General features: G+C 64.5%; 343 protein-coding genes and 2 tRNA genes (1 of these 345 only partly in view). 167 read left to right on the forward strand and 178 right to left on the reverse strand.

What is annotated here, in order from left to right; all coding sequences use genetic code 11:
• The 5 genes from FRC98_RS21455 to FRC98_RS21460 form a co-directional block, all read left to right on the forward strand.
• Positions 1 to 226: hypothetical protein (locus FRC98_RS21455; protein WP_230467461.1), on the forward strand; the 226-nt coding region annotated here is incomplete at its 5' end.
• 268 nt (positions 227 to 494) lie between these two features.
• A complete protein-coding gene (locus tag FRC98_RS09395; protein ID WP_146981051.1) occupies positions 495 to 1739 on the forward strand; it encodes a M15 family metallopeptidase in 1245 nt (414 codons plus the stop codon).
• A gap of 211 nt (positions 1740 to 1950) precedes the next feature.
• Positions 1951 to 2976, forward strand: coding sequence for a fasciclin domain-containing protein (locus tag FRC98_RS09400; protein WP_146981052.1), 1026 nt, complete (start codon positions 1951 to 1953; stop codon positions 2974 to 2976).
• A gap of 318 nt (positions 2977 to 3294) precedes the next feature.
• A complete protein-coding gene (locus FRC98_RS09405) occupies positions 3295 to 5055 on the forward strand; it encodes a hypothetical protein (RefSeq protein ID WP_146981053.1) in 1761 nt (586 codons plus the stop codon).
• A 506-nt stretch (positions 5056 to 5561) separates the two neighbouring features.
• Positions 5562 to 6017 (forward strand): TM2 domain-containing protein, encoded by a 456-nt coding sequence (locus FRC98_RS21460; RefSeq protein WP_230467462.1) that lies wholly within the window; start codon positions 5562 to 5564, stop codon positions 6015 to 6017.
• A 266-nt stretch (positions 6018 to 6283) separates the two neighbouring features.
• Here FRC98_RS21460 and FRC98_RS09415 read toward each other — a convergent pair whose 3' ends face one another.
• A complete protein-coding gene (locus FRC98_RS09415; protein WP_146981054.1) occupies positions 6284 to 7807 on the reverse strand; it encodes a DegQ family serine endoprotease in 1524 nt (507 codons plus the stop codon).
• Positions 7808 to 8075: 268 nt separating this feature from the next.
• Here FRC98_RS09415 and phnD point away from each other — a divergent pair, with 268 nt between their 5' ends.
• The 5 genes from phnD (at position 8076) to FRC98_RS09440 (ending at position 12062) form a co-directional block, all read left to right on the forward strand.
• Positions 8076 to 9080, forward strand: a complete 1005-nt coding sequence (phnD, locus tag FRC98_RS09420; RefSeq protein WP_146981055.1) for a phosphate/phosphite/phosphonate ABC transporter substrate-binding protein — start codon at positions 8076 to 8078, stop codon at positions 9078 to 9080.
• Between the two features lie 43 nt (positions 9081 to 9123).
• The gene (gene phnC, locus FRC98_RS09425; RefSeq protein WP_146981056.1) at positions 9124 to 9927 is read left to right on the forward strand and encodes a phosphonate ABC transporter ATP-binding protein; all 804 of its coding nucleotides are present in this window, start codon (positions 9124 to 9126) and stop codon (positions 9925 to 9927) included.
• Entirely contained in the window at positions 9924 to 10751 is an 828-nt protein-coding gene (gene phnE, locus FRC98_RS09430; protein ID WP_146981057.1) for a phosphonate ABC transporter, permease protein PhnE, read from the forward strand. Before phnC ends, phnE (FRC98_RS09430) begins: the two co-directional genes overlap by 4 nt.
• A complete protein-coding gene (gene phnE / locus FRC98_RS09435) occupies positions 10751 to 11566 on the forward strand; it encodes a phosphonate ABC transporter, permease protein PhnE (protein ID WP_146981058.1) in 816 nt (271 codons plus the stop codon). Before phnE (FRC98_RS09430) ends, phnE (FRC98_RS09435) begins: the two co-directional genes overlap by 1 nt.
• Positions 11567 to 11669: 103 nt before the next feature.
• The gene (locus FRC98_RS09440) at positions 11670 to 12062 is read left to right on the forward strand and encodes a hypothetical protein (RefSeq protein WP_146981059.1); all 393 of its coding nucleotides are present in this window, start codon (positions 11670 to 11672) and stop codon (positions 12060 to 12062) included.
• Between the two features lie 564 nt (positions 12063 to 12626).
• Here FRC98_RS09440 and FRC98_RS09445 read toward each other — a convergent pair.
• Positions 12627 to 13508: a hypothetical protein gene (locus FRC98_RS09445; protein ID WP_146981060.1), complete on the reverse strand. Its 882-nt coding sequence runs from the start codon at positions 13506 to 13508 to the stop codon at positions 12627 to 12629.
• A 204-nt stretch (positions 13509 to 13712) separates the two neighbouring features.
• Here FRC98_RS09445 and FRC98_RS09450 point away from each other — a divergent pair, with 204 nt between their 5' ends.
• From FRC98_RS09450 to FRC98_RS09485, 8 genes are all read left to right on the forward strand, one after another.
• Positions 13713 to 14426, forward strand: a complete 714-nt coding sequence (locus tag FRC98_RS09450; protein ID WP_230467463.1) for a MarC family protein — start codon at positions 13713 to 13715, stop codon at positions 14424 to 14426.
• Positions 14427 to 15199: 773 nt separating this feature from the next.
• Positions 15200 to 16570 carry a hypothetical protein gene (locus FRC98_RS09455; protein WP_146981062.1) on the forward strand — a complete coding sequence of 457 codons (1371 nt, stop codon included), beginning with the start codon at positions 15200 to 15202 and terminating at the stop codon, positions 16568 to 16570.
• 220 nt (positions 16571 to 16790) lie between these two features.
• Positions 16791 to 18164 carry a hypothetical protein gene (locus FRC98_RS09460; protein ID WP_146981063.1) on the forward strand — a complete coding sequence of 458 codons (1374 nt, stop codon included), beginning with the start codon at positions 16791 to 16793 and terminating at the stop codon, positions 18162 to 18164.
• 337 nt (positions 18165 to 18501) lie between these two features.
• Positions 18502 to 19038: a DUF4178 domain-containing protein gene (locus FRC98_RS09465; protein WP_230467464.1), complete on the forward strand. Its 537-nt coding sequence runs from the start codon at positions 18502 to 18504 to the stop codon at positions 19036 to 19038.
• Between the two features lie 4 nt (positions 19039 to 19042).
• Positions 19043 to 20164, forward strand: a complete 1122-nt coding sequence (locus FRC98_RS09470; RefSeq protein ID WP_146981065.1) for a hypothetical protein — start codon at positions 19043 to 19045, stop codon at positions 20162 to 20164.
• 49 nt (positions 20165 to 20213) lie between these two features.
• Positions 20214 to 20645: a DUF350 domain-containing protein gene (locus FRC98_RS09475; RefSeq protein ID WP_146981066.1), complete on the forward strand. Its 432-nt coding sequence runs from the start codon at positions 20214 to 20216 to the stop codon at positions 20643 to 20645.
• A gap of 16 nt (positions 20646 to 20661) precedes the next feature.
• The gene (locus tag FRC98_RS09480; protein WP_146981067.1) at positions 20662 to 22239 is read left to right on the forward strand and encodes a polyamine aminopropyltransferase; all 1578 of its coding nucleotides are present in this window, start codon (positions 20662 to 20664) and stop codon (positions 22237 to 22239) included.
• A 26-nt stretch (positions 22240 to 22265) separates the two neighbouring features.
• Positions 22266 to 22508 carry a hypothetical protein gene (locus FRC98_RS09485; RefSeq protein WP_146981068.1) on the forward strand — a complete coding sequence of 81 codons (243 nt, stop codon included), beginning with the start codon at positions 22266 to 22268 and terminating at the stop codon, positions 22506 to 22508.
• A gap of 345 nt (positions 22509 to 22853) precedes the next feature.
• Here FRC98_RS09485 and FRC98_RS09490 read toward each other — a convergent pair whose 3' ends face one another.
• Positions 22854 to 24227: a hypothetical protein gene (locus FRC98_RS09490; protein ID WP_146981069.1), complete on the reverse strand. Its 1374-nt coding sequence runs from the start codon at positions 24225 to 24227 to the stop codon at positions 22854 to 22856.
• A 437-nt stretch (positions 24228 to 24664) separates the two neighbouring features.
• On the opposite strand from FRC98_RS09490, the gene FRC98_RS09495 reads away from it, so the two are divergent.
• The 5 genes from FRC98_RS09495 (at position 24665) to FRC98_RS09515 (ending at position 31655) form a co-directional block, all read left to right on the forward strand.
• The gene (locus FRC98_RS09495) at positions 24665 to 26863 is read left to right on the forward strand and encodes a hypothetical protein (protein WP_146981071.1); all 2199 of its coding nucleotides are present in this window, start codon (positions 24665 to 24667) and stop codon (positions 26861 to 26863) included.
• 74 nt (positions 26864 to 26937) lie between these two features.
• On the forward strand, positions 26938 to 28788 hold the full coding sequence (locus FRC98_RS09500) for an Ig-like domain-containing protein (RefSeq protein ID WP_146981072.1): 1851 nt from the start codon (positions 26938 to 26940) through the stop codon (positions 28786 to 28788).
• Between the two features lie 130 nt (positions 28789 to 28918).
• The gene (locus FRC98_RS09505; RefSeq protein WP_146981074.1) at positions 28919 to 29800 is read left to right on the forward strand and encodes a hypothetical protein; all 882 of its coding nucleotides are present in this window, start codon (positions 28919 to 28921) and stop codon (positions 29798 to 29800) included.
• 40 nt (positions 29801 to 29840) lie between these two features.
• On the forward strand, positions 29841 to 30641 hold the full coding sequence (locus tag FRC98_RS09510) for a hypothetical protein (protein WP_146981076.1): 801 nt from the start codon (positions 29841 to 29843) through the stop codon (positions 30639 to 30641).
• A 225-nt stretch (positions 30642 to 30866) separates the two neighbouring features.
• Positions 30867 to 31655 carry a hypothetical protein gene (locus FRC98_RS09515; RefSeq protein ID WP_146981078.1) on the forward strand — a complete coding sequence of 263 codons (789 nt, stop codon included), beginning with the start codon at positions 30867 to 30869 and terminating at the stop codon, positions 31653 to 31655.
• Between the two features lie 53 nt (positions 31656 to 31708).
• Here the strand turns inward: FRC98_RS09515 and FRC98_RS09520 are convergent, their stop codons facing one another.
• From FRC98_RS09520 to FRC98_RS09530, 3 genes are all read right to left on the reverse strand, one after another.
• The gene (locus FRC98_RS09520; RefSeq protein ID WP_146981080.1) at positions 31709 to 32245 is read right to left on the reverse strand and encodes a hypothetical protein; all 537 of its coding nucleotides are present in this window, start codon (positions 32243 to 32245) and stop codon (positions 31709 to 31711) included.
• The gene (locus tag FRC98_RS09525) at positions 32242 to 32544 is read right to left on the reverse strand and encodes a hypothetical protein (RefSeq protein ID WP_146981082.1); all 303 of its coding nucleotides are present in this window, start codon (positions 32542 to 32544) and stop codon (positions 32242 to 32244) included. Before FRC98_RS09525 ends, FRC98_RS09520 begins: the two co-directional genes overlap by 4 nt.
• A gap of 125 nt (positions 32545 to 32669) precedes the next feature.
• The gene (locus tag FRC98_RS09530) at positions 32670 to 33143 is read right to left on the reverse strand and encodes a hypothetical protein (RefSeq protein WP_146981084.1); all 474 of its coding nucleotides are present in this window, start codon (positions 33141 to 33143) and stop codon (positions 32670 to 32672) included.
• A 552-nt stretch (positions 33144 to 33695) separates the two neighbouring features.
• Here FRC98_RS09530 and FRC98_RS09535 point away from each other — a divergent pair.
• The 5 genes from FRC98_RS09535 (at position 33696) to FRC98_RS09555 (ending at position 41411) form a co-directional block, all read left to right on the forward strand.
• The gene (locus FRC98_RS09535; RefSeq protein ID WP_146981086.1) at positions 33696 to 34538 is read left to right on the forward strand and encodes a hypothetical protein; all 843 of its coding nucleotides are present in this window, start codon (positions 33696 to 33698) and stop codon (positions 34536 to 34538) included.
• Positions 34539 to 35362: 824 nt separating this feature from the next.
• Positions 35363 to 36901: a hypothetical protein gene (locus FRC98_RS09540; protein WP_146981088.1), complete on the forward strand. Its 1539-nt coding sequence runs from the start codon at positions 35363 to 35365 to the stop codon at positions 36899 to 36901.
• Positions 36902 to 37211: 310 nt separating this feature from the next.
• Positions 37212 to 37547 (forward strand): nucleotidyltransferase family protein, encoded by a 336-nt coding sequence (locus FRC98_RS09545; protein WP_146981089.1) that lies wholly within the window; start codon positions 37212 to 37214, stop codon positions 37545 to 37547.
• 288 nt (positions 37548 to 37835) lie between these two features.
• Entirely contained in the window at positions 37836 to 38840 is a 1005-nt protein-coding gene (locus FRC98_RS09550; RefSeq protein WP_146981091.1) for an AAA family ATPase, read from the forward strand.
• A 24-nt stretch (positions 38841 to 38864) separates the two neighbouring features.
• On the forward strand, positions 38865 to 41411 hold the full coding sequence (locus FRC98_RS09555; RefSeq protein ID WP_146981093.1) for a S8 family peptidase: 2547 nt from the start codon (positions 38865 to 38867) through the stop codon (positions 41409 to 41411).
• Between the two features lie 171 nt (positions 41412 to 41582).
• On the opposite strand, the gene FRC98_RS09560 is transcribed toward FRC98_RS09555, so the two are convergent.
• The 12 genes from FRC98_RS09560 to brxE all read right to left on the reverse strand — a co-directional run bounded on the left by FRC98_RS09560 (position 41583) and on the right by brxE (position 63544).
• Positions 41583 to 43697, reverse strand: coding sequence for a DEAD/DEAH box helicase (locus tag FRC98_RS09560; protein WP_146981095.1), 2115 nt, complete (start codon positions 43695 to 43697; stop codon positions 41583 to 41585).
• Between the two features lie 135 nt (positions 43698 to 43832).
• A complete protein-coding gene (gene brxD / locus FRC98_RS09565; protein ID WP_146981096.1) occupies positions 43833 to 45149 on the reverse strand; it encodes a BREX system ATP-binding protein BrxD in 1317 nt (438 codons plus the stop codon).
• Between the two features lie 4 nt (positions 45150 to 45153).
• Complete coding sequence (gene pglZ / locus FRC98_RS09570; protein ID WP_146981098.1) at positions 45154 to 48060, reverse strand: BREX-6 system phosphatase PglZ; 2907 nt, start codon at positions 48058 to 48060, stop codon at positions 45154 to 45156.
• 123 nt (positions 48061 to 48183) lie between these two features.
• On the reverse strand, positions 48184 to 49605 hold the full coding sequence (locus tag FRC98_RS09575; RefSeq protein ID WP_146981100.1) for a GmrSD restriction endonuclease domain-containing protein: 1422 nt from the start codon (positions 49603 to 49605) through the stop codon (positions 48184 to 48186).
• Positions 49606 to 49628: 23 nt separating this feature from the next.
• On the reverse strand, positions 49629 to 50609 hold the full coding sequence (locus tag FRC98_RS09580) for a toll/interleukin-1 receptor domain-containing protein (protein WP_146981102.1): 981 nt from the start codon (positions 50607 to 50609) through the stop codon (positions 49629 to 49631).
• Between the two features lie 309 nt (positions 50610 to 50918).
• Positions 50919 to 52817 carry a hypothetical protein gene (locus tag FRC98_RS09585; protein WP_146981104.1) on the reverse strand — a complete coding sequence of 633 codons (1899 nt, stop codon included), beginning with the start codon at positions 52815 to 52817 and terminating at the stop codon, positions 50919 to 50921.
• Positions 52818 to 52832: 15 nt separating this feature from the next.
• Positions 52833 to 56786 (reverse strand): BREX-6 system adenine-specific DNA-methyltransferase PglX, encoded by a 3954-nt coding sequence (pglX, locus tag FRC98_RS09590; protein WP_146981106.1) that lies wholly within the window; start codon positions 56784 to 56786, stop codon positions 52833 to 52835.
• A gap of 244 nt (positions 56787 to 57030) precedes the next feature.
• Positions 57031 to 57426 carry a four helix bundle protein gene (locus tag FRC98_RS09595; RefSeq protein ID WP_146981107.1) on the reverse strand — a complete coding sequence of 132 codons (396 nt, stop codon included), beginning with the start codon at positions 57424 to 57426 and terminating at the stop codon, positions 57031 to 57033.
• Positions 57427 to 57835: 409 nt separating this feature from the next.
• On the reverse strand, positions 57836 to 61486 hold the full coding sequence (gene brxC / locus FRC98_RS09600) for a BREX system P-loop protein BrxC (RefSeq protein WP_146981109.1): 3651 nt from the start codon (positions 61484 to 61486) through the stop codon (positions 57836 to 57838).
• 2 nt (positions 61487 to 61488) lie between these two features.
• Positions 61489 to 62160: a BREX protein BrxB domain-containing protein gene (locus tag FRC98_RS09605; protein ID WP_146981111.1), complete on the reverse strand. Its 672-nt coding sequence runs from the start codon at positions 62158 to 62160 to the stop codon at positions 61489 to 61491.
• On the reverse strand, positions 62157 to 62966 hold the full coding sequence (locus FRC98_RS09610; protein ID WP_146981113.1) for a BrxA family protein: 810 nt from the start codon (positions 62964 to 62966) through the stop codon (positions 62157 to 62159). The genes FRC98_RS09605 and FRC98_RS09610 overlap by 4 nt, the downstream gene beginning before the upstream one ends.
• The gene (gene brxE / locus FRC98_RS09615) at positions 62966 to 63544 is read right to left on the reverse strand and encodes a BREX-6 system BrxE protein (RefSeq protein ID WP_146981115.1); all 579 of its coding nucleotides are present in this window, start codon (positions 63542 to 63544) and stop codon (positions 62966 to 62968) included. The genes FRC98_RS09610 and brxE overlap by 1 nt, the downstream gene beginning before the upstream one ends.
• Positions 63545 to 64713: 1169 nt before the next feature.
• Here brxE and FRC98_RS09620 point away from each other — a divergent pair.
• The 3 genes from FRC98_RS09620 (at position 64714) to FRC98_RS09625 (ending at position 68329) form a co-directional block, all read left to right on the forward strand.
• The gene (locus FRC98_RS09620) at positions 64714 to 65781 is read left to right on the forward strand and encodes a hypothetical protein (protein ID WP_146981117.1); all 1068 of its coding nucleotides are present in this window, start codon (positions 64714 to 64716) and stop codon (positions 65779 to 65781) included.
• Between the two features lie 325 nt (positions 65782 to 66106).
• Entirely contained in the window at positions 66107 to 66283 is a 177-nt protein-coding gene (locus tag FRC98_RS21465; RefSeq protein ID WP_230467465.1) for a hypothetical protein, read from the forward strand.
• A gap of 681 nt (positions 66284 to 66964) precedes the next feature.
• Positions 66965 to 68329, forward strand: a complete 1365-nt coding sequence (locus tag FRC98_RS09625; protein WP_146981119.1) for a hypothetical protein — start codon at positions 66965 to 66967, stop codon at positions 68327 to 68329.
• A gap of 691 nt (positions 68330 to 69020) precedes the next feature.
• On the opposite strand, the gene FRC98_RS09630 is transcribed toward FRC98_RS09625, so the two are convergent.
• The 4 genes from FRC98_RS09630 to FRC98_RS09645 form a co-directional block, all read right to left on the reverse strand.
• Complete coding sequence (locus tag FRC98_RS09630; protein WP_146981121.1) at positions 69021 to 69992, reverse strand: alpha/beta hydrolase family protein; 972 nt, start codon at positions 69990 to 69992, stop codon at positions 69021 to 69023.
• Between the two features lie 261 nt (positions 69993 to 70253).
• A complete protein-coding gene (locus FRC98_RS09635; RefSeq protein ID WP_230467466.1) occupies positions 70254 to 71903 on the reverse strand; it encodes a fatty acid CoA ligase family protein in 1650 nt (549 codons plus the stop codon).
• Positions 71887 to 72741: an alpha/beta fold hydrolase gene (locus FRC98_RS09640; protein ID WP_146981124.1), complete on the reverse strand. Its 855-nt coding sequence runs from the start codon at positions 72739 to 72741 to the stop codon at positions 71887 to 71889. Before FRC98_RS09640 ends, FRC98_RS09635 begins: the two co-directional genes overlap by 17 nt.
• A 305-nt stretch (positions 72742 to 73046) precedes the next feature.
• A complete protein-coding gene (locus tag FRC98_RS09645; RefSeq protein ID WP_146981126.1) occupies positions 73047 to 73655 on the reverse strand; it encodes a hypothetical protein in 609 nt (202 codons plus the stop codon).
• Between the two features lie 211 nt (positions 73656 to 73866).
• Between FRC98_RS09645 and FRC98_RS09650 the strand changes: the two genes are divergently transcribed.
• From FRC98_RS09650 to FRC98_RS09680, 7 genes are all read left to right on the forward strand, one after another.
• A complete protein-coding gene (locus FRC98_RS09650) occupies positions 73867 to 74094 on the forward strand; it encodes a copper ion binding protein (protein WP_146981128.1) in 228 nt (75 codons plus the stop codon).
• 70 nt (positions 74095 to 74164) lie between these two features.
• Positions 74165 to 74710: a sigma-70 family RNA polymerase sigma factor gene (locus FRC98_RS09655; RefSeq protein WP_146981129.1), complete on the forward strand. Its 546-nt coding sequence runs from the start codon at positions 74165 to 74167 to the stop codon at positions 74708 to 74710.
• Between the two features lie 169 nt (positions 74711 to 74879).
• Positions 74880 to 77168 carry a heavy metal translocating P-type ATPase gene (locus FRC98_RS09660; RefSeq protein ID WP_230467467.1) on the forward strand — a complete coding sequence of 763 codons (2289 nt, stop codon included), beginning with the start codon at positions 74880 to 74882 and terminating at the stop codon, positions 77166 to 77168.
• Positions 77169 to 77399: 231 nt separating this feature from the next.
• A complete protein-coding gene (locus FRC98_RS09665; RefSeq protein WP_146981133.1) occupies positions 77400 to 79301 on the forward strand; it encodes a copper resistance system multicopper oxidase in 1902 nt (633 codons plus the stop codon).
• Positions 79288 to 80253 carry a copper resistance protein B gene (locus FRC98_RS09670; protein ID WP_146981134.1) on the forward strand — a complete coding sequence of 322 codons (966 nt, stop codon included), beginning with the start codon at positions 79288 to 79290 and terminating at the stop codon, positions 80251 to 80253. The genes FRC98_RS09665 and FRC98_RS09670 overlap by 14 nt, the downstream gene beginning before the upstream one ends.
• Positions 80254 to 80347: 94 nt before the next feature.
• On the forward strand, positions 80348 to 80980 hold the full coding sequence (locus tag FRC98_RS09675) for a hypothetical protein (protein ID WP_146981136.1): 633 nt from the start codon (positions 80348 to 80350) through the stop codon (positions 80978 to 80980).
• Positions 80981 to 81040: 60 nt separating this feature from the next.
• Complete coding sequence (locus FRC98_RS09680; RefSeq protein ID WP_146981138.1) at positions 81041 to 81220, forward strand: hypothetical protein; 180 nt, start codon at positions 81041 to 81043, stop codon at positions 81218 to 81220.
• Between the two features lie 94 nt (positions 81221 to 81314).
• Here the strand turns inward: FRC98_RS09680 and FRC98_RS09685 are convergent, their stop codons facing one another.
• Positions 81315 to 81731 (reverse strand): DUF302 domain-containing protein, encoded by a 417-nt coding sequence (locus tag FRC98_RS09685; protein ID WP_146981139.1) that lies wholly within the window; start codon positions 81729 to 81731, stop codon positions 81315 to 81317.
• A 360-nt stretch (positions 81732 to 82091) separates the two neighbouring features.
• Between FRC98_RS09685 and FRC98_RS09690 the strand changes: the two genes are divergently transcribed.
• Positions 82092 to 84095, forward strand: a complete 2004-nt coding sequence (locus tag FRC98_RS09690) for a heavy metal translocating P-type ATPase (RefSeq protein WP_230467468.1) — start codon at positions 82092 to 82094, stop codon at positions 84093 to 84095.
• A gap of 641 nt (positions 84096 to 84736) precedes the next feature.
• On the opposite strand, the gene FRC98_RS09695 is transcribed toward FRC98_RS09690, so the two are convergent.
• Positions 84737 to 86203: an FAD-dependent monooxygenase gene (locus FRC98_RS09695; RefSeq protein WP_146981141.1), complete on the reverse strand. Its 1467-nt coding sequence runs from the start codon at positions 86201 to 86203 to the stop codon at positions 84737 to 84739.
• A 419-nt stretch (positions 86204 to 86622) separates the two neighbouring features.
• Here FRC98_RS09695 and FRC98_RS09700 point away from each other — a divergent pair, with 419 nt between their 5' ends.
• From FRC98_RS09700 to FRC98_RS09740, 9 genes are all read left to right on the forward strand, one after another.
• Positions 86623 to 88908 (forward strand): amidohydrolase family protein, encoded by a 2286-nt coding sequence (locus FRC98_RS09700; RefSeq protein ID WP_146981143.1) that lies wholly within the window; start codon positions 86623 to 86625, stop codon positions 88906 to 88908.
• Positions 88909 to 89022: 114 nt separating this feature from the next.
• Entirely contained in the window at positions 89023 to 90309 is a 1287-nt protein-coding gene (locus FRC98_RS09705; RefSeq protein WP_146981145.1) for an RCC1 domain-containing protein, read from the forward strand.
• A gap of 277 nt (positions 90310 to 90586) precedes the next feature.
• Positions 90587 to 92377, forward strand: coding sequence for an InlB B-repeat-containing protein (locus tag FRC98_RS09710; RefSeq protein WP_146981147.1), 1791 nt, complete (start codon positions 90587 to 90589; stop codon positions 92375 to 92377).
• A gap of 180 nt (positions 92378 to 92557) precedes the next feature.
• Positions 92558 to 93931 carry an RCC1 domain-containing protein gene (locus tag FRC98_RS09715; RefSeq protein WP_146981149.1) on the forward strand — a complete coding sequence of 458 codons (1374 nt, stop codon included), beginning with the start codon at positions 92558 to 92560 and terminating at the stop codon, positions 93929 to 93931.
• Positions 93932 to 94013: 82 nt separating this feature from the next.
• Positions 94014 to 95414, forward strand: a complete 1401-nt coding sequence (locus FRC98_RS09720; protein ID WP_146981151.1) for an RCC1 domain-containing protein — start codon at positions 94014 to 94016, stop codon at positions 95412 to 95414.
• A gap of 106 nt (positions 95415 to 95520) precedes the next feature.
• Entirely contained in the window at positions 95521 to 96864 is a 1344-nt protein-coding gene (locus tag FRC98_RS09725) for an RCC1 domain-containing protein (RefSeq protein ID WP_230467469.1), read from the forward strand.
• 192 nt (positions 96865 to 97056) lie between these two features.
• On the forward strand, positions 97057 to 97353 hold the full coding sequence (locus FRC98_RS09730) for a hypothetical protein (protein WP_146981155.1): 297 nt from the start codon (positions 97057 to 97059) through the stop codon (positions 97351 to 97353).
• A gap of 77 nt (positions 97354 to 97430) precedes the next feature.
• Positions 97431 to 98600 carry a hypothetical protein gene (locus FRC98_RS09735; RefSeq protein ID WP_146981157.1) on the forward strand — a complete coding sequence of 390 codons (1170 nt, stop codon included), beginning with the start codon at positions 97431 to 97433 and terminating at the stop codon, positions 98598 to 98600.
• A gap of 356 nt (positions 98601 to 98956) precedes the next feature.
• Entirely contained in the window at positions 98957 to 100555 is a 1599-nt protein-coding gene (locus FRC98_RS09740; protein WP_146981159.1) for a hypothetical protein, read from the forward strand.
• Between the two features lie 113 nt (positions 100556 to 100668).
• Here FRC98_RS09740 and FRC98_RS09745 read toward each other — a convergent pair whose 3' ends face one another.
• The 5 genes from FRC98_RS09745 to FRC98_RS09765 all read right to left on the reverse strand — a co-directional run bounded on the left by FRC98_RS09745 (position 100669) and on the right by FRC98_RS09765 (position 107707).
• The gene (locus FRC98_RS09745; RefSeq protein WP_146981161.1) at positions 100669 to 101553 is read right to left on the reverse strand and encodes an undecaprenyl-diphosphate phosphatase; all 885 of its coding nucleotides are present in this window, start codon (positions 101551 to 101553) and stop codon (positions 100669 to 100671) included.
• A gap of 66 nt (positions 101554 to 101619) precedes the next feature.
• Positions 101620 to 102201 (reverse strand): hypothetical protein, encoded by a 582-nt coding sequence (locus FRC98_RS09750; protein ID WP_146981163.1) that lies wholly within the window; start codon positions 102199 to 102201, stop codon positions 101620 to 101622.
• A gap of 79 nt (positions 102202 to 102280) precedes the next feature.
• Entirely contained in the window at positions 102281 to 102910 is a 630-nt protein-coding gene (locus tag FRC98_RS09755) for a hypothetical protein (protein WP_146981164.1), read from the reverse strand.
• A gap of 152 nt (positions 102911 to 103062) precedes the next feature.
• A complete protein-coding gene (gene pruA / locus FRC98_RS09760) occupies positions 103063 to 106038 on the reverse strand; it encodes an L-glutamate gamma-semialdehyde dehydrogenase (protein WP_146981166.1) in 2976 nt (991 codons plus the stop codon).
• 247 nt (positions 106039 to 106285) lie between these two features.
• Positions 106286 to 107707 carry an MBL fold metallo-hydrolase gene (locus FRC98_RS09765; RefSeq protein WP_146981168.1) on the reverse strand — a complete coding sequence of 474 codons (1422 nt, stop codon included), beginning with the start codon at positions 107705 to 107707 and terminating at the stop codon, positions 106286 to 106288.
• A 150-nt stretch (positions 107708 to 107857) separates the two neighbouring features.
• Here FRC98_RS09765 and FRC98_RS09770 point away from each other — a divergent pair, with 150 nt between their 5' ends.
• The 5 genes from FRC98_RS09770 (at position 107858) to FRC98_RS09790 (ending at position 110858) form a co-directional block, all read left to right on the forward strand.
• Complete coding sequence (locus tag FRC98_RS09770) at positions 107858 to 108493, forward strand: tetratricopeptide repeat protein (RefSeq protein ID WP_146981169.1); 636 nt, start codon at positions 107858 to 107860, stop codon at positions 108491 to 108493.
• A 191-nt stretch (positions 108494 to 108684) separates the two neighbouring features.
• Positions 108685 to 108867 carry a hypothetical protein gene (locus tag FRC98_RS09775; protein ID WP_146981171.1) on the forward strand — a complete coding sequence of 61 codons (183 nt, stop codon included), beginning with the start codon at positions 108685 to 108687 and terminating at the stop codon, positions 108865 to 108867.
• A 78-nt stretch (positions 108868 to 108945) separates the two neighbouring features.
• Positions 108946 to 109305 carry a DUF1844 domain-containing protein gene (locus FRC98_RS09780; RefSeq protein WP_146981173.1) on the forward strand — a complete coding sequence of 120 codons (360 nt, stop codon included), beginning with the start codon at positions 108946 to 108948 and terminating at the stop codon, positions 109303 to 109305.
• Positions 109302 to 110417, forward strand: a complete 1116-nt coding sequence (locus FRC98_RS09785) for a S1C family serine protease (protein ID WP_146981175.1) — start codon at positions 109302 to 109304, stop codon at positions 110415 to 110417. Before FRC98_RS09780 ends, FRC98_RS09785 begins: the two co-directional genes overlap by 4 nt.
• Positions 110418 to 110561: 144 nt before the next feature.
• Positions 110562 to 110858 carry a hypothetical protein gene (locus FRC98_RS09790; protein ID WP_146981177.1) on the forward strand — a complete coding sequence of 99 codons (297 nt, stop codon included), beginning with the start codon at positions 110562 to 110564 and terminating at the stop codon, positions 110856 to 110858.
• Positions 110859 to 110881: 23 nt separating this feature from the next.
• Here the strand turns inward: FRC98_RS09790 and FRC98_RS09795 are convergent, their stop codons facing one another.
• Positions 110882 to 111901 (reverse strand): L-threonylcarbamoyladenylate synthase, encoded by a 1020-nt coding sequence (locus FRC98_RS09795; RefSeq protein WP_230467470.1) that lies wholly within the window; start codon positions 111899 to 111901, stop codon positions 110882 to 110884.
• Complete coding sequence (locus FRC98_RS09800; protein ID WP_146981179.1) at positions 111898 to 112902, reverse strand: HAD family hydrolase; 1005 nt, start codon at positions 112900 to 112902, stop codon at positions 111898 to 111900. Before FRC98_RS09800 ends, FRC98_RS09795 begins: the two co-directional genes overlap by 4 nt.
• Before the next feature lie 663 nt (positions 112903 to 113565).
• Here FRC98_RS09800 and FRC98_RS09805 point away from each other — a divergent pair.
• The 3 genes from FRC98_RS09805 (at position 113566) to lipB (ending at position 116635) form a co-directional block, all read left to right on the forward strand.
• Entirely contained in the window at positions 113566 to 113868 is a 303-nt protein-coding gene (locus FRC98_RS09805; protein ID WP_146975692.1) for a type B 50S ribosomal protein L31, read from the forward strand.
• A 566-nt stretch (positions 113869 to 114434) separates the two neighbouring features.
• Positions 114435 to 115928: an HTH domain-containing protein gene (locus FRC98_RS09810; RefSeq protein ID WP_146981181.1), complete on the forward strand. Its 1494-nt coding sequence runs from the start codon at positions 114435 to 114437 to the stop codon at positions 115926 to 115928.
• A complete protein-coding gene (lipB, locus tag FRC98_RS09815) occupies positions 115925 to 116635 on the forward strand; it encodes a lipoyl(octanoyl) transferase LipB (protein WP_146981182.1) in 711 nt (236 codons plus the stop codon). Before FRC98_RS09810 ends, lipB begins: the two co-directional genes overlap by 4 nt.
• A 113-nt stretch (positions 116636 to 116748) precedes the next feature.
• Here lipB and murA read toward each other — a convergent pair whose 3' ends face one another.
• The 3 genes from murA to FRC98_RS09830 all read right to left on the reverse strand — a co-directional run bounded on the left by murA (position 116749) and on the right by FRC98_RS09830 (position 120523).
• Complete coding sequence (murA, locus tag FRC98_RS09820) at positions 116749 to 118041, reverse strand: UDP-N-acetylglucosamine 1-carboxyvinyltransferase (RefSeq protein WP_146981548.1); 1293 nt, start codon at positions 118039 to 118041, stop codon at positions 116749 to 116751.
• A gap of 358 nt (positions 118042 to 118399) precedes the next feature.
• A complete protein-coding gene (locus FRC98_RS09825; RefSeq protein ID WP_146981184.1) occupies positions 118400 to 119737 on the reverse strand; it encodes an HD domain-containing protein in 1338 nt (445 codons plus the stop codon).
• Positions 119738 to 119839: 102 nt separating this feature from the next.
• Positions 119840 to 120523 (reverse strand): hypothetical protein, encoded by a 684-nt coding sequence (locus tag FRC98_RS09830; RefSeq protein ID WP_146981186.1) that lies wholly within the window; start codon positions 120521 to 120523, stop codon positions 119840 to 119842.
• 223 nt (positions 120524 to 120746) lie between these two features.
• On the opposite strand from FRC98_RS09830, the gene FRC98_RS09835 reads away from it, so the two are divergent.
• Positions 120747 to 121919, forward strand: a complete 1173-nt coding sequence (locus FRC98_RS09835; RefSeq protein WP_146981188.1) for an RCC1 domain-containing protein — start codon at positions 120747 to 120749, stop codon at positions 121917 to 121919.
• Positions 121920 to 122078: 159 nt separating this feature from the next.
• Here the strand turns inward: FRC98_RS09835 and FRC98_RS09840 are convergent, their stop codons facing one another.
• From FRC98_RS09840 to istA, 3 genes are all read right to left on the reverse strand, one after another.
• Positions 122079 to 122849, reverse strand: a complete 771-nt coding sequence (locus tag FRC98_RS09840) for a glucose 1-dehydrogenase (protein WP_146981190.1) — start codon at positions 122847 to 122849, stop codon at positions 122079 to 122081.
• Between the two features lie 675 nt (positions 122850 to 123524).
• Complete coding sequence (gene istB, locus FRC98_RS09845) at positions 123525 to 124316, reverse strand: IS21-like element helper ATPase IstB (RefSeq protein WP_146981192.1); 792 nt, start codon at positions 124314 to 124316, stop codon at positions 123525 to 123527.
• Positions 124313 to 125635, reverse strand: a complete 1323-nt coding sequence (istA, locus tag FRC98_RS09850; RefSeq protein WP_146981194.1) for an IS21 family transposase — start codon at positions 125633 to 125635, stop codon at positions 124313 to 124315. Before istA ends, istB begins: the two co-directional genes overlap by 4 nt.
• 484 nt (positions 125636 to 126119) lie before the next feature.
• Here istA and FRC98_RS09855 point away from each other — a divergent pair, with 484 nt between their 5' ends.
• The 3 genes from FRC98_RS09855 to FRC98_RS09865 all read left to right on the forward strand — a co-directional run bounded on the left by FRC98_RS09855 (position 126120) and on the right by FRC98_RS09865 (position 131067).
• The gene (locus FRC98_RS09855) at positions 126120 to 127577 is read left to right on the forward strand and encodes an FAD binding domain-containing protein (RefSeq protein WP_230467472.1); all 1458 of its coding nucleotides are present in this window, start codon (positions 126120 to 126122) and stop codon (positions 127575 to 127577) included.
• A gap of 85 nt (positions 127578 to 127662) precedes the next feature.
• Positions 127663 to 129987 (forward strand): molybdopterin cofactor-binding domain-containing protein, encoded by a 2325-nt coding sequence (locus tag FRC98_RS09860; protein WP_146981198.1) that lies wholly within the window; start codon positions 127663 to 127665, stop codon positions 129985 to 129987.
• A gap of 54 nt (positions 129988 to 130041) precedes the next feature.
• Entirely contained in the window at positions 130042 to 131067 is a 1026-nt protein-coding gene (locus FRC98_RS09865; RefSeq protein WP_146981200.1) for an XdhC family protein, read from the forward strand.
• A gap of 63 nt (positions 131068 to 131130) precedes the next feature.
• On the opposite strand, the gene FRC98_RS09870 is transcribed toward FRC98_RS09865, so the two are convergent.
• The 3 genes from FRC98_RS09870 to FRC98_RS09880 form a co-directional block, all read right to left on the reverse strand.
• The gene (locus FRC98_RS09870) at positions 131131 to 132045 is read right to left on the reverse strand and encodes a hypothetical protein (RefSeq protein WP_146981202.1); all 915 of its coding nucleotides are present in this window, start codon (positions 132043 to 132045) and stop codon (positions 131131 to 131133) included.
• 220 nt (positions 132046 to 132265) lie between these two features.
• Positions 132266 to 133753 carry a hypothetical protein gene (locus FRC98_RS09875; RefSeq protein ID WP_146981204.1) on the reverse strand — a complete coding sequence of 496 codons (1488 nt, stop codon included), beginning with the start codon at positions 133751 to 133753 and terminating at the stop codon, positions 132266 to 132268.
• Positions 133754 to 133810: 57 nt separating this feature from the next.
• Positions 133811 to 134767, reverse strand: a complete 957-nt coding sequence (locus FRC98_RS09880; RefSeq protein ID WP_230467473.1) for a MerR family transcriptional regulator — start codon at positions 134765 to 134767, stop codon at positions 133811 to 133813.
• A gap of 347 nt (positions 134768 to 135114) precedes the next feature.
• On the opposite strand from FRC98_RS09880, the gene FRC98_RS09885 reads away from it, so the two are divergent.
• Entirely contained in the window at positions 135115 to 136098 is a 984-nt protein-coding gene (locus FRC98_RS09885; RefSeq protein WP_146981208.1) for a glutathione S-transferase family protein, read from the forward strand.
• Between the two features lie 17 nt (positions 136099 to 136115).
• Here the strand turns inward: FRC98_RS09885 and FRC98_RS09890 are convergent, their stop codons facing one another.
• From FRC98_RS09890 to FRC98_RS09905, 4 genes are read right to left on the reverse strand one after another with little or no spacing between them, the layout of a single operon-like run.
• Positions 136116 to 137156, reverse strand: a complete 1041-nt coding sequence (locus tag FRC98_RS09890; protein WP_146981210.1) for a hypothetical protein — start codon at positions 137154 to 137156, stop codon at positions 136116 to 136118.
• A gap of 35 nt (positions 137157 to 137191) precedes the next feature.
• Positions 137192 to 138145 carry a TadE/TadG family type IV pilus assembly protein gene (locus FRC98_RS09895; protein WP_146981212.1) on the reverse strand — a complete coding sequence of 318 codons (954 nt, stop codon included), beginning with the start codon at positions 138143 to 138145 and terminating at the stop codon, positions 137192 to 137194.
• The gene (locus FRC98_RS09900) at positions 138142 to 140007 is read right to left on the reverse strand and encodes a pilus assembly protein TadG-related protein (protein ID WP_146981213.1); all 1866 of its coding nucleotides are present in this window, start codon (positions 140005 to 140007) and stop codon (positions 138142 to 138144) included. The genes FRC98_RS09895 and FRC98_RS09900 overlap by 4 nt, the downstream gene beginning before the upstream one ends.
• Complete coding sequence (locus tag FRC98_RS09905; RefSeq protein WP_146981215.1) at positions 140004 to 140966, reverse strand: hypothetical protein; 963 nt, start codon at positions 140964 to 140966, stop codon at positions 140004 to 140006. Before FRC98_RS09905 ends, FRC98_RS09900 begins: the two co-directional genes overlap by 4 nt.
• 387 nt (positions 140967 to 141353) lie before the next feature.
• Between FRC98_RS09905 and FRC98_RS09910 the strand changes: the two genes are divergently transcribed.
• A complete protein-coding gene (locus FRC98_RS09910) occupies positions 141354 to 142922 on the forward strand; it encodes a YifB family Mg chelatase-like AAA ATPase (RefSeq protein ID WP_230467474.1) in 1569 nt (522 codons plus the stop codon).
• On the opposite strand, the gene FRC98_RS09915 is transcribed toward FRC98_RS09910, so the two are convergent.
• Positions 142907 to 145756, reverse strand: a complete 2850-nt coding sequence (locus FRC98_RS09915) for a bifunctional serine/threonine-protein kinase/formylglycine-generating enzyme family protein (protein WP_146981217.1) — start codon at positions 145754 to 145756, stop codon at positions 142907 to 142909. The genes FRC98_RS09910 and FRC98_RS09915 overlap by 16 nt on opposite strands.
• A 258-nt stretch (positions 145757 to 146014) precedes the next feature.
• Between FRC98_RS09915 and FRC98_RS09920 the strand changes: the two genes are divergently transcribed.
• Both FRC98_RS09920 and FRC98_RS09925 read left to right on the forward strand, forming a co-directional pair.
• A complete protein-coding gene (locus tag FRC98_RS09920; protein ID WP_230467475.1) occupies positions 146015 to 146389 on the forward strand; it encodes a cupredoxin domain-containing protein in 375 nt (124 codons plus the stop codon).
• Positions 146390 to 146527: 138 nt separating this feature from the next.
• Positions 146528 to 147262, forward strand: coding sequence for a DUF2270 domain-containing protein (locus FRC98_RS09925; protein WP_146981221.1), 735 nt, complete (start codon positions 146528 to 146530; stop codon positions 147260 to 147262).
• A gap of 90 nt (positions 147263 to 147352) precedes the next feature.
• Here FRC98_RS09925 and FRC98_RS09930 read toward each other — a convergent pair whose 3' ends face one another.
• The 6 genes from FRC98_RS09930 to FRC98_RS09955 all read right to left on the reverse strand — a co-directional run bounded on the left by FRC98_RS09930 (position 147353) and on the right by FRC98_RS09955 (position 153357).
• Complete coding sequence (locus FRC98_RS09930) at positions 147353 to 148129, reverse strand: phenylalanine 4-monooxygenase (RefSeq protein ID WP_146981223.1); 777 nt, start codon at positions 148127 to 148129, stop codon at positions 147353 to 147355.
• Positions 148130 to 148217: 88 nt separating this feature from the next.
• Positions 148218 to 149969, reverse strand: a complete 1752-nt coding sequence (locus FRC98_RS09935) for a TldD/PmbA family protein (protein ID WP_230467476.1) — start codon at positions 149967 to 149969, stop codon at positions 148218 to 148220.
• A gap of 118 nt (positions 149970 to 150087) precedes the next feature.
• On the reverse strand, positions 150088 to 150567 hold the full coding sequence (locus FRC98_RS09940) for a hypothetical protein (RefSeq protein WP_146981225.1): 480 nt from the start codon (positions 150565 to 150567) through the stop codon (positions 150088 to 150090).
• Entirely contained in the window at positions 150554 to 150973 is a 420-nt protein-coding gene (locus tag FRC98_RS09945) for a hypothetical protein (RefSeq protein ID WP_146981227.1), read from the reverse strand. Before FRC98_RS09945 ends, FRC98_RS09940 begins: the two co-directional genes overlap by 14 nt.
• Before the next feature lie 110 nt (positions 150974 to 151083).
• Positions 151084 to 152472, reverse strand: a complete 1389-nt coding sequence (locus tag FRC98_RS09950; protein ID WP_230467477.1) for a response regulator — start codon at positions 152470 to 152472, stop codon at positions 151084 to 151086.
• Between the two features lie 210 nt (positions 152473 to 152682).
• Complete coding sequence (locus tag FRC98_RS09955) at positions 152683 to 153357, reverse strand: hypothetical protein (protein WP_146981231.1); 675 nt, start codon at positions 153355 to 153357, stop codon at positions 152683 to 152685.
• A 133-nt stretch (positions 153358 to 153490) separates the two neighbouring features.
• Between FRC98_RS09955 and FRC98_RS09960 the strand changes: the two genes are divergently transcribed.
• Positions 153491 to 154252, forward strand: coding sequence for a phosphocholine cytidylyltransferase family protein (locus tag FRC98_RS09960; protein WP_146981232.1), 762 nt, complete (start codon positions 153491 to 153493; stop codon positions 154250 to 154252).
• 117 nt (positions 154253 to 154369) lie between these two features.
• Here the strand turns inward: FRC98_RS09960 and FRC98_RS09965 are convergent, their stop codons facing one another.
• The 3 genes from FRC98_RS09965 to pdxH form a co-directional block, all read right to left on the reverse strand.
• Complete coding sequence (locus tag FRC98_RS09965) at positions 154370 to 155632, reverse strand: thiolase C-terminal domain-containing protein (protein WP_146981234.1); 1263 nt, start codon at positions 155630 to 155632, stop codon at positions 154370 to 154372.
• Between the two features lie 269 nt (positions 155633 to 155901).
• On the reverse strand, positions 155902 to 156975 hold the full coding sequence (locus FRC98_RS09970) for a hypothetical protein (RefSeq protein WP_146981235.1): 1074 nt from the start codon (positions 156973 to 156975) through the stop codon (positions 155902 to 155904).
• Between the two features lie 173 nt (positions 156976 to 157148).
• Positions 157149 to 157754, reverse strand: a complete 606-nt coding sequence (pdxH, locus tag FRC98_RS09975; protein WP_146981237.1) for a pyridoxamine 5'-phosphate oxidase — start codon at positions 157752 to 157754, stop codon at positions 157149 to 157151.
• 311 nt (positions 157755 to 158065) lie between these two features.
• Here pdxH and FRC98_RS09980 point away from each other — a divergent pair, with 311 nt between their 5' ends.
• The 3 genes from FRC98_RS09980 (at position 158066) to FRC98_RS09990 (ending at position 161925) form a co-directional block, all read left to right on the forward strand.
• A complete protein-coding gene (locus tag FRC98_RS09980; protein ID WP_146981239.1) occupies positions 158066 to 158374 on the forward strand; it encodes an ATP-dependent Clp protease adaptor ClpS in 309 nt (102 codons plus the stop codon).
• A gap of 120 nt (positions 158375 to 158494) precedes the next feature.
• Positions 158495 to 160807, forward strand: coding sequence for an ATP-dependent Clp protease ATP-binding subunit ClpA (gene clpA, locus FRC98_RS09985; RefSeq protein ID WP_146981241.1), 2313 nt, complete (start codon positions 158495 to 158497; stop codon positions 160805 to 160807).
• A gap of 140 nt (positions 160808 to 160947) precedes the next feature.
• Positions 160948 to 161925 carry a mevalonate kinase family protein gene (locus FRC98_RS09990; protein WP_146981243.1) on the forward strand — a complete coding sequence of 326 codons (978 nt, stop codon included), beginning with the start codon at positions 160948 to 160950 and terminating at the stop codon, positions 161923 to 161925.
• Positions 161926 to 162094: 169 nt separating this feature from the next.
• Here the strand turns inward: FRC98_RS09990 and FRC98_RS09995 are convergent, their stop codons facing one another.
• The 3 genes from FRC98_RS09995 to FRC98_RS10005 form a co-directional block, all read right to left on the reverse strand.
• A complete protein-coding gene (locus FRC98_RS09995) occupies positions 162095 to 162853 on the reverse strand; it encodes a succinate dehydrogenase/fumarate reductase iron-sulfur subunit (protein WP_230467478.1) in 759 nt (252 codons plus the stop codon).
• 102 nt (positions 162854 to 162955) lie between these two features.
• Positions 162956 to 164878 carry a fumarate reductase/succinate dehydrogenase flavoprotein subunit gene (locus FRC98_RS10000; protein ID WP_146981245.1) on the reverse strand — a complete coding sequence of 641 codons (1923 nt, stop codon included), beginning with the start codon at positions 164876 to 164878 and terminating at the stop codon, positions 162956 to 162958.
• A 1-nt stretch (position 164879) separates the two neighbouring features.
• On the reverse strand, positions 164880 to 165575 hold the full coding sequence (locus FRC98_RS10005; RefSeq protein WP_146981247.1) for a succinate dehydrogenase cytochrome b subunit: 696 nt from the start codon (positions 165573 to 165575) through the stop codon (positions 164880 to 164882).
• A 247-nt stretch (positions 165576 to 165822) separates the two neighbouring features.
• Here FRC98_RS10005 and FRC98_RS10010 point away from each other — a divergent pair, with 247 nt between their 5' ends.
• Positions 165823 to 167307 carry a hypothetical protein gene (locus FRC98_RS10010; protein ID WP_146981249.1) on the forward strand — a complete coding sequence of 495 codons (1485 nt, stop codon included), beginning with the start codon at positions 165823 to 165825 and terminating at the stop codon, positions 167305 to 167307.
• 21 nt (positions 167308 to 167328) lie between these two features.
• On the opposite strand, the gene FRC98_RS10015 is transcribed toward FRC98_RS10010, so the two are convergent.
• Both FRC98_RS10015 and FRC98_RS10020 read right to left on the reverse strand, forming a co-directional pair.
• Positions 167329 to 169950 carry a bifunctional aspartate kinase/diaminopimelate decarboxylase gene (locus FRC98_RS10015; protein WP_146981251.1) on the reverse strand — a complete coding sequence of 874 codons (2622 nt, stop codon included), beginning with the start codon at positions 169948 to 169950 and terminating at the stop codon, positions 167329 to 167331.
• 323 nt (positions 169951 to 170273) lie between these two features.
• Positions 170274 to 171725 (reverse strand): SUMF1/EgtB/PvdO family nonheme iron enzyme, encoded by a 1452-nt coding sequence (locus FRC98_RS10020; RefSeq protein WP_230467479.1) that lies wholly within the window; start codon positions 171723 to 171725, stop codon positions 170274 to 170276.
• Between the two features lie 415 nt (positions 171726 to 172140).
• Between FRC98_RS10020 and FRC98_RS10025 the strand changes: the two genes are divergently transcribed.
• Positions 172141 to 173196, forward strand: a complete 1056-nt coding sequence (locus FRC98_RS10025) for a Leu/Phe/Val dehydrogenase (protein WP_146981255.1) — start codon at positions 172141 to 172143, stop codon at positions 173194 to 173196.
• Positions 173197 to 173567: 371 nt separating this feature from the next.
• The gene (locus FRC98_RS10030; RefSeq protein ID WP_146981257.1) at positions 173568 to 176876 is read left to right on the forward strand and encodes a dickkopf-related protein; all 3309 of its coding nucleotides are present in this window, start codon (positions 173568 to 173570) and stop codon (positions 176874 to 176876) included.
• A gap of 286 nt (positions 176877 to 177162) precedes the next feature.
• Here the strand turns inward: FRC98_RS10030 and FRC98_RS10035 are convergent, their stop codons facing one another.
• The 6 genes from FRC98_RS10035 to FRC98_RS10060 all read right to left on the reverse strand — a co-directional run bounded on the left by FRC98_RS10035 (position 177163) and on the right by FRC98_RS10060 (position 183354).
• On the reverse strand, positions 177163 to 178533 hold the full coding sequence (locus tag FRC98_RS10035; protein WP_146981259.1) for a PhoH family protein: 1371 nt from the start codon (positions 178531 to 178533) through the stop codon (positions 177163 to 177165).
• Positions 178534 to 178644: 111 nt separating this feature from the next.
• On the reverse strand, positions 178645 to 180813 hold the full coding sequence (locus FRC98_RS10040) for a sensor domain-containing diguanylate cyclase (protein ID WP_146981261.1): 2169 nt from the start codon (positions 180811 to 180813) through the stop codon (positions 178645 to 178647).
• A 49-nt stretch (positions 180814 to 180862) separates the two neighbouring features.
• Positions 180863 to 181369: a septum formation initiator family protein gene (locus tag FRC98_RS10045; RefSeq protein ID WP_146981263.1), complete on the reverse strand. Its 507-nt coding sequence runs from the start codon at positions 181367 to 181369 to the stop codon at positions 180863 to 180865.
• Between the two features lie 242 nt (positions 181370 to 181611).
• Positions 181612 to 182049, reverse strand: coding sequence for an ExbD/TolR family protein (locus FRC98_RS10050; protein ID WP_230467480.1), 438 nt, complete (start codon positions 182047 to 182049; stop codon positions 181612 to 181614).
• A 133-nt stretch (positions 182050 to 182182) separates the two neighbouring features.
• Positions 182183 to 182914, reverse strand: a complete 732-nt coding sequence (locus FRC98_RS10055) for a MotA/TolQ/ExbB proton channel family protein (RefSeq protein WP_146981267.1) — start codon at positions 182912 to 182914, stop codon at positions 182183 to 182185.
• Positions 182911 to 183354, reverse strand: a complete 444-nt coding sequence (locus FRC98_RS10060; protein ID WP_146981269.1) for a hypothetical protein — start codon at positions 183352 to 183354, stop codon at positions 182911 to 182913. The genes FRC98_RS10055 and FRC98_RS10060 overlap by 4 nt, the downstream gene beginning before the upstream one ends.
• Before the next feature lie 363 nt (positions 183355 to 183717).
• Here FRC98_RS10060 and FRC98_RS10065 point away from each other — a divergent pair, with 363 nt between their 5' ends.
• Entirely contained in the window at positions 183718 to 184458 is a 741-nt protein-coding gene (locus tag FRC98_RS10065) for a cold-shock protein (RefSeq protein WP_146981271.1), read from the forward strand.
• Between the two features lie 16 nt (positions 184459 to 184474).
• Here FRC98_RS10065 and FRC98_RS10070 read toward each other — a convergent pair whose 3' ends face one another.
• A complete protein-coding gene (locus FRC98_RS10070) occupies positions 184475 to 185506 on the reverse strand; it encodes a retropepsin-like aspartic protease family protein (RefSeq protein ID WP_146981273.1) in 1032 nt (343 codons plus the stop codon).
• Positions 185507 to 185535: 29 nt separating this feature from the next.
• On the opposite strand from FRC98_RS10070, the gene FRC98_RS10075 reads away from it, so the two are divergent.
• Together FRC98_RS10075 and FRC98_RS10080 are read left to right on the forward strand one after the other, a co-directional pair.
• A complete protein-coding gene (locus FRC98_RS10075) occupies positions 185536 to 186795 on the forward strand; it encodes a D-alanyl-D-alanine carboxypeptidase family protein (RefSeq protein WP_146981274.1) in 1260 nt (419 codons plus the stop codon).
• Between the two features lie 65 nt (positions 186796 to 186860).
• Complete coding sequence (locus FRC98_RS10080; RefSeq protein WP_146981276.1) at positions 186861 to 187676, forward strand: DUF547 domain-containing protein; 816 nt, start codon at positions 186861 to 186863, stop codon at positions 187674 to 187676.
• Between the two features lie 99 nt (positions 187677 to 187775).
• On the opposite strand, the gene FRC98_RS10085 is transcribed toward FRC98_RS10080, so the two are convergent.
• Entirely contained in the window at positions 187776 to 188912 is a 1137-nt protein-coding gene (locus tag FRC98_RS10085; RefSeq protein ID WP_146981278.1) for a hypothetical protein, read from the reverse strand.
• A 405-nt stretch (positions 188913 to 189317) separates the two neighbouring features.
• Here FRC98_RS10085 and FRC98_RS10090 point away from each other — a divergent pair, with 405 nt between their 5' ends.
• A complete protein-coding gene (locus FRC98_RS10090; protein WP_146981279.1) occupies positions 189318 to 189740 on the forward strand; it encodes a hypothetical protein in 423 nt (140 codons plus the stop codon).
• 49 nt (positions 189741 to 189789) lie between these two features.
• Here FRC98_RS10090 and FRC98_RS10095 read toward each other — a convergent pair whose 3' ends face one another.
• The 3 genes from FRC98_RS10095 to FRC98_RS10105 form a co-directional block, all read right to left on the reverse strand.
• The gene (locus tag FRC98_RS10095) at positions 189790 to 193536 is read right to left on the reverse strand and encodes a protein kinase domain-containing protein (RefSeq protein ID WP_146981281.1); all 3747 of its coding nucleotides are present in this window, start codon (positions 193534 to 193536) and stop codon (positions 189790 to 189792) included.
• A gap of 159 nt (positions 193537 to 193695) precedes the next feature.
• Positions 193696 to 195750: an IgGFc-binding protein gene (locus FRC98_RS10100; protein ID WP_146981283.1), complete on the reverse strand. Its 2055-nt coding sequence runs from the start codon at positions 195748 to 195750 to the stop codon at positions 193696 to 193698.
• A gap of 109 nt (positions 195751 to 195859) precedes the next feature.
• Positions 195860 to 196564: a hypothetical protein gene (locus tag FRC98_RS10105; protein WP_146981284.1), complete on the reverse strand. Its 705-nt coding sequence runs from the start codon at positions 196562 to 196564 to the stop codon at positions 195860 to 195862.
• 308 nt (positions 196565 to 196872) lie between these two features.
• On the opposite strand from FRC98_RS10105, the gene FRC98_RS10110 reads away from it, so the two are divergent.
• Genes FRC98_RS10110 through FRC98_RS10120 form a run of 3 tightly spaced genes read left to right on the forward strand, consistent with a single transcriptional unit; the run spans position 196873 to position 199450 of the window.
• Entirely contained in the window at positions 196873 to 197982 is a 1110-nt protein-coding gene (locus tag FRC98_RS10110; RefSeq protein ID WP_146981286.1) for a hypothetical protein, read from the forward strand.
• A gap of 48 nt (positions 197983 to 198030) precedes the next feature.
• Positions 198031 to 198312 carry a hypothetical protein gene (locus tag FRC98_RS10115; protein ID WP_146981288.1) on the forward strand — a complete coding sequence of 94 codons (282 nt, stop codon included), beginning with the start codon at positions 198031 to 198033 and terminating at the stop codon, positions 198310 to 198312.
• Positions 198302 to 199450: a hypothetical protein gene (locus FRC98_RS10120; protein ID WP_146981290.1), complete on the forward strand. Its 1149-nt coding sequence runs from the start codon at positions 198302 to 198304 to the stop codon at positions 199448 to 199450. Before FRC98_RS10115 ends, FRC98_RS10120 begins: the two co-directional genes overlap by 11 nt.
• Before the next feature lie 97 nt (positions 199451 to 199547).
• Here the strand turns inward: FRC98_RS10120 and FRC98_RS10125 are convergent, their stop codons facing one another.
• The 4 genes from FRC98_RS10125 to epmA all read right to left on the reverse strand — a co-directional run bounded on the left by FRC98_RS10125 (position 199548) and on the right by epmA (position 206319).
• Positions 199548 to 201287, reverse strand: coding sequence for a carboxypeptidase regulatory-like domain-containing protein (locus tag FRC98_RS10125; RefSeq protein WP_146981292.1), 1740 nt, complete (start codon positions 201285 to 201287; stop codon positions 199548 to 199550).
• Between the two features lie 136 nt (positions 201288 to 201423).
• Entirely contained in the window at positions 201424 to 203163 is a 1740-nt protein-coding gene (locus tag FRC98_RS10130; RefSeq protein ID WP_146981294.1) for a DUF6178 family protein, read from the reverse strand.
• Between the two features lie 30 nt (positions 203164 to 203193).
• A complete protein-coding gene (locus FRC98_RS10135) occupies positions 203194 to 204837 on the reverse strand; it encodes a lysine--tRNA ligase (protein ID WP_146981296.1) in 1644 nt (547 codons plus the stop codon).
• Between the two features lie 270 nt (positions 204838 to 205107).
• The gene (gene epmA, locus FRC98_RS10140; RefSeq protein ID WP_230467481.1) at positions 205108 to 206319 is read right to left on the reverse strand and encodes an EF-P lysine aminoacylase EpmA; all 1212 of its coding nucleotides are present in this window, start codon (positions 206317 to 206319) and stop codon (positions 205108 to 205110) included.
• 291 nt (positions 206320 to 206610) lie between these two features.
• Here epmA and FRC98_RS10145 point away from each other — a divergent pair, with 291 nt between their 5' ends.
• On the forward strand, positions 206611 to 208404 hold the full coding sequence (locus FRC98_RS10145) for an AMP-dependent synthetase/ligase (RefSeq protein ID WP_146981300.1): 1794 nt from the start codon (positions 206611 to 206613) through the stop codon (positions 208402 to 208404).
• A gap of 426 nt (positions 208405 to 208830) precedes the next feature.
• On the opposite strand, the gene FRC98_RS10150 is transcribed toward FRC98_RS10145, so the two are convergent.
• The 6 genes from FRC98_RS10150 to pilM all read right to left on the reverse strand — a co-directional run bounded on the left by FRC98_RS10150 (position 208831) and on the right by pilM (position 216364).
• The gene (locus tag FRC98_RS10150; protein ID WP_146981302.1) at positions 208831 to 209553 is read right to left on the reverse strand and encodes a hypothetical protein; all 723 of its coding nucleotides are present in this window, start codon (positions 209551 to 209553) and stop codon (positions 208831 to 208833) included.
• Positions 209554 to 209666: 113 nt separating this feature from the next.
• Entirely contained in the window at positions 209667 to 213059 is a 3393-nt protein-coding gene (gene pilQ, locus FRC98_RS10155) for a type IV pilus secretin family protein (protein ID WP_230467482.1), read from the reverse strand.
• Between the two features lie 101 nt (positions 213060 to 213160).
• Positions 213161 to 213955 carry a pilus assembly protein PilP gene (locus FRC98_RS10160; RefSeq protein WP_230467516.1) on the reverse strand — a complete coding sequence of 265 codons (795 nt, stop codon included), beginning with the start codon at positions 213953 to 213955 and terminating at the stop codon, positions 213161 to 213163.
• Positions 213956 to 214018: 63 nt separating this feature from the next.
• A complete protein-coding gene (locus FRC98_RS10165; protein ID WP_230467483.1) occupies positions 214019 to 214591 on the reverse strand; it encodes a type IV pilus inner membrane component PilO in 573 nt (190 codons plus the stop codon).
• 40 nt (positions 214592 to 214631) lie between these two features.
• Positions 214632 to 215300: a PilN domain-containing protein gene (locus FRC98_RS10170; RefSeq protein ID WP_146981306.1), complete on the reverse strand. Its 669-nt coding sequence runs from the start codon at positions 215298 to 215300 to the stop codon at positions 214632 to 214634.
• Positions 215297 to 216364, reverse strand: coding sequence for a type IV pilus assembly protein PilM (pilM, locus tag FRC98_RS10175; protein WP_230467484.1), 1068 nt, complete (start codon positions 216362 to 216364; stop codon positions 215297 to 215299). Before pilM ends, FRC98_RS10170 begins: the two co-directional genes overlap by 4 nt.
• Positions 216365 to 216858: 494 nt before the next feature.
• Here pilM and FRC98_RS10180 point away from each other — a divergent pair, with 494 nt between their 5' ends.
• From FRC98_RS10180 to FRC98_RS10190, 3 genes are all read left to right on the forward strand, one after another.
• Positions 216859 to 217224 carry a TraR/DksA family transcriptional regulator gene (locus FRC98_RS10180; protein WP_115607201.1) on the forward strand — a complete coding sequence of 122 codons (366 nt, stop codon included), beginning with the start codon at positions 216859 to 216861 and terminating at the stop codon, positions 217222 to 217224.
• Positions 217225 to 217346: 122 nt separating this feature from the next.
• Complete coding sequence (locus FRC98_RS10185) at positions 217347 to 217592, forward strand: hypothetical protein (protein WP_146981307.1); 246 nt, start codon at positions 217347 to 217349, stop codon at positions 217590 to 217592.
• 109 nt (positions 217593 to 217701) lie between these two features.
• Entirely contained in the window at positions 217702 to 218079 is a 378-nt protein-coding gene (locus tag FRC98_RS10190) for a hypothetical protein (RefSeq protein ID WP_146981308.1), read from the forward strand.
• Positions 218080 to 218092: 13 nt separating this feature from the next.
• Here the strand turns inward: FRC98_RS10190 and proB are convergent, their stop codons facing one another.
• The 3 genes from proB to FRC98_RS10205 form a co-directional block, all read right to left on the reverse strand.
• Positions 218093 to 219229 carry a glutamate 5-kinase gene (proB, locus tag FRC98_RS10195; RefSeq protein ID WP_230467485.1) on the reverse strand — a complete coding sequence of 379 codons (1137 nt, stop codon included), beginning with the start codon at positions 219227 to 219229 and terminating at the stop codon, positions 218093 to 218095.
• 4 nt (positions 219230 to 219233) lie between these two features.
• A complete protein-coding gene (locus FRC98_RS10200) occupies positions 219234 to 220169 on the reverse strand; it encodes a hypothetical protein (protein WP_146981310.1) in 936 nt (311 codons plus the stop codon).
• Positions 220170 to 220314: 145 nt separating this feature from the next.
• Positions 220315 to 223269 (reverse strand): vitamin B12-dependent ribonucleotide reductase, encoded by a 2955-nt coding sequence (locus FRC98_RS10205; protein ID WP_230467486.1) that lies wholly within the window; start codon positions 223267 to 223269, stop codon positions 220315 to 220317.
• 553 nt (positions 223270 to 223822) lie between these two features.
• On the opposite strand from FRC98_RS10205, the gene FRC98_RS10210 reads away from it, so the two are divergent.
• Entirely contained in the window at positions 223823 to 225067 is a 1245-nt protein-coding gene (locus FRC98_RS10210; protein WP_146981312.1) for an NAD(P)/FAD-dependent oxidoreductase, read from the forward strand.
• An 86-nt stretch (positions 225068 to 225153) separates the two neighbouring features.
• Here the strand turns inward: FRC98_RS10210 and FRC98_RS10215 are convergent, their stop codons facing one another.
• From FRC98_RS10215 to FRC98_RS10230, 4 genes are all read right to left on the reverse strand, one after another.
• A complete protein-coding gene (locus tag FRC98_RS10215) occupies positions 225154 to 226458 on the reverse strand; it encodes a hypothetical protein (protein ID WP_146981313.1) in 1305 nt (434 codons plus the stop codon).
• 235 nt (positions 226459 to 226693) lie between these two features.
• Positions 226694 to 227494 carry a hypothetical protein gene (locus FRC98_RS10220; protein ID WP_146981314.1) on the reverse strand — a complete coding sequence of 267 codons (801 nt, stop codon included), beginning with the start codon at positions 227492 to 227494 and terminating at the stop codon, positions 226694 to 226696.
• Positions 227495 to 227823: 329 nt separating this feature from the next.
• Positions 227824 to 231723, reverse strand: a complete 3900-nt coding sequence (locus tag FRC98_RS10225) for an Ig-like domain-containing protein (RefSeq protein ID WP_146981315.1) — start codon at positions 231721 to 231723, stop codon at positions 227824 to 227826.
• A 90-nt stretch (positions 231724 to 231813) separates the two neighbouring features.
• A complete protein-coding gene (locus FRC98_RS10230) occupies positions 231814 to 233556 on the reverse strand; it encodes an OmpA family protein (protein WP_230467487.1) in 1743 nt (580 codons plus the stop codon).
• A gap of 467 nt (positions 233557 to 234023) precedes the next feature.
• On the opposite strand from FRC98_RS10230, the gene FRC98_RS10235 reads away from it, so the two are divergent.
• Together FRC98_RS10235 and FRC98_RS10240 are read left to right on the forward strand one after the other, a co-directional pair.
• A complete protein-coding gene (locus FRC98_RS10235) occupies positions 234024 to 235304 on the forward strand; it encodes an NAD(P)/FAD-dependent oxidoreductase (protein ID WP_146981317.1) in 1281 nt (426 codons plus the stop codon).
• On the forward strand, positions 235301 to 236413 hold the full coding sequence (locus FRC98_RS10240) for a 4Fe-4S binding protein (RefSeq protein WP_146981318.1): 1113 nt from the start codon (positions 235301 to 235303) through the stop codon (positions 236411 to 236413). The genes FRC98_RS10235 and FRC98_RS10240 overlap by 4 nt, the downstream gene beginning before the upstream one ends.
• Before the next feature lie 464 nt (positions 236414 to 236877).
• Here FRC98_RS10240 and FRC98_RS10245 read toward each other — a convergent pair whose 3' ends face one another.
• The gene (locus tag FRC98_RS10245) at positions 236878 to 237597 is read right to left on the reverse strand and encodes a YceI family protein (RefSeq protein WP_146981319.1); all 720 of its coding nucleotides are present in this window, start codon (positions 237595 to 237597) and stop codon (positions 236878 to 236880) included.
• Between the two features lie 127 nt (positions 237598 to 237724).
• Positions 237725 to 238123: an acyl-CoA thioesterase gene (locus tag FRC98_RS10250; RefSeq protein WP_230467488.1), complete on the reverse strand. Its 399-nt coding sequence runs from the start codon at positions 238121 to 238123 to the stop codon at positions 237725 to 237727.
• 213 nt (positions 238124 to 238336) lie between these two features.
• Between FRC98_RS10250 and FRC98_RS10255 the strand changes: the two genes are divergently transcribed.
• A complete protein-coding gene (locus FRC98_RS10255; protein WP_146981321.1) occupies positions 238337 to 238546 on the forward strand; it encodes a DNA gyrase inhibitor YacG in 210 nt (69 codons plus the stop codon).
• Positions 238547 to 238594: 48 nt separating this feature from the next.
• Here the strand turns inward: FRC98_RS10255 and FRC98_RS21470 are convergent, their stop codons facing one another.
• Positions 238595 to 239500: a hypothetical protein gene (locus FRC98_RS21470; protein WP_230467489.1), complete on the reverse strand. Its 906-nt coding sequence runs from the start codon at positions 239498 to 239500 to the stop codon at positions 238595 to 238597.
• 434 nt (positions 239501 to 239934) lie between these two features.
• A complete protein-coding gene (gene htpG, locus FRC98_RS10265) occupies positions 239935 to 241887 on the reverse strand; it encodes a molecular chaperone HtpG (RefSeq protein ID WP_146981322.1) in 1953 nt (650 codons plus the stop codon).
• Between the two features lie 273 nt (positions 241888 to 242160).
• Here htpG and FRC98_RS10270 point away from each other — a divergent pair, with 273 nt between their 5' ends.
• On the forward strand, positions 242161 to 242697 hold the full coding sequence (locus FRC98_RS10270; protein WP_146981323.1) for a hypothetical protein: 537 nt from the start codon (positions 242161 to 242163) through the stop codon (positions 242695 to 242697).
• Positions 242698 to 242872: 175 nt separating this feature from the next.
• Here the strand turns inward: FRC98_RS10270 and FRC98_RS10275 are convergent, their stop codons facing one another.
• Both FRC98_RS10275 and FRC98_RS21475 read right to left on the reverse strand, forming a co-directional pair.
• Positions 242873 to 243619, reverse strand: coding sequence for an enoyl-CoA hydratase/isomerase family protein (locus FRC98_RS10275; RefSeq protein ID WP_146981324.1), 747 nt, complete (start codon positions 243617 to 243619; stop codon positions 242873 to 242875).
• Positions 243620 to 243621: 2 nt separating this feature from the next.
• Complete coding sequence (locus tag FRC98_RS21475; protein ID WP_230467490.1) at positions 243622 to 243795, reverse strand: hypothetical protein; 174 nt, start codon at positions 243793 to 243795, stop codon at positions 243622 to 243624.
• Between the two features lie 93 nt (positions 243796 to 243888).
• Here FRC98_RS21475 and FRC98_RS10280 point away from each other — a divergent pair, with 93 nt between their 5' ends.
• From FRC98_RS10280 to FRC98_RS10310, 7 genes are all read left to right on the forward strand, one after another.
• Positions 243889 to 246411, forward strand: a complete 2523-nt coding sequence (locus FRC98_RS10280) for a bifunctional serine/threonine-protein kinase/formylglycine-generating enzyme family protein (RefSeq protein ID WP_146981325.1) — start codon at positions 243889 to 243891, stop codon at positions 246409 to 246411.
• 54 nt (positions 246412 to 246465) lie between these two features.
• Positions 246466 to 247233 (forward strand): alpha/beta hydrolase, encoded by a 768-nt coding sequence (locus FRC98_RS10285; protein ID WP_230467491.1) that lies wholly within the window; start codon positions 246466 to 246468, stop codon positions 247231 to 247233.
• A 93-nt stretch (positions 247234 to 247326) separates the two neighbouring features.
• Positions 247327 to 247400, forward strand: a tRNA-Pro gene (locus tag FRC98_RS10290).
• 138 nt (positions 247401 to 247538) lie between these two features.
• Positions 247539 to 248126: a TetR/AcrR family transcriptional regulator gene (locus FRC98_RS10295; protein WP_146981327.1), complete on the forward strand. Its 588-nt coding sequence runs from the start codon at positions 247539 to 247541 to the stop codon at positions 248124 to 248126.
• Positions 248127 to 248282: 156 nt separating this feature from the next.
• Positions 248283 to 248885: a TetR/AcrR family transcriptional regulator gene (locus tag FRC98_RS10300; RefSeq protein WP_146981328.1), complete on the forward strand. Its 603-nt coding sequence runs from the start codon at positions 248283 to 248285 to the stop codon at positions 248883 to 248885.
• Between the two features lie 136 nt (positions 248886 to 249021).
• Positions 249022 to 250059, forward strand: a complete 1038-nt coding sequence (locus FRC98_RS10305; protein ID WP_230467492.1) for an efflux RND transporter periplasmic adaptor subunit — start codon at positions 249022 to 249024, stop codon at positions 250057 to 250059.
• Positions 250056 to 254531, forward strand: a complete 4476-nt coding sequence (locus tag FRC98_RS10310; RefSeq protein WP_146981330.1) for an efflux RND transporter permease subunit — start codon at positions 250056 to 250058, stop codon at positions 254529 to 254531. Before FRC98_RS10305 ends, FRC98_RS10310 begins: the two co-directional genes overlap by 4 nt.
• 187 nt (positions 254532 to 254718) lie before the next feature.
• Here the strand turns inward: FRC98_RS10310 and FRC98_RS10315 are convergent, their stop codons facing one another.
• Complete coding sequence (locus FRC98_RS10315) at positions 254719 to 255306, reverse strand: cytochrome c (protein ID WP_146981331.1); 588 nt, start codon at positions 255304 to 255306, stop codon at positions 254719 to 254721.
• A gap of 281 nt (positions 255307 to 255587) precedes the next feature.
• Here FRC98_RS10315 and FRC98_RS10320 point away from each other — a divergent pair, with 281 nt between their 5' ends.
• A complete protein-coding gene (locus tag FRC98_RS10320) occupies positions 255588 to 256235 on the forward strand; it encodes an SDR family oxidoreductase (RefSeq protein WP_146981332.1) in 648 nt (215 codons plus the stop codon).
• Positions 256236 to 256316: 81 nt separating this feature from the next.
• Here the strand turns inward: FRC98_RS10320 and FRC98_RS10325 are convergent, their stop codons facing one another.
• From FRC98_RS10325 to FRC98_RS10335, 3 genes are all read right to left on the reverse strand, one after another.
• The gene (locus FRC98_RS10325; RefSeq protein WP_146981333.1) at positions 256317 to 257459 is read right to left on the reverse strand and encodes a DUF8744 domain-containing protein; all 1143 of its coding nucleotides are present in this window, start codon (positions 257457 to 257459) and stop codon (positions 256317 to 256319) included.
• Between the two features lie 6 nt (positions 257460 to 257465).
• Positions 257466 to 257795 (reverse strand): metal-sulfur cluster assembly factor, encoded by a 330-nt coding sequence (locus FRC98_RS10330; protein WP_347342163.1) that lies wholly within the window; start codon positions 257793 to 257795, stop codon positions 257466 to 257468.
• 171 nt (positions 257796 to 257966) lie between these two features.
• Entirely contained in the window at positions 257967 to 258647 is a 681-nt protein-coding gene (locus FRC98_RS10335) for a helix-turn-helix transcriptional regulator (protein WP_230467494.1), read from the reverse strand.
• Positions 258648 to 258896: 249 nt separating this feature from the next.
• On the opposite strand from FRC98_RS10335, the gene FRC98_RS10340 reads away from it, so the two are divergent.
• Both FRC98_RS10340 and ric read left to right on the forward strand, forming a co-directional pair.
• On the forward strand, positions 258897 to 259127 hold the full coding sequence (locus tag FRC98_RS10340; protein WP_146981336.1) for a DUF2249 domain-containing protein: 231 nt from the start codon (positions 258897 to 258899) through the stop codon (positions 259125 to 259127).
• Between the two features lie 93 nt (positions 259128 to 259220).
• Positions 259221 to 259886 carry an iron-sulfur cluster repair di-iron protein gene (gene ric / locus FRC98_RS10345; RefSeq protein WP_146981337.1) on the forward strand — a complete coding sequence of 222 codons (666 nt, stop codon included), beginning with the start codon at positions 259221 to 259223 and terminating at the stop codon, positions 259884 to 259886.
• A gap of 253 nt (positions 259887 to 260139) precedes the next feature.
• Here the strand turns inward: ric and FRC98_RS10350 are convergent, their stop codons facing one another.
• Complete coding sequence (locus FRC98_RS10350; protein ID WP_146981338.1) at positions 260140 to 260718, reverse strand: hypothetical protein; 579 nt, start codon at positions 260716 to 260718, stop codon at positions 260140 to 260142.
• A 438-nt stretch (positions 260719 to 261156) separates the two neighbouring features.
• Between FRC98_RS10350 and FRC98_RS10355 the strand changes: the two genes are divergently transcribed.
• Positions 261157 to 263226: an oxygen-binding di-iron domain-containing protein gene (locus FRC98_RS10355; protein ID WP_146981339.1), complete on the forward strand. Its 2070-nt coding sequence runs from the start codon at positions 261157 to 261159 to the stop codon at positions 263224 to 263226.
• 92 nt (positions 263227 to 263318) lie between these two features.
• On the opposite strand, the gene FRC98_RS10360 is transcribed toward FRC98_RS10355, so the two are convergent.
• The 4 genes from FRC98_RS10360 to FRC98_RS10375 all read right to left on the reverse strand — a co-directional run bounded on the left by FRC98_RS10360 (position 263319) and on the right by FRC98_RS10375 (position 267925).
• Positions 263319 to 264518, reverse strand: coding sequence for an FAD-dependent monooxygenase (locus FRC98_RS10360; RefSeq protein WP_146981340.1), 1200 nt, complete (start codon positions 264516 to 264518; stop codon positions 263319 to 263321).
• A 103-nt stretch (positions 264519 to 264621) separates the two neighbouring features.
• Positions 264622 to 265452 carry a hypothetical protein gene (locus FRC98_RS10365; protein WP_146981341.1) on the reverse strand — a complete coding sequence of 277 codons (831 nt, stop codon included), beginning with the start codon at positions 265450 to 265452 and terminating at the stop codon, positions 264622 to 264624.
• A 400-nt stretch (positions 265453 to 265852) separates the two neighbouring features.
• A complete protein-coding gene (locus FRC98_RS10370; RefSeq protein WP_146981342.1) occupies positions 265853 to 266431 on the reverse strand; it encodes a hypothetical protein in 579 nt (192 codons plus the stop codon).
• A gap of 150 nt (positions 266432 to 266581) precedes the next feature.
• Positions 266582 to 267925: a cytochrome P450 gene (locus tag FRC98_RS10375; RefSeq protein ID WP_230467495.1), complete on the reverse strand. Its 1344-nt coding sequence runs from the start codon at positions 267923 to 267925 to the stop codon at positions 266582 to 266584.
• Positions 267926 to 268443: 518 nt separating this feature from the next.
• On the opposite strand from FRC98_RS10375, the gene FRC98_RS21480 reads away from it, so the two are divergent.
• From FRC98_RS21480 to FRC98_RS10390, 4 genes are all read left to right on the forward strand, one after another.
• Complete coding sequence (locus FRC98_RS21480; protein ID WP_230467496.1) at positions 268444 to 268704, forward strand: acyl carrier protein; 261 nt, start codon at positions 268444 to 268446, stop codon at positions 268702 to 268704.
• On the forward strand, positions 268701 to 270584 hold the full coding sequence (locus FRC98_RS10380; protein WP_230467497.1) for an enoyl-CoA hydratase/isomerase family protein: 1884 nt from the start codon (positions 268701 to 268703) through the stop codon (positions 270582 to 270584). The genes FRC98_RS21480 and FRC98_RS10380 overlap by 4 nt, the downstream gene beginning before the upstream one ends.
• 30 nt (positions 270585 to 270614) lie before the next feature.
• On the forward strand, positions 270615 to 272498 hold the full coding sequence (locus tag FRC98_RS10385) for an AMP-binding protein (RefSeq protein WP_146981345.1): 1884 nt from the start codon (positions 270615 to 270617) through the stop codon (positions 272496 to 272498).
• A 130-nt stretch (positions 272499 to 272628) separates the two neighbouring features.
• Positions 272629 to 275268: a response regulator gene (locus tag FRC98_RS10390; protein WP_146981346.1), complete on the forward strand. Its 2640-nt coding sequence runs from the start codon at positions 272629 to 272631 to the stop codon at positions 275266 to 275268.
• A 139-nt stretch (positions 275269 to 275407) separates the two neighbouring features.
• On the opposite strand, the gene FRC98_RS10395 is transcribed toward FRC98_RS10390, so the two are convergent.
• Positions 275408 to 276166, reverse strand: coding sequence for a DUF6992 family protein (locus FRC98_RS10395; protein ID WP_146981347.1), 759 nt, complete (start codon positions 276164 to 276166; stop codon positions 275408 to 275410).
• Positions 276167 to 276283: 117 nt separating this feature from the next.
• Between FRC98_RS10395 and FRC98_RS10400 the strand changes: the two genes are divergently transcribed.
• Entirely contained in the window at positions 276284 to 276760 is a 477-nt protein-coding gene (locus FRC98_RS10400; RefSeq protein WP_146981348.1) for a hypothetical protein, read from the forward strand.
• Between the two features lie 23 nt (positions 276761 to 276783).
• Here the strand turns inward: FRC98_RS10400 and FRC98_RS10405 are convergent, their stop codons facing one another.
• The 3 genes from FRC98_RS10405 to FRC98_RS10415 form a co-directional block, all read right to left on the reverse strand.
• A complete protein-coding gene (locus tag FRC98_RS10405; protein WP_230467498.1) occupies positions 276784 to 278556 on the reverse strand; it encodes a sensor histidine kinase in 1773 nt (590 codons plus the stop codon).
• A gap of 341 nt (positions 278557 to 278897) precedes the next feature.
• Complete coding sequence (locus FRC98_RS10410) at positions 278898 to 279233, reverse strand: hypothetical protein (protein ID WP_230467499.1); 336 nt, start codon at positions 279231 to 279233, stop codon at positions 278898 to 278900.
• 120 nt (positions 279234 to 279353) lie between these two features.
• Positions 279354 to 279956 carry a lipocalin family protein gene (locus FRC98_RS10415; protein ID WP_146981351.1) on the reverse strand — a complete coding sequence of 201 codons (603 nt, stop codon included), beginning with the start codon at positions 279954 to 279956 and terminating at the stop codon, positions 279354 to 279356.
• A 240-nt stretch (positions 279957 to 280196) separates the two neighbouring features.
• Here FRC98_RS10415 and FRC98_RS22235 point away from each other — a divergent pair, with 240 nt between their 5' ends.
• From FRC98_RS22235 to FRC98_RS10445, 7 genes are all read left to right on the forward strand, one after another.
• Entirely contained in the window at positions 280197 to 280451 is a 255-nt protein-coding gene (locus FRC98_RS22235; RefSeq protein WP_230467518.1) for a Rossmann-fold NAD(P)-binding domain-containing protein, read from the forward strand.
• Entirely contained in the window at positions 280409 to 280639 is a 231-nt protein-coding gene (locus tag FRC98_RS22240) for a Rossmann-fold NAD(P)-binding domain-containing protein (protein WP_230467517.1), read from the forward strand. Before FRC98_RS22235 ends, FRC98_RS22240 begins: the two co-directional genes overlap by 43 nt.
• A gap of 380 nt (positions 280640 to 281019) precedes the next feature.
• On the forward strand, positions 281020 to 282480 hold the full coding sequence (locus tag FRC98_RS10425) for a SulP family inorganic anion transporter (RefSeq protein WP_146981352.1): 1461 nt from the start codon (positions 281020 to 281022) through the stop codon (positions 282478 to 282480).
• A 290-nt stretch (positions 282481 to 282770) separates the two neighbouring features.
• Complete coding sequence (locus FRC98_RS10430) at positions 282771 to 283625, forward strand: type 1 glutamine amidotransferase domain-containing protein (RefSeq protein ID WP_146981353.1); 855 nt, start codon at positions 282771 to 282773, stop codon at positions 283623 to 283625.
• A gap of 190 nt (positions 283626 to 283815) precedes the next feature.
• Positions 283816 to 284670, forward strand: a complete 855-nt coding sequence (locus FRC98_RS10435; protein WP_146981354.1) for a hypothetical protein — start codon at positions 283816 to 283818, stop codon at positions 284668 to 284670.
• A gap of 27 nt (positions 284671 to 284697) precedes the next feature.
• Positions 284698 to 285534 (forward strand): hypothetical protein, encoded by an 837-nt coding sequence (locus FRC98_RS10440; RefSeq protein WP_146981355.1) that lies wholly within the window; start codon positions 284698 to 284700, stop codon positions 285532 to 285534.
• 110 nt (positions 285535 to 285644) lie between these two features.
• Entirely contained in the window at positions 285645 to 286313 is a 669-nt protein-coding gene (locus tag FRC98_RS10445; RefSeq protein WP_146981356.1) for a spermidine synthase, read from the forward strand.
• Positions 286314 to 286588: 275 nt separating this feature from the next.
• Here FRC98_RS10445 and FRC98_RS10450 read toward each other — a convergent pair whose 3' ends face one another.
• Positions 286589 to 287251, reverse strand: a complete 663-nt coding sequence (locus FRC98_RS10450; RefSeq protein WP_230467500.1) for an IMPACT family protein — start codon at positions 287249 to 287251, stop codon at positions 286589 to 286591.
• A gap of 290 nt (positions 287252 to 287541) precedes the next feature.
• Here FRC98_RS10450 and FRC98_RS10455 point away from each other — a divergent pair, with 290 nt between their 5' ends.
• Together FRC98_RS10455 and FRC98_RS10465 are read left to right on the forward strand one after the other, a co-directional pair.
• Positions 287542 to 288513 (forward strand): transposase, encoded by a 972-nt coding sequence (locus FRC98_RS10455; RefSeq protein ID WP_146981358.1) that lies wholly within the window; start codon positions 287542 to 287544, stop codon positions 288511 to 288513.
• A gap of 689 nt (positions 288514 to 289202) precedes the next feature.
• Positions 289203 to 291008, forward strand: a complete 1806-nt coding sequence (locus FRC98_RS10465; protein ID WP_146981359.1) for an SLC13 family permease — start codon at positions 289203 to 289205, stop codon at positions 291006 to 291008.
• A 537-nt stretch (positions 291009 to 291545) separates the two neighbouring features.
• On the opposite strand, the gene FRC98_RS10475 is transcribed toward FRC98_RS10465, so the two are convergent.
• The 4 genes from FRC98_RS10475 to FRC98_RS10490 form a co-directional block, all read right to left on the reverse strand.
• Positions 291546 to 291980: a YidH family protein gene (locus FRC98_RS10475; RefSeq protein ID WP_146981360.1), complete on the reverse strand. Its 435-nt coding sequence runs from the start codon at positions 291978 to 291980 to the stop codon at positions 291546 to 291548.
• 99 nt (positions 291981 to 292079) lie between these two features.
• Entirely contained in the window at positions 292080 to 293345 is a 1266-nt protein-coding gene (locus FRC98_RS10480) for a PAS domain-containing sensor histidine kinase (protein ID WP_146981361.1), read from the reverse strand.
• Between the two features lie 78 nt (positions 293346 to 293423).
• A complete protein-coding gene (locus FRC98_RS10485) occupies positions 293424 to 293864 on the reverse strand; it encodes a DUF4878 domain-containing protein (RefSeq protein WP_146981362.1) in 441 nt (146 codons plus the stop codon).
• A gap of 359 nt (positions 293865 to 294223) precedes the next feature.
• Positions 294224 to 295861 carry an ABC-F family ATP-binding cassette domain-containing protein gene (locus tag FRC98_RS10490; RefSeq protein ID WP_146981363.1) on the reverse strand — a complete coding sequence of 546 codons (1638 nt, stop codon included), beginning with the start codon at positions 295859 to 295861 and terminating at the stop codon, positions 294224 to 294226.
• Positions 295862 to 296122: 261 nt separating this feature from the next.
• On the opposite strand from FRC98_RS10490, the gene FRC98_RS10495 reads away from it, so the two are divergent.
• Positions 296123 to 297022, forward strand: a complete 900-nt coding sequence (locus FRC98_RS10495) for a hypothetical protein (RefSeq protein ID WP_146981364.1) — start codon at positions 296123 to 296125, stop codon at positions 297020 to 297022.
• A gap of 85 nt (positions 297023 to 297107) precedes the next feature.
• On the opposite strand, the gene FRC98_RS10500 is transcribed toward FRC98_RS10495, so the two are convergent.
• Positions 297108 to 298148, reverse strand: coding sequence for a hypothetical protein (locus tag FRC98_RS10500; protein WP_146981365.1), 1041 nt, complete (start codon positions 298146 to 298148; stop codon positions 297108 to 297110).
• Between the two features lie 194 nt (positions 298149 to 298342).
• Between FRC98_RS10500 and FRC98_RS10505 the strand changes: the two genes are divergently transcribed.
• A complete protein-coding gene (locus FRC98_RS10505; protein ID WP_146981366.1) occupies positions 298343 to 299848 on the forward strand; it encodes a DVUA0089 family protein in 1506 nt (501 codons plus the stop codon).
• Positions 299849 to 299851: 3 nt separating this feature from the next.
• Here the strand turns inward: FRC98_RS10505 and FRC98_RS10510 are convergent, their stop codons facing one another.
• On the reverse strand, positions 299852 to 300385 hold the full coding sequence (locus FRC98_RS10510) for a 2-thiouracil desulfurase family protein (RefSeq protein ID WP_146981367.1): 534 nt from the start codon (positions 300383 to 300385) through the stop codon (positions 299852 to 299854).
• Positions 300386 to 300673: 288 nt separating this feature from the next.
• A complete protein-coding gene (locus FRC98_RS10515) occupies positions 300674 to 301471 on the reverse strand; it encodes a methylase (protein ID WP_146981368.1) in 798 nt (265 codons plus the stop codon).
• 361 nt (positions 301472 to 301832) lie between these two features.
• On the opposite strand from FRC98_RS10515, the gene FRC98_RS10520 reads away from it, so the two are divergent.
• The 4 genes from FRC98_RS10520 to FRC98_RS10535 all read left to right on the forward strand — a co-directional run bounded on the left by FRC98_RS10520 (position 301833) and on the right by FRC98_RS10535 (position 307750).
• Positions 301833 to 302966, forward strand: a complete 1134-nt coding sequence (locus FRC98_RS10520) for a glycosyltransferase family 2 protein (protein ID WP_146981369.1) — start codon at positions 301833 to 301835, stop codon at positions 302964 to 302966.
• A 169-nt stretch (positions 302967 to 303135) separates the two neighbouring features.
• On the forward strand, positions 303136 to 304662 hold the full coding sequence (locus FRC98_RS10525; RefSeq protein WP_146981370.1) for an ATP-binding protein: 1527 nt from the start codon (positions 303136 to 303138) through the stop codon (positions 304660 to 304662).
• Positions 304663 to 304715: 53 nt separating this feature from the next.
• Positions 304716 to 307334 carry an endonuclease MutS2 gene (locus tag FRC98_RS10530; protein ID WP_146981371.1) on the forward strand — a complete coding sequence of 873 codons (2619 nt, stop codon included), beginning with the start codon at positions 304716 to 304718 and terminating at the stop codon, positions 307332 to 307334.
• Positions 307335 to 307336: 2 nt separating this feature from the next.
• Positions 307337 to 307750, forward strand: coding sequence for a hypothetical protein (locus FRC98_RS10535; protein WP_146981372.1), 414 nt, complete (start codon positions 307337 to 307339; stop codon positions 307748 to 307750).
• Positions 307751 to 308117: 367 nt separating this feature from the next.
• Here the strand turns inward: FRC98_RS10535 and FRC98_RS10540 are convergent, their stop codons facing one another.
• Both FRC98_RS10540 and FRC98_RS10545 read right to left on the reverse strand, forming a co-directional pair.
• A complete protein-coding gene (locus FRC98_RS10540) occupies positions 308118 to 309695 on the reverse strand; it encodes a peptidase MA family metallohydrolase (protein ID WP_146981373.1) in 1578 nt (525 codons plus the stop codon).
• A gap of 11 nt (positions 309696 to 309706) precedes the next feature.
• Positions 309707 to 313021, reverse strand: a complete 3315-nt coding sequence (locus tag FRC98_RS10545; protein WP_146981374.1) for a DUF4175 family protein — start codon at positions 313019 to 313021, stop codon at positions 309707 to 309709.
• A gap of 306 nt (positions 313022 to 313327) precedes the next feature.
• Here FRC98_RS10545 and FRC98_RS10550 point away from each other — a divergent pair, with 306 nt between their 5' ends.
• Together FRC98_RS10550 and FRC98_RS10555 are read left to right on the forward strand one after the other, a co-directional pair.
• A complete protein-coding gene (locus FRC98_RS10550; RefSeq protein WP_146981375.1) occupies positions 313328 to 314833 on the forward strand; it encodes an RCC1 domain-containing protein in 1506 nt (501 codons plus the stop codon).
• A 203-nt stretch (positions 314834 to 315036) separates the two neighbouring features.
• Positions 315037 to 316545, forward strand: a complete 1509-nt coding sequence (locus FRC98_RS10555) for an aldehyde dehydrogenase family protein (protein WP_146981376.1) — start codon at positions 315037 to 315039, stop codon at positions 316543 to 316545.
• Positions 316546 to 316922: 377 nt separating this feature from the next.
• Here the strand turns inward: FRC98_RS10555 and FRC98_RS10560 are convergent, their stop codons facing one another.
• The 3 genes from FRC98_RS10560 to rpoN form a co-directional block, all read right to left on the reverse strand.
• Complete coding sequence (locus tag FRC98_RS10560) at positions 316923 to 318815, reverse strand: S9 family peptidase (protein ID WP_146981377.1); 1893 nt, start codon at positions 318813 to 318815, stop codon at positions 316923 to 316925.
• Positions 318816 to 319015: 200 nt separating this feature from the next.
• Positions 319016 to 319654, reverse strand: coding sequence for a ribosome hibernation-promoting factor, HPF/YfiA family (gene hpf / locus FRC98_RS10565; RefSeq protein ID WP_146981378.1), 639 nt, complete (start codon positions 319652 to 319654; stop codon positions 319016 to 319018).
• A 194-nt stretch (positions 319655 to 319848) separates the two neighbouring features.
• Positions 319849 to 321294: an RNA polymerase factor sigma-54 gene (gene rpoN, locus FRC98_RS10570; protein ID WP_146981379.1), complete on the reverse strand. Its 1446-nt coding sequence runs from the start codon at positions 321292 to 321294 to the stop codon at positions 319849 to 319851.
• A gap of 378 nt (positions 321295 to 321672) precedes the next feature.
• Between rpoN and FRC98_RS10575 the strand changes: the two genes are divergently transcribed.
• Entirely contained in the window at positions 321673 to 323874 is a 2202-nt protein-coding gene (locus FRC98_RS10575) for a DUF7282 domain-containing protein (RefSeq protein WP_146981380.1), read from the forward strand.
• A gap of 156 nt (positions 323875 to 324030) precedes the next feature.
• Complete coding sequence (locus FRC98_RS10580; protein ID WP_146981381.1) at positions 324031 to 324534, forward strand: hypothetical protein; 504 nt, start codon at positions 324031 to 324033, stop codon at positions 324532 to 324534.
• 83 nt (positions 324535 to 324617) lie between these two features.
• Here FRC98_RS10580 and FRC98_RS10585 read toward each other — a convergent pair whose 3' ends face one another.
• Positions 324618 to 325604: a YihY/virulence factor BrkB family protein gene (locus tag FRC98_RS10585; RefSeq protein ID WP_230467501.1), complete on the reverse strand. Its 987-nt coding sequence runs from the start codon at positions 325602 to 325604 to the stop codon at positions 324618 to 324620.
• 518 nt (positions 325605 to 326122) lie between these two features.
• Here FRC98_RS10585 and FRC98_RS10590 point away from each other — a divergent pair.
• The 6 genes from FRC98_RS10590 (at position 326123) to FRC98_RS10615 (ending at position 332736) form a co-directional block, all read left to right on the forward strand.
• Positions 326123 to 326635 carry a hypothetical protein gene (locus FRC98_RS10590; protein ID WP_146981383.1) on the forward strand — a complete coding sequence of 171 codons (513 nt, stop codon included), beginning with the start codon at positions 326123 to 326125 and terminating at the stop codon, positions 326633 to 326635.
• A gap of 187 nt (positions 326636 to 326822) precedes the next feature.
• The gene (locus FRC98_RS10595) at positions 326823 to 327824 is read left to right on the forward strand and encodes a polyprenyl synthetase family protein (RefSeq protein ID WP_146981384.1); all 1002 of its coding nucleotides are present in this window, start codon (positions 326823 to 326825) and stop codon (positions 327822 to 327824) included.
• Complete coding sequence (locus FRC98_RS10600; RefSeq protein ID WP_146981385.1) at positions 327821 to 328360, forward strand: GbsR/MarR family transcriptional regulator; 540 nt, start codon at positions 327821 to 327823, stop codon at positions 328358 to 328360. Before FRC98_RS10595 ends, FRC98_RS10600 begins: the two co-directional genes overlap by 4 nt.
• A gap of 281 nt (positions 328361 to 328641) precedes the next feature.
• Positions 328642 to 329658, forward strand: a complete 1017-nt coding sequence (locus FRC98_RS10605; RefSeq protein WP_146981386.1) for an AAA family ATPase — start codon at positions 328642 to 328644, stop codon at positions 329656 to 329658.
• Between the two features lie 43 nt (positions 329659 to 329701).
• Positions 329702 to 330595, forward strand: a complete 894-nt coding sequence (locus FRC98_RS10610) for a DUF58 domain-containing protein (protein WP_146981387.1) — start codon at positions 329702 to 329704, stop codon at positions 330593 to 330595.
• The gene (locus FRC98_RS10615; RefSeq protein ID WP_146981388.1) at positions 330568 to 332736 is read left to right on the forward strand and encodes a BatA domain-containing protein; all 2169 of its coding nucleotides are present in this window, start codon (positions 330568 to 330570) and stop codon (positions 332734 to 332736) included. The genes FRC98_RS10610 and FRC98_RS10615 overlap by 28 nt, the downstream gene beginning before the upstream one ends.
• A 15-nt stretch (positions 332737 to 332751) precedes the next feature.
• Here the strand turns inward: FRC98_RS10615 and FRC98_RS10620 are convergent, their stop codons facing one another.
• Positions 332752 to 334245: a hypothetical protein gene (locus tag FRC98_RS10620; RefSeq protein ID WP_146981389.1), complete on the reverse strand. Its 1494-nt coding sequence runs from the start codon at positions 334243 to 334245 to the stop codon at positions 332752 to 332754.
• 303 nt (positions 334246 to 334548) lie between these two features.
• On the opposite strand from FRC98_RS10620, the gene FRC98_RS10625 reads away from it, so the two are divergent.
• The gene (locus FRC98_RS10625) at positions 334549 to 336240 is read left to right on the forward strand and encodes a DUF4397 domain-containing protein (protein ID WP_146981390.1); all 1692 of its coding nucleotides are present in this window, start codon (positions 334549 to 334551) and stop codon (positions 336238 to 336240) included.
• 127 nt (positions 336241 to 336367) lie between these two features.
• On the opposite strand, the gene FRC98_RS10630 is transcribed toward FRC98_RS10625, so the two are convergent.
• Positions 336368 to 338887, reverse strand: a complete 2520-nt coding sequence (locus FRC98_RS10630) for a biosynthetic peptidoglycan transglycosylase (protein WP_146981391.1) — start codon at positions 338885 to 338887, stop codon at positions 336368 to 336370.
• Between the two features lie 348 nt (positions 338888 to 339235).
• On the opposite strand from FRC98_RS10630, the gene FRC98_RS10635 reads away from it, so the two are divergent.
• Entirely contained in the window at positions 339236 to 339550 is a 315-nt protein-coding gene (locus FRC98_RS10635) for a hypothetical protein (RefSeq protein ID WP_146981392.1), read from the forward strand.
• A gap of 23 nt (positions 339551 to 339573) precedes the next feature.
• Here the strand turns inward: FRC98_RS10635 and FRC98_RS10640 are convergent, their stop codons facing one another.
• From FRC98_RS10640 to clpB, 8 genes are all read right to left on the reverse strand, one after another.
• Entirely contained in the window at positions 339574 to 343122 is a 3549-nt protein-coding gene (locus tag FRC98_RS10640; RefSeq protein ID WP_230467502.1) for a serine/threonine-protein kinase, read from the reverse strand.
• Positions 343123 to 343245: 123 nt separating this feature from the next.
• On the reverse strand, positions 343246 to 343914 hold the full coding sequence (locus FRC98_RS10645; RefSeq protein ID WP_146981394.1) for a hypothetical protein: 669 nt from the start codon (positions 343912 to 343914) through the stop codon (positions 343246 to 343248).
• Positions 343915 to 343997: 83 nt separating this feature from the next.
• Positions 343998 to 344213 carry a hypothetical protein gene (locus FRC98_RS10650; RefSeq protein WP_146981395.1) on the reverse strand — a complete coding sequence of 72 codons (216 nt, stop codon included), beginning with the start codon at positions 344211 to 344213 and terminating at the stop codon, positions 343998 to 344000.
• Between the two features lie 136 nt (positions 344214 to 344349).
• A complete protein-coding gene (gene yoaA, locus FRC98_RS10655) occupies positions 344350 to 346353 on the reverse strand; it encodes a DNA repair helicase YoaA (protein ID WP_146981396.1) in 2004 nt (667 codons plus the stop codon).
• On the reverse strand, positions 346350 to 347021 hold the full coding sequence (locus FRC98_RS10660; RefSeq protein ID WP_146981397.1) for a hypothetical protein: 672 nt from the start codon (positions 347019 to 347021) through the stop codon (positions 346350 to 346352). The genes yoaA and FRC98_RS10660 overlap by 4 nt, the downstream gene beginning before the upstream one ends.
• Positions 347014 to 347769: a 3'-5' exonuclease gene (locus FRC98_RS10665; protein WP_146981398.1), complete on the reverse strand. Its 756-nt coding sequence runs from the start codon at positions 347767 to 347769 to the stop codon at positions 347014 to 347016. The genes FRC98_RS10660 and FRC98_RS10665 overlap by 8 nt, the downstream gene beginning before the upstream one ends.
• A gap of 67 nt (positions 347770 to 347836) precedes the next feature.
• Complete coding sequence (locus tag FRC98_RS10670; RefSeq protein ID WP_146981399.1) at positions 347837 to 349282, reverse strand: formimidoylglutamate deiminase; 1446 nt, start codon at positions 349280 to 349282, stop codon at positions 347837 to 347839.
• 253 nt (positions 349283 to 349535) lie between these two features.
• Complete coding sequence (gene clpB / locus FRC98_RS10675; protein WP_146981400.1) at positions 349536 to 352142, reverse strand: ATP-dependent chaperone ClpB; 2607 nt, start codon at positions 352140 to 352142, stop codon at positions 349536 to 349538.
• Positions 352143 to 352471: 329 nt separating this feature from the next.
• Here clpB and FRC98_RS10680 point away from each other — a divergent pair, with 329 nt between their 5' ends.
• Positions 352472 to 352951 (forward strand): DUF4442 domain-containing protein, encoded by a 480-nt coding sequence (locus FRC98_RS10680; protein ID WP_146981401.1) that lies wholly within the window; start codon positions 352472 to 352474, stop codon positions 352949 to 352951.
• Positions 352952 to 353134: 183 nt separating this feature from the next.
• On the opposite strand, the gene FRC98_RS10685 is transcribed toward FRC98_RS10680, so the two are convergent.
• A complete protein-coding gene (locus FRC98_RS10685) occupies positions 353135 to 354529 on the reverse strand; it encodes an MATE family efflux transporter (RefSeq protein WP_146981402.1) in 1395 nt (464 codons plus the stop codon).
• Between the two features lie 318 nt (positions 354530 to 354847).
• On the reverse strand, positions 354848 to 356434 hold the full coding sequence (locus tag FRC98_RS10690) for an FMN-binding glutamate synthase family protein (RefSeq protein WP_146981403.1): 1587 nt from the start codon (positions 356432 to 356434) through the stop codon (positions 354848 to 354850).
• A 200-nt stretch (positions 356435 to 356634) separates the two neighbouring features.
• Here FRC98_RS10690 and FRC98_RS10695 point away from each other — a divergent pair, with 200 nt between their 5' ends.
• From FRC98_RS10695 to FRC98_RS10730, 8 genes are all read left to right on the forward strand, one after another.
• Positions 356635 to 358092, forward strand: a complete 1458-nt coding sequence (locus tag FRC98_RS10695) for a hypothetical protein (protein ID WP_146981404.1) — start codon at positions 356635 to 356637, stop codon at positions 358090 to 358092.
• A complete protein-coding gene (locus FRC98_RS10700; RefSeq protein WP_230467503.1) occupies positions 358089 to 359666 on the forward strand; it encodes a CheR family methyltransferase in 1578 nt (525 codons plus the stop codon). Before FRC98_RS10695 ends, FRC98_RS10700 begins: the two co-directional genes overlap by 4 nt.
• Positions 359656 to 360261: a chemotaxis protein CheW gene (locus FRC98_RS10705; RefSeq protein WP_146981406.1), complete on the forward strand. Its 606-nt coding sequence runs from the start codon at positions 359656 to 359658 to the stop codon at positions 360259 to 360261. Before FRC98_RS10700 ends, FRC98_RS10705 begins: the two co-directional genes overlap by 11 nt.
• Entirely contained in the window at positions 360254 to 361951 is a 1698-nt protein-coding gene (locus FRC98_RS10710) for a methyl-accepting chemotaxis protein (RefSeq protein ID WP_230467504.1), read from the forward strand. Before FRC98_RS10705 ends, FRC98_RS10710 begins: the two co-directional genes overlap by 8 nt.
• Positions 361948 to 364083, forward strand: coding sequence for a hybrid sensor histidine kinase/response regulator (locus FRC98_RS10715; RefSeq protein ID WP_146981408.1), 2136 nt, complete (start codon positions 361948 to 361950; stop codon positions 364081 to 364083). The genes FRC98_RS10710 and FRC98_RS10715 overlap by 4 nt, the downstream gene beginning before the upstream one ends.
• Positions 364080 to 365141 carry a chemotaxis protein CheB gene (locus FRC98_RS10720; RefSeq protein ID WP_146981409.1) on the forward strand — a complete coding sequence of 354 codons (1062 nt, stop codon included), beginning with the start codon at positions 364080 to 364082 and terminating at the stop codon, positions 365139 to 365141. The genes FRC98_RS10715 and FRC98_RS10720 overlap by 4 nt, the downstream gene beginning before the upstream one ends.
• Before the next feature lie 80 nt (positions 365142 to 365221).
• On the forward strand, positions 365222 to 367033 hold the full coding sequence (locus tag FRC98_RS10725) for a response regulator (RefSeq protein WP_230467505.1): 1812 nt from the start codon (positions 365222 to 365224) through the stop codon (positions 367031 to 367033).
• Positions 367034 to 367180: 147 nt separating this feature from the next.
• On the forward strand, positions 367181 to 368023 hold the full coding sequence (locus FRC98_RS10730) for a hypothetical protein (protein ID WP_146981411.1): 843 nt from the start codon (positions 367181 to 367183) through the stop codon (positions 368021 to 368023).
• Between the two features lie 23 nt (positions 368024 to 368046).
• On the opposite strand, the gene FRC98_RS10735 is transcribed toward FRC98_RS10730, so the two are convergent.
• From FRC98_RS10735 to FRC98_RS10745, 3 genes are all read right to left on the reverse strand, one after another.
• Complete coding sequence (locus FRC98_RS10735; RefSeq protein WP_146981412.1) at positions 368047 to 368943, reverse strand: MaoC family dehydratase; 897 nt, start codon at positions 368941 to 368943, stop codon at positions 368047 to 368049.
• Positions 368943 to 370787 (reverse strand): hypothetical protein, encoded by a 1845-nt coding sequence (locus FRC98_RS10740; RefSeq protein WP_146981413.1) that lies wholly within the window; start codon positions 370785 to 370787, stop codon positions 368943 to 368945. Before FRC98_RS10740 ends, FRC98_RS10735 begins: the two co-directional genes overlap by 1 nt.
• A 159-nt stretch (positions 370788 to 370946) precedes the next feature.
• Positions 370947 to 371843, reverse strand: coding sequence for a TIGR01777 family oxidoreductase (locus FRC98_RS10745; protein WP_146981414.1), 897 nt, complete (start codon positions 371841 to 371843; stop codon positions 370947 to 370949).
• 223 nt (positions 371844 to 372066) lie between these two features.
• Between FRC98_RS10745 and FRC98_RS10750 the strand changes: the two genes are divergently transcribed.
• A complete protein-coding gene (locus tag FRC98_RS10750; RefSeq protein WP_146981415.1) occupies positions 372067 to 373818 on the forward strand; it encodes a GGDEF domain-containing protein in 1752 nt (583 codons plus the stop codon).
• 23 nt (positions 373819 to 373841) lie between these two features.
• On the opposite strand, the gene FRC98_RS10755 is transcribed toward FRC98_RS10750, so the two are convergent.
• Positions 373842 to 374513 (reverse strand): hypothetical protein, encoded by a 672-nt coding sequence (locus tag FRC98_RS10755; protein WP_146981416.1) that lies wholly within the window; start codon positions 374511 to 374513, stop codon positions 373842 to 373844.
• A 390-nt stretch (positions 374514 to 374903) separates the two neighbouring features.
• On the reverse strand, positions 374904 to 375392 hold the full coding sequence (locus tag FRC98_RS10760) for a peroxiredoxin (RefSeq protein WP_146981417.1): 489 nt from the start codon (positions 375390 to 375392) through the stop codon (positions 374904 to 374906).
• A gap of 65 nt (positions 375393 to 375457) precedes the next feature.
• Between FRC98_RS10760 and FRC98_RS10765 the strand changes: the two genes are divergently transcribed.
• Positions 375458 to 376084: a cysteine hydrolase family protein gene (locus FRC98_RS10765; protein WP_146981552.1), complete on the forward strand. Its 627-nt coding sequence runs from the start codon at positions 375458 to 375460 to the stop codon at positions 376082 to 376084.
• 30 nt (positions 376085 to 376114) lie between these two features.
• Here FRC98_RS10765 and FRC98_RS10770 read toward each other — a convergent pair whose 3' ends face one another.
• A complete protein-coding gene (locus FRC98_RS10770) occupies positions 376115 to 376567 on the reverse strand; it encodes a hypothetical protein (protein WP_146981418.1) in 453 nt (150 codons plus the stop codon).
• Positions 376568 to 376734: 167 nt separating this feature from the next.
• Between FRC98_RS10770 and FRC98_RS10775 the strand changes: the two genes are divergently transcribed.
• Positions 376735 to 377100, forward strand: a complete 366-nt coding sequence (locus FRC98_RS10775) for an SPW repeat protein (RefSeq protein ID WP_146981419.1) — start codon at positions 376735 to 376737, stop codon at positions 377098 to 377100.
• A gap of 164 nt (positions 377101 to 377264) precedes the next feature.
• Here the strand turns inward: FRC98_RS10775 and map are convergent, their stop codons facing one another.
• Positions 377265 to 378029, reverse strand: a complete 765-nt coding sequence (gene map / locus FRC98_RS10780; RefSeq protein WP_146981420.1) for a type I methionyl aminopeptidase — start codon at positions 378027 to 378029, stop codon at positions 377265 to 377267.
• Positions 378030 to 378313: 284 nt separating this feature from the next.
• On the opposite strand from map, the gene FRC98_RS10785 reads away from it, so the two are divergent.
• Both FRC98_RS10785 and FRC98_RS21495 read left to right on the forward strand, forming a co-directional pair.
• A complete protein-coding gene (locus FRC98_RS10785; protein WP_146981421.1) occupies positions 378314 to 378709 on the forward strand; it encodes a hypothetical protein in 396 nt (131 codons plus the stop codon).
• Between the two features lie 125 nt (positions 378710 to 378834).
• Entirely contained in the window at positions 378835 to 379194 is a 360-nt protein-coding gene (locus FRC98_RS21495; RefSeq protein WP_230467506.1) for a hypothetical protein, read from the forward strand.
• A gap of 24 nt (positions 379195 to 379218) precedes the next feature.
• Here the strand turns inward: FRC98_RS21495 and FRC98_RS10790 are convergent, their stop codons facing one another.
• Positions 379219 to 381582: a glutamine--tRNA ligase/YqeY domain fusion protein gene (locus tag FRC98_RS10790; protein WP_146981422.1), complete on the reverse strand. Its 2364-nt coding sequence runs from the start codon at positions 381580 to 381582 to the stop codon at positions 379219 to 379221.
• A gap of 238 nt (positions 381583 to 381820) precedes the next feature.
• Here FRC98_RS10790 and FRC98_RS10795 point away from each other — a divergent pair, with 238 nt between their 5' ends.
• Positions 381821 to 382339 carry a hypothetical protein gene (locus tag FRC98_RS10795; protein WP_146981423.1) on the forward strand — a complete coding sequence of 173 codons (519 nt, stop codon included), beginning with the start codon at positions 381821 to 381823 and terminating at the stop codon, positions 382337 to 382339.
• Positions 382340 to 382384: 45 nt separating this feature from the next.
• Positions 382385 to 383416 (forward strand): DUF362 domain-containing protein, encoded by a 1032-nt coding sequence (locus FRC98_RS10800; RefSeq protein WP_146981553.1) that lies wholly within the window; start codon positions 382385 to 382387, stop codon positions 383414 to 383416.
• Here FRC98_RS10800 and FRC98_RS10805 read toward each other — a convergent pair.
• Positions 383393 to 383644 (reverse strand): hypothetical protein, encoded by a 252-nt coding sequence (locus FRC98_RS10805; protein WP_146981424.1) that lies wholly within the window; start codon positions 383642 to 383644, stop codon positions 383393 to 383395. The genes FRC98_RS10800 and FRC98_RS10805 overlap by 24 nt on opposite strands.
• 66 nt (positions 383645 to 383710) lie before the next feature.
• Here FRC98_RS10805 and FRC98_RS10810 point away from each other — a divergent pair, with 66 nt between their 5' ends.
• Positions 383711 to 385123 carry a hypothetical protein gene (locus FRC98_RS10810; protein WP_146981425.1) on the forward strand — a complete coding sequence of 471 codons (1413 nt, stop codon included), beginning with the start codon at positions 383711 to 383713 and terminating at the stop codon, positions 385121 to 385123.
• Between the two features lie 30 nt (positions 385124 to 385153).
• On the opposite strand, the gene FRC98_RS10815 is transcribed toward FRC98_RS10810, so the two are convergent.
• The 4 genes from FRC98_RS10815 to FRC98_RS10830 form a co-directional block, all read right to left on the reverse strand.
• Positions 385154 to 385657, reverse strand: a complete 504-nt coding sequence (locus FRC98_RS10815; protein ID WP_146981426.1) for a DUF2505 family protein — start codon at positions 385655 to 385657, stop codon at positions 385154 to 385156.
• Positions 385658 to 385739: 82 nt separating this feature from the next.
• Entirely contained in the window at positions 385740 to 388418 is a 2679-nt protein-coding gene (locus tag FRC98_RS10820; protein WP_146981427.1) for an FG-GAP repeat domain-containing protein, read from the reverse strand.
• A 123-nt stretch (positions 388419 to 388541) separates the two neighbouring features.
• Positions 388542 to 391922, reverse strand: coding sequence for a CHASE domain-containing hybrid sensor histidine kinase/response regulator family protein (locus tag FRC98_RS10825; protein ID WP_146981428.1), 3381 nt, complete (start codon positions 391920 to 391922; stop codon positions 388542 to 388544).
• Positions 391923 to 391927: 5 nt separating this feature from the next.
• Positions 391928 to 393574, reverse strand: coding sequence for a Glu/Leu/Phe/Val dehydrogenase dimerization domain-containing protein (locus FRC98_RS10830; RefSeq protein WP_146981429.1), 1647 nt, complete (start codon positions 393572 to 393574; stop codon positions 391928 to 391930).
• 262 nt (positions 393575 to 393836) lie between these two features.
• Between FRC98_RS10830 and FRC98_RS10835 the strand changes: the two genes are divergently transcribed.
• A complete protein-coding gene (locus FRC98_RS10835) occupies positions 393837 to 394838 on the forward strand; it encodes a helix-turn-helix domain-containing protein (RefSeq protein ID WP_230467507.1) in 1002 nt (333 codons plus the stop codon).
• A 60-nt stretch (positions 394839 to 394898) separates the two neighbouring features.
• Here the strand turns inward: FRC98_RS10835 and FRC98_RS10840 are convergent, their stop codons facing one another.
• The 3 genes from FRC98_RS10840 to FRC98_RS10850 form a co-directional block, all read right to left on the reverse strand.
• Complete coding sequence (locus tag FRC98_RS10840) at positions 394899 to 396035, reverse strand: alpha/beta hydrolase family protein (protein ID WP_146981430.1); 1137 nt, start codon at positions 396033 to 396035, stop codon at positions 394899 to 394901.
• A gap of 158 nt (positions 396036 to 396193) precedes the next feature.
• Positions 396194 to 397093: a helix-turn-helix transcriptional regulator gene (locus tag FRC98_RS10845; RefSeq protein WP_146981431.1), complete on the reverse strand. Its 900-nt coding sequence runs from the start codon at positions 397091 to 397093 to the stop codon at positions 396194 to 396196.
• Between the two features lie 280 nt (positions 397094 to 397373).
• A tRNA-Val gene (locus FRC98_RS10850) sits at positions 397374 to 397445 on the reverse strand.
• Between the two features lie 83 nt (positions 397446 to 397528).
• On the opposite strand from FRC98_RS10850, the gene FRC98_RS10855 reads away from it, so the two are divergent.
• Together FRC98_RS10855 and FRC98_RS10860 are read left to right on the forward strand one after the other, a co-directional pair.
• The gene (locus tag FRC98_RS10855) at positions 397529 to 398446 is read left to right on the forward strand and encodes an NAD-dependent epimerase/dehydratase family protein (RefSeq protein ID WP_146981432.1); all 918 of its coding nucleotides are present in this window, start codon (positions 397529 to 397531) and stop codon (positions 398444 to 398446) included.
• A 219-nt stretch (positions 398447 to 398665) separates the two neighbouring features.
• Positions 398666 to 399829: a reverse transcriptase family protein gene (locus FRC98_RS10860; RefSeq protein WP_146981433.1), complete on the forward strand. Its 1164-nt coding sequence runs from the start codon at positions 398666 to 398668 to the stop codon at positions 399827 to 399829.
• Here FRC98_RS10860 and FRC98_RS10865 read toward each other — a convergent pair.
• The 6 genes from FRC98_RS10865 to FRC98_RS10890 all read right to left on the reverse strand — a co-directional run bounded on the left by FRC98_RS10865 (position 399759) and on the right by FRC98_RS10890 (position 405738).
• Positions 399759 to 401687 (reverse strand): hypothetical protein, encoded by a 1929-nt coding sequence (locus FRC98_RS10865; RefSeq protein WP_146981434.1) that lies wholly within the window; start codon positions 401685 to 401687, stop codon positions 399759 to 399761. The genes FRC98_RS10860 and FRC98_RS10865 overlap by 71 nt on opposite strands.
• 109 nt (positions 401688 to 401796) lie before the next feature.
• The gene (locus FRC98_RS10870; RefSeq protein ID WP_146973352.1) at positions 401797 to 402330 is read right to left on the reverse strand and encodes a hypothetical protein; all 534 of its coding nucleotides are present in this window, start codon (positions 402328 to 402330) and stop codon (positions 401797 to 401799) included.
• 185 nt (positions 402331 to 402515) lie between these two features.
• Positions 402516 to 402809 (reverse strand): 4Fe-4S dicluster domain-containing protein, encoded by a 294-nt coding sequence (locus FRC98_RS10875; RefSeq protein ID WP_146981435.1) that lies wholly within the window; start codon positions 402807 to 402809, stop codon positions 402516 to 402518.
• A 199-nt stretch (positions 402810 to 403008) separates the two neighbouring features.
• Positions 403009 to 404514, reverse strand: coding sequence for an MYXO-CTERM sorting domain-containing protein (locus FRC98_RS10880; protein ID WP_146981436.1), 1506 nt, complete (start codon positions 404512 to 404514; stop codon positions 403009 to 403011).
• Positions 404515 to 404551: 37 nt separating this feature from the next.
• Positions 404552 to 405280, reverse strand: coding sequence for a uracil-DNA glycosylase family protein (locus FRC98_RS10885; protein WP_146981437.1), 729 nt, complete (start codon positions 405278 to 405280; stop codon positions 404552 to 404554).
• Positions 405277 to 405738 (reverse strand): EVE domain-containing protein, encoded by a 462-nt coding sequence (locus FRC98_RS10890; protein WP_146981438.1) that lies wholly within the window; start codon positions 405736 to 405738, stop codon positions 405277 to 405279. The genes FRC98_RS10885 and FRC98_RS10890 overlap by 4 nt, the downstream gene beginning before the upstream one ends.
• 292 nt (positions 405739 to 406030) lie before the next feature.
• Here FRC98_RS10890 and FRC98_RS10895 point away from each other — a divergent pair, with 292 nt between their 5' ends.
• Together FRC98_RS10895 and FRC98_RS10900 are read left to right on the forward strand one after the other, a co-directional pair.
• Complete coding sequence (locus FRC98_RS10895) at positions 406031 to 406627, forward strand: response regulator (protein WP_146981439.1); 597 nt, start codon at positions 406031 to 406033, stop codon at positions 406625 to 406627.
• A gap of 25 nt (positions 406628 to 406652) precedes the next feature.
• Positions 406653 to 407129 (forward strand): GNAT family N-acetyltransferase, encoded by a 477-nt coding sequence (locus FRC98_RS10900; RefSeq protein WP_146981440.1) that lies wholly within the window; start codon positions 406653 to 406655, stop codon positions 407127 to 407129.
• A gap of 49 nt (positions 407130 to 407178) precedes the next feature.
• Here FRC98_RS10900 and FRC98_RS10905 read toward each other — a convergent pair whose 3' ends face one another.
• Positions 407179 to 409263 carry a hybrid sensor histidine kinase/response regulator gene (locus FRC98_RS10905; RefSeq protein WP_146981441.1) on the reverse strand — a complete coding sequence of 695 codons (2085 nt, stop codon included), beginning with the start codon at positions 409261 to 409263 and terminating at the stop codon, positions 407179 to 407181.
• Between the two features lie 327 nt (positions 409264 to 409590).
• Here FRC98_RS10905 and FRC98_RS10910 point away from each other — a divergent pair, with 327 nt between their 5' ends.
• A complete protein-coding gene (locus FRC98_RS10910) occupies positions 409591 to 410067 on the forward strand; it encodes an SRPBCC family protein (protein WP_146981442.1) in 477 nt (158 codons plus the stop codon).
• A gap of 56 nt (positions 410068 to 410123) precedes the next feature.
• Positions 410124 to 410798, forward strand: coding sequence for a DNA mismatch repair endonuclease MutH (gene mutH, locus FRC98_RS10915; protein ID WP_146981443.1), 675 nt, complete (start codon positions 410124 to 410126; stop codon positions 410796 to 410798).
• A gap of 18 nt (positions 410799 to 410816) precedes the next feature.
• Here mutH and FRC98_RS10920 read toward each other — a convergent pair whose 3' ends face one another.
• Positions 410817 to 413168, reverse strand: a complete 2352-nt coding sequence (locus tag FRC98_RS10920) for a PAS domain S-box protein (RefSeq protein ID WP_146981444.1) — start codon at positions 413166 to 413168, stop codon at positions 410817 to 410819.
• A gap of 136 nt (positions 413169 to 413304) precedes the next feature.
• Positions 413305 to 414138: a symmetrical bis(5'-nucleosyl)-tetraphosphatase gene (locus FRC98_RS10925; RefSeq protein ID WP_146981445.1), complete on the reverse strand. Its 834-nt coding sequence runs from the start codon at positions 414136 to 414138 to the stop codon at positions 413305 to 413307.
• A gap of 202 nt (positions 414139 to 414340) precedes the next feature.
• Here FRC98_RS10925 and FRC98_RS10930 point away from each other — a divergent pair, with 202 nt between their 5' ends.
• From FRC98_RS10930 to FRC98_RS10945, 4 genes are all read left to right on the forward strand, one after another.
• Positions 414341 to 415705, forward strand: coding sequence for a cystathionine beta-synthase (locus FRC98_RS10930; protein ID WP_146981446.1), 1365 nt, complete (start codon positions 414341 to 414343; stop codon positions 415703 to 415705).
• Between the two features lie 41 nt (positions 415706 to 415746).
• Entirely contained in the window at positions 415747 to 416679 is a 933-nt protein-coding gene (locus tag FRC98_RS10935) for a preprotein translocase subunit SecD family protein (protein WP_146981447.1), read from the forward strand.
• Positions 416679 to 417350, forward strand: a complete 672-nt coding sequence (locus tag FRC98_RS10940) for a hypothetical protein (protein WP_146981448.1) — start codon at positions 416679 to 416681, stop codon at positions 417348 to 417350. The genes FRC98_RS10935 and FRC98_RS10940 overlap by 1 nt, the downstream gene beginning before the upstream one ends.
• Positions 417351 to 417560: 210 nt before the next feature.
• Positions 417561 to 419291, forward strand: coding sequence for a sensor histidine kinase (locus FRC98_RS10945; protein WP_146981449.1), 1731 nt, complete (start codon positions 417561 to 417563; stop codon positions 419289 to 419291).
• A gap of 40 nt (positions 419292 to 419331) precedes the next feature.
• On the opposite strand, the gene FRC98_RS10950 is transcribed toward FRC98_RS10945, so the two are convergent.
• The 3 genes from FRC98_RS10950 to FRC98_RS10960 all read right to left on the reverse strand — a co-directional run bounded on the left by FRC98_RS10950 (position 419332) and on the right by FRC98_RS10960 (position 424418).
• A complete protein-coding gene (locus FRC98_RS10950; RefSeq protein WP_146981450.1) occupies positions 419332 to 420240 on the reverse strand; it encodes a hypothetical protein in 909 nt (302 codons plus the stop codon).
• A 238-nt stretch (positions 420241 to 420478) separates the two neighbouring features.
• Positions 420479 to 421837 carry a serpin family protein gene (locus tag FRC98_RS10955; RefSeq protein WP_146981451.1) on the reverse strand — a complete coding sequence of 453 codons (1359 nt, stop codon included), beginning with the start codon at positions 421835 to 421837 and terminating at the stop codon, positions 420479 to 420481.
• Between the two features lie 196 nt (positions 421838 to 422033).
• Entirely contained in the window at positions 422034 to 424418 is a 2385-nt protein-coding gene (locus tag FRC98_RS10960; RefSeq protein WP_146981452.1) for a hypothetical protein, read from the reverse strand.
• 631 nt (positions 424419 to 425049) lie between these two features.
• Here FRC98_RS10960 and dbpA point away from each other — a divergent pair.
• Positions 425050 to 426462 (forward strand): ATP-dependent RNA helicase DbpA, encoded by a 1413-nt coding sequence (gene dbpA / locus FRC98_RS10965; protein WP_146981453.1) that lies wholly within the window; start codon positions 425050 to 425052, stop codon positions 426460 to 426462.
• 3 nt (positions 426463 to 426465) lie between these two features.
• On the opposite strand, the gene FRC98_RS10970 is transcribed toward dbpA, so the two are convergent.
• From FRC98_RS10970 to FRC98_RS11005, 8 genes are all read right to left on the reverse strand, one after another.
• On the reverse strand, positions 426466 to 426675 hold the full coding sequence (locus FRC98_RS10970) for a TIGR02450 family Trp-rich protein (protein WP_146981454.1): 210 nt from the start codon (positions 426673 to 426675) through the stop codon (positions 426466 to 426468).
• Positions 426676 to 427073: 398 nt separating this feature from the next.
• Entirely contained in the window at positions 427074 to 427634 is a 561-nt protein-coding gene (locus FRC98_RS10975; protein WP_146981455.1) for a 3-hydroxyacyl-ACP dehydratase FabZ family protein, read from the reverse strand.
• Between the two features lie 27 nt (positions 427635 to 427661).
• The gene (locus FRC98_RS10980) at positions 427662 to 428936 is read right to left on the reverse strand and encodes an aminotransferase class I/II-fold pyridoxal phosphate-dependent enzyme (RefSeq protein ID WP_146981456.1); all 1275 of its coding nucleotides are present in this window, start codon (positions 428934 to 428936) and stop codon (positions 427662 to 427664) included.
• 102 nt (positions 428937 to 429038) lie between these two features.
• Positions 429039 to 429281 (reverse strand): phosphopantetheine-binding protein, encoded by a 243-nt coding sequence (locus tag FRC98_RS10985; RefSeq protein ID WP_115607996.1) that lies wholly within the window; start codon positions 429279 to 429281, stop codon positions 429039 to 429041.
• A gap of 78 nt (positions 429282 to 429359) precedes the next feature.
• Positions 429360 to 430169: an SDR family oxidoreductase gene (locus tag FRC98_RS10990; RefSeq protein ID WP_146981457.1), complete on the reverse strand. Its 810-nt coding sequence runs from the start codon at positions 430167 to 430169 to the stop codon at positions 429360 to 429362.
• Positions 430170 to 430271: 102 nt separating this feature from the next.
• Complete coding sequence (fabG, locus tag FRC98_RS10995) at positions 430272 to 431024, reverse strand: 3-oxoacyl-ACP reductase FabG (RefSeq protein WP_146981458.1); 753 nt, start codon at positions 431022 to 431024, stop codon at positions 430272 to 430274.
• 3 nt (positions 431025 to 431027) lie between these two features.
• Positions 431028 to 434549: a beta-ketoacyl synthase N-terminal-like domain-containing protein gene (locus tag FRC98_RS11000; protein ID WP_146981459.1), complete on the reverse strand. Its 3522-nt coding sequence runs from the start codon at positions 434547 to 434549 to the stop codon at positions 431028 to 431030.
• Positions 434550 to 434752: 203 nt separating this feature from the next.
• On the reverse strand, positions 434753 to 435475 hold the full coding sequence (locus FRC98_RS11005; RefSeq protein WP_146981460.1) for a TrmH family RNA methyltransferase: 723 nt from the start codon (positions 435473 to 435475) through the stop codon (positions 434753 to 434755).
• A 387-nt stretch (positions 435476 to 435862) separates the two neighbouring features.
• Here FRC98_RS11005 and rplU point away from each other — a divergent pair, with 387 nt between their 5' ends.
• From rplU to FRC98_RS11035, 6 genes are all read left to right on the forward strand, one after another.
• Complete coding sequence (gene rplU, locus FRC98_RS11010) at positions 435863 to 436183, forward strand: 50S ribosomal protein L21 (protein ID WP_146981461.1); 321 nt, start codon at positions 435863 to 435865, stop codon at positions 436181 to 436183.
• Between the two features lie 59 nt (positions 436184 to 436242).
• Positions 436243 to 436515: a 50S ribosomal protein L27 gene (gene rpmA, locus FRC98_RS11015; RefSeq protein WP_115607987.1), complete on the forward strand. Its 273-nt coding sequence runs from the start codon at positions 436243 to 436245 to the stop codon at positions 436513 to 436515.
• A 111-nt stretch (positions 436516 to 436626) separates the two neighbouring features.
• A complete protein-coding gene (gene obgE, locus FRC98_RS11020; RefSeq protein WP_146981462.1) occupies positions 436627 to 437676 on the forward strand; it encodes a GTPase ObgE in 1050 nt (349 codons plus the stop codon).
• Positions 437673 to 437876: a hypothetical protein gene (locus FRC98_RS11025; RefSeq protein ID WP_146981463.1), complete on the forward strand. Its 204-nt coding sequence runs from the start codon at positions 437673 to 437675 to the stop codon at positions 437874 to 437876. The genes obgE and FRC98_RS11025 overlap by 4 nt, the downstream gene beginning before the upstream one ends.
• Before the next feature lie 186 nt (positions 437877 to 438062).
• The gene (locus FRC98_RS11030) at positions 438063 to 438596 is read left to right on the forward strand and encodes a c-type cytochrome domain-containing protein (protein ID WP_146981464.1); all 534 of its coding nucleotides are present in this window, start codon (positions 438063 to 438065) and stop codon (positions 438594 to 438596) included.
• Positions 438593 to 439366, forward strand: coding sequence for a hypothetical protein (locus FRC98_RS11035; protein ID WP_146981465.1), 774 nt, complete (start codon positions 438593 to 438595; stop codon positions 439364 to 439366). Before FRC98_RS11030 ends, FRC98_RS11035 begins: the two co-directional genes overlap by 4 nt.
• A 14-nt stretch (positions 439367 to 439380) precedes the next feature.
• Here FRC98_RS11035 and FRC98_RS11040 read toward each other — a convergent pair whose 3' ends face one another.
• From FRC98_RS11040 to FRC98_RS11060, 5 genes are all read right to left on the reverse strand, one after another.
• Positions 439381 to 441702 (reverse strand): sialidase family protein, encoded by a 2322-nt coding sequence (locus FRC98_RS11040; RefSeq protein ID WP_146981466.1) that lies wholly within the window; start codon positions 441700 to 441702, stop codon positions 439381 to 439383.
• Positions 441699 to 443261 carry an OmpA family protein gene (locus FRC98_RS11045; RefSeq protein ID WP_146981467.1) on the reverse strand — a complete coding sequence of 521 codons (1563 nt, stop codon included), beginning with the start codon at positions 443259 to 443261 and terminating at the stop codon, positions 441699 to 441701. Before FRC98_RS11045 ends, FRC98_RS11040 begins: the two co-directional genes overlap by 4 nt.
• Positions 443262 to 443327: 66 nt before the next feature.
• The gene (locus FRC98_RS11050) at positions 443328 to 447695 is read right to left on the reverse strand and encodes a tetratricopeptide repeat protein (RefSeq protein ID WP_146981468.1); all 4368 of its coding nucleotides are present in this window, start codon (positions 447693 to 447695) and stop codon (positions 443328 to 443330) included.
• Positions 447696 to 447712: 17 nt separating this feature from the next.
• Entirely contained in the window at positions 447713 to 448153 is a 441-nt protein-coding gene (locus FRC98_RS11055) for a hypothetical protein (RefSeq protein WP_146981469.1), read from the reverse strand.
• 238 nt (positions 448154 to 448391) lie between these two features.
• A complete protein-coding gene (locus tag FRC98_RS11060; protein WP_146973413.1) occupies positions 448392 to 448832 on the reverse strand; it encodes a single-stranded DNA-binding protein in 441 nt (146 codons plus the stop codon).
• Between the two features lie 312 nt (positions 448833 to 449144).
• On the opposite strand from FRC98_RS11060, the gene FRC98_RS11065 reads away from it, so the two are divergent.
• Together FRC98_RS11065 and FRC98_RS11070 are read left to right on the forward strand one after the other, a co-directional pair.
• Positions 449145 to 452072: a tetratricopeptide repeat protein gene (locus FRC98_RS11065; protein ID WP_146981470.1), complete on the forward strand. Its 2928-nt coding sequence runs from the start codon at positions 449145 to 449147 to the stop codon at positions 452070 to 452072.
• Positions 452069 to 452725, forward strand: a complete 657-nt coding sequence (locus FRC98_RS11070; RefSeq protein ID WP_146981471.1) for a hypothetical protein — start codon at positions 452069 to 452071, stop codon at positions 452723 to 452725. The genes FRC98_RS11065 and FRC98_RS11070 overlap by 4 nt, the downstream gene beginning before the upstream one ends.
• A gap of 41 nt (positions 452726 to 452766) precedes the next feature.
• Here FRC98_RS11070 and FRC98_RS11075 read toward each other — a convergent pair whose 3' ends face one another.
• From FRC98_RS11075 to FRC98_RS11095, 5 genes are all read right to left on the reverse strand, one after another.
• Positions 452767 to 453711, reverse strand: coding sequence for an alpha/beta fold hydrolase (locus FRC98_RS11075; protein WP_146981472.1), 945 nt, complete (start codon positions 453709 to 453711; stop codon positions 452767 to 452769).
• Positions 453712 to 453845: 134 nt separating this feature from the next.
• Positions 453846 to 455432, reverse strand: a complete 1587-nt coding sequence (locus tag FRC98_RS11080; RefSeq protein WP_347342160.1) for a hydroxymethylglutaryl-CoA reductase, degradative — start codon at positions 455430 to 455432, stop codon at positions 453846 to 453848.
• Positions 455383 to 455709, reverse strand: coding sequence for a Rieske (2Fe-2S) protein (locus tag FRC98_RS11085; RefSeq protein WP_146981474.1), 327 nt, complete (start codon positions 455707 to 455709; stop codon positions 455383 to 455385). The genes FRC98_RS11080 and FRC98_RS11085 overlap by 50 nt, the downstream gene beginning before the upstream one ends.
• A gap of 148 nt (positions 455710 to 455857) precedes the next feature.
• Positions 455858 to 457555 (reverse strand): SpoIID/LytB domain-containing protein, encoded by a 1698-nt coding sequence (locus FRC98_RS11090; protein ID WP_146981475.1) that lies wholly within the window; start codon positions 457553 to 457555, stop codon positions 455858 to 455860.
• Between the two features lie 170 nt (positions 457556 to 457725).
• Positions 457726 to 461373 carry the 3' portion of an MYXO-CTERM sorting domain-containing protein gene (locus FRC98_RS11095; protein ID WP_146981476.1) on the reverse strand. It continues 477 nt past the right edge of the window, so only the last 3648 of its 4125 coding nucleotides appear in the window; its start codon lies beyond the right edge, outside the window — the gene reads right to left on this strand; its stop codon occupies positions 457726 to 457728.

The raw sequence follows: 461373 nt of genomic DNA on the forward strand, positions 1-461373 counted from the left end.
CGCCTGCGTCGGCGACCAGCCAGCTCTAAGTGACGATCAGGCGCTTAAACTAAGGACTTCAGGTGACCCTCGGTCACGTGACCATGTCTTGAGCATTTCTCATTTTCGTGAACAAAACGATCTCGCCCTCGTCCACCTGGCGTCACAATGTATGACGTTCTTCACGTCCACCGCGACAGAGCCAAATAACAATCGCTGGGTCGCGCGCGACACTCAGCAATTGTGACCGAGAGGCTTGAAACCAACGTCGAACAAATCGCGCCAGAGGTGGCGATAACCCGCGTAAACAGAAGACAGCAGACGACCCTCGGTCATGCAAAAAGACGACCCTCGGTCATGTAAGAGGACGACCCTCGGTCATGTAAGAGGACGACCCTCGGTCACGCAAATGGCCCCTCAGCCGTGACCCTCGGTCACCGCTTTGCGACCCTCGATCGCCTCTGCTAACACCACCTATGCTACACTCCCCGCGCCCCCAACCTCGGAGCCGGCCCATGTTCTCCCACATCACATCGCAGCGGCGCGCCAACCTCGCACGCCTCCCCAGGATTGCGGCACGCGTTGTCACACTGACCACCTCCGCCCTCCTCACCTTCGCCGGATGTGCCAGCGCCCAGCCCGCCCCCTCGACCCTGGGTGCCGAGCAATCCACCGAGGCTTCGAGCGGCGCCTCCAGACCACGCTCCGGCCCCGGCGTCTGCGCGCCCGCCCCGCTCAGCGACCTTGGAGGCTGCACGCTGATCACCGGCGACCTGGTCATTGAGAACATCCGGGAGTCGGCACTTCCCGACCTCGGCAGCATTGAGCGCGTCGAGGGCAGCCTGATCGTGCGCCAGAGCTTTTTGCTCAACCACCTCGAAGGGCTGCGCAACCTCGAGGCGGTCGGTGGCGACGTGATGCTCGTGGGACTCCCGGGCCTCGCCACACTCGAAGGGCTTAGCAAACTCCGGGTCGTCGGCGGTGAGCTGCACCTGGTGGAGGTCGGCGTCGACGCCTGCCTCATCGCCGAGTTCATTCGCGGCCAACGCCAGCGCGGCTACCAGGGCCCGGCGCACGTCATCGGCGTCGACCCCTCACCCTACTGTCAGGTCGACTTTTCCTCTCCCGAGCTCGCCGGCCCGCCGACTTCCGCCACATCTCCCGACGCCGGAGCAATTCCCGCCCCCAACCCCACGCTGCCGCCTATCACCCTTCCCGACATCGACGAGATTCGCGGCGGAAACCACCTGGAGACCATTCACCCCGAAATCGCGCTGCGCGCCCGCCTCCTGTATGCGCTGCTCGAGCACGAGGGCATCGAGGTGGTGTTCATCTCCGGCCACCGCCGCTGGAGCCCACCCGGGGGCCGGCGCCTGGCGAGCTGGCATCACGTCGGCATGGCATTTGATCTCAACCTTACCCACCGCGCCACCATGAGCGAGGCCAACCGCCACTACGAGGCCGACCGCAAACAATGGGAGCGCATCGGCGAGCTCGCGGAAGGGCTGGGCATCATCTGGGGGGCACGCTACGACGACATCTTTCACTTCGAGTGGCACCCCGGCCATCACGCCCGCATGCGACAGCACGAATTCGACGCATTCCGCGAGCTCGCCGGCCGTGACCTGGGCAACTACCGCCAGAGCTGGTCGCTCTACGAAAACGATCTTCAAAACGTCGATGAAACCCCTCCCTGCCTGGGTGGCTGCTATATCCCGCCAGATAAGGGGTTAGGCGAGCTCCTTGACTCGCTGCGTTAGACCTGTTCAACGCGAGTTTCATAACCTGTTCAAAAGAATCACACTCCTGACTTGCCACCTTCCAACTCGCTCCTAAGGTTCCCTGCGAGCTCTCGGGTACGGTGCCACCGGCGGGTTTGCCAACGAAACAGGGCAAGCCTGTTCAAAAGGTGGTCAACTCCGAAAGCGACGATCGCAACACTGAACTTAACGCAGTTTAAGGAGATGGATCATGAACAAGACTCTGAAACTTCTGGTACTTTTTTTGATCGGTGCATTCGTGGTGGCGTGCGGTGGTGACGATGACGACCCCGACACCATCGATGACACCGGTGTTGAGGAAGATGCCGGTGACGCAGGCGACGGTGGCGACGAGACAGACGGCGGCGAGGATGTTGACGGCGGCGACGAAACCGATGGCGGCGATGACGTTGACGGCGGCGACGAAGAGCCCCTCAACATCGTCGAGACCGCTCAGGCCAACGAAGACTTCTCGCTTCTCGTCGAAGCGGTGGTCCGCGCGGGTCTGGATGACGACCTGGCTGCCGAAGGCCCCTTCACCGTCTTCGCGCCGACCAACGCGGCGTTTGAGGCGGCTGATCTCGACTCCGCCGCCATCGCAGAGATGGAGCCCGCCGAGCTCGCCGCTGTGCTCGCCTATCACGTCGTTGAAGGCGAGGTGCTCGCTGCTGATGTCACCCCGGGCGCCGTTACGACCCTTAGCCTCGACCCCGAGGTCCCTGGTGCGCCGGCCATCATCGAAGACATCGACGGACTGACCTTCGCCACCGCGCCGATCAGTACCACCGACGTCATCGCTACCAACGGCGTGATCCACGTCATCGACGAAGTGGTCTTCCCGCCGGCCTTCAACGCCGCTGAGACCGCCGCCGATTCGGGCAACTTCACCGGCCTTATGGCCGCGGTCGCCGCTGCTGAACTCGGCGAAACCGTCGCGACCGGTGGTCCCTTCACCGTGTTTGCCCCGGCTGACCCGGCCTTCGCAGACATTAATCTGGAAGAATACAATGCCGAGGAACTCGCCGGCATCCTCACCTTCCACGTCGTACCGGGCTACGTCAGCTCCTTCGACCTGGCCAGCGGCAACGTCGCCACGGTCAATGGTGCCGAAGCGGCAGTCGTGGTCGACGGCGCCACCGTCACCTATGAAGGTGCTACGGTCACCGAAGCCAACATCCTGTCGAGCAACGCCATCATTCACGTCATCGACAGCGTGGTGGTGCCGCCCGTCGAGTAAGTTTACGGCGCAGTAGCACATCGGCGGGGCGCCAGCCCCACCGGCGTGAATGTCCGAAGGGCGTGCCAATCTGGCACGCCCTTTTATGTGCCTATGAGCACCCGTGCGCTTGCTTCAAGAGCCGCGTCCCCACTCCACGGGCCATATTCGTGCATGACGCGACTTGTCATTCACCCGAGATTTCGCTATGGCTTCGCCCACTTGCGCATGATTTTGGCCACCTTTTGAATGTGGCATGTGACTTGCTCTACACTTTGGATCTCTCCGATCGAGCTCCCTCTGGCTGCCGACGCGTCAGACTAACGTATGGATAACCTCATGATTCGCACCTCTTCCTGGATGCCCTCTCTCGCGGCGCTGGCGCTTCTTCTGAGCGCAGCAGCCTGCGGTGAGAGCAGCGTGCATTATAATACGGGCGACGGCGTCACCCGCGTCGACACCAACCCCGACCGGGACCCGCCGACCAACGACGACGCCCGCGGATACACGCTCAGCGCCGTCAGCCAGACCGACCAGGCCACCTTCATCGGCGAGTCACTGGAACTTCAGGTGCGCCTGTCCGATGACCAGGGAGAAGTCACGCCGGATGAAGCGATCACCTTCGAGATCATCGCCGAAACCGGCTCCACGCAAACTCGCCTCCAGTCCGGCTCCTCATTCACCAATGCGCAGGGTATTGCTACCAACCGCCTGCTCGTCGGCGACGCGCTGGGCACCATCCGCGTGCGCGCCACCCACAGCTGGGCCGATGACCCGGTCGACTTTAGCGTCGAGGTGGGAACGGTTCCGGTAGGCGCGTTGCGCATTGGCGCCTCCTACGACCGCAGCGACGTCGCCCCCCTGAGCTTCGTGCAGCTGCGCCTGTGGGACGCCGTCCAACAGCCCTGCTCCTCCATCCCCACCTTCACCCCGCCGGCCGCCGCGCACCTGCTCGAAGCCGACCTGGCCGACCTCACCAACACTGCCCTCTTTGAAGGCCTCGACCCGAGCGACCGCTACACCGTCGTGGCCTACGGCCGCGGCGCCTTCGACCAGATCATGGCCTTTGGCTGCGCCGACGACGTCAGCGCCGAGCCCGAAGTTACCACCGACGTGATGGTCGACCTCACGCTGCTCGACCTGATGCCCACTGGCGTCTACGACGTCGAGAGTTATTGGGATTTCCGCGAGGCGATCTCCAGCACCGGGGCGATTGGTTCGACGATCGTCACTGCAGTCGAAGCCATCTCCAATCCGGGGCGCGCCATTGCCGACCTGGTGATCGACTGGGCGGAAGAATGGGTCTGCGAAAATCGCAGCCTGGAAGAATGCCTCATCGCGATGGCATTCGGCGGAGAAGCTCGCGACACCATCGAAGACTTCGTCAACGATCAGCTCAGCCGCATGGACTTCTTCGTCGACCTGATGGCCATCGGTCAGGATCTCAACGACACGATCAGCCAGATGAAGGTCGAGAGCGTTCTGACCATCAGCAACAAGCAGGTCGGTGAGGGCGAGCTTCGCGGGGTGGACGCCTGGCAGGCCATGAACTTCTACTGGCGTCGCAACTGCACCGACACCAGCCCCGCAGACTGCGGTGAGATTCGCTTCGGCCTGGGCTCTGGCAGCAGCATCGGTGCATTACAATCGGAGTGGGATGGTCGTCTGACCAACTATAATCGCCTGGAAATCGACTCTCATGAGATGACGGTGCCCTACGGCCTGGTCATTCTGCAGATCCTCAACGACACCCTGATTCCGGCGATGACCGGCGGCAACGCCAACAGCATCTCCGGAGCGCTCAACTACTGGATCTGTGATAACATCGGCTCGGTGAATGTGGGTGGCATCAACTTGCCGGTGGGAAGCTTCTGTAGCTCTCTCGTCGCCCCGCTGATCAGCACCTACGCCAATCAATTTCTCGCCGACCTGGAGTTCTCCATCAACCTCTTCGTCGAAGGCGAAGGCCTGATGTTTGATACCGACTCCGACGGCGTAACCGACCTTGTCAACGAAGGGCTCTTCCTGGGCGAAGTGCGCCGCGACGATGGTCCGCCCACCGAGATGGAAGCCACCTTCGAGGGCGTCCGGCAGCCTTAAGCTCCGATAGCCCCCGGTCGAGGACAGTCCCCATCCTTTCGAAAAGCTCGCTGCCCCTCGGGGTAGCGGGCTTTTTTCGTAACCCACGCGCACCGTTTCATCCGCCGACGGCGTAACACTACCCTCCCCTTACGAGCACGCTCCCCTTGCCATCTTCTCATCGATCTAAATAGCTTCGCGCCGCGGGGTGTTACTCAAACGCGAAGCCGCCAGGTCAACTGACACGACCGTAGGTCACCCGACACGACCGACAATCACCCAACACGACCGTAGGTCACCCAACACGACCGTAGGTCAACTGACATGACCGACAGTCACCCAACACGACCGTAGGTCAACTGGCATGACCGACAGTCACCCGACATGACCGACAGTCACCCAACACGACCGTAGTCAACTGACATTACCGTAGGTCAACTGACACGACCGACAGTCACCAAACCCGATATCACCCGCATACGCGCTTATCTTCTCGACACATCCCCGCCACACCCGTGGAGTACCCGATGACCCGAAACCTCCCCGTTCACTCGCCCGGCCGCCGCCCGGAGCAATTCAGCGATCGCAGCCGCATGGTGGCGTTTACTCTGGCCGTCTTCCTGGGCGTGTTCGGTGTGCACCGCTTCTACACCGGCAAAGTCTTTACCGGCCTGCTGATGTTCCTCACCGGCGGAGGCTTCGGGCTGTGGTGGGCGGTCGATGTCATGACCATCCTCATGGGCTATTATCGCGACGACCGGGGCCTGCGCCTGGCCCCGCCCAACCGTCAGCCCGAGCGCCTGCCCCACCACCCCGAGCCCATGCGTCGCGCGGTCCCCACACGCGCGCCCACCGACGAAGAGATCGCCGAGCGCGAGCTCGACCAGCTGCTCGACGACCCGCTGGCCGACAAATTCGCCGAGTTGGAAGCGGAGATGGGCCAGGACGCCACCCTCGATAAGCGCGCGCATCACCGGCACTGATTTTCTACCTGTAAAATCCGCCCGTTATACCTGACCCTCGATCACGCAAAACGACCCTCAAAAACGACCCTCGGTCACTCGAGTCCTGACCCTCGGTCACGCAAAACGACCCTCCCAAACGACCCTCGGTCACTCGACCACGTCGGTCACTCGATCACGAAAACGACCCTCGGTCACGACGACAAAAAAGCCCACCGCGAGCATCGCGGTGGGCTTCTGGCATCTCGACATACAACCCATCGATTTCGTAGAGCCGTCCTCGACCTTTAGTTCGCAGGCAACGTCATAAAGATCGTGGCGCCCTGACGGTAAAGCAGCACCAGCACCTGCCCGCGCGAGGCCTGCCAGAGCTGTGAGACGTCGGCCGGGCTGGAGACCGGGCGGCGGTTAACCTCCAGGATCACATCGCCCGGGCGAAGGCGCAGGCGCGAGGCCTCACTTCCCGGCTCCACCTCGGTTACGGCCACGCCCTGGCGCACAGCAGGCGGCACGCGCAGCTGCGCGCGCAGCTGATCGTTGAGCGCCTGCAGGCTCAACCCTTCGACCGGTGAGGGCGCAAAGCCCGGCGCGCCGCCCGGGCCGCTGGCAACACCGGCCGCGTCTTCAAGCGAGCCCAGCTCCAGGCGCCCTTTCATCGCCTGGCCTTCGCGCAGATACGCGATCTCCACCTCGGTACCGGGCTGGGCCATGCCCACCCGATTCTTCAGCTCTCCAGGGGAGGTCACACTGCGCCCGGCGATGCTCGTGATCAGGTCGCCGCGCTGCAAGCCGGCGCGCGCCGCCGGGCTCTCGGGCTGCACATCGGAGACGACCACCCCGCGGGCGCTCTCCGGGATCTCCAGCGCGCTGGCAAGCTGCGGAGTCAGCTCCTGAATCATCACGCCCAGCCAGCCGCGGCTGACCTTCCCGGTCTCCACGAGGCTCTCCATGATGCCGCGCGCCATCTTCGAGGGGATCGCAAAGCCCACCCCCTGATAGCCGCCACTCTTCGAGAGGATCGCGGTGTTGATGCCCACAAGCTCCCCGCGCAGGTTCACCAGCGCCCCGCCGGAGTTGCCCGGGTTGATGGCCGCGTCGGTCTGAATGAAGTCCTCATAGTCGACAATACCCATATTGCCGCGGCCCTTCGCCGACACAATCCCTAAGGTCACCGTGCTGGAGAGCCCGAAGGGGTTGCCGATGGCCACCACCGACTCGGCCAGCCGAAGCGCGTCGGAGTCGCCAAATTCAATGGCTTTAAGATCGTCAGGAGCCTCCTTAAAACGCAGCACCGCGATATCGCTCTGCGGGTCGGTGCCCACGACCTCGGCCTCAAACTCGCGACCGTCGTTGAGGGTGAGGCGGATGGTGTCGGCCCCCTCAATGACGTGGTTGTTGGTGAGCACGATGCCTTCAGCGTCAACAATCACGCCACTTCCCAGGCCTTCCTGCACCCGCTCCTGAGGTTGCTGCGGCATACCCCGCGGCCCGAAGAAAGGATGCCCGCCGAAGGGAGAGCCTCCAAATGGCGAGACCATCTGACGCACGCTGCGTTCGGTGTTGATGCCCACCACCGAAGGCATGACCTTCTCGACCACATCGGGCAGCTCCAGGCGCATGGCCATCTCAGCGCTGCTCACCTGCAGGTCTTGCCCGGCCGCGCCGGCCGCCTCGTCAGGGTGAGGCTCCATCTTTACGCTGGCCTCTTCTGCAGCCGGCGAGCTGACCTCGGGATCCGGACTCGTCTCCGGCTGAAAACAGGCCACGCCGGTGGCCGCCAACATCGCGATCATCCATGGTGCTCGTCGCATGGGTTTTCCTCCTGTCTCCACTGAGCGTTAAACATCATCTCGGCCAGGCGCCGCCCGGGCGTCGGCCATAGCGGGAGTTCAACGCCAGAAAATTTTAAAATCATTCCATCCTCGCGACACCGCGACTGCAGCCCCCCTCCGAACGCCTCCCACTCAAGGCGTCCCGTCAGAGCGCAGACCGAAAGGTGCACGAAGCCGGTTTGGCGAGCGGGCCCGGCTGCGTTATAACAACGCGCAGACCACCACCGCTTCTCCCACGACGTAGCCCATGACGCACCGCAATCGCCGCCCGCTTCGCCGCACCCTGGCCCTGGCCACGCTCTTCGGGGCGCTCCTCGCCACTGCCGGCTGCGAGCGCGTCGGCGACTGGGTCGATGGCGAGTGCGTCGAGGGCCAGCTCGACCGCCCCCGCTTCTGCGACCGCGACGGGGATCTCGTGGCCGACCGCGACCCCGAGGGGCTGCGCTGGCTCAACCCGGACACGCTGATCTTCGCCTACACCCCGGTCGAAGATCCGGCACAGTACCGCCAGGTCTGGGACGGCTTTCTGGAGCATCTGGAGCGCGAGACCGGCAAAGAGGTGCAGTTCTTCCCGGTGGGCTCCAACGCCGCACAGATCGAGGCGATGCGCGCCGGACGCCTGCACATTGCTGGCTTTAACACCGGGAGCCTGCCCCTGGCCGTGAACTGCGCGGGCTTTAAGCCGCTGGCGATGATGGCCGCCGAAGACGGCTCCTTTGGCTACGAGATGGAGCTCATCACGCATGTCGACAGCGGCATCACCACCGTCGAAGAGCTCAAAGGCCGCACCCTGGCCTTTACCTCACCGACCTCCAACTCCGGCTTTAAGGCACCCTCGGCCTTGCTCGGCTCGGAGTTTGATCTTCAGGCCGGTCGCGACTTCGAGGCCGCCTACTCCGGGCGCCACGACAACTCGCTGCTGGGCGTCCACAACCGCGACTACGACGCCGCCGCCGTCGCCAACGTGGTCACCGACCGCCTTTTTGATCAGGGGAAGGTCCCCCGCGATGAGATCCGCGTGCTCTACCGCTCCAAAACTTTCCCGACCACCGGCTTTGGCGTCGCCTACAATCTTCGCCCGGAGCTGGAGCAGGCCATCCGCGACGCCTTCTTCAGCTTCCCCTGGGAGGGCTCGGTGCTCGACCGGGAGTTCCCCGACGAAGACGGCTTTATCCCCATCTCCTACAAAGATCACTGGGAGGTGATTCGCCAGATCGACCAGGTGTTCAAGCCCGGCTACTCCTGCCAGTGAATTTCAATCAGTCCCCTCCCTCCCTCTCTTCGAGGATGTTGCGATGCTCACCCTGAAAGGCCTGCACAAACGCTACCCGGACGGCTTTGTGGCCCTGCCCTCGGTCGATCTGGAGGTGCCCACCGGGCAGCTCGTGGCGCTGATCGGCCCCTCGGGCGCCGGCAAATCCACGCTTATCCGCTGCATCAACCGTCTGGTCGAGCCCACCTCGGGCTCGGTGAAGCTCGGTGAACAGGAGCTGACCACCCTCTCGCGCGGCGAACTTCGACGAGCGCGGCGACGCATCGCGATGATCTTCCAGGACTATGCGCTGGTCGACCGCCTTACGGTGATGGAGAACGTTTTGAGTGGCCGGCTGGGTTACGTGAGCTTCTGGCAGAGCTGGATGCGCCGCTTTCCCCAGGCCGACGTCGACCGCGCGTTTGAGCTCCTGGAGACGGTGGGCCTCAAAGGGCTTCACGACCGCCGCGCCGACGCCCTCTCCGGCGGCCAGCGCCAGCGGGTGGGCATCGCCCGCGCCCTGATGCAGCAGCCCGAGCTTTTGCTCGTCGACGAGCCCACCGCGAGCCTCGATCCGCGCACCGCTCGCCAGGTCATGCAGCTTCTGGGCGATCTCTGCAAAGCGCATAACCTCACCGCCATCATCAACATCCACGACGTGCCGCTGGCCCGCGCCTACACCGACCGCATCGTCGGGCTGCAGGCCGGCAACGTCGTCTTCGACGGCAAGCCGCAAGAGCTCACCGACGCGGTGCTCCCGGAGATCTACGGCGGCGAAGACTGGAACAAAGACGCCGAAGGCGACGACGCGACCGTACCGGCCGAAGATGACGGGGTCGCCGCGTGAGCACTGCCCCTCCCACAACGCCGCCGACGGCCGGCGCGCCCCAACGCTGGCGCCGCCCCCCGCACATCGCCAACCCGCGCACCCGCTGGGCCCTCTACATATGTGCGAGCGTCTACCTTCTGTGGGCACTCTCCTCGGTGGAGGTCGATGTCGCGCGCCTTTTTGAGGGCATGAGCCGCGCGCGCACCTTCTTTGCGGCCGCGCTCACCCCCGACTTTGTGACGCGCTGGAGCGACATCCGCGCCGGCATCCTGGAGAGCCTCACGATGACGGTGGTGGCCACCGTCGCCGGCATCGCGCTTTCGGTGCCCCTGGGCCTGGGCGCGGCACGCAACCTGGCCATTCGCCCTGTCTACCTGGTCTGCCGCGCCATACTTGCCGGCACGCGCGCCTTTCACGAGATCATTCTGGCGATCATGCTCGTGGCGATGTTCGGCTTCGGTCCCTTTGCCGGGGTGGTCACGCTGGTCGTCTCCACCATCGGATTTCTCGGAAAGCTCATCGCCGAAGACATCGAGGCGATTCAGTGGAACGCCGTCGAAGCCGTGGAATCGGCCGGGGCCTCGTGGCTGCAGCGCGTCGTGTACGCGGTGCTCCCACAGATCATGCCGCGCTTTATCGGCCTCTCGCTCTACCGCCTCGACATCAACTTCCGCGAATCTGCGGTCATCGGGATTGTGGGTGCGGGCGGCATCGGCGCGACGCTGACCACGGCCTTTGACCGCTACGAGTTTGAGGCCGTCTCGGCCATACTGATCCTGATCATCACCACCGTCTTTATCGCCGAGTACATCGCCGGCGCCATCCGTCGAAAGGTTCTGTGATGCCCGTTGAGCAGCAAGGCGATACCCGCATCTGGCGCCGCCGCGACCGCAAGGCCGCCTGGCAACATTTTGGCATCACCCTGGCGGTGGCAGCCCTGGTGGTCTTCTGCACAAAGATCATCAGCGACCAGACCACCTGGGAGTTTGTAGGCTCGGCGCCGATGCAGGGCGCAGATCTCGCGATGCGCATGTGGCCGCCGCAGCTGAGCTACATGGCCGAGCTCTGGGGCCCGGTCGTCGATACCATCCACATCGCCACCCTGGGCACCATCCTGGGCGTGATGATCGCCTCGCCACTGGCCTTTCTGGCGGCGAATAACACCACGCCCTCGCGCGTCTTTGTGCGGCCGGTGGCCCTGGCGCTGCTCGTGACCTCCCGCTCGGTCAACTCGATCATCTGGGCGCTGATGCTGGTCGTGATCTTCGGCCCGGGCATGCTCAGCGGCATCATCGCCATCGCGCTGCGCTCGGTGGGTTTTTGCGGAAAACTTCTCTACGAGGCCATCGAGGAGATCGATGCCCACACCGTGGAGGCTGTCTCGTCGACCGGCGCAAGCCGCCTGCAGGTGCTCACTTTTGGCGTGATTCCGCAGATCGCCCCGGCCTTTGCGGGCATCTCCGTCTACCGCTGGGACATCAACATCCGCGAGGCCACCGTGCTCGGGCTGGTGGGCGCCGGCGGCATCGGCATGGCGCTGCAGGGCGCCATCGACACTCTGGCATGGAGCCGGGTCAGCGTCATTTTCCTGGTGATTCTGGCGACCGTCGTGCTCTCGGAGTGGGTCTCGGCCAAGGCGCGCGCAGCGGTCATTTAAATCAGGTGACTCCGTTGATTTTTGAGCGCTTTTGAACAGCTCAGACAACGCCCCCGGCCTTTTCCCACACCTTTTCCACAGCCAGGCGGGTCTTGTGTCTTTTATGCGATTTACACTGATAGCCGTTTTGCTCCTGCTTGGCTGCGAGCCCGAATCCCCCCCTTCCCCCTCCTCCGCCCGACCCGCGGCGCCTTCCGGCTCCGAGCTTGCCAGGCCCCCCGAGGCTAAAGCCGACACGCCCCCCGCACCCGCCGCAGCCGCGCTTCGCGCCACCCCCGACGCCAATTTGAAGGTCGGCGACACCGTCGAAGTCTGCTGGCAGGCCCCCGACCGCACCGGCTGCACCCTCTCCATCCTGCACGCCAGCGGCGAAGGCGACTTCGGCGAAGTTCCCGCCAGCGGCTGCCGCGAGCTCATCGTTGAGCACACCACCCTCATCGAACTTTTCTGCCAGGGCGACACCCACGCCCTCCTGCAACTCGACGCTGCAGAGTGACAATTCGCCGCGTCGTTGCTGCCCCTCAGATGACCCTCGGTCACCGGAGCTTCGCTGACCCTCGGTCACCCCGTACCCGCATAATCACTGAACTTTCGACGACCCTCGGTCACCGGAGCTTCGCTGACCCTCGGTCACCCCGTACCCGCATAATCACTGAACTTTCGACGACCCTCGGTCACCGGAGCTTCGCTGACCCTCGGTCACCCCGTACCCGCATAATCACTGAACTTTCGACGACCCTCGGTCACCGGAGCTTCGCTGACCCTCGGTCACCCCACACCCGCATAGTCACTGAACTTTCGACGACCCTCGGTCACCGGAGCTTCGCTGACCCTCGGTCACCCCACACCCGCATCAGCACTGAGCTTTCGTTGACCCTCGGTCACCTCAGACCCGGAAAACGCACTCCCCCAAACGCCCACTCAAACATCCCCACACCGCACGCCCCCCAGGCCCCTCAACCACCTGACCACCCAACCACCTGACCACACGCACTCCCCACACCGCACGCCCCCAGGCCCCTCAACCACCCAACCACACGCACTCCCCCCACCCCAAACCTCACTCCTCCAACTCCACCCAACGCAACTCAAACTCCAACTCCACATCGATATTCGGCGAGCATTCGCTCCCGCAGATGCCACTCTGGCAAAAGAGCGTAAATGCCGCGTCCCCGGCGATCGTCTGTCCGGCGTGGTCATACTCGCTAATCGTCGCCGTGGTCGCCGCATTGTACGAGCAGTTGGCCCCACCGACGTTCTCCACCAGCCCGATCTCCAAAAACTGATCCAGAGGCATGGCCGCACCCGGCTCGGGCAGGTCCATCCCGAAGGTCATCACGTTAAGCGAGCTTGAGAAAAAGAGGCGCCCCTGGGTGTACTCGGCGGTCACCGCGGGAGCATCGCCACTGACCGTCTCGGGCGCATTGCCATAGAGCGACATCGTGATCGTACCGCCCGAAACCTCCGGCTCCTCGACGGGCTCCTCCAAGCTCAAACAATCCGCCGCGCAGCCCTCCTGCCCGTCGCAGACCTCGCCAAACTCCACCTGACCATTGCCGCAGGCGGCCGCACCGCTCAAACACGCCGGTCCGCTCTCATCTTCGGTCTGCTGGCAGGTGTAACCCGGCGCGCAGCTCTCCACGCAGAGGCGGCTGCAGTACGAGCCCCCGAGCTCCTGGTGGTAGACGCACACGCCGCCCTCGCACTCCTCGGCTTCCACCACGCAGCTCGACAGGTTGCAGACAAAGTTGCAGGGCTGCCCCAGGTCACCGGGCTCCTCCGCCGGATCTTCGACCATCCCTCCATCGCCCACGTCGCCGCCATCCCCACCCACGTCGCCCGCATCATTGGAGTCGCGACGGTTCGTATCATCCCCGGAGCAGGCCGCCCCCAGGCTCACCATCGCCATCGCCGCCATCACGCCCATCATCTGCTTCTTCATCACAAGCCTCGCCATCGTCGCACCCATCCACGGATCATCCGTCCATTCGCACTCCCTCAAGTGGGCGATACCTTAGCCAGCGCCATCCCCACGGCGCAACCGCCCGACCTCAGGAAAATGCTTGGCACCTCCGGTTTACGCCCGACCTTTCGAGGAGGTGGTTCGCCCCATGATCCTCACCGACGTCCCGGGCACGAGGTCGTTTTGGAGAACACGCTGCAGGCCATCATCACGCTGATCTCCCTGGTCAACCCGGTGGTCTGCCTGGCGATGTTCGCCAACATCGAGGAGGGCCAACCCCGCGGCATTCAACGAAAGGACGCCTCCCAGGTCGCCCTGTCCACGGTGGTGATTCTGGCCGGCGCAGCACTCCTGGGCACACGCATCCTGGATATCTTTGGCGTCTCCATCGACGCCTTCTCGGTCACAGGCGGAGCGGTGCTTATCGGCATCGGCGCCGCGATGCTCGGCGGGCGCCAGACCCCGACCAACCCCGACCCCGCACAACCCAACGAAAATGACTCCTTACCCGAGCCCGCCGACCCCGACTCGGAACTCGCCATCCACCAGGCTTCGCTCACCCCGCTGATCCTCTTCTCGGCCGGCCCGGGCCCCATCACTGGCGTCATCACCATCGCCGCCCAGGGCACCGAGCGCCTGCCCCTGAGCGCGCTCATCGCCGTCGGCGTCACCTGCGCACTGCTCTGGGTGGTGCTCTTCGCCGCCGCTCGCAAAGCCCCGAAGGAACGCGATCAAAAGACGAGCGCGTCACCCTCCCCCGAAGCATCCACTGAGGAACCGGCCCCTAAGAGCTTCTACCGCGACATCGCCACGCGTTTTATGGGCCTGATCGTCATCGCGATGGGCGTGCAGATCGCCCTGACCGGCGTCAAAGGTTTTTTCGGCATCGGCGCATAATCTCGGCACTTCCGGCAACCCTCGGTCACCCTGGTGACGACGCTCTCAACCGCATAATCTCGGCACTTCAGGCGACCCTCGGTCACCCTGATGACGACGCTCTCAACCGCATAATCTCGGCACTTCCGGCAACCCTCGGTCACCCTGGTGACGACGCTCTCAACCGCATAATCTCGGCACTTCAGGCGACCCTCGGTCACCCTGGTGACGACGCTCTCAACCGCATAATCTCGGCACTTCAGGCGACCCTCGGTCACCCTGGTGACGACGCTCTCAACCGCATAATCTCGGCACTTCAGGCGACCCTCGGTCACCCTGGTGACGACGCTCTCAACCGCATAATCTCGGCACCTCAAACGACCCTCGGTCACCCGCATTGACACACGGCTTCGAACGACCCTCGGTCACCTCAAACGACCCTCGGTCACCCGCATTAACACACGGCTTCGAACGACCCTCGGTCACCTCAAACGACCCTCGGTCACCCGCATTGACACACGGCTTCGAACGACCCTCGGTCACCCCACCGGAACGACCCTCGGTCACTCCGACCGACCCTCGGTCACTCCGACCGCACCTCCATCACCCCCGCAACCACACACCTTCGACCGACCCTCGGTCACTCCGACCGACCCTCGGTCAGAGCTTTGTTGCATCTCTCCACACGCCCTGCCTGTTCAAACCCGCGCCCCACGTCCTAGTCTCCCCCCACCTTCGAGCCAGACTGACCCAAGGAGCTTCAATCGATGCTCCTCATCCGTGAGGAGAACACCATGCACCCGAACCCTACCCGAAGTCACCATCGCCTCGCGTTGCGCCTCAGCGCCCTGCTCACCGCCTGTGCGCTCACTGCGTGCAGCAGTGACGAGGGCCCCGCGCAAACCCCGTCGACCGATACCGGAGAACACCAGGACGCCGACGCGACGTCGCCGGACACAGACGCACCCGACACCGAGACACCCGACGTTGAAGACGTTGAGAACATTGAGGATAGCGGTGACGCGCAACAACCTGACCCCGAAGATCCGCGCGTGACCATCGGCGATTTCAGCTTTGTCGGCGCCTTCCGGGTTCCTTCGAGCCAGTTTGGCGACTCGTCGATGAACTTCTCGCAGGGGCCGATTGCGCTGCACCCGGAGCGCAACTCGGTCTTTCTGGTCGGGCATAACTACGACCAGGCCATCGCTGAGTTTACCATTCCAGAGCTGGTCAACAGCTCCGTGCTCACCGAGCTCAACACCGCCGAGAGGCCGATCCAGAGATTCGCCAGCGTGCTCGACCGTCTGGACAACCCCCAGAGGCTCGATCGACTCGGCGGCATGGCCTTTTTTGAGGATGGCGAAGGGTATGATCTTCTGGTTCACGCCTGGCAGTACTACGACGCTCCCGCCGACAAGACGCACACCACGCTGATGCTGCGCGATCCCGACGACCTGGAAGGCTCCGCTATCGACGGCTTCTATGAGCTGGAGGGCCGCGCACACACCAACGGCTGGGTCACGCCCATCCCCGAGGAGCTGCAGCAGGAGCTGGGCGCCACGCATCTGACCGGCTCCTCAGGTGGCTACCCCATTCACAGCCGCGCGAGCATCGGCCCCACCTTCTTTACCTTCGATCCGGCGGCGTTCGCCGCGCCACCTTCCGAGGAGGTGCCGACCGAGGCCTTGATGGACTTCAGCCTGGCCAACCCGCTCCACCACGACCTGAGCAACGAGCAGGGGGACAACGACATCTGGACGCACCTCTCACGCGCGACCTTCGGGTTCATCCCGCCCGGCTCGCGCACCTACCTTGTGATCGGGCACTCCGGCGGCCACGAGAGCGGCGTCTGCTACAAATGCACCCCGGAAGGCCGCACCGCACCCTGTGGTGGCAACTGTGCGCGCGACGCCACCGACTACGCGACATTCTTCTGGGCCTTCGACCTCGATGACCTCCTCGAGGTCAAAGCCGGTGAGAAGCTCCCGCATGAGGTGCGCCCCTTCGCCTATGGGCCTTTTGAGATCCCCTTTAGCACCAACTCCATCGGCGGGGGCGCCTTCGACGCCGAGCGCGGCCTGCTCTACCTCACCGCCCAGCGGGCCGACCGCGAACGCGAATACTCAAACCCGCCGGTGATCATGGTCTACGCATACAATCGCTAAACGCCCTTCGCCGCGCAGCCAAAAGCGCACGATGGTCCGCATGAAGAAAGGACTTCCGGCGACCCAGGGTCACCTCTTCCGCTGACCCTGGGTCAAGTCCGCAGGGTCAAGTCCGCGCGACCTGGCCCCCCCTTTTCAAACCTCCGCGCATCTCCTAACCTCCAAGCCAGACCGACCCGGGGAGCCGCCGCAAACGCTCCCCTGCTGTGGGGAGACCTCCATGCGCCTTGCCCGTACCCGACTTCACCATCGCCTCGCGCTCCTCCTCAGCGCCCTGCTCACCGCCAGTGCGCTCACCGCCTGCAGCGGTGACGACGATCCCGCACAGAACTCGCCAGCGGACACCGGAGAGCACCACGACGCCGACGCCACCTCGCCGGACACCGAAGCACCGGACACCGAGACCCCGGATGCCGAAGACGACGCTGAGGACAGCAGCGACGACGCGCAACAACCTGACCCGGACGATGCACGCGTCACACCCGACGCTTTCAACTTCGTGGGCGCCTTCCGGGTGCCGGCTGGCGAGTTCGGCAACTCCTCGATGAACTACTCCGAGGGACCGATAGCGCTGCACCCCGAGCGTCCCTCGGTCTTTCTCGTCGGGCACTCGCACCACCAGGCCATCGCCGAGTTCACGATCCCCGAGCTCGTCGACAGCGCCGTGGTCGCCGAACTCAACGTGGCCCAGGCGCCATTGCAGGGCTTTGCCAGCGTGCTTAACCGGGCGGAGAACCCCCAGTCGATCGACCGCATCGGCGGCCTGGCCTTCATCGAAGATGGCGAAGGCCAAGGCTACGATCTCCTCATTCACGCCTGGGAGTATTACGACGCCCCGGCCGACAACACCCACACCACGCTGATGCTGCGCGACCCCGATGATCTGGAGGGCTCGGCGGTCGACGGATATTATGAATTGCAAGGCCGCGCTCACGCCAACGGCTGGGTCAGTCCCATCCCCGAGGAGCTGCAGGCGGAGTTGGGCGCCACCCACCTGACCGGCTCTTCCGGCGGCATCCCTATTCACGGCCGCGCGAGCATCGGTCCCTCCTTCTTTACCTTCGACCCGGCGCCTCTGACCGCGCCCCCCTCGGAGGTGGTGCCCACCGAGGCGCTCCTGGACTTCAGCCTGGAGCACCCTCTTCACGAAGACATGAACAACACCGACGGCACCAACGACATCTGGACGCACCTCTCGCGGGCCACCTTCGGGTTCATCCCCCCGGGCTCTCGCACCTACCTGGTCATTGGCGAATCAGGCGGCCACGAGACCGGCGTCTGCTACAAATGCACCCCGGAGGGTGGAACCGCCAACTGCGGCGGCTACTGCGCCAACAACGTCACCGACTACAGCCCCTTCTTCTGGGCCTTCGACATCGACGATCTCATCGCCGTCAAAGATGGCGACAAGCTTCCGCATGAGGTGCGCCCCTTCGCCCACGGCCCCTTTGAGATCCCCTTCAACACCACCTCCATCGGCGGCGGCGCCTTCGATGCCGAGCGTGGCCTGCTCTACCTCACCGCCCAGCGGGCCGACCGTGAGGGCACCTACTCCAACCCGCCGGTGATCATGGTTTACGACTACAATCGCTGACGGTCCTTCGCCACATCCCGGGGAGCGTGCGCGCGGTTGCCGCCACAACGAACGTCGACCGACCCTCGGTCACTCCGACCGCACCTCCCTCACCCGCACAAACACACGACTTCGACCGACCCTCGGTCACTCCGACCGCACCCCCTCACCCCCACAATCACACGACTTCGACCGACCCTCGGTCACTCCGGCCGCACCTCCCTCACCCGCACAAACACACGACTTCGACCGACCCTCGGTCACCCCGACCGCACCTCCTCAGTCATTTGCACCGACTCCTCCCTCGTGGTACCCGATGGCCTCACTTGATTGTGCACCATCTTTGCCCGGAGCTGTGATGCTAGCCTGGTTCAAACGCTTCTTCGCTGCCCTCTTCGGCAAGCGGCCCGAGCCGCGGCAGCTGCCCCCGGGGCGCGACGTTAACCTGAGCAGCCTGCGCATCGGCGATGTGGTCGTGCACCTCGACCAGACCTACATCGTCAACCAGCGCATCGTGAACCACGCCAACGGCTTCTTCTGGCACGACTACAAGCTCTACGGCGGTGATGACGCCCACATCTGGCTCTCGGTCGAAGATGACGACGAGCTGGAAGTTGCCCTCTACCGTCCGGCCGATCTTACGCTCAACGAGGAGCCCCCCGAAGAGATCGAGTACCTCGGCCAGCTCTTTCGCCTCACCGAGAAAGGCACCAGCGACGCCAAGATCAGCCGCGAGAGCGGCAGCGAGACGCGCACCACCGCCTACTCCTGGGACTACGAGGGTGAGGGCGGCAAGCGTCTCAGCGTGCAACGCTGGGGCGAGAGTGAATATGAAGTGATGGTTGGCGAGCCGGTCAACGCCGCCTCGCTCGATTTGATGGCCCAGCCGGACTGAGACCATGACGATCCGAGACCGCCCACTTATCCCCGCCTTCTTTGCGCTCTTCTGCCTGGTCGGTGCCATCTACGGCATGATGGGCGAGCGCAAGACGCTGATCTACAACGAGACGGCCAACTTCGCCGAGCTCAACACCCCGCAGAAGCTCATCGGCCTGGAGCTCGACCCCGAGCGCATGTACACGCTCAACATCCTCTACGCGATGCCCATGCCGGTGAACGGCGCGATGGACGTGGGCGCGGCGGTGCTCAACAGCGATGGCGAAGAACTTCTGGAGCTCGAAGACTCCTACTGGCGCGAGACCGGCGTCTGGCGCGAAGGTGGCGAGTCGGGCACCTGGGACGAGCAGAACGCCCGCACGCAGTTTAACTTCCGCGTGCCCGACGCCGGCACCTACAGCCCGCAGATCACGCTATTCAGCGCCCGCGCGGTGCCGGCGGCCGCCTTCAAGGTTCAGATCCTGCGCAGCAAACCGCGCATTGTGGGTTCCTGGCCCTTCTGGCTGGGGCTGCTCATCTTCATCGGCGTGGCGGGGTATGTGGCCAACGGTCGCACCAAAGTCACCCGCAAACACCTTGAGAAGATGGGCTCCGGCTCCAAACTCAAGCTCCGCGGAGAGCTGCTCACCGTGGTCGACGTGCGCGAGCACCGCGAGCCTGGCGAGGAGACCGGCTACGAGCTCCGGCTGCAAAATCACCGGGGCGAAGAGCACTTCATCGCCATCGAGACCTACGAAGAAGAGTACACCGACAGCGAGGGCGACGACTGCTATCGCAACCACCGCTACATGCTGCACTGGCTCGAACTCAGCCCCGACGAGCTCGCCAGCGTCAGCCAGCAGGCCCACAACCAGCGCTGGGTGCGCGTGCGCAACACCACGCTCTCGCTCGACCGCAACAACAGCGGCAGCGGCAGCCTGACCACCCGCTTTGAGGGTGAGACCTATCAAAGCAACTACAAAGCCTGGGTTTACTTGCCCTCCCCCTTCCCGCGTATCCACGCCGGCGGCGCCCTCATCCTCGAACACCTCCTCTATGAGGACCGTGGCGAGCATGAGTGGAGCCTGATGGAGATTTTGACCTGGAAGGATATCGAGATCATCGAGTTAAAGCCCCGCGCCTGATCGCGCCTGGAGGCTGCCCCCATAACCACACGCTGCACGAGGAACCCCCATGGACATGGCACAGTTGGGTCAACTGATCACACAGATTCTCGGATGGAGCCTGGGCGGCATGGCCGCTCTGGTGCTGGCGCGTTACGCCTACAAGGTCATCGCGCCTTTCGACGTCAACGCCGAGCTCGTCGGCGACCGCAACACCGCCGTCGGTGCGAGCAAGGGCATGTTCCAGATCGCCGCGGCGATCATCCTGCACGGGCTCGTCGGCGGCGAACGCATGGCCAGCACCCTGTGGGCCGACATCGCCCTTGTGGCGGGCCTCTTTTTGCTGGGCCTCTTGATGCTCTGGGTCGGCCGCATTGTGCTCGTCACCGCGACCTCCTTCGACTTCAACAAGCAGATCCACGAGGAAGACAACCTCGCTGTTGGTCTCATCGAAGGCAGCTACTTCATCGCCTTTGCCGTGATCATTCACGGCGTCATCTGAGCTCGCCGCGCAGCCTATGAGTCCCCCCAACCTCGACGCCACCGAGGCGGCCGCCCAGCCCCTGGGCTCTCGCCAGCGCCTGCTCCTGGCGATTGTTGCCCTGAGCGTGGGTGCCGTCTCGATATGCGGCATCATCTACCAGCTCATCGTCGGCACGGTGAGCACCTACCTGCTGGGCAACAGCACCTTCCAGTTCTCCATGACCATCGGCCTCTTTATGTCGGCCTACGGTCTGGGCGCCTTCCTCTCCACCCGCGTCAAACGTCGCCTGGTCGACGTCTTCGTGCTCACCGAGATCCTGGTGGGCCTTGTGGGGGGACTCTCGGCCTTTACGCTCTTCTACCTCTACGCCATCGGCGGCTTTTTCGAGATCGGGCGCGTCGTGCTCATCCTGACACTGGGCACGCTGGTGGGCCTGGAGATGCCGCTCCTGATCCGCATCAGCGAGGAGCTGCGCCAGGACCTGCGCTTGAGCGTGGGCCAGATGATGGGTGTCGATTACCTGGGCGCGCTGGTGGGAGGCGTGGCCTTCCCCCTTTTGCTGCTCCCGGTCTTCGGCATCATGGGCTCCTCGCTGCTCATCGGGCTCTTCAACGTGCTGGTGGCCCTGGTGATGCTTCAGGTCTTTCGGCCCATGCTCACCCGCGCGCGCCAGATGCTGGTTTTAGGGGTGTTGGCCCTGGCCTTGCTCGGCGGCGCCCTGATCGTTAACCGCCCCATGGAACGCCTGGTCGAGCGCGAACTCTATGAAGATCCCATCGTCTTTATGGAGCAGACCCCCTACCAGAAGATCGTCATGTCCAGGCGCGACGACGACATCCGCCTCTTCCTCGATGGTTCCCTGCAGTTCTCCGCCCGCGATGAGTACCGCTACCACGAGGCGCTTGTGCACCCGGCGGCCGGCCGCCTCGACACCATCGAACGCGTGCTCGTCCTCGGTGGCGGCGACGGTCTGGCGCTGCGCGAGCTCGGCCACTACGAGAGCATTGAGCACATCACCATGGTCGACCTCGATCCGGCGATGACGCGCCTGGGCCGCGAGCATCCGATGCTGCGCGAGCTCAACGAGCGGGCTTTTGAAACACTCCCGGTGGAGGTGCTCAACGTCGACGCCTTCAACTTCGTGCGCGAGTTTGAAGCGCGCGGGGAGACGCCTTACGACCTCATCATCATCGATCTTCCCGACCCTCATCACGAGTCGCTGGCCAAGCTCTACTCGGTGACCTTCTACGTGAGCCTGCAGGCGCTCCTTGCCCCCGAGGGGCTGATGGTCGCCCAGCTCGGAAGCCCCTTCTTCGCCAACCGCACCTACTGGGGCGCCATCGCCACCCTCCAACGCGCCGGCTGGCAGACTCGCCCCTTCCACGCCAACGTCCCGAGTTTTGGCGAGTGGGGATTCGCGCTGGCCTCCCCGGGCTTTATCCCCCCACAACCTCAGCACCAGTTTGAAGGCCGCTTCTACGACAGCACGCACGACGACGAGCTCTTTTACTTCCCCCCCGATCTGCAGCGCCGCCAGGAGGTGGAGCCCAACACCTTGATGCGACCGGTGCTCATCGACTACTTTCGTGATGACTGGCGCAGCTGGAACTGACCTGCCCCCACTTTTCAGGGTTTATTATGAACGGACACGCCATCGGCCTCGGCATCCTCTGCGGCCTGCTCTTTCTCTTCATCGCCGCCATCGCTGTCGCCGCCAACCCCGACGACAGCCCCCCCACCGACAACTCGCGCGAATACACGCGCCGCCATCGCGACATGCACGTCGTCTACTACGGCCGCCACAGCTACGGCCGCTCCGGGCGCCTGGGCAGCGTCGGCAACCGCAGCTTCCGCGGCGGCGGATTGCACGGCGGCAAATAGACACCGCCGACCGTGACTCACGGTCACATATTTCACTTTAATATCAACACCTTACGCCACACACACATGCAACACATGTAGCCACACTCCCCACGTTCAGCATCATCCCAAAAACGACCCACGGTCACCTCCAGGCTGACCGTGGGTCGTTTTTTTTCGCGCAAAATCAACACCTTACCTCTTATCTCCTTTCCACAACCCGCGCCCCCAACGCCCTCACGAATCGACCAACACCGCAAACCCCCGAGCCCCACAACCACCCAACCACACAACCACACAACCACAACCCGCGCCCCCCCCAACGCCCTCACGAATCGACCAACACCGCAAACCCCGGCGCCCCCCTCACCGCTCCCACACCCCGGCAAGCCTGGCCACGTTGTCATTGTCGATCCAGTGCAGGTAAATCGGCCCCTCCCCCGCCAGCAACGCCCCCGGGTTGAGCACCACCTCAATGCGCGCATCCTCCCAGCTCACGATGCGCTGCAGCTCCACCCGGGCGCTCTCCAGATAGTCCGCACCATCGGTCAGCACCACGCGGCGCCAGCTATCATCGACGTAGACCTCACCAAACATATAGTCAGGCTGATTGTAGCCCGCCGGCTCCGGCCCCACCTGGTGGTAGAAGCCCCGCGTGCTATCCCAGTAGGTGTTGGGCGTGTAGCGCCCAAGCTCCTCGCCATCCGGCCCCAGATTCATCGCCGGCAACCAGAGCTGTCGGCCGGTATCCGCAAACCAGTACTGCCACTGGTTAAAGATCATCCCGGGCTCGGTATCGCCAGAAGGATCGATGAACATCTCCTCCAGATGCCACTGCGTCACATCCCCCTCGGGCCGAGACGACCACACCGGCACCCGATAGCCATTCTCCATCGGAGGCGGAAACACGAGCGTGCCCCCCTCGCTGTACTGCCACTGATTCTTCGAGATATTGCCCGCCGCCGAGCCTCCCCACCCCTCCTGCTGGTTGTCGCGCTGAGAGCCTCGCATCGTTTTTAAGGAGTTGTCGTTCTGCCCCTCGGGGTAGCGCACCCGCGAGGCGTAATAGTAGCGCGCATCACGAAAAGGCGCCGGCTCGCTGGTCTTTCCGCCGGTGGTCGCAACTCCCATAAAGTACGCGCCGCTCTTGCGATCTTCGGGGCCGCCACCGGCCGGCCCCAGGTAATGCGCTGGACCTCCCGGGTAACGCAAACGCTCCCCCTCCCGCTGATACACCGGCCTGGCCCGGGGCGACTCTTTGCCGTAAAGCGGCGAACCTTCCACCTCCTCGCCATGCGCAAGTCCGGCGTTAAACCCCTCCGCTTCGCCGCGCACATAGACCTCATCGCCAAAATCCCACAGCAGCGCCGGGCCGCCCCCGGCCTTCTCCCCGAACCCCACCGACGCGCTCCCCACCGCGATCACCACGCGGGCCCCCACCTCCTGCGCCCCACGCACCTCATAGCCCCCCTGCCCCTCCCAGAGCGGCGCATCGCTGCCGCCATCGGCCACGTCTGCATCACTCCCGGTATCATCTGCATCCGCGTCCTCTCCCCCATCACCGGCCTCGTCGGAGTCCTCGCCACCGTCCAACGCTGCATCCGCACCATCGCCACCAGCATCACTCCGAACCCCGGCGTCGGGCCCCGCCGCCGGCCCCTCCGGCTCCCCGCTGCACCCCACCATCGCAGCCAACGCCACCATCACCCACGCCATCTTCACCGTTTTCCAGCGCATCATCACTCCCCTCAAAGCAGCCTCATCCACCGGCGCCCCTCCCCACACAAGAGCAGAGGACGCCCCACCTTTAAAACGCGATTCCCCCTCCCTACCACGCCCCCCAACGCACGTCAGGCAACGCCGCGTTTCAAGATGCAACGCCACAACCCGCACCTCCCCCCCACAACCACCCAACCTCAACCCGCACGCCCCCCAACGCCCTCACAAATCGACCACCATCGCGACCCCGGGCGCCCCACAACCACCCAACCACCCAACCACCCAACCTCAACCCGCACGCCCCCCAACGCCCTCACGAACCTCCCCACCACGCAAACCCCCGCGCCCCCCCCGTTGAACCCCACCTCCCACCGCGCTACCATCATCGCGCTCTACAAAACTGCAAAAGCTGCAAACCTCCCACCCCCCGGGGCCTCCCCCTCTCTCGGAGCCACGCCATGAACGCGTCCCTTCGCTCTGCACTGCGCCTTGCGCCCCCTCGTCTCGCAGCTCTCATCGCGCTCCTCGCCAGCTTCAGCATCGCCTGCTCCGACGACCCCGAGCCCTCGCCGGACCCCGACACAGCCCTCCCCGACGCCGGAGACACCTCCGACGCCCCGGACGTCGAGCCTCCCGAGACCTGCGGAAACGGCCAGCTCGACGATGGCGAGCTCTGCGACGGCGCGCTACTCAATGACGCCACCTGCCAGAGCCTGGGCTTTGAGGGCGGCACGCTCACCTGCGCCTCAAGCTGCTTGAGCTACGACGAGAGCGGCTGCGACTCTGGCGAGCCCCCCACCTGCGAGCGCGGCTGCCCCCAGGGCTACACCTGCAACGCTCAGGGCGAATGCGCCGGTGGCGACCCCACCGATCTGACCCTGGACCTCATCACCCACACCGTCTCCGGGGAGGTCCGCCTCGATGGTGAGGTTCCCGAGTTCCCGCACGACGAGGACGACGACTGCGTCACACTTGAGTTCGTCGACGAGGCGCACAACGTCACCATTTCCATCTACGCAACGTGCAACAACCGCGGCGAGCCTTTTACGTTTGAGGGACAGGTCTACCCGGGTACCTACACCGTGACGGTGCGCGCCGGTTTTGATGCGATTCCTTACTCCTACCGCGTCAGCGACGCCCTCAGCATCGATGCCGACACCGAGGATCTGCTCTTCGACGTCATCTCCCACCCCATCGCCGGCGAACTTCGCCATAACGGACAGGTCCCCCACGATTCGCCAGGCGGCGGCCCGAACTGCGGAGCGATGATCTTTGTCGATCAGCAGCTCCATCAGCGCTACACCCTCCCCTTCACGTGCAACCCTGAGGGGCAGCCTTTTACCTTTGAGGGCCGCCTCCCCGAAGGGCGCTTCGATGTCTACGTCACGAGCTACCAGTCCGAGACCCTGCCGCTCTCGGTTGAGGGCCTTGTCGAGCGTGATCTTCAGGTCAACGCCCCCCGTACCGATCTTCTCTTCGATATTGCCACCCACCTCGTGCGCGGAGAGCTGCTACGAAACGGGGAGCCCCCCACCTTCGACGACACAGTCTTCACACGCTGCGTGAACGTCCATTTTGTCGAACCCACCCTGGGATACGAGTTCACCCAGGAGTTTCGCTGCGACGCCTTCAACGAGGGCTTCGACATCGAGATGCTCCTCTACCCGGGCACCTACGATGTCTACGTCTCGGGCGTCGGTGACGTTATGCCGCAGCTTCGCGGACGCATCATCGAAGGACTTGAGGTCAACGCCGACATCAACGACCTCACAGTCGATGCCACCGTACACACCATCGCCGGGCGCGTGCTCAAAAATGGCGCCGCCCCCACCATCGCCCCCGGCGGCGCGGCATTCTGCGCCATGCTCAGCATCACCGACCTTGAGGGCGGCGCCTCCCACGGCATCGATCTGCCCTGCACCGATGATGCCCCCTTCATCTTTGAGCGCCTGATGTTCGAGAGCACCTACGCGCTCGCCATCACCACCCACGCCGACTTCGTCACCGATGTTCCCGACGCCCCCTTCCTCGCCCACGAAGCCCTGGTGGTGGACCGGGACCTCACCGACCTTGAGCTCGACGTGCAGACGGTCTCGGTCTCCGGCGAAATTCTCGAAAATGGCGACATCCCCGAGATCCCCGGCAACGCCGCCCCCGAATGCCTCTACGCCCACTTCGTCAAACCTCAGCAGGACTACGAGCTGCAATTCTCCCTTGCCGCAACCTGCGACCCCGAGGGCGGCCCGGCGATCTTCGAAGGTGAAGTCTTCCCGGGAACTTACAAAGTCTATGTCTCCGGAAGCTACGGCGTCTTACCTCCCTCGGGCTATCTGGTGCTCGACGAGCTCACCATCGACACCGACGTGAGCGATCTTGAGCTCGACGTCCCCACCCGCCCCCTCGCCGGCCAGATCTTGCATAATGGCGAGCAACCCTCCTATGAGCCGGGCACCTTCCCTCAGTGCGCGTCGGTGAGTTTTATCTCCCTCAACGACCACGGCTCGGTGCACATCGGCGGTACATGTCCGACCGACGGCGGCGCGGTGCGCTTTGATGGCGAAGTCTTCCCGGGCACCTACCGCGTGGAACTTATTGGGCGCTGGTCAGACCTTCCTTTCTACCCGCTGCGGGTGGTCGATGTGTTGCGCGTGGACTGAGTTTTTTTTGCCACACACCTCATGGCTACCGCGCTGACCGGGGCCTCATCAAAATCACTGTTGGAGCACGCTGAATGATGTCCACTTCTCCCTGGCACGCCTTTCTTCTTCCCCTCTTCCTCGCTCCTCTCCTCGGCTGCTCCGCAGCCGACGACCCCACCCCCGAAGCGAGCGACTCAGCCCGGGCGACCCAGGCGCTCGACATCCCCCTGGACGCCTACGCCACCCTCATCGCCGAGGATGGCGCCGCCTCACACCAGTATGGCGAAGCCATCGCCGCCGACGGCGACACGCTGCTCGTCGGGGCAATGGGCGACAACGAAAACGGCGTCCGCTCCGGCGCCGCCTACATCTTCCAGCGCAACCCCGACGACCCGACGGGCTGGGTTCAGGTCAAAAAGCTCGCGCCCGGCGATCCCGGCACCAACTTCCGATTTGGCTACGCTGTCGCCCTCCACGGAGACGTCGCGCTCGTAGGAGCCCCTTATAACTCCACGCGCGACAACGGCGCCGGTGCCGCCTACATCTTTCATCGCGACGAAGGCGGACCCGACAACTGGGGACAGGTCAAACGACTTCTCCCCGCCGACATCGGCGACTCCGATCAATTCGGATCTTCGGTTGCCCTGGATGGCGAGCTCGCGGCAGTGAGCGCCTCCCGCCAGGATCACACTACGGACACGCTTGACTCCGGTGCGGTCTATCTTTTTGCTCGCGACGAAGGCGGACCCGATGTCTGGGGCGAGTTCAAAAAAATCACCCCTGAGGTCCCCGCTTCAGGCGGCAGGTTCGGGTTCGCCCTCGCGCTGAGCGGCGATGACCTCCTGGTCGGTGCACCGAAAGAAGACATCACCCGCGCTGACTCAGGCGCTGCCTACATCTTCAACCGCAACACCGGCGGACCCGACGCCTGGGGACAACTTCAAAAGCTCGTCCCGGCCAACGAGGCTATCTCCATCGAGTTCGGCGCCTCGCTCGCCATGGACAACGGCCTGGCGATCTTCGGCCTCCCCTATGATGACGTAAACGACACACGAATCGGTTCGGTCTACGTCTTCGGCCGCGATGAAGGCGGCCCCGACACCTGGGGCCAGGTCACACGCCTGGTGCGCGAAGACGGTATACGAAACGACTATTTTGGCATGTCCGTCGCCATCAAAGACCGGCGACTGGTTGTGGGCGCCTCGCAGGTTACTGTCGACGACCGCGCCTACGCCGGCGCCGCCTACGTCTATGAACGCGCCGAAGGCAGCCCCCTCAGCGCCTGGGGACGCGGGGAGCGCATCACCCTGAACGAGGTCGAGCTCAGCGACAAATTCGGAAGCGCAGTCGCCCTCACAGAACGCGACGTCTTCGTCAGCGCCCCCCTGGACGACTTTGGAACGGTGACCGTCTTCGGCCAGCCCAACACCGCGCCGGTGGCGGAGGACGGCACCGCCCAGACCGCTGAAAATCAGCCGCTCACCCTCACCCTTCAAGCCACAGACAGCGACGGCGATCCGCTGACCTTCAGCATCATCACCGAACCTCTCAACGGCAGCGTCACCCTCGCCGGCGACCAGGCCACCTACACTCCCAACACCGGCTTTCGCGGCAACGACACCTTCACCTTCGAGGTCAGCGACGGAGGCTTAAGCGACACCGCCACGGTCACCATTGAGGTCACCCCTCCCGACAACACCACCCCCGACGCCGGCGAGGTCGACGCCGGCGAAGGCGACGCCGGAGATGAAGACGCTGGCGAGGTCGATGCCGGTGATAACGACCCCGGTGATGGTGACGCAGGCGATGCGAACGACGGCCCCAACACCCCCACCGCCGAAGCCTCCGGCTGCGGCTGCACCAGCACCTCCGGGGCCCCCGCAAACGCCCTGCTCCTGCTGACCATCCTCGGCCTGATGGGTCTTCAACGACGCCGACGCTGAGCCCTTTCTAATGTTTTAAGCGGCCGTGAATTGAACCCCTCCCCCTAACTCGGTACCCTGATGCACTCATCAAACCCACGCGGGGGGTACACGGCCCCTCCCTCCTGCCCTTCGTACTGAGCCCGTCGCCATGCCTCCCTCCACACGCTTCGCCGCAGCCCTGGCCCTCACCACCCTACTCGCCGCGGGCTGCGTCCCCGAAGATGGCCCCGACACCCTGGTCGATAACGCAGGCTGGGAGTTCCAGGAGCCCGGTAACCCCAACGACCCTGGTGATCCCGGCGACCCGGGCGACCCCAACGATCCCGGCGACCCCAACGATCCCGGCGACCCCGGCGATCCTGGCGACCCCAACGATCCCGGCGACCCCACTGACCCCAACGATCCGAGCGACCCCACTGACCCCAACGATCCCGACGATCCCGACGGCCGCTACCTCCAGCCCCTCCCCGAAGGTTTTGAAGTACCCCTGCTCGACGAGGAGTTCGTCGTGCGCCTGGAGTGGGAGCACCTGACCCAGGAACGCCCCCTGACAAGCCGTTCGGTGGACCTGGAGCTCATCTATTGCGTCAGCCCCCCGGGCGTCGCCATCGACCGCCATCACACCGAGGCGTGCTCAACCTGGACCATTCCGCAAAACACCTGGCGCATCGATGGAGAGTCTTACACCGTGCGCACCGGCGGCGACGCCACCCGCGACGGCGTCGCCGAGCAGGTCGGACACCCCATCCTGCACGCCGGACGCACCCATGTCGGCGTCCTCTACCACAGCGGCGGTTATGACACGTGGGCGACAGTGCGCATGTACCACCGAGGGGAGATGATCTCGGAAGAGCATCTGCTTCTCTCCGAACCCGGCCAGATGTTCTACGTCGGTCCCCTGGAATGGGGCGGCGAGGACACGCTCCCGGAGCGCCTGCCAGCCTTCACCTGCTACCCATCACCCGACCAGCGCTGCGACGGGTCCTACTACCTCGACGAAATCCCCCTCTACCTTGACGACCCCGAATAACCCTTAGTTATCAACCACCTGCGCAAACACTGAGACGCCCATGCGCCCCAATCTCCCGCTTGCCCTACTCCTCGCCATCTTCATCCTGGCCCCGGCCTGCACCCCCGAAGACGCTGAAAATACAGCCGACGACTGCCCCGACGCCTCCTGCGACTGGCAGCTCGACGATGACGCCGGCCAGGACACCGACCTTCTGCCCGACGCCGACCCTGACACCTCCGACGCCGACGCCCCCCACGATCTGCCTGACTGGCGCCCCCAGGATCCCCCACCTCGCCCCGAACGCGACGTTTTGATTGAGGTGCTCTGGGAGCGCCTGGATCCCGTGGATGAAGACGCGAGCCCGTACATCAACTCCCTTACCGACCTCGATCTCTTCTACTGCCACGCCCTCGACGGTTCGCTCTTCGACGACCTGAACGGCTGCACGAGCTACCGCAACACGCGTGCCGGGTTTAATCCCACCCCGGATGGTGAGCGCATGGAGACCGAGATGCTGCTCGATAGTCAATTTATCGACTACCCGGAATGGGTCGTGCACGATCACCCCATCGCCGGGCGCACCCACCTGGTGGTCCACGGCTATAGCGTCCGATTCGCCGTCCGAGCCCACGCCCGCGTCTACCTCGATGGCGAGCTGGCCCGGGAGAACACGATGGACTTCGATCCTTCAGTCAACAAGGCGATATGGTACGCCGGCACGATCGACTGGCACGAAGACCCCGCTCAGACCACCATCACCGACGGCCCCTCCTGCGCCGAGCGCGATGGCGATGATTCCTGCCATGACGTGAACGACGCGCTCTACACCTACGACGTCACCTTCGCCGAGGCACCCTGACGCGGCGTTCCCGGACCCTCTGCATCCTTGAAAAAAATTGAAAAAACCGGCCCCCTCCTCTTCGGCGGGAGGCCGGTTTTTTTATGCATGGCATCGTGCAACATCCCGACTGCCCCCTTTGACCCCATCCCCCTCTCGCGGTAGCCTCTCTCCACGCTCAAACCAACCACCGCGGAGGGAACGCGCCAGCCACCGGTCCCTTTCGCTACCACCGCCGAGACGACCATGCCCCGACCTGGCCTCCCCCTGCCCGCACACCACCGCCGCGCTCGCCAGCTCTCCCCCCTGCTACTCGCCGCACTCGCGACACTGGCCACATCCTGCGGCCCCATCGAAGCCGATGTCCCGCCAGAAGGCGACCCCGGCGCCCTCTGGGAGTTCTACGAAAACCCCATTCCCCCAGAGCCCGCCGAAGATCCCTACCTTCCGCCTGTGCCCGACGACGCGGCCGACCCGCTCCTGGACGAGCCTTTTGTGATGCGCCTCTCCTGGGAGCCGCTGATCGACGGCCCCATCCTGCGCGAAGACGCCGTCGACCTCGATCTCATCGCCTGCATGAGCCCGCTGGCCACCTCCTTTGACGCCCCCGACAGCCTGGGCTGCACCTCCTGGCGCTCCCCCGAGAACCCCTGGCCCATCCACGGCGACCTCTTCTACGCCCGCGCCGGCACCAACGCCACTCGCCATGGCCTCGTCGAGCAGGTTGGCCATCCCGTCCTCCCTGGCCAGCGCACCCACGTGGCCGTGCGCTACAACTCCGGCGCCCACACCGTGCTGGCCAGGGTCGATGTCTACCTCCATGGCGAGCGCGTCTGGCACTACAACAACGCCCTGCTCTCCCCCGGCCAGACCTGGTACGTCGCTCTCTTCGACTGGCTCCCCCACACCGACACCCCGAACCGCTTCCACCCCACCTCCTGCCTGGCCGACGACACCAACGCGTGCGCCCGCGGCGGACTTTATATGGACGAGGTCCCCTTTGATTTGAGCGAGCATGAGGTGGAGGTGGAGTGAGGGGGGGCGGGCGCGGGAGCTACGTCCTCACCGTCACGCGCTCGACCATCTCGTCAACGAACCTTGATCCGCTTCCAGGTCAACAACGACATCAGAAAGAAACGAGCCGCTTGATGGCTGTTCGTAGAAGGCCAGAGATCTTTGATCACCGAACGGGCGCGTTCGTGGGCGTTGGTCGCATCACGTCTCAGAAACGTGCGAAACAGGTTGTAATCCGCATCGTGACGCTCTTGCTGCAACCAGACGAAATGTCTCGCTACCAGCTGTAACTCCCGCGGTAGATCCAGATGAGCCATCACATCCTTTACCCCCGCGGGCAAGCTACCAACCCCGCCTCGAAAGCTTTTACACGCACTGGCCATCTCACCGTGTTCGAATGAGCGTGCCAGCAATTGCCGCAGCGGTTTCGACTCGGGTTGACCACCGATCAGACTGCGTGTGGCCTGTTCAATCAGAAAGTGAAACACAGCGTAATAGGAAGTTGACACCGACCGCCTCAAACTCGCCTGTTTAGGCCGGCGAGGCTCCATCGTCGCCAGATGATGCGCCTGGTTTAAGAGTTGCGAATGCAACAAGACCGCGCGGCTCATGCGCTCGCCCCATGCTCGGCGCCATACTCCGACGTCGTGCGATACAGAATCACCGGGACCAGCTCAGGATGGCTCTTCCGAAGCGCGTCGGTGATGGCATCCTCCAGGGGCTCGACCGCTGGCCAAACCAATTGTGCTTCGTCGGTCCCATCCGGAACAACGACCCAGACGCGAACCGTGTCGTCCTCCAGACGGTCATGCCAATCGAAGTGGATATCGACGATGGTGGGCTCCCCCGACCACTCCAGATCTTCCGGCTTCAGCGTGGGTTCTTGAGCGCTGAGATTATCGCGTTGCATGATCCTTCTCCGTGCTGGTGACGTTCCGTGGTCGCGTACGTATCAGGCAAAACAAGGTTAGGCGCGTGATCATTCATCCCCGGCCCGAATGCCTGGTGTGGCTGCATTGGTTGTAAACCGCTACCTCACTCCAGGTCACGCCCGCGCCATACGACCTCCCCATACACCCCCCAGAATCGACTCACATCGTCCGCCGAACGCTCCAGCCGCTCCGCTCGCCCCCGGCTTACCACACTTGTGAGAAAAAGGGCCCTCCCCCCCGCGGCGAAGCCTCTAAGTCGCGTTACAAGCTCACGCAGGCGTTTTTGGGCCCTGGCCGGAACGCCTTCCATCGTACTCAATCGCTGAGCCACGTAACCCAACCGACGCCGCGCCTCGACATCCTCGCACTCCAGCATCTCCAGCGCGTCGAGCTGCGCCATCATCACCAATGCCATCACGCTGGCTTCGACCGCACGGGCACCGGGGTTTTCCATCACTCGCACCACGACACGCGCGAGCTCGTCGAGCGTGACTGGCTCCTCAGGCCTCTCGACCGGATAGGGATATCCCGCCAGCGAAAAGGCTTGAAGCTCCCGTTCTGTAAGTTGATGTGCCATCGCATACCTCGCAGCAAATCCTACCGAGCCTGCATCCTGACTTCTAAAATAGGCGTCGAACACCGCTACTTCAATCATCCCGCACCACCGGCGCCACTCAACCACCCAACCACAAAACGCGAACCACCCAACGCCCTCACGAATCGACCCACCCCGCAAACCCCGGCGCCCCACACCCCCCCAACCCCACAACCACCTGACCACACCCCGCGAACCACCCGACGCACGAACGAATCGCCCCCCCCCGCAAACCCCGGCGCCCCACAACCACCCAACCACCCAACCACCTGACCACAAAGCGCGAACCACCGAACGTCCACGCCAGCCCGCCAACACCGCGCCCCCCACGTTGACCTCCCCCCCATCCCCGACTACTCTCCCCTCCATTCACCACACCCGAGATCCATCCTTCATCCTCGTGATGTACGTCGTAGGAGATCTCGCCCTGAAGTGTTCCGCCGCGCATGGGGCGCGGTGGTCCTTTACGTCACGGCGTTGTCGGTGGGCCTATCGCGCCCGTTCGCAATGCCCACTTTAGAAGCGAGGAAAGCTATGAGCATCAAAGGGATCGTCTCCAATCACCTCAACTTCATTCACATGCCCACGGGCCGCTACGTCTTCGCCCTCAAAGCCCTGGGCGAAGAGGCCGAACGCCGCGGCCTCGACACCCTCAAAGCGGCCGCCGACGAGGCCATCGGCGTCGGGGAGCGCGCGCTGCGTCTGGAGTTCGCCTACGAGCAGGCCCGCACGCAGTCTTCAAATGCGCGCGGCGAGGCAGTGCAATTGGACAACCAACTCGATGGTCAAATCGGGGCGATCAAAGCGCTCACCGACGCCCGCGCCTTCGGAGACGAACATGACCCGGTCGTGCAGGCAGCCCGGAAGATTCTGACGGTGATCTTCCCCCGCGGCGCCGCCCCCATCATCCACCAGAGCTTCGAGGTACAGCTCGGCACCATGGACGTCATGCTGGAGCATTTAGAGGGCGATCTGGCTGGCGAGGTTCAGCTCGTGGGCCTGGAGCGCGAGGTCACGCGCATGCGCGAGCTCGTCGAGCGCTTCCGCGCCGAGCTTAAGCGCGCCCCCGATGCCGCCATCTCCTTCTCCGAGGTGCGCGCGGCCCGCGAGGAGCTTCACGAATACGCCAGCCTGGTCATGATCCAGGCCCTCGCCAGCTACCCCTCCCTTGATGAGCAGGCCACCCGCCAGCGCGAGTCCCTCGTCGCCGCCCTCATCGACCAGCAGGAGCGCGTGCGCGACGACCACCGCCGGCGCCGCAATCCCGCCGATATCAACCCGGAGACCGGCGAGGAACGCTTCGAGGGCGACGCCCCTCCTGCTGATGTGCTTCCACCGGTGGTGAGCGACGACGTCGTTGAGCCCTCCCACGTGTAACACCCCATAGAACGCCAGACTGACACTCAGAAGCCCCGGCCACTCGCCGGGGCTTTGTTTTGCCGACAAATGACGCACGCATATACCCCAAACGGGGCGTCGAGGGGGTCCCGAGCCTTTCGCGAACGGCGGCGGTGGGCGTCGACGGGGTCACCAGCCTTTCGCGAACGACATGGCGAGTCGATCGACGGGGTCCCGAGCCTTTCGCGAACGGCCGGGCGAGTCGATCGACGGGGTCCCGAGCCTTTCGCGAACGGCGGCGGTGGGCGTCGACGGGGTCGCGCGCCTTTCGCGCTCCACCGGGCGTGCGCACGAATCGACCAGCGTGGCGAAGCGGGGCGTTCCGCAACCACCCGCGCCCTAAACGCGGCACACACGAATCGACCAACGTGGCGAAGCGGGGCGCCCCACAACCACCCGCGCCCTAAACGCGGCACACACGAATCGACCAACGTGGCGAAGCGGGGCGTCCCACAACCACCTAACCCCACAACCACCCAACCACAAAACGCGAACCACCCAACACGCGAACGAATCGACCAGCGTCGCGAAGCGGGGCGCCCCACAACCACCCAACCACCCAACCACCTGACCACAAAACGCGCCCCTCCCAACACGCGAACGAATCGACCCACCCCGCAAACCCGAGCGCCCCACAACCACCCAACCACAAACTTCCGACAATGCGTGCCCATAGCAATTTCGGTAGAATACGCCACCACGAACACAGACGCCGCGCTAGCGCATCGAGGGTAGTTTGGTGTTCAGCCGCCCGAGCACGATACCCCGCACGACATTCGACCGACCTTCCCCCGGAGTCCCCGATGAAGTTTCCAGTGATCGCCCTTCTTACCCTGGGGTTCGCTGTCGCAAGCTGCAGTGACGACAACCCGCGACGCTCGGATTTTTTGCGCGATGCCGGTGACGTCGCGCTTCAGGAGGACACTCCCAACGATGAAGCCCCCCGCTGTATTGAGCACAGCGATTGCTCGTCGGTGCTTCCCTACTGTGATGTGCAGAGCGGCGACTGTGTGGCCTGCCTGCCGGGGTTGGAGACACAGCACCGTTGGCACCACCTCTGGCCAGGCTCCGAGGAATCCCACCCTGAGATTGCGTTGCTCGCTCCCCATCCCGACGGCGGCATGGTGATCACCGGAGATTTCCGCCCCGGCGATCTGACGAGCTCGACCACGCCTCTGTGGGGCGAGGAGTTGGAGCATAGTATGGCCCGGCTCAGCGCAGGGGGAGAGGTACTCTGGATACGCGGTCTGCCCGTCGGCCTGCGCAACATCGCCATCGACGACTCAAGCCAGATCTACGTGATCGGCCGCTCCGATTCGCAGACTGATCTGGGAGCGGGCATCCCCGAAGACGCCGTCGACGAGAGCGGTTTCTTGCTCAGCTTCAGCGGCGATGGCGAGTACCTGTGGGAGCGCCGGTTCACCACACCGAATCTCCAGGCCCTGGACGCCCACCATGGCGAAGTGCTACTCGCCGGCACCTTCGCCGCAGATGTTGATCTGGGAGCCGGTCCGATCGAGCCTCAGCACGAGGGTGCCACCGGCTTCTACGCGCTCTTTGCTAACGATGGCGCGTACATCGATCACCGCGTGCCCGGCCCTTCCTACACATTTAGCGTATCGCAGGCCGCGCTGCTCGATGACAACACGATCGCGCTGAGCGGGACCTTCCGTGCCGAGCTCGACCTGGGTGCTGGCGAGGTCAGTTCGGGGACCAACTCCGACGCCTTTTTGGTGGTGTATTCTCGCGATGGAGAGCACCGCGCTCAGACCATCCTCACCTCTCCGGGCACCGTATCTCCAACCGACGTCGCCGTACGTCCCGACGGTGGTCTCGTGGTGCTCTACAACACAAGCGGCCGGGTCGATGTGGGAGGCGTTTTCAGCTTCTCCCCTCTTTACATGTACGCCAACTCCGGGGGCACCATCGAACCCTTCGCCGTCAGCTATCACGCCGATGGTACGCCCCACTGGCTTCGCGGACTCCGGGCCGCCCGCCACGGCGGGGACGTCGCCGTCGACACTCTCGGCAACACCTACCTTTTGGGCAGCTATCAGCTCTACTACCGCCAGGACAGCGCCGAGATTGACCTGGGGCACGGCGCGCGTGAGCTCGTTGGCGAGTCCGACGGATTTCTGGCGGCCTACGATCCCAACGGCGAACCGCTGTGGGAGCTCTTCTACAGCCAGCAAGGCAGCGAGATTTTCGCCAGCGCGCTGGCCATCACCGCAGATGAACAGCTCGTGGCCGCCATGCAGGTGACCGGCGAGGTGGAAACGGGCGCGGGCCCGGTCTCGTCAGCCTCCCGGTCGACGCTCCTCACGGGACTGTGCATGCCCTAGACGCGCGCAATAGCGCACCTTCGTCCCGCCAGACCTCGCCAGCGTCGACCAGCGTCGCGAAGCGGGGCGCCCATAACCACAAAACGCGAACCACCGAACGCCCTCACGAATCGACCAGCATCGCGAAGCGGGGCGCCCCACAACCACCTAACCCCACAACCACCCAACCACAAACCGCGCCCCTCCCAACACGCGAACGAATCGACCAACGTGGCGAACCCGCACCTCCCACGCCCCTCCTTTGCTTTCCCCCCCTCCCATCTATATTTCCTACAGGCAGCAATGCCCCGCCCGCGCCGAAGGAGTCGCCATGAAACCCGCCCAGACCCGACACGACGTACTCGACCGACTCGCCACAAACTGGAGCGCGATCCACGCGCGCGGCGTCGACCGTCTCGGGCTTTTTGGCTCCTTTGCCCGCGATGACGCCCACGCGCACAGCGACGTCGATCTCCTCGTCTACTTTCGCCCCGACGAGAAGACCTACGCGAATCTTTTCGAGCTCTCGGAACGGCTCAAAGCGCTCCTCGGCAGGAAGGTGGAGCTCGTCACTCCGGAGAGCGTGTCGGGGGAGTTGCTGGCGCGAATTCTGGAGGAGGTTACAGATATCGCCGGCCCCCCGGGCACCACCTCAGCCACATGTTGAACGGGATCGGTGAAACGAGCGCACCCCGCGAACCACCGGACGTGCTCACGAATCGACCAGCATCGCAAAGCGGGGCGCCCCACAACCACCTGACCACCCAACCACAACCCGCACCCCGCCCGACGACCGCACGAATCGACCCACATTGCGAACCCGGGCGCCCCCCAGACCATGTACGGACTATCCAAGCCACCGCCTGTCCCTGTATAGACGGGGACGTCGAAAGATTGCGTACCAACGACTTGTTGTTATTTTTAGAGACCTTCTTCCCCGCCCTTCGGTGCTTGTATGGCGACAGCAGAGCAAATCAAGGCACTTATTAAGTGCTACGCCGAGCACGACGACACGCGATTTTATCGCGTTGCGCTGCAACTGGCGGCCGAGCAGGCACGGAAAGGGCATAAAAATGTCGCGCGAGAGCTTCGCCAGCTTGTCGATGAAGCGAAAGCGCAAAACGCTGTCGTGCAACCGACGCGCGGCCCCGTGCCTATTACGCAACCCCGTGGGGAGCTCGAAGGCGTACTTACAGCCTCGTTTCCCAAAGCGCGCTTCACCGACATGGTGTTAACGCCCGAGGTTGAGCGCAGCTTGAAGCGTCTGCTCAAAGAGCACAGCAATGGCGAGAGGCTTCGCCACCACGGCCTCTCCCCTCGTCGCAAGATCCTGCTCGCAGGCCCTCCCGGAACGGGCAAAACGATGACAGCCCGTGCGCTGGCCGGAGAGTTGAACCTGCCGCTTTTCACCGTGCGCTTCGATGGGCTCATCACGCGATATATGGGCGAGACGGCGGCGAAGCTTCGGCTTGTCTTTGATGCGATGCAGAAACAGCGCGGAGTCTACCTCTTCGATGAGTTTGACGCCATCGGCGCGCAACGCGCGGCTCAGAACGACGTGGGAGAAATCCGCCGCGTGTTAAACAGCTTCCTGCAATTCCTCGAAGATGATGCGTCGACCAGCTTGATCGTCGCGGCGACCAATCACGTAGAGATGCTCGACCAGGCGCTCTTTCGACGCTTCGACGACACCATCTGCTACGAGAACCCCGACGCCCAACTCGCCGCCGAGATGATGAAGAACTTCCTCGCCCCCTTTGACCTCGACGAGATTGACTGGGACGAACTCGGAAATCTCGCGGAGGGCATGAATTTTGCCGAGATCGCGCGCGCCTGCGAGGACGCCGCCAAGGATATGGTGATGGACGATCGCGCTCAGCTTTCGACCTCCGATATCCGCATGGCGCTTCAGGAAAGACAGCGAAAGCCGACGTATTCGCCGAGAAGCAACCGCACCTAAATTTGAGCGGGGGAGCAGTACATCATGGCCGACGACAGTAAGAACCGGCGCAAGCATTTCGTATTGAAAAACACCTCTGAGGCCTTTGCCTATACTTACCCAGGTGGCGGTGGAAAACGTGGTCGTCATACGTGGACCCGAGGAAGAGAACACGGGCGAGTGCTGCTTCAGCAACTCGAAGCGCTTCAAGATGACGTCCAGGAGATTCAAGAAGCCCGTCAGGCCCTTCATTTAGGCCCGCGTTCCGGCGATGTGCTCGAGTTCCTTCTTGAAATGACGCCGGCAACAAAGCTCGACAGCCTTGAAGACAAAGTCGCAGGCATTGAGCTCCTGAGTTTCAAAGTCACGAACGACGAAGTCTCCGAGGGTGTCGCGAGTGTCTTTGTTCCCGATGGGAAGTTGAGCAAGTTTGAAAAGAAAATCGAGGATTTTCTAAATCCCGATAAAGCCACCAAAAATGGACATCCGCGCAACGAGCCCCTCGTCAAGAGCATTCTTCGGATTCGCCGAGCCAGACTTGAGTCGTTGTGGAACGACCCTCTTGAAGACTCCCCTCCGGAAGGCGACGAGCCCATATGGTGGGAGCTATGGGTTCGGGCAAATCCTGACGAAAATCTATTTTTGAGAGAAGCCACAGCGGTCGGACTGCAGCTCAAAAGTCGACCCTTGAGATTCCCCGGCCGAGTCGTCTTCCTCGCCGTCGCATCTCCTTCGGACATGATGAGCAACGTAAAGCTGCTCGACACGGTCGCCGAGCTTCGCCGCGCGCGCCCGGTGGTGCAGGAGTTTGCCGAGCTTGGGGCCGCCGACCAGCGAGAATTTATCGACGAGCTTGCCAGCCGACTTTCCGCTCCAGAGGAGGACGCTCCGGCGGTGTGCGTACTGGATACAGGCGTCTACAGCGCGCACCCACTCTTGAAGCTGGCCCTGCATCCCGAATATGATGTCGACGCTTACGATCAAGCCTGGGGAACCGACGATCATCATGGTCATGGGACCGAAATGGCTGGCTTCGCGCTTTTCGGTTCTGTGCTCGAAGAGTGTCTGTTGAGCTCCGAGGAGTTCCAGCTTCTTACGCGGCTGGAGTCAGTGAAAATACTGCCGTCCCAGGGACAAAACGAGCCTGGAATGTATGGGGAGATCACCGCGACCGCCGCGACCCTGGCCGAGATTAACAATCCGGAACGACGACGCGTGTTTGCCCTCGCGACCACGGTTGAGCCATGTCGCGACGGGCAACCGAGTTCATGGTCTGGAGCACTTGATCAGCTCGCGTCCGGCGCCATGGAAGAGGATCGACCGACGCGTTTGATCTGCGTTTCCGCGGGCAACGCGGACTACAAGGTTCCCGGTTATGAATATCCGACGGCCCACTTGACCGACTCCGTTCAGAGCCCGGCTCAGGCCTGGAACGTGCTGACCGTAGGTGGCTACACCAACAAAGTGACCATTCAACCGCAGGACGAATACCCCGATTGGCGCGCCATTGCTCCCATTGGAGGTCTTAGCCCCTTTTCGACCACCTCCTACGGGTGGGACAACGATTGGCCTTATAAGCCCGATATTGTCGTCGAGAGCGGCAATCTGGCGATCAATCCCGACACCGGCACCGCCGACTTCGTTGATAGCCTGATGCTTCTTACGACCTCGTCTCCTCAAAGAGATCGAAGGCGACTTCTGGAAGCCTCCGGCATGACCAGCGGGGCGGCAAACATCGTGGCGGGAATGGCGGCCGTCGTCCTTTCCGAATACCCGAACGCCCGCGCCGAAACCGTGCGGGCCCTTCTCGTCCATTCAGCACGTTGGACCAAACAGATGCAGCAGGATGTCGCACATCTGCCTAAGACTAAGAGAACAAAGAAATTCTCACATCTGCTGCGCTGCTACGGTTACGGCGTCCCGAACCTGGACCGGGCGCTGTTCAGCGGGCGAGATGCCGCAACGCTTGTGATTGAAGACGCGCTGCAACCCTTCCTCAGAAAGAAGAAGTCCTCCATTACAACGTATGAGATGAATGTTCATGCGCTCCCCTGGCCCGATGACTACTTGCTAGCCCTTGGAGAGACGCCCGTCCGTCTTCGCGTCACTCTTTCGTATTTCGTAGAACCGAACCCCGCACATCGCGGCTTGGAGTTTGCCAGCCGCTATCAATACGCCTCCCACTTGCTTCGCTTTGACGTAAAAACCACGTTCGAAAGCGATGAGAATTTTCGAAAACGTATCAGTAAGGCGATGCGAGAAAAGGGCGAAAAGAGCCCTTCAACGTCCGACGCGAGCGCGTGGATGATCGGCACGACAACGCGTCACCGGGGCTCAATTCATTCAGATGTTTGGCAGGGCACCGCTGCACAACTAGCCGGCCGCGGCAGCGTGGTCGTCTATCCGGCGACAGGGTGGTGGAAGACCTACGAGTCCCAAGAGAAGTACCACCGCGATGCGCATTACTCGCTTATCATCTCGTTAGAGACTGACGAAACGAACGTCACCATCGAGGGCCAGGAGATCGCGATCGACCTCTCCGAAGCGGTCGAGACGAAGGTCGCCATCACCCCGGACATCTCGATCGAATGACCAGCGTCGAAGAGTAATCAGCCCCCTGCGAACTACCAGCCGCCCACACGAATCGACCCACATCGCGAACCCCGGCGCCCCACAACCACCTAACCCCACAACCACCTAACCACAAAACGCGAACCACCGGACGCCCGAACTGAACCGCCCGACATCGCGAACCTCCCCGCCTCACCGCCCTCCCCCACACCACCCCCTCGCCGCCCCCACATCCAGCAAAAACTCCGACACCATCTCCCGCTGCGCCCCCTCCGGCAGCGCCGGCTGAAACTTGCTCAGCCGGTAATCCGGCAACGCCGCCAAAATCGCCTCCCAGGGCAGCTCCTCCTCCCAGAACGCGGCGTGGCTCAGGCGCTCTTGAGCGACCTCAAACGTGCCGTCCAGTAAACCGTCGCCCTCAATGCGCAAGCGGCGGTTGTCCACGGCGATCTTCCAGCCGTAGAGAGCCTGCAGCACATATTTGAGCGTCGTATTGATGCGACCGCCGGCGAAGGTCCACCAGATCAGCTCTCCGGCGCCGCGTTCCACGGGCTGGTCGCCGAGCTCAAAGAGGGGCGCGAAGTACTCCCGCTCCACATCCAACGCAAGCTGCGCGCTGGTGTGCAAGTAGCTGATCCGCGCGTCGGAGCGAAGGATCTCGCGCATCGCCTCGGTGAGCTCGCGGCTTAAGAACTGCGGCATAAAGCCCCCCCAGCTCGGGCGTTTGCCGTGGGGGGCGGGCATCACCTCGATGCGGCGGCGATTGAAGTCGACCTGGGTGACTGACCAGGGGCGACCGCCCAGCAAAAATGAGCTCTGGTCCTCCAGGAGCTGGTCGACGAACTGCTGCTCCAAGGAGCCCAGCTCTTTGCCCGAGGGCGTCACCACGGCAAAGAGCTGCGGGCTGCTAAACACCGCATAAAGCTCCATGAAGTTGCGACGCCCGAACACCTTTTCGGCCCGGTCGCCAAAGGTGAAGGCCGGGCCCACGCGGTACAAAAATCCCGTGGTTTCCATATGCGCGATCAGCTCGTCAAAACGCGCGCGGGTCACGCCCGAGAAGTCCGGGACGCGGGAGATGGCCGCCCAGGCGTCGTCGGGCTCAAACATGCCCTCGGCGATGGTGAGGGCTAAGAGCTGATGCACGAGCACCGGCCAGCACCGCGTCTGCGAGGGCACCGACTCCACCCAGCCGGTCTTCGCCAGCTCAATCAGCCCGGCGGCCTGCGTCACCGCCTCGGGCGACTCGCAAAAGAAGGTCATGTTGGCGTTTTGCCCCGCGCGCCTTCCGGTGCGCCCCATCCGCTGCATAAAGGAGCTGACGGTGTCGGTGGCATTCGACTGAAACACTTTGTCGAGATCCCCCACATCAATGCCCAACTCCAGGGTGGAGGTGCACACGATGCACACGTCCCGACCGCGGCTGAAGCGGGCTTCAGCGTCCTCGCGCTCTTCGCGCGACACCGAGCTATGGTGCACAAAGACCGTCGTTCCGACCTGCCGCATCCGCGTCGCCATCGCCTCGGCCGTCGCACGACTCTGGCAAAAGAAGAGGCTCTTCTGCCCCGCCGCCAACTCGGAGGCATCCTCCGCCAACTCCCCCATCGACTCCCGACACGTCACCAAAAGCTCGCGCCGCGCCGGCGCCTTGGGCGGGTCCACCACCTCCTGCCCCAGCTGCGATGAGCCCGAAAGCCACTCTAAGATCGCCTCCGGATTCCCCACCGTCGCACTCAACCCCACCCGCTGCACATCATGGCGCGAGAGCGCCGCCAGGCGCTCGATCACACTCATCAGATGCGCCCCCCGGTCGGTGCCCGCAAAGGCATGCACCTCATCCACCACCACCATCCGCAAGTCTTTAAAGAGGCGCGGCGTCGGCACCTTTTTGGAGATAAACATCACCTCCAACGACTCCGGTGTCGTCATCAGCAGCTCGTCCGGCGTTTTTACAAAGGCCTGCTTCGCCGCCGGCGACTGGTCGCCGTGCCACACAAAACGCCGCAACCCCACCATCTCCGTATACTGCCCCAGCCGCTCCGACTGGTTGTTCAGCAACGCCTTGATCGGCGCCACATACAACACCCCCACCCCCTCCGGCGGCGCATCCAACATCATTGAAAGCGCCGGAAACATCGACGCCTCGGTCTTCCCCCCGGCCGTCGGCGCCAACACCACCGCATTTTTTCCGTCCAGGATGACGCGGCCGGCCTGCTCTTGCACTTCGCGCAGGGAGGTCCAGCCAACTCGGTGGACGATGGCGTCCTGCAAACGCGGGTTAAACTCACTAAAAATACTCCGACCCACATCTACCTCACCGAATCAACGCACTAAAACACAACCCGCCCCCCTAAAAGCCGCCCACACAAATCGACCCACCCCGCAACCCCCAACGCCCCGCAACCACACAACCACATAACCACACAACCACACGCCCTCCCCTCACCACACATCCTCCGCTGCAATCAACTCGTCCCCCCCATCTTCAATACGCCCTTTCCCCTCCCGCGCCTCAATCTCCTCCTCACTCAATCCCTCCATCTCCAACCCCGCCACCTCCGCCGGATTGTAATCCTCAAACTCATCGACCCGATCCAGGTGGTCCACAAAGGCGCGCAGAAACTGGCGCGGAACCACGCCCACGTCGCCCGCAAAGCCTTCGGTGACCTTGTCGACGAGGTGGTCGATGAAGGTGTCGGTGATGCGTTGGTCGACCTGCACGCCGCTGCCGCGTTGGTAGAGCTCGCGCAGGCGCAGGGCGACTTCGCGGAGGCGAGCGTGGTCGAAGGGTTTGAGTTCGAGCTGGGGCTGGCGGGCGCTGGCGAAGCCGGCGTCTTCGCGGAACTGGATACGGTCGTAGAGCGCTTCGAGACCCGCGACGCCGCGGCGGGTGTCGAAGAACTCAGGCGTACCGGTGAAGATCCAGATCAGGCCCGGGTAGGACTGCGCCGCGTCAACGATCTGGCGGATGCCGTTGAGGGATTTGCCGCGCACGTCTTTGCGCATGCGCAAAATCGTCTCGGCCTCGTCGACGACGATGACCAGGCCCTTGTAGCCGGCCTCTTTGGTCAGGGCGAGCACGCCGCGCAGGTAGTCCAGCGCCGCCTTATCGCCGACCTCGCCCTTGACCTTCGCCCGAGATTTGGCGCTGTGGGCGACGTTGGTGCTGCCGGAGAGCCAGGAGAGGAGCGAGCCGGCCTCGGCAAATTCGCCATCCTGCTTGGCCTCGAAGAAGGCTTGCACCACGCGCACAAAGTCGTCGGGGGCCTGACCCTGGGTCAGCCTTGCGATTTCTTCGGTGATGTAGGCTTTGACGCGCTCGTCGAAGTCCTCGGCGTCTTCGTCGGCGCCCAGGCTGATGAGTTTCTCTTCGAGGTGGCCGATCCAGCGGTCGAGGATGTCGCCCAGAGCGGCCCGGGGGCAGGTGGGCGTGGAGAGCTCCGCGAGGATTTTTTGGTAGATCTCGCTGAACTTGTAGAAATGAAACTCGTTGTCGCTCACGACCACAAAACTCGTAGCGAAGCCGCGGCGCTGGGCCTCCTGGATGGCGAGCCGGCTCATAAAGGTCTTGCCGCACCCATACCCGCCGCGCAGAAACTTCACCAGGCCCTCGCCGCGCTCCGCCAGGTCGAGCAAGCGCTGGATCTCGTTGCGTTGGCGGTCGATGCCTACCGCAAAGGCGTCGAGGCCGCGAAGGGGCACCGTGCCGCCCCGAAGCTGTTGAAAAATATGCTGAATATCGGCGTTGCTTAAGCTCATCGTTTTACCTGCGCTCGAATCGTTTGCCGGCGGGAGTCTGCTCCACCATCACCTTGAAACCGGCCACCTTGCAATACGCATCCAGCTCGCGCACGAACTTTCGCAGCGCGCGTGGCGAGCCGATGAGGCGCGTGGCGTCGGCCTCGGAGATGGCGTCGAACCTGGCGAGGTGGGCGAAGATTTTGCGGGGGCCTTCGGGCAGCGCTTCCAGGCCGGTGATCGTCGCCTCATCGTCGATGGGCGTCGATTCGCTGGCGAGCCCGGGCTCGGTGGGCTGCATGTCGACGCCCACGCCGGGCACCACAAACCAGCCTTTGGCCTCCTGCGCTTTGAACTGCCCGCCCAGCCCCGGCGCGTGCAGGGTGATGCGCGCGCGCTGGTCGGGCCGGCGCTTGACGCCGCTGGCAAGGCGCAGGTTGAAATACACCCGCACCTCCTGCCCCACAGGCACCACGACCGCGCCGGACTCCAGGCGCCCGGGCTCTTCGACGCTATGCAGCTCCAGCACGGCGTCGGCCGCACCGCTCACCTCCAGCGCCAGCGCCACCTCGGCCGGTCCGCCAAAGTCGAGCGTGCCCTGCTCGGGGCGCACGTGCACGCTGATGCCGGGGACGTTATCCGCGCGGCTTTCATCCTTTGTGGCTTCAATATGGTAAGTCGCCGTGCTCCCGCCCGGGTCGCGCGCATGCGTCACGCGCAGCACCGGCACCATTCGCTCCTGCAGCGAGTTTCCGCCGTGCACAAAGTCGGGGGTGCTGCCGCCGCGATCAAAAATCGAGGCGTCGCGGGGCATCAGCAAAAAGCCCTCCACGTCGTTGTACTGCAAGGACTTCAGGGGCACCGACACGATGTCGTCGCTCGTCTCTTTATGGTCGTAGAGACGCCAGCGGGCTCCGTTGGGGTCGGTGGTTTTGCCGTGGGGGATGCGGCGCGTGGTGCCGTCGAGAAGCAGGAAGCCGTGGTCGGCGGTGACCACAAAACGCTTGACCTTGGCCTGTCGCAAAAGCTGCATCGCCCCGCGAATCTGCCCCAGCGTCTGCTCGAAGGTCATCTGCCCAAACCCCTGCTCGCCGGCCTCATCAATGCCCTGGCTATGCACGACCACGAGCGCCGCGCCCGCCACCGCGCGCGTGAGGTTGGTGTGGGTGAGCACCTCATCGAGCGTAAAGAGGGGGCAGGTGCGCCCCCCCACCACGTGCTGCATCATCTTGCGCCGCGTCTCCGGGGTGCGCACGGGCGTGTGGGCGGTCTTAAAGCCCTGAAATCTCCCCTGTTTGGAGATCACCGGCGAAAGGCGGCCGCCGCTCTGCTGCACCGGCGCCAGCGCGTTCATGCCCACCGCGGTGATGGTGGGAAGCTCGGCGAGTCGGTGGTCCAGACGCACTTTGGTGCTGGTGAGGGGGGTGAGGTGTTCCATCAGGTCGACGGCCATCTCGTAGCGCAGCGCATCGACCAGAAAGAGCGCCACCACCTCGCTATCGGGCTGGCGCGTGAGCGGCGCCACGTCCTGCTCAAAAAACCAACGCTGCTGCCGCGACTCGGTGGGCAAAAAGCCATAGGTCTCGCAGATGCCGTTAAAGCGCCGCGCGCCCTGCCCCACCCAGGCCTGGTAAAGCTCGCGCACCCCGTCGAGCGCCCCGCGCACCCGCGCAAACTCCGGGATGGAGGGATGCAACTTCGCGCTGCGCTCCTGTTCCATCCGCCGATGCGCCCGATCCACCTCCCAGACCTTATCGGCATAACGCGCGCTGGCCTCGTCCACGCTCATCGCGCCCGCCAGCGGGTCGTCGTGGCGCTTGAGCAACACCCCGAGCTCCCCGGCCGCCTGCACCAACTCCCAGGACGCGCGCCGGGCGGGTTCCTGCTCAATCCAAAACGAGCCGCCCTCGAGCCGCTGCCGCGCCCAGGTCAGCGCATCCTCCCAACGGGTTTCGCCCAGCGCCGCCAGGGCCCCCTCCAGGATGATGCGCTCCTCAAAACGAAAGGTGTCGATGCGCCCCAGATCTTCGGGTTTGGCGTGATGCGCCTCCTCGCCAATCAACCCCTCAAATTCATTGGCGATGCGCGCGTAATAGCTCTGCTCGTTCTTACGCAGGAAGGACGCAAACTCCCGACACTCCTCCACCAACGAACCCTGCAACTCGGTCGCGGGCCGCAACATCCCCATGATCAGCGGACGCTTCAGATCCCGCACGTACTCCACCGCCAGCGCCCAGCTCGTCATCCAATCCGCCAGCAACGCATAGCGCTCCGCCGCACTCCCCTCCCCATCGCCGCGGTACATCACGCTTAAGCCCGTCTCATTCATCCACCCCACTTCAATGCCCTGCCGCGCGCGCAGATGCTCCTCGACCTCCGCAGGCTCCGGCAACGCCGCGTCACCACTCCGAAGCCGCTTCCAAAGCTCGGATAGTGCGAATTGCCCGAGGTCCGCCCCGCCCCCGCTGGTTTCGCTCTTCAGCCAGGCGTCGGCCTTCTCCAGCGTGAACTCCCCCTGCGCCACAAACGCTTCAATCGCTTCGGGCGTCACCTTGCCGGCGGCCGCCTCGCGCACAAGCGTCGTGAGGTTCTTCTGGTAGCACTTCCCCGCCTCATAATGCTCAAACACCGGCGTCGTCTTGATGGTGTCGGTGTTGAACCCCGGCATGTGGATCAGCAACGCCCGGTTCTCCGCCCCCTCCAGGTGGCCGTCCAACGCGAGCATCAGCTCCAGGAAGCTGCCGCGGTACGCCATGACCGGAAAGGGGAACTCTCCTTCAGCCCAGGCGCCGGCGAGTTCGTCGACGAAGGAGGTGAAATGGGCGTGTGGGTCGAGCCAGACGAGGAGGCCGGAGCGGCGGAGCTCGTGGGTGAGTTCGTGGGACAGAGTGGCCGATGTTTGCCCCCAATTATCTTGCCCTATCTCGACCATCCTCACGCCTTCCAAGTAAAATCTTCGTTTAGTTTCATACCGACCTCCCAACTCGCCAAATAAACGACTTTTTACCAGGTACAAATAATGCCGGCATTGACCCGATTTACACCGACCCAAACCTTAGGCCTCTCCAGCTTCGGTCGTCGCCACACGATTACTCTTCCGACGGTTATGTACCCGACACAACACTTGTCCGTTCCAAGTAGCTGTCTGCCCGCCCTTTGAATGAGGAATGATGTGGTCGGCCTCGTATTCCGACCATGAAACCTCAGCCTCGCGAGAAGGTTTACCTTCATTCAAGCATTGCTGACATTGGCCATTCTGACGGCGATAAATCTGAATGCGCTCCGCTTCGTTGAAAATCCGTCGTTCATCTTTTGTTTTCAACTCGTGGCCTCGTGATGCCACAAACTCAAAAAAGAGTTGGCGCATAACACGATCACGAACCTTAATCTCGGAGATTGACTGTTGCCGGTGTTCTGAAAAAACCAATATATCCGTGTCCTGTTCACGCCGACTATTCTTCCAACGATCATGGAACTCAAAGACAAAGTCCCGAAAGGTCTCTTTTTCAGCCTGGTTAAACACGTAATAAGCGGTTAAGTGACGTAATAAAAGAAAGAAAGACACGATCAAATATTCAGTCTTAAGTTCTTTAAGACCGTCGCCATCAGCAACCATTGGGTCATCCTTGAAGATATCGTAAAAGGTTCGAAGAGTTTTCAAAACATCTCCTGCGACCTTCTCTTTCTCCATCGACTCCCAATCACCAATACCGTTCTCCCGATTGTAAGATTCTATATACTCGAGCACATCGCTATGCTTAAGGTCCTTATCTCCATCACCGTCTACTAAAATTAAGAAGCGCGTTAGTAGCGAAAGGTGCTGCATTCGCTCGTTGCTTCGATCAATAATCCGGAAAAAGGGATGCTTATCCGGATTTTCATCCAATGGTCTATATTGTTCAAAATCAAACCGCTGGTCGTCCGCGTATTTCACAACAAAATTTCGGGCAATACTCGACAAGCGCGAATGTGCAACTTCCATATAATTTAAACTTTCACCTTGCTGGAGCCTCCAGAAAATCTCCGTCGCTATGTTCTGGTGGTTCGGGTCTCCTGGATCATTAATATCTGAAACCAAATCCGAACTGAAAGTCAGACGATCGACGAACCGGCGAATGTCCGATGGCAATTCTTCGTATGTCGCACCACCAAGTCGGGAGTCAACTTCTGAAAGGCCTTTCGGTAAGGGCAGTTCATTTGAAAGAAAGTTTTGAACGGTGGTAATCCGTTGTTGACCGTCAATCACCTCATTGATCACTCGATCCGAGCTAAGTCGGACCTCTCGAACAACGATACGGGGAATGTAATACCGACGAAACAAGCTATCGAGAAGACTCTGTTGCTTCTTTCGTGACCATACTGCTTTGCGTTGATAGGGCGGGCGAACCACCCACTCTTCCGCATAGTCGTAGAAATCACGAATCGAAACGTCCCGTGAAACAATTCGATATTCAACTTTTGGATTAAACGCCGACATAAAACCACCTTATCAATATGAACTCAAAATACGTTTTCATTAAGGAATCTTCTCGTAGCGATCGTCGCACGCACCCTTCCGAACACAAAAGGCGATGTGCCCATCCAACGATCAACTTCCACCAAACTATTCAATGAAAGATATTCGACTGCGTGATTAATTCGAAGTGGTGGCAAGTCGGTTTTGGCTCGAATAGTCTCACCATTTATAAACTTTTCATTTTCGACAAGCGCTGCGACTACCCGCAAATCTTTTTCAAGGTCGTAATCGAACGCTTTTGTACTTTTCAAATAGTGCCACAGTAATACCTTTGGGCGAATATGCCCAAACCTATATGGATAAATCCCAAAGGCTTTCGTTGTATCGACCAAATCGTTACTATCTAAGTCATAATAACCTTCATTGATTTCATCAGGGCTAAAACCTAACACATCTTCAAAAACCTTTACTGAAACGTACTGATAATCAGAATTCAGGCGTTCCGTTTTATCAATCAAAAGCATTCCCATCTGAACCCCAAAATCGGTCATTCCGGACACAGAAACCGGTGCCATTTGCGGCCCAGGCCCAAGCGAAGGTTTATCGACGCTTCTACCCCAGGCTACGTCTACAATTCGCCCCACAACCTCGTCGATGTCGTCATCTGAAAATAAACTCAGCCGAAACAGAGTTATTAATGATGGGGGAATCTCAATATCTCTATCGATTACCACTGGAATGACTCTCACTTTTTCTTGAATTCTTCTAACCGCAGCATGATCGAGCTCTTCCTTGACCCAATTGGATTGAACACTCGCTTTAGATAAAAATATAACAATCAAATCAGATTTAGAAATACCATCAGTAAAAATCTTATCAACTAAAGAATCCCCAGGGCTTAGCTCCCACTTATCAAGCCATGCATTAACACCCCTTTCGCGAAGTAAACCTGCTACTTTATGAACCAGCTCAGCATTTTGATGAGAATGACTCATAAATGCTTTTGGATAAGATTCGATGTCCATTTTCGACGCCCTCTATATTAGCCCATGCAAAACACACTTAACACCCTGACACATTGACCACCACTAAGTTGATAGCAAACCTTTGGATTACAGTCTAGCCCCAGAGCATATCAACATGTCCGCATGCAAATCGATGCCAATGCCATATTTAAATCCAACTCGAAAACCCGCCACCCGATAACTAAACCAAATCCCAACTATCATAAATCATAAGGGTTTGCGGTCGAGCCCACAAACACATTCTAACAAATTCAAAAGCCCTTTATGCAAAAAAACATTTCTATAATAAGCGCCGAATTTATACCAACTTTACTTTCTTAATCGACTAACTAAAACTAATTCCGACTCTGAGTGTGTTACACAACCTTTCACAAAATCTAAAACTTCGCTGTCCCTTCCACCGAACCCATCCGCTCTCTCAATAACCATACCTAATAACCATACCGCCAGCGGCACCCATGCCGCCTGTGGTTGAAACAACGCTAGTAATGCTGCGCCACCACCAAGTACATCGACAGTATGGAGTGCTGAGCGTCTCTTCTCGAACGTCCTAACACGTTGATTAAATTCGTCGATTTCCGTCTTCAATAGATTTTCATTCCCCCCCTGTAGAGCCAACCTCATAACCAACTCCCGAACTCGAATAAGATCTCGTCCTGAAAACACCTCCACAACTTCACTCAACGGCGCATCGTTATCAAATGAAAGTATCCCCTCCAAAACTCTTTCATATTCGGCCACTTTCAAATCAACTTTACTATCAACCTCATAAATTGGTATCCCAGAATAAACACTTGCGCACACTTCACAAAAAGGACCTAGTGAAAACCCTGCAGACAAATGACCGGGAAAAAGGGTTGCATTTAGTGCTGCCCCCCAGGTAACCGAATAACCGGCGCTTACCGTTTCTATCATCAAACGATCTGTCGTTAATGCTCTCATAAACGCATCGACAAATCCGCCTACCCCCGAAAGCGAAACCGCCATTGCCCCCATACTTTGAAGTGACTTTTCGTAATTAGACCAACTTTGACCAAGATACTTAACAAGCGAGTTTCGTACCTTTTCAATCTCCGGAGAGAAATTAAGATTCAAGATTTCTTGGAGTATTATTGCCCGCGCGCCTGTCGAAAGAGGTGGAAATAGTAGCGGATTTCTTTTTCTGGCATCAATTACCGACATGGATGCCAAACGGCGTGACAAAAGAAGCCTATTCGGTGCGCGCTCTGCAACCGCTGAAAGGAATTTTGATGCATAACGATCAGGCGAATGTGGGATGACAAGCCGAATGCGTCCTTGTGATACTAAGTCCAGCATTTCTGATTCATTTACATTAAATGCATCGAATACCTTATTTTCATATTCTTTAAGTGGCCATACAATTGCCACTTCTTCAAATAGTGCTAAATAGGTTCGTAAGTTGCTTGGTGTATACACTGAGGCATCTACAAGACATCTTGAATCACTTAAATTCAGGCCGTCAGGAATAACTTGTTCAATACGTATGCCTCCCAACACATTGCTTAAATTATCACGCCAAAAATCTTCATCCTCTTCCCATAAGAACCGGAAATCTCGCCCTATTGATTTATCCATATAACTGCTCGGAATCAACGTGAGATCCCCCTGTTTACTAGTTTGACGAAAAGAACTTTCGCTACGTTCTAATCCGCTATCAATATGAACTTCTAGTTTTAAACCACTGCCAATTTGATCCCATAATTTTTTTAACCTTTTTAATTGCTCATCATCTAAAGAAAATTTAATTTTTAAGACGGCGTTTGTTTTTTGTATTGAAAGTTTATATACAGGAAAATCCCTCGGCAGCATTAGCGCAAAATCAGATTCGAAGCTGCGTACGGACCGAAGCTCACCCTCTAAATTAGCTCTTTCAGCTGCGGAGCGCGCGGCAATTTCATTCGTCTTCTTCGGCTTTGTTTGCACTAAGCTAATAGGAGTTCCTATGATTCGACATTCATCCTTAAACCATTCTTGAATCGACTGCTCTCCATCTGCAGTCATATCTTGCGATAAGTTCGGGCAAACTATATGGAAGACACCTTTGTCCTCCCAAAGCCCTTCTGTTAAGATATGAGGTTGGAAAAGCAATAGGTTTTCATAGGACGTTCGAGCCCAATTTCGACATATCTGAATTTGCTGTTCTATCGGGTCAAGATAGCCGATAACAATTGGGTATTCAGTGCTCACAACTCACCTCTTTATTTATAGTAAGCTCAACTTGTCGACGGACATTTCTTCCTCCCTATTTACAACATTCCGCTCCCTCCGAACATACTCCTCCTCCCGAATCCTCTCAACCTCCTCCCGACACTCCCTCATAAACCTCTCCCTCACCTCCCCAGCCCCATCCTCCTCAATCTCAAACTCCGGCCCAATCTCATCCTGCAACCGGAGCTCCCACTCGTACGCCCGGGCTGGGTGGTACTTCCAGAACACGCCGTGGGCGACGGCCAGGGAGGGGTCTTCCTGGCACTTCGCGTCGACGCGGGTGGGGAAGTAGCGGGCGGCGAGTTTGGACCAGTCGAAGTGTTTGCCGCGGTAGCCCTTTTCGGTGGCGAGGAGCTTCCACCACTTTTTGGGGTAGTTCCACTGGGGGTCGAGCAGGGGCCAGAGGGCGGAGGCGTTGATCATGGTGCCGTCGTCGAGCACGGGGTCGTAGGGGGCGTCGACCTCACGTTCAGGGCATTTGGAGTCGGTGGGTGGGGGGCCGAACTCGGCGCATTGGCGGACCAGGTCGATGAATTCGCCGAGCTCGTCGAGCAGTTTGAGGGTGTCGTCCAGGCGGCGGTCGGCCTGGGAGCGGTCGCGGCCGTCGGCGGTGTCGAGGGTGGTGCGGAGGTTGTCGCGTAGGGTTTCCAGCGCGCGTTGCTCGGGCAACAGGTGCTGGGCGAGCAGCGCGCGTAGGGTGTTGGCGCCCCAGCGGTGGATGCTGATGTGGGCCACAAAATTCTTAGAGCTCGACGAGAGGGGGAAGTAGATCGGCGCGTTATCGTACATCTGCCGATGCACATCTTTGAAAAACTTCTCGCGCAACCAACTGCTCAGGTCGTCTTTGCTGCGGCCCACTTTATCGCCGTGGGTCTGCCACATCTCGTGGAGCAGCGTGCAGGCCGGTTCGCTGAGGCTGTCGGGGATGTCGGTGTTGCTGACGTAAAGAATGCCCGACTCCAACGCCTCGTCGGGCGCTTCATCCAGCCAGCCCTGTTCGCCAGCGGCATCAAAGCGGCCCAGGGCGACGCCGATGGCCCAGGAGATCCAGTTTTCGGCCGGCGCTTCGTCATAGACGGGTTCCCACGCCGGCAGGGGCTCGCCGGCAGGTCGGTCCACCGAGCGTTGGGCCCAGTCCTGCGCGTACTCCCAGCAGGAGGGGCCGGGCTTTTTAAATTCGACGGAGGTTTCGCGGGCGGCTTCATGTTCGGTGAAGGCTTCGTCGAGGCGGGCGAAGATGTCGTCGGCAGATTCGATGGGGAAGAGAGGGAGGCGATTTACATCACCGATCTGGAAATGAACTGTCGGATTGAGCGACGTCATAACCTGATGCGCCAGTGCGCTGTTTAATAGACAAGTGACCATTTCTAAGTTTTCGGGAAAAATGCTGGCTCCCTCACTATCAAAAACACTATAGAACCGGTGTTTTCGCGCACGAAAAGAACTGCCCACTCGCGGAAAAGCCACGCCTCCGTTAAAAAAGAAGTCTTCATTACGTAGAGCCGACAAAGCATACGTCTTAAACTCAAGACCTGCACGTTTCCAATTCAACAAATGATCAAGTGGTTCAAACCACGCCTTTCCTGCGGCACCTTTTATATAAGGAACCCAGTCTTCTTTAATTAAGCCCCTTCTTCTTTGCGAACTAACAGGTGTTGCTTGCGCGGTGATTCGTGAATTTTGCTCCCAAGGTCGTCGTAAAAAACGTGAGTTGTCCGCAGTGGATGATCCCTGCCGCCCGGGAGCGTGTTCGGCAAACTTTGGCGTTTTTATATATTCATTAAGAAAATTGTCTGTCCACCAATATACCAACGGCTGCCCCTCAATACCTTCGAGCGCCTTGGCAAAAAACTCGTAACGTCCTACCTGGGCGAGTAGTGCGGCGCTCTTGATAGAACTGCGATTAGACGATGATATATCTTCGTCTGTGAGCTTGACCGCAACACTTCGCGCATTGGTTGGTAGATTTGCTCGAATGACCGTCATCGTCGCTTGAACGACATGACCACCGATTTCAGCAAATCCGCCGACGCCAAGATCCCCAATATTATAAAGGTCTGTCTCCGTGAGTAGCGTTTTGCGTAAATCTTCATAGGTTTTGATGAACATCCACCCCCGCATAGTAACCATCGCCGAGAAGCCGCACCTTTTCGCAAGCTGAAGCCCCCGCTCCAAAAAACACGCATAAAGATCCGCTTTCCCCCGCGGATAGGTTCTCTCAATATACGCCCTATTCCGCACGTTTGACGTCCCCAAATAAGGCGGATTCGCCACCACCACATCGTACCGCCCTTCCCTATTCATCCGCACAAACCGAATCCCATTTGCCAACTGCTCGCCGCGAAGTCGCAATCCGAGATCTTCCGAACGGGAGTGCATCGCCAGAAAATTCTCGAGGAGGTCGACGAGGGTCTGGCGAGCGTCGCTGGTCTCTTCCAGGCTCGGTCCCCCGCCCTGCCAGAGGTCGCCCTGGGGTTGGGATTCCAATTTGCGCAGCGCGGCGTCGATCTCCTCATCCACCTTCAGGAGGGTGCCTAAGTGATGGGCCTCTTTGAGCGAATGCACGATCGTGTCGACCAACGCGCCGGGGATGCCCGTCTCGGCTTCCACGGCGCGGCGCAGCTCCACCAGGGCGGGGTCGTCGTCGGGGAGGTTGCCGAGTGTGAGGTCCGGCGCCACCAGGTTCAGCCGCTCCGGGCGGTAGGTGGGCGCGGCGAGTCGGCCTTTGAGGTAGAGCGCGGCAGCGGCGATTTGGACGGCCCGGGGGTCGATGTCGATGCCGTGCAGGTTATCCTCAAGAATCCACGCGGTGATCTGCGCATCGCTCCACGACTCGCCACGGTGACGGGCCTCCTCCTGGTAGAGCGCAAAGAGCAGGTCAAAGGCGATGACGAGGAAGTGCCCCGACCCACACGCCGGGTCCAGAAGTTTCAGCTCCCGCAGGCTTAGCAATGCGTCCGGCGCCTTGATGCTCTTCGATGGCGCCCCACTCGCCACGCCCTCGCGATCTTCGGCGGGAGGCACATAATACTTCCACCGATCCTCCATCCCCGCCTCAATCGGCATCAGCGCATCGAGCTCCACCTCCCCACGCTCTCGCCGCCCCCGCCACTCCACGCGCCGCGGCTCCAACGCATCGAGCACACCCTGCGCCTTCACCTCCGGCTCCCACCCGTTGCGCTCGCAGACCTCAAACCAGATGGGCCCCAGGCTGTTCTGCAGGAGCCACTCCACCATGTAGCGCTCCGTGAAGAGCTGCGTCTTCGACGCCACCTCATGAGGCTCCACCTTCCCCCGCGCGTTCAGCTTCGCATCCAGCGCCTCCCGGTCCGGATCATTAAAGTACTGATACACCCACCCCAGGGTCGTATCGTCCGACCAGCAGGGCTCCAACGCCGGCGCATTCAACGCCTCTACCGCCGCGCGCAAGGTCTGCGGCGGCAGGGGGATGAACTCCGTAAGCCCCACACTCCCATAAAGCCCCGGCAAGTCGTGGGCGAGCTCGTCGAACACGAGGTTGAGGAGGGTGGCGTAGCCGTCGGTCTCATCGGCGAGTAGCGCCGGGGCGAACTCGCGCCACTCGCGGTAGGCGGGGGATTGCCACCCACCTTTGAGAACCGCCGGGCGTACGAGTTCGGCCTCCTCCATCAAGCGTAAGAGGACCAGGCGGTTGATGAGGGTGTAGGCGGCCTGGCGGACGCTCTCGGCGATGAAGTCCTGGCGAGTACGGCGCTGTTTTGCCGGCTTCGACTCCTCGCCGCGGATCTTCTCGGCCAGGTACGCCTCGATAAATACACGCTCGGCGAGCCGTCCTTCGCTCAGCGCCGCATCCTGGGGGCGACGGGTGAGGCGGTAGCGGCCTTCCAGCGCATTCGCGAAGTCCGTGGTGAGACGGGTGCGCAGAGTGCGGATGGTTTTGGAGAGGGTGGATTTGGCGGTGGGGTTCATGGGTTTGGAGGGGTGCGGGGTTGGGGAGCGTTTGGGGAGATGGTGGGGTGCGTTTTGTGGTTAAGTGGTTATGTGGTTGTGTGGTTGTGGGGCGTTGGGGTTGCTGGGGCTGCTTTAATTTGTGAGTGCGTTGGGGGGTGTGCGGGTTGTGGTTAGGTGGTTATGTGGTTGTGTGGTTGTGGGGCGTTTGGGTTGCTGGATTTTCTTTAATTTGTGAGTGCGTTGGGGGGGTCGCTTTTGGGGGTTAGGGGCGTCCGTCGGTTTTTTGTTGGATAGAGCGGATGAGGCCTGTGAGGGTGCGGCTCAGGGGATCGAAGGTCTTTCGGAGCAGTTCGATGTCGCGTGGGGAGAGCATATCGAGTTCGCTGGCGATTTCGAGTTGGGTATCGACTTCTTCCAAAGAACCCCGCGCGTTGTAGAGGAAGCGTAGGAAGTCATTGCTGGTCCTGCGGGCCGCGCCCTCGGCAATATTGCTGGGGATGGAGACGGCCGCACGTCGTAGCTGCGATGTGAGTCCATACCGTTCTTCCTTCGGAAAATGGCGGGTCACTTTGTAGACCGCGAGCGCGAAGTCACGTCCATAACGCCAGGCATTTAAGTGGTGGTGGGGCCTCTGCCGATCTTCGCGAAACCATTGCATCCTCAAGCCCTCCGCCATCAAAACGCGAACCACCCATCGCACTCACGAATTAAACATCATCCAAAAACCACACAACCACAAAACGCGAACCACCGAACGCACTCACAAATCCAAAGCATCCCGTGAACCCGAACGTCCCACAACCACTTAACCACACAACCACACAACCACAAAACGCGAACCACCGGACGCACTCACAAATCTAAAGCATCCCGTGCACCCGAGGGTCTCACAACCACTTAACCACACAACCACCTAACCACAAAACGCGAACCACCGAACGCACTCACAAATCTAAAGCCTTCCGTGAACCCGAGCGTCCCACAACCACACAACCACACAACCACCTAACCACAAAACGCGAACCCCAACGCTCCGCGACCGCCGCTCCCAGCGCGAACCTCCGAGCCTAATACAGCCTCACAACCACTCCCCGCCCCAACTGCTCTTTGATCTGCTCCCGAAGCTCCTCCAACACCCCCTCCAGCTCCTCCTCCGTCTGAATCGTCCGATTCGACAACCCATGCCGCACCTTCACAACCGGAACTTCCTTCTCACTCACGATCAATTTATCCAGCCGATCATGCGCCTCATCCAATGCGCGCGGGATGTTCACGTCGATCTCCCGAGTGAGCTCACCGAGCCCAGGGGCGACCGCCTTCGCGTCGGTGGCGGTTGTGGCTTCGCGAATGATCCGCAGCACGCGGTTCGAACCGTCACCATCGAGTTGGTCGAACCCATCCCTGAGCTTGATACGCTCCACGGCTTCGCGAGTCGCCACCGTCGCGCGGTCGATCAACGCCTGGCGGGCCTCCCGGTACGCTTCCCGAATCCGTGTCGCGTCGGCTTCGACGCTGATCAGGTCCTGCCAGGGACGCGCGCTCTTAAGCTGGTCCTGAACGCGCCCAATGGCCGCCCCGACCTCCTCCGAAAGCTCGCCCGTCTGCTTGAGCTGCGCGGCCTCGTACATCATTAGCGCCTCTAGACGCCGCAACGCCCCGATCTTCTCCTCGGTGAGCTCCGATGCGTATACGCCCAGTTGATGAACACCATCGCGCAACGCATCGAGCTGCTGCTTGAGCGTGAGCACCGTTTCTTCGACGCGGCGTGAACTCAGGCAGAGGTCCAGGGCGCTTTCGAGGGCGAGTAGCGTGTCGGGGAGTGGTGGCGCGCCGGGGAGGCGTTGGAGTTGGGATTTGAGGTCTTTGAGGCGCGTGCGTTTTTCGGGGAAGTGGGCGTAGACGGCGTCGGCGAGTGCTTCGTCTTCGCGGTCGACGGTGGCGGAGAGGTGGTCTTCGAAGAAGCGGCACATTTGGATGCGGTCGCGTCCGGAGATGTCGCCTTCGGTGGCGGGGAAGATGTTGGCGCGTTTGAGGTCGCGTTCTTTGCGGAAGAGGTCCTGGGTGCCCGGGTCGCGGTAGCTGGTGACGCGTTTTCCGGACTCGAGTTGAATGACGATTTTCTTGGCGCGCACGAGTCCGGCGAGGCAGGCCTGGATGATGGAGGCGTGGTAGCCGTAGGGTTCGCTGGTGAATTGGTTGAAGAGGGTGGTGCCGTTGAGGCCGTGGGCGGAGGTGATGGCGCCGAGGATTTGCGTGGGGATCTGGCCCGTGCAGGTCGCGACCATCACGCCGGCGTCTTTGCTCAGAATGCCCAGCTCGCCCTCCATGAATTTGGCGGAGGCGCCGCCGAGGCTTTCGCTGAGAAGTTGGTCGAGTTCCTTCTCGGTGACGGTCAGGGACACGTAGTTGGGAAAGACCTCCGGCAGCAGCACCTCGCCAGCGCGGTGGAGGGCGGTGTTGAAGGCGGCGCCGAAATTGCGGGGTTCGATCTCGCGGCCGCGGAAGTACATCTTGCCGGCGACCCAGGCGCTGTTGATTTGATTGACGAGCTCGCGGTGGAGGCTGTCGCGGCGCGTCTCTTCGTCGCGCAGCAAGCCGAGGGTGGCGGCGCCGAGGTTGGCGCGGCGCGCGTCGTAGGTGCGGATCATCTTCTCGGAGCGGAACCAGGCGCGGGCCGCGTCGATGACCTCCTGGGTGTGGCCGACCACCCAGATGACGCGGTTTTTGGTGGTGCTCTCTTCGCTGCGCTGAATCCAGGCCGTGGAGCTCTGCGTGTCTTTGCCCACGAACTGGAAGTCGAAGGTGATCGAGGCCTGGTGATGGTTTCGTTTGATCACCGCATCGTGGTTGCTGCGCATGTCGTTGAAAAACGCGCTGAAGTAGAAGTCGCTGCCGTGATGGCGGGGGCGCGGGGTGGCGTCGATGAGGGCGGCGAGCTCGCGGCTGACGACCTCGCTGGCCTGGTCGTGGGAGACGGCGATGCGCTCGCGCTCCTGCGCCCAGTCTTTGCCGGCGCTGGACTGGAGTTTGTAGCCGCGGGTGTCGGAGTAGGAGATGAAATTCTTATCGCGCAGGCGATTGAGCGCCTCGGTGATGGCGGGGCGTTGGTCGCCGCGGTCGAGGCGGTCGTAGAGCACGCTGGCGATGAGGTCGACGGTGGTGGGTCGGTTCTCGGCCACAAGCTGGAGGAGCGCCACGGCTTTGGCGGCGCGGATGGCGAGCTCGTCTTCGGTGTCGGCGCACCATTTGAGGAGCGCGGCCATGGTGTTCTGCGTGTCGTTGTCGAGGGCGCTCGATTGCACATCGAAGATGTCATCAAAGGTCACCAGCCGCCCCACCTCACGCGTGGCCAACTGCTTCTCCCGAAACAACTCGCCGAGCAACTGAATCAGGCCGCGGATGGCGTGGGTGTCGCCCTGCACGCGGGTTGAGCGCAGGTGCATGGCCGAGGTGATGTCCATCAGCAGGTCGATATGCCCCGGGAGCATGGGGTAGACCTCGACAAAATCATCGGTGGTGATGTCGGCGCATTCGTAGGCGTAGAGGCGCAGGTTGTCGCGGTAGCGCGCAAAAAGGTCCTGCAAGGTGGCCTCGGCGGCCTCGGTCTTAAAGAGCAGGCGTTTGTGCACGACGTCGCGGATGTTCGTCGCATCGAGGTGCACGCGCAGGTGTGGTGGGAAGCGGCCCTTGAGCTTGCCGAGCACGGTGGACTCGCTGGCCTCTTCGAGCTTCTCCTGACCGGTGACGAGCAACCAGGCTCTGCCGCGCAGGCGCTGGCCCAAAGACGACGCAAAGCTCTGCAAGCGGAGCATGCGCTGCTCATCCTGATGGATGTACTGGCTGACCTCATCGATCACGAAGAAGAGGGTCTTGCCCGGCGCCCGAAAACGCATCACATCGGCGATGGCGTCGGCGGCTTCGTTTGGGGCGAGGTTCTGGGCGTTGCGGCCAGCGAAGAGGTCGGCCCAGGTCATGGGTTCGGTGTAGCGCGAGGGCAGCAGCGCGTGCATGACTTCGGAGAAGAGGTCGTCGGCCATCGCGTCGTCGCGAAGCTCCTCCCAGGGTTGGCCGTGCACGTCTTCGCAGGCGGCGAGGAAGTCGGGCCATTGGCCGTCGCGCTCGAGGCGAAGTTCGTATTCGGCGACGCTGGCGAGGTGCGAGTAGCCCAGGCGTTCTTGAAGTTGGCGGATGGCCGCGGCGTGAATCTGCTCGTGGTCGCGCGCCACCCCGCCGATGTCGAAGACCACGGCGATGGGGTCGATTTTGTCGCTTAAAACCTCCCAGGCGTCGCGGAATTCGTGGGCCAATGGCGAGGTGTCGGCCGCCAGCAGGGCCTGGGCCAGCGTGCGGCCGTCGGGGAGGGTTTTGCCGTCGAGCGCGAGTCCGAGGAGCTTGGCGAAGCTGGACTTACCCGACCCGTAAAAGCCCGAAATCCAGGCCGTGGGCAGCTCGGGCCCCTGGGCTTTGTCGAGCTCGCGGGCGATGCCGCCGAGCAGGCGCACGTACTGTTCATGAATGCCGCTGGGCACGCGAGTGTGGTGGGGATGATCTTCGGGATAGCCCCCGGTGATGATGTATTCGCGCACCTCTTCGAGGAGCTTTTCGGAGCTCTGCTCATGAAAGTAGATCACCGGCGGGATGTCGCGGGTGACGTCTTTGCGGAAAAGGTCGCCGATGGCGTTCTGCGAGGTGCGAGCGTCGGAATCGAGAGTCGTCATGGTCAAATCTTAAGTGAGTCGGGCGTGTAAATTTGGGGGCGATAGTCACCAAAAGCGGGCAGGACTTTCATAAACGAGAGCCCGCGCTCGCCATCGCGAGAGCCGGGATAGAAGAGCACGACGGGCAGGTTATGCGTGCGCCCATCGATGTGTTTGAGCAGCGCGGAGGTGCGCATGAAGGGGTAGAGCGCGCCGGTGCGGGCGATGAAGACCACGATGCGGTCGGCGCGCTCGGCGTTTTCTTCGATCAGCGTGTCGATTTCGCCCGCCACGTCGGCGGCAATGCCGTCGGGCCCCTCCACCAGCAGCGTGATCTTTTCGTTCAGGTAGCTTGCCGCGCGCTCGACGCCGCCGGGGCGCGCAGCGAGTCGTTTCTCGCGGGCGATGATGCGCTCGATGTTCTTTTCGCCGAGGTCGCGGCGCAGGCGCTCCAGGAGCACGCGGTGCAGGGAGATGGTGTGCACCACCCAACCCTCGCGGGTGAGGCGACCGCTGAGCGCGGAGAGCCCTTTGCGAAGGTCGAACTCTTCGGCCGGATCGTAGACGGCGATGGCAAAACGGTAGTTGCGCATCGTGGAGATGCGCGGCCCGTTCTCATCGATCAGGTCCTGCTCCAACGCCTTCAACGTCCAGGTCAGGTCGCGGGCGCGGGGGTTGATGTCGGGGCGGCTCATGAGGCCTCCGAGAGTTCATGGGAGCGCAGAATCCACGCGCTTAAGTCCGGGGTGAGGGTGTTGAACTCGACGAGATGTCCCATGCGCCGCAGCGTGATGTTGGGGAGGGTGCGCAGGCGGTCTTCGAGGAAGGTGCCGCTGAGCCCCACGGAGCGCAGGTAGGGGTTGTCGAGCAGCGAGCCCTCGATGTGCAGCTCGCGCAGGAGGTGCACCATGTACGAGAGCGCGCGGTCGGAGACGCGGGGGTATTGCAGCGGCCGCGGGTCGCGGGTGCTGGCGACGAGCCCGGCGTTGTACGCGGCGGTCAGAAGTTTGCTCGCAAAAGCCACGCGGGTCGTACGCCCCCAGCGCTCTTCGTTGCCCCGCGAGACCCAGCGGAGCACCTGCTCACGCGAGACGGTGGGATCGAGGGCCTGGCGCCGCTCTTCGAGAAAGTCGCCGGTGAACGCGCGGTAAAGAGGGTCCGCGAGCTGGAGGTGCCAGTGGCAGATGACGGCGCGGGTGGCGGGCGCCATGGCTTCCCAGTTCGCGAGCGCGTGCAACGCCGGCGGGTAGGCGTCGTAGCGGGCCTGCATCTCGCGCATGATCACTTTGACGCGGCTCTCGCTCACCGCGCCAAACCAGCGCTCTTCGAGTGCCGGCTGCCAGGCGCGTTGCGGATCGGCGGCGTCGACGCGCTGCCAGTAGGCGCGCGACTCTTCCACGCCGAGCTGAAAGCGCAGGATGCGGGTGTGAATCTCGCGGGTTTCGGCGAGTTTCTTGGCGTCTTCGTCGGGCGCGTCGCTATTGTCGGGAGCCGTAGACATCAGAGCTCGTAGTGGGGCTGGGGGAAGGTGTCGTCGAAGGCGCCGGAGGTGGTGAGGGCCGCGGCGAGGTTACGGATCTGGTCAAGCGGTGAGTCCGGGACCTCGCCGGTGAGGCGGCGGCCGCCGGGGGTGGTGCGTGAGTTGGGAGGCTCGGGGAGCTTGAGCGCTTCAGCGAGTTTTGCGGCGTCGAAAGGCGCGTCGGGCACGGCGATCTCGAGCAGTGGCAGCGCCTGGGCGGGCGTTTCGCCGCTGAGCTTGAGCGCGCGAAGACGCTGCTCGATCTGGCGATCGACCTCGAAGCTCAGGTGAAAGAGCGTGCGCTGGCGCGCCGCGTTGGCGCTCTGGGTGCGCATCGCCTCGGAGTGGCGGCGGCCAGCCTCGCGCGCGGCTTCGAGCCCCGCCCAGCGGTGGGTGACGGGGAGGAGGCGTTTGAGGAGGTCACCACCGCCCATGTCATCGACGAGGTCGGTTTGCCACCAGGCGAGCCTGGGGGGTTCGCAGGCGCCCTCCCCGGCCCAGCCGACGAGAAGCTGGATGGCGAGGATGGCGTCGAGTGTGTGTTCGGGAAGTTCGAGCATCGAGGCTACTCCTGACTTCAACCCCTGGTTGCGTATGAGCGGCCCGTGGGGGGCCGGTTCGTGTGGGGGGTATTGTGGCGGAAGTGGGGGGGCGTTGGGAAGGGGGATTTGTAACGGGTCGTGGCTTGGGGGGTGGGGTGGGGTTGGGAGGTGGGTGTGGGGGTCGGTGGTGTGCGGGTTGTGGTTAGGTGGTTGTGGGGTTGGGTGGTTGTGGGGCGCTGGGGTTGGCGAGGTGGGTCGATCTGTGAGGGCGTTGGGGGGTGTGCGAGTTTCGGGGCCCTGGGGGCGTTCGGGCTATGGGGTGAGTTTAGGCGGGGAGTTGGGTGGGGGAAAGGCGGTGAATGATCGTGTGGGGTGGAAAAAGGAGGGTTTTGGGTGGGAAGGCGTGTGGGGAGCGATCGCATACCCCGAACGGGGCGTTTAGGGGGTCGAAAAAGGCACAGGGTGCCTCTCGCTTAGGGGTCGAGGGGTTCGCAAAACGGAGGCGGTGAGGAGGGCGTGTGGGTCGAGGGGTTCGCCAAACGCCGGCGGTGAGGAGGGCGTGTGGGTCGAGGGGTTCGCCAAACGCCGGCGGTGAGGAGGGCGTGTGGGTCGACGATCAAAAAAATAACAACCCTAGCAAGCCATTTTTCTTTTTAATTTTTCTCCTCTGAACGCCCCCCGCGTCCAATTCTATCCTCGTATTACGACAATTAACCCCTTTGCTTTTAGCACCAACAAACACTATCACTAACATATCAAACACTAAAAGCATACTAGGAGATGACCCCCTAACTGCCCTTCTGCGGCGATCATTTGGTATTTTTTTGTCACCCTGGTCTTGCCAGGGCCGCAACAAGGCGTTACAATTGCCGACAATTACACCCCCCCTGAGGGGCGCGCGCCTGGCCGCCGGTGGCACCGGACAGATCGCGACGAATTCGCTCATGCCATATGGGTTGGACGTTATCCAACCTCGTACGCCTCCGATAAATTTGCGTTTAACGCACTCCACGAGCCAAAGAAATTATGTTAAATAGCCCCCTTCAGCGCAGCGTAGAATACTGACACACCACCGCGAGTTGATTGTCGTTGATGGCGTTTTTGTCTACCACGCCCCGGCTCATGCCTTAAACTCATTACATCAACACTTCAGCCAAACCATTCAACTTTCTATTGACGTGACGAACATGAGCGACGACTTCTGGAACAAACGCGCATCTATCCTTCAATATCACGGCGAGTTGCACCGCAAGAAACGTCAGGGTCAATCTATCAAAAGATCAACCGCCCGGACGAATGATGAGCTGTATCGTGAAGCGGTGGAACACACCGGCCACCTATCATTTAGCTCACTACTGCGCCAATATAATATAGAAACAAAGTTTGCGAACTTAACCTCGAATGACATTTTGGCAGCGACAGGCATCGGAGTCCTCGGCGCACTTACTGCCGTGTGGACAAGCGCGCTGGGCAGAAAAGTCGAGCCAAAACTTTGGGCGAACTATGACAGAAACCATCCATCCGACTACTTTACAGGAAAAGATCATCGATATCCGTTCGGCCATGATGTCTTAAATATCAACCAGAAATTACCACCCGGTTTCATCTGGCGGGGCCGAGATGTTGGCGGAAAATCTTTAATCCAGATGGTCAACCATGCGTACCCAGTCTCAAGTGGCAACCCGGCAGCTCAAGCACTATCATCTACCACCCACCTTCTCGTTCATTGGCTTCGCGACTTCATTACCCCTGCGGGACTCCCCTTACCTGGAAGCTCCCGTTTTACCAAATGGACTAAAAACGTACTAAACACGTGTGGATACTCTTCCAACAACGCTTTAATGGATACCCTTGGAAGGGAATTCGGAACACTTCACGCATCAGACTTCACTTCCATTGGCCTAATCAAAATTCTTAACAAAGGTTACATCACACAACAAGCGTCCATCTACTCGCCAGATCGCTTTCAAATATTTGACCGCCAAATCAAAGTAATCTCATATGGATCATGCATCATTGCCCAGATGGCGATCCTCATGCCGATCATTATTAAAGACCCGCAAGTTCGGCGTAAAGTGGACGGTGCCAAACTCAACCTTATTATGTTAGGCCTGTTTGGAAAATCGGTAGTTGACCTGATGATGCTGTCCGAAAAAGAGCATCAACAAATTTTAAGGAACTACGAAAAGTCAATTAACACCCTTTTAAATTCAGAACGGAGCTTTGAAGAGTGGATAAAAAGTCTCGACAGTTAAGCCTCAAAAAACATCAACATACGCATGGAGAATATCACTTTGAATCTTGCGAAACTTACTGCGATCACGCGTCGATCCTAATTGCGGAACAGAAAACAATAGGCTCCAATACATGGTCTCCTGAAGAGTTAAGCCAATTAAAAACCATTTCCAAGATGGAGACGCTTCGCAGCAATCTTGGCACACAAGCAATCGATCTTGAAACTTATCGAGCGAAGTTGAACAAGGAGGTCGAACAGTTCTTTGAATCTTTCAACTCACACCCTTTAACACATACCGACATACACGACGAATTCTACCAGCACTTGAACAAGGAGATCGCAAAATGAGCAACAACAATGACAAATTAGTCAAAGGGATCCTCGCCCTGGGAGCTGCGATTGGGGGCGCTGCCGCCGGTATATTTGGAGGAAAAGAGCTTTCAAAACGAAAGGAAAAAAAACGTCGAGAAAGGTTGGAGGAAGAAGAACGAGCTCGTGATCGAAAACTCCGCAACTCATAAAAGGGATACGCAATGCCTTTCATTATCGCACTCATCGTGGTCTTTCTTGTCATTTTCTTCGTCGTGGGCTCAATCACTTTCACAACAGAAGAAGCCCCCAAGAAACAGAAACACAAGGCGTTCCGCGAAGCACAGAAACGGACATTTTCCGACGACAAATAACTTAACACTCATAACCAACTTACGATCTGACATTGTTGCTACCCTGTGAACGCTTTCCACTTTACACTATTATTCAGATTATTAAACCGCCGCTATGACAATGGCGCTTAGCCACGCCAAGTGCGTCAAAATCGGAACGGATGATGAGCAGAACAATAGTTTAATAGAGTGAGATGGGTGAAGGATTTTTGAAAGATATCAAACGTTGAACGTCAAAACGTCGTACCGCGCTGGTGCAACAAATTATTTCGGGGCGAGACCTCAAAATATGACGCTGCGCACCATCACGACCTCAATCTTTGCGAAACCAAGCAGTGGTGCGAGACCGTCGTTGATGCGGGTGAGAACGGGCTGAAGAGCCGGCAGGAGTTTGGTGGAGCGCCTGTGGTCCTCGCCATAATCTTCAGCCGAACACCTCCCCCGCCCGGGTGACCGATCACCAGGCAACTGCCATCCTCGCCGCCCACCCCCCCCTCATTCCCACGACTCCCTACCCGTCCCCCAACCCACGACCCCACCATGCCCACCAAACTCGCCACGCTCCTCCCCGCTTTGTGCGCCCTCACCCTGGCAGCCGGCTTGCTCGCCTGCTCCACCTCCGAGTCGAATTCACGCGCCGGCGCTCCGGGTGTGGGCGAGTTGGCGCACGTGGACACGGCGGCCATCACCCCCTTTCGTTTAGCGCGCATCGCGCTGGGAAAAGGCTTCGAGGTGCGCGTCGATGAGAGTGGGCTGTGGGCGAGCACGCCCTATGGGGGTGAGGAGTGCGGCGGGGCCCGGGTGGAGGTGACCTATGTGGTCACGCATCTGGACCGCGACGAGGTGAAGACGTCGGGAGATGCGTGCCAGTTCCGACGTTATGTGAAGACGCTGGAGCTCCCATCGGAGGTTCCGACCCGGGCGCGCCTGGTGTGCGACACCTGGGTGCCCTCCGAGAGCGATGCCGGCGAGACGGCCTGCGATGCGATCGTCGGCTCGTTCGTCCTGGCCGATGCTCCCGCCCCTGGGGAACTCGCCGGGTTGGAGGCGCCGGAGGTGCGCGAGCGCGTTGTGCCAGCGCTTTTTAATGCGCCTGGCGAGCATGAGGTCTTTGTGCCGGGTGCAGACGCCTGGATGCCTTACATCTATGTGGGGTCGGTCGATCTTGGCCTGCCTGGCGAGGTTTTCGTGGTGGGGAGTGACCGCATTGCCTCCGGCGTGTTTCTCAGCTTTTTGTTCGAGAACGAGGAGGGGATGTTTGTGGAAAATGAACTCGATTATGTCGACGGCCGCCTGTGGGCCGGACCGCTTTCCGACGGGTCGGGACAACCCGCGGACCTCTTTGCGCAGGTTCGCGATGAGAGCGCGGAAGGGCCGGTTCAGCGATGTGTGCGTTATGCGTTCAGCGAGGGTTTTTACCAGCCGAGTTCCGAGAGCTGCCCCGATGTCGATGCGCGTGGTCGTTTGATCTATATGGACGGCCCGAGCGCCGCCGAGCAACCCGCCCCCGCCAAAGAAGCCACGGACGCGCCCCCCGAAGACCCCAACCGCTATACCCGGCTGCACTTCGAGATGACCATCGAGGTGGATGGGGACGTGAAGTCGCGTCCGCAAAGCATCTCCATGCCGGGCATGCCGGTCACGGTGAGTCAGAATGGTGGTGGCGAGCGCCCGGTGCAGTTTCTCTTGGAGATGACACCGACCTTTGTCGGCGAAAACATCGCGCTCGCCGGGACGATCGAAGGCAAAGTCGGCGAGGAGGTGGCGTATGCGCAGGCGATCGATGCGCAGGTCGCGCTGGGGGAGCCGATGGCGATTGCGTTCGAGCTGGATGGGATGGCGTATGTGATTGAGATGGTAGTGCAGAAGTCGGAGTATCAGCGGGAGAACTCCGTGCGGCAGTAGCGCCCTGCTTCCCGCTCCCCCCTCGCCGCGTTACTCGCGCTTAAGGTCCCGACTGACGCTCCAGACATACCCCAAACGGGGCGTCGAGGGGGTCGCCGCCCTTTCGTGATAGGCTCGGCCAGGGGTCGAGGGGGTCGCGAGCCTTTCGCGATAGGCACGAGCTGGGCGTCGAGGGGGTCGCCGCCCTTTCGTGATAGGCAAGGGGTAGGCGTCGAGGGGGTCGCCGCCCTTTCGTGATAGGCAAGGGGTAGGCGTCGAGGGGGTCGCGAGCCTTTCGCGGTCGATTCGGCCGGGCGGCGGAGAGAAATTGTAGGTGGTATCGGGGCTCGGGCTCGATCTGGTACTCGTACTGGTAGCTCGTGCTCGTACTGGTAGCTCGTGCTCGTACTGGTACTCGTGCTCGTACTGGTACTCGTGCTCGTACTGGTACTCGTAGCTCGCACTGGTACTCGTGAATCTCCGACGCCCTCACGAATCGACCCACACCGCGAACCCGGGCGCCCCACAACCACACAACCTCATAACCACCTAACCACAACCCGCGCCCCTCCCAACGCCCTCACAAATCGACCCACGTCGCGAACCCCGGCGTCCCACAACCACCCAACCACCCAACCACCTAACCACAACCCGCACGCTCCCCAACCCACACGCTCCCCCCATCATCGCGCCCCCCCCAACACCCCAAACCTCAAGGCACTCGCACCACACACGACTCCGGCAGCCCCCCTCGCCCCGCCGTCCATGGCGAGGGTCCGGTGCCGATATGCGAGGCGAAGAAGTCGAGTACGAGCTCCGCGCTGACCTCCGGATGAAGCGTGTGGCCCTGGTCGTGTTCGCACTCGACGACCACCCGGTCGTGTTCGACGAGCCACTGGGCGGCGGTGCGCCCGGCGTCGCTTAAGTTCACTGTCACCGGGGTGCCGGGGACGTTGTCGCTGCTTCCGCCGTGGGTCAGCAGAACGGCGCCCTTGCGGGCGTCGATGGGGTCGAGGGCGGGCCAGTCCCAGTCGACGAGGCCGGGGAGGACGGTGACGCGCTGGGCGGCGGCGAGGTTTTCGGGTTCGTTGATCCACAGCCCGGAGGCCGTGTAGATGGCGCGCACGTGGTCGCTTCGGGTGGCGTGCAGCAGGTTGACGATGGTGGCGCCCGCACTGAATCCCGCCGCGAAGATGCGGTCGGTGCCCACGTTGCGGTGGGTGCGCAGGCAGCCCACGACGATATCAAAAAGCTCAAGATCGTGGTTGGGGTCGTGGGTGCGGATATCCCAGTCGAGGCCGTTGAAGGGCTGCAGGTTCAGGTCTTCGAGGAGCACGCGCACGAAGGGAAAATCGGGGTCGGCGTCGGGGTGGACTCCCAGAGTGTCGAGGAGCGCGGCGTCATTCTGGGCGTCGACCTCCGGGCTCCGGGAGCCGGAGAAGCCGTGGAACCAGAACACCGCCGAGAGGGGCTCATCGTGGCTTGTCGCTGGCGAGGCGATCCAGAAGCGCCGCTCGGTGCCGTTGACGTCGATGGTGTTGAGCCCCTCGTTGACCTCGTCGCATTGCACGTCGGGCCAGGGCAGGTCCGGGGGCTCGCCAGGGCCACGGGTCTGGGCATCATCGCCGCAACCGGCCCACGCAACGAGCAGCACACACAAAAGAACGATTCGCAGATTCCACATAAAGTCTTCTCCGCCGACATCGTGAAGTTTACGCCCTGAGTAACGATTATCTCAGGGCGAGAGGACGAGCCGGGCTGCCCTTGAATCGCGGACGGCCCGAGGGGGGAACTCGCTCGTAGCGTCGAGCTTAGTGGCGAGTCCGGTGGGGGAGCAAGGACGCCTCCCCCCCGTTTGAGTGAACTTTTACTTTCTTAACATCGCCCCGGAGATGCGGGCGTTGTCCGGGCTGATGGGCTGTGGGTCTGCGGCGTTTGAAGGCGCTTAACGAAGGCGCCTGGCCGCCCACCTCGCGAGCTCGGGACGGTCGATCTTGGAGTTATGACGAGGGTCCACCGGGAGGCGGTCGATGAAGAGGACGTCGCGAATCTCGCGAGAGACCTCGTGGTCGCTGGCGAGCTGCAGCAGCGTCTTGCGCAGCTCGCTGTGATCGGCGCCGGGGTGGGCTTCGACGCAGAGCACGGGCCGATCGTGGGTGAGGCCGGGCACGCCCACCAATCCGCATCGTTTGACGCGGGGCTCGGCGTTGAAGATCGGCTCACATAGCAGGGGAAAGAGCGGCCCCTGCTCCCCGCGCACCCGATGGCCTATGCGACCCACCACCCAGAGGCGCCTCTGCTCATCGAGGTAACCCGCATCGCCGAGGCGATGCCATGGGCCGATCTTGTTCTTTTGCGTGCTCTCGGGGTCATCCATGTAGCCCGCGCTGATATGGGGGCTTTTCACCAGCACCTCGCCAATCTCGCCAGGGGGCACATCCTGGGCCTCCTCGGCGATGCCGTCGGCGATCGCGACCACCCGAAGCTCCACGCCTTCAAAGGGACGCCCCACGCAGATGCCGTGGCCGCACTCGGTCTTCTCCCAGGTCTCGGCCAGCGTCTCCCGGGCGCTATGCGCGGTGGAGGGCAGCGCCTCGGTGGCGCCGTAGTTGGCAAACACCTCTCCGTTGGGCATCGCGCGGGTCAGCGCGCCCATAACCGGCCCGGTGATCGGCGCGCCACCGCCGATGACCACCTCCAGCGAGGGCATCGTCAGGGCGTTGGCCTCGGCGTGACGCGCCATATTTGCCAGAATGATCGGGGAGGCGAAGAGCGAGCGCACCTGGCAGTCGTTGATCACCTCCACCAGGGGCGCCGGATCGGTCTTCGCGGGCGGCTCGCGCACAAAGTGAATCGGCGGCACCACGACCGTGCCTTTGGCGCTCAACCCGATCATAAAAAAGGCCGGGAAGACGGCCATATCCACCGGCAGGCCCTCGCGCCCGGCAAACCCCCAGCTCTGGTGGGCGATGCGCAACACTCCACAGAAATTTCGGTGGGTGTAGAGCGCGGGCTTGGCCGGCCCGGTGCTGCCGGTGGTGTAGAGCACGGTCATCGGATCGTCTGGTCCCACACTGGCGAGCTGCGGACGCTCCGGGCGCGCGCGCCGCAGCGAGGCCACGGTGCGCGCGCCCGGAAAGCCCGGGCCCGGCCCCACCACGATGCTCTTTTTCAGAAAGCGCGGGCCCCAGCCAAAGATCAGGCGCGCCACATGGGCAAGCCCCACCCCCACAAAAGCCGTAGGTTGTAGCCTACGCAGGCGCTCGCCAACGTTCCTCAATCCCACCGCCGGGTCGATCATGATCACGGTGGCCCCGACCCGCGTCAGCGCCACGTACACCACGCAGGCCTCGTAGCTCGGCGGCGCCATAAAGACGGTGCGCGTCTTTTCGGCGATTCCCAGCTCGCGCAGCCCCACGGCCACCGACTCCGCATCCTCGGAGAGGGTTTTGTAGGTGAAGCGCGCATACGTTCGCCGGCCCTGCCCGTCGCGACCGCTCGGCTCAATGATCGCCACGCGCTCGGGTTCTTCGTGGGCCACCTCGCCAACGAGGCTCGCCAGATCAAAAACATCGTTTTCAAAGAGCATCGTCATGACCTGCATCGGTGGGTTCAGATGACATAAATGATCTAAGGATCGCCGCGACGCGCTCCGGATCTTCGAGCATCGGGAGGTGTCCGCACCCCTCCAACCACTCCTCGCGCTGAGGGCGCAACCCCTCTACCAGAGCGCGCCCTCTCCGGGCCGGCAGCACCCGATTCTCCAGCCCCCAGACGGTGCAGATGGGTGGAAAATCAGCCGGCGGCTCAAAGACGTCGAGCACGTTGTAGTTGGGAATGTCGGCCAACACCTCCAGGAGCGCCCGCGACTGCGAGGCGCTGGCGTAACACGACGCCAGCTCCTTTTGGCGGTGCACCTTCCTGGCAAGCCCGCGCCGTCCAAGCTGCGAGCGCACGCCCAGCGCCCCAAAGCGCGAACCCAGAGGAATCTTGGACATCACCTCCACCACCCCCGGCGCCCGCTCGGGAAGCCCGTAGAGCAGCGAGTAGATGCCCGTCTCAAAGGTCGCCGCCGTCAGCGTGTTGATCAGCACCATCGCCCGCACGCTCTCGGGATGCGCCATCGCGTAAGCCAGGCTCGTGGCGCTCCCCATGCAGTTTCCCACCAGGCGGACCGGCGCCAGATCGTGCGCCTCGATAAAAGCCTTGAGAATCGCCACATGACGACTCAGCTCATAGCCCTTGCCCGGCTTCGACGAGGCCCCAAACCCCAGCAGATCGAGGGCAAACACCTCAAACCCCTCCAGCCTCTCGATGACCTCGTTCCAGATCACATGCGAGGTGCCGCCATTATGCAGCATCACCATCGGCGCCCCGGACCCGGTGCGCCGGAAGCGGATCGACAGCTCTTCGAAGGGAAAGGTCTCCAACATCGGTGGCTCCTCGCGTGGCGCGTTGAACGGGCGCTCCAACCACCGCCACGTCGCGCTCGCTGGCGAGCCCAGGGCGATGGCAGGAGCATGCTCTATACCTCTGCCCGCGCTAAGGGACAAAGACGCCCCACACGCCCCACCGGCGCCCCCACCCAACACGCACCCCACCGATCGCCCTCACGAATCGACCCACTCCGTGAACCCCGGCGCCCCACAACCACACAACCCCATAACCACCTAACCACAACCCGCACGCCACCGGACGCCCTCACGAATCGACCCACTCCGTGAACCCCGGCCTCACCTCATTTTTCGACCTCACCCCCTACATACGTCTCCCCATCCCACACAAACCTGACAGGCGTCGTCTCCCACAGCCCCTCGGCGTCGCGCTGGGCGGTGGAGACATGAAGGTCACTCCAGCCCCGATTGGAACCCGGCCCCACGGTGATGCCGCCTGGCAGGAAGTAGGTTAGCTCGGCGATCACCTCGTAGCCGCCCCCCTCGCAGGTTCGGAGCACGTCGGTCGGGCAGACGGCAAAGTCGCGGCAGGTGGAGCGTTTAGGGACGAGCACCTCGAGGCGACCGTCGCCGTTGAGGTCAGCGGCCAGGGCGATGGTGAGGTTGGAGTCCCGGAGGTCGAGGGAGCCGTAGGTGGCTTCGTCGGGGATAAAACACGGGGGCTCGGGCTGGTTCTCGCTTTCTTGTTCGCGCGAGTCTGCGCTCGCGGGGCTGGCGGCGCTCTCAGCCGAAGTCTCGGGCTCGCCGACCGGCTCGATCTGGTCTTCGGCGGCCTGTTCTTGGGCGGCCTGGCCCTCCACCACGGGCGCGTTCTCGGCCTCTGGCGAGGCGTCGCAAGCGGTGATGGTGTGCGAGGTGGTGATGAGAGCAAAGAGCGAGCGACGAAGAATCACAACATGCCTTTTCGTGGCGAAACAATGGCCGGCGGACAAAAAAGTCTGGCGAGACTGTAACCTCGCCAGACGACGCGCGTCTATGTAGGTAGATGCCCCGGTGGCCGCGCGCTGACTTCTGCGGAAATTCGCGCGAAGACGCCCATCGAGGTCATCGTTCAAACCGGGCGATTCGTCGCTTTTGACCTAATTCACGCATCGGAGGTTCATCATGAGTACCCTTCAAAAAACCCTGCACGTCAAAGGCATGAGCTGCGGAAACTGCGCCAAGCACGTCGAGAAGGCCGTCGGCGCGCTCGACGGCATCGCGTCGGTCGCGGTGACCCTGGACAAAGAGCAGGTCACGGTCGCCTACGAGGAGAGCACCACGAATCTGGGCGAAATCTCCAAGGCCATCGAGGACGCGGACTACGAGGTGGTTGGCGAAGTCGAGGGCTAGAAAGACCTGCGCCCCCTGAAACGTTGAACCTTTTGATAGCCCACCGCCCTCTCCCGAACGAGGCCCATGTATGACGACACCCACTTCAAACGCCGCGCTCGAATCGACGCTTCTGGAGCATCGCGAGCAGCTTCTGGGCTTTGTGCGCTCGCGGGTCTCCGATGCACAGATGGCCGAGGATATCCTGCACGACAGCCTTATGAAGGCGATGGGTTCTTTCGATCAGCTCGACGATGAAGACAAGGTGGTCGCCTGGTTCTACCAGATCCTGCGCAACGCGATCATCGACCGGCAGCGTCGTAAAAAGACGCAGGAGAAGTACGTCGGGCAGTACGCCCGGGAGGCCGAGATTCGGGAGACGCCCGAAGAACGCGCCAACGTCTGCCAGTGTTTTCGAAAGCTGATCCCGACGCTCAAAGATGAGTATCAGGAGATGATCGAGACGATGGAGCTTGGCGAGGCCGAGACCGAAGAGCTGGCAGCCCAACTGGGCATCACGCCCAACAACCTCAATGTGCGGCGTCACCGGGCGCGTAAGCAGCTCAAGGGCCGCATCGAGGAGACCTGCGGGGCGTGTGCAGCGCGTGGGTGTCTGGACTGCACCTGCGGCCACTAAGCTCGCGTCGCACACCACCGTTTGCTCATTAAAAACCCGCAGCCACCTCGGTGGCTGCGGGTTTTTTGTCTCTGGGCTGTAAGCGCACGCGGCGGGGCCCGTCTGCAGGGGTGAAGCGCCTGAAGGCGCGCACCATCATGTCATCCCCATGCAGAACGAGGAGGTTGCGATGAGCACCCTGACTGAAACATTGAGAATTGAAGGCATGACCTGCGCGTCCTGCGTGAGCCACGTCGAGAAAGCAATTGCCGGGTTGCCGGGCGTGACCCGCGCGTCGGTGAACCTGGCGACGGAGCGGGCCACGGTGGCGTTTGTGCCGCGCACCATCGACCTTGAGGCCATTGCCGCCGCCGTGCGCGAAGCGGGCTATGAAGCCACGCCCCTGGCCGACGACAGCTCGCGCAGCGAGGTCGAGGAGGCTGCGCGCGAGAGCGAGCTTCAAACCCTGCGCAAAAGGTTGGGGATCGCCGCCCTTCTGACCGCGCCGCTGCTGCTCCTGGAGATGGTCCCGATGATGATTCCCGGAGCGCACCACTGGCTGATGGGCATCATTGAGCGGCAGACGCTCTGGTATCTGTTTTTCGCGCTGGCGACGGCCGTGCAGTTCGGCCCCGGGTGGCGTTTCTACCGCACGGGCTGGGCGGCTCTGCGGCGCCTTAGCCCGGATATGAACACGCTTGTGATGCTCGGAACCAGCGCGGCCTACGGCTATTCGGTGGTGGCGACCTTTATGCCGGGCCTGCTGCCCGCAGAATCCTTGCATGTCTATTACGAGGCCTCCGCCGTGATCATCACGCTCATACTCGCTGGCAAATACATGGAGGCGCTGGCGAAGGGGCGCACCAGCGCGGCGATTCGCAAGTTGGTGGGCCTGCAACCCAAGAGCGCACGTGTCGTCCGCGACGGCAAAGAGCTGGAGGTGCCGCTGGCTGAGGTTGGGGTGGGCGATGTGATTCGCGTGCGCCCCGGGGAACGCGTACCGGTGGATGGTGAGGTCGTGGAGGGTGCGTCTTACGTCGATGAGTCCATGATCACGGGCGAGCCCGTACCCGTGGAAAAGATGTTGGGAAGCGAGGTCGTCGGCGGCACGATCAACGCCCACGGCACCTTTTTGTTCAGAGTCACGCGCGTCGCCGGCGATACGGTGCTCGCGCAGATCATCCGCACCGTCGAGCAGGCCCAGGCCACCAAACCGCAGATTCAGGCACTGGCCGATAAAGTCGTGGCGGTCTTTGTGCCCATTGTGCTCGTGCTCGCTGCGCTGACCTTCGGCGCCTGGCTGTGGCTTGGTCCGGCGCCGGCGTTAACGTCGGCGCTCGTGGCGGCCGTCTCGGTGCTCATCATCGCCTGCCCCTGCGCGATGGGCCTGGCGACGCCCACCTCCATCATGGTGGGCACCGGCAAAGCCGCCGAGCTCGGCGTGCTCTTCCGCAAGGGCGACGCCCTGCAGACCCTCCAGGAAGCCGACATCGTCGCCCTCGATAAGACCGGCACCCTCACCGAGGGTCGCCCCACCCTCACCGATTATTTCGTGCAGGGTGGCTTTGACAAAACCGAGGTGTTGCAGCTGGCCGCCGCCGTCGAGCAGGGCTCGGAGCACCCCATCGCCCGGGCGGTGGTGGAGGCGGCCGCCGCGCAGGGCCTTCCCGTGTTGCTGGCGAGCGACTTTGAGGCGGTTGCGGGTTTTGGCGTCCGCGCAAAGGTTGGCGAACGCCAGGTGGCTATCGGTGCGGACCGATACGTCAGGCGCCTGGGGCTCGACCCGTCGATCTTCGCCGCAGAGGCCGAACGCCTGGCCTCCGACGGCAAGACGCCCTTCTACATCATGATCGACGACGCGCTCGCCGGGGTTCTGGCCGTATCGGACCCGATCAAAACTTCAGCGCCCGAGGCGATTCGCGCGCTGAAAAAACTCGGCCTGCGCGTGGCCATGATCACCGGCGACACCCAGCGCACCGCCGAGGCCATCGCCCACCAACTCGGCATCGACGAGGTGCTGGCCGAGGTGTTGCCCGAGGGCAAATCCGACGCCGTGCGCCGCCTGCAGGCCACCGGCCTCAAGGTCGCCTTTGTGGGCGACGGCATCAACGACGCCCCGGCGCTGGCCCAGGCCGACGTGGGGCTGGCCATTGGCACCGGCACCGACATCGCCATCGAGGCCGCCGACGTGGTCTTGATGAGCGGCAACTTAAGCGGCATCCCCAACGCCATCGCCCTCTCGCAGGCCACGCTGCGCAACATCAAACAGAATTTGTTCTGGGCCTTTGCCTACAACGCCGCGCTCATTCCGGTCGCCGCCGGCCTACTTTACCCCTTCTTCGGCGTGCTTTTGTCGCCGATGTTTGCGGCCGGGGCGATGGCGATGAGCAGTACCTTTGTGTTGATGAACGGGTTGAGGTTGCGGGGGTTTGCGCCCTCAAACACTCGCCCCTCGGCGGCCCCGCTCCCGGCGATGTAAAGCGTGATCTTCGTGCTTCGAACCACTCTGAACATTTGACTTCCACACGCTCGTTCCAAGTGTTGGTGCGCACCAAACGCAGCCACACACGACGTATCCCAGATTGGAGGACGACCGAGCGCGAAAATACAGCGAGACGCATCGCAGGGGGTCGCGCTGCGCCTCTCCCCGCGCTCCCAACGCTCACCCGAAGACGTAGGTCGCCACAAAACACATGAGGAGACCCACCCCATGAAGGACGACGACGCACCACACAACCCCGGCTCAGGCCTGACTCGCCGCCGCTTTCTGCTCACCGGCGCCACCGCGCTGGCCGGCCTCACGCTCTCGCCAAAACTCCTGGCGAGCGAAGGGGACCTTGAGCCCGCCGGCGACTTCGGTGAGCTCGACGCCACCGCGCCCGGCGGCATCGACCTGTACATCGAGCGAAAAACCCTGCGCATCGACGGACTTCCGGGGCGAGCGATTACGATCAATGGGTCGGTGCCCGGCCCGACGATCCGTATGACGGAGGGCGAAGAAGCCGTGATCCGCGTGCATAACCGCATGCGGGAGGCGACCTCGATTCACTGGCACGGCATCCTCCTGCCCTTTGATATGGACGGTGTGCCGGGCATCAGCTTTGCGGGCATCGCGCCGGGCGAAACGTTTACCTACCGCTTTCGTCTGCGCCAGAACGGCACCTACTGGTACCACAGCCACAGCGGGCTTCAGGAACAGATGGGGCATTACGGGCAGCTCATCGTCGAGCCGCGGGACGAAGATCCCGTCGACTACGACGTGGAGCACACCCTGGTGCTCTCGGACTGGACCTTTGAAGACCCGACCACCGTCTACAAAAAACTCAAGAGCTTTGAGGGGTATTATAACTTCCAGCGGCCCACGCTCGCGAACCTTCGGCAGCAGGCCGACGCGACGGATCAAGGGCTGGGTGAGGCCATTGGCAGCCGGCTTCAGTGGAACCGGATGCGCATGGATTCTACGGATATCGCGGATGTCACCGGCGCGACGTACAGCTATCTGCTGAACGGGCGCACGGCTCGCGAAAACCCCACCTTCATCGCCGGGCCTGGCGAGCGGGTGCGCCTGCGTCTGACCAACGCCTCGGCCATGACTTATTTCGACGTGCGCATCCCCGGCCTGGCCATGACCGTGGTGCAGGCCGACGGGCAGAACGTGGAGCCGGTGGAGGTCGACGAACTGCGCATCGCGGTGGCGGAGACCTACGACGTCATCGTGACTCTGCCCGACGCCCGCGCCTACACCATCTTTGCTGAGACTATGGACCGAAGCGGCTACGCGCGCGGCACCCTCGCTCCGCAACAGGGCATGTCCGCCCCGATTCCCGAACGCCGCACTCGCCCCCTCCTCACCATGGCGGACATGGGCATGATGCATGGCGATATGGAGAGCATGGAGGGAATGGAAGGCATGGACCACGGGGGAGATCACAGCGCCCACGGCGGAGATGAAGCCAGCGACTCGAAGGACAAGATTCGCTATCCGCCACACGACGAACACAACGTCTCGTCAGTGGCGCATCGCCACGCGCTCCCCGTCACCGACCTGCCGATGAGCGTGCCGCATGGTCCCGACGACCACGGGGCGGGCAGCATTACCATGGCCGAGAACGCCTACCGCCAGCTCGACGATCCCGGTGTGGGCCTGGGCGACGACGGGCGCCGCGTGCTCACGTACAGCCAGCTCCGCATCCTGGAGACGCCCCCCGACCGCCGGCCCCCGACCCGGGAGATCAACCTGCATCTCACCGGCAATATGCATAACTACATCTGGGGATTTAACGGCAAAAAGTGGTCTGAATCCGAGATGTTACGCTTTAAATACGGGGAGCGACTGCGCATCAACTTCATCAACGACACGATGATGAATCACCCCATGCACCTGCACGGCATGTGGATGGATCTTTACGCTGGCCATGACTACGGAAAGAACCCGCGCAAACACACCGTCAACGTGCAGCCGGCGGAGCTTTTAACCGTCGACATCAGCGTCGATGCGCCCGGGCAGTGGGCCTTTCATTGCCATCTTCTCTACCACATGAAAGCCGGCATGTTCCGCACCGTCGCCGTGGTGCGCGACCTCAAAGGGGAGCCCATCTATGCCGACCGTTAAACACTACGCCCGGGCGCTGGGACTTGCCCTCTCTCTGCTGCTCCTCACCGACTCGCCGGCCTGGAGCCAGGAAGGCCACGAGCACCACGAGATGGAGGAGGAGCGCGACGACGCCCCCGAGCCCGAAGAGTCGCCAGAATCTCCGGCCGAAGAGGCCGAAGAGGATCCCGATGATGTCGAGAGCTACCAGGGCGAAGAACCCGCGCTCCCCGAAGGCATGACCCTCGACGAGGTGCTGGAGAGCGCCGAGCAGCCGCCGCCGGAGGACTTCCCCGACGCGATGCACGACGATGCGATCCGCGCCTTTCTGCTCTTTGACCAGCTCGAATACCGCTACGACCTCGGAGACGCCCCGGACCAGATCGGCACCGAAATCTCGGGCTACGTCGGCGGCGATTACAACCGCCTCTGGCTCAAAGGTGAGGGCGAAACGAGCTGGCAGGGCCCGGTGGGTCTGGAGGGCGAATCGGAGATCGATGTGCTCTACGGCCGGCTGATCTCGCCATTCTGGACCGTCCAGATCGGCGCCCAATACACCAACACGTGGGCCGAGAATGCTTACGAGGACATCTGGTCCGGCGCCCTGGCCCTGCAGGGCCTGGCGCCGGGCATGTTTGAAGTCGACGCCTCGCTCTACCTGACCGAAAACCTCAACCTTCTTGCCGATCTGGAGGCGGAGTACGACCTGCGCATCACCCAACGCCTGGTGCTCCAGCCCCGCGCCGAGCTGAACTTTGCGGCGCAGGACATCCCCGAGCGCGGTATTGGTATTGGGCTGAGCCAGGCCCTCGTGGATCTGCGCCTGCGCTACGAGTTTTTAAGGGAGGTCGCCCCCTACATCGGCCTTCGCTACCAGGGGCTCATCGGCGCCACGGCGGATTTTGCCGAGGCTTCCGGCGAAGGCGCCAGCCGTTTTTTCATTCTGGGCGGTGTGCGCTTTGCGCTCTATTGAGCGGGCATATGGCGTCGTAGTTAGGCATCAAAAAAGCAGTCTTATTCAGCAGTTAAATGACATAACGAAAACTTCATTTCCTACGAGGCATGTCATGAAAAAGCGTTTTCTTTCCGGTGTATGCTCCATTCTTCTTCTCCTGGGCCTGAGCGCGTGCAGCACCTCTGGCACACCCAGCAGCGACGAGACGAGCGCGCCGACCGAGCAGGCCCAGACCGAAGGTCAGGAGTCTGAGAGCCAGGACGCCACGGCCGGACAAAACGACGCGATGGGCCAGAAGATGGGGCAGATGTGCCCGATGCAGGTCGAGGGCACCACCCGCGAGATCGTCCGGCTCGACAACGCCGTGGCCATGGACTTCACCACCACCGGCGATGTCGAAGAGCTGCGCGCACGCGTCGAGAAGATGCCCGAGCATCACGCGAAGATGCATGGCGAAGACGGTCAGATGCCCCGGGGCCACGGCCATCATGGCCAGGGTGGCCAGATGCGCCACGAGCAGATGAGCGAAGAGCACCAGGAGATGCGTCGGCAGATGATGGAGATGATGGCCGACGTCACCCTGGCGACAGAACCCATCGAAAACGGCATGCGCCTGACCTTCACCCCCGCCGACGCCTCTCAGGTCGACGCGCTCTACCAGATGATGCAGAGCCACGCGCAGATGATGGAACAGGAGGGTCAATGCCCGATGATGCCGATGATGGGCGACGCGCAGGAGACATGACGCTCAAGCGCAGGACGGCAGCTGGAGATTCACACCACAAGACGTTTAAGGAGTACCGAAATGATGAATAACTCGAACTGGCATATGTGGACCGGAACCTGGACCGACTGGTTTGCCATCGTCGTGATGGGCCTCGTGATCATCGCCGCCATCGTCATCGTCATCCGAAGCAGGTCGAACGATGCCGAGTCGAACGAGGCGGATGAGCTTCTCGAAGGTCAGGATGCCCGCGGAGCCTGAGCCCCTGGCTCATCGCCAAAAAAAAGCGTGAGCCGGCGAGGCTCACGCTTTTCACGGTTCACTGAGATGCGCACCGAGCTGATCTACACAACTATCAGCCCTTGCCGAGCGCCGCGATCACCCGCTCCATCCGCGCTTTTACGTCCTCGGCAATCGGCTGCACATCGTCGCGATCGATGAGCGAAAACATCTTCACCGGGTCGAGTGCCGAGACGATGGCGTTGCCCTCATCATCCTCGGTCACCACCACATTGCAGGGCAGCAGTAGCCCGATACCTGCCTCGGCCTGCAGCGCCTGGTGGGCCAGCGGCGGGTTGCAAGCCCCCAGAATCACGTAGTTTTTGTGATCGACGTCCAGCTTCTTACGCAACGTGTCTTTGATATCGATGCGCGTCAGCACCCCAAAGCCCTCGTCCTTAAGCGCTTTTTCGGTGCGCTCGATCGCGTCGCCGTAGCTCACGCCCTTAAGGGTTGCGGTGATGCCGTAGTCCGGGTTTCCAAAGCTGCTCATGGTGACCTCCGTAGTCAGTGAGGAAAGGAATCGAATCGGGGCCAACCCTAAGCACCAACACCCGACCCGCACACCCCACGCGGACCCCAAAACCCGAGTGCATCCAGGGCGACGATTGGCAAGGAGATAGGGATGAAGCTGTAGCAACGCTACCGCGAATCCCTATCGACGCAGCCAGCGTCGTCCTGGGGCGCTCGGCTTAGCAACCACCCAACCACAAAACGCGCCCCACCCAACGCACTCACGAATCGACCCACACCGCAAACCCCGACGCCCCACAACCACCCAACCACCCAACCACCCAACCACAAAACGCGCCCCACCCGACGCCCAACCACCTCCCGACATCGCGAGCCCCCCATGCCCCACGACCACGACCACCACGATCACGAAGGCCACGACAAACACGCCGGCCACAGCGTCTCGATGTTCCGCGACAGGTTCTGGCTGAGCCTCTTGCTCACGCTGCCGGTGGTGTTCTGGTCGCAGCATATCCAGCACCTGCTGGGCTATGGGGCGCCGAGCTTTCCCGGGTCTGCGTGGATCGAGCCCGTGCTGGGGACGATCATCTTTTTCTACGGCGGCATGGTTTTCTTAAAAAGCGCCTGGCGAGAGCTGAACGACAAACTCCCGGGCATGATGACCCTGATCTCGCTGGCGATCACGGTCGCCTTCGTCTTCAGCGTGGCGGTGGAGCTCGGGTTTGATGCATCGCCACTCTGGTGGGAGCTCGCCACCCTGGTGACGATCATGCTGCTCGGCCACTGGATCGAGATGCGCTCGATCGCCAGCGCGAAAGGCGCGCTCAAAGAGCTCGCAAAACTCCTGCCGGATAAGGCCACGCGCATCGTCGATGGGGAGCGCGAGGAGGTGCACGTCGACGCGCTCTCGCCAGGCGACCTCGTGCTGATTCGCCCCGGCGAGCGGGTGCCGGTCGACGGTGTGATCGCCGAGGGGAATAGCAACGTGAACGAGGCGATGATCACCGGCGAATCCGAGCCGGTGAGCAAACACGAGGGCGATGAGGTGACCGCCGGCACGATCAATGGCGAAGGCTCGCTGCGCGTGAAGGTCTCGAAGACGGGCGACGACACCACCCTCTCGGGCATCATGCGCCTTGTCTCCGAGGCGCAGGACTCCAAATCCCGCTCCCAGGTGCTCGCTGACCGCGCCGCGCGCTGGCTTACGGCCGTGGCGATCGGCGCGGCGCTAATCACCCTGGCGGTGTGGCTGCTGGTGGGGGCCTCCATCAATTTTACGGTCGTGCGTGTGGTCACCGTGCTCGTCATCGCCTGCCCGCATGCGCTGGGGCTTGCGGTGCCGCTGGTGGTGGCAATCTCCACATCGGTAGGTGCCTCCTCCGGGCTGCTGGTGCGCGACCGCCGGGGCCTTGAGGAAGCCCGCAACCTCGACGCGGTGATTTTTGATAAGACCGGCACACTCACCCTCGGGGAGTTTCGGGTGGTCTCCATGCACTGCGATGACGCGATCTCCGACGACGAGGCGTTGCGCATCGCCGCCAGCGTGGAGGCGGAGTCGGAGCACCCCATCGCGCGGGGAATTGTGGCGAGCGCGCGGGAGCGGGAGCTCGAGTTCCCCGAGGCTAAAGACTTTCGGAACATCACCGGCAAAGGCGTGGTCGCCAGCGTCGATGGCCAGACCTACCGCATGGGCGGCCCGGCGATGGTCGAGGGCCTGGAGATGCCCGACGCCCTGCGCAGGGCTGCCGCAGAGGCCGGGGAGAAGGCGCAGACGGCCATCTATCTGATCGAGGGTGAGCGGGCGGTCGCGGTGTTTGCCGTCGCCGACGCGATCCGCGACGCGAGCCTTGAGGCCGTCAAAGCGCTGCACGCGCGCGGCATCGAGGTGGCCATGCTCACCGGGGACTCCCGGCCGGTGGCCGACGCGGTGGCCCGCGAGCTGGGCATCGACCGGGTCTTTGCCGAGGTGCTGCCCGAGGATAAGGCCGACAAGGTCAAAGCGCTGCAACGCCAGGGCAAGACGGTCGCGATGGTGGGCGACGGCGTCAACGACGCCCCGGCCCTGGCCACCGCCGACGTGGGCATCGCCATTGGCGCCGGCACCGACGTGGCGGTGGAGGCGGGGCATATCGTGCTGGTGCGCTCCGACCCGCGGGACATTCCACGGATTGTGGCCTTGTCGAAGGCGACGCGGCGCAAGATGGTGCAGAACCTGTGGTGGGCGGCGGGCTATAATATCGTGGCGCTGCCCCTGGCAGCCGGCGCGGCCTACGCGTGGGGGATTTTGCTGTCGCCGGCGGTGGGGGCGGTGCTGATGTCAGCGAGCACGATCATTGTGGCGGCGAACGCGCAGTTGTTGCGGCGAGTGGATCTGGGGGGGTGAGGCGGAACGCTCTCGCATGGGAGGGTAATTTTTTGCCGACAGGGCGGAGCCTTCCGCGATCCGAGGCAAATTTCTAGCTCGAGAGACGGAAGGTTCCGGCATCTGAGGTAAATTTTTAGCTCGAGAGACGGCAGGTTCCGGCATCTGAGGGTAATTTTTTGCCCGACAGGCGGAAGAGTCCGGCTTGTGGCGCAAATTTTTCACCCATTCGGCGGAAAGCTCCGCCATGCAGCGCAAATTTTTCACCTGCTCGGCGGAAGGTTCCGGCACGTGGCGCAAATTTTTCGCACGACCGGCAGAAGACTCCGGCATCCGAGGCAAATTTTTGCCTCCAGAGGCGGAGTCATCCGGCATTCGAGGCAAATTTTTGCCTCCAGAGGCGGAGTCGTCCGGCCTCTCAGGGAAACGTTTCACTCCGGGAGCGGCTCGATCTCGAAACGCGTGAACCGCCAGGGGTGCGCTCGAATCGACCAGCATCGCAAACCCCGGCGCTCCACAACCACACAACCACACAACCACCTAACCACAACCCGCGCCCCCCCCAACTCCCGCACCAATCGACCCACCCCGCAAACCCCGGCGCCCCACAACCACCCAACCACACAACCACCTAACCACAACCCGCACGCCCCTCAACGCCCTCACTCCCTACCCCCCACCCCAAACCACCGCGTCAACGCATCCCCCAGCTCCGCATCCTCCAGCGATCCGACCCAGGCCACATACCCATCAGGTCGAATCAGCACCGCCTCGGGCGCCTCGACCTCGCCGATGACAGGAAGCTCCCATACGCCATCGTAGCTGCCGTCGACCTGTCGAACGCGGTGGGCGTCGGTGGCGAGGTCGAGAGCGCCGGGCCTGCCCAGGTTCAGGAGCAGAGGCCGGCCGTCGTGCATCCACGATGAGACGCGGCGAGTCCCCCGGGCGGTGGCGATGTCGAGGTCGGGCATGCGCCTTCCCAGCAGGGGATGGCCCTCCCCGAGGTCATAGTGAATATCCAGGCCGGACATCATCGCGGCGATGCGCCGGCGCGCCTCATCCACACCCAGCAGCTCAGCCATGATGTCGCGCAGCGCCTGATGGCGCTCTCCGGGGCGGTTGAGCGAGACCTGCGCGCGGGTGTTGTGCAGCACCCGCGCGGCAACCGGATGCCGCTCCGCGTGATAAGTGTCGAGGAGGCTCTCGGGCGATATCCCCTGGACGACCTGCGCCAGCTTCCAGCCCAGGTTGATGGCGTCCTGCACGCCGGTGTTCAGGCCCTGCCCTCCCTGGGGCGGGTGCACGTGGGCGGCGTCGCCGGCCAGCAGCACGCGCGACGCGCGGTAGCTCGCGGCCTGACGGGTCATATCGGTAAAGCGCGAGATCCAGCGGGCGCTCTGCAGCCCGAAATCACCTCCGTAGATCGCGACGAGCGCCGTGCGGAGGTCTTCCAGCGAAGGCTCTCCCGTGGCCTCTGTTCCCGGCTCGGTCAGCACGACGCGATAGGGCTCCCCCTCCTCGCGGCGGCCGATGGCATGCGTTCCGCTGGCGTCGCGGCGAAATCCCAGCTCGGGCACCTCCCTGAACTCCGCCTCGGCGATCATCCAGCTCGTGGAGGCGTCGAAGCCGGGGAACGCGATGCCGGCGACTTTGCGGATCAGGCTGCGCCCGCCATCACATCCGACGAGGTAGCCGCCCTGGAGCGTGCGCGCGTCCGAGAGCTCCACCTCAACGCCCGCCTCATCCTGGCGAAATCCCACCACCTCCACACCGCGCAGGATCGAGACGCCCAGCTCCCCGACCCACGCGGCCAGGATGGCCTCGATCTGGTTCTGCCAGATCGCCAGCCCGTGGTTAAAGCGCGTGGGAAAGTCGCTGATATCGAGCGGAATCAACGCAAAACCTTGCACCTGCATCACCTGCCCCGCGGCGAGAAAGCGCTCGGCGATGCCGCGCTGCTCCAACAACTCCAGGGTGCGTGAGTGCAACCCACCAGCGCGCATCCCCTCAAGCTCCTGCGTTTTGCGGCGCTCAACGACGAGCACATCGACGCCGGCCAGCGCCAGCTCCCCGGCCAACATCAGGCCGGTGGGGCCCCCACCTGCGATGATGACTTCGTGGTGTGTCATGGTCCCTCCGTATGGGCGTTCGGGTAATGAAGGTGCCGACTATGATGGGATTTTGGGAGAGAATCGAGTGCGGAGGTGGGAAAAATGGGGGTTGGGCGGGTGTGGGTGTTGGTGCGGGTGCTCGATCTCGAACGCGAGCTCGAACTCGATCTCGATCTCGACCGGGTACTCGCGCTCGGGCTCGAAACACGTGAACCACCAGGGGTGCACTCGAATCGACCAGCATCGCGAACCCCGGCGCCCCACAACCACCCAACCACCCAACCACCTAACCACAACCCGCACGCCCCCCAACCCGAGCGCATACAACACACCCCCAGCGTCGTCCTGGGACGGTCGGCACATGGACATTCCCGTTACAGATCACTACGCTCCGCGCACACACAACTTTCGCCCCCCCGAAACACCGAGCCCTCCTGATGCGCCCCCACATCTCCGCCCCACTCGCCGCGCTCCTCTCGCTGACCCTCGTCGCTGCCTGCAGCGAAGACGCCGACGTCTCGTCAGACGATACGCCCATCGAGCGCGAGGCGGCGCCCGAAAACGAGGGGATTTACAGCTTCGCCAACGCCTGCGTGACCCTCGATGTGGCGGCCGCCGGCACGGGGCGAGCGGCCTTTCTGGTTGCCACAGACGGGGGTGAGGGGTTTGCGCTGGACGGCGTCGAAGACGACGCGCTGCGGCTGACGATGCGGGCCACCGACCTGGGGACCTACCTCTTCTACGATGAGGAGGAGCGCTACCTGGTGGTCGAGGATGGCGCGTTTTTGCGCCGCGAGACGATCAGCTCCGACAGGACCACCCTCGATGACACCTACCTGCCCGGGGTGCAGTGGGCGCTGGAGGTTTCCGAGGAAGACGCGACGCGCTTTCGGCTCAAGCACCTGAAAACCGGGGGCTACCTCACGTCTGAGGGCCTCGACGCCGACGTGGCCAACGCCGCGGTGGTCACGCTCTACCCGGCCGAGGGTTGCGCCGAATACCCGGAGCTGACGCTCGACGCCGAGGGGGAGATCACAAAAACGACCTTTGAGGACGGCTCGGTCTACGGCTTTGCCGACACCCACAGCCACCTTTTTTCCAACTGGGGATTTGGCGGCGGAAGCATCTTTCACGGGGCGCCCTTTCACCCCTTCGGCGTGCCGCACGCGCTGGGGGATTGCACCGAATTTCACGGGGAGATGGGCCGCCAGGATCTTTTTGGCTACGGCTTTGATAAGTCCGACACCGTCAGCGAGCTCGATATGATCGGGGCCTTTGTCAGTGGCGAGACCCCGGAGGACTACCACCGCACCGACGGCTGGCCGACCTTCAGCGAGTGGCCCAGCGCCCACTTCTTGTCCACCCACCAGAATCAGTACTACATGTGGCTCAAACGCGCCTACTACGCCGGGATGCGCCTTGTAGTGAACCACGCCACGAGCAACCAGGTGATCTGCGATCTCGTCGCGGGCAGCGAGGTGCAGCCGGTGCGCTACTCCTGCAACGATATGGTGGCGGTGGACCGCACCATCGAGGAGACCCGCAAGCTCGAGCGCTACATCGACGCGCAGAACGGCGGGCCGGGCAAGGGCTGGTTCCGCGTCGTCGAATCCCCCGAGGAGGCTCGCGCGGTCATCGAAGAGGGCAAACTCGCGGTGGTCTTAGGCATCGAGGTCTCCAACCTCTTCGACTGCTTCCTGGTGCCGCCGGGCGGTGGCGAACGATGCAATGAGCAGCAGGTGCTCGATAACCTGCAGCGTTATTGGGATCTGGGCGTGCGGGCGATCTTCCCGGTCCACAAATTCGACAACGCGTTTTCGGCCGGCGACGGCCACCGCGAGATCATCGAGCTGGCCAACTTTGCGATGACCGGCCACTTCTCAAACTTCACCGACGACTGCCCCGACATCCCCACCGTCTTCGACAAGGGCGACGTGGCCTTTGCCAACCTCAACGATCCACGTGAAGACTATTTTGCCGAGCCCCCGGTCGATATGAGCGGCTTTGCCGACGACCCCATCACCGTGCTCGTGGGCCAGGCCGAGTACCTGATGGGGGGCTCCTTGCACGGCGACTACTGCCAGAACGCCGGGCTCACCGAGCTCGGAGAGTTTTTGATGGTGGAGCTGATGAAGCGCGGCTTCATCGTCGAGATCGACCACCTGCCGCGTCGCGGCTACCAGCGCGCGTTTGAGCTCCTGCAGGAGCATGACTACCCGGCGGCCGGCACCCACGGAAACAACTTCCGCGGCGCGCTCTACGAGCTGGGCGGGACCTCGAAATTCAGCTTTGCTCGCTGCGGCGATGCGGAGAACCCGGGAGGTCGCATCGAGGGGCTCAACCGCCGCCTGGAGCTCATCGAGAGCGCCGGCGGCTACCCGGCCGAGGGGTTTGGCTTTGACCTCAACGGTTTCGCCGGCGCGCCCGGCCCCCGCTTTGGCGACAACTCGGTGTGCGCCACCCCTCAAGAAAACCCCATCACCTACCCCTTCACCTCCTTTGACGGCGCCATCACCTTCACCGAGCCGCGCCTTGGCGAGCGCACCGTCGACTTCAACACCGAGGGCATGGCGCACCTGGGCCTTGTGGCCGAGCTGATTGAAGACGTGCGCCGCGACGGCACCCCGGACGAGGCCATCGAGCCCATCTTCCGCTCGGCGGAGGCCTACCTGCGTTTCTGGGAACGCAGTGAGGCGCGGGGCGCGGCGTTGCGCGGGGAGTGAGCGCAGCAGAGCTCGGGCGAGGATGGGCGCTGGCCTCCTCGCCACGTTGCCCCTTATCCTGAGGGCGTCCCCTCCCCGACCACTTCTCGTTGAACTTCCCCCCTCGGATACGCCATGGCCCCTCGCCACGCTCCCGCATTCAACGCTCCAGCCATTGCGCTGGCGCTCGCCGCGCTTCCCCTTGCGCTGGCGGCCTGCCAGCCCCCCAGCCTGGCCTGCCAGTCCGATGACGACTGTTATCTGGGCGAGTCCTGTGTCCTGGAGACCTGCGTACCTCCCTACTCCGACGCGGACGCAGGCAGCGACGCCGACGACTCGCCAGAGGTCGGTGAGCCCAACCCGGATGCCCCGAAGCCTGTCGCGCTCTCAACCTCGTCGACTTACAGCTGCGCGCTGCTCAGCGACGCCACCGTCTGGTGCTGGGGCGACCCGCGCGCGCTGGGACTGGCTCCCGAACGCGACGCCGAGGCCCCTCTCCCCTGGAAGATCGAGGGGCTTGAAAACGTGGCCGAGGTCCTCGCCAGCTACGAATCGCTCTGTGCGCGACTCCACGACGGCTCGGTTCAATGCCTGGGCAAATCACTGGACCACGGCCTGGGCGATGGCACCCTGGAAGACAGCGCGCTGCCCGTTGACGTCATCGCCGAAGGCGCCACCCGCCTCCCGGCGAAACTCGCCCACGCCTGCGCGGTGGTCGGCGAAGATGAGACGCTGCACTGCTGGGGCGACAACACCCACGGGCAGACCGGCTCCCAGGATGACCCTACGCTGATGCCTGCACGCGTCGAGGGCGTAGGCGGCGTCACGCATATCGCCGCCGGCGACTACCACACCTGCGTGCTGACCCGAGACGGGGAGGTGCGTTGTTTCGGTGATAACGACGCCCTGCAGCTCGGCGTCGACGGTGCCGCCGGCGGCGCGCAACCGCTGGCGCATCCCTACTTTAGCAGCGAGATCACCGTCCTGGAGCTCGTCGCCGGGGCCACCCACACCTGCGTCCTGCTCAGCAATGATGAGCTGCGCTGCTGGGGCGACAACGCCTTCGGCCAGCTCGGACAACCGGAAGACGACATCGCCACGTCGGCTACGCCTCTCCTCCTTGAGCCCCCGGTCGCCCTGAGCAGCCTGGCCTCGGGCAGCGAGCTCACCTGCGGCATCAGCGCCGAGGGTAAGGTCTTCTGCTTTGGCCCCGGCAACGGCGCCGAGCCCCATGAGTTCGCGGAAGTCGAAGGTCTGGAAAACGTCACGCAGGTCGCCCCCGCCCTCGATCACAGCTGCGCGCTGACCGAAGACCACACCGTCTACTGCTGGGGCCGAAACGACTTCGGTCAGCTCGGCGATGGTTCCACCGACAACGCCGAGCTCCCCGGCACGCCGGTGGTCGCCACCTGGGCTGGGTGATCGTGATATCCTCCCACCCTTTAGAAATCTATGCCGTGAATCACGAGCCGCCCCCCCGGGCGGCTCGTCACGTTTACGCTCCGATACGGTCGCTTTTTCGCCCCTTTCTGAGCCCGTGCCCCCTTGCCATCGTTGAAAAAAACCGGCCGCTGCCCCGTGCGGACTCCCCACGTGACAGACTACCTAACGTTCGTTAAAGTGCGTCCCCGCTGACGATTGGAACGGCCGTGCTCTCGCTCAAGGCCGATGGATAACGACAACCTGGGATGGACTTCTGATGCGAATCTTACGCCGTAGCGCACCTTTGCTGCCCCTTCTTCTTCTCACCGCTGCCTGCTCCGGGGAGCCCAACGACAATCCCCCCGCAGACATCACCACCGACACAGGCCACCTCCCCGACGCCGACGACACCTCCGACGCCGGGGACCTCCCCGACGCAGACGACACCCCGGACACAGACAACCTTCCCGACACCGAAGATCCCGATACACCGAACGATCCCGACGCTGGCGAAGCGGCCTTGAACATCACGGTCAGCGGCCAGGGTCGTGTGACCAGCGAGCCGGCGCTCATCGACTGCCCCGCGACCTGTCAGGCGACCCTTGCCCCGTCGACGACCCTTGCGTTGAGCGCTCAACCCGACCCGGGACACACCTTTGAAGGCTGGTCCGGCGACTGCGCGGGAACCCAGCGCGAGGTCACCCTGATCGTGACCGGCTCAATCAGCTGCACTGCGAGCTTCGCCCCCGAAGACGTCACGCCGCCTGCCGGCGCCTGGTTCGGCCACTACGGCCAGTTTGGCACCCATGAGTTCAAAGCCTTCGCTCCGACCGATGACGGCGGCGTGGTTGTTGTGGGACGCTCCGACGTCTACGGCTCCGGCGGCGATGAGGCCATTGCTGCACGCCTGGACGCCCGCGGAGATGTCGTCTGGCAGCAGTCCCTGGGCTCCAGCGGCGACGACGTCTTCCACGACGTGATCGCTACCACCGACGGTGACTTTCTTGCCGTTGGCACCACCGAAGACGACGACGAGATCGGCGCTGCCTGGGCGGTGCGCTTTGCCCCCGACGGCGCGCTACGCTGGGAGCGAGCCTACCAGCTCAAAGACGACACCTCCCCCTCCTACGCCAGTGGTTGGACGGTCGGCTACGCTGTCGATCGCCTGCCCGGCGGTGATTACATCATTGCCGCCCACGCTGGCCTCCTCCAGGACGGCAGTGGCATCTCCACAGGGCTGATCACCATTAATTACGCCGGCGAAGTGGAACGCGTGCGCGCCATCGGCCACCGTTACCTCTCTCCCGCCAATGACATCGCCACCAACAGCGCGGGCGACATGGTCGTGGTCGGCGAGGATTATTACAGCTACGCGCCTATCGCAGTTCGTCTAACAGCAAGCGGCTCGGTGGTCTGGACCCTGGCCGACACCCCCTTCGCCGCCGGCTCTGCCGAGCTGCATGGCGCCGTCCTGGGCAACGACGGCTCTACCTACCTGGCTGGCGTCCTGGAGCCCAGCCGGCACTCCAGCGCAACCGACGCCTGGGTCCTCAAGGTGGGCGCTGACGGCACCATCCTCTGGCAGAGAACCTTTGACGCCTCTACCATGGACGAGGGCTACGCCGTCTCGCTGCTCGACAACGGCGACGTGCTCTTCAGCGGCATCACCGGCTTTGTGGACACCAGCGAGGTCGTCAGCTGGGCGCTTCCGCTCAACCCCAACAACGGCATGCCGCGCTCCGAACATACCTTCCGCATTCCCGATGGCGGCGCCGTACTCTTTAACCGTGTCGAAGCCGTCAGCGGCGGGGGTATCTTCGGCGTCGGCCAGGTCCGAAACCCCTCGGCTCATAACAACTTACGCGGCGGCGTGCTCATGGCCCCCTCGATCAGCGAGCTCGACACCTGCGGCGGAGAACCCGCCATCGGCCTGAACATGGGATCCAGCCAGCATGACGACTCGCTTACCACCGGCTCCACCAACGTCCCGGATCACATCACCCTCAACATCAGCTCCTCCATCGACACGACCATCGACCTTGGCGCCGGCGCCTACTGCGGCGGCTGATCCACCGCCCCGCGCATTCGGCACGTGCCGACAGCTTCGGGCCGCCCCCCCGGGCGGCCCGAAGCGTTTCGACTTCGAGACACCTCCTCCCCACAATTACCTCCTCTCGACGATAGCCATCCGCCCCCACCCTCCCCATAATGGCCTCGACGCTTTCCCCAATCATGTCCGAGGCTTTTTGTGAAACGCATCTGTACCCTCCTGCTTCTCTTCCTCGCCACTCCCGGCTGCGACACCAACGGCCAGGCCTGTGAGTCCAATGTCGACTGTTACGTCGGCGAGCAATGCGTGTTGCAGACCTGCCTGCCTCAGGATGAAGGCGACGCTGGTTCGCCGGCCGAAGACGCCGGCGATGTTGGTGATACCGACGATGTCGGCGACGCTGACGATCCCCGGGACACCTCCGACACCGAGCCTCCCGAAGACACGGGCGACACTGCCGATAGGGATGCCGACGCCGACGATCAGCCCCCCTACCCCGTCGAAGTCTCCGCGGGCCTGGAGCACACCTGCGCCCTGCTCAGCGACGCCACCGTATGGTGCTGGGGCAGCAACAGCGGGCTCGCGCTGGGGCAGCCCCAGGGCACGCTTCGCGCGCTCACCCCCATTAAGATCGACGGACTCGATGGCGCGGTGCAGGTGGTCGCCGGCATCGGCCAGACCTGCGCGCGTTTTGAAGATGGCTCGACCAAATGCCTGGGCGACAGCTTAGGCGGAGGCCTGGGCGACGGTACGCTCCAGGGGAGCCAGCACCCGGTTGATGTGCTCATCGAAGACGTGCACCAGCTGGGCGACGCCTCCCTGCATCACTGCGCCATTGCCGGCCCCGATCGCACACTCTACTGCTGGGGCAACAACGACTCCGGGCAGACCGGCGCCGACGATGACCCCACGCTCACCCCCTGGCCGGTAGCCGACATGAACGGCATCCAGCGTGTGGCCCCGGGTGAGGAGCATACCTGCGCGCTCGACAGCTCGGATGCGGTGTATTGCCTGGGCGCCAACGACTCCAACCAGCGCGGCGTCAACCCCGAGGGCCCAATCACCGAGGCTCCCAACATCGTGGAGGGCTTTGTTCCGGGTAACCCGGTGGTGGAGCTGGTCGCCGGCGGGCGGCACACCTGCGCGCGGGAAGCCGACGCCACGGTGCGCTGCTGGGGCGACAATGGGAGCGGGCAGCTCGGCCTGCCCGCCGACGACCCCATCGCCGCCTCCCTGCCTGTGACCCTCGAAACCAGCGTCACACTCAGCGGCCTTGCCGCCGGCGGTGACACCACCTGCGGCATCTCCAGCGAGGGGCACGTGTACTGCTGGGGCGCCAATGAACTCGGCAACCTCGGCGTGGGCACCACTTCTGCGTACACCGGGCCCCAGCGCGTCCTCGACCTCAACGACGCCACCTCACTCTCGGTCGGCCCCGGCCATAGCTGCGCCCTCACCGAGAGCGATGACATCTTCTGCTGGGGCTCTAACAACTCCGGACAGCTCGGCGTCGACAGCCGCGCCAGCGCCCTGGCACCGAGCCTGCCGGTGGTCGCCACCTGGCGCGAATAACGGGCTTTAACCCTCCTGCCAACTTCTCTAAGGTGCCGGGCCGACCGCTCCCCTGACACTCAGGCTTCCTCCAGGAATCGTCATGAACACCACCGCCGGGCGCTCGCCAGGGCTCCCGCTCGCTACCCTTCTCACCGTGGTTTTAGGCCTGGGCCTGATGGCCTGCGACACCAACGGCCAGGCCTGTGAGTCCAATGTCGACTGTTACGTTGGCGAGCAATGCGTGTTGCAGACCTGCCTGCCTCAGGATGAAGGCGACGCCGACTCGCCGGCCGAAGACGCCGGCGATGTTGGTGATACCGACGATGTCGGCGACGCTGACGCTCCCCGCGACACCTCCGACACCGAGCCTCCCGAAGACACGGGCGACACTGCCGATGGGGATGCCGACGCCGACGATCAGCCCCCCCACCCCGTCGAAATCTCCGTTGGCGAAGATCACTCCTGCGCTCGCCTCAGCGACCACACCGTGTGGTGTTGGGGCTCCAACCTGGGCCTGGCCCTGGGCCGGCCCTCAAGCGTGCAATCCTCCGATGTTCCCCTGAAAGTCGAAGGGCTCAGCGGCGCGTTGCAGGTGGTGGTGGGCTACCGCTACACCTGCGCGCGTTTTGAAGGCGGCAGCGTGCGCTGCGTGGGCGACGACGTCGCCGTGGCCGTCGATGAGGGCACGCGCACCGACAGCGCCGAGCCCGCCACCGTCACTCTTGAAGACGTGCACGCCCTGAGCAACGCCACCTACCACAGCTGCGCCATCGCCGGCGCCGAACGCACCCTGCACTGCTGGGGCCGTAACGATCAGGGCCAGACCGGCGCGAGCGCAGATCCCACGCTCCTCCCCTACGAAGTTGGCGCCCTGAGCGACCTGCAAGTCGCCGCCGCCGGCGAAGCCCACACCTGCGTACTGAGCGACCAGGGCGATGTCCGCTGCATCGGCGGCAACAACGCCGCCCAACGCGGCTACGACGGCGGCGCTTCGACAACTCCTAACACCGTCGCAGGTCTCGACACCGACGCCAGCGTGGTCGAGCTCGTCTCCGGCAGCTACCACAGCTGCGCGCGCCTCGATAACGGCAGGGTGCGCTGCTGGGGCAACAACGCCTTCGGCCAGCTCGGGCGCGAACCCAACTCCCCTTACACCTCCGCCCAACCTCTGGAAGTAGACTTCCCCACCGAGCTCAGCGGGCTGGCCGCCGGCGGCGACAACACCTGCGGCATCACCCCCGAAGGCGACGCCTACTGCTGGGGCTATAACGGCACGGGCGAGCTGGGCGACGGCACCGATGAGGAACGCAACGGCCCGGTAAAAGTCATCAACCTCAACAACGTCACCGCCCTGGCCCTCAGCCCGGTGCACAGCTGCGCGCTCACCGCCGACCACCAGATCTTCTGCTGGGGCGCCAACTTCACCGGCACCCTGGGCACCGGAGACACCTTCAGCACACTCGCCCCCGACGAGCCCGTGGTGGCCACCTGGGAAGACTGATCCGCCCCCGAATTTGCAGCCCCCGACGATGCTCCAAACCTGACACGCATCACTTTATCCTTTGTCCCCACCGCTAAGTTTGATGTTAAGTCTCACTGGAGTCCTCATGTTGTCTGTCCCTCACTATCTCCTCACCCGCTGGTTTTCGCTCCCTGCGCTCGGCGCACTCACACTGCTCCTGGGCGCCTGTGACGCCAACAGCCAGGCATGCGAGTCCTCCGTCGACTGCTACGTCGGCGAGAGCTGCGTGCTGGGCACCTGCGTCCTCGACGAAGAACCCGATCTGGACGCCGGCCCCGACACCCCGGATGAAGATGCCGACGACACAGACACTCCCGACGAAGACGCCGGTGACACTGACCAGAGCGACGCAGACACCGACACTGAGACGGACACGGACACCGACGTCATCGATGAACCGCCCCACCCCATCGCCATCTCCGCGGCGATGAACTTCAGCTGCACGATTTTGAGCGACCGCACTGTCTGGTGCTGGGGCGACAACAGCGCAGGCTTTATCACCGGCGCCGATGACGAGGCCCTCACCCCCCGCAAGATCGACGGCTTCGACGGCGCGGTGGAAATTGCCACCGCCAACGCACGCATCTGCGTGCGCACCGAGGAGGGCGCCGTCCTCTGCCGCGGTGACGGTGCGCTGGGCTCCGGAGCCGCCCTGGTGACGAAGATCGACGAAGGTGCCACACAGTTAAACGCGGGCGGCTACCATATGTGCGCCACCGTGGGAGCCGACGCCGCGCTTTACTGCTGGGGCGACAACGGCTTCGAGCAAATCGGCGGAAACAACGACGACCCCACCATTGTCCCCGCTCCGATTGCCGGGGCCAGCAATATCAACCTCTTCGCCGGCGGTGACTTCCACACCTGCATGGCAACGACCTCCGACGAGGTCCGCTGCCTTGGCCACAACATCGATCTCCAGCTCGGCGTCGAAGGTGGCCAGAGCGGCGAACTCATCACTCACCCCTTCTTCTCCGCCTCAACCAACCCCGTCTTCGAACTCGTCGCCGGCGGCAGCCACAACTGCGTGCTCAGCGAAAGCGCCGAGGTCTGGTGCTGGGGCGACAACTCCTTCGGCCAACTCGCCACCGAGCTGACATCCCTCGAAACATCCGCCCAACCCGTGATGATTGACCTCTCCGACGCACTCAGCGATCTGGCCGCCGGATTCGAGCGCACCTGCGGCATCGGCACCGGCGGAAAGGTCTTCTGCTGGGGTCGCGACGAGTACGACCAGCTCCAACACGTCCACGAGATCCCCGATCTTGAGGGCGTCGACGAGCTGGCCATCGGCCAGCGCCACACCTGCGCGCTCACGCGTGACCACGCCATCTTCTGCTGGGGCAAAAACCATCTGGGCCAGCTCGGCAACGGCTCCCTCACCGACCTCGAAGTCCCGCTGGACCCGGTTGAGGCCCCCTGGGCGCAGTGAGACCAGGCGCACAACACAGCCTCGCCACACCGGGGTTGACTCAGCAGTCAGGTTTTGAATACCAACCTGCCCCCCACGTCTTGTGGCACCTGCGCGCACCTCGTTTTTGTGGTGTCGCAACGCTGAGCCCCCGCGCTGCCCCTGGCTGTGCGAGGCCCCTTATAAAATGACCGAATAGTGTTCGAGGCACCCATGAACCGCACCTTCTCCCTGCTCCTTGTCGCCCTGCTCGGCGCCTCCCTGGCTGCCGGCTGCTCCGACGATCCCGGCACCGACCCCACCCCCGACACCGGCGACCTCACCGATGTGGGCCCGACGCCGCAGACGACACCGACGCCGCAGACGACACCGACGCCGAAGACGACGCGGATGTCGAAGATGACGCCGATGTTAACGAAGAGCCCGAAAATCTGGCGATCCTCCGCTCCTACGGCGGCTCCGCCACAGATAAGTTTCTCGCTGCGGTGGAGGCTCCCGACGACTCGGTGATTCTCGCTGGAAGAACCGTTGCGCTCGGCGCTGGGGCCAGTGAAGCCACGCTGGCCCGTATCGACGCCAACGGTGAGATGCTCTGGCAAAAGGCGCTGGGCTCGGCACGCGTGGACGAACTCACCCACCTCATCCCCACCGATGACGGCGAGTTCCTTGCCGCTGGTGCCACCCAGATCGACGGCGACCTTGCCCCCTGGCTGGTGCGTTTTGACGCCGATGGCAACGTCCTCTGGCAGGCCTCCTACGACCTGGAAAACGCAGATGAAGATAACTTCCAGGACGTGCACGCCGGCGGCCTCACCCTCACCAGCGATGGCAACATCGCTATGACCCTGGCCACCGCTCGCTCCCCACAGGGCGATTCCAGCACCACGTGGTCGGCGCTCGCGCTTCTGGTCGTATCGCCCGACGGGGATGTAGTCCGCGCGCTGCAATATGACATCTCGGCAAATCTCGGCGAGGACATCGTGGGCGACGAAGAGCTGACGCTCATTGCCACGGATATCTACGTGCCCTTATTCGGCGATGGCCCCAACGAAGACCGTCCCAGCGTTATGCACCTCAACGCGCAGGGACAGCCCCTGTGGATCCTCCCCCATATCGGCAGTAATGCCGAGGCCATCCTTAACCAAGCCCACCAGGATGAAGAGGGAAGCATCTACGTCGCCGGGTGGTATTTCGACCAGGAGACCGACGGCATCGACCCCTGGGCCATCAAGTTTGACCCGGCCGGAACCATCATCTGGCAGCGCCGCTTTGCCGCGCCGCACGCCGAGCAGTTCGAAGCCATCGAAATTGCTCCCAACGGCGACCTCTTACTTATCACCAACGCCTTCGAACAACTCGAAGACGACGCCTACACCAACTCTAGCCACATCCTGCGCCTCAACCCAACCTCCGGCCAACTTCTCGACACACAGAGTTTCTCACGTGGCGAGAACAACGATCTGACCTTCTATGGCGGATTGATTCTGGACAACACCCTCACCCTCCTCGGTGAGACCGCTTTAGCCGGCGCAAACTTAGAAGCCAGCCTGCTGCGCGCCGAGGATCTCAACGACTTTAAAACCTGCGTGCGCACCGACGCTGCAGTGTTCACCCCAACCAACACGTCCGTGGAAAACCCCGTCATCTTCGATACACCCGAAGATTTCGTCACCCCCCTCACCGCCACCCGCGTCGCGCTCGATGACTACCAGGAGGTTGCCACCGGAACCGCCTCCGAGGCCATCTGCCCCCTTTAACGGTGCAACACCACGCTAAGCGCTGATCGAAAAAGGCCGCCCCACTCCGGGCGGCCTTTTTCAATGATTCACATCACGCTTAGCTTCGCTGACCTGCGCTTCCTCGACTTCCGAGCTTCGCTCGTCCTTCTCAGCTCCGCTTGGTACTTCGCCCGACCTTCGCAGCTCCGCTTCGCGCTTCGCTCAACCTCCTCAGCCTGACTCCGCAATACCCACACCCTCACGCACATCCGCCCCCTCCGTGAACGCACGAATTGACGCCCCCTCCCCCCTCTTCTAACCTCGCCAGACAACCTCAACCAACTCATATACCTGGCGCGCTCCAACCTCTTGCGCCGTCTCAATTAGGATGTTTCATGTCAGCCCGCCCACCACGCGCCATCCTCTCCCTGCTCGGATCTGCAGCCCTCACCATGCTCGGGCTCGCTATCAGCGGCTGCTCCCCCAATACGCATGCCTGCACCTCCGATCTGGACTGCTACACCGGCGAGGCATGCACCCTGCAGAGCTGCGTCCCGCTGAGCGATGTCGAAGGCGATGCAGGTGGCGAGCCCGACACCAACCTCGAGCCCGACACCAACCTCGAGCCCGACACCAGCCTCGAGCCCGACTCGGGCCCCGACTACGATCCTCAGGCATGGCTTCGCACCTACGCCTCCAGCGGCCAGAACGCCTTTATGCGAGCCGCTGCCGGCCCCGGGGGCGACCTCATCATCGCCGGACACTCCGACACGCTCGCTGTCGGCAACCAGGACATCACCCTCGCGCGTATCGACGCTGCCGGCATCCCGGTCTGGCATAAAGTGCTCAGCTCCCCGGGGGGCGACTTCGTCAACGGCCTCATCGCGACCTCGGAGGGCGACTTCATTGCCACCCTCTCCTCCTGGCGCAACGGGCGCTTCGCCCCGCTCCTCGTGCGTTTTGACGCCGAGGGCAACGTCCTCTGGAAGACCTCCTACGACATTCTCGGCAGCGGCCTTCCCGACTACGGCGATGTGCTCGCCGGAGGCACCGTTGAGCTCGACGACGGAAGCTTTGCCACCGCCCTTCTCGGCTACTTTATCACGACGTCCACGGCCTCTATGGGGCTGATCGTCGTCAATGATGATGGCGAGGTGCAGCGCGCCCACCGCCTGGCCGCAGACGCGCTCTCCGCGCACACGCCAGCCGGCGCCAACGCCCTCACGTTGATCGGCCACCAGCACCTCGCCCCGCTCTCCGGAAGTGGCCCCTCCACGCACCAACCCATCGCCGTCCATCTCAACGCCGAGGGTTTGCCGCAGTGGTCGCTGGGCTACATCGAGGGCAACAGCAAAATCAACGCCGTCCTTCGCACTGACGATGGAGGCGCCATCTTCGCCGGATGGCACGCCTCCAACAACACCACCATGGCGGACCCCTGGGCCCTCAAGATCACCGCCAACGGTGCCATCGTCTGGCAACATACCTACGCCGGACCGGCCGACGAAGCCTTCCACACGATAACCCGTTCCCCCGAGGGCAATGTCGTGCTCGTCGCCGGCCGTATCAACGCCAACGGCAACATCGCCTACCCCGGTCATCCCCACGTCTTCGAGCTCGACCCGATCGCCGGCCAGGTCCTCAACATCGAACGCCTGGACCCGAGCGCATCGGGCGACCTCGTCATTCAAGATGCTCTGCTCCTCCATGATGGCTCGCCAGCCCTGGTCGGCACGGCCCCCAACCCGCAGAACTCCGGCACCCTGATCAACGCCATCATGCGCTCCCCCTCGCTCGACACCCTGGCCGACTGCGCCGCCCCCACCACCCCATCCGTATTCAGTAACAGGGCAGCCGCGACAACGATGGAAGCCACCATCCCCTTTGCCGACCCCCAGGGTGCCATCGGCTCCCTGGATGTCCTCCCCGTCACCATGGACGCTATCACGCTGGTGGACGTGGCGATTCATGGTCTTCCGATCTGCCCCTTATAAACTCTTCATTCCAGACCCAAACGCCGAAAGCCGCCCCACTCCGGGCGGCCTTTTTTGTTCACTTTAATCTCAAAACGCTTCGCTCAACCTTCTTCACGCCGAGCTTCGCTGACCTACCCCATCATCAAAAGCGCTCCCAGCCCGCCGGCCCCCACCACCCAGCAGTACCAGGCAAAATGATGAAACTGCGCCTGCTTCAACAGGTTCACAAGCCAGATGATGGTCGCGTAACCCACCACCCCGGCCACCGCCGCGCTCACCCCGTACACAAGCGCGGTGCGACCGCCATCAACCCCGGAAAAAAGTGCCGGGTCGAACTTCAAAATCAGCGCCCCCAACACCGCCGGAATCGACAGCAAAAATGAAAAATGCGCCGACTCCTCCCGCTGCGCGCCCAGCCATAAGGCCGCCGCAATCGTAAGCCCGCTGCGCGAAAAGCCCGGCAGCGCGGCCAGCCCCTGCGAGAGCCCGATGAGCACCGCCACCATCGGCGTGATGTTCCACAGGGTCCAGGCCCCGCCCCGCTCCCTGCGCGTCTCATCCTTATAAAAACGCATCGAGAAGAGGATGAACCCGGTGATGATCAGCGAGATGCAGATCGTATGCGGCATGTACTCGGCCGGGATCACCTCGGCGCCCTCGGCCGGCTCCAGCACCTTGTCGATGCCCAAGCCCACGATCGCGGTGGGGATCGTCGCCAGCACCAGCAGCACCGCCAGGCGCGCGCCCACATGCTGGCGAAACGCCCCCAGCGATCGCTCGTGCAGCCCGTCGGCCGCCGCGGCAAACACGTCGGTGATCGAGGTCATGATCTGCTGGCGGTAAAACAACATCACCGCCAGCAGCGTGCCCAGGTGCAGGGTCACCGAGAAGAGCAGCTGCGGCTCCTCCACCCCCAGAAAGGTCTCCCCGAGCAGTAAGTGCCCCGAGGAGCTCACGGGCACAAACTCCGTGGCCCCCTGCAATATCGCCAACAAGATCGCTTCGATGAAGCCCATCTCGCTCCTTAAATCTCAGGTTGCTGGCGAGGCGTTAAGGCCAGGTCCCACACGTCCGCTGCGGGCTTACGCGCTCTTGGCCATCGCCGGGCCCTGCTGCTCAGCGGCCTCCGGATACACCTCCGGCGCCACCCCATCCTCGGCCATAATCCAGGTCTTCATCGCCGGCACCATCGCTTCATGCCACTGGGGCGAAAGACGCGTGAAGACAAACGTGCGGTAGAGCGCGTTGATGATGTCTTCGAGCTCTTCCACAAGATACATCCGCTCGTAGAACTTCTCGTCTTCCTCGCGGCTGAGCACCGCCGGGATCTTCACCGACGAGAAGTCCATGCCCTCGGCCTTGAGCGTGAGCAGCCACTCGCGACCATCTTTGATGACCCGAATCTTAGCTCGGCTGACCCGCTTACCCTGCTGCAACGCCACCTTCGCCTCCGGCGAGTAGGCCGGCGCGCCGCCTTTAAAGGTGTTGCGCTCGGTCTCGGCCAGGTAGGCCTCCAGCACCAGCGCGTCGTCAAAGAGCACCTCCAGCTCACCGTGCTCCTCGACCTCCATCAGCCCGTCGTAACACTCGGACTTAAACCACAACCACATCATGAACTCGCTGCCCAGAAAGCGCCGCGTTTCAATCAAGTCGATCAGATCCATCGCTTCAAGCTCCTCACCAACGCCCCATAAGGCGTTGAATTTACACCACTTTTAAGAACACACAACCCACCGCACGCGCTCAGCGCTGGGGCAGCCCCTCAATGAAGTTGGTCGGCTCGACCACCGCCAGCTCCTCGATCTTCTCGGGGCCCGGCTCCAGCTGCACGGCGTTGATGTAGGGGTTGCCGGGCAAAAGTTTCAGCCCAAACGTGTCCTCAAAATACCCCTGAAAGAGCTCACAGACGTTGCCGGACTGGCTCCAGAAACGTACTCGCCCCTTCTGCAGATCCCAGCTCATGTCGATAACTTTCATGCGCGGAAGCTGCTTCTCTTTGAGGCGACGCTTGACCATGATCTTGATGTCTTCGCGCTCAAACTTGCTCAAGCGCTGCTTGTCGTTCTGGATCATGTACTCGCGCTCGGCCTCCTCCACGTGCGCTTTGAGCAGCGCGCTGGGGATGGCGTACTTATCCTGGCGAAAGCCCAGGTTGATGAAGTGGTCGAAGAGCAGCGTGTGCAGATCAAAGCTGATCTGCAGCGGGCGCTCCACCGGCACCCAACCCTCGGAGACTTCTTCTTCGTCTTCGGGCTGAAGCGGCTTAAAGGCGTTTTTGCGAATTTGCTGCAGGTAGAGTTCTTGCCAGTTCTCCGGCACCTCGCCCTGCACATAGAAGAGTTTGTAAGACAGCGTTCCAGATAAGGCACCCAACGTGGACCCTCCGTGGTTTAAGGTGGGTGAACAAAACGGCTCCGCCCCCCGATCTACCACCGGCACACCGGGGCGCAAAAAAATAGGGCGGCCGCCTCTGACCCGAAGTCAGCGACGACCGCCCCACGCCTCAACCTTTCGCCTGTTCAGGCTCAGTCAATCTCCGGCGCAAACCCGCGGCGCATCGTGTTCTCCACCACCACCCGCGGCGTCATAAAGTGCAGCAGGTAGTCCGGCCCGCCGGCCTTGGTGCCCGCCCCCGAGAGCTTAAAGCCGCCAAAGGGGTTTCGGTACACAAGCGCGCCGGTGATGCCGCGGTTGATGTAGAGGTTGCCCACCTCAAACTCCCGCCGCGCCTGCGCGATATGCGAAGGGCTGCGGCTGAACACCCCGCCGGTGAGCGCAAAACGGGTGCTGTTGGCCATCTCAAGCGCCTCATCAAAGCTCTCAGCGCGCATCATGGCGAGCACCGGCCCAAAAATCTCCTCCTGGGCCAGACGATGATCGGGGGTGATGCCCTCAATCACCGTCGGCCCCACATAATAGCCCTGGCCTGAGGGCACCTCGCGTTGCACCAGCACGCGCCCCTCCTGACGACCGATCTCGATGTAGCTCTCGATCTTCGCTTTGGCCTCGGCGTCGACCACCGGCCCGATCTTCGTGCCCGGCAGCGAAGGCGGCCCCAGCATCACGCTCTTAACCGCCTCGACCAGACGCTCCTTAAAGGCGTCGTAGCAGGACTGATGCACAATCACCCGGCTGCACGCCGAGCATTTCTGCCCCTGGAAGCCAAAGGCCGACTGCACCACCGCGCTCACCGCCTCATCGAGGTCGGCGTCGGCGTCGACGATCACGGCGTTTTTGCCGCCCATCTCACAGACCACGTGTTTTACATGCGCCTGACCCGGGGCCATCTTCGCGGCCTGCGCCACGATCTTCAGGCCCACCTCCATGCTGCCGGTGAAGGCCACGGTGTGCACCCGCGCATCTTCCACCAGCGCCTGGCCCACGACCTCCCCGCGGCCCGGCAAAAAGCCAATCACACCCTCCGGAAAACCCGACTCCTGGCAGATGCCCATCAGCTGCGCGGCAATGACCGAGCTCTGCTCGGCGGGCTTCATGATCACGGCGTTGCCGGTGACGGCGGCGGCCATCGTCATGCCCGTGAGGATCGCCAGCGGGAAGTTCCAGGGCGCGATCACCGCGGTGACCCCGCGCGGGATGTACTGCAGCTCGTTGAGCTCGCCAGGCAACCTGCCCAGGCGCTCGGGCGTATCGAGCGCCATCATCTCGCGGGCGTAATAGTCGCAAAAATCAATCGCCTCACACACATCGGCGTCGGCCTCCCGCCAGGTCTTTCCGACCTCCCAGACCATCCATGCCGCAAGCTCATCGCGACGCTCACGCATCCGCCGGGCCACCTCCAGCACGCAGCGCGTGCGCTCCTCGACCGGCGTCTTCGCCCAGCTCTTCTGCGCGCGGCTCGCGGCCACAAGCGCCGCCTCGGTGTCGGTGAGGCTCGCGCTTCCCACCTCCCCGACCACCTCCGAAGAGTTGGCCGGGTTGAGACTCTTCAGCGTCTCAGTGGTGGGCAGCGCGCGGTTGGCCACCACCACATCAAAGCGCCGTCCAAACTGCCCGCGCACCTTCTCGACTGCCTGCGCCATGCGATCGCGGTCGCGGGCGGTGGCAAAATCACGCAGCGGCTCGTTGCGAAAGCCCTTGATGTTCAGGCTCTCAATCTCGGGCTCCGGCCCCGGCGCCGGGCTGCCATCGGGTGAGGAAGGCGCGGCCAGCAGCCGCTCCATGCTCTCCCCCTCCACAAAGCTCATCCGCAGCCAGCTCTCATTGGAGGTGTTCTCCAAAAGCCGCCGCACAAGGTACGCCATCCCCGGGATCATCATGCCGATGGGCACATAGTCGCGCAGCCGGTAACCCATCGAGGTCACCGCCGCCTTCATCGGCTCGGCCATCCCGTAGAGCATCTGAAACTCGATCTGACTCTTATCGAGCCGGCTCGCGTCGGCGTAGGCCATCGCGTAGGCGATCGAGCGCACGTTGTGCGAGGCAATCGCCGCGCGCAGCACCTTGTGGTTGTCCAGCAGCACCTCGGTGCAACGCTCGTAGGACTGGTCCGTCTCCCACTTTTTCTTGAAGACCGGGCAGGGCCAACCCTCCTGCTCGGCGTGAATCGTCTCGTAGTCCCAGTAGGCCCCCTTCACCAGCCGCACCGTCACAGGTGTGCCGCGGCGTTTGGCCCATTTGGCCAGCGCTTTTAAGTCGTCCTCACAGTCGCGAAGGTAAGCCTGCGCCACAATGCCGGCGTACTCAAAGCCCACAAACTCCGGCTCTTCCAGAAGGCTCTTAAAGACGGCGTAGGTCAGATCTTTGTAGCGGTATTGCTCAAGATCCAGGTTGATAAAGACCCCGCGCTCCTTCGCCAGCTTAAAGAGCGGGCGCAGCCGCTCCTTGACCGCGTCGATGCTCCCCAGCGGATCGATGGGATCGAGCTGACTGTAGAGCGACGAGATTTTCACCGAGACATTAACCCGGGGCACCTGCCCGAACTTGGCCTGCTCCAGCGTGGGGTTGGCCGGCCAGGACTGCGCCTGCTGGCTGAGCGTCTCGATGATCTCCACATATCGCTCAAAATAATCGTTGGCCTCAGCCTCACTGACCGTCGACTCCCCGAGCAGGTCGAGCGTAAAGCACAGCCCCTCCTTCCACATCGCCTCCAGGGTGGGGATCGCCTCGGTGGCGCTCTGCCCGGCGATAAAACGCTCGGCCATGCCCACGATCTGCTTCTCGATCTGTCCGGCAGCCATCTTCGCAATCCGGCTATCCGGCTTCACCTTCGAGAGCCCCCACTGAAAACTCGCCGGGAAATCCTGCTCCGGCCGACAGAAGTATTCTTGAAGGTGCTCGGCCACCTGCACGTGGTCGGTGAGTGTGGGAAAGACGTCCACAAAGCGGAACATCTCCACCTTGAAGGCCTCATCCTTCATCGACCAGTCCATCATCTTGCCGCTCCAGTAATCCTTGCGGAAGACCGAGGGCGACTGGCCCTTCATGCGCTTAAAGACTTCGCGACCCAGTTCAAGAACATCCTTCTCGCGTACTCGAGCCATCACAAACTCCGGGCAGGTTGTCGGGGGGGAAACGTGCGCGTCAAAAGGCGCAGAGGAGAGCGCCTCATAAGACGCGTCACACACGCCGGACGAGGAGTTGGGGCTGGAGCTAAGGAGGGAGTTGAGGGGCGCGCCGGCGCGGCCTAAACATCGTCGCAGGCCAGGGGTTTGGCAACCCCATTTACGCGACAAAATGTGACGCAGCGCATCACCGCAACCCCGCGATATTATTGACGCATCGCATCATTTACAGATCCAGCCACTCCCCCGAGGCCGCCACGTGAATCGCTCCCTCAAAGCCCTCTTTCTGCAGGGCGCGCTTGAGCGCAAACCGCGCCCCGTCGCGGGCGTGAATCAGCGCGATCTGCGAGGGCTGAAGCTGGCCTGCGACGGCCAAAAGCTGCCAGCGCAGCGCATGGGTCGGGAGTAAGGCGTGCAGCACCCGGGCGCCGCCCTTTGCCGAGGTGCCACCTGTTGCCGAGGTGCCACCTGTTGCCGACGCGCCGCCTTTTACCGACGTGCCGGAAGCGGCCGAAGATCCAGCGCTCTCCTGACGGGCGCGCGCCAGAAGTTTTCCAGCAGGGCTGGAGCGGTGGGCGCGATTACTCACCAGCAGCGTGGCGGTGGGGTCCTCGCGCAGAAGTGCCAGCAGGGCGCCGGCGGTGGTGTTTTTCTGAAACTGATCGCCCACCGCAAGCGCCACCCCGCCGGCCTCCAGATGGGCGCGAAGTTCGCGCCGCGAGCCGTAACGAAGCCCTTTGAGAAGTTCCAGATTCTGCTGCACACCCACCGCAAGTGGCCCCTCTCCTGCTGCCTCGCGCCGCATCGCCTCAAGCACCGGCCGCATATACGCGTCGACCATCAGCCCCGGTGAGCGCCCCTGGCAGATCTCCCCCAGAATCATGGCGAGCTCCGCCCCCTCCCCCAGCGCCGACGCCCCCGCCAGCACCGCACCGCCGCGCTCCGAGAGCAACGCTTTGATGCGCTGCACCTCCTCGCCATACTCCACCGCATCGAGCTTCGCCTCATTGGCCAGCGTCGCCTCCATCACCAGCAGGTCGAGCTCACCCGCCCCCATCCGCGGCAACTCCGCGCCCCCCACCCACACCTGATCGTGCGCGCAGAAATCCCCGGTGTAGAGCACCCGCGCCACATCTCTCCCGCCCGGCGCACGATCATCCTCACTTCCCTCAAACGCCACCAGCGCCATCGCCGCCCCCGGCATATGCCCGGCCCCCAGCGCCGTGAGCCGCACCCCGGGCATCACCTCCACAGCCACCCGCCAGGGAGCGATCTTCACCTTCAACGCGATCGCCTCGGCCCGCTCCCGCGCCACCCCCTGGCTCATCAGCGCGAAGGGCAGAAGATCGCGCGACTGGCGGGTCATCCACACGTCCATCTTCGGCCAGCGCGCCACAAGTTCATCGAGCGCGCCCACATGATCGGCGTGCACATGGCTGACCCACACCGCCCCGGGCACCTCCCCCTTCGCCTCCAGCAAGGCCACCGCCTCACTGCTCTTGCCCGGACGCCCCACACGCCCGCAGTCCAGCAAGAGCTTGCCCCCCTCCCCACGCCCCACCAGATGCACATTCGGCTCTCGCCCCCCCGCCCCCTTAAGCGAAATGAAGCGCAGCCCCTTCGGCGTTATGCTTGAGTCTTGAACCATCGGCGTCTAGCCTGACATGTTCTGTGGGGCCTGCCTGCGCATCACATCAGCAGCCGATGCAGCCTGCACAGGCACCCTTTTGCGTTTCCCGACCCGGGACCAACTCCGGGTCTGGCCTGCCCAACACGCAGGTCTTCCTCAGGAGTGTGTATGACCTCGGGTGGTCGTCTTAACATCGATCTGAAGCGCGGCGCGATCCCGCTCTCCCTCTTCATCCTGGCCGTGCTCCACTACGGCCTGGGCGCCCCGCTCTGGGTGCTGGCCCTCTTCTCGTTGTGGATTCCCATCGCCTACATCCTGATCCCCTGGTACGCCCGCCGCCGCTGGGAGGAGTTCGACCGCACCTTCACCCAACATTTCCAGCGCGGCAAGCACCGCGAACTCCTGCAGGCCTACCGCAAAGAGTGGTTCCTGCGCCGCTTCGGCCCCCAGGCCGACATGCTCAGCAAGCTCGGGCTGATCTACAGCGCCCTTGAAAAATACCGCGAAGCCGAACACGCCTTAGAACAGGCCCTCGACGCGATGGGCTCCCCCGGCCCGCAGCAACTCTACTTCAACCTGGCCAACGTCAAGTTCGAGCTGGGCAAGTTCGACGACGCCATGCAGATCTACCTCTCGCTGCGCGGAAACTCCCCCTACCAGCGCGCCGCCCGCACCCAGATGGCGCTCATCGATCTTCAAAAAGGCGCCCGCGTCGAGCAGGCCCGCTCCTTTCTGGAGAGCGAGCGCCCCCGCGCCTCCGCCCCGATGCGCGAGCGCATCGACCGCGCCCTGGCCCGCCATTAAGTCCTCATCAACCCGTCAGGCGCACACCCGCCTTGCCAACTGGGCCTTCGGCCCTATAGTGCCCTGTGGCGCCCTGCGCGCATAAACCCGATACCGCCTCGGCCTGCTCGTCCTCTCACCCGGCGACGCGCCGGCCGGCCCCCTTTTTGACCGCTGCTCACCTGAGCCTGGTTGATTTCAGGAGTTGTTTCATGGCCCGTTCCAAAGACCGCAAGTACGACATCCGCACCCTCGACCGCTTCCTGCGCGACGGCAAAGTCTCCGACGAAGAGCATCAGGCCTACCTCGACAGCCTGCCCGACGTCGCCGAGAAGGCCGCCAAAGTCGAAGCCGACTTTGAAGAGAACGTCCTCGAGAAAAAAGATCAGGAATGATCCCCTCTCTCCCGGGAGCCGGCAGCCTCTGCGCCCGGCGGCTCCCGGGCAACCCGCACCACCGCGCCGGAGGCAGTGATGGCCGACCACGATGATCGCAATGGCAAGGGCTCCAACTCCACGTCCGAGCCCCGCGTCACCCCGCTCGGGGGCAACACCGGCGTGCACATCGCCTCGGCTCAGCCCGACGAAGCCCTCGACATCGACTTTGGCGGCTTCATCGTCAGCCTGGGCACAAGCTGCATGGTCAACCTGGGCAAATACCCCAACCCCGAAACCGGCAAGCTGGAGCTCGACCTCGACGCCGCGCGTCAGGTCATCCACATCCTCCAGATGCTCGCCGAAAAGACCCGCGGCAACCTCGAAGATGACGAGTCGCAACTGCTGCGCACGCTTATCTACGACCTGAAGCTGGCCTACGTTGAGGTCAAAGGGTGATCAGCGCGGGGGACCATCGACGCCGGCGCGCACACCTCGCGCTGGTTTCCCTGGCCGCGCTCCTTTTGAGCGCCTGCCAGCCCTCCCCCGACACCCCCTCCTCGCCAGATCCCGGCGAGGCCGCGCCCACGGCAGACGTCGCCGCCTCGCCGGCGGCGATGCCCCCCGACTTCTCCACCCTCGTGGGCAACGCGCGCCCGGCAGTCGTCAACATCTACACCCGCACCACCGCCCCGCGGCCGCGCTCCCCGCTGCTGCCCCCCGGCATGGCGCCGCCGGAGCGCGAGCAGCAGAGCCTGGGCTCGGGCTTTATCTTCGACAGCCAGGGGCTCGTCCTCACCAACGAACACGTCGTGCGCGACGCGACGCAAATCGCGGTGCGCCTGCTCGACGAGCGCGTCTTTGAGGCCGACGTCGTCGGCACCGATCCTCAAACCGACGTCGCCGTGCTGCGACTTCGCAACGCCGACAACCTCCCCACCCTCACACTCGCCGACTCCGACGCGCTGCTCGTCGGCCAGTGGGTCATCGCCATCGGCAACCCCCTCGGCCTGACCAGCACCGTGACCGCCGGCATCACCAGCGCCACCGGCCGCCAGGTCATCCCCCCCGGCGGCCAGCTCCGCTACCAGGACTTCATTCAGACCGACGCGTCGATCAACCCGGGCAACTCCGGCGGCCCGCTGCTCAACGTGCACGGCCAGGTCGTGGGCATCTGCACCGCCGTCGTTGCCCAGGGCCAGGGGCTGGGCTTTGCCATCCCCGTCAACATGGTTAAGACCATCCTGCCCGCGCTCATCGAAGAGGGCCGCGTCTCGCGGGCCTGGCTCGGCGCCTACGTCAGCGAAGTCCCCGACGCGCTGCGCTCCGAGCTCGACCTGGGCCCCGGCGGTGCGCTGATCACCCGCGTCATCGCGGGCAGCCCCGGCCAACTCGCCGGACTGCAACCCGGCGACATCGTCATGCGCATCGCCACAGAAGACGTCACCAACGCCAACCAGCTCTCCTGGGTCGCCTCCAATTTGCGCGTCGGTCAGCCCGTGCCCGTCAACATCCAGCGCGGCAGTGAGGCCCTGGAGCTCACCCTCACGCCCGCCCCCCAACCCGACTAGCACCGCCCCTCCACGCCCGACCTCGCACCGCACCCTTGGAATCAACCAAAACGTTCACACGTTTCTAAAGGGTCGTAATCACCGGGTTTTTTAGCCGCGCGCCACCTGCCATTTCTCAGCGCGGCATGTCTGTGGAGGATGATGATGAGCGCACAAACCTCTCGCTTTCCGCACTACCTGGCGGCCAGTTTCGTGGCCACGCCGCTGATCTTCTTCGCCTCCATGCTCATCATCGGCCCGGCCGTCCCCTTTGGCGTCTACCTCTTCATCGCCTGGTCCACCGCCGCCCTGACCAGCGCGCTGAGCTTCGCCGCCGAACCCGAGAGCCTCAACAGCTTCACCAGCGCCGAGCGCCTGGGCGTGCTCGCCGGCAACGCCATGATCGCCTGCCTGGTCGCCACCCTGGGCTTTATCGGCATGGCGCTCAGCCACGGCATCTAAGTCGCATCACGACGCCCGACGCCTCAACTCACCGCGCGCCCCAGCCGGTCGTGCACCGCCTCCCAGCCCTCCTTCACCGGCGGGGCCTCCACCCAGATCGCCTCCAACCCGAGCCGATCCAGGCGGTGGAGCGCCTCATAGAGTCCCGCCGCATATCCGGCGGCATCGCGCGGCATCACCACCGCCACCGTCCCCTCAACACGCAGCGCGCCGTACACCACACACCCCACTTTGATGTCAGCGCTCTTCGCCCGGCGCTCCGCCACCGCCTCTTCCAGAGCCTCACCCGACATCACCTTCAGCGGCACCCCTGGCGCATAATGCTTTCGCGCAAGCCCCGGAGACATCCGCGGCGCCTCCTCCTCCGGCATATCTTCCAGAAGCTGCACCTCCCCCACCACGTCGCGCAACGCCTCCAGGCTCACCATCCCCGGCCGCAAGAGCACCGGCACCTCCCCCACCAGGCTCACCACCGTCGACTCCACCCCCACGTCGGTCGCGCCGCCGTCGATCACCCAGCCCACACGCTCCCCCAGACTTTTCACCACATGCTCCGCCCGCGTCGGCGAAGTCTGGGTGTAGAGGTTGGCGCTGGGAGCGGCCACCGGCACGCCGGCAACCTCCAGAAGCGCCCGGGCCACCGGATGCGCCGGCACCCTCAACCCCACCGTCCCCAACCCCGCGCTCACCGTCTCGGGCACCACCTCGGCCCGCTCCACCACCAGCGTCAGCGGCCCCGGCCAGAACGCCGCCGCAAGCTTCGCAGCCGCCTGTGGCCACCGGGCCGCAAGCCCCCGCGCCTGCGCCTCATCCACCACATGCACGATCAGCGGGTTATTCGCCGGCCGCCCCTTCGCCGCATAGATCTTCGCGATGGCCGCCGCATCCAGCGCGTTCGCCCCCAGCCCGTAAACCGTCTCCGTCGGAAAGGCCACAAGCTCCCCGGCCCGCAACGCCGCCCCCGCCTCCTGCAAACGCTCCCGCTCGGGCGTCTCCCGCGACACACGCACGACCTTCACCAAACCCTCCGCATCCTCACTCACCGCCCGACCTCATCCTTCGCATCATCGTCCACGCCCAGGCGCCGCCTCAACATCTCCAACGCCACCTCCGGCGCCTCCAGGCTCAGCGCATCGCGCGACTGCATCATAAACCCGCGCGAGGGCCCCTCCCGTCGCAACAACGCATCGCCCTTATCCATCACCAGCGCATGCCGCGCATGGCACAACATCTCAAAGTCCGTATCCGCATCGCCCACCGCCAGAATCGGCTGCCTGCCGATCACCTGCTCAATCGCCTCGACCTTCCCCTCCCTGAACAGCACCGGCGGCGAGGTGCGCGAACTCAGCCGATCCCCCTCAAGTTCGACCCGATTGCCGATCACCCGCTCGGCCGGCACCCCCAGCAGCTCTGCAAACACCCGCACCGTCCAGATGTTCGTCGCCGAGACCACCCACACCTCCACCCCGGCCTCACTCAGCGCCTCCATCAATCGCCGCACCTCCGCGATCACCCGCACCCCGCGCGCGATCCGCACCTCTTCGCCCCGCGCCGTCCGCCGCACCTCATCGCTCAGCGGCCGCCCGAGTTCCGCCTCAATCGCCTCGGCCGTAAAACGCGCCATCTCCCCCGGCGTCAGCCCCACATGCAGCCGCACCGCCCACTCATAACACGCCCGCTTCCCCAACCGCTCCAACCGCCGCCCATACAACGCCCCCATCTCCGCCAGATAGCTTTCAAAGCGCGGATCCTCCCCCCGCACCTCCGCCCCCACCCCCAACAACCCCTGACTCAACCCCCGCAGCTCCGCTCGCCCCTCCTCCGGATGCACCAGCTCCCAGAACGCCTCCAGATCGTAGCGATACCCCATCGCCTCGATCAGATAATGCGAAAATAACTCCCCGATATCCCCCACAATGCACGTGTTATCGAAATCGAAGACCGCAACCTCCCCCGCCCCACCCTCAATCACCTCCCCCAACCGCCTGGCAATCGGCTCCGCAAAACTCCCCAGAAATCCTCGCCCCACACCGCCCTCCTGCATCGCTCCACTCCTCAAAAAGTCCCGTCCAACCCCACCCGGACTCTCCTACACTCTCCGCCCAACGTCCATTCCTTCTTCACCCCCCCAACCTCCACACACCAGAAGATCCCGCGCGCAGCGCCACAAACCAGAGAACCCGATCGCATCCAGGGCGGCCCCAACCCATCTCCCGCATAATAAAAACCCGAGCGCATCCAGGGCGTCTCCCGCCCTCCAAAAGCCACTTCCCGCAGACGATAAGATCCGAGCGCATCCAGGACGTCTCCCGCCCTCCAAAAGCCACTTCCCGCAAACTATAAGATCCGAGCGCATCCAGGGCGGCGCCTGACAAGGAGATAGGGATGAAGCTGTAGCAGCGCTACCGCGAATCCCTATCGACGCCGTCAACATCATCCTAAAACGCTCGGCGACGCTCGGCGCTTGTCATGGGGATAAATCTCCGCTACAAGCTCGGTCCGGTTTACGCGCGCCCGTGCCGCTTCATCTTCATCTGCACCGCCCGGCCCGCGCCTCAGACCCAAATTTTTCACTCGCCCGCGCGCCGACGGCGCCCGCAAGCGAGACCCACAGATCCGCTACTTTGTTCACCCCGGCCGCCCCACATGCCATGACGCGCTCAACGGAAGAGCGCCTCTTGTGCGGCCTGAGCTTAAAGGAGTCACCATGAAGTCCGATATCCATCCCCAGTACAACCCGGTGGTCTTCGTCGATGGCGAGCACGAGATCATCACCCGCTCCACCATGACCTCCAAAGAAACCCGTGAGATCGACGGTGTTGAGCACTACGTGGTTCCCGTTGAAATCAGCGCTTACTCCCACCCCTTCTACACCGGTAAGCAGAAGCTGATGGACACCGAAGGTCGCGTCGACCGCTTCCTCAAGCGCTACAACATGTCGCGCGACGAGGCCAACATGGCCGCCAGCGACGAGACCGGCGACGACGCCGAGTCCACCGACGAGGCCTGAGCTTCTAAGCCCCGGTAAGCCTTCGCTTCTCCGGGGTTTTTTGATCGATGGTGCGCCCGCCGGGAGCCTGATCGCAGCACGAAACGCTGGTCAACCCTCGTCGCCGCGCCCATCTTTCAAGCCTGGTCATCGGGATGCCCCCTCCCCTTATGGCGGGAGCATCCCTGCGGTCGGATTCGTCGGAATAGACCGACCGCCCCAAAACCTTTTGGAGATATCCAGGCGCAACGTGTCTGGCCCGGCTGGGGGTCCCTTTTCTTACTGGCCCCTCAGCCCGCCATCACGCGCCTTACGACATCTCTACTCAGACTTGAGACTCCTCCGCTTGGCCTCACATCCACGCGTCGCACATACCCAACACGGGCCCCCGGCGAAGCTGGCCGTGAAACGATCGGGAGATCTGTCCTGCTTTCGGACACCTCTCGCTCGGTTCACCGCGCTCGCCATCCGCTCCCGAGCACGGCTGTTGCCTTTTAGGCCGCGGCCTGCGTGTGCTCTGAGCGGCTTTGGCCCCGACGCGTCCCCCGACGCCGGGCGGTTGTCTCCACGACACAGGAGCACCACCCATGACTTTTGCAGAAGCCGCTATTGAGGTTCTTTTTCGCGCAGGACGCCCACTTCATTTCAAAAAGATCACCGAAGCCGCCATCAGCGAGAACCTCCTCTCCCACGTCGGTCGCACCCCCGAAGTCACCATGGGCGAGCGACTCAACCAGGAGCTGAAGAAGGAAGACAGCTCGCCGGTGGTCAGCGTGCGCCCGGGCGTCTTCGCTCTGCGCGACGATTACGTCAAAAAACTTGAGAGCGAAGGCCACGAGCGCCTTCCCCTGGGCGCTAAGCCGGCCAACCCGGCTAAAAGCGAAAAAACCGAAAAGCCCAACGGCAAAGCCGAAGAGCCCGCCGCCGAAGCCAAATCCGACGACGACGAGAGCAAGAGCCGCCGCCGCTCCTCCAGCCGCCGCCGTCGCCGCCGCGGCAGCCGCAACCGCTCCAACGAAGGGCGTGAAGAGAGCCGCAACGAGAGCCGCTCCTCCTCGGGCCGTCGTAAGTCTTCGTCGAGCCGCCGCAAATCTTCGTCGAGCCGCCGCAAGTCCTCGTCCAGCCGTCGTAAGTCGACGTCGAGCCGCCGCAAGTCCTCCTCGAGCAAGCGCGAGAAGACCCGCAACGATCGCGGTGGACGCCGTGGCGAGCGCAACGATGGCCGCCGCTCCGAGCGCCGCGACACCCGTCGCCCCGCCCGCACCGGCCGTCCCGCCAACCGCCACCTCAAAGAGGGGCCGGTGCGCATGGACACCATCGCCGAAGCCGCGCTGACCGTGCTCAACGACAACAACCGTCGTCCGATGAAGGTCAAAGACCTGGCCGACGCCATCTTCGAGCGCAAGCTGGTCCGCTTCCACACCCACGATCCCTCCGCCACCGTGCAGGCCGCCATCGCCGGCGACAACCAGATCCGCGAGCAGAAGGGCAACCGCCCCCTCTTCATCCAGTACGACCGCGAGCGCTGGGGCCTGACCGAATGGGGCCTCTCCTCCAGCTCCACCGAGCGCGAGCAGCAGATCCTCACCCTGGCCGAAGAGATCCGTCAGGACGCCGTCAGCCACCTCGGCCAGGCGCTCACCGACATCAAAGCCGAAGCCGTCGAGCACCTCGCGCTCACCCTGATGGAGCGCCTGGGCTACCGCAACATCAAGGTCTCCAAGCGCTCCTCCGAAGGCGATGTCTTCTTCACCTCCGACTGGCGCCAGGGCCTGGCCGACGTGCGCGTCTGCATCCAGGTCGTCGGCGACAGCGCGCTTGAGCTCCCTGCCAGCGCCGTCACCGAACTTCGGGGCACCCTGCACCACTACTCCGCCTCCGAAGGTGTCATCATTCACCTGGGCAAGATCAGCGCCGACGCCGTCAAAGAGAGCCGCGAAGAAAAACTCGCTGCCATCACGCTCATTGACCGCGACACCTTCGTCGAGCTGCTCATCAAGCACGGCATCGGCGTGCGCACCTACCAGACGCCGATCACCATGGTCGACACCTCCTTCATCGAGGCCCTGGCCTCGGCATGAAGCTTATTCGCCCCGGTCTCGTCCCCTACGGTCAGGCGCTGAGCTGGCAGCTTGAGCTGCGCCAGCGCCTCCAGGAAGGCCGAGCCCACGACCCCACCGGCTACCTGCTCTGCCTGGAGCATCCGCCGGTGGTCACGCTCGGCAAGCGAGGCCGGGCCGAAGACATCTTCGGCCTGGACCAACTCCGAGACCGGGGCACCCAATTCTTCAAAATCGATCGGGGCGGAGAAGCCACCTACCACGGCCCCGGCCAGCTGGTGGTCTACCCCATCGTGCGCCTCGATGAGCTGGGCATCGGCGTCGTCGATCTGATCCGCGGCATGGCCGCCTCCCTCTCCCGGGCGCTGGCCGAATACGGCGTCGGCGCCGACTACGACGCCGACCACCCCGGGCTGTGGACCCACACCACCCCGCCCCGCAAGATCGCCAGCGTGGGCATGCGCGTCTCCGGCGGCGTCACCACCCATGGCGCGGCCATCAACCTCATCAACGACCTCATCCCCTTCTCGCTCTTTGTGCCCTGCGGCATGCCCAACGCCCCGGTCACGCGCCTCCTCGACCACCTCGACGCCCCCGCACACTGCACCGTCGACGACTTCACCGATCGCTTCCTCACCCACTTCGCAGCCTTCCTCGACCGCGCGTTTGAGCCCCTCGATCTGGCCCCCCCGCCCCCCGAGCAGGCCGCCCCCCCGATGCCTCTTTGACCCAACGAGGCATCGAGCGACACACCTAGCAACAAAAAACGCCGCCCCGTTCAGGGCGGCGTTTCTCGTTTAAAATCAAGCACTTAATCTGACTCGCGGTCAGAAAATGTGCCTCAGTCAACAGGCAAGCGTTTAATATTCGCTCCCAGAGCATTGAGCTTCTCATCGATCCGCTCATAGCCCCGGTCGATCTGGCGCACGTTGTAGATCGTGCTCGTCCCCCGCGCGCACATCGCCGCGATCAACAGCGCCATGCCCGCGCGCACATCCGGCGACTCGAGCGTGGAGCCGATCAGCTCGCTGCCGCCCACCACCACAACCCGGTGCGGGTCGCAAAACACGATCTTGGCGCCCATCGCAATCAGCGAATCCACAAAGAACATCCGCCCTTCAAACATCTTCTCAAAGAAGAGCACCGTGCCCTTACTCTGGGTGGCCACCGTGATCGCGATCGACATCAGGTCAGTCGGAAACGCCGGCCAGGGCGCGTCGTCCACCTTGGCCATCGCGTTGTTCATATCGTCGCGAATCACAAGCTCCTGGTCGCCCGGCACAAAAAGATCTTCACCGCGCAGCTCGGTTTTGACGCCGAGTTTTTCAAACACCAGGCGAATCATGCGCAGATCGTCGGGCACCACGCCCTCGATCGTCAGCTCGCTGCCCGTCACCGCAGCCAGACCCGCCAGCGACCCCACCTCCAGGTAATCCGGACCGATGGTGTGCTCACAGCCCCACATCCCCTTGGCGCCCTTGATGGTGAGGATGTTCGTGCCGATGCCCTCAATACGCGCGCCCATCGCCACGAGCATGCGGCAAAGCCCCTGCACGTGCGGCTCACAGGCGGCGTTGCGAATCACGGTGGTGCCCTGCGCCAGCGCCGCCGCCATGACCGCGTTCTCGGTCGCCGTCACCGAGGCCTCATCCATAAAGATCTCGGCGCCGCGCAGCTTGTCGGCCTCAAAGGTAAAGCGCCCCTCACTAAAATCGATCGTCGCCCCCAGCGCGCGCAGCGCCAGAAAGTGCGTATCCAGACGACGACGCCCGATGACGTCACCGCCGGGAGGCGGCAGCTCACAGCGCTGGCTGCGCCCGAGCATGCTGCCCGCAAAGAGAATCGAGGCGCGCACCTTGCGGCAGAGCTCCTGATTGAGGTTCGTGCGGTCGACATTCTTGTTGACCACCCGCACCACGTTCTCCTCGATCCACTCGTGTTCGCCACCCAGGTCGGCCATCACCTCCAGCATCACCTCCACGTCGCGGATGCGCGGGACGTTGCGCAGCGTGATCGGCTCGTCGCTCAGCAGCGTCGCCGCCAGACAGGGCAACGCTTCATTTTTGCTGCCTCCCGGGCGAACCTTCCCCGAGAGCTTACGACCACCTTCGATGACGAACTTTTCCATGGATATCTCGACCTTTACAAAACGTCTGCGTGACCTGTGGTGCCTCTCTAAAAGGCGCGCGCAGGTGTACCACGACGCTCGCCAGGGCCACAACCACCCCGGCGAGGATGCAGCGAGCATCGCTTAACACCGCCAGCCCCCAGGACAATCGCAACGTCCCACAAGGTTTTTTTATGGAGAACCCACCCAATCCGTAGGGAGGGGTCTTGTGCCCCTCCGGAACTCCCAAGGCGGGGACCCACAAGGGCTCCCCCTACGGTGGCGGGTGGTGGGGACCCACTTTGCAATTGCCCTGCGCCAGCCCCGGGGGCTCCTGGCGCTTGTCTTATCAACGAGTCATACCGAGCGACCTGAACAAAACATCTCACTCGACCTCATCGACCAGCCGCCGCGCCCCCACCTCCCGCTCCAGCAGCACTCGCCGCACCTTGTCCGGCACGCACAGCCGCACCGTGTTGTAGGTGTCCCGGCCCAGCAGGTGCACAAAGTCGCTGCCCTGCTCAATGGGCACCACGCGCCCGTCCCGCTCCACCACCGGGATATGCGCACTCAGCCGCGGGTGACTCGGATCGTAGGGGCGATAGGGCGTGTCGCGAGCGCGGTCCACAAGCACCGCATAGTCCACCTCCAGCCCCTGCTCCCGGGCCACCTCGGCGGCGCGGTCCAGGATGCGCGCCACCAGCACCGGGTCGCCCGGCGGAAGGTCCACCGTCTTATAAAGCTCCCGGTTCAACAGCCCCTCGCTCAGACTCGCCAGCACCTCATCCTCGCCACGCTGCCACACCTTGAGCATCATCCACACGTCGGTGTCATCGACCTGCAGATACTCCCGGGTACTCAACGCCTCGCCACCGAGCAACCTCAAGAGCGGATGCCGGTCATCGAGCCCTCCCCACCGCTCCCCGGCCGCGTAACGCTCGCCAGCGCGGCGCAGCACCGCCTCCAGCATCTTCTCGGCCGCGCGCACCGTTTTATGCAGATACACCTGCTTGAACATATGAAAACGCGCGATCAGATAATCCTCGACCGCCTCCCGCGCCCGGTAGCTCACCGCCAGCCTGCGCACCGCTTTCCCCTTCGCCCCCTTGCTCTCGTAGACCTTCAGCGTCGCCAGAATCCGCTCAAAATCATAGACGCCGATCTTCACCCCCGTGGCATGACCATCGCGCAGAATATAATCCTGGCGATCCGCATCAAGCTGCGAACTCACGATATCCCGAAACACCTGCCGCCCCGGATCAAAGCCCTCCCGCGGCTCAAAATACCTCGCCACATCCCGGGGTAGTTTCGGATCCACCGCCGCCAGAATCTTATAAACTTCCCCCTCTTCATCGAGAATCGCATCGCGGGTAAACGCCTCGTGATTGACGCCCGTGACCTTCTCAATCGCATGGCTAAATGGCCCATGCCCCACATCATGCAAAAGCGCCGCCGCAAAGACCTCCTGGCGCGTGCGCGTATCCACCTCGATCGGCAAGGCCGCGACCATGCGCCTCGCGATATGCGCCACCCCCATCGAATGCGCGAAGCGGCTATGCTCCGCCCCCTGGTACACCAGCGACGCCAGCCCCAGCTGCCTCACGCGCCGCAACCTCTGCACCGTGGAGGTGCGCATCAGATCAAAGAGCAAGCTCTCGGCCTCATCGCTCAAATCCAGGCTGATGATGTCGTGAATCGGGTCGCGAAATAACTTCGGTCGCATAGGTGCTCCGCATCGGGCCAACACACCCGGCGTCTACCGGCCGGGCCTCTCGGGTCATAGCACCAACAGCGCCTGTCCCACCAACATTCAGCGCGCCCACTCTCAGCGCGCCCCGGCCCACTCTTTGGTGCGCTCCCGACTCGTCTTATCCACGTCGAGCACAAACTTAATAAGCTCCAGCGCGTACTCCCCTGCCGCCACCGTCACCTCCAGCCCCGCCATCCACCCCGGTGCGTGCCCCTCCCAGCGGTCCACCCCGCCGATGCGCCGCACATCTTCGCTATAAGGCACCATCACGTAATCCCCGTGCACCCGAATCGCCACCGACCCGAAACGGTAAAACACAAGCCCCAGCCCCACCGTCCGCGTCGGAATCGGCGCAATTCCCACGCTCCCCGTCGCCCACAACTCCAGGCTCTCTCGCCGCGGCATCACCCCCGGATACCCCGAGGACTTCGTCTTAAAGTTGCGAAAACTCCACAGCGGCACATCCAACCGCAGCGCCCGCAGCTCCACCACCTCATCGATCGAGACCTGATTCTCCCCATCGCTGACCACAAACTCCCGCTGCTGCCCCTCAAAAGGCATCCCCAGCCGCGCGTAACGAAAATCCGCCACCACCCCCAGCTCAACGGCGTTGATGCTTCCCTCGGCCTGCCTGGGCTGCCCCGCCTCCTCAAAACTGCTGCTGATCCGCTGGTGGTACCCACCCACCATGCACCCACTCAACCCCAGGCTCAGCCCCAGAACCAGGGCCATCCTCACCACCTTCGCGCTCGTCTTCATCCTGCCTCGGCCTGCCCTGGGATTTTTCGATTTTTTGCTTAGAGAACCGGTGACCATGGTCGGGGATCTGGAGAAGAGCGCAAGAAAATGCCCCTCTCACCTGACGCTCATGTGCCGCCCACCTTGACACCTCCCGTCACACTCGCTCGAATGATGCAGCAACGATAGCACCCCCGCACCTCCTATGTTTCAGCACATAAAAAATAATAAATGAGCAAAACCGATGAGACATTGCACCATAATCGCCTTTCTGGCGTTAACCATCATCTCCACATCATGCAAACACGAAGCTGCGCTCCCTGAAGAATCTATAAATACACGGTCATCGCAGCCAAACGACGAAGAAAATGAAACCGCCAACTCGAATCACGACGCAATTTATCCAGATGATCCGGGATGCTGCTTCAGCGTCTATTACCTTCGCGCGCTAAGAGAGCACCGCAATCGAATCAACGCGAACAGACCGAGAACCACCTCATGCTCGATGTTCGACGACCAATTAACCTTTCGAAAAATTTACACATCCGGCGGTCAAAACGTTTGTGGCCTGGATGGGGAGGGAAATGCCAAATGTTTTGGCTTTTCAGCCGATGTATTTAACGAATTTGCGTCTAAGGCCTATACGAATCTGAGGGTAGGCTACGACTCCATCTGCACTATCGACCCGGAGGGCAAACTTAGCTGTACCGGCGATACAGACAGCTTCGTTTACCGATGGCTTGCGGATGATGGCTATGATCCATTAACTCCGCCCAATGGCCATTATCAAGCGATTGGAACAGGCATTTCAACGATTCGTTGCGCGATCAACTTTGATGGAGCGGTGGACTGTTGGGGAAAATCTCCTGATCTCGTTCCTGGAGATGAACCGGAAGTTCTATTTCAACACATAAGCGTTAGCAGCGATCAGGCCTGCGGCATATCCATCGATAACGAATTGCATTGCTGGGGATCAGAAATCACTGACGAACCTCTGCCGGAAGGATCGTTCAATACCGTAGATTGTTCGGGGCGTTCATGTTGCGCAATTCGTGACGACAGATCACTTATATGCTGGTCAGGAAGTCAACGTGACCATGACCCGGTTAACTTTGAGCCTGTTTACGATGTACCGACAGGTGGATTTTCTCAGGTCTGCACAGGAGTTTATTTTGCCTGCGGACTCGACAACAACGGTGAGGTGACATGCTGGGGCGATGAATTGTACCACCACGGCCAATCAGCCCTTGTCGTTCCACGACCCGCCACGGGCTTCTCAGACATTGCCTGCGGTCTTACCCATGTCTGTGGCTTGGATGGGGATGGCAGAATTATTTGCTGGGGAGAAGACTTTGAGGATGGTCAGGAGTGTCCGGAGAGCATGGAACTTGAGGATCTTGGCGTGAGGCAAGAATAATCGGTTGGCGCGAGGACCTTGAAACTACTGGCACAGTCACCCAAGCGGCGATGACGACCGGGGCCTCCTCCCAGTTTTCGAAACTTCAAATAGCCCACCGATAAACATCGTCAAACCTGCGATGCCGAGCCGATTCGCCACACATCACAACGAGCGCAACTAATCCTCATAAATCATTTTCCGCGTCATCCCCCCGTCGATCACAAAATCTTGACCGGTGATGAACTCCGCGCGCGGTCCCGTCAAAAACACCACCAGCTCCGCCACATCTTCAGGCTTACCCACTCGCCCCACCGGGTGCTGGGCATGGTCTTCGGGCCGCAGCTGCGGCCTTTCGCGCTCCGACCGCTTCTTCCACTCAGAAACCTCGATCCACCCCGGGCTAACGCTGTTCACGCGAATCTCCGGCCCGAGACTCATCGCCATCGCGTGCGTCAGCGCAACAAGACCACCCTTGGAAGCCGCATAAGCCTCCGAATTGGCCTCGGACTGATACGCCCGGGTCGACGCCATATTGACGATCGAACCCGACGTGCAACGCAGGTGAGGCACGGCATGCTTCGCACAGAGGAAAGCGCCTGTGAGGTTTGTATCCAACCAGCGATTCCAATCCTCCAGACTCAACGACTCGATAGGACCGCTGTGGGGCTGCGCGACGCCGGCGTTGTTCACCAAAACGTCCAGGCGCCCAAAACGCTCGATGGTCTGGTCCATCGCCCCCGCGACGCTCTTTTCATCGGAGACGTCCACCTCCCAGAACGCCATCGTCTCGGGAGAGCCCAGCTCTTCGAGCATCTCCTCCCCGGCCTCGCGGTCCCGGTCGACCACACAGACCCGGACGCCCTCGTCGACCAGGGCTTCACTGATGGCGCGACCAATGCCCTGAGCCCCGCCCGTGACCCAGGCGACACGCTGATGCTTTGTAGTCATGGAACACTCCTTTCTACCTATGAGGATTGGCTGAGTTCGACGGCCTGCTCTCTACGAAGCCTAAGCGCTTTCCCGGGTTGCCCCAACTGCTCGCCAGCGCGCTTCACAATGATGGGTTGTGGGCTTCGCCTCCCCGGTCCGCCGCAACCATTCGATGATCCCCCTTTCGCCATACCCTCCACCCCCCCCGTTGACGCTCCCGAGCCGCCGCCTCTGCGAGAGCGAAAGGGTTGCTCGATAGCTCCCCGCGCCTTCGGAGCGAGAGCGCAAGGGTTGCTCGATAGCTCCCCGCGCCTTCGGAGCGAGAGCGTAAGGGTTGTCGTAAGGGTCCAGCGCGTGACTGGAGTCGCGGCGAGAGGCTTCTCCCAAGGGTCGTGCGCGTGGGTCAGGAGCGGTTCGCAAGGTTGGCCGATAGGTAAGGCGTGGGGGTCGGGTCCCGGCCCGAGGCTTCTACCGAGGGTTGAGCGCGTGGGTCGGAAGAGATTTACAGGGTTCGGTGATGGGTAAGAGGTGGGGGTCGGGTCCCGGCCCGAGGCTTCTACCGAGGGTTGAGCGCGTGGGTCGGAAGAGATTTACAGGGTTGGCCGATGGGTAAGAGGTGGGGGTCGAGTGCCAGTGTCAAACGACACCAAAATCTGACCCGGTTGCGACACCAGGAATTGACCCACCCCCTGTTTAATGTGAGGGGGCAGAGACGTCAGTCTCGCCCCGTGGCTGAAACAGCCCGCTTCGTCGTTTCTCTTTGAGGCGGTAGCTCTCCCCTCGGATGGTGACGATGTGGCTGTGGTGTAAGAGGCGGTCCAGGATTGCGGTGGCGAGCACCGGGTCACCGAAGACATCGCCCCATTCGCTGACGGCACGGTTGCTGGTGATCATCATGCTGCCCCGCTCGTAGCGCTTGGCCACGAGTTGGAAGAAGAGATGGGAGACCTCCCGCTCAAAGGGCAGATATCCCAGCTCATCGATGATCAGGAGCTTGGGCTTGGTGAAGTGGCGCAGACGCTCCTCAAGCCGCCCCTCCTCCTGAGCCTGTTTCAGCGAAGCCAGAAGGTGGGCGGCCTGCACAAAGAGCGTGGAGTAGCCCTGGTGGACGGCCTCCCGGCCAAGCGCAATCACCAGATGGGTCTTGCCCACGCCGGGAGGGCCCAGAAAGAGGACGTTTTCGCCGTTGGCGACAAAACGGCAGACCGAGAGCTCGCGAATCCGCTGGGGGTCAAGCGAGGGCTGCGCGCCAAAGTCGAAGCCCTCGAGCGAGCGGGCCAGGGGAAACTTTGCGATCTTTAAGCCCATCGAGATCCGGCGCTCTTCTTTGGCGGCCGTCTCCTGCTCGCACAGAAAGTAAAGAAACTCCCGCAGGGTCATCTCTTTTGTCGCCCCTTCGTCAATGAGCGAGTCCAAACGATCGCGGACCGCGGTGAGTTTGAGTCGGGTGAGCATCTCGAGCAGACGCTGGTGTTTTATGCTCATCGCTCACCTCCCACCACGGCTTCGTAGTCACTCAAAGGGCGAAGCAGGGCATAACGCCGCTGCTCACGCTCCGGTGCGGGCTCGGCCGGGGTGTTGGCGAGGGCGCGATCGATGAGATCCTGACGCCCTCGGACCACGCCGTCGAGATGGCCGGGCTCGATGATGCGCGCATCTCGGCCCCGGCCCCGCCGATGCGTGGCGAGCGGCTCGTTGTTGAGGTAGAGCCGGACCTCCTCATCGGTGACGATCACCTCCACGGTGCGCCCCAGATGGCGCCAGGGCACGCTGTAATGGTTGGTGTCCACCTCCACCGTCGCATCTGACTTGACTCGCCTGCGAAGCTCGCGCCGGGCGGTGTAACGAGGGTGTTCGCCGGGGGGGCGCAGGGCCTGTTTCTCCTCGCGCTCAAAGCGGTCGATAGGACGCTCCTTGACGGTGTCGTGGATGCGCTTGTCAGCAACTTCCCGCATCCACCACTGAAGGTGGGCCTCCAGCGCAGACCAGGATTCAAAGGAGCGGCCGGCGATGGCGTTTCGTTTAACATACTGCACCATCCGCTCGTCTTTGCCTTTGGTTCGTGCCCGGTAAGGCGCGCAGGCCCTCGGGCGCACTCCCCAGTGACGGCAAAAATCCTCCAGTCCCCGGGTAAACTCCACACGCCCCTGAGCCACGTCGTGGATCTTGACCAGCGGCGAGGCGTTGTCGATCAGAAGCTCCTGGGGGACACCTCCGAAGTGGTGAAACGAGGACTCAATAGCCTCCAACCACTGAGAAAGGCGCTGACAGCCAAACGCCTGCACGAAGGTGCGACGGCTATAGCCCAGCGTCAGCACACAGAGCTGAACGCTCTTTGGCTCGCCACCGACCTCGACTTTGATCGTGCCAAAGTCGACCTGAAGCTGCTTTCCAGGCGGGGTCTCAAAGCGAACCGTGGCTTTTGCCTCCGCCACCAGCTCCTGGCGAAAGGGTGCCACCGCGCGCTGCACCGTGCGCAGGCTGACCGAGATGTCGTGCTTGCTCTCCAGCTCCTGGCGCACCACATCGGCGTTTCCCTTATGGAGCAAAAAGCGCTCCCTGAGCCACCCCTCCAATTCCTGGAGCGTGCGCTTACGCGCGGGCTTCTTGTAAGCCACATAGCCCCCCTCACGAAGGTACCTCTTCACCGTATTACGACTGATCTTGAGCTCGCGGGCAATACGTCGGCTGCCCCATCCGAGCATGTGGAGCCGCACCATCGCGGCGACATCGTCGGGCGTCATCATCTCGTTGCCTCCTTGGAACCGGGCAACGAAAGGGTACTTCTGGTGTAGGTCCTGCATCGATCATCCTCCTGACGAGAGGGGGGTCAGTTCTTGGTGTCGTCAGGGGGTCAGTTTTTCATGTCGTCTAACAGCCAGCCCGGGGGGAGAGAAAGGGCATCCGGAAGAGGCTGAATAGGGCCCATTGATATCTTCCAAGCAACATCAACGCTCCGCGAGCTACGAGCTACCTGGACGAGCACGAGCTACCCGTACGAGCACGAGCTACCAGTACGAGTACGAGCTACCCGTACAAGTACGAGCTACCCGTACGAGTACGAGCTACCCGTACAAGTACGAGCTACCAGGAGGTTGAACCCCCACACGCCCCGCCCCCTACAATCCACAGTTTTCAATTCACTCCAAATCCCCCCCACAAAACGCCTTAAAACCCCGCCCCTCCCCACCACCGCCCTTGACACCCAGCCCCCCAATCGCTCGAATGACGCGTGAACGCGCCCCGCGCCCCACTTCCCAACGATCTCCGCGAGCCATCGAGGCCTCCATGACCACCCACGTTGAATTCTGGCTTAACGACCGACGCGTCATCACCGACGTCCCCGACGGGATGCTGGTGTTGGACTACCTGCGCAAAGACCGCCTGCTGACGGGCACCAAAGAGGGGTGCAAGGAAGGCGACTGCGGGGCCTGCTCCATTCTGATTGGCGAGGTGGTCGAGGGGGTGATGCGCTACCAGCCGGTCACGAGCTGCCTGACACCGGTCGGTGAGATGCATGGGAAGCATGTGGTGTCGATCGAGGGGTTGAACCTTCCGGGCAAGCTGAATCCCGTGCAGCAGGCGATGGTCGATCGCGTGGGTTCGCAGTGCGGGTTCTGCACCCCGGGCTTCATCGTCTCGATGTGCTGGTACATGATGGCCGCGCGCGAGACGCCGACCCTGGAGGGTTTTCAGCGCGCGTTCAGCGGCAACCTCTGCCGGTGCACGGGTTATGCGGCGATCAACCGCGCGAGCCTCGACCTGGTCGAGAACTTCGGGCCGGGCGGCCAGTGGGAGTCGATCTGGCAGGCCGACGATCGCCTGGGCGCGCTGATGGAAGCGGGACTTCTGCCCGGCTATTTTGCCGAGATGCCAAAGCGTCTGGAGGCCATTGGCGATCTGGAGGAGGTGCCCCGCGACGACGCCGACGTCATCGACTTCTTCGTGGCCGGCGGCACGGACCTTTATGTGCAGAAGGGCGAGTTGCTGCCGCGGGCGCAGGTCAAGATTCTGAACCGGCATCCGGAGATGAAGGGGATTCGCAAAGAGGGTGACACGCTGCATATCGGCGCGCTCACCACTTTTGAGGAGTTCGGCGCGTCGGAAGATGTCGTGGCGTTCATTCCGCAGATTCAGGACTATCTGCACCTGATCGCCTCGTTGCCTCTGCGCAACCGGGCGACGATCGCCGGCAATATCATCAACGCGTCGCCCATTGGCGATATGACGGCGATCATGCTCGCGCTGGACACCACGCTCGTCTTCGCCCGCGGTGAGACGACGCGCGAGGTGGAGCTCAAGCGTTTTTATAAAGGTTATAAAACCTTCGATAAGCATCCGGCGGAGGTGATGACCGAGATGGTCCTGAAGGTCCCGGCCGCGGGCACGGGCGTCTATTTTGAAAAAGTCTCCAAGCGCCGCTGCCTGGACATCGCCACGGTCAACAGCGCCGCAAAACTGCGCATCTCCGACGAGGGTGTGGTGGAGGAGGCCAGCCTCACGCTGGGCGGCGTGGCCGCAACCCCGCTCTGGCTGGAGAAGACTGGCGAATTCTTGAACGGTGAAGTGCTCACCGACGCGCTCTGGCGCGAGGCGTTGCGCATCGCCCACACCGAGATGTCACCCATCTCCGATGTGCGCGGGAGCGCCGATTACAAACGCCTGCTCGCCACGCAGCTTCTGACGGCCCACGTGGTCAAGGCCGCGCCCGAGCGCGTGAGCCTCGACGCCATGCTGGCCATCTGACGCGGTTTTTTTGGCCTTTAAGCCCCCCACTTTTGATCCTCTCAGGATCGTTGAAGCATCAAAACGCGCTCCCGGAGCCGACACCATGACCGAAAAACACCTCGACGCTGAGCTTCATACCCGCGGGACCTCCCTCTACGTCGACGACGTGGCGCCGCCGGCTGGCATGCTACACGCCGCCATCTACGGCTCACCGGTTGCCCACGGTCGCGTCAAAGCGCTGCACCTGGATAAGGCCCGACGTGCACCGGGCGTGGTGGCGATTTACACTGGCGAGGACGTGCCCGGCGAAAACCAGATCGGTCCGGTGCTTCTGGATGAGCCGCTGCTCGCCACGGATCTGGTCGAGTACCACGGCCACCCCATGGCGATGGTCGTGGCCGAGACCTCGGAAGACGCGCGCCATGCGCTCACGCTGATCGAGGCGGAGATCGAGCCGCTCAAGGTCATCACCTGCCCGCGCGTGGCGCATGAGGCCGGCCATATCCTGGGCACCCCGCGCACCTTTGCGATGGGAGATACCGCTGCGGCCTTTGCCGACTGCGACATCGTGGTGGAAGGCCGCAGCGACGTGGGCGGCCAGGAGCACCTCTACCTTGAGACGCAGCGCGCCCGCGCCGTGCCCACCGAGGGCGACCGCATCCGCGTGTATTCGTCGACGCAGAGCCCCTACGCCGTGCAGAAAGCCTGCGCGAAGGTCCTGGGGCTTCCCACCCACCGCGTGGAAGTCGACGTGATTCGCCTGGGCGGCGGCTTTGGCGGCAAAGAAGACCAGGCCACCGCCTGGGCGTGTCTTGCCGCGCTGGCCTGCCAGATCACCGGTCGCCCCACCCAGCTTGTGCTGCACCGCCTCGACGATCTGCGCATGACCGGCAAGCGCCATCCCTACAGCGCCGACTACAAGATCGGGCTGAGCAAAGAGGGCAAGATTCTGGCCTTTGAGGTCAAACATTTCCAGAACGCCGGCGCCAAAACCGACCTCTCCCTGGCGGTGCTCGAGCGCACGCTCTTTCACTCCACCAACAGCTACTTCATCCCCAACGTGCGAGCCTACGCCGCAAGTTGCCGCACGAACCTGCCGCCGAACACGGCGTTCCGTGGGTTCGGTGGGCCGCAGGGCATGTTTGTGATCGAGAGCGCGATCGCCCACGCCGCCGAGGTGATGGGCGTCGACCGCTCGGAGCTCCAGAAGAAGAACCTCATTCAAGAAGGTCAGAGCTTCCCCTACGGCCAGCAGGCCGAGCGCGCCCGCGCGCAGCGCACCTGGGACGAGGCTGAAGAGGGTTTTGACGTTGCCGCCTGGCAGAAGGACATCGACGCCTACAACGCCAAACACTCCGCCACCAAAAAGGGACTCGCTGCGATGCCCATCTGCTTTGGCATTTCGTTCACGGCGACCTTCCTCAACCAGGCCTCCGCGCTGATGCACGTCTACACCGACGGCAGCGTCAGCCTCTCCACCGGCGGGGTGGAGATGGGCCAGGGTTTGAGCTCCAAACTTGTGCGCATCGCCGCACAGGCACTGCGAATCAGCCCGCATCGCATCAAGGTGGAGACGACCAACACCACCCGCATCGCCAACATGTCGCCCAGCGCCGCCAGCGCCACCACCGACCTCAACGGCAGCGCCACCATCCTGGCGGCCGAGGAGCTTCGCAGGCGATTCCGCGAGCTGCTGGCCCGCGAGCTTGGTGTGCAAGATCCCGAGAACTTCACGTTTGAGGACGAAAAGGTCTTCTACTGCGACGAGCCCACCGAGTGGACCTGGGAGAAACTCGTCGCCCACGCCTACCTCTCGCGCGTCTCGCTCTCGGCGCACGCCTTCTTCGCCACGCCGAATGTCTGGTTCGATAAGCAAAAAGAGACCGGCCGCCCCTTTGCCTACCACGTCTTCGGCACGGCCTGGACCGAAGTCACCATCGACACGCTGCGCGGCACCTACCACATCGACCGGGTGCGCCTGGTGCACGACCTTGGCCGCACGCTCAACGAGAACGTCGACCTGGGGCAGATCGAAGGCGGCCTGGCCCAGGGCATCGGCTGGATGACCCTCGAAGAACTGGCCTTTGCCGAAGACGGCCGCCTGACCTCCCACGCCCTCTCCACCTACAAGGCTCCCGACGGCGACGCGCTGCCCGACGAGATCGACGTGCGACTTCTCGAAGACGCCGACAACCCGGTGGGTCCCTTCGGCTCGAAGGCCGTCGGTGAGCCGCCGTTGATGTACGGCATCGGCACCTTCTTTGCGCTGCGCGCCGCCCTGCGCGCCGCCGCCCCCGAGGCCGATCTGGCCTTCAACGCCCCGATGACCCCGGAAAAAGTCATGATGCAGCTGCACCACAGCCGCCTGCGCAAGCTCTGGGAGACGCCCCCCACCTCCACCGCCGCTCCCGCGGCAGCCGGGGAGTGAGACTTCGCGACGAGACCCAGACGCCCCTAACCCTCTGAGCGACAAGGACTTTCCGTGCTCAACCCCACTCTGTGGCGATACGTGCTCGCGCGTCTGGAGGCCGGCCAGCCCGTGCATCTGACGCATGTGGGATGGCATAGCCGGCACTCCCCGGGGACGACCGGGGCGAGTCTGGCGGTGGCCGCCGACGGAGCGACGGAGGGCACCATCGGGGGCGGCATCATGGAGGCGGAGCTGATCCAGCGGGCTGTGGCGCTGCTGCAAGGCTGGACGCCGCAGGAGGGGGCGGGGCTGGAGGTGCGGGAGCTGGAGCATCGTCGCAAAGCGACGCGTGGGGAGCGCTCCGGGCTTTTTTGCGCCGGCCAGCAGACCAATCTCTCGTACATTGTGGCGCCGGAGCAGGCCTCGGTGGTGCGCCGGATTCTGGAACTTCTGCAGGCGGATAAGCCCGGGTGGATTGAGGTCGGCTCGCAGGGACTTCGCCTCGATGAGACGACACCGCCCGAGCTTCCGCCGATTCGTTTTGAGCGCCCCACTTCCGACGATGTCTTGCTGCGCGCGCAACTTCTGAATTGGAAACGCATCGCCATCATCGGCGGCGGCCACTGCGGGCTGGCGCTCTCCCGGGTGATGGCGCAGCTCGGCTACGCGGTCACCATCTTCGATACGCGCCACGACGTCTTCACCCTGCAGCAAAACCGCTGGGCAACCCACACCGTGGTCGTCGACGACTACGTCGAGGCCGGCCGGCGCATCCGCCAGCCGGAGTGGACGCACGTGGTGGTCATGAGCGCCGACGTCGACTCCGACATCCGCGGGCTTATCGGCGTTTTGCGCCTCGAAGAAGGGGCCGGCCCCTTCCCCTACGTCGGCGTGATGGGCGCGCCGGCCAAACTCGCCAGGATCCGCAGCGCGCTCAAGGAGGCCGGCGTCGACGAAGACGCCATCGGGAGGCTCTACGCCCCCATCGGCCTGCCGATGACCAGCAACACCCCCGAAGAGATCGCCATCAGCGTAGCCGCCGAGATCTTGCAGGAGCGCGAGCGCCTCTTTCCCTTCACCGCCGCGCCCTCCCCTTAAAATTTAAACGCATGAATCTAAGCTGAGCGCCGGCGCCCTCTTGAGCGCCGGCGCGCACGCGATTCAGCGCGTGAAAAGCGAGCCCGTCTGCGAGGCGATCGCCGCGCAATCCACGCTGCTTTCCACCGAGACCATCTCGAAAAAGCTCGCGTCCGGGTCGGAGTTCGGCTCGGACTGCGGCTGAAGGGTCACCAGGATCTCGTTAGAAGCCCCCAGGACCGATTGTTCATCGCTCCAGGTCACACGGCCCTCGATCCGACCATCGTCGGTCTGGGAGCCCACCAGCGCGTTTGAGGAGCGCTGCACCAGGTAGATATCGCCGCTGATGAAACCTTCCACCGAGACGGTGATCCCGGGGTTGCCGTCGCCGTCCTGGTCGTAGACGCGCGGGTCTTCGGCATCTTCGGGGAGCGGGTCGTTGCGCAGATCATCAAAATTCTGCGCGCCGCGAACCTCGTAAATCGTGGGCAGCACCAGGTTTCCATCCACAAAAGTACCGCCGCGCTCGGTGATGGGCAGCGAGTTGACCAGCGCATCGGGGATGGTCGGCGCCACGCCGGCGGCTTCGCCCTCAATGGTCACGTCGCAGGTCTCGGTGGTCACGGTGAGGTTCTGGCCGTCGCTTGAGATATCCATGCGCAGAATGGAGACGGTGTCGCTCTGCGACTCCCCAACCACCGGCACCTCGGCAACCCCGGAGGTGACCATTTTGGCCGCCCACACCCCGTTGATGTCCACCTCCACCGGCTCGTCGTTGACGTCGGGCTCCAAAGCCACGTCGGGCGCATCGTCCACGTCCGGCGCGGCAGCGTCGGGCTCGTCGCCGGCATCGGCGTCACCCGCGTCGCCAGCGTCGCTCTCCAGGCCGGCGTCTGCGTCGACGTTGTCGTCGCCGCGCGGCGACTCATCTTCGCCACAGGCCATCATCGAGGCGCTCAGCGCCACCACCAGCATCCAACAGCTCAGCTTCGTGTTCATCGTTACAGCTCCTTTTACGGCGTTTCGCGGCAGTATCCGCACGGGCAATTCCGCGTCGTTCTCACTTTGGTTTAGCGTCGGGATCGGGGATTTCTCGATCGTTTTATGATGTCCACACTCGAGAGACCAGCCTCATTGCCTCGATCGATGATCCGGCGAAGGCCGGCCTGCGACGCGCCCGAGCGCCCGATTCGCCGGGCGTTGCAACGGGCACCACACATTAAAAAAACGCCCGGACAAAAACACTGGCGCCGCCGAGCCAGCCCGCGGCCTCAAAACCCGGATATCCCGGATTATTCGTCTGCAAGCCCCGCGATCCTTCAATCGGCTCGCCCGACCCGGAGTCGACCGCATCGGGGAACTCATCGATCACCGGATCTTCGCTCAAGGGGTCTTTGGTGGTCTGTCTGGCAAAAAGCCAGTGGGCCTGAAGCTGGGCGCCGAGCTCCAGGGTGGGGGCGTCGCCCTGGCCCTCAACGCGCCAGGCGTAGCCGCCGCCGACGACCAGGCGATCGTTGTCGACGTAGTTGGAGCGGCCGTCCTGGTCCGGGACGGGGCTCGGCGCCCACTTCAGGTCCAGGCCGAGCTCGGAGCGACCGTGGGTCAGGCCGGCTGCCAGGGTGGGACTCAATGTGTCGCGCCAGGGGAGCGCGGGGCGCTCTCCGTGGCGGTCCAGATAATGGGACCAGCGGGCGTACTGGAGCTGGGTGGCCAGCCGGAGCTCGGTGTGGGCGTTCAGCGTGTGGGTGAGCGAAGCGCCGGCGGTGGCCCGCCAGGGCTCGTAGTCATAGACGAAGCGAAAACGCTGCACCACCGCATCTTCGCCCTCGGGATACGCCGCCGGGAAGTTCCAGAAACGCAGCCGGCTCTCCCCCTCCACCATGCTGAAGCTCTCGCCATGCACGCTGAGCGTCGCGGCGATCGCGCCGCCTATCTGCGCCCGCAGCCCGCCGTAGGGCGCAAGCCGGGCTTTAACGCGCACCTCCGAGTTGATCCGGCTCTCGGATTGGTCGAGGGCGTCGGGCAAAAAGATCGCGTTCTGACTCACCGCGTCCTGCACCATCGTCGCGCCGATGCCCAGGCTCAGCCAGTCGAGCGGGCGGCTGGCCAGCGCCAGCGCAAAGTGGCTCCCCACCAGACGGTCCTTGAAACGCTCAAAATAGAGAGAGTTCGAAAAATACTGCTCGCGCTCATCGCTATAGAAAGGCACCTGCGCGGCAAATCCCTCGGTGGCCAACGTGGCGTAAAACCCCACCGTGAGCCGATCGTTTGCAAGAATGGGCGCGGTGGCCCCCAGCGTCAGGTAGAGGTGTTCGGCGTTGGGGTCGGCGCTGCCGCGCGCCTCGGGGATGTCGTTAGTGGCGAAGGGTCGAGTGCTTAAGGGGCGGCGCTGGCCATTCTCATCGAGCTCGCGTGCCTGGTAGACCTCCTCGCCCACATCGGCACCGGCCGGGCGCGCATTCAGGTCGATGCGCAGCCTTGCCGCCAGCCCGAAGATGCCCAGCTCACCCCGGCGCGGCTGCCCCGCCAGCAGGGCCGGATTAAAGTAGGCAGCCGAGGCCGAGGTCGAAAAGGTCGAGGCGCTATGCGGGTGAAGCGACGACGTCTCCCCAACAAGCTCCCAGAGCGGTGAGGCCACCGCCGGCGTTGCCCCCATCATGGTCAGAAGAAGAACGAAAGACGCCGCATAACCCCTGCGTCTCGACACGCGCACCCACTTCAACATCAACTCCGTGCGCGTCGCGCAAGATCCCGAACATCATCCTCAGCGGCGCTGCCACGTCTGGAAGAACTCGTAATAATCTTCAAAGCCACCCAGCTTCTGCACCCCGCTGACATCATCAGGCGCGCCGCTGCCGCCAACGACAATGTCGAGTTTGGGGTCGGTGAGCTCGCGCAGCGTCTCCAAAAACGCCCGAGAAGCGGCCGGGTTGGCGTACTGCGACATGCTCAGCGCGATGCCGTGCGCGCCGGACTGCTGCGCGGCCGCCGCGATATCTTCCACCGGGGAGTTCGCGCCGATGAAGACGACGCGCTGGTTGGCCACCGCCGCGATCAGCGCCGCCATATGCAGCCCCAGGCAATGCTGCTCACCGCTGAGCGTGGCCAGAATCACCTTATTGCCCCGCGCCATATCGCTGAGCGGGCGCCAGGCCGCCGCCAGAAAGTCCCGCACACATTCGCTGGCAAAATGCTCATGGAGCACGCTCAACCGCCCCGACGCCCAGCCTTCTCCCAGCGCGACCAGAAAAGGTCCAACCCGCTCCTCGACGAAGCCGAGCGCGTTCATGCGGCTCCAGTCCAGGCGCATCTGCCCTTCAAGGCGCTCGCGGTCGAGCTGGCCCACCGCGTCGAGCCAGCGCTCCAGCCAGCCCTCGCTCTCCGCCGAACGCAGAGACTCGCCACCGTTTCGAGAGGCCTTATCGCCGGCCTGTTCCTCGGCCGACTCGCTCTCGTCGGTGCCGCTGTGCTCAAGCAGCTCTTCGAGCTCCTCGCGGCTGCGCCCCTGAAGCTGCGAGGGGCGATAACCTACGGCCAGCACCGCGGTGATCAGGCGAAGATGCTCGATCGTCTCCAGATCGTAGATGCGGTGGCCGGCCTCGTTTCGACGCGAACGCGGGAACCCGTAGCGACGCTCCCAGGTGCGGATGGTCTCCACGGGCACGCCGGTCGCCATGGAGAGCGCGCCGATATTTAATGTGGCTTCTTCCTCTGTGCTCATGGGACGATCAACTCGCATAAGTCTTGATGAACATCTTATGAACCCCTGTCATACCGAAATTGAGCACGTAATCGCAAATGTGAATAGCTTTTGAACACTCTCTTGAAGTGTTCCTCCGACGATACACGCTCGGAGTGTGGTAGCGCACCCTGCTCTCCGGCGCTACGTAAGCTCATCACGCATCCAGCGATGGCCAGCCCCCTGGCAGGATTTCTCGCCGGCGCCTTGTCGCCCCGATGTCGGGTGTTTAAGTCCCTGCCAGTAGCATGACGTAGGCGCGCCGCCCGCAGAGCGGGACTTAAGGCGCGTCAGACTTTTTCCACAGAGTTTTTCACAAGGAGCCCCCGATGGGCATCATGGTTGACGGCGTCTGGCGTAGTGACACCTGGGTTCGCGATAATGAGGGGCATTTTCAGCGCGATCCCACCACCTTCCACCACCAGGTGGTCGACGAGCCCGGCGCGCGATTTACCCCGGAGGCCGGACGCTACCACCTCTACGTCTCGTACGCATGCCCCTGGGCCCACCGCACGCTGATCGCCCGCGCGCTGCTGGGGCTCGAAGAGGTCATCGACGTCTCGGTGGTGCACCCGCATATGCTCGAAGGGGGGTGGAGCTTTGAGACCGACTTTGCGGCCACCACCGGCGACCGCCTCCACGGCAAAGATTTTTTGCGTGAGATCTACCTGCTGGCCGACCCCGACTACTCAGGCCGGGTGACCGTGCCGGTGCTCTGGGACACGAAGGAAAACACGATCGTCAACAACGAGTCCCGCGAGATCATCCGGATGTTCTCGACGGTCTTCGCTCCCCTGGGCACGGCCAACCTCGATCTTGCGCCCGAAGCACTTCGCGGGGTGATCGATGAGCGCATCGACGCGATCTACGAGCCGGTCAACAACGGCGTCTACCTCTGCGGCTTCGCCACCACCCAGGAGGCGTACGAAGAGGCCCTCGGCGAGCTCTTTGATGCGCTGGGTCATTGGGAGAAGTATCTGGGTGAGCACCGTTATCTGGTCGGCGACACCTTCAGCGAGGCCGACCTCTGCATGTTCACCACCCTCCTGCGCTTTGACCCGGTCTACTACGGGCACTTTAAGTGCAACCTCAACCACGTCTATGAGCTGCCCAACCTCTGGAACTACCTGCTGGAGCTCTACCAGATGCCGGGCGTGGCCCAGACCTGCCACATCGACCATATTCAGCAGCACTATTATTACAGCCACGACATGATCAACCCCACCCGGGTCGTGCCTAAAGGCCCGGCGCTCAACCACCTGGCCGCCCACGATCGCGATCGACTGGTCGGGGAGCTTGCAAAGCGGGGCTGATCGTAAAAACACGCGCTTCAGCGCGCGCTCTGCATGCTGACGTAGGTTTGCCCGTCGTAGCTGTCGCGGTAGACGATCAAGGTCAGCGTGTAGCCCTCGCGGCTGTAGGAGCGCACCTGAGAGACCTCGTAGGGCGCGCTGCGCTCGCGCTGCATCGCGGCCAGCCCGCGCATTACCGGCTCGAGCTCCCAGCCGTAGCGGGCCATCTCGCGCTCGTAGAAGCCCAGGGTGGCGTTGATGGAGTTCGGGCTGCGGTAGAGGATGGCGTGAATGCCCGCCTCCTCCTCGGTGCCGCTGATGCGCGAGACGCGCGTGCACCCGGTGCATACGGGCACCTTGTACTCAAAGGGATGCACGCTGCCGGGGGCATGATTGCGGAATTTTGAGAGATCGAGGGCCTGATCGCTCCACACCGCGGTGATCGTCGTATTCAGCGACCCTTCCTCCCGAAAGGCGTCGACGTAGCGCAGCGCGCGCACAGTGTCTTCGGGGGTCTTTGCGCCCCCCTGCATCTCGACGATGGCCTCCTTCCAGTCGGCCGCTCCTTTTTTTGTCTCGGCGCCGACCATCGCCATGTAATTGCGCGTATTCTCCACCGGTATCAGCCCCCCGCTGAAGAGCTCATCGGCGCCGGCCATCGCCTGCATGAAGGTCTCCCCGTCGTGGGTATCCTCCACGGCCACCGGCTCGCGCACGGTGTGATGCTCGATCTTGTTGACGCCTTCGCGCACAAACGCGCGCTGAAAACGCTCCAGCACCTCCCGCGGGCTCTCAGACGTGGTGGCGTGGGAGAAGTAAACGCGGTTGCCGTTGTAGTCGTACTCACGCGGCGCCGACATGCCTTCCTTCTGCAACGCACGCATGAAGTTCTCGTGTTTGTTGCTCTGACTCAAAAACACATCCCAGATGTCGGCCTGGGCCGGCTGCACCTCGGCGCGCGGACCGTCGAGCACCACCACCAGCAGCGCGATCAGCGCGATGGTCGCCCCCGCCCCGCCGACCTTCAAAAGGTCCACCCACCAGGACGACTTCCCCTTCGTCGTATCCGACACTCCCATACTCCCCTCCTCACTGCCGCGTGTGCTCTCTGCGCTCATTGGCCAGCCTCGTAGCGCGTGGCCGTCGACTGCGTCTCCGCCTCATCAAACTGGACATTCATCATGTTGTAGACCCAGCGGTAGTTGTTGGTCGTCTGGGCAGCCACGTAATAAAGCCCCCACTGACCGCGGGGATCATTGAGGTCGAAGACCTCTTCGCCGCTGCCACCGCCCCCCTCACCGCTGCGCGTGGGGTGCGGCGAAAGCATCGCCGAATAACGTGCGTAGAAGGTCGGGGCGAGGCGGCCGCCGTAGAGCGAGACCTGATGGGAGGCCACGCCGTCCTGATCGCCGTAACGAATCGCGGCGAAGGCGCCGGGCACCCCGCCGGTGGCCTGCAGCACCGAGGTGAGCAGCCACTGCAACATGTTGCCGCCCGGGTTTGTCAGGTTCCCGTCGATGAGGTTGTCGTTGGTGGCGATCTGCGCGAGCACCGGCCGGCGCCCCTCACTGGTGCCGCCGAGGATATGGCCGGTCATCTCATGGGGCGGCTTCATATGCTGCTTCAGCCGCCGGGCGGCGTCATGCGAGTGCGCGTCATAATCGATCTGCCCGAGCGTCAGCACCGGGGCCAGCTCGGCATGAAACCACGCCTCCCCCCAGTGCCCCGAGGCCATCGCGGCGATGTCGCCGCCCAGGGCCGCAAAACCCTGCACCGAGTCCAGGTTGGTGGTCTCCGGGAGCTGGGTGCGCGGGCTCATGCGCAGCGCGTTGTTGGCCCCCTCGTTGTAGACCTGCGCCCACATATCGTGGGCGGCCACATGTTTGGTGGCCACGCTCTGCTGGCCCACCAACCCCAGGTTCATCAGCCCGCCGAAGACGAGGATGAAGAAGGGCAAACACATCACCACCTCGGTCAGCGCCGCGCCCTGCTCATCTCGCTGAAGCGCGCCAAGCCTTTGCAAAACAAATAGATTTCTAAGCCGGCGAAGTCGTTGAATTGAGGTCATTTGACCACCCCCTCCATGCGTTCGGGCTCCATCGCGTCAAAGGCCGCGCGGGTGGAGAGCGCCTCAAAGAGCAGCGCCTCCAGGCTCCCTGGCGAGAGCGAGTATCCGTGGGTGATGAGGTTGCTCCCGGTGGCGTCGGCGCCGTGGGCGACGAGCAAGGTGGCGAGCACCTCCCCCTGAATGTCGCGCAGCCCGCGCCAGATCGAGAAGCCCTGATGCGACTGCGCGTAAGCCTCCCACTCGCCATCGAGGGCCACCGGACGCACGCGCGCCGCCCATTTCGACTCCCACAAGGATGGAGCCTCATCGCCCTGCCAGGCGATCTCCCCGCGGCTGATAGCCCAGGTGCCCTCGCTGGCAAAGTTGAGCAGCCCGGGGTTGGAGTCCTCACCCATAAATTGATAGCGGTCGCGGTGGGTGCCGTTTCGCGCCGCGTTGGGCCGGTAGGCGTACATCAACGTCGAGGAGTTCATCAGCCAGTTGTCCGTCTGAAGCTCCCAGGCCGGCCCATCCACATGAAAGCCTCCCGCGCTCTGGTAGCGATCGCGGGTGCCGTCTTTGCACCGCTCGACAAAGGAGTCGGGCATCACCGTAAGACGCTTGAGGATCGAGGGAATGTCGCTGGTGTCGATCAGAAGACCGAGCAGCCCCGCCAGATAGGTCGCCCCGTAGGCGCCGGCCTTGATGGTGGCGCCGCCCTGGGTGCAGTCGACGTTATCGAGCTGCTCGAGCACGCTGGTCGGGATGCAGCCCTCACCGAGCTCGATGGTGTGGCCGTCAACGGTGTAGGAGCCCGGGATCGTCTCGCAGTCGTCGGTCTCATTGCCGTTCTCATCGACCTCACACTCTTCGCGGGGCGGCTCGAAGGTGGAGTTGGGATCGTTGGCCGCTTCTTCTTCGAGCGACTCGCAGGCCGACTCCTGACCGCTGCCGCTGCCGCCGCCCTGTCCGCCTCCACTTCCGCCGACGCCGCTGCCTCCGTCGCCTGCGCCATCGACGCCGCCGGCCGGATCTTCGTTGCCGTTGGAACCGAGCGCGTTCTTGATCAGAAAGTCGACAAACATAAAGCGCCGGTCGGCCTGCTCGATGATGTTGCCCGGCTCAAAGCCTCCCCCGAAGATCGGCGGGGCCTCATTGGCCTTCTCGCAGAGCCCGTCCCAGCTGTGTCCGGCCGGCACCCGCACCGGGAGCTGCTGGCGGAAGGTGATGTCGGCGTCGTTTTTGGGCGCCGGATAACCCACGGTCAGCGGCGCGTTGTTGGTAAAGCCGCGCCAGACCCCCTGGGTCCAGCTCCAGTAAGGGGTCACGTCGGCCATGTACTGCTGGTAGTTGTTGAACGCGCGCTGCTCGGGCCCAAAGAAATTCTGAACGATGGTGTCCAGGCGCAGATAATCGCCCGCCTCCTTCGCTGTCGCACAGCTCGCGCCGACGGCGATCTCGGCCATCTTTGTACAGAGCTGGGCGACGGCCTGAGCCCCGGGTATCGCCGCGATCAGGTAGCAGGCGATCGTCAAGACCCAGGCCACCCCGGTGATCCAGGTCATCCAGCTGTAGACGGTCTCATAGGCCGCAACCATGCCGATGTTGACGCGTTTGCCGACGTTGGCAAAGGCCAGCATGTTCATGGTGCGCGCGTTGATCGCCGCCTGGCTGTAGGCCGAGGCGTCGGCCGAGGCCTGCACGTGGACCTTCTCGTTGGCCACCTCGGTGGCGTCGTAGACCACCAGCCCCATCATCAAAAGAATCATCAAGCCGGCCAGACACAGAAGCGCCAGCGCCCCGCGCTGCTCCTGATGCAGACGCTGCAGCCTCGCTGAGAGCCCCGCCGACTTCACCTCTTCGCTCTTCTCCATCTCATTCATGGACGCCCCACTCGATAAGGCTGCGCGGGCATGGTCGCCCGGTAGCTCAACGTCATGTATTTGGCGCTGCGGGTGCCCACGGTGTGGGTCTCCCCAAAAATTCCGCCCACCAGCGGCATGGCCTGGTGCAATAGAAATGAATAGCTGACACCGACCTCCCCGCCGGTGTTGATGACCTCCTCGATCTCGGTGGCCAGATACGCATGCGTAAACTTCTGGGTGGCGCGCGTGGCGTAGTTGGTCGAGCTGTCCAGCGCGCGATCATAGGAGGTGTTGTTGGCGTCGGCCGAAGGCTCCAGCGGGAGCGCTCCGATGATGGCGTCTTCGATCGAGAAGTAGCGCTCGCGCATGATCTCGCGGGCATCCAGCGCCCGCTCCGAGAGACCTCCATCGCCGCCGACGCCGAAGTATCCGGTGGTCTGATAATTTCCAGGCGCTACCGGGGTGAAGGTCAGCGCGACCGCGATGCGCGCGCGATCTTTGATCTCCGCCTCGCTGATCCCGGGCTCCGGCGCCCACACCCAGGCGGTGCGCGCGGCCTGAAAATACGCCACCTGATTGAGCACGCCGGCGATGTTGTTGATCGCCAGCTGGGCCAGCCCGAAGATCAGGAGCAGCACAATCGGGATCACGATCAGGGTCTCGGTGATCACCGTGCCCCGCGCTGCCCGCAGCGCCCGCTGCGAGGTGCGCGCCACCGGCCGCGCCCCGCTCGATGTGAAGAGCGCCCACACGATCATCAGGAGCGCCCACACACAGGCCGACAGGCCCAGCTGAATCGCCCCTCCCAGCGCGACCGCGCGCGGAACCCCCTCGTGCTGCCAGCTGGCCGCCACCAGGCGCAGCGTCAGCGGCGCGTCGGCCACCACACACGAGACCAGCCCGCACACAAGGAGCACCCCGATCAGGTGGAAGCCCCCCCGGGTCCAACGGGCGCTCCACTGCGCAACGCTGCGCATTCGAGTCTCACCTCTCGTCACACCAACCTCCCATTCGCACACGTCTTCGGCGAACACATCATCGCCACCGAAGATCCCGACTCATTCATCGATGGCACCTCATGTGTGCAAAGCCTGTTCCAGACCATCACGGACGCGCCAACTCGCCAACTTAGCCCGACCGGGCTGTGACAGACTGGCACACCGCGGCCAGTCTCTGCCTCACGCCCCTTCTCGGAGGACGTGTCTCACGGCGCTTCGGGGGGGCCGGGAGGCGAATTGTTGCTCCGGACGCAAGATCGCGGCGCAGCGCGCGATAACAGACGTGCGCTCACGCGCCATCGCTTCGGCCGGCCCTGCCCACCCGGGCAGCGGCGGCCTGAATAACGACGAGACTCTTGCAGGGAGATGACCATGGTCACCCGCGTGCATTCTGCGACTTTGCTGGGCGTCGATGCCTCGCTGGTCGATATCGAGATCGACTTCGCCGTAGGACTTCCCGCCTTCCATCTGGTGGGGCTTCCCGACAACGCCATCCGTGAGAGCCGCCTGCGGGTGCAGGCGGCCATAGAGAACCTCACCCTGGAGTTTCCGGTGGATCGACGAGTGACGGTGAATCTGGCGCCGGCGAACATCCGCAAGGATGGGACGGCGTTTGATCTTCCCATCGCGCTGGCGATTCTGCGGGCTCAGGGGGTGCTTCCCCCCGTGGCACGCGCGCCGAGACTCGGCGACTACCTGGTCGCCGGAGAGCTCGCGCTCGACGGGCGTCTGCGCCCGATCCGCGGCGCGCTCGCCATGGCCATCCTCGCGCGGGATATGGGCCTTAAAGGGGTGATGATCCCCCGCGAGAACGCCGCCGAGGCCGCCGTCGTCGAGAGCGTGGAGGTGCTGGGCTTTGAACATCTCTCGGAAGTTGTGGCGCTGATGCAGGCCCGCAAACTCGTCGAACCCTTTGAGCGCCAGCCGATGCCGGCGGCGAGTCTTCGGCGAGTGGGCGATGTGGACTTTTCGCAGGTCAGCGGGCAGCTCCCGGCCAAACGCGCCCTGGAGGTGGCCGCCGCCGGCGCGCACAACGTGCTGATGATCGGGCCGCCCGGCTCCGGCAAGAGCATGCTGGCGCGGCGCCTGGCCACCATCCTCCCGGAGATGAGTTTTGAGGAAGCGCTGGAGACCACCAAGATCTACAGCGTCACCGGGCGCTTGCCCCCGCACACACCCTGGATTTCGGAGCGCCCCTTTCGCGCCCCGCACCACACCATCAGCGAAGTTGGCCTTGTGGGCGGGGGATCGGGCATCCCGCGCCCCGGAGAGCTGAGCATGGCGCATAACGGGGTGCTCTTTCTCGATGAGCTCCCGGAGTTTCGGCGAAACTCGCTGGAGACCCTGCGCCAGCCCCTGGAGAACCGTCAGGTCACGCTCACGCGCAGCCTTCTCAGCCTGACCTATCCGGCCGATGTGATGCTGGTGGCGGCCATGAACCCCTGTCGCTGCGGGCATTTTGGCAACAGCGCCCGACGATGCTCCTGCTCCATCGATGAGATCAAACGCTACCGCTCACGCTTGAGCGGCCCCCTTCTCGATCGCATCGACATCCACATTGAGGTGCCGGCGGTGCCTTATGAGGAGCTTCGGCGCGCGCAGCCCTCGGAGCCCTCTGTGGCGATTCGCCAGCGGGTGCAGCGCGCCCGCGATCGCCAGCGCGAGCGCCTGCAGAGCTGCGGGCGCCACGCCAACAGCCAGATGGGCCCCGACCAGCTTCGCCGCCACTGTGCCCTGACCGACGACTGTCACGAGATGCTCGCCAGGGTCGTCGACCGGCTGGGCCTGAGCGCGCGAAGTTGCGATCGCATGCTCAAGGTGGCGCGCACGATCGCCGACCTCGACGAGGCCCCCTCGATCACCCAGGCGCATCTGGCCGAGGCGATCCACTACCGCTCGCTGGACCGCCCGCTGGACGCTCAGCTGGCGTCGTAGGCCAGGCGAAAGCCGATGCCCGCCGAGCGGGCATCGGCCAACACGCGCATGCGGCTGGCCAGGCGGCAGGCGCGCTGGTCCATGTTCCAGCCGCCGCCGCGCACCGCGCGATCAAGGCCATCGTCGGGGCCGGCGGCGCACCACTCCTGCACCCCACCGCTCAGATCACGCACGCCGTAAGGGGAGGTATCGTCGACGAAGATCCCCACCGGTTCGGGCTGGCTGAACTCATGGCGAGAGTAGCGCATCTTGCAGAAGGTCGCGTCGAAGTGGTTTCCCCAGGGGAAGAAGCGCGCGTCGACGCCGCGGCCGGCCTTCTCCCACTCCTCCTCGCGAAGCAGCCGGTAGCTGCGGCCGTCGCGCTGGCTGCGCCAGGTGCAGTAGGCCTGGGCGTCGTGCGCGCTGATGCCCACAGCCGGAAGATCGAGTTCATGGCCTACGCCCTCGGCGTAGCGCTCGCGCATCGGCCCCTCAATAAGAATGGGCGATGGTGCCCAGCGGCCGCTCGCTGCATCGAAGATCGCAAGCTCACCATCGTCGGCGCGCGTCTTCGGCGCATGCTTCCGGGCCTGCTCCAGATCGCTCTGACTGAGTTCATCGAGCCACTCCAGATACTCGCGAAAGGTCACCGGAAAACGCGCGCAGAAGAACGAGGCGACCTCCACTCGCCGGGCCACACAGGGGTTGAACGCCTCCGGGTCACCTCCCAGGGTGCAGGGCCCGCCGGCCACGTACACAAAGCCCGGAGAGACCTGATGATCGGCCGGAAGATCCACGCGAAACTCGGCGCGCGCCTCGCCAACCTCCACAAAGAGGGGAGCGCGCACCGGCGCCGATCCGCTGCGCTGCAGCACCATCATGTAGCTTCCGGCCTCCAGCGCCTCGGCGCGCGCTGGTGAGCGTCCCAGCTGGCGAGCGTCGGCGACGACCATCCGCCGGTCGATCTCCTGGTAGGGAAAGAGCGTGATCTCGGCGCCGGTCGGGCGAGTCTTAAGCTCCACTTCACACTGGCGCGCAAAGCGCGCGGCATACGACTCGCCACCGTACTCGCGCACCATCGCCTCGTAATAGACCATGTCGGCGACGTCCTGACGTTGACGCGAGGCCATGTAGCGCTCCCAACACAGCTCGGCCATCCCTTCCCGGGCCTCGGGCTTGTCGGGCACGAGCAGGAGCACCTCCTGAAAGGCGGCGACGGCCTCGCCAAAGATCCTCGCGCTCTCCCGCTGAAGTTGCAGGCGTTGATCCTCGAGCGCCCAGAGCGCCCGCTTGCGTTCGATCGACTCCCAGGGCTCAACCTGGCTGCGAAGTTCGTCGATCTCATGGCCCAGATCCTCAACCCGAGATAACGCCTCACTGTAGTCTTTGAGCAACGCCTGACCGCGGGTCACGCTGGCCTGCACCTGCACCGGCCCGCTGCCGCTTATCGCCCCATCGAGCGCTTCGTAGAACTCGCGCGCCGAGCCAAAGCGCTCCTCGCGCTCCCGGGACATCGCCCGCAGGCAGATCGCCTCGACCGCCTCGCTGATCTTCCAGAGCGCGGCTCCGCGTTGTGACGGCGGCACAAGCTGCCCTTCGACCACCAACCACATCGTCGCGCGCGCATCCTCGCCATCGAAAGGCACATCCAGGGTGAGGATCTCATAGAGCACCGCCCCCAGGCCGTAGACATCGCTGCGCGCGTCGACTTCATCAAGGCGGCCCTGGGCCTGCTCCGGCGACATGTACGAGGGCGTCCCCAGGGTGTGTCCCTTCCCGGGCTCGTCCTCCGGCCCCAGATCGGTGCGCACCCTGTCGCCGCTGACGTGCGCGATCCCCCAGTCCATCACCAGCACCTCCCCATACTCGCCAAGCATGATGTTGGAGGGTTTCAGATCGCGATGCACCACACCGCGCACATGGGCATAGTGGATCGCCTGAGCCACCTGCTTGAGGATGCCCAGAAGACGCGGCAGCGCGTACGCACGCACGTAGTCAGGCTCGCGCTTTCGCAACCCCTCGAGCACCTCGGCCAGCGAGTGGTGATTGACCCGGCGCATCGTGTAATAGACTCGCCCGTCATCGAGCACGCCCACATCATAGATGGGCATGATGTTGGGGTGTTCCAGCTGGCCTGTGATCTGCGCCTCGGCCAGGAAACGCGCCACCGCCCGGGCATCATGACGGGCCGAAGGTCGCGCGATCTTCATCGCCACAACCCGCCCCAGCACCCGGTCGTGCGCCGAGATGACGCTGCCGCCCCCGCCGGCTCCCAGCGCCGCGCCCAGCTCGTAGCGCGCCTGCCCGCTGAGCATCTCCCCGGCGCTCAACGCCGGCTGATAGACGTCGGTACTCTCAAAGACGAAATGCCGACCGGTCTCCTCCCCGCTTCGCCAGCCGGGTCGGGCCCAGGCCGCAGCCACCCCCTCCGGGAGTGTCGGGTTCGCGTCGACCGCCACCTCGGTGCTGGTCTCCAGGCCCAGCCCTTCGGGTGGAGCCTCAGCGCCGGCGGTCTCTTCCTGGCTCAGACCTCCCGCGGGCATCTTCCGGTGCCCCACCTCAATGCGCGAGGTCACCGCGTCTTCGTCCTTCTGAAAACGGGCCGCTCGGCCTCCTTTCTTATCTCTTCCTTCAAAAAACGCGGTCTGAGCCCGCTCAAACCCATCCTCATAGCCCAGACTGCGCAAGACCTCCTCAAGCCCCTCACGCTCCAACCACCCCTGGCTTACCCAGTGGTCGGCCGTCGGCGTCTTGCCCTCGTCGGCCAGACGCCCCAGCTCAAAGAGGCTGCGCGAGACGGTCTCAAAATCGACCAGCCTGCGCTCCAGCGCCACCCGCGCAATGTGTTGATGCACTTTCCAATCCAAACCTTGACCCCTTGACTTTGCCTTCCCCCGGACGACCTTCGCCCCGCGGTGCCTCGCCGGCTGGTTCTATGTTAACATCGCTTAACGTTTCGCCAAACTTTCCGCTGCGTCGCCCACCATTGACTTTCCGCAGGTGAGAAGTATCTTTTCCCCCCTGTAGTCGACGTGCGATGAAGTTCAATTGAACCCCTTCACGCGTCGTCGCGTCCTGTGATCTGAACTGGCTCTATGTTTAGGAGGAATTCCATGTTCATCCGTTTTGCCGCTAAAGCTATGTCCGTCGCCATGCTCGTCAGCCTTATGGCCTTCACCGCTGCCTGTGGCGGCGGCGACACCGTGGCCGACGATTCCGCCGCGCAGTCCTCGAACGCCCCGGAGAGCCGCTCGGTGGTTCTCTACCAGTTCCGCTACAACCCGAGCAGCCTGACCATTCCGGCCGGCACCACGGTGACCTTCAAGAACCGTGATCCGGAGCGCCACAACATCAACATCGCCGCGCTCAACGTCGACCAGAACCTCGACGCCAACCAGGAGTGGTCGTATACCTTTGATACCACCGGCGAATTCGCCGTCTCCAACCGCTTCGACGACCGCATGCAGCTGACGGTCATCGTGGAGTAAGCAGCGGGCTCAGGCACGCGCTTTATAAGCGCCCACCGCCTGCGCGGTGGGCGTTTTTTTCGCAGCACACCCTTCGCCGTCGCCTCGCGCCGGCGTGTTTTCATCGGCAGTATCCGCATCTTCTTTTCGGGGGGAGGCATGGATGACGAGTCGCCGGACCGAAGTGTGATGGTCCACTTCTACCGCGCCAGCGTGATGCACGCCGATGTGTGGCGCCAGCGTCTGGATGCCACCACCAACTGGGCCATCGTCACCAACGCGGCGATGCTCTCCTTTACCCTTTCCCAGCCTGATACCCCCCACTTTATCGTGCTGCTCTTGATCGGGGTGAACTTCCTGCTCTTGATCATGGAGAGCCGACGCTACCAGCTCTATGACCTGTGGCGACGCCGCGTCCGCTGCCTGGACCGCTACTTCATCGCCGCTCATCTGGCCCCCGGACACGGTCCCTCTCCCGACCACGCGCGGCGCGAACTCATATCGCTGGCCGACAACCTGGGGCACTCCTACCCGCAGCTCAGCCTGCTCGACGCGCTGGGCTACCGCCTGCGCCGCAACTACGGCTACATTCAGCTCATCGCGCTGGGCACCTGGTGTCTTAAGCTCTTCATTCACCCCACACCGGTCTCCAGCGCCGAGTACTTCGTGCGCCGCGCCCACATCGGCTACATCAGCGGCCCGATGACCATGACGATGGTCATCTCCCTGACCCTCTTTGTGATCTTCGTGGCGCTGCGTGCCCCCTCCGAACAGATGGTCGCCTGGCAGCAACTCCCCTCCCCGATCGAGCGCTTCTTCCGCCTGCCGATCTTTCATCGACGCATGGCCCTCGACGAAGAAGACAACCTGCACCACCACGACCCCGGGCGCTGAAGGCCCGCATCCGAACACAAAAAAGCCCGGCCGCATCGGCCGGGCTTCCACAACTTCAACGCAGCACCGCGGCTGCAGATCACGCAGACGTCAGTTCGTCAGCTCTTCGGCCCAGCGGCGGCGAAGCTCCTGCACCGAGTCGCGCAGCTGATCAAAGCCTTCCGCGACCCAGAAGATCGGCTGGTAAATATCGATGCGGAAGGGCGTCGAGATGACCTCATCCAGATCAAAGGGGCGAATCTCCGGGCCCCCGTCAAAGACGTTGTCGGCCTCCCCGAACGAGGACATCAGCCCCGAGCCGTAGAGCTTGACCTGACCGGCCTCCTCCACCAGGCCGAACTCCACGGTGTACCACCACAGCCGCGCCATCGCGTCGAACTTATCGCGGTCGTCGAGCTCGGTCACCAGCTGGCCGTACTCCTGCACAAAGTCCGCGAAGACCGGGTCGGTGTGCATCGGCACATGCCCGAAGACGTCATGGAAGATATCCGGCTCCTGGAGGTACTCCAGCCGGTCCATCGGACGAATCTCCAGCGTTGAGGGGAACTGGCGTTTGGCCATCGACCCAAAAAACATCTCGGCGGGGATAAACCCGTTGACCGCCCGCAGCTCCCAGCGCGTGAGCGGACGCAGGTTCGCGTTGAGCTCGTCGAAGAGCGGCACCCGGTCGAGCGGCATCTTCAACTTCTCCACCCCTTCGAGCCACGCCTCACAGGCGGTCTCGGGGAGCTTCGCCATACGACGCTCACAGAGGAGCTTCCAGACCGCGTTCTCCTCCTCGCTGTAGGCGCGTCCCTCATGCGAGATAAATCCCGCGCCTTCCATTTTAAGGCCGGCGAGCTCCTGCTCCTGTGCTGCGCGTTCCATGATGGCTCCTCGTGTTGGCAATGTGTCGACGTCGTTCTCAGTCTTATCGCAAAAAGTCCCGCGCGCGCCTATCCCATCTTCGGTGGACTTACGGCGCCCAGGGCGGCGAGAGGATCGGGCGACGCTCGCGCGCCTGCTGGGTGCGCTGCAGCTCGATCTCGGTGGTCAGAATCGCCGGCGCCACCGTCGACACCGGCACATACCCGCTCTCGGCGCCGCAGTAGCCGTTGAAGATCCCCGTCTCGGTGGAGGCGGCCACGATCTTGTTGATGCTCGAGAGCGGTGTGCCCACAAGCTCCACCCCGCGCACAAGCTCCTGCTCACCCGTCTCGGCGTCGATGCGATAGATCATACGAGGTACACCTTTAAACGCCTGATAGCCGTAGCCAAGCGTATTGGTCGAGCCCCCGGTGATATCCTCAATCAACAGACCGTAGGGTTTGCCCTGGCGACGAACTTCATCAAGGAGGCGCTCGCGCAGCTCCTCAAAACTCATCTGGGCTTCCTCAGTGGCCTCCACCACCAGGTTGGCCATGCGCGCTCGCGGCACATTCACGCCCTGGGCGCGGCCATGCCCGTTGGAGCTGTCCACCCCTTCGATCGGCGTGCGGCTCATCAAAAAGCCACGAAGCACGCCTTCTTCAATAAGGTTGGCACGCTGCGCCGGAACGCCCTCATCATCGTGAGTGTAATAGCCGTTGAGCTGCACATCTCCCATCTCCGCCAAGAGGGGGTCGTCGTAGACCGAGATGAACTCCGGCAAAACCACCTTCCCCACACGCCCCTGGAAGGTGCGGCCCTCCTGCTCATCGCGCTGACGCTCGCCCTCCAGGCGATGGCCGACGGCTTCGTGAAACAGCACCCCGGTGGCTTCCGGAGCGAGGATCGCCGGACCGGTATAAGGGTCGATGACCTCGGCCTCACGCAGCTGACGAAGCTCGTCGATCATCTCGTCGACCGCGGCCTCCACAACCTCCCAGCTCGGCAATGCGTCGAGATCGCGGGCGTAGAAGAGGCGGCTGTTCTCCAGCAACATCCCATCATCAGCACGCGTGTAAGCCTGCGCCTGAATGGTGTAGAGGCGCTGCTCATCAACGACCTCGCTGCCCTCGCTGTTGACCAGGTAGCGCACCACACGCTGCGCGGAGACCTCCATCGACGCGTCCAGCAAAAAGGTATGCGCTTTGAGCTCGCCGGTGATGCGGCGAACCTGCGCGCGCCAGGCGGCCTCATCAAGCTCCAGAGGCATCGAAGGACCGCGGTGGCTGACCGCCTCCTCCCGCGAGAAGCTGGGGACCTCCGCCTCTTCCTGCGCTTCGTAGACAGCGCCGCCGCGCTTGGTCAGGTAGTCGCTCAACGCCTTCTTGTAGGTCTCATCAGTGAGCAACCACAGCGCGCCGCGCAGCGCGTCGCCGTCGTCGAGCGGCACCACCACATCGGCCCGAAAGTTGGCCATCCGGTAACTCTCGGCGTCGATGTTGGCGAAGTTATCAAAGTCGTAAGAGCCAACCCGGCTCTCCACATACGCGTAGCGCTGGCGGCTATGCGAGTCGGTGGTCAGCGCGCCGAACTTGCCGCCGATGGTCACCGACTCATCGTCTTTGAGCTGGTACGAGAGGAAGTAGGGCCCCTCATAATCGTCCAGGCGCAGCCGCTCCATCGAGCGCTCGAGCTCGGCGCTAAGCGTGCTCACGACCTCCTGGCGCTCCGAGCCGTCCGGGCCGGTCAGTACCACCGTGGCAGGCTCACTCGCCGTCGGGGCGGCCGCACAGCCGACCATCGCCACCATCATCCCTGCCAGCAGTCGCCCGCTGACCCTGCCCATCAAACCTGCGCTCATGCATCGCCTTTTGGAAGTTGTTGAAGGCTCTCTTCGGGCCTGTCACGCGCTTGTCTTTCTCTTCGACGCGTGCACGCGCCAGGAGGCGGATATCGACCCACCTCATGGCGCTGCCAGATCAATGCACCTGGCGAATATGTTGCACGGTGGCCGGATCATCGGCCTCAAGCTCGCGGATGTACTCGGCGGTCCAGGGCCCCTTGCCACGGCGATCCTCGCCATAGCCCCACTCCCCGTCGAGACGCACGGTCTGGCCGTCGTCCACCAGCAGGAAGTAGCCCTTGCCGCGCATCGTCGCGCGAGCCTGGTCGCGGTCGCCCGGCTCTTCCCAGTCAAAGAGCAGGCGGTTGCCGTTGAGCTCACCCTCAATGGTGCCGCCGCTGCCGTAGGAGTAGACCCCGGTGACGCGGTCGCCGACCTGCTCCAGGTACATGTGTTCGAACTGCTGGGAGTACCACAGCCCCGAGTAGCTACGGCCCTGGGGCATCGGGTCCGACCCCGGCACTCCGGGTGCACTTGCGCAACCGCTCAACACCCACGCCAGACTCACCGCCACCATCCACACTGCACGCCATCGCATCACATCACCTCGTCGCATCACCGGCCTCCTCCTCGTCGGGGCGCGTCTCAATCTCGCGTCCCAACGCGCGGCGCACCGCCGCAGGGGCCTTCTCCAGTAGGTCCGATAGTATAGCGCAGACCCGCTCGCTTTCCAGGAGCAGCCCCCACTCCTGGGCGCTCAGGTAACTGACGCGCTTGCCCCGTCGCTCCAGAAACTCCAGGCGCACCGTCACCTGCTCCCCCTCGCGCTCCACAGCCTCCAGGCGCACCTGGTCGGGCTCCCCCAGCCGCAGAAGATCGCGCTCCAGGCTGCGTAGATGCCGATACAATCGCAGCGCGCGCTTGACCCGGGGATCCTGATAGGCCTCGAAGTTTCGGTTGCGGCTAAAGGCCACATCGTCGTCGCGCAGCAAACGGCGCACGATCTTAAAGGTCAGATCCATCGGGGGGCGTCCTCCTCGTAAGCTGGCATCGAGCCGAGCGGCCCGCACTGCCTCAACCGACCGCCCCCGCCGGCCCATTCCACCGGCCCGTCGCGCAAACGCCTCGACGCTCAACCCCAGACCCGGATCTCGTTGAGCCCGTTGGACTCCTGAAAACGCCCCAGGCGCGCGATGAGCTCATCGGTGATGATCATGTCGCGCGGCGCCACCGGGATGCCCTGAGCCGTCTCCAGGGGGCGAGCGAGCACCATGCCCGGGCGCAGTTCATTGAAGCCCACCACGACCTCACGGGTGCGCGTGGTGGCCATCTCCCCGGCGACCATCTCGCCAAAACGCTTCACCAGCGTGGGGTCAAACGCACCATTGGCCGCGCCCTCTTTGAGCAGCTTCAGCCCCCGCTCCACCGCCCCGGCCACCTCGGTGCGCTCGTTGCCGCGAAGTCCGGTGCGCACCCGCTCAAAGGTGCTGCAAATGCCCAGGATCTGACATCCCCGCACAAACGCCTCGCCATAAACCTGCCCGGTGGCCGGATCGACCTGGTCGGCGCCAAAGGAAGGATCATCATGGCGGCGCAGGTAATGCAGGATCATCCGCCCGGGCTCGCGCAGCGCCGGAACATGGTGAATCGCCTGCTGGCCGAGCACCGTATGAAACTCCCAGCTGGCCTTGGCCTCCTCGTCGAGCTCCTCCACCGGTTTCTCAAAGACCCGGGGCGGCGCGTTAATAAGCCCGATCCAGTGCAAGAGCGTGGCCCGCTCGATCTCTTTGCACTCGTCGTCGGAAAGCTCCAGAAGTTCACAGAACATCCGCACCCGCTCGGCGGTGCGCTGGCAATGCTCAATGACGTGCACCTCGCCAAGCTCCATGATCGAAACCAGCGCTTTGATGGTGGCGTCAAAGCTCCCCTGCAGTTCGCGGTAGAGGCGCTCGATCTCCTCCTGCCGGCTGACCACCTCGCGGGTGCGCTCCTCAACGCGACGCTCCAGATCTTCGTTGAGATCGCTGAGCTCGGCGTTGAGCACGCTCAACTTGGTGTTCTGCGCGCGGATATGCTCCTCGTAGCGCTCCTTCGAGATCAGCAGCTCGTGGTGCTCGATCGCCAGGCCCACGATCTTCAAAAACTCATCGTGATCCCAGGGCTTGGTGATGAAACGAAAAACCTCCCCCTGGTTGATGGCCTCAATGGCCGTGGCCACATCGTTGTTGCCGGTGAGCATAATGCGCACGGTGTTCGGCGACTTCTTGCGCACATAGTTAAGCAGCGCCGCACCGCTTAAGCCGGGCATCCGCTGATCGCTGATGATCACCGCGATGGTGTGCTCCCGAAAGATCTCCACGGCTTCGGCGCCGCTGGGCGCGGTGAGCACGTGGTAGCCCTGCCCCAGAAAGAGGCGCTGCACCGCTTTGAGGATGTGCGTCTCATCGTCGACGATGAGCACTTTGTAGGGCTCTCTGCGCCCCTCGGCGTCTTGCTGGATGTCGGTGGGCTCCTGTCCCAACCCACCCCCCCGACCATCCCCCTGTGATGATACTGGCGTTCGCTGAATGGTCCGCGTCATATTCTGACTTCTCGCGCTGAACGTCGTTGTGATCCCCTCGGCCGACTCGCCCCACGTCGAGCCCTCAAGACGCGTACTATAACGCGGCGCGATGACTTCCCGCCAGCATCAATCACTCTGCCCGTCACGCCGCAGCCCCCCGCTCTTCCTTCAGCTCGGGCGCACCGCGCGGGCCACACGACGGCAAAGGATGGCCGCCGAGGCGGGAATCACCGTGGTATAGACCGACAGCGCCATCGCCGCAGCGATCCAGCGCGCAGGGCTGGTCAACGTCTCCGAGATGGTGCCCAGGCTGGTCCAGCCCATCACGCTCATCGCGATGGCCGCGCCCACCCCGAAGGTCAGAAGGGGGTAGAGCAACCAGCCGGCGGCCAGCTCACGCGCGCGCAGCGCGCGGTCGGGGGCCTCATCGCGTCGCCCGCGCATCGCCGGCTGCCCCAGCATCACCGCGCTGAAGATGGCCGCGCCGACGCCGTGCGCGCCGACCACCAGCCACCCCGGTCGCCACACCTTGATAAGCTCCGGCATATGGATGAAGGCCCAGAAGCCCGCCACGGCCATCACCAGCCCGGGAAGCACTACGCTCAGTCCCATCAGGGTGCGGGCCACCCGCCGCTTGCTCCAGATCAGTGCCGCCCAGCTTCCCCAGGTCCACGTCAACATCGAGGCGACGATCGCATGACCCAGATCCCTGGCCGGCGCGGGCATCTCAGTGCCGGTGTAGACATGCAACCCCATGACCGCCACGCCGACCATCATCACGGTGGCAGCGAACCACAACCCGACTTCAGCGAGGAGCGACGGCTTGCTCGTTTGATCTTCCATGGTCTGATCCCTGATCATCGCGTGTTCGGTTGATCGTGCGTCTTCATCATAGTAACGCCTGCGACTGGCAAAACAAATCCGCCTGCTGCTTCGATTCCCTGCCCCTCGATTCCCCACGCCTGTTGAGTACGCCATGCCCGAGACCACCCGCGCCGCCGTCATCCTCGCTGCAGGCTTCGGAAGCCGCCTCAACGCCGAGGAGGGCTACAAGCTTCTGGCCGAGGTCGGCGGCCGCCCCATGATCGATCATCACCTCTCCGGGCTCCATCAGCTTGGCGTAACCCACGTGGTCGTCGTCACCGGCTACGCCCACCAGGGGCTGGAAGACGCCCTGCAATCGGTTGAGTTGCCCGAAGGTATGCGCCTGCAATGCGCGTTCAACCCGAACTTCGAAGGGCAGAACGGCTCCTCGGTGCTCACAGGCGCCGCCGCACTCCGAGACGCCTCCATCCAGGGCCCCTTCTGGCTCACGATGAGCGACCACCTCTTTGAGCCCGCCCTCTTCGAAGACCTGAGCCGCTTCGACGCCGAGCGTCCCTCAGGCTGGCAGGGCGCGCTGATGATCGACCGCAAGCTCGAGACGATCTTCGACATGCCCGACGCCACCAAACTGGCCATGGACGCCGGAGCGTTTGCCATCGGCAAAGAGCTTGAGCGCTTTGACGCCGTCGACGCCGGCCTCTTCTGGTGCGATGAGGGCTTTGTCGACGCCCTCATCGAGGCGCGCGAGCGCCGCGGCGACTGCTCCACCTCCGACGCGGTGCGCGCACTGCACGCCGCCTCCACCTTTGGGTTCTGGGACATCGGCCCGCGCCTCTGGCAAGACGTCGACACCCCCGGCGCCCGCGCCCACGCCGAGCGCCTGATCGCCGGCTGGCGCGCGCGCCAGCACTGAGCGCACCCTCGCTCAACGCGCCGCAAAGATCTGCGCCAGAGTTGAAAAAGCCCCGATGTCCTGCGACATCGGGGCTTTTTGCTACGATTTCGATCCTCTGAGGATCAAAACATCGTCTCAGCGCACATCTTTAAGCGCGATGCACACCGTGGTGCGGTCATCGCCGCCCATGTTCGCCGTCAGGCCGATCTCCGGGCGCTCAGCGAGCTGATAGTCGCCGCACTGCCCCTTCATCTGACGGTAGATCTCCAGAAGCTGCTTCACACCGGTGGCGCCCACCGGGTGGCCAAAGGCCAGCAGACCGCCGCCGGTGTTCACCGGAATCTTGCCCGTGAGGCTCGTCTCACCGGCGCGCGCAAGCTCGGCGCCCCTGCCCTTCTCGGCAAAGCCCAGCGCCTCGTACATCAGGAGCTCGGTGACCGCGAAGCAGTCGTGGACCTCGGCGACCTGCACCTGCTCCGGGGTGATCCCGGCGTCGGCGTAGACCTGGTCGGCGGCCATCTTCGTGTTGTCGAGCACGGTGTAGTCTTTGACCTGACCCAGCGGGCTGGTCGCCTGCGAGTACGCCAAAACCTCAATGCAGTCTTCGGGCTTCTTGCCCAGCTTCTTGAGGCCTTCTTCGGTCGCCAGGATCACCGCGGCGCCGCCGTCGCTGACCTGCGAGCAGTCCGAGACTTTGAGGTGGGGCTTGAGATCTTCATTGCCCAGAAACGCCGGGTTGCGGTCGCCGGGCTTCGAGGCGCTCTCCAGATCCCAGCTCACCTTGCACATATGCGCTTTCGGGTTCTTGTTGGCGTTCTCGTAGGCCTTGACCGTGACGTGCGCGATGTCTTCGTCGGTCACCCCAAACGCCTCTTTGTAGTGCTTGGCGCGGCGAGCGAACATCGCCGGGAAGGTGAACTCATCGATGGAGCGCTCCTCCTCCCAGTGCGAGGCGCGCGCGAGGTAGCCGGCGCCTTCGCGGGCGCTGACCGTGGTCTGCACTTCGGCGCCCACCGCCATGACCACATCGCTGCCGGCGTGGAGCGCGTCCATCGCCGAGAGGATCGCAAGGCCCCCGGAGGCGCACGCGCCTTCAAGACGGGTAAAGGGCTTGCCCACGAGTTTTTCGTTGGCGCGCACGGCCATCGCACCCAGGTGACCCTGGGAGTTGAAGAGCTCGCCGGCGAAGTTGCCGACAAAGCCGCGATCGATGGCCTCGGCGTCCACGCCCGTCTTCTCCAGCGCGCCGTTGATCGCCTGAGTCAGGTACTGCTCCAGGGTGGGGTTTTCGCGCTTGCCGAAGTCCGGGTGCTTCTTCCACACGAAGTCCGGATGGCCTTTACCGATAAACGTCGTCAGCTCGCCGCCGACCACAAAGATGCGCTTAAGGGGTTTCATACAATCTCCTGGGCTGAGCGCCGTCGCCGCAGCTGGCGAGGCGCGCAAGGGTAGGGATGGGCGCGAATCTCGGCGCCGGCCAGCAGCCGGGCGCCGTGTTTGAAGATGGCTCTGGGTTACACCACTCGAAGCGGCCTAACAACGGGCAAAGGGCGCGTCGCATTCCGCGCGCGCCCTTTGCTCACAGCCATGGTGCGCTCCGCGAAAAACCAACCGCACAGACCAGCGCGGCGTGGCGGCGCTGAGACAGCACGAAGGTCTCTGGGACCTCACCAGCCGGAGCCGCCCGGGGGGTTGGTGCCCTGCGGGTTAGGCGCCTCCTGCACACCGGTGGCGGCCGTCGCCGGCGCCGGCGCGGGAAGCCCAACCTGGTCGCCGGCCTTAAGCCCGGCTTCTTTGGCCTTGCCGATGAGATTGCGGAAGGACTCGCTGGCGTTCTGCAGCTTCTGGTCCCACTCCGGATCGGGCTGCTTGCCGGCGATCTCGCGGTGGTAGGTCACGATCGTGTACGCCAGCGCGAAGGGCTCATAAAACGCAAGCTCCAGCAGGCGTCCACCCACGGCAGCGAGCACCAACGCGATAATAAAACCGAGCGTGCCCCACTCCGGCCCCAGCAAGCTGGAGATGAGCAGACCGGGCACGATGATCATCGCAAAGAAGATCACCCCGAAGACCTTGCCCAGCACCCACGCCTTCAGCGTCGTAAAGAGGATCGGCTTATAGCTCTGCCCGTAGAGCACGATGCCGTGGCGCGCGCTGTTCCAGACGTTCTCCTCGCGCTGCGCGATCGCGTAGCTCAAGATCGCCTCATCCACATAGGAGAGCGAGCGGTTGATGATCCCCTGCACGACGCGAATCAACTTGCGGAAGTCGCCGGGCAGCGGAATGAAGTTGATGATGCGCACAAAAGTGTTGGTAAACGCTTTAACCGTGCCGTTGATCAACGCGTCGAGCCCGAAGAGCACCGAGACATCTTTAAAGTATTTGGTGACAATGTCGCGCGCATACTGGATCTGGCCGGGACCTTTGGGAACCTCGCGCCCCAGCATCACCTCGGTCATCGCCGCGATATGCGCGCCTTTGACCATGTAGAGCAGGTAGCGCCGCGCCATCCGCCAGGCGAACCCGCCGGCGCCCATCGCAAAAAGGATGCAGATCACGCCCGCGATCGGCACCAACTTCGAGACAAAGAAGGCGATTGCCCCCCAGATCGCAAACCAGATCACCGCCACCAGGAAGAACCCCGCGTACACCGCAGCGTTCAGACCTAAGAGCGGCACCGTCGCGCCCAGAAGCGAGACGGCCTCTTTCATATAACTTCCCTGCGATTGATTCTGACTCATCGTTGCCCTCCGGGCAGCCTGGGTCGTTGAAGTTGAGCGCACTCACCAGTTCGGCGGTAACCCGGCCTTGAAAAGCCGGCGCGCGGTCGGCGGCGTCGTTGTGAAGAACGCGCCAAACCTAACGCCCCCCTGTGTCCGGGTCAACGCCTGGGATCAACGCCATCGGATCCTCTTCAGGGAAAGAGCCGGCGGCACTTAAATGACGCCTCGGGGCTCTCGCGCACAAACTCCCAGCGATCGTGAAGGCGCGCCTCACCGGCCTGCCAGAACTCGATGCGCGTGGGCACCACGCACATCCCCGACCAATGCGGGGGGCGCGGCACCGGCTGGCCCTCATAGCGCGCGCTGACCTCCTGGAGTGCGGCTTCGAGCTCGGCGCGCGAGCCCAGGCTCTGGCTCTGCTGCGAGGCCCACGCCCCCAGCTGGCTCTGGCGGGGGCGGCTGGAAAAATAGGCGTCGGCCGCCGCCTCATCGACCGGCTCGGCGCGCCCCTCCACGCGGACCTGACGCCCGAGCTCCGGCCAGAAAAAGGTCAGCGCGCAGCGCTGCTCAGCGTGAAGCGCGCGCCCCTTGCGGCTCTGCAGGTTGGTGTAAAAGACAAAGCCCTTGCGGTCGGCCCCCTTGAGCAACACAATGCGCACCGAAGGCTGCCCGTCGGCGTCAACGGTCGCCAGGCTCAGCGCGGTGGGCTCGATCATCGAACTTTCCCGGGCCTGCGTATACCAGGCGTCGAACCACTCAAAAGGATCGTCAAAGGGCAGCACAGCGTCTTGCGGCATAATCGATGTCTCCGCTCGGTTAAAAAAGCCGGGTAGGTGCGCCTTTGGGGAAGCTCCGGACTTTCAGTCGTGGCAACGGCGCTTAGCTTTGTAAGTAAGGGCCAGCGACGCCAACGGCAAGACAGGATCGGGGAGGAAACCAGCCATCGAATCTGCCCCGGTGCGTCCGCGCCCGCGCACGCAGATGCGCGCCGCGCTACGCCGGTGTCGTTGACCCGAAGGTGTCCTGATGCGCTTTTTTCGCCGCTGTGGCTTTTTCGCCAGGCTGAAAGCCCCTCAGCGCACACCCTGGCATACATGGGAGTAGGCAATTGAGTCAGCACGATTGGGATAGTGATGTCGTTACCGAGAAGAAAACCCGGCTCAAAAAACCCCGGCTCTTCAAGGTGATCTTTCATAACGACAATTACACCACCATGGAGTTTGTCGTTCAGATCTTAGAGCAGGTCTTTCATAAAAGCCCCGCCGAGAGCGCCCAGATCATGTTGCGCGTGCATAACCACGGCAGCGGCGTCGCCGGCATCTACCCCCGGGAGGTTGCCGAAACCAAGCTGGAGATGACCATCACCATGGCCCGACGCGAAGGCCACCCGCTGATGGTCACCATGGAGCCGGAGTAGCCTTTCGCATCACCCGTGGTAGCTGTGTTTTTGCTCGTCCCTCTAAAGATAAGGCGGAGTGTGCTGCGCCTTGAGACCACCCTCTACCCCTTTGCGGTCCTCTCGCCGGAGCCTTAGGTCATGATTCAAAAAGATCTCGAAATCGCCCTCTTCGCGGCGGTCCGTGAGGCCAAGCAGCGCCGCCACGAGTATCTCACCCTGGAGCACCTGCTCTACGTCTTATGTTACGACGAGACCACTCGCCGCATCCTGCGCCATGTCGGCGCCGATGTGGACCGGCTCACCCGCGACCTCGACGGCTTTCTCGAAGAGAACCTCGACCGCCTCCCCGCCGATATCAGCGCCGAGCCGGTGCAGACGGTGGCCTTTCAGCGCGTGATGCAACGCGCCATCATGCACGTGCGCTCCTCCGGACAGACCGAGGTCAACGGCGGCAACGTCCTCGTCGCCCTCTTCAGTGAGCCGGACAGCCACGCGGTCTTTTTTCTGGAGAACCAGAACGTCAGCCGCCTCGATGTCGTCTCCTACATCAGCCACGGCGTCAGCCGCCTGGACGAAGACGATCGCAGTGGCGACTCCTTCGACGACGAGCCCGACTGGGAAGACTCCTCCCCGCGCATCGACGAGGAAGAAGACACCGACGGGGTGCAAAACCCGCTGGAGAGCTACTGCACCAACCTGGTCGAGCGCGCCAAAAAGGGCCGCATCGATCCGCTCATCGGCCGCGACTCCGAGATCGAGCGCACCGTTCAGGTGCTGTGTCGGCGCCGCAAAAACAACCCGGTCTTCGTCGGCGACCCCGGCGTGGGCAAAACCGCGGTGGCCGAGGGACTGGCCCGCCGCATTGCCCACGGCCAGGTGCCCTCGGTGCTCGAAGACGCCGAGATCTGGTCGCTGGATCTGGGCGGGCTTCTGGCCGGCACCAAGTTCCGCGGCCAGTTCGAGCAGCGCCTCAAGGCGGTGATCAAAGCCCTGCAGAAGCGCAAAAACGCCATCCTCTTTATCGACGAGATCCACACCATCGTCGGCGCCGGCGCCACCAGCGGCTCCACCATGGATGCCTCCAACATCCTCAAGCCCGCGCTGGGCGACGGCTCGCTGCGCTGCATCGGCTCGACCACCCACGAGGAGTTCCGAAAAAGCTTCGATCGCGACCGCGCCCTGGCCCGTCGCTTCCAGAAGATCGACATCGTTGAGCCCACCATCGAGGAGACCCGCGAGATCTTGCGCGGCCTCAAGCGCCACTACGAGGCCTTCCACGACGTGGTCTACACCGATGAGGCCATTGATATGGCTGCCGATCTGGCCGCCAAACACATCACCGAGCGGGCGCTTCCCGACAAGGCCATCGACGTGATCGATGAGGCCGGTGCGCGCCACCGCATCCACCGCGCAGAGCTGGCCTCCAACACCATCGACGCCGATCATATCGAAGATGTCGTCGCCAAGATCGCGCGCATCCCGCAGCTCAAGGTTCAGGGCAGCGAGAAAGATCGCCTGCACCAACTGCGCGCCTCGCTCAAAGAGACCGTCTACGGTCAGGACGACGCCATCGACGCGGTGGTCACCGCCGTCAAGATGAACCGTGCCGGCCTGACCCGCCCCGACAAACCCGTGGGCAACTTCGTCTTCGCCGGCCCCACCGGCGTGGGTAAAACCGAAGTTGCGCGCCAGCTGGCCACCGCCCTGGGCATCGGCTTTATTCGCTTCGACATGAGCGAGTACATGGAACGCCACGCTGTGAGCCGCCTCATCGGCGCGCCTCCCGGCTACGTCGGCTACGACCAGGGCGGCCTGCTCACCGAGGCCATCCGCAAGACGCCCCACGCGGTGCTCCTGCTCGATGAGATCGAAAAAGCGCACCCCGACATCTTCAACGTGCTCTTGCAGGTGATGGATAACGCCAAACTCACCGACAATAATGGGCGAGAGGCCGATTTCAGGAATGTGATCCTGATCATGACCTCCAACGCCGGCGCCCACGAGATGGCCCAGAACGTGGTGGGCTTTAACCAGCGTATGGATCTTTCGCGCGGCAATAAGGCGCTCGAAAAGACCTTCTCACCCGAGTTCCGCAACCGCCTCGACGGGGTCATCGTCTTCAAGCCCCTGCCGCAGAGCGTGATCATGCGCGTGGTCGACAAGTTCGTCGACGAGCTGGAGTTCCAGCTCAGCGACCGCAACGTGCGCGTGACCCTCGACGACGACGCCCGCGCCTGGCTGGCCAGCCGCGGCTACGACGAAAAACTCGGCGCCCGCCCCCTGGCCCGCGTCATCCAGGAGCATATCAAACAGCCCCTGGCCGAAGAGATCCTCTTCGGGGCGCTCCAGGAAGGCGGCGAAGCCCAGGTCGGCGTCAAGGACGACGCGCTGGCCTTCGAGTTCTTCCCCGACAATGTTCAGGAAGAGGCTATGGCCAACGAGAGCGACTGATGCTCTCAGGCGCGCCGACCGCCGGCGCGCCCTGACGTCCTGAACCCGCTGCCCTTTCCCCACGCCGCGCTCCGACCGACCTTTTCAGTCGGATGCTCGGCGCGGGCATTTCAACAGACCTCTTCTTCTGGCGACCTCCCATGCCTGCGCCCGCTGTATCGGCCCCCGCAAAGCTCTTCCTCTTCGGCGAATACGCCGTCCTCGGCGGTGCCCGCGCGCTCGTGCAGGCCACCGGGCGCTGCGTCACCGCCCGCCTCACCCCCGGCCAGAACGCCTACCGCGTTGTCGGCGCCGACCTCTCCGCCGAGCTCGCCCTGCCCCGCGCCGCGCTCAACGCCCTGCAGCGCACCGACGGCGACGCCGCCCTCCACGATCTCACCCTCGACGTAAGCGCCCTCTACGAGCGCGGCCAGAAGCTCGGGCTGGGCTCATCGGCCGCCTCCACCGTGGCCATCATCAAAGCCCTGGCCCCCCACCTCTCGCCAGCGCAGACCTTTGAGGTCGCCCACCGCGCCCACCGCGCGCTCCAGGGCGGCCGCGGCAGCGGCGCCGACGTCGCCTCAAGCGCGTTTGGCGGCACCATCGCCTACCGCCTCACCACCTCCTCGCTCCCCGCTCCGGCCGACCTCCTGCTGCGCGATCTTCCGCCGCGTGATGGCGAGGCATACATCGCCGACGCCGCCATCCTCCCCGCGCTGCAGCTCCCCACCGATCTCAAGCTCAGCGCCGTGTGGACTGGCGAGCCCGCCTCATCGGTCTCTTTTATCAAGGGGCTGACGGCCGCATGGCATAAGGACTTCGAGAAGGTCGCCTCGACCTTGCAAGCGCTCGGCCACCAGGCCGAGCGCGCCCTCGACGCCTGCCTCACCGACGACACCGCAGTCTGGCTCGACGCCCTGGGCGAAGGCGACCGGGGCATGGAGCGCCTGGGTGAGATCTGCGATCTTCCGATCATCACCCCCGCCCATCGCCGGCTGCGCGAGCAAGCCCGCACGCTCGGCGCTCGCGTCAAACCCTCCGGCGCCGGCGGCGGCGACTTTTCGCTCGTGGCCTGGCACCGCTCCCAGCCCGCGCCAACAGCTCTTTTTGAAAACACGATCACGCTGGAACTTCACTGACCCTCGGTCGCCTCAAACTCTGACCCACGGTCACCTCAAACCCGCGCCACCACGCAACTTCGGCTGACCCTGGGTCAGCTTTCGGGCATAAAAAAACCGCCGGCGGATGCCGGCGGTTTTTTCATTCAAACGACCCGAGTGAGGCCTGGCCTCACCCTGCTCGACCCGCTTAGTGGTCGGTGAACATCGCCCGCAGGTACTCGCGCTTCATCGTCGCGATGTTGTCGAGCGAGATCTCTTTGGGGCAGGCCGCTTCGCACTCACCGATGTTCGAGCAGTTGCCAAAACCCTCGGCGTCCATCTGATCGACCATCGCGCGCACGCGACGACCGCGCTCGGGCGCGCCCTGGGGCATCAGCGCGAGCTGGGTGACCTTGGCGCCGGTAAAGAGCGAGGCCGAAGCGTTGGGGCAAGCCGCCACGCAGGCGCCGCAACCGATGCAGGCCGCCGCATCAAAGGCACGGTCGGAGAGGTCTTTGCCGATCTTCACCGCGTTGGCGTCGGGCTTCGGGCCGGTGTTCACCGACACGTAGCCGCCGGCGGCGATGATGCGGTCAAAGGCGCCGCGATCGACCACCAGGTCGCGAATCACCGGGAAGGCCTCGGCGCGCCAGGGCTCAATGACGATCGTCTCGCCATCGCGGAAGCTGCGCATGTGCAGCTGACAGACCGTGGTGCCCCGCTCCAGGCCGTGGGCCTGGCCGTTGACCACGCACCCGCAGGTGCCGCAGATGCCCTCGCGGCAGTCGCTGTCAAACTCAATGGGCATCTCCCCCTTCTTGATGAGGTCTTCGTTGACCACATCGAGCATCTCCAAGAAGGACATATGGGGGTTCACCTCGGCGGTGTAAGACTCAAAGCGCCCCTCGGTCTCGGGGCCAGCCTGTCTCCACACCTTCAGGTGTACGTTCATCGTCTCGTCGTGCATGGTTACTCCTTGCTGCGCATCTTCAGCGCTGATGGGCCTTCTGCCCGGCCGGCTCGCTGGCACAAAGGCCGAGCGAGCTGGCGAGGACTGCCGCCTGACGACTTATTTGTAGCTGCGCGTGCTCAGCTCAACGTTTTCAAACTCGAGGGGCTCTTTGATCAGCTCGGGCTCACCGGCTTCTTTGAACGCCCACGCCGCCACATAGCAGAAGTTCTCGTCGTCACGACGGGCTTCGCCTTCGGGGGTCTGGTGATCTTCGCGGAAGTGCCCGCCGCAGGACTCATCGCGGTGAAGCGCATCGCGAGCCATCAGCTCGGCCAGCTCCAGGAAGTCGGCCAGACGACCGGCGACCTCGAGCATCTTGTTGAACTCATCGCCGCCGCCCGGGATCTTCACGTCGGTCCAGAAGTCGTTCTGCAGCTTCTTGATCTTGGTGATGGCCTCTTTAAGCCCCTCGGGGGTGCGGCTCATGCCGACCTGGTCGTACATGATCTCGCCAAGGTCACGGTAGATCTCGATAACCGTGCGATTACCTTTGGCGCCCACGTCGAGCATTTTCTGCAGGTGAGCGGTGACTTCATCTTCGGTGCGCTTGAAGTCAGCGTGGTCGGTGCTGATCGCCTCGACCTTATTCTGCGCCAGGTAGTTACCCACCGAGAAGGGCACCACGAAGTAGCCGTCGGCCAGGCCCTGCATCAGCGCGCTGGCGCCCAGGCGGTTGGCGCCGTGGTCGGAGAAGTTCGCCTCCCCGGCCACGAAGAGCCCCGGAATGGTGCTCATCAGCTCGTAGTCGACCCACAATCCACCCATGGTGTAGTGCACCGCCGGGTAGATGCGCATCGGCACCTCGTAGGGGTTCTCGCCAGTGATCTTCTCGTACATATGGAAGAGGTTGCCGTACTTATCGGCGATGGTGTCGCGGCCCTGGTTCTTGATGGCATCGCGGAAGTCCAGATAGACCGCGCGCCCGGTGGCGCCCACACCCCGTCCCTCATCGCAGACGTACTTGGCGTTACGCGACGCCACGTCGCGCGGCACCAGGTTGCCGAAGCTCGGGTACTTGCGCTCCAGGTAGTAGTCGCGCTTTTCTTCGGGGATCTCGTGGGCCGGCTTCTTAACGTCGGCCTTGTCTTTGGGAACCCAGACGCGACCGTCGTTACGAAGACTCTCACTCATCAGCGTGAGCTTCGACTGGTAGTCGCCGGACTGCGGGATGCAGGTCGGGTGAATCTGCACGTAGCAGGGGTTCGCAAAGTGCGCGCCGCGCTTGTAGCAACGCCAGGCGGCGGTGCCGTTGGAGTTGAACGCGTTGGTCGACAGGAAGTAGACCCGCCCGTATCCGCCGGTGCAGAGCACCACAGCGTCGGCCTGGTGACGCTCAAGCTCACCGGTCACGAGGTTACGGGTAATGATGCCGCGCGCCTTGCCGTCGACCACAACAAGGTCGAGCATCTCGCGGCGCGGGTACATCGTCACGGTCTTATTGTCGACCTGACGCATCAGCGCCTGGTAGGCGCCCAGCAGGAGCTGCTGGCCGGTCTGACCACGCGCATAAAAAGTACGCGAGACCTGCGCGCCACCGAAGGAGCGGTTGGCCAGCTCTCCGCCGTACTCACGCGCAAAGGGCACGCCCTGAGCCACGGCCTGGTCGATGATCGCCGTGCTGACCTCCGCCAGGCGATGCACGTTGGCCTCGCGGCTGCGGAAGTCACCACCTTTGATCGTGTCGTAAAAGAGGCGCCAGACGCTGTCGCCGTCGTTCGGGTAGTTCTTGGCGGCGTTGATGCCACCCTGCGCCGCAATCGAGTGCGCGCGGCGCGGCGAGTCCGTGATGCAGAACGCGTCGACATGGTAGCCGAGCTCGCCAAGGGAGGCGGCGGCCGAGGCACCGGCCAGGCCGGTCCCGACGACGATGATCTTCTGCTTGCGCTTGTTGTTCGGCGCCACGAGTTTCATGTCGTGCAGCCGCTTGCTCCACTTCTCGGCCAGGGGCCCTTCGGGAACGCGTGAGTCTAACGTCGTCATATCAACCTCCAATAATGTACAGATAGACCGGAATCCCCAGGAACCCCACCGCAAGCACCACCGCGATCGCCAGGCCCAGCGCGTAGATGCCCTTGGACCACTGCGGCTTCATCGCGCCCAGCGACTGGAACGCACTCCAGAAGCCGTGACGCAGGTGGAAGCCCAGAAAAAGCATCGCGATGACGTAGAAAGCCACCCACAGCGGGTTCTGGAAGGACGCGGACACCAGGCTGTAGAGGTCGGTATGCTCTTTGCCATCGATGATCATCGTGGCGTCCATAAAGAGCTTCTGAATCCGGAAGTGCCAGACGTGCACCACCAGGAAGATGCCCAGAATGGAGCCGGTGATGATCATGTTGCGCGAGGCCGGGTTGAGGTTACTCGGCCCGCCCTTGGTCACCACACCGGCGTCGTAGTTGCTGCCACGGGCACGCTTGTTGCGCACCGTCGTGGTCACACCCCAGATGATGTGCAGCGCGATCACGGCCAGAAGCCCCATCTCAATCACATAGAGAAAGGGCCCGAGCAGCTCGAACTTCGAGGCGTAAATGTTAAACGCCTCGCCGCCATCGGGGACGTAGAGGGTCAGGTTGCCAAGCAGGTGCACGATCACAAAGAGCACAAGCGCGATGCCTGAGATCGACATGACGAACTTGCGCCCGATCGACGAATTCAGGGCCTTCTTCAATGGTATCATGGAAACAACTCCGAGGGTTCGGCCGTCCACCTCCGCCGCGCAAACCTTGCGCGCCACCGACCGATGAGGGGGTACGAGCCCGCTGCCAGTGTTGGCGCGTTCCTTAGCATGATTCACGCGCCCTTGAAAGACTTTCACCGGCTCAAGGTGCGCGCCTTGCCAGCCTCTGGCAAGATCGGAGCGTTTGCGGTGCCCCGATCATCTCCGTCACCGGGGCGAACACCCGAGCTACGCGGGTATTTCCACCATGTTTCAAAGTCCCTTGAACATTTTGCTGCGCTGGCACCCGCATAACGCGACCTTCCGGCTGATGGCGCTTCTTTTTAGCTTCGCCGGGCTCTGCCACCTCTGGCTGGCCGACGCCTGGATCCCGGAGTGGATCGCGGGCAACGCGCTTTTTCTGACGGGCATCCTGGCGCTGCCCCTCTCGCCATCGCTGATCCCCTGGGCCTTTTGCGCGCTGGGAAAAGCGCTGCCTCTTTTGTTGGGCCGCGATCATCTCAACCAGTCGTTGCTGCTGATGCTCATCGCGCTCGCGGCGATGCTCCTCTGCGCCATCGGTGGGTGGCGCGCCGCGCGCCGCTCCTCCGCGCTCGATCTTCTCGCGCTCCCTCCTGACGCCCTTACCGAATCACCAGGCCGACACGCCGCCCCCAGACTCACCGACGCCTTCTTTCACTTTAGCCGCGGGCTGACCGTGGCGGTCTACGCGATGAGCGCCTTTCATAAGCTCAACCGCGACTTCGTCGACCCCACGCTCAGCTGCGCGTCTTACGGGGTCGATAAGCTCGCAAACTACCTGAGCTTAAGCCTCACCGACCTCCCCGCCGGCTTGCTGCTTCGCCAGCTGGCACCGGCGTTGGTCATCGGCGCCGAGCTGACCATCGCCCTGCTCTACATCGTCGGGCGGCGCAAAGCGGCGCTGCTCCTGGCGCTGGCCTTCCACATCCCGCTCACGCTGACGATGGCGCCGGCCTTTGCCTTCGTGATGCTCATCGGCCACGCCGCGTTTTTGAGTGATGAGGATCTTCGCCTCTTCGCCGAGCGCGGCCGTCAGTTCGGCGCCTGGATCATCGGCGGCGCGCTCCTGATGATCACGCTCACCACCGTCCTGCACGGCGGTACCGACGACTGGACGATGCTCCCCCGCGAGGCGCTGCTCTGGGCGCTCCTTTTCTGGGCGGCCCTCACCCCTCTCTCCCCCCGCGCGCTCTGGCGCCCGACGCTCCCGGGCCAACCCACCTCCCGGGCGGCCCGCGGCCTGGCCACCCTGGCTGTGGCGCTTTACCTGGTGCACGCGCTCACTCCCTACCTGGGGCTGCGCTTTCAGCACACCGCCGCGATGGTCAGCAACCTGCGCATCGACCGGGGCTGCTGGAACCACCTGGTCATACCCGAGCGCTGGCGCCTTCGCGACGACTATATCCGCGTCGACGAGGTCTACTTCCACAAACCCGGTTTCATCGCCGAGTACGAAGACAAGGTCCTCGACCAGCTCTGGAACACCACCCAGGTGCGCCAGATGCGCCGCAACTGGTGCAAGGACGAAGTGCGCCCCTTCTACTTAAAAGGCACCTGGCGCGCGGAGCCCTTTGAGATCGACGACCTCTGCGCCGACCCGCTCCCCTGGCCCTTCGAGCGCGCGGGGGTGTTTGGCGAGGAGATCTTTGAGGATCACCTGCGCTTCCAGCGCAACCTCCCGCGAACCTGCCCGGCGGCCTGTATTCATTGAGCGATCGAGGGGTTTCGAGTCTCACTGCCCGGGGTTGGAAGGCCTCTTCAGCTCCCCGAGCACGACCTCGCGGGCGGGCTTGCGCAGGTTGTAACGCGAGCTCATCGCCCGCCCGTAGGAGCCGCAGTTGGCCACGAGCAACACATCGCCCTCCGCGCACGTCGGAAGCCAGCGCGCATGCCCCAGCACATCGCCGCTCTCGCAGATCGGCCCCACAATCTCGGCCTCGATCTCGGGCTCCTGCGCGTGGCGCGTGAGGTTGACGATGGCATGGTAGGCCCCGTAGAGCGCGGGGCGAATCAGGGTGTTCATGCCCGTTTCCACGCCCACGTAGTGGTAGGCCCCCTTGGTCTTGAGCTGGGTGACGCGCGCGAGCAGCACGCCGGCCTCCGAGACCAGAAAACGCCCCGGCTCCAGCCACAACTCCAGCTCGGGGTGGGCGGCCTTAAACGCCTCCAGCGACGCGTTGACCGCCTGCAAGTCCAACGCCTGCTGCCCGGCGCGCTCCGGCACTCCGAGCCCGCCGCCGAGGTTGAGCCAGCGCACGTCGGGGAAAAACTCGCGGCATTGCTCTAAAAACACCGCCGTCGACGACCAGGTGCCCGCGCGACGCACGCCGCTTCCCACGTGGGCATGCAAACCCACCACCTTCAGGTTGGCCGCCGCCGCAAGCTCCGCAAGGCGAGTGAGCTCATCTGCGCTCACCCCGAACTTCGACTTCGGGCCGGCGGTGCGGACGTAGCGGTGATGCCCGGCCCCCTGCCCCGGGTCCACGCGCACCAGCACCTCCTGCCCCTCAAAGATCTCCGGCCAGGCCTCCAGCGGGTGCAGATTGTCCAGCGTCACCATCGCGCCGACCTCAAAACCCAGCACATACTCCTCGCGCGGCGCGAAGTTGGGGGTAAAGAGCAGGCGTCCGGGCGCAAGCGTTGGGAAGAGCTTTCGCACATGCTCAACCTCCCCCGGAGAAACGCACTCAAAGCCCACCCCGCGCGCCTCCAGCGTGCGCAGGATCTCGGGGTTGGGGTTGGCCTTAATCGCAAAAAACACACGGTCGACCGCCCCCATCGCCCGGAGCCGGTCGGCCTGCGCAGCGACTTCGTCGAGGTTATAGGCGTAGGCCGCGCCACCTTCGGCGATCTTCAGAAGTTCGTCGCGACGCTTGCGCCACCAGGCATCCTCAAAGGGAAGTTGCGGGAGCACGCGCCCGCTGAGCTCCTCCCAGCTCGCGCCAAACACCTGGTCGGGGCCCTGTTCCCCAAAGAGAAGTTGATGAAGTTTCCCAACAAGGCGCTCGGCCTGAGCCTCATCCACCACAAAGCTCAAGTTGAGGTCGCTGGCCGACTGCGACATCAGATAGATCTGCTGCTCTTCAAAAACCTTAAGCGCCGGGGCGAGCTGGCTTAAGATCGAGCGCACCTGCCGCCCCACCAGGCTGACCACCGCGCAGCCCTCCACGACGCGCGCGCGGCAGAGCCCGTTGAGGTCGGCGTGAAGCCGCTCCAGGGTGGCCGGCTCCAGAGCGTTGGCCATCGGGTCGAGCGTCACGCTGACCTCCGCCTCCGAGGTCGCCACCATGTCGATCGAGAGGCCGTGCGACTTAAAGACCGCAAAGACATCGGCCAGAAACCCGACCTGCTGCCACATCCCCAGGGTCTCCATCGAGATGACGGTGACCCCGGACTTAGCCGACACCGCCTTGACCTGCGGGCCCTGGCCGGTGGCCTGCGCCGCGATCACCGTGCCATCCTGGTCTGGCGAGGGCGTGCAGCGGATATGCAGCGGGATGTGATGCTCGCGCACAGGCGCAAGGCAGCGCGGATGCAACACTTTGGCGCCCATCGTCGCCAGCTCCTGCGCCTCGGCGTAATCGAGCCTGCGCAAAAGCCGGGCGGTGGGCACCTGACGGGGGTTGGCCGAAAACATCCCGGGCACGTCCGTCCAGATCTCCAGGCGCTCGGCGCTCAGGCGCGCCGCCAGATAGGCCGCCGAGGTGTCGCTGCCGCCGCGGCCCAGCAGCACCGTCTCACCGGCATCATTGCCGGCGATAAAGCCCTGGGTGATCACCACCCGCGCCGCATCGGCCGCAAGGCGCGCCTGCAGCACCTCATCGACCCCGGCGTCGCAGGCCGCCGAGATATAACGGCGGCGAAGCGGGGCGTTGGGCTCCTCGGTGGCGCGAAGCATCGTGCGGGCGTCGGCCCAGGCGCTCTCGCGAATCGCACGCGCCACAAAGGCCGCGCCCAACCGCGTCGACATCAGCTCGCCCAACGCCAGAATCTGCGCGTGAATGCGCGGGCTGACTTCCTTGACCAACGAGGCGCCGAGCGCCAGCCGCTCCAGCGTGAGGAGCTCGTCTTCGAGCAGCGAGGTGGCGTCGACCCCCAGCGTGTCAGCCAACTCGGTGTGGCGAGCCTCGATCTGCTCCAGTAGCTCGTGGTGTTTTGCCTGCGGGGCGCGCGCGATCACATCTTCAAGAAGGTTCGTCACCCCGCTGAGCGCGGAGCAGACCACCATCACTCGCCGATCCGGCGCCTCGGCCAGACGCTCCTGGACCACGCTTAAGATCGTCTCCCAGCGCTCCCGACTCGACACACTGGTGCCGCCAAACTTCAAGACCACCCACGAGGTGCTCGTCGTCATCGCTCTCTCGTCACGTTTCCGTGTTTTTCGATTTGATTTCAGGGGCGTTTTGCCGCCCCGGGGTATACGCGCCTGGCCAGCTTCTGTCGAGGCGCGAGGTCTTTTAAAGGCGCGAAATCTCACGACTAAATGCCCACACCCAACGCCACATCGCCGGACACCGCCGCTCGCGCAACATCTGCAAACCTCAGCCCCGAGCCCTGCAACAACGCCCGCAGCCCCCCCTGCAAACCCGCGCTCAGCGCGAGATCTCGCAACCTTTTGGACTTCGGTCAGGAGCCTCGGTCAGTCTCTAAGAGAGCCCGTCGCCCCCTGACGAAGTGTCACCGCGGCTGCGGATCGCGCAGCGACCACACGCAGCGAAAGGAGTGATTGGCGCGGCGCTCTCCGGGCTCGTAGCGCCCGCGGGTCGCGCAGCGAAGCGCAAACTCCGGATGCGCAAACGAGCCCCCGCGCAGCACCTTGCGCGTGCCGCGCCTCGGGCCGCCCGGATCTCGCGGTGGCGCCTCGTTGTAGTAGGTGCCCTCGTACCAGTCGGCGACCCACTCAAAGACGTTGCCGGCCATGTCTTCGACGCCGTAGGGGCTGCGCCCCGCGCTGCGCTCACCGGGGACGCCGGGCGCCGGATTTTCGCCATAAAGCGCAAGCTCCGCGTTGGGAGGCGCATCCCCCCAGGGGTAGGTGCGCCCATCGGTGCCGCGGGCGGCTTTCTCCCACTCCGCCTCGGTGGGAAGGCGCTTTCCGGCCCAGCGCGCGTACTCGTAGGCCTCCCGCCAGGTCACGTGCACCACCGGCAGCTCCCCGGCCCCGCGCGGGGCGTTAAACTGGTACCACTCCTCATCGAGCTTCAGCCCGGTCTCGGAGGCGAAGCGAAAAAACTGCGCCGCGCTCACCGGAGCCCGGTCGATATAAAAGGCCGAGAGTTCCACGCTGCTCATCGGCTGCTCCTCGCGGCGGGCGGCCTCGTCATCCTCGCGGCTCCCGCGCAGAAAGGGTCCGGCCTCCACCGCGCACATCATCTCGTAATCAAGCGAGGCGCGCAGCGCCTCGATTTGCCCCAGAATCTCGCGGGGGTTGATCAGGCTGTGGGCCGCATCCTGAGCCAACATCCTGGCCACCAGCCCGGCGATGCCAGCGCCTGCATCTTCTCCCACGCGCCCCTGGATCTCACGGAGGACCATGCCGGCCACATCGGATTCGGGCCCCCGCTCTTGAACGCCGAGCATCTGGCCGAACACCCGGGCGACCGCGCGGTAATCCTGCGCCGGCTCCGGCGCATCGGGCCCCAGCCAGACCCCGCTGAGCGCGGCGCCCAGACGTCCGTCAACCTGCTCGCGCACAAGCACCCGCGAGGCATCGAGGCGACCGTGGCGATAGCCCGCCCCGTGCATCGCGCGCAGCGCCTCGATCAGATCCTGCATCAGCGCCAGCGCCACCCAAAGAGGCACCCGTTCCCGCGCGGCGAGCAGCTCGTCGAGACGCGCTCCCGACGGCCAGTCCATCACCACCGAGACGCCCTCATCGCCGGGGACCACCCCCACAACGTCCAACAGGCCCGGGTGGATCAGCTCGGCAAAGGAGCGCGCCTGCCCCTCGACCTCCCGCATCGCCTCGCCAGCGCCCTGATGAAGTTGAATCATCACCGGGCTCCCCCGCTCCACGTCGTGACCGGCCTGCCAGCGCACGCCTTCATCCTGGCGAACCAGCCCCAGCACCGCCCAGCGCTCCTGAAGCAGCGTGGAGGTCGGCGTGCCGCGCACCGTAGCCGTGGCCACGACCTCCTCACCAAGCGGCGCCTTGCACCGTCGGCATTGTGCCTGCGTCGCAAGGTTCCTCGCCCCACACTGTGTGCAGATCACCGATGTCGTCATCTTCGCGCGCTCCCGCAGCACGCCCGCGCCTGAAGGCACGCCGGCGTCTTCTCATGGTTGAACGCGACAACTTTCCCCACCGCCCGATCCCCGGTCAAGCATAATCCCCTTTAAGGGTTGCACCCGGGACAGGCAGATTTCCCGGTCGCGCCATCGCCCTCAAACACCGCCTCATCGTGACGCTACGCGTCAACGACAGTCCTTGCCTAACCCCACCCCCCTCACTATAAGTGCCCCCGAAACAGGAGGGCCGAGACTGTGAACTCGGCTCACATAAACCGCACGCTTCTCGCTACGCCAACGCCTGAGGAGATCGCTCGTGGACCTTTTCGAATACGCCAATTCTCTGAACTTCGGCGAAGTTCATTTCAAAACCGACGCCGCCACCGGCCTGCAGGCCATCGTGGCGATTCATAACCTGAAGCAAGGTCCGGCCATCGGGGGATGCCGCTTCATCGAGTACCCCTCCACCGCCGAGGCCACCCGCGACGCCCTGCGCCTGGGCCGCGGCATGACCTATAAAGCGGCCATCAGCAACCTGCCCCACGGCGGCGGCAAGGCCGTGATCATGCGCCCGAAAAACCTGGGCGCCGAGCAGCGTGAGCGCCTCTTCGAAGAGTTCGGGCGTTTTGTCGACTCGCTCGGCGGTCGCTACATCACCTGCGAAGACAGCGGCACCAACGTCAACGATATCAACGTCGCTCACCGCTTCACCGATCACGTGCTGGGCTACGACCCGGACGCCGGCAGCTCCGGCGACCCCTCCCCGGTGACCGCCTACGGCGTGCGTCGCGGCATCGAGGCGGCGGTGAAGTTCAAGCTGGGTCGCGACTCCCTTGAAGGCGTGCACATCGCCGTGCAGGGACTGGGCGCGGTGGGCTTTTGCCTGGCCCGTGAACTTCACGAGCTCGGCGCCACCCTGACCGTGGCCGACATCAACCCGGCCGCCGTCGAGCGCGGTGTCAACGAGCTGGGCGCCACCGCGGTGAGCGTCGACGCCATCCACACCGTCGACTGCGACATCTACGCCCCCTGCGCCCTGGGAGGTGCCATCAACGACACCACCCTGGCCGGCCTGCAGTGCAAGATCGTCGCCGGGGCCGCCAACAACCAGCTCCTGGAGAACCGCCACGGCGAAGAGCTCCATCGCCGCGGCATCCTCTACGCGCCGGACTACGCCATCAACGCCGGCGGGCTCATCAACGTCGCCCAGGAGTACGTGGGCTACGACCGTGAGCGCGCCATGGCCAAGACTTCTGAGATCTACGAGACGATGCTCGCCATCTTCGACCGCGCCGGCTCCGAGGATCTTCCCACCGACGTGATCGCCGACCGCATCGTCGAAGAAAAGATCTTCGGAAAAGCGCTGCGCTGATCATCGCGCAGCGGCACATCTCGCTCGATGCAACGCCTAAAGACGCCCCCGGCCGCGGCCGGCGGGCGTCTTTTGCGTCTGGCCCCCGGCGCCACCGCTCTCGGCCCCCCGCCACCTCGCAACGCCCCGAAACACAAGGCCGGGCGGATGTAGCTTGACAGTCTCCCCCCGATTAACCAATTCTGAGCGCATTGTTCGGAGCCTTTCCCAGCGCCACACGCACCACCAGGCGCTCAGACTTCGATCCTTAGCTCGCGCCTCACCGCGTCGAGCGCCCCGAAACTAACGTAAAGCTCCACACGCTCAGACAATCCCACATCAGGATGGAAGCCATGGCAATTTGGTGGCGATACCGCCTCGCGGTAATCAGCTTGGCATTAGCGTTCTCTTTGACCACCGCCTGCGGCGGCGGCGAAACCGACGTCGACGACCCCGACACCTGCGAGGGTGACAGCTGTGAGGAGCCCGATGTGGGCCCTGACGTCGACGAGTGCGACCCGACGGTCGACGAGTGCGACGAGGAGCCCGACGGCGGCGAGCCCGGCGTCTGCTCCGACGACAATGACTGCTCGGCGGGCCGCTACTGCTACGACGACAGCTGCGTCAGCGACACCTTCATCTGTACGCTGCTCAACTGCGCCGGCCAGCCCGGCGTGTGCGACCCCGCGGCTCGCGAGTGCGTCAACGCTGAGGTCTGCACCTCGGTCAACGACTGCCTCGAAGGCAACCTGTGCGTGGCCAACCAGTGCCAGCCCGAAGCCGACCTCTGCTCGGAATGCTCCGAGAACGAAGAGTGCGTCTACGATCGCACCAACCTCAGCGTGAGCTGCGTTGACCCCACCATCGTGTGTGAGGCCGATGCCCGCTCCTGCGACGGCGACACCCTGGTCGTCTGCAACGCCGACGGCACCCAGGAAGCCCGCATCAACTGCCGCGAGGGCTGCGACGGCACCGAACTTCGCTGCATCCTTCCCGAAGCCGACAGCTGCGCCGACGCCTATGAAGTCGTCGACGGCGACTCCTTCGAGATCGACTGGACCGAGTTCTCCAACTACTACCAGCCCACCGAAGAGTCGGCCTGCGTGCCGATCAACCGCCTCTTCAACACCTCGGGCGCCGACGTCTCCTTTAAGGCGACCGTCCCCCCGGGTGAGCAGCTCACCGTCTCGATGACCTCCGCGGTCGACTACGGCGCGATCTACCTGCTTGAAGAGTGCGTCGACGTTGTCGAGAGCTGCGTGGAGCCCTCCGCTACCGACTTCATCCGTGGCGAAGAAGAGTTCGTGCGCGCGGCCGCTTATACCAACGAGACCGACGCTCCGGTCACCCTGACCATCATCGCCGACACCGGCGTGGGCACGCTGGATAACCCCGCAACGCTGGACTTCTCCATCGGCCTGCCCCTCTGCGAGCCCGGCACCTATGTGTGCGCCGAGGGCCAGCGCGAGGTTTGCAACGCCTTTGGTAACGCCTACCGCCAGCTTCCCTTCTGCCCCTTCGGCTGCGGTGAAGAGGCCGACCAGTGCGCCGAGGCCCCCAACTCCGTCTGCAGCGCGGCTGTGGACCTGGCCGCCGAAGGCATGACCTACTCCAGCACCGTGCGTGACCTGGGTGTCGACGCTCAGGTGCGCTACGGCTCGGGCGGCTCGCTTGACGGCGACCAGTGCAACTTCTCCTCCAGCAGCCGCGACGACGATCTGGTGGGCGGCAGCGGCTACTTCTCCGTGGAGCTTGAAGCCGGCCAGCGCCTCACCGCGACCCTGGCGTCGGAAGCCGACATGGCCATGTGGATCTCCCGCGGCTGCCCCGACATCCAGCCCGAAGATTCCGAAGATGAGACCAACCTCAACTGCCAGCGCGCCGCGAACATCGCCGGCGCCTCCGGCACCGAGACCCTCACCTACGTCGCCGCTGTTTCCGACACCTTCATCCTTGCCGTTCAGGCCGTCGGTGAAGATGACAACGAGGGCGAGTTCGTGCTCGACGTCAACATCGAAGATCCGGTCTGCGACGGTCTGGATAACGGCTCGGTTCTGGGCTGCTTCGACGAAGACACGCTGAGCATCTGCAACGGCGACTTCCCCACCTTCTACAGCTGCGAAGGCGGCTGCACTGACGGCGCCTGCGGCACCCCGCGTGGCGATCGCTGCGTCGACGCCATCAGCCTGGCTGTGGGCGAGTCCTACGAGGGTGATTTCGCCAACATCACCAACAAGCTCAACGCTCCGGGCGGCTGCTTTGAAGGCGCCGTCCCCGGCGGTCGCGACGCGGTCTTCGCCGTGGAGCTTGAGGCCAACGACATCCTGGAAGCCACGCTCGTCTCCGACGTCTACGCCGGCATCTACATCCTGAGCGACTGCCCCGGCCTCGACACCATCAGCGGCGCCTGCGAAGTCGGCGTCCTCGACGGCGAAGCCGAAGATCAGTACGTCGAGTTCTTCGTCGAAGAAGCCGGCACCTACTACGTGGTCGTCGATGCAGGCACCTCCGCTACCGAATCCGGCACCTTCACCCTGAGCCTCAACACTCGCCAGGGCGTCTGCTCGCCGGGCAGCACCTTCTGCGCCGACGGTGCTTTCCAGACCTGCTCGGAGACCGGTGATGAAGTCGTCGACTCGGTCACCTGCCCCTTCGCCTGTACTCCGGATGGAACGCAGTGTGGCGGCCCGGCTCAGCCCAATGGAACGTGTGATACTGCACTTTCCATCACCGCCCCGACCACCATCTCGGATGTCTTCGGCAAAGATGGAGCCCCGCGTTTCTTCTCCGACTTCGTTCTTACCAGCGAAGCGGATTGCTACGGCGGGTCGGACACCAACGGTAACGACGCGGTGTATGAAGTTACCCTGGCGCCGACGCAGGGCCTCAAGGCGACTCTCAACGCGGCTGTGACCTCCGGTGCAGTGCTGTATCTCCTCAGCGCATGCGACGACACCAATGTCGATAACTCCTGCATGCAGGCCGACACCGGTGCGGGCGCTGAAATCGACTACATCTCCGAAGAAGGCGGAACCTACTTCCTGATCGTCGACCGCACCGAAGTTCAGGCGGCCAGCGCCAACGATGCGTTCACCATCGAGATCGACTTCTTCGACACCCCCTGTGACGCCCTGAGCGTGCAGCGCTGCATCAACGGTGGCACCACCATCGAGATCTGCGACGAGCGCGGCAACCAGGAACTCATTGAGTGCGACTACGGCTGCGCTCTCGACGAGTCCGATCCTGAAAACGTTGAGGCTTTCTGCCAGGACCGTGAAGGAGACACCTGTGAGCGTCCCTTCGTCGTTACCGGCGATACCTACAGCTTCTCCGATGCCATCGCCGGTTACAGCAACACCTACACCCCGCTGAATGACTCGAACGGCATCAGCTGCACCGGATGGCGTGGTGCCGGTGGTGAGGTAGTCTTTGAAGTACCGATGGCTCCCGGTGATGTGGTCACCGCCTCAATGACCAGCCAGTACGACGGCGCGCTCTACCTGAGCCGTGGCTGCACCAACCCGGCCATCGCGACGCAGAGCTGCCTGGAAGGCTCCGATGAGGTCTTCGAGGGTAATGGCACCGAGACCATCACCTACACGGCTGCCGAGACGCGCTCCTACTTCATCTTCGCCGATGGCGTGGAGCTCGGCTCGACAGGCACCTTTGATGTGCAAATCGACATCACCCGCGCTCCCTGATCATCTCTTGATGATTTGAGCTAAAAAAACGCGCCCCTTCGGGGGCGCGTTTTTTTATGCCTGCGAGACCTCTTGACCTGACCCACGGTCACGTTTCGACCTGACCCTCGGTCACCACTTCGACCTGCTCCCATGTCCGCCGAAGTTCGCATAGAACCTGCCCCACACGCCCTCTTCACCCCTTTCGCTTCGACGCGATTAGAGCTCCGGCTGACATAAAAAAAGCCGGCCCGAAGGCCGGCTCTTTCATGCCGAAAAACGCGTCGCTGACGCCCGATCAAAATCCTTACAAAAGATTCGCCGCCATCTCCGCCAGATCCGAACGCTCGCCCTTAAAGAGCGTCACGGTGCTGGCGAGCGACTGCCCCTTGAAGCGGTTGACCAGATAGCTCAACCCGTTGGACTCGCTGTCCACGTAGGGGTTGTCGATCTGGTAGGGGTCGCCGGTGAGCACGATCTTGGTGCCCTCGCCAACCCGCGTCAGGATCGTTTTGACCTCGTGGGGCGTGAGGTTCTGCGCCTCGTCGACGATCATGTAGAGGTTGGGCAGCGAGCGGCCGCGGATGTAGGTCAGGGGCTCGATCTCGATGATGCCCATCGAGCGGAGCTCATCGGCCCCGCGTCCGGAGCGGCGGTCGGTGTGGCTGATGCCCATCAGGTATTCGACGTTGTCGAAGATGGGGCGCATCCAGGGGTCGAGCTTCTCCTCAATGGTGCCCGGGAGGTAGCCCAGGTCGCGGCCCATGGGGATGACCGGGCGGCTTACGAGAAGTTTATGGTGGCTGCGCTCCTCGGTGACTTTTTGCAGACCGGCGGCGATCGCCAGCAGCGTCTTGCCCGTGCCGGCCTTGCCGATGAGCGTGACGACTTTGATGTCGTCGTCGAGCAGCGCGTCGAGAGCAAAGGCCTGCTCGCGGTTGCGGGGGCGAATGCCCCAGACGTGGTCGCGTGACTTGCTCAGCGGGCGAATCGTCGCCTCGCCAGTCTCGGCGTCAAGCGTGAGGCGCCCCAGCGTGTTCTGCGGGCCGCCGGCGGCCCGCAGCCAGAGGTACTCGTTGGTGTAGAAGTGCGCGCCGCGGCGGCGAGTGGACTCGGCGCGGTATTGCGCGAGCTCCTCGACGTTGACGCTGAGTTGGCCTTTTTCATGGAGCTCATCAATCCAGCCGTTGGGCACCTCCAGCTCACTGGCCCCGCTGTAGAGCTCCTGCACCGAGACGACGTCTTGCTCTTCGTACTTCTCAGCGGCCAGGCCCAGGATGTTGGCGCGCACCCGCAGGTTCACGTCTTTGGAGACGAAGATGCAGGGCACATCCGGCTGCCGGCGCTGCACCTCCAGCGCCACGCTCAGGATGAGGTTGTCGGTTTTGTTGGTATCGAGAAATTTGACCGACTCATCCTGCAGAAGATCAAAGCTGACCTTGAGCGAACCGCCGCCCTCCAGGGCCACCCCTTCGACCAGATCGCCGCGGTTGCGGTAATCGTCGAGGATGCGGCTGACTTCCCGGGCGTTGCGCCCCAGCTCGCTCATGTCGCGTTTAAAGGTGTCGATCTCTTCGATCACATAGATCGGGATGATGACCGTATTATCCTCAAAGCCAAAGATGGCGCGCGGATCGTGGAGCAGGACGTTGGTATCGAAGACAAAGTTTTTCTTCATGATTCCTCGGCAGGTGAGGGAGGTCCACATCAACACAGCGGTGAATCTAGCCTACTCCGGGTCCCTGGCACGGCAGGATTGAAGCGTCTCATCGACGCATGGCGAGGGCGCTTACGCCGCCGCCGTCTTCGCGACCATCTCGCTGTAGACCGTGACCTGGTTTCGACCGTTCTTCTTAGAATGGTAGAGGGCCTGATCGGCCAGGTCCACCAGCGCGTGCTCGTGATCGGTGTCCACCGGGCCAATGGCGATGCCCATGCTGATGGTGCACTGCAAAAGCCCCTTATCGGTCTCAAAGCTCAGCTTGCTGATCGCCACGCGCAGCCGGTCGGCGACCTGACGTGCGCCCTCAATGTCGGTGTCTTCCAGCACCAGCACAAACTCCTCGCCGCCGTAACGCGCGGGCATATCGACCTCGCGCAGCCCCTCGCGGAAGACGCGTCCGACGTGGCGCAGAACCTCGTCACCGACGGGGTGTCCGTAAGTGTCGTTGACCGATTTAAAATGATCGATGTCGGTGAGCACCACCGCAAAGGTGCGACGCGAGCGCTTATGGCGCGCCATCGCCTCACTGAGACGGGTCTGGAAGGTGCGGCGGTTGGGAAGTCGCGTGAGCGCGTCGATGCTGGCCATCTCCTCCATGCGCTCGTAGAGGCGCGCGTTCTGGAGGGTGACGGCGACCTGGTTGGCGATGACCTCGAGCATCTCGCGGCGCTCTGCGGCGAACTGGTTGGCCTCACGGTGCCCGATGACCAGCGTGCCCACGGCCTGATCCTGGACGATGAGCGGCAGCACGATGAGGCTACGAAGATCGCGCGCAGACTGGCCCGGCCCGAAGATCACCGCCTCCGGATCGCGCAGATGCCCGCCAAAAGGCAGGTAGTGGCGGTTGCTCACCACCATCGACACAAGGCCCTGGTTTGACGCGAAGCTCACCTGGTCCCAACCTCCCTGACTGGTCATGCCATCGCCGCTGACGCGGGCGACATGGTGGCGATCGTCCTGCTCATCGAAGAGGGTGATCGCCGCAAAATCAAAGGCCACAATCTGCGCCACGCTCTCCAGAGCCACCTCGTAGACCTGGTCCGGGGTGAGTACCCCGTTGAGCTTGCGGCTGGCCTCAAAGAAGCGGCTCACCTCAAAGCGCGCCCGTTCAATCGTGGCCACCACGCGCTCATTCTCAACCGCGCGCATCACATAAGATGCGGCGTCTTCCACCACCCGAATCTCCTCGGCCTCAAAGGCGCGCTCAGCCCGCCGGTCGACGCAGAGCACCCCGCGCAGGTGGCCCTTCTCGATGACCGGCACGCCCAGAAACTCGGTGACATCCTGCGGGTGGCGGTAGTAGGCCAGCCCCCGAAAGCCGGGGCGCAACGCCTTGAGCGCCAGCGTCTCGCGCTGGCGCGTCAGACCGCCGAGCACGCCGCCCGCCGGGTCGATGGCGCCGTCGACCAGCGCGTCGCTCTCGCTGACAAGCTCCTTGATGCGCAGGCGCTCATTGCGCACATCAAACCACAGCAGCACCACGGTGTGGGCCTTGAGCGCGGTTTTGACGAGCTCCAGGGTCACAAAGATCGTGTGGTGCACGGCGTCGACCGCACCGCGCACAATCAGCTCCTCGGCCTGGCGGCGGTCGACGGCGTCCTGGCCGCGGCCGGCGTGAATCAGGCGGAACTCACGGGCCTCCTGGAGCATCTGCTCGCGAGCCTCACTGAGTTCAACCTCAACGCGCTTTCGACCGCGCTGGGTGTGGCGACCAACGGCCTTCCAACAGAGTGCAACGGCGGCGATCATCAACGTGGCGCGCACAAGAAGGGGTATGAGGCTGACCTCGCTTAAACCCTCGACCAGGGCCGGTCGGAGCGTGTGGGGGTCGGCGGTGCCCATCAGCGCGCTCGTAAGCTCGACGCTGAGCGCGGCGCCCAGGCTCCAGGCCACCGCGCGGCTGGAGCGCGTCGCGGCGATGGCAGCGAGCGTGAGCACCACAAGCGCAAAGAGCTCCACGCCCAGGCCTGCGGCAAGGCGCGAGATCATCAGCGCGGCGCCGAGCGCGCCCAGACAGATCGCCAGCTCGGCGGCGCCCTCGCGCAGCCCCCGAAACCACAGCATGGCTGCGAGCGCCAGAGAGGCGATGATGCCGAGGGCGTTGAGCGCCCCGAAGAGCGCCACATGGCCCAGCACGCCCAGCGCGTAGCCGGCGAGCAGCAGCGCGCCCACCACCACCCAGCCCTGGCGTCCGGGCTGTTTCGGGCGTCGTCGTGTCGTTGTTCGGGTGCTCATCGTCGGCCTCCTTAGCCTTGAGCGGCGCGCCGGTCCTGGCGCGCGTCACCTACTCTTCGATCCTCGCCGGCGCCATCGGTGAGGCGTCGACCACGTCGATGATCTGCTGGTGGAGCAGGGGCCCGACCTCCTCGGAGATCCACACCACGAGCTCCGAATGGGGCATCTCCTGACGAAGTTCCTGCAACGCCCCGGCAAGCTCGCCAACCTCCACCGGCCTGCCGGCCAGCTCGGCCTGCCCCTCCGCGTCGACGCGCAACCTCACCTGCACACGCTGCGCCTCCTCGGGCGTCTCAAACTGGAAGATCACCTCGTCGGGGCGGGCAAGCCCCACGCGTTCGCGGGCCCGACGCTCGGCCAGGCGCGGATCGTCGCGCAACGCCACGATCTCGCGCTCCAGCTTGCGGTTTTTTTCGGCGAGCCGGGCGTTCTGCTCCTGAAGCTGCTCGAGCTCGGCGCGCAACACCTCCAGGCGCTCCACCGAGGGGTTGGTCAGCACGAAGTACAACAGCCCGCAGACCACCGCCGCAAATGTAAGAATGACTCCCAGGCGCATCGTGCAACCTCTTGCTCTCGGCGCGCGTCCCTGCGCGCTCTCGGCCCCCAGATTAACATCGCGTCGGTGCCCGGCAAGAAAAGGCCCGGGCGGCGAGGAGCATCCGAAAGGAGATCGCAAATACCTCTTTGTTATCAACAGGATAAAGCGCAACGAAGGCGCATTCGACCCCGGCCGGGGGTCAGCGCTCAGGGTGACCGTGGGTCGGCTTTTGAGATGACCGTGGGTCAGCAAATCGCCGCTTATTGCGCGGGCCGCACCGCCATATGCACCTTCTTAAATCCCACCTCGCGGGCGGCGTCGAGCAGGCGGATCACCGCGCCGTGGGCGGCCTCTTCATCGCCAAAAAGCCAGACGGTGGCCGCGGGGCGCTCGCCATGAACTTCTTGCAGAAAAGCAAGGGGCGCCTCCACCGACACGCGCTCCCCATCTTCGCGCTCCTCAAAGACGGCGCCGTCGGCGGCCACGCGCAGCACCACGCGCTCGGCTTCAGCCTCATCGAGCGCCGCGCCGCTGGCCGCCTCGGGAAGATCGACGCCGATGCGCTCCAGTGGCGAGCTCTGCGGGGCGGTGGTCATCACAAAGAAGATCAGCAGCAGGAAGATCACGTCGATAAGCGGCGTCAGCTCCAGGGTCGCCTCCACCCGGCGCCGACCTTTTCGGGCAGCTCGAAAATTCATCGCTCCGGCCCCCCGCTGCTCCCCTCGTCGCCGCGCGCCAACCAGCCCGCGACGCCGGAGCATCGCTCATAGCCGAGCGAACGCAGCCCCATAACCCCTTGAAAACACGAGACAAACGACCTCAATAGCGCCATCACACAGCCTCACTCGGGGCGATCTCGGCGCCTCGGTGAGCGGTGTCGTCGCCCTGTGCGCTGGCCTGCTGCGCACCGGAGGCCGCGGCGCGCGCGGCCGCCGCGGAAGGCGGAGCGAGCACATCGAGGAGACCTGCGGCGGCCTCTTCAAGCTCAGTGGCCCAGCGGTCGACGCGGCCCAGCAGGTAGCGGTAGCCCAGGTAGAGGGGGATGGCCACGGCAAGCCCGGCCGCCGTGGTGATCAGGGCCTCCCAGATGCCCCCGGCCAGCAGCGTCGGGTCGACCATGCCTTTAGGCGCGGCGTCATCGACCACCGCCTGAAAAACGCGGATCATGCCCGTGACCGTTCCCAGAAGCCCGAGCAGGGGCGCCACGGTGGCCAGCGCCCCCACGCCGCCCACAAAACGCTCCAGGTGGGCGAGCTCGCGGCGTCCGCGATCTTCCATGGCCTCGCGGATCTCAGAGCGCTCACAGCCCGCAAAGCGAAGCCCCTCCCCGAGCACCGCGGCCACCGCGCTCGGGCCTTCACAGAGCTCGGATGCGGCCTGCTGCGAGGGGTCGCCGGCGCGGGCGGCTTTTCGCACCCGCTCGGCCAGCCCCGCTGGCGCAACCGCCGCGCGGCGCAGAGCTACCAGGCGCTCAAAAAAGAGCGCCGCCCCCACCAGCGAGACGAGCGCCACCGGGTAGAGCATCGGCCCGGCCGCCTCCAGAACATCACGAAGTCCATTCATACGCTCGCCCCCGGCTCAGCCCGGTCATTGACCTCCAGCGCGGGTGCGGAGCGCTCGTCGTAGAGGGCGACAAAGAAGCTGTACTCCCCCTCGGCGCGAAAATGCTCGGCGATGCGCTTCATCGCCACCCCGTTGGTCACCCCGTAGGTCTCGACCTGCTCGCGCATCCGGTCGCGCCGCTCGTAGATGGCCTTTCGGCCCACGTAGAGCACGATCAGCGCCAGGGTGACGCCGGGGATCCAGAGCATCGCCGAGGTCCACCAGCCAAAGACCGCCGCGAGGATCGGAAGCCCCGCCAGCACGATAAAAAAGGGCATGCCGCCCAGGCCGTAGGTTTTGGCCAGGCGCTGATCGATCGCGCGCACATAGCCGCGATGCTCCTCGGCCTGTCGCAAGAGCTCGGCGGCTGCGGGATCGTCGTGGGCGTGAAGTTGAGTCATAGAAAGCTGTCCTGCTGCGTGGTGCGTGATCGCCCCGGGTCGCGGGCTGAGTGGCGGTCACCATCCCCACCTTCGGGGGCGTTGAACCGCCGGGCCAACCCGCCGCATTCCGATCTTCTTCGCGCGAGCCTCGCTTCAGACGCCCGGGAAATTGGGTGTCATCGCAGGCTTCTTGACAAAGGGGAATGATCTTCGCGGCGACCTTCTTATTAGGTATGTACGTCGTGTGGCCGTCGCCAAAAACGACTGGCGAGCGTCTTCGGGCTGTTTATCTTCTCTAAGAGCGCCTCGCTCAACGCAGTTCGGCGAGGGCGAAAAAGGCGCGACGCGCGAAGGCATTGAACGCTGCTGTGAGGTGATACTATGGCGATCGGAGATGAAGTGACCAGCAAGCTCTCCACCAACCCTACCAATATCGATCTGGCCGATGCGCTGCGCCAGTACTCCGAGCGTGCCGGCGCCAGGGTCGATCATGACGATAACTTCCGGCAGCGCTACCTCCTCGACTTTATGATCACCGGGTTTGAGGACGTCCACGCCCACGTCAACCTGGGGGTGCACGTCACCGGCTCGATCGACAACCTGGAGGAGCAGCAGGACTTTCTGCAGGCCGCGCGCCGCGGGATCGTGCTCAAAGCCCTCTACGTGGAGTTGGCCGACACCTCATTGAGCTCGGGCGGGTTGCTCGTGGCCTTTGGTGCGTGCCTCTCCTTTCTCTTTGATCGACGCTACGCCCAGGTCAAGGCCATCGGCATTCGCATCAACGAGGACTGCTCCTTCCACTTCTTCGATCTCGAAGAAAACGTCGAGCGCCTCCAGCGCATGTCCTTCGATGATGAGCTCGACATCGGTCAGGACCTCGGCGGTCGGGTCATCGCCTACTTCACCGACAAGGGCTTTGGCTTCATTCAGACCGACGATGAGCGCAAGTTCTTCTTCCACATCGCCAACGTTGTCGACGATGATCTTCGCGCCCGACTGCCGGCCTATGTGCCTGGCGAGGTGATCCCGGTCGACTTTCAATACGGTGGCAATGACGGCAAGAAGTATCCCAAGGCCATCAACGTGGCGTTGCCCGACGATGTCGCGGCCAACAGCCACTGAGCAAGACAAACTGGCCTCAACGCCAGAAACCCTCGACCAGCTCAGCCTGCCATCCCCGGCAGGCTGAGACGCTCTGGGCCAGCTCGGTATCGGCCGTCGACTTCGCCGGTACGGTGATGGATCGGGTTCGCACCCGCTCCACGCTGCCATCCTGTAGACGGCAGCGAAACTCCACCACGACCTGCTGCGCCTGAAGATGTGATGCGTTCTGAACCTCCACCGCCAGGCGCGGCAACGAGCGCCGGTCGAGGTGCACCTGGTGGGGTTTGATCTGGTAGGTGAGCCAGGGGCGCATATCGGCGCTCTGATCCCGAAAGTCGGGGTTGGGGGAAAGCTCCACCTCACCGGCGGCCGTATCCAGGTTCATCTGAAAACGCCCCAGCACGTTTAGCCCCAGCAAACCCGCCACGGGCCGATCGCGGTAGGTGCCAAAGCCGCAGGCGTCGCAGAGCGTGTAGCTGACCTGCCGTAGTGTGGTCTGACCAAGTTGCAGCGCGGTCATCAGGCCGAACTGCGCCTGACGCACCCCGCCGGCGGTCTGCATCAGGGTAGTGGGCGCCGTCGCGTCAGGGGTGACGCGCGCCTGCCGGGCAACCTCGGCGGTCAGGGTGGTGAAACTCGCGCCGGTATCGAGCACAAAATAGACGTCGATCCGCCCCACCTTCGCCGGCACAAGAACGGAGGCGCCGTTGCGCTCAAAACTCAGGCGGATGCTGCGCGAGCCGCTGCCGCCCACGCCGGCGGCCCCTCGCTCGATCACCAGTCCGCCGGGGGCCGCCTCGTCGCCTTCGCCGGCGTCGTCGCCGAGGCCGGGCAGCTCAATGACGCCCCGAGGTTGCGCCACGCCTTCGATCACGATGGCTCCCGAGGTCGCATCATCGGAGGCCTCTTCAGCGGCGGGTTGCTCCTGTGGCGCGGTATCCGATGCGCCCTCTTCCTCAGTTGTTTGAGCCTGCGGCGCGCTCTGGGCGAAGGCCCGCTCGGGCGCGCCCCATAGGAACATCGCGCCGATGAAGATGAGCAGCACCCGAGTTCGAAGATTCGACACAATTCGCTCGCTGTGTTAGGCAACGCCGGATGAAAGACGCGCACTTCAGAGAGGGTTGGCGGGGCATAGGGGCGATCGCATTGCTGCTGCTCGGCTGCCTGCTGGTCGGCTCTGCAGCGGCATCGCCGCCGACGCGTGATGATGAGGCGCATCGTAGCAAAACCCGCGAGCAAGCGCACTCGGTGGGGCTGGAAGTCGGCCGTCAGGCGCTGGAGATCGCCACGTGGTCGGGGCTCAGCCTGCGGGCGCGCGCGCTGGTCGAGCGCAGCCGTGACGAGGGCTGGGAGCCGGAGGATCTTCTCGACGCGCTGGAACTTCGCGCGCCCGAGCGCTGCCTGGAGTTGCACCAGCCCACCCACCTGGCCGAGCGCAAGGCGCGCTGGCGCGAGGCGGTGCGACTGCTCTCGATCACACACCCCGCTGCGCTTGAAGCGTGGATCCTTGGCGAGCGACGCCCCCCGCGGGCCGCGCTGGCCGAGGCCAACACGCAACTTCGCTGCATGGTTGAGGCGATGGTGCTCGCGAGCGCCGAGCCCGACCACGGTTTTCGCCTTGTTTTAAGCCTGCGCAGCACCTTCGGGGGGCGTTTTGGCACACAGGCCGAGCTCGCTGAACACCTGCAGCGCTACCCGCGCTTTATGTCGCAGGTGTTGGGCGCGCTGCTGCGCTCAGACTATCGCGATATGGGCTCCCAGAGCTTTATCTGGTACCGGAAGATGCGCTTTACGGGGCGCTCGTTTAACAAGATCTCCGAGCGCGCCGCGGAGCGCTGCGGCCTGACCCCGGGTCATACCTGGAAGCCCGAGAATGAGCGTCATAAGCGCTGCTGGTTCGGGGAGCTCAGCCCCGGGGAGCGCGAGCAGGAGATCCTGCTGGCCAGCGCCGCCCCCGCCCTCTCGCGGCATCACTGGGGCACGGAGTTCGACATCCTGGGGCTCAACCCGCGACTTTTTGAAGAGGGCGCACAGCTCTTTGATGCCTGGCTCTGGCTCGATGGTCAGGCGCTTGATTACGGCTTCTTTCAGCCCTTTGGCCCCACCGCCTCCGCGCACACCTTTGCGCATATGGAGGAGCGCTGGCACTGGTCGTATTACCCGATTGCGCAGGCCATCTGGGAGCATCTTCTGGAGCGCGAGCACCTCTTTGAGCCGGTGCTCCACGACCTCTGGAGTCGGCTGGAGCGCCGCTGGGGCGCGCGCAACTCGCCATACTTCACGCATATGCGAGAGCACTGGCGCGACTACCTCTTTCACATCACAGTCCCCTCCCCACCCGAGGCGTTGCCTTAAGATGCGGGGCGTTTAGATCTGCTGACATCTTTGCTGATGCCGTCCCCGCTGCCCCCGAGGTTGATGTGTCCCTTCGCACCCCCGCCCTGCTCTCCGCCCTGCTCTTGAGCGCGTGCAGCGCCCCGGGCGCCGAGCTCATCGACAGCCCCCTGGTCGACGAGCTTCGCACAGGCCAGCGCTCCGGCACGCAGAGCTTTGATCACAGCGCGCTCGACACGCTCTTAAGCACGCATGTCAACGCGGAGGCCGGCCACGTCGACTACCAGGGGCTCAGCGACGACCGCGCTGAGCTCGACGCCTACCTGAGCGCGCTGGCCGAGATCGACGCCACCGCGTTTGATGAAGATGAGCAGCTGGCGATGCTCATCAACGCTTATAACGCCTGCACGTTGCGCCTGATCGTCGACAACCTGCCCGTCGACTCCATCCGCGACATCGACGATCCCTGGGGCAAGCCCCGCTGCGAGGTGGCCGGGTACACGCTGAGCCTCGATGAGATTGAGCACGGGCTGATTCGACCGCTCTATCAAGATCCGCGCATTCATTTCGCGGTGAACTGCGCCGCACGCAGCTGCCCGCATCTGGCCGAGAGCGCCTACACCGGCGCGCAGATCAACGCCCAGCTCGACGCCCGCACCCGCGCCAGCCTGAGCGACCCGAAGTTCGCGCGCATCGAAGGCGACACGCTCTACCTCACAAAGATCATGGACTGGTACGGCGGCGACTTCATCGACCCGGCCTTTGAGGGAAGCACCACCGAGCTCGTCGATTACGTGGAGCTTTACACGACGGAGGCCATCCGCGCGCGTCTTCAGGATGACGACGCCTCACCGGTCAACATCGTGTTTATGGACTACGACTGGTCGCTCAACTCACCGTGAGACGCGCACCGAAGTCACCACAAAAAAACCACCGCCCCATAAAAGGGCGGCGGTTCTTTGTGTGCTTAGATGGCCCTCAACCCGAGGGCCGTCAGGCGATCAGTAGCTGCCGTTGAAGCCCAGCGCGATCGAGCTCTGGTTGGTGGCCGCCCCGTTGAAGTTCCAGAAGGGGAAGACGAACGAGCGTTGATCGGGGGTGCGCGGACCACCGAAGGTGCGCGCGCTCAGGCTGGCGCCGAGCCAGTCGGTGATCGGGTAGCTCAGCGAGACCGAGCCCGCCGCGCCCTGCCCGGCGCAGCGCAGGCCGCGACACTCGTACTGCGAGCTGAACTCATCGGACTCGTTGACGCGATACGACCACGCGGTGCTCAGCGAGTAGCCGATGCTCAGGCTGAGCTTGTGCGGAAAGCGCATGCTCGCGCTCAGGCCGGTGCTCAGCGAGTAGGGGGTGTTGATGCCGCCCACGGCAAAACGACCCGGCTCGACCGCCTCACTGCCGTCGTAGCGGTAGATGGCGTTGGCTTCACCGATGTCGTCGATGTCCATCACTGGCGAGGTGTAGCGGTGGAAGGTGCGCGAGCCGCCCAGCGAGGCGCCCAGGGTCAGGCGCTTGAAGAAGGTCTTGGAGAGGCTCAGCCCCACCGAGGTCGAGAGCAGCATCGTGGAGACCTGCGAGGTGCGGCCGGTCGGCAGCGCCACCGAAAGCGAGGGACGAAGCGAGATGCCCGTCGACTCAAAGCTCCAGCCCTTCCAGCCCGCGCTCAGGCCCAGGTCACCCAGACGCGTCTCGTACGAGCCGTTGATGCCGTTGTTGGCTGTCAAACCCTGGCTGAAGCCCAGGCTACCCGAGAAGCTGAAGTCCTGAACTTTATAGCTACCGCTGACGCCGAAACGCATGCTGACGCGATCGTAGGCGCGGCTGCCGTCGTCGACCTGGTCGGCCCATGGCGAGTCGTTGGCCACGCTCACAAAGGTGCCCTGCCCCACCGAGAAGCCCAGCGAGGCTCCCAACGACCAGGGTTTATCGTCTTTTTCTTCGCCGAGAAGATCGTCGAGCTCATCGTCGATGTTCTCATCGACCTCTTCTGCGAGCTCTTCGGCCTCATTGATCTCGGTCGGGTCGGTCGTATCGACAGTTCCGGCGGTGGTCGCAGCGGACTGCGCGAACGCCGGGGCGCTGAAGAGGATCAGCGCGGCCGCGGTGGTGCTGGCGAGCGCTCTGGAGTTCGGGGCCATCGTCTATCTCTCAGGTGGGTCGTTATGATTGTATCGGCGCGGGGGCCTTAAGGCTGTGTCATACACCGAAGCGACAACATTTGCACGCCCCCCACAACGCTGCAAGGAGCATTCCAGCGCGCAGAAAGCACACACCCATCAATTTTTTTGACGCCCGGCGGGCCTGCCGTAGCCTGACGGTGTTCCACGGCGAGTCACGGCAAGGGATGTTGTCCCGGGTCAGACAGCCGGGTTGCTCAAGGATGAGCGACTTTGAAAGAAGTTCCCGATCGATGGCGGCAAGGATGCCGGCCCGGGAGCTCATCACCGTGCGAACGCCATCACGAGGAACCGCCGCCATCAGCAGCGCAGCCGCCCCCATGGATGAGGGCCAGACGCCGGGCGGCACCATCCAAGGAGCGGATCATGAGCGCATTGCCTGTCAACCTGGAACGCCGTCGCAAGCGCAGCACGCAGACCATCACCGCGCTGACGCTGCAGCTGGAGCACATCTTTGAGCGCGAGCAGCTGCGCAACTTCACCCTGGGCGACAGCCGCGGGCTGGTGATTGCCCAGGCCGGCGACACCGCCGAGTCGGATATCCTGGCGGCCTACGCCCCGCTGCTCTGCCGCAGCACCGAGAAGGGCCACCGCGAGCGCATCCTCGCGCGCATGCCGCATTTCGTGCCGGGCATTGAGGCCGACGCGATCCATGTGAAGAGCTTTGAGGTTGATGGCGAGCCGCTCTTTCTGACCATCGTCGGCCAGCCCGGGGTCTACCGCCACGTCGGCATGTACCGCGCGGTCACCGGGGTTCGTCGCATCCTGGGGCAGATTCCCGGCGAATAAAGCTCAACCTTTTCAAGCCATTAGCGCCACACCAGAACGCGTCTCGGCCTCACTCGGTCGGGACGCGTTCGTCGATCTGGGCGTTGACGCGGGCCAGATCTCCCTCAAGCTCCAGCTCGCGGTAGATGTCGCGGGCGCGCAACCAGAGCGCGCGCGCCTCATCGGGATGGCCGGCGTCGGCGCGCAGTCGGGCCAGGCGCTCCAGGGGCTGGGCGTAGTCGAGATCGGGGATGGGAAAACGCGCCGAGAGCTCCAGCACCCGGTGCAGGGTCTCGGCGTCGTCATCTTCGCCGCGCAACGCGCGGACCAGCGCCAGGTTGTACTCCACGCCGGCCTGCAGATAGGGGTACTCCTCGTCGGCCACGCGTTCGCGGGCGGCGCATAAGAAGTCTTCGGCCGCCGGGTAGTCATTGAGCGCGATCGAGGTCAACCCCAGGTTGGTGTAGACCAGCGCCACGTCGAGCTCCGCGCCGATACTCTGGTAGGTGGCCAGCGCACGCTCATAGAAGCGACGGGCCGCGTCGTAGCTGTCGCGGAAACGGGCCACGTCGCCCAGGCCGTTGTAGCACTGGCCGGCGCCGCGACGATCGCCCAGGGCCTCGTAGCGGCGAAGGGCGCGCTGGTAGAGCTCTTCGGCCTGGTCGAAGTGTTTCTGGAAGCGGGCGAGCTGCGCCAGGCTGAGCAGGTTGCGGGCCACCTCGGAGGGCTGATCGCTGGCCTGACTCAGGGCCATCGATCGGCCGTAATAATCGCGGGCGGCGTCGCCTTCGCCTTGAATTCTGGCGACTTCTCCGAGGATCCACAGCGACTGAGCCACGCCGGCGTCGTCGCCGCGGCCCTCGGCGCTGTGCAGCGCGTCGGTGGCCAGGTCGACGGCCAGCGCGTAGTCGGCGCGATGCCAGGCGACCCGGGCCAGCCCGCGGGTGGCGTTATCACGCATGCCGGCGAGCTCAGGGAGGGTGGCGACCTCGTCCCGCACGCGGTTGAAGGCCCAACGGGCGGCCTCAAAGTCGCCGCGCTGCCAGGCCACATGGCCCAGCCCCAGCCAGCAGCCGGCCAGCGCGCTGAGCGCCTCGGGCGGCGGTGCGCTGCAGGAGCCCACCAGGCGCACCACGCGCCGGTAGCAGGCTTCGGCCTCGGGAAACTCACCAAAACCTTCAAAAAGATCGCCCAGGCGCATCAAGGTGTCGACGTAGTCGGTGCCGCTCCAGCCCAGATCTTGTGCGCGGGCATCCAGGCGGGCGAAGTTCGGGGGATCGCCGCGCTCGGAGCCGACTTCCAGGAGCTCGTCCATGATGGTGAGCGCGGCCTCAAAAGCCACGGCGGCCTGCCGGAGCATGGCCGCGCGCGAGGCGGTGCGGCCGGCGCGAATGTACCAGGTCAGCGCCCGCTCCAGATCGCGGGCGGCGTGCCAGTGCGCGGCGATCTCGGCGGCGTGCGCGCCGGCGCGCTCCCCGTAAACGGCCTCGCGAGCCTCGGCAGCGAGCCGATGCAGCCGGCGCGCCCGAAACGCCCCGCCGATCTGCTTAAGAAAATAATCTCGCAACAACCCGTGGCTAAACGCGTACCAGTCCTCTCGCCGCCCGTGACTCTCAATGAGGATGCCCTCGCTGAGCAGGTGATCGAGATCTTCGTCGAAGAAGCGCAGGCGCTCGGCGTCGCCCTCCCGCTCGACCATCTCGCGCAGCACCTCGTAGGTGAACCTGGGGCCGGCGATGGCCGCGCGCTGCAGGAGCTCACCAAGCTTGTCGTGGCGGCTGTAGCGGGCCTCAATCTGCTGGAGGCGAACCTCAAAAAGATCGCCCAGGCTGGGCGGCACCGCCTCGCGCACCGCCTCGACATCGGCCGTGGCCCAGCGCTCGCCATCGGGGCGAATCAGCCCCTCGTCGCGCAGGTAGCGCAACAATAAGACGAGGTGCAGCGGGTTACCCCCGGAGCGCTCGTAGATAAGACGCGTGAGCGCCTCATCGACGGGCAGCACCAGGCGAATCAGCTCGTAGCCGCTGTCCTCATTGAGGCGTCCCAGCTGAATGCGCTCGACCGTCTCGCCAACATAGCGGCTCAGCGCAGTGAGGCGACGCTCCAGGGCCGGGTTCTCGCCAAGATCCTCGGAGCGAATGGTGGCCATCACCATCAGCGGGATGGAACGGTGGCGAAGCTCCACGGCCAGAAAGTCGAGGAAGTCGCCCAGCTCGCGGCCCGCCCAATGCACGTCATCGAGGATGATCAGGCGCGGTCGACGGCTGGCCACCCGCTCGAGCACCCGCAGGATGGTGGCAAAAAGGGTGGTGGGCGCCACCGGGGCCTCGCGCACCGCACTCTGACTTCCGGCCGGACGCATGAAGTCGGCCAGGATGCGGGCGTCGATGCCATCGTCGTGGCCCCACTGGGTGAGCCAGGTGTCGACGCGGGTCTGCACCTCGGCGCGCGACTGCCCGCGGGTGCCAAACACGCTGTCGAGCACCTCCTGCAGACCGCGAAGCCCCTCGGTGCCCCCGCGGGTAAACGCGCCGATATGGCCATGAAGTTGGCCCTGCTCCTCAACCTGCTCCTTAAGCCACATCGTCAGGCGCGTCTTACCCACGCCGGCCTCGCCCTCCAGAAGCACGATACGGCCGCGCTGCTCGCTGCGCACCGACCGGGCGATCTCCTGAAGATGCTGGCGTTCGCGGGGGCGCCCCACAAAGGGGATCTGCTGGAGGCCGGCGACCCCGGCGTTGAGCGCCTGAAGATCGGCCTGCCGCCTTGCGGCCAACGAGTCGCGGCCGACCACCGCCTCATCATGTTCGGGAGATTGCGCCACCGGGTTGAGGCGACGACGCCCCACAATGCTCTCCTCGACGGTGGGCTGACGATCGGGCCCGGCGCCGGATTGCACGCGCGGCAGAGGTGCGGGCACGTTATAGATGCGAGCATCACCGGCGAGCTCCGCCTGAAGGGCTTTGAGCTGCACGCGCATCTCGCCGGCCGAGGGCCAGCGCCGCGCCGGCGATTTTGCCAGCGCGCGCGAGACGAAGGCCTCCAGCGCCACCGGCAGGTGCAAGCCCTGGCGGGCGATCATCGGCGGCACCGGCTCATGCACGTGCATCGCCATCACGGCCAGGCCCTTCTCCTCACCGAAGGGCGGGCGTCCGCAGATCAGCTCATAGAGGATCAGACCCACGTTGTAGAGGTCGGTGCGCGGGGTGAGCGAGCGCTCCCCACCGGCCTGCTCCGGGCTCATATAACGCGGCGTGCCCACAACTTCGCCGTGGGCCGTCTCGCGGGGGTCGGCGTCGGTGAGCACCGTAGCGATGCCGAAGTCCACCACCTTCAAGGTCCCCAGGCTATCGGGGATCGACGCGTTGACCACCATCAGGTTGGAGGGCTTTAAGTCGCGGTGAATCACCCCGCGGGCGTGCGCGTGGGCAAGGCCCGCCAGAAGTTGGTCGGCCAGCTCCAAAATCAGCGCCAGTGAGAGTCCCTGGCGGATCAGATCGGTGACGACCAGCCCCTCCAGAAGCTCCATGGCGATGAACATCTTGCCGTCGGGATCGACCCCGTGGTCGTGCACCGCGGCCACATTGGGGTGCATCAGCCGGCTGGCCGCGCGGGCCTCACGCGAGAAGCGTCGGCGAAGGTGCGGCAGAGTCGCAACTTCCGGCTTGAGCAACTTCAGGGCGACCGGGCGGCGCCCCACCAGGTCTTGCGCGCGCCAGATCGTGCCCACACCGCCCTCACTGAGCAGGGCGTCGAGGCGGTAGCGCCCATCGACGATCGGCGGAGCGGTCGAATGTTGCGGATCGTCGGGATACATGGCGGCAATTTTCCTGAAAAGCACCGGGGGGGGTTCTGGCGAGCGCCGTCTATCGCGAAGCGCGCCCCGGGTCAAACCCGATGATGCGCCCCCTGGTCTTCGCGCAAAGATGTGACCTCAACGTCACAGGGAGCAGCCCCTGAGCGTGGCGAGTGCGCCTCACTCCAACACGTTGAGTTTGGTCAGGTTTAAGCCGCCGGTATAGGCGTAGGAGACGTAGTTATCGTAGCCGTAGACCACAAGCCCCATCGGCACGAGCGACTCAAGCGTGTAGGGCCCCGGCTCCAGCGGGATGTGGGCGCGCATGCGCGAGCCGTCGTCGATGAGCTCGGCGTCAAAGTTCATCGGGTCGAGCTCTTCGCCGTTGAGCGTGATCGTAAAGCCCGGCGCCATCGTGACCATCGCGTAGCTCTGGTGGTAGGTCGGCGGCGCCAGAAACGAGTAGTCGGTGCGGTACTGCTCCTCGGGCGGCAGCAAGAAGAAGCTCGGGTCGCCGGCGCGATCGTTCCAGTTGACCTGATCGTAGACGGTGTTCTGGCCGCTCAGGAAGGCGCCGATGGCAATGGGCGCGCTGGCCAGCACCCGGAACATGTGGCGGGTGCCAAACTCACAGCTCTCGCCAGCGTTGAGCACAAACGTGCCCTGGCTCGGATCGTCGGAGAAAGACGCGCAGCTCGGCACGGCCTCGCCACCGGGGGGCAGCGCGGCGGGCGGGTTGATGGCGATGCCGGTCTGAATGACCGTGTTGTTCTCGCTGGCCACAAACTTCCAGTAGGTGCCCTCGCGCGAGCCGGAGGGCGGCTCGGGGTTACGAAGTTTGAGCGGGGAGGCGATGAAGATCGTGCCCCAGGTCTCCAGCGGAAAGAGCTGCGACTCGAGATGATCACACGCGGAGCGGTCGAAAGGCACGTTGGTGCAGCTGTGTCCGCTGAACACCGAGACGGGTTTGGAGGCGGTGATGCGCGCCCCGCTGATATCTTCGACCGGCTGAATGCCGCGGCTCCCCAGGTTGAAGACCTCAAAAGGTTGCAGTCTGAAGGTGATGCGACCGGAGGCATCGGGCCCGTTGATACGCGCGAGATCGAAGGGGGCGAAGATCAGATCGTCGAAGGTCTTATCGGTGTCGCTCGGCGCGCGAAGTTGCACGGTTACGTCAGTATCTTCATCCAGCGCGACCACGCTCAAGGTTGCCGGCCGGGGCACAGGAAGGCGTGAGGTGGAGTTTCCAGCCCACACCGTTTGCCCGAGGTACATGTAGTTTTCGGTGAGCGCGCCGCGGGGAAGCAGCAGGCTGGCGTCGTTGGTGTAGTTATAATTGCAGCAGAAGGGATTGAACTGGTAGGCGACCACCGGCTCGCTGGAGACGACGCGGTAGGCAAAGGGCGTAATCGAGGTGGTGCGCCGCGGGAGGGTGCGGTTGGGCAGGAGCACCGTCATGGTGCTGTTGGGCGGAAGCTCCACCTGATCGATCGCCCCGCTCAGAGGCTGGCCGACGCGCTGGCCGTCAGCGCCGACCACCTCGGAATAAACGGTGACAATCTCCTCTCCGGGAAACATCCGTGAGGGCATCACCTCCCGTGAGCTCACAAACTCGGCGTGCGTGTCTGGCGAGGCCCACACCGAGATGCGCGCGGTGATGTTGGGGTCGGTGTTGGCGAGCACGACGGCAAAGGGAGCGCGCACTTCCTCCGGCTCGGTGATGGTGCCTGTCTCAGACTGATAGAGCTCGGAGTTCTCCAGCTCCACCGCCCAGTACTCGCAGCCGATGTAGCTGTTGGACTGCTCCGCCAGACCGCAACGATCCAGGCACACGCCCTGCTGGCACCGGGTGCCCTCGGCGCAGCTCTCGGCATCTTCAAAGACGTAGTCCTCACCATCCGGGCGGCAGACCTGAGGTTGCGACTCCGAGGTGCAGCGGCGCGTGTTGGGCCGACAGGTCACCTCCACACACGCGCCCTCCCGACACACCGAGGTTCCCGCACATTCGATAAGAAGCGTGCCGTCGCCCGCCTCATTGCAGACCTCACGCGAGGCGCTGTCGGGACCGGGGCAGCCCAGCACCTCACCGGGATTGCACTCCAGGGGCGCATCCGATTGCGCATCGCCCACATCCACAGGCTCTTCGACCTGGTTGACCGGATCTTCGCAGGCCGCAAGGAGAAGGCCGCAGAGCAGCAATGACGCAAGGGAGGCAAAACGAGCTGATAACATCATGGAGGCGATCCGGGAGGGCGAGTCGTTCGAAGGAGGATCCGCAAAGAGAAGATACCCTAGCGCATGTTCGCCCGCAGATCATGCGCGCCCTGAGCGCCCTCTCCCCGGCTCAGCCTTGCGGCGTCCAGGGGGTCACCCCCTCGGGAGCCGCGCCGCAGGGGTGCAGACCGACCTGATGCCAGAGTCGGAACGCGTGGAAGTTCTCGTCGATGGTCAACAAGACGCGGTCGCGCAGGCTCGGCATATTGACCCAGGCGCCCTCGGGCTCAGGGACGTCCTCTCCGCGCAAGATCTTGAGTTGGCGGTCGGCCATCTCTTCTAAGATGCGAAACTCGTTGTCCATAAAGCCGAACCAGTCGTTGAGCTGGCGGCGAAAGACGCGCTCGCGCAACACGGCGCCCTCGACCTGCTCGGAGACCTCGCGGTGGCGCGAGCGAAAAGCCGCAGCCGTTTCGCGCACCTGATCGACGTTGGCCTCATCATCACCGAGGACGTTCTCTTCGATGAAGATCTCGCGCTCCTCATAATCGGCAGCGATCGCAGTAACCTGATCGATGATGCCCCGGCAGACCGGATCGTTGGTCACCGCGAGCACCTCCTGCTCGCCAGCCTCCACCTGGAGGTTGGGGCGAAAGAGGGTGTCGGTGTTGGTCGCCATCCACCAGCCCACAAAGCCCAGCGCGCTGGCGATGATCAGGGTGAGCACGGCGGTGCGCAGCAGGCGGCGATGCTCCTCGGCACGCAGCTCATCGAGCGCGGCGTCCACATCGACGTCTTCCACCGACTCCACCTGCGACTTGTCGTCCTGATCCATAACTTCTCCTGCCGGGTCCACACCGTCTGGGGCGCGAGGGGAACAGCCGGCCCCGGCTGCCTCTTCCTCAGCGCGGGGACCTGCCCGCCGGAATCTTAGACCAGGTCGCCCTGGTTGTCAGTCCGCCTCAGGCGTGCTATCCGAGCGAGCTTTAAGGCCCGGTTTTCAACGGCGCTCCTGCTCTCCCCTGCTTTCTGAATAAGTGCCCCCTGGCTCGGGTTGTACCCCCGAAAGACCTTCGGAGTCGCCGGTGGATGCAGTCCATCACCGGTCCCGGCCACCCAACCTCGTAACCGATAGGAAGCCCCTTGAACACGACGATTTTCCTTCAACGTCACCTTGATGCCACCGACGAGGAGATTCCTCGCCTCATCGAAATGGCGACCGCTGCGCTCTCCAGCAGCACGGATTATCCCGGCGGCTCCGGCAACGAGGAACGCCTCTGGCGCTACCTTCAGTACCCCTACTACCTGGGTCTGTTTGCCCAGCGCGTGGTCGCCGCCGAGGGCATCTCGCCACACGTCAAAGAGAAGCTCAGCCACGCGGTGCTGCAGATCAACATGCACCTGGAGCAGGGCCAGGAGCCCGGCCCGGGGCTCTTTCAGCTGACCTCCTGGCTGGCCCAGGCCGGCCTGCTCAGCCACGACGATTATCTGGGGCTGCGCAAGGGACTTATCTGGCTTCCGCGCCTGACGAACAACTACGTCGAAGACGCCGAGCTGATTATGCCGGCCTGCGACGGGATCTTCCGCGATCCGCAGATCCGCCGCGAGCAGATGATCGAGCTTGTGCTGATGATCCTCACCGCCAAAGAGGCCATCGGCGACCAGGGCCGCGTGATCTTCGACCACCTCATGCAGCTTACCGCGCTCAACAAGAGCCTCAAGCGCGAGGTCTGCCAGATCGTGGTGGAGCACGCCATTCCCTTCCCCCGCGGCGAGTATCAGCACCCGATTGAGACGAGCGCGGCGGAGCAGGATCGCCTCAGCATTCGCTTTTTGCCCGGTGGCGTGCGTCGCCTCTCGGTGGTGTGGCTGGCGCGCCTGGGCAAAGATTCGATGGAGCTGCTCAAGCGCCTGCTCAAGCCCAACACCGTGCGCGGTCACGGCGGCGATCAGGTCGCCAGCGGCGCGCTGGATTTGCTCGACGAGCAGTGGCAGGACATCCCCGAAGAAATCCGCCTGGGGCTTTTGCGCAAAGCGGCCGATCTTCCCGACACCGCCGTGCGCAAGCGCGCTTATATTCTCGGAGAGAAGTACCTGGGGCTGGACTTTCTGCGTCAGGCGCTCGACGACAAGGCCAAGAGCCTGCGCGAATGGGCCGAAGAGCGCCTGGAGCGCCGCGAGCGTGGCGAGCTGGCCACCGAAGAAGATCTGGCCGCCGAGCTGATGGAAGAGCTCGAGGAAGACGACGAATAAGCCCGTCGATCCTCATCTTCATGACGATCTTTGAGCGCCGGGAGCGCGATGCCAACCTGGAAGGTGCGCGCCGACCGGCGCAAAGTGGACCTCGATCACCTGCGTGACGAGCTTGAAGCGCTCGGGCAGACCGTGCGCGGGCTTGAGGTCGAGCTTCGGGCCAGCCCGCACTTCTGGGACGCCCCCGATAAGGGGGCGTTTCGCGACTTCGTGGAGGTGGGCGAGATGGCCCATGACACCTTAGGGGCACTCGAGATCGTGGCCGAAGAGCTCATCGCCACGTTTGGCTGGACGATCGATTTTGCGCGAGAGGTGGACGATGCGAGCTGAACTCGAAGATTACCAGCCCCCCACACCTCACCTTGAAAAAAGCGAGGGTGAGACCTGGGTGGCCTTTATGGGCGACGCGCTCGCTGCGCTCGGCGACGCTGTGGCGCTGAAACACCCCGACCACCCCACCGTTTATGCGGCGGTGGTGGCGCATCCGGGAGGGCGTCGCGCCCGGCTGTGGACGCCGCACTGGCCCCAGTGGTGCGAGCCCGGGTTGAGCGTTGAGGCCAGCGGCCAGAAGGCCGCGCTGGGCGTGGCGCCTGGCGAGGTGGTGGAGCTTGAGGCAGCGCTGATCGTGCCGCAGTCGGAAGGCACCACCCCGCTGTGGCCGGAGCGTGTGGCGATGAGCCAACTCGATGGTCGGCGCGAACGCATCGCTTTGGGCGTGGAGGTGCTCGACCTGGTCGCGCCGCTAGCCCGCGGAGGCATCAACCTGATCATCGATACCCGCGAGAAGATCGACACTCCCCTGGCGCTCTTCGGCGCGATGGGCCGGCGCGTGCGGGCGCAGCTCCTCGACGATCACGGCCCCCTTCACGTGCTCGATATGACGGGACTTCTCGATGATGCGGACACCCGTGTGGTGGCCGGAGCAACTCCCTGGGAGCAGGCCAGCGCGCTGCGCCTTGCCGTGGCGCTCGCGGCGTCGTTGCGCGACATCTCGCCAACCCTCAACCTGCTCACACTTCCCGCATTGCAGCCCTTCACGCATACGCACGCCCCCGAAGCGGTGGCTCGCGGCGTGGGGATGAGCGAGCTTGTGGACATGATCAGCGAACAGCTCGTCTCCACCGAGCAGGCCAACCACACCACCCTGCTCTACCTGCGCGTCTCGCCAGAGCTCGGCGGCCTGAGCGACATCATTGAGACTCTGGACCTGGGTGCGGTCGACGCGCAGATCATCATCGGACCCGACGGCACCTTTGAGCCGGGCCGCTCCAACTCCCGGGTGGAGCTCGACACCGACGACGAGCGTCGCCGCCAGAGCGCCCTCTCCGCGCTCGCCCAGGGCTCGCGCGCCGCAGAACGCGCGGCGATCTTCGGTGAGGGCGAGCTTGAGGATGAAGAGCTCGAGAGCATCCAGCGGGCCGAGGCGCTGCGCGTGAATTTGAGCGACGCGCTCAACGCGGCGGACTGAGCCTCGTCATCCTTGTACGAAAAAAGCCCCGATCCGGCGGATCGGGGCTTTTTTGCAGGCTAAATGCCTGTCTTCTCAGGGGATTTCGCCCTTCACGTTAACGCCGGCGACCTCCCGGCACGCCCAGCAGAAAGAGCACAAGGGTGAGTAAGAGAGGCGCCGGAAGACCGGGCGCCGCCTGGCAGCCCCCGCTTACGCCTGGCGAGGCGCTCAACACGCTCATCTGCGACTCCCCGCCCGCCCGGGGGTTCTCGGGGCGGGCGGTGCCGCCGTCGTCGAGCCCGGCATCGTCGACGCCCACATCGGCCACGCCGACGTCCGGAGCATCACCGCCGGCATCGGCCGGATCGCCAGGTTGCTCGGGATCTTCCGGGTCTTCGGGCTCGGGCTCCCAGTTCGGGTCGAGCTCCAGGTGGATGCTGCCCCAGTTGGTCACGCCGGCCTCCAGGGTCTTGTCCAGGGTGGCGGTGTGATAGCCGGGCGCGCTGGCCTCAATGGTGACCTCGCTCTCTGAGAGGAGCACGCGATCGAAGTTATACGCGCCGTTTGCCCCGGAGGTGGCCTGCTGACCGTCACTCAGCCGTACCGTGGCGCCGGGGATGGCACTGTTGATTTTATCTTCGGGATCTTCATACACGTAACCGGTCAGTCGCACGGCAGCCTCACTGCCGGCGGAAGCGAGCGTTCGGAGCTCGGTGTTGGGCTGATAATGATCGAGCATCCAGGTGTAGGACTTGCCGCTGGCCGCCCACGAGATCGAGCCCCACTGGCAGATGCCCCGCACAAGGCAACGGTCGCTGCCAGCGACGTTGGGATGATCTTCGTGCGCCGCGCAGCTGTTATGGCCGCACCAGCTGCCCGCGCACGCGCTCGTCGGAGCATTATCAGGCACAATCGCCGTCTGGTAGGCCGGGCGAGAGCCGTGCTTTCCGCAGCTCGCCGCGTATTCGTATTTGTCGATGGTCGAGGGTGAGCCGCGCTTGACCATGATCAGCTCGGAGACGGCCTCGGCGGCATTCGTGGTGATCGTGAGGCGCTGATCGTCGTAGCGCTGGTTGCAGGCCGTGTCGTCAATATGAAACCAGGAGTAGTTATGCGGCGGCACCGAGCGCCCAAGGTTGCGGCGGTTGCCCGGGCCGTAGCGCAGCACAAAGTAGAGCCCGTAGCTGCGCGCGGCGATGGCGAAGGCTTTGTAGACCTCGCTGGCGCCCGCGAGGTTGCGGAAGACGCCAATCTCCGGGGGGAGCACGCCTTTGACGTACTCATCAAGGGTCATCTCATCGATGGCCACGATGGGGTTTGAGCTGTCGGTGCAGCCCTGCGAGCCGGTGTGGTCGGCGCGGCGGCCCACGCGAATGATCGGCGGCTGTGAGGCCGGGATCTCATAGAGGGCGCTGGCCAACTCCGGGTCGCTTCCGTAGAGGCGCCACAACTCCAGCGGACCGGCCGGATCGTCGATGCGGCCTGAGGTTGAGGGAAGCCCCACCGGGTAAGGCGCCGCGGGCACGCCGCGGTCGAAAAAGTCTGAGGTGTAGACATAGGCCCGCGCCGGGCGCAGCTGCGGCACGCGCTGGTTGACCAGGCGACTTTGATGAACGTCGTCGAAGACCGGCGCCTCAATCGCCAGCTCGTACTCACCCTCGGGAAGATCAAATTCCCAGCGCCCTTCGGCGTCGGTGGTGGTCGTGAGCTCAAGGCCGAGCACTTCGACCGTGGCGCCTTCGATGGGCGTATCGGTCCAGCCGTCGGCCAGGCGGCCGCTCAGCTCACCGGCAAAGGCCGGGCTGGCGAGTAGCATTACGACAAGGGCGATGAGGGCGACGAAGATCTGGCGCATGAACCTCTCCCTGGAGCGGGGTCGAAGATCGGGGTGGACCGGCTGTACGTCGCTGTTGCACCTACATCATACCACACCCGCCGCAACAGACGCCACTCTGGCACGATGGCATCGCGTCGCCCCCCCTGTCGACCGCTTATTCGGCCGCGACGAGCAGGTGTTCGGTATAAGGCTCGGCGCCGATAAAGTCGCCGACCTGCCCGAACTCATCGACCAGCTGCGCCAGCGTCTCACGCAGCCAGCGCGTGGCCAGACCGCTGGTGGCCGGTGGAAGCTCCACAAGAATCGGACCGATGACCGGCTCAAAATAACCGATCGGATCGTCGCCCCAGGGCGCCTGACGGAGTTTCTGGGGAAGTTCGCGAAGCTCCGCTTCGGTCAGGCCTCGCACCCAGGGCTTGCCGGCGATCAGGTGGGTGGCCAGCGAGCTCGCAAAGAAGACGTCGAAGCTGGCCTGATCGGCCTCGTTGACCAGCTTGTCGTTGTAGAGGAGCGCGGCCAGGTCTTCGACCCGGTGGCGCGTCACCCCGAAGAGCCAGAGCTGCTTAAACGCCAGCATCCCGATGCGCAACGCGGCCTGATCGACCTGCGACTGCGTATGAAAAATGTCGAAGGTGGCGCGATCGGCGGCAAAGGTCGGTCGCACCGCGCTCAGGCCCTCAAAGAGCGCCGCCTCATCGGGGTTGAGCAGCGAATAGGGCAGATCTTCGACGAGGGTGAGCGTGGGGCGCTGCTCAAGCTGCGCAGCTTTGAGCTTGAGGTTATGCGCCAGCGAATACCCCACCTGAAAGAGCTGTCGCAGCGGCACCGTGCGGATCACCCGCTCGGCGCGCGCAAGCTCGGTGCGGGAGACAAACTCCAGGCCCAGGCTTAAGTACCCGCCGGTGCGGCGCACCACCTCCCTGCCCGTCTCGATCTCGCCAGGCTCAATGCCGTCGGCGATCATCGTGCGGTTGTTGAGCGCGGTGAGCTCGGCGGCGATGCGCTCGATCAGCGCCTCATCGTCGAGGGCGTCGACGACCTTGAAGAAGAAGAGGCGCTCATCCAGGTTTTCAACGAGCACCCGCGGCACATCGAAGGTCTCGGGCGTGGCGAGTTGGACTTTGGCCTCCAGGTCGCCCTTCTCCCAGCGCTCCCGAAAGCGCACCGGGTTGAGGTAGGCGTAGACGGCCAGCGCCTCGGTGCGCGCCACATAACCGAACTCCTCCAGGCGGCTTGTGCGCCACTGCAGGGCCATCTCCTCCATCTGCGAGGTCAGCTCCCAGCGCACCGCCTCAAAAAGCGTCCAGGCCATGGCCGGGTCCACTTCATAAAGACGTTTGACCATCGCGCGCATCAGGGCGGCGATATCTTCATCGTCGGTGTAGACGAGCGCGTAGGCGTTGTCCGGGCTCAGCTCCACGCGATCCGGAAGATGATCGGGGATGCCCTCCTCCGGGTCGAGCACCTCCACGGCCTCCACGTGCGCCTTGAAGTAGAGCGCGATGACCTCCGGATCGAGATCGCGGATGACCTGCTTAAAGCGCACATCGTCGGCCTCGGCGACCAGCACCGCCATCCAGGTGGCCATGCGGCGGCCGCTTAAGTGATCGCCCTCCCAGCAGTCCAGGTCGATGATGACCTGAATCTGCTCGGGGCTGGCGTAGGGCACAAGATCGACGCCCTGATCAAAGCCCGCCTCTTTGATCAGCCGAAAAAGGCTGTGGGGGTTGATGCTGGGGATGAAGCCTTCGGCGTCGGGGCGATCGAGGATGGCCTGGATCTGTTCGACGGGGTTGCCCGGCCCCAGCGAGGAGTCCTGGCCGGCGATCAGCGCCCGGGCGATGCCCGGGGCTGAGCGTTGGGGGTTCAACTCGACGATCTTATCATTGCTCATGGTTCGCCCTTCAGGGTGCGGGAAGAAAGATCAGGCGTCGTCGCCGCTCTCAGCGTCTGACCCTTCGGCCTCTTTCTGAGCGATGCGCTCATCGATCAACGCCAGGGTCTCTTTAACCCCGTAGAGGTGGATGAAGGTGCCCAGGCGCGGGCCGCGATCCTGGCCGAGCAGCATGCGGTACATCGTCTTAAACCACTTGCCGAGCGCCACGCCGTGGTCTTTGCCGGCGGAGTAAGTGGCCGACTGCAACTCCTCGGCGTCGCTGCCCTCGTAGCCGGCCAGGAAGTCGCGTAGCTGACGCACACTCGGCATCATCTCGTCCGACGGAAGTTCGTACTCTTTGGTCGGGACGATGAAGTCCTGGTAGTAGCGCGCGGCGCGATCGATCATGTCGTCGATCACCGCATCGTCGGCCTCCGAGTGCGCATCGTAGCGCTGGAGGTACTCGCGGATGATCTCCTTGTCGCCGGTGTTGAGCACGCTCACCAGGTTGAGGATCATCGAGTAGGTCAGGTCGCTCTCAAAGCCGAGCTCCTCGCCAGCATCGATCTTATCGTACTCGATAAAGGTGATCGGGTTGTTGAGACGCTCGTCTTCGTCGGCGCGGCCGAACTCGGCGCGGGCCTGCAGGTGGTCGTCGGTGGAGCGCGGGATCACGTCGAAGTGCAGCTTCTTGGCCTTGACCGGGTTCTGGAAAATAAACCAGCTCAGGCTCTCGAGTGTGCCGTACTGCAGCCACTCGTCGATGGTCAGGCCGCTGCCGACGCTCTTGGAGATCTTCGCCCCGTTCTCATCCAAAAAGAGCTCATAAAACATGCCCGCCGGGGGCTCGCCGCCGAGCACGCGCACGATCTTGGCGGAGAGTTCGGCCGACTCGATGAGATCTTTGCCGTACATCTCGTAGTCGACGCCGAGCACGTACCAGCGCATCGCCCAGTCGACCTTCCAGCCGACTTTGACGTTGCCGTCGGTGACCGGGACGGTGTCCTGATTGCCGCAGGACTCGATGCCGCGGAAGGACTTATCGCAGGCGTACGAGACGGTTCCGGCGTCGGGATTTACCCCGGTGATGCGGGTCGTGTAGACCTTGCCGCACTTGCGGCAGATGGGGAAGAAGGGGCTCCAGTCGGCGCGCTTCTCCTGGCTGAGCGTGGGCGTGATGACGCCGCGCACCTCTTCGTACTTTTCCAGGATGCGGGTCAGCCCGGGGTTAAACGCACCGCTGCGGTACTGCTCGTTGGACGAGACGAAGTCGTACTCGAAGCCGAAAGAGTCGAGAAAACGGCGCAGCTGGGCGTTCATGTAACCCGAGAAGCTCTCTTCCTCACCAAAGGGGTCGGGGATGTCGCAAAGCGGCTTGCCCAGATGCTCGGCGATGAGCTCCTGGTTGGGCATGTTCTGCGGCACTTTACGAAGTCCGTCGAGGTCGTCGCTGAAGGCGACCAGACGCGTGGGGCGGCCGGTGAGATGCTCATAGGCCTTGCGCACCCAGGTGGTGCGAGCGACCTCGGCAAAGGTGCCGATATGCGGCAGGCCGCTGGGACCGAAGCCCGTCTCAAAGAGCGTGGGTTTATCGCCCTTCTCGTCGCCGGATTTGGTCTTCTCGGAGCGCTCCACAATCTTGTGGGCTTCGCGGTAGGGCCAGGCTTTGAGGTGTTCGGGCAACTCACTCATGGTGCGCTCTCGGTGGTACGGGTTAGCCAGAATGTACTGGGGAAAAGGGTAGAAAAGCCGCGCGCCGGGGCGTCGGCGGCGGCACTGTAGTGGGGCAATTTCGACAATGCAACCGGGGCTGCGAGGCTAAGCGACACGCCTTTTGGAGCGTCGCGTTTTGCGCGCTTCGATGCGCGCGCCCCGCCGTCAGCGGGGCGGCACCCTCGGGGATCAGCCCGCGCACCCGCAACATTCCCGCACGCGCCAACGCTCCAGCGCATCGGCGCACGCTCAGGGCCAGTCGACCAGCTCGCCGGCCTCGTTGCGCCAGAGCGAAAAAGGCGCCACATCGCGGATGGCCTCGGTGCCCAGCTGCACCATCAGGAGGCGGTCCACCCCGAGCGCCACGCCCGAGGAGGGGGGCATGCCGAAGCGCAGCGCTTCGAGAAAGGCCTCGGGCAATGGGAGTGCGGGCAGCCCGCGGGCCTCACGCGCCTTCTGATCGTCCTCAAAACGCTCGCGTTGCTCCTCGGCGTCGGTCAGTTCGCCGAAGCCATTGGCCAGCTCCACGCCGTCGACGTAGAGCTCAAAGCGCTCGGCGGTGCGGGGATCGTCGGGGGTGCGCCTGGCGAGCACCGCCAGCGGGGCGGGCCAGTCGGTGATGAAGACGGCTCCCAGGGTCGCGATGAAGGGATCGATATGCTCGACAACCAGCGCGAAAAAAAGATCGTCCCAATGCGATGTCTCAGAAAGATGCGGCGGAAGAAGATCGAGGCGACGCACCGTCTCGCTTAACGCGTCGGCGTTGAGGTTCTCCAGGATGTCGAAGCCGCAGGCCTCACGCACCACCTCTTGCATGGTGACGCGGGGGATGGGTGAGGTCACCGGGCGCGCGCTCCCGGCGTGGAGGGTCTGGCAGACGAGCTGTTCGACGTCGTCGATGATGGCGTCGAGAGGCTCCCAGGCGCGGTACCACTCGAGCAGGCTGAACTCGGGGTTATGGCGCGGGGTAACCTCCCCGTCGCGCCAGACGCGGGCCAGCTGGTAGATGCGCTCGGCGCCCTCGCATAAGAGGCGCTTCATGCTGAACTCTGGCGAGGTGTGCAGATAGCCCGGGCGCGGGTGGTGAGGACCGTCGAGGTGCACGGTGGCGGCGACCGGCGAAAGATGCACGTCGGTGCCCGGGGCGCGCACCCAGGCGGGGGTCTCAACTTCGAGAAAGTCGCGGGATTCAAAGAAGGTGCGGGCCCGGCGATTAAAGTCCGCGCGGGCCTCGATGGCCCGGCCCAGCGGGATAGCGCGATGGTGAGTAAGGCGTGTGGGCTCGGCCGGGGCACGGGCGACGAGGCGCCAGGATGTCACGCTTAAGAGCTCGTTTTCACGCTCACCACAGACCTCGACCAGGGCCTGGTGGTCGACGGCATCCGGCGGCGTTCCGCCAGAAAACGCCAGTTCAAGCGTGGTATGAAGGTTGCGAATCTGCCAGCCGTGCTCAGCTTGCACGAGCCTTCCTCGCGTTCGAACGCTGGCGCGATTGGGGAGGCGGTCGAGTCGTTGGGAGTCGGTCATAAGTCGGGCGCTCTGCTGCGGGTGAAGATGAAACGATCGCCTGTGCGAAGAGTGCTCAGGGCACCTTGCGCACCTCTGCGTTGGCGGCTAGATTGGCGGGCCAAGAGCAGTTTGTCGAATGGTGATGACCGAGGAAGCCGTGGTCCTGATTGGCCACGCACGCTCAGATGTCTACGGCACGATGAGCGTCGAGTGCTAACGCGTATTGCGAAATTGGAGTGATCGATGGCCAAAGAGTTTAAGAACCTCGTCGAGATTTTGGAGCATAGTGTCGCGACGTATAAGTCGTCTCCGCTCTTCGGCACCAAGACCGGCGGAAGCTACAAGTGGACGACCTACGGCGAGTTCGGCGTGCAGGTGGAGCAGTTCCGCGGCGCGCTGGCGGATATGGGCGTTCAGAAGGGTGACACCGTCGCGGTCATCGCGAACAACCGCGTGGAGTGGGCCGTCGGCGCCTATGCCACCTACAGCCTGGGCGGGCGCTACTGCCCGATGTACGAGGCCCAGCTGGTCAAGGATTGGACCTACATCCTGCGCGATAGCGGCGCGAAGGTCGCGCTGGTGGCCAACCAGGTGATCTACGACCAGGTCAAGCCGCTGATCGACGAGCTCGACTCGCTGGAGCGCGTGATCTACTTCGACGGCCCGCGTGACTCCGAAGACAGCTACCAGACGCTTCTCGACCACGGGGCCAAGACCCCGGCGGCGATCGTGCAGCCCGAAGAAGACGACGTCTGCGGCTTTATCTACACCTCCGGGACCACCGGCGACCCCAAAGGCGTGCTGCTCAGCCACAAGAACATCATGAGCAACGTCAACGGCGTGCATAAACTGCTGGAGATCGGCCCCGACGATGTGAGCCTCTCCTTCCTTCCCTGGGCGCACAGCTTCGGCCAGGTCGTGGAGCTGCACTGCCTGCTCTCGATGGGCGCTGCGCTGGGCATCGCCGAGAACGTCAACACGATCATCGAGAACCTCTCAGAAGTTCGCCCCACCCTGCTCTTTGCGGTGCCGCGCATCTTCAACCGCATCTACAACGGTGTGCAGCAGAAGATGGAGGCCGAAGGCGGCATCAAGCAGATGCTCTTCACCCAGGGCATGGCCAACTCCGAGGCCCTGCGCGCCGCGCGCGACCGGGGTGAGTCGGGTGGTCTGACCGGCGTGATGAACAAGTTTTACGACAAGCTGGTCTTCTCGAAGGTGCGCGCGCGCTTCGGCGGCCGGCTCAAATACGCCTTCAGCGGCGGTGCGGCGCTCAGCCCCGAGGTGGCCCGCTTCATCGACAACCTCAACATCACCGTCTACGAGGGTTACGGCCTGACCGAGACCTCGCCAATCGCCACCTGTAACTACCCGAACAACCGCAAGATCGGCAGCGTCGGCAAGCCCATCCCCGGGGTCACCGTGACCATCGCCGATGTGGAGGGTTACCCCTCGGGCACCGGTGAGATCTGCGTGAAGGGGCCCAACGTGATGCAGGGCTACCACAACCTTCCCGAGCAGACTGCCAAGGTGCTCGACGCCGACGGCACCTTCCACACCGGCGACCTGGGCCGCGTCGATGAAGATGGCTACGTCTGGATCCTCGGTCGCGTCAAAGAGCAGTACAAGCTCGAGAACGGCAAGTACGTGGTGCCCGGCCCCATCGAGGAGCAGCTCAAGCTCTCGCCCTACGTCAATCAGGTCATGGTCGAAGGCACCAACAAGGCCTACAACGTGGCTCTGATCGTGGTCGATCTCGACAACCTGAGCAACTGGGCCGACAAGAACGGCGTGCCCCGCGAGGAACTTCTGACCCATCCGAAGGTCAAGGAGCTCTACCAGAAAGAGATCGACCGGGTGAGCGCCTCGCTCAAGGGTTATGAGCGTCCCAAGCGCTTTGCGCTCATCGAAGAAGAGTTCAGCGCGGATAACGACATGCTCACGCCCAAGCTCAGCGTGAAGCGCCGGGTGGTCATGGCGCGCTACGGCGACATGATCAACAACCTCTACAGCGACGATAAGACCGCCGCTGCCTGACGCATCGACGTTGATCCGGCGGCTCGCTGCCGGGTTGACGCCTTTAGACTTCAAGCCCTCGCCGACCTCAGGTCGGCGAGGGCTTTTTTGTGGCCTCACGCCCTACTCACCAGGCGAGGACGTCCCTGCTCCTCCCGCGCGTTGCCTCCCACCACACCACAAACACCCGGCGCGAACGCGAAGGACGACACTGTGCTCAGCCGCTCGCCGCGATCGATGGCCGGTGAAACACACTCAGCAACAGGCGTAACGCTGCGGCGTTGAGCTCACACCGGCCGGGCGTCGCAGGCTGGCGATGCGCCAAAAAAGAACCCCCGGGCGCTGCGCGCCCGGGGGTTCTCTTTGACCGAAACGCTCGTGAAAGCGCCTCAGCTGAACATCTCGATGTGCGCGCTGTGCTCAGCACGCAGCGCCGATGCCCGCGTCTTATTCGGCGACCACACACACTCCGGTGGTCCCTTCATCGCAGCTCGGGCAAACCGTAATCGGGTACTGGTAAACATTGGAAGTTACCTCGTTGCCCGAGAGCGTCTCGCCAACCAGCTGCACCGTAAACACAAAGGTGATCTGGCTTGCACCGGAGGAGCTCACGAACTCTTCGAGCACGTCATACTCCGAGCTTCCCGAGATCAGCGGGACGCTCATGACCACCGAGCCCCCGCCACTCTCCACCAACGCGCTGAAGTCACGACGCGCTTCCGGAAAATCGATGCTTCCTGCGCCGGCGAAGCTGTTGAGGTCGGAGGGAACATTGACCCGAGCGCCGGTCACGGTGATGGCGTTCTGATCGAGGTAGAGCCCCTCAAACCCACCGGAGCCGCCGCCACCGGTGGCGCCGACGTTGCGCGAATCGGGGAGGCGGTTCTGGAACGCCACACCCAGGCTAAACGAGTTGCGGGTGCCGGGCACGTACTCGCTGCCGATCAGGGGCTGACCGAACTCCGCGAGCTCCTGGCCGGCGATGAACCCGCTGGAGGAGAAGACCACCACCGAGTCATAATCCGAAGGAAGAGTGCACGAGAGTTCGCCCTCGGCGGTGGTCGCCAGCACGCCCCCTTTGAGTTGCAGCGAGGCGTCTTGTTCCACGCACCCGCTCAGGGTCATCGCCAGCAGGGCGCTCGCGCTCAGTACCTTGATCGGAGTTTTCATCATCCATCTCCTCATCGGCGACGCGCTTTTCGCGCGCTCAGCCTGTGGCGTGTCTTGAGTGGGGTCTTGCCCCATTGTCGCAGAATCCGTCGCATTCGACCAATCTTCCATCATCACTCCTCCCACCCATCACCGGAGACGCTGCCGGCGGACATGCCGCCGAGCGACTCGGCGCGGTTAACGATGCGCGGGGTGATGAAGATCAAGAGCTCCGAGCGGCGCTCGCTCTCGGACTGGGTCTTGAAGAAGAAGCCCAGAATCGGGATGCGATGCAGGAAGGGCACCGCCGAGACGCTGTGACCGGCGTTGCGGGTGTAGATGCCGCCGATGACGGTGGTGTCGCCGTCGGGGATCAAGAGCTCGGTGGTGGCCTGGCGCTGAATGATCGTGGGGTCGCCACGAGCGCCGGTGTTCTGGAAATCAGGCTCGTTCTTGGTCGCGTCGATCGACAGGCGAATATTGCCGTCGGGGGTCACATGCGGGGTGACGGTCAGCTCAAGCGTCGCGTCGACAAACACCGTCTGCACACCGGCCGCACCGACCACGCTGATCGGGATGCTGGTACCCTGGGAGATGGACGCTTCCTTATTGTCCATCGTCAGGATGCGCGGGGCGCTGACGATCTTGGCGTGACCGGCTTCTTCGAGCGCGGAGAGACGCAGGTTCAAGTTCACCGCGCCGCCCACGCTGCCCATCGTCAGGCCGATGGCACCACCGGCACCGGTACCGACCGGCGCGGGCAGGTTCACCGCGAAGTTGGGGTTGGACGAGGTGCCGGCCACCGGCGTCTGACCGTCGGTCGCGCCACCGGCCAGGCCCAGGACGTTGGGGAAGATAAGCCCGGTGGGGTTACCGGTGCCCTGGGAGAAGCCGATATCACCACCCCACTGCACACCGATCTGGCGGCTGAAGGTGTCGCTGGTCTCCACGATGCGGGCCTCAATGAGGACCTGCGGCACCTGGGAGTCGAGCGTCTCGACCAGCATGCGGATCGAGGTGAGGTTCTCACGCAAGTCTTTGATGATCAGCGTGTTGGTGCGGGCGTCGACCGAGACGCTGCCGCGCGGGCTCAAGAGCCCCTGCACCTGGCTGACGAGCTCGTCGGCCGTGGCGTAGTTGACCGGCAGCAGGAAGACTTCCAGGGGCTGCACGCGCTGGGCGCGGGTGCGGGCTTCGGCACGAGCGGCCTCTTCTTCGGAGAGCACCGAGGCCGGGGCCACGCGGATGACGTTGCCGCGCACCTCAAAGCCAAGCTGCAGGGCCTGCAGGATGTTCAAGAAGACCTGGTCGAGCGGCACGTTGCGAAGACGCATCGTAACCACGCCCTCCACCCCGTCGCCGGCGATGATGTTGACGCCGCCTTCGGTGGCCACCAGACGAAGCACGTTCTGCACATCGGCGTTCCGAAGATCGATGGTGATGCGCTTGCGGCTCATGCCGGGCACCGAGCTGACCTGCGAGGGGTCGGTGACCACGCGCGGGTAACTCGGGGGCGCCGAGGTCACGCTCTGGCCGTCCTGAACACGGCGCGGGGCGGTGTCGGCGGCGAGCTGTTGGGTGGGCTGAGCCTGCTCGGGAGCAAACTCCCAGACGAGTTCATTGCCGCTCTGGCTCAGACGGGCGCTGGCCTCCGAGTTGAGCTCGGCCTCCATACGCACGGTGTTGGTGCGGGCGTCGACAAAGCTGGAGACGAAACGCACCGCGCCACCCTGGGAGTCGGCTGCAAGCGTGCGCTCCAGATGCTCGGGGAGCGCCACATCGTTGAGGATCATGACCGCGCGGCCGTCGCGGCTGCGGGTGGTCTCCACCTGGCCGGGGCGGTCGAGCTGCACGACGATGCGCGAGCGGCCGTCGTCGCCGGTCTCGAGGCGCACCGAGCGCACCGCGTTGGAGTTCTTCGGGTCAACCGGAATGGCGCGGGCGACCTGCTCAAGCTCTTGCTCAGACGCCTGACGGGCTTGCTCAGCACGCGCGAGCTCATCGCGGGTGCTCTCCAGGGCCTGGCGAGCCTGGGCCAGCTCGGCCTCCATGCGCTCGCGCTCCTGACGCATCGCCTCGACACCGTCTTCTTCCTGCGTGCGGCGGGCCTGCAGGCTCTCCAGACGGCCTTCTTCGGCGCGGCGGGCCTGCTCCAGGGCTTCAACGCGCTGCTCTTCGCGGGCAATCGCCTCGTTGAGCGCACGCAGTCGGGCGCGCTCGGCTTCATGAGCGCTGGCAACTTCGCGGGCCTGCGCCTGCTGGGCCTGCTCGACTTCACGGCGCAGACGCTCGATCTCGGCGTCGCGCTGGGTCAGGGCCGTGTTGAGTTCACGAAGTTCACGCTCGGCGGCGGCCGCCTCACGCTGCACGCGCTCGACCTCGGCCTGGGCGCGGGCCTGCAGCTCACGCTGACGCTCGCGCTCGGCTTCAACCTGCGCCATGGCGTCGCGGTCGGCCTGCGAGCTCGACTTGCCGAGTTGCTCAAGCTGCGCCTGCAGCTGCGCCTCGCGGCGACGCGCATCTTCGAGCTGACGACGCTCGGCAGCCAGGCGACGCTCGGCCTCTTCCACGCGCTCGCTCAGCGTGCTGACCTGGCCCTGGGCGCCTTCGCGCTGCTGATTGATGCTGGCCAGGGTCTGCTCGGCCTGACTCAGTCGCGACTCAAGCTCGCGCGCCCGCTGACGGGCACGCTCGCCCTCTTCTTCTTTGGCGCGGGCCAGGCTCAGCGCCTGCTGACGCTCCTGCTCGGCCTGCTCGGCGCGACGCTGAGCGTCGGCGAGGCGGGCGCGGCTCTGGTCGCGCTCGGCTTCCAGGGTGGCGAGCTGCTCGCGCAGCGCCTGGGCTTCGGCCTGCTGGGCATTGGCCTCTTGCTGGGCGCGCTGCAGGGCCTGGGTGCGGCTGGCGACTTCACGCTCCAGACGCTCACGATCATCTCCGCGGGCCTGCTCACGCTGAGCGCGGGCCTGGGCCAGCTCCTGCTGCGCGCGGCTGAGCTGCGCCTGAGTGCGGCTGAGCTCGGCGTTGGCGCGCTCATAGGCCTGACGGCTGCGCTCCAGCTCCTCCTGAGAGGTGTTGGCGGCGACTGCCGCCCCGCTCTGCCCGCGGCGACCGGCGCCGTCGACAAAGACCAGTACGTCGCTGCCCTCGGTGCGCACATCGTAATGCGCGCTCTCTTCAAAGCCGATCACAAGGCGCGCCACCGTCTGGAAGCTGTCCTCAAACTCGATCAGCCCCACTCGCGAGATCACCCCGTTATCGACGCGCTCGCTCGATGCTTCACCGGCGAGGCGGCTGTTGGAGAGATCGACAAAGAGGCGGGGCGGATCATCGAGCTTGAAGACCGAGAAGGTCGCCACCTCGGTGCCTTCAATCCGGATGTAGGTGCCATCGGCGCCCTCTTCCACGCTGAACGCGCGGACCTGATTGAGCGCGCTGGCCTGCTCGGTGGCCGCGGGGGTTTGCGCCATTGCCGGCGCACCCATTCCCAGGGTCGCGCACAGCATCACTACCGGTATCTTCCATCTCATAGCATGACTCCTGCGTCTTGCAGCGTGGGTGATGCCTTCCTGGCAAAAAGCGCGGGCGCTCCAACCGAACACACCCCGTCTTTCATCGACGTTTTTTCTCTTCATTGTTGCCGCCGTGAGGGCGGGGCGAGCCCCGGAAATCGCGTGTCAGATGCGCTCTCGTTGGCCGATTCAGTGGCCGAGGCACCCGGGGCCATGTCGCGATAGGAGCGCTCAATCGCTTCACGACCCTCTTCAGACTCAAGCAGACGCTGCAGCGCCTCGCGCTCCTCCGGTGTCAGTCCGCTCTCGGCCACGCGCAGCTGCTGATCGCGCAGTCGCACCGTGACCACAGCGCCGCTCTCGTCGGCGCCGCCCTCGCGGATCTCCACCTCATTATCTCGAATCACGCGCACCACCCCGCTGTTGCGGCCGATGCGATCGCCTTCTTTGACAAAGTGACCGAGCCCGTTGGGGTCGACGAACATCGCCCGCGGCACGGCCGTCTCACTGATGACCGCGACCAGGTTGAGCGAGCTCAGCGGGAACTCTTCCAGCGGCTCCAGCGGGCGCACCGACTCATCGACCGAGGCCGGCTCCGGCTGCAACACATCCAGATCGGGCTGGAAGGGGTTGCGGCGCACCGGGTAGTCGGGTCGCTGATACTCCTCGGCCGGATCGAAGGCGGCGACCTGAAGCTCAGCCTCGGCCGCGGGGCCCTCTTCGGCCTGCTTCTGGCGTTCGGCGCGCTTTTTGCGCCGCTCCAGAAGCTCCGGCGGTACCCCACTTGCGGTATCGTCCCCGCCGCAGGCGACCATCGAGGGGGCGCTGATCGCTATCAGCGCCGCGATGATCCACAGGCGCCGGCCGGTGGGCCTGGCTGCCGTGCGGCGCGATCTGTTCAAAAGCTCAATCATCCTGCTCACCTTATCTCAGCGTCCCACTCCCATCGGGGTGGGCTCGTCTCGGACGCTCGGCGCTTAGTTGGCTTTCCAGCGGTAGGTCGTGGCTTTGGCGCTCACCTCAAGCTGACCATCAGCGACCAGCCCGCTTGCCTGCCGGCTGACGTTGATGTCCTTGACGTTGACGATACGCGTCATGCGACCCACGAAATAAAAGAAGTTGGCGACCTCATCGAAGGACCCGACCAGCTCCATCTCCACCGGAATCTCGATGAAGTCTTCGCTGGCGACGTCTTCGTTGCGCCGGAAGCGGTTGATCTCCAGGCCGGCGGTCTTGGCCTGGTTGTGGATGCGTTGCAGCAGGCTGGGGATCTCGGCGGAGACCGGCAACTTCTCGCGGGCGATATGAAGCTGACGCTCCAGATCGTTGAGGCGGGCGACCACCTCGGCGCGGCTCTCGCTGATCTCTTTAAGACGGCCCAGCTCACGCTGAAGCTCACTGCGCTGGGTCTCGGCCGCGGCGATCTCGTCCTGCATCGGCCGGTAGATCAGCGTGAGGAAGCCCACAAAGATCCCGATCATCAGGATAAAGACCGCCAGCACCTTCTGGCCCAGCGGGTAGGCGTTAAATCTGTCGATCAAGTCATTCATCGTCATCGCCCTCCAATGGCGAGTTCAACGGGTAGGGCGTTTAGCTACCCTGCTCGGCGTCGGCTTCCGGGGCGGGGGCGTAACCGAGGTAGCTCAGCTCGCCGAAGATGCGGAAGTTGACCAGGCGGACCTGTCCGGCGCTGCTGCTTCGACCTCCGCCGGCCGTCTCCACGTACTCAAGCTGCACGTTGGCGAAGTGGCGCGCGGTGGTCATGCGCTGCAGAAACTCCGCGACGTCATCGGCCGAGCCGGCCATGCCTTCGAGTTCAAAGGCGCCCTCGCCCTCCGAGAAGCTCTCAACCCACAGACGGCGGGTGTCCCACTCCACGTTCCAGTCTTTGCGCAGCTGGGCGACGCGCTCTTCTTCATCGCGCGGCGGGCTGAGCATCGCCTGGATCTCATCGAGCATACGCACCGGGCCGATGCGCTGAGCCTCCAGGTTGTTGAGCACGGCGAGCTGGGCGTTGAGCGCCTCGGCCTCCTGCTCCAGGGTGCGGGCGTCGGCGACCTCGCTCTCCAGCGCGCTAACCTCGCGCTGCAGTCCGGTGACCTCGCTCTCGCGGGTGCTCAACTTCTCGGACTCCACCAGGTAGAAGACGAAGAGAATGGCCAGCTCGGCGATCAGCAGCCCGGCGAAGAGCAAGAGCTGGGTGCGACCGGCAGAACGGCGGCGAGCTTGCTTTATCGGTAAGAGGTTTACGCGAATCATCTCTCGTTAATCCTCCGCAGTGCCAGGCCCACGCTGACCGCCGCAATCGGCGCCCAACGCTGGATCTGGTCCGGGGTAAACTGCCGCTCGTCGTAGGAGACGTTTCTAAAGGGGTTGGCCAGCTCGGTGGGCACCCCGCTGATCCGCCCGATGGTTCGCACCAGCGAGGGGATCGCGGCGGTGCCGCCGCTGACCACGATCTTATCGATCTTGGAGTCGGCAGCGGTGGCCGCGTAGAAGTCCAGCGAGCGCTGAATCTCGTGGGCCATATCTTCGGCCTTATCCTGGATGATGCTCTCGACCTCCTGAGGCAGAACCTCATCGGAGCTCATCCCGGGGCTGCCGCCCATCTTGTAGAGCTCGGCCTCCTGGTAGGTGATGTTGAGCTGGCGCTGGATCTCTTCGGTGATGTCGCTCCCGCCGATCGAAAGATCGCGGGTGAACATCGTGATCCCGTCGGTGACCACGTTCATGGTCACCACCGAGTTTCCGATATCGAGCAGCACCACCGTCTCACCGCGGTGGAAGCCGTAGTTGACCTCGTACATGTTCTGCAGCGCGAACGCGTCGACATCGACGACCAGCGGCTCAAGGCCCCCGTCGTGGCAGACGGCCACGTAGTCGTTGATCATGTCTTTCTTGGCCGCGACCAGCACCACATCCATCTGGCCCTGATCGGTCTTGGGCGCGACGACCTCAAAGCCGATGAAGACATCCTGGATGTTGAAGGCGATATGCTGCTCAGCCTCCCACTGGATGGACTCCTCGAGCTCTTCCTGGGTCATCAGCGGCAGACGGATCTTTTTGACGATGACCGTGTTGCCCGAGACGCTCAGCGCGCACTCTTTATGCCGAATCTTATTGCGTCCCAGAAGCTCCACGATGGCGTCGGCGACGACCGTCGAGTTCATCAGCGCGCCGTCGACAATCGTCTCCGGCGGGAGCTGCGCGTAATCAAAAGCCTGCAAGCTCAGACCGCGTTTTGTGCTTTTAAGGACGCACAGCTTGACCGAGCTCGAACCGATGTCGAGACCGATGCAGTTCCGTCCATTGGCCATCGCCATGTGACTGCTCCTTACTTAAAGCTGTACTCGAAGAAATTCGCTCGCATCGTGCCACGCTCGCAAAAACAGTGTCAACGTCACGCCCCCTACTTTCGCATCAGCGATCCCGCGTCGCGATTCAACGGTGACGTTGCGCTGAGCGGAGTGATGTTCTGAGCCTGAGGGCGTCCTTGCTGTGGCGATTGTACCCCGGCTGCAGAGAGGCGAAAGTTTTTTTCTCGTTTGGGATGACCTCTTTACCCCCGAGTTGTTGGGGGGACCCGGCGCGGGCGATAGCCCCCTTGAACTCTGCGGGGTTTTGAATACACTTCGCAGGCCATTTTGGGCGGCGTCGAATTTGGTGCGCCAGCCCGATGAGAGCCGGCACCACGCTCGAGGGTCGCTGGGAAGGTCGCTTTACGGTGCTTACGTTTGGCGCTATTCCAGAGGCTTATGCCGCCGCAACCATCTCTAATCCTTCGGTCTTCGGGCCGAGACAGCGTGTGGGTTATGCCATGAGTCCTGAACATATCGAGGAATTCCGGCAGCTTCTCAACGACGAAAAGAAGCGCCTCCTTCATAAAGCCGCCAATACCATCAAGCACGAGATCGAGCTCTCCAAAGACGACATGGCCGACGAGGCCGATCTGGCCAGCGCGCTGACCGATCAGAGCTTGAGCCTGCGTCTTCGTGGTCGCGAGCGCTACCTCATCGACAAGATCGACCTGGCCATTGAGCGCATCAACCAGGGCGAATTTGGCGAATGCGTGGTCTGCGGCGACGACATCTCCATCCAGCGCCTGCGCGCTCGCCCCGTCACCACCATGTGCATCGCCTGCAAAGAAGAGCAGGAGCGCCGCGAGAAGCTCTACTCCGAGTAAGGCGCCCCCTCTCTCTTTCGCGCGCCGCTTTTGGCGTGCGCGATCGCTTCCACCTGATTTCGAAAACCGGCCTCCTGACCTGCGGTCCGGAGGCCGGTTTTGTTCCACACTGGATGTCACCGATGGAAAAGCAGCCCCTGTACCTTTACGACGCCAAATCCACCGCCCAGGTTGGTCCGGTGGAGAGCACCGGCCTGGATGTGTACTTCCCCGACCACGTCGCCGGCTGGACCGACGTGCTCGACTGCCGCGAAGAGCCCTACACCGAGCAGTCCATCGCCGAGAACTGCGCCTACGCGTTGCGCGTCCACAAAAAGTTCATCCTGGTTGGCGCCTCGCAGATCGCTCAAGAATCGCCGGCGCTCTGAGGCGTGTGCTCGACTGGCCGCCTTCGCTTTTCCCGCCGCGCCCGGCTCGCTACACTGAGTGGCATCGCTGCATGTCCGCTTCGCCTGCCCTCCTCTGATGGAGCCCCCGATGGAAGTTCAATGGCGCGACCACACCCTCAAAGTTACCGGCGACTGGACTCTGCGCTGGCTCTACCTGGCGCCGCAGTACGAGCTCTGGCTCGATGACCAGAAGCTCGACAGCCGCGGCGGCCCCCGCCTTCGCCCGCTCCTTGAGGCGATCTATGAGGACGAAGAGGGCGATCTCCACCACATTGAGGCCGAGCTGGTCTCGGTGATCGGCTTTCGGCCTTATTGTGAGATCAAGGTCGAGAGTGAGGTCGTGGCGGCCGATAAGGTGCGGGTGGAGAACTTCATCAACCCCTTTTTGATGCTGATCATCATGGCCTCCACGGTTGTGATGCTCTACCTCGGCCCGGATATGATCCGCTCGCTGCTGGGGCTCTAAAGCCCCGCGGCGCTCAGGTGAGCACAAGGTTGTCGCGATGCACAATCGCGTCGACCACCGTGGAGCCGATGGCCTCTTCGATAGCCTCGGAGCGCAGACCGGCGATCGCGCGGATCTGCGCCGCGCTGTACGAGACGAGCCCGCGGGCAAAAACCTCGTTCCCGGGTCCGACAAGCTCCACCAGACTCCCCGCCTCAAAACTTCCCTCCACCTCGGTGACCCCGATAGGCAGCAGGCTTGCGCCGCGTTCGCGTAGCGCGCGCATCGCGCCGGCGTCGCAGACGATCCGTCCTTCGGCGCGGGCGCCGTGGTCGATCCAGCGTTTGCGAGCGCGCACCGCCCCGCCCTGCCCCGGATCAAAGAAGGTCCCCACAGGCTCTTCAGCCCAGAGCGCGGCGAGTACGCCGGGGCGCTTGCCCGGTGCGATGACCGTGGGGGTGTCGGCGCGCGCGGCGATGCGCGCGGCCATGATCTTGGAGACCATCCCCCCACGCCCCACCCCCGAGGCCGGCGGTCCGGCCCACTGATCTACGCGCGGATCATCGAGCGCGATCGCCTCAACGCGTTTTCCAAAGCTGCGCGTCCCGTCGTCGGCCTCCACGACCTCCAAAAGCCCCTCCACATCCGAGAGCAGCACCAGCAGATCGGCGCCCAGCAGCGCGGCGCACATCGCAGCGAGCTGATCGTTGTCGCCGAAGGTGAGCTCCTCGGTGGCGACGGTGTCGTTCTCGTTGATGACCGGCACCGCCCCGAAGGCGTGCAGCGTCTCCAGCGCGCTGCGCGCGTTGAGGTAGCGCCCGCGATCGGCCATATCCTGACGCCCGAGCAGCACCTGGGCGACACGGCGGTCGTAATGGCCAAACTCGGCCTCCCACATCTGCATCAGTCGCGACTGCCCGAGCGCCGCAAAGGCCTGGAGCTCAGCCACCGCGCAGGGGCCGGGGCTCACGCCCAGGGCCTGCCGCCCCAGCGCGACCGCCCCGGAGGTCACCACCGTGACGCGCACCCCGGCGCTCATGAGGCGATCGAGATCATCGACCAGCGCCGCAAAGGTGCGGCGATCGACGCGGCCGCCCTCGCGCATAAAGATCGCGCTGCCGATCTTCACCACCACATGACGCGCCTCGGTGATCCTTGAGCGTTTCGACATCCTCTTACTCCTCATCCTCAACCGCCAGCCCGGGGCCAGCTTCCAACTCGCCAGTGTCGATGCGCTCCTTTAGCCACGCTTCCACGCGGCGAAGCTCGCGCTGACCGTCGAGGACGTCAAGCGAAGTTCGCCGCGCGGGAGCCTCAATGCTCACCTCCTCAGGTCCCGATCGGGCGCATGTTTCAAGGCCCACCTCAAGCTCGCCGCCTTGAGCAAGGGTCAGGCGCGCGTGCAACACCTGGCAGCGCGCCTCCCCCCGGGGCTCCAGCGTGACCGAGGCCGAAAGCATCTCGGCGCGGGCCCGAAGCACCGAGGCCCAGTCCTCTTCGGGGAGTACGATCTTTGGCCCGCACCGATACGCAGCGCCTTGCTGCGGGGTGAGCGTCGACTCGGAGGTGGGTGCCCAGCCCTCGGCCAGGGTGCGCATCAGCGCTTCGAGCTGGCCGTGCGCCTCCTGCCGCGCGCGGGCCAGCGCCGGGCTCTCTGGCGGATGCTCCACCGCGCTCTCGGGGCCTACCCACTCCAGGACCTCCTCGGGGCTCCAGGTCCACCGACGGGTGTGGTTCACCGGCACATCGAGCACATCGGTGGAGGTGGCGTCGATCGTCAGCTCGCCATGGCCGGCGGCGTCTTCGCGATAACTCAGCGTCTCCTCCCAACGTCGCTCCAGGCGCCCTTCACGCGCGCGCAGCGTCAGCGTGGAGGTCAGCGTCACGGGCTCCCCGAGGGTCCAGCCCGGATCGCAGGCGTCGAGCCGGGGCGCGGCAAGCTCTCGGGCAACCCGGCGCGCCTCGACTCCGACCTCCAGCGCGCGCAGCGTGCCGACCTTTCCGGCGCGCCCCGGCTGCGCGGTCAGCGATTCGGGGAGCCCTCCGTGCACACCGCCCCACAGATGCCAGCCCCACGCTCCGAGCGCCGTCAGCACCACCAGCCCTGCCACACACCCCGCCGCCTTTGTTCGAACCGATCGCGCGCTCATCGTGCGCAGCCTAACAACGACGCGCCAACAAAAAAAGCCGCCCCGCGCATGCGCGGGGCGGCTTAAAGACCGGGGCAAAACGCCCCGACCTCTCACACCTCAGACCTTAGCTGCAGCCGCTGGTCGAGCCGCAGTTCTGGCACTTATAGCAGGCGCCGGAGCGGACCATGATGCTGCCGCATTCGGAGCAAGGCGGCGCGTCGGCCTGCAGCGTGTACACGCTGGAGGTCTTCTTGCCGGTGGTCGCGTCGAAGAGCACCTGGCCGTCGCGGGCCGAGGCAAAACCTTCGCCCTTCTCGTCCGTGTCGCTCTCAGCACCTTCGGCGCTGGCGCTTTCTTCCTCGCCATCATCCTCGCCGCCGTTAAAGACGATCTTCGTGCTCTCCTCGCTGACCTGCGGCTCGCCGGGGCGCCAGGCCTCGGTGGCGTTCTTGGTCAGGTAGAGGTCGCGCTCGGCGTCGCCCAGGAACTTATCGGCCAGCCAGCGGAAGATGTAGTCGGTAACCGACTTCGCGAAGCGGATCTTCGGGTTGGCGGTGATGCCGCTGGGCTCAAAGCGGGTGTGGCTGAACTTGTCGACCATCACCTGCAAGGGCACCCCGTACTGCAGACCCAGGGAGATGGAGGTAGCGAAGCTGTCCATCAGACCGCTGACCACCGAGCCCTCTTTGCTCATCACGATGAAGAGCTCACCGGGCTGACCGTCTTCGTACATGCCGACGGTGATGTAGCCTTCGTGACCGGCGATAGAGAACTTGTGGGTGATGGAGGGGCGCTCGTCGGGAAGACGGCGGCGGCTCTCCGTGGACCCCCAGACCGGCTGCGCAGCAGCCATCGGCTCGGGCTGAGCCACCGGCGAGCTCGTCTCGGACGCCTTCGCCGAATCGTCGAGCTTGGTGGAGAGAGGCTGGGTGCGCTTGCAGCCGTCGCGGTAGATGGCGACCGCCTTCAGACCCAGCTTCCAGGACTCCATGTAGCAGTCGGCGATATCTTCGACGGTGGCCTCATGGGGCAGGTTCACCGTCTTGGAGATCGCGCCGGAGAGGAAGGGCTGCGCTGCGGCCATCATGCGCACATGACCCATCGGCTTAATGGAGCGGGTGCCGTTGGCCGGCGTAAACGCGCAGTCGAAGACCGGGAGATGCTCGTCCTTAAGACCGGGCGCGCCCTCAATGGTGTCGTTCTCCATGAGGTAGTCGATGATGGCCTGGCGCTCCTTGGCCTCATAGCCCAGGCGCACCAGCGCTTCGGGCACGGTCTGGTTAACGATCTTGAAGTAACCGCCGCCGACGAGCTTTTTGTACTTGATGAGCGCGATGTCCGGCTCGATGCCGGTGGTATCGCAGTCCATCATAAAGCCGATGGTACCGGTGGGTGCGAGCACGGTGACCTGGCTGTTGCGAAAACCGAACTCTTTGCCGGCCTCAAGCGCCTCATCCCAGCTGGTGCGGGCGGCTTTGAGAAGATCGGTGTCGTTCATCGCCGACCACTCGTGGGCGATGTCTTCGACGGCGGCGCGGTGCTTGCCGATCACGCCGAGCATCGGCTCTTCGTTGATCGGGTAGCCCTCAAAAGGCCCGGTGGTCTGGGCGATTTTGGCCGACTGGGTGTAGGCCTGGCCGCACATCAGCGCGGTGATCGCGCCGGCGTAGGCACGGCCCTCTGGCGAGTCGTAGGGAAGACCGCGGGCCATCAGCAGCGCGCCGATGTTGGCGTAGCCCAGGCCCAGCGGGCGGTAGGCGTGGCTGTTCTTCTCGATGGCCGGGGTGGGGTAGCCGGCGTTGTCGACCAGGATCTCCTGAGCGGTGATCGTCAGGTCGACGGCGGCCTTAAAGCTCTCCACATCAAACTCACCGGCCTCATCGCGGTAGGTCATCAGGTTGAGGCTGGCCAGGTTGCAGGCGGAGTCATTGAGGAACATGTACTCCGAGCAGGGGTTCGAGCCGTAGATGCGGTCGGTGTTCGGGCAGGTGTGCCAGTCGTTGATGGTGGTGTCGTACTGCATGCCCGGGTCGCCGCAGATCCAGGCCGCATCCGCGATCTTCTTCATCAGCTCGCGGGCGGGGAATTCGTCGACCACGCGCCCGTCGACCACCGCGTGGGTCTGCCACATCGCGTCGTCTTCGACGGCCTTCATAAAGGCGTCGCTCACGCGCACCGAGTGGTTGGCGTTCTGGAAGAAGATCGAGTCGTAGGCGCCGCCCGGCACGTTGAAGCCCCCGTCGTAGCCGGCCTCGATCAGGGCCCAGGCCTTCTTCTCTTCGTCGGCCTTGCAGGTGACAAACTCCTGGATGTCGGGGTGGTCGACATCGAGCATCACCATCTTGGCGGCGCGGCGGGTCTTGCCGCCGGACTTGATCACGCCGGCAAACGCGTCGTAGCCCTTCATGAAGCTGACCGGGCCGCTGGCGGTGCCACCGCCACGAAGCTGCTCGCGGCTGGAACGAATCGGAGAGAGGTTGGAGCCGGTGCCGCTTCCCCATTTGAAGAGCATGCCTTCGGTCTTGGCCAACTCCAGGATCGACTCCATCCGGTCGCTCACCGAGTTGATAAAGCACGCCGAGGCCTGCGGGCGCTCTTCGACGCCCACGTTGAACCAGACCGGGCTGTTGAACGCCATCTTCTGGTGGAGCACCAGGTAGGTCAGCTCCGCGCGGAAGATCTCGGCGTCTTCCGGGCTGGCGAAGTAGCCATCTTTGATGCCCCAGTCAGTGATGGTGTTGGCGACGCGATCAATGAGCTGGCGGATGCTCGTCTCGCGCTGATCGGTGCCCAGACGACCACGGAAGTACTTGGAGACGACCACATTGGTCGCCATCTGCGACCAATTCGACGGCACCTCCACATCGCGTTGTTCGAAGACGAGTTTGCCGGTCTCACTGCCGATCGAGGCGGTGCGTTTCTCCCACTCGACCTCATCGTAAGGATGGACACCGTCCCTGGTGAAGAATCGCTTAAATTTCAGACCTTTGCCCGTGGGCTTGAACTCCCGCACCTTTTTGGTGGACTGCTTCTTGGTGGCGGGCGTCTCGCTCAGGCTCGGCTCGATCGACGTGGTCATTACTTCCCTCTCCATGAATGGGTGGGTCTATTTCCCCAACAATCTGAACATAACAACAGCGCCCAGCATGACCAGCAGGCCCGATCGTTTTTGTCGAGGCGTCTTCCCTAAACGCCTCTCAACTACAACCGGCCCACCACGCTGAAGCGGCTGCTGACTCTATCAACCGTGATCCCTCTGTCAAACGACTTATTCGCCGCAATGCCCCAAGATGTTGTATACCCTCCTCGGGCGACCCACTAGATGTGGGGCAAACCACTGTTATTTCAAGACCTTAGGCGAGCACCCCTCAAGTCTTTATTGAGGAGCAAGGGGCATTCGCTAAAGTATTGATTTAGCTGCACTTTTCGACCCGCTCGACGATCGTGTATCGATCAATGAGGCCCAGGCGCGCACCGACGCTGGAGGATCGTCACCTCGCCACCCTTTCGAGCGCTCGCGATCGGGCTTGCGCCCCGATGGCGAACAGGGTTCACTGTCGGCCCTCGCCGCCACACCGCCAGAGAAGGCCGGCGTCGAGCTGTAGACCACGCCACACCGGACTGGAGCGTCCATGCGTAAGATTGTTGTGCTCGGGAGCGGATTTGCCGGCTATCACGCCGCGCGCACCCTGGAAGATGCGCTGCTCAGCCGCAGCCGCGTAAAACTGACTCTGATCAGCGATCAGAGCTCCTTTGTGTTCAGCCCGCTCCTCTACAACGTGGCCAGCGATGAGCTCGATCCGGGGCATATCACCACCCCGCTCGACGAGGCCTTTGACGCGAGCACCGAGGTGCTGGTGGCGCGGGTCACGCGCATCGACCTGGAGCGCCGCGTGCTGGAGACCGACCGCGGAGAAGTGGACTTCGATTACCTGATCCTGGCGCCGGGCACCGCGCGCGACACCCACGCCTTTGAGGGGGCCGAGCGTGCGCTTACACCCGACTCGGTGCGCCGCGCCGTGGAGATCCGCGACCGGCTGGCCGGGCTCTTTGAGTTTGGCGATCAGAGCCCCTGGCATTTTGCGGTGGTGGGTGCGAGCACCGACGGGGTGGAGTGGTGCGCGGAGCTCGCCAGCGCCATTGAGGATGTGCGAGCGCGCAACCCCGAGCTCAACCGGCCCGTGGAGATATCGCTGATTGAGGCGCGCGAGCGCGTGCTGGCCGATCACTCCGAGGAGATGAGCGCCATCGCCACGCGTTACCTTCAGCACCTGGGTGTGAAGCTGCATACCGGGCGCCGGGTTGTAGCGATGAGCGACATCGGACTTACGCTCGATGATGGCAGCGCCATTGAGGCCGCCCACGTCTTTCATCTGGCAGGCCGCCGCGGCCACGACTGGGTGGCTCAGGCAGGCCTGCCCGTCAACGAGCTGGGGCGCCTCAAGGTCGAAGCCACGCTTCAGGTGGAGGGCCACCGGCGCATTTACGCGGTGGGCGATGCGGCCGATATCCCCGGGACCTCGCCGCGCAACGCCCAGGTGGCGATGCAGGCCGGGCGACAGGCCGCACAGAACCTGCTGGCGGACCTGGTGGGCCGCGCGCACCGACCTTTTGTGTACGAAGATCGCGGCGACTTCGTGACCCTGGGTCGCGCCAACGCCGCGCTCGACTTGCTGGGACGCGCCTTTGAGGGGCGAGCTGCGTGGCTGGCGTACCGACTCTACTTTACGGCGCTGATGCCCCAGGCCTTTCAGAAGGCCCTGCTCTTGATGGACTGGATCGCCCTGCGCGCCTCGCGCCCCGACTGGGATCAACGCCCCGCAGCGCTGGAGAGCGACGCGCTCAAACCCGGGGCCTCGGGGCGCTCTGAGGGGTGAGCGTCGCCGCGCTTATCTCGCATCCTTTCGCATAAAAAAAACGCCCCCGAATTCGGGGGCGTTTTTTTTTGAAACACAGGCTTCGCTTACTGGCGCATGCGCTCCAGCTCGAGTTTAAGCTGCTCTTCCGGCGTCAGCTCTTCGCCTTCGTCTTCATCGGCGGCAGCCTCTTCTTCCGCGGGCTCGGGTTCCGGCTCGGGCTCGGGTTCCGGCTCAGGCTTCGGTTGCGCGATCTCGATGGTGCGCGCGGGCTCCGGCGCAGCTTCGGGCTCGGGTTCCAGCTCAGGCTCGGCGACAACTTCGGGCTCGGGCTCAGGTGTCGGCGCAGGACGTTCGACCTTCTTCGCCGGGCGCGGGCGCTGACGCACCTCGGGCTTCGGTTCAGGCGTCGGTTCCGGCCGTGCGGCAGGCTCGGGCGCATGCTCAACCTCGGCGGGCTGCTCGGCGTTGGCCTCCTCCTGAGCATCACCTGCGGGCGCCTCTTCATCGACCAGCGAATCGCCCGGGATTTGATCGGCCGGCGCCTCAACGCCGGGCTCTCCACCTTCATCGCCCTCGGCGGGCGCAGGCGCTTCCTCACTGCCAGGCTCTTCGACGGCTGCGGGCTGCTCTTCAGCGGTCGGCTCCGCAGGTGCTTCAGGGGCAGACTGCGCCGCACCGGAGGCCGACGCCGCAGCGCCGGGACCGGCTGTAAAGTACCAGCCGGCACCGCCCGCAAGACCCAGCACAATGATGAGCACCAGCACGATGCCGATCTTCGATCCGCCCTCTTTCTTCGCGGGCGCAGCCACCGGGGCCGGCGTGGGCACCGGGGCACGGCGCGGCTCGGCCTTCGGCTCAGCGACCTCTGGCGAGGGCGCCGGCGCCGCCGGTTCCGCTGCAGCTTCCTCCTCACCGAAGAGCGCGGCCTCATCGAGGGCAGGCGCCGCGGCAACCTCGGGCTCGTCATCTTCCTGGCCCGGAAGTTCGCCGTCATCGGGAGCGCTGGCGACAGCGGACTCCTCCACTGCATCAACCTCTGGCTCCGCCTCCGGCTCCGGCTCAGCCACAGGTTCGGGCTCGGCGGGCGCCTCAGCAAGTGCGAGGTCGTCGTCGCCTTCCAGCGCGTCGGCCTCCTCCTGCGCCTCGGGCAAAGGCCCCGGCGCCGGCGTCAGCTCCACGGCGGCCTGCGAGGACGCATCGACGTCCCCGAAAAGATCGGCCGAGGCGTCCATCGAGGTCAGAGAGGGCTCCGAGCTCTCGCCCGCCCCCAGCGGCACGCCGGCACCGGCGTCGAGCTCAGCCGCCGCCTCCGATTCATCACCGGCCATACCAAAAAGAGGCGTCCCGTCATGGGGACACACGTCGATGGCTTCTTCGAAATTTCGCCCGCAAGTGGTGCAAAAGCGCATACCTTGTGGCCTCCTGTCGTGACCGTCTTCGCTCCCCGGGGCAGCGTCATCTGGTCGTGTAATACCTTCGCAAGGCCGGGCCACCATAACCCATTGTTCAGGTGGCGACAACTTGGCGCAGGGCCTTCACACTCGCTTCAGAGCGCAAAAGGCCGAGGGGACTACCCTCGGCCTTTTGCCGCGTACTTACGCCTTCGGAGCGGGGAGCGCACTAACGCGCGCGCCCCGGACCGACTTAGTTGGCGTTGTAGTTCACGCTGTAGTCACGCTGGTGCACCGAGCCCTCGATCTTACCGGCGGCGCCGGACGCGGTCAGCTTACCGCTGACGTTGACGGTGTTGCCGTCGCGCTCACCGGTGGCCGAGATGTTGCCATCGGTGGAGACTTCGCCGCTGAAGGGAATGGCGAAGGCGGCGCCTTCACGGTTACCGCGGACCTGACCGCTGACCTTGAAGTCGGGGCGGACCATCATGCGGATGGAGGCACCTTCGAAGCCACCACCACCGAAGTTACCGTTCATCGAGCCAGTCTTGGCGGGCATGGGCTTGGCCGGAGCCTTCTTGGCGGCGGCACCCTCTTCGGCGGGAGCCTCTTCACCGGCGGCTTCTTCGCCTTCGGCGGCACCGGCTTCAGCCAGCGACTCGGCCAGCTCGGCGGTGCACTTCTCCATGCGAGTCTCGATGGCCATCTTCACGCTCTCGCGCTCAGCCATCTGCTCCTGGGCGGCGTTGAAGCTCTCTTCGGTGAAACCGTAGCGCGGGTAGATCTCGTTTTTGATCTCGGTAGCGCGCGCCGGGTCTTCGATCTGCGCGTTGACGCAGGTCACTTCGAAGGCGGCGTTGACGTACATGTCTTCGTTAACTTCGGCGGCCTCTTCTTCAGCAGCCTCTTCCTCCGGAGCAGCTTCCTCTTCGGTGGGCTCTTCGGGGGCGGCTTCTTCGGTGGTGGCGGGCTCTTCAGCCGGCTTATCACAACCCGAGAAGACCAGTCCGGCACTCGCCAGGGCGACGATCAACAATTGAATTCCACGCTTCATGAATTTCTCCTTCATTCGAATTCACATCAGGAAAACCGGTTCATGCCCTGCCATCAGGACTCGCTCCGGAACCGAGCTTGCCGCAACCTTGGTCGCGCCGGGCAAGCATACTCTCTTAGAGGCTCGCCCCTACATCGAACAATACGCGGCCAATGCGGCGCATACTATGCCCGCACTCTTGAGACTGTCAATTCCAACGCAGCAAGAGGCGATCGCCCGCCTGGACGCTCGAAAACGCAGAAGGGCCCGAAGCGAGACACCTCCTGCGGGAGGCGACATCGCTCCGGGCCCGGAGCTTAACGGGACTTCACCGGTTTAGCGTTTCATGCTCAGCGGCGCCGACGGCGCAAGACCATCACGCCGGCTGCAGCGAGCAACCAGAGAGGCACATCGCCCTGGCCCTGGCCGGGGACCGTCGCGCAGGAGCTGCCCAGGGCAAGCCCGCCACCGCCGTACATCTTCAGCGCCTCGGCGACGTTGATGCCGCGCTCCTCGGTGGTGACGTTGCCTGCCTCATCTCGTGCGCTGACCTCGATGGTGTGCTCGCCGGGCTCAACATCCTCCGGCAAGCTCACCGACCACTGGCCATCCTCGCCGACGACCACCGTGTCGATGACCTCGCCGTCGAGTTCGACCTCAATGACCGCGCCCGGCTCGGCGCTGCCGCTGATCGTGCGCTCATCCTCATAGAGGACCTGACCCTCGGTCGGCGAGTCGACGGTGAGCTCGGGGGCGCTGAGGTCAACCTCAATGGCGACCTCCGCTTCGGTGCGGATGCCCGCATCCTCGGCGACGACTTCGATGACATGTTGCCCTTCATCCAGCGCACCGTCCGGGGTGTAGCTCCACTGACCGTTGGCGTCGGCCTCCACCTCGGCCACCTCATCACCATCGATGATGATGGCGATCGTAGCGCCGGGCGCCGCGCTACCCGAGATCTCGGGGCTGGCCTCGTTGGTCAACGCCCCGTCAACCGGCGCGTCAATGATCACGGCGGTGGTGGAGGTGTCGATGGTCACCTCCACCCGGTCCTCACGCACACCCGAGGGCGATTCGACCGATGCGCCGAGGCTAAACTCGCCATCTTCAAGCGCCTCCTCAAGCTGATAGCTCCACTGCCCCAGATCGTCGGCGACGGTCTCACCGACCTCTTCGCCATCGACCAGGATGGTGACAGTCGCGCCCGGCTCGGCGCTGCCGCTGAGCGTGGGGGTGGAGGTGCGCACCCGGTCGCCTTCGGCCGGCGCGTCGATCTGCACGCCGTCGGTGCTGTCGACCGAGAAGTCGACAACCTCTTCACTCATATTGCCGGCCTCGTCGGTGGCGGTCACACGCAGCTCGTAAACACCTTCATCCAGAGGCGCATCGAACTCGAAGCTGTACGCGCCGCTCTCGTCGGCGACCGTCGTGCCCACGATCTCATCGTTGATGATGATCTCGATGACATCGCCCGGCTCCGCCTGCCCCTCAACGCGCTCGGGCGACTCGATGTAGCGCACATCCTGCTCCGGGGAGTCGACGGTGAGCACCGGAGCGACGGTGTCGATCACCACAATGATGGTGTCATCGCTGCGACCGTCGTCGGCCACGATTTCGTACTGCCCATCTTCAAGCGGCTCGTCCAGCGTAACGCTCCAGTCGCCGTTGCTGTCGACGGTCACCGTGGCGACCTCGTCGCCGTCGATCGAGATGGTAACCTCAGCGCCCGGCTCACCCACGCCGCTGAGCGTGGGGGCGTTCTCAGACGTGACACTCTCATCCAGCGGCTCGATGATCGTGAGCTGCGCGGTGCAAAGCTCACCGTCGCCCACAAAGCCCGGCAGGCAGGTGCAGCTGAAGCTGCCATCGGTGTCGGCGCAGCTGGCCTGAGCGTGGCAGGTGTCGGTGTCGAGCGCGCATTCGTCGACGTTGACGCAGCTCTCGCCATCGAACTCGTAGCCTTCCTCGCAGGCACAGCTGTACGAGCCGTCGGCGTCGCTGCACTGACCCGGACCACAGATACCAGGCGTCTCGGTACATTCGTCCACATTGACGCAGCTGGTTCCGTCGAACTCGTAGCCTTCCTCGCAGCTGCAGCTGTACGAGCCATCGGCGTCGCTGCACTGACCCGGACCACAAACGCCAGGCGTCTCGGTGCATTCGTCCACATTGACGCAGCTGGCTCCGTCAAACGCATAGCCTTCCTCGCAGCTGCAGCTGTACGAGCCGTCGGCGTCGCTGCACTGGCCCGGCCCGCAGATGCCGGGCGTCTCGGTGCACTCGTCCACATTGACGCAGCTGGTTCCGTCGAACGCGTAGCCTTCCTCGCAGCTGCAGCTGTACGAGCCATCGGCGTCGCTGCACTGGCCCGGCCCGCAGATGCCGGGCGTCTCGGTGCATTCGTCCACATTGACGCAGCTGGTTCCGTCAAACGCGTAGCCTTCCTCGCAGCTGCAGCTGTACGAGCCGTCGGCGTCGTTGCACTGACCCGGCCCACAGATGCCAGGCGTCTCGACGCATTCGTCGATATCGACGCAGCTGGTTCCGTCGAACGCGTAGCCCGCCTCACAGGCGCAGGCGTAGCTGCCGCCGGTGTTGGAGCAGGTGCCCGGCCCGCAGATCGAGGCGTCTTCGACGCACTCATTGATATCGGCGCAGGCGCCGTCGACAAGCTCATAGCCCGCCGCGCAGGAGCAAACATAGCTGCCGGTGGAGTTCGAGCACGTACCGCCCTCGCCACAGATGCCAGGCGTCTCGACGCATTCGTTCACATCGACGCAGGTCGTGCCGTCGAAGGTGTAGCCGGCGTCGCAGGCGCAGTCATAACTTCCACTGGTATCGCTGCACTGACCTTCACCGCAGATGTCCGGCGTCTCGACGCACTCGTTGATGTTGACGCAGGTGGTGCCGTCAAACTCAAAGCCCGCATCGCAAACACAGTCGTAGGCGCCCACGTTGTCGAGACACTGCCCGGGACCACAAATCACAACGTCTTCGGCGCATTCATCGACGTTGACGCAGGTCGTGCCGTCGAACTCAAAGCCCGCATCGCAGGCGCAACTGTAGAAGCCTTCGGAGTCGCTGCACTGGCCCTCGCCGCAGATCGCCGGGTTCTCGGTGCACTCGTCGATATCGACGCAGGTGGTGCCGTCAAACTCGTAACCCGAGTCACAGGCGCACTCATAGGAGCCGTCGATGTCATTGCACTGACCCGCGCCGCAGATCCCTGGCGTCTGCGCACATTCGTCGATGTCGACGCAACCGCCCGGGACCGCGCTCACCGTGCAGGTGCCGTCGCCCTGGGCGTTGTTCGGATCGTTGTTGCACAGCGGCGTGCCGGTGTAGCCCGCCGGGCAGCTCGGGGTGCCTCCCACAAACTGATCGCCATCGCATTGCTCGGTGGCCGCATCCAGGTAGCCGTCGCCGCAGACGCTGAAGGTGCAAAGCGGCGTGCAACCCGGACCGCCGTCGCACTCCTCGCAGACGTCGACAGAGCCGTCGCCGCAGGTGGGAAGTTGGCCCTCGGCCACCTGAAACTCAAAGATGCCAGGGGTCCCGGTGTTGCTCAGGTTCACCAGGTCGAGCATCGCCGCGGTGCCACTTCCGGGCACAGACACCGCGTTGTCGGTGTCGCCGGCATCAATGCCACCGACCGCCGGGGTGCCGCCCAGACCGCCACTGCCACCGCTGGCATCACCGGTCGTCCACTCCAGGCGGTTGTAGCGAAACTGCACGTCGTAGGTATCCGCTCCCTCGCACTGGCCCACGGTGTTGCGCAGCACGATCTGGAAGCTGTTCAGTTTGTCAGTCCTGCGGTTGTAATAACCGACGTTCTCCCAGGTGATCAGCACACGTTGGTTGGCGGGATCACTGCAGAAGTAGATATCCCCCTGGCTCGAGCGCATATCAACATCGGCGAAATAGGGCGCGATGGTGGGCTGGGTCAGCCCGGGGATTGCGTCCGGTGTGAAGGCCGACTGCCGATTATCAAAGGTGATGTTCCCGTTGATGTTGACCCAGGCGTCGGTGAAAAGCACCCCGAGTACATTCATGCCCGAGGGAAAGACCTCGGAGATGGAGATTGCAATCGATCCATCATCCAGGTCGCCCGTCACAGAGGACAGCAGACTGGCCCCGTACCCACCACCGGGGCACTCCAACATGGGGGCGCTGGCCAGAGCCGGCGCGGCGAATAGCGTACTTGTCAGCGCCGCGGCGCCGAGGCCTGCGGCGAGTTGTCGGAACTTCATAGATGACCTCTAAAAAATGATCTGTCGTCGACGAAGGGATGGCAGCCGGCAGCCGCCACGGGTGTGGCGGCTGCCGGCGTAGAGCGAGACTCAGTCGCGCTGCTCAATGTGGAACTCCACGCGGCGGTTGCGCGCGCGGCCGGTGTCGGTGCTGTTATCGGCGATCGGACGCTCCTGTCCGATGCCCTCGGCGCGAAGTCGCTCCGCGTCGATGCCGCGGCCAATCAGGTACTCGCGGACCGACGTGGCACGGTCCTGAGAGAGGCGCAGGTTGCTGCTGGCGCGACCGACGTTGTCGGTGTGGCCTTCGATGCGCACCATCTCCACCTGGGGGTTGTTCTCCAGCACCTGGGCGACCTGATTGAGCAGCTCATAGGAGCGCTCTTCGATCTGGGCCGAGCCGGTGGCGAAGTAGACGATCTCGCTGATCTCAATGCGCTGCGTCTCTTCATCGATGGTCACGAGCTCGGTCTCCTGCACACAGGCCGGGGTGCCACGGCTGAGGCCACACTCAAAGCCCTCTTCACAGGCCGTCTCACTGGCGACGTAGTCGCAGCTGCCTTCGACACAGACGCCGGCGTAGGTCGTCAGCATGTTGTCTTCGCAGGTGGGCGCGGGGATGGTGGCGCAGTCGCCATCGACCTCACATTCGGCCTGAGCGACGCAGGCGGCCTGACCGGCCTCATCGCTGCCGCAGACGGTGCCCTCACCACAGGTGCTCGTAGAGCTGCGGTAGGCGCAGGCGCCCTCTTCGCAGGCCGCCACGTAGGTGGTGATCTGACCATCTTCGCAGCTGGGCGCGGGAACATCGGCGCAATCTGCCTCCACGCTCGCTGCGCGACATTCAGGCTCGGGCTCGGGTTCGGGCTCCGGCTGGGGTTCGGGCTCCGGCGTCGGCTCGGGTTCGGGGGCCGGGCTGCTCAGCGCGGGCGCCCAGCCCACCCCGGCAAAGGCGCGCCAGTCCGGCGTGCCGTAGCCACTGACAAGGCCCACGCCACCGCCGGCGAGCATCAAGAGGTTGCCGATCTGGTACTTCGCCCCGCCCACGATCTCGGTGGGCGAGTCCTCGGCGACGATGGCGTCGGCCAGCGGCGTGATCTTTCCGTACGCTTCAGCCGTGGCGCGCAGCCCCTCGACAATCGGCACCTCCACACCCAGGTTCCAACCCAGGGTGTCGTCGATTGTCAGGTTCTCGTAAGACGTGCCCGGGCGGTAGAGATAACCCACGTTGGCCGCAATGCGCGGACCGCCCACAATGGCGTCAAACGCCAGACGCGGCCCCACGCGGAAGTCGCCACCTTGCAGGCGCTCTTCATTTCCGGTGGGAATGTACACGTCGGCCAGCGCGGCCAACGCCACGCCGTTATCCTCGGCACTCTCACGAGTGGAGAAGATCTGCACCTTGGGCACCACCCGGATATCCCCCACTCCGAAACCACCCTCGCCCGGAGCCTGCTCCCCGCCGGGAACTCCGCTGCCCCGCTGCCAGACCACAAAGGGAAGATCCAGACCCAGCTCAAAACGATCCAGCAGCGCCAGCGACACCAGAAGATGGGTCGTGGCGTGGTCGGAGACCACGCTGTCGATGCGCTCACCATCGCGGTTACGCAACACCAGCGGATCGTTGCTGTAGTTAAAGATGGCCACCGCCGACCAGTCCAAGTGCTCGCCAACATCCGCCGACGAGGTACTGAACAGGTTGCCCGAGGGGTTGGGCATCGGGTTGAACTGCTGCAACTCAAAGCCCTGCGCCGAGGCGGCCTGCGGCATCAAAAGCAAGAGCGCAAGCGCCGCCCCCCAGAGTCCACGAACTTCATTACGACTACGCACCATGATCCTCTCCATTGAGCAGTACAGCCATTGCAACCCCTCGATCACACACACATCTGGTCGAGACTTGCAAAGAATTGTAACAAAACGAGACGAAACTTCAACATCAGATCTCCCGGATACCACCCGATCGGGCCAGACGCTAGAAATCTCCTGGCAGCACGCCCCTGGTGCCCGCGTTAGCTATCACTTTTGTGTCTCAGGCCGCGGGGGCGAGGCCGTCCGAGTTCGGCGCTTATGTCGCATCCGCGGGGCTCCGCTTCTGCTCACCGTGGCACCCGATTGGCGAAGGCCTACGGAGCGGATCGACCTTACGTATCACCAGCGTGGCCGAGATAAGATCGCCTGGCCACGGGAATAGGGGGAGACGACCACAAGTGTTACGGTGTGTCTGGCGGGATGCAACCCGCCATCTTCCATCACGCTTTTAAGCGCTTCATCCCCCCCTTGTAATTGCACCTGAGAGCCCCATGCATGTTGTCATCGTCGGCAACGGCGTCGCCGGCACCGAAGCCGCGCTGGCCATACGCCGGCGCCTCTCCCCGCAGGATGCCCGCATCACGTTGATCAGCGAGGAGCACCCCTACTTCTTCTCGCGCACCGCGCTGATGTACGCCTACATGGAAAAGATGCAGCGCCGCGATCTCGAGCCTTATGAGCGCGAGATGTACCGCCGCCAGAAGATCGAGCGCATCCAGAACCGGGTCGTCGACCTCGACGCCGACGCCCACACCATCACGCTGCGCTCAGGCGCCACGCTCAGCTACGACCGACTCCTGCTGGCCGTGGGCGCTCGCCCCCGCATGGTGCCTTTTGAAGGGCTCGAAAAGGTTAAAGACGGGCTGGTCCATTTTGTCTCCATGCAGGATCTCGACCACTGCGAGCGGCTGACCTGGTCGACCGAAGAGGCCGTCGTCCTGGGCGGGGGACTCATCGGCGTGGAGCTCGCCGAGAGCTTTGTTCACCACGGGCTGAAGGTGAGTTTTGTAGTGCGCGAGCCCTACTTCTGGCCGGCGGCGCTGGCCGCCGAGGAGGGGGAGATTATTGGCGAGGAGATCCGCCGCCACGGCATCGAGCTTATCGTCGACCAGGAGCTCAAAACCATCGAGAGCGATGAGGCCGGGCGGGTGAGCGGGGTGGGGTTGAGCGATGGTCACCACCTGCCGGCGCAGATGCTCGGCGTGGCGATCGGGGTGGTGCCCAACGTCGACTGGCTGCGCGAGGTGAAGTCCTCGCCAGAGCTGGGGCGAGGCATCCGCGTGGATCGCAGCTTCCGCACCTCGCTTCCCGACGTCTTCGCTGCCGGCGACTGCGCCGAGATCGGCGCCGATGGCGAGGTGCCGCTCCTAGAGACCATCTGGTACTCCGCCAAACTTCAGGGCCAGCGCGCCGCCGGCGCCATCCTGGGCGATGAGGTCAGCTACACCCCGCCGATCTTCTACAACAGCTCAAAGTTCTTCGGCATCGAGTACACCACCGTCGGTGAGTGTGTGGGCGTGCCCTCGGGCACCCGCTCGCTCTATCGACGTCATGAAAGCCGCCCCATCACCCAGCGCATCCTCTTTGACGAGGCGCAGGTGCGGGGCTTTAGCATGCTGGGATCGCGCTGGGACCACACGCTCTTGCAGCAGTGGGTCGCCGAGCGCCGCCCCTTAAGCTACGTGCGCGAGCATCTGCATCGCGCCCAGTTCGACGTGGAGTTCGGCCGCGTCGATCTCTCGAAGTTCCAGGAAGAGGAGCGCACGCTGTGAGACAAAAAGGATCTCTGGGCTGGCTTAAACACGACCTGACCCACCGCGGCCCCACCGCCTGGCTTTTGACGCTGGGGCTCTTCGCCTTCTACTTCATCCTCTACTACGGCGGGCGCACCCTGGCCGGGGTGCCCATCCCGGACCTCTTCACGCCCATTGCACAGGCGCTGCATCTCCCCAGCAAGTGGACCTTCTACGGGTTGCTCTACACCCTGGCGATCGCCATCGGCGGGGCGTACGTCATCTATAAGTACCGGCATAACCGCTACCAGGTTATCCGCACCTCGGTGGTGATCTTTGTGCAGGCCACCCTGGCGTTCTCGGTGCCCTGGATCCTGACGATCTTCGAGCAACCCGAGTACTACTTCAGCTATTTGTGGCCGCTGAAGATGGAGTATTTCTACCCGTCGACGATCCTGTCGATGCCGCTGCCCTTTATCCTCTTTAGCCTGCTGGGCTCGCTTATCATGGTGCCGCTGCTGGGGATCTTTTTTGGCAAGCGCTGGTACTGCTCCTGGGTCTGCGGCTGCGGGGGGCTGGCCAACACCGCCGGAGAGCCCTTTCGGCATCTCTCAAACAAGTCGAGCAAGGCCTGGGCCTTTGAGAAGTGGTCGATTCACATCACGCTCTTTTTAGCGCTTTTGACCACGGCCCTTGTCATCGCCTCCTGGGGGGTTGGCGAGAACTACCCGGTCTTTGCCGAGCAGGCCGCCAGCCTGCGCTCGCTCTACGGTTTTGTGGTCGCAACGCTGCTCTCGGGCATCATCGGCGTGGCGCTCTACCCGGTGGGCGGCACGCGGGTCTGGTGCCGCTATTTTTGCCCGATGGCCGCGATCCTCGGGCTTGTGCAGAAGTTCGGGCGCTACCGCATCCGCGTCAAAGACAACATGTGCATCAGCTGCGGGATGTGCTCGACCTACTGCGAGATGGGCATCGACGTGCGCGCTTACGCCCAGCGCAACCAGGATTTTGTGCGCGCGAGCTGCGTGGGCTGCGGCATCTGCGCGGAGGTCTGCCCCCGCGGAGTGCTGCGCCTGGAAAACCGCTGGCGCCGCGATCCTCAAGAACTCTCGATGGACGCCCTGCTCAACGAGACCTACCGCGGCTAATCTCAACCTGGCACCGCGACCGTGGGTCGGCTTTTAGGCCGACCCACGGTCAGCTGCGTCGCCCCTCTCACCCGCATAAAATAACGACTTCGGCTGACCGTGGGTCAGGCTTCAGGTTGACCCTGGGTCGATTGATGAAAAGGCATCGCGCCGGCCGGAGGTCAGGCTTCAGGCCGACCGGGGGTCAGCCCCAATGCCCTTCTAAACCGCATAAACACTCAACTTCGTCCGACCGTGGGTCGGGTTTCTTCGCGGTTATAAATCGCCTTAAACGCCGCCACGAAAATCACGTCGCCCCCGGCTCACCGGTCGAAGAATCCTGGTCAAAGAATCCTGGTCAAAGAATCCCGGTCAAAAAACCCTGATCAAAAAACCCCCGGCAACCGCTGGTTACCGGGGGTTTCTTGTATCGTCGGCGGGCATCGCTGCCCTTGAGTCGGCGGGCATCGCTGCCCGCTCAGACTTTAGCCTTCGCTGCCTTCAGCGGCGGCCTCTTCGGCGGCCGGCTCAGCGGCAACCGCTTCGGCGGTCAGCGGAAGCTCCATGTTGAGCTTCATGAGCACTTCGTCGCGGATCAGGTCGTCAGCCTGACCCTTGTACTCGATACCAAAGTCAAAACGCTTGATGGTGAACTCGCTGGCGACCTTGAGCGTGTTGTCTTCCACCGAGGCGGTCACCGGGAAGGTGATCTGCTTGGTGTTGCCCAGCATGGTCATGTTGCCGGTGACGGTGTGGGTCGCATCGCCTTCGGCGCCTTCCACGATCTCGGTCGACTCGAAGCTGGCCGTCGGGTGCTTCTCGACCGCGAAGAAGTCGTCGCTCTTGAGGTGCCCGGTCAGGCGATCGTTGTCGGAGTAGATCGAGGTGGTGTCCACGGTGAACGCCACTTTCTCAAGGGTCGCATCGCCGGAGACGTGGCCGACGCCTTCCCACTTCTCAAACCCGCCGGTGTGGTCGCCGGTAACTTTGGCGCCAACCCATTCGATCTTGGAGGTCTCGGTGTTGAAGGCCAGCTCGCGGACTTCCTTCGCTTCGGCAGCTTCTTCGGCCGGTGCGGCTTCTTCGGTGGCCTCAGCGGCAGGCTCGGCGACCTCGGCGGCGGCCTTGCCGTCGATCTCGCTCTCACAGGCCACGGCAAGGGTAAGCGCCGCAATCAGAAGGATCATCCAGGTCTTGGTGTGCATCGTTGGTACTCCTTAAAGGGGTTTGATACGCGGGCGGCCTCCACAACGAGGCCTGACCCTTGTCTGTTGATGACAGTGTTCAGGGGACGCCCACCTCCTGGTGAGCGCGCCGGGCAACCTTACAAACTCAGGGCTGATGTTGTTCCCGCAACCACTGAGGAACTTCCACCGGACGGCCGGTCGCGTCGATCGTCACCATGACGAACTCCGCGGTGGCCAGCACCTGCCCATCGGAGATTCGCCGAAGCGACTGCCCGAATGTGGCGCTGGTGCGACCCAGGCGCTCGATCCACAGTGAGACCTCAATCTCATCGAAGAGAAATGCCGCGGCCATATACTCCACGCTGAGCTTGCGCACGACCATCTGCGCGTCGCTCTTGCGCACATCGCCGCCGAGCTGGCCAAAAGCCTCCCAGCGACAATGCTCAAAATAATTGAGGTAGACAGCGTTGTTGACATGTCCGAAGACGTCGAGCTCGTAACCTCGAACGCGCAGCGTTGTGCTAAAGGGGTTGGAAGCGTTCACGTCGTGACATCCTGAGCCGAAGGTAGCGTTGCGCTTAAAAACATTGAAAAGCGCCACGAAGGTTTAGACTCCCCTGCCGGGGTTTCAAGTTCACACTTCGCAACGCCGTGTCGCGTTTTTGCATCACGCGCTCAACCCCACCCCTTCGATCTGCGTTTTAGCCGCATTCTAAGCCAACAAAAGGCCTGCACCACGACCAGAGAGGTCCCCGCCATGAGTGAAAAAAAGACGCGCCCCCATTGCCCGATCTGCCGCGCGGAGGTCGAGCTCCTCGATCAGAACAAAGACTTTCCCTTCTGCTCCGAGCGCTGCAAAAGCAAAGATCTGGGCAAATGGTTCGGCGGCGCCTACCTGGTACCCGGCCGCGCCGCCTCCCCCGAGGAGATCGTCGAGGAGGTTCGACGCCCCCGCCAGAACGACTGAGGCTGGCGCCCGGCGCCAGCCTCACAGTCTTCATTCTTTCGATAAGTCTCACTGAGGCCGAATCGCCTCGGGGAGCATGCGCCGCAGGCGCACGTTGACCTCGGAGGGCCGGTCCCGCTCAATCTCCACGTTGCGGATCCAGCGGTGGTAATCGTCCAGGGTCACTTCTACAAAGTAGGTGCCCGTGGGAAGCTCGCGGGCCTCCTCCCAGGGGGTGACCACCTCAAACGCCTCCACATCGGCGCGCTTCGGCGCATCGAGCTCGCGCGGCTCCACCCGAACGCGCGCGCCGGGCCTGTCGACCATCACCTTGAGGCTGCCGGTGAAGAGCATCGGCTCGGCCAGAAGCTCCACCCGCTGCTCGGCCGCATCGCCGATGACGATCTCGGTGTGAAGGGGCTCGTGATCGGCGAGCTTCGCCTTCACGTCATAACGGCCCGAACGCATCCAGATCTTGCGTTCTTCACCGCTGAAAAACATCGGAAACCCGTCGATATCGATCTGCCCGCGGGGCACATCCCGGGCAACCAGCGTCACCTCGACCCAGCGCGGCTCCCCCTCCGCCATCTCCGGCTCCTGGCCCTCATAGACCAGCTCCGCCCCGCCATCGATGCAGCTCTGCACCGCCTGACGGGACTCCTCGATGACGTCCTGCGCATCGCCGCGATCGAGGTAGGCCTGGTAGAAGAGCACCGCGCGCTCGCACTGCTTTTTAGCGCGCAGGACCTCCGCGAAGTTAAAATACGCGATGGGGAAGTTCTGGCCGGCCTTGAGGATCGCCGCTTCATAATGGGGCACCGAGCGTGTCCAGGCCCCGGCCATCGCCAGGCGGTTGGCACGCTGCAGCGCCTCAATCGGGTTGGAAGAAGGCGTCTCCTGGGCGCCGGCGTTCAGCGCCACCGTCGAGGCCATCACCGCGATGCTCATCACCCGCGCAATCCTGCTCCACTTCATTGTCTACCCCTGGTGAAATCATCACGTCGTGCGCCCGACCCCACCGAGTATCGGTCGGGCTTCGGGCCACTTTTCAACCTAACAAAGCCCCGGGGGCACCTCCAACGACGCTGGCGTAACGGGTGGTTAAGCGCCCACCCTGCCCTCGGCCTTCAAACGGCCTCGCAGTAAACCCGCCAGCGTCTCAGCCCTCGGCCTGTCTCTACGACGGTGGTCGCGCGTCAAACTTCAATCAAGGCTGGAGCAGGGGCTGGCGCCCTCCCCTGATGTCGCCTCCCTCTGCGCTGTGCGGCCAGCTACAGCGCCGCATCCCCCATAAAAAGGCGCGGCGAGTCGGAGCGCCGGCGGCTTATCGCCACCTTGCTCCCACTCGCCGCGTTTCATATTGCCTCCTAAACCCTTGATTCAAAAGGCTTTTCAGACAGCACTTTCACTTACTTCTCGGCGCGATCTTCGCTCAAGAGTTCCAGCAAAAGATCGTTGATTCGCCGCACAAAGAGCGCCGGCGCCTCAAGCTGACCGCCCTCGGCAAGACGCGCCTGATCGAGCAGGAGCTCCGCAAATTGCCGGCGACGCTCGTCATCCGACTCCGAGACCAGACGCTCCACCAGAGGATGCTTTTCATTGAGCTCGAGAATCGGCGCGCTCGACGGCACCGACTCGCCAGCCTGCTCCAGAATGCGCCGCATACGCTCGCCAATCTCCCACTCCTCGCGCACCAGGCACGAGGGAGAGTCGGTCAGACGTTTGGACAGGCGCACCTCCCGCACCCGCTCCCCCAGCAGCTCGCCGACCTCACCAAGCCAGGGCGCCGGGGCCTCCTGCGACTCGGAGCTCTCGTCGTTCTCGGTCGCATCGGCCTTGTCGTCGCCCTCTTCGCCTGCCTGCGCCTCGTCGGACTTGCCAAGCGACTCCAGATCAAGCGCCCCGCGGTCCACCGAACGCAGCGTCTTGCCCTCGAACTCACTCAGGTGGTTGACCAGCCACTCGTCGACCGCGTCGGTGAGCACGAGCACCTCGACGCCGCGGGCCTTAAAAATCTCGAGGTGCGGGCTGGCCAGCGCCGCCTCATAGCTATCGGCGGTCACGTAGTAGATGGCGTCCTGACCGGGGCGCATCCGCTCGATGTACTGCGCAAGACTCAGCGTCTGCTCAGCCCCCTCGGTGCCGGTGGAGGCAAAGCGCGCGAGCGCCGCTACCTGCTCGCGACGGTCCGCGTCTTCGATCACGCCCTCTTTGAGGATGGGGCCAAAGGCCTTCCAGAAGGTGGCGTACTTCTCGGCGTCGGCGCTGAGCTCTTCGAGCGCTTCGAGCACCTTCTTGACTGCGGTCTGGCGCATCGAGCGCACCACACGGTTATCCTGCAGAAGTTCGCGGGAGACGTTCAGGGGAAGATCGTCGCTGTCGACCACCCCGCGCACAAAACGCAGGTAGCGGGGCAAGAAGACCTCGGCCTCATCCATGATGAAGACGCGTTTGACGTAGAGCTTCACGCCACCTGTGCGCTCCTGACCGCCCATCGCCAGATCGAAGGGGCGAGCGGAGGGCACGAAGAGGAGGAGCGTGAACTTGAGGCGGCCCTCCACCGTGGTGTGCACCCGGGTCAGCGGCTCATCAAAGGCGCGGGCCACGTGGTGGTAGAACTCGGTGTAGTCCTCCTCGCTGATCTCGGAGCCTGGGCGGGTCCACAGCGCCGAGGCCTGGTTAAGCTGGCGTATCTCCTCGTCTTTCTCCCCCTCACCCTCGTCGATCTTCTCGACCAGAAGGATGGGAAAAGAGATGTGGTCGGAGTAGCGGCGGATCACCGTCTCGACGCGCAGCGGTTCCAGAAACTCATCTTCCTCCTCGCGAAGATGCAGCACGATCTCGGTGCCGACCTCCTCCTTCTCGGCCGCCTCCAGGGTGTAATCGCCCTCGCCGGTGGACTCCCAGCGCACGGCCTCGTCGCTGCCGGCGCGGCGCGTGGTCAGCTCCACGCGCTCGGCGACGATGAAGGCCGAATAAAACCCCACGCCGAACTGGCCGATGAGGTTGGCGTCGGCTTTCTGGTCGCCGCTTAAGCGCTCCAGAAACTCGCGGGTGCCGCTGCTGGCGATGGTGCCGATGCTGCGGGTGACTTCCTCGCGGCTCATGCCGATACCGTTATCGGCGATGGTCAGCGTGCGCGCCTCTTTATCAAGCGTGATGGTGATGGCCGGCTCGCCCTGGTCAGCGCGCAGCGCGGCGTCGGCCAGGGCCTCAAAGCGCAGCTTGTCGATGGCGTCGGAGGCGTTGGAGACCAGCTCCCTCAAAAAGACCTCCTTATTGGAGTACATCGCGTGAATCATCAGCCGCAGCACCTGGCTGACCTCGGCCTCAAAGGCCCGCGTCTCTTTTTCTTGAGCCATAGCAACCTCTCCTATCCTGTTGATATTACGTCAATTTCCACACAAAAACGCCCCACTTCCGAGCCTCAATGGGCGGCCGGGGAGGCGGTTGGGGGCGGCATTCTAAAAGATCGATCAGCGCAGACAACCCCTGCGATCCAAAACCAATATTTGGTGGGTCGCCCCTCGCTCCTAACTTTATCAGGAGACGCGCGGCGTTCGCCGGGATCGAGCATCGAGCAGCACGACGAACCGATCGGGCCGCGCAACAGACCCGAGCCACGAGGTATCATCATGCGCTCAACATCGATTCAACGCGCCCTAATGGCGCTTCTGCTGGCCGGCGGCCTTTCGGTGGCCGCCTGTGATATGACCACCGACCAGAACGAGCCGGCCAACGAGCCTTACGGCAGCGGCCCGGCCGAGGAGCAACCCGCCTCCGAGCCGATGCCCGAGGAGCCGATGCCCGCCGAGTCGGGTACGGAAGCCCCCGCTGAGCAGGGCACTGATATGGAGGAGCCCTCCACCGAGGAGACCACCGAGCCTTACGGCGGTGGTCCCACCGGAGAGGAAGAACAGCTCGGCGAGGGCTGGCAGAAAGTCCAGGAAGGCCTCGATCAGGTGCGCGATGAGGCCAACCGTATGGCCGCCGGCGGCACCGAAGAGGTCGCCGATGCCGCCGAGGAGATCCGCGACAAGACCAATGAGTTCGAGAAGGACATCACCGAGTCGATTCGCAAGTTGCGCGAAGCCGCGCCCGAGGCTGCTCCGGCTGATACCCAGCCCGGCACCACCGAGCCCTCCGAGAGCGGCGCTCCTGAGGAGTACTGATCCGAAGCGGTGATGGGCATCCTGCCCGCCTGATGTGAGCCCTCTTAACGCCCCCCCTGGCTCACTTCAAACCCTGAAGAAAAACCTCGCCGGGGCCGCTTAGCGGCCCCGGCGAGGTTTTTTCGTTTAAGTCCCTGTGCCGAAATGCGCAGTGAGGACGCCAGGGTCCGTACCCTTATTTTTTACCTAAAAACCCGGCGACCGCCGCCTGGAAGTCTTCCGAGCCCAGGCGCGCCGCAAAAATCGCGGCCTCGGCGCGCATTGCCTCAATGACCTGCTGCTCATCGCCGCGGCGCAGCAGCGATTTGGTCAGGCGCAGCGCCTGGGGTGACTTCGCCGAGAGCTTCTCGGCCACCTGCTGTGCCCGGGCCGCCACCTCGCCATCGTCGACAAGTTCGTTGACGATGCCGCAGCGAAGCGCCATCTCGCCATCGAAGAAGTCGCCCAGATAAAGGAGCTCCGCGGCCAGGCGATGCCCGGCGATCTGCCCCAGGATCAGGCTGGAGCCGGCCTCCGGCACAAGGCCCAGCTCCACAAAAGGCAGGCGAAAACGCGTGGTGGGCGCGGCATACACAAGGTCGCAGTGCAGGAGCATCGTCGTGCCGATGCCGATGGCGTAGCCCTCCACCGCGGCGATCACCGGTTTGGGGCAGCGGCGAAGCGCCAGCAGAAATCGAAACACCGGGCTGTTTTCATCGACCGGCGGATCGTTCATAAAATCTTTGAGGTCGTTTCCGCTGCTGAAGTGGCCGCCCTCCCCGCGCAGGATCACGCAGCGGATCGCCTCATCATCGCCGGCCAGCTGCAGCTGGCGAGCGGCCTCGGTGTACATCGCCAGCGTCAGGGCATTTTTGCGCTCGGGGCGATCAAAGATAATCTCCAGCACGCCATCCTGGCGCTCCACACGGATCGTCTCACTCATCATCACTCCTGGGTGCCGCACGAGGTCGGTGCGGCGGGTTTCGCGTTGGGTCCGAGCTGCCTGCCAGTGGCAGCGCGCGGGGCAAGGTTGCACACCCGGGCGCTGCGGTCGAGGATCACGGCATCGACGAAGAAGCCGCGCACCGCTGTGAAGACGACGTGCGCGTGTGCCAGCAATGATCTAAACTCCCCATTCACCCGAACACGTTACGGGGCGAGTTTCGACTCCGAGTTTTGCACGTTTTCCAACTTCTGCGGTGGACTATAACGATGTCCCATCACGACGAAAACGCAGCGGAGATGCCGGCGGGGGCCGACACGCTCACGCATGCGCCGGAGCCGACCAACCCGGCGCTTCCGGCGACGGCGCGGCCCTTTGAGCGGCGGGCGACTCCCGGAGCGGTGGCGTACCATAGCACCCCGGAGGTGGGTCAGAAGATCGGGCGCTACATCAACCTGGGGCTGATTGGCCGCGGGGGCAGCGGGGAGGTCTATCGGGTGCGCGACCCCACGCTCAACCGTCGGCTGGTGCTCAAGATCATTCGCCCCGAGCGCGTCGAAGATCCGGGCGCGCTGGCCCGCTTTATCGACGAGGCCCAGCTCACCTCCCAGCTCGACCACCCGGGCATTGTGCCGGTGCATGAGCTCGGCAAGCTCGACGACGGCCGCATCTTCTTCGCGATGCGCGAGGTGCGCGGGCGCACCCTCTCCAAAGTTATCGCCGAGCGTCACGAGGAGTACCGCGCCCTGCCGGCGGCCGAGCGGGACTGGGACCGCGCCTTTCGCTCGCTGATCAGCATCTTTTTGCGCGCCTGTGAACCCATCGCCTACGCCCACTCCCGGGGCATCCTGCACCGCGACTTAAAGCCCTCCAATATCATGGTCGGCGACTACGGTGAGGTGCAGGTTCTGGACTGGGGCCTGGCCAAGATCCGCGGGCGAAGTGGCGAACACGGAGAGCTGGGCGGCACCGACAGCGAGGTCACTACCGATCGCGCTCAGGAGGCCGTCTATGAGACCCACCAGGGCAGCATCGTCGGCACACCGGCCTTTATGTCGCCGGAGCAGGCCCGCGGCGAACACGACCGCCTGGGCCCGGCAGCCGACGTCTACTCCCTGGGCGCGATCCTCTTTAAAGTCCTCGACGGACGCGCCCCCTTTGAGGGGCCCAGCGCCACGGCGATCATCCTCAAAGTGATGGCCGGTCTGGAGCGCTCCCCTGGTGAGGAGTTAGGTGCGCCGGCTGCGCTCATTGAGGTCTGCCTGCGCGCGATGTCGCCGGAGCCCGAGCACCGCCCCCCGGACGCCGACGCGCTCGCAAAGATCATCAGCGACTGGCGCGACGGCGCCAACCGCCGTCAGCAGGCCTTAAGCCTGGTGGCCCAGGCCGATGAACTCATCCCCCGTCACACCGCGCTGCGAGAGCGCGCCGATCGGTTGCGCCGCGAGTCGCGCCAGCGCCTCGATCAGCTCAGCCACACCGCGCCGGTCGATAAAAAACGCGCCGCCTGGGAGCTTGAGGAAGAAGCCCTCTTCCTCGATCGCCAGGCCGGTGCGATGCGCGCCCAGGCGGTGCGCCACCTGGAGTCGGCCCTGGCCCACGTCCCCGATCTGGGCGAAGCCCACGACCGCCTGGCCGGCATCTACCAGCATGATCACGCCCGCGCCGAGCTGGAGCGCGACCTCACCCGCGCCACCTCGCTGGAGATCTTCATCCGCTCCCACAACACCGGCCGATTCGACGACTACCTCTCCGGCAACGGTCAGCTCAACCTGCTCACCGACCCGCCCGGCGCACGTGTGGAGATCTTCCGCTATGTTCAAAAAGATCGGCGTCTTATCCCCGGCCTCAAACGTTTTCTGGGCTTCACCCCGCTCATTGGCACCGAGCTTGCGATGGGCAGCTACCTGGTCGTGCTCAACGCCGCCGGCCGCCAGACGGTGCGCTACCCGGTGGTCATCGAACGCCAGGAGCGCTGGACCGGCATCCCCCCCGGCGCCGACCGCCCTCGCCACATCGAGCTCCCCTTTAGCGATGAGCTCTCCGAAGACGAGATCTACGTTCCGGCAGGATACTTCTGGCAGGGCGGAGACCCGATGGTTAGCAGCAGCCCGCCGCGTGAGGTGACCTGGGTCGACGCCTTTGTGATCCGCCGCCACCCGGTCACCCACCACGAATACCTCACATTTCTCAACGACCTCATCGCCCGGGGGCGCGACGATGAGGCACAGACGCACTGCCCCCGGGGCGCAATCCATCAAAGCGGGGGGCTCATCTACACCCGCGACGAGACGGGTCATTACACCATCGATGACGCCCAACATCCCGACGTGGGCACCTGGCCGGTAGCCAACATCAGCTGGCACAGCGCCCGCGCCTTCGCCGCCTGGGAGAGCGCCCGTACCCTCAAGCCCTGGCGACTTCCCACCGAAGCGGAGTGGGAAAAAGCCGCCCGCGGCGTCGACGGTCGCTTCTTCCCCTGGGGCGACTTTCTCGACCCCACCTGGTGCAATATGGTCCACTCCGGTGCCCAGGCCCCGGTGCCGGTTGAGCACTTCCCCGACGATGAGAGCCCCTACGGACTTCGGGGTGCCGCCGGAAACATCCGCGACTGGTGCGCCGACATCATCGGCTCCGACGAGAGCTCCACCCACCCCCACCGCGGCGGCTTCTGGTTCGCCACCCCGGAGAACTGCCGGCTGACCTCGCGCGAGCTGCGCCCGGGCACCTCCACCTCGGTCGGCGTGGGCTTTCGTCTGGCGCGCGACTACGGACGCTCGAAACGCGGCTGAACGCGTTTAACTTGCCCGGAGCAAGCCGTCGTGTCCCCCCTAATGCAGGCCCCCATGAGCACCTCCATCCTCGAACATCCCCGCATCACCCGCAGCTACTTCTTCCCCCGCGCCGACACCCCCGACGAGATCTTCTTCGTCAACAGCGGTGATGCCCGCCTGGCGTGCGCCTATCACGTGCATGACCCCGAGGCCCACACCCTGGTGCACTTTCACGGCAACGGGGAGGTCGTCGCCGATTATATCCCCTGGATGGCCGATCTGCTGGCGGGCTTCGGCCTCAACAGCTTCTTTGTCGAGTACCGCGGCTACGGCGGCTCCACCGGATGCCCGGGACTTGTGAGCATGCTCGATGATGTTGACGCCGTCGTCGACGCCATCGACCAACCCGTCGAGCGTATCTTTGCTTTTGGCCGCTCCGTGGGCTCGCTCTACGCCCTTGAGCTCGCCCACCGTCACCCCGAGATCGCCGGCCTGGTTCTGGAGAGCGGCATCGCTGATGTCCTCGAGCGCGTGCTGCTGCGCGTGAGCCCCTCCGATCTCAACACCACCTTCGACGACGTTCAGCGCGAGACGCGGCGCTACTTCAACCACGAAGCCAAGCTCGCCGACTTCCGAAAGCCGCTGCTGATCATGCACGCGCTGCGCGATCATCTCGTCGATGTCAGCCACGCCCGCCGCATGCACGCCTGGTCGAGCTCTTACCAGAAACGCCTGGCGATCTTTGAGCAGGGCGACCACAACTCCATCTTCGAGGCCAACCGCACCGAGTACCTGCGCGACCTGCGCCTCTTTCTGACCCTGCACGCCCGCCAGCGATAAATCTCACTGCGATGCGCAGAACGGGTTGACACCCCGCAAACTCACCCTTATATACAGTCCTCACCTGGCGCCAGCCGCCAGTGAACGCCGTGTCGGGGCGTAGCGCAGCCTGGTAGCGCACTTGCTTCGGGAGCAAGGGGTCGGAGGTTCAAATCCTCTCGCCCCGACTTTAAAAAGACCCGCCAAACCTTGAGTTTGGCGGGTCTTTTTGTTTCTTGCCGCTCACACCACCTTGCCAGCCCCCTGCCCCGGACTTACCATTCCGCCCCTGGTTATGAAGCGCCCCTGAGACGTTGAGAGCGGCGATGAAACGACTTCCCACCGAGCAAAGACGCAAGCAAATCGCCGACGCGGCGCTGCGCATCATCGCCGAGCGCGGCCTGCGTCGCTTTACCGTCGCGGCGATCGCCGAGGAGGTGGGCCTGGCCGATGGCACGATCTTCCGTCACTTCGACGATAAAGATGACATCGTGCTCGAAGCGGTCCACCAGCTCGAAGAAGCCCTCATCGCGCAGGAGACCGAGTATGAGGGCGACCCGCTTGAGCGTCTCGGCGCCTTTCTGCACCACCGCATCACGCTGATGCGCGAGCGCCCCGAGTTCTTCAAAGCCCTCTTCTCCGACGACCTCGCCCAGGCCGGCCCTCCCGAGGCCGGTGAGCGTGTGCGCGCGCTCAAACGCCGCTCGATGCAATTTGTGCGCTCCCACCTCCAGCAAGCCATCGATGAGAGGCTCATCGAGCCCGGCCACAGCGCTGATGCGCTGCTCTACCTCGTCCACGGCACCGCGCTGGCGATTGTCTTTTCGGGCAATGACCTCAAAAAAGTCACCGGCGAGTCCCTCAAATCCGGCGCGATCTGGGAGAGCCTCGAGAGGTTGATGCGCCGCTCCTGACGCGCACTTCCCACGCTCGCCACTCCTCAACATTTCTCCTCACTCCGCAGCCTGCTTCCCGCGAAAACACCTCGCCGGGTCCGCGCCCTCTTGCCTTCGCGTTCACTCTGCCTTACCTTTGCAAGTGAACACTCGCTTGCATACAAGGAGCAGGCTATGAGCACACGAACATCCGGCAAGAGATCATCGGCCGAACGCCGACGCCAGATCGCTTCAGCAGCGCTGAAGATCGTGGCGGAGGGCGGGCTGCACCAGCTCACCACCGCCGCACTGGCCGAGCGCGTCGGTCTGGCCGAGGGCACCATCTTTCGGCACTTCCACGACAAAGCCGAGATCCTCGCGGTGGCCACCGAGCTTATCGAAGAGATGTTTGAGCACGCGCTGCCCGATACAAACGACGAAGCGCTCTCGCGCCTTGGCGAGTTCGTGCGCAGGCGCCTGACGCTGGTGGAGCTTTACCCGGGCATCCAGCGCATCATGTTCTCCGACCACCTGGCGACCTCCGGCTCTCCCGAGGCCGTGGAGCAGGTGGCGCGCCTGAAGCAGCGTGCCATCGACTTTATGCTCGACGCCCTTCGAGAGGCCCGCGCGAAGGGGCAGGTTCGCGAAGATATTGAGCTCGACGCCCTTCTGCTCATCGTGCACGGCACCGCCATGGCCGCGGCATTCTCCGTCAACCAGCTCGCCGGCCGCGGCATTCGACTTCAGGCCGACGCGACCTGGGCGGCCATCGAACACCTTATTCGCCGACCATCCTGAGGAGGGACGTGTCATGTTCTCGTCGTTATTTTTTTGGTTTTTTCGCCCTGACAAGCAAGCAAATACTCGCTTGAAGGCTTCGTTTTTGCTCTCCGGCAGCGTTTTTCTTCTCAGCCTCGCGGGGCTCAGCGGATGCATGAGCGACAACGCCGAACCTCAAGCCGCGGGCGAAACGGCCGTGCCTCCCCAGGCGGTGCGCGTGATCACCGTTGAAAAACGCGCGATGCGCCAGACCCTCGACTATGTGGGCACCATACGCGCCACACAGCAGGTCGCGCTGAGCGCGCAGCTCCCCGGCACGCTCACCTCCCTCCATGTCGACCGCGGCGATCGGGTCACCCGGGGCCAACTTCTGGCCCGCATCGATGCAAACGATATCGCGGCGCGCCGCGCTCAGATTGCCGCTGAGATTCAGCGCGCCCGCACCGAGAACGACTACCTCTGCGGACGCTATGCCACCGACCAGAACCTGGCCGAAGCCGGCGTCATTCACAGCGCGCAGCTCGACACCAGCCGCAACGCCTGCGAGAGCAGCGCGCAGGCGGTCGCCGCCACCGAGGCCAAACGCGGAGAGCTTGAGGCGACCCTAAACAAAGGAGTGATTCACTCCCCCATCGATGGCTACGTGCTCGAGCGCAGCGCGGAGCCCGGCGAAGATGTCGGCCCCGGCCGCCCCTTGCTGATGCTCGCCAGCGACGGACTGGAGGTGCTCGTGCCCGTCGTCGAGAGCGATCTTCGCCGGGGCATCAAGCCCGGCACGCCCGCCCTTGTGAGCCTGTCCACCAGCAGCGAGTTCGAGGGGCAGGTCGATACGATCGCCCCTTCTGCTCGCGGCGCGGCCCGAAGCGCCGAGGTGACCGTAGCGCTTCCCGAAAACACCACCGAACTTCGCCCCGGGATGTCCGCCGACGTCAGCTTCGTGCTCGCTGCGCTTCCCGACGCCACCCCCGTGCCCCGCGAGGCGCTTAAAGCCACCGACGAGGGATGGGCGATCTTCATCATTGAAAACGACATCGCCCGACGCGTCGACATCGAACGCGGCATCGCTCAAGGGGGGCTTATCGCCGTCGAACCCCGACTCGCCAGCGGCACAAAGGTCGCCGTGAGCAACCTCGACGCCCTCGATGAGGGCGCGCGCGTCTACCCGGTCGACGCTAAAGGAGGCCAGCGATGAGCCTGACTGAGCTGACCGTCAACAACAAACACACCGTCTGGGCGCTCGCCATTGCCGCAGCAATCTTCGGCATTCTGGCTTACGTGAGCCTGCCGATGCAGCTCTTTCCCGACACCGCCCCGCCCGTCGTGACCACCATCACCGCCTGGCCCGGGGCCTCGGCCGAAGACGTCGCCGAGAACGTAAGCCGCCCCCTCGAAGAGGAGTTTTCAGGGATGGAGGGTGCCTTGCGCGTCAAATCCTCCTCCCAGGACAACCTCTCACTGGTCAGCGTCGAGTTTGCGTACGACCGCGATCTGGACATCGCCGCGGTGGATACCCAAAACGCCGTGGCCCGCATCCGGGAGCGTCTGCCAGCGCAGATCCAGGAGCCGCAGGTCCTCAAGATCGACACCAGCGACAGACCCGTCATCACCCTTGGGCTCGCCGGCGACGACCTGGTGGACGTGCGCCGAAAGGCCGAAGACGTCTTCACCCCCCGCCTGCAACGCATTGAGGGAGTGGCGGCCGTCGACATCTTCGGCGGCGCACAGGACGCGGTCATCGTGGAGCTCGACCCCGCAAAACTCGAGGTCTACCGCATCCCCTTCTTCCGCGTCGTCCAGACCATCGAGTCGCATGACGCGGCGATGCCCGCCGGCAGCCTGCGCACCGAGCGCACCCGCACGAGCTTCCGGGTCGAGGCGCGCGCATCAAGCCTCGAGGAGCTCGCGCAGATCCCCTTTCTCACCCCCGATGGCTCCCGCGTGCGCCTGGGCGACCTTGGCGACGTTCGGCGCGGCGCGCTCGACGACGACGCCCGCTACGCCGTCGATGGCCAACGCGCCGTCGCAGTCCAGGTCTACAAGACCACCGACGCCAACACCGTCGAAGTCGTACAACGGGTCGAAGAGGTGCTCAAAACATGGTCCGCGCTCTACCCGGAGATCGACTTTCGGGTCGGCGAGGAGAACGCGAGCTTTACGGAGCAATCGACGTCGAACTTGTTGTCGAATGTGTGGCAGGCGCTTTTGCTGGCCTCGATCATCATCTTCCTCTTCATCGGCCGCGTGCGTGCCTCCTTTGTGGCGGTCATCTCGATGCCCCTCTCCTACGGGATCACCTTTGCGCTGATGCACGCCGCCGGGGTGGAGTTCAACATGGTCACCCTCTCGGCGATCATCCTGGCGGTGGGCATGGTCGTCGACGCCTCGGTGGTGGTGCTGGAAAACATCGCGCGACGCCGCGACGAAGACGGCCTCTCCGCCCGCGAGGCCGCCATCGAAGGCACCGACGAGGTGCGCCTGGCCGTGCTCGCGGGCGTGGCCTCCACGGTGATCGTGTTGGTCCCCCTGATCTTTCTGACGGGCTTTGTCGGCAAGACCTTCGGGCCGCTGGCGCTCACGCTGCTCTTTGCCTTCGTCAGCTCAGTGACCGTCGCCCTGGTGCTGGTCCCCGTGCTGACGCTCTACACCGGCGGGCGCAGCCGACTCGACGAGATCGGCACAAAAATCGTCTCCCCATTTGGCTGGCTGATGGACCGCCTCCAGCGTGCGTACCTCTTCGCACTTCGCGGCGCCCTGCGCCTGCGCTGGCTCGCCATGCTAATCGCGCTGGCGAGCATGATCGCCGGTGTGCTGCTGATCAAAAACCAGGGCATGGACGTCCTCCCGAAGATGGACGGCGGCAGCTTCTTCGTCTCACTCGAGACCCCATCGGGATCTTCGCTTGGCGAGACCGAGGCCGTGGTCCGGGAGGTCGAAGCGATCCTCGCTGCCGAGTCCGAAGTCGTCAAAGTGCAGTCTCAGATTGGTTTTGAGCAGGGAATGAAGAGCTTCTCGGCCACCGGCGCCCAGGGCCCCACCCAGGGCTTCATCACCGTCGCCCTCAGCCCGCGCACCGAACGCGGCGAAGACATCTGGAGCATCGAGCGCCGGGTACGCGAAAATCTTCAAAAAGTTCCCGGCATTCGCACCGCGACGGTGCGCGAGCTGGGCAACACCGCCAAATCGACCACCGCCGCTCCCGTGGTGGTGCGCATCTCCGGCGATGACCCGCTGGTGCTCGACCGCCTGGGCAGCGAGGTCATCGAGCGCATCGCTGCGGTCCCCGGCGTGGTGCAGCCGGTGCGAAACTGGCGCATCGATCAGAAACGCGTGGAGGTCGACGTCGACACCCTCCGCGCAGGCCAGATCGGGCTGACGCCCCTGGATGTCGCCCGCCAGATGCTGGCCGGCTCCGACGGCGTCAACGCCGGCGACTACAAGGGCGACCGCGGGCAATCTCCGCCCATCCGGGTGCGCTATGATCGCGAGCGGCTGGAGCAACCCGAAGATCTGCTCGACGTCCCGGTCTTCACGCCCCAGAGCTCCGAGCCCACCCCACTTCGTAGCGTGGCAAGCCTGCGGGAGACCTCCGGCCAGGCCCTGGTCACCCGCGAGAATTTTTTGCCCACCCTGGAGATCACCGCCTTCACCGAGGGGCGCGCGCTGAGCTTTATCACCGCCGAGGTCGAGGCCGCGCTCCAGAACTTTGAGGTCCCCCGGGGCTATGAAGTGCTCGCTGCTGGCGAGTCCGACGATCTCGGTGAGGCCCGCAGCAAACTCGGCGGGGCCTTTGCCGTCTCACTGCTCGCGGTCTACCTGCTCCTGGTCGCCCAGCTTCGCTCCTTCATTCACCCCTTAACCATCATGGGCGCGATCCCGCTGAGCCTCTCCGGGGTGGGCATCGCCTTGTGGCTCGCCGACAAGCCCGTCTCCATGCCGGTGATGATCGGCCTGATCTTGCTGGTCGGAACCGTCGTCAACAACGCCATTCTGCTCATCGACTTCATCCGCCAGGCCCGCGAGCGGGGCACCGAGCGCAACATCGCCATCGAGTCGGCCGTTGCCGCGCGCTTCCGGCCGATCATGATGACCTCGATGTCGACCATCGTGGGCATGATCCCCCTGGCCTCGGCCTGGGCGCTGGGTGCCGAGCGCTTCTCGCCATTGGCCGTCGCGGTCATCGGCGGGCTGAGCGCGGCGACCCTGCTGACCCTGATCATCATCCCGGTGATTTACGATCTTTTTGAAGACTTCGGCGACCGCCTGCGCAGCCTCGTCTCGCGCGCGGCAAACGCAACATCTGCGAAGAGCGCCTCCCCCACGCTCGTTGTGCTGCTCGCGACCGCCGGCGCCCTGCTCACACTGGGTGCCCTGCCCGCGGAGGCTTCTGCCGAGGCGCCCCTTCGCCTGGATGTAGCTGAGGCGGTGGAGATGGCGCGCGAGCATAGCTTCACGCTTCAGGCCCGCCGCGATGAGACCGACGCCGCCCGGGCCCGCAGCCACCAGGCCCGCGGACGATTTCTTCCCCGCGTTGATGTTCAGACCCGCGCCGCCAAACTCAGCGACGTGGAGCCCGGCACCCTCATGCTGCCCTCAGCGCAACCCGGCGCGCCCTCCAACGGCGTGCAGTTTGGCGAGGCCATCAACGAGACCTTCACCTTTCGGGCGCAGATCACCCAGCCCATCTTCGCCGGCGGCGCTCTCGTCGATGGCCGCGAAGCAGCCGACCTCGGCATCGAGCTGGCCCGCAGCCGCGAGCGCCAGGACCTGGCCGATCTTCGCCTGCAGGTCGAGCAGCTCTACTTCTCACTCTACCAGGCCCGAGAACTTCTGAAGGTCGCCGAGGCGTCCGTCGCGCTGCTCGAAGATCATCGCGAGCGCATCGAGCGCCTTTACGATGCCGGCCGCGCCACCCGTCTCGACGTCTCACGCGTCGAGGCCCGTCTGGCCGACGCCCGCGTCAGCATCGAGGAGGCGCGCGGCGCAACCCGCACCGCGCGCTTAAGCCTGCAAACCCTCCTGGGCGTCTCTCCCGATACCGACCTCATCCTCACCGAAGCGCCGCTTCCCGAGGAGCCCGAACTTCAAGAGAGCGCAACCCTGGCCCGGGCCGCGCTGCGCCATCGCCCCGAACTTCAGGTCGCGCGCCAGGGAGCCGAGGTCCAGCAGAAGCGCGCCGAAGCTCTCCGGGGAGCGTTGTGGCCGCAGCTCTTTCTGCAGGCGGGCTACACCCTGGCCAGCCCCCACGAGCGCTACTTCCCGCCCCGAAACGAGTTCAATGACTCCTGGGATATCTCGCTGAACCTCTCCTGGACGGCCTGGGACTGGGGAAGCACCTACTACGCGATGAAAGAAGCCGAGCATCTGGCAGCAGCCCGCCGCCGCAACGTCGAGCACCTTGAGGACTTCACCCGCCACGAGGTTGAGCGCCGGCGCACCGAGCTGGAAACCGCCCGTCACAGGGTCCGCGCCACCCAACTCTCCGTCACCGCCGCCCACCAGGCCCTGCAAGACGCACTCGCCCTCTTCCACGCCGGCCGACTCGCCAGCACCGAGGTGCTGGAGCTGGAGGTCGAACTCACCCGGGCGCGCGCGCTCCAGGTGCAGGCTCAGGTCCAGGCTCGCCAGACCGACGCTGAGCTTCGTCGTCTCACCAGCACCCCCTGAGCTCACCCTGCTTCACGCAGCGCCCCTCTCCCCCCGCTCCCCGGACTTCGGGACGCTTTCCAACTTCAAATCTCAAAACACAAAGGCCACACCGACGCGATGGTCGGTGTGGCCTTTCATCTTTGCTTTCTGTGGGGTGTTCGGCGGCGAGCTGCGACTCAGCTCACCCCCTTCACAGCTTTTTGAATCAATAACGAAACGCGGTGTGGCAATTTGTGCACCCCTGCACCAGCTCACCATAGGCGGCGGTCGCTCGCTGCAGGTCGTCGGCCTTTGCCGCCCGCAGAAGTTCCCGAAGATCATCGTGGAAGACCTCATCCATCTCCACAAACGCCTCGATCCGCTCAGGGTTCTTCGGCGGAAGGTACGCCCCGGCCTCAATCGCGGAGTGGGTGAGTTCCTTGGCCGGATGCACCCTGTGAATCAACGCGGGAATGCCCCCGAGCTGGTTGTTGGCGATCAGCGTCAGCGTGGTGTGCATCGCCTCATTGAGCAGCCGCATCTCGTGCTGCACGGCGTTGACCCCTTCGGGAAGATCCTCAAACGAGGCGGGCGTCTCTGCCGCGTGCGGATCTGCTGCATGTTCATCCGCAGCATGTTCATCGGCATGAGTCTCCTCATCCTGATGATGCGCCTCGGGAGCACTCGCGACTTCTGCTGGCTCCTCGTTTGTATCGCAAGCCGATACGCCGATCAGCACCAGAAATGAAGCCAATCCGATCGCACTTTTTCTGAACTTCGTCATGCTCTCTCCTTCAAAACCAACGATCCCCACGCCGACACGCTCACGGAACGTGGACTGAGGATGTTTGAATTACTCACGCCAAAACCTGCACTTCCAAGCAAGTAAACACTAGCTTCCAGACCTGCCCGGGTCAATTCAGCCTGCCGGCCAACTCGCTTCTCCACCGATGTACCGCCCCGCCCCGGTCTGCAGCGCGCAACGCGGCCCGCCACGTTGATATGCGCCTCCTCATGTTTTCCTTTGGTGTCCGCCCACGCGCTCGCAGATTCAGAGTGAGTCGCACCCCTCACACCCACCTTTGGAGAGACCCAATGGACGTCGTCATTGTCGGAGCCCACGGAACCGTCGCCATGCACCTTCACCCCATGCTCAAAGAGCGCGGCCACAGCGTCCGCGGCGTCATTCGAAAGGCCGAGCAGAGAGATGAACTCAACAAGACCGGCGCCGAAGCCATCCTCTTCGATCTCGAAAACGACGCTGACCTCGCCACTGCCATCGGCCAGGCCGACGTGGTGGTCTTTGCCGCCGGCGCGGGCCCGGGAAGCGGCAAAGCGCGCAAATACACCGTCGACCGCGACGGCGCCCGCAAACTCATTGAGGCCGCCAAAACCAACGGCATCAAGCGCTACATCATGCTCAGCGCGATGGGTGTTGATGAAGACAGAGCGTACGACGACGAGGTCTTTGCTGCCTACGTCGACGCCAAGGCCCAGGCCGACGCCGCGCTCCGAGAGAGCGGCCTCGACTACGCCATCATCCGCCCCGGCCGACTCACCGACGATGAGGGAAACGGCCACATCTCCGTCGGCAAGAGCGTTGCTGAGGGCGAGATCCCGCGTGAAGACGTCGCCGCCATCATCGCCTACCTGGTCGAGCATCCCGAGCTCATGAACCTGCAGTTTGAAGTCACCTCCGGCAAACAAAGCATCAGTGAGGCCTTCTCGGCGATTGTGCGTTAGAGCCGACCCTCGATCCTCGCAGGTCCTGACCTCCGGCCAACCTGACCGGGGCTTCCAACAACATAACTTCACCTGCCTCACTCATCGCTTTTGCGACGCGTTTGCCCTGCGCCGGGAACGGCGCACGCTGGAGGCCAGCACCAACATAAACAGGCCGACCGCCGCCGCGCCGCCGATACCTCCGGCGCGGCGAAGGTTCTCAAATCCCCCCAGATCCCCCACCACACGAAGCAGCGTGGCCAGGTGCAATGCGAGCAGCGGCACATAGAAGCGCGCGCCGTGACGCACCTTCAGACCGCTGAGCGCCGGCAAGATCACCTGCGCGTGCGCGAAGACCATCGAGAAGACAAAGCCCATAAAGATGGCGTGCCACAGCGCGTCGTACACCAGCCCGAAACGCACCCCTCCATGAATCACTGCCAGCACACCCGCGAGGGTCAGCCAGAAGTATCCGGCGAGTAGCGCGGAGGCCATAAAGCGCGGGGCGCCGGGCAGGCGAATGGTCGAGCGTGCGATGTCGTGGCGAACCAGCCAGGCCGCGAGCATGATGAAGCCCCCGCCGAGCAGGCGCATGCCGACATCGAACACGACGAGCGAGGCGACGAGGCCAGCCACCGCAACGCCAAAGCCTGCCCAGAACGGCGCATGGGAGCGCTCACCGCCCCGAAAACGCGACAGCTCCAGGCGTTCCCCCACGATCGTCAGCACCAGAAAACTCGCCCAGAAAGGCACGACCTCGGAGACCGGCACCCCTGACATCCACGCCACATTTCCCGCCGCCCAGGCTACCGCTCCCAGCGCCATCGCCAGCGTAAAGGACTCAAAGCGCCGCGAAAGCAGCACGGCGAAGACGCCGACCAGGGCCGCCGCCGCCAGAGAAAACAAGACCGCGGCCAGGCCCGCATCCGAGAGCGCCACCAGCGCCACCCCGCCGCTCACCGCCGCCACCGGCGCGACGTAGCTCCAGGCCGTCCTGACCGCGACGGCACGCTCCATCGAGATCACCGTCCCGAAGAAGGCGCTGACCATCAAGGGCCCATGATGATGGACGAGCACCTCCGGCAGCGCTCGGCCCACGCTCCCCGGCAGCACCACCCCCATCCGCGCCAACCCTCCCAGGATCGCGGCGACCATGAGCATCGCCGCCCCCATCAACGCGACGACGATCACCCCACGAAACGCCCGGGTGACCGGGCCGAGCACGCTCTGAGAAGGCCTGGTCATCGCGCTCTACCTCCCGAGCTGCTGGCGAGCGTACGCGGACATCATCTCCGGCGACCACGCCGGTTCAAAGACCACAGCCACGCGCACCTGCGCGTGAGGATCGACAAACTCCCAGATCGCATCGCGAACATCCTCCTCGATCACCGCCGAGAGCGGGCAGGCCGGCGTGGTCATCGTCAGGACCACATCGATGCCGCCCTCGCGGCACGCCACCGCATAGACCAGCCCCAGATCGACGATGTTGATGCCGACCTCCGGGTCAATGACCGCCCGCAGGGCTTCCAGGCATTCCCGGTTTTCCTCGCTGGGCGTCACCGGGACGCCTCCCGCAAGCAGCGCCGCAGCATCGAACCCGACCTCATCGGCGGAAGCCGGCAAGTCGGAATCTTCGTCGCGTCTCTTCCCGAGCAATGTGAATAGATCCATCGGCAAAACCCTCCAGGCGGTTGACTGCTCCGATATAATCACCTCGCCAGAGAAATGAATCGCAAAACAAAGATTTAAACCTCAAACCTGATTCAAATCCTCGTCATCCTCAGACGAAGCGGCCTGAAACTCGTAGACACACGCCGGATGACCCTCGGGCATATACCCCACGCGCTTTAGGTCCCGCTGCAGGGCCTGCTCCAGAAACTGGGCTTCCAGCCGACAGGGCAGCCGGGTGGCGCGCACCGCCTCGGAGAAGGGGCAGTTGCACTCGCGGATGGTCACCACATCCTCCTCGACGGTGACCTCCGGAACAAAACCCTGCTCGGCCAGAAAAGCCTCGACCACCTCGAGCCGCTCCTCCAGCGTGTTTGCCCCGGCCTCTTCAAGACGCTCGCTGAGTTCCTCTCTGCGCTCCCTCCACATCTGGCGAAAAAAATCGTCAATCAGCGCGGGGTAGCCCTGAAGCACCAGAAAATCGAGCATTTTGCCAAAAAGCGCGGCGTCCTGGCTCGGAAAAAGCTGCTGGCCCGCGGGAGTAAGCCGGTAACGCAGAGTCGGACGCCCCGGGCCATCGGGCACGCTCTGGCGGGTGAGCAGCTCTTTCTTCTGCAGGTGATCAAAATGCTGGCGGACCGTTGTCTCACCGAACCCCAACGCCGCGGCCGTCTCTTCCACCGTGACCGTGCCCTGGCGTTTGATGAACTCGACGATCTGCAGCCGCGAGGAAGAGAGCAGGTTTAAGAGGTCGGGGGTTGTCACGGTCTTCTCCAGTCCTGGGGGGCAGTGTGGGGCGTTCTTCGGCGTGCGTGGGACGTGCTGCGCGGGACACGTCTGTCGAGAACCCATTTGACAGCGCTCGTCGACGCATCTATGAATTAAATCGCATTATGTAGTTTTTATTCTTAACACGGCTTCAGCGTAGCGGGGTGAGGGGGGAAGTCAAGACGACCCCTCCCCCCGAAGGCCCTCCCAACTCACCTGCGCACCCCATCTCGACGAGAGGTATCCATGCCAGACGCACATGAATTGGACGTCACCCGAATCGAACCTCATATCCGCCACGCCACGATCTTTGCGACCTTCGACGCGCTCAATGCCGGCGAGTCCTTCGTCATTGTGAACGACCACGATCCGGCGCCACTTCGTTTTCAGTTTCAAGCCCGACACCCCCGGGCGTTTGAATGGGACTACCTGGAGCTGGGGCCACGCACCTGGAAGGTGCGCCTGACCCGAACATAATCGCCTGCCTCCTCACCAAACGCCTCATCGACCTCGTATCGCTCCTCCTCCTTTTATCCTCGCTCACCCCACCATCAACACCCAGGAGCCCCCGTGATCACAGCCGATCAGACCGTTGGACACATCGCAAAAAACTTCCCCATGAGCACGCGCGTCTTCGGGCGTTACAAGATTGATTTTTGCTGCAAGGGCAGGCTCTCCCTGCAGGAGGTGTGTGGCACCCACGACATCGAAATCGACAAGCTCGTTGCAGATATCGAGGCCGAGATCGAGCTCGCGCCCCCGACGGCGCTCGACGGCTGGGCGGATCGCTCCACGCCGGAGCTCGTGGCACACATTCTGGAAAACTACCATCGCCCGCTCGACGAGGAGCTCCCGCGCCTGGAGTCACTGGCCGATAAAGTCGCCCGTGTTCACGGCGATCGCGACCGGCGCCTGCCCCGCATCGCGCAGACCTTCACGCTGCTCAGGGCGGAGCTGGAGGAACACTTCCGCAAGGAAGAGAACGTACTCTTCCCGGCCATCCTGGCGGATGACGGCCAACCCCTCGCCGGTCCGATCCGCGTGATGCTCCAGGACCACGAAGATGCCGGAGATATGCTCGTCCTGCTGCGCGAGCTCGCCGATGACTTCCAGGTCCCGCCGCACGCCTGCAACTCCTGGCGTGCGCTCCTGGGCGGACTCGAAGATCTGGAGCGCTCGCTGCACGAGCACATCCACCTGGAGAATAACATCCTCTTCCCCCGCGCTGCCGCCTGACACGACGTAATTTGCGCTGCCACCGCTCCCGCGGCCGCGCCATAGACAGCCCGCCAGACCTCTCAGACCTGGCGGGCGTCTTCGCCCCGGGCGTTCTGGAATTCACATCAACGTAGACGTCCCCCCCCCCTCCCGCACGACACCTCTGACCTCCACATCTTCAAATCTCTCCCCCGCCATCCTGCCCCCCCGAGCAGGTGTTCCAGCAGTCCTATAGCCGCGCAAAGCCTGCGCCCGAGCCTCCTCTTCAGGCTCAATCCGCATCCATACGCACGTTAGGATAAGGATTAAACTGCGGCCGACCGATGGCGATAAAGTCGTGTTTCGTCGCGGTGTGGCAGGCGTTGCACTGTGCGATCACCGCATCGTACTCCTTCTCGAAGGTCGCGGTATCGCCGGCCTCGATCGCCTCTTCGATCTTCTCCAACCCGGGGAGCACGCTGCGATCGAAATAGTCGACTACGTCGATCCCCTCCTCCACCGGTTTGGCCTCGCGCAGCTCTTCGATGACCTCCTCGATCTCATGGATCTGGTAGTCGACCATCCCCTTGTTGCCCGCCTCCCCCGCATACCAGACCGCCGAGTAGCGCCGCCCGATCTCAAACATATGCGCCCCCAGATGCACCTCATCGTGGGCGTGATCTTCGTCGTGCTCCTCCTCCGCCTCATCGCCCGGCTCCACCACGGCTTCGGTCGCTTCTGCCTTCTCCTGTGGTTCGGGAGCGCGCTCACAACCCATCAGCCCTCCCACCGCCAGGGCCAGCACCATCAACACCACCGCGCTCCGCCCCTTACGGGCACCCGCCACATCCTTCGCTGCATCACACGCCATACGCCTCTCCTTCACCACAACCTCCTCAAATCATCGCATATCCGACAGCATCGCCAACCCTACAACCCAGGGCCCCCCACGTGGCCCGCACCCGCGCCAGTGTTGAAGATCCACACCGGCGAGGCAAGGCGAGTCGATCGGTTTAAAACCGACAAAATTGCACTCCCCGCCTCCCCTCAACGCAAATTTATTCGCCCGACTCGCCGCGGCGCAAAATATGCGCATTTCGACGCCCGAAATTCCCCTCGTGGCGTCCGATTTTAAGCGAAAACTTCTTCACTTCCCCACGTTGTCGCACATCGACACACCCGTGGCACAGCCTTTGCTTAACGTCGTCGCGACCCGCGAGGGTCCCGGCCTCCCCGGGGGGGTTCGGCCCTCCCCCACCCTCGCAACTCCCCTTCCCCATACTCCCTCCTCAGCAAAAGGCAGTACGTTGTGAAGACCGACACCCTCCCCCCAGGCAGCGCCGTGGGCCAGTACCACGTCATCCGAAAACTCGGCGAAGGCGCCGCCGGCCAGGTCTACCTGGCCCACCACAAGATCCTCGATCGCGAGTTCGCCCTGAAGATCCTCCACCCGGAGTGGGTGGGCAACGACCAGCTCACCCGCCGGTTCTTTCAGGAAGCCCGCCACGCCACACGCCTCAAACACCCCAACATCGTCGGGGTGATCACCGCCGACCAGCACAACGACTTCTATTACCTGGTCATGGAGTTCGTCGACGGGGTCTGCCTCGAAGCGCTCCTCGCTCAACAGGAGCGCCTGCCCGCCGAGCGCGCCATCCCTTACGTCGTCGGGGTGCTGCGCGGTCTGGAGCACGCCCACAAGAAAGGCATGCTCCACCGCGACGTCAAAGCCGACAACATCATCATCGAGAACGCCACCGATCGCGCGCGCCTGCTGGACTTCGGCCTGGTCAAAGACACCGAGGCCACCCAGAAACTCACCGCCCAGCACGCCGTCGTCGGCACCCCCTACTACATGCCCCCCGAGCAGTGGCGCGGCGAAGAAGTCGACGCCCGCGCCGACATCTACTCGGCCGCGGTCACGCTCTACTACGCTCTATCCGGGCGCTTTCCCTTCCCGGGCCGCTCTCCCCTGGCGGTGGCCCACCGCCTGATGAGCGAGTCTCACGATCCCCTCGGTGAGATTCTGCTCTACGCTCAGCCCACGCGCGCCACAGAGCTTGTCACCATCCTCGACCGCGCCCTCTCCCGTGAGCGCGATCTTCGCCCCTCCTCCGCCGCCCAGCTCGCCGACGAGCTGGAACAATGGCTGGAAGAGCAGCGCCCCTCCCCCACGGCAAAAACCTCGTCACGCACCATCGCTTACGCCCCCCCAACCGCCGAGCCCACCATGAGCATCCCCACGCCAAACCTGGTCACCGAGCCCGTTGAGATCGCCCCGAACACCTACTGGGTCGGCAAACGTCCGCCCAACGAGATCTTCTACGCCAACCCCTACCTGCGCCACTTTCCCGGCCAGCAGGGCCAGGAAGATTTCAACCTGATCATCGACCCCGGCTCCACCAAAGACTTCAGCGTGGTCCAGGCCAAGGTGGGGCGAGTGATTGGTACGATTAACAACCTCAGCTCGATCTTCATCAACCATCAGGACCCCGATGTGGGCTCCTCGGTCGGCGTGCTTCTGGGCCGCCACACCCCCAACGCGCATGTGCTCTGCACCGAAGATACCTGGCGGCTGATCCAGTATTACAACGTGCCCCGCGAGCGCTTTGTCGCTCTGGAGCGCTTCCCCCGCGGCATCAAGCTGCCCACCGGCGATGTCGTGCGCCCGGTGCCCAGCCCCTTCTGCCACTTCGTCGGCGCGATGATGCTCTACGATCCGGCCACCCGCGTGCTCTTCACCGGCGATCTCTTCGGCAGCCTCACCGACAAAGATGCCGAGGGCCTCTACGTCGACGAGTCTGACTGGGCCGGCATGCGCGCCTTCCACCAGATCTACATGCCCACCCAGGGCGCGGTGCGCTACGCCCTGAGCAAGATCCGCGAGCTGAGCCCGGCCGTAGAGATCATCGCCCCGCAGCACGGCCGCGTGCTACGCGGCCACTGGGTCAAAGAGTACATCGACCGCCTCTGGAACCTGCCGGTGGGCCTGGATATCCTCGACGATCGCCACAGCAGCCCCGAAGAGCTGCAGGCCTGGACCACCGTGCTCAACCGCCTGGTCGAAGTCGCCCGGCAGGCCATCGGCGACGAGGTCTACGCGCTGCTGGAGTCTGACCCCAACCTCAGCGGCATCCTCTCGGTGAACTCCGGCAGCGTCGAGATCACCTCGCTGGGCAAGACCACCGTCGAGCGCGCCGTGCGCCTGCTCTGCGAGCACGTCACCCCGGATGTGGCCAGCGCCATCAAGTACGAAGCGGTCTACTCCGCCAACGAACTCAGCCTACCCACCCCCATGGTCGAGCTCGATGAAGACGGCCCCGAGATCGCAAGCTCCCGGCTCGATCCCATCGCCGACGCCGGCTTCTCCAAAGTCTGATCGAAACCTCACTTTGCACTCTCATTCCCCGACCGGGAGTCAGCCCCCGGCTGACTCCCGGTCGCCGATCGCCCCCGATTTTCGCAACCTTTTCAGGCTCCCCCCTCCACCCGATAGTCCCAGATCTCGGCCTGCTGCCGATCCAGCATCGCCCTGGGCGTCCACCGCATCGCCAACTCCCGCATCCAGACCGCCACCGGATGTTCCAGCTGCCCGACGGTGCCAAACTGACGGGAGAGACGCTGCAACATCGCGGTGCGCTTGCAACGCCTGGCCTCGTAACGTCGAAACGCCGAAGCCACATTGACCGACGCCAGGCTCCCCTGCTCATCCCGAAGCTCCGCGAAGCAACGCGCGAGCATCGCCGCGTCTTCGATCGCCGAGCAGGCTCCCTGCCCGAGATTCGGGGCCATCGGGTGGGCCGCATCCCCGAGCAGCGTCACATTCTCCTGACCCCACATCTTCAGCGGAGGACGATCGAAGATGTCGTTTCGAAGCACCTGCGCAGCCGGTGTCGACGCAATCATCGCGCGAAAATAGTCGGGGAACGCCTCAAATCGACGCTGCAAATCCTCGATCACATCCTCGCCATCGCGCTCCCCCTGCGGGGTATTGGCGGTCGCCCACCAGTACACCCGCTCCTCATCGATGTACCCCATCCCCGCGCGTCGCCCTCGCCCCTGCAGCTCCAGCAGCATGCCGCGCGCAAAACCTTCGTGCTCAAAGCGCGAGGTCACGCCGCGCCAGCACGTATACCCGTGATACGCAGGCTGAGCCTCACCGGGATGCAGCTGCGCACGGACCGCCGAGCGCAACCCATCACACCCGATCAACGCCCGGCCCCAGCCGCCTGCCCACCCCTCATCACCCACAGCACGCACGCGACCGCGTTCAGCATCATGCTCAAAGCCCTCAACGGCGCGGCCCGTCTCAACCTCAATGAGCGCATGCTGCGTGGCAGCCTCATAGAGCACCCCGTGCAGCGCCGCCCGGTGGATCATCCGAAAAGGGGCATCCGCACGCGCATTCGCCTCCTTTTCGACAAAAAGTTCGCCCCGATCGGCGCCGATCCCCAGATGCGTCATCGGCGCACTCACCCGTTCCAGCGCGTCACCAAGACCGCGCGCGTACAGCACCCGCGAGGCGTTCGGGCCCAGCAGGATGCCCGCGCCCACCTCTCGCACTTCGGCGAAACGCTCCACGACCACGACGGGGATGGACTCATGGGCAAGGCAAAGCGCCGCGCTCAGCCCCCCGATCCCCGCTCCCACCACAATGACTGGCTCATCCATCACCCACCTCCAAGTTGAGACCTCTGCCGCCTTCAGGCCTCAGAGTAGAGAAGGTCCGCCCCCCGTGCAACGTGGCGAATTGCCTCGGGGTCACGGACGGCGCTTACTTCACGCGCAGCTCATCAAAGATGATCTGGCGCTCGCTCCCCTCAAAGTTGCGCGTTACGGAGAGGCGCAGCGGCCCAAGCTCCTGATAGTCATCCCAGAAGACCAGCTGCGGCGGCCGATCCCCCTGCAGATGCATCTCCCAGGCCCGCACCTCACCGCTCTCCGGCTCCACCTGAACCAGGTAGCGATCACCGGGTGTCAATCCCACTCCCTCAAAGCTCAACTCCAGCACCTCCAACGTCTCCCCCTCGCGTTCAAGCTCCCCCTCGTGGCCCAACGAAACGCCCGGATCAAAGACTTTCAGCGGCATCAGCAACCAGTACACATCGTTCACCCAGCGCGTATACGCCCCCTTTCCGGCGATCTCCAACGCCTCTCCTTCTATGGGGTCGCCATCGCGGCTGGCCTCCTCGGCTGTGGCGTCATCCAGGTTCACCGTCACGTCCCACTCCACCCCCTCCTCATCGGTCCAGCGCACGCGGTCGACGCCCTCCCAGACCTTCCAATCATGGGTGGCCGCAAAGGTCTCCTCGTCCTGCTCTTTCACCACAAAACGAAATCCCAGCTCTTCGACCTGAGGCCAGCGCTGGCCGCCGTGCGCCTCAAACACCCGGGCTGCCAGCTCCCCGGCCGGCCCCTCAACCTGCGGCGTCGGCGCCACCGGAAGCTCCTCCTCAGCCCGCGCCTTGCTCCCCTCCTCCCCCTCGTCATCCAACACCGGCGCCTCACCGCCGACGCTGCCCTCCCCCTCTTCGGCAGGGCCATCACAGCCCGCCGCCAGCAGCGCCACCGCCAACACCATCATCCACCCACGAAAACCTTTCATCTCACACCACCCTGGTCTGCAATTCGTCGAACAACCGCTCGCGCTCCATGGCCAACTCGGGCCCCGAAGCGCATCCACGTCGCAATCTTCAACTCGCCGGCTCACCTTTCAAGCCATCTTCTCCGATGCGATCGAACATCCCTCCGCCCATCACTCCGCCCATCACCGAAACGCGACATGTGTTCACCCGGCCACAGCGCTTCGTTCCGATTGCACAAACGCCCCTTTCCACGGCGACTTCCGGGCATCCGGATCGCTTCCTGAATGAAACAAAAAAGGCTGGCAGGCGCTCCTCGCGCCCACCAGCCCTGCTGCACACTTTCATTAACCCGAATCTCGGCTCAGGAGGCGACCGACAACCTCACCGGCCCCGGCGCATCCTCAACCCTTCCTTTGCGACTCAGGGCAAAAACACCCGCCGCATCTTCATCGCCGACCACCAGTTCGTCACACACACCTCGCCAGTGATCTCAGCATCAAAACCACTGCCGTCGGCCAGCGTCGTCCCGTTGATGTAGAAGGTGCCGCTGGCCCCCTCAAAGATGCCCGTGCCGCCCTGCACGCGGTTGAACTCGGTAAAGATCCCGGCGGCGTTATCCAGAATCCCCGCGTCCGTGCTCTGAAGCTCCCCGTAAGGGGTGATCAACGTGAGCACACCGGCGTAGGTCCACGTCGTGGCCGGCTCCACCGGCGGAAATACCACGCTATCCTCACCGATCACCCCGCCGCCAATCCCATCGGCCACATAGCTCGTCGAGCCGACCACCCGACCGCCGCGCTGCAACAGGTCGCCGGCGGTGCACAACCCTACCGCGCTCTCACACCCTTCCGAGAAAAACGTCGCGCTGAGCGAGGCGCTGATCGACCGACAAATCGGCTCGCCGCTCGAAGGTCCATGCGCCCAGGACGTCGCGCTCAACGCCATCGCTGCCACCACCACACTCGAACCCACCACCGTCTTCATACATACACCACGCATCTCGACCTCCTGCTTCCAGGGACAACACCACCATTACGCTCAGACGCAACGCGCCTGTCTCGTCGGGCCTCGCAGACTCGCCAGTGGCGAGCCGCGTAACTTGTCTCGTAAAGGTTTACCTCTTCAGGGTGACAGGTTGGCGTCGCACGATCAAGGACTTTCGCACAGTGCGCTTTCACGCCGTCGTACCACCTGCGTGCCCCCCGAAGGCGCAATCGTCACAAGTCGCCTCACCGGCCGCAGCGCGCGCTCCCCGGCCAACTCCAGATCGACGTTTCGCAGCAGGGTTCCGAGCACGATCTTCATCTCATACATCGCCAGCCTCGCCCCGATGCAGCGCCTCACCCCGCCGCCAAAGGGCAAAAACTGATGGGAGCGGTAGGTGCGATCGAGAAATCGCTCCGGCCAGAAACGCTCCGGCTCCTCAAACACCTCCGCGCGCCGGTGCGCCAGATAGATGGCAGGCATCGCCACCATCCCCGGCTCCAGCGTATAACCCCCGACCTTCACCTCCCGCTGCACCTGACGGGCGATCACCGGAATCACCGGTGTGAGCCTCAATATCTCTTTGACCACCGCCTCCAGATACGCGCTCTGCGCGATCTGTCCCCCGGTGCACGCCTCCCCCAAAGCCAGCATCTCCCGGCGCGCTCGCGCATAAACCTGCGGTGAGCTCAAAAGCCAGTAGATCCCCCAGGCCAGCGCCGTCGCCGTCGACTCATGACCGGTTGCCATCAGCGTGAGCACCTCGTCGTGAATCTCCTCGCGAAGCATCGGCTGGCCCTCCTCATCGCGGGCCTCCAGGAGCACCGCCAGGATGTCGCCACGCGCCTGCTGATCTTCGGTGCGACGCTCGTCGATCTCTTCGTAAATCAGCGCTGAAAGCTCATCGAGCTGCCCCACAAACTGCGCCCACCGCGCGCCGGCGGCCTCCCCGCCGGCGCGCTGACTGAGCAGCGCCAAATTGAAAAGCTCATCGTCGAGCACCGCCGCAAACGCCCGGGAAAGCCGCTGCCGGCGCTCGGTGCGCTCCGGCCCGAACACCATCTCAATGATCAGCCGAAACGCCACCTTCTGCATCGAGGGCCGCACCGCAAAAGGCGCGTCAAAGGCCCACTCCCGGCAGATCTCCTGTGTAACCCGATGAATCAGCTCCCCGTACGCCTGCACCCGCCCTCGCCCAAAACTCGGCATCAGCAGCTTTCGCTCGCGTCGGTGCCGCTCCCCCTCCAGCAAAAGCAGCGAGTTCTCGCCAAGAAAGGGCTTAAGAATCCCGTTGCCCGCCCCCGCCCAGAAGACCTCCGGGTCCCCACCGAGCACCTCCTGAATCGCCTCCGGGCTACTAAAAATCACGCCGACCCCGTAGCCGCGAAAATCCAACGCGAAGGTCTCGCCAAGGGTCGCAGCACACTCCTCCAGAAACCCGTAGGGGCGAGTCATCCACTGCAGCGTCTGCTGTGCGCTGGAGAGTTCGGGACGAGGAGGTAGGGTCATTGCACACACACCACTTCGGGGGATCACAGGCATGATGGCGCGTCGCAAGTTACAACACGCAACACAGCCTTAACCTTAAAACACAAAAGCACCCGTCAGCGCAAAATTTTGCAGCCACGTCGCTTCATGACATGTTATAAATCATCTTCCCCATGACTGTAGAGGCCTTCAATCTTAGCGTCAAATTTCGGCGATACTTTTTTCACCTCGCCACACGCACCTACAGCAACCCACCCACCCGGACAGACAAAAAGACCAATAAAACCAACACCATAGACCCCATGGACACATCGAGCATCGCACACCCACTCCTCAACAACACCTCGGTTCGAGGCCAGTCGCGTTCAAAAACCGACTCGCCCGACCAAAAACAAGATTCAACTTTTACCGATCGTTAAAAATTAAAAAACACGCTTGAACTCGCCTCATCCGATCTTCATACTGAGGGCGATAACATCACTTTCCAGCTTCTCCCACGTCGATGAGCCACCGGGCTCATCCCCCCCACGAGGTGTACCGTGAGAGCGTCCTTCTCTACCGTCGAAAAGGCCATCCGCGCGGCGGCGAGCAACCCCCTGCCCGATACGATCCGCGAGGATCACTCCTTTTTGCTCGATCTGGGCTTCGACTCGCTGACCATCACCGTGCTCACCCTGGAGCTGGAGGGCTACGTCGGCCAGCCCGTACTCTTAAATCGCTGGGTGGAGTCGGCCTCCAACCCCACCGATCTCACCGTCGGCTCGCTCTGCGACTACCTCGACCAGGTGGTGAGCGCATGAGCCCGCCAATCTTCTCAAGTCATCTGGATGCCCGGGGCGTGCTGCAGGTGCAGATGGACACCCCCGGCAGCGAGGTCAACATCTTCAGCGCTCGCGCCGCCGAAGAGCTTATCGAGGTGATGGCCGCGGTCGACCCCGACGTCACCCGCGCCGTCGTCTTCAAGAGCGCCAAGGCCCGAAGTTTCATCAATGGCGCACAGCTGATGCTGGCCAGCGCCGTGCAGTCGCCCGAGAGCATCTTCGAGATGACCGCGCTCTTGCGCCGCGCCTATGCCAGCGTCAAGCGCTGCCCGGTGCCCACCATCGCCCTGGTCACCGGCTCGTGTTACGGCTGCGGGGTGGAGTTCTCGCTCAACTGCGACTTCCGGGTGGCCACCGACAGCCCCGACGCCACCTTCTACATGACCGAGATCGCCGACTACCTGAACACCCCCGCCTTCGGCAGCACGCAACGCCTGCCCCCGATGATGGGCCTTGAGCGCGGGCTGGGATTTCTGCTCTGGGGCCACCGCCTCTGGGGAAAACGCGCGCTGGAGCACCGTCTCATCGACGCGTTGCTCCCCCTCGACGGCATCGAGGAGGCGCTCGACGCGCTCATCGACCAGATCCTGAGCGACCAACGCCGCCCCCACGCCCCTCAGGCAGAGTCGGCCGAGCGCATTGCGCAGGTCACCGAAGCGACGCGCGCGCTTATCGCCCGGCTCCCCGACGCCTACCATCGCATCTACACGCGCTGCCTCGATCTGATGGTACACGCCGCAAAACGCGGCACCCATCCCCCCACTGAAGACGACTTCCGCCGGGAGCTCGCTGCCGCCGGTGAGACCCTGGTGGAGACGCAGGCCCAGTCCGCGCGCTCTTTTCTTTACCTGCGTCAAGTCGCCGAGCGCGTTCATGTGCGCCGCCTCCCCCGGCGCCAACCTCTGGAGCTTACGCTGAAACGAGGCGTCGACGCCCACGCCGACACCTTCTTCGACGAGCTCAGCGCGCGACCGCTGCGCGACATCCGCTACCGGATCAGCGGCGGCGCCGACGCCGCTGAATACCCACTCTCGCTGCACCTCTCCTCGACCACAGACGCCGACGAGTCCGGAGCACCGACGCCCCTTCTGCTCAAGATCCACGGCGGCGCGCCGCCCACCAGCCTCCCCGACGATGGCGTCTTCCACCTGCGCCGCCCGCTCCCCGGGCTCACCCTGGAAGCCTGCGAGCGCGCGCTGCCCGGCACCGGCACGCGTCCCCTGCTGGAGGTCCGCCTTCCCTCAGGCTTTGAGCGCGCCCCGGGTCACCTCTTCGAATGGCTCGACGCCTGCGGCTTCGCCGTGATCTTCTCCCGCGCCCGAGACACCTTCCTCAGCGACCGATTCCTGCTGGCCACCCTCGCGCCGGCACTGGCAAGCCTGCGCGCCGGGCTGAGCGCTGCCGATGTGCACGCCACGCTTCGCCACATCGGCATGGTCCCCTCGCCAGTCCTCAGCGCTCGTCAGAGCTTCGCCCCCGAAGCTCTCAACAGCGCCCTTCGCCCCCACCTCCCCGACACCTGGGAGGGGCCTGCCGACCAGCATCTCCGCGATCTTCTCGGCGATCTTCCCTCAGCGTCGGGCGCGCCCTCACCGCGTCTCAGCGCGGCCATGCACCTCAACCTGCTGGCCACCATCCTCACCGCCCGCGAGTCTGGCGAGCTGGCCCATCCCACCGTGGCCGACGTCATCGCCCGCGAACTTCTGGGCTACCCGGTCGGGCGCACAAGCCTCTGCGAGCACCTGACCCCCGGTCGCGTTAGCGCGATGCTCGAGCAGGTCGACCCGCGCCTGCTTCCAACCGCTCACATCACGCTTGCGCAGGCCTTCGCCGAGCAGACACGCGCCTTCTACGTCTGAGCCATCCACCCCGTCGTACTGAGGTTCGCCATGTCCGCATCCACCGCCCCGACGCCCCTCACCGAGCCTCATTGGGTTCGCCCCGCCTCAGCTCTCGATACCCCCGCAGCGGTGCTCGACGCCATCCCCGACCCCTCGGAGTCGCTCTCGGCGATCTTCTGGCGGCGCGCCAACGCCAGCCCTGAGGCGCCGGCGTTCTATGACGTCACCCTTAGCGCAGATGGCCCCAACGCCGCCCCCGTCAGCTTTGCGCGTTTGCAACGCTCGGTGGAGCAAGCCCGCGCCGCTCTGCTCGCACAGGGCGTGAGCGATGGCGAGCGCGTGATCCTCTCGCTGGACGACGTCGACGTCTTCATGGCCTTTATGCTGGCGTCGATGACCCTGGGCGCCATCGCCGTGCCGCTGCCGCCGCTGACCGAGCTCAAGCTCTCGCGCAGCTTCAACGAGCGCATCCGGGCGGTCTGCGCCGACTGCCAACCCCGCGCCCTGGTCGCCGACCACCGAGACCGCTGGGACGCCCTCGATCTGGCCAGCCTCGGCGCCACCACGCTCCTCGACGGCCCCGCCCTCCTCAACGCCGACGCGCCGGCCGAGCCCATCGCCGCGCAAGACTGGCAGCGACCCCTCTCGCAGGCCGCCTACCTGCAGTACACTTCCGGCTCCACAGGCTCCCCCAAGGGCGTCATCGTCACGCATCAAAACCTGGTGGCAAACCTTCGCGCGAGCACCCTGGCCGGGCACTTCTCCCCGGCCGACCGCTCCTTCTCCTGGCTGCCTCTCTACCACGACATGGGCCTCATCGGCGGCCCGCTGCTCGGGCTCTTTGTCGGCTTTGCCCCCTACCTGATGCGCCCCTCGGGCTTTGTCGCCCGACCGGACAGCTGGCTCAAAGGCATCACCCGCTTTCGCGCCACCTTCATCGTCGCGCCCAACTTCGCCTACGCGGTCGTCGCGCAGAAGTTGCCCGAGCGCCTGCTCGATGGCGTCGATCTCTCGTCGGTGCGCCTGGCGTTTAACGGCGCCGAGCCCATCGACCACCGCACCGTCGACGCCTTCCTCGGCCGCTTTGAGCCCTACGGCTTCAAACGCGAAGCCTTCTTCCCTGTCTACGGCCTGGCCGAAGCCACACTCGCCGTGGCCTTCCCGCGGCCCAGCACCCGCGTGCGCTACGACAGCGTCGACCGCAACCAGGTGGCCGATCAGCGCCGCGCCAGCGAAGAAGACCCGCAAGCCTCTCACGCGCTCACCTCGGTGAGCGTGGGCTTCATTGTGCCCGAACACACCCTGATCCTGCGCGATCTTCAGAGTGGTCAGGCCCTCGGCGAACGCCAGGTGGGCCAGATTCACGTGCGCGGCCCCTCGGTCTCACCGGGCTACTGGGGCAAAGATGTCACCGCCGATCCGGAGCTCGCCACCGGCGATATCGGCTACGTCGCCGATGATCAGCTCTACATCATCGACCGCCTCAAAGATCTCATCATCATCGCCGGCCAGAACTTCGCCCCCTCCGACATCGAGCGTCACGTCGGCCGCATCAATGGACTGCGCCTGGGCCGGGTGGTCGCCTACACGCGCCCCAACGCCCTGGGCACCCAGGCGCTGCAGCTGGTCGCCGAGATATCCCCGGGCAGCTGGCGCCCCTTCGACCAGGTGGAGCGCGAGGTTCGCCACACCCTCCAGCATCACTTCGGGCTGGCCCTGGCCGATCTTCAGTTGGTTCCGCCCGGCTCCATCCCCAAAACCTCCAGCGGCAAAATCAAACGCCAGCACACCCGTCGCCTGGCCGAATCTGGCCAACTTCGCGACGCTCGCGACTGGCCCACCCTCGTGCGCACGCGCGTCAGTCACATAAGAAAACAACTTCTGACCCTCAGCGCCCTTGCCGTCGAGCGCACTCGGCAGCTATTACCTTAACGTCTGCCACACAACTAAGCCATATCCGGTGCCCGGGCAACGCGCCTCCGGGGGGTCAGGTTCACGCCCGCGCACAATCTGCTCTCCCTCTTCGGGAGCTCGATTGTCGTACCCATTCAGGATCTCCCCCATGAGCACCATCTCCGGCACTTCCCGCAGCGGCCTCCTGGACGCGCTGCTCGCCCGCGTCGCTCCCGATTTTGCCGACGCTCCTGTTGAGCAGGCCTTTCGCGCGAAGATCGTCATTGTCTTCTCGCTCTCGCTGGCCATCTGGGCGCCGATCTATTCGGTGATCATGTATGCGCTCAGCAGCACCTGGCTGAGCGCCGCAGGCGTGATGCTCTGCGCCGGCACCGTCTGCGCCTCGATCTTGATGCTGCGCAAAAACGTCAGCTTCAACGTCATCGGCAACTGGCTGGCGTTCAACGTCTACTGGTGCATGATCTTTGTGACGATGGTCGCCGGCTTTGGCTCCCCCCCTCTCCTGTGGCTGGCGGTGGTCCCGATGCTCGCCATCCTCGTGGCCAACATCCGCTCCGGCGTGGTCTGGCTGGTGCTCAGCCTGACGGCCTCGGCGATCTATTACATCCAGATCCTCTCGGGCACCGAGCGCGCTCCCTCCCTTGGCGAGCGCGAGTCGATCATCTTTGAGATGACCGTGCTCGCCGGACTTTACGTGCTCGTGCTCAGCCTCACCCTGGCCTATGAGGCGCTCAAAAACTGGGCGGTCAGCCAGATGCAACGCCGCGAAGCCCACACCCGCGCCATCGTAGAGACAGCCGCCGACGGCATCCTCACCCTGCGCGCCAACGGCCAGATCGAGGAGCTCAACCCGGCCGCCACCCGCATCTTCGGCTACCCCCAGGATGCCATCGTCAGCTCCCCCTTCAGCGCGATCGTTCCGGCCATCACCGGAAGCCCCCGTGCGGAGAGCCCCCTCAAAGATGAGCGCGACGACTCCCGCCAGACCCGCGAGACCCCGGGCGCGCTCTTTGCGGAAAAGAACGCTCCGCGCGGCATCGCCGCCTGGGAGGGCAAGCTGCATGAGTCCGACGCGGTCCGCTCCAGCGGGGAGCGCTTCCCGGTGGAACTCTCGGTCAGCCGCATCGAGAGCGACATCGAGGAGCGTCGCGTGGTGATCCTGCGCGACATCACCGAGCGCCGCCTGGCCGAGGTCGAGCTGCGCGAAGCCCGCGACGCCGCGCTCCAGGCCAGCGAGGCCAAGAGCGCCTTTCTCGCCAACACCAGCCACGAACTTCGCACGCCGCTCAACGCCATCATCGGCTACAGCGAGCTCATCAGCGAAGAGATGGCCATGGATGGCCAGAAGGAGTACCTCGACGATCTTCAGAAGATCGGCAGCGCGGCCAACCACCTGCTCAGCCTGATCAACGGCATCCTCGACCTGGCCAAGATTGAGGCCGGCAAGATGGACATGTACCTCGAGACCATCAACCTGCCCGACCTGCTCAAGAGCGTCGAAGCCACCATCAAGCCGCTCATCGAAAAGAACGGCAACCGCTTCAGCGTCGACGCCGAGCTCGCCCCCACCGCCATCGTCGTGGACCTGACCAAACTGCGGCAGATCCTCTTCAACCTGCTCTCCAACGCCGCCAAATTTACCAACAACAGCGTGGTACGCCTCAACGTCTACAGCGAGACGGTCGACGATCGCGAGTGGTGCGTCTTCGAGGTGCAGGACCGCGGCATCGGCATCTCCCCGGAAAAACTCGAAGCCCTCTTTGACGCCTTCACCCAGGCCGATGAATCCACCACGCGCCGCTTCGGCGGCACCGGCCTCGGACTGACCATCACCCGCCACTTCACCGAGATGATGGGCGGCGCCATCTCGGTCACAAGCCAGGTCGACGAGGGCTCCACCTTCCGGGTGCGACTGCCCAGCAAGGTGGAGCTGGCCGAAAACGATCCGCTCGTCCTCGACGAAGAGATCGACGATCTCAGCGTTGATCTCCCCGATCACGCCCCCTCGGTGCTGGTCATCGACGACGACCCGACCGTACACGCCCTGATGCGTCGCTTCCTCAACCGCGAAGGCTACCGCGTCAGCTCGGCGCTCAGCGGCTCGGAGGGCCTGGAGATGGCCCGCGAGATCCAGCCCCACGTCATCACCCTCGACGTGATGATGCCCGAGATGGACGGCTGGACCGTGCTCACCCGACTGAAAGCCGATCCGGAGATCGCCGAGATCCCGGTGGTGATGCTCACCATCGTCAGCAACAAGAGCATGGGCTACGCGCTGGGCGCCTCCGAATACCTGCTTAAACCGGTGGATCGTAGCCGCCTGACCCGCGTCCTCGACATCTTCGGCCAGGGCCGCAAGAGCAACCAGAGCCTGATGATCGTCGAAGACGACGACGCCACCCGCGACGTGCTCGAACGCACCGTGATTCAGGCCGGCTGGAAGGTCGAGAGCGCCCCCAACGGCCGCGTCGCTATGGAACTTCTGGATGAAGGCGCCATGCCCAGCCTCATCCTCCTCGACCTGATGATGCCCGAGATGGACGGTTTTGAGGTCCTCGACCGTCTTCAGGAAAACCCGCGCTGGAAAGACATCCCGGTCGTTGTGGTCACTGCGATGGATCTCAACCAGCGCGATCGCTCCCGACTCACCCAGCGCGTGCACCACGTGCTGAGCAAAGGTCATTACAGCCGCGATGATCTTCTGGAGCTTGTCCGCGACGCGGTCAACCGCGGCGCGCGCAGCCCTTCCAACGGCGCCTCGCTGGCCTCCAACTCCGAGTCGGCCTGACTCCCGGTCGGCCTGCCCCCCGGTCAGGCCCACGACAACCCCGGGAGGCTCGCCCGCCTCCTCAAACCTGCCAGGGTGAGGAGTTGGGCCCGCTCATTCTAATCTTCTCAAAGACCGTCATTCGCTGCCGCGCTGCCTTCTAAAAGCGCGCGCCATAACCCAGCTGCAGACCCCCATCAGCCGTCGCCCCCACCTGAACTCCATCGAGGAAACGGGCCGAGGCGCGCTGCTGCAGCGCAAAGAGCGTGCTGTCGAAGACGAGCAAAAACGCCCCCTGCAGCACGAGCGAGGGGCCGTAGCCCAACAGACGTTCATCATCACGGCGCAGACCCCGCTCCCACATGAACGCTCCCGAGGCCATGTAGGCCACGTTCAGGCCGATGTTGATCGCCAGAACCCGCTCAAACGAGCGCCCCTCCTCCAGTGTCTGCAACCCATCGAAACTCGCCGCGTCGGCGCGCAGCGCGCCGCGAAGCCCGAACCCGGCGATGGCGGCGTTGACGAGATTCCAGGCGGCGTTCATCTGGTGGAAGTAGCGCTGCGGACCGTCGGATACGAAGTAGCCCGCGGTGCCCACGCCGATGTTCAGCGCGGACCAGGCGAGTAGCACGCTCATGCCACGGGCCTGGCGATTGAGGCGCGCCTGGTTGACCTCACGCAGCTCCACAGGTCCGGGCCAGCGGGTGATCTGCGGCGAAGAGTGCGCTAAAGTCGGAGACGTCTCGGCGAGCCTGGTGGTGCCCGCGTCAGCCGCGCTCGGAGGCCGCGCGGCGGGCTCGGCCGCCAGCGCCGGGCGACTCAGCGCGCCGACGGCCCAGAAGGTTGCGGCGGTGAGGGCGCCGGCCCAGAAAGCACCTTTGAACATCCCCACACCTCCCCATAATTTGACCTGTCGCACCTGCTCTCCTTTCTCGCCGCTACGTCTGCTCGGGCGCCCCATCGCAACGCCCGCTACCCTCGAAGTTCGCTCTCGAAGCAAAGGGAAGGGTAAACGCATTTTCAGGAGTTCAAGACCATGACCCCACATCTTCTAGCGATCGATCTGGGGTTGCGCTGCGGCTTCGCCACCTACAGCGCCGAGGGCCGCCTGGTGCGCTACCGCTCCACGAACTTCGGCAGCAAACGCCGCCTGCGCGACGCGGCCTGGGCGGTGCTTCGCGACGAGGCCCCGCTGGCCTACGTGGTCCTCGAAGGCGACCGGGGGTTGGCCGAAATCTGGCAGAAGGCCGCCGAGCGCCAGGGCGCAAACACCCTTCAGGTCGCTCCAGAACGCTGGCGCAAGGCCCTCCTTTTTGATCGCCAGCAGCGCAGCGGCGCGGACGCCAAAGCCGCCGCCGACACGCTTGCTCGCCAGATCATTACCTGGTCGGGTGCCCCCGCCCCCACCGCGCTTCGGCATGACGCGGCCGAAGCCATCCTCATCGGCCTGTGGGGCGTGCGCGCCGTCGGCTGGCTGGACGCGTTTCCCGACCCCATTGAGACATCACGATAAAGCGAAAACTCCCGTTCAGCCGCTCAGGATGCGGTCGCCTTTGAGGTCTTGCGCGCTACCTCCTGATGTTGCGGCAGCCGAATCGTCGCTCGCGTCCCCTTGCCCGGCGCGCTCTCCAGATGCAGCGTTCCGCCAAACTCCTCCACAATCTCGCGGCTCACAAATAGCCCCAGCCCGGTGCCTCGCCCCGGCTCCTTGGTGGTGTAAAAGGGCTCAAAGACCCGCTCCATAACCTCCTGCGACATCCCGGGTCCGTTATCACAGACCTCAATGCAGGCATGATCCTCGGTAGCGAAGGTCGTGACCCGCACCAGGTTGCGCTGACGCCCCTCCGAACTCATCGCGTGCGCCGCGTTCACCAGCAGGTTGAGCACCACCTGGCTCAAACGCCGCCGACTGGCGACCACCTCGCCACAGTCCTCCAACTCCATATGGAGACGGGCCACCTGCAGCACCTCGGCCCGCGCCCAGCGCAGCGCCCCCTCCACAGAGAGGCGAGGGTCGATCACCTCGCCATGCTCCGCCCCCTGCCGACCGATTTCTTTGAGATCGCGGGTGATCTCAATGGCTCGCTCCACGCCTTTGCGCGCATCGCGCAGCGACGCCCGCACGTCCTCTTCGCTCTCTTCCCCCAGGTCACGAAGGCTTGGCGACTCCTCCAAAAGCTCGCCTAGAAAGTCGAGGTTGGCCTGCACGTAGCTCAGTGGCGAGTTGATCTCGTGGGCCACACCGGCGGCCAGAGTCCCCATGGTGACGAGGCGATCGGTATCGATGGCCCGCGCCATCGACGCCTCGCGCTCACGCACATCGCGCATCGTGACGACCAGAGCCCGACGCCCCAGGAATCGGGCGCGCAGCGCCCGTGCCTCCACCGGCACCGTCGCCCCGCCCTCATCCAGCGCGCGCATTCGCAACCCGACCGCCTCGCCCCGGTGCATCGCCTCGTTCAGAAGCTCAGGCAAATCATATCCCGGCACCTCAAGTTGCTCGACGCACCGTCCAACAAGTTCTCCGCCGTGACGCAGCCCCAACATCCTGGCGAGCGCATCATTGGCAAAGATCACCTCCTGCTCACCCAGCACCATCACCCCGTCCGGGCTGCGCTCGACCATCGTACGAAAGGTCTCCTCAGACTCCTGCAGCGCGTCGTAACTCTCACGCAACCGCTCCCCCTGGGCACGGAGCTCTTCCATAAACGCGCGGCTGGTCAGCGCCGCATCCGTAAACCGGCGCAAACGCGCCGGCAATGAGAGAGATGGAGGGTAGCCCACTCGATAGGTCGCTTCTCGCTGACCGTAGCTGACCTGGATACGCGCCGGCTCCATGCCCATCAGCGTCGGCCCGTACTGCAAAAACTCTTTGCATATACGAAAGAACAAAGGGCTATCGCGCACATCCTCCGGCAACGTCGCCACCGCGCGAAATCCCCTGCGCCCAAGTTCCTCGACTTCAAATCGAAGCAACGGAAACATCATGGGCCCGAAGACATGATTCGCCATCTTGTAAAAAAGCTGCGGGCTGCAAAATAACCCACCTACCTTCACAAAGTTGCTGAACGGGTTTTGCTCCAGGTAGTGGCGACGCATCGCGTTGACCAGCTCCCCGCCAAGCCTCTCTTCCATCCGCTCCAAAAAGAGCGCAAAACTCTCCCAGGGAACCCGCATGTAGGCCGATCGCAGGATCGCCTTCACATCCACGTCGAGCCCCCGGGTCAGGGCCTCCACATCAAGCCCCTCGTCGATGGCCACCTCCACTGCCAGCGCCATCGGCTGGCTCAATATATAGCGCGCGGCCATCTCGTCCTCATCACAGGTCCCCCGTAAGTCATCCCAACTCATCCTCAACAACTATGGCACCGACACCTTGAAGTGTGACAATTCGTTCGCAGCCCCACAACCTTCAACGCTTCGCCGACTTCGACGTTCACCACGCAAAGCGTCCTGCGTTTCAACGCTGAAACGCGCCGCACATCCCCCTGAATATGTCGCTCCAAACCGGCCCCGGGGTCAGCTTTACCGATCACCAAACCCGCGACTCCCCCTCCCTTTGCGAAACGCGGATGACCGAAACGTCCGAAAATCGGCGGGCCCCCCATCATCCGGAAGTCAGCTCAACACTCGCTGATGCCCCCACCTTATCACCGCACGCATTGCCCGCGATCGCAGATCCCGGGAGGCGCACAAACCTCCCCGCAGCCCCCGCAATGAAACGCATCGGACTGCAGATCCACACAGCGCCCGTCGCACCGCGTCTTGCCATCGGCGCACTGCATCTTTCGCATCTCCCGCTCGCGATCCTGATCGGCGGCGCGCTGCTCAGCGAGGTTTTCACCCGGGTCGGGATTGAGATCGTTATGGGAGCCCGGCGCACACCCCGAAAAGCTCATCATCACAAACACAACCCACCCGACGAACACCCCGCCCCGAAGCGGCTCCCCGGCCGCCTTACGCTCTCGTTGAACACCACGGCACATCCCGCACTCCTCTGGGCTTCTCAAGTCTTCCACCATCACCATCACCTGCGCGCCACGTCGCGCGTTGGGGCACACCGACGACACTCATCCATCATCCTGCCCCGACACGCTCACCAAGCGCTACTCACCCGCCATCTTCGGCCCCAGCGTCACCTCACACACTCGCCCCTCATCATCCTGCTGGGGCGTCGCACGAAGCTCATCAACCGGGAACCCCCGCCGCTCCAGATCATCGTAGATCGCCTGAAACTCTGGCGCGTCCAGACAAGGCGTCCGACTCAAAATCCATAACTTCTCACGCTCGGGCCCGGAGACCGCTGCCCAGCGGTAGTCCGCATCCAGCGCAACCACCCAGTAGGAGCTCTTAAAAGGCCAGAAAAACCGCACGTTCAACTTCGCCGGTTGTTGCGGATCAACCACCCAGGCCCGCGCTGTGATATCGCTGACCTCGCCATCAAAACCGCCCTTCAAACACCGGTTGTAGACCCGAATATCGCCATCGTCCCGCAGTCTGTACGTGGCGGTCGTCCCCACGCAGCCACGCTGAGCCCGAAGCGGCACCGACGCCAGCTCGTACCAGGTGCCCAGGTAGCGCTCGATCTCCAGGTCATCGACCACCCTCACCGTCGACTCCCCACCGCCGGTACTGGCGCACCCTGCCAGCCACACCGCCCCGACGGCCAGCGCCGAAAGCGACACCCAGATCTTCGCGCTTCGTCCCATCTTCAACTCCTCGCTGCGTCATTCATAACATTCATAGCTCGCCCCCAGACTCTCCCGGCAAAGACGTCGATCTTGCCCGGGCCGAAGTTCGTTCCGAGCTTTGGCCAGTCAACGCTCGCCAGCTTTCCTGCCCCGCTATCCAGGCCCGCCCCCCATGCCATCGTCATTGTTGCAATCCTTTCCCAATCCGAGCCACGCGTTGATCCAGGGAGCCAGCCGCCGGCCGCGTTCAACGAGCTGATGCAAGTCAACGCGCTCGGCCCGGCCCTGGTGGTCAAACACCTCACCCCGCTGCTGCGTCATTCAGAACGCACCGTCATCGCCAACCTCTCCGCGCGCGTCGGCAGCATCGGTGACAACCGCCTCGGAGGCTGGTACAGCTACCGCGCCTCCAAAGCCGCCCAGACAGCTACCGCGCCTCCAAAGCCGCCCAGAATATGCTCACGCGCACCATGGCCGTTGAGCTTGGGCACCATCGACGCATGGGCGAGTTGATCTGTGTGGCGCTTCACCCGGGAACGGTCGATACGGAACTCTCAAGGCCTTTTCAGGCCCACGTCCCGGCCTCAAAGCTCTTCTCCCCCGAGCGCGCCGCCACACAACTTCTCGAGGTAATCGACGGGTTGCGTTCGGAAGATTCTGGCAACTTCTTCGCCTGGGACGGCTCCCCCATCCCCTGGTGACCAACGACCAGTCTTCGTGCAACGCGAAACTGCAGCTGCGCCGCGCCCGCCTGGCCGGCCCCCTACCTCGCCACCCCCCCCGGTAAAAAAATAGCCCTTCGACAACCGCCCGCCGCCAACTTCACCTTGCACATCTCCCCCTTTTACGTTAACCCGCCGCCTCACGCGCCATCCTAACGAGTCACCGGCGCGTCTAACTCAGGACGCTCCCGTCCCCCTCCTTCCGCTGTGCCCCTCAAATGCCATCGTTAGGTTCTCGCCCGCTTCAACGTGACTCGGGTGAACGCGCCGCTTTGCAAACGCCTGCGGCCCGGGAGATGTGTGCGTCTTGAGCCGTCGAGCATCTGTACCCCCCATCTTCATGTTCCAAGGCAAGCGTTTTGCACCCCGCACTTCAGTCCTTCCGTGACACCTGGTTCTTCAACAGTCGCCGCGACATCCTGGCCGGCATCACCGTCGCCCTGGCGTTGATCCCCGAGGCGATCGCCTTCTCCATTATCGCCGGCGTCGACCCGATGGTCGGTCTCTACGCCTCTTTCTGCATCGCCGTGACGATCGCCTTTACAGGCGGTCGCCCGGGCATGATCTCGGCGGCCACCGGCGCGATGGCGCTCCTGATGGTCACCCTGGTCGCTGACCACGGGCTGGAATACCTGCTCGCGGCAACGATTCTCACCGGCGTCATTCAGATCATCGCCGGCGCCTTAAAGTTGGGGAGGTTCATCACCTTCATCCCCCACTCCGTGATGCTGGGCTTTGTCAACGCCCTGGCCATCCTGATCTTTATGGCGCAGCTGCCCCATTTTGAGGGGGCCGGCTGGCTGATGTACACGATGGTGGCCGCGACCCTGGCGATCATCTACGGCCTGCCACGCATCACAAAAGCCGTTCCCTCGGCGCTGGTCGCCATCGTCATCATCACCGCCGTGGTGATTTTTGGCGGGTGGGAACTTAAGACCGTCGGCGACATGGGCCAGGTCACCCGCGCCCTCCCCCTCTTCGCGCTTCCGCAGGTCGCCTTCTCGCTGGAGACGCTGCTCATCATCCTCCCCTACTCGCTGACCCTGGCGATGGTCGGCATGCTGGAGTCGTTGCTCACCGCCTCGATCGTCGATGATATGACCGACACCCGCAGCGACAAGAACAAAGAGCTGCGCGGTCAGGGTATCGCCAACGCCATCGCCGGCTGTTTCGGCGGCATGGCCGGCTGCGCGATGATCGGACAGTCGGTCATCAACGTCAAAAGCGGCGGCCGCGGTCGCCTCTCGACGCTGGTCGCCGGCGTCTTTTTGATGTTCCTCATCCTGGTGCTCGGCGACATCGTCATGCGCATCCCCATGGCCGCGCTCGTCGGCGTGATGATCATGGTCAGCGTGGGCACCTTCGACTGGAAGTCGCTTATGGACCTGCGCAAGATCCCGGCGGCCGACTCCATCGTCATGGTCTCCACGGTGGCGACCGTCGTCTACACCCACGATCTGGCCAAAGGCGTGGCGCTCGGCGTGATTCTCAGCGCCATCATCTTCGGCTGGCGCATCGCTCGCCTGGCCATCAATGATGAGCTCCTCGACTGCGGCAGCAAACGCTACCGGGTTCAGGGGCAGATGTTCTTTGCGACCTGTACCGACTTCAGCGAAACCTTCGATGTGCAGGCCGACCCGGGCCGCGTCGAGATCGACTTCTCGGGCTCCCATGTCTGGGACCACTCGGCGGTCGCCGCCATCGCGCGGGTCATCACCAAATACAGCGCCCTGGGCAAAGAGGTCGTCATCACTGGCCTCAACACTGAGAGCCAGCGCCTGATCGACCGCGTCGGCCTGGCCGCCCCTTCCGGCCACTGACGCCCCTGACTCCGGGGCCAGGCATCCTGTCCGGCCTCGGAGCTCATTCTCGGTCACCCGAAATCCCTCGAAATCCTGACCTTCGGTCACCCGAAATCCTGACCCTCGGTCACCCGGTCGCAAGTATCCGCGCCGACTTCACGAACTCGGCTCCAGGATTTTAAAAATCATTGGACAAAATCAGAGGGGAAGTTCTGGCCGATGCTGAACCGGTGCACAGCATTACATCTGTTCACCGCCGGCGCGGCGCTTCGCGCTGGCCCTTATCTACCCTCAGCATCCGATTGCCCATGCTTTCTTCGACCCGTTCTGCCTCTCTCTTTGTCGTGCTTGCCACAGGCGCCCTCCTCACCGCCTGCGCCACCGGATCCCCCGAAAATTCCGGGTCCCAGAGCCTGTCTGAAGACACAGCTCCCTCCCCGGCAAATGACGCCCTCCCCGAAGACACACCTTCGAGTGAGGGCAACGTCCTCTTCGTGCTCACCAACCACACCTCGCTTGGCGACACCGACACACAAACGGGCTACTACCTGAGCGAAGTTACCCACCCCTGGTCGGTGCTCACCGAGGCCGGCTACACCGTCGACTTTGCCAGCCCGCAGGGAGGTCCGGTCACGCCCGACCCCAAAAGCCTGGATCTGGACGACCCGATCAACGCGCAGTTCTGGGAGAACGACGCGCTGCGCGAAAAGCTCGATACGACGATCTCCATCGAGCGCGTCGATCCAAAGCGCTACCAGGCGATCTTCTTTGCCGGCGGACACGGCACCATGTGGGACTTCGCCGATAACGCCGACATGCAGCGTGTCACCCGAGACGTCTGGGAGGCCGGAGGAGCCGTCGCCGCGGTCTGCCATGGCCCGGCCGCCCTGTTGAACGTGAAGCTCTCCGATGGCCAATGGCTGGTTGCCAGCCGAGACGTCACCGGCTTCACCGATGCGGAGGAGCGCGCCGTGGAGCTTGATCAGGTCGTCCCCTTCATGCTGGAGAGCCAACTTCGCGAACGCGGCGCGAACTTCGACGGCGCAGACAACTTTCAGGAAAACGTAGTTGTCGATGGGCGCCTGATCACAGGCCAGAATCCGGCCTCCGCCACCGGCGTCGGAGAAGCCATGGTGCGGGCCCTCGACGCGGCAAACGAGTGATCGCGCAATGCCCGGCAACGGCCTTTACAGCCGTGTTACCACCGCGCTGAATTTCGGCCGCACCCCAGACGTCGAACGCCGGTGTAACTGTCCTCTGCCCGCGGAGCCCATCGTGACCTGCTCGTCGTCCCTCCTGACATCGCCCGGCCTGCTGCAAAGCCGTTTTTCTCTCTTAACCTGTGCGCTCCTGTTGAGCCTCTATGCCGCGGGTTGCGACCGCTCCGACTCCGAGCCGGAGCCGGTCGCCGAGAACGCCCAGGAACTCACTTCTCCCTATCAGGCACCCGAAGGCGCGGAAGCCGCTGCGGCCGCGCCGCTTCCCTTTCCCTCCAACGACTGGAGCTGCGATCTGGCCAGCGCCGAGCGCGCCCAGGCCTGGATCGATGCCACGCGCCCTGCGGCAGATGCTCAACCGCCGGGAGGCATCGACCCACTCAATCCGACCCGTCAAACCCCGCGCATCCTCATCGGCATCAGCGACGCTTCGCTCAGCCTCCTGCGCCGCGACTTTAAAGGCGACCTCGACGCCGCAGCCCGGGCCCTTCAAGGCGCGATAGAAAAACAACCCGGCGCCGAGCCTTCCGCAATCGCTTTTCGCATCGACGGCCCTACCTCGGCCGAGCGCATGAACCAGGTCCTGACGGCGTTTCGCAATGAGCTCGGCGAATCGGTGCTCTTTGTGGTGCCCACCGCAGCCCCCGTCGATCGGGCCGCCCCCCCGAGCGATGACGCCATAAAACGGGCAGCTGCCCCCGGCTCCCTCGCCAACCCTCAAACCTGTCCCGCGGTCGATCTGCTCGTGGAGCGCGTCGCCACCCTGCCCCCGGCCGAAAGCTCCGCGGCAGCCCGGAAGGAACTGGTCGACGCATGGATGACATGCGAATGTGAGCCTGATCTCGAAGCGCTGCTCGTCAGAATGATCTGGCCCGCGTCCGGACGCCAGCCCGTCTCCGTGGGGCAAATCTCGACCGACGCTCTGCAGTCCATGACCGCCGACGATGCCCCCGCCTGGACCGAACTCGCCAGCAAGCTACACCAGTCCTAGCGCGCCCCTCCGATCAGGACGACCTTTATGCTCGGCAATCCAAGCGCCCCCGATACTCGCTCATCTTCCCCGCCAGTGGTGCCAGAGCCTGCGACGCCTCCGGCCAACCTGGAACGTGGCGATGCGCTCACCAGCCTGCCCTCCAACTGGTGGCAAGAGTGGAACGCCGGTATCACCCTTCAACAAAGGGCCAGTCGCGTCTTCAACCTCCCCTCGGCGATATTCTTGCTGGCGCGCTGGTGCGCGCTCACGATGCTCCTCGGCGTGGCTCTTTCCTGGTGGCTCTTCTCCCCCCTGACACTGCTCCCCGGGGTGTTAATCATCCTCTACGCAGCCGTCATCGGCGCCGGTCTCGGCGCCACCTGGGGCGCGGTCCGCGTCGTCGACCTCGCCATGGACAACATCTGGCAACTGGTCGTAATGGTCATCGAAGGTCTGGAGTCGGCGATGGCCGAAGTTGATTCCCTGCGTCGGGGAAAGCTCTCAGCCAGTGCGCTCCAGACACTCTCTCACACGCTCTACCAGGGGCTGTTCTATCCGGTGGTACGTCGTGCCTCACAGCAGGCCGCGGGCATCTTCGCCCGACCTCTCACCTGGGCTCTCGACAAAACCATCGCGCGCCTGATCTCCCGCACGCTTCGCCCCACCGAGCCCGAAACGGATTCCCCCAATCGCACATCTGCCGCCACGTCGCCGGAACCCGGCGGCGCTGCACTCGAAACCCTCGGCGCTGCACACGCTCGCCTTCTTCGTCTGCGCAGCAAAACCAGGACCATCGCTCTGACACCGCTGGTCGCACTCGCCACCCTGAACTCTCTGCTGATGACAGCCCCGATCGTTGGGCTCTATCTGCTTTTGAACTAGCGCGTCCCTTCCCCCGGACGCTAAGAGTACGCAAGCGCGGCCGTACGCCCCGGCCTCACTCCCCTCCCCGGCATCGTTCAACGCCCCATGCCTGACTCTGTGAGATTCGTATGAAACCCTGGTTCACCCTGGAACGCACGACGCTTCCTGATGGCGGAGAGCTGCTCCTTCAGCAGCGTGATCAGGAGTACGTGCTTCGTGCTCACGGTGTGGAATTGATGACGTCACGCGCCCACGGCTCCGAGGATGCCCTGGGTAGCCGCGGTGTTGCTCCCATCGCCCATCGCCCCAACGTCCGCGTTCTCATCGGTGGGCTCGGTATGGGGTTTACGCTGAGGGCCGCCCTTGATGCTCTCCGCCCCGACGCCCGGGTCTTTATCAGCGAGCTCGTCCCCGAGGTCGTCGCCTGGAACCGAGGCGTCCTCGCACCGCTTGCCAACAGCCCCCTCGACGATTCACGTGTCACGCTGCTGGAAGGTGACGTGACGACGCATATCGCCCGCACACAGGAGCGCTTCGATGCGATCCTGCTCGATGTCGACAACGGCCCTGAAGCCCTGACAGCCCGAGAAAATGATGGTCTCTACGGCGCTGTCGGCCTCGAGCGAGCCCTCCACGCGCTGACGTCCGGTGGCATCCTCGGCGTGTGGTCAGTCTCCGACGATCAAGCCTTCTCCCGACGTCTAAAAAAGGCGCGTTTTCAGGTCAAACGCCACACCTCCTACGCCGCTGGCGACCGCGGCCGTCGTCATCTCGTCTGGATCGCGACCCGCCCCTGACACTCCTCGTCGCTGCCTTCCAAAGATCGCGTCGCAAACCCGCACCTTCCCCGTCAACGACGCGTCCCGGAGTCAGGCCAAAGACCGGGAGTCAGGCGGAGGACCGGGGGTCAGGTGGAGGACCGGGGGTCAGGTGGAGGACCGGGAGTCAGTCGGGTAACCGGGAGCCGGGCGGGTAACCGAGAGTCAGGCGGATGATCGCTTCCGGCCCCCCGTAAACGAGGCATTTTTAGCGCATACCGACAAACCTCGTACCATCCCCCTCCTTCGCCAACTCAGTCGGGCTCGTTGCCTGCTGCTGGCATATCGAACACATCATCGGAGCCTCGCTGCAACAGGGCCGCGAGGCGGTCTTCTACCATCTCCAGCTCGACGCAACGGATAGCCAGTCTCATTCGCACCTCCGCACCGTATTGCATCGCAATGACGCGCACTCCCTGTTGGCCGTCGAACAGATGCTCAACCTGCGCCTGCACCGAGTAGGGAATCACCAGGTCGGCCTCCACCTCCGGAAAGCGCTCCACCGCCACCGCAGCGTCCAGCGCCATCCTGGCGGCTTCTCGGTACGCACGGGCGAGCCCGCCGACCCCGAGCTTTATCCCTCCAAAATAGCGCACCACGACGACTAACGTATCGCATAACTCGCGCCCCTGCAGAACCTGAAGCATCGGAAACCCGGCACTTCGACTCGGCTCTCCATCATCTGCACCGCGCTCAATCTGCTCGATACCCCGCCCGATCCTCATCGCATAACAGACGTGGCGCGCGTCGTGAAACTGACGGCGCAGCGCATCGACACGCACAAGTGCCTCATCTTCCGCGCTAACCGGACCCGCAAACCCGATAAATCTGCTGCGCTCAACGATCAGCTCCGACTCCCCGGCGCGCTCAAGCGTCCAGTAAGGCTGCGCATCATTCTCGACCTCACCACCTGCCATAATCCACCTCCCTATCCGCTTCTGCTCGGTAACCCCCTCGATCGCTCCCCCCTGACTCCCGGTCATCCGCCTGACTCCCGGTTATCCGCCTGACTCCCGCACGACTCGAACGTAGCACCTGCTCACGTTTCACACTTGAAACATCACTTTGCCAGCGAAGCCCTCATTCAAAACATTCTAAAAACACTCCATACCACCAAAAAAATTGAGACATTTACGCAAGATCCTCCCGGAGACGCCGATAACAGACACACGAGCTGTTTTCGCCCAACCTCTCTCGGAGATCTGCCATGACCGCGCCTCGCCAACACCTCCCCGACCAGCTGGTGTTTATCACTCGACGCACCTCGGAGCGACGCTTTTTCCTGCTTCCAGACGCCGAGGTTGCCGAGCTCACGAGCTACGCACTTGCGCGAGCGGCAAACCGTCACGGCCAGACCATTCACGGGGTGACGGTCATGTCCAACCACATCCATCTGGTCATCACGGACAACACGGGTGAACGCAGCAATATGGCTCGCGACAGCTTCGCGAGCATTGCCCGGGCTCGAAACAAAGCTCTTCAGCGCAAGGGACACTTCTGGGAGGCCGGAACTTACTGCGACTGCGTGCTGCTCGACCAGGACGCCAGCGATCGCAAGCTGATCTACACCCTCCTTAACCCGGTGCGGGCAGGACTCGTCGACCACCTGGAGGAATGGCCCGGATTCATGATCCAGCCGAAAGACTGGGGGACCACCATGCGGATTCCGCGTCCTGCCAGATTTATCGGCGACGACGCCCCCGAGTTCATCGAGTTGAAGCCTGAGCCGCCCCCCGGCTACGAAGAGTGGCCTCTCGCTAAAACGATTAACCACTTCGAAGCCCTCATTGAAGAAGCTCGTCTGGAGATCCTCGCAGAACGCGAAGCCCAGAACACCACCCTTGAATTCGCCACAAAAGATCGTCTGGAGATCGATCCCTACTCGTCACCAAACACGCCAACCCCGGCACGGAGCTTCATCCCGAGATTTGCCACCCTGGATGGGGAGTTGATGAGCCGCGCCGAGGCCGCCCGTCGCGATTTTCTGGAAGCCTACATCTTTCAACGAAACCGTTGGAAAGATGGCGAGCGAGACTGCGTCTTCCCCTGCGGGACGATCGCTCTTCGTCGCAACAGCGGCGTCACGTGCGCGCCTGCTCCTCCAGACAATCCCCTGACCCAGGTCGCTCGGATCGCGCGCATCAAGAGGTACGCCCGAACCTGCCTCCTGAACTCCTGATCGTCAGCGACAGGTTCGGGGCTCGGCCTCGCGCTGTCTCATTCGACATATCCGGTGGTCGACGTCTACAGCGACCGCCCATAAGCGGGAATCGAGCCTTACACCTGGTTCCCTTGCCCCCTCCCCCTGAACGCGCAGGTTTCAGGCCGGAGAGGAAAAGGCCCTCGTGCGCCTATTGCACCGCCCTCCGGCTACAAAATCTCTCCCTTGCTGCTACTTCTTCTCTAAACTCGGCTCCCATCGGGCTGTCTCACGTGCTCACCGCCCCGGTCGCCCCTCCCTGACCCACGGTCACACCTCCCTGCCCCCCGGTCGCCCCTCCCTGACCCCCGGTCGCCCCTCCCTGACCCCCGGTCGCCCCTCCCTGACCCCCGGTCGCCCCTCCCTGACCCCCGGTCGCCTTCCCAACATCTCACCGGATACCACCTTCCAACTATCTCCCCTACCCACCGCCCAGCCCTGAAACACCCCTGAACCATCCATGAAACATCCTTCCCCTCTTCCCCTCCCCTCAATCCCCCCCGTCCATCGCCCTTCGACACCCCCCCCCGCAAACCACTGAAATCACTAACCTTTCCCACCCCACCCCCACCCTGGCACGAACACTGCAAACACTCCCACTGAGCGCAGCGCCCCCCTCGGCCCAACGCGCAATACCAATAGCCATGATTTAGCCAGGAGCCACACCTATGGAAGCTCTCACACCGGACATGATCACAGTCCTCGTGATCCTCGCCAGCGCCATCTACCTCTTCGTCTCCGAGATTGTACGCATCGATGTCGCCGCCATCATCATTATGGTCGCTGTCGGTCTCACGGGCCTCGTCGATGCAGGCCAACTCTTCAACGGCTTCGCCTCCAACGCCGTTATCTCCATTATCGCGGTGATGATCCTGGGCGCTGCCCTCGACCGCGTCGGCATCATGCGACGCGTCGCCGCCTTCCTCCTGCGCATCGGTGGGCGCACCGAAGGCCGCATCATCTCGCTGATCTCCGGGAGCGTGGCCGGCATCAGCGCCTTTATGCAGAACATCGGCGCCGCCGCCCTCTTTCTCCCGGTCAGTGAGCGCCTGGCCGAGCGTACCGGCATCTCCATCTCCCGCATCCTCATGCCCATGGGCTTTGCCGCCATCCTCGGCGGCACCATCACCCTGGTCGCCTCCGGCCCGCTGATCCTCCTCAATGACCTGCTCGCTGCCAGCGCTCAGAACCTCGGCGTTGAGATCGAACCCCTGGGACTCTTCACCCCCACCCCCATCGGTATCGCTCTGACCGTCGCGGGCATCGCCATGTTCGCGCTGGCCGGCAAGTGGCTCCTCCCCTCGGTTCAACCCTCGGGCAGCACAGACGCCCCCGACCTCGCCGCAACCTACGGCATCGACCAGACCATTCACGCCTTCACCGTCCCCGGGCACAGCCCCCTTGCCGGCCAGAATGTCCAGACCATTGAAGCGCAGCGCAAGGGCATCGTCCTTCTCGCCATCGACCGCGAAAACGACCTGACCCGTGCGCCCACCGCCGAGCACTGCATCACCGCCGGCGACATCCTGGCCGTTGTCGGCCCGACCGACCACGTCGAGCACTTCGCCCGCACCGAACAACTCGAACCCACCTCCAACGCCCCCTTCGCCGCCCTGCACGACGATCAGCACGCCGGCCTGGCCGAAGTTCTGGTGCGACCGGGAAGCGACATCGTCGGAAAGCGCGTCATCGAGCTTAAACTTCGCGCCGCCTTCGGCGTTACGCTGCTCGGAGTCCACCGCCGCGGCACCCTCTTAACCGATGACCTGCGCCAGATCGTGCTCGAGGCTGGCGACGTCCTCGTCCTCTTCTCCCCCTGGGAGCGTCTGCAAACCCTCGCCCGCGAAGCCGCCTTCGTCGTCCTGACCGACTACCCCGCCGAGCCCCCCCGGACCAACAAGACCCCCTGGGCGCTCCTCGCCTTCGGTGTGGCCCTCTCTCTGGTCATCTTCTCGTCGATGCAACTCTCCCTGGCCCTGATGGTCGGCGCCGTCATCGCGCTTATCTCCGGCGTCCTCACTGCCGACGAGGCCTACCGCGCTGTCTCCTGGAAGACCGTCTTCCTGCTTGCCGCCCTCATCCCCCTGGGCCAGGCCGTTGAAGATACCGGCACCGCCGCCTGGATCGCCGAGCGCGTCATCGGCCTGACCTCCTCCTTCCCCACCTGGGGCGTTCAGCTCACCATCGCCCTTTTGACCACCGCCTTCACCCTGACGATCTCCAACGTCGGCGCCACCGTCCTGCTCGTACCGCTGGCGGCCAACGTCGCCGTCGGTGTCGGCGCAAGCCCGGCCCAGTTTGGCCTCATCGTCGCGCTTGCCGCCTCCAACGCCTTCCTCCTTCCCACCCACCAGGTCAACGCCCTGCTGATGGGCCCCGGCGGCTACAGCGTGCGTGACTTCCTCAAAGCCGGCACCGCCATGACCATCCTCTTCACCGCCGTACTCATCATCTCGGTCAACATCTTCGCCTGATCCTCATTACCCTCCTCACCCGCGCCGCCCCATCACAGAAATGGGTCGGCGCGGGCACGTAACCCTGACCCACAGTCACACCCTGACCTCCGGTCACATCCTGACCCACGGTCATACCCTGACCCTCGGTCACTCCCTGACCCACGGTCATACCCTGACCCTCGGTCACTCCCTGACCCCCGGTCACATCCTGACCCTCGGTCACACCCTGACCCCCGGTCACATCCTGACCCACAGTCACACCTGACCCCCGGTCACTTCCTGACCCCCGGTCACACCGATCACACCTTGACCCTCGGTCACATCCTGACCCTCGGTCACCCCCTGACCCACAGTCACACCCTGACCCCCGGTCACATCCTGACCCACAGTCACACCTGACCCCCGGTCACTTCCTGACCCCCGGTCACACCGATCACACCTTGACCCTCGGTCGCCTCCCCACCCTCTTCTTTCGCCCCCGAGCCAGACCCACAGTCACACCCTGACCCCCGGTCACACCGAACACACCCCGCCCCCCGGTCAACGCCACCCGCCTCACAGCGGCCCCACCCCCGTCAGCATGTTCACCATCACCAGCCCCGCCAGCACCAGCAACAACACCGCCCCTACCAGCGACGCCGAAAAGGGAAAACGCTCACCCTCGCGATCGCTGAGCCGATACATATCGCGCACATGATCGACCACCGAGAGCAAGAGCACGATCATCCCGACCCCGAAGAGCAACAACCCCGCATTCGCCGGCCCCTGCGCCGACAGCTCCCCCAGCATGTCCGAGTTGCCCTGCTCCAGAAAATCGAAGAATTTGAAGATCGTAAACCCGAACGCGATCATCGAGATCGACGTCCGCACCCCCGCCATCAACGTCCGCCCCGAGGCCTGCACCGTACGCTCATAGGCGTAATCCGTGCGCTTCTCAGCCCCTCCCTCCGGCGGGTTGTCCATCTCCTCGATCTGCTCTTTGCTCTTCATAGCCGTCTCCCGGCAAGTCTCTCGCGCATGCCTGGAAACTAAGCGCAAACGCGCCTCACCAAACGGCGACGCCCCCCCACTCTCTCACCGGCTCCGATCTTAAACCTCGCTGAGCGCCGGCAACCGCTGCGGGATTCGTACCCGAAACTCCGTGCCTTCCCCCGGCTGCGAACGCACCTTGATCCGCCCCCCAAGCAAGCGGCAAAAACGCTCGGTCAGCGTCAGCCCCAGCCCCGTCCCCCCGTAGCGCTCTTCCGTCGCCTCATCGGCCTGCTCAAACGCCTCAAACACCCGCCCCAACGCCTCCCTGCTCATCCCCACGCCCGTATCCCACACCCGCAACTCCACCCACCCCGGCTTCGGCGAACTCGCCAGCACCCCCACCTGCCCGTCCTCGGTAAACTTGCAGGCGTTCCCCAGCAGGTTGAGCAAGATCTGGCGCAACTTCGTCGCATCGGTGTGCATCGAAAACGCCCCCGGCTCACACCGCACCTCGAGTTGATTTCCGTTCGCCAGCGCCAGCGGCTCCGCGGTGCTCTCCACGTCCCCCAGGAGCTCGGCGAGGTCAAACTCTGCGGCGCGCGCCTCCAACTTCCCGGCCTCGATCTTCGAGAGATCCAGCACATCGTTGATCAGCGAGAGCATATGTTGACCCGCCACGCGAATCCGCTCCAGATCCTCGCGGTAGCGCACCGGCCCCTCATCCTGCATCTGCTCGAGCACAAACTCCGAGTACCCGATCACCGCATTGAGCGGCGTGCGCAACTCATGGCTCATATCCGCCAGGAACGCACTCTTTGACGCACTCGCCCTCACCGCCTCATCGCGCGCGCGCTCCAGCGCCTCATTGAGTTCTTGCAACTGCCGGGCACGCTCCACCCGCTCGCTCACATCCCGGCACAACGCCAGAATCACCTTGCGCCCACCCGCCATAAACGCCCCCACCCGCGTCTCCACTGGATAGACTCGCCCATCCTTGCTGCGATGACGCCCCTCCACCGTAAACACCTCATCGACCCGCATCCGATCCCAGATCGCCCCCGGCGCAAGATCCATCTCAAAGTCGGCCACCCCCATCCCCAACAACTCCTCCCGCGTATACCCCAGCATCTCGCAGGCCGCGTGATTCACCTCAATGACGCGCCCCTGCGTATCGTGCAGAAAGAAGGGGTCGACCGCATGGCGAATCATCTTGTCGAATCGCTCATCCAGTACCACCGTCCCCTGATACGCATCCTCCAGACGGCCCGACACACGCTCCAGAAACGCACGCCACGCCTCCTCCCCCGGGGCCTCGCTTTGATTGAGCCCCGCCTGCTCAAGCTCATGAACCAACACCGCGTGGTACGGCTTCGACTCTTTCATACAAACTCCCGGTGCTCTCAACGCCGCAGACAGGGTATCAACGCTACATCACGACCCACACAGGCCAGCTCAACGCTCTCACGGCTGCGCCGCGTCCTCCTCAGGACGATCCAGCACACCGGCCTCTCGCTCCGACCAGTCCGTATCCACACGCCACCCCTGCGCCTCACTCCACAGACGCACCTCCTCAACCTGCCCGCTCGACGCCCCGTCGATGCGAACATCCACCCGCACCACGACCTCCTCCTCCGAGATCGTCTCCACCCCCAGCACCTCAAACGCCACCCTCCCCGACATCTCCTCGACCTGCGACTCGGCCTGCTCCCCCTGCGCCTCCAGCACACGCAGCGGCATCGCCGCCTGATCCTCGGCTCTTACCCGCTCCCAGGCCTCGAGCATCTCCCCATCGCGCATCGCCTCCAGATAGCCCAGCGCCACATCCTCAGGCTCATGCTTCTCGCAACCCACCAGCACCACAGCCATCCCAACCACGATCGCTATCTTCCCAAAAACGCTCATCTCTCCTCCGCGCACATCGAGACCTGACCTCCGCGCCGCAATGTAGGTATGTGTGTGACATCGGTCAACGCACACTCCACCTCTTCAGACGTCTCCCCCTCAACGTCCACCGACCGGGGGTCAGAAAACACGCCGACCGGAGGTCAGAAAACACGCCGACCGAGGGTCAGTAAACACACGACCAAAGGTCAGCGATGACGGCAACGCGAGGTCAGCACAAATCCCCCCATCACCGCATCACCGCTCAACTTCTCACGGCCCGGGGTCAGCCTGCCTCCCCACCGGAAACAAAAAACCGGAGGCCGCACCCCGCGCGACCTCCGGCAATCATCCGCTCCCCCGCCCCACGCCCGACCTTATCAGAGGCCCAGATCCGCACCGTGCAGCTCGCGACGGGCCTCGGCCACCCGCTCGCTCGTCACGTACTCATCGAAGGGCATGTAGAAATCCAGATGACCGTTCGGCCCGATCTCAATGATCCGGTTGGCCACCGTACGCACAAGCTCACGGTCGTGGCTGGCAAACAAGATCACGTTGTTCTCGCTAAACGCCTGCATCCCCTTGTTCAACGCCGTAATGCTCTCCAGATCCAGGTGGTTGGTCGGCTCATCCATAATCAACAGGTTCGCCCCCACCTGCATCATCTTCGAGAGCATGCAACGCACCTTCTCCCCACCGCTGAGCACCTTCACGCTCTTCTTGGTGTCCTCCCCGCTGAAGAGCATCCGCCCCAGAAAGCCCCGCACATCTTCCAGGTGCATATCGACCGTAAACTGACGCAGCCAGTCGATCAGGTTCAGATCCACATCCTTAAAATACGCGTCGTTCTCCTTCGGGAAATACGCGCTGGTGATCGTGCTCCCCCACTCCACATTCCCGCTATCCGGCTCAAGCTCCCCGGCCAGAATCTGAAACAACGTGGTGCGCGGGCGCCCATCCGGACCCACAAACGCGATGCGATCGCCGGACTGCACATTCAGGCTAAACCCGTTGAGCAGCTCCTCCCCCTCGATCGACTTCTTGATGTTTTCGAGCAGAAGCACCTTCTTGCCGCACTCGCGCTCAAACCCGAAGTGAATATGCGGATATTTACGCGTGGAGACCGGCAGATCATCGAGCGTGAGCTGATCGAGCAACTTCTTACGCGAGGTCGCCTGACGGGCCTTCGACGCGTTGGAGCTAAAGCGCTCAATAAACGCCTTGAGATCCTTGGCCTTATCGCTGGCCTTCTTCTGCGCATCGCGGCGCTGCTGCAACGCCAGCTCGGCGGCCTGCAACCAGAAGTCGTAATTACCCGCGTAGATGCGGATGCGCCGAAAATCGATGTCCGCGATATGCGTGCACACGTTGTTCAGGAAGTGGCGGTCGTGGCTGACCACGATCACCAGCGATTCGAGTCGCTGAAGGTAGTCCTCCAGCCAGGCGATCGTGTGCACGTCCAGGTTGTTCGTCGGCTCGTCGAGAAGCAGGATGTCCGGCTTGCCAAAGAGGGCCTGCGCCAGCAGCACACGCACCTTCTGACCCGCCTCCAGATCCCCCATCCGGCGATGATGCTCCTCATCGCCCACGCCCAGCCCGGCCAGCAAAATCGCCGCCTCGGCCTCGGCCTCATAGCCGTTGAGGTCGGCGTAGACCATCTCCAGCTCGGCTGCGCGCGCGCCATCTTCCTCGCTGAAATCCGCGCTGGCGTAGAGCGCCTCGCGCTCCTTATGCACCTCAAAAAGACGCGGGTGGCCGCGCAGCACCACGTCCATCACCACGTCATCGTCGTAGCGGAACTGATCCTGCTCCAGCCTGGCCATGCGCAGGTTCGACGGAATGCTCACCACCCCCGCCGAGGGCTCCAGCTCCCCGTAGAGGACCTTCAAAAACGTCGACTTCCCCGCGCCGTTCGCCCCGATGAGCCCGTAGCAGTTCCCCGGAAGAAACTTCACGTTCACATCTTCAAAGAGCGGCTGCCCGCTGAAGTTCACCATCACGCCAGAGGTTGTGATCATCGCCTTGTTCCTGCTCGCTAACTGTTCACGCCACCACCCGGCGGCCACCATCGTCGTCGATGCCCCTTCCTATTTTCAGGCACCTCGCTCGGCCCCGACTAGCACGGGCGTCGCCCCCGGTCAAACAGGCCCCCCGCCCACAGATTCCCCGCCCGCCTCACACGCCAATCATTATGACTTCGCCGCACCGCGCACACATTTAGCCCAACAGCTCCAAAGAGCGCCCACAAAACAAAACTTCCCCAATCTTTTGAGGCACTTATGCACACCCTCATACTCGCCCTCTACGAAAACAAAGAGCGCGCCAACGACACCATCGACGAACTCAAAGACGCCGGCATCAAAGGCCTTCACATCGACCATATCGCCTCCCCCGGCACCGACCACAGCGGCATCTTCAAAGGCCTCTTTTCGGGGCGAGAGGACAGCCAGAAAGACGCCCGAGAGTCCCTGGAGAAGCTCACCGAACGCGGCATCTCGGAGACCGAAGCCCGCCGCTACGCCAGCGGTGTGCGCCAGGGCTACGACCTGCTCATCGTCGATCTCGACGACGACACCCTGGCCCACTCCGCCCGCCAGATCATGGACAGGCGCGCCTACGCCGGCCACCCCACTTCCCGTCAAAAACTCGGCCAGAAACACACCGGCGGCATCATCGAGAGCGCCACCTCCGAGGGCATCTCCACCTCGTCCTTGCACGATGAGCATCCCTCCCGCACCGACCGCCCCGCCTCCGGCGTGACCAGCGCCCAATCCTCACCGCATATCCCCCACAGCTCCGAGGTGACCTCCGGCACACAGAGCACCACCCACGAGCCCCGACTCGCCGGCAGCTCCACCGTCGCCGGTACCGCCGAGCGCCCCGCAGCCCGCAACGACGTCTCGCGCTTCGACAGCAGCTTCCGCGAGCACTACCAGCGCAACTTCGCCGACAGCCGCTACGCCTACGAAGACTTCGCCCTGGCCTACCGCTACGGCGTGGCCCTGGCCGAAGAGCCCCGCTACGAAAACAACACCTGGGATCAGGTCGAGCCCATGGCCCACCAGAGCTGGGAGACCCGCGAGACCGGCCCCTGGCCCCTCTTCCGCGACGCCATCCGCTTTGGTTGGAACCGCATCCGCGGCGAACATCAATCCGAACCCCTGCCCCCCAGACTCTGATTGCCGCTTAACCCCCGGTCGTCCCCTATCTCGGCGACCGGGGGGCAGGAGACCGGGGGTCAGGCCATTCCGGCACCGGCGACCCTCACTCCGTCGCCCCACCGCTGGCCACCGAGCGCCCCACCCGTCGAAGATCCTCCCAGCACCACCCGTCGTGCTCGACCGCTCCCCGCAACATCTTTCGGCGCCGCTCCAGCTGATGGACCTGCGCCCCAAAGAAGACGTCATCCATCGTCGACATCCCCGACTCCCGCAGCTCCTCAAGGTTGGGAAACTCCGGCATCGGCTGCTCCGGCGTGATCCACCCCTCCCGCAGGGTGCTCAGGTAGCGCTGCACACTGTTGCGCGCCAGGAGCATCGTCAGCCGCCCCGGCCGGCAGCTCTCCTCAACCCCGCACTCGATAAGCGTCAACCCCTCATCAAACATCGCCACCGCCAGGGGCATCGCCTTGTAGGGGGCATCGGTGTGGTAATAGTGGACTACCGGGTACGCCAGCTGCTCCTCGGTGACCTGCGTCAACAACTCCGAGATCGCCGGCAACACCCCGTTGCTCTCCTCCAGACTCTCCCCATCCCAGGCGTTGAGCACCCACTGCTCCGGCGTGGAGCCGATCGCAAAAATCTGTGTCGCCAGCCGCCGGCGAGTGACCACCGCCGAGAGCACCGCGATGACGTAGCTGATCGAGAGCGTGATCATCAGCATCCCGCTTCCCGCACATAACACCGAGCTTATCTGCCAGAACCCTCCCGCTGCCTGATAGTCGCCGTTGCCCAGCGTAAAAAACGCCGACCCCACGTAATAGAATCGCTCCGGCCAGCTCGCCACGCCGTCTTCTCCGAACGCCGGCGCCAGCAACACCGGGCTCGCGCTGAGCAAAAACACCCACGCCAACCAGAACATCACCATCCACATCATCACCGTCGCCAGCAGAATAAAGGGTCCCATCAAGCTCAGGCGCACCCCCGCAAGCTCGCCCAGCGTCGAGCGCCCCATCCACCACAGCCCCGCCCCCAGACGCGTGGTCAGCGGTCCGGCCCCCCCGTCTTGCCACAGCGTCGTCCAGAACAGATCGACCACCGCGCCCACCAGCAACACGAGACCCAACCCCACCCAAAGCCAGCCCAACGGCTCCATCGCGCCCCCTTACTTGTATCTTCCACCCTCGTAAGTTGGGAAAAATTAACCACTTTTCAACGCCCTGCCATCGTCATAACGAATCCCCCCCTTCCCCCCTTTAACCCGCGCGCATCCTCAACTATAGTCCTCCTCCTCGATGGCCATTTGCTTCCGTTAACTGGATTTGTACCCTGGAGTTCGCTGTGTCCCTCTCCCTGTCTTCGCGTCTCGCTAAAAACTCACTGCTCGGCCTCTCGCTGACGCTCTGCACCTCGCTCAGCGCCGCCTGCGCCTCCTCCTCCGGCCCCTTCCTCACCGACGATCTCAGCTCCATCGGTGCCGACGCCAGCGCCTCGGGCACCCTGAGCGCCTCCGGACTCATCAGCCCCAACAACGGCGCCCGCTACACCACCTACGCCGTCGACCTCGACGCCGGCCAGGTCCTGCGCGTCAAGTCCACCGCCAACGGATTTAGCCCCGCGCTCACCGTCTTCGCCCCCGACTACACCCCGCTGGCCACCACCCTCAACCAGCCCGGCGCCGACGCCCAGGCCCGCCTCATCGCCCAGGCCCCCACTGCCGGCACCTACCTCATCGTCCTCTCCAGCCAGAGCCCCGGCGGCAGCGGCAGCTTCTCTTTAGAGACCTCACTGCTCGCCATGGAGGAAGACGTCGAGCTCCCCGGCTCAGCCACCGGCTTTCTCTTCCAGGGCATGAACGCCCACCCCATCAGCGGCGTGCCGGCGGCCTCCTACACGCTGACCCTCGAAGAAGAAGCGCTCCTCAACATCAGCGCACGCTCCACCGAGTTTGACACCTACTTAAGCGTCCTCGACGCCGAGACCTCCCAAATCCTGGCCGAAAACGACGACGCCAGCGACCAGGTCGCCTCCGCCTCCACCAACTCCCGCATCCTCTCGCTCTTCCCGGCCGGCACCTACCAGATCTTGGTCAACTCCTATCAGGGCCAGGGCCAGGGCGCCTTTATCCTCGACGTTGTCACCGAAAACGCCCAGATCTCCGAGAAGTTCATCTTCGGCGAGCCCTACCGGGGCATCTACGGCCTGGCACCGACGGTTCATGGCGCGGCCAGCCGCCCGGGCTTCGCCTTCCCCTTCACCCTCGATGAGGCCGGCGCGGTTAACCTGCAGATGGAGACCTCCTCCTTCGACGCCTACCTCTACCTGCTCGACAGCAACGGGCGCGTGGTGGCTGAAGACGACGACTCCGCCGGCGCACTCAACCCCCGCATCGTCCAGCAGCTCGAAGCCGGCGACTACACCCTGGTCGCAAGCTCCATCGCCAATCGCCCCTCCGGGCCCTACTCGCTGACCACCGAGCACATCACCCTCGATGACCGCACCGCGGTGACCCCCGGCGACTCTTTCTCCAGCTTCATCCTCCCCGCCGACGGCGGCCTGCCCAACCGCCCCGGCGTCGGCAAGGTCTACACCCTTGAGGTCACCGAGACCTCCCAGGTCCAGATCGATCTTCGATCCGACGCCTTCGACACCTACCTGGTGCTCGTCGACGAAAATAACCAGCTTATCGAAGAGAACGACGACAACGGTCAGACCACCGACTCCCGCATCAACCGCCAGCTCACCCCGGGCACCTACAAAGTCGTCGTCACCAGCTTCGGCGGCGAATCTGTCGGGCAGTTTGAGCTGCAGCTCATCAAGAGCGGCCCCAGCGGGCAAAGCGTCTGAGCCTCAGCGCGGCGCGGCGCCGCCGCGCTCCACAAAGCGGCGAGCCGCGTCCAGCTCCTCCTCGCTGAAGACCTGGATGCCGGCCCGCCGCAACAGCGCCGCGCTCACCCCCTGACCGGCCACCAGGCGCCCCTCAAAACTCCCGTCATACACCGCAGCCCCTCCACACGAGGGGCTGCGTGCTTTGAGCACCGCCGCGCACACCCCGTGACGCTGCGCAAGCTCCAGCGCCACCTCTGCCCCCCGGGCAAACGCCGCGCTCACATCTTCACCATCGCGCGTCACAACCCGCGCCTCCCCCCGCCAGAACGCCTCGCCATCCCCACCCACAAGCTCAGCCGGCGGCCGGGGCACACCCAGCCCCCCTGAGACCTCCGGGCAGACCATCACCACGCGCCCCTCCTCCTGCATCTGCCGCAACCAGCGCCGCCCCTGATCTTCCCCCACCCTCGACGCGCGCCCGTCGTAGCGCACCTCTTTGCCGAGCAAACACGCGCTCACCAGAATCCGCCCTTCTGCACCACGCTTTTCGTCCATCCTCAACCGCTCCGCTCGCGAACCCGAACCTCAAAACCTGACCCCCGGTCACTCTCCCAACATCGCAAAACCTGACCCCCGGTCACTCTCACAACATCGCAAAACCTGACCCTCGGTCACTCTCACAACATCGCAAAACCTGACCCTCGGTCACCTTCACAACATCGCAAAACCTGACCCTCGGTCATCCTCACAACATCGCAAAACCTGACCCTCGGTCACTCTCCCTTCTTACTGAAACAATCGCAAATCATTGAAAAACAACATCTTTCACCCTGACCAAAAAAATCACCCACACGCCCCACCCACAACCACAATCCCCTCCCCCCACAACGCCCGACCTTCCTCCAACTCCCCGTACTCCTGGGCCAGCCACCGCAGCGATCTCTCAAACACCTCGCGATTCTCACACACCCCCTCCCCGCGAGCATCCGCCGCAAGCTCCGCCCACCTCTGCAAAAACCCGTACATCTCCACCCCCTCCACCTGCCGACCCGCCTTCAAACTTCGCCGAAGATCCGCCGGCAACCAGTCCCGAAACATCCAGGGACCAAACCCTTTTGAAAAATCCGTCCACAGCACAAGCCCCACCTTCTTCACCTCCCCCCGATCCTTCCGCAACACATGCGCCGAGCCAATCGCCCCCTCCCCATCACACGTCCCCTCCACCAGATAGCCCCCCTCGCCCAACACCTCCCCCCAGGACCTGTGCGCCTCCTCAACTTCATGAGGTCCGTACTGCCGCAGCACGTTCATCGCCCGCACAAGCCCGGCCTCTCGCCACACCACCGGCTTCAAATCAAAGCCGGCCTCCACAAATCGAAGCCCCTCACAGGCCACCTCCTGCGCCTTCTCGACCCGCATCGGCTCAACTTCCACCCCCACCACATCACAGACCATCCCGCTCTGCCGAAGCGCCTCATACAACTCCCGGGTCGTCCAACCCTCCTCCCCAAACCCCACGTCCACCGCAAGCCCCGGCCCCTCGCCAGGCCCTCCACCGAGGAGATGCCCGACCACAAAACGATCCAGCATCCGCAGCCGCCCGGGCTTCGTCCTGCCCCGAATCTCTCGAACCTCAACCACAACCGACCTCGCCTGATACGCATCCCCTGCTTCCCTCAACCCTCTTCTCTCTACCCGATGCGCACCCGCGGCAACACCCCCGGCCGCCCACCCTCCAGGGCAATCGCAAAGTGGGTCCCCACCATCCGCCACCGTAGGGGGACCCCTTGTGGGTCCCCGCCCTGGGAGTTCCGGAGGGGCACAAGCCCCCTCCCTACGGATTGGGTGGGTTCTCCATAAAAAAACCTTGTGGGACTTTGCGATTGCCCCTGCCGCCCACCCTCTTCGCCACTTCGCGCTGGACTTCTCACACACAGAGTCCATCTTGCCGCTGTAGTTTCGACGTGGTTTTCATCTCCTCTGCTCTCCCCGCAGGCCAGCCGTGCTCCTGACCTCCCTGATCCTGGCTCCCATCGCCCTGGCCACCTTAATCGGCATCTTCAACCTGCTGACCTGGCCGCGCCGCCTCCAGGCGTCCGCACCGCCGCCTGCGATCTCCGTGCTCATCCCGGCCCGCAACGAAGAGGCCAACATCGAAGACTGCGTCCGCAGCGTCGCCGCCGCAGCGGCCGCTCACCCCGGGCTGCAGCTCGAAATCATCGTCTACGACGACCACTCCACCGACCGCACCTCCGAGATCCTCCGCACGCTCGCCAGCGAAATCCCCACCCTGCGCCTGCCCGAAGCCCGGCCGCTCCCCGCCGGCTGGGCCGGCAAATGCCACGCCTGCCACCAGCTCGCCAGCCACGCCAACCACCCCAACCTCCTCTTCATCGACGCCGACGTGCGACTTCTCCCCGACGCCTTCACCGGCCTTGCCGCCTGGCAACAACGCTACAACGCCGACGTCGTCAGCGCCGTGCCCGCCCAGGTCACAGGCTCCTTCTTCGAGCACCTCATCTTGCCCCTGCTCCACCTTACGTACTTGAGCTGGCTGCCCCTTTTGCTCATCCCCCACAGCCGCCGCGCCGACTTTTTGGCCATGAACGGCCAGATCCTCATGTGCACCCGCGAGGCCTACGATCGCATCGGCGGTTTTGAGGCCATCCGCGACGCCCTGGTCGACGATATGGCCTTCGGCCGCCGCGCCAAAGAAGCCGGCCTCACCGTCGCCTTTGCCGACGGCACCCACCTGGCGCAATGCCGCATGTACCGCGACGCCCCCTCGGTCTGGGAGGGGTTTACCAAAAACATCTACCCCGGCATGGGCAAAAACCCCGCGCTGCTGCTGCTGGTCATCGCCCTCTACTTCTGCGCCTTCGTGCTCCCCTTTATCCTCCTCCCCCTCACCCCAATCATCCCCTCGCTTGCCCCCCTGACCACACCACTCATCGCTGCCGTCGCGCTCAACCTCGTCTACCGCACCCTGCTCGCGGTGCGCTTCTCCCACCCTCCTTTAAGCGTTTTGCTTCACCCCCTGGGTGTATTGGCGCTGATCGCGATCGCCTTAAACTCATATCGACAGACCCTGCGCGGCCAGCTCACCTGGGCCGGCCGCACCTACCCCAACGCCTGACCCCCAATCGCCGGCGACTAACCTCTCGGTCACCTCGACTTTCTGCAACCATACCGGCTACCATAGCTTTTGAGCGTGCCCCGGACCTGCCCCCGACCGGATTCAGCGTCGCGCCCGCTCCCTGAGCCCCACCGGCCCGCCTCGGACAACGCCTCTTCGCGAGCTCATCATGCCTGCCCGCAAACATCCCGACACGGACATCTCCGAGGCCGCTGGACCGGCCGACGCCTCCACCATCCTCGCCGCGCTCCCCGATCTGATCCTCGAGCTCGACGCCCACGCCCATATCTGCGCCCATCACGCCGGCAGCCCCGAAGATGTGATCGCCAACCCTCCGCAAACCCTGCAGGACCAGCCCCTGCGCGATCTTCTGCCCCGCGCCACCGCCGAGCGCATCCACACCGCGCTCACCGACGCCCTCACCCTCCAGCAGCCCATCACCCTGGAGTGCCTGGTCCCTCACGAGCATAACCTGGCCAGCATCGAGGCCCGCATCACCCCTATCAGCGCCGAGCGCGCCCTGGTCATCCTGCGCGACATCACCGCCACCTTCCGCGAGCGCAACAACCTGCGCCAGAGCGAGCAGCGCTTCCGCGCCCTGGTCGAAAACCTCCCCGGCGTCGTCTACCGCTGCCGCATGGACGACGACTGGAGCGCCATCTTTGTTTCCGAGCGCATCGAAGAGCTCGTCGGACGCCCCGCAAAGGACTTTCTCGAGCATCACACAAGCCTCGACCAGGTCACCCACCCCGAGGACCGCGCCTACGTCAAACGCGAAGTCGCCAGCGCCGTCGCTCGCCATAAAGCCTTCGACCTGCACTACCGCATGATCCACACCGACGGCTCCACCCGCCACATCTGGGAGCGCGGCCGCGCGGTCTACGCCGGCGTCGACCAGATCACCTACCTCGACGGCGCCCTCTTCGACGTCACCGACCTCCACAGGTTGCGCCAGCGCGTGCTCACCACCAGCAAAATGGCCGCCGTCGGAAGCCTCGCGGCCGGTGTCGCACACGAGATCAACAACCCCCTGGCCATCGTGCTCGCCAACCTCGAGTTCGTCACCGAAGAGCTCGTCGCCATCCACCAGGCCTACGCCACCGATCACGTCGTCACCGAAGCCGTCGACGACGTCCAGCAGGCCATCTTCAAAGTTCAGACCGGCATCGACCGCGTACGCTCCATCATCGACGACTTGCGCTCCTTCTCCGACGCCGCCCAGAGCCGCGCCGAACACCTGGACATGGCCCGCCTGACCACCTGGGCGCTTCGCCGCGCCGAGCCCCGCGTCCACCCGCTCGCCCGCATTCACACCCACATCGAAGACGTCCCCCAGGTCTGGGCCAGCGAGATCGGCGTCGTCCAGATCATCTGGAACCTCATCGACAACGCCGCCGACGCCGTCAGCCACCTCAGCCCCGACCAGGCCCGCATCGACGTCACCCTCAAACTCAGCGATCGCCCCGGCTTCGTGCTGCTCGAGATCCGTGACAACGGACGCGGAATGGGCGAAGACATCCTCTCCCGGGCCTTCGAGCCCTTCTTCACCACCCAGGGCATCGGCGATGGCGCCGGCCTGGGACTCTTTGTCTGCCAGGGCCTTGTCGCCGGCATGGACGGCGACATCACCGTCGACTCCACCCCCGGCAAAGGAACCCGCGTGCGCGTCTTTTTGCCCACCGCCCCCGCCCAGTAGACACGACTCACGACCTCTCCCTACCTCGCTCCCAAGCGCTCCTAAGCTTCGATATGACCTCTGAGAACTCCCCCTCCCCTTCGCTGGCCTGCGACGCCATCCTCGATCAACTTCCCCCCGACGCCGCGCGCCTGCTCAAAGTCACGCTGCTCCCGCTGATCGAAGAGCCCGCCGACACCGAGCGCGACATCCCCAAAAAGTCGCTGCGCGATCTGCAATGGCCCGAACTCCTCGAAGAGCTCCACCGCCTGGCCCGCACCCCCGAGGGACAATTCCTCATCGAGGAGCTGCGCCCGTTGCCCGCCGCCCCCCTGATCGAGCGCCGCCTCAACGAGTGCGCCGAACTGATGGCCCTGCTCGAAACCGACGACGCCCCCCCGCTGGGCGGTCTGCGCGAGATCCGCCGCGCCCTGCAGCACGTCACCCGCCAGGGCGCCCTGCGCGCCGAAGATCTCGAAGCCATCTCCCGCAACTGCGATGTGGCCGCCCGCGTCGCCCGCTACTTCTCCAGCCGCACGCAAGAACTTCCGGCGCTGAGCCTCATCGGCGCCCTGGTCGATCCCTTAAGCGATCTTCGCTCCACCCTGGCCTACGCCATTGAGCCCGGCGGACGCCTCTCCGACCAGGCCAGCCCCGACCTGGGACGACTTCGCCGCGCGGTGCAAAACCAGCAAGACCGCATCACCTCCAGCGCCGACCGCCTGCTCAAGTCCCGCGAGCTCGACCACGCCCTGCGCGACGACTACGTCACCGTGCGCGACGACCGCTACGTCATCCCCATCCGCGCCGGCGCCAGGGGCCACGTCCCGGGCATCGTCCACGACTACTCCGCCAGCGGCCAGACCCTCTTCATTGAGCCCACCGAGCTCGTTGAGCTCAACAACCAGCTGCGCTGGGCCCAGATCGAGCTGGCCGACGAAGAAGAGCGCATCCTCAAACGCCTCTCCGGGCTGGTCGCCACGCATGCCACCACCCTCTTCCGTAACGTCGAGATCCTGGCCTACCTCGATGTGGTCCTGGCCTGCGCGCGTCTCGGCCGCAAACTTCGCGCCACCGTCCCCACGCTTACCGACGGCGAACTGGAACTTCGTCAGGCCCGCCACCCCCTGCTCTTCCTCAAACTCGCCAGCGAGCTCCCCGACGGCCGCCCCCACAACGAGACCGTACCCAACGACATCGCCATCACCCCGCCTCGCCGCGTGCTCATTGTCTCCGGCCCCAACACCGGCGGCAAAACCGTCTCGCTCAAAACCACCGGCCTGCTCGCCATGATGGTCCGCCACGGCCTGCCCATCCCCGCCGATGAGGGCAGCGCCATCCCCCTCTTCGAGCAGATCTACACCGACGTGGGCGATGAACAGTCCATTGAGCGTGACCTGAGCACCTTCTCCGGCCACGTCACCAACATCAACCGCTTCCTCGACTGCTGCGGCCCCCGCTCGCTGGTGCTCCTCGATGAGCTCTTCGTCGGCACCGACCCCATGCAGGGCGCCGCCCTGGCCGTCTCGCTCCTCGAAAACCTCGCCAGCCGCGGCACCACCACGGTGGTCACCACCCACCTCGAAGGCCTCAAAACCCTGGCCTACCAGAGCGAGCATTTTGCCAACGCGTCGATGGGCTTTGACCTCGACTCGCTCAGCCCCACCTACCAGATGACCATGGGCATCCCCGGGAGCTCCTTCGCCGTGCGCATCGCCGCACGACTGGGCATGGAGCAGCCCCTCATCGACCGCGCCCTGGCCATCCTGGAGGGACAGGACCACCACAGCGTCGAAGAGGTCTTAGAGAGCCTCGAAGATCAGGTCCGCGAGCTTCATCTCGAAAAAGATCGCCTGCGCCAGACCCGCCAGGAAGCCGAGACCCGCGCCGCCCGCTACAAAAAGAAGTACGCCGAGCTTCTTCAAAAAGATCGCGACCAGCTCTTTGGCGAAACCCGCAAACTTCGCGAAGATCTGCGCCAGGCCCGAGAGCGCATCCGCCAGGAGCTCAAAACGCTCAAAAGCCAGAAGACCGTCGAGGCCGGCGACCGCACCGAACAAGAACTTCAGGCCATGCAAAAGCGCCTCAAAGCGGCCGAAGACACCGTTGAAAAAACCCAGGAAAAAACCCGCCCCCCGCGCTCCGGCCCCGAGGGCCTAAGCCCCGTCAACCCCGACGAGCTCGAAGAGGGCATGACCGTCTACTGCCGCCCCTTCAAACGCGCCGGACAGGTCCTGCAATACACCCAGGGCGACTCCCAGGCTCGCGTGCAGCTGGGCGATCTCAAGGTCAACGTCAACACCGCCGACCTCTTCCACGTCAGCGAGTCCGAGCGCCGCAACCACCGCCGCGGCCGCCCCACCTCCTCAGGCTCCTCCCGACGCACAGCCCACGGCCCGACCGCATCCCCCTCCGGCGACGCGGTGCTCCTGCCCCAGACCTCCGACAACTCCGTCGACCTGCGCGGCATGCGCGCCGATGAGGCCCTCGACAAACTCGACCTCTTCTTAGACAGCGCCTACCTCCAGAACATCGAAGGCGTCTACATCATCCACGGACACGGCACCGGGGCGCTGAAACGCGCGGTGCGTGGTCACCTCCCCCAGTCCCGCTACGTGCGCGAGTTCCGCCGCGGAGAGCGCGAGGAAGGCGGCGACGGCGTCACCATCGCCTTCGTGCACCGGGGGAGTTGACCATGTGGCCCTCCTTTCTCCACCACCTCTCCCTGCACTTCCCCATCGTCCTCTCGATGGCCCTGGCCGCCGCTGCCACCTTCGCCATCCGCAACGATGAGCCCCCCACGCTCATCCCCCCGCTGCGCTGGGGCGGCTGGTTCAACCTCGCCATGACCGCCCTGGCCATCATCTCCGGCCTGATCGCCGGCGGCTTCTCCGGCGGCTCCGACGACCTCTCCCACCACCGCCTGCTCGGCATCACCGCCTTCTCCGTCATCGCGTTAGCCGCCTTCAGCTACGACTACGGCACCCGCCACAACATCGCCGACTGGCGCCGCTTCGGTGGCCTGCTCTGGTGGGTGGCCTCCTTCGCCGTCATCGGCGCCGGCCACTGGGGCGGCCTGGCCGAACACCGCAACGTCGTCCCCTGGTAATTTTTGGCGTTTCACGACGTTTCAAAACTTGAAACACAACTGCCCCCCGGTCCGCTTCCCTGGCGACCGGGGGTCAGCTTTTCAACGACCGGGGGTCACCTTTTTCAACGACCGGGAGTCACCTTTTTCGACGACCGGGAGTCAGCTTTTTCAACGACCGGGAGTCAGCTTTCTCGACGACCGGGAGTCAGCTTTTCAACGACCCGGGGTCAGCCCTCAACCCTCCCTTCACCGCATAAACACTGAACTTCTCGTGACCGGCAGTCAGCATTTCCGCACGACCGGGAGTCAGCTTTTCACGCAACCGGAAGTCCCACAAACCTCCCCCCCGGCACCATCCCCCACCCTACTCCCCCAATAATTGAAATCACTGGAGCAGACGCTCCGCGCCCCGCGCACGCTCGGCCTGCGCACCTTCTCCCAACCCGGAGTACGCCCGCCCCAGGCCCTGATGCACCCCCGGATCAAAGGGGTTGATCCGCGCCGCCTCCTCCAGCGCCTCCCGCGCGCGCTCATACTCCCCCATCGCCAGATAGGCGTTCCCCAGCTCCAGCCACGTCGTCACATAACCCGGGTAGAGCTCCCGCACCTCGGCGAGCGCCTCCACTGCTGACTGCGGCTCGCCAGTGGCGATCAGACTCTGCGCCAGCCGCCCCTGCAGCACCGGGTTGCGCTGGCCGATCAGCCGCGTGGCCTTCTCATACTGCACCACCGCCGCACCGAACCTCTCGCGCACCTGAAACATCTGCCCCAGCTTGATGTGATCCTGCGCTCCCGGCGCCCCCACCTGCTCAAGCTCCTCCCCACTTCGACGCTCATCCTCAAAGACCAGCCGCTCCTCAAAAGGCTCGGCTTCATCCTCGAACTCCACCACCGGCCGCGTATGCAGATACGCCCGCCAATCCTTCTCAAAGCGCGCCCAGCTCGTCCCCAGCACCCGCGCAAACGCCTCCTGCGCACCGTACCCCTCATTGATCGTATCGAGCAGCTGCCCGAACGCCCCCGGCCCCACCCGCTCGCGCAGATACTCCATCGTCGTATACACCTCCGCAAAAGCCACCGCCGCATCTTCCTGACTGGGCAACTTCGCCATCGAGGGGTGCATCGCCTCAAACGAAATCAAATCATCCGCTTTAAGTCGCGTATGCAACAGATGCTCCGAGCTCGCCGACAACTGCGCCTCATCCTCGCCGCGCCAGCGCCGCTCCAGGAACTTCGCCAGCCCCTCGTGCATCCAGATCGGCACCTGATTGTAGGTCTTGCGGTTGATCACATAATGCACGTACTCGTGAATCAACGTGTCCACCCACCCGTACCCCCGCAACACCGCCCGCGGGCTCGTGATCATCAGCCTGTTGTACTGGCACAACGCGATCGTCCCCGAGGTGCGAATCTCCTCATCCGTCAACATCGAGACCTGCGCCAGCGTCGCCGTCCGCGGGTAAACCTCCACCCGAATCGGCGTCGAGGGAAAATACCCCAGCTCCTCGCCAAGCTCCTCATAGGCCGCATCCAGCGCCTCAAACGCATAGGGCAAGAGCACCTCATCGCGCCCCGGCTCGATATACACCTCAAAACGCCCCGAAGGACTGACGTGGCGCGCGTAACTCCCGGTCACCGCGATCGTCTCCGCGATGATCTCGCGCAGCGCCTGCCAGCTCCCCACCTCGCGGGCCGCAAGCGCCTTATCGATGCGCTCAAGCGCACGCTCGTAATCGCCGTCGTAAAACGCGTAGCGCGCCTCCAGATAGTCGATCTCCGCCAGCCCCGGCTCTTTCTCGCTGAGCCGGTCAATCGCCTCGCGCGCCTCATCGAGCTGCCAGGCCGAAAGCATCGCTTCGGCCTGCCGGTAATCCTCCAGCGAGCTCTGCCCCCACACCGGCGCCGCCCACAGCAGAGCCATCGCCACAACCGCCACCCAAACGAACTTCGCGCGCTCTCTCACATGCTCTCCTTTCACTCGACCAGGCTCCGGTAATAGCGCTCGATCTCCGAGTCGTAATCCTCAAGCCGCCCCTCGCGCATCCCCTCCATCATCTCGCGACGCAGCCGCTCCTGAGCCTCCCGGCTCGATTCCCCGGGGATCTCCACCTTCTCGGTCTTCTGCTGGTTGCCCGAGCGCCTCTGCTGACGACGCTCCTTCTGCATCGCCTGCCGCATCTGCTCGCCAAGCTGCCCGAGCTGATCGAGGGCGGAGCGCTCCCGATCCAGCGCCTGCTGCCCCTCCCCCTGGCGCAGCTGCTCTTCGGCCTCTTGCATCGACTCGGTGGCCTGCTCCAGCGAGGGCATCACCTGGTCGCGCACCATCGGAAAACGCTCGCCAGTCTGCTCGACCTTCTCCCGCAACGCCTCGGCCTTCTCGCGGGCCTGCTGCTGGCGCTCGGCAAGCTCCTCATAACGCTCTTGCTGATCGCCCTGCTCCTGCTGACGCTGCTCCGAGGCCTGCTGTTTAAACTCCCGCAGCAGCGCCACAATCTCCTCGGCACGTCCCGCCATGGTGTCACTCGTGGTGCGCGCGCGTCTTACCGCGCTGCGCTCCGCATCGTCGCGAACATAGCGCTCCGAGAGGCTCAGCGTGCTGCGCATCCCCCGCAGCCGCCGCTCCGAGAGCTCGGCCGCCTCCAGGGCCAGCTGCAGATCCTGCTGCTCCAGCGTCTCGCGCAGCCGCTCGATCTGCTCGGCGTTGTACTCCACCTGACCGTAATCACGCACCGGCAGCGCCAGCCCCTCCAGCCGCCCCAGGTCGCGCTCCTGAGCGGCCACCTTACGCAAGAGCTCCTCGACCGCCGGCGCCACCATCTCCTGGATCGCCTCGCGACGCTCCTCGGCCAGCGCGTCCTCAACCTCCCGGGTCTGCTGCTCCAGCGCCCGCTCCATCTCCTGGAGCTCACCGACCTCCTCCATCAACTCGCCCATCTGCCGGTCGAGCTCCGAGATCCCCTGCGGCGCGGCCTGCTCCATCCCCTGCTCCACCTCCGAGTTCAGGCCCTCCATGAGCTCATCCATCCGGTCGAGCTCGGCCAGCGCCCCGTCGATATCCCCCTTCTCCAGAAGCTCCTCGATCGACTGCAGCTGATCGCCCAGCTGCTTCGACTCGCTCTCCATCTGCATCTGCTCGAGCGCCTCCATGTTGACGTGATCCTGCGGAAGCTGCTCCATCTGCATCTGCATGCGCGCCATCAACTCGGCCATACGCTGGCGAAGTCGTTGCACCTCGCGCTTGATCGCCTCCTTGAGCGCTTCATCCTCGGTGTCGCGGTACTGCTCCAGAAGCTCGCGCAGCCGCTCGCGCATCGCCTTGAGATCTTCGGCCGTCGCCTCCACAAGCTCCATCTTCTGGCGGGCCAGAAGCTCATCAAAACGCAGGAGCGCCTTCTCCAGCTCGTCTTCCACCTGCAGGCTGAAGTCCGCCAGCGTCTGCACATGCCCCATCGTCAGGTCGCCGCGCTCCGAGCGCGCCTGCAACCTCTCCCAGAGCCGGCTGCCCTCGGCCTGAAGCCCCTTGAGCTGCTCGGCCAACCCGTCAAAAAGCGCGGCGTTTCGCCCGCTCATCATCGGATCTTCGGCCACCCGTTCGCGCAACCCCTCAAGCTCGCTCAAGATCAACTCACGAGCCTGATGGTGCGCCACCCCCTGCTCATAAATCGCGCTGCGCGCGGCCACATCCAGCCCCGCATCTACCGCCATGCGATAGCCTCCGTCCGCATCGGCCACCCGCTCCCCGGGCGGCGCCTCCAGCACATCGGCCAGATGCAAGAGCAACGCCTCCAGCAAGGCCTGCTGGTCGGCGATGTTGCGCAGATGCTGGTCCTCCGGGCTCTCCACATAGATCACCAACGCCTCACTGCGCCCCTCCCCCGGACCGGTCACCGTGTTGATATCGGTGGCCGAAAAATAGATCGAAACCTGATCTTTGGGCTGCAACCCCAGCTCCGCCAGATCAAAACTCAAGCTATGCTCCACCCCCTGCGGCTTCGAGGCCAGCTCCCCCAGATCCAGCGACTGACGCTCCGCCCCCTCCTCATCATCGCCAAACTGATGCACAAGACTCAGCCCGCTCAACCCGAAATCATCGAGCGCCTCCACCGAGAGCTCCAGCACATCATCGGGCTGCACGATCAGCGGCTCCGGCCCGGGCTGATGCGAGGTCAGGCGCACCTGGGGCGGCGCATCGGCCACCACGCGAATGGTGCGCTCCACGCCGTCTTCCACCGGCACGCCCTCGGCCGTCACCGCCCGAAACGCGTAACTTCCGCTCTCCTTTAAGGTCAGACTCACGCTCCCCTGATGCCCCGGCCCGAGCTCAACCGGGAGCACCTCCTGCTCCTCGCCATCATCGCCCTGCCAGCGGCGCACAAGCTCAACCTTCTCAAAGCCCTCCGGCCACAGCCCCAGCTGAAGATGCACCCGCGTGCCTTCCAGCGTCTCTACAAAGCCCGAGCCCAGGCGAGCCATCTGGCGCGGCATCCCGGTGTACTCAGGGTAGACAAAGATGGCGTCGATCTGCCCCACGATCGGCCGCACCCGCACCCGATCACCCACCACCGACGCCCCCACCCGGTCGCCGCTGAGCACCCCGAGTGTCCACCCCGGCTGCCAGGCCATCACCCCCAGAAACACGAGCGCAAACACCGCCGTCGCCCCCGCCGGCGCGCGCAGATCACGCGGCGGAACCACATGCGCCAGCGACTGCTCCCTGGCCCCGGCCAGCGCCCGCTTCGCCGTGCGCCGCACATGCGCCGAGGCAAGCGCCGCGCTCACCCCCTGACGCTTCAAATCTTCATCGGCCCCCGGCGTCTGCAAACGCTCCCCGAACTCCAACGCCGCCACCAGATCGTTGCGATACTCCCGGGCGTGCGCCTGCACGATCCTGGCGCTGGCAAGCTCCCCTCGCCGCCGCGCCCGAAAAAGACCGTAAGCCACCGCAGCGCTCACCCCCACCGCCCCCAGCCCCACCGCCAGGATCCAGCGCGCGACCAGCGCCCCCTGCGTCTCAAAGATCGCCGCAACCGCCAGCGCGCTGAGCGCCACAGCCAGCGCCGCCGACGCCGCCCACAACGCCCCTTCCACAAGCACCGGTCGACGAAGATCACGCTCCGTGCGCCGGAGCAACGCCTTAAGCGCCGTCAGCGACGAGCCCACATCGGCTCCCGCACCTCCGCCCGAAGAGCCCTCGGCCCTCGCGTCGCTCTGCTCTTCCTGCGGCGCGCGGCTCTCCCCGGCATCATCAGCCTCGGTGGCCGACTGCGGCTGCTTTGTCTCATCGTGCATACGTGACCATCGTTGAAGTCCTCGTCGTCCGACACTCGCCAGGACATCGGCAACATCCCGCAAACTCTAGGGCAGCCCTCAGATCGCGACAACCTAACAAGGATCGGGCACCTCCCCGGACACCGCGACTAACCGATAGCCTCCGGGCCTTTAATCCCGAGCGCCAGCCCGCCGCCAGCCTTCCCGGTGCCTCCGCCCCCCTCAATCCGCAACACCGCAACTCTTGCATCGACGACTCTCGCCCCCTATCACTCAGAACTCTCAACCCGATGTTGCCCCCATGACCTCTTCCCGATCGAGTGGATGATGTTCTTCCCCGCCGCCGTGACTCGCCAGTTCGCCATTCTCATCCTGTTAACGACCCTGGCGCTCACCGCCGCCTGCACCTCCTCCCAATGCGAGTCCAACGCCGACTGTTTTGAGGGCGAAGTCTGCAACATCGGCGCCTGCCAGCCTGAGAGCATCGTCACCGACGACACAGACCTCGACGCCGGCAACCTCCCCGACGCCGAAGAAGACGCCAACGACGCCGACCTCGACGCCACCTCTCCCGACGTCGACGAAGATGCCAACGCTAACACCGATGTCGAAGACGCCGACGCAACCGACACCGAAGACGCCGAAGATCCCCACGCCGACGCCGTCATTGCCGACGCCGACGTCAGCGAAGATCCCGAAGATCCCGACGCCGACGTCAGCGAAGATCCCGAACCGACGATCACCGCCATCGCCGCCGGCACCTTCCACACCTGCGCAATCTACGACGAAGCCCTCTACTGCTGGGGCCGAAACTCGCACGGCCAGCTCGGACAGCCCTCAAACGAAGCGGGCTTCTACCACACCCCCACCCTGGTCGCCGGGCTGGAGTCAGGCGTAAGCGCGGTGGCCGCCGGAAGTGACTTCACCTGCGCCGTCCAGGACGGCGCGCTGCTCTGCTTTGGCAAAGGCGGCCTCGGTCAGCTGGGCCGCGGCGAAGCGGTCGATTCCAACAGCGCCAACCCCACACCCACCCCGGTCGTCGGGCTGGAGTCCGGCGTAAGCGCCGTCGCCGCCGGAAGCATCCACGCCTGCGTCATTCAAAACGGCGCCCTCAAATGCTTTGGCTACAACGGCCTGGGAGCGCTCGGCGACGCCCGGACCGCCGGAGAATCCAACCCCGACGCCATCACCCCCACCCCCATCACCGCCGAGGGTCTCGACGCTGGCGTCACCCTGGTGAGCGCCGGCGGCCACCACACCTGCGCGCTCCACAACGGCGTGGTCAAATGCTTTGGCAACAACAGCCAGGGCCAGCTCGGCCACGACCAGAACCTCGGCCAGGACACCCACAACCCCACCCCGACCGCCATCGCCGGCTTAACCGACGTCACCCTGCTCGAAGGCGGCGAATACACCACCTGCGCCATCGCCAGCGGCGCCGCCCGCTGCTGGGGCCACAACTACTACGGCCAGGCCGGCCACCCCGACAACTTCGACACGCTCGGTGTCCAGGACCACACCCTGCACACCGTCGAAGGCTTCGCCGCCAGCGCCACCGACCTGAGCAGCGGCCGCCAGCACACCTGCGCCGTTAAAGACGCCATCGTCTACTGCTTCGGCGCCAACAACTCCGGGCGCTGTGGCCACGACGGCGATTCGACCTACCAGCCCATCGCTCTGAGCACGCTCACAGACGTCTCGCTCATCGCCAGCGGCAACATCCACAGCTGCGCGCTGGCCGGCGGCCAGCTCTACTGCTGGGGCAACGCCACCTACGGCCAGACCGGCGCCACAACCTCCTCCCATATCCCCAACCTGGTCACCTTTCCCTGACCCTCGGTCGCCTTCAAACCTGACCCTCGGTCGCCTCACTAACCCGACCCTCGGTCGTGCAAAGTCCTTTATATATGCGCTCCTTCCCGACCTCCCCCACACGAGCAACGCCCACCCGCCTCTGGACATCCCGCCTCACGTCGCCACAATAGAGCCGCCTGCCAACCTGTGTCTGCACATCTCCAACCACCTCCCGAGGTCTCATGATCCCCTCCCGCGCAAACTTCATCGCCGGCCAATGGACCACCCCCGCCCGCGCCCAGAACACCCTGCGCCGCGAAAACCCCGCTCTGAAAGACGAGCTGATCTTTGAGACCCCCTGGTCCACCGACGCCGTCAACCTGGCCGTCGACGCCGCCCGAAAAGCCCTCCCCGCCTGGGATAAACTCGGCGTCGAAGGCCGACTCCCCTACATCGAGCGCTTCCGCAAGGCTCTCGACGCCCGCAAAGAGGGGCTCGCCCGCGCCATCACCACCGAGATGGGCAAACCGCTCTGGGAATCCCGCGGCGAAGCCGGCGCGCTGACCGCCAAGATCGACATCATGAGCACCGAGGGCCTCGACCTCACCAGCCCCGTCCACCCCGAGGGCCTCCAGGGCGGCTCCTGGCACCACCGCCCGCTTGGACCTCTGGCAGTGCTCTGCCCCTACAACTTCCCGCTCCACCTCCCCAACGGCCACATCATCCCCGCGCTCCTCACCGGCAACACCCTCATCGTCAAACCCTCCGAGCTCGCCCCCCTCTCCATGCAGCTCTACTTTGAGTGCGCGCAGGAGGCCGACTTCCCCCCCGGCGTCCTCAACCTCGTGCACGGCCCCGGCGAAGTCGGCGCCGCCTTGAGCGCCCACCCCAGAGTCGCCGGCGTGCTCTTCACCGGCTCCTTCGCCACCGCCCAGCGCATCCGCCGCGCCACCTTCGACCAGCCCTGGAAGCTCCTGGCCCTGGAGATGGGCGGCAAAAACACCGCCATCGTCCTCGACGACGCCAACCTCGATCAGGCCGCCCACGAGATCTTGCTCGCAAGCTGCCTGACCACCGGCCAGCGCTGCTCGGCCACAAGCCGCGTCGTCGCCCACACCACCATCATCGACGCCCTCCAGGATCGCCTCGTCGCCCTGCTCGAGCGCGTCACCACCGGCGACCCCACCACCGAAGGCGACACCGCCCCCTTTATGGGCCCGCTGGCCGACCGCCGCGGATTTGAAGACTTCCTCAACGTCCAGCAACAAGACGATCAGGGCACCCTCATCCCCATCCTCGAAGGCGGCGCCCACCCCGAACTTCAAAGGGGCTACTTCGTCCGCCCCGCCCTCTGGCGCGCCTCCCAGCTCAACGCCCAGGGCGAACACCAGACCGAAGAGCTCTTCGGCCCCGACATCGTCCTCTACGAAGCCTCCGACGCCGCAAGCGCCGCCCGCCTCGCCAACGCCACCGACTACGGCCTGGCCATGAGCGTCTTCACCGCCGACCCCGAGCGCTTCGACGCCCTCACCTACGAGCTCGACTGCGGCATCCTCAACCTCAACCGCTCCACCGTCGGCGCCTCCAGCCGCCTCCCCTTCGGCGGCATCAAAAAAAGCGGCAACCACCGCCCCGCCGCCATCCTCGCCCCCCTCTACTGCACCTACCCCCAGGCTCGCCTCCAACAACCCGCCGAGTTCTCCCCCGACACCCCCCACTCCGGCCCCCTCAACCTCCTCAAACCCGCATAAACACACAACCTCTCGTGACCGGGGGTCACCAATTATCAATTAATTTTCCCCGGTTGCGCCCCCCCTGCAAACCACCTGCCCCCCTCACAAATCGACCAACGTGGCAGCCCCCCGCGCCCCACAACCACCCAACCACCCAACCACCCAACCACAACCCGCACACCCCCCAACGCCCTCACAAATCGACCAACGTGGCAAACCCCGGCGCCCCACAACCACCCAACCACCCAACCACAACCCGCACACCCCCCAACCCCCTCACAAACCTCCCCACAACGCGAACCCGAGCGCCCCACAACCACACAACCACCCAACCACCTAACCACAAATCGCGCCCCACCATCCCCACACGCGCCCCCCCCCAACCCCACGCCCCCTCAATACACCACCTTCTCCACCAAAAACTCCAACACCTTCCGATGGAAGTGATCGATGGTCTGCGCCCGTCGCCACCCGTGCCCCTCCTCCTCATACACATGGTAGAGGTGCGGCACACCGCGTCGTCGCAACGACCCGGCGATCGCCTCGGCCTGATCCAACGGAACCACCGAATCTTTAGCCCCGTGGAAGATCGCCAGCGCATCGCTGATGCGCTCGGCCCGATTGATCGGGGAGCGCTCCCGATAAAGATCGGCGGCCTCAGGCAAGGGCCCGATCAGGCTGTCGTTATAATGCGCCTCGAACTTGTGCGTGCCCCGCTGCAGCGCAAATAGATCCGAGATCCCGTAGAGGCAAACACCGGCCTTAAAGGTGCCCGGATGATCCACCAGGGCCTTGAGCACGGTATACCCCCCGGCGCTCCCGCCCATGATCACGGCGCGCTGACCATCGGCCAGCCCCTCCTCATCAAGGAAGCGCACCGCCGCCACCGCATCCTCCACATCGGCCTCGCCCCACTTGCCAAAGAGCGCTTCCATGTACGCGCGCCCGTAGCCGGTGGAGCCGCGGTAGTTCACATCGAGCACGGCAAAGCCGCGCGTGGCAAAGAACTGATTTCGCGCCTCCCACCCCATCACCCGCTGGGCGGTCGGCCCCCCGTGAATCATCACCAGCACCGGCGGCTTGCCGCTGGCGCGATAGGCCGGGTTGGTCGGCGGATAGAAGATCCCGTGCACCTCCACATCGTCGCCATCGTCACCTTGCACCGCCCAGCTCACCGCCCTGGCCGCCGCAAGCTCATCTTCTTCAAGACGCTCGCTCGACGCGAAGCGACGCACCTGCACGGAGCCCGCGGCCACCGTGATCACCCGCGGCGGACGTTTCGACGACGACGCGATCAGCGCCACCGCCCCCCCGGTGGTAACCCGCGGCTGGGCCAACGAAGTATAGCCCTCCAACCCCGGCAAGCGCCTGGCACTCCCATCGACGCCCAGCCGCTCCAGATGATGCTCGCCGCGCACACTCCCCAGCGCGATGACCGCCTCGCTATCCTGGGTCCAATCGTAGAAACGCAGCCCCTGAATCCAGGGCGGCCCGCCAAACTCCACCCCCTCGCGCTCGATCACCCGCGACTCCCCGCTCTGCACATCCTGCAGCACCACCTGCCAGAAGCCGCTCTCATCGCTCAAATACGAAAGCCACCGACCATCGGGCGAATACTGCGGCTGCTGCACCGCCACGCCCTCCTTCTCCACCACCGAGGAGCGCGGCCCCACCCGCACCACCCCGCCGGTCATATCGATGCCTGCCGTCTCAAGGCGCGTCTGCGTCCAGGGCATCTGCGGATGATCCCAGCTCACCCACACCAGCCTGTCGCCCGAAGGCGACCACGCCGGCTGCATGTAGAAGTCGGCCCCCTGAGCCACCTTCACCGGCCACTGCGACCCGTCGGTGGGCACCACCGCGATCACATCCTCATCATTGACCCGGTGCACATAGGCCACCCACTGCCCATCGGGCGAAATCGCCGGGCTGGCCACCTTCCCCCACTCTGGCGAGAGGGGGCGAGGACGGCCTTTGTCGAGATCGGCGGCGTAGAGGCGACCATCGGAGGCCGCAAACACCACGAGATCCTCGCGAACATCAAACTCCCCGCCCCCATAACCCACCCCACCGCTGACGCTGAGCTCATCGTTGAGCGCGCGCGCAGCCTGGTCGGGGCGCTGCACCATCAACACCCCGCGCCCATCGATCCGCTCCGCCCACACCAGCGTGCGCCCTTTGCCGCCCCACGACACATCTAAAAAGCGCAGCTCCCCGGCCAACATCTCCGGCCCCAGCTTGCTCGACCACAACCCAAAGGGCACCTGCTTCTGCGTCGACTCACTCATCTGCGCTCCTCACATCCTCACATCGTCCATCAACCGGCCCCGACTCAACATCAGCGCCGTCGCGGCTCACCCCGCTTCTCTGGCCGCAAAGCTAAAACACCTGCCACAAAAAAAGAACCCCTCCCGACCGCTGCGGCCAGGAGGGGCTCCTTATCGTTCTCACCTCACGGCGCGCATAAGCGCCGCGGGCGTCGGGGCGATCAGGTCTCGATCACGCCCACATTCTTATCGTCGCGCTTGTACACCACGTTGATCGCCTGGGTCTCGGCGTTGGTGAACACGAAGAACTGACGGTCTTCGAGAAGATCAAGCTGCAGCACCGCCTCATCAATGCTCATGGGCTTGGCCTCATAGAGCTTGTTGCGCAGCACCGAGACGCGACCCGACGGGGTGTTGACCGTCTCCACCACCGGGGTCTCCTCGGCGGCCGAGGGCTCCGGATAGAGCTCGTAATCTTCGGCGAACTCGCTGTCGATCTCCGCCGCCGACTCCGCGGCGATCGGCGAGACAACCGCCATCTTGAACATCTTGGCCTGACCGTTGGTCGGCTTGTGGTCACGAAGGCGATCCTTGTGACGACGCAGCTGCTTCTCGATCTTGTCGAGCGCCAGGTCGATCGAGCTGTACATATCCTCGCTGCGCTCCGCCCCCTTCACCGTCAGGTTCTTGATCTGCAGCGTGAAGTCGGCGATGTGCCAGAACTTCTCGACGGTCATCACGACCGAGGCGTCGATCTTGCCCTGAACATACTTGTCGCAGATGCGCTCCAGCTTGGCCGTGGCGTAGTTGCGAAGCGATGCCGACGAATCCATGTTCCGGAAGGATACGTTTGCGTTCATGAAGGACTCCTTCTTCGGGTAGATGATACTGCATTCTAGAATGAGCCGATGACGTCTTGGACCACACGTCCGACAACCTCACCTGCGCTCGAAGGTCCAGCATAGTCCGAAACGCCAGCACCTACCAACCGTATTCGTTACAACTCGCACAGCAGACAAGCCCCCCCGCCGGCAGCCTCGGCCTTTTTTGTGGTTCAGAAGAGCTGCTTGCGTTTGCTGCTCGACAAAATCCCCATCATCTCCCGGTACTTGGCCACGGTGCGCCGGGCGATGTCGATCTCTTCTTCTTTCAAAAGTTCCACGATCCGCGCATCGCTCAGCGGCTTCTTCGGGTCCTCATGCGCGACGATATCGCGGATCTTGGCCTTGACCGCCTCGCTGGCCAGATCATCGCCCCCCAGGTTGGTGATCGAGGAGTTGAAGAAGTATTTGAGCTCAAACACACCCCGCGGCGTATGCACGTACTTCGAGCTCGTCACACGGCTCACCGTCGACTCGTGCATCCCGATATCCTCGGCCACATCGCGCAGCACCAGCGGCTTGAGGTGCTCGACCCCCTTCTCAAAAAAGTCCCGCTGAAACTTGATGATGCTCTCGGTGACCTTCACGATCGTGTTCTGGCGCTGCTCAATGCTGCGGATCAACCAGAGCGCCCCGCGCAGCTTATCCTGGATATAATCCTTAACCTCGTCGCGCTCCCCCTCCTCCTTTTTGCGCGCGAGCTCCTTCTTATAGAAGTTCGAGATGCGCAGCCTGGGCAGCCCATCCTCGTTGAGCACCGGCACCCACTCCCCGTCCAACTTCCGGATATAAATGTCCGGGGTGATGTAGCGCGGCTCATCATCGGAGTACGCGCGCCCCGGCCGCGGCTCAAAAAACGAGAGCGCCTTGGCCGCCTCGATCACCTCGTCGAGCTCCACCCCCTGAGCGCGGGCGATCTTCCCGTAACTCTTACGCTCCAGATCCGGGATATGCTCCTCGATCATCGCGTGCAGCAACCCGAACTCCGGATGATCTCGCCGCGCCTGGATCAACAGGCACTCGCGCAAATCACGCGCGGCCACCCCCACCGGATCGAAGGTCTGAATCAACGCCAGGATCCCCTCGACCCGATCCACCGAGGTGCCCGCATCTTCGGCGATCTCCTCCACGCTCACCGACGCCAGAAACCCCGACTCATCGAGGTTGCCGATCAGGAGCGCGCCCACGTACTCATCCTCCGGCGCAAGCTCCGCCAGGCGCAGCTGCTCCATCAGGTGATCGACCAGCGACTCACTCGTCGAGAGCGTCTGCTCAAGCCCGGGCAAATCCTCCCCGCGCATCCCCTTATAATGGTTGGTCGGACCGTCGGACCCGCCAAACTTCTCGGCGTAGGCCTCCCAATCCACCTCCCCCATATCCCGCTCATCGGCCCGAACCTCCGCCAACTCCTCGCGCCGATCCGACTCCCGCTCGGCGGGCCCCTCCGACTCGTAAGGCTCCGGGATCTCTTCGAGCACCGGGTTTTCCACCATCTCCTGGCGAACCTCGGCAATCAGCTCCATGCGTGAGAGCTGCAAAAGCTTAATCGCCTGCTGCAACTGCGGGGTCATCCGCAGCTGCTGCGACATCTTCACTGATTGGCGCAGCTCCATCGCCATATGCGTCTCTCCCGTCTTCAGTCAGTCATCTCGAAGCGCCCGTTCCCACACCCCATTCTCCGGGTCAGGCTTCATCTCGCGGGGATTCCCGGCGCTCTCTACAGACCTTCAGCGTATAAAATTGGCGTCCTCTTCGCAAGCTTCCGCACTTTTGGTACAGCTCTTGCTTAATAGTACCCACATCGAGTCGGGCGCGTAGCTCAGCCTCGACGTGAAGGCCGCCACATGCCCTCATTTTCCCTTGTACTGAGCGCATTTAACGACGTTTCGCTATCCCTGAGTCTCACGCGCCTCTCGGGCGCTGCTCCGGCACCATGACATCGATGTCAGAGCCTGGAGCAGGCCCACTTCATCGACCCTGTTTGTCTGGAGTTCCCCATGAAGACCTCAATGAAATGGCTGGCCCCCCTTCTCCTGGCGATCCCGCTGAGCGCCTGCGGCGGCGACGAGCCCCCGCCCTTCGACGCGCGTGAGAACCTGCTCACCATCGAAGACCAGACCCCCGAAAACCCCTCGGAGATCATCGTCTCCGAAGTGCTCGCTGAGAGCGCCGGCTACGTGGTGATTCACGACGCCGATGAAGAAGGTGAGCTCGGCGAACCTCTCGGCGCCCTGCCGGTGGAGGCCGGCAGCGCCACCGACCTGACCATCGAGCTTGCCCGCCCGCTTCTCGACCAGGAACTCCTCTACGGCAGCCTCTACCTGAGCGAAGACAACGCCGAGACCTTCGAGCCCGACGACGCGCTCCTCGCCATCGACCGCGGTGAGCCGGTCCGCGTGCAGTTTACGGTGAGCATTGAGGTTGAAGAGATCGCCCCGGCGCTCGTCGTCGAAGATCAGATCGCCGATCCCATCAACGAGGTCGTCATCGCCGAAGTGGCCAGCGACGTCGACGCCTGGATCATCATCCGCGCCGACGACGAGGGCACCCCCGCCGACGTCATCGCCAGCGCCCCGATTGAGGCCGGCACCTACGAAGACGTCCGCGTCGCACTCTCACGAGACGCCTTCGAGGGAGAGACCCTCCACGCCTCGCTGCACATCGACGCGGTCGCCGACGACGACTTCGACCCGGAGGCGGACATTGTTGTCATGGTGGATGAAGAGCCCCTCCAGGCCAGCTTCGTCGTCACCCTTCCCGAGCTTCAGCCGGTGGCCAGCATCAGCGTCGACAACCAGTCGGTGAGCTTTGAGGCCGCCGACAGCATCGTGATCGCCGCGGCCAAACTCCAGGGTTTTGCCGGCTGGATCGCCATCTACGCCGATGAGGGCGGAGAGCCCGGCGAGCTGCTCGCCAGCGAACTTTTCTCCGCCGGTGAGCTTGAGAACATCACCATCGCGCTCGATGAAGCGCTGGCCGCCAACGCCACCCTTCACGCCCGTATCCACCAGGAGAGCCCGGCCGACGGCAACTTCACCTTCGACGGCGAAAATGACGAAGATCCCATCGTCGTCGTCGACGAAGAGCCCGTCATGGCCACCTTTGATGTGACCCTCATCGATCCCTCCGCCCCGCAGCTCACCGCCGAAGATCAGCTCCTGGAGAGCCTGCCCCTCAACGAAGTCACCATCGCCGAACTCGTCTACGACCAGGCGGGCTGGCTTGCGATTTACGACGCCGAAGACACCATCCTCGGCGCCGTCGCCGTGGCCGCCGACCCGGCCGTCAAAGCCAACATCGTCGCCACCCTGGATCGCGACGTCGTCGACAATGAACTCCTGCGTGTGGTGCTGCACGCCGACGCCAACGCCGGCGACGCCTTCGACGCCCAGGCCGACCTCCCCGTGCTCGACGCCACCGAGACCGGCGTCGAGGCCAGCTTCACCGTCGAACTTCTGGAAAACAGCCTGGAAGCCCGCGACCAGGCCCTCAATGAAGTCTCCACCGAAGTGCGCATCGACGCGCTGCACGCCGCAGAAGACGTCATCCTGGAGATCTTTGCCGAGGCCGACGACAGCGTCCTGCTCGCCGAAGCCGCTCTCGGCTACGGCATCCACCAGGACATCGCTCTGACCCTGGGTCGCCCCCTGGTCGATGGCGAGGTCATCGTCGCGCAGCTCTTCGTGCTCGAAGAAGGCGCCCGCGTGCCGGCCGAAGACGACGCCGGAAACCCGGTGCGCGTCACCTTCGAAGTCACCGTCCCCGACGGCACCCCGGCGGTCTTTCTCACCTTCAGCGCCAACAGCACCAACTACCGTGTCTCGGCGGTGCGCCCGGCCGGCTACGTCGACATCGTCAGCGGCGGCTCCGACGCCGACAACCCGACCATCACCCTCTTCAACGGCTGGCGCTACGGCATCAACAACACCGTCTACAGCACTCACCCCCTGGAATTTGGCATCTACGACAACCCGCCCCTGGGTTTCCCCACCTTTAACGCGCTGCTCTCTCAGGACGGGAGCGGCTCCTACGATGACGACAGCCAGGTCAACCGCGTCGCCGACGGCCAGCGTCTCTGGTTTACCCTCAGCCAGGATCTGGTGGACGCCGGTCTCTCCACATACCGTTCTGGCGAGACGCCCGTCTTAATGCGCGGCGACATCACCATCGAAGACGCCCCCGCGCTCACCGAGCGTTGATCGCCTTGTGGCAGCTTCGCGCCCATCTTCTGTGAGACGGGCGCGTCTCCCCGGCCCGCCGCCGACCTCATCATGGTCGGCGGCGGGCTTTTTGTTGTGCGCGACCGCTTCCTTCTCTACCTTTCCCTGGTCCTCACACCTTTGCGGGAGTCCCCCATGCCTGTTCGCGCTCTCTTTATCCTCTGCTCCACCGCGCTCGTCCTGATGCTCTCCGGCTGTCAGGAAAGCGAGCGGCTCCGCGACGTCAACGACTCCACCGGCCCCGGCGGGCTCGTCGGAAATAACTCCGGGGGCGACCGCGACACCGGCTCCGATGCCGGCGACGCAGGCGATGTGAGCGATGCGGGCGACACAGACGCCGACGCGCCGCAATTCTGTCAGCTGACCCCGCGCCCCGGCGCCAACCCCACCGTCGCCCCCTGCTGCTTCACCGACCAGGATTGCCAGAGCTCCAGCGCTCCAGGCGCCGAATACATGCGCTGCTACGCCAGCCTCTGCACCACCAACGGCGAAGGCGTCTGTCGCATCCCCCCGGCCCTCGACGCTGACTGCTGGGACGACTCCGACTGCGACGCCGACCAGGAGTGCATCGACGCCTACGTGGGCACCTGCAACCAGCCCCTCAACGACGAATACACCGGCATCTGCCGCGAGCGCTGAAACGCACGAAGTTCGCATACATAGCCGCTCATCGGGCATATAAGCGCCGCGTCTTCAGACCTCTCCCCCGGCAGATTTACGCCTTAAAGCGGGTCCTGCTCGTCGCGAAGTTTACGATGGGTACGCACCCGCTTTCGCCCCGGCTCGCGTTTGGCCTTCTCTTTCGGAGACTTCGCCCGGGGCGGCTCCAACTTCTGCGCCGTGCTCGGCTTTTCATACCAGGCCACACCGGCCCGGTCGGCCCGATCCAGCTCCGCGATTACCTGCGCCCCCAGCAACAAGATCACCGACGCCACCTCCATCGAGAGCAGCACGATCACCACCGTGGCCAGCGAGCCGTAGATCATGTTCACAAGCGAGATGCTCGTGAAATACCACACCATAATATGGCGCACGATCTCCCAGAGTACCGACGCCGTCAGCCCCCCCACCAATGCTCGCCGAAACGAGATCTCCGGCAGGGGAAGCACCCGGTAAATCGCCGCAAAAAGCAGCGTCAGCCCCACCACTCCCGACAGATAAAGCGCCACGCTGGTGGCCGTATCCATGCTCAGCTGCCACCCCAGCCAGGGCACCTCATAGGCCGCCCGGGGGATCGCGTCGAGCGCGGCGGTAAACGCCGTCAACGCCGTGATCGCCACCCCCATCACGCAGATAAACAGATAGGGCATCAGCACCGAGACCCACACCGAGCGCTTCACCGGCTCCTCGGGCTGATCGAAGATCACGTTGAGCGCATTCTCCAGCACCCGAAACGCGATCGAGCTGAAAAAGAGCAACACCAGCAAGCCCACCACCCCGATGAGCTCCTTCTGCTGCAGAAAGCCCTGGAGCGCGCGCACCAGAGACTCGCTCTGCCCCGGAGCGATCAGGCTCAGCTCCACCTGGATCGTCGAGAGCAGCAACGCCTCATCGACAAAGGTCGAGAAGAAGACCGCGATCAACGCAAAGAGCGGAATCACCGAGAGCAGGGTGTTGTAGGAGACCGCCCCGGCCAGAATCAGCCCGTTCTTCTCCCCGAAAAATCGCAGCAGTACGCGCAGCGCAAAGCGCAGCGTATGTCCGGGCACCCCCGGGAGCCCTCGAATCCAGCTGGTGATCTTCGCGTTCAGAACGTGTCCTTCGCCTGATCTCGTCGTGCTCAGCCAGCCTCACATCGAGCGGGCCTGTCTGCTGCCGGCCGCCGCGTCATGCTGACCCCTGGCATGTTTGCCTTCCCCGCGCCGACGACGCAAGGCGCATTCACCCGGGTCCGGCCCCTCCCCCGCCGCCCCACAGGAGAACTTCGCCCGAAGCCCTCGCGCACCTCGCAGACCAGGCTGCACGTCCAGGCCTGCCCGCTGGCGAAGAGAAACAACCCCGCATCGGCCATGGAATACCACTTCCACATCAACCACTTACATCACCACCCCATCCAAACACCTGCCCCTCACCGCCGCATCTCCCCATGCGCCCGGGGCACAATGTCCCACCAGGAGTTGCCGCGCGCTCGCGCCCTGTGCTACCTTCTTCGTATGACGTAACGCATTCGCTTCTGGCGCCTTTGCCTGATGCCCGCTGCCTCCCTGGCTGCGCGGCCACGAGGTTTATGATGTACGGCTATACGCTCAAGACGCTCGAACGCCACGTGCTCAGCCCGGCGCGCCGCCTTTTCGTCTACGATCAGATGAAAGCCGTCGCCGCCGAGCATCAGCTCACCTCGCTCTGCCACCGCATTGACGAGGCCCACCGCCTCGACACCCTCAATGTCGAGCGCGCCACGCGCTGGCGCCAGTGGAGTCGCATGGAGCGCACCCACCCGGGCATCGTCTTCGCAGCCACCACCGCCGACGAGCTACGCGAGAGCGCCGCCCGCGGCCAGCAAGAGCTGCTCAGCCTGATCTACTTCATCGTGCACAGCGCCGCCTTCGATCATGGCGAGCTGCGCGATCGTCTGCTCGAGCCCCTCCATCAGCATATCCGCCGCCTGGAGCATTACGCCGATCGGGCCACCGATCAGGCCGCCTGCGTCGAGTCCCCCACCTCGCGCTCCGCCGACGAGCTCCCGACCCGCACCCGCGATCACGCCTTCGTCGACAGCCCCCCCTCCTCCATCCACTGAGTCACCCGGCAGGCACCGCAGCCCCCCCGACCCTCAAGCCGCCTCCGGACCGCTATCGCTCCGCAGGCGGCTTTGTCTATTCTGCGCCCGACCCCCCCCCTGCCTTTTCGGTTGCACAAAGTTCAAAGGTTCTTAAACTTCGCACGATTGTTTACGCGGACTTAAACCGCAACGCGAAGTGAACACCATGTCTCAGACCGCCGCAAAGCCCCTCGCCAGCGACTTCCTCTCGCGCTTTGAGCGCCAGCTCCATCTGGCCTTCGAAGATCCTCGCCATGCAGGCAAACAACCCGAGGTGCTGCTGGAGGCCTGCCGCCACGTCTCCTTTGCCGGCGGCAAACGCATGCGCCCGCTGCTCGTCGATCATTTCGGCGCCGCGCTTGATCTTCCCGAAGATGCCCGCATCCGCCTGGCGATCACCGCCGAACTCATCCACACCGCCAGCCTCCTGCACGACGATGTCGTCGACGAGGGCACCACCCGCCGCGGCAAACCCACCGCCAACGCCCGCTGGAACAACTCCGTGGCCGTGCTCGGCGGCGACCTCATGCTCTGCATCGCGCTGGAGCAGCTCGAAGACTACCCCCGCGAGGTCACCTTTGAGGCGGTGACGCTCGTGGCCGAGATGACCCGCGCGGCCATGCGCGAGGTCGACGCTCGCCAGGACTCCACCTGGACTCTCCCGGAGTGGGAGGCCATCGCCCACGGCAAGACCGGCGCGCTTCTGGCCTTCTGCGGCACCGCCTCGGCCCGCGTCGCCGGCCGCACCGAGCTCATCGAGCGCCTCGGCCAGTGCGGACACCACCTGGGTCTGGCCTTCCAGATCACCGACGATCTCATCGACGTGGTCGGCCACCCCATCGACATCGGCAAAGATCGCCTGGCCGATCTGCGCAACAAAAATCCCTCCTTCCCCATCGCCCTTGCCCGCTCCTCCAACGAAGATTTCCGCCGCGCCCTTGACGAACTCTGGCAACGCGATGACTTATCAGAGGACGACGTGCAACGATTCGGCGCCTGGATCGTTGAGCTGGGCTGCGCAGACAAGACCCTGGCCACCGTCGAGGATCACCTCGACCGCGCCATGGACGCCTTAGGTCCCTTTGCCCACGGCCCCGGCGGCGAACATATCGCCGAGTGGGCCGCCCAGCTCCGCGCCCAGGCGCGCTGGAGTCTGGAGAGCCAATGAAGGGCTACAACTACCGCACCACCGATAACGACCCCACCACCACCCTGCCCCTGTGGGAAGCGCTGGTGACCGACGCCGTCGGCGACGTCATCGAGTTCTGGGGCTTTAAGCGCAACCACGGCCGAGTCTGGGCGCTCCTCTACCTGCGCCGCCAGCCCATGAGCTCCTCCGAGATTCAGGAGGCCCTCGACCTCTCCAAAGGCGCCGTCTCCATGATCACCCGCGATCTGGAGGTCTGGAACGTGGTCAGCCGCGTGCGCCACGCCACAAGCTCCGCCTGGCATTTTGTGGCCGAGGTGGAGTTTATGCAGATGATCGGCCAGGTGCTCGAACAACGCGAAGGCCAGCTCATCTCGCGGGTCGCCACCGATCTCAAAGACGCCGGTCGCCTGGCCTCCGAACACGAAGACATGGACCCGGAGACCCTCGAACGCATCGAGCGCATGCGCAGGCTCGCCGGCATGATGCAGCAGGCACTCGAGATCTTCACCCGCACCGCCCAGCTCGACGTGAGCAAAACACGCGATCTTCTCTAAGCATCGCCAAACGCCGCTCACGCACGCCCTCCCCGCTCGCCAGTCGCCAGGTGGGACTTACCCTCCCCTCACGCCACTTCGCCGCGCGTGAGGTGCATCGCCGGTGCTCCCCGGCCAACCCGCGGCTCAAGGCTGGCGCGCCGCCCGGGCGATGCGCTATGACGTCTCGGGAAGGAATGCACGCTGCACGCGCGTTGTAAGCCACTCTAGGCGCTCTGCGCCCCCGGGGCCGGCTGCCCCACGCCCTGTGACCCAACGTTTGCCCTCTGTGACGAGCACTCATGGCCACCGATCTGAACACCGACGCCCTCCACAACCCCCTCGATGACGAGCTCGCCGCCGTCGAAGAGTTAGCCCGGGCCCGCGACGCCATCGTCGCCCAGGTGCGAAAGCGCATCTTCGGTCAGGACGAGCTCATTGAGCACCTGCTCATCGCCATCTTCGCCCGCGGCCACTGCCTGCTTATGGGCGTCCCCGGACTGGCCAAGACCTACCTCATCGCCACCCTCTCCCAGGTGCTCGATCTGAACTTCAACCGCATCCAGTTCACCCCCGACCTGATGCCCGCCGACATCACCGGCACCGACATCCTGGAAGAAGATCCCACCACCGGAAAACGCCACTTCAAGTTCATTGAGGGCCCGGTCTTTACCAACCTCTTGCTCGCGGACGAGATCAACCGTACCCCGCCCAAGACCCAGGCCGCGCTCCTGCAGTCGATGGCCGAGTACCGCGTCTCGGCCGGCGGAACGACCTACGAGCTCGCTCTTCCCTTCCTGGTCTTCGCCACCCAGAACCCCATCGAGCAAGAGGGCACCTACCCCTTGCCCGAGGCCCAGCTCGACCGCTTTATGTTCCATCTTCAGGTCGACTACCCGGACCTGGAAGACGAGCTGGCCATCGTCAAAAACACCACCACCAGCCACCGCCCCGAGATCGAAAAGATCCTGGATGCGGCCACCATCCTTCGCCTGCAGGAGCTGGTGCTCAAAGTGCCCGTCTCCGATGAGGTCGTCGCCCACGCGGTCAACCTCATCCGCAAGACGCGCCCGGCCGACCCGAGCGCACCCGACGTCGTCAAACGCTTTGTGAGCTTCGGCGCCGGCCCCCGCGCCGGACAGGCCATCATCCTGGCCGGCAAAGCCCGCGCCCTCCTCGATGGACGGCTGACCGTCTCCACCGAAGACATCGACTACCTGGCCCCCTCGATCCTGCGCCACCGCCTGCTGACCAACTTCCAGGCCGAGGCCCAGGGACTCGACCCGCAGGCCATCATCGAGCGCCTCATCGCCGGCTAAGCCCCGGACGACGCCTCACTCTCTCTGCCCCGGCAACTTCTCTATGGCCGAAGCGCTGCGCCAGACCTACCTCGACCCGGCTGTCCTCGATCAACTCGGCGACATGCACGTGCGCGCCCGACAGCTCGCCCAGGGCGTCATCGCCGGGTTGCACCGCTCGCCACAGCGCGGCGGCTCGGTGGAGTTTTCCGAATACACCGAATACTCCGCCGGCCAGGAACTGCGCCGCGTCGACTGGAAAGTTTTTGGAAAGAGCGACAAGTACTACGTCAAGCAATACGAAGACGAGACCAACCTCCAGACCTTCCTGCTCCTCGACGGCTCGGGCTCCATGGCCTTTAAGAGCGAACTTGGGCCGCTCACCAAGCTCGATCACGCCCGCTACGTCGCCGCCACTCTGGCTTACCTGCTGATCCGCCAGGGCGACGCCGTCGGCGCGCTGGGATTTGCAGAGACCCCCGGCGCCTTTTTGCCCGCCGCCGCCCGCACCAAACACCTCGACGACATCTTCTACCTGCTCGACAACCTGCCCGCGCAAGGCCCCACCGCCCTCGACGACAGCCTGCGCCAGATCGCCGAGCGCGCCCGCCGCAGAAGCCTCATCCTGATCTTCAGCGACATGCTCGACGCCACCGAACACACCGAAGATCTCTTGCGCGTGCTCAAGAGCCGCAAATTCGACGTGGTGATCTTCCAGGGCCTCGACCCCGCCGAGCTCACGCTGCCCTTTGAGGGCTTAAGCCTCTTTGAGGGCATGGAGGATGACGGCGAACTTCTGGCCGATCCCGACGACCTGCGCGACCGCTACATCGAGGCGATGCGCGCCCATAACGCCCGCATCGCGTCGGTGTGTGCCGGCGCCAACATCTCGTACTTAAGCTACGACACCACACGCCCTGTTGAGCTTGTGTGTCAGGACTTTCTGAGGAGGCGCTGATGAACTTCGTACAGCCCCTCTTTCTGGCCGGCCTGCTGGCCGCGGCGCTGCCGATCCTGATCCACCTCTTCAACCGCCGCAAAGCCGTCACGCGCCCCTTCCCGGCGCTGCGTCTTCTGCAAGAATCCAACGAGCGCACCGCCCGCAGCGTCAAAGTCCGCCAGCGCGTGCTGCTCGCCCTGCGCGTGCTCGCGATCGCCGCGCTGGCGATTGCCCTGGCCAAGCCCTTTGTGCTCAGCCAGTCCGGGCTCACCGCCGAGGAGCGCATGCCCACCGCCGTGGCCCTCGTCGTCGAAGACGGCCTGGCCATGGACCACGGCGACTGGATGGACGAGGCCACCGCACAAGCCAACGACCTCGTCGACGATCTTCGCCCCTGGGATCAGGTGGCACTGCTGCGCTCCAGCGGCCCCACCGAGGCCGAGCGCCTCACCGAAGATCACAGCGAGGTCGCCCGCCAGCTTCGCGAACTTCAGGCGTCGACCTCCCCCGGCGACCTCGGCGACGCGATCACACGCGCCTCCACCCTGCTGGCCGCATCGCAGCTCCCCAACCGGCGGCTGATCGTCGTCGGCGCGCTGACCGAAGGCAGCTTCGAGACCTCCCCCGAAGATCTGGAGATCGCCCACCCCTTAGAAGTCATCTCGGTGCGCGAGGCCCCCGAGCGCCCCACCCCCAACCTGGCCATCACCGACGTCAGCTACCAGCAGCAGGGCAGCTCCCGCGAGAGCGCCTGGACCATCACCGCCACCATCGCCAACCTCGGCGACGACGACGTCGACGCCGTCCAGGCCCAGCTCAAAGTCGGCGAATCGGTGGTGGGCGGCCAGCAGGTCTCGGTGGCCGCCGGGCAGGAGAGCCGCGTGGAGTTTGTACACCGCCTGGCCGACCCCACCCTCACCGCCGCCCAGATTCAGCTCGTCGATGCCGACCCGCTCGAAGGCGACAACATCTGGCACTTCTTTATTCGCCCCCGCGAGCATGTGCGCGCGCTGCTCATCAACGGCAGCCCCAGCAACATCCCCTACGACGACGAGCTCTTCTTTTTGACCCGCGCGCTGCGCCCCGGAGTGGCCTCCGAGACCGCCATCGCACCGACCACCGGCGCCCCCGATCGCCTGGAGCGCAACGACCTCAACACCTTCGATGTGGTCGTGCTCGCCAACGTCAGTCGCCTTTCCGCCGACCAGGCCACGCGCCTCAAAGCCTTCGTGGAGCAGGGCGGCGGCCTGCTCATCGCCATGGGCGATCAGGTCGACCCTGAGGCCTACAACAACCAGCTCGCCGAACTTCTCCCGCGCCCGCTTCGCGGGCTTAAAAGGCTGGCGGAGCGCGACGACCCGGATGCCCCGGTCAAGATCACGCGCCTTGGCCCCACCCGTCGCCAGCACCCGATCTTTCGCGTCTTCAGCCTCCCCGGCGGCTCCACCATGCAGTCGGTGCAGGTCTTCAGTTACATGCTCCTCGACCCGGCCCCGGGCGACCGCCAGACCACCCTGGCGCTCTCCTACCAGGACGACGCCCCCGCCCTGCTCGAGCGCCAGGTCGGCCAGGGGCGCGTGCTCCTCTGGACCACCACCCTGGACCGCGACTGGACCGACTTCCCGGTTCGCACCGCTTACCTCCCGATGATGCGCCGCGCGCTCACCCACCTTGCGCGCCGCGCCGGCTCCGCCGGCGACACGCAACGCGTCGTCGGCACCGACGTCGAGATCGAGGTCGGCGATCTGGTCAACGAACGCGCGATCATCTCCGGGCCCGACGCCAGCCGCCAGGTCGTCGAGCCGGTCGATGGCATCATTGCCCTGAGCGTCGAGACGCCCGGCCCGCACCTCTTTTTCGCCGACGAGGAGTCCGAAGCCGGGCTGATCACCGGCCTGAGCTTCGCCGCCAACCTCGATCGCCGCGCCTCGCGCCTCACCCCCCTGGCCCCCGGCGTAATCGAAGGCTGGCAGACCGACGAAGAGGGCCGCCCCATCGCCGAGAGCGCCCCGGGTCAGCAGCGCCGCGTTAACCTCTGGAGCGGCCTGCTCTTCTTTGTGACGATGGCGCTCTTGCTGGAATCGGTGCTCGGCGCGCGCCGCAGCGTGCTGGTGCAGGTGGGCCGACGCATCCTGCGCGGCCGCCCCACCGACGCGTAACGCCTCCACTCCGACTCAAATCGGCGAAGGCGCCCCTCCGAGCGCCTCGGCGGTCTCAATCGCCTCCAACAAGGCCCCTGCACGCTCCACAAGCTCCACCAGGGCCTCCGACTGCTCGGCGAGCGGCAGACCCGGGCTAAGCGCCTCAAAGGCCTCCTCGACCTCTACAAGCATCCAGGCCAGGCCCGGATAATAGCGCTCCTGGGTCCGCCGAAGCTCCGTCACGCCCCGACTCCAGGCCGCCCAGATAAGCGTGGCCTCCTCCACCGGCGTGATATCGTTGGGGCGCTCCTCGCCGCCGGTAAGTGCATCGTCATCGTCACTGTCCGCGTCGTCATCGCCGTCGCTACCATCCTCGTCGTCATCATCACCGGCGTCCTCGCTGTCATCCTCCCCGGCACCGGAGCGATCGTCATCGTCGTCATCATCATCGTCATCGGCATCCTCGCGCCGGGTCACCACCTGGGCCGGCGCCCCCTGATCGGCCAGGGCCAGGCGGAGCGCCTCAAGTGCCAGAACCAGCGCGGAGGTCGAGGCCCAGGCATACCCCGCCGCATCGACGGCGACCTGCTCCGGCGTTGCCCCCCCGAGCTGCGCCAGGGCGCCGGCCGGCGTCATCCCCGCCACACCTCCCTGCCAGTCTCCGGCCATGTCCTCCTCGGTCGCGCCCTCGCCGGTCACGTCCATACCATCGGCAGCCGCCTCCGCGCCGGGCATCGGCGCGCCCGCCGCATCGTTCATCACCTCACCTTCCACCGGATCCACACCCGCCTCATCCCCGTAAAGAAGCTCGTCGACTTCGGCCTCCAGCTCCTCCTCAAGCTCAGCGGCCAGCGCATCCTCTTCCAGAAGCGCCTCTTCCTCAGTCAACGCCTCTTCCTCGGCCAACGCCTCATCCTCCAGCGCAATACCGCGCTCGCCGGCGAGCTCTTCGAGCGTCTCCAGATCGTCGATCTCCTCCTCGTCGATCAGCTCTTGAAGCGCCTCCCTGCGCGCCTCATCCCCGCGCGTTTCGCCCTCCGACTCCGCTGACCCCGGGTCGTCAGAAGTCCCCGTAGAATCCGCCTCATCGCCATCTTCACCCTCCGCAACGTCTTCACCGTTATCGTTGAGGCGAGCGGGTTCCTGGTTGTCGACCTGGGCTTCGATGTCGGCGTTTTCGACGGCCCGGGTGAGCTGCGCGATGCGCTCCGGATCGGGCCCGGTCGAAAGCACCGCGCTGGGCTCTCCACTATCGGTGGGTTCTTGCTCGCCGGCGGCCGGCTCCATGGTCGACTCCCCGCGCTCGCGCGGAGACTCGCGCGCCGAGTCGGGATCTGTGGCGGCGGGCGCCTCTTCGGCCGCCGGCGGCGCCTCTTCACCCGGCATGGGCTGTGGCCCGGAGCCGTGGGGAAGCTCCTCGCGATCGCCCCAGGTCATCGTCACCCACACCAGCAAAAACGCCAGCACTGCGGCCGCGCCCCAGCGTATCCAGCGCTGGGTCTGAGGCGTTCGTCCTCGACGTACCATCGCGTACCTCCCGGCTCACCAGCGTTGCTCCAGAGGATCGGTTTCCTCTTAAAAGGTACGCACCGACACCTCGCATCGAGCGCTTGCCGGGGGATTGAGGGTGTCTACCATCCCCTCTCTCAAACACCGGAACGCCTCGCGCAAAGCGCCCTTCCCGGCCCTTCGCTCCTCGCGTTTCCGTTCTGTTTTTCGCCATCGATGGGGGCGCGCACGAAGTCTGTGGTGGTCGCGCCGGAGCTTTTTTAAAGCTCCGCCGACAAGCCTCATCTTCTGTCCTGTCACACCTCACGTTCAGGAGCCTCCATGCCGCGTCGCCTCGCCAGCCTCTCGCACACGTCTCACAGCCTGCCGCTGCACCGTCTGCTCACCCCGATCTTCTGCGCCCTCCTCATCTTCGGCGGCGCCTGCACCTGCGATGACGATGATCCCGATGACAACTCCAACCTCGACGCCGGTGATGTGGGCGACGCGGGCGACGTCGGCGACACAGATGACGCCGACGACGTCGACCCCCCGGACGGCGACGATGACGACGCCGACGCTAGCGATGACGCCGATGATGATGCCGACGATGCCGGTGATGTGGGCGACGACGAGGTCCCAATCCCCGCGGGTCAGGCGCGCATCCAGGTGATTCACGCCGCCGCCGACCCCGACGCCGCCTCAGTCGACGTCTACCTCAACGACACACTGCTCCTCGACGATTTTGAGTTTCGCACCACCACCCCCTTCGTCGATGTCGACGCCGGTGACGATCTGCAGGTCGCCATCGCTCCGGCCGACTCCACAAGCGTCGATGACGCGCTGACAACCTTCAGCGACGTCTCCCTCACACCCGACGAACGCACGATCATCGTGGTGGCCGGGGTGCTCGACTCTGAAGCGTTCAGCCCCAACCCCGATGGGGGCGACACGACCTTAAGCCTCTACACCTTCGCCGACGCCCGGGAGCGCTCCAACGACACGAACTTCGACCAGCTCGCCATCTTCCACGCCTCCAGCGATCAGCCCGCGGTGGCCCTGGCGCTCCCAGACGGAACCGAGATCCTCTCGCAGCTCGCCTATGGCGAGTTTGCCGAAAACTACCTCTCCGTCGCGCCGGGCGTGCTGGCCTTCGATCTTCTGCGAGCCTCCGACGGCCAGCGCCTGGGCTCCTTTCAAACCCCGCAGATGACCGGCGGGGAGGCCTTCGTAGTCGTGGCCACGGGCTTTGGCGACAGCGCCCAGAACCCCGACGCCGCCTTCGAACTCACCCTTTTTCCCTCGCGCTACGGTGGCGATCGCAGCGAAGGCGTGGCGCTCGATGAGGCCGCCCGCCTGCAGCTGATCCACAACGCCCCGGACCCCGACGCTGCCTCCGTCGATCTCTACCTCGACAACGAGCTCACCTACCCGGCGGTGGCCTTCCGCGAGGCAACCTCCTTCCGCACCATCGTCGCCGGCGAAGACCTCGAACTTCTGGCCACCGCCGAGGGCGACGCCAACACCGAAGTTCTCACCAGCACGATCAACCTGGGCAACGGACAGAGCGCGGTCGCAGTGATCGGCGGCGTCATCGACCCGGGCGCCTTCACCGCCAACCCCGACGGCGAAGACATCGCGCTGCGCGTCTTCCTCCACTCCGAGGCTCTGGAAGAGGCCCGCAGCCCCGACACCGTCGATCTTCTCTTCTTTCACGGCGTCCCAGACGCCCCCACCGTCGCAGTTGTCACCGACGCCGGCGAATCAGCGCAGATCCTGAGTGAGACCCTGACCTACGGAGACTTCGACGGCTACCTGAGCGTCGCCCCCGAGGACATCGTCGCGCAGATCACACCCGCCGGCGACACCACCACCGCGCTGGCCGGCTTTGAGCTGCCGCTCTCGCTGCTCGAAGGCGAAGCCCTCACCGTGCTCGCCAGCGGCCTGCTCACCACCGTCGATGAAGCCCGCAGCCTGGCCATCCTCGTGGTCAGCGCCGACGGCAACCTCACGGTGGTCACGCCTGTGGAGTAGGTTCGCAACCGTTGACCGCGTGCGCATCGGAACATGCCCGCGTGGTTTTTGCGGGCTCAAGAAACAAGCGCCCCGGGACGCGGAGCGTCCCGGGGCTGTCGTTGTACCCACCTGCCCTTCTGGCCTCTCAATGGGTCAGCGGCATCCACCCGGTCTCGGTGGGGATCTGGCTGACCTCCCAGTCTTCGAAGGACATCTCATTATCCTCAGCCTCACCGGCCTGCGACGCCATCACCTCCGCACAACTTCGGTCGTCCTCGCCAGCGGTCTCATCATCGGCGCATACCGCCAGCTGCACCCCGCCCAGGTTGCTGCGGTTCACCTCGTCGAGCGCGGCGTGATACTCCGGCCAGGTCAGCTGCTCCAGAAAACGCATATTCACAAGCACCCGCCGCATCTTATCCTGACGACTCGAGGGCAGATAACCGGCCTTGATCAACGCCCCGAAACGCGACGGCGCCGGAAGGATCGCCCCGAGCATCGCGCTCTGCGAGACGTTCAGCTCATCGGGGTTGCGCTCAAAATAGAAACGCGACGCCTCATACAGCCCGTGAACCCCGGGGCCCCAGTCCACCACGTTGATGTAGAGCTCCAGGATCTGCTCTTTGCTCAGCTCACTCTCCATGCGCCAGGTCAAAAAGGCCTCCTGGAGCTTACGCGAGATCGTGCGATCCCGGGTCAAAAAGAGGTTCTTTGCCAGCTGCTGCGTGATCGTGCTGCCGCCGCGCTCCAGCGCCCCTTCGCGCAGGTTATGCACCATCGCCATGCGCAACCCCACCCAGTCCAGCCCGGCGTGCTGCAGGAACGTGGCGTCTTCGGCCGAGAGCAGCGCCGAAGGCACATGCGCCGGCAAACGCCCGATACTCACCCACTGCTCCGGATCGATGTCGCGCGCCGGATGCGCATCCGAATCAAAAAATCCGCCGCTGGCTTGCTCCTCCGGCACCTCAACGCCGGCGGCCCGCATCGCGTCCCAGCGCAGCGAATCTTCAACCTCCACATCGCCCGAAAAACTCACATCGAGCACCAGGCTATCCGGAAATGCGCTGTGTCCCGAGGTGCCAAGCTCCACCCCGAAGCGCCCCTGCATCTGCGTATTGGCCAACACCCCGCTCATCGCCTCGGGAAGCTCCGAGAGCACCTGGCTGGCATCCAGATCTTCGCCGGAGAGCGACCACCCGAACGAGAAACCTTTGCCGGCATCAATCACATGCCCCGACCAGCGCACCTCATCGAGCGCGCCCAACTTCAAGCGCCCCTCACCCACACTCAGCGCACGTGCCCCGGCGTCAAAGGTCGCGCCCAGGCCAAGCTCCACCGCCTTAAACTTCAGCGTCTCTTCGGCCAAAAACGGCGCGCTGACATCGAACTCTTCCAGCACAAGCTCCCCGTTGAGGTCGGCGATGCGCTGCGCCAGGTCCACCTCACCATGGAGCGTCCCCTCCAACAACGCCCGCTCCACCCGCGACGAGCCGGGCACCGGCCAGGGCGTGGTGCCATCCCAGGCGAAGTCGTGGAACCAGGCGTTGATGCCCACCATCGCGCTGGGAAGATGCCACTGGGCCTCTACATTGAGGTGGCCGCCTTCATCGTCGAGCACCTCGGCCACAAGGCCGATACCTGGCACGTCAGCCCGGTAGCTCAGCTCCACGTCACGCAGCCCGTAGATCTTCTGCGCGCCCCGAACCCGCGCGCCCTCCGAACGCCAGATCAGGGTCGGACCGCGACGCTCTAACGTCGAAGCATCGGCCTCCAGCGCAACATCGGCCCCCTCAAAAAGTCGCGCACGCATCTCCTTGAGCGTCACGCGCTCGGGCATCTTCCCGGCCTTTACCTGCGCCAGCGCCTCCCCCAGATCCAACGCCACCGCCCCCACCTCCAACTCCCCGGCGGGAGCCTTCAGGAGCGATGCGACGTCGATCGCCTCGGTGCGCACCACCAGCTGCTCGCCATCGACCGCCGCCTCAAAAGGCTGCGCATCAATCTCACCCCGGGCATCCAGAAACGCAAAAGCGCGCGCCCCAACGTCGAGGCGCGCCGCACCCGCACCGAGCTCCACCGGCCACAACCCGCCCTCCAGCTCTACCGGTCCCCCCTCCCAGCTCACCTGCAGCATCGGCGCCAGAAAGCGCTCCGCTCCCCGCGCGTCGCCCGCCGCCGAAGCCTTCGGCTCGGCGTTGCGATCCTGTGACGTCTGTCTGGCAAGCGACGCATCAGCCTCATCTTCACCATCACGCACGCCGGTCGGCGCCCTACCACCCCACACCTCAAACGCCCCCACCCGTACCTCGCCCAACTTCGGCGAACGGGCGCGCAGCGTTTCGGACCAGTCCAGATACAGATCGACCTTATCGACCTGCGCCTCCACCCGACGCTCCCCCTGAGTCCTGGCGACCTGAACTTCATAGGCCCGCACGCCCGTCCAACCGGCCGGCCCCATCGCGCTGATACTCAGTTCCACCCCCTGCTGCTCCGCCAACTTCGCCACCCGAGGCGCAACAACGCGCTTGAGCACCGTCGGGCTGCGCAGCACCTCCGCGCCAAGCATAAGCCCCCCGAAGAGAAGCGCGCACACGAGCAGCCCCACCCCGATCGGACCGCCCCTACGACTTGCCACCCCCTGCCCGTCTTTCAAGCTCTTCGCCACGCTATGTTCGCTCTCTAACTCCCCGTTCATGCCCCGGTTATAGAGCATAGACAGGCGTGGCGTCCAAAAAATTGCCGCCGGGCGCATCTTCTAAGGCCGCGAAACATCTGGGCTTAGAGCTTGAAGTCCCGCGTCGAACCCGCCATACTTACAAAACGTCACGTCCAGACAGGGAGGGATCCCGGCGCTCTCGCCGCCGATCAACTCGCTGTCCGGCGCGACTGGCCGGCCTTGCTGTATGGGGAGCGCTTTGCCAGCGCTCCTCTCGCCACATCACACTGGGATTGGGTTTGAGAGAGCCACTCTCGCTCCGTGCACCTCTCTGCCCGCAGTACCGAGGTAACACGCATGGCCGACAAACGACTTAAAGCCGAAGCAACCTACGCTAAGAAGACCGATGCTGAGGTAAACACGTTTCGCAATGATCTACTTGCCGAGATGAATATAAAGAGTGTTGGCGGCTACGCCATCGTCGCCGAAGGAAACACCTGGATCGAGTTGGAAGGCGATGAGTTCGACGTCGACGACGTCTGCAACTACATCGACAACTACGGCATCTTCGCCACCTTCAACGTCGAAAGCGTCGTAACCATCACCTCGCGCAAGCTCACTGAGGCCTACCTCTATTACAAGAACCTCACGCCGATAACGTCGCTTCCCTGAGTCGAGTCAAAAGCCCCACGCGCTCAGGGGGCTGTGAGAAGGTTTGGCATTGCCTCTCGCAGCTCCTTGAGCCGCGCCCGGCGCCCCCATTCCTCTCCCGCATCTTCAGCCAGTGCGATGGCGCTTTCCACGAGCAGGCGCGCGTCGCCATCCCCATAAAAACGGGTATCCCGAATCAAGCGCAGCGCCTCCTCGGCAAGCTGCTGCACGCGCCCTTTATCACGCTCGTTGAGCGCGTTCACCAGGCAGCCCAACACCGCATAGAGCAAGAGCTGCGGGCGACGCTGCCGTCGAAAACTCACCGCCGCGCGCTCAAAGTACGAACGCGCCTCGTCGATGTTCTTCTCCATAAACAACATCAAGCCCAGATTCATCATCGCTACCATGCCGTTTTGCACGTTGACGCGGCTGCAATAATGAAGCGAGCGCTCCAGCGCGGCGCGAGCCCCCTCCAGATTCCCCTGCGACCTCAAGACCTCGGCGCGAAGGTTAAACGCCTCCGAAAGCCCCATGCTCTGGTCGGACAGCTCGCAGATCGCGATCAGCTCATCGACTTCCGTCAGGCTCGGCATATCCCCCCGACGATAGCTCAAAATTAACGATTCATAACGAGCATTGGCGACCATGACCGTATCCCCGGCAGCGGCGGCCTGGGCCGCGCCTTCCGCCAGCAAGATGGAGACCTCCGCCCACTCCGAGCGGCGCGCCAGCGAGCGCGCCAGCGCCGTTGTGCATGTCATGTACGCACGCGGAAAATCCTCCGAACCATGCTCGCGAAAGTGCGCCAACGCCTGTCGCAAAAGTCTCTCCCCCTTTTCAGGCTGCCCACCCACGACGGAACAGGCTCCTGCCATGGCCCGTGCCTGCGCCACCAACGCCGCGTCGCCTAACTCCAGCGCCAGCACCTCCGCACGCTCCGCCCACTCCAACGCAAGCGCGATGTAGTAGAGCGAGTTGTAGGCCCATGCGCGCGCAACGGCCAGCTCCACGCGCAGGCGAGCGATCGTTTCGTTGCCTTCAGCGGGCATACGTTCCATAGCCTGCCAGGCCTGGTCGAGCAGGTACGCGTTGACGTGCTGCTCTCCCCGAACCCTGCGCAGCTCGCTGGCCTCCATGTAGCGCCGCACCGCCTTTTCGGGCTCCCCCCCTTCCTTGAGCATCGCCGCAGAACGCTCCAGCGCCCCCTCCTCGCCGCGCTCAACGGCAGGCTCCAGAACCTGTGCACAAAGCGCGTGTGCTTTTTGCCAGCCTCCCGAACCTCGCAGATGCGTGAGCAACGCCTCTTTCAAGAGGTTTTGCGCAAACGCCAGCCTGTCGCCCCCGACCTCCACCAGATGGCGCCGCACCAGAAGATGCTCCACCACGTCCATCGACCAGGCGATCTCAGCCAACTCACAGGCGCGCTTCCAGTTCTTCAGCTCAAAACGCGCGCCCAGCACCGCGGCCAGCTGAAGGGCAAAAAGCTGATCCTCGCCATACACATCCACGAGCGCCAACGCCGGCGCCAGCCACAACAGCTCATCATCCCGAAGTTCGCTGGCGAAGACCTCCCGCTCCAGCCGGAACCCGTCGAGCGTCGGCTGCAGAAGCCCCCGCTCAATCCAGCGCGCCACCAGCGTGGTGGCCACCAGCGGGTTGCCCGCGCAGCGCTCGGCCACCTCCCGGGCAAGCCCGGGCTCGAGGAAGAGCAACTCCTCAACAAAACTCTGGGTGTCCGCCGGGCTGAGCGCATCAACGGGCTCCTCGGTAAACGCCCCGCCCTCGCGCAGCTCACCCAACGCCCGGGCGTGCGTCTCACTGAGCGCCATCGCATCGTCGCGCGCGCTCATAATCACGAAGATCGGCACCGGCTCCTGAAGTTGATGCAACAGCAGACTTACCCAGCCAAGCGCCTCCACGCCTCGATGCACATCCTGGAGTCGAATGATGAGCGGCCCCGCCATCGCCAGTCGCATCAGAAAATCAGCCAGCGCGCGCTGGCGCTGTGCCTGACCGCTCATGCGCACGCCCCCCTCTTCGCCCGGCTGAGTGGGCATCAGAAGCTCGGTCATCGCCTGCCAGAGGTAAGGGTCATCACCTCCGCCAGCGCGTACGATCGCCTCCAGACGCCCCATCACTTCGCTGCGCCCCAGACCGTTGAGGCCGAGGTGATGCATCAGCGCATCAATCACCCCGTCGCTGGCATCGCCATCGGCGCGGTAACGCACGTGCAGCGCCTGTACCGAACCCACCTCCTGCGCCCGCTCCACAAGCCAGTCGGCCAGATGATCTTTTCCGACACCGGGCGCTCCGGTGAGCATCACCGCCGCGGGCTCTCGCGTAGTGAGCACCTCACGTAGCGTCGACCAGAGCAGCTCGCGCTCCTCATCGCGGCCGACCATCGCAAATCGCCGCAACCCGAAGAGCCCCAGCCCGGCGCCGGCCACCCGAAGGCTGGAGGCGCGTCGCGGCCGCTCCCAGCTGGCAGGCAGCGGCGTAAAACGCTGCGCCACATCGCCCACCGGACGCTCCGGCTCAAAGTTCAACAGGGGGGTGAGCGCATGAAAAGGCGACATCTGCCCGGAGCCTGGCCCGCGCATCTCGGTGGTCAGTCGATCTTCGGTGGATGCAGCATTGGCCTGCAGCAGCGTCTGCCACTGACGCACACTCACTCCTGACGGCGCCCGCCCCACCGCCCGGCGCAGCTCCCGAGCGGCTAATGCCGCCGACGCCCAGCGCTGCCTGGGATCTTTGGCCAGCAGCCGCGCCAGCCACCCTTCCACCCCCTCGGGAACCTCACTGCGTGGCCGCAACGCCGGCACCGGGTGGTCGAGATGAGCGCGTGCAATCTTCATGACGTTTTCGCCCCCGAAGGGCACCTCGCCACAGATCATCTCAAAGATCACGCACCCCAGCGCGTAAAGATCGGTCGCCGGGCCGTACTCGCGCCAACGCCCCAGCAGCTGCTCCGGCGCCATATACTGCGGCGTGCCGGCCACTTTCTTGTGCTGATTCGCCCCCTCCTGAGGCTGCAGCGCGTACGCCAGCCCGAAGTCGGTCAGCAGCACCCCCGGCCACCCCGCTTCGCCCCGGTCCAAAAGCACGTTCTGGGGCTTGATATCGCGGTGCACCACCCCGCGCGCGTGGCTGTGCGCGAGCGCGTCGAGAACAGCGTAGGCCACAAGCTCGATCACCGCCCAGGGTTGCGCCCCGCTCATCAGCCCGGCGAGCGTGCCCGCCCGCGCGTACTCCATGACCAGGTAGGGGCTGCCCGGGCGAAACGCGCGCGGCGCCAGCGCCTCGTCGCTCTCGCCAATCACCCCGTAATCAAAAAGTCGCACAATCCCCGGATGATCCAGCCCCGCCACGCTGCGCACCTCATGGCCGAAGGCCCGGTGGTAGCGCTGCTCACCGGCCTGCTCCCCGGAGATCACCTTAACGGCAACCTCCATCCCCTGCTCCGGATGGTACCCCCGGTACACCTCACCCATCGCCCCCTGGCCGATCTGCTCAAAGATCTGAAACTTGCCCAGCCGCACCCCCGAAGGGGTGATACTCGGGCTCCCCGGAGATGGCTCCTCGGATGTACTCATGCAGGCGGCGATGTCCGAAACAGGTCGAAAAACGTGAGTGGGTTTGAGGTCGGCCAGCATAACCGCTGATCGACCAGAACCCAAGTCAGAAGTGACACGCCAGGCATCAAAAGCCGCGCATCACTACTCGGCCTGCCCTCGCTTCTCCATGCGCTGCTGCAGCCGAATCATCAGGTATTCCGAGAGGTAACTGGGATCTTCAAGCAGCCGGCAGGCCGCGATCTCCACCCAGAGCGTGGGGCCCTTTGAAGGATCGATGCGCGAAGGAAAGGTCCGCCGGGGCCAGATCACATTATGCGAGCCCAGCTCATAAAACTCGGTCGACGCGTCGAGCAGCTCCTGAAAGGTCAGCCCCGTATCCTGGCCGCGGTACAGGTCGGTCACATCCGCCACCGCCAGGCACGACGCATCGGAGATGTTCAAGAGCGCCGCGGAGTCGTCGATGGTCAAATCGTAGCTCTTCCAGAGGCTCTTATCGCCGTTGAGGATGTCGACTCTGGAGGTTCCACCGATGAGCTCGACCACCTGCGCGTTCTGCGCGTGAACCGGCTCAGGCTCGCGGCCCTCCACCTGCACAAAACGCTCCTCATCGCTCAGGTTGAGCACATAGAGATCGCCGGAGCCGTAGAGGATCGAGCGGTAGCCCAGAAAGCCCACCCCGGCCATCTGCGTGACCGCCCCGATGATGGCCGCGACCAGCACAAGAGCGCCCACCCCGAGCGCGACGCGCTTGCCGGTGGACATCCCCGCATCAACCTCAAACCCCTCAAACGCGTCGGGCTCTGTGCCCATGATCTGCCTCGCAACCTGTGCTCTGCCCCGGCGCGCTCATCGCCCCGGCCAACCTCAAAGGGCAGCATTATCACAGCCTGCGCTCAGCGCGGAAGGCAGCGCTCGGAGCGATCACTGCCCAGATAATGATCGTGGCGCTTCATTCGACCGCTGAGCACCGAGCCGGCGGCCATCAGCACAAACACCGGCTTGGAGAGCAAAAAGAGCAGCACCACCTCTGTGGCCGACATCTGCGAGAGGCGAATGAAGATCTGCAAAAAGCTCGTGGTCAGAAAGAAGTTCTCGATCAGCTCAAGCATAATCAGACCCCGGGGGCTGGGCATCGGCGACGCGGTGACAGGCACCTATTGAACCTGATCACCGGCGGCGAGTCGTCCTGCGCTTCGTTGAAAATCCTCCCAGATTGAGGCGTTGAGCGCAAAAGATGCCCCGGGCCTAACTCTCGGTGCTGAGCGCATCGGGGTGACGCTGATACCACCAGCGCTTGACCGCCGGCGCCGACCACACCACCGGGGCCGGCGGCAGGCTGTTGAGGAAGTAGCGCCCGTAGCTCTTATGCGCCACGCGCGAGTCCAGAATGGCCACCACCCCCACATCGCTCTTCGAGCGAATCAGGCGCCCAAACCCCTGCTTGAGCGTAATGGCCGCCGAAGGCAACGAGATCTGCGCAAAGCTGTTGCCGCCACGCTCATCAACCAGGTTGAGGCGCGCGCGCGTCAACGGGTCAGAGGGATTGGCAAAGGGCAGCTTGTCGATGATCACCATGCTCAGCGCCTCGCCCTCCACGTCGACCCCCTCCCAGAAGGAGCTCGTGGCGAAGAGCACCGCGTTGGGAGTCGCCCGGAACTTCTCCAGAATCTCGCGCTTGCTGGCCTGCCCCTGCAAAAGCACCGGGAAGTCGATCGTATCGACCAGCAGCTCGTAGACCGCGTTCATATTCATGTAGCTCGTAAAGAGCACAAAGGCGCGACCCTCGGTGATCTTGAGCAGGTAGTCGACGATCAGCGCCACGTTATCGCAGAACTTCGGATCGTTGGGGGCCGGAAGCTTGTTGGGCACGTAGAGCACGCACTGATTCTCGTAGTCGAAGACCGGCTCCAGGATCAGCTCTTCAACCTTGACCGGCTTGACCGAGGGGCCCTCCTCGCGCTCAAAGCCGAGCATGCCCATGCGACGCTTAAAGAACTCGAAGTTGCCGCCGGTGGCCAACGTCGCCGAGGTGAAGACCAGCGCGTCGTGGGTGTCGAGGAGCTTGCGGCGCATCAATCCGGCCAGATCGATAGGCGCTGCCTGCAAAAACACCCCGCGGTCGCGCCGCTCCACGATGTAGGCGTAGCGGGCGTTGTCGCAGTTCATGACCTGCTTGAGCTCAAAGCTCAGCTCGCTGGCCCGCTGCGCCAGACGCTGGCCCGACTCCCCCAGCGCGCTCACCGCGCGGATCGCACCGCCCAGATCATCGAGCGAATCGTAGACCTCGGCCAGCGCCTCATCGATGGCGGGGCGCTCCGGGATATCGTCGAGCACGTCGAGCCCGTGGCGCCCCTCGCGCAGCACGCCGAGCAGGCGATCGAAGAGCTGGCCGGCGACCTTGACCATGTATTTGGTCGCCTCCAGCACGTCGGCCGAGGCCTCCACGCTGACCTCGTCGCTCTCCATGGCCCGCTCCACATCGCCGGAGAGCTCCCAGAAACGGAAGTTCGAGACCTGCAGCCCGAAGTACTCGGTGGCCACGTTCTCCAGGTGGTGGGCCTCATCGAAGACCACCGCGTCATAGGAGGGCAAGATCTCGGCAAAGCCCGTCTGGCGCAGCGCAAGATCCGCGAAGAAGAGGTGGTGGTTGACCACGATGACGTCGGCTTCCTGCGCATCCTCGCGCACCCGGTTGACGAAGCACTCATCGTAAAAGGGGCATTTGGTGCCCAGGCAGGCCTCCGAGCCCACCGAGAGCTCCTGCCAGGTGGGGTAGTTATCCGGAAGCCCCTCGATCTCGGCGCGGTCACCGGTGCGCGTTTTGCCCGCCCAGCTGCGGATCACCGGCCACATGCGCACGTCTTCGGCGGAGCGAAACGCCGGCTTGCGCTCCATCTCCTCAAAACGATGTTTGCACAGGTAGTTGCGACGCCCCTTGAGCAACACCGCCTTAAAGGAGCGCGGCAGATGTTCTTGAAGAAAGGGGATGTCTTTAAAAAAGAGCTGCTCCTGCAGCGCCTTGGTGCCGGTGCTCACCACCACGCGGCGCTTCGAGAGCAACGCCGGGATCAGGTACGCCAGCGTTTTGCCCGTGCCGGTGGCCGCCTCCACGATCGCCGCATGACGCCCCTCCAGCGCGTCGGCCACCATCCGGGCCATCTGCACCTGCTGAGGGCGAAACTCATAGCGCTCAAGCTTCTGATCGAGCAGCCCCCCGGGCTCCAGAAATCGCTCCACCGCGCTGCTCATTGAATCACCTCACCCAGAGTTTCGATCAGTCGACGCCAGTCTCCGGCGCTTACGTTGGCCGGCACGTCGACCTCCTGCTCGCTCAAGTCGGCCAGCCCGCCGGCGTAGGCCACCGGCACATCTTCGGCACGAAGACCGCTGGCGCACACCCAGATCGCGTCGCGTTTTTTTCCCGAGCGCGGCCGCATCCCGGCACAGATCTTTTCGCCATGAACCCGAAACACAAGCTCTCGCCCCGGTCGGTCCACGAGCACCCGACGCAGCATCGCGCTCTCGTCGTGCAGCTCGACGCGCCGCCCGTCAAAGACCACCTTACCCGGGCGGCTCACCGGCCGCTTCCGATCGGCCGCACGCGCCCTTAACCTGTTATGAACGCTGCGCTTTTTCAACTCGCGAACCGGCGCCACGATCGCCAGTGCAGCGGCCAGAGCCCCCAGGATGATCGGACCGGCGGAGCCCCCAAAGATCATCGCCAGCACGCCCAGCACCGCCAGCCCCACCTTCACCTGACGGGCACGTTGACGCCCCGCGCGGCTGTCGCGGTAGGAGGGGATGTAGCCCCACAGATAGTCCAGAGCTCGCCAGAACGTGCGACTTCGAGGCACATAGACCTCATCGCGTTCCAGCTGCGCGTCCAACGTCAGGGATGTTGCGCCGGTCTCAGTCATTGGCCTCGGGCACGCTCATGTAGAGGGCGCGAAGCGGGTCGGCCTCGTCGCCGTAGATGTAGGCCGGTCCCAGCCCGATGGTCGCCCCGCCCAGCGCATCACCCAGAGACTCAAAGTCGCCGCCGCTGCGCCCCCGGCCTCGCCAGCCGCTCATCTCGGCGGCCTGCTGCTGCTCCCACTGCGCCTGCAGCATCAGGAGCGCGTCGAGCTGCTCGGGCAGCCGATCGGCAAAGGCGTAGAGCACATGCCCGGTCACCGTGGCGTCGTGGGTGGCGCGGTGGGCCTCTTCGAGCGGAATGCCCAGAAGTTTGCAGATCGCGCCCAGGTTTTTACGCGGGTGGTTTTTGAAAAACTGCCGCGCAAAGATCAGCGGGTCGAGCGTGGGGGACTCCTCCGGCCAGCTCAGACCGCAACGCTCCAGCTCATTGCGAATAAAGCTGCGGTCGAACGCCAGGTTGTAGGCCACGATGCCCACGCCCTGGAGACGCTCATGGACCTCGGAGGCGATCTCCTCAAAGCGGGGCGCGTCTTTGACGTCTTCGTCTTTGATGCCGGTGATGCGCGTGGATTCTTCGGGGATGGGGCAGCCCGGGTTGACGAGCTTGCCGTAGGTCTCCACGACCTCGCCGCCCTCAAAACGAATAATGCCCACCTCGGTGACGCGATCGGTCTGCGGATCGAGGCCGGTGGTCTCCACGTCGATCACCGCCAGGGTGAGATCTTTCCAAAGCTCGGGCCAGTTCGACATCGGGAGGTCTCCACAGGGGAAATTCGGGCATCATTGCGGCGCGCAGCCATCCTGCGCGCGGCACATTCTATCGGGCGAAATCACCGGCAGCGCGCCTCGCCATCAGCTCGCGCGCGCCGGCCAGCAGCGCATCTTCATTCACGTGGCGACGGTCCTCAATAATCAACCGGCCGGCCACCACGCTGTGGCGCACCGCGCTGGCACTCATACTCAAAACGATGTGGTCCAACAAGGTTGCGGCCGAGGCTCCCCAGAGCGTGGGATCCTGAAGATCGAGCGCCACAAAGTCGGCCGGCTGCCCCTCCTCAATGCGACCGCTTAAGCCCTGGCCGAGCGCGCGCGCCCCGCCCACCGTGCCCATCTCCCAGAGCACCGCCGCGCTCTCGGTGCGGCCGTTGGGGTCATAGGCCGGCAGCACGTTTCGGGCCTGCGCGCGCAGGCGCTCGTGGTACTCCACAAGGCGCATCTCCTCCCAGGGGTCGATGACCGTGTGGCTGTCGCTCCCCAGCGCGATGGGCACACCGGCTTTGATGAGCTCGCGCGCCGGCAAAAAGCCGTCGCCCAGGTTACGCTCGGTGGTCGGGCAGGCACAGATCGTGGGCAGAGTCTCAGCGGCGATCGCAAGCTCCCGCTCGCTCATATGGGTGCCATGCACGAGCGTCCAGCTCGGGTTGAGCCCCACCCACGCGTGCAAGGCCTCGACCGGCCCCATGCCATAGGCGCGCTGCGAGGCGGCGATTTCGGCGGGCTGCTCGCAGACGTGGGTGTGAATCACCATCTGGCGCGCCGCACAGAACTCGGAGATCGCCTCCACCCAGCTCCGATCGACCGCCCGAATGCTATGCGGCGCCGAGCCCAGGCTCACCCCCGGCGTCTTACCCCAGCGATCCTCGAGCGCAGCGAGCCGCCCAAGATACGTCTCCACATCCGGCTCAATAAAACGCCGCTGACGCGGCTTAGCCACCTGGCCGATATCCCCGCTGTGGTAGGCCACCCGCAACAACGTGATGCGAATGCCCACCGCCTGGGCGGCCGCAATCACCCGATGCGCAAGTTCGTTGGGATCGTCGTAAGGCGCACCCTCGGGGCGATGATGCACATAATGAAACTCCCCAACATGGGTGATGCCCGCGCGCGCCATCTCCCAGAACGCCAGCCGCGCAGCCGCCTCAACCTCCTCGGCCGAGAGGCTCAACGCCACCCCGTACATCGCCTCGCGCCAGGTCCAGAAGTCGTCGTCGGAGCGCGCCGGATCGCGGCGCTCGGCCAGCCCGCGCATCACCCGCTGGAAGGCGTGGCTATGCGCGTTGACCTGCCCCGGCACAAGCGCCACCTCTCCGAGATCGATGGTGCGGTAGCGCGGCGGGCGCTCGGCCAGCGCCCCCACCGCCACGACCTCCCCGCCGCGCACCCACACCGAGCTTCGCTCCGTCCACCCCTCAGCCCCCCACACTCGCCGCGCGCGGTACTCAAGGAGCTCTTCACTCCCGCTCGTTTTGCTCTCCACCACCATCACACCCTCAATCGTATTGTCGCACTCGCCAGCTGCCCGCAGGCCCGAAGCCCTCTCCCCACCTGCTTAACACGCCCCCCTCGCCACGACGCAAGATCGCAGATGCAAAGCACGCTGAAGTCGAACACAAAAGACGCGGCCGCTTTATACGACCGCGTCTTCTTCGACGTCATGATTTCGAAGCCTGGCCGCAGGCTTCAGAGCCAACCTTCGCGCGCCGCACCTCCAGGCTCGGAGGCGCTACGCATGGGAGTCAATGCACCGAGGCCTGAGCCCCCGGCGCGCCGGCAACCCCAAAGGTCAGCTCGCCATCGTCCACGCCCACAGCGATCGTCTCACCAGGGGCAAAGCGCCCGGCCAGAAGCTCCTTGGCCAGCGCGTTCTGCACATCCTTCTGCACCACCCGCTTGAGCGGACGCGCACCGTAGACCGGATCAAAGCCCCGATCCGCCAGCAGCGTCATCGCCTCCGAGCTCACGTGCAGTCCGAAGCCGCGATCTTCGAGAAGTTTGCGCAGACGCCCGAGCTGAATGTTGACGATGTGGTCCATCTCCTTACGCGTCAGCGACTGGAAGAGGATGATGTCGTCCACCCGGTTGAGAAACTCCGGCTTAAACATCTCGCGCATCTCCTCCATCACCAGCGCTTCAGCGCGATTCGGCTCGTCTTGGCCGTACTCCTGGATGTGGTGGCTGCCCACGTTGGAGGTCATGATGATGACGGTGTTGGTGAAGTCGACCGTGCGACCTTTGCCGTCGGTCAGACGCCCCTCATCGAGGATCTGCAGGAGGATGTTGAAGACGTCCGGGTGGGCCTTTTCGATCTCATCGAAGAGCACCACGGTGTAGGGACGCCGACGCACATGCTCGGTCAGATAACCGCCCTCATCGTAGCCCACATAGCCCGGAGGGGCGCCGATGAGGCGAGCGACAGCGTGGCGTTCCATGAACTCGCTCATGTCCAGGCGCACCATGTTCTGTTCGTCGTCGAAGAGGAAGGCTGCCAGCGAGCGCGCAAGCTCGGTCTTACCCACACCCGTCGGGCCCAGGAAGATGAACGAGCCGATGGGGCGCTGCGGATCTTGAAGTCCGCTGCGCGCGCGTCGCACCGCGTCGCTGACCGCCTCGACGGCCTGATGCTGGCCGACGACCCGCTCGTGCAGGCGATCTTCCATCGTGAGAAGTTTGCGCTGCTCACTCTCGAGCATCTTCTGCACGGGGATGCCCGTCCAGCGGCTTACGATCTGCGCGACATCCTCATCGGTGACCTCTTCGCGCAGGAAACTGCCGCTCTGCTGAAGCTCGGCGAGCTCCTCATGAGTGGCCTCCAGCTCCTTCTCGATGGCGGGAATGGTGCCGAAGCGGATCTCCGCCGCACGCCCCAGATCACCGCCGCGTTCGGCCTGCTCGTACTCCACCCGCAGATCTTCGAGGCGCTGCTTGAAGTCGCGGGCTTTCTGAATGACCTCCTTCTCGCGCATCCAGGTGGCTTTCATGCCGCTGGCCTTCTCGCGCAGCTCGGCGATCTCGCCATCGACCTCTTCGAGACGTTGTTTGCTGGCGGCATCGTCCTCGCGCTTGAGCGCCTGGCGCTCGATCTCCATCGAGGTAATGCGGCGCTCCAGGCGGTCGATCTCTTCGGGCAGGCTCTCCAGCTGCATCTTCACGCCGGCGGCGGCCTCATCGACAAGATCGATGGCCTTATCCGGCAAGAAGCGGTCGGTGACGTAGCGGTGGCTGAGCTGGGCTGCAGCCACCAGCGCCGCGTCCGAGATGCGGATGCCGTGGTGCACCTCGTAGCGCTCCTTGAGCCCGCGCAGAATGGTGACGCTGTCTTCGACCGTGGGCTCATCGACCTGGATGGGCTGGAAACGACGCTCCAGCGCCGCATCCTTCTCGATGTACTTGCGGTACTCCGAGATGGTTGTGGCGCCGATGCAACGCAGCTCCCCGCGCGCCAGCGCCGGCTTGAGCATGTTGGAGGCGTCCATCGACCCCTCCGATGCGCCCGCGCCCACGAGCGTGTGCAGCTCATCGATAAAGAGCACAATCTCACCGGCGGCCTGGTCGATCTCCTGCAACACCGCTTTGAGACGATCTTCGAACTCCCCGCGGAACTTCGCCCCGGCGATAAGCGAGCCCAGATCCAGCGAGACCACGCGCTTGTTTTTAAGGCTCTCAGGCACATCGCCCGAGGTGATGCGCTGGGCGATGCCCTCGGCGATGGCAGTTTTACCGACGCCGGGCTCACCGATGAGCACCGGGTTGTTCTTGGTGCGTCGGCTCAAGACCTGCAGCGCGCGGCGGATCTCCTCGTCGCGGCCGATCACCGGGTCGAGCTTGCCGCTCTCGGCCATCGCGGTGAGGTCGCGGGTGTACTTCTCCAGCGCCTGGTATTTGTTCTCCGGGTTGACGTCGGTAACGCGCTGATTCCCGCGCACCTCCGTCATCGCCGCCAGCACCCGATCGCGCGTCACACCGACGGAGCGTAACACCTGACCGCCGTCATCTTTGGCCTCACTCAACGCGAGCAGAAGATGCTCGGTGGAGACATACTCATCGCGAAGGCCGTCGGCTTCTTTCTGAGCCACGCGCAACACCTCCCCAAAAGCGTTGGACACCGAAGGTGACGTGCCCTCCACCCGGGGCATCCGCCCCAGCGCGTCGCTCACCGCTTTGCGCAGCCGGTCGCTGCTCGCGCCGAGCTTGCTGATGATGGGAGAGACGATGCCCTCATCCTGCTCCAGAAGCGCATCGAGCAGGTGAATGGTGCGAACCTCGGGGTGCTGCGCCTCGGCGGCGCGATCCTGAGCTTCGGAGAGGGCCTCACGCGACTTGATCGTAAACTTCTCTATACGCATCGCTTTTGCTCCATGGGCAGACACATCACCACCGAGGGCGGTGTCAGGTTAGAAAGGCGCAGCCTTAGCGTGTGACCCCGTCGAAGGCCACCCTGACGCCCCCCTCCTGCAGCGAGGTGTCCATGCAAATCATGGTGATTAGGTCGGGAGCGCATCAGAGCCTGTCGCTCAACGCGCTCCCGCTGTCGAAAGTCAAGCTATGCACGCCTGTTCAGGCGTCAAGCAATCGGTACAATCCCCCCCTGCCTGCCGCGCGATCGGCCGACCTGAGGCCCCTGCGCAGCGCTCCCCTCCTCCCTGACGTCGACTCGCCACCGAGAATACCTGCCATGATCCGCCCCCTGCTCAAACGCGCGCGCCGCACCCTGACGGAGCGCCTCGACCTGGTCCTGCGCTTCTACCCGCCCTACCTGGGCGCGGGCATCCGCGTGCGCCACATCTCCGAAGACTACCGCCACATCCGCGTGGACATGCCGCTAAAACTCTCCAATCAGAACTACGTGGGCACCCACTTTGGCGGCTCGCTCTACGCGATGGTCGACCCCTTCTACATGCTGATGCTGCTCAAAAACCTCGGGCCCGAGGTCGTCGTCTGGGACAAGGCCGCCACCATCGAGTTCAAACGTCCGGGGCGCTCCACCGTCCACGCCGACTTTCGCCTCACTCAGGATGACATCGACCGCGTCTGGCAAACGCTCAACGAGCAACGCGTCTACGAGCCGGTCTTTCACATCGACATCCGCGACGAGGCCGGTGAGCTCGTTGCCCGCGTCGAGAAGACCCTCTACATCCGGCGAAAGGAGGCGTAATCCCCCACCCCGGAGTTGCGCCTCACCCGCATAAATACACAACCTCTCCGTGCCCGAAGTCACCCGCAAAAAAACCGACGAGCCGAAGCTCGCCGGTTTTTTCAGGCGTCGTGTTGCGGGTTGCCACCACGACGCGATGGCGTCACCTGCCTGACCTTCGTACACCTGACCGCGTTGAAACGATCAGGCGGCGCGGCGGCGCAGGCGCGCGCGAAACGGCCGGCGCACCTGAGGATTGACCAGCGCGCGCCTCCAGCCCTCGCGCTGAAAACGCAGCGCCAGCACACCGGCCACCACCGCCATCTCGACGACCAGCGCCATCCACGCGCCCACCGCCCCGAGCTCCAACACGTAGGCAAATAGATAGGCAAAGGGCACCAGCAAGAACCAGGAGCCGGCAATCCCGGCGAGCATCGTAAAGCGGGTGTCCCCGGCACCGTTGAGGGTGCCCGCGGTCACGATCACGGTGGCGTCAAAGAGCTGGAAGATCGCCGCCACAATCAACAACTTACCGGCCAACGCGATCGTCGCCGCGTCACTGGTAAAGACGCCCACGATCGACTCGTGGAAGAGCACAAAGCTCACCCCGAAGAGCCCCATCAAAAGCCAGGTGAGCACCAGCGCAGCCTGGTAGGATCGGGCCACCTCCGAGTAGTGCCGGGCGCCCACGTGCTGGCCGGCCATAATCGTGGCGGCCTGGCCGATGCCTTTGCCCGGCAAAAAGCTCACGCTGACGACTTTCAGCGCGATCTGGTGGGCCGCAAGCTCCACGGTGCCCAGGCGAGCGAGCAGCGCGGTGAAGAGCGTAAACCCGCCGATACCCAGCACATAATGCACGCCCATCGGCAGCCCCAGCCGCCCGATCGAGCGCACCACCTCCAGCGGCACCCGGCGCAACAGCCCGGAGTGACGCGCAAAATGCCAGAGCACCGCCACCAGGCCCACGCCCTGAGCGATCACGGTCGCAATCGCCGCGCCCTGCACCCCGATGGCCGGAATCGGCCCCAGCCCGAAGATCAAGATCGGGTCGAGCACGATGTTGATGGCGTTGGCCAGAATGTTGATCTTCATCGGCGTACGCGTATCGCCCACGCCCTGGTAGTAGTTGCACAGGGCCAGCGAGATGTACCAGAGACCGGCGCCCAGCGCGCGAATCCCAAAATACTCGCGCGCCATCGCCTGCACATGCGCCTCCCCGCCCAGCGCCTGGAAGATCCACACGTCGAGCAGGCTCAGCCCCACCACCGCAAGCCCGAAGGGAATCGCCAGCAGCACCCCGGCGCTGGCGCTCTGCAGCGCGCGCTCCTTATTGTCGGAACCGCTGGCCTGCGAGGCCACCACGCTCACCCCCTGGAGCGTGCCCATAAAGAAGCCGTTGATCAGAAAAGTCGCCGTCGTCGCAAGCCCTACCGCCGCCAGCTCCGCGGTGCCCAGCCACCCCACAAAGAGGGTGTCGGCCAGCTCCATCGCGGTAAACGAGAGCATGCTGATCACGATGGGCCAGGAGAGGCTGGCCACCCGTGGAATGCGCTCGGCCAGGCTGCGGCGGCGCTGTTCAACACCTTGTCGTCGAAACATCTCTTACCTCGTTTGCGTCAGGGCAATCCCTGCGAACCTGGCAAGAAATCAAAAGGCCGCAGGAAGGGATTCCTGCGGCGCTGGAAAAATACGTTATTTCTGTAAATTTAACGTTTCGTTACCGCAGGAGGGTCGGCGATCAGGTCGCCGAAGACGTGGCCGCTGCCGCCGGCAGCCGGCTCGCCAGGATGTGGGAAGGTGGGGTTGGACATCGTCTTCCGAACTCTGCAGGTACGCCAGGCACGGTGGGCCTCAGCGAGTGATGGCCCCCCTTCGTGGGGGCACGACCATCGTTTCAATCAGAAGGTGCTGGCGAAGTCAAACGTCGACCTCAACCGGCTCCGCAGCGCTTGACTCCGCGGCCAGCCCTACGAGCGCCGCGGACTCGTCGGCCACACTCACGGGCACCTCCTGCTCCAGCGCGGGGCGTTCAATATGGGCCGCGGGGTAGCCGAAGATCTCGCGGGCGGTGCGCGCACCGAAACACTCGTCGAGGATCTCAAAATGATCCAGGGTCACGGCCGAGGGGTGCGCCACGCCCACCGCCCGCGTCAGCCACATCACCTCTTTTCGCAACGTGACCATGTAGTTGGCCAAACGCGCGGCCTTGTTGGTCGGGTCGAGTCCGCGCATCAGCCAGCGGTTCTGCGTGGCGACGCCCGCCGGGCAGCGCCCGGTGTGGCAGGCCTGCGCCTGGATGCAGCCGATCGAGAGCATCGCCTCTCGGGCCACGCCCACCATGTCGACGCCCATCGCAAAGGCCAGCAGGGAGGCCTCGGGGAAGCCCAGCCGACCGGTGCCCATAAAGACGATATTGTCCTGAATGCCACGGCTGGCGAAGATCTTATAAACCCTTGAAAACGCGAGCTTAAATGGAAGCGCCACGTTATCGGCAAAGACCAGCGGCGCCGCGCCGGTGCCGCCCTCCCCGCCGTCGATGGCGATGAAGTCCACGCCGCGATCGCCGGGCACCATCTTATCGGCCAGCTCCTCCCAGAAGCCCAGGTCGCCTACGGCCGACTTGATGCCCACCGGCAGGCCGGTGGCCTGGGCGATGGATTCCACAAAATCAAGCAGTCCGTCCACATCGGAAAACGCCGAGTGGCTGGCCGGGCTGATGCAGTCCTGCCCCATCGGAATGCCGCGAATCTGCGCGATCTCCGCGGTGATCTTCTCCGAGGGCAGCACCCCGCCGCGGCCGGGTTTTGCGCCCTGGCTGAGCTTGATCTCAATGGCCTTGACCGGGTGCTTCTCCAGACGCGCCAGCAGCTCCTCCATCGAGAAGTTCCCGTCGCGGTCGCGCGCGCCGAAGTAGCCCGTGCCCAGCTGCCAGATCAGCCCGCCGCCGTGCTGGTGGTATGGCGAGATGCCCCCCTCCCCGGTGTTATGCAGCGCACCGGAGATAGCGCAGCCGCGGTTGAGCGCCTCAACCGCCGGCCCACTCAGCGAGCCATAGCTCATCGCCGAGACATAAAAGACCGATCTGGGCCGAAAAGCCTTCGCTCGCCCGCGCGCCCCGCCGAGCACCTTGGCGCAGCCGATGGGGTGAAGCTCATCGTAATCCTCATCGCCCGGCTGCGGCTCGGGGTAGGGAAACACCGAAGGCTTGATCACCAGGTAATTCGGCGAGGTCTCCAGATCGTTGCCGGTACCAAACCCGAAGTAGTTGTTTTGTTTTTTGGCCGAGGCGTAGACCCAGCGACGCTGATCGCGTGAGAAGGGTCGCTCCTCGGCGTTGTTGGTCACGATGTACTGCCGGAGTTCCGGCCCCACCGACTCCAACATGTAGCGGAAGTGCCCGATAATCGGGAAGTTTCGCAGGATGGCGTGCTTGCGCTGGGTCACGTCGTAGACCACCACAAGCAGCAAGAAGAGAAGGACTGCACCGGAGATCGTCCACACCATGGTTAACCTCACAGTCCCAACGCCGGGGCGATGGGAATCGTTATGTTCGAGTTGGAAAGAGGGGGGCGAGGTGTCAATCACGGGCACGCTAACATAGCGGCGGCTCGCTGGCCAAAGAAGGCGGGCTCCTCTACGATGGCCCTGATCCCTAATGGCCCATAGCCGCGCTCTGCGCGGCGATCCCGACCTCGGAACGATGTATGCGTCAGCACCTCCCCCTGATTTTTGCGCTCACCACCGCGACTCTTTGTGCCGGCTGCGATCGCGACAACGTACCTGCGCCGGCGGAGGCTCCCGCAGAAGACCTCGCCCCCCGGGCCTTTGTCGAAGCGCTGCCCGAGATGCTCACCCCGAGTGAGCTGAAAGACGCGCCCGCGCAGCCGCCCCGCTATGATATTGGGGCGCTTGAGCGCTGTCCGCTTCGCTACGAGTTTATCGCCGACACCTCCATCGTCGCGCCGGAAGAGTTTAGCCCGAACGGACGCGCGCTCAATCTGAAGACCTCCCAACAAGGCTCCTTCATAGCGAGCGTTGAGGACGAGCGATGGGCCTTGCGCGCCGGCACCATCGATCGCTTTGAAGACGTCGAAGAGGAGCGGGTGCGCCACCCCGGGATTGCAGCTGACGCGCTTGCGCCGATCCTTTTGGAGGTCCAGGCCCAACAGCTTATTGAGGATGACGGCCCCACCGCGCTGTGGTCGGCGATGGGGGAGTTTCCCGGACTGACGATCTTCTTTCCGGCCCTTCCGGCCGAGGCCACCCCGGGCAGCAAAGCCACCTGGACGCCGCGCCTGCACCAGCGCGGCAGTTCCAGCGAAGTTGAGGCGCGGCGCGGCAAAGCGACCCCTCCGGCCGGCTACACCCACCCCCAACCCCAGGGGACCACCCACCAGGCCGAGGTCAGGCTGGAGCGCTGGCTCAACCTGGGAGAGACCCGCGCCGCACTGCTCACGTCGGAATGGTCCACCGGGCCGTATAAGGAGTACATGCGCTCACGCCAGGGGGCCACGCCGGAGCCTGTGCACGTGACCATTGCCAACACCGATAACTACGCGGCAACCTACGTCGTCAGTGAGGCCGGGCGTGTGCTCTTTGCCCAGGTGCAGTCGACCCGCGAGCAGCATATCACCAACACCGGCACCATGCCGGAGCAGCGTTTTTTGATCACGCTCACCGCCCGCATGAATCTGGTGGAGGGATGCGACGATCCGGTGCTTTCCAGCAGCGTCGAGAGCTCCGATGAGGAGACCGATGAGGCCACGCGTGCGGTCGACCGCTTTATCGCCGCGGTCAAGCACAACGACCTGGCCGCGCTCGACGCTCTGATCAGCCCGGCGCTTCGAGAGCAACCCGGGAGCGACGTGATCCTCGAGACGCTGCGCTCGCACCTGCAAAAACACGGTCCCAACGCGCTCGGGCATCCCGAACTCCCCACCGATCTGATGGCCCTTAACCAGGGCCACCGCGTGGAGCTGGTGGGAGCCTCCACCCACCTGGCCGGTCAGGAGAATAACGTGCTGGTGACCGTCTACTTCACCGAGCGCATCGACGGCGAGGTGCGCATCACGGGGCTGGGTGCAGATACCTCCGCTCGCGCGATGCTCTGGGAGGTGATGGAGATCACCGAGAAGCGCTTCTATTACGAGGACAACCCTTGAGTCCGGCGCCTGGCCTGCCCGCCTCGGCCGACAGCTCCACCGGCAGGCCGGTACCCCTGAGTGAGCTGCGGCCTGTGCTGGAGTGGATTCAGGAGCGCACCGGGCTGGTCTTCCCGCGCGCCCGGCGCACCCACGCGCTGCGCGCATTGCGAAAGCTCGTTCGCCAACACGGGATTGAGCCGACCGAGCTCGCCACACAGGCCCGCCACGATCCGGCGCTGCTCGACGCGCTCTACAACGCGTTGACCGTCTCCGAGAGTTACTTCTTTCGCATCCCCGAGCATTTTGAGGCGATCCGCGCCCGGGTTGTCGCTGAGCTTGAGCCCGGGGCGCGCCTGCGCTGCTGGAGCGCGGGCTGCTCCGAAGGTCAGGAGATCTACTCACTGGCGATGCTCCTCGATGAGCAGGGGCTCCTCGATCGCAGCGAGCTCTGGGCCACCGACCTCTCCCCGCAGGTGCTGGAGGTGGGACGTCGGGGGCGCTATCGCCCCTGGGCGTTGCGGGGGCGAGCCTGCCAGCCGCTGCGCGCACTGCTTACCGATGAGAGCGCGGAGTTTGAGGTCGCCGAGCACCTGCGTCGCGCGGTGCATTTCGCCCAGGATAACCTGGTGAGTGATGCGCCAGCGCCGGGCCCGGGCGCCTGTGGTCATTTCGATCTGATCCTCTGCCGGCATGTGCTCATCTATCTCGATAAGGAGTCGGTCGCACGGGTCACTCGCCGCCTCTACGCGGCGCTGCGCCCGGGAGGCTGGCTTTTATGCGCGCCGGCCGATCCACTGCTCTTTGAGCATGCCCCCTTCGAGGTACTGCCCTCGCCCGGCGGCCTGCTCTACCGCAAGCCTGAGGTTGAGCCGACGACGTACGCCCATCTCACCGCGAAGAACGAAGTGCGCGAGCCGCAGCTCCCGCCCACGGCTGGCCTCCCCGCCGAGTTTGTGAGCTCGCGTTCCGCGTTGGCGTCGATGCCAGGGCGCCCCGCAACGCCCACGCCGCCCCGATTACCAACATCCTCTTTGACGTCTACCTCACGCTCCGAGGTTGCATCGCCCGCTTTTGCCGCCTCGCCCTCGGTGCTTGACGATGCGCGCGCCGCCTTCGAATCCCGGGACTGGACCCGAGCAGTGAGGCTGCTCGAAGCGCCCGGGTTGGAGCCCACGGAGGAGGTCGCGCTTTTTCACCTGCGCGCCCTGGCCAACCTCGATATCGCAAGCGCACTCAGCGCGGCACAACGCTATGAGACGCTGCTCACGCACCACCCTCATTTCCATTACCTGCGCGCTCGGCTGGCCCTTGCCAGCCGCGACGACAACGCGGCGTTAAGCGCCGTCCGACGCGCGCTCTACCTGCAGCCAGACTTCCTGATGGCCCACCACCTGCAGTCGGGCATCTGGATGCACCTGGCCAACCCCGAGCGCGCTCGCATCTCCCTGACCACCCTCCAGCAACGCTGCAGCGCGCGCCCCGACGAGCAACTCGTCGAGTTGGGTGAAGGCCGCACCGTTGCAGCACTTCGCGCAGAAATCGAGGCCGCCCTGCGCTCGCTGAGCTCATCGGGAGGCGACCATGTCGGATGATACCCACCAGCGCTGGGCCGAGCTGCGCCGACGCATGACCCATGCCGAGCATCTGCTCAACCTGGCGAGCGCGCCTCGTCCCTCCGCCGCACAGTCGCGCCCGCCGGCGGTCAGCCCGGTGCGCGCCGAGATCACCCTCTTCTCGCGAGGCGATCAGCGCTACGCGCTCAGCTCCCGGCGCGTGCTTCGCGTCATTCGCCTGGAGCGCCTGCTGCGCATCCCCACGGCTCCCGATTCGCTGCTCGGCGCGACCTTTGACCAGGGCGAACTCCTCCCCGTCTTTGATCTTCACCTCTTCTGGCGGCTTCCACCGGTGGGGGTGCGCGACCTCCCCTGGGCGGTGATCCTTGGCGAGGGCGACCAACGCCTGGCCCTGGCCTGCGAAGACGTCGACGCCGACACCCGCACCCCCGAGCCCGAACCTCACCACCTTGAGGCGCTGCCTCGGGAGCTTGAGCGCACCTTCGTTCTGGGGCGCCTCTATGGCGAGACCCTCTGGCTCGACGCTGACGCCATTCTTGAAGATCCTGCTTTCGACCTTCATGACACCACGGCCACTTCGGCCCGCCTGCTCGACGAGACCCACCATGGATGAGCTTGAGCTCGCTCCCACCCCCTTCCGCTCTCTGACCACGCGCCTGGCATTTCTGACGATGGCGATGATCGCGCTGATGATCGTCGTGGTCATTATGATGTTCTCCCTGGCCTCCGAGCTCGAGGAGAGCCACCAGATGGTGATTGAGGCCCGCTCCACCGAGGCACACCTGGAGACACTCGCAGAGTTCGAGGCGCAATCCGACGAGAGCCTGCAGCATATCCGCAACACGATGTTCCTCCTCTTGTTGGTCGGGGGCGGCATCTGCGTCATCACCGTGGCGTCTCTGGTGAACACCACCCGCCGACTGCGTGGCCTCTCGCTCGCCAGCGCAAAGATCGCCAACGGGGACTTCGAGCATCGAGCCCCCCACGATCCACGGGGCGACGAGATCTCGATCCTCGGCAAAGCCCTCAACGCCATGGTCCAACGTATTCACAAGACTCTCGTCGATCAGAATCAGGCCAACCAGAACGCGTTGACCGAACACGCCCGCGCCAGCGCGATCTTTGAGGCGACCGCCGAAGCCATCGTCACCCTCAATGAGGCCGGTGAGGTCACCGGCGCCAACCTCGCTGCAGCCCGCCTCTTTGGCCGAGAACCGGAACAACTCGAGGGGCGCTACGCCGGCGATCTTCTCAAACTCGACGCCACCCCCATCGCGATGATCACCCGCGCCAGCGCCCACGAACCCATCGAGACGGAAGGCCAGGCCCTGGCTCACTCCGGCGACGCCATCCCCGTCTACGTGCGGGCCTCCTCGGTGCGCCATGAGGGCGAGCGCATCGGCCTGGTGGTCCTTCACGATCGACGCACTGAGGCCCGGGAAGAGGCCGAGCGCAACCGACTTCTGGGCATCATCCGCGAGCTCGCCAGCCAGCTCAGCTCGGCCACCGCCGAGCTGCTCGCCACCAGCTCCCAGCAGCACGCCGGCACCCTGGAGCAGATGGCCTCGGTCTCGCAGACCGTCGCCACCGTCGACGAGGTCACCGCTACCAGCGAGCAATCTGCCGAGCGCGTCCGCGCCGTCGCCGAGGCCGCCCGTCGCTCGGAGGCCATCGGCAAAGAAGGCCAGGACACCGTCGCCGAGACAACACGCCACATGGAGCTGGTGCGCAACAACACTGAAGAGCTCGCACGCCGGGTAGTGGAGTTGGCTGAGAACGCCAGCCAGATCGCCACCATCACCGCCACCGTCAACGAGCTCGCCGAACAGACCAACCTCCTGGCCCTCAACGCGGCGATCGAGGCCGCCCGGGCCGGCGAACACGGCCGCGGCTTCTCGGTGGTCGCCGCCGAAATCAAAGCGCTGGCCCGACAGTCAAAGGGCGCTACCAACGAGATCCAGACCATTCTTGCCACCATTCACACCTCCACCCGCGAGGCCATTGCAGCCACCGAGGCCAGCGACCAGAGCGTGACCACCACCATCGCCTCGGCCCACCGCGCCGGCGAGACCATCGACGTCCTCTCGCGCACCCTCTCGGAGACCGCCCGCGCCGCAAATCAGATCCTCGCCTCCTCCAGTCAGCAGGCCATTGGCATCTCCCAGATCAACGAAGCGATGAGCGCGATCGAAAGCGTCGTTCAACAGCACCTCGCCGCCAGCGGCCAGGCCGAGCGCGCGCTTGGCGAGCTCACCCAGATGGTTGACCGACTCGAAGAGCTGCTCGAGGCGCGCACCCTATGAACTCCGACCAGCTTCGCAACCGCCTGCGCCACATCTTCATCGGCGAGCTGCAGGAGCAGGTGGCCCGCATCCGCGCGGAACTTCTCGACTACGATCAGCTCGACCAGCCAGCGCGCCACGAGTCGTTGCAGATCCTCTTTCGGGCGGTCCACGCCCTGAAAGGAGCTGCTCGCGCAGTCGACGAACGGGCAATCGAGCGAACCTGTCACCGCTTTGAAGACGAGCTCGCCAGGCTCCGTGCCAGCCGCAGTGAGCTTCCGGCCGCGCTCATCGACGACTTCCTCTCTGTCTCCGATGCGCTGGAGCACGCCGCCGAACTTCTTGCCGCCGGCCAGCCGGTCCATGACGACCTCTTTACAGGCGCCGGCGCCGCAGCTCCGCCCGCACCTCCCTCCGCCGAGGCCGACGCGCCCGAACGTGCTGCAACCCCCGACAACGCCTCGCAGCCGCGTCCGGTCTCTGCATTTCATCGTGCGACGGTGCCCTCCGCGATGTCCGAGCGCCCCCCCTCCGCTGTACTCCGAGCGCTGGGTGCGTCTGCCGCCGACGGCCCCCAGCACGTTCGGCTGAGTGCTCCGGAGATCGATCGCCTCGTGGCGCTCGGTGGCGAGCTCTGGAGCACCCACCGCCGTCTTGAGCGCCTGTCCACCGAGCTTGCCGATCGCCCCGAACGCGCCCGAGACATCTCGACGACGCTCTACGAGCAATCCCGCCGCGTCAGCCGGCTGGTCGAAGATCTCAACGAGCGCCTTCAAGCTGCGCGCATGCAACCGCTCAGCCTCACCTACGAGGTGCTCGCCCGGGTGGCTCATGATCTGCGCCGCGCCTTCCCCCAACGCGACTTCGTCTTGCACTGCCGCGGGGGCGATCTGCGCCTGGACCGCGACATCATCGAAGGGCTGAGCACCGCGCTCCTGCAGCTGCTTCGCAACGCGGTGGTCCACGGCATCGAGCCCGTCGAAGAGCGCGTCGCCGCAGGCAAACCCGCCCGCGCCGCCATTCACGTCGAAGCGCATATTCAGGGTGATCATCTTCATATTGCCTTTCGGGATGATGGCCGCGGGATCGACTGGGAAGCCGTCGAAGCTGCAGCCCTCAAACTCCAACTTCCCGAAGTCACCAACGCCGACGAGCGCGTCGCCATGCTCTTTACTCCCGGCCTCTCCACCACGGGAGTCAGCAGCCACAGCGGCCGCGGAGTCGGGCTCGACATTGTCCAGAGCCACTTGAACCACCTGCGAGCGACCATCGCTCTGAGCACCGAGCCCGACGCCGGGACGGCCTTTTTTCTGCAAATGCCCGTGAGCCTGGCCACCACCGAGGCGCTCGTCGTCACCGCGGCCGGCCAGGATCTGGCTCTTCCTACAACCGCCATCGCCTCCCTCGATCGTATTCATTGCGCCGACGTTGAGCTCCACGACGGAAAGCTCTTCACCACCCTCGGCGATCAACGCACGCGCCTGGTTCATCTCAACTCCCTCCTCTCGCTCCCCGATCCCTCTGAGACTCCCACCCACCTCTGCGTTGTTGAGCTGCGCTCAAGCTCCGGCCGACTCGCCCTCATCGTTGAGGACTGGCACAGCGTGCAGACGCTCGTCGTCAAAAGCCTGGGACGACGCCTGCGCGGCCTGAAACTTCTGGGCGGCTACGCCCAACTTCCCCACGGTGAGGTTGCTCTGCTCCTGCAACCCACCGAACTTCTCGCCCGGGTCGCTGGCGCGCCGGCCAGTCTTCAGACTTCTCCCGCACCCACACGCGCGGTGCTCATCGTCGACGACTCGGTGACCACCCGCACCCTCTACCAGCGTCTGCTCGAAGACGCCGGCTGGCGAGTGCTGGTTGCCAGCGACGGCAAACAAGCTTTAGAACTTCTGAACTCCGCCCGCGTTGAGGCCGTCATCAGCGACGTCGAGATGCCTCGCCTCGATGGTTTTGAGCTCACCCGTGCGCTGCGTCATAACCCGACCACGCGACAGCTTCCCATCATCCTGGTCACCGCCCGCGCCTCCGACGAAGATCGCGCCCTGGGACTGGAGGCCGGCGCGGACGCCTACATCGTCAAAAACCTCCTCGACCCGGCGCTTCTGTTGCAGACACTCTCTGACTTCCTCCCGGCGGCGCCTCGATCATGACCCCTCCTTCACCCCCGCCTCTTCGGGTCGCCCTGCTCCTCCCGGACGCCCGACAGCGCCGCGACTTCCTCGACCTTTTAAACGCCGATCCCCACCTGGAAGTGATTCTGGAGATGGGCTCGCCAGTCGATCTTCTCGCACGACTCAAACGGGCCAACCCCAACCTCCTCATCATCGCGGAGACCCCCGACACAGCCCCGCTGACCACGACCGTCGCACACGTCATGAGTCAGGTGCCGATGCCCATCGTCATCGCCGCAAACACGCAGCGCTGCGACGATCCCCCCGGGCCTCAGATCATGGAAGCGTTGAGGGCCGGCGCGTTGACCGTACTCCCCGGTCCTCTTCACGAGCTGGGTGAAGACCAGCGTCGTCAGCTGCTTTTGACCCTCCATGACATGAGCACCGTGAAGGTCGTTCGCAGACGACAGTCGCAGCCTCCTCCTTCGTCGCTTCGCGAAGCGAAGCGACGCCCTCTCCCGGACATCATCGGCATCGCGGCATCCTCGGGTGGACCGGCTGCCCTCCACCAGATCCTCATCGAACTTCCCGAAGACTTCCCCACGCCGATCCTGGTCGTTCAGCACTTCACCGCCGGCTTCCTGACTCCCTTCATCCGCTGGCTCAGCTACGACACGCGCCTGGGCATCAGCGTCGCTCACCACGACGAGCCCCTGGAGCCCTCCCGCGTCTACATCGCCCCGGATCACTATCACGTGGGAGCATCGCAGGGGCGTATTGTCCTCAGCGACGCCCCTCCCATCGGCGGCTTTCGCCCCTCGGCCAACCACCTCTTTACGTCGCTGGCCGAACACTACGGGCCACGCGCATGGGGCATCATCCTCACCGGTATGGGGCGCGACGGCGTCGACGGGCTGATGGCCATGCGACAAAGCGGCGCGCTCACCATCGCTCAGCACGAGCAGGGCTGCGCCGTTTACGGAATGCCGCGCGCGGCTCTTGAATCCGGCGCCGCTGCCCACGCCCTCCCTTTGACTCACCTGCCTCGTCACCTCCTTCAGCGTCAGCTTCCTCATTCTCCTCCTCCCTCCGATTAGGTATTTTGGCGCGCGTATTGTAACCTTTCGTTTAGAGTCCGCTCTCTCGCATCTCACTGCCACGAATGATGGGACCCACGATGGGAAGCACTGCGTCCAAGCACGTCGCCACGCAACCGGCACGCATCCTGGTTGTTGAAGACAGCCCGACCCAGGCGCATTACCTGGCAGCGATGCTCGAAGACGCCGGCCACCAGGTTGAGATCGCCCGCGACGCCGAGAGCGCCTGGGATAGCCTGCAACAGCTCACCTTCGATCTCGTGCTCAGCGACGTGCATATGCCCGGCGAGAGCGGCATTGAGCTGTGCAGCCGCATCAAGTCCGAGTCCCGCTTTGAGCCGGTGAAAGTCGTCTTGCTCACGGCCCTCTCCGACGCACTTAGCCTGATGCGCGGCCTGGGTGCCGGCGCCGACTACTTCATGACCAAGGAGCGCGGCGACGACTTCTTGCTCCACCAGATCGACCGCGTTCTCAAACCCGAGAGCATCGCCGAGCCCCCATCCTCGGCCGCCCAGTGGGAGGGCGAACTTCAGGAAATCGATGAGACCCACCGCCAGCTGGCACGCATCCTCACCACCGCCTTCGAAGATCTCTACCTGATCAGCGATGAGCTGCGTGCCAGCCGCGAGAGCGTCCAGTCCACACTGCGCAGCGTCCTCAACACCGTGCCCGTTGGCGTCATCATCACCCGCGCCGACGGCACCACACGCCTGGCCAACCGCTCCGCCCGCGCGATGCTCGGCATCGAAGAGCTCATCCCCGTCTCCCAGTGGTGCGAACGCCTCAGCTTGCAAACCCCCGACCGACGCCCTCTGCTTCCCGACGATCTTCCCACCCACCTCACCCTCCAGGATCGCGAAGCGCGCCTTGAAGTTGAGCTGCTGATCAGCCGCGAAGACGGCGAACCTCTCCCGGTCCTGGTCAACACCCAGCCGGTCCGAAACAAGCAGGGCCAGCTCGAAGAAGTCATCACCACAGTCACCTCCATCGTGGAGCGCAAACGCATCGATATGATCCGCGAGCAGCTCGTGCAGCTCGACCACCTCGCGGCCATCGGCGAGCTCGCTACGAGCATCGCCCATGAAGTCAACAACCCTTCGGCGTATGTCATCGCCAACCTCTCAGTGGTGCGCCAGCACCACTGCAGTGAGCTGACCGCGTTTACCCGCAAACTCGACGCCCTTATCGCCGAGGAGCCAGACCCGGAGCGCGCCCGCGCGCTTGAGTCGCTGCTCAGCGCCCATAACGTGCGTCACCTCGTGGACGACCTCCAGGACACCATCGACGAAAACTTAAGCGGGATGTCCCGCATCAAGACCATCGTCAGTGACCTGCGCGACTTCGCGCGCCCTCCTTCCTCGCCGCCGATGGTCACTGTGGCTCTGCAAGACATCGCCACCACCGCGATGAAGATGGTCTACAACGCACTGCGCTATAAAACGAACTTCACCCTGCACGCTCCCCCCGAGCTGGCCTTTGTACGGGCCCAGCCCGTTCGCCTGGTCCAGGCGGTCCTCAACCTGCTGCTCCACGCCGCGCGCTCCTTCCCCGACGACCAGCGCGAGCGCAGCGTCGCGCTCCGCGTGCACCAGGACTCCTCGACCGCCTCCATTATCATTGAGGCCAACGGCAATGCCCCGATCGAACAAGACATCCAGGCCATCATCAGCCCCTTTCATCAAGGCCAGCTTCGCAACGAGCAGCGCGGCCTGAGCCTCTCGGTCTGCGCTGACATCATCAAAACCTTCCGGGGCACCCTTCGCCTGCACCCCCTTAATGACGGCTCGGGAATGAGCTTTGAAGCAACCTTTCCCCTACACGACGCGCCGGACACCGAGCCGGTTGAGCTTCGCACTGGCGAGCCCGATCACGAGTTTCCCGAAGAACCTTAAGCTCGCCGAATCCACCGGCGAGCGCATTTCCTGAAAAAAATAACAGGGAAAAAATCTTCAGCTTCGGCGTTGCTTCCAGCGCGGCGGTGGCGAGGATCTCTGCCCGCAACCGATGCATCCATGTCCACACTGCCTCTTGAGCTGCCCATGAGTATCCTCCCCGCCATCGCCCTGCTGATGAGCCTGCCCGCCCTGGCCCCCCCTTCCGGCACGGCCCCTGTGGCGGTGCAACCCACCACGGCGTTGCTCACACCTCCCCCTCACACGCTCATTCAGCCCGCGAGTGATCCCCCAACCTCCGAGTCGGTCCCACCTGATTTAAGCGGGCGTTTTGCCCAGAAGTTGGTCACCACTGCGCGCGCAAAGGTGATGGGCGTCGGTCGCGTCGATACAACCACAACCGCTTACCTCATCGTGGAGGTGGAGCAAGAGGGCACTCGGCTGCGCATGAAGTCGCGCGCGTGCAACGCCACCCTCGACGGCTCGCGTGTGGTTCGCACGACGATCCCCGATGCGTTTATCGAAAGCCTCCCCGAGCGCACCCGCCGCGGCACGCTGCGCCAGGACGGCGACACCTGGCGACTCGATGTGGCCCGAGACTGGGACATCCGCGGCGTTCGCCTTCGGGACCCGGCCAATGAGCCCCTGCCGGAAGACGCCGACGATCCCCGCGTCTTCGACCAGGATGGCGACGGCCACCCCGGCCTCTCCGTGCAGGTCGAGGGCCTCATCGATGGCGAAGTCCGCGTGGTGCAACGCGGGTGGGACGAATACACCTTTAGCGTCGATAGCGCCGACCACCTGCGCGGAAGCGTGCGCTGGAACAGCGAGCAGAGCGTCGTTGACGCTACCAGCCGCTTTCTGCGCGGCGGCCCCGAAGCCCGGCCCTTACCCGACCCGGAGCTCAATTACGTTGAGCTCAAACGCGTCGCCCCTTCGGTCGATTGCCAGGCCTTGAAGTCGCGGCCCGACGCCGTCTTCTCCGACTAACCATGCGCCGCCAGCGACGCCATTTACCCCACGCGCACTCGCCCCTCCAGATGCGTGAGACGACCATCCGGGCTCTGGCAGCGGAGCTCCAACCCGTCCTCCTCGTCATCGAGGGGCCAGGCGGCGATCCACAGCCGCGCCGGCAACTTCACCGGCTTGCGGAATCGCACCACCATCTCCACCGGCGCCCGAGCATCGATCAGCTCCTGCACCTCCCCCCAGGCCCGCGAAAGTGTCCACATCCCGTGCGCGATCGCGCGATCAAACCCGAAGGGCCGCGCCGTCCAGGCGTGCAGATGAATCGGATTGAAGTCGCCGGAGACCGCCGCATAGCGCCTCCCCAGGTCTTCGGGCGCGCGCACCATCACAGATACGCGAGCGTCGCCCTGCTCCCCGACCTCCGGCGCCTCCTTGCGACGCCCACGCTTCGAGCGCGCGCGGCGCACCGGAGAGAGAGCGCTCAGCCGGCTCTCCCACACAAGCTCCTCGCCGACGTGCGCCTCACTGACCAGCGTCACCACATAGCCGAGTTTCTCATCCCAACGCCCCTCTTCCACTCGCGCGCTCAGCCGCAGCACCTCGTTGACCTCAACGGGCCGATGCTGCGTCAGAGTGTTCTCCAGATGCACCAGCCCCAACGCCGGCAATCCGAAGTCGGCATGAGCGATGATCGCCGCATGCAGCGGCGTCGCCAGCACCTGCAGATAAGGCAAAGGTACGATGCCGTGATCGGCAATCCCACACAGCGCGCGATAACGCCCCAGCTCATCGAGGTCCACGCGCACCCGATCCACACGCGCGCTCAGCGCCTTCAACGCTGTCCCGGGAGTCGGCGCGGAACGCCGGCGAGCGGCGGCCTTCACATAAAGCGGCCCCAGCGCCGGCAACGCCTCAAACACCATCGCTTCTGCGCGCTCCATCACTTCACCTCCCAGACCGCTTCACCACGCCAGCTCGCCGGCCAGGCCGCGCCTTTATTGCCAGGAATTCCCCGCCCCTGCGGGTCGACCACGAAGTTGCCCACATCACCAAACGCGCGCTCGGTGTTGATCTTTTCGCCGCGCCGGCGCATCGCCTCCAGCGTCCCCCCGCGTGCCATATGAACGACCTCATGCGGCCCCGGCCGAAGATCGACAAGTTTGCCCTGACGGCGCGGATTCATCAGCTGCTCCTCGTTGCCGATCGGGTCGGCCACCGTCTTGGCTTTAAGCGTCCACACCAGCAGCGAGGTCGGGTCGCGCCCCTCAAAGGTCTTCGCCAGAAGATCGGGCTGGCCATAAAACGCCTTACCGATGTCATTCTGATTAACCGGACCCGCCATCAGGCAGAGGCCGGCGAGCAGGTCGCAACCTTCAGGAAGATCCATCACACCCATCAGCTCGGCGACAAGGCCGCTGCGCGCCGCGCACGCCCCGATGGCGCGCACGCACTGATCCCAGTCCAACCCGGCTCGCGCCACCTCGCGCCGGGAGAGCCCGCCGATGTAGATACGCTGGCCGGCCAGGCCAAAAGCCTTACGCCCCCGCTCGGCGTTTCGGCTAAACGCACGCCCCACCGGAAGGTCGGCCCACGTCGGCAGCGTCGCAATTACCCGGTCGGTGACCTCATCAAGTCCGTGCTGCACCTCGTTGATACGGGCCTGCCCGGCCGGCGTAAGCACGTCGACGCGCTCGAGCATCATCAGGCGTTTGGCCCGCTCCCGGTCGCAGCCCGTCCAGTGCGCAAACGCGTTGTACGCCGCCCGCCCGGCCATCACCGTCAGCTCCTCGGGCACCACCATCCCCTGGTCGTGCTGATACTCATCAGGCGCGCTCTCATCGGCGTTGCTCCCCGGCTGAATTCGCTCGCTCCGAAAGGCCATCAGGTTCGCGCCGATCTTGCGGCAGAGCTCCCGCTCCAACTCGACCTCTTCGCCGGGCAGCGCGCGCCCGACCTGCGCGACCAACGCCACCCGCCAGCCCTGAGCGCGCTCGGCCGCCGTCAATCCGCACATCTCCTCCATCGCCCGCAACATCGGGCGGTTCTCTCGCCGCCGCGGCTCACTGCAAAAAGGCGCCGAGAAGACCTGCGCGCGTCTCCGTCCGCACGACGCAACCACCGCCGCCCGCTCCATCGCATCGGCCAGAATCCCCACATGCAGCTGCTGCAGATACCCCACCGAGGGGATATCGTCCTCATGCCAGAACTTCTTGCGAAACGCGCGGTAGGGCACCGTCAGCAGGCTCTTTACCGGCTTATGTCCGACCAGGGTCAGGAGCAGCGTAAAAGGCGTGCGGTAAGGCCGGCTCAACACCACGTGCGTGCACGAAGCGTTGTCGAGCACGGGTGCATCCAGATGCCCCAGGCTGCGCAGCAGGTGCGCAAGCCTTACCGAGTCTTCGGGCCCAAAACTCACCTGACGATGCCCGCGAAAGTTCGTGGACTGCCGCGCGCTCATCACCCCTAACGCACACTCTTCAAAAAGCTCCCCCTCCTCGATCGCCTCCACCGGCCCAAACCCGCTCGGCCGCTCCAGCGAGAGCAACTTCAGCGCGTCCTGAGCCTCCTCCCGACTCAGCGCCACCCGGCGGCGATACCCCACTGGCGAGGCGCTGTGCAGTTCTTCAGGCAGCGAGTAGCGCGTCTTACGCTCCCCGGGTTTTGCAAAACTCGCCATGCGGCGGCGCGGGGTCTTCGGCGGAGTGATCGCCACCGCTTCCACAGGCTTCTGCTGACAACCATCACCACCGGCATGCCCGGACTGCACTTCAGGCTCTGCGCTCATCGTGCGCCTCCCTTCTGTGGGGGATTCAAGGTGTGTGTAAACACCGCCAGCCCTAGCCCGCCCCCGTGACTTTTTCAAGCCGAGGTGCGCTGCGGCGGTCGCATCACCAGCTCCCACATCCCCCAACACCAGCATCGCGTGCTGATGTTACCTGAGAGCTCACTCGCTCACCGCATCGCGCAGCGCCTCGTCCACCCGGGGATGTTCAAACGCGTACCCACCTTCTTGAAGACGCTTCGGACGCACACGCTGCCCGATGAGCAACATCTCTTCGGCCATCTCTTTGCCCAGCGCGATCTTCAGCGCAAACCCCGGCGTGGGCATCACCGCCGGGCGATGCATCGCTTTACCCAACGCCTTCGCAAACTCGGCGTTGGTCACCGGGTTGGGGCTGACCACGTTGACCGGCCCCTCCAACTCCGACTCCAGCAAAAGCCAACGCAGCGCCCCAACTACATCATCGAGCGCCACCCAGCTCATGTACTGATCACCGCTGCCCATCGGCCCGCCCACGCCCATCTTAAAGGGGAGCATCATCTTATCGAGCGCGCCGCCTTCCGAAGAGGTGATCACGCCGAGTCTGGCGTTAACCACACGCACGCCCGCCCCGCGCGCCGGCTCGCAGGCCTCCTCCCACGCCCGACACACCTCCGCCAGAAACCCCTCCCCCGACGGTGCCGTCTCGTCGACCCACTGACTGCCGGTGTCGCCATAATACCCCACCGCCGAGGCGCAAATCAGCGTCTTTGGCCCCTTCTCCATTCTCGCCAGCGCCCCGGCAATCAGCTCGGTGCCCTTGACCCGACTCTCCAGAATTCGCTTCTTCTGCGCCTCGGTCCACCGGCTCGCCGCCAGACTTTCCCCGGCAAGATGCACCACCGCATCGACCTCCGAGAGCGCCGCCTCATCGAGCTCGCCACGCTCCGCCGACCAAGAGATGCCCTCCCGCTCGCGCGAGCGCACCATCGCCACAACCTCCACCCCCTCGGCCTCAAGCCGCTCGCGCAACGCCCTTCCCACAAGCCCACGTGCCCCGCTGATCGCCACTCGCTTCATCACTACATCCTCGGCAAAGCCATTCTATCGCCGCGACCATCGGGGCGACTTCGGCTGCGAAAAGTAGAGCACCTCGCCTTGTTTTCAAGCCCCGGGTGTTTCCCTTCGCCCGTTAGAGGCATCGACACCGGTGATTCTTCCCTCTACAACGCCCCCATTCGAAGCATCTCCCCCTCGCTCCCGACCCGGACGAGGGCTTCTGCCACCTGCGTCCTGAGCGACGATGGCTTCTTCGACGCCCACACCTGCGCGCCCCCGACTCGCCGGCCTGCCTCTGATGGCCCTGGCGATGTTCGCTTTTCTTGCGCTCATGGTCGCCCCCCGCCAGACCGACGCCCAGCCGGCCCCCTCGATCCGCGTAAGCGCCAACTCAAACGTCTCCCTGGCACGCGGCGTCAAGGTCATCGCCGACGCAGATGCCCACTACACTCCAGCCGATCTTCCCGAACTTCGGCGCATCGCCGGCGATCTTCCCCTGCACACCGGCGGCACCCTCCCCTTCGAGGTGGGCCGCCACGTACTGCTCTTCGACGTCATCAACACCGCCCCAGACCCCAACGTCGTGCTCTCCTTTTTGCTCCCCACCGTGCAGGAGGTCGAGCTCATCGCCACCCCCAAACTTGGCGGCCTGCCTCAACATCTTCGCACCGGGCGCACCCTCCACGCTCTGGACCGCCCGCTGCCGGTCGTCGGCCACAGCCTGCCCCTCTCCCTGCGCCCGGATGAGCCCTACGAGATCGCACTCTTCATCACCGCGCGGGTCCCGCCGCACATTCACCTCGGTGAGATCGAGCTGCAGTCCCGACGCACCTTCAACCAGCACAGCCTGCGCCTGCAGATCACGCTCTTGCTCTCCCTGGGCATCCTGCTGGCACTCACGGTGCACTCCCTCTCCATCTGGGCGCGGGTGCGCGAGCAGGTCTACCTCTACTTCGCCTGCTACACCTTCGCCTCCGCCATGCTCTGGCTGACGCACTACGAGCTTTTGCGCATCTTCGTGATGCCCGACACCGACACCAGCCTGCTCAACCTGACGGCCAACAACGCGATGGTGCTCTTTGTGCTCCTCTTCTCCCGGGAGTTTCTGAGCCTGCGGCTGGTCTCACCGCGCCTGGCCCGCGTCTTCGATGCGGCCACCCTGGCCGTCACGCTCTTGCTCGGCGTCATCCCGATCGCGAGTTACACCCTGGTCTACCACCTGCAGGCCGGCGCCGCCGCGCTGGCGTTGAGCCTGATGGCCCTGGGCGTCTGGCGCTCCTGGCGCGCCGGGGTGAGCGCCGCCCGCATCTTTTTGCTGGCCTTTAGCCTGCTCTTCATCGGCGCCTCACTGACCATCGCCGACGCTATTATCCTCGATCTTCCCACCGCCACGGTGCGCCTGGCCACCCTGGCCAGCACCGCCTTAGGCATGCTCGCGATGGCCTACTCGGTGGCTGAGCGCATGCAACAACTTCAGGGCCGCGTCTCCACCGCCGAAAACGTCGCCCGCACCGACAGCCTCACCCGCCTGCGCAACCGCAGCGCCTTCGAAGAAGACATCGCCGCGATGCTCGACGCCGAGCAAAACCCCGACGTGATGGTCGTCTTCTGCGACCTCGACGGCCTCAAGTCCATCAACGATGAGCGCGGCCACAAACACGGCGACGAGCTCCTCTTCGCCTTCGCCGACGAGCTCCAGCAGGGCTTTCGCGACGTCGACCAGATCTACCGCATCGGCGGCGATGAGTTCGTACTTCTGCTCCCCAACCCCGGCGCCCCTGGCGAGCGAGACTGGCTTGAGAATCGCGTCGAGCACATCCTGGAACGCCTGCGCCGGCGAGGATTTGCACGCGCCGACGTCAGCATCGGCGCCGCCCACCTCGACGAGGTCGAAGGCGACCCGATGGGAGCCCTGGCCCTGGCCGACAGCCGCATGTACCACGCCAAGAACGCCAAAAAGAGCGCCGCGAAAGATCGCGCGCGCTCTCTGGCCTGAGCTCCCCCCAACAAAAGCTGCCCTCACTCCTCGATCGTCACCTCCAGGCGGAAGCTCCCCTCCGAGAGCCACTCCCCATCGACGAAGATGTAGCTGGGCACACCACCCGGCGCCTCAAAACTCAACGTCTCCGGGCTTCCGGGACCATTTAACACCGTGCCGGCCAGACACACCGAGGTCTCGCAGCCGCTACGCACGTAAATCATCGGATCGAAGCTCACCTCGTTGGGCTCCACCCGCACGCGGTAGCTGGTGGGCTCGCTCGGGCTCACCACATAAATGAGCTCCGGCCCGCTGATACGGCCGCTGGGGCAGCCATCGCCATCGGCGTCCTGGTTCTCCGGCGCTCCGACTGTCGTCTGGTCCTCAAGCACCACGCCCTCGCTCACGTCGATCGCCTGCTCACAGCTTGTGCCATCGCCTTCGGGTGTCTCATCGACGTCGGGCGCGTCGGCGTCCGGCTCTTCGGCATCGGGCGCATCCGCATCGGGCGCATCCGCATCGGGCGCATCCGCATCCGGCTCATCTGCCACGTCCGGGGCATTCGCATCCTCAGACGCATCCTCACCGGCGTCGCCGCCCCCATCCTGCAGCTGGCCGACATCCGAGGGATCTTCCGCATCACCGGCACAACCCGCAGCCCCCACGCCGCACACCAGCGCCACACACACCACCTTCCACATCATCGCTTTCATCGCATCTCCCGACGTCTTCACATCATCACTCGCGTTACCTGATCAATCGGCGCGCCGCGTTACGGCTCGCCACCTGCGATCTGCAGTGATAGCATCATTGCATTCGTCATTCACCTCTCCGGGGAGCTCGCCACACCGCCTCTGCCCGGACCGCCGCGCCCCCCCGGCTCGCCTTGGAGCGCGTCGGGCGGTGCTTATGCTCAATCATTGTGCCTATTTTACCCGACCACCACTCGCGCGCCCGCCTCCACGCCGTCTCGTCGCGCCGCTTCACGGAGGAAGCACCCTTATGGCTCTGACCCCGGACTCCTTTCGCAAAAGCCCCCACCTGCAGGCCACACTGATGATCTGCAGCGCGCTGCTCTCCCTGCTCGGACTTATAGCCTGGGCCTACTTCGGCGCCTGAGCCCCCTGCTCCAGCGCCGCGCGCACCGCCTCATAGAGCTCGTCGGCGCCGCGATGAAAAAGGCTGACCTTTTCCACAAAGACGTAGGCCAGCCGCCCATCCTGCCCCACCAGAAAGTTCGCCCGATGCGCCCGGCCCCCCGACATCATCCCGGTGCCGGCGTACGCGTCGATCACCTCCCGCTGCGGATCGGCCAGCAACGCAAAGGGAAATTGATGCTCCTCTGTAAAACGACGGTGCTTATCGATGGTGTCGTCGCTGATCCCCAGTACTGTTACCCCCAGCGACGCAAAACGATCGTAGCTGTCGCGGTAGCTGCATAGCTGTCGGGTGCACACCGGCGAAAAATCACCCGGGTAAAACACCAGCAGCACCGGCCCCCGCGCAAGCTCCCGGCTCAGACGCACCGGACGGCCCGAGGCATCGGGCAACTCAAAATCGGGCGCGCGATCACCGACCTCTAACTTCGCCATCTCATGTCCTGGATGCGATCACCACGTATACGTGCTTACGCTCACGATGTTGCTCTGGAGTTATGATGACGCTCACCGGCCTGCCTGACAAATCTTCCCTGGAGCTGCCCGAGCTCCCCATCACCAGCACCCTGACCCTCGACCCCAAAAGCACCGCCCTGATCGTCGTCGATATGCAAAATGACTTCGTCGATCCCGACGGCTCGCTCTTTGTGCAGGCGGCGCCCTCTACCCTGCCGGCGATTGCCGATCTGGTGGAGCGCACGCGCAAGAGCGGCGCCCGCGTCGTCTTCACCCAGGACACCCACGGCCCAGACGACCGCGAGTTTGAGATCTGGCCGGTGCACTGCGTCGAGGGCACCTGGGGCTGGAAGATCGTCGATCAACTCACCCCGAAACCCGGCGACCTCATCCTACGAAAGGCCCGCTACGACGCCTTCTATGGCACCGAGCTTGAGCACTACCTCTCGCGCATCTGGAAGATCGAGACCCTGATCATCGTGGGCACCGTCGCCAACATCTGCGTCGCCCAGACCGCCGCCTCCGCCGGGCTTCGCTGGTTCGATGTGGTCGTTCCCGCCGATGGCATCAGCGCGCTCACCGCATTTGACCAGGCCTCAACCCTGCGCCAGATCACCTCGCTCTACAACGGCAAGGTCCTCGGGCGCGGGGCCGACCTGAACTTCGGCTGAGCGCATCGTCTCGGCGCGTTTGACCGCGCCTCAGGCGCGCCCCGGGTTATACGAGGGCGGATCGCTGGCCGGAAAGGACTCCCAGACCGCCTCTTCGACCCGATCCTCATCATCGGGGGCGCGCCCCGAGACGCCGACGCGCTCCGGAGGCTCCTCACCCGGGCCGGTGATCGCCTCGGAGCCCTCCAGGTGCACCTCCTCCAGCGACTCGCAGATCGCTTCGAGGCGAGCATGGGTCTGCGCCTGCTCACGCTCCACAGCCTTGAGTGCGCGGCGCAGCGACGCCTCGGCGCTGCGCGCCTCGTGCTGGTCGGCGGCGTGCGCCCTGACCCACAGGGCATCCTCCACCGCCTTCTCCCGCTGGCTTAATGTCGTGTCGATCCGAGCCAGCAGAGCCCGTAGCCTGTGATGCTCACTCTTCCAGGCCCCCACCTCTCGCACCCAGCGCGCCATATCCGATACTTCGCTCTTCGTTGTACTCATAGCTCTCCCGGGTCTACGTCTCACCACTGAACTAACGTGGCCAAACCTGCTCACGACCGGCCCGATCGCAAGTCTCCGCCCCCGCCGACACGGCTTTGCCGAACACCCTCCCCACCGGTGTCTACCTTCTTGCCAGAGCCCCGCTCGCCACCACGCAAGGAGCCCCTATGGCCACCCTCACCCAGTCCCCTCGCCGCGCCGTACTGGTCTACGCCTTCATTCTGAGCGGCGGCATCTGGTTGCTGCTCTCCCCCTACCTGCTGGGTTTCTCCTGGGACCCCAACGCCTGGTGGAACGCCACGCTCATCGGCGCAAGCCTCACGCTCATCGCCCTTTTGCGCTTTGCCAACCCCACCGGCCTTACCGGCCTGCGCTGGACAACGGTCATCGTCGCCCTCTGGCTGATGATCAGCCCCTTTGTGGCCGACTACTACGACATCCGCGCCGCCTTCTGGAGCGCGTTTATCGTCGGCGCCCTCACGCTCATCGTCGCCACCAGTGAGGCCGCAAGCCGTCCCCTTCGCGCCAGATAGACCTTAAATCTCAAACACTTACAACCACACGCGCTTCACACAAAAAAAGGACGCCGGCGAGCGACGTTTGCTCGCGGGCGCCCCCGGGAGGCGCGTCGTTTGGTGAGGTTTTTTAGTCGGGTTGGTCGGGAAGGCGCGTGAAGTCCGACTCATGCCGCGAACCTTCACCCCACCTTTGACGCCCCCGCGCGACGCGTCAGCACGATCGGCTCATCGCGCGTGATCACCATCGTGTGTTCAAACTGCGCCACGAGCCCGCGGTTTTCGGTGAGCAGCGTCCAGCCATCGTCGCTGTCTTCGACCTCTTTGGCCCCCATCGCCAGAAAGGGCTCCAGGGTGAGCACCATGCCCTCCTTAAAGCGGCGTTTCTCGCTGCGATCGTAAAAATGCGGGATGAAGCTGGGCTTCTCATGAAGGCTGCGCCCGATGCCGTGACCGCCCAGGTTGCGGATCACCGTAAACCCGCGCTTGCGCGCCATCGTCTCCACCACACGCCCCACCATCTGAATGGGACGCCCGTGGCGCGCCATGCTCATCGCCTTCTCCAGCGCCTCTTCGGTCGCGCTGAGCAGGGCCTGCTGCTCCTCGGTGATCGTGCCCACCCCAAAGGAGGCGCCCGAGTCCCCAAAAAACCCGTCGAGTTCCGCGGAGACATCGATGTTCACAAGATCCCCATCGGCAATCTCCAGGTCGCCGGGGATGCCGTGGGCGGCGCGGTGGTTGACGCTGATGCAGGTCGCCCCGGGGAAGTTGTAGACGAGCTCCGGCGCCGAACGCGCACCGTGTTTTTCCAGGTAGGCGCGCCCGATCGCGTCGAGCTCCCCGGTGGTCATGCCCGCTTTAAGGTGGTCGGCCATCTCCTGGATGGTCTCGGCGACGATGCTTCCAATGCGTCGCAACTTCGTGAGGTCAGCTTCCGAAATGGCCATGGACGTTCCCTGAAGAAAAGGTTGCAAACCCCGCAGGATGCGGGCCTGCCCTCTTATGTCACAGTCACGCAAAAAAACTCAAAACGATTTCTTGGCCCTGCCCTACCCCGGCAGCGCTCGGCGTTGACCCGCGCAGTGTCGTCGCCTGCGCTGAGCTGTCAACCCGCCGGCCTGCCTGCCCACCCACTTTCGCCCGGGCATTTTGTGCCGCCGCAGCCGCCCCTACCTTTGAGGAGGAGCCCCGCGAGGTTGGGGCATCTCCACGTCGGACAAGGAGCCCAACGATGGAACATCCTCACCCGCAACGCCTGCGCCCGCCTCCCCGCGAGCGCTTTGCCGATGACGTCACCACCTTCGATCTGGTGCGCACCTTCGACGCGCTCGACCTTGAGGAGAGCGCCTCAACCGACGGCCACCGCCAGATCACCCTCTTTAAGCGCGGCCCCTTCACCCTGATGGCGCTCAGCTTTGAGGCCGACGCCACCTGGCCGCGTCACCTCACCGACGGGGTCGTCACCCTGGAGCTTGTCCGCGGCCACGTCGACATCTTCACCACCGAGGGCCGCCACACCCTGCTCGACCAGGGCTTATGCGTCATTCAGCCCCGCGTCGCCCTCTCGGTCCACGCCCCCAAAGCCTCGCATCTGCTCATGGGCGTGTACCTGGAGCCCGAAGACTGATCCCCGAAAAGATCGCGCCGCCACGCAACTTCCACCCATTCGACGCGATAACAGAAGGGAGAGGCGCACCCACCGTGGGGGGCGCCACCCTTCACTTCGGACTTCGATCTTTAAGGGGGATGGTTATGGCCCGCTCGTATACCTGCAGTGTTTCGCTCAAACCCTTCGACCACGCCCGCGCGCTCAGCCGGCTTGAAGCCCTCTTCCACGCCCGCAACGAGCACCCTCACGCGCCATTAAGCGAGCTGCGCGCCGCGCTCTTCGACGCCGGCGCCACCGCCTCACAGCTTGAGCGCACCCTCATCGCGCTGGCCACCCACCCCGACCCCCACGCCGACGCGCTGCTCGATCACCCCGCCCTCACCTTCACCTGTCAGCGCCGCGCCTTCGCGCTGACCATCGCCCGCAAGCTGCGCGCGCGGCGCCGAAGCCTCCTGCAGAAAAGCTCCGACGCCTCGCCGCACACCGGCCGCCGCGCGGCCTGAACCTCCGCGCGGCGTACAAGACGCTTAGCCTTCGCCCAGCTTACGCTCAAGCATCTCGCGCACCTTCACCGCGTCGGCCGCCCCGCCGGTGGCGCGCATCACCTGCCCGATGAAGAAGCCCAGAAGCGTGGTCTTCCCCTCGCGGTAACGCGCCACATTGTCGGGGTTGTTGGCCATGACCTCGTCGATCACCGGCTCCAGCGAGGCGGCGTCGCTGACCTTCTCCAGGCCCCGCTCTGCCACCACCTTCTCCGGATCGCCGGCGCCCTCCAGCACCGCCTGCAGCACCTCGCGGCTCACCGCCGTGGTGATGCGATCGGCGTCGACCATCTTCACCAGCGTCGCCACATCATCAGCCGACACATCCAGCGCGGCCACCGTCTTCTCTTCGGGCACCAGCGGCAGCACCTCATTGACGATCCAGGGCGCCACAGACGCCGGGGTGTCGTAGGCCGAAAGCGCCGCCTCAAAGAAGGTCGCCACGTCCATATCACCGCTGAGCAGATCGGCGTCGTCCTCGCTCAGCCCCATCTCCTGGGCGTAGCGCATCTGGCGGGCAGCCAGCTCCGGGTTGGCCGCGCGGGCCTGGTCGCGCTCATAGGAGGCCGGGCGCTTGTTGGGGCGATCATCGCTCGAGGAGGCCTTCGCACCCGCGTCTTTTGTGGACTTCTCGGCCTTCGGCTTCGGCGTTGCCTGCTTCGGCTCGTCCTTTTTCTGCTGCTTCGACCAGGAGTCCCGAAGCCCCACGACGCGGTTAAACACCAGGGCCTCATTGCTCGAGGAGCTGTCGCGCCAGAAGTAGCCCTGACGCTCAAACTGGTAGCGCACATCATCGGCGTCGTCGGCCACGCTGGGCTCCACAAAGCCCTGCGCCACCACCAGCGACTCCGGATTGAGGTATTCTTGAAAATCGATCTCCGAGTCGCCGTCGGGGCGCTCCACCGTAAAGAGCCGGTCGTAGAGGTTAAACGTGGCGGGCTTCGCCTCGGCCGCGCTCACCCAGTGGATCGTGCCGCGCACCTTGCGCCCGTCGGGCGTCGAGCCCCCACGCGACTCCGGGTCGTAGGTGCAGCGCAGCTCTTTGAGCTCGCCATCCTCCCCGTAAATCGCCTCATCGCAGGTGATGTAATAGCCGTAGCGCAGGCGCACCTCGGCGCCCGGCGCCAGCCGGTACCACTTCTTCGGGGCGTCTTCGAGGTAGTCGTCGCGCTCAATGTAGAGCTCGCGGCTAAAGGGCACCTTACGCGTACCTTCCAGCGGCACATCGTGCGGGAAGTAGTCAGCGTCGAGCCACTCCACCTGATCTTCGGGGTAGTTGGTGATCACGACCTTGACCGGATCGATCACCGCCATGACCCGCGGCGCCTTCATGTTGAGCTCATCGCGGATCGCGTACTCCAGCAGCTGAATGTCGACGGTGCTGTTGGCCTTGGCCACGCCGATAAGCTGACAGAAGGCGCGCAGCGCCTCCGGCGGCACCCCGCGACGGCGCATTCCGGCGATGGTCGGCATGCGCGGATCGTCCCAGCCCTGCACAACCTCGTCGCGCACCAGCTGCAACAACTTACGCTTGCTCATCACCGTGTAGCCCAGGTTGAGCCTGGCAAACTCATACTGATGCGGCTCGCTCTTCACCGGGCAGTTCGCAATCACCCAGTCGTAGAGCTCGCGGTTGTTCTCAAACTCCAGGGTGCAGATCGAGTGGGTCACCCCCTCAAACGCGTCTTCGAGCGCGTGGGCAAAGTCGTACATCGGGTAGATGCACCAGTCGTCGCCGGTGTTGTGGTGGGTGGCATGACGGATGCGGTAGATCAGCGGATCGCGCATGAGCATGTTGGGGTTGCTCATGTCGATCTTCGCCCGCAGCACATGCTCACCATCGCCAAACTCCCCGGCGCGCATCTTCTCGAGAAGCTCCAGGTTCTCCTCCACGCTGCGCTCGCGGTAGGGGCTGGGCTTACCCGGCTCGGTGAGCGTGCCGCGCATCTGGCGGATCTCCTCCTGGCTCTGGCTGTCGACGTAGGCCTTGCCCTCTTTGACCAGATGAAGCGCGCACGCATACATCTTCTCAAAGTAGTTCGACGCAAAATACAGATGTTCGCCCCAGTCATAGCCGAGCCAGCGCACGTCGTTCTGAATCGAGGCGACGTACTCCTCATCCTCGGTGAGCGGGTTGGTGTCATCAAAGCGAAGATGACACTGGCCGCCGTACTTCTGCGCGATGCCGAAGTTGAGCACGATCGACTTGGCGTGGCCGATGTGCAGGTAGCCGTTGGGCTCGGGCGGAAAACGCGTCACCACGTTGACGACGCGCCCGGCCTCAAGGTCGGCGTCGATGATGTCGTGGATGAAGTTCGAAGGCGTCGGGGTGTCGGAGGGGTTTGTCATGATCTCAGAGCTTCAAAAGGAGGGATCCATCAACTCGGGGCCCGCAGGCGAACTCGGGGCACATCGCGCTGTAGCCTATGCCAGAGATCGCGGCGCGCCAACACCCGCAACGCATTGGCCCTCATCGCGGCTCAAAACACCCCGCCGGGCCAGAAATCGCCCCGGTCGATTTGAAAGCCCTCGCCACGGCGATTATCCTGAACGCTGCCACGCCACACTGCCTGCCTGGAGACGATGCATGCTTCGCACCTTCCTGAAAAACGCCTGGAGCCACGCCCCCGCCCGCGCCGTCATCCTCTGCTTTAGCGGACTTCTGGGCGGCCTGGGCTTGAGCATGCTCTGGAACGCCGGCGAGTTTGGCTCGATGAGCTTTGCGCTGAGCACGGCCTTTGCGCTTCTGTGGGGCGACTGGTGTATCCACCGCGACCGACACAACTTCGATCCGGCGGCGGTCTTTGCCAGCTTTATCGCGACAAGTTACGTGGCCCTCTGGGTGTTGCGCACCTTCTTCATCGGACCACAGGCCGGCCCCTTCGCCACCGAGCTGTGGACGGTGCCCAACATGCTGGCCAACGCCGCCTTCGGGATCTTCGCCTTTCTGGGGGCGGGGGCTGTGGGTGGGCTGACCTACCGCGCCGCCCTGGCCACCTGGCAGGAGGCCCCGCTTCGACGCGGCATGAGCGCGGTAGCGATGATCGTGCCGGGGCTCTTCTTTCTGCATCTTTTTGAGAACGTGGCGCGCAACATGAGCTTTTGAGCACGCGCCGCCTCCTCGTACCCACATCCTGACCCCGGGCTTCGTATGGATCGCCGCAACTTCCTGAAGCACCTCGCAAGCCTGAGCGCTCTGCTGGCCAGCGGCGCCTGGGTGGGATGTGCGCCCTCGACCTCAGCGACCACTCGGCGCATGCCGCTACGTGTGGGCGCGAGCGCTGCGAACCCCACACGCAAACGCTCACCAGTGGCGCTCATCTCAGCCATCGATCGCCGCGAGGCCACCGAAAAAGCGCTGGGTATGTTCAGCATCGTGCTCCGGGGAAAGCGCGTCTTCATTCAGCCCACGCTGCACAGCAGGAAGCCCTCCCCCTACTCAACGCATACCCACATCCTGGCCACTCTGGCGCGGCATTGCCGCTCCCACGAGTGCACCGAGCTCGCCGTGGGCACACGTCATCCCGACCAGCCCACCGCCCCGCTCTTCCGCGCCAAACAACTTCCGACGATGGCCCGGGAGCTCGGCTTTGATCTCCTGGCCATCGATGAGCTCCCCTCCCACCAGTGGCGCCACGTGCGCCCCGAGCCCTCGGCCTGGGAGCAGGGCTTTGCGCTCCCCCGGCAGGTCCTCGACGCCGACGTTTATATTCAGCTCACCACGGCTCTGGTCGGCGATGAGCCGCCGCACCTGAAGATGGCGCTACATGGCGCGCGCGGACTGCTGGGAAGACGCGTGCCCGGCACCGAGCATAACCTCTTTGAAGAGCTCGCCAGCAGCGCCGATCCGACCGCGCGCCAGCTGGAGCTGGTCGAGGCGCGTCCTCCCGATCTGATCCTCCTCGACGCCATCGATGTGGACATGGAGCCCCGACGTTACGAGCGCTGCGGGGTCTTCATCGCCGGCGTCGATCCGCTGGCGGTCGACGCGGTGGGGCTCGCGCTGATGCGCCGCTACCAGACTCCCGACGTGCTGGCCGATGGCGAGCTCTTCGATCATCCGCTGCTGCGCGCAGCCGCCTCGCGCGGCTCAATGATCAGCTCCGCGTCCGAGATCGAACTTCTCAGCGATGAGGCCAGCGCGCCGCTTGCCGAAGAGTTAGGTGCGCGCCTGGGGATCTGAATCGTCGCCGGCGAGGCGCGCGTCGCGCTGACGCGCGCGCCGCACCGCGGTGAAGAGCGCAGCGAGCACCACCACCGCCAGAATCTTCGCGCCCCACTCCGCGGCGACCGACTCCAGGCCGCTGGCCACGGTCATCCCCACATAGAGCACGCCGAAGCTCAGCAAAATCGCGCCGGCCTCCAACGCGCGAAAGAGGTTGGGGTTTTGCTTTCTTTGATCGGCGCTCATGGGCACACTCCTGACAACGTCTGAGCCGCTTCGTCTGACCACATCTTTGACCCAGCACGACATCGCATGAGCCGCGCCCGATCACAACCTCGCACACGTCTCGCAGGCCTGCTGCTCGGGATGCTCATCGCCCTGAGCGCCTGCGAGCGCGCCCCGGCCCCGGCGTCTGCTCCTTCCGCGGAGAACCTCCATCTGGAGCGCGATGAGGCTGTGGAACAGGCCATCGACCTGCACACACACGCCCTTCCGGACCTCTTTGGCGCCATCGCGCAGAGCGATCTTCCGGCGCAGGACCCGCGCATCGCCGCACTCCGAAACACCGCCTCAATGAACCTCGACGCCGAGCTTCAAGAGCTCCTCCACAGCGCCGTGGCCCGCTTCGACGAGCCTCACCTCCACGGCGATGATGACGCCTGGCTGCGCGACTTCGCCCATCGCTGGAACGTCCGCCAGGCCGAACTGAACCTCCCCACCCGCCTGGTCCATCAGACCCGCGAGCATCACGGCCACCACAGCTACGCCCCGCAGACCTTCGTCATCGAGGCCCGCCAGCGCATCGACATCAACCAGCGCCCCGTGGAGGTGGAGTGGCGCCGCCGCCTCGACCAGGGCGCGCTGGCCGGCCCGCCCACCTTCTACGCGTCAGAGGTCGGCGTACCGGCTGTCTACACCGATCGCGCGCTGCGCACGGTGCAGGAGCACATCCTGCCGATGCTCAGTGATACCCCGAACAAGCGTCACGCCGCCCGGCGCGAGGCGCTGCGCGCCGAGCTCCGGCTGCACCTCACCGACCAACTCGACCCGCTCCTCGCCAGCCTGCACCACCGCGAGGCCCTCGCCAGGACCGAGCGCGCCGTCAACGCCGCCGGCGCCCGCTGCACCTCCCCCTTTCGCCTGCCGCCGACGCCTCCCCGGGGCTACGCACCCGACACGCTGCAACGCCTTGAAGCGCGTGCCAAAACCCTGTCGGCCGAAGGCTGCGACGCCCTCACTGCCTCCCACCTCGATGCCCTGAAGTCGCATAGCCACGCGCTCCAGCGCTCTCCGGAGCTCGATCGCAGCCTGGCCGAGCTCCTGCGCCTCCTCCTCACCCAGCAGGCCGGCCTTGCCGCCACGCACGCCCTACTCGCCGCATACTACGCGGGCGATATGGCCCCCTGTACTTATGCGTACTGCGCCGGGCTTACCTACGAGGAGCAGGCCGAAGTCGCCGCCTACCTCGGCGCCACAAGCCGTGGCGAGCTCCCCACAACCTTGATGGTGATGCTCTGCCGCGATCATCGCTACGGCAGCGCCGAGGTGGCCTCGGCCTGGCTGCGCCTTCTGCGCGACGCCGAACTTTCGTGCGACGCCCCCTGGCCCGAAGATGCCACGCAACGGCTCGCAGAGCTCGCCAGCGCGCACATCCCCGTCGCGCTCAACGTGGCGCCACACGCCACCCCGACGCTGGCCGACCTGCCGACGCCGCGCGCGCGCTGAGCCGCGCCCCCCCCATTTTGATTAAAATATTCAGGAGTTGGAGAGCCCCCGCTCCTTGACCATCTCGCGGGCGATGCGCGCGGCCTCTTCGTACGAGGACTTGATGTTCTCGGTGAGCTTGCCCTCCATCTTCTTGCCCACCAAAGGGATGCGAATGACGATCTCCCCCTCAATGGTGCGCACGCAGCTGGAGCCCTCCGGGGCCACCTTCGTCACACCCTGAGCATCAATGCGATCGGCCAGCACCGCGGGTTTGACCTTCCAGACCATCTCCCCTTTCTGACGATCGAGGGCGTTGGTCTGCTCAAACTCAAAACTCTCGGTACCCAGGGCCTTCGACATCACCGCGGGCATCTCTTTGAGCGAGACGCAGCGCAGACGCTTGGTCTCCACAGCGCCCTCGGTGGCACTATCGAGCACCTCACGGCGCACGCCGGTGGCCTCTTCGAGGCGGCGATCAAACTCGGGATCATCAAAAATATCCCAGAGCAGCTCGGCGGGGCAGTCGAAACGGTGGGTCATCGTAAACTTCATCACACACTCTCATACACAGATTTGTCTCAACGTCGGCGCGCTCGCGCACGCCGACACCACAGAGGTCAAAACGACAGGCGCCTTATTGCACGATCGTGCACATCACGTCTTCTACAAGCGCGCTGGCGTTATCGGCGTTGCAGTCGCGCACCGGCGCCTCTCCGGTGCCGTCATCATTGGCCACGATGAGGAAGTCGAGGTTGCGGTTGTACTCGACCTCCCGCGCTTCATACTCAAACACCAGCTGCACGGTCCCGCCCGGGGAGATGACGCGGTTGACGGTCTCGACCTGAATCAGGCGAGTGCCCGCGCCGTTGTAGATGGCCACGGGCAGGCCCGAGGGCACCGCGCTGCGGCCCAGGTTTTCGATCGTCACCGAGAAGGTGATCGCCGGCGGGCAGCCCCGCGCGTCGGCCACCGCCCGCGTCACCGCCACGTCGGGGGCGTTCAGCGGGACCTCTCCCTGGCGGTTGGCCCGGAAGGTGTTATGCGTCGTCCAGGGCATCTCGGGCGACGAGACAATCGCGCCATCATCCTCAACGTTATCAATATGATAGGCAAAGTGATTCCACACCGAGCGCGTGCGCACCCAGCGGTCTTCCGGGTCCTGCAGGGCGACCACTCCGGCGGTGCCCGCGTCGCACCAGGCCGGGCGCTCGCCACCTCCTTCGGGGTGGCATTCCGGGTAGCGGTCGGGGCGAGCGTTGATGGGATCGCGGCAGTCACGATTGAACTGATCGTTGTTTCCAGAGACCACGATGTTGGTGCGGCTGTCCCCGTTCACATCCACGATGATCGGGTACTCGCTGGAGGTGCGGTTGGTGTTGGGAAAGCGGAACTGCGGGCTGCCGGTGCTGCCGTCAAAGACCATCAGCAGGCACTCGTCGTTGTAGACGACCTCATTGCGCCCATCGCCCTGGAAGTCGAAGACCGAACTTCCGGTGCGGCTCGACGAAAGGTCCTGGATGTAGACGCTCCACAGGACCCCATCGCCGGTGCCACCGCTTGAGGCAAGCGTGGGGCAGGCTTCCACCTCAAAACAGTCTTCGCCGCGGGTGCAGGGCGCGATCTCGGGGCGCGTGCAGCCGGGCTGGTCCTCATCGACCGAGCCGATGCAGTCGGTGTCAAAGACGGTGTAGCAACCGCTGCCGGCAATGCCGAACTCCCCGGAGCCGTCCCCGTCGAAGTCGGCCACAATCGGGCCTCCGCCGTTGCCGCCGCCCGGAAGCGACGACTGACGCAGCAGCTCACCGGACTCCGCGGCGACCACATACACGCTGCCGTTGCCGGTGATCACAAACTCCGGCAGCCCGGCGCGATCTCCGCCGACCACATCGCCCATCGCCGAGTACATGTCCTGGCCGGTGGGGATCTGCGCGGTGTTGCACCAGACCTCATCCATGGTGCCGGCGTCGAGGTTGGGCCGCCACAGACAACCCGAGCCCAGGATCTCCAGCTGGCCGTCGCCGTCGACGTCAATGACCGTGGGGTAGATGTAGCCATCGCTGCGCCCCACCAGCACCGCGCCGGTGGCCCCGTCGAGCACCCGCAGGCGCGCGATGACCTCGGCTGCGCCGTCGCCATCGACGTCGTAGAGCAAGGGTGAGCCCTGGGCGATGCCCGCTTCCGACTGGCGCCAGAGGTAGCAGCCGTTCTCATCGGCCGAAGGATCGGGGCAGCTCTGCAGATCATCGACCATCGAGACGCGACCGCTCTCGGTGACCGCGATCTCATTGCGGCCGTCGCCGTCGACATCTCCCAGCGCGATCTGCGCGCCGAACTCCAGGCCGTGGGTGCTGTTGGTGTAGATCGTCTCGCCGGTCTCCCCGTCGAGCACCACCAGCACCGCCGAGGTAGTGGCGTTCGGTCGGTAGGCGGTGAAGACGGTGTTGGGAAGCCCGTCACCGGTCACATCGGCGACCATCGGCGTCATCATGACGTTGGCGTGAAGTTGGCCGCCAACCTCAACGCCCTCCCAACGCCAGAGTACGTCGGGCTCAAAGTCGTCGAAGTCGTACTCAAGCTCGCAGACCAGGTCTTCGGGGAAGTCATCCGGCATGCAGCGCCCGAGCGCCGGGTCGCAGTACTCGCCAAAGTCGCACTCCGAGAAGAAGTCGCAGCTGGCGCCGGGGGTGCGGCATTCGCCAAAGACGCAGACATCACCCTGCGGGCAGCAGGTCTCAAAGTTTTCGCCGCAGAGCTCGCCCTGCCCCTCACAGCTCGGTGCGCACTCGCCACGGGGGCCGCACACCGGGGTGTCGCCCTCACAGCAGACGTCGGCGCGGTCGCCGCAGTACTCGCCAGCGCAGGCGGGCACGCAGGCCGGCGCGCCGTCGACTTCGCCGCAGACCTCATCTTCGCCGCAGCAGGTCCCGTCGCAGTAGGTCGCGCTCAGGCAGCTGCAGCGCCCGGCGATGCAGCGCTCCCCGTCGGCACAGCCAGCCTCCTCGGTGCAGAGGCAGCGGCCGACCTGACACTGACCGCTGGCGCAGGCGGTGGTCTCGGAGAAGCCGGCGCCCTCGGCGTCGCAGACCTGCACGGAGTCACCGCCGATGCATTGCGACTCACCCGGCTCACATAGCTGCTCCTGGCAGCGCCCGTCGCTGTCGCAGTAGGAGCCCTCCTCGCAGGGGGTGTCCTCATCGCAGCTCACGCACCCCTCGCCGGTGCACTGGCTCGGGGCCACATCATCGGAGCAGCCCAGAGTCCACACCAGCGCCGCGCCCACCAGCAGCACTCGCCACACATACCATCGCGCCATGATCGCCATCCTCAATGAGAACATCCTCGCTCACCGCGGCAGAATGGCGCGGCGGGCATTCGCATATCGACTACGCGCGATAGCATAGCAAAACCCGCCGGTGATGGGCCACCACAGCGACGTTTAACGCGGGGGTGAGGGTGTGACGTTGCGGTGATCATCGCCCTCATCATCCTCGTCCTCGTCGCGGGAGTTGGAGAAGGAGTCCGGCGGGGAGGCGGCGCCGTTGTGAGAGGAGGTCTCTGAGGCTTCGTCGTGGGCGCCTTCGAGAAGTTCCGATCGGAGCGCGGCGTTGAGCTTTGAGGTCGCCTCCACCAGCTGCTCATAACGGGGCGGCGCCTGCTCCAGCGCGTCATCTTTGCCCATCATCTCCAGCTGTTCGGCGAGTTGACCGACCTGGCGAGCGCCGAAGACCAGGGCGCTGCCTTTGATGGTATGTGCCAGCCGGCGAACCTCCCGGGCGTTGCGCTGGCCGAGCGCGGCCTGCAGCTCGCGCAACCAGCCCGAGGACTCGTCCACAAAGAGCTGCGCCAGCTCCCGCAACAAGTCCGGGTCGCCGCCGGTGGAGCCGGCCGCGATCTCGGGATCCCAGAGCCCGGAGCCGCCCTGCTCCTTCTGCTCCGGTGCCTCTTGCGACGCAGCTTTACGCTGCGACCGATCGTCCTGCTGCCCGGGTTTTGCCTCACGCATACCGACCTCCTCGCGCTCTTTTTCCTCACCCGACGCCGCCTCGGGGTGTTCTCCCTGCAGCGGGCGCCACTTCTCGATGACCCGCATCAGCTCGTCGGGTTGCAGGGGTTTGGCCAGGTAATCATCCATGCCTGCGCGCAACATACGCTCGCGGTCGCCCTTCATGGCGTGGGCGGTCAGCGCCACGATGGGCACCGCGCGCTCCCCGGGCCGCTCGGCTTCCAGCTCGCGAATGCGGCGGGTAGCTTCAAAGCCGTCGACCCGCGGCATCTGGATGTCCATCAAGATTAAGTCATAGCGCTGCGGATCGCGCTCATAGGCGTCGATGGCCTCCTGACCGTCGCGGGCGAGTTCCACGCGGTGGTTGCCCCTGGCGAGCAGACCGCGGGCGACCTTCTGGTTGACCTCGCTATCCTCCACCAGCAGCACACAGAGCCCCTCGCCAGCGCGGGCCTCGGTCTGAGCCACGGTGATCTCGCTGGCTTTTTTGCCCTCAACCACACAGCTGACCAGCGCCTCATAAAGATCGGTGGGTTTGACCGGCTTGGAGAGCCAGGCGCAGAGCTGGCCGACCTCCTCGCCAGGTTCCTCCTCTGCAGCCTCCCCGGAGACGGCGCCTGCCGACGAGAGCACAATGATCGCCGGCTGATCGCCATTCGCCGCAAGAACCTCGCTGGCCAGCACCAGCCCTGACTCCCGGGGCATCACCACATCGAGAATCAACGCGTCGAAGGCCTCATCACGCTCGGCGATGAGCTCACGAGCCGCGTTGACTTCACCAACGACCTCGGCCTGCAACTTCCAGTCGGCCAGCAACACTCGCAAGAGCCGACGGTTGACCGGGTTGTCATCGACCACCAGCACGCGCCTGCCCAAAAGCTTCGCTTCGCCCTCCTCGCGATGCTCCTGGCTGAGTTCGAGTCGAAGCGTAAAACGCACCTCGGTGCCCACACCCTCTTCGCTCTCCAGCTCGATATGACCGCCCATCAACTCCACCAGCTGGGTGGAGATGCTCAAGCCCAGGCCCGTGCCCTCATGCTCGCGGCGCGAAGAGGCATCGGCCTGCCGAAAGGCCTCAAAGATGCGCTTCTGCTCCTTTTTGGGAATGCCCACCCCGGTGTCGCGCACCGCGATCTGCACAATGACCTGATGATCGCGTTTTTCCTCACAGCTGACGCGCACCTCAATCTGACCGGTCTCGGTGAACTTGATGGCGTTACCCACCAGGTTGATGAGCACCTGACGCAGCCGGTCCGGATCGCCGATGACCGCAAAGGGCACGTCGGGGCTGGCCGAATACACAAGCTCCAGCCCTTTTTGAGAAGCGCGCGTGGCGAGCACCTGCAGGGTCTCGGCGACGGTGTCGGTGAGGCGAAACTCACGGCGGTCCAACTCCAGCTGCCCGGCCTCGATCTTGGAGAAGTCCAGGATGTCGTTGAGCAAGGCCAGAAGTCCGCGCGCGGAGCGGTCCAGAAGGGTGAGGTACTCGCGCTGTTTGGAGTTCAGCCGGGTCTCTTTGAGCAGCTCGGCCATGCCGATGATGCCGTTCATGGGCGTGCGGATCTCGTGGCTCATATTGGCCAGAAAGCTGCTCTTGGCGCGGGTGGCCTCGACGGCTTCCTGACGCGCGCGGGCCATCTCAATGGCGATGGTGCGCATCTTCTCGCGGTGCTCTCGGAGTGAGGCGGTGCGCTCATCGACCAGGCGCTCGACCCGCTCGGTGCGCCCCAGCGACGTGCCCACGTAGAGCACGCTCAAGATCGTGACCAGCAGCCCGCTGAAGAGAAAGACCTCCGGACTGCTGTCGGTGCGCTCGCTGACATAGGCCTCTGTAGGACGCGCGACGAGCGCCCAACGCGGCCCGGGAAGATCGAGGCGGCGGTCGTAGATAAGCCCCTGCTCGGCGGCCGTCCTGCCCCTCCAGATCACCTCCCCGGCTCCGGCCTGCTTTTGCTCGTCCAGAGTCTCTTTGGTCGCGCCCGACCAGGCGTAGACCGGTCGAGGTTCGCCATGGGCGCCCTCGTCAATGAGCTCAAACTCAATGTCGATCGGCGGACGCACCTGCATCGCCTCAGCGATCGACTCCTGAACGTGCAGCACTGCGACCACAAACCCCTCAAAGCTGCCCGGATCATCTTCGGGCACGCTAAACACCGGCGCGAAAAGCCCGTAGAGGATCGATCCGGGGGCCGCCCCCACAAGGTCCAGCGGACCGGCCATCACGACCACGTTTTGTGAACGGGCCTTCTGCATCGCCCCGGCTGCCCGCGGCACCGCCAGCCAGTCGATCCCCAGGGGCATCGGCGTCTCAGTGGGCCAGGCATAAAACATCGGCGAGTAGAGCGAACGATCGCCGGCGACGCGCACTTTTGTATCGCCCGTCTGCTCCAGGATCTCGTAGGGCCGCCCCAGCTCACCGGTGCCCTGCGCCTCGTGGCCGGCGCGCGCCTCCCGGGTGACCTCCGGCGCCCAGGCCATCAGCGCCACCTGCTGGCGCCCCTTCAAAAAGGTGTTCATAAACGCGTCGTACTCTTGTCGCTCCACACTGTAGGAGCCCTGATGAAACGCGATCACCCCCTGAAGGATCTGGCGTTTGTCGATCAGCCGGCGCTCCACGCTGTCGGCGTAGAGCTGCGCGTCGCGATGAAACTGACTCTGCACATGCTCGCGCTCTTTGAGCGTCAGCCACCACCACCCGGCCGCGCTGGCCAGCACACCGACCAGGCCCACCAGCACCATCAGCCAGCGTCCCGGCCGCCGCCACCTTGAGCGGGTTGTGGCCTTTCCCTGCTCACCCGCCATCGTCTCAAGCATCCAACTCACGGAAAGAGCCCCCGCATCAGCTTGGCCCGCGCCACCCGATCCACACCCGCAATGAGTGCGGCGGTACGAAGATCGACTTTCAGCTCCTCCGACTGCGCCACCACCCGGCGGTACGCCTCCTGCAGAAGTCGACGCAGCCGCTCATTGACCTCAGCCATCGTCCACATCGTATTCTGAATGCCCTGCACCCACTCAAAGTACGAGACGGTCACCCCGCCGGCGTTGGCCAGAAGGTCGGGGAGCACGGTGATGCCCCGCTCGGTCAGGATATCGTCCGCCTCGGTGCTGGTAGGTCCGTTGGCCCCCTCGGCCACAAGCTCGCATTGCAGGCGCCCGGCGTTCGACGCCGTGATCTGATTCTCCACTGCCGCCGGCACCAGCACATCGCATTTGAGCTCCAGCAACTCGGCGTTAGTGAGGCGGTCGCCCTGCCCGTAGCCCTCAAGCGTGCCCACCTCGGCCACATGCGCATCGAGCTTCTCCAGGTCGACGCCGGTCGAATCAAACACCCCTCCGGTATGGTCGCTGACCCCAACCACCCGCACGCCCAGCTCATCGAGGTAACGCGCAGCGTGGCTGCCCACGTTTCCGTAGCCCTGCACCACCGCCGTCTTCTCATCGAGGCGCCAGCCCCGATCGCGGGCCGCCTCCTCGACCACATAGACCACCCCGCGACCGGTGGCCTCCTTTCGCCCGCGCGAGCCGCCCAACACCACCGGTTTGCCCGTGACCACCGTGGGCACCGCGTGGCCGGACTGCTCGGAGTAGGTGTCCATCATCCAGGCCATCGTCTGCTCGTTGGTCCCCAGGTCCGGCGCCGGGATGTCTTTATCGGGCCCGATCATATCGATGATCTCCGAGGTGTAGCGCCTGGTGAGCCGCTGCAGCTCCTGCCGCGAGAGCGTATCCGGTCGCACCCTGACCCCGCCCTTGGCCCCGCCAAAGGGCAGGTGCATCAGCGCGCACTTCCAGGTCATCCACATCGCCAGCGCGGTCACCTCCCCCAGGTTGACGTCGTGGTGGTAGCGCACCCCACCCTTGGTCGGCCCCATGGTCAGCACATGCTGCACCCGGTAGCCGAACACCGTCTCCACCTGCCCGTAATCATCGCGACGAAAAGGAAGCGTAACCACCTGAGAACGCTGAGGAAAAAGCAACCTCTGGCGCAGGTTATCGTCGAGATTCATCAGCTGAGCGGCTTTTAAGAACTGCTGGTGCGCCAGGCGCAGCATCGGCGACTTCCACTCCCCGGCCCGCGCCCGCGCCCGCTCCAGGGCGTAGCGCACCGAACGGCTTAAGAGCTCGCCATTGAGCTGACTTTTGACCAGATAATCCTGCGCCCCCGACTCCACCGCACGCACCGCGAGCTGCATGTCATCAAGGCCCGTCAGGATGACGATCGGCGTGGGCTCAACCTGCCCCTTAACTCGCAAAAAGGTCTCGAACCCTTCGCTGTCCGGCAGCATCAAGTCGAGCAGGATCACATCGGCCGGCTTCTCCTCGTAGAGCGCCAGCCCCTGGTCGACCCGCTCGGCGATGCGCACCTCAAAGTTCAGCTCCAGGCCGCGCTTGAGCAGGTTCTCGATCAGGCGCATATGCACCGGGTTATCTTCGATTAAGAGCACCTCCACACGATCGCTCATCGCCTCCTCCACGCTCGCTCGCCACGGGCATTCGGCCCACACAACCTCTCGATGTGCTCCAAAGCTAAACACACCCGTTGCCCGCCGACGCATAATCTGGTGATGACCGCCCGTTTGGGGTACAGTCAGCAGGTAGATTATCAGTTAGGTTGACGTGTTAACGTTTTGTTTCGGTGCCCGGGGGCCGAGCGTGATGGTGTCCCCTCATTTGGATCGGACACGCGCACGCCACGACCCCCATCGCTGCCCAGGAGCCCGCACCATGTCTCGCGATTCCGTCACCTCATCGACCCCCATCAACCCCGATCGCGCCGCTGATCGCCTGCGTCTGGATGCGCTTAACCTGCTCAAAGACCGGGCCGACGCCGACGCTGCCGTCTACTTCGACGCCCGCGAGGTCGAGGGGCACCTCTACCTGGGCACCAGCCTGATCGTGGGCGCGCCGAAGCTGCGCGAGCCCCTGATGGAGATGCGTGATGAGCCGATGCCCTCGCTGCTCGAGTCGGTGATCCGCGCGCCGGCCGCCGAGGAGCGCACCCAGTTTATTACCGCTCGCCAGCGCCGCGACCTGCACTTTGTCGGCGCCGATGGCGAACTTCTGAGCATGGGCGACTGGCCCAAACGCCTGGGCGCCTCCGACTGGCTGGGCCTTGTGGTCTACTCCGGGGCGCGCTTTGTGGGCTGGATCGGGCTGTGGCGCCTGACCGGCCGCGGCACCTTCGCGCCCACGGCCATTCACCACGTCAACCCCCTGGTCGCCACGCTCGAAGATATGCTCATCCGCGCTCACAGCGCCGAGCTGGAGGCCGAGACCCGCTCGACCATCTACATCCTGATGAGCCCAGACGGCGACGTGCTCCACGCCAGCCCCTCGGCCCAGAGCTGGTTCCATGATGAGTTTCGCGAAGAGCTCTACAAGCTCACCCTCCAGCCCGGCGATGTGCCCCGCTACTTCGCCGGCATGAGCGTCCGGGTCACCCCGATGCACGCCCTGGGAAACCCCCGCGCCTACCTCATCACGCTCAACCCGGCCGACTACCCGCGCATCGCCCCCGAGCTTGTACTCACCCCTACCCAGATCGAGGTGGCGCGTCTGGCCACAAGCGGAGCGACCGTCGACGAGATCGCCCGCCTGCTCGACCGCAGCCCCCACACCATCAAGACCCACCTCAAGCACATCTACCGCCGCCTGGACATCTCCACCCGCGTGGAGCTCGTCGAGGTCATGGGCATCATCCCCCCCCACCAGGTCTTGGACTTCTAAGCCCCCTGCCCCCCGAGCCCGTTCTCCGGGCTCTTCGATACCTTTGCCGGCGTGACGGCCTCAGTGCCCTTGCACCCAGTCGACGATGGCCTCGACCACCTGCGGATCGAGCGTGCGCCCGGCCTGATTGTAGAGCAGCCCGTGCTGCGCGTTGAGCTCCTCGCGCGCCACCGGCTGATGCTTGAGCACGTGGTCGGCGTCCGGGGCGATGACAAGCTCGGCGTCGACCCCCGCGCTCCGAGCGGCCCCGGCCAGCGCCCGAGCATCGAGCTCCGGATCGACCTGCAGATCTTTTTCACCGTTGAGGATCAAGAGCGGCACCTTCACCCCGGCAATAGCCTGGGTCGGCGACCAGTCCAGGATCGCCGCGCTAAATTGCAGGCTATCCTCGGCCTGCAGCGCCTCCACCAGCTGCACCACCCCCGGATACAAACTCACACGCGAGGCCCGCACCTTCTGCCCGTCGGCGATCGAGGCCAGCGCCCGGCGCAGGTTGGCCACCTCAGCCTGCACCCGCGACGCCTCGATATTTGCACCCTGAAGCTGCGCCTCCACCTGCCCCACAATCACCTCGGAGAGCGGGCGGCCGGCCGCCGCCAGCAGCATCACCCCGGCCGGGGCGATGGCCTCCTCCTGCAGCGCGCGCAGCGCGTGCGCGCCCCCCTCGCTATGCCCGGCCACAAAAAGACGCCCCGCATCGATGGCCTCATGGGCGCTCAAGACCCCGAGCGCCCCGGCGATCTCCGCCAGATAATCCTCCCAGCGCAGATCGCCCGGAAACGCCGTCTGGCCGGTGGCGCGCTTGTCGTAGCGCAGCACCGCGATCCCCTGCTCCCCGAGCGCCCGGGCCAGAAGACGCGCCGAGCCGTTCTCGCCAGGCAAAAGCGGACTCTCCCAGTTGCGGTCGGTCGGCCCGCTGCCCGCCACCAGCACCACCGCCGGCACCGCCTGTGCGGCATCATCGGCAAAGCGCGGCCGCGTCAGCGTGCCAAACACCGTGGTGTTCGCGGCCTCAAAACGGACCTCCTCTTCCAGCACCTCCACCACGCGCCCCTCCTCGGGTTGCACCTGCTCTACCGGCGAATTCTCAGCCGGAGCCGGGGCGTTTGCGTTACCCCCGGAGGCGCAGGATGCCCCCAGGCAAAGGCCCGTCATAAGCGCGCCCTGAGCCAACCTCTTGACCATCCCTTGATGCATAACTTCTCCCGACGCGCGTCGCGTATGCCCCGTAAACGGGTCTCATTCAAACGCCCCCGCACGCGGCGCAACGCCGCCGGGGAGCGCGCCCAGAATAAGGCCACTTCGCGCCAGGCCAAGTCGTTTTTACAGGCGTCGCGAGCCCCCCCTCTCCGCGCTCAGACGAGCTCCCCGCCGCCCAGACGCGCGGCCAACTCCAGACGGCTGGCCACGCCGAGGCGCTCATACACGCTCTTCAGGTGCGTCTTGATCGTATGCGGGCTGCGCCCCATCGTGCGCGCAATCTCGCTGACCGTCGCCCCCGAGCGCGCATACTCCGCCACGCGCCGCTGCATCTCGGTGAGCGCAAAATCCGGCGAGCGCTCCGCCCGGGGCGCGATCTCCACGTGTACAAGACGCCCGGCCCCGGCATCCCCCTCCACCTCCTGCACCCGCAAGAGCCAGCCCTTGATCATCGCCGGCTGCTCCCTCGCGTCGAAACAAAGCTCCCCGAAGCGCACCAGGTCGTCGGTGGTGAAGCAGCCCCCCTGCAGCTCGGTGCGGTAGGCCACGCTCTCCTTCGACGCAAACACAAGGCTCAACCCCGCGCACGCCGCCATCACCGCATCGCTCGCTCGCCCGAAGCTGCGCGCCACATCACCCAGCGTCTCGATCTCCTGAGAGAGCCCATCGAGCTCCGAGGGCGTAAACGTCCCTCGGCTCTTCATAAAACCCACCCACCCCACCAGGCGATCTTCATTGAAGATCAACGTCCGCGCCACATCTCCGCCCCCTCCCTCCGCATCATCCGCGGTGCGAAAACGCCGAAAACTCTCATCATTCGGACGGCGAATCTCATCGACGAGCTCCTCATCGACTCCCTTTCCATCCTCCAGCCAGGCCCCTCCCCACGCTCCCCAGCTCAGCGGACGCGCCCAGCACATGCGCGCTCCGGCCAGTCGCACCTCCGAAAAGATCGCCCCCTGCGCCCCCACCCGCTCGCTGAGGCGCTGCAGCTCCCGACGCAACGCCTCCTTTGCCCGATCTTCACGTGCTCTCAGGTCATCTCTCGTACTCATCGTCTCGCTCCGGGTCAGGGGGATACCGCTTTACAAAAGATAACACCCGAAGCGCGATACGCCAACCGATCCGTGCAACTGCGCGTATCACCTACTAAAAAACGCCCCGTTTAGGGGTATTGAGAAGACGTGTTCCCTGTGGTTCGGGTGAACCCGGGGTCTGAGATGAAAAAACCTCGGCTCTCCACCCCGGTATCACCGCCCGGAAAAGCCCCCAAACGCAAAAAAGCCCCACGAATGTGGGGCCTTCCTGTTGCGAACGATGCTGTACTTTCTTAAATGGGCGTACCTGGATTCGAACCAGGGACTTCTTCCGTGTGAGGGAAGCACTCTCCCGCTGAGTTATACGCCCGCGTCGGGCATTCTGAGTAACACGGGGTTGTTGACCTGACAACACTTTTTTTGCCCTTCCCTTCAAAAAAATGTCGAGGAGCTATGACCCTCTCAAATGTTCTGATTGTTGGCGCCGGCTACACCGGCCTTGAGATCGCCCGACAGGCCACCGAGGCCGGCTTAAACGTGGTCGCCACCACCTCCAATGCCGAGCGTCGCCAGGCGCTGCAAAAGATGGGTGCGCACGTCTTTGAATGGCAGGCCAACGCCGACGCCAGCGCCCTGGCCGCGCACCTCGACGCCCACACCGCGCTCATCTACTCGGTGCCGCCCCTTCCCAAAACTTACGCGCCCGGGGACGAAGATACCTCGGCCGAGCACCTCATCCCTCTGCTCGCCACGCTCGAGGTCGCAAAAGCGCAGGGCTGCCCGCGCTTTGTCTACCTCTCCTCCACCTCCGTCTACGGCGACCACAGCGCGCAGTGGATTGACGAAAACGCCGAGCTCCGCCCGACAAGCCCCCAGGGGAAGATGCGCAGAGACTCCGAGCTCGCCACCCTCAGCACCGAGGGCATTGAGGGTTACACCCTGCGCGTCGTGGGCATTTACGGGCCCGGGCGCACGATCCTCGGGCGCCTTGAGAGCGGGCGCTACCCCCTGGTTGACGGGGGCAAAAAGATCACCAACCGCATCCACGTCGAAGATCTCGCGCAGGCCGCACTCGCCACGGCCCTTCGTGCCCCGGCCGGCTCGCGCGCCTACAACGTCAGCGACGGTCAACCCACCGCGGTGCGCGACCTGGTGAGCTTTGTCTGCGAGCACACCGGCCTGCCCATGCCCGAGGAGGTCAGCATCGAAGACTACGCCCGCCGGGTGCAAAACCCCGACATCGTGGCCCGCTGGACCAACAGCGCGCGGGTGAGCAACCGCCGCCTCATCGAGGAGCTGCAGCTTGAGCTGCGCTACCCCGACGTCTTCGCCGGCTACCGTCCCCTTCTGGCGAAACACACCTCCAGCTAAAGCGCGCGAAGTTGGTGCCGGTGGCCCCGTGCGCATCTTTGGCTTCAGGGTGAGCCACCGCGCGCGAGCCGAACATGCCGCGTGCGATTCGCCGCGGCGGCACCATCTTCCGATCTCCTCGCCGGTTCTCCCACACTGTGGAAGAAGCGGGACCAGAGCGTCGCAGGTCGCCTCGCTGGTGGCTCACCCGCCCTGTTTCGCCCGGGAAGTGGAGCGACCATGAACCTCTGGCAACGTCTGCGCGACTGGATGCAACCGGCCCCCTCCCCTGAGCATCCCGGGGAGATCTCGATCTGCAAGGAGCGCGAGCCCCCCTCCCCCGGATTCAACCGCCGCTTCACCACCTCCATGCGCAGCGCCCGGCATGATGAGCTTCGCAGGCGCACCCGCAGCGGGCGCCTGCGCAGGCTGGGGCTTCCGGTGTGGAGATGCGACGACGACCTCGCCAGAGCGCTGGGGCTGACCACCTCCGCCCTCTACCACTTTGCCTGCCATCGCCTGGCCGACCCGCACTTCCACTACGTCAGCTTCACCATCCCCAAACGCAGCGGTGAGGAGCGCCCGATCCTCGCACCCAAACCCCGTCTGAAGGCCATTCAGCGCGATCTTCTCGACCAGGCGCTCAGCCGACTTCCCGTCCACCGCGCCGCCCACGCCTTTGTGCCCGGGCGCTCCATCGCCACCAACGCCCGACCTCATCTGCGGCGAGAATTTCTCCTTACGCTCGACCTTCATAACTTCTTCGGCGCGCTGCATGTGGGCCGGGTGCGCGGCTTTCTTATGGCGATGGGCTACGGCTGGGAGGTGGCATCAACGCTGGCGCTCTTATGCACCGAAGCCCCCCGCCAGACGGTGCTCGTGCATGGCGAGCGCCTCTACACGCCCACCGGCTCGCGCACGCTGCCCCAGGGCGCGCCCACCAGCCCGGTGCTGGCCAACGCCATCGCCTACCGCCTCGACCGCCGCCTGAGCGGCCTGGCCCGCAGCCTGGGGCTCAACTACACCCGCTACGCCGATGACTTAAGCTTCTCCGGCGACGACCCCACCCGCATCGCCACCCTGATGCGCCTCTCCCACCAGATCATCCGCGAGGAGGGCTTTGAGGTTGCCCCCTCCAAGACGCGCATCCAGCGGCGAGGCCGGCGCCAGCAGGTCACCGGCGTGGTGGTCAATCAGACCCCGGGCGCGCCCCGGGCGCGCCGCCGCAGGCTGCGCGCGGCCATCCATCATTACGCCCGGGCCTGCGCCCGCGGCGACCACAACCCCCGGCGGCGACGCCAGCTCGAAGGGGAGCTGGCGTTTATTCATATGATCAACCCGGCCCAGGCCCGCGCGCTGGCCGCAGGCCTGCCTGCTGCGCCGCCTGCGGCCAACGCGCGCTGAGCCTCCCGACCAGCCTCACAAGCTCCGCGTCGCCCTGCCCCGCAGACAGCTCCCCGTCGAGCACCGCCTGCGCCATCAGCAGGGCATCGCGAGCGCAGACCTCATCGCCCACGCCCCGGGCCACAGCCCGTGCCGCCCAGCGCCGCTCGGCGCGGTGGCGCGCCCCCAGACTCGGCATCGCCTGACGCGCGCACTGGCGGGCGCGTCGCGCCGCCAGCGCCTCATCGCCCAGACATAACGCCTCGCAGCCCACCCGCCGCACAAACCAGGCCGGCGCCCGCAACAGCGCCCCCACCCACGCCTCATTGAGCAGATACGCCGGCAGCGCCTCCACCAGCAGGTGCCGCGCCAGCGGGTTGCGCTGGAGCAGCAGCCCGGCGCGCCAGCGCCGCTCCGAGCTCAGCCCGGTGAGCATCGGCACCACCCGCGCCCCGAAGCGCCGCGGCTCCGAGAGCAGCGCGCGGTAGTAGTGCGTCAGCTTCGCCATCACCTCGGCCACCTCCGCCACCCCGAAGCGCGGCACCTCCATGATCAGCCTGCGGGCCATCTGGTCGATGAGCTCCTCGTCCTCGGCCTCCAGCGCACGGGCCAGCAGGCGCGGGTAGCCCTGCACCGCCGAGGGCATCACCCGGGGCGCAAAAACCCCGCGCACAAGCTGCGGATAACGCGCGTAAAGCGCGACCGCGCTCACATCACTCAGCCGCGTCACCTGAGCCTCATCGCCCACCCGACCCAGGAGCCAGAGACGGCGTCGGCGCTCGCGATCCGGCAGCTCAACCCCGTTGAGCAACCCCATGACCTCTCGCTCAAAAAAGCGCTGCGGCGCCCACTCCTTGAGCACCCTGGCCCACACCCCCCACCACTGGTGGGTGGCCACCTCATCGAGAAACTCGCGCATCAGCGCCCCCCCTCCCGGGGCCTCAAACATCTCGCCCAGATGCCGTCGCACATAGGGCAGCACCTGGCCCCGACGCCTGCGCAATAGCCCCAGCATCACCTCCCCCTTCTCCTCAAAACTGCCCCGGGGATGATGCTCCTCCAGCCAGCTGATGAGCTCCGCCGGGTCCCGCACATGTTCGGCAATCGCTTCCGCATCGCGACGCCACTGTCCCGGAGGCACCTGCAGCCGGTAGAGCTCCCGGGCAAAGGGCCAGTCCCCACGGCGGCGGGCGGCCCCGCGCAGCTCCTCCCAGATATGCCGACGGTAGACCGGCACCCGCGAGAGCTTCATCGCGATGTAGTCCCGCGCCGCCTCCGCATCGCAGCGGTAGAGCGTCAGCGCTTGAGGCTCGCGCAGCTCAAAGGGCTGGTCGTAGCGCTCCAGCACGCGCTGGCGAGCGGCGCTGCCCCCTCGGGCCTGCTCAAAGTTCGCGCAGAGGTCGTCGCGCCAGCGCGCCACGGCCTGCGGGCCGGCCGGCTGCCCTTCGGTCAGCCGCCAGCGGTACAGACGCCGAAACACCTCGGCGTCTTCCAGGCTCTCGGCCAGCTGCAGCCAGCGCTCCAGCGCCTCACGGTAAGGCCCCGACCAGGGTGCCACTCGCCAGGCTCCGCGCCCCGGATCGTAGCCCGCGCTGCGAAAACGCCGCAGAATAAAGCCCCGATACAGCGCCCGATGACGCCGGTACAACGCCGGCCCCCACAACCCGGTCAAGAGCCCGAAGGCCGGCTGACGGCCCGCCAACGCCTCAAAGATGCCGAGCAACGCGGCGTCGTCGAGCTGCTCGGCCTCCAGCAGCTGCTCGACCACCCGGGCCAACCTCCCCGCCTCCAGCCGCTCCCCTCCCAGCGCCGCCTCCGCTCCTCCTTTCGACTCCCTGGCAAACATCGGCCCTGACCTCCGCACAATCGGCATTGGCAACGCACGCGCTCCGGAGCCCCCGGTCGCCCCCATAAAAAAAGCGGGGCGGCCCTCTTTGGCCGCCCCGCTCTCGCTGGCGTCTTCTCAAACCTCGCCAGGATCGCCCGGCTTACTGGTCGGCCAGATAACGCTCCAGTCCGCGGTTTGCCTGGGTGAGGTTCGGCGTGATCAGCCGAACCACAAAGCTCTCTACCGCGCTCCCGATCGCGCCGGCCCCCAGCCGCGGCACCCCGGGGATCTTTTTCGCATCGACGGTCAGCTCACCGTCGATCACAACCTCGGTGCGGCCCTCGCCCTTCTGCACATAGCTGGTGGTCCCCTTGCAGGTGACCGCCTCACTTAAGAAGCCGACCTCCATGACCCAGTCCACCTTGAAGCTGTCCATGTGCCAGGTGGCGTAGTCGGTCCACTCCAGCATCTCCGGCTTGATAAACTTCTGGGCCAGCTTAGGCACCTCATCGGCGTTGGCCTTCCAGAAGTTAACCACCTTGAGCGTGCTGGCGTCGATCTCCTGACGATCGCGCACCTCGATCTTCTGAATATCCGGCAGGTAGGGCACAAGCTCCACCATATGGTCGCGGAAGGTCTCGTAGACTTTGTCGCGGTCGTAGGCGACCTCATCAACAATATGAATCTTCGACATCAGCTCAGCTCCCGAAGCGTTGCCCCATCCCGGCGCACGACGCTTTCATAAAATCGCTCGTCAGCATCCAAAAGAGCACCCCGCATCGATCCGAGCGCTCCCGACAAAAAAACCCGTCGCCCCACCCTGGACACGCATCGTGGCCAGGAGCAAGGCGGCGGGCTCTCACATATCACGTGCAGGGCTCAGCCCTGGAAGAACTCGGCGTTCTTCTCCGCGAAGTCTGCCCACTTCGAGGGAAGCTCGTCTTCTTCAAAGATCGCCTCGACCGGGCACTCCGGCTCACAGGCGCCGCAATCAATGCAGATATCCGGATCGATGTAGAGCTGGATCTTGGCCAGCTGGGCTTCCTCACCCGCGGCCTTCAACTCCTGGATCTCTTCGACCGGCATCGGCCCGTGGATGCAATCCACCGGGCAAACCTCCACACACGAGGTGTCGCAGTAGCCGACGCAAGGTTCGGCGATAATGAACGCCATAAGTGTACTCCTTATACAGCCATGATGATGGTAGGGCGACGCCGCCATGCGCCGACATCGTGCCTATGATGACCACTCTCTACTGAAGGTCAACCCCATTTTGGGCGCGAATCCTGCGCCCGGGCGCGGTAAATCGTCTCACCACCCGACCACCGACCGCCGACCTTCGACTTCTTACATCGCGCAAAACGCGCCCGTCTTACGACGCGGAGGCAAGACGCCGCCGCACACGCATCACGAGCGCAGCGAACCCGAGCATCAGCAGCGCGCTGAAGTTGCCGCCGGCGCCGGCGCTGGAGCATCCGCATCCCTCGTCGTCGTCCGGCGCTCCGCCTGCGTCTCCTCCGCTTCCATCACCCTCATCGCCAGGCTCACCGCTGAGATCGGTACAGCGCTCGGTGGCGTCCGGGGTCGACTCCCCGTCGCACTCCCCGCTCCACCAGCCGCCGGTGCAACGCTCCACACCGGCCTGACACGCCGCGCCCTCCCGGGTCGCCTCGCGCCCCGAATAACACACCCGCTCATCGCCCTCACTGCAGCTCTGCGCCGGCTGAAGACACGCCATCGAGGGCCGCTCCGCGCTCCACACCGGGCAGGCCTCGGAGTTGGCGAGCACCTGCCCATCCTCACCGATCTCGGCGCCCAGCGACCCGTAGCTCGGGTAGGTATGCCCCACCCCGAACCCGTCAATCGCCGCAAATACGTAGCGATGGCACCCCGGCTCAAGCTCCACATCCAGCCGCGCCTGACCGCCGGCAAAGGGGTTCTCCTCGGAGCGCTCGGCCCAGTCCGCCGCGCTCGGAAGCGTCATCGCCTCACACCCGTCCTCAAAGACCACCGAGGCCTCAGCAGGCGGTGCGTTCGGCTCAGTATAAAGCATCGAGAAGCTCACCTGACCCTCGGGCGTGGTGCCAAAGGGGGAGTCGGCGTTCTGCCCGAAGATCAGATGCACGCCATCGGCGATCACAGGCAGCGCTCGAGCCGACATCCCGCCCACCCAGCCCACATAATTTTGCTCACCACGACGCACCACCGCCGGGCCCATGACCTGATGCTGCTCCGAGAGGATGCCCGGATCGACGCTGAGCGCCCCCAGCGCAACCGTCTCAAGCGCGGCCGCCGGCGTGGGCTCGGCACTCTCCGAGACCACCGAAACTTCAGCCGCAGGCACCCCGCCGGCCAGCCCGAAATAGCTCCAGCGCTCCTCCTGCGCGGTCGTCCCCTCCGCCGCATCGCAGGCCACCACCTCGCCAACACAGCTCAGCTCGCCGTCGACCATCCCGAGCTCGCAGCAGCTGCGCCCGCGCTGGTCCTCGTCCTCCACATCACACGCGCAGGAGCTCTCCAGCACATGCGCCCCCTGCCAGCGCGCCATCTCCACAAAGTAGGGGTCGATCACCGCCGGAAGCGCCGGCAGAGGCCCCATCACACCGGCCGCCCCCGGATCGCGACGCGCCAGGTTCCACACATGCCCCAGCACCCGCTCGGCGTAGTCGGGCATCGCCTCACTGCCCTGGCCACTCCAATAATACGCCGGCGTCGACTCCCCCAGAGCAGCGGTGCGCTCATCCACTTCCACCGGCTCCCCGGCCTGACCGCACCCGACCGCCACCACCGCAAGCCCTACGCCCCACCACGCCCTCATCGCGCGTCCTACACCCCGGGTCTTCTTCGCCACCATCTTCGCCTCGATTGCGTTTGCCACGTCAGTCTCACTCTATGCGCGCCTGCAACTCACCGCCTCAGCGGACTGCCAGGGGTACCCCCAATTCTTCAAGCTGCGCCTGCGCCTGGGCCGCCCATCCCCGATTTGCCGCCGGGCTGGCCGGGCTCGGATGCAACACTCGCCCGATCGTGCCTTTGAAGTCACTCTTCTTGAGCGCGCGCTGAACGCTCTTCTCCGCAAACGCCCCCACACCGATGACCCACTGCGGCTCAAAATACGCCACAAGATCGCGCAACGCCCGATCACAGGGCGGCAACACCTGGGCCTTCTCACCCTTACGAAGTTGAGGCGGGGTGCGGTTTTTTCCGTCTTCGTCGAGGATCAACAGCGGGCAATAATTATGCACAAAGAAGGCCTCAAAGAAGCGCTCCGCCGTGCCGAACTGCTCCTGCGCCCAGCCCCAGAGCCTGGAGCCGCTGACCTCGCTCCGCGGACACTCAAACCCGTCGACCGGCCGCTTCGGATGCACATCGGCCGGCTGTCCCACCGGCGCCTCCACCCCCATCCAGTCCCGCACCATCTCAATGGTGCCAAAGGGCACCCCGTTCTGCGCCATCCCCCAGGGCCCCGGGTTCATGCCCACCAGCATCACCGGCCGGGGGCGTTTCTGCCCGTAACGCTCCAGATAGAGCTTATGCGACTCCCAGGCATACTCCAGCGGCTGGTAGGCGTGGCTAATCGGCGGCTCAAACTCTACACCCTTAAGCTCTTCTACCAGACGCTCACTGATCGCGATCGGATTCATGGGGCCTCCCCGGCCATCGTCAAAATCAACTCGGCATGCGCCTGCTCCACCGGCATCACCGAGAGGCGAGCGCGCTTGACCAACATCATCTCCTGGAGCGCCTCGGTGGCCTTGATCTGCTCCAGGCTCACCTTGCGGGCGAAATGGCGTACATAGCCCAGATCCACCAGCCACCAGCGCGGCTTGCTCTCGGTGGCTTTGGGATCAAAATAAGGGCTGCCCGGATCAAACTGCGTCGGGTCCGGATAAGGCTCACTGACCACCTCGGCCAGCCCCACCACCGCCGGCGGACGCTCCCGGGAGTGGTAAAATAACACCGCATCGCCCACGCCCATCTCATCGCGCATAAAGTTGCGCGCCTGGTAGTTGCGCACGCCGTCCCAGGGACTTTTTTTCAGACTTTTTAAGTCGTCGAGTGAGAAGACATCCGGTTCACTCTTGACCAGCCAGTAGCGCATCGTTGCTCCACGGATTTTCGCGCATTCCAACACCTGCCTGCCCCCGGGGCTATAACACGCTCCAGGACACGCTTCCACCGCGCGGCGACGCGCTCAATTGACATATTACCCGCATCCCCTCTAGACTTCGTGCGCTGGTCTGGCAGCCCGCCGAAAGCGCTGCCATCTCGGCGCGCAATGGCCCCGGCGCAAAGCCGTCCCCTGCCCTCACGCCCATTGCATCACCTCGTCAACCCCGTATGAATCTGCCTCGCTTCGCCGAGGACCCGCCCCTGGACCCAAGGAGGGCGTCTTGCGCACCATCAAGATTCTTATCATCGACGATGATAAAGACATCTGCGAATACATGCACCTCTTGCTCAGCCAGAGCGGCTACCACGTCGAGACCGAGACCAGCCCCTCCCGCGCGCTGGAGCTTCTGCGCGAGGAGCAGTTCCACGTCGTCGTGCTCGACATCATGATGCCCGAGCTCAACGGCATGGAGGTACTCGAGGAGATCCGCAAGTTCGACAGCGACATCGCTATCATCATCTTCACCGGCTACCCCTCGGTCGACACCGCCGTCACGTCGATGAAGTACAACGTGAGCGACTACATCAAAAAACCCTTTGATGTGGACGAGTTCAACCAGACGCTGGAAAACATCCTGCGCGACAAGGGCCTGCTCATCGATCCGGAGGAGCAGCTTCTTGTGACCATCGGTCAGAACATCCGCGCGGCCCGAAAAGATCGCAGCCTGACCCTCAAGCAGATGTCGCGCCGCACCGGGCTCTCAGTCAGCCTGCTCTCGCAGATCGAGCGCGCCGAATCGAGCGCCTCGGTCTCCAGCCTCTTTAAGCTGGCGCGCGCCCTGGACTGCTCTCTGACCGAGTTTTTCGGAAACTACTAAGGTCCCCACCAGCGTCGAGCATCGCGTGGCCTCTGCCCCCGAGACATTGCGCCTGGACGCCGCCCCCACCGCGACCATCCTGCCTCTGCGCACCCGGGTACTCCGAGCGCACTTTCCCGCAGGCCAGCTCGCACATTTTGAGGGCGATGACCTCCCTCACACCCACCACTTCGCCGCCTGGGCCGGCGATGAGGTCGTCGGTGTGCTCTCGCTTTTTCAAAACCCCATGCCCGGAGACTCGCAGCCCGCCTGGCAGCTTCGCGGCATGGCCGTCGCCCCCGAGCTGCAGGGCCAGGGCGTCGGCGGCCGACTCCTGGAGCACGCCCTGACCCGCCAGGCGCTGGCCGACCCGACCCTCACGCTGGTCTGGTGCAACGCGCGCCAGCGCGCCGTGCCTTTTTATGAGCGCCACGGCTTTACGATCGTCTCCCCCCTCTTTGAGATCGAAGGCGTCGGCCCGCATCATCGCATGGCGCGCGCCATGCCCACGCTTCTGGCCTGAAGGCGCGCCGCCCTCCCCGCCCTTTTCCGCGATTTACGCGCGCCAGCGCTCAGTCCTTCGCGCGCGCCAGCGCCGAGGCAAGCGCCTTACGCAGCGCCGCCAGATCGAAAGGCTTATAGAGCACCACGTTATCGCTGGAGGCCACAAGCTCTCGGGCCTCATCGCTGTAGAGCCCGCCGGTCATAAAGACCACGCGCCGCGCCAGCTCCGGGCGCTCCCGAGAGAGCTCCCGATAAAAGGTCGCCCCGCTGACCAGGGGAAGATGCAGATCGCAGAAGATCACGTCGAAGTCGCCTGAATCAAGCGCCTCCCATGCCTTCTCCACCCCTTCCACACTGACCACCTCGGCCTGATCCCGCAGCAGCCTCACGAACATCTTGCCCAGACGCACCTCATCGTCGACCACGAGAACCCGGTGAAGCGCGGTCTCCGAAGACGCCTTGTTAGCACCGGAAGTCGAAGCCAGCGCAACCGCCGGCAACGTCAAGCGCACCAGCGTCCCCTCCCCCTCTTCGCTGCTCAGCTCCAGGCGCCCGCCGAACTGCTCCACCAGCCTCACTGACGTCGACAGCCCCAGCCCCGTCCCCTCGTCGGGCCCCTTGGTGGTAAAGAAAGGATCAAAGACCCGCGGGAGGTTTTCCCGGGCGATGCCCACCCCGTTATCCTCGATCTCGATGATCACCTGGTCCTCGCGATCCAGGGTGCGCACCACCACTCGCCCCCGTTGCTCATCGTCCTTTTGCGTGACGGCATGGACCGCGTTGAGCAAAAGGTTGAGCAACACCTGCGTCAAGCCCGAGCGCGTCGCCAGCACCTGCCGGCTGCTCGCTCGCTCAAGCTCCATGCGCCCCATGCCCCGAAGGTGAATGCGGGCCATACGCAACGCCAGGTTGAGACTCTCATCGATGGCAACCGGCTCCGCCGGCTGGTCCCGTTTGGGATCCCGCGCCAGAATCCGAAGCTCCCGCACGATATCGCGCATGCGCAGCGCCCCTTCATGGGCGTCGTTTATTGCCGAGAGCGCCTCGGCCACATCCGTCCGCGCAAGACTCACCTGCGCGGCCCCGCTCTCGCACAACGGCCCGAGCATCCCCTGCACAAACTCCATGCTGGCCAGGATGTAGGCCAGCGGGTTGTTGATCTCATGGCCCACCCCGGCGGCCATCGTGCCCACCGCCGCCAGCCTCTCCAGCTTCTCCATCTCCAGCTGGCCGTTGCGGGCCTCGGTAATATCCTGAAGCGTACCGATGACGTGATCGCGACTCGACTCCGAACCCCGCGCCGCATAGACCACCACCCAGCGAAGATCGCAGCTGGCCTCATCGCCGCGATCCACCTGCAAGATCCCCAGCCGGGCGCAGCGCTGATCTTCGAGAAGTGCCCCGAAGATGCGGTCGAGCTCCCCGCGCGAGCTCTCCACAAAACGCCCGATAAACGCCGCCACGCTCAGCTCACCGGGCACCACCCCGAGCTGTTCGGCGCCCCGTTCGTTGATCCACAGGGTTTCGCCGCCGGGTACCCACTCCCACAGCCCCAGATTTGATGCCTCCAGCGCCAGATCGAGACGTTCCTGGCGCTCCAGCAACGCCTCCTTAAGCCCCTGCTCCCGGTCGACCTTCTCCATGAGCTCGCGGCGCGCGCGGCGAAGCTCCAGCTCATCAACCACCACCCCGGCAAGATCGCTGAGCGCGCGGCGCTGCTTGGCGGAGAGCTCCGCGCGAGACTCCGTATCAAACACGCAGATGGTTCCCAGCCGATGCCCCTCCGGGGTCACCAGCGGCGCGCCGGCATAAAAACGAATCTTCGGCTCACCAACCACATTGGGATAATCGGCAAAGCGCTCATCGCTACGCGCATCGGGCACCTCCATCACCTCAGTGCCGCAGATCGCGAACTTACAGAAGGACTCGTCGAGCCCGGTTTCCGCCAGATCGACGCGCAGTCGCGCTTTAAACCACTGCCGCTCCTCGTCCACCAGAGTGATGGTCGATGACGGCGCCCCGCAGATCTGCGCCGCCAGCCGGACCAGCCGATCGAAGGCCTCTTCGGCCTCGGTGTCGAGAATTTCGTAGCGCCGCAACGCCTCAAGTCGCCCCCGTCCCCTGGCGTATGCGTCTGCTTCCTTATGTCCCACGTCTGCCCCTCTTACTGCTGCGGTGACCCCCCGCGAGCCTCCTTAAAGCTTAACGCTAAACATCCTGTCAACCTCTCAATCCTTCACCCCCCGGGCAACTTCCGAGACAACGCCAATCGCGTGACTATCTTCGGCCCGCGAGCCTCTGAGAAGCCGTCTCAACCGATGCCTACGCTCGAGTCTGCTCTCCGAGACCTGATGTCGGCTTCTTCATTCGCGTTTCAGGCATTGCCTTCGGGCAAGTCTAACCCCCGAAGCGCTCCGGTGAATAGCGACGAGACTCGTTTTCGCGCAGATTATTCGCCATCTCTGTAAACGGAGTTCCCCATGCTCTCCTTCGACCGCAGCATCGACACCCGCCTCAGCCCGGAGATCCTCTGGGAGCTTCTGGTCGAAGCCTTCGAAGACCCCGCCCACAGCCGCATCTGGCCTGTCGACCTCGACGAGGTCTCCCCCATCACGCTGCGGCCCGGCGCCACCCTGGAAGCCACCTACAAACTCGGCCCCCTGCACACCCACCAGCGCTATGTGATAGGCGAGGTGGTCGAGGGACAGAGCTTGAGCTACAGCGCGCTGGGCTCCCATCCCTTAAAGGGAGGCGCCACCGTCAGCGTGCTGGAAAGCCTGCAGGGAAGCCAACTTCGCTGGGTGGGGCGCTACACCCCGCGGCTGCACCCGCTGGCCCCGGGCGCGCTGCTCTTCGTCAAACTCTATTTTCTCAACGCCTTCTTCTCGAGCCTGGAGCATAAGATCCGCATTCAGGAAGCCATGCTCGACGAGGCACCTCGCGCCCATCGGGGCTGACACACACCGCGGCGCGATGCTTGCCCACGCCCGCCCTCCGGCAGTAGGCTCGCCACATGAGACGTACGCCCACCACCCCCACAGAACTCCTCTCCCGCGCCCGCGGCCTGGCCGGTCTCACCCTGGCCGAGCTGGCCGGTGAGCTCAGCGTGTCGGTCCCCGCCAACCTGCGCCGCGATAAGGGCTGGGTGGGCCGACTTCTCGAAGACGCCCTGGGCGCCGACGCCTCTACCGCTCAGGCCCCCGACTTCGCCGAGTTGGGCATCGAGCTCAAAACCCTCCCTGTCGACGCCACCGGCAAACCTCGCGAGTCCACCTTTGTGACCTGCGTGGAGCTCGCCCACCCCGACGAGATCCGCTGGGAGACAAGCCACGTGCGCCAGAAACTCGCCCGCGTGCTCTTTATCCCCGTGCTCAGTGAGACGTCGATGAGCCCTGGCGAGCGCCTCGTAGGTCAACCTCTGCTCTGGCAACCCACACCGGCCGAAGAAGCCCTGCTTCAAGCCGACTGGGAGGGGCATATGCGCACGATTCGCCAGGGCTACGCCCACGCCATCACCGCCCGCGATGGCCGGGTCTTGCAGATCCGCCCCAAAGGCGCCCGCGCCTCCAGCCGCGTCTGGGGGCTGGGCCCCAGCGGCGATCTTGAGCTCATCCAACCCCGCGCCTACTACCTGCGCGCCGGGTTTACCGCTCAGATCATCGCCCGCAGCTTCGCGCTGAGCACCTGAGCCCAACCCGAAATCCTCTCAGCGCGTCGCCTCTTTGAGTCCTGCCACCCGATGCACCAGCTCGCGCAGCTCCCGCGGACCGAAAGGCTTGAGTAGCAGACGATCGGGGCGCTCATCCACAAAACGCTGCGCCTCATCGGTGTAAATGCCGCCGCTGATAAACCCCATCCGCTCGGCCTGCTCCGGATAACGGCGCGCGATCTCGGCAAAGAGCTCCATCCCGCTCATCTGCGGCATCATCAAATCGCTGATGATCGCATCGTAACGCTCCCCGTCGAGCAACCGCTCCAGCGCCTCCTCGGCGCTGGTGGCCAGGAACACATTAAAATCCTGTTTGAGCAGGCGCGCCACCACCTCCACGATCGCCAGCTCATCGTCGATCACCAGCACCGAAGGCCGCCGCGTGGTCGCAGGCGCAGCCTGCTCAGCCTGACTCACCAGGTTCGCCGGAAAGACCATTCGCACCCGGGTCCCCGCCCCTTCTTCGCTCTCAAGCGTTAACGCCCCGCCCATCGCCTCCACAATGGCGTGGCTGGAGTAAAGCCCAAGTCCGCTGCCCTCGCCGACCTCCCGTGTCGTGAAAAAGGGGTCCATCGCGCGCCTGCAGACATCTTCACTCATGCCCTGGCCGCGGTCCTGCACCTCGACATGCGCCCGGGCAGCTTCGGCCTCAAAACCGACCTCCACATCGATCACCCATCGCTCCGAAGGCAGGCCCTCGACCGCCTTCGCGCTGTTGATGAGCACGTTGACCAGCGACTGCACAAGCCCACCTGCCGCCCCGGTGACCCAGATCGCCTCATCGGTCAGATGTCGCACCCGCACCTCCACCGGGAAGTCCTGGCGCACCACGCGCACCGCAGTCTCTACCATCGCCCGAAGATCCACGGCGCCGGGCTCCCCCTCCCCCGAAGACGCCACCCCGCGCAACCTCTCGACGATCGAGCCGATACGCTGCGCGCCCTCCCGCGCCGCGCCCAGCATCTCCTGCACCACCTCCGCATCGGCCATTTTCCCGACCGGACGAAGCAGCACATCGAGGTTGCTCGTAATGACCGTGAGCGGATTGTTGATCTCATGGGCCAACCCGCTGGAGAGCGTCCCCAGTGAAGCCAGGCGGTCGGCCATCGCCAGTCGCTCTTCCATCAGCTGACGCTCGGTCATGTCCGAGATCACCCCAAACCAGCGAATCCGCCCTTCTACGCGCTCGGCCGCCGTGGCGTGACCCGACATCCAGCGCACCCTCCCCTCATCATCGATCATCCGAAACTGCCCCCGCCATACATCGCCCGGCTGGGCCACCTCACCGTCCTGAACTTTCGCCAGGTCCTCGGGGACGATCCGGCCCAACGCATCCTCTCCCCGCACACCCGGCTCCCGCAGCGCCTGAAATCCCGGCAACATCCCGACGTTGAGGTAGGGCAGACGAAAGTTACCCTCCACATCTTCCTCAAGTTGAAAGAGAATCGCCGGCATATGCTCATTGATCTGCGCCAGCACCTGATCGCGCTCGCTGATCTGCTCCGCCAGACTGCGCACGTCGGTCACGTCGGTAGCCAGCCCCACCACATAACGCCGCCCATCGGTCCCCTGAATCCGCAGCCGGGTGACCTGAAACCAGCGCGAGGCCCCATCGGCGCGCACCCACTCCTCCTCACGCGCCAGCGGTCGCCCGCTCTTGAACACCTGCTCAAAGCCCTGCTGCTGATAATGATGATCCCCCGGCCCGATCACCACCTCGGTCACCCCCGTGCCAATCAACTCGCGCTCCGGACGCCCGATAAACTCACACACATAGCGGTTGCAGAACACCAGCTGCGCGCTGGCGTCGCGAATAAAGACCGCATGCGGCAGCACATCGATGGTTTTACGCACAAGCTCCAGCGCATGATCGATCTCGGTGCGCACCCCCAGCCTTTTTGCGAGCGCACGCAAGCGCAGCTTTAAACGCTCGGTGGCCCCATGGGGCCGCCAGGAGAAGACATCGTCGGCGCCGGCCTCATAGACCGGGCGCCAGAAGTGCTCCTCCAACACCTCGTGACTCGCACCATACAGCCAGATCCGCGTGGGAAGTCCGCTCAGCGCCACGCGCAGCCGCTGCACCCCATCGGCAGCAAGCTCCACGTCATCGGTGCGCACAAGAATCACGTCGGGCACACGCTCCGCGGCGATCTCCCTCAATAACCCATCCACGCTCTCAAAGGTGCGGTGGCGCAGCCAGTGCTCCTCCCCCTCGCCGACGTTGCTCTCCACGACCCGAAACTGCAAAAAGAGCTCGGCCACGTTGAGAAAAAAGTTGGGCTGGGTCAGCGCAAAACTCTTCGAGCTCAGCGGGCGTCGCTTCCACTCACGCCGATTCGGGGAACTCATAGCGATGTCTCAAAGCTCGGGAACAGTCATGGGCAAGGGCAGCTCACGGCGTCATAGACACCCCGCGAGGGCACGGCATTCTGGTGGTGAGCCATGGAGGCGTCAAACCCACGTTAATGGTAACGCGCCTGCAACATCAAAGGTCCAGCCCGCCGCGATTGACCTGAAAAAGGTGCCCATCCTCCAGACGCACCGCGCTGAGCGCGCGACCCCACACACAGCCTGTATCAAGCGCGAGCAGCCTGGGAGTCTTCATATAACCCAGCGCCGACCAATGCCCGCAGATCACGCGCACCCCGCCCGGCTGGGCCCCATCGATGGCCCAGCGCGCGGGCTCGGCATCAAACCAGGCATGCCGCGGCGCCTCAATCGCTTCATAGGTTGACTTATAGTCGAACTCCAGCGAGCCATCACCCTCCAGCACCCGCATGCGCGTCATAATGTTGATCGCCACGCGCAGGCGCGCCTCCCCCTCAAGATCTTCATGCCACTGGCGAGGCTCATTGCCGTACATCGCCTCAAAGACGCGCCGGTAGTCGTCCGCGCGAAGCGCCCCCTCCACCTCCCGGGCCACCGCCTCGGCCTGAGACGCCGTCCAGCTCGGCCACAGCCCGGCGTGCACCACCAGGTTCTCACCGCGGCGCACGATCATCGGCCGATGGCGAAGCCACTCCAGAAGCTCATCGGCATCCGGCGCGCTCAGCACATCCTCAAAGGTGTCTTTATCGCGGGGCTTATGCCCTCCCAGCCCCACCGCCAGCATATGCAGATCGTGGTTCCCCAGCACCACCTCGGCCCCGTCGCCCAGGCCCCGCACAAAACGCATCACCCCCAGCGAGTCCGGCCCCCCGTTGACCAGATCGCCCACAAAGACGACGCGGTCGCGCCCCGGCTCAAAGTCGGCCCGCGCCAGCACCTGCTTGAGCTCACGGAGACACCCGTGGACATCACCCACCACGATCGTGGCCATCGTCTCGCTCCCATCATCGACGTTGTTCTGGCGGAATCACCGCCCGCTGCGGCCTGTTCTTAAGCCTGCGACCCGGCTCAACCGCACCCACCATCTCGGCGCTCCTGCCAACTTCCCTTGTCCGCCCGGCGGCGGTGGTGCTACCACTTGGGGCGTCTTTTACGCCCAATTTTCGCACCGGCCACCTCCACGGGAGAACGCTATGAAAGCCGCCAATCACATCCTGGAAGTCATCGGTAACACGCCGCTGGTCAAGAGCCACACCATCGCCAGCCATGTCAAGGCAGACATCTTCTTGAAGCTGGAGTACCTCAACCCCGGCTCCAGCGTAAAAGATCGCCCCGCGCTGCAGATCATCGAAGATGCCGAAGCCTCCGGTGCGCTGCGCCCCGGCGGCACCATCGTCGAGGCCACCAGCGGCAACACCGGCATGGGCCTTGCGATGGCCGCGGCCATCAAGGGTTATAAGTGCATCTTCGTGATGCCCGATAAGATGAGCGATGAGAAGATCAAAACGCTGCGCGCCTTCGGCGCTCGCGTGGTCGTCTGCCCCACCGCCGTTGAGCCCGATGACCCCCGCTCCTACTACTCGGTGGCCATCCGCCTGGCGCAGGAAACCCCCAACGCCTTCCACGCCAACCAGTACCACAACCCCTCCAACCCCCGGGCCCACTACATCAAGACCGGCCCCGAGATCTGGGAGCAGACCGAGGGCAAGATCGACGTCTTCGTCGCCACCATGGGCACCGGCGGCACCATCAGCGGCACCGCCAAATACCTCAAAGAGCAAAACCCCAACATCCAGGTCGTCGGCGTCGATCCCATCGGCTCGATCTACTACGACTACTTCAAGACCGGCAAAATGACCGAGGCCAACTCGTATCTGGTCGAGGGCTTTGGCGAAGACATCATTCCCTCCACCATGGACTTCGACTTCGTCGATGAAGTCGTGCGCGTCAGCGACAAAGAGTGCTTCATCACCACCCGTCGCCTGGTGCGCGAAGAAGGCGTCTTCGCCGGCGGCTCCTCCGGGGGTTGCCTGGCCGGCGCGGTCAAATACGCCGAGCGCATCGACCGCCACGCCAACATCGTCACCATCATGTGCGACACCGCCGGTCGCTACCTCACCAAGATCTTTGATGACGAGTGGATGCGCGAGAACGGCTTCCTCGACGAAGATCGCGGGGTGGGCACCGTCGCCGACATGCTCAACGGTCAGGAGCAGACCGTCTACACCACCGAGAAGGGCGCCACCGTCGCCGAGGTTGTGGGGCTTATGAAGACCCACGGCATCAGCCAGCTCCCGGTCATTGATGGCGAGCGCATCGTGGGCATCGTCAACGAATCCGACGTGCTCAATCACCTCCTGAGCGAGGGCGGCAAGGGCGACGACCCCATCGACGGCCTCATCGAGTCGCATTTCGCGATCGTCGAGCCCTCCAACCGCGTCAGCCTCATCGGGCAGTTCTTCCGCCAGAACAAGGTCGTGCTGGTGCTCGATGGCAAAAAGCTCGTCGGGATCATCACCAAGATTGACTTTATCGACTACGTCAGCCGTCAGATGTGATGATGGGATGCTGACACCTTTCTAACCTCAGGGACTCCACCATGAACGCTCGCACATTTTCCGGTCTTCGAGGCGCCGCCGTCGCGCTGGTCGCACTGCTGGGCACCACGGCCATTCTGGCCGGCCCGGCAGCCACCAGCGCCGAGGCCCAGCGCACTCAACGCCACTCCGACCGCACCGTGCGTATGACCCTTGTGGTGGAGTCCCCCCAGATTGAAGCCGAGCCTGACGAAAACAAACGCACCCGCGCCCGCCGCCTGCTCGCGGAAGAGGCCGCCGAGCGCATCATCACCCGGCTCAAAGCCATCGGCGTTAAAGATCCACGCGCGATCGTCACCCCCCAGAACCATATCCAGGTCGTCGCCCCCGGCGCCGCCTCCGCGCAGGTGGTCCGCGGCGCGCTGCTGGCCCCCGGCAAGCTCGAGATCCGCCCCGTGAGCGAGAGCAGCCCGCACTGGATCGAGCTCGCCAGCCAGCTGCCCGAAGGGATTGAAGTTCGCCAGAACCCCGGCCAGGTCAGCCCCGATCGCGTGCACCTGTGGAGCGCCGACTTCGCCACCCTGCACCGCTTCACACGCCGCCTGGCCCTGGGGGATACCCGCGTAGAGGTCTTCCCGGCCCGCGACGGCTGGCGCACCCTTGATGTGGGAGAGGTGCTCGCCACCGAGGAAGACCTGACTACGAGCGAACTTCGCTCCAGCCCGGGCGGTATCCCCTTTGTGCAGATCGAACTTGGAAGCGACAGCGCCGAGAAGATCCGCAGCGCCACCTCTTCGGCCAACTCCGCCCCGCTGGCCGTCCTGCTCGATGGCGAGGTCGTCAGCCTGATCCGCCGCACCGGCGGCCAGGCCCTGGAGCTTCCATGCCCCGACCACCTGCGCTCGCATCTTTCCCGTCAGGCCTGGGCCGCCCAGGTGGCAGGTCGCCTGGCCACCCCCATCCCCCTCACCATCGCCGAACTCAGGGAGCAGTGATGTCCTCTCGATTCTTGCCCGAAGCCATCCGCGGGGTCTGGTTCTACGTGCCCGAAGACTTTGACCTGGAGCGCGGCCACGAGCGCACCCGCCAGCAGCTGGCCTTCCGCATCGACGGCAGCTTCACCCGCTACCAGATCAAAAACGACTCGCGCCGCGCCATTGAGACCGGCGATTACACCTACGACGGCAACTTCCTGATCCTGCGCGGGCGCAACACCGACACCTTCCGCGTCCGCCAGAAAGGTCACTGGCGTTGGGACCTTGAGGGCAAAAAAAAAGAGCAGCGCCTGCTGCGTGCGCTCATCGATCTGGACGCCCCCGAAGAGCTCAGCGCCGCGGCCGCCCGCGATATCCGCATCCTCCCGCTGCGCGTGCAGATTCAGGGCCGCTACAAAGGCGACGACACCATCTTCGAGGCCATCTACAAACCGGCCGAGGGCGAAGCTCGCCAGGTCGGGACCTTCTTCGTCGAAGAGCATCCCGGCCAGAAGCGCTGGGTCGGAATTACCCCGCTGGTCCACGGCATCGAACCCGCCACCTGGGAGCGCATCATCGAAGACAGCTTCCTCGATCTTTTCCTGGGCAAACCCGACGACGTAGGTGTGGTCACCCTGCGCCTGCTCGATAGCGGCGAGTCGCGCGTCTTCAATTATAAAGTCGATAACTGAGACGCGAGGCCGGGCGTAACCTCTCTGCCCCTGCGGCCGCCTCACCCGAGCGCCTCTGGCGCAGCTCCGCCGGCCCGCCCCCCCCCCGGCCGTTGCGTGGCTCGCCCCCGGGGGGTATAAGGCCCCCCTATTTCAATTTACGTGGAGTCCGCTCGGAGAACTTCTCGCGTGTTGACGCGAGCGCCGTCGGAACCTCTCTACGGGGGCTTTATGACCACCCTGGTCGACTATTTTGTACCCGCGCATTTTCCCGAAGAAGGGTTGCAGCGACGCCAGGCGCGCATCGCCGTGCAGTCGGTCTTCGCGCTCCTGGGCTGGGGTCCGATCGCCTGTGCGCTCTACCACTTCGGCGGCTCTCCGGCGGCGATGTGGGCGGTGGCCGCAGCCACTGTGACCTCCGCGCTCACCCCCTTTTTGCTGAAGTGGACCGGCAGCCTCAACATCGCCGGCAACTTCCTGATCTTCACCCTCTACGCCCTCTTCACCGGGCTGAGCACCCTTTTCGGGGGCCTGCACGCCCCGCCGGTCAACTGGCTCCTGCTGATGCCGGTCTACTCGCTGCTCTTTTTTAACGCCCGCACCGCCATCGTCTGGATGGTCGTGGCGTTCTTGACCTGGAGCGGCTTCATCGGCGCCGAGGTCCTCGGGCACACCTTCCCCTACCAGCTCGATCCTCGCCTGGACCTGGCCCACCGCGCTGTGGGCGTGCTCGGGCTGAGCTCGATGGTCTTCGCCGTCATCCTCCTCAAAGACCACCTCCAGGGCTGGCTTGTCGACACCGTGCGCGCCACCGCCGCCGAGACCCGCGCGGTGCTTGAGACCGCCCCCGACGGCATCCTCACCCTCGACCTTGAGGGGCGCGTGCTCAACGCCAACAACGCCGCCGCCCGCATCCTGGGCCGAGAGCGCGACGCCCTCCTCAACCGCCCGATCGAGGAACTGGTCATCTCACTCGATGCCCGCCAGGCCCGCGAGAGCGCCGCCGGCGCCTTCGGCCTCACCGAAGAGCACAGCGCGCTGAGCGCCGATGATCGCGTCTTCCCGGCCGAGATCGCCTTTGGCGCCCTGGAAGGCAGCGGCCGCCAGGGTGTGGTGCTCGTGATGCGCGACATCACCGAGCGCAAAGAGGCCGACCTCCAGCTGCGTCAGGCCCGCGACGAAGCCATTGAGGCCAGCCTCGCCAAGAGCACCTTCCTGGCCAACATGAGCCACGAGCTGCGCACCCCGCTCAACGCCGTGATCGGCTACTCCGAGATGCTCATGGAAGAGATCCAGCTGATGAGCCAGGAGACCGACCACACCCCGCAGCAGCGCGTCGAGGGCTTTTTGCCCGACCTGCGCCGCATCCGCACCGCCGGCAAACACCTGCTCATGATCATCAGCGACATCCTCGACCTCTCCAAGATCGAGGCTGGCAAGATGACCACGCATGTCGAGCCCTTTGAGACCCGCACCCTCCTCGACGAGATCTGCGACACCGCCCGCCCCCTGGCCGAGAAAAACGCCAACACCTTAAGCCTTGAGGTCGATGGCGAGTTGGGCCAGATGTGCTCCGACGCCACCAAAGTCCGGCAGGTCCTCTTCAATCTTCTGAGCAACGCCTGCAAGTTCACCCGCGAGGGGCAGATCAGCCTGCGCGCCCGCCGCTGCCCCGAGAGCGATCAGCTGCTCTTTGAAGTCCGCGACACCGGCATCGGCATGAGCCCCGAGCAGCTCGAGCGGGTCTTCGACGCCTTCACCCAGGCTGACACCTCCACCACACGCCAGTTTGGAGGCACGGGGCTGGGCCTCACGATCACCCGCCATTTCTGCGATCTTCTCGGCGGTGACATCGCCATCAGCTCCACCCCCGGCGAGGGCACCACGGTGCGCGTGCGCATGGCCTCCTCGCTGCAGGCCAGCGCCGAGGCTGAGCGCCCCCACGAGGAGCTCCCGGCCTGATACGCCGCACCAGGCTCAGTCTGCGCCGCGCCCTTCGCTTTCAGCGCCCCGCCGCACGGTGCACCTCCGCGAAAAAGTCGCGACATGGCGAGGGCATCGCCTCCTCGGCATCAAACCAGCAGGAGAGGTGCACCGAGCTCGCACCACGCTCCACATGCGCCGAGTACAACCAGTGGGAGGCGGTGTCTGTGACCCCGTTCCAACCTACGGCATGACACGTCGCCGGCTGCCCCAGCAGCGTGCAGGCGTGCTCGGTGTGCGGGTTATGAATGCCCCCCTGCCCGTTATGACGCGTCATCGTCGCGATGGCCTCTCGGTGGGCTGCCGCAGTCGCAGCGACATCCCCCTCCTGCCTGTTGAACTCACCGCCATCGCAGACAACCCGACCGCTGGACGCCACGTCGCAATCGGAGCTCAGCGCCAGGCGCTGGCCCCCCACACGCACCCCATCGCCGGCCCGGATCGCCGGCGCGTTGATGCCTCGCTCCTTCAGCTGACCTAATATCGCCTCACAACGCCGCGCTTCGAACCTCGAAGCCTCCATCACACAGCTCGCCCTAACCCTTTGGTGGGTGGGTGTTTCAATGATCGCGGAGAGGCCGCGGTGACGTATCTCCCCCTCGGGATCGATCATGGGATACCCCAGCAGACTTGTGCGATCGGCACGCACCACAAAGGCGATCGCATCCTGAGACTGACCACCGATCTGCGCGCGCACATCCTCGCCGCTGACCCCACCGCCAATCTCGGCGCGGATGCGGTCGGAAGCATACGCAAACTGGCGCGCCACAGACCCGCTCAGCGCCGGTCCGCTCTGCACCATCACCCGAGCACTTCCGCAGCTCAGATCGATCCACCCCGACGCCTCGCCCACCACCTCGCAGCTCGCGGCAGGCTCGGCCTGTGACGCCCGGGGCACCATTGCCAGCAGCAGCGCCCCCACCATCATAGCCTGCCGTCGCACTCCCCGATGTTGCCCCGTCTCACCCCTGGTCGAACCCGCCACAAATCACCTCCCGAAACGCGCGCCGCATCACTGCGGCAGCATCCTCGTCACGCTCCAGCGGCGGCCCGTTGCGCCGCGCAAACAAAAACCCGCTGTGCCCCGGTCAGACGCCGGGCCACAGCGGGCTATTCATACGCATCGCCGGCCCTTCCCACGGGCCGACCTCACCTGCAACGAGCGCTCAGCTCGGATCGAGCATCCGCCCCATAAAGAGGATCGTGTCGGTGCCGTGATCGTAGACCGCGTAGTAGAAGGGCCGATCAAAACGCACGCTGGGCGGATCCACCGGCACCGAGGTCTCGGTATCCATAATCACCGCCGTGGCCGCAGCCGCCTCGGTGCCCTTCTCATCCACGCTCACAAAGCTCTTATGCAGGATCTCCGAGATGTAGAGGGACTCGCCAGGGGTGCAGGGCTCCGCACCGGTGATGCCGCCGAAATCCGCGTCGCAGAAGTCAAACGCATCCACCATCCCCAGCGCCTTAAAGGTATCGACCAGGGTGTAATCTCCCTCGCTCTCAAAGCGCGGCAAAAACACCTCGCCATCGGTCGCGCCACGCACCTGAGTCGCAATCGCATCAAAGTCCTCGCGCGTCAGCCCCTGCTCCCAGGCCCCGAAGTCCGCCTCGGCGTCGGCCGGCATCCACAGAATCAGCGAGGCTTCATTGCCCACGTAAGGAAGCGACGCCGCCACCGTGGTCTCGTCTTCATAAAACCCGAACTCCGCCGACTGACGCATCATCGGCACACTCACCTGGCTCGCATCCAGGAGCGTGAAAGGCGCATCTTCGGTCAGATCTTCATCAAAGGGGCTGAGCCAGCTGCCGTAAAAATAGATCGCGTTGACCAGCACCAGGCGAGTGTCGGCGCTGAGCACCCCTTCGGGCAGCAGATCTTTGATGCGCTCGTTGGTCTGGTCTTCGACCCACTGATTGATCTCACCGCGAATCGCCTCCGCAGCGCTCATGAAGTCCACAAGACGCATCTCCGCGCCGTAATGAAGCGCGAGCAGATCGAGGTAATCCGACTCGAAAGGAAAGCCCTGCTGCCCCCAGGTCTGATTGACCACGTTGAGCACCAGCGGCTCACCGCCACTCTCCTCCGAGGGCACGTACTCCGAGCGGCTGGCCAGCTCCTGATCGAGCAGGTTAAACGCCGGGTGCAGCTCATCATCGGGGAGCGTAAAACGCAGCGCCTCGGCCATCTCCGTCTTCGTATTCTCCTGCGCTCCGCCGTAGGTCATCGCCAACGCCAGCGAGATCGAATGCGGCGAGACAAAGATACTATCGCCCGGCTCCCCCTCCTCACGCAGCTGCGCGAAAAGATCGAAGGCGAAGTCGCGGTTATCGGAAGCGAGCTGCTCCTGAACCGTGGCCTCAACCTCCGGCGCGATGATGCGGCTGAGCTCGCTGCGCACCACATCGCCCGGCCCCTCGGGCTCGGGATCAGTGTTGGGTTGCTCGTCCACCTGTGTCGAGCAGGCCGCCAGACTCAAGGTCAACGCCACACTGAGAAGATGTCGGGGGAGATGTCGAAGCATAAAAAGTCCTCATCGTTGGAGCGCATCAGGCGCGTCATCACAGGTCACTCCTCACACGTTTGCAACCCCCGTACCAGATCAAAAAAAGCGCCCCGAGGGGCGCTTTTTGAAGTAAATTCAGCGAATTTTAACCCTCCTACGATCAATTTTCACAGAATCACGTAAGGACAGCCTCAAAATTCTGAGACGTTCTTCGTCAAAACATCGCGTTTTTGCGCGAGTCCATCGTCACCTCCTGCACCTCCTCGCCAACCCGCACGCGGTGCGGGGTGTGCATGATCTTCTGATGGTCGCGCACCTGCCCCACCGCCCCGCCGGCGCCCTCCTCCCACTCCGCCGGGCGGATCGTCATCTGCTCGAGCACCACCTCAAGCCGCCCCCCGTCATCGAGCTGCCCCTCAAAGACCCGCTCCCCATCGACGTCGTCGATCTGCACCGGCGAGCCGGCGTCTCCCTCCACGCTCAGCGTGTAGGCCACGCTGTAGTAGCTGCGCTTGCTGGTGCGCCGCCACCAGACATCATCGACCGCCGCGCCCCCCTCAAAGACCGGATCGATGAGAAGGTGGTCGTAGCTCTCATAGCCCCCGTCGAAGATGAAGGTCGCAAACTCCGGGTGGTCGCCCACCTTCTCAAAGCGAGGGTTGATAAAGGTATGCCGGTTTCCTCGCCCGTAAGAATCCCCAAAACGCACCAGCGCCACGTTGGAGCGCAGGTGGTTATCGATGTAGTAGGTCGGCTCATGATCGGGCCGGGTATCATGAACGCCCTGCGTGACCACCGGAGCGGCATCCAGGGTGACTTCATCGAGGGCGCGGATGTCGATGAGGTTTGAGTCGCAATGGGTCTCGGTGATGGTGGCGTCGCTAAACAACTCGGTACCACGCATGATGCCGCCGCCCCGTGCGCGCCCCACGATCAGGTTGTCGCGGTAGGCCAGGTTATGACGCACCTGACCGCCCCCGCCGTAGTTGGTGATGCGGAAGCCGTTGAGCGAGTCCATATCGCCCCAGCTCTCAAAGTAGCGCCGACTCTCGGTGCTCACGCCCTCCATTTGCACCAGGTTCTGAGCCACCTCCAGATCCAGATGCGCCCAGCTCACGGCGATGGAGTGGTAGCCGCTCATAAATATCTTGTTTCGCAGCACCTCCCCGGCCACCGTATCGGGCGCCGAGTGCGGCTGAATGGCAAAGGAGTTGGTCGACCAGCTGTCGACGTAGATCTCGTTGTCGGTGATGGTGTTGGCTTGGCGAAGCCCGTTCTGACGGGTGCGCAGTACCAGGTTATGATGCAGGGCGTAGGCGTTGGGCTGCGCGTGATTCTGGCTGGTATCCGAGATCTGCAGCGGGCGCCCGCCGCCGGAGCCGTGGCGGTTGGTGATGACGTAACCCCGATCTTTAAAACGGTTATGGTGCACCTGCACCTGCCCCTGGGGATAACGAAGATGCACGGCGTGAATCTGCGCGGCCTGGTAGGCGATATCAAGCCCGGCAAGCTCCACATCGCTCACCCCGGAGAGGTAGACGGCATGAAGCCCCCCGCTGGATGAGGCGCCGGAGTTACCCACACCGCCCTCGATGATGCGCCCGTTGAGCACGCGCACCCCGCTGACCTCGTTGCTGCGCGCCCACACGCCGCTGGCCGCCTGCTCGGCATGCCCGGCGTCGATGGAAGGGATGCTCCCCTCACCATAGGTGATGGTATGCCCGCCCAGATCGAGGGTGATGTCGCTGGCCACGATCTGCACCACCGCGCTCTGAGCGCCGCTTAAGTCTTCGGTGAGCAAGTAGGTCGCCCCGCTCTGATCGAGGCGGTAGGGCGGGCCCTCAAGCGTGCCGGGAAGCTCGATCAGCGCTTCGGCAGGCGCCGGATCGGCGGTGGTCAGCTCCTGCACCACCGAGGCAATCGTTTCGCCGGTGGCGTCGCGCCCCACCCAGCGAAAGTAGATCGTGGTGTCGGCCGGCAGCTCCCGAAGATGGTGCATCTGCAAAAAGGTCGGTCGCGTTGAGGCCTCGGTGCGCTCATCGAGCGCCTCGGGTGAGCTCCCGTACTCCACCCAGCCAATGACCGGTCGCGTGGTCTCGAAGGCGACGGTGGCCGAGGAGCGCGATGCGTAATGCCAGGCGCCGCTCTCCACAAAGTTCACGGCATCGCCCGTGCGCGCCTCGAGCAAAGGCTGGTTCACCGGCCCGAAATGGGTGAGCGCAAACTCGTGAAAGACCGCGTAGAACGCGTCCGGATCAAAGCCATCGGCCAGGGTGTCTTTGTCGAGCGCCTGATAGGCCTGGCGCGCCGCATCGCGCCGGGCGTCATCGATCGCCAGCGGTTCATCCGACCACACTTCGGCCACAAGTCCCCCGGGGCGCTGCGGATCGTTGCCGCTATCGTCAACATCCCCCCCATCACCGCCCGCGTCACTTCCACCGCCATCCGGCATACCGCCATCCGGCGCATCCAAAACATCCTCTTCGCCGCCGACGTCTCCCCTGCCATGGCGAGCATCATCGGTGTTCTCGCTTCCACACCCCGCTCCCAGCACCACCACCATCGCACTCAGCACCATCGACCCGATCAGCCTACGCATACATCCTCCTCAGCGTCGTCAGAAATCCCCGTTCACAAGGTCTTGAACGCCGATCATCCTAGAGACGAAGAATCCCCCCGCCAAGAATTCTATTGCAACACTTCGTGTCGGGATGAGCCGCATCCCACAAAGACTTCCACCGACCCACGGTCACCAACCCCCACCGTTCAAGGGTTCTTGAACATGTTGCACCGGATGATCACAAAACACATACGAAGAGGGTTTTTCGCCCACACCTCATGCCGCGATCACCCGCATGTGACAACGACTTCTACCGACCCACGGTCATTTTCATCGACGTTCACAGGTTCTTGAACCATCTCATCGTCTGACGAGTGTTCGCGCGATCCGCATGATGCTCACACCCTTGAGTGCTCCGATCCACCGCTCTACACAACAACTTCGCCCCTCCCACCTCCCCCCACCACTCGCCACGCATCCCCCCCTTCTTGCCCCTTGTGTAACAAACTGTTTGCGACGTTCTCCTCAGCCCACCCACGCCACCTTCCACCCGCCCGAAAATGGCACGTCTGAAAGCGCACTCACCCCGCTGCGTTTGACCCCGACCGCCAAAACCTCCATGGTGCGCCCAGGTTAGACTCCTTTTCCTTCCCACCCCCGGACCCATCCTTTGAGCACCTCTCGCTCGACCTCTTCCGCCGCGCCCGACACCGCGCCCTTCGCCACCCTCTCCATCGAAAACCACTGGCTGGAGACCCTCGACCAGCTCGGCTACCACCAGATGACGCCCATCCAGGCGGCCACCCTCCCGCTGACGCTGCGCGGCCAGGATGTCGTGGGGCTAGGGAGCACCGGCACCGGCAAAACCGCCGCCTTCGGGCTGGCGCTGCTCCACCGCGTCTCCCCCGCCCAACCTCTGCCTCAGGCCCTGGTGCTCTGTCCCACGCGCGAGCTCGCAAGCCAGGTCACCGACGAGCTGCGCCGCCTGGCCCGCGCGCTGCCCAACACCCAGATCCTTACGGTGACCGGCGGCGCGCCCTTCTCTCGCCAGCGCGTCGCCCTGGAGCACGGCGTCGACGTGGTCGTGGCCACCCCCGGCCGTCTTCTCGACCACCTGGACCGCGAGACCATCGACCTCTCCCGCGTCAAAACGCTCGTCTTCGATGAGGCCGACCGCCTCCTCGATATGGGATTTCTTGACGATGTCGCCACCATCGCCGAGGCCTGCCCCACAAGGCGCCAGACGCTGCTCTTCTCGGCGACCTTCCCCCGGGCCATCCGCGAGCTCAGCGAGCGCTTCCAACTGCAGGCCCGCCAGATCTCGGTGGTCGGTCAGGCGGAGCGGCCCGACATCGACCAGGTCATCGTGGAGCTCGGCGACGTCGCTCGACTCGACGCGCTGGAGTCGGTGCTTCAGAACTTCGCCCCGACCTCTTCCGTGATCTTCTGCAACCAGCGCGACACCTGCGAGACCGTGGTCGAGCGCCTACAGAGCGCCGGCTACAGCGCCGAAACCCTGCACGGTGGCATGGAACAACGCGACCGCGAGACCACACTCCTGCGCTTAAGCAACGGCAGCCTGCGCCACCTCGTCGCCACCAACGTCGCCGCCCGGGGCCTGGACATCGACGCGCTCGACGCCGTCATCAACTTCGAGCTCCCCCGCGAAGCCGAGGCCTTTGTGCACCGCGTCGGCCGCACCGGACGCGCCGGCGAACAGGGCCTGGCCATCACGCTCGTCGGCCCCGAAGACAGCCGAAAGCTCCCACACTTTAAAGATCATCTGGCCGATGCTCGTCAGGTCACCGCCTCAACCCCCTCCCCTTCGGCGCCGCCTCCGCCTGCGGCCGCGAACATGACAGTCGCTATCAAAGGCGGCCGCAAAGACAAACTTCGCCCCGGCGACATCGTCGGCGCGCTCACCCGCGACTTCGGCTTTGAGGCCGACGCCATCGGCGACATCCAGATCCAGAACCACATCGCCTTTGTCGCCCTGCGCCGCGACATCGCCGGTGATGCCCTGCGCCAGATTCAGGACGGCCAGATCAAAGGGCGCCGCTTCCGCGCCTTTATGCAGCGCTGAGCCTCACACCCACCCCGGCAACCACCGCTCACGATCCCGAAGATCGCGCCAGGGAAGCGCCACCTCCTCCCCGGTGAGCACCCCGCGCAGCACCGCCTCACCCCGGCGACGATCAAAACGCACGACCTCCCAGTGCTTGCCTCGATCTTCGGGATTCACCCGACTCCAATGACTTCCCACCAACTTCGACGGGTTATGCGGCGCAAGGGGCATCGGCGTCCTCCTCAAATCCAGGTCCTCACAAGAACCGGTGACCCCTCCATCATCATCACCCCACTCGCCGCAACAACCTTTTGAGTTGGCTGTCACCCAACAAAAACCACATGCCGCATAGCGTTTTGTAACAGACTGTTTGAACGCGAGTTCCCCCACATAAACCCTCGGTCTTGTCCCTCCCTCGGTCGGACAAAACGCGACCCCGGGTCAGGTTTCACACGACCCGGGGTCAGCCTCCACACCCCAATGTAACAAACTGATTGAAGCGCCGATCACCCGCACGGCACAACAACTTCGTCCCTCCCTCGGTCGGCCAGATCGTCGACAAACCGTACCCATCGCAACGCGTACAAACGCCCCGCTCAAACCAGCCGAAGCCCCCCCTCTCTAAAAAGTCAAAAAACAGTGACTTCGCCGGCCATCACCCCCACCACCTCGCCATCGACCAGGGCCTGGGCCACGCATTCGCCGAGCATCGTATCAAAGCGAGTGGCCTGCACGAGCAGCTCCACGCTGTCCCCCGGCCGCACCTCTCGCACAAAATGCGCGCCCAGGATTTTCGTCGCCCTCACCTGAAGTTCGGCGGCCTCCTCCGGGAGCTCCTGGCGCAAGAGCAGCGTGTAGAGACACAACCCCGCCTGCCCCATCATCTCGATGAGCAACACCCCGGGCAGCACCGGATCGTCTGGGAAATGCCCCTCCAGCCCCACATGATCCTCGCCAATCAAACGCCGCCCCAGCGCCAGACGCTTTTGAAGGTCAACGCCCACCAGCTCGTCAACCAACAGCATCGGGCCGCGCTGAGGCAACAGGCTCTCAACCAGCGCCCGCCCCTCAAGCGCTTCCCCCCCCACTCCGAGAGGCCACCCTTCAGGCTCCACAAGCGGGCGGCGACGCAGACGCCTCAACGTCTTTGAGATCCCCGCATCGCTCAGATCGATCGTCGTCTCACTCACCTTCGCCACCCACCTGCCATGCCTGGTTCACGCCGCGCCCACAAGCCCCAGGGGACGCGCGATCACGTCTTCGATGATGTTGGAGGCCTCATCGATATCCGCCGCGCTCAGCTGCGACGAGACCGAGATACGGAAGCGACGGCTATGCGCCTCCACCGCCGGAAAATCGATCGGCTGCAGGTAGAGCCCGCGCTCCTGGGCGGCCATCGCAAGCTCAATGAGCTGCTCACCCGACGACCCCACGATGATCGGGATCACCTGCGAGGTGGACTCGCCAATATCCAGCCCCATCGAGACCAGGTTGGAGCGGAAGTGGCGCACGTTGGCCCAGAGCTTCTCGCGCAGCGTGTTGTCGCGCGTGGCCACCTCCAGGCTCTTGCGCATCGCCGCCACAATCGCCGGCGGCAGCGCGCACGAGAACTGAAAGGAGGCCGCGTAGCACTTGAGGTAACGCATGATCGAGGCTTCCCCGCACACAAAGCCGCCCACCCCGCCAAAGGCTTTGCTCAGCGTGCCAAAATGCACCCCGATGCGATCTTCGACGCCAAAATGCTCACCCAGCCCGCGACCGGTCTCACCGTAGACCAGCGAGGAGTGCGCCTCGTCCAGATAGAGCGGCACATCGTGGGCATCGCACACATCGAGCAACGCCGGCAGATCCGCCGTATCGCCGTCCATCGAGTAGACGCCCTCAACCACCACCATGCGGCGCTTGCCGGCGTGGCGCGTCAGCGTCTCGTCGAGCGAAGCGGCGTCGTTATGCGCAAAGCTCACCATCTTCGCCCCGGAGAGCGTCGCGCCGTCGACCACACTGCGGTGGCACTTGCTGTCCACCACCAGCACGTCGCCCTTCTGCAGAAGCCCCTGGATCGCGCCCAGGTTTCCGCCGTAGCCGCTGGAGAAAAGCATGCAGGCGTCTTGCCCCTTAAACGCGGCGAGCTCCTGCGCCAGAAGCACATGCTGATCAAAGGTGCCCGAGAGCATCGCCGCCCCCGAGGCCCCCACCCCGTAATGCATCAACGCCTGCGCTGCCGCCTGCACCACCTCCGGGTGGGTCGAAAGCCCCAGGTAGTTGTAGGAGGTCAGGTTGATCACCGGCCGGCGCTTACCCAGATGCCCGCCACTGAGCTCGGTGCGGGGTTTGGGGGAGTTATGCAGCGGCTGCTCAAAAAAGCTCATCGCCGTGGCGACACGCGGATCCTGAATCCAGGCATTGAAGTCCTCGGGAGGATTCAGCACCCCATCGCTGTCGTTGTAGGTGAAATCGGCCAGGCTAAACTTCAATACGTCTTCAGGCTTCATACGAGCTCCCGCCGCATCCTCAAAAGGACACGCGACTTTGCGCTTTTCCAAGAAAGCGCCACTTCAAAAAAACGCCTCGGTCCTCCGAGCGCGATGTTCCACTTATTCGACGTGCTCCAGAAACTTCGCTGCCAGCGCGTCGATCGTCTGCACGTCGGCGAGCTCGGAGCGGGGCACGCGAATCTTCAGCTCGCGCATCGTCGCGCTGACCACCTCGATCATGTCCAGGCTGTTGGCGCCGTAATCACGCATCGAGCTCTCGGCCGACACCGTATCAATATCGATGTCGTCCAGGTTATCTTTCAGATGCTTTTTGATGATCTCAATGATCTCTTCTTTCGTCATGACTGCTCCTTTATGTTCGATGGTGTCTTTCACAAAAAATCGTCAAAACCGGCCGGCTCCGGCCCGGCTAAACTCGCTTCAATCCTGCGCGCTCTTCCACCGCTCAAAACGGCGCATCAGGTTATCTTCAAAGGCCATGCCGCGATCGAGCGTGATGACCTGGCTCTGCATCGCGTCAAAGAGGCCGCTGCACATCGCCAGCACCGCCTGGCCGCACTCCTCGGGGCTGAGCAAATCCTCCCGCTCAATCCCCTCGCCGCGCAAAAACTCCCAGAACGACTCGCCGAACATCGCTTCAAAGCTCTCGGTGGCGACCATGCCAAAACGCAGCACGTTGACCTTTGTTCCGTACTCCCCCAGGTGCGAGCCCATGTAGCGCGCAAAGACCTCGAGCACACTTTTTGAGGCCGCCACGAAGTCATACGCCGGATACGAGCGGTCGGCTCCATCGCTGGAGATCGCCAGCACGTGGCCCGGGTAGCGCTCAAAGCGCTCAAAGATCGCCTGCACATGGCTCACAAGCGGCCAGGTGCTGTAATCGAGGCTCTTGTAAAACGAGCGCTTCTTATAATCGGCCAGGGTCGGGGTGCGTCCGGCAAACGCCACGTTGCTGATGAAGATGTCGACGCCATCGTGCTCGGTGGCGATCGCAGCCATCAGCGCCGCCACATCCTCATCGTTGGCCACGTCGGCGGCCACCAGCATGGGGCGAGGGGCGCCCACGGCGTCGAACTTCGCGAGAAGTTCGGATTCGTCGGCCGAGCCCCAGCGGTAGGTCAGCACGCAGCGCGCGCCGGCCTTTCCCAACGCCAGCGCGCTGCCCAGGCCAATGCCTCGGGTGCCGCCGGTGATCAGGGCGACCTTTCCTTTCAACTCAATCGGGTACATCCAGACTGCTCCCTCAACGCCCGCAGGCGTCGTGTGTGCTGCATCTTAAAACACGTTCATCCACATCGATGACCACCGGCTCGACCGCATGCGGCCTCAACCTTATGGGGCAACATCGAGCCCGCCGCTGACATGCAGCACCGCGCCGTTGATAAAGCCCGCTTCGCGCCGGCTCAAGAACCACACCGCCTCGGCGACCTCGGCTGGCGAGCCGGTGCGACCCACCGGGCAATGCTGCTGCCAGTGTTCGCCAACGCGCGCGTCCAGATCGTCGGTCATCTCCGTCTCCAGCAGGCCGGGCACCACCACGTTGGCGGTGATACCGCGCGGGCCGTACTCCTTCGCAAGACTTTTGGTCAACGCCACAAGCCCCGCCTTGCTGGCGGCATAGTTGGCCTGACCGCTGGCGCCCTCCTGTGCCACCGAGGAGATGGTGACGATGCGACCGTAGCGCTGCCCCATAAAGTGCATCAGGGCGGCGCGCGCCACATAAAAGCTGCCGCTTAAGTTGGTGTCGATGACCTCCGTCCAGGCCTCATCGCTCATCATGGCGGCGGCCTGGTTTCGCATCACCCCGGCGTTGTTCACCACCACATCGAGCCCGTCGAGCGCGTCGATGATGTCGTAGAGCGCGTCTTCCACCTCCCCGCTCACCCGCACATCGAGCTTACGAATGACGATGGGCCCCGCGCCTTCCATAGCCTCAAGCTCGGCGCGCGCGGCCTGGGCGGCCTCCTCATTGCTGCGGTAGGTCAGCGCCAACGACCACCCTTCGGCCGCCAGCCGACGTGCGATCGCCAGTCCCAGGCCACGCGTTCCCCCGGTGATCAACGCCCGTTGCGAAGTCTCACTCATCGCTCACTCCTCACGCTTTAAGTCAGCCAGCCGATCCAGCATCTGGTCGGCATGAGGCCAGAAACGACGGCGCTCATACGCGCTCAGCCCCGGCTGCGCAACGTCGGCGCGCGCGGCAGCTGCCGGCGCCTCTTCGAGCACCACGTGCACGTTGGTGCCGCCAAAACCAAAGCCGCTCAAACCCGAAAGACGCGTCTGCCCCTCGGCCACCTCCCACTGCCGAGCCTCTGTCACAACCTCCAGCGCGCTCCCCTCCAGCTCACAGGCCGGGTTGGCGCGCTCAAAGTTCAGGTGCGGCGCGATCGACTTCTGCGAGAGCATCAGCGCGCTCTTCATAAGCCCGGCCACACCGGCGGCGGCCTCCAGGTGCCCGACGTTGGTCTTGACCGAGCCCAGCGCGACTTTTGCCGCATCCGGCAAACGCCCTTCGCCAAACACCTTCTGCAGACTGCGCGCCTCAATCGCATCGCCAAGCTCAGTGCCGGTGCCGTGCGCTTCCACATAACTCGCGTGCGACGGTTCGACGCCGGCATCGTCCCAGGCCGCCCGAATCACCGCCTGCTGGGCGTGGCCGTTGGGTGCGGTCAGCCCGTTGGTCTGGCCGTCCTGATTGACCGCAACGCCGCGCACCACCGCCCAGATCGCGTCGCCGGCCTCCAGCGCATCTTCCAGACGCTTGAGCACCACCACGCCGCAACCTTCGCCGCGCACATAGCCGTTGGCGCCGGCATCAAAGGTCTTGCAGAGCCCGTCTGGCGAGAGCATCCCGGCCTGGGAGAAGGCCACCGAGACCTGCGGATCAAAGATGGCGTTCACACCTCCCACCACCGCCTGGTCGCAGCGGCCGGCGCGCAGGTTGAGCACCGCCTGATCCAGCGCCACAAGGCTCGACGAACACGCCGTATCCACCGTCTGGCTCGGCCCCCGCAAATCCCACGCGTACGACAAGCGGTTGGCCGTAATACTGGCCGAAAGCCCGGTGCCCGCCCGCACCGCCGCACCCTGATAGAGGCGCGCAAAATCGCTGCCGCTCTGCCCGACAAAGACCCCGGTGCGACTTCCCGCCAGCGTCTCGGCGTTAAATCCAGCGTCTTCGAGCGCGTGCCAGGCCACCTCCATCACCAGGCGCTGCTGCGGGTCCATCGCGCGGGCCTCGCGCGGCGAAATCCCGAAGAAGGAGGCATCAAAGGCCTCCACGCCGTCGACAAAGCCGGCGCGCGGGGTGACCATCACATCAAAGCCCACGGCGGTAGGTTCCAGATAGTCTTCTTTCTTCCAGCGCCAGGCGGGAACTTCGGTGATGCCGCTCCGGCCCTCACTCAGAAGTCGCCAGAACGCCTCAACGCCCTCGGCGCCCGGGAAGCGACACGCCATGCCCACGATGGCCACCGCGCCCTCCTGCAGCGAAGCAGCGGCGCGGCGTGCCGGCGAGGAGGTCGAAATGTTCGCCGGAGTCGCGCTTCGCGCCGAGGTTGCGTCCGCGCGCAACATCTCCACATGACGCGCGAGCTGGGCGATCGTCGGAAAGTCATAAAGCGTCGTGGCCGCAAGGCTCACCCCGAACGCCTCTTCGAGCTCACCCACAAGCCCCACCGCTTCGGCCGAGCCCAGCCCGTAGTTGGCAAATGGCGAGCGCAGGCTCACAGCCACCTCCGAGACGCCGGCCTCCTCGGCCACTCGCCGGCGCAGCCAGCGCGCGACTTCGCCTACGGCGCGAACCTCCGGCGCTTCGCTCACCGCCCCGCTGCTCTGCACCGCCGGCGCTCCGGCCGCATCTTCGCGCTCGGAAACCTCGGCCTCACTGTCAACCTCGGCCGACTCACCAGCCACCTGTTCGGCCAACGTCCGCGCCGAGACCACCACCTCCAGCTCCCCGGCCTCATAGGCGTTGCGCGTAGCCCGGCGCTGGATCTTACCGCTGGAGGTCTTCTCAATGCTGCGCGCCGTGATCAGCACCACATCAAAGGGGTTGATCTCGTGGGTGGCCACAAGCGCCGCACGCACCGCCTCAATGAGCTCCGGTGCGCGATCGGCGGCGTCTTTATCGACCTCGTGCACCACCACCAGGCGCTCTTCACCCTCAACCGTCCACGCAAACGCCGCCCCACAGCCGGGCCGAAGCGCCGCGTCGGCGCCCTCGACCGTCGCCTCCAGATCCTGCGGGTAATGGTTGGTGCCGCGGATCACGATCAGATCTTTCAGACGTCCCGTCACCACGAGCTCTTCGCCCACCAACGCCCCCAGGTCTCCGGTGCGCAGGTAGGTCTGATCGCTTCCCTGAAGACGCGCGCCGAAGATCTCCCGGTTCACCTCCGGGCGCTCCCAATACCCTCGCGCCACGCTGCCGCCGGCAAGCCAGATCTCGCCAACGTCGCCGTCAGCGCAGACCTGCAGAGTGTCGGGGTTGACGATGCGCGCCTCAAAGTCACCCACGGGCTTGCCGCAGCTCGGCCACATCACCCCCTCAACCTCAAGCTCCACCGGCTCGACCATCCGCTCCGGCGTCGAGACCAGAAGCCCCACCTCGGCCAGCCCGTACGAGGGCGAAAACGCCCCGGGACGAAAGCCCGCAGGCGCAAAGTATTCGGCAAAGCGCGCCTGGGTGGCCATCCGCACAGGCTCCGCGCCGTTGCACGCAACCTCCCAGCTCGACAGATCCAGCCGGTCGCGCACATCCTCGGGCACGCGACGCACGCAGAGGTCAAACGCGAAGTTCGGCGCCGCCGAGAGCGTCCCCTTATAGGTCGAAAACGCCTCCAGCCAGCGCTGCGGCTTCTTCAAAAAGTCCAGCGGCGACATCAGCACGCTGGAGCAGCCGTTGAACACCGGCAGCAGCACCCCGCCAATCAGCCCCATATCGTGGTAGAGCGGCAGCCAGCTGACAATCACATCGTCGGGCTTAGCGCGGTAGCCGAGCTCAATCAGCGCTTCATTCTTGAGCAGCGTCTTGTGGTCGAGCATCACCCCCTTGGGGTTCCCGGTAGAGCCGGAGGTGTACTGCAAGAACGCCAGCGATTCGCCATCGACCTGCGGCGCCTTCCAGGCGTTGAGCGCCGCCTCATCGACCTCGATCACGTCGCTGGCGATCCAGCTCAGCTTGCCCAGCCCCGGCGACTGCATCGCCAGGAAGTCGGCCATCTCTGCGATCATCGCGTTGGTGAGCGCCACCGTGGCGCGCGCGTCATCGACGATCGCCTGCAGCCGCGGCAACGTGCGCTGCAGACGCGTCGGATCCGGCGGATAGGCCGGCACCGCGATCACCCCGGCATAGAGGCAGCCAAAAAACGAGGCGATATAATCGAGCGAGGGCGGATAGAGGATCAACGCGCGCTCGCCAGGCTCCGTCGTCTCTTGAAGACACGCGGCGATCGCACGGGCACGGCGGTCCAGCTCACCAAAGGTCAGCCGCGCGCCCTCCCGCTCCCCATCTTCCAGAAAGATATACGCCGTGGCGTCGCCTTCGTTCGCCGCGCGCCAGCGCAACATCTCGACCAGCGTCTTCTGTTCGTCTCGACTCGCCACCATCTACTCCTCAACAACCTACATCCACGCACACCACACACGCCCCCGTTGGGGGGACGCCCTCGGGCAAGCGCCCCCCTTTAGCGAAAGAGTCCCCCTGCTTTCAAGGAAAGAAAAAGACCGACCGACCGGTCGGAAAACCTTATAATCCCTTCACTTACGCGATCCCCTCGCCGCGATCCTCTCACCGCGACGGTGCGCCGGCATCAGGCGCCGGCGGCCAGCAGACGCTTCACCAGGCGATCGCCCTGGTTGACCGCCCGCACGTAATAGACGGCCTTGAGGATGTGTTGCTCCTCCTCATTTAAGTCCCCGACCTTGCCCAACTTCTCCTGACGCTGACGCACCGCCTCATACATCGACAGCGCCCCGGCCACCGAGATGTTGAAGCTCTGCACAAAGCCGCGCATCGGGATGATGCAGCGGTAGTCGGCGGCCTCGGCGACCTCCTCGCAGACCCCGTCACGCTCGTTTCCAAGAACAATCGCCGTCGGCCGCGTAAAGTCGATCGTCTCCAGAGGCACCGCCGCCTCCAGGTGGGTGGCCACCACCTGGTAGCCCTGCCCCTGCAACGCGCTCACACACGCCGCCGGCTCGGTCCAGGTCGTCATATCCACCCACTTATCGGCCCCCTGGGTCACCCGTGCGGAGACCTTTTTGACCGGCTGCGTATCGATCATATGCGCGCTCATCGCCCCCAGCCCCTCGGCCGTGCGCAGCACTGCGGCGATGTTGCCCGTATCGAAGATCCCGTCGAGCACCGGCACGATCGACTTGCAACGCGAGGCCACCACCTCCTCGATGCGATCACGGCGACGCTCCGAGATATGCTCCTCCAGTAGCGCCACCACCTCGGCGGCGCTCATGGTGAGCTCCTCCTCCATCCCCAACAAACGCCCCACCTCGATCGGATCCGAATACGCAAACACTGCTCGCCTCGCCGCTTAAGCCCTTACTTCTTTTACGCGTGTGTCTTGATCTTCGGGCTCCCGGCCCGCCGGCGGCACCTTAAACCAGGGTGTGCCCCCTGCCAAACCTCGCCGCCGCGATCGCCGCGGCGAGCTTTTCGGCCTCGATCGTGGTGGAGACTTGACGCGCCCCATACGCATGTGTATGCCTTGCAGTCCCTCTGCGTACCCATTTTTTGATGGGAGCGCGCACCGGTGCGCCTGACCAACCTTATCGCTTCACCAGGCGCCCCACGCTGTAACGACGAAGAGAATGCCATCAGGAGTTGCCCGTTATCGCGCATGAATGCCCATGAGTGGACTTCAGCGGGTCTCCATTGAAAAAAATACACCATGCAGGAGCGAATCATGCACGCTGTGATCCGTACGGGCGGTAAGCAGTACCGCGTTAAGCCGGGCGACGAGTTCAACATCGAAAAGATCGCTGACGCCGAAAAGGGCGGAACGATCACCTTTGACGAAGTTCTGGCCGTGGGCGAAGGCGACGATATCACCATCGGCGCCCCCTTGGTTGAAGGCGCCTCGGTGGTGGCTTCGGTGGTCGTCGGCGAAGGCCGCGCCCGCAAAGTCATCATCTTCAAGAAGCGTCGTCGTAAGGGCTACCGCGTCAAGCGCGGGCATCGTCAGCCTTTCACTCGCATCAAGATCAAAGAAGTTAACGCCGGCTGAGGTTGCCTCTTCAGGCGCCCCTGATCCCCCGGCCCTTCAAGGCTTAAAAGGAGTTCGTCATGGCTCATAAAAAAGGTCAAGGTAGTTCGCGTAACGGTCGCGACTCCAACGCGCAACGACGCGGCGTTAAGAAGTTCGGTGGTGAGCAGGTCATCGCCGGCAACATCATCGTGCGCCAGCTGGGCACGAAGTTCCACCCGGGGCGTAACGTCGCGCTGGGCCGCGATTACACTCTCTTCGCCACCGCCGACGGCGTGGTGAAGTTCGAGACCCGCGCCGGCAAGCGCAAGTTCGTCTCGGTCTACCCGATCGATGAAGCCGCCGCCGAGTAAGGCCGGCTCCATCTCGGAAGCTCTTTGAAGCGCCCCCGACCGCCTGGCATCGCCGGGATGCCGGGGGCGTTTTGATTTTAGCACTCTGGCAACTCTTGCACTGGAAGACGCATGTTCGTCGATGAAGCAAAGGTCGAAGTCCGCGCCGGACGCGGGGGCGACGGCGCCCTGGCGTTCCGCCGCGAAAAGTTTGTTCCGCGTGGCGGCCCCGCCGGCGGCGACGGCGGCCGCGGGGGCTCGGTGATCGTGCGCGCCACGCATAACGCCAACACCCTGGCCGACTACCGCCACCGCCGCACCGTGCGCGCCGAAGACGGCCGCCCCGGCGGCGGTGATAACAAGACCGGCCGCAATGGCGAGGACGCCTTTATCGAGGTCCCCGTCGGCACCCTTATCCACGACGCCAAAACCGGCGAGCTTTTGGCCGACTTGATGCAGGACGGCGAGGAGTTTGTCGTGGCCAAAGGCGGCGACGGGGGCCAGGGCAACGCCCGCTTTGCCACCAGCACCAACCGCGCCCCGCGCCGCCACACCCCGGGCTTTGCCGGCGAAGAGCGCCTGCTGCGTCTGGAGCTCAAGCTGATCGCCGATATCGGCCTTGTGGGTTTTCCCTCGGTGGGCAAATCCACGATCATCTCGGTGATCTCGTCGGCCCGCCCCAAGATCGCCGACTACCCCTTCACCACCATCGTGCCCAACCTGTGCGTGGTGAAGTGGAAGAACCTGCGCGAGTTTGTCGTCGCCGACATCCCCGGGCTTATCGAAGGCGCGCACAGCGGCCAGGGCCTGGGCATCCAGTTTCTGCGCCACGTCGAGCGCACCAACCTCCTGGTGCACGTCCTTGAGGTGACCCCTCAGCTCGAAGAGCAGCCCGACGGACGCGATCCCATCGGCGACTACGAGGTCATCGTCGGCGAGCTCAAGAAGTTCAACCCGGAGCTTCTGGAGCGCCCGCAGATGGTGGTGCTCAACAAGATCGATCTTCCCTACGTGGCCGAGCGCGAAGAAGAGCTGCGCGCCCATTTTGAAGACAAGCTCGGGCTGCCCTTCATCGCCATCTCGGCCGCAGCCGCCATCAACCTCGACGAGCTCAAAGATCGCCTGGGTGAGGCCATCGCCCAGGGCGGCTTTGGCGAAGAGCTGGAGCACTGGGAAACATGACCACCGCGCACATCTTCTACATCCCGGTGATGATCGCAGTCGGCATGCTCGCGGGCTTCTTTCTGGGGCGGCGCGCCGCCGAGATGGAGGCCCAGGAGCGGCGCAAACGCCTCAAGCGCAAACGTGCGATGGAGGCGCGCCGCAAAGGCGCCGCCGAAGGCGCCCAGGCCGCCTCCGAGCAGCCCTCCGAAGACGTCTGAGAATCCCGCCTCGCGCCGATCCCGGGCTTGAAGTATCGTATGTGGGTTCCACCATTACTGCGCCGTGAGCAGAAGTTGATTCCGAGGTTCGCTCAATGCAGCAGACACGGCATTAGCACTCGTTCACTGCGCAAAAGCGAACCCGTTTAGCGACGCTCTTGCAGCCTAACCTTCGGAGCCAAAGGCATGATCGCAACGCTTCTTCGCACGCCGGTGCCCGCGCGCACCCTCTCTTTGCTTCTTATCGCCCTCTTCTCGCTGGCCCTCAGCGGGTGTCTGCCCGACCCGGTCGACGACGAGAACGACGCCGACATCGAAGAAGACACCGGCGGCGAGCCCGATGTCGAGGAAGACACCGAGCCGGACGTCGATCCGGCCGACAACTTCGACCCGCAGTTTGTGGAGATCGCCGAGATCGTGCGCACGACCTGCGCCGTGGCCACCTGCCACGGCTCAAGCCCCGGTGACACCGAGCTGCTCTTTGGCGCCAGCGAGTCCAACTTAAGCTACGAGCGCATCGCCGAGGTCTTTGCCGAGTATGAGGCGACCACCGGCGACATGTTGATCGTGCCGGGCGATGCCGAGGCCAGCTACCTGCACACGGTGATCACCAGCGACGACATCGACATCGTCATGCCCTCACCGCCTCTGCCTCCGCTGACCGGTGAGCAGATCACGTTGATCACCGACTGGATCAACGACGGAGCCAACTACCAATGATCGGATCGGGGGCGAAGGCCGGGCGTAGAGCGTGGGTGGGGATGGCGTGTGGGTTGGGCGTGGTGATGCTCAGCGCTCAGGCGTTAGCCGGGCCGCCGGATGTTCAGGGAACCTCGGTGGGTGTGGGGCTGGCCGTAGGCCAGCGCGCCATGGCCCTGAGCGTACCCGGCCTCGACCACCGCGTCGGCGCCTGGCCCGGCGCTTCGATCGATCTTCGCCAGGTCCTCTTTCAACCCGAGAGCCTGCCCGCCACCCTGGAGCTCCGCCTGCAGGGTGGCTTCTTCCGCGGCACCTCTGCCGGCAACTCCTTCGACGCCCCCGACGGACTCACCAGCCAGCGCTACGTCGCTCAGGGGCTCATCGGGCTGACTCGCCCCATGGGCAGCACCGAGCTGACCCTGGGCACCGGCTTCGGCGTCGACGCCACCATGGTCACCCCCAACGCCGACTACACCGGTCAGCAATACCTCAACGTACCGGTGCAGCTGACAGTGCGACGCCCCTTCGGCGAGTCAATCTTCGCCGGCGTGGAGCTCACCGCCCTTCCGGTGGTCGCCTACAACCAGTCATCCGCCTACCCCGACCACAACGCCTTCGGCGCCCGCGCGAACATCAGCGCCGGCTGGCGCCCCTCCCCCGACGGCTTGTTTGTGGAGCTGGCCTACACCTACCAGCGCTTCCTGACCTACCTGCCGCTTAGCACCGGGGAGCGCGCGACCTCCGTCGACGTCGCGCAAGATCTGGGCGTGGTGGTCGGCTGGTCCCGCTGACCTCACCCAAAACGTCAGCGGTAACGTCGCGTCTTTAAGAACGCAAAACTCAACGAAGTCAGGATGATCACCAGGGTCACCGTCACCAGCACACCCATGCTCTCGGGCAGGCTCGTGCGGCGCCTGGGAACCTCACCGGCAAACACGCGTCCGGCCTCATTGAGCGCCATGCCGCGCTGGCGCACCTGAAGATCGAGAGGACGGTCCGCCCGCAACCCCGCGTTCCCCGGCCAGATCAGCGGATGTCGCACAATCGCAGCTCCCGGCTCCTCGGGACGTCGCACCCGAATCAACTCGCTGGCGTGCGGAAGATCGCTGATGAGCAACATCTCCTCACCATCAAACCCCAGCCCGGTGATCTCACCGGCCGCCCAGGGGCCGTTGACCGTCACCCAGCTCTGCGCCTGATCGCGGCTCAGCGCCACGCGGCCGCCGTGCACCATCACCAGGGTCGTCGTCTCCCGCCAGGGAATCTGCGCGAGCCTTAAGGGCGACTCTTCCTCATTCTCCATATACGAGTAGAGCGACTGCCAGGTCTCCCCACCATCGCCCGAGCGCCACAGCTGCGTGGGGCGATTAGGGTTGAGTGGTCGCGAGACCATGTAGGTACGCCCGTCGCGATCCGGCACAACCGCGCTCACCACCGAGCCCTCCAGCGCGCTCCTGAATGCCTCACCAAGGCGCGCGCGCCGCCAGGACTCACCCCCGTCATTGGAGAGCAGCGGGCCGTGCTGGTGCGACCAGGCGTGAAGCTGCTGCCCGCCCGGCCGCGCCGCCAGCGCCACGATGGCCGCCGGCGGCAGCTCTACCCCGTCGAGATGCACCGGCCGGAAGATCACATCATCGGCGCGGCCCAGCGGCGCGGCCTCCGAGCTTCGCACCTGCCCGTTGAGATCATGAACCAGCACACTCCCACCGAGCGTGCCGCTGATCAGCTGATCGCTGCGTTCGTTGACCATCACCGCGCTCGTCGCACGGTCATGAACCTGCTGCCAGCGCTCCTCGCCAGCGCTCACAATCCGGCGAAACAGACCGGCGTCGGTACCCACGAGCATCTGACCGCGGGCATCAAAACCCACCGCGTAGGTGTGCGCGCCGTTGAGCCCCTGATTGACCGACTCCCAGCTCATACCCCCATCTGTGCTGCGCAGCACCCCCTGCCCCCGGGTGCCGGCCCACACCACATCTTCTCGATCGCCGGCGGTCAGGTGAGTGATGCCCCGGCCGTCCGGATCACGCTCGCGGGTCTCCTCCCAGGTCACACCGGCGTCTTCGCTTCGCCAGATCGTCCCGCGGTCGCCGCCGATCAGCAGCACGTAGCCCGCAACCGCGTCTTCGTCGGCGCGCAGCAGCATCGCGCTATTACCCTGCGGCTCCAGCGAGTGACGGACCACCTCCACCGGCTCCCACAACTCGCCGATGCTGCTGTTTCGGTACAGGCGCGCACGATCCAGCAGGTAGAGTTCCTGCTGATCGGGGCTCGTCGCCAACGCCCGGTCGATCGCCGCGACGCTGCTGGTGAGCATCCACTCCTCAGCTTCGGCCTCACGCCGAAAGATCAGCAGGCGGTCGCGCAGCACCGTGAGCAGCTCATAGGCACGATCCTCAGTCGCGGGCATATAATGGCGAAGCGTCGCCGGAAGCAGCTCCTCCTGCGACTCGCCACCCTCAAAGTCCACACCGGCAAGGCTGATCCGCTGCCACCCCTGCGCGCTGAACTCTTCCTCGGCGTCCTGCGTCCAGCGCCACAAGCCTCGCCCGTCGGTCAGATAAATATGACCATCGTCTGGCGAGAGCAGCCGCAGCCGCGGCGCGGTGTCGGAGCGACTCACCCGCAGGGTCTCATCGAGGTTGGCCGGCAGCGCCGCCCGGAGCCAGCTTCGCCCCTGATCGCGGCTGTAGAGAAGACGCGTGGGTTGATTGGCCGCTGGCACGGCCACCAACCACACCACCCCCTGCGACGAGGCGATGTAGTCGCTGGCCTGATACTGCCCCCGCTCCATTCCGGCCCACACCCCGTCAAAAAGCTCCAGTCCCGCGCTTTGAAGTCGACGGGGCCAGCGTCCCTCAAAGGTGCTCCAGCCGGGGTCATCGAGCCCCCGCACAAAGAGCGATTCGGCGCCGACCGCGACGATCTGCGCCTCATCGCCCTCTCCTACACGCAAGACCGCAGCGACCGTTCCCCCCGGCGGCACGCCAACCTCACTGAGCTCCACGCGAGTTTGCTCGGTGGTGCACGCCGGCCCCGCCAGGGCCAGCACCACCACACTCAGCAGCAACGCGAGCCCCCGGCCGAGGCGTTGTCGCTCGCTACGCTCGCTGCTGCCCACGCTCATTCCTCTCCCATCTCCAGGATGTTGAACTCCACGCGCCGGTTGAGCGCGCGTCCCTCCGCGGTGCCGTTATCGGCCACCGGCCGCGACTGACCATAGCCCACCGCCTCCAGACGTTCGGCGGCCACACCGCGATCGACAAGGTACGCCTTCACCGCGGCGGCGCGATCCTGGCTCAGCGCCAGGTTGCGATCGGCGCGGCCCACGCTGTCGGTATGCCCCTCCACCCGCACAAGCTCAATGGCGGGGATGCGCAGCATCAAGTCGGCCACGTCGTCGAGGATTCCGAAGCTCTCCTGCGCGATGTTGGCGCGACCCGTCTCGAAGTTGACCTGCTCGGTGATGATGATCGCGCCCTGACGCACCATCGCGCGCTCCGGATTGATGCGCGGCGGCTCCGGCTCGGGAGCAGGCGGCGGGGGCACCGGACGCTTCCGCTCGATGACAGGCTCATCAAGTAACGCGGTCTGCTCTTCCAGATCGGGCTCCGGCTCAAGGTCCGGGCAGTCTTCTCGCTCCAGCCTCAGACGACGGCCGCGCTGGTCGAGGTAGCGCGGATCACAGGGGTCGATCTCGGCGCGGAAGCTGGGGCTGGCATAATCCACCTGCCACCAGCCGCCGGTCACCCACTGCCCGCCAATGCCGAAAAAGACGCGCCAATCCGGCGAGCCGATCCCATCGCTGAGCCCCGCGCCCAGACCGCCGGTGGCCGTCCAACCCTCGGCGACCCGGTAGCGCAACGCGCCCATGATCTCGGCGGGAACTTCACCCGGGGCGATGCCCCGCAAAGGCTCCGCCTTGCTGGCCACACCCACGGCCCCGCTGACCTCCGCCAGAATATCGAGCCGGTCCGTCAAGAAAGGCGCGTGCGCCGCAAGCCCCCACAAAATCTCATTGCCGATCACATTCTGACGGATGATGCGCTGCCCCGGCCGATAGCGAAATCCCAGGTTCGCGCCCAGGCGAATGCCGTCGAAGACCACGTAATCCGCGGCGACCAGGGCCTCCGCGCCCACGCCACCATCGCCGGCCAGCGCGTCGTCATTACCCACCGGGATCGAGAGCCCACCGACCACCGCAAGCCCCACCTTCGACTCATCGAGCCCCAGCACCTGGTACTTCGCCGTGAGCCGCCAGTCGTTGAGCGCGCTGCGCGTCAGGTTGTCGGTGCTCGACGCACCGGGCGGCAAGAGCGGCTGCAACTCTTCGCTACGCTGGAGCACCGTCCAGGGCAGCAAAAGTCCAACCTCGGCCCGATCCCACAGCCCCACACTCCCCATGATGTCGAGCTGGGACTGGTAGGCCAGCGTGCGGCGCTCCGGCGAGTCGATCGCGGCGATCTGCACCGGGTCGTCGGCGTAGTTAAAGAATCCGCCGACCTGCCACTCCAGGTGCGGTGCCACCGAGCTGCCAAACACGCTCAGGTAATCGCCCACGCCCGGCGCAGGCCGAAAGCGCTGCACCTTCAACTCGGGCAGCTCCGTCACCTCCTGCGCCCCGACCGGCGCCGCAGCGCCCATCGTCCCCAACACCAACATCCAGCCAATCCAGCGCTTAGTCATGCGCGAACCTCCCACATCGACACACATCGAAGAGAAAACGCCACGCTACCACGAGTCTGCTCAGATCTACACATCATCGCCGCCGGCCTGCAGGGCTTTGAGCGCGCGCCGAACCTCATCAAGATTCGCCGGCGCCGGCTCTCGCCCTTCCACCAGCGCAACCGCCTCGGCATAGAGCGCCCGCGCGCTCGCATCATCTCCGAGACGCTGCTGATGCAGGCCGGCCGCCTCCACCAGCGCATCGAAGCGTTGCCCGGCGTCGAGCAACATCAGCGCATAGGCCTCGAGATCCGCGGCAAGATCGCCCCACTTCTCGGCTGCGCGGTTCAGGGCGATGCGCCGCTCCAGCGCTTCCACGTGTTCCGGCCACAGCCCAAACGCCAGCCCCCAGAGGCGCCGCGCGGCTTCGGGGCGCTTGATGTGCGTCTCCACGATATGCGCCGCATCGGCCACAATCTGACTGGCGGGAACCCGCAACGCCGGCGCCACCTCGTCGGCCTTCAGACGCATCATCTCCTTGATGCTCAACCCCTGGGGTTTGCCGAGCAAAAGCCCCAGCTCGCGGGCCAGGCTCTCCACATAACCCGTCCAATCATCAAGCGCGGCCTGACAGGACTTGATGCCCTCAAGCGCCATCGCATCGCCCGGCGCCGCCTTGAGCACGCGCTCATAATGGGTGCGGGCATCCTTCGGATTATCGAGCTTATGCAGCAGAAGTTCGGCGAGCTCCCGCTCGGTCTCCACCGCGTCGATGCCGCCGCCGGCGACCTGCACGACCACCTCCAGGTGGCGCGCGGCCTGGGTCCACGACTGCGCCTCCAGCGCCATATCGGCCAGCAGGCGGTGCGCGGCCTCGTGGCGCGGATCGCTCTCCAGGACCTGATGCAACCACACGCTGGCGGCCTCGGCGTCGGCACGCTCATCCCAGATCAGCTGCGCGATGAGCAGGCGGTACGTCGTGGCCATCTCGCTGGATTCGGCCGCCTCCAGGCGCGCCTCCAGCAGGCGCAGGCGCGCGCCCACGTCGCCCTCCTCCTCGTAGATGGCCTCCAGCGCGTTGACCACGCCCACCGACTTGCCCAGCCCTTCCGGATCGGCGTCGCGCACAGCCTCCAGGTGACGGCGCGCGCCCACCGGATCTTCGAGCTCATAATAAAGCAGCTCACCGAGCTCCCGCTGAAGTCCCAGCCGACGCGCGCTCCCCAGCAGCTCGCCACCATCGGCCTGGGTCAGCTCCAGCACGATCTCCAGCGCCCCGGCGATGCGCGAGGGGTCATCGCTGGCGCGTGCCTCCTCGAGCTCATTGAGCGCGAGCTGCGCCGGATGCACATGCGGCGAGGTCGTCGGAGCCAGTTCCCGCGCGGACTTCTGGCGTTCGGGCGAAGCGAACTTCTCGACGAGCGCGTCCGGCTCCGGCAGATCCCCCCCCCGGGCGGCTTGCGACGCCGGCGCTCCGTCCGACCTCGGTTGCATCGGGGGCGGCACGACCACCTTGCGGGTATCGCCCTCCTCCATCGCCTCACGACGCGCGCCTTTGAGCACCTTGCCCAGCGCGCTCGTATCATCGACCTGGTCGGCCCGGGGGAGCTTCGCCGGACGCTTGAGCATCGACTCAAAACGTTTCCGGAAGCGACCGACCTCCTCGCCGCCCTCGGATGCTGCCTCAGGCGCCGCCGACGTGTCGTCCTGAGCCGACTTTCCGGCGTCTTCGGGCGCTTCGACGCTCCCCTGATCCTCAAACGCACCGCCGGTGAGGCTGTCGAGCATCGCGTCGAGGCGGCGATCAACGCCCTCCGACGCCTCGCCATCATCGGCGCTCTCCAGCGCGCGCGCCCGCTCCCGAGCCTCGGCCGCCGCCGCCCGATCGCCCCGCTCTTCGGCGAGCATCGCGATGCGCAGCAAGATCTCGCGCCGCGCCCCGTCGGCCGTCTCGATCTCGGCCAGGCGAATGAGCACGTTCTCCAGCAAGCGCCCAACCTTCTGCGATCCGATAGGCGCCGGCGCTTCGCTGCCCTCGGCGTCGACCAGCGCCTCCAGCGCTTCGGCCGCCCCTTGCAGACTCACGCGCTCGGCCGGCATCAGCTGCACCGCCTGCAGGTACGCCCGCGCTGCCGCGTCCCATTGCTCGGCCATCTGGCAGGCCTGCCCCAGCGCCACACCCAACTCCCAGCGGGTCTGGCGCTCGGTGGCCTGCGCGAGCAGCGCGTCCAGCGCCTCGCGCAGCGTCTCGTAGCGCCGATGCCGGGTAAGAAGTTCGATCAGGGTCACCCGAAGCTCCCGATCGTCGGGCTGCAGTGCCAGGGCCGCCCGGAGCTGCTCCTGGGCATCTTCCACAAGCCCCAGCGAGCTGTAGAGCTGCGCGAGCTCCTGCAAAAGCGCCACCGACTGCTCCGCACTCCCCGCCCCGCCAATAAGCTGACGGTAGAGCGCGATGAGCTCTTCAGGCTGCCCGGCCTGGCGCAGATAATCGATCATCCAGTGGCGCGCGCCCTCATCCTGGGCATCGATCTCCAGCACCCGCCGCATATGGCTGGCGGCGGCATCCAGGCGCCGGCGGCGCTCATAGATCTCACCCAGGCGACGATGCGTGCCCAGCAGCGCACGCGCGCGCTCCGCCTCATCTTCGGTGCCCCGCGCCAACTCAAAGGCCCGCTCGCGCATCGGCAAAAGCTCGGTGAGGTAGTCGGTCGCCTCGTCGTCGCGCTCCAGCACCTCGCACATCGCCCCGGCCCACTCCAGCTGCTCGGCGCGCTCCTGCGTAAGCTCCCCCTCGGCGCTGGCCGAAAGACTCAACGCGCGACGCATGCTCAAAAGCGCCTGGCTGGCATCCTCCAACTCCTCAAACCAGATCTGCCCCACCCGCTGGTAAAGCCTGCTCGCGCGGGCGTGCTCCCCGTCGGCCTGGGCCGCCCGCGCCGCAGACCCAAAAGCCTTCAACGCACGCAACGGCTCGCCGCCCAGCACATAGCTCTCCCCGAGGGTGTGCAGCGCGTCGAGCTCCGTCGGATCGAGACGCAGCACCCGCTCCAGATACATGCGCGACTCGGCCAGGTCGCCCTGCCGATCCATCAGGTGGCGCGCCAACTTCAGGTAGGTCGCCTTCAGGGTCTGACGATCGCTGTAGACCCCGGTCAACCTCTTGAGCGCCTCCTCCAACCCGGCCCGCTCACCGGTGCGCTCATAGACCTGACTCAAGAGCTCCAGCGCCGGCCGGTTGCGCGGATCCAGGCGCAGCACCTCCCGCAGACGCTGCGCGCAGCGCTCGGGCTCATCCGGCGCAAGTCGCCTGGCGATCGCAAGCTCGCAGAGCACCCAGTCGCGCGTGTCCTGCCGCTGCCGCAGCACCTCCGAGAGCGCCTCATAGGCCTCCATCACCCGCGCGTCGTCTTTACCGGCGGCGATCGCCAGGGACGGCGCCACCAGCGCGGCCGAGAGGTTATGATCATCGTCCTGCACCAACTCGCGGCGCAGCGACTCCGCCTCCGCCAGGTGCGCCGGTGTCGGGTCGGCCACCAGACAATCGAGCTGGCGCGTCACAAGCTCCGGGTGCAGCCCGTAAAGATCGCGATAACTCCCCAACAGCGCGATTGCCTGGCGCACCTGCCCGTCAAAGAGCGCCTGGTCGGCGTGCGAGAAGAGCTCCTTGGCCTCATAGGAGGCCAACGCCCGCGCCCCCTCCCCGCTGGCCACAAGCCCTCCCTTCCCGCGCGACCCCACCGGCGCATCCTCCGAGACCGCCCGCACCGTCAGCACGCCCGGGCGAATCCGCGCGCTCTCCAGCACCACCCCCGAGAGGTTGGGCAACTTCCACCCAACCCTCGGAAACACATGCAAAAACAACAACTTAAGCGGCCTGAAAATCACAATATCGCCCGCCAACCCCACCCTGAAACTCTTGCCGCGCCCTGGCGAGCGCAACCCCGGCGCGTTGAGCAAACTTGAGATCAGCTCATAGGCCACCAGGCGAGCGGGGTAAGGCAGCGCCCCGTAGGCCCGATAGTCGTAGAGCGAGAGATGCACCTCATCGGCCCGCGCCGGCTCCGGCGGAATCAGCGCCGCCCGAAAACTCAGGTAGCTGTCCGCCCCGAAGGCTTTAAGCCTCAAGCTGACGTGGGCGGCGTCATCCAGAAAGCGCACCTGCAGCTCTTCAAACCCCTCCAGGGTGGCGGCCGCCTCGCTCAAAAGATCGCCGAGCCCCACCTCCGAGATCGCAAACTCCGCCTCCCGCACCCAGGCCCGCGTATGCCGGAAACGATCCAGCCCGGAGCGCGCGTCGAAGGGAAACTTCAGATCCGGGATCTCCATGCGCAGCGATTCCAGCGTGATCCAATCGCTGATCGGCTGACGCTCCGCCCACAGGTAGCCGCGCCCGAACATAAAATCGAGCGCCAGCCCCAGCGGGTTATGTGCGTCCTGTGGCGAGGAGGGTTCCATCCAGATCGTATCCCAATCTACGTCGTGCCCGAGGGCACCGGCTCAAGCTCGCCATCGAGCTGCGCCAGCGCCTCGCGCGCCTTGCGGCATGTGAGGCGATCATCGCGCGTAATCGCCAGCGCCTCAACCTCCAACCAGGCCAGCCGCCGGATTTCAGCCGGCGCTTCACCTGAGGCGATCGTTTTAAACACGCGCATCGCCACGCCGCTCCGTCCGCGTTTCACCTCACAGCGGCCCAGCCCGTAGCTGGCCATCGGCCCGAAAGGTGGCGGCAAATGGCGCTGAGCGTGACGAAAACGCTCCGCGGCCAGATCCACATCACCATGCATCAGGGCGGCTATGGCCTCAAAAAATTCGCTGCGATCGCCGCACTCCCCCTCAGCGATGCCCCGCTCAATAAGCTCCAGGTACACCCGCGTCGAACGCGCGTGGGCGTCTTCCTTCAATGCCTCAGCCATCTTAACCTCCGAAGATAGTGGAAGTTCGGTGGCACAGACTGCGGTTCACAGCTTGAGGCGGCGGCCCAAAAAGCCGCCCCTCGAACCCTGTGTCCGATATCGCGTCGCCTCCCAAAAGACGACGCGCTACGAAAAAACGCACTACGAAAAAAGCGGCGGCGCGTCTCTTCAACGTCACCGCCGCTCCTCAACACATACGCGTGCCCCGCGACCTCAAGCCACGGGGCTCGCCGACGACTCAGAAGGGAATATCGTCGTCGTTGAAGGACTGATCGAAGCTCGACTCGGCCCCGGACGAGCCGCGATCGCTGTCGCCGTAGGACGAGGGTCCATCGGAGCGCCCCGCCGAGCTTCCGCCGCTCAAGAACTGCACGGTCTGCGCCACGATCTCGGTGGTCGAGCGCTTGTTGCCGTCGCGATCTTCCCAGTCACGCGTCTGCATCCGCCCCTCCACAAAGACCTGCCGGCCTTTGCTCAGGTACTTGCCGCAGTTCTCGGCCTGCTTGCCAAAGACCACCACGCGGTGCCACTCGGTGCGCTCTTGCTTCACACCGGACTTATCCGTCCAGACCTCGTTGGTGGCGATGTTGAAGTTCGCCACGGCCGCGCCGCTCTGGGTGTAACGAACCTCCGGATCCGAGCCCAGGTTCCCGATGATCATCGCCTTGTTCAAGCTCATAACGTGCCTCCTTAGATATCTGTCGTCGGCCCTTTCGGGCCTCGCGTTGGCCTGTCATATACCAGCACGCCCGGCTCTCCAAGCGCGCTGGCCCGTGATGCAACAACCAGCCCTGAAACGTCGCCGCCACATCCCGTGGCAAATGCGTCATGGCGCCGCGGCTGGTTTCTCTATTATCGTCGACCTGCGTCAGACTTTGCCTTCTGCGAGCATCTTTTTCGATCTTTTTCACTCGCCAGACCGGCCAACGTGTCCAGCTTCACCACCTGAACAAATAATGGGTAATTCCGCAAGTGCGGGGGTCCAGCAACCATGAGCATTTTTGATAAAATAGGTGCCCGAGTCGGCGACTTCCTCGACGAAGTCTTACTTCCCGAAGACGTGCGTCTGCTGCACGAGCGCGCCCGCGAAGCCATGGATCGCGGCGAATATGTGCGCGCGCGCCATCTTCTGGATGAAGCGCTCCGGCGGCGGCCGGATATCGAGCGCACCCATCATCTTCTGGGCCTCTGTCTGGCGCTGCGCGAAGAGTTCGACGAGGCGGTCACTGCGTTTGAGCGCGCCCTGGCCATCCGCGAAGAGCCCTCCACCCTCTTTCACCTCGGCCTGACGCTGGAGCGCCTGGGGCGCAGCGCCGAGGCCCAGGCGCATCTGCAGCGCGCCCTGGCCATCGGCGATGAAGCGCCTTTCGACTTTGACGTTCACCTCGCGCTGGGGCGGATCTACCTGGATCAGGGACGAGCGGATAAGGCGGCGCGCGAACTCCAGCGCGCGCTGCGTCTCCGCGCGCAGCACACCGAGGCCAGCGTGCTGCTTGCCCGCGCGCTGCTCGCCAGGGGCGACGCCACCCGCGCGGCGGCCATCCTCGACGATCTTCCGGCCGAACATCCCTCCGTCGAACACCTCCTGACCCAGGGTGAGATCGCCTCGCGCCAGGGCCACCCCGCCCGCGCCGCCGATGCTTACGAGCACGTGCTCGATCGCCAGCCCGATCACCTCGACGCGCTGGTGGGCGCAGCGCGCGCGCACGTCGCGATGCACCAGCCCGCGCGCGCCAACCCGCTGCTCTTGCGAGCTCTCTCGGTCTGCGAGCCCGACTGCGACGACACCATCGCCGCTGACATCCACAGCCTCATCGGCCAGACCTACGCCCAGGTGGGCGAACATCAGCGGGCGCTGGCGAGCTTTGAGGGCGCGCTGGGGCTTCACCCCGACCACCTCGGCGCGCTGGCCGGCGCCGGCCGCAGCGCGCTGGAACTCGAAGACTTCGAGCGGGCGCGCGCGCACTTCGAAAAGGCGCTCTCCCGAAGCACCTCGCACCACTCCGGAGAGCCCGACGCCACGACCTCACCACGCCGCGCCGAACTCCTTTACGGGCTTGGCCGATGCCGACTTCACGCCGGCGACGCGCTGGGCGCCCGCCACCTTCTCGACGAAGCCATCATGCTCGCCCCCGATCAGCGTGCCCCCTACCTGCACGCGATGGCCGAAGTTGCCCTGGAGCTCGGCGACGCCGCCGAGGCGCTCATCACCCTTAACGCCGCCACCGAGGCGCACCCCACCTCGCGTCTGCGCGACATGATTTCAGCCACGCGTGCGCGCGCGCTGCGCGCGCTTCAACCTCACTGGCATCCCCCCGAAGATCCCAGAAGCAGCGCGGAGCTCATCGCCGCCCTCGAAGCCCTTCTAAACCTCTACGGCGCCGACCCACACGCCGGCCCGCTCATCCCCCGTCTTCGCGAACTTCTCGAAGACCTCAACGCCCCCCTCTCCGTGGCCATCGTCGGTGAGTTCAACGCGGGCAAGTCCACCCTGGTAAACGCGTTGTTGGGGGAGGCAGTCGTCCCGATGGGCGTGCTCCCCACCACCGCGCACGCCTGCATCATGGGATATGGCCCGCGCGCCGGCGCCCGCGTCGTCTACGAAGACGGCCGCCAGCTCGACGTCGACTTCGCCGGCGCTCGCCAGCACATGCGCGAAGAGCCCGAGGCCATCGCGCGCCTCGACTATAGCTACCCCCACCCCCAGCTCCGCTCGATCAACTTCTGGGACACGCCCGGCTTCAACGCGCTGGACCCGCGCCACGAAGCCCTCGCCGAGCAGGCTCTGGAGCGCGCCGAAGCCATCATCTGGCTCCTCGACGCCAACCAGGCCCTCTCCGATACCGAGTTCGACCGCCTCGACGCGATCCCCCGCGCCGACGAGCGCCTGCTCATCGTCCTCAACAAGGTCGACCGCCTCGGCGACGCCGAGGAGCGCCAGGAGGCCATCGACGCGATCATCGCCCATATTGAAGAGCACGTCGGCCCGACCAGCGCCAACATCTTCGCCATCTCGGCGCTCGAAGCCCTTAACGCACGCCGCCAGGATTCCCCCACACCCGAGGCATTTGAGGCGCTGCTCGACACCATCGATCGTCGCCTCATTCAACGATCCACCCAGATCAAAGTCGCCGCGGCGAAAAGCGCGCTGGACCAGTGGCTATACGATCTTCAGGCCCTTCACGACCAGCTCGACCAGGGCTACGCCGAGCACGTCGCCACCCTCGTGCGCCTCAAAGAACACCTCGATCGGCAATCGCCAGCGCCGGCGCCCCGGGCCGCCTCGGAGGCCGAGGCCCTCATCGACCAGCTCGACTTCGTGGTCATCGGCGTGGAGCGCGAGATCAGCGAGGCGCTCCGCCCCCGCGGCCGCCTCTTCACTCGCCAGCGCCTCGACGAGGAAGATCGCGACTTCATCGTCGAGCTCTTTGCCCGCCGCGTCGACGACCTCCTCGATCGCGCCATGCAACGCGTCCTCCTGGACATCGAAGCCCTCGAAACCACACTCGCCGCCGAGATCAGCCCGATGCTCGGCGCCCTGAATCTCAACGAGGCCCGCGCGCTACGCCGGCGCCTCGACGGCTTCTTCGACGCCTCCCGCGCGCTCAAAAGCGCACTGCGTGACCGCGTCTTTGGCCAGTGGCGCGCCCGTGCCCAGGGCCAACTTCGTGCCGCCAGCGCCGCAGCCTTTGAAGAGCTCCTCGCCCTCCCCGCCGAAGATGTCGCCGGGCGACGCGAAAAGCTGCGCGCGCTCCTTCCCCGAGTGGACCAGCGCTTCACCGACCCGCTGGCCGCGTGGCTCCGGGAATTTTCCCTTGCTGCAACGCGCTTTTGCGATAGGCTCCAGCGCGACCTCGAAGCGCTCCGGCTGGAGGCGCATCACCGCTACAACCTGACCCCCTCGGCCTCCTCCCCATGATCTTCTCTGCTCTGCTCTCACGCTCGCGTTTTCTTCTGGTCTTCTGCGCCTTCGCCACGCTGACGGCGTGCGCCGATGAAGCCAATGAAGCGCCGGAGGGCGACTCCGGCCCCGACGTCACCACGGCAGCAACCGAAGCCGGCGAAGACGACGTAGCCCTGGACTTCGAGAGCGCCGAGCCTGCTCAGGAACATGTCGCGACCTCTACCAAGCGCGGCACCATCGCGGCGATGCCCCCTCTCTCGCTGGGCACCTTCCTCTCGCGCGCCGACGCGCAGGAATTCATCCCCAATACGCCCCTGGATGAGGCGCCTTTTCCGGGCCAGCGCGTCAGTTCCACCTACAACGCGGTGCGCTACACCCCGAGCGAAGGCGGCGCCTTTGGCCTCGCACTTCAGGCCTGGTCCACCGAGACCCCTGAGGCCGCCGAAGAGCGCGTCGCCTCACTGCGTGAGCAGTTCCTCAATGTGGCCGACGCCCCGCAGAGCGCGCTCCCCGAAGGCGCCTTCACCTCGGAGCGCGCCGGAATTCGCACGCTGGTCTTCCGCTCCACCGAGCGCGCGTATGCCTTCGCGTTGAGCTGCGGGCTGGACCATTGCCGCAACTGGCGGCCCCTGATTGCGCTTGGCGAGTCGATCGCGGCGAAGCAATAGCCCAATAAAACCAGCAACTTAGACAACGTCCGGCCCGCACATCACGAGCGATGCGCGTCGAGGTGCGCGAGCAAAAGCGCATTGACCTCGTCGGCTGCGTCGCGCTGTACCCAGTGGCTTGCGCCCTCAATGCGATGCACATTCGCAGCGGCACAACGCGCCACCGAAGGCGCGATCAGGCTGGTGTGAAGCGCGCTATCCGCCGTACCCCAGATCACGCGCATCGGAAGTTCGATAAGCGGCGCCTCCGGCTCGCGAAGGCTGTAGCGCGCCGCCCGATACCACGAGAGCATCCCGCGCAGGGCTTGCGGCTGCGCCCAGGCTTCCATGTAACGCGCGATCTCCTCGCGTCGAAACGCCCCCTTCGTTGCCTCACCCACCATCGCGCCCCGAAGCGCCCCGAAGTCTCGCGCCGAGAGCATCTTCTCGGCCAGCCCGGGCACCTGAAAGAGCATCACATACCAGCTCCGCCAGAACTGGTTGGGGTTGGACCAGAGCGCCTTCGCCAGCACCTTCACCGGTGGGCAGTTGAGCACCGCCGCCGACGTGAAACGATCAGGTCTATGCGCCGCAAGCCACCAGGTCAGCGCCCCACCCCAGTCATGGCCTACGACCTGCGCCCGCTCGATCTTCAGCGCATCCATGATGCCCAGCACATCCTCGCCCAGCGCCGCCAGACGGTAGTCATCCACGCGCTCGGGCTTGTCACTGCGATCATAACCGCGCTGATTGGGCACAATCACCCGGTAGCCGGCTTCGACCAGCGCCTCGATCTGCCGCGCCCATCCCATCCAGGAGTCCGGAAACCCGTGCAGCAAAAAGACCACCGGCCCGTCCTCAGGCCCGGCGACCGCCACGTGCAGCTGCACCTCGGGGCCGGTGTATGCAAAAAACTTCACCGCCTCCCCCAACCCCACCGCCTCGGCCTGCTGGCGGTAATAGTCGCGGTTGGCGTGCAGAATCAGCTCATCGAAGATCGCTCGCATCGCGTTGCTCCCGGGCTCAACACATCATCATTCCATCAACGCGCCCCACTCTATCGCGTGCTCGCCAGAAAAAAAGAGCCGCCCGCGCTTCGCGCGGGCGGCTTCTTGTCAGCGATTCTCCTCAGCGGGCGCTATCAGCCCGCAGCCTCAAGCTCCCCGGAGGCCCGCATCGCCAGCAGAATCTCGCGAGCGCGATGCACCTTGATCTCACCGTCTTCGATCAGGCGCTCCACCACACGGTCCAGCTCCTCGGGTTTGGCACCGGCGGTCGCCGCCACGCTGCGCGCATGCAGCGACATATGCCCCCGCTGAATCCCCTCGGTCGCCAGCGCCTTGAGCGCCCCCATATTCTGCGCCAGCCCCACCGCGCCCATCACTTCCGCAAGCTCCGCGGCCGACTCGATGCGCAGGATCTTATGCGCCAACTGCACGGTCGGGTGCAGACGAATCGGACCACCGACGGTGCCGACCTGAATGGGAATCTCCAGGATCCCCACCAGGGTCTCCCCCTCAATGCGCCAGATGGCCATCGGGCGGTAGCGCCCGTCGCGCGCGCAGTAGGCATGCGCGCCGGCCTCCAGCGCGCGCCAGTCGTTACCGGTCGCGATGCACACCGCGCCGATGCCGTTCATGATGCCTTTGTTATGCGTCGCCGCCCGGTAGGGATCGACCTCGGCAAACTCACTGGCCAGCACGATGCCCTCGGCGACCTCTTTGCCGCTGAACGACTTCCACGCCAGGTCTCTAAAAGGAATGCGACAGGTCGCGCGCACTTTGCGCCGATCCGCCAGGTTGCTCAGGATACGCAAAAAGACGCGCCCGCCGGTGAGCTCTTCGATGCGCGGGGCCATGCCCTCGGCCACCGAGTTGATTGCGTTGGCACCCATCGCGTCGCAGCAGTCGATGAAGAGATGCACCACCAGCATCCGCTGGTAGTTGCCCTCATCGATCAACCGAACCTCCAGCCCGGTGACCCCACCGCCGCGCTCGACCATATTGGGTTGCAGGGCGTTGGCCGAGGCGATGAGCTCGTCGCGCTGCGCCTCAATGGCCTCGCGTGCCTTATCCCAATCCTCACAGCCGACCACCTGCACCTGGCCGATCATCACGTTGCCCTCGGCGCGCGCTTCAAACCCGCCGCTGCCCCGCGCGATCTTGGCCACGTGGCTCACCGCTGCGATGATGCTCGGCTCTTCCACCGCCATCGGCACCAGGTAGTCACGACCGTTGACCTTAAAATTCAGCCCCAGCCCCAGCGGCAGCTCCAGCACCCCGATGGCGTTCTCCACCATCTGATTGGCCATCTGCGCGTCGAGGCCACCGCCATGACTGCGCAGGAGCGCGGCGTCCTGCGCGTCGATCACCCCGCGCTCCACCAGCAGATCCACCCGCTCACGGGTGCTCATCCGGTAAAATCCCCCGATACGGCTGCTCGGCCGGTCCTTATCTTCGTGATTACTCACTCGATCTTCACGTTGCGCTTTGCGAGTCTCCAACATCGCTCGCTCCCATAAAAAAGTCATCTGAGGGTCATCCACAGCACCCTGCGGATCGCTGACCGATGAACCTTCGACGCCACCCCCGTCCAGGGCAAACCAGAATCGACGAATGGTTGCCATCGCCGTTAATCGGTCGCGTCGCTCATTAAATGGTCGCTCACCTGGCGCACCTTTAAGGGCGCACCCACACTCGCTCCTCTTCCACCACCACTTCATAGACATGCACAGGCGCCGAGCGGTGATCGCAGCGCCCCGTCTCCAGATCAAACGCGTACTGATGGTGAGGGCAGATGATCTTCCCATCGAAGATCACCCCGTAGGCCATCGAGCGCGACTTATGCGGGCAGATCTCATCGACCGCCCTCACCCGCTCGCCATCCATGCACAGCAGCACCGCGCGGTCGCCAACCTTAAAACGCGACGGCAGCACCTTGCCCACCTCATCCAGGCCGCAGACCTCTTCAAAGCCCTGCGCCAGAAGTTCTTCTCGTGTCGCCATAGTTGCTCCAGGAGCGTCTCGCGAGGCCTTCTGGCCTCGCTGTGTTCACGAACCCTTGAACACCGGCGCCCATTCCTCTCTACCGCCCCGGAGCGCCCGGTTCAACCCCACATCCCCCCTACGTGCCGGCAACCTCCCGCCGACGCGTTTAGTACAATTTGGTCACGTCGATGCCGCGGTAATAATGGGTCAGAATCTCGCGATGCGTCTTGCCCTGCGACGCCATCCCAATAGCCCCGGTCTGGCACATGCCCACGCCGTGGCCAAACCCGCCACCGCGGAAGCTGAAGGTACGCACAAACCCGTCGCGCCCTTTCTCCATCTCCATCACAAAGAGCCCGCTGCGAAGCCCGCCGAAGAGCCGGCGCACGTTGAGCTCGCGCTCCACCACCGCCTCCCCGCGCTCCCCCTGCAGGCGCAGGCGAATCACGCGTCCGCTCACCCCGCGGCTGATCACCTCGGCGTGCCGAATCCGGCCGATATCCTCCCCCCGCTCCGCAAGCCAACTCTGCGCCTGGGAGGCCTCCACCTCACGCGTCCAACGGTAGAGGCGAGCGCTGCTGACCGGTGCGGTTTTGCTATAGGCGGGAAAATCGCTGGCCAGGAAGGCTTCGATATTCTCCTCAGTGATCCCGTCCTTAAACGCCTCCGGCACATCGCCCGCCGGCGCATCCGGGCGCCCCCGAAGGTGCGGCCAGGGCTCGGCATCCCAGACTGTCTCATTATTCTCGGTGAAGCCTGCGGCGTTGGAGCTGTACACCGCATCGACGATGCGATTTCCCGCCAGCATCACCTCGCCATGCGTGGCGTCGACGGCCTCATTGGTGCGCGGATCCTCGTTATCAATGCCCCCGTACACCTGGTCGTACACATCGGCGCGCAGCATGTAGGGGTCTGCGAGATTGCGAACGCCGATCGCGGCGAAGATATTATTTCGCGCCGCGATCGCCTGCGCCCTCAAAGCCCCCTGGGGCGCCGACGCATAAATCTCCGAGGGCACCGTACCCTTGAGCACCCGCTCCGCCCCCAGGTTGTTGATCACCGCGACCTTGCCGTTCTTATCCGACGCAAAGATCAGCTCCCCGGTATAACGTCGGGTCTCCGCCCCGGCGTTATACGACTTCTTAATCCCCGGCACCGTGTAGCGAATCGACTCCTCGCGCCCCCGCCGCGCGCTCACCCAGAGCACATCATCATGGCGGATGCTCACATCGAGCCCCCGCGCACTCAACGTTAACGTGCCCCCCGGAAACTCGAGGCGCTCACTGTGTACGCTGCCGTTGATGCCGAACTGCGCCTCCAGCCGACGCCGCAACGACTGCGCCTCCTCAAAGGTGTTCGCCCCGCCCACACACACCAGGATCACCCGCGAATCAAACACTTTCCCGCGCACCGCAAAAAGCCCACCCACCTCAAAGGTACGCGGCATCATCCCGCGGCCCTCCCACTGCCCCAGAACGCCATCGACCCGCTCGCGCTGGTCCACGGCCACCCGGTCCACCACCACCCAGTGCTTGTAGCGCCCCGCCCTCCCGTTGCTCATCGTCACGGTGTACGTCGTATCCCCCGGAAGATCGATCTCCGGCCCCCCCGGCCCCTGCGGCATCACGCGTATCGGCTCACTCGGGGTGAACTCAACCTGCTCCTCCCCCTCCAAGATCCCCAGCCGAATCAGCGGGTCGCCGTTTCGCGTAAAGTTGAGCTGCGGCGCGTACAACATCGCTACACGATCCGCCGTCGAGAGCTCGCGCCCCTGCGCGCTGGCGTGATGCTGCGCTCCGATCACCAACAGGAGCGCCACCATCGCGCCCCACCCGAACTTCCCAAACACCTGACTGCTCTGCATCGCCTACCTGTGACGTCGTCTGCCGAATCCCTGGCCTCTTCCCCCACCATAGCGCGACCTGCCCCCGGATGCACCAACGCCGGCGCCCTTTTGAGACGCCGGCGTCAACACGCACCTTGCCCGATCGTTGTGTTCCGCTCAGGCCGAGGCCACGCGTTTTAGGCTATCGATCACTGCACCACGCGCAGCACAACCTCGCCGACCGCCGGGTCCACCTGGGTGTCGATCTTCATATCGGCCACCAGCCAGCCGCCCTCCGGCCAGACCATCGCCCGGGTAAAGAACCCGTGCGCCGCCGTCCCCGACTCCAGACTCCCTGCCAGCGTCTCCACATCCCAGCCGCCGGCGGCCGCGCGCGTCGCCGTCATCAACCGGTGGTTCGTCGCATCCTGGAAGAAGAGCCGCACGCTCCCATCCTCCGCCCGGAAGATCGTCACGTCATCGCCGATCGGCGCATCGGTCCAGCCGCCCACCGTGTCGCGAATCCCGTCGACCACAAGCTCCTCCGCACCGCCCGGCGCACGGTACGCCAGCGCCATCTGGTCGACCTTCATATAGGCCGCGTGCACCTGGTCAGCCTCGTCGGGCACAAGGCTCGTATACACCCCGGTCGCCTCGCCATGCTGCTGCACGCCGCCCCACTGCCCCTGGGCATCGCGCCACATCCACGACGCGCGCCCGGCCACGCTATCGAAGAAGCTCAAGAAGATGCGATCGCCGATCTGACGCGGCTGCACATGCAACGCCACCACCGGCGGATGCGCCTCCAGCCCCTCCACCGGCGCACTCACTCCCTGGTGAAGCACCTGCGGCGTCACGTCGACCAGCGCATCCAACGCGCCGTCAGCCGGAACTTCGCGATAACGAAGCTCCGAGCCTCCCTCCTCGGTGCGCGCCACATAGAAGAGGTGCAGCACATTCCCCTCCCGAAGCACCGCCGTCGACAGACCCGCATCACCGCTCTCGTCAAGCACGCTGGTCTCAAACTCCCAGCTCCCCGCCGACTCCACACCGCGCGCATACTTCAACACCTGCGCATCTTCATCGCGGTAGAAGACGTGCACCACCTCATCCTCATCGATCGCCAGCGCGGTATGCGTCCCCACCCGGTCTCCACCGTCGGTGCGACCGCCACGCGGACCATCCACATCACCGCGAATACGACCGCGGGTGGGAACGCCGTCCACAAACATCCACTCCAGATCCAGCCCGCCACGCGCCACACCCACCATCAAGTCCTGATAGCGAAGGTTGAACGCGCTCGCTGCCACCAGATCGCCCTGGCTATCCATCGAGGTGTACCCGCCAAAATACCCGACGGGAATCGGCGGCAACTTCACACACTCACAGCTCCCGCCGGTCACCTCACAGGCCACCGGATCGGAGCTGCCCATGTTGGTGACTTCCGGCGCGTAACCCGGCTCACAGGTCACATCGGCACACCAGTTCGGAAACTCCGTGCAGCTGTTGGTCTGCTGGCAGCAATACTGCGACTCACCACAACCTTCCGCACAGAAACTCTCGCACACGCACTGGTTGCCCTCACCGCAGGTCGCAAACTCACCGACGCCACACTCCTGCGAGCAATCCGCAGGCTCCGAACAACCGGCCAGGCACTGCCCGCCTTCACAATAGCCTTCCGGGCAATCCGCGCTGCTCTCGCAGCTCAGCGGCACACACGCCCCTTCGACGCACGACTCATTGCCCGCGCACTCACTCGCGCAGGCCTGCCCCGCGTCATCGCTGCACCCGACCGTAAGCCCGAGCAGCGCCACCACGGCAACCGCCCCGGCCACTCGCCGACGCAGCCGCGCCAGCACAAGCAGCCCCACCATCAAGAGCAACGCTCCGGGACCACCGCTGCCCGACGTCGTCGCGCAGCCATCGTCGCCTTCGCCACCGTCATCCTGACCCAACGCCTGACCTCGGGCAGCGAGCGTCGACCGCGTGCTACGCCCGACCTCATCACGCACCTCAACCTCCAGCGCTTCGTGGCCTTCCACCTCAGCGATCTCACGCACAGGGCCCCAGGCGCTCCACGCACCCTCGCCACGCGCATTGAGCCAGCGCACGCGCATCTCCAGCGCCTGCAACGCACTCGCCGAGTCCACCTGCACAAGCGCCGCGCGCTCACCCCAGGCCAACTTCAGCTTCGGCGCACTGTAATGAACGCTGACGCGATGCTCCGTCGGCACCGACTGCCAGCGTGCGCCCTCGCGCATCGCGCGGGCCCGCAGCTCCACCTTATGATCTCCCTCCAGGCGCAGCATCGGGTCGGTGATCACAAGGTTCGGCCCCACTCCCGCAAGCTGCCACACCCCACCGTTGAGACGGTACGCGTACTCATACACGTCACCAGCCACCGGCATGCCGCTCTCGGTCGCCTGCACATCGAGCTCCAACCGAACCTGCGGAGCGTTGCCTTCCTCCTGCGTCACCAACACCTTGCTCTTCAAAACGTCCGAGCCCACCACCGACATCAACCCGGCCGACGGTTCGCTTCCCACAAACTCCAGGTCCGCAAACAGGCCCAGGTATTCGTTATTGTCGATGCCGGTAATGTCGTCGTCATCCAGCAACAGGCGGTAGCCCACAAACTCCGGAAGATCGATCGGATCGGCCAGCGCCTCGGTCAGCGCCGGCAGCGCAAAGCCCATCAACGTCGGCAAAAGATCGATCAGCGCCTGCGCATCACCCTCCAGAAGCTCATCGTTGAGCACGCGGATATTCTTCAGGGCGCCTTCAATATCGCCCAGCACCGCGAAGAGCTGGCCCTGGTCGTCAATCGTCACCGCGATCGGAAGCTCAATATCGGTGCGCAGCGTAAACAGGCGCGTATCGCGCTCCTGCACAAAGCCATACATATGCAGGTCCACATCCTTCCAATCCAGGGTCAGCAGCCCCTCTTCCACCACACGGTCCCCACCCTCAGTGCGCACCACGTTGGCCCCCAGCACCACCTCCGGCGCCTGCTGCGGCGCAAGCTGAATGCGCATCGGCGCATCCCGCGTCGAGAACACACTCAGCGAAGGCACAAGCCCCGCAATCGTCCCCGTCGAGAGCATATCCACCTGCGCCGAGCCCACCGACGCACACAGCCCGCCGCTCGACCACACCGACCAGAAGAGGTGCTGCAACGCCCGCTGGCTCAACGCCAGACCAAACATAAAGGGCGTCCCATCCGGCTTCACATCACTGTTGATCGTCGGCGAAGGCGTAATTGGCGCCAGAGAAGGACGCGTGGTCGGATCGACCGGCACACATGTCTCATAGGTCTCCGGCTGAAAACCCGCCCGCGCCGCGAGCGAAAGCCCCGTATCGGCCACCGCCCGGTCCGCAAGTCGCCCCGTCATAAAGATGTCGGCAATATCACCACTGGAGAACTCACCAATCAGCGCCCCCAGCTCAATCGCCCCTTCCATTCCCAGCATCCGCGGCACGCACTTCTGGTTGGCGTCATACACGCACACCTGCGTTCCCGAGACCTCCCCACAGGACGCGCCCGCGCCACACGCCGGCTCGCCATCCCCACACACCTGGCAGACCTGCCCGGTCACCGCCTCCTGCACCGCCGCGTTGAGCTGGTCGCTGATCAAACGCTTGATCGTAGTGTCCAGCACCGACGCCGCCAGAGACACCAGCCCCGAACACTTGAAGTTACTCGACTCTCGCCCCCGCGCTGCGTAGTAGACGCCGTTAACGTTGGCCTCAATCTCGCCGACATCCACGCGTAAGTCATTGAAAGGGCTGAGCTCATCGACCGCAAACCCCACTGGAATCCGCGCCGGAATCTGCGCCGCGTCCCCTCGCGAGCCTCC

Source organism: Lujinxingia vulgaris (assembly GCF_007997015.1).
In the GTDB taxonomy this organism is placed as follows: domain Bacteria; phylum Myxococcota_A; class Bradymonadia; order Bradymonadales; family Bradymonadaceae; genus Lujinxingia; species Lujinxingia vulgaris.

Bases quoted from the DNA above. Each gene is read 5' to 3' on its own strand.
- FRC98_RS10560 (WP_146981377.1), bottom strand. From the start codon at position 318,815: ATGAGTGAGTCGACGCAGAAGCAGGTGCCCTTTGGGTTGTGGTCGAGC.
- FRC98_RS10095 (WP_146981281.1), bottom strand. From the start codon at position 193,536: ATGTATCCCGACGATCCGCAACATTCGACCGCTCCGCCGATCGTCGAT.
- FRC98_RS09540 (WP_146981088.1), top strand. From the start codon at position 35,363: ATGAAGTTTCCAGTGATCGCCCTTCTTACCCTGGGGTTCGCTGTCGCA.
- istA (WP_146981194.1), bottom strand. From the start codon at position 125,635: ATGCAGGACCTACACCAGAAGTACCCTTTCGTTGCCCGGTTCCAAGGA.
- FRC98_RS09720 (WP_146981151.1), top strand. From the start codon at position 94,014: ATGAACACCACCGCCGGGCGCTCGCCAGGGCTCCCGCTCGCTACCCTT.
- FRC98_RS09650 (WP_146981128.1), top strand. From the start codon at position 73,867: ATGAGTACCCTTCAAAAAACCCTGCACGTCAAAGGCATGAGCTGCGGA.
- FRC98_RS10485 (WP_146981362.1), bottom strand. From the start codon at position 293,864: ATGAGCGTTTTTGGGAAGATAGCGATCGTGGTTGGGATGGCTGTGGTG.
- FRC98_RS11065 (WP_146981470.1), top strand. From the start codon at position 449,145: ATGAGCATTTTTGATAAAATAGGTGCCCGAGTCGGCGACTTCCTCGAC.
- FRC98_RS09580 (WP_146981102.1), bottom strand. From the start codon at position 50,609: ATGGACATCGAATCTTATCCAAAAGCATTTATGAGTCATTCTCATCAA.
- FRC98_RS10770 (WP_146981418.1), bottom strand. From the start codon at position 376,567: ATGAGTACAACGAAGAGCGAAGTATCGGATATGGCGCGCTGGGTGCGA.
- FRC98_RS09770 (WP_146981169.1), top strand. From the start codon at position 107,858: ATGACCTCGGGTGGTCGTCTTAACATCGATCTGAAGCGCGGCGCGATC.
- FRC98_RS10045 (WP_146981263.1), bottom strand. From the start codon at position 181,369: ATGCGCCTGGGAGTCATTCTTACATTTGCGGCGGTGGTCTGCGGGCTG.
- FRC98_RS10160 (WP_230467516.1), bottom strand. From the start codon at position 213,955: ATGATTGAGCTTTTGAACAGATCGCGCCGCACGGCAGCCAGGCCCACC.
- FRC98_RS10130 (WP_146981294.1), bottom strand. From the start codon at position 203,163: ATGAGCAATGATAAGATCGTCGAGTTGAACCCCCAACGCTCAGCCCCG.
- FRC98_RS09500 (WP_146981072.1), top strand. From the start codon at position 26,938: ATGATGTCCACTTCTCCCTGGCACGCCTTTCTTCTTCCCCTCTTCCTC.
- FRC98_RS10150 (WP_146981302.1), bottom strand. From the start codon at position 209,553: ATGAAAACTCCGATCAAGGTACTGAGCGCGAGCGCCCTGCTGGCGATG.
- FRC98_RS11060 (WP_146973413.1), bottom strand. From the start codon at position 448,832: ATGAGCTTGAACAAGGCGATGATCATCGGGAACCTGGGCTCGGATCCG.
- FRC98_RS09870 (WP_146981202.1), bottom strand. From the start codon at position 132,045: ATGAACACGAAGCTGAGCTGTTGGATGCTGGTGGTGGCGCTGAGCGCC.
- FRC98_RS10635 (WP_146981392.1), top strand. From the start codon at position 339,236: ATGGCCGACAAACGACTTAAAGCCGAAGCAACCTACGCTAAGAAGACC.
- FRC98_RS10575 (WP_146981380.1), top strand. From the start codon at position 321,673: ATGAAGACCTCAATGAAATGGCTGGCCCCCCTTCTCCTGGCGATCCCG.
- FRC98_RS10660 (WP_146981397.1), bottom strand. From the start codon at position 347,021: ATGACTGAGACCGGCGCAACATCCCTGACGTTGGACGCGCAGCTGGAA.
- FRC98_RS10145 (WP_146981300.1), top strand. From the start codon at position 206,611: ATGGCCAAAGAGTTTAAGAACCTCGTCGAGATTTTGGAGCATAGTGTC.
- istB (WP_146981192.1), bottom strand. From the start codon at position 124,316: ATGAGCATAAAACACCAGCGTCTGCTCGAGATGCTCACCCGACTCAAA.
- FRC98_RS10725 (WP_230467505.1), top strand. From the start codon at position 365,222: ATGGGAAGCACTGCGTCCAAGCACGTCGCCACGCAACCGGCACGCATC.
- FRC98_RS11030 (WP_146981464.1), top strand. From the start codon at position 438,063: ATGATCGCAACGCTTCTTCGCACGCCGGTGCCCGCGCGCACCCTCTCT.
- FRC98_RS09705 (WP_146981145.1), top strand. From the start codon at position 89,023: ATGGCCCCTCGCCACGCTCCCGCATTCAACGCTCCAGCCATTGCGCTG.
- FRC98_RS10400 (WP_146981348.1), top strand. From the start codon at position 276,284: ATGACCCCACATCTTCTAGCGATCGATCTGGGGTTGCGCTGCGGCTTC.
- FRC98_RS10120 (WP_146981290.1), top strand. From the start codon at position 198,302: ATGCGAGCTGAACTCGAAGATTACCAGCCCCCCACACCTCACCTTGAA.
- FRC98_RS09810 (WP_146981181.1), top strand. From the start codon at position 114,435: ATGACTTTTGCAGAAGCCGCTATTGAGGTTCTTTTTCGCGCAGGACGC.
- FRC98_RS10185 (WP_146981307.1), top strand. From the start codon at position 217,347: ATGGAAAAGCAGCCCCTGTACCTTTACGACGCCAAATCCACCGCCCAG.
- FRC98_RS10765 (WP_146981552.1), top strand. From the start codon at position 375,458: ATGACGCTCACCGGCCTGCCTGACAAATCTTCCCTGGAGCTGCCCGAG.
- FRC98_RS10000 (WP_146981245.1), bottom strand. From the start codon at position 164,878: ATGACGACGTTAGACTCACGCGTTCCCGAAGGGCCCCTGGCCGAGAAG.
- FRC98_RS09730 (WP_146981155.1), top strand. From the start codon at position 97,057: ATGAACCGCACCTTCTCCCTGCTCCTTGTCGCCCTGCTCGGCGCCTCC.
- hpf (WP_146981378.1), bottom strand. From the start codon at position 319,654: ATGAACGCAAACGTATCCTTCCGGAACATGGATTCGTCGGCATCGCTT.
- FRC98_RS10225 (WP_146981315.1), bottom strand. From the start codon at position 231,723: ATGAAGTTCCGACAACTCGCCGCAGGCCTCGGCGCCGCGGCGCTGACA.
- FRC98_RS09780 (WP_146981173.1), top strand. From the start codon at position 108,946: ATGGCCGACCACGATGATCGCAATGGCAAGGGCTCCAACTCCACGTCC.
- FRC98_RS10715 (WP_146981408.1), top strand. From the start codon at position 361,948: ATGAACTCCGACCAGCTTCGCAACCGCCTGCGCCACATCTTCATCGGC.
- FRC98_RS10705 (WP_146981406.1), top strand. From the start codon at position 359,656: ATGTCGGATGATACCCACCAGCGCTGGGCCGAGCTGCGCCGACGCATG.
- FRC98_RS10050 (WP_230467480.1), bottom strand. From the start codon at position 182,049: ATGAATTTTCGAGCTGCCCGAAAAGGTCGGCGCCGGGTGGAGGCGACC.
- FRC98_RS10375 (WP_230467495.1), bottom strand. From the start codon at position 267,925: ATGACCCTACCTCCTCGTCCCGAACTCTCCAGCGCACAGCAGACGCTG.
- FRC98_RS10135 (WP_146981296.1), bottom strand. From the start codon at position 204,837: ATGAGTGAGTTGCCCGAACACCTCAAAGCCTGGCCCTACCGCGAAGCC.
- FRC98_RS10690 (WP_146981403.1), bottom strand. From the start codon at position 356,434: ATGGTGTGGACGATCTCCGGTGCAGTCCTTCTCTTCTTGCTGCTTGTG.
- FRC98_RS10285 (WP_230467491.1), top strand. From the start codon at position 246,466: ATGAGCACCTCCATCCTCGAACATCCCCGCATCACCCGCAGCTACTTC.
- FRC98_RS10830 (WP_146981429.1), bottom strand. From the start codon at position 393,574: ATGAGCGATCGTGTGGAGGTGCTCTTAATCGAAGATAACCCGGTGCAT.
- FRC98_RS10075 (WP_146981274.1), top strand. From the start codon at position 185,536: ATGAAAGACGCGCACTTCAGAGAGGGTTGGCGGGGCATAGGGGCGATC.
- FRC98_RS09575 (WP_146981100.1), bottom strand. From the start codon at position 49,605: ATGTCGGCGTTTAATCCAAAAGTTGAATATCGAATTGTTTCACGGGAC.
- FRC98_RS10530 (WP_146981371.1), top strand. From the start codon at position 304,716: ATGACCTCTGAGAACTCCCCCTCCCCTTCGCTGGCCTGCGACGCCATC.
- FRC98_RS09695 (WP_146981141.1), bottom strand. From the start codon at position 86,203: ATGACACACCACGAAGTCATCATCGCAGGTGGGGGCCCCACCGGCCTG.
- FRC98_RS21470 (WP_230467489.1), bottom strand. From the start codon at position 239,500: ATGAAGTGGAGCAGGATTGCGCGGGTGATGAGCATCGCGGTGATGGCC.
- FRC98_RS11000 (WP_146981459.1), bottom strand. From the start codon at position 434,549: ATGGTGGCGAGTCGAGACGAACAGAAGACGCTGGTCGAGATGTTGCGC.
- FRC98_RS10710 (WP_230467504.1), top strand. From the start codon at position 360,254: ATGGATGAGCTTGAGCTCGCTCCCACCCCCTTCCGCTCTCTGACCACG.
- FRC98_RS10105 (WP_146981284.1), bottom strand. From the start codon at position 196,564: ATGGATCAGGACGACAAGTCGCAGGTGGAGTCGGTGGAAGACGTCGAT.
- FRC98_RS11025 (WP_146981463.1), top strand. From the start codon at position 437,673: ATGACCACCGCGCACATCTTCTACATCCCGGTGATGATCGCAGTCGGC.
- FRC98_RS09825 (WP_146981184.1), bottom strand. From the start codon at position 119,737: ATGCGACCGAAGTTATTTCGCGACCCGATTCACGACATCATCAGCCTG.
- FRC98_RS10650 (WP_146981395.1), bottom strand. From the start codon at position 344,213: ATGCTTGAGCTGATCGAGAACTTCTTTCTGACCACGAGCTTTTTGCAG.
- FRC98_RS10775 (WP_146981419.1), top strand. From the start codon at position 376,735: ATGGCCACCCTCACCCAGTCCCCTCGCCGCGCCGTACTGGTCTACGCC.
- pdxH (WP_146981237.1), bottom strand. From the start codon at position 157,754: ATGCCGCAAGACGCTGTGCTGCCCTTTGACGATCCTTTTGAGTGGTTC.
- FRC98_RS10490 (WP_146981363.1), bottom strand. From the start codon at position 295,861: ATGATCACAACCTCTGGCGTGATGGTGAACTTCAGCGGGCAGCCGCTC.
- FRC98_RS10625 (WP_146981390.1), top strand. From the start codon at position 334,549: ATGCCGCGTCGCCTCGCCAGCCTCTCGCACACGTCTCACAGCCTGCCG.
- FRC98_RS10385 (WP_146981345.1), top strand. From the start codon at position 270,615: ATGTCCGCATCCACCGCCCCGACGCCCCTCACCGAGCCTCATTGGGTT.
- FRC98_RS09680 (WP_146981138.1), top strand. From the start codon at position 81,041: ATGATGAATAACTCGAACTGGCATATGTGGACCGGAACCTGGACCGAC.
- FRC98_RS10645 (WP_146981394.1), bottom strand. From the start codon at position 343,914: ATGGGCACAGAGCCCGACGCGTTTGAGGGGTTTGAGGTTGATGCGGGG.
- FRC98_RS09965 (WP_146981234.1), bottom strand. From the start codon at position 155,632: ATGAAACCCCTTAAGCGCATCTTTGTGGTCGGCGGCGAGCTGACGACG.
- FRC98_RS10125 (WP_146981292.1), bottom strand. From the start codon at position 201,287: ATGCGCCAGATCTTCGTCGCCCTCATCGCCCTTGTCGTAATGCTACTC.
- FRC98_RS09470 (WP_146981065.1), top strand. From the start codon at position 19,043: ATGACGATCCGAGACCGCCCACTTATCCCCGCCTTCTTTGCGCTCTTC.
- FRC98_RS10230 (WP_230467487.1), bottom strand. From the start codon at position 233,556: ATGGTGCGTAGTCGTAATGAAGTTCGTGGACTCTGGGGGGCGGCGCTT.
- FRC98_RS10685 (WP_146981402.1), bottom strand. From the start codon at position 354,529: ATGTTTCGACGACAAGGTGTTGAACAGCGCCGCCGCAGCCTGGCCGAG.
- FRC98_RS10380 (WP_230467497.1), top strand. From the start codon at position 268,701: ATGAGCCCGCCAATCTTCTCAAGTCATCTGGATGCCCGGGGCGTGCTG.
- FRC98_RS09655 (WP_146981129.1), top strand. From the start codon at position 74,165: ATGACGACACCCACTTCAAACGCCGCGCTCGAATCGACGCTTCTGGAG.
- FRC98_RS09995 (WP_230467478.1), bottom strand. From the start codon at position 162,853: ATGCACGACGAGACGATGAACGTACACCTGAAGGTGTGGAGACAGGCT.
- FRC98_RS10475 (WP_146981360.1), bottom strand. From the start codon at position 291,980: ATGAAGAGCAAAGAGCAGATCGAGGAGATGGACAACCCGCCGGAGGGA.
- FRC98_RS09800 (WP_146981179.1), bottom strand. From the start codon at position 112,902: ATGCAGGAGGGCGGTGTGGGGCGAGGATTTCTGGGGAGTTTTGCGGAG.
- FRC98_RS09490 (WP_146981069.1), bottom strand. From the start codon at position 24,227: ATGATGCGCTGGAAAACGGTGAAGATGGCGTGGGTGATGGTGGCGTTG.
- FRC98_RS21465 (WP_230467465.1), top strand. From the start codon at position 66,107: ATGAGCAACAACAATGACAAATTAGTCAAAGGGATCCTCGCCCTGGGA.
- FRC98_RS10360 (WP_146981340.1), bottom strand. From the start codon at position 264,518: ATGGATGAGCCAGTCATTGTGGTGGGAGCGGGGATCGGGGGGCTGAGC.
- fabG (WP_146981458.1), bottom strand. From the start codon at position 431,024: ATGAGTGAGACTTCGCAACGGGCGTTGATCACCGGGGGAACGCGTGGC.
- clpA (WP_146981241.1), top strand. From the start codon at position 158,495: ATGATTCAAAAAGATCTCGAAATCGCCCTCTTCGCGGCGGTCCGTGAG.
- FRC98_RS10550 (WP_146981375.1), top strand. From the start codon at position 313,328: ATGTTCTTCCCCGCCGCCGTGACTCGCCAGTTCGCCATTCTCATCCTG.
- FRC98_RS09505 (WP_146981074.1), top strand. From the start codon at position 28,919: ATGCCTCCCTCCACACGCTTCGCCGCAGCCCTGGCCCTCACCACCCTA.
- FRC98_RS10450 (WP_230467500.1), bottom strand. From the start codon at position 287,251: ATGGCAGGTGGTGAGGTCGAGAATGATGCGCAGCCTTACTGGACGCTT.
- FRC98_RS10235 (WP_146981317.1), top strand. From the start codon at position 234,024: ATGCATGTTGTCATCGTCGGCAACGGCGTCGCCGGCACCGAAGCCGCG.
- FRC98_RS09790 (WP_146981177.1), top strand. From the start codon at position 110,562: ATGAGCGCACAAACCTCTCGCTTTCCGCACTACCTGGCGGCCAGTTTC.
- FRC98_RS09880 (WP_230467473.1), bottom strand. From the start codon at position 134,767: ATGAGCACAGAGGAAGAAGCCACATTAAATATCGGCGCGCTCTCCATG.
- FRC98_RS10960 (WP_146981452.1), bottom strand. From the start codon at position 424,418: ATGCGTAGGCTGATCGGGTCGATGGTGCTGAGTGCGATGGTGGTGGTG.
- FRC98_RS11045 (WP_146981467.1), bottom strand. From the start codon at position 443,261: ATGACTAAGCGCTGGATTGGCTGGATGTTGGTGTTGGGGACGATGGGC.
- FRC98_RS10280 (WP_146981325.1), top strand. From the start codon at position 243,889: ATGTCCCATCACGACGAAAACGCAGCGGAGATGCCGGCGGGGGCCGAC.
- FRC98_RS09400 (WP_146981052.1), top strand. From the start codon at position 1,951: ATGAACAAGACTCTGAAACTTCTGGTACTTTTTTTGATCGGTGCATTC.
- FRC98_RS10840 (WP_146981430.1), bottom strand. From the start codon at position 396,035: ATGCATCAAGGGATGGTCAAGAGGTTGGCTCAGGGCGCGCTTATGACG.
- FRC98_RS09545 (WP_146981089.1), top strand. From the start codon at position 37,212: ATGAAACCCGCCCAGACCCGACACGACGTACTCGACCGACTCGCCACA.
- FRC98_RS10510 (WP_146981367.1), bottom strand. From the start codon at position 300,385: ATGGACGAAAAGCGTGGTGCAGAAGGGCGGATTCTGGTGAGCGCGTGT.
- FRC98_RS10065 (WP_146981271.1), top strand. From the start codon at position 183,718: ATGGCGATCGGAGATGAAGTGACCAGCAAGCTCTCCACCAACCCTACC.
- FRC98_RS10580 (WP_146981381.1), top strand. From the start codon at position 324,031: ATGCCTGTTCGCGCTCTCTTTATCCTCTGCTCCACCGCGCTCGTCCTG.
- FRC98_RS09555 (WP_146981093.1), top strand. From the start codon at position 38,865: ATGGCCGACGACAGTAAGAACCGGCGCAAGCATTTCGTATTGAAAAAC.
- FRC98_RS10455 (WP_146981358.1), top strand. From the start codon at position 287,542: ATGACCGCGCCTCGCCAACACCTCCCCGACCAGCTGGTGTTTATCACT.
- FRC98_RS22240 (WP_230467517.1), top strand. From the start codon at position 280,409: ATGGCCGTTGAGCTTGGGCACCATCGACGCATGGGCGAGTTGATCTGT.
- FRC98_RS10390 (WP_146981346.1), top strand. From the start codon at position 272,629: ATGAGCACCATCTCCGGCACTTCCCGCAGCGGCCTCCTGGACGCGCTG.
- FRC98_RS09630 (WP_146981121.1), bottom strand. From the start codon at position 69,992: ATGTGGAATCTGCGAATCGTTCTTTTGTGTGTGCTGCTCGTTGCGTGG.
- FRC98_RS10270 (WP_146981323.1), top strand. From the start codon at position 242,161: ATGCGCTCAACATCGATTCAACGCGCCCTAATGGCGCTTCTGCTGGCC.
- FRC98_RS10790 (WP_146981422.1), bottom strand. From the start codon at position 381,582: ATGACAAACCCCTCCGACACCCCGACGCCTTCGAACTTCATCCACGAC.
- FRC98_RS10925 (WP_146981445.1), bottom strand. From the start codon at position 414,138: ATGGCCACGATCGTGGTGGGTGATGTCCACGGGTGTCTCCGTGAGCTC.
- FRC98_RS10980 (WP_146981456.1), bottom strand. From the start codon at position 428,936: ATGAAGCCTGAAGACGTATTGAAGTTTAGCCTGGCCGATTTCACCTAC.
- FRC98_RS09440 (WP_146981059.1), top strand. From the start codon at position 11,670: ATGCGATTTACACTGATAGCCGTTTTGCTCCTGCTTGGCTGCGAGCCC.
- phnD (WP_146981055.1), top strand. From the start codon at position 8,076: ATGACGCACCGCAATCGCCGCCCGCTTCGCCGCACCCTGGCCCTGGCC.
- FRC98_RS09550 (WP_146981091.1), top strand. From the start codon at position 37,836: ATGGCGACAGCAGAGCAAATCAAGGCACTTATTAAGTGCTACGCCGAG.
- FRC98_RS10215 (WP_146981313.1), bottom strand. From the start codon at position 226,458: ATGCGCTTTTGCACCACTTGCGGGCGAAATTTCGAAGAAGCCATCGAC.
- obgE (WP_146981462.1), top strand. From the start codon at position 436,627: ATGTTCGTCGATGAAGCAAAGGTCGAAGTCCGCGCCGGACGCGGGGGC.
- FRC98_RS10935 (WP_146981447.1), top strand. From the start codon at position 415,747: ATGAACGCTCGCACATTTTCCGGTCTTCGAGGCGCCGCCGTCGCGCTG.
- FRC98_RS09725 (WP_230467469.1), top strand. From the start codon at position 95,521: ATGTTGTCTGTCCCTCACTATCTCCTCACCCGCTGGTTTTCGCTCCCT.
- FRC98_RS10085 (WP_146981278.1), bottom strand. From the start codon at position 188,912: ATGGCCCCGAACTCCAGAGCGCTCGCCAGCACCACCGCGGCCGCGCTG.
- FRC98_RS09480 (WP_146981067.1), top strand. From the start codon at position 20,662: ATGAGTCCCCCCAACCTCGACGCCACCGAGGCGGCCGCCCAGCCCCTG.
- FRC98_RS09935 (WP_230467476.1), bottom strand. From the start codon at position 149,969: ATGAGCGCAGGTTTGATGGGCAGGGTCAGCGGGCGACTGCTGGCAGGG.
- FRC98_RS09635 (WP_230467466.1), bottom strand. From the start codon at position 71,903: ATGACGATGCTCTTTGAAAACGATGTTTTTGATCTGGCGAGCCTCGTT.
- FRC98_RS10415 (WP_146981351.1), bottom strand. From the start codon at position 279,956: ATGGGACGAAGCGCGAAGATCTGGGTGTCGCTTTCGGCGCTGGCCGTC.
- FRC98_RS09620 (WP_146981117.1), top strand. From the start codon at position 64,714: ATGAGCGACGACTTCTGGAACAAACGCGCATCTATCCTTCAATATCAC.
- FRC98_RS10170 (WP_146981306.1), bottom strand. From the start codon at position 215,300: ATGATTCGCGTAAACCTCTTACCGATAAAGCAAGCTCGCCGCCGTTCT.
- FRC98_RS09465 (WP_230467464.1), top strand. From the start codon at position 18,502: ATGCTAGCCTGGTTCAAACGCTTCTTCGCTGCCCTCTTCGGCAAGCGG.
- rpoN (WP_146981379.1), bottom strand. From the start codon at position 321,294: ATGGCGATGGAGCTGCGCCAATCAGTGAAGATGTCGCAGCAGCTGCGG.
- FRC98_RS11085 (WP_146981474.1), bottom strand. From the start codon at position 455,709: ATGGCGACACGAGAAGAACTTCTGGCGCAGGGCTTTGAAGAGGTCTGC.
- FRC98_RS10055 (WP_146981267.1), bottom strand. From the start codon at position 182,914: ATGAATGGACTTCGTGATGTTCTGGAGGCGGCCGGGCCGATGCTCTAC.
- FRC98_RS10855 (WP_146981432.1), top strand. From the start codon at position 397,529: ATGACCCTCTCAAATGTTCTGATTGTTGGCGCCGGCTACACCGGCCTT.
- FRC98_RS10310 (WP_146981330.1), top strand. From the start codon at position 250,056: ATGAGCCTGACTGAGCTGACCGTCAACAACAAACACACCGTCTGGGCG.
- FRC98_RS09835 (WP_146981188.1), top strand. From the start codon at position 120,747: ATGAGACATTGCACCATAATCGCCTTTCTGGCGTTAACCATCATCTCC.
- FRC98_RS10320 (WP_146981332.1), top strand. From the start codon at position 255,588: ATGGACGTCGTCATTGTCGGAGCCCACGGAACCGTCGCCATGCACCTT.
- FRC98_RS09460 (WP_146981063.1), top strand. From the start codon at position 16,791: ATGCGCCTTGCCCGTACCCGACTTCACCATCGCCTCGCGCTCCTCCTC.
- FRC98_RS10190 (WP_146981308.1), top strand. From the start codon at position 217,702: ATGGAAGTTCAATGGCGCGACCACACCCTCAAAGTTACCGGCGACTGG.
- FRC98_RS11090 (WP_146981475.1), bottom strand. From the start codon at position 457,555: ATGCAGAGCAGTCAGGTGTTTGGGAAGTTCGGGTGGGGCGCGATGGTG.
- clpB (WP_146981400.1), bottom strand. From the start codon at position 352,142: ATGCGTATAGAGAAGTTTACGATCAAGTCGCGTGAGGCCCTCTCCGAA.
- FRC98_RS11050 (WP_146981468.1), bottom strand. From the start codon at position 447,695: ATGGAACCCTCCTCGCCACAGGACGCACATAACCCGCTGGGGCTGGCG.
- rpmA (WP_115607987.1), top strand. From the start codon at position 436,243: ATGGCTCATAAAAAAGGTCAAGGTAGTTCGCGTAACGGTCGCGACTCC.
- phnE (WP_146981058.1), top strand. From the start codon at position 10,751: ATGCCCGTTGAGCAGCAAGGCGATACCCGCATCTGGCGCCGCCGCGAC.
- FRC98_RS10525 (WP_146981370.1), top strand. From the start codon at position 303,136: ATGCCTGCCCGCAAACATCCCGACACGGACATCTCCGAGGCCGCTGGA.
- FRC98_RS10940 (WP_146981448.1), top strand. From the start codon at position 416,679: ATGTCCTCTCGATTCTTGCCCGAAGCCATCCGCGGGGTCTGGTTCTAC.
- FRC98_RS11080 (WP_347342160.1), bottom strand. From the start codon at position 455,432: ATGTCTATGAAGTGGTGGTGGAAGAGGAGCGAGTGTGGGTGCGCCCTT.
- FRC98_RS10165 (WP_230467483.1), bottom strand. From the start codon at position 214,591: ATGAATGACTTGATCGACAGATTTAACGCCTACCCGCTGGGCCAGAAG.
- pglZ (WP_146981098.1), bottom strand. From the start codon at position 48,060: ATGGTCGAGATAGGGCAAGATAATTGGGGGCAAACATCGGCCACTCTG.
- FRC98_RS10720 (WP_146981409.1), top strand. From the start codon at position 364,080: ATGACCCCTCCTTCACCCCCGCCTCTTCGGGTCGCCCTGCTCCTCCCG.
- FRC98_RS10745 (WP_146981414.1), bottom strand. From the start codon at position 371,843: ATGAAGCGAGTGGCGATCAGCGGGGCACGTGGGCTTGTGGGAAGGGCG.
- FRC98_RS10730 (WP_146981411.1), top strand. From the start codon at position 367,181: ATGAGTATCCTCCCCGCCATCGCCCTGCTGATGAGCCTGCCCGCCCTG.
- FRC98_RS10950 (WP_146981450.1), bottom strand. From the start codon at position 420,240: ATGATGGTGGGGGCGCTGCTGCTGGCAATGGTGCCCCGGGCGTCACAG.
- FRC98_RS10465 (WP_146981359.1), top strand. From the start codon at position 289,203: ATGGAAGCTCTCACACCGGACATGATCACAGTCCTCGTGATCCTCGCC.
- FRC98_RS09900 (WP_146981213.1), bottom strand. From the start codon at position 140,007: ATGAATGAGATGGAGAAGAGCGAAGAGGTGAAGTCGGCGGGGCTCTCA.
- FRC98_RS09520 (WP_146981080.1), bottom strand. From the start codon at position 32,245: ATGAGCCGCGCGGTCTTGTTGCATTCGCAACTCTTAAACCAGGCGCAT.
- FRC98_RS10795 (WP_146981423.1), top strand. From the start codon at position 381,821: ATGCTTCGCACCTTCCTGAAAAACGCCTGGAGCCACGCCCCCGCCCGC.
- FRC98_RS11055 (WP_146981469.1), bottom strand. From the start codon at position 448,153: ATGGCTGAGGCATTGAAGGAAGACGCCCACGCGCGTTCGACGCGGGTG.
- FRC98_RS10740 (WP_146981413.1), bottom strand. From the start codon at position 370,787: ATGAGCGCAGAGCCTGAAGTGCAGTCCGGGCATGCCGGTGGTGATGGT.
- FRC98_RS10735 (WP_146981412.1), bottom strand. From the start codon at position 368,943: ATGGAGCGCGCAGAAGCGATGGTGTTTGAGGCGTTGCCGGCGCTGGGG.
- FRC98_RS09395 (WP_146981051.1), top strand. From the start codon at position 495: ATGTTCTCCCACATCACATCGCAGCGGCGCGCCAACCTCGCACGCCTC.
- FRC98_RS21495 (WP_230467506.1), top strand. From the start codon at position 378,835: ATGGCCCGCTCGTATACCTGCAGTGTTTCGCTCAAACCCTTCGACCAC.
- FRC98_RS10300 (WP_146981328.1), top strand. From the start codon at position 248,283: ATGAGCACACGAACATCCGGCAAGAGATCATCGGCCGAACGCCGACGC.
- FRC98_RS09860 (WP_146981198.1), top strand. From the start codon at position 127,663: ATGACCGAAAAACACCTCGACGCTGAGCTTCATACCCGCGGGACCTCC.
- FRC98_RS09660 (WP_230467467.1), top strand. From the start codon at position 74,880: ATGAGCACCCTGACTGAAACATTGAGAATTGAAGGCATGACCTGCGCG.
- FRC98_RS10845 (WP_146981431.1), bottom strand. From the start codon at position 397,093: ATGAGTACGAGAGATGACCTGAGAGCACGTGAAGATCGGGCAAAGGAG.
- FRC98_RS21460 (WP_230467462.1), top strand. From the start codon at position 5,562: ATGACCCGAAACCTCCCCGTTCACTCGCCCGGCCGCCGCCCGGAGCAA.
- FRC98_RS10100 (WP_146981283.1), bottom strand. From the start codon at position 195,750: ATGATGTTATCAGCTCGTTTTGCCTCCCTTGCGTCATTGCTGCTCTGC.
- FRC98_RS10365 (WP_146981341.1), bottom strand. From the start codon at position 265,452: ATGAAAGGTTTTCGTGGGTGGATGATGGTGTTGGCGGTGGCGCTGCTG.
- FRC98_RS09765 (WP_146981168.1), bottom strand. From the start codon at position 107,707: ATGGTTCAAGACTCAAGCATAACGCCGAAGGGGCTGCGCTTCATTTCG.
- FRC98_RS09675 (WP_146981136.1), top strand. From the start codon at position 80,348: ATGAAAAAGCGTTTTCTTTCCGGTGTATGCTCCATTCTTCTTCTCCTG.
- FRC98_RS10970 (WP_146981454.1), bottom strand. From the start codon at position 426,675: ATGCCCCTTGCGCCGCATAACCCGTCGAAGTTGGTGGGAAGTCATTGG.
- FRC98_RS09610 (WP_146981113.1), bottom strand. From the start codon at position 62,966: ATGTCTACGGCTCCCGACAATAGCGACGCGCCCGACGAAGACGCCAAG.
- FRC98_RS11070 (WP_146981471.1), top strand. From the start codon at position 452,069: ATGATCTTCTCTGCTCTGCTCTCACGCTCGCGTTTTCTTCTGGTCTTC.
- FRC98_RS10835 (WP_230467507.1), top strand. From the start codon at position 393,837: ATGTCTCGCGATTCCGTCACCTCATCGACCCCCATCAACCCCGATCGC.
- FRC98_RS09485 (WP_146981068.1), top strand. From the start codon at position 22,266: ATGAACGGACACGCCATCGGCCTCGGCATCCTCTGCGGCCTGCTCTTT.
- pilQ (WP_230467482.1), bottom strand. From the start codon at position 213,059: ATGAGATGGAAGATACCGGTAGTGATGCTGTGCGCGACCCTGGGAATG.
- FRC98_RS10785 (WP_146981421.1), top strand. From the start codon at position 378,314: ATGGAACATCCTCACCCGCAACGCCTGCGCCCGCCTCCCCGCGAGCGC.
- FRC98_RS09990 (WP_146981243.1), top strand. From the start codon at position 160,948: ATGCCTGCGCCCGCTGTATCGGCCCCCGCAAAGCTCTTCCTCTTCGGC.
- FRC98_RS10605 (WP_146981386.1), top strand. From the start codon at position 328,642: ATGGCCACCGATCTGAACACCGACGCCCTCCACAACCCCCTCGATGAC.
- FRC98_RS09455 (WP_146981062.1), top strand. From the start codon at position 15,200: ATGCACCCGAACCCTACCCGAAGTCACCATCGCCTCGCGTTGCGCCTC.
- phnC (WP_146981056.1), top strand. From the start codon at position 9,124: ATGCTCACCCTGAAAGGCCTGCACAAACGCTACCCGGACGGCTTTGTG.
- FRC98_RS09510 (WP_146981076.1), top strand. From the start codon at position 29,841: ATGCGCCCCAATCTCCCGCTTGCCCTACTCCTCGCCATCTTCATCCTG.
- FRC98_RS10820 (WP_146981427.1), bottom strand. From the start codon at position 388,418: ATGGCGCGATGGTATGTGTGGCGAGTGCTGCTGGTGGGCGCGGCGCTG.
- FRC98_RS10955 (WP_146981451.1), bottom strand. From the start codon at position 421,837: ATGCTTCGACATCTCCCCCGACATCTTCTCAGTGTGGCGTTGACCTTG.
- FRC98_RS10350 (WP_146981338.1), bottom strand. From the start codon at position 260,718: ATGGCGTGTGATGCAGCGAAGGATGTGGCGGGTGCCCGTAAGGGGCGG.
- FRC98_RS09895 (WP_146981212.1), bottom strand. From the start codon at position 138,145: ATGACCTCAATTCAACGACTTCGCCGGCTTAGAAATCTATTTGTTTTG.
- mutH (WP_146981443.1), top strand. From the start codon at position 410,124: ATGAGACGTACGCCCACCACCCCCACAGAACTCCTCTCCCGCGCCCGC.
- map (WP_146981420.1), bottom strand. From the start codon at position 378,029: ATGGCCATTTCGGAAGCTGACCTCACGAAGTTGCGACGCATTGGAAGC.
- pruA (WP_146981166.1), bottom strand. From the start codon at position 106,038: ATGGCTCGAGTACGCGAGAAGGATGTTCTTGAACTGGGTCGCGAAGTC.
- FRC98_RS09475 (WP_146981066.1), top strand. From the start codon at position 20,214: ATGGACATGGCACAGTTGGGTCAACTGATCACACAGATTCTCGGATGG.
- FRC98_RS10885 (WP_146981437.1), bottom strand. From the start codon at position 405,280: ATGAATCCGATCGCGATCAGTGAGCGTCTGGTAGAAGAGCTTAAGGGT.
- FRC98_RS10005 (WP_146981247.1), bottom strand. From the start codon at position 165,575: ATGATACCATTGAAGAAGGCCCTGAATTCGTCGATCGGGCGCAAGTTC.
- FRC98_RS10340 (WP_146981336.1), top strand. From the start codon at position 258,897: ATGCCAGACGCACATGAATTGGACGTCACCCGAATCGAACCTCATATC.
- FRC98_RS09920 (WP_230467475.1), top strand. From the start codon at position 146,015: ATGTTCATCCGTTTTGCCGCTAAAGCTATGTCCGTCGCCATGCTCGTC.
- FRC98_RS10610 (WP_146981387.1), top strand. From the start codon at position 329,702: ATGGCCGAAGCGCTGCGCCAGACCTACCTCGACCCGGCTGTCCTCGAT.
- FRC98_RS10760 (WP_146981417.1), bottom strand. From the start codon at position 375,392: ATGGCGAAGTTAGAGGTCGGTGATCGCGCGCCCGATTTTGAGTTGCCC.
- FRC98_RS09535 (WP_146981086.1), top strand. From the start codon at position 33,696: ATGAGCATCAAAGGGATCGTCTCCAATCACCTCAACTTCATTCACATG.
- FRC98_RS09685 (WP_146981139.1), bottom strand. From the start codon at position 81,731: ATGAGCAGCTTTGGAAACCCGGACTACGGCATCACCGCAACCCTTAAG.
- FRC98_RS09940 (WP_146981225.1), bottom strand. From the start codon at position 150,567: ATGCGACGAGGTGATGTGATGCGATGGCGTGCAGTGTGGATGGTGGCG.
- FRC98_RS09515 (WP_146981078.1), top strand. From the start codon at position 30,867: ATGCCCCGACCTGGCCTCCCCCTGCCCGCACACCACCGCCGCGCTCGC.
- yoaA (WP_146981396.1), bottom strand. From the start codon at position 346,353: ATGAGCAGCGCGGTGGAGCGATTTCTGGAGCCCGGGGGGCTGCTCGAT.
- FRC98_RS09905 (WP_146981215.1), bottom strand. From the start codon at position 140,966: ATGCGCAGCGTTGCGCAGTGGAGCGCCCGTTGGACCCGGGGGGGCTTC.
- FRC98_RS09700 (WP_146981143.1), top strand. From the start codon at position 86,623: ATGCGCCCCCACATCTCCGCCCCACTCGCCGCGCTCCTCTCGCTGACC.
- FRC98_RS10920 (WP_146981444.1), bottom strand. From the start codon at position 413,168: ATGAGTTCCCCGAATCGGCGTGAGTGGAAGCGACGCCCGCTGAGCTCG.
- FRC98_RS10680 (WP_146981401.1), top strand. From the start codon at position 352,472: ATGATCCGCCCCCTGCTCAAACGCGCGCGCCGCACCCTGACGGAGCGC.
- FRC98_RS09690 (WP_230467468.1), top strand. From the start codon at position 82,092: ATGCCCCACGACCACGACCACCACGATCACGAAGGCCACGACAAACAC.
- FRC98_RS10600 (WP_146981385.1), top strand. From the start codon at position 327,821: ATGAAGGGCTACAACTACCGCACCACCGATAACGACCCCACCACCACC.
- FRC98_RS10115 (WP_146981288.1), top strand. From the start codon at position 198,031: ATGCCAACCTGGAAGGTGCGCGCCGACCGGCGCAAAGTGGACCTCGAT.
- FRC98_RS09930 (WP_146981223.1), bottom strand. From the start codon at position 148,129: ATGGAACGCGCAGCACAGGAGCAGGAGCTCGCCGGCCTTAAAATGGAA.
- FRC98_RS10275 (WP_146981324.1), bottom strand. From the start codon at position 243,619: ATGAGTGAGACGATCCGTGTGGAGCGCCAGGATGGCGTGCTGGAGATT.
- FRC98_RS10595 (WP_146981384.1), top strand. From the start codon at position 326,823: ATGTCTCAGACCGCCGCAAAGCCCCTCGCCAGCGACTTCCTCTCGCGC.
- FRC98_RS10440 (WP_146981355.1), top strand. From the start codon at position 284,698: ATGCTCGGCAATCCAAGCGCCCCCGATACTCGCTCATCTTCCCCGCCA.
- FRC98_RS10860 (WP_146981433.1), top strand. From the start codon at position 398,666: ATGAACCTCTGGCAACGTCTGCGCGACTGGATGCAACCGGCCCCCTCC.
- FRC98_RS10930 (WP_146981446.1), top strand. From the start codon at position 414,341: ATGAAAGCCGCCAATCACATCCTGGAAGTCATCGGTAACACGCCGCTG.
- FRC98_RS10060 (WP_146981269.1), bottom strand. From the start codon at position 183,354: ATGACTCAACTTCACGCCCACGACGATCCCGCAGCCGCCGAGCTCTTG.
- FRC98_RS09735 (WP_146981157.1), top strand. From the start codon at position 97,431: ATGCTCTGGCAAAAGGCGCTGGGCTCGGCACGCGTGGACGAACTCACC.
- FRC98_RS10495 (WP_146981364.1), top strand. From the start codon at position 296,123: ATGCACACCCTCATACTCGCCCTCTACGAAAACAAAGAGCGCGCCAAC.
- FRC98_RS10545 (WP_146981374.1), bottom strand. From the start codon at position 313,021: ATGCACGATGAGACAAAGCAGCCGCAGTCGGCCACCGAGGCTGATGAT.
- FRC98_RS09530 (WP_146981084.1), bottom strand. From the start codon at position 33,143: ATGGCACATCAACTTACAGAACGGGAGCTTCAAGCCTTTTCGCTGGCG.
- FRC98_RS09830 (WP_146981186.1), bottom strand. From the start codon at position 120,523: ATGAAGACGAGCGCGAAGGTGGTGAGGATGGCCCTGGTTCTGGGGCTG.
- FRC98_RS09405 (WP_146981053.1), top strand. From the start codon at position 3,295: ATGATTCGCACCTCTTCCTGGATGCCCTCTCTCGCGGCGCTGGCGCTT.
- FRC98_RS10990 (WP_146981457.1), bottom strand. From the start codon at position 430,169: ATGTACCCGATTGAGTTGAAAGGAAAGGTCGCCCTGATCACCGGCGGC.
- htpG (WP_146981322.1), bottom strand. From the start codon at position 241,887: ATGGCTCAAGAAAAAGAGACGCGGGCCTTTGAGGCCGAGGTCAGCCAG.
- FRC98_RS10305 (WP_230467492.1), top strand. From the start codon at position 249,022: ATGAGCGACAACGCCGAACCTCAAGCCGCGGGCGAAACGGCCGTGCCT.
- FRC98_RS09595 (WP_146981107.1), bottom strand. From the start codon at position 57,426: ATGCAATGGTTTCGCGAAGATCGGCAGAGGCCCCACCACCACTTAAAT.
- FRC98_RS10015 (WP_146981251.1), bottom strand. From the start codon at position 169,950: ATGACGACGAGCACCTCGTGGGTGGTCTTGAAGTTTGGCGGCACCAGT.
- FRC98_RS10535 (WP_146981372.1), top strand. From the start codon at position 307,337: ATGTGGCCCTCCTTTCTCCACCACCTCTCCCTGCACTTCCCCATCGTC.
- FRC98_RS10205 (WP_230467486.1), bottom strand. From the start codon at position 223,269: ATGACCACGTCGATCGAGCCGAGCCTGAGCGAGACGCCCGCCACCAAG.
- FRC98_RS10255 (WP_146981321.1), top strand. From the start codon at position 238,337: ATGAGTGAAAAAAAGACGCGCCCCCATTGCCCGATCTGCCGCGCGGAG.
- FRC98_RS10480 (WP_146981361.1), bottom strand. From the start codon at position 293,345: ATGAAAGAGTCGAAGCCGTACCACGCGGTGTTGGTTCATGAGCTTGAG.
- brxC (WP_146981109.1), bottom strand. From the start codon at position 61,486: ATGACGACTCTCGATTCCGACGCTCGCACCTCGCAGAACGCCATCGGC.
- FRC98_RS09775 (WP_146981171.1), top strand. From the start codon at position 108,685: ATGGCCCGTTCCAAAGACCGCAAGTACGACATCCGCACCCTCGACCGC.
- FRC98_RS22235 (WP_230467518.1), top strand. From the start codon at position 280,197: ATGCAAGTCAACGCGCTCGGCCCGGCCCTGGTGGTCAAACACCTCACC.
- FRC98_RS09625 (WP_146981119.1), top strand. From the start codon at position 66,965: ATGCCCACCAAACTCGCCACGCTCCTCCCCGCTTTGTGCGCCCTCACC.
- FRC98_RS09710 (WP_146981147.1), top strand. From the start codon at position 90,587: ATGCGAATCTTACGCCGTAGCGCACCTTTGCTGCCCCTTCTTCTTCTC.
- FRC98_RS10180 (WP_115607201.1), top strand. From the start codon at position 216,859: ATGAGTCCTGAACATATCGAGGAATTCCGGCAGCTTCTCAACGACGAA.
- FRC98_RS10040 (WP_146981261.1), bottom strand. From the start codon at position 180,813: ATGAGCACCCGAACAACGACACGACGACGCCCGAAACAGCCCGGACGC.
- FRC98_RS10695 (WP_146981404.1), top strand. From the start codon at position 356,635: ATGCGTCAGCACCTCCCCCTGATTTTTGCGCTCACCACCGCGACTCTT.
- FRC98_RS10295 (WP_146981327.1), top strand. From the start codon at position 247,539: ATGAAACGACTTCCCACCGAGCAAAGACGCAAGCAAATCGCCGACGCG.
- FRC98_RS11040 (WP_146981466.1), bottom strand. From the start codon at position 441,702: ATGAGCGTGGGCAGCAGCGAGCGTAGCGAGCGACAACGCCTCGGCCGG.
- FRC98_RS09640 (WP_146981124.1), bottom strand. From the start codon at position 72,741: ATGTTGGAGACCTTTCCCTTCGAAGAGCTGTCGATCCGCTTCCGGCGC.
- FRC98_RS10985 (WP_115607996.1), bottom strand. From the start codon at position 429,281: ATGACGAAAGAAGAGATCATTGAGATCATCAAAAAGCATCTGAAAGAT.
- FRC98_RS10590 (WP_146981383.1), top strand. From the start codon at position 326,123: ATGATGTACGGCTATACGCTCAAGACGCTCGAACGCCACGTGCTCAGC.
- FRC98_RS09885 (WP_146981208.1), top strand. From the start codon at position 135,115: ATGGGCATCATGGTTGACGGCGTCTGGCGTAGTGACACCTGGGTTCGC.
- FRC98_RS10755 (WP_146981416.1), bottom strand. From the start codon at position 374,513: ATGAAAGCGATGATGTGGAAGGTGGTGTGTGTGGCGCTGGTGTGCGGC.
- FRC98_RS10010 (WP_146981249.1), top strand. From the start codon at position 165,823: ATGTTTCAAAGTCCCTTGAACATTTTGCTGCGCTGGCACCCGCATAAC.
- FRC98_RS09495 (WP_146981071.1), top strand. From the start codon at position 24,665: ATGAACGCGTCCCTTCGCTCTGCACTGCGCCTTGCGCCCCCTCGTCTC.
- FRC98_RS10220 (WP_146981314.1), bottom strand. From the start codon at position 227,494: ATGAAGCGTGGAATTCAATTGTTGATCGTCGCCCTGGCGAGTGCCGGA.
- FRC98_RS09670 (WP_146981134.1), top strand. From the start codon at position 79,288: ATGCCGACCGTTAAACACTACGCCCGGGCGCTGGGACTTGCCCTCTCT.
- FRC98_RS09745 (WP_146981161.1), bottom strand. From the start codon at position 101,553: ATGGGCTTCATCGAAGCGATCTTGTTGGCGATATTGCAGGGGGCCACG.
- FRC98_RS10815 (WP_146981426.1), bottom strand. From the start codon at position 385,657: ATGAAGTTTACGATGACCCACCGTTTCGACTGCCCCGCCGAGCTGCTC.
- FRC98_RS10910 (WP_146981442.1), top strand. From the start codon at position 409,591: ATGCTCTCCTTCGACCGCAGCATCGACACCCGCCTCAGCCCGGAGATC.
- FRC98_RS10090 (WP_146981279.1), top strand. From the start codon at position 189,318: ATGAGCGCATTGCCTGTCAACCTGGAACGCCGTCGCAAGCGCAGCACG.
- lipB (WP_146981182.1), top strand. From the start codon at position 115,925: ATGAAGCTTATTCGCCCCGGTCTCGTCCCCTACGGTCAGGCGCTGAGC.
- FRC98_RS09970 (WP_146981235.1), bottom strand. From the start codon at position 156,975: ATGAGTCAGAATCAATCGCAGGGAAGTTATATGAAAGAGGCCGTCTCG.
- FRC98_RS09925 (WP_146981221.1), top strand. From the start codon at position 146,528: ATGGATGACGAGTCGCCGGACCGAAGTGTGATGGTCCACTTCTACCGC.
- FRC98_RS09855 (WP_230467472.1), top strand. From the start codon at position 126,120: ATGACCACCCACGTTGAATTCTGGCTTAACGACCGACGCGTCATCACC.
- FRC98_RS10805 (WP_146981424.1), bottom strand. From the start codon at position 383,644: ATGAGCGCCGATCAAAGAAAGCAAAACCCCAACCTCTTTCGCGCGTTG.
- FRC98_RS10445 (WP_146981356.1), top strand. From the start codon at position 285,645: ATGAAACCCTGGTTCACCCTGGAACGCACGACGCTTCCTGATGGCGGA.
- pilM (WP_230467484.1), bottom strand. From the start codon at position 216,364: ATGGCGATGGCCAATGGACGGAACTGCATCGGTCTCGACATCGGTTCG.
- FRC98_RS11035 (WP_146981465.1), top strand. From the start codon at position 438,593: ATGATCGGATCGGGGGCGAAGGCCGGGCGTAGAGCGTGGGTGGGGATG.
- FRC98_RS10945 (WP_146981449.1), top strand. From the start codon at position 417,561: ATGACCACCCTGGTCGACTATTTTGTACCCGCGCATTTTCCCGAAGAA.
- FRC98_RS09890 (WP_146981210.1), bottom strand. From the start codon at position 137,156: ATGGGAGTGTCGGATACGACGAAGGGGAAGTCGTCCTGGTGGGTGGAC.
- FRC98_RS10245 (WP_146981319.1), bottom strand. From the start codon at position 237,597: ATGCACACCAAGACCTGGATGATCCTTCTGATTGCGGCGCTTACCCTT.
- FRC98_RS09945 (WP_146981227.1), bottom strand. From the start codon at position 150,973: ATGGATCTGACCTTTAAGATCGTGCGCCGTTTGCTGCGCGACGACGAT.
- FRC98_RS09525 (WP_146981082.1), bottom strand. From the start codon at position 32,544: ATGCAACGCGATAATCTCAGCGCTCAAGAACCCACGCTGAAGCCGGAA.
- FRC98_RS10670 (WP_146981399.1), bottom strand. From the start codon at position 349,282: ATGGTGGTGGAGAGCAAAACGAGCGGGAGTGAAGAGCTCCTTGAGTAC.
- FRC98_RS09960 (WP_146981232.1), top strand. From the start codon at position 153,491: ATGCCCGAGACCACCCGCGCCGCCGTCATCCTCGCTGCAGGCTTCGGA.
- FRC98_RS09445 (WP_146981060.1), bottom strand. From the start codon at position 13,508: ATGAAGAAGCAGATGATGGGCGTGATGGCGGCGATGGCGATGGTGAGC.
- FRC98_RS10875 (WP_146981435.1), bottom strand. From the start codon at position 402,809: ATGGCGTTCATTATCGCCGAACCTTGCGTCGGCTACTGCGACACCTCG.
- FRC98_RS10800 (WP_146981553.1), top strand. From the start codon at position 382,385: ATGGATCGCCGCAACTTCCTGAAGCACCTCGCAAGCCTGAGCGCTCTG.
- FRC98_RS10405 (WP_230467498.1), bottom strand. From the start codon at position 278,556: ATGGCCGCGCGCTATATATTGAGCCAGCCGATGGCGCTGGCAGTGGAG.
- FRC98_RS09740 (WP_146981159.1), top strand. From the start codon at position 98,957: ATGTCAGCCCGCCCACCACGCGCCATCCTCTCCCTGCTCGGATCTGCA.
- FRC98_RS09665 (WP_146981133.1), top strand. From the start codon at position 77,400: ATGAAGGACGACGACGCACCACACAACCCCGGCTCAGGCCTGACTCGC.
- pglX (WP_146981106.1), bottom strand. From the start codon at position 56,786: ATGAACCCCACCGCCAAATCCACCCTCTCCAAAACCATCCGCACTCTG.
- rplU (WP_146981461.1), top strand. From the start codon at position 435,863: ATGCACGCTGTGATCCGTACGGGCGGTAAGCAGTACCGCGTTAAGCCG.
- FRC98_RS10665 (WP_146981398.1), bottom strand. From the start codon at position 347,769: ATGTCGAACTGGCCCGAGCTTTGGAAAGATCTCACCCTGGCGGTGATC.
- FRC98_RS10870 (WP_146973352.1), bottom strand. From the start codon at position 402,330: ATGTCGAAGATTCATATTGTTGATGAGGTCGCCTACGACCGCGACAAA.
- FRC98_RS10620 (WP_146981389.1), bottom strand. From the start codon at position 334,245: ATGGTACGTCGAGGACGAACGCCTCAGACCCAGCGCTGGATACGCTGG.
- FRC98_RS10750 (WP_146981415.1), top strand. From the start codon at position 372,067: ATGGCTTCTTCGACGCCCACACCTGCGCGCCCCCGACTCGCCGGCCTG.
- FRC98_RS09415 (WP_146981054.1), bottom strand. From the start codon at position 7,807: ATGCGACGAGCACCATGGATGATCGCGATGTTGGCGGCCACCGGCGTG.
- FRC98_RS09750 (WP_146981163.1), bottom strand. From the start codon at position 102,201: ATGGATCTGATCGACTTGATTGAAACGCGGCGCTTTCTGGGCAGCGAG.
- FRC98_RS09955 (WP_146981231.1), bottom strand. From the start codon at position 153,357: ATGGAAGATCAAACGAGCAAGCCGTCGCTCCTCGCTGAAGTCGGGTTG.
- FRC98_RS10210 (WP_146981312.1), top strand. From the start codon at position 223,823: ATGCGTAAGATTGTTGTGCTCGGGAGCGGATTTGCCGGCTATCACGCC.
- FRC98_RS10430 (WP_146981353.1), top strand. From the start codon at position 282,771: ATGCTTTCTTCGACCCGTTCTGCCTCTCTCTTTGTCGTGCTTGCCACA.
- FRC98_RS10640 (WP_230467502.1), bottom strand. From the start codon at position 343,122: ATGAGTACATCCGAGGAGCCATCTCCGGGGAGCCCGAGTATCACCCCT.
- FRC98_RS10410 (WP_230467499.1), bottom strand. From the start codon at position 279,233: ATGTGCCGTGGTGTTCAACGAGAGCGTAAGGCGGCCGGGGAGCCGCTT.
- FRC98_RS10035 (WP_146981259.1), bottom strand. From the start codon at position 178,533: ATGAAGAAAAACTTTGTCTTCGATACCAACGTCCTGCTCCACGATCCG.
- FRC98_RS09910 (WP_230467474.1), top strand. From the start codon at position 141,354: ATGACCATGGTCACCCGCGTGCATTCTGCGACTTTGCTGGGCGTCGAT.
- FRC98_RS10370 (WP_146981342.1), bottom strand. From the start codon at position 266,431: ATGCGTGGTGTATGTATGAAGACGGTGGTGGGTTCGAGTGTGGTGGTG.
- FRC98_RS10825 (WP_146981428.1), bottom strand. From the start codon at position 391,922: ATGCTTGAGACGATGGCGGGTGAGCAGGGAAAGGCCACAACCCGCTCA.
- FRC98_RS09605 (WP_146981111.1), bottom strand. From the start codon at position 62,160: ATGAGCCGCCCCGACATCAACCCCCGCGCCCGCGACCTGACCTGGACG.
- brxD (WP_146981096.1), bottom strand. From the start codon at position 45,149: ATGAGCTTAAGCAACGCCGATATTCAGCATATTTTTCAACAGCTTCGG.
- FRC98_RS10555 (WP_146981376.1), top strand. From the start codon at position 315,037: ATGATCCCCTCCCGCGCAAACTTCATCGCCGGCCAATGGACCACCCCC.
- FRC98_RS09805 (WP_146975692.1), top strand. From the start codon at position 113,566: ATGAAGTCCGATATCCATCCCCAGTACAACCCGGTGGTCTTCGTCGAT.
- brxE (WP_146981115.1), bottom strand. From the start codon at position 63,544: ATGCTCGAACTTCCCGAACACACACTCGACGCCATCCTCGCCATCCAG.
- FRC98_RS10890 (WP_146981438.1), bottom strand. From the start codon at position 405,738: ATGCGCTACTGGCTGGTCAAGAGTGAACCGGATGTCTTCTCACTCGAC.
- FRC98_RS10325 (WP_146981333.1), bottom strand. From the start codon at position 257,459: ATGACCAGGCCTTCTCAGAGCGTGCTCGGCCCGGTCACCCGGGCGTTT.
- proB (WP_230467485.1), bottom strand. From the start codon at position 219,229: ATGTCGAAACGCTCAAGGATCACCGAGGCGCGTCATGTGGTGGTGAAG.
- FRC98_RS09840 (WP_146981190.1), bottom strand. From the start codon at position 122,849: ATGACTACAAAGCATCAGCGTGTCGCCTGGGTCACGGGCGGGGCTCAG.
- FRC98_RS10810 (WP_146981425.1), top strand. From the start codon at position 383,711: ATGAGCCGCGCCCGATCACAACCTCGCACACGTCTCGCAGGCCTGCTG.
- FRC98_RS11075 (WP_146981472.1), bottom strand. From the start codon at position 453,711: ATGCGAGCGATCTTCGATGAGCTGATTCTGCACGCCAACCGCGACTAT.